Source organism: Prevotella sp. oral taxon 313 (assembly GCF_003043935.1).
Lineage (GTDB): Bacteria > Bacteroidota > Bacteroidia > Bacteroidales > Bacteroidaceae > Prevotella > Prevotella jejuni.
Map to the genome: position 1 here is coordinate 1038087 of NZ_PYXE01000001.1, position 461373 is coordinate 1499459.

The 461373-nt window shown below is 40.8% G+C and carries 350 protein-coding genes, 4 tRNA genes and 1 pseudogene (1 of these 355 cut by a window edge); 183 read left to right on the top strand and 172 right to left on the bottom strand.

Annotated features, from left to right (window positions below; all coding sequences use genetic code 11):
• Positions 1–134: 134 nt before the first annotated feature.
• The 17 genes from cas2 to AXF23_RS04080 form a co-directional block, all read right to left on the bottom strand.
• Entirely contained in the window at positions 135–605 is a 471-nt protein-coding gene (gene cas2, locus AXF23_RS04005) for a CRISPR-associated endonuclease Cas2 (RefSeq protein ID WP_107624384.1), read from the bottom strand.
• Between the two features lie 55 nt (positions 606–660).
• Entirely contained in the window at positions 661–1671 is a 1011-nt protein-coding gene (locus tag AXF23_RS04010; RefSeq protein WP_107624385.1) for a CRISPR-associated primase-polymerase type B, read from the bottom strand.
• 84 nt (positions 1672–1755) lie between these two features.
• Positions 1756–2733, bottom strand: coding sequence for a CRISPR-associated endonuclease Cas1 (gene cas1, locus AXF23_RS04015; RefSeq protein WP_107624386.1), 978 nt, complete (start codon positions 2731–2733; stop codon positions 1756–1758).
• A gap of 287 nt (positions 2734–3020) precedes the next feature.
• Positions 3021–4466 carry an ATP-dependent DNA helicase gene (locus AXF23_RS04020; RefSeq protein ID WP_107624387.1) on the bottom strand — a complete coding sequence of 482 codons (1446 nt, stop codon included), beginning with the start codon at positions 4464–4466 and terminating at the stop codon, positions 3021–3023.
• Positions 4467–4483: 17 nt separating this feature from the next.
• Positions 4484–4840, bottom strand: coding sequence for a CRISPR-associated protein (locus AXF23_RS16215; protein WP_233251234.1), 357 nt, complete (start codon positions 4838–4840; stop codon positions 4484–4486).
• Positions 4821–6152, bottom strand: coding sequence for a TIGR02221 family CRISPR-associated protein (gene csx2, locus AXF23_RS04025; protein WP_233251235.1), 1332 nt, complete (start codon positions 6150–6152; stop codon positions 4821–4823). Before csx2 ends, AXF23_RS16215 begins: the two co-directional genes overlap by 20 nt.
• Before the next feature lie 13 nt (positions 6153–6165).
• Positions 6166–7287, bottom strand: a complete 1122-nt coding sequence (locus tag AXF23_RS04030; protein WP_107624388.1) for a PDDEXK family nuclease — start codon at positions 7285–7287, stop codon at positions 6166–6168.
• A gap of 3 nt (positions 7288–7290) precedes the next feature.
• Complete coding sequence (gene csm5 / locus AXF23_RS04035) at positions 7291–8403, bottom strand: type III-A CRISPR-associated RAMP protein Csm5 (RefSeq protein ID WP_107624389.1); 1113 nt, start codon at positions 8401–8403, stop codon at positions 7291–7293.
• The gene (csm4, locus tag AXF23_RS04040) at positions 8396–9397 is read right to left on the bottom strand and encodes a type III-A CRISPR-associated RAMP protein Csm4 (RefSeq protein ID WP_107624390.1); all 1002 of its coding nucleotides are present in this window, start codon (positions 9395–9397) and stop codon (positions 8396–8398) included. Before csm4 ends, csm5 begins: the two co-directional genes overlap by 8 nt.
• A 2-nt stretch (positions 9398–9399) precedes the next feature.
• Positions 9400–10119 carry a type III-A CRISPR-associated RAMP protein Csm3 gene (csm3, locus tag AXF23_RS04045; protein WP_233251236.1) on the bottom strand — a complete coding sequence of 240 codons (720 nt, stop codon included), beginning with the start codon at positions 10117–10119 and terminating at the stop codon, positions 9400–9402.
• A complete protein-coding gene (csm2, locus tag AXF23_RS04050) occupies positions 10103–10567 on the bottom strand; it encodes a type III-A CRISPR-associated protein Csm2 (RefSeq protein WP_107624392.1) in 465 nt (154 codons plus the stop codon). Before csm2 ends, csm3 begins: the two co-directional genes overlap by 17 nt.
• A gap of 17 nt (positions 10568–10584) precedes the next feature.
• Positions 10585–11883, bottom strand: a complete 1299-nt coding sequence (locus AXF23_RS04055) for a type III-A CRISPR-associated protein Cas10/Csm1 (protein ID WP_107624393.1) — start codon at positions 11881–11883, stop codon at positions 10585–10587.
• The gene (cas10, locus tag AXF23_RS04060; protein WP_107624394.1) at positions 11870–13066 is read right to left on the bottom strand and encodes a type III-A CRISPR-associated protein Cas10/Csm1; all 1197 of its coding nucleotides are present in this window, start codon (positions 13064–13066) and stop codon (positions 11870–11872) included. The genes AXF23_RS04055 and cas10 overlap by 14 nt, the downstream gene beginning before the upstream one ends.
• Before the next feature lie 2 nt (positions 13067–13068).
• Positions 13069–13749, bottom strand: coding sequence for a CRISPR-associated endonuclease Cas6 (locus tag AXF23_RS04065; RefSeq protein ID WP_107624395.1), 681 nt, complete (start codon positions 13747–13749; stop codon positions 13069–13071).
• A gap of 605 nt (positions 13750–14354) precedes the next feature.
• Positions 14355–15854 (bottom strand): DUF5687 family protein, encoded by a 1500-nt coding sequence (locus AXF23_RS04070; RefSeq protein WP_107624396.1) that lies wholly within the window; start codon positions 15852–15854, stop codon positions 14355–14357.
• Complete coding sequence (locus AXF23_RS04075) at positions 15855–16469, bottom strand: outer membrane lipoprotein periplasmic chaperone LolA1 (protein ID WP_107624397.1); 615 nt, start codon at positions 16467–16469, stop codon at positions 15855–15857.
• A gap of 154 nt (positions 16470–16623) precedes the next feature.
• Positions 16624–19086, bottom strand: a complete 2463-nt coding sequence (locus AXF23_RS04080) for an FtsK/SpoIIIE family DNA translocase (protein ID WP_107624398.1) — start codon at positions 19084–19086, stop codon at positions 16624–16626.
• Positions 19087–19189: 103 nt separating this feature from the next.
• On the opposite strand from AXF23_RS04080, the gene AXF23_RS04085 reads away from it, so the two are divergent.
• The 8 genes from AXF23_RS04085 (at position 19190) to nadC (ending at position 29585) form a co-directional block, all read left to right on the top strand.
• Positions 19190–19864: a 3'-5' exonuclease gene (locus tag AXF23_RS04085; protein WP_042856249.1), complete on the top strand. Its 675-nt coding sequence runs from the start codon at positions 19190–19192 to the stop codon at positions 19862–19864.
• Between the two features lie 149 nt (positions 19865–20013).
• A complete protein-coding gene (locus AXF23_RS04090; RefSeq protein ID WP_107624399.1) occupies positions 20014–21216 on the top strand; it encodes a class I SAM-dependent rRNA methyltransferase in 1203 nt (400 codons plus the stop codon).
• Positions 21206–22582, top strand: coding sequence for a tRNA lysidine(34) synthetase TilS (gene tilS, locus AXF23_RS04095; RefSeq protein ID WP_107624400.1), 1377 nt, complete (start codon positions 21206–21208; stop codon positions 22580–22582). Before AXF23_RS04090 ends, tilS begins: the two co-directional genes overlap by 11 nt.
• Positions 22583–23078: 496 nt before the next feature.
• The gene (locus AXF23_RS04100; RefSeq protein ID WP_107624401.1) at positions 23079–24638 is read left to right on the top strand and encodes a sensor histidine kinase; all 1560 of its coding nucleotides are present in this window, start codon (positions 23079–23081) and stop codon (positions 24636–24638) included.
• Positions 24639–24673: 35 nt separating this feature from the next.
• The gene (locus AXF23_RS04105; RefSeq protein WP_107624402.1) at positions 24674–25381 is read left to right on the top strand and encodes a response regulator transcription factor RprY; all 708 of its coding nucleotides are present in this window, start codon (positions 24674–24676) and stop codon (positions 25379–25381) included.
• A gap of 673 nt (positions 25382–26054) precedes the next feature.
• On the top strand, positions 26055–27665 hold the full coding sequence (gene nadB, locus AXF23_RS04110) for an L-aspartate oxidase (protein WP_107624403.1): 1611 nt from the start codon (positions 26055–26057) through the stop codon (positions 27663–27665).
• Positions 27666–27716: 51 nt separating this feature from the next.
• Positions 27717–28709 (top strand): quinolinate synthase NadA, encoded by a 993-nt coding sequence (nadA, locus tag AXF23_RS04115; RefSeq protein WP_107624404.1) that lies wholly within the window; start codon positions 27717–27719, stop codon positions 28707–28709.
• 15 nt (positions 28710–28724) lie between these two features.
• On the top strand, positions 28725–29585 hold the full coding sequence (gene nadC / locus AXF23_RS04120; protein ID WP_089366668.1) for a carboxylating nicotinate-nucleotide diphosphorylase: 861 nt from the start codon (positions 28725–28727) through the stop codon (positions 29583–29585).
• A gap of 607 nt (positions 29586–30192) precedes the next feature.
• Here the strand turns inward: nadC and AXF23_RS04125 are convergent.
• On the bottom strand, positions 30193–30396 hold the full coding sequence (locus AXF23_RS04125) for a hypothetical protein (RefSeq protein WP_107624405.1): 204 nt from the start codon (positions 30394–30396) through the stop codon (positions 30193–30195).
• Positions 30397–30533: 137 nt separating this feature from the next.
• On the opposite strand from AXF23_RS04125, the gene rpsF reads away from it, so the two are divergent.
• The 4 genes from rpsF (at position 30534) to AXF23_RS04145 (ending at position 32856) form a co-directional block, all read left to right on the top strand.
• Positions 30534–30878: a 30S ribosomal protein S6 gene (gene rpsF, locus AXF23_RS04130; protein ID WP_009012092.1), complete on the top strand. Its 345-nt coding sequence runs from the start codon at positions 30534–30536 to the stop codon at positions 30876–30878.
• Positions 30879–30882: 4 nt separating this feature from the next.
• Entirely contained in the window at positions 30883–31152 is a 270-nt protein-coding gene (gene rpsR / locus AXF23_RS04135) for a 30S ribosomal protein S18 (protein WP_004353605.1), read from the top strand.
• Positions 31153–31167: 15 nt separating this feature from the next.
• The gene (gene rplI, locus AXF23_RS04140; RefSeq protein ID WP_009012091.1) at positions 31168–31698 is read left to right on the top strand and encodes a 50S ribosomal protein L9; all 531 of its coding nucleotides are present in this window, start codon (positions 31168–31170) and stop codon (positions 31696–31698) included.
• Positions 31699–31782: 84 nt separating this feature from the next.
• Entirely contained in the window at positions 31783–32856 is a 1074-nt protein-coding gene (locus AXF23_RS04145; protein ID WP_107624406.1) for an AAA family ATPase, read from the top strand.
• A gap of 115 nt (positions 32857–32971) precedes the next feature.
• On the opposite strand, the gene AXF23_RS04150 is transcribed toward AXF23_RS04145, so the two are convergent.
• From AXF23_RS04150 to nspC, 3 genes are all read right to left on the bottom strand, one after another.
• Entirely contained in the window at positions 32972–34519 is a 1548-nt protein-coding gene (locus AXF23_RS04150; protein ID WP_107624407.1) for a Gfo/Idh/MocA family protein, read from the bottom strand.
• 523 nt (positions 34520–35042) lie between these two features.
• Positions 35043–35738 (bottom strand): DnaJ domain-containing protein, encoded by a 696-nt coding sequence (locus tag AXF23_RS04155; protein WP_009012087.1) that lies wholly within the window; start codon positions 35736–35738, stop codon positions 35043–35045.
• 60 nt (positions 35739–35798) lie between these two features.
• Complete coding sequence (gene nspC / locus AXF23_RS04160; protein ID WP_107624408.1) at positions 35799–36965, bottom strand: carboxynorspermidine decarboxylase; 1167 nt, start codon at positions 36963–36965, stop codon at positions 35799–35801.
• 74 nt (positions 36966–37039) lie between these two features.
• Here nspC and AXF23_RS04165 point away from each other — a divergent pair, with 74 nt between their 5' ends.
• The 8 genes from AXF23_RS04165 (at position 37040) to AXF23_RS04200 (ending at position 48126) form a co-directional block, all read left to right on the top strand.
• On the top strand, positions 37040–37648 hold the full coding sequence (locus AXF23_RS04165; protein WP_107624409.1) for a thiamine phosphate pyrophosphorylase: 609 nt from the start codon (positions 37040–37042) through the stop codon (positions 37646–37648).
• A gap of 55 nt (positions 37649–37703) precedes the next feature.
• Entirely contained in the window at positions 37704–38642 is a 939-nt protein-coding gene (locus AXF23_RS04170; RefSeq protein WP_009012084.1) for a ribose-phosphate pyrophosphokinase, read from the top strand.
• A 1956-nt stretch (positions 38643–40598) separates the two neighbouring features.
• Positions 40599–41711 (top strand): MORN repeat-containing protein, encoded by a 1113-nt coding sequence (locus AXF23_RS04175; RefSeq protein WP_107624410.1) that lies wholly within the window; start codon positions 40599–40601, stop codon positions 41709–41711.
• Positions 41712–41751: 40 nt separating this feature from the next.
• Positions 41752–43836 (top strand): alpha amylase C-terminal domain-containing protein, encoded by a 2085-nt coding sequence (locus AXF23_RS04180; RefSeq protein ID WP_107624411.1) that lies wholly within the window; start codon positions 41752–41754, stop codon positions 43834–43836.
• A gap of 7 nt (positions 43837–43843) precedes the next feature.
• The gene (locus AXF23_RS04185; RefSeq protein ID WP_042856236.1) at positions 43844–44800 is read left to right on the top strand and encodes a DUF6057 family protein; all 957 of its coding nucleotides are present in this window, start codon (positions 43844–43846) and stop codon (positions 44798–44800) included.
• A 957-nt stretch (positions 44801–45757) separates the two neighbouring features.
• Positions 45758–46831, top strand: coding sequence for a hypothetical protein (locus AXF23_RS04190; RefSeq protein WP_107624412.1), 1074 nt, complete (start codon positions 45758–45760; stop codon positions 46829–46831).
• Between the two features lie 45 nt (positions 46832–46876).
• Positions 46877–47092: a hypothetical protein gene (locus AXF23_RS04195; RefSeq protein ID WP_107624413.1), complete on the top strand. Its 216-nt coding sequence runs from the start codon at positions 46877–46879 to the stop codon at positions 47090–47092.
• A gap of 38 nt (positions 47093–47130) precedes the next feature.
• Complete coding sequence (locus AXF23_RS04200) at positions 47131–48126, top strand: hypothetical protein (RefSeq protein WP_107624414.1); 996 nt, start codon at positions 47131–47133, stop codon at positions 48124–48126.
• A 78-nt stretch (positions 48127–48204) separates the two neighbouring features.
• Here the strand turns inward: AXF23_RS04200 and thrA are convergent, their stop codons facing one another.
• Entirely contained in the window at positions 48205–50640 is a 2436-nt protein-coding gene (gene thrA / locus AXF23_RS04205; protein ID WP_107624415.1) for a bifunctional aspartate kinase/homoserine dehydrogenase I, read from the bottom strand.
• A gap of 154 nt (positions 50641–50794) precedes the next feature.
• On the opposite strand from thrA, the gene AXF23_RS04210 reads away from it, so the two are divergent.
• On the top strand, positions 50795–52369 hold the full coding sequence (locus AXF23_RS04210) for an NAD(P)/FAD-dependent oxidoreductase (RefSeq protein ID WP_107624416.1): 1575 nt from the start codon (positions 50795–50797) through the stop codon (positions 52367–52369).
• 352 nt (positions 52370–52721) lie between these two features.
• Here the strand turns inward: AXF23_RS04210 and AXF23_RS04220 are convergent, their stop codons facing one another.
• On the bottom strand, positions 52722–53606 hold the full coding sequence (locus AXF23_RS04220) for a KPN_02809 family neutral zinc metallopeptidase (protein WP_107624418.1): 885 nt from the start codon (positions 53604–53606) through the stop codon (positions 52722–52724).
• Positions 53607–53938: 332 nt separating this feature from the next.
• Here AXF23_RS04220 and pheT point away from each other — a divergent pair, with 332 nt between their 5' ends.
• From pheT to AXF23_RS04235, 3 genes are all read left to right on the top strand, one after another.
• Positions 53939–56407 carry a phenylalanine--tRNA ligase subunit beta gene (gene pheT / locus AXF23_RS04225; RefSeq protein WP_009012073.1) on the top strand — a complete coding sequence of 823 codons (2469 nt, stop codon included), beginning with the start codon at positions 53939–53941 and terminating at the stop codon, positions 56405–56407.
• Positions 56408–56419: 12 nt separating this feature from the next.
• On the top strand, positions 56420–57151 hold the full coding sequence (locus tag AXF23_RS04230; RefSeq protein ID WP_089366684.1) for a YebC/PmpR family DNA-binding transcriptional regulator: 732 nt from the start codon (positions 56420–56422) through the stop codon (positions 57149–57151).
• A gap of 602 nt (positions 57152–57753) precedes the next feature.
• Positions 57754–59418: an AMP-binding protein gene (locus tag AXF23_RS04235; RefSeq protein ID WP_107624419.1), complete on the top strand. Its 1665-nt coding sequence runs from the start codon at positions 57754–57756 to the stop codon at positions 59416–59418.
• Between the two features lie 663 nt (positions 59419–60081).
• Here the strand turns inward: AXF23_RS04235 and AXF23_RS04240 are convergent.
• Positions 60082–61902, bottom strand: a complete 1821-nt coding sequence (locus AXF23_RS04240; protein ID WP_107624420.1) for a M6 family metalloprotease domain-containing protein — start codon at positions 61900–61902, stop codon at positions 60082–60084.
• A 14-nt stretch (positions 61903–61916) separates the two neighbouring features.
• Entirely contained in the window at positions 61917–62750 is an 834-nt protein-coding gene (locus AXF23_RS04245; RefSeq protein ID WP_107624421.1) for an EFR1 family ferrodoxin, read from the bottom strand.
• Positions 62751–62861: 111 nt separating this feature from the next.
• Here AXF23_RS04245 and AXF23_RS04250 point away from each other — a divergent pair, with 111 nt between their 5' ends.
• The 4 genes from AXF23_RS04250 (at position 62862) to dapA (ending at position 67188) form a co-directional block, all read left to right on the top strand.
• A complete protein-coding gene (locus AXF23_RS04250) occupies positions 62862–64406 on the top strand; it encodes a ComEC/Rec2 family competence protein (protein ID WP_107625790.1) in 1545 nt (514 codons plus the stop codon).
• A 24-nt stretch (positions 64407–64430) separates the two neighbouring features.
• The gene (gene truA / locus AXF23_RS04255) at positions 64431–65192 is read left to right on the top strand and encodes a tRNA pseudouridine(38-40) synthase TruA (RefSeq protein ID WP_107624422.1); all 762 of its coding nucleotides are present in this window, start codon (positions 64431–64433) and stop codon (positions 65190–65192) included.
• 10 nt (positions 65193–65202) lie between these two features.
• Positions 65203–66129, top strand: coding sequence for a DMT family transporter (locus tag AXF23_RS04260; protein ID WP_107624423.1), 927 nt, complete (start codon positions 65203–65205; stop codon positions 66127–66129).
• Positions 66130–66303: 174 nt separating this feature from the next.
• The gene (dapA, locus tag AXF23_RS04265; RefSeq protein WP_089366862.1) at positions 66304–67188 is read left to right on the top strand and encodes a 4-hydroxy-tetrahydrodipicolinate synthase; all 885 of its coding nucleotides are present in this window, start codon (positions 66304–66306) and stop codon (positions 67186–67188) included.
• Between the two features lie 1034 nt (positions 67189–68222).
• Here dapA and AXF23_RS04270 read toward each other — a convergent pair.
• Positions 68223–68513 carry a DciA family protein gene (locus AXF23_RS04270; protein WP_089366863.1) on the bottom strand — a complete coding sequence of 97 codons (291 nt, stop codon included), beginning with the start codon at positions 68511–68513 and terminating at the stop codon, positions 68223–68225.
• Between the two features lie 4 nt (positions 68514–68517).
• Positions 68518–69624: a DNA replication/repair protein RecF gene (locus AXF23_RS04275; protein ID WP_009010535.1), complete on the bottom strand. Its 1107-nt coding sequence runs from the start codon at positions 69622–69624 to the stop codon at positions 68518–68520.
• A gap of 299 nt (positions 69625–69923) precedes the next feature.
• Between AXF23_RS04275 and AXF23_RS04280 the strand changes: the two genes are divergently transcribed.
• Together AXF23_RS04280 and ribH are read left to right on the top strand one after the other, a co-directional pair.
• The gene (locus AXF23_RS04280; protein ID WP_107624424.1) at positions 69924–70598 is read left to right on the top strand and encodes a tetratricopeptide repeat protein; all 675 of its coding nucleotides are present in this window, start codon (positions 69924–69926) and stop codon (positions 70596–70598) included.
• A gap of 6 nt (positions 70599–70604) precedes the next feature.
• Entirely contained in the window at positions 70605–71081 is a 477-nt protein-coding gene (gene ribH, locus AXF23_RS04285) for a 6,7-dimethyl-8-ribityllumazine synthase (protein ID WP_009010537.1), read from the top strand.
• A gap of 1037 nt (positions 71082–72118) precedes the next feature.
• On the opposite strand, the gene radA is transcribed toward ribH, so the two are convergent.
• Positions 72119–73519 (bottom strand): DNA repair protein RadA, encoded by a 1401-nt coding sequence (gene radA / locus AXF23_RS04290; protein WP_009010538.1) that lies wholly within the window; start codon positions 73517–73519, stop codon positions 72119–72121.
• A gap of 63 nt (positions 73520–73582) precedes the next feature.
• On the opposite strand from radA, the gene AXF23_RS04295 reads away from it, so the two are divergent.
• From AXF23_RS04295 to AXF23_RS04305, 3 genes are all read left to right on the top strand, one after another.
• Positions 73583–74509 carry an ABC transporter substrate-binding protein gene (locus AXF23_RS04295; RefSeq protein ID WP_107624425.1) on the top strand — a complete coding sequence of 309 codons (927 nt, stop codon included), beginning with the start codon at positions 73583–73585 and terminating at the stop codon, positions 74507–74509.
• A 27-nt stretch (positions 74510–74536) separates the two neighbouring features.
• The gene (locus AXF23_RS04300; protein WP_199222160.1) at positions 74537–76711 is read left to right on the top strand and encodes a tetratricopeptide repeat protein; all 2175 of its coding nucleotides are present in this window, start codon (positions 74537–74539) and stop codon (positions 76709–76711) included.
• Between the two features lie 79 nt (positions 76712–76790).
• Positions 76791–77405 (top strand): DNA alkylation repair protein, encoded by a 615-nt coding sequence (locus tag AXF23_RS04305; RefSeq protein WP_107624427.1) that lies wholly within the window; start codon positions 76791–76793, stop codon positions 77403–77405.
• A gap of 1016 nt (positions 77406–78421) precedes the next feature.
• Here the strand turns inward: AXF23_RS04305 and AXF23_RS04315 are convergent.
• From AXF23_RS04315 to AXF23_RS04330, 4 genes are all read right to left on the bottom strand, one after another.
• A complete protein-coding gene (locus AXF23_RS04315) occupies positions 78422–79234 on the bottom strand; it encodes a hypothetical protein (RefSeq protein ID WP_089366870.1) in 813 nt (270 codons plus the stop codon).
• A gap of 154 nt (positions 79235–79388) precedes the next feature.
• Positions 79389–80366, bottom strand: coding sequence for a CapA family protein (locus AXF23_RS04320; protein WP_107624428.1), 978 nt, complete (start codon positions 80364–80366; stop codon positions 79389–79391).
• Positions 80335–82848: a DUF3160 domain-containing protein gene (locus AXF23_RS04325; protein WP_107624429.1), complete on the bottom strand. Its 2514-nt coding sequence runs from the start codon at positions 82846–82848 to the stop codon at positions 80335–80337. Before AXF23_RS04325 ends, AXF23_RS04320 begins: the two co-directional genes overlap by 32 nt.
• Positions 82849–82880: 32 nt before the next feature.
• Positions 82881–83384 (bottom strand): hypothetical protein, encoded by a 504-nt coding sequence (locus tag AXF23_RS04330; RefSeq protein WP_107624430.1) that lies wholly within the window; start codon positions 83382–83384, stop codon positions 82881–82883.
• Positions 83385–84716: 1332 nt separating this feature from the next.
• On the opposite strand from AXF23_RS04330, the gene AXF23_RS04335 reads away from it, so the two are divergent.
• The 9 genes from AXF23_RS04335 to AXF23_RS04375 all read left to right on the top strand — a co-directional run bounded on the left by AXF23_RS04335 (position 84717) and on the right by AXF23_RS04375 (position 96314).
• On the top strand, positions 84717–86345 hold the full coding sequence (locus tag AXF23_RS04335; RefSeq protein WP_233251237.1) for a nucleotidyltransferase family protein: 1629 nt from the start codon (positions 84717–84719) through the stop codon (positions 86343–86345).
• 52 nt (positions 86346–86397) lie between these two features.
• Positions 86398–87441, top strand: a complete 1044-nt coding sequence (locus tag AXF23_RS04340) for a CDP-alcohol phosphatidyltransferase family protein (RefSeq protein ID WP_199222162.1) — start codon at positions 86398–86400, stop codon at positions 87439–87441.
• A gap of 122 nt (positions 87442–87563) precedes the next feature.
• Positions 87564–88358: an HAD family hydrolase gene (locus AXF23_RS04345; RefSeq protein ID WP_107624431.1), complete on the top strand. Its 795-nt coding sequence runs from the start codon at positions 87564–87566 to the stop codon at positions 88356–88358.
• A 29-nt stretch (positions 88359–88387) separates the two neighbouring features.
• Positions 88388–89695 (top strand): inositol-3-phosphate synthase, encoded by a 1308-nt coding sequence (locus AXF23_RS04350; RefSeq protein WP_009010550.1) that lies wholly within the window; start codon positions 88388–88390, stop codon positions 89693–89695.
• A gap of 350 nt (positions 89696–90045) precedes the next feature.
• Positions 90046–92610: a DUF5686 family protein gene (locus tag AXF23_RS04355; protein WP_107625793.1), complete on the top strand. Its 2565-nt coding sequence runs from the start codon at positions 90046–90048 to the stop codon at positions 92608–92610.
• Positions 92611–92641: 31 nt separating this feature from the next.
• The gene (crcB, locus tag AXF23_RS04360; RefSeq protein WP_107624432.1) at positions 92642–93025 is read left to right on the top strand and encodes a fluoride efflux transporter CrcB; all 384 of its coding nucleotides are present in this window, start codon (positions 92642–92644) and stop codon (positions 93023–93025) included.
• Between the two features lie 146 nt (positions 93026–93171).
• Positions 93172–94056: an ACP S-malonyltransferase gene (gene fabD / locus AXF23_RS04365; protein WP_107624433.1), complete on the top strand. Its 885-nt coding sequence runs from the start codon at positions 93172–93174 to the stop codon at positions 94054–94056.
• A gap of 92 nt (positions 94057–94148) precedes the next feature.
• On the top strand, positions 94149–95843 hold the full coding sequence (locus AXF23_RS04370) for an alpha-amylase family glycosyl hydrolase (RefSeq protein WP_107624434.1): 1695 nt from the start codon (positions 94149–94151) through the stop codon (positions 95841–95843).
• A gap of 3 nt (positions 95844–95846) precedes the next feature.
• On the top strand, positions 95847–96314 hold the full coding sequence (locus tag AXF23_RS04375; protein ID WP_107624435.1) for an alanyl-tRNA editing protein: 468 nt from the start codon (positions 95847–95849) through the stop codon (positions 96312–96314).
• A gap of 1035 nt (positions 96315–97349) precedes the next feature.
• Here AXF23_RS04375 and AXF23_RS04380 read toward each other — a convergent pair.
• Positions 97350–98921, bottom strand: a complete 1572-nt coding sequence (locus AXF23_RS04380; protein ID WP_089366882.1) for an Rne/Rng family ribonuclease — start codon at positions 98919–98921, stop codon at positions 97350–97352.
• A 318-nt stretch (positions 98922–99239) separates the two neighbouring features.
• A complete protein-coding gene (locus AXF23_RS04385) occupies positions 99240–99536 on the bottom strand; it encodes an HU family DNA-binding protein (RefSeq protein WP_303395897.1) in 297 nt (98 codons plus the stop codon).
• 336 nt (positions 99537–99872) lie between these two features.
• Here AXF23_RS04385 and coaW point away from each other — a divergent pair, with 336 nt between their 5' ends.
• Positions 99873–100703 (top strand): type II pantothenate kinase, encoded by an 831-nt coding sequence (gene coaW / locus AXF23_RS04390; RefSeq protein ID WP_009010560.1) that lies wholly within the window; start codon positions 99873–99875, stop codon positions 100701–100703.
• 161 nt (positions 100704–100864) lie between these two features.
• Here coaW and AXF23_RS04395 read toward each other — a convergent pair whose 3' ends face one another.
• A complete protein-coding gene (locus AXF23_RS04395; protein WP_107624436.1) occupies positions 100865–102226 on the bottom strand; it encodes a TrpB-like pyridoxal phosphate-dependent enzyme in 1362 nt (453 codons plus the stop codon).
• Positions 102227–102345: 119 nt separating this feature from the next.
• Between AXF23_RS04395 and AXF23_RS04400 the strand changes: the two genes are divergently transcribed.
• Positions 102346–103764, top strand: coding sequence for a sodium:solute symporter (locus AXF23_RS04400; protein ID WP_107624437.1), 1419 nt, complete (start codon positions 102346–102348; stop codon positions 103762–103764).
• Between the two features lie 240 nt (positions 103765–104004).
• Here AXF23_RS04400 and AXF23_RS04405 read toward each other — a convergent pair whose 3' ends face one another.
• Complete coding sequence (locus tag AXF23_RS04405; protein WP_009010563.1) at positions 104005–104553, bottom strand: glutathione peroxidase; 549 nt, start codon at positions 104551–104553, stop codon at positions 104005–104007.
• A gap of 284 nt (positions 104554–104837) precedes the next feature.
• On the opposite strand from AXF23_RS04405, the gene AXF23_RS04410 reads away from it, so the two are divergent.
• The 3 genes from AXF23_RS04410 to AXF23_RS04420 all read left to right on the top strand — a co-directional run bounded on the left by AXF23_RS04410 (position 104838) and on the right by AXF23_RS04420 (position 107717).
• A complete protein-coding gene (locus AXF23_RS04410) occupies positions 104838–105680 on the top strand; it encodes a hypothetical protein (protein ID WP_107625794.1) in 843 nt (280 codons plus the stop codon).
• Positions 105681–105930: 250 nt separating this feature from the next.
• Positions 105931–106905: a bile acid:sodium symporter family protein gene (locus tag AXF23_RS04415; RefSeq protein WP_107625795.1), complete on the top strand. Its 975-nt coding sequence runs from the start codon at positions 105931–105933 to the stop codon at positions 106903–106905.
• A 2-nt stretch (positions 106906–106907) separates the two neighbouring features.
• The gene (locus AXF23_RS04420; RefSeq protein WP_107624438.1) at positions 106908–107717 is read left to right on the top strand and encodes an SGNH/GDSL hydrolase family protein; all 810 of its coding nucleotides are present in this window, start codon (positions 106908–106910) and stop codon (positions 107715–107717) included.
• A 248-nt stretch (positions 107718–107965) separates the two neighbouring features.
• Here the strand turns inward: AXF23_RS04420 and AXF23_RS04425 are convergent, their stop codons facing one another.
• Positions 107966–108877, bottom strand: coding sequence for a DMT family transporter (locus tag AXF23_RS04425; protein WP_107624439.1), 912 nt, complete (start codon positions 108875–108877; stop codon positions 107966–107968).
• A gap of 348 nt (positions 108878–109225) precedes the next feature.
• Here AXF23_RS04425 and AXF23_RS04430 point away from each other — a divergent pair, with 348 nt between their 5' ends.
• The 5 genes from AXF23_RS04430 (at position 109226) to AXF23_RS04450 (ending at position 118595) form a co-directional block, all read left to right on the top strand.
• Complete coding sequence (locus tag AXF23_RS04430) at positions 109226–109915, top strand: peptidylprolyl isomerase (protein ID WP_107624440.1); 690 nt, start codon at positions 109226–109228, stop codon at positions 109913–109915.
• Positions 109916–109969: 54 nt separating this feature from the next.
• On the top strand, positions 109970–112468 hold the full coding sequence (locus tag AXF23_RS04435) for a zinc-dependent metalloprotease (protein WP_107624441.1): 2499 nt from the start codon (positions 109970–109972) through the stop codon (positions 112466–112468).
• Between the two features lie 371 nt (positions 112469–112839).
• Positions 112840–115617 (top strand): TonB-dependent receptor, encoded by a 2778-nt coding sequence (locus tag AXF23_RS04440; protein ID WP_107624442.1) that lies wholly within the window; start codon positions 112840–112842, stop codon positions 115615–115617.
• A 4-nt stretch (positions 115618–115621) separates the two neighbouring features.
• Entirely contained in the window at positions 115622–116830 is a 1209-nt protein-coding gene (locus AXF23_RS04445) for a DUF4876 domain-containing protein (protein WP_107625796.1), read from the top strand.
• 130 nt (positions 116831–116960) lie between these two features.
• Entirely contained in the window at positions 116961–118595 is a 1635-nt protein-coding gene (locus AXF23_RS04450) for a DUF6850 family outer membrane beta-barrel protein (protein ID WP_107624443.1), read from the top strand.
• A gap of 648 nt (positions 118596–119243) precedes the next feature.
• On the opposite strand, the gene AXF23_RS04455 is transcribed toward AXF23_RS04450, so the two are convergent.
• The gene (locus AXF23_RS04455; RefSeq protein ID WP_089366804.1) at positions 119244–119594 is read right to left on the bottom strand and encodes a DUF4491 family protein; all 351 of its coding nucleotides are present in this window, start codon (positions 119592–119594) and stop codon (positions 119244–119246) included.
• A 186-nt stretch (positions 119595–119780) separates the two neighbouring features.
• Here AXF23_RS04455 and AXF23_RS04460 point away from each other — a divergent pair, with 186 nt between their 5' ends.
• Positions 119781–121526: a phospho-sugar mutase gene (locus AXF23_RS04460; protein ID WP_107624444.1), complete on the top strand. Its 1746-nt coding sequence runs from the start codon at positions 119781–119783 to the stop codon at positions 121524–121526.
• Between the two features lie 213 nt (positions 121527–121739).
• Positions 121740–122093: an Imm40 family immunity protein gene (gene imm40 / locus AXF23_RS04465; protein ID WP_107624445.1), complete on the top strand. Its 354-nt coding sequence runs from the start codon at positions 121740–121742 to the stop codon at positions 122091–122093.
• A 761-nt stretch (positions 122094–122854) separates the two neighbouring features.
• Here the strand turns inward: imm40 and AXF23_RS04470 are convergent.
• The 4 genes from AXF23_RS04470 to AXF23_RS04485 all read right to left on the bottom strand — a co-directional run bounded on the left by AXF23_RS04470 (position 122855) and on the right by AXF23_RS04485 (position 127947).
• A complete protein-coding gene (locus AXF23_RS04470; RefSeq protein WP_107624446.1) occupies positions 122855–125395 on the bottom strand; it encodes an ATP-dependent Clp protease ATP-binding subunit in 2541 nt (846 codons plus the stop codon).
• A gap of 142 nt (positions 125396–125537) precedes the next feature.
• Positions 125538–125669 (bottom strand): hypothetical protein, encoded by a 132-nt coding sequence (locus AXF23_RS04475; RefSeq protein ID WP_009010577.1) that lies wholly within the window; start codon positions 125667–125669, stop codon positions 125538–125540.
• Positions 125659–127104: a DUF4270 domain-containing protein gene (locus tag AXF23_RS04480; protein ID WP_107624447.1), complete on the bottom strand. Its 1446-nt coding sequence runs from the start codon at positions 127102–127104 to the stop codon at positions 125659–125661. Before AXF23_RS04480 ends, AXF23_RS04475 begins: the two co-directional genes overlap by 11 nt.
• 33 nt (positions 127105–127137) lie before the next feature.
• Positions 127138–127947, bottom strand: a complete 810-nt coding sequence (locus tag AXF23_RS04485) for a glycogen/starch synthase (RefSeq protein WP_089366810.1) — start codon at positions 127945–127947, stop codon at positions 127138–127140.
• Between the two features lie 228 nt (positions 127948–128175).
• On the opposite strand from AXF23_RS04485, the gene panC reads away from it, so the two are divergent.
• Both panC and panD read left to right on the top strand, forming a co-directional pair.
• Entirely contained in the window at positions 128176–129027 is an 852-nt protein-coding gene (panC, locus tag AXF23_RS04490; protein WP_107624448.1) for a pantoate--beta-alanine ligase, read from the top strand.
• Between the two features lie 9 nt (positions 129028–129036).
• Positions 129037–129381, top strand: coding sequence for an aspartate 1-decarboxylase (gene panD / locus AXF23_RS04495; RefSeq protein WP_009010581.1), 345 nt, complete (start codon positions 129037–129039; stop codon positions 129379–129381).
• A gap of 752 nt (positions 129382–130133) precedes the next feature.
• On the opposite strand, the gene AXF23_RS04500 is transcribed toward panD, so the two are convergent.
• The 10 genes from AXF23_RS04500 to AXF23_RS04540 form a co-directional block, all read right to left on the bottom strand.
• Positions 130134–130562 (bottom strand): biotin/lipoyl-containing protein, encoded by a 429-nt coding sequence (locus AXF23_RS04500; RefSeq protein WP_107624449.1) that lies wholly within the window; start codon positions 130560–130562, stop codon positions 130134–130136.
• Positions 130563–130571: 9 nt separating this feature from the next.
• Positions 130572–130721 carry a hypothetical protein gene (locus AXF23_RS16065; protein WP_009010583.1) on the bottom strand — a complete coding sequence of 50 codons (150 nt, stop codon included), beginning with the start codon at positions 130719–130721 and terminating at the stop codon, positions 130572–130574.
• Between the two features lie 18 nt (positions 130722–130739).
• On the bottom strand, positions 130740–132305 hold the full coding sequence (locus tag AXF23_RS04505; RefSeq protein ID WP_107624450.1) for an acyl-CoA carboxylase subunit beta: 1566 nt from the start codon (positions 132303–132305) through the stop codon (positions 130740–130742).
• A 263-nt stretch (positions 132306–132568) separates the two neighbouring features.
• A complete protein-coding gene (locus AXF23_RS04510) occupies positions 132569–133069 on the bottom strand; it encodes a hypothetical protein (protein ID WP_107624451.1) in 501 nt (166 codons plus the stop codon).
• Positions 133056–133592, bottom strand: coding sequence for a Panacea domain-containing protein (locus AXF23_RS04515; RefSeq protein WP_107624452.1), 537 nt, complete (start codon positions 133590–133592; stop codon positions 133056–133058). Before AXF23_RS04515 ends, AXF23_RS04510 begins: the two co-directional genes overlap by 14 nt.
• 1006 nt (positions 133593–134598) lie before the next feature.
• Entirely contained in the window at positions 134599–136728 is a 2130-nt protein-coding gene (locus AXF23_RS04520) for a YgiQ family radical SAM protein (RefSeq protein ID WP_107624453.1), read from the bottom strand.
• Between the two features lie 101 nt (positions 136729–136829).
• On the bottom strand, positions 136830–137141 hold the full coding sequence (locus tag AXF23_RS04525) for a hypothetical protein (protein ID WP_107624454.1): 312 nt from the start codon (positions 137139–137141) through the stop codon (positions 136830–136832).
• A 27-nt stretch (positions 137142–137168) separates the two neighbouring features.
• On the bottom strand, positions 137169–139757 hold the full coding sequence (locus tag AXF23_RS04530; RefSeq protein WP_107624455.1) for a golvesin C-terminal-like domain-containing protein: 2589 nt from the start codon (positions 139755–139757) through the stop codon (positions 137169–137171).
• Positions 139757–140317, bottom strand: coding sequence for a 1-acyl-sn-glycerol-3-phosphate acyltransferase (locus AXF23_RS04535; protein ID WP_107624456.1), 561 nt, complete (start codon positions 140315–140317; stop codon positions 139757–139759). Before AXF23_RS04535 ends, AXF23_RS04530 begins: the two co-directional genes overlap by 1 nt.
• The gene (locus AXF23_RS04540) at positions 140317–140589 is read right to left on the bottom strand and encodes a hypothetical protein (protein WP_009010590.1); all 273 of its coding nucleotides are present in this window, start codon (positions 140587–140589) and stop codon (positions 140317–140319) included. The genes AXF23_RS04535 and AXF23_RS04540 overlap by 1 nt, the downstream gene beginning before the upstream one ends.
• 202 nt (positions 140590–140791) lie before the next feature.
• Between AXF23_RS04540 and AXF23_RS04545 the strand changes: the two genes are divergently transcribed.
• Together AXF23_RS04545 and AXF23_RS04550 are read left to right on the top strand one after the other, a co-directional pair.
• Entirely contained in the window at positions 140792–142435 is a 1644-nt protein-coding gene (locus AXF23_RS04545; protein ID WP_009010591.1) for a diphosphate--fructose-6-phosphate 1-phosphotransferase, read from the top strand.
• Between the two features lie 482 nt (positions 142436–142917).
• Positions 142918–143736 (top strand): glycoside hydrolase family 25 protein, encoded by an 819-nt coding sequence (locus tag AXF23_RS04550; RefSeq protein WP_233251324.1) that lies wholly within the window; start codon positions 142918–142920, stop codon positions 143734–143736.
• On the opposite strand, the gene prmA is transcribed toward AXF23_RS04550, so the two are convergent.
• Entirely contained in the window at positions 143660–144529 is an 870-nt protein-coding gene (gene prmA, locus AXF23_RS04555) for a 50S ribosomal protein L11 methyltransferase (RefSeq protein ID WP_107624458.1), read from the bottom strand. The genes AXF23_RS04550 and prmA overlap by 77 nt on opposite strands.
• Before the next feature lie 171 nt (positions 144530–144700).
• Here prmA and AXF23_RS04560 point away from each other — a divergent pair, with 171 nt between their 5' ends.
• Both AXF23_RS04560 and AXF23_RS04565 read left to right on the top strand, forming a co-directional pair.
• Positions 144701–145750 carry a hypothetical protein gene (locus AXF23_RS04560; protein ID WP_089366819.1) on the top strand — a complete coding sequence of 350 codons (1050 nt, stop codon included), beginning with the start codon at positions 144701–144703 and terminating at the stop codon, positions 145748–145750.
• Positions 145751–145792: 42 nt separating this feature from the next.
• A complete protein-coding gene (locus tag AXF23_RS04565) occupies positions 145793–147418 on the top strand; it encodes an OmpP1/FadL family transporter (protein ID WP_107624459.1) in 1626 nt (541 codons plus the stop codon).
• Positions 147419–147852: 434 nt separating this feature from the next.
• Here the strand turns inward: AXF23_RS04565 and AXF23_RS04570 are convergent, their stop codons facing one another.
• The 6 genes from AXF23_RS04570 to hcp all read right to left on the bottom strand — a co-directional run bounded on the left by AXF23_RS04570 (position 147853) and on the right by hcp (position 156259).
• Positions 147853–148050, bottom strand: coding sequence for a hypothetical protein (locus AXF23_RS04570; RefSeq protein WP_107624460.1), 198 nt, complete (start codon positions 148048–148050; stop codon positions 147853–147855).
• Between the two features lie 43 nt (positions 148051–148093).
• Positions 148094–148858, bottom strand: coding sequence for a YaaA family protein (locus tag AXF23_RS04575; RefSeq protein ID WP_107624461.1), 765 nt, complete (start codon positions 148856–148858; stop codon positions 148094–148096).
• A gap of 144 nt (positions 148859–149002) precedes the next feature.
• Positions 149003–151117, bottom strand: coding sequence for a prolyl oligopeptidase family serine peptidase (locus AXF23_RS04580; RefSeq protein WP_107624462.1), 2115 nt, complete (start codon positions 151115–151117; stop codon positions 149003–149005).
• 107 nt (positions 151118–151224) lie between these two features.
• The gene (locus AXF23_RS04585) at positions 151225–152427 is read right to left on the bottom strand and encodes a GDP-L-fucose synthase family protein (protein ID WP_107624463.1); all 1203 of its coding nucleotides are present in this window, start codon (positions 152425–152427) and stop codon (positions 151225–151227) included.
• Positions 152428–152555: 128 nt separating this feature from the next.
• A complete protein-coding gene (gene gmd, locus AXF23_RS04590) occupies positions 152556–153647 on the bottom strand; it encodes a GDP-mannose 4,6-dehydratase (protein WP_107624464.1) in 1092 nt (363 codons plus the stop codon).
• A 959-nt stretch (positions 153648–154606) separates the two neighbouring features.
• Positions 154607–156259, bottom strand: a complete 1653-nt coding sequence (gene hcp, locus AXF23_RS04595) for a hydroxylamine reductase (protein WP_089366824.1) — start codon at positions 156257–156259, stop codon at positions 154607–154609.
• A 379-nt stretch (positions 156260–156638) separates the two neighbouring features.
• Here hcp and AXF23_RS04600 point away from each other — a divergent pair, with 379 nt between their 5' ends.
• Together AXF23_RS04600 and AXF23_RS04605 are read left to right on the top strand one after the other, a co-directional pair.
• Positions 156639–157097 (top strand): helix-turn-helix domain-containing protein, encoded by a 459-nt coding sequence (locus AXF23_RS04600; RefSeq protein ID WP_009010604.1) that lies wholly within the window; start codon positions 156639–156641, stop codon positions 157095–157097.
• Between the two features lie 7 nt (positions 157098–157104).
• A complete protein-coding gene (locus tag AXF23_RS04605) occupies positions 157105–159096 on the top strand; it encodes a dipeptidyl-peptidase 3 family protein (RefSeq protein ID WP_107624465.1) in 1992 nt (663 codons plus the stop codon).
• Positions 159097–159177: 81 nt separating this feature from the next.
• On the opposite strand, the pseudogene AXF23_RS16220 reads toward AXF23_RS04605, so the two are convergent.
• A pseudogene (locus AXF23_RS16220) lies at positions 159178–159588 on the bottom strand (transposase); the annotation flags it as partial.
• A gap of 161 nt (positions 159589–159749) precedes the next feature.
• Between AXF23_RS16220 and AXF23_RS04615 the strand changes: the two are divergent.
• The 4 genes from AXF23_RS04615 to AXF23_RS04640 all read left to right on the top strand — a co-directional run bounded on the left by AXF23_RS04615 (position 159750) and on the right by AXF23_RS04640 (position 165483).
• Positions 159750–161414 carry an AMP-binding protein gene (locus AXF23_RS04615; RefSeq protein ID WP_089366827.1) on the top strand — a complete coding sequence of 555 codons (1665 nt, stop codon included), beginning with the start codon at positions 159750–159752 and terminating at the stop codon, positions 161412–161414.
• Positions 161415–162733: 1319 nt separating this feature from the next.
• On the top strand, positions 162734–162946 hold the full coding sequence (locus tag AXF23_RS04630; RefSeq protein ID WP_102048229.1) for a hypothetical protein: 213 nt from the start codon (positions 162734–162736) through the stop codon (positions 162944–162946).
• 32 nt (positions 162947–162978) lie between these two features.
• Positions 162979–164535, top strand: coding sequence for a hypothetical protein (locus tag AXF23_RS04635; RefSeq protein ID WP_089366135.1), 1557 nt, complete (start codon positions 162979–162981; stop codon positions 164533–164535).
• 492 nt (positions 164536–165027) lie between these two features.
• Positions 165028–165483, top strand: coding sequence for an HU family DNA-binding protein (locus AXF23_RS04640; protein ID WP_107624467.1), 456 nt, complete (start codon positions 165028–165030; stop codon positions 165481–165483).
• 900 nt (positions 165484–166383) lie between these two features.
• Here the strand turns inward: AXF23_RS04640 and AXF23_RS04645 are convergent.
• Together AXF23_RS04645 and AXF23_RS04650 are read right to left on the bottom strand one after the other, a co-directional pair.
• Positions 166384–167016 carry a cation diffusion facilitator family transporter gene (locus AXF23_RS04645; protein ID WP_009010614.1) on the bottom strand — a complete coding sequence of 211 codons (633 nt, stop codon included), beginning with the start codon at positions 167014–167016 and terminating at the stop codon, positions 166384–166386.
• A 70-nt stretch (positions 167017–167086) separates the two neighbouring features.
• On the bottom strand, positions 167087–167881 hold the full coding sequence (locus AXF23_RS04650; RefSeq protein ID WP_107624468.1) for a Cof-type HAD-IIB family hydrolase: 795 nt from the start codon (positions 167879–167881) through the stop codon (positions 167087–167089).
• Positions 167882–168015: 134 nt separating this feature from the next.
• Between AXF23_RS04650 and trmB the strand changes: the two genes are divergently transcribed.
• The gene (trmB, locus tag AXF23_RS04655) at positions 168016–168813 is read left to right on the top strand and encodes a tRNA (guanosine(46)-N7)-methyltransferase TrmB (protein ID WP_089366139.1); all 798 of its coding nucleotides are present in this window, start codon (positions 168016–168018) and stop codon (positions 168811–168813) included.
• A gap of 776 nt (positions 168814–169589) precedes the next feature.
• Here trmB and AXF23_RS04660 read toward each other — a convergent pair.
• The 8 genes from AXF23_RS04660 to gcvT form a co-directional block, all read right to left on the bottom strand.
• Positions 169590–170300, bottom strand: coding sequence for a LytR/AlgR family response regulator transcription factor (locus AXF23_RS04660; RefSeq protein ID WP_089366140.1), 711 nt, complete (start codon positions 170298–170300; stop codon positions 169590–169592).
• Positions 170275–171348: a sensor histidine kinase gene (locus tag AXF23_RS04665; RefSeq protein ID WP_089366141.1), complete on the bottom strand. Its 1074-nt coding sequence runs from the start codon at positions 171346–171348 to the stop codon at positions 170275–170277. The genes AXF23_RS04660 and AXF23_RS04665 overlap by 26 nt, the downstream gene beginning before the upstream one ends.
• 255 nt (positions 171349–171603) lie before the next feature.
• Complete coding sequence (locus tag AXF23_RS04670) at positions 171604–172209, bottom strand: riboflavin synthase (protein ID WP_009010620.1); 606 nt, start codon at positions 172207–172209, stop codon at positions 171604–171606.
• Positions 172210–173813: 1604 nt separating this feature from the next.
• On the bottom strand, positions 173814–175178 hold the full coding sequence (gene lpdA, locus AXF23_RS04675; RefSeq protein ID WP_107624469.1) for a dihydrolipoyl dehydrogenase: 1365 nt from the start codon (positions 175176–175178) through the stop codon (positions 173814–173816).
• A gap of 331 nt (positions 175179–175509) precedes the next feature.
• A complete protein-coding gene (gene gcvPB / locus AXF23_RS04680) occupies positions 175510–177000 on the bottom strand; it encodes an aminomethyl-transferring glycine dehydrogenase subunit GcvPB (protein ID WP_009010623.1) in 1491 nt (496 codons plus the stop codon).
• A 31-nt stretch (positions 177001–177031) separates the two neighbouring features.
• Positions 177032–178342: an aminomethyl-transferring glycine dehydrogenase subunit GcvPA gene (gcvPA, locus tag AXF23_RS04685; RefSeq protein WP_107624470.1), complete on the bottom strand. Its 1311-nt coding sequence runs from the start codon at positions 178340–178342 to the stop codon at positions 177032–177034.
• A gap of 129 nt (positions 178343–178471) precedes the next feature.
• Positions 178472–178852 carry a glycine cleavage system protein GcvH gene (gcvH, locus tag AXF23_RS04690; RefSeq protein WP_107624471.1) on the bottom strand — a complete coding sequence of 127 codons (381 nt, stop codon included), beginning with the start codon at positions 178850–178852 and terminating at the stop codon, positions 178472–178474.
• Between the two features lie 138 nt (positions 178853–178990).
• Entirely contained in the window at positions 178991–180076 is a 1086-nt protein-coding gene (gene gcvT, locus AXF23_RS04695; protein WP_107624472.1) for a glycine cleavage system aminomethyltransferase GcvT, read from the bottom strand.
• A gap of 248 nt (positions 180077–180324) precedes the next feature.
• On the opposite strand from gcvT, the gene AXF23_RS04700 reads away from it, so the two are divergent.
• Positions 180325–181410, top strand: a complete 1086-nt coding sequence (locus AXF23_RS04700) for a 4Fe-4S binding protein (RefSeq protein ID WP_107624473.1) — start codon at positions 180325–180327, stop codon at positions 181408–181410.
• Between the two features lie 182 nt (positions 181411–181592).
• A complete protein-coding gene (locus tag AXF23_RS04705) occupies positions 181593–182942 on the top strand; it encodes a YihY/virulence factor BrkB family protein (protein ID WP_107625797.1) in 1350 nt (449 codons plus the stop codon).
• A gap of 1086 nt (positions 182943–184028) precedes the next feature.
• On the opposite strand, the gene AXF23_RS04710 is transcribed toward AXF23_RS04705, so the two are convergent.
• From AXF23_RS04710 to pyrB, 12 genes are all read right to left on the bottom strand, one after another.
• Complete coding sequence (locus AXF23_RS04710) at positions 184029–185501, bottom strand: glycoside hydrolase family 125 protein (RefSeq protein WP_107624474.1); 1473 nt, start codon at positions 185499–185501, stop codon at positions 184029–184031.
• Positions 185502–185517: 16 nt separating this feature from the next.
• Entirely contained in the window at positions 185518–186615 is a 1098-nt protein-coding gene (locus AXF23_RS04715; protein ID WP_107624475.1) for a DegT/DnrJ/EryC1/StrS family aminotransferase, read from the bottom strand.
• 47 nt (positions 186616–186662) lie between these two features.
• The gene (locus AXF23_RS04720) at positions 186663–187622 is read right to left on the bottom strand and encodes a GNAT family N-acetyltransferase (RefSeq protein WP_107624476.1); all 960 of its coding nucleotides are present in this window, start codon (positions 187620–187622) and stop codon (positions 186663–186665) included.
• Positions 187623–187680: 58 nt separating this feature from the next.
• Complete coding sequence (locus AXF23_RS04725; protein WP_107624477.1) at positions 187681–188106, bottom strand: sugar 3,4-ketoisomerase; 426 nt, start codon at positions 188104–188106, stop codon at positions 187681–187683.
• Positions 188107–188133: 27 nt separating this feature from the next.
• Positions 188134–189315, bottom strand: coding sequence for a formate-dependent phosphoribosylglycinamide formyltransferase (gene purT / locus AXF23_RS04730; RefSeq protein ID WP_107624478.1), 1182 nt, complete (start codon positions 189313–189315; stop codon positions 188134–188136).
• 105 nt (positions 189316–189420) lie between these two features.
• Positions 189421–190575 carry a dTDP-glucose 4,6-dehydratase gene (gene rfbB, locus AXF23_RS04735; RefSeq protein WP_107624479.1) on the bottom strand — a complete coding sequence of 385 codons (1155 nt, stop codon included), beginning with the start codon at positions 190573–190575 and terminating at the stop codon, positions 189421–189423.
• A gap of 94 nt (positions 190576–190669) precedes the next feature.
• The gene (locus tag AXF23_RS04740) at positions 190670–191182 is read right to left on the bottom strand and encodes a metallophosphoesterase family protein (protein WP_107624480.1); all 513 of its coding nucleotides are present in this window, start codon (positions 191180–191182) and stop codon (positions 190670–190672) included.
• Positions 191182–191802 (bottom strand): cytidylate kinase-like family protein, encoded by a 621-nt coding sequence (locus tag AXF23_RS04745; RefSeq protein ID WP_107624481.1) that lies wholly within the window; start codon positions 191800–191802, stop codon positions 191182–191184. Before AXF23_RS04745 ends, AXF23_RS04740 begins: the two co-directional genes overlap by 1 nt.
• A 14-nt stretch (positions 191803–191816) precedes the next feature.
• A complete protein-coding gene (locus tag AXF23_RS04750; protein ID WP_107624482.1) occupies positions 191817–193190 on the bottom strand; it encodes an MATE family efflux transporter in 1374 nt (457 codons plus the stop codon).
• A gap of 452 nt (positions 193191–193642) precedes the next feature.
• Positions 193643–194098, bottom strand: coding sequence for an aspartate carbamoyltransferase regulatory subunit (pyrI, locus tag AXF23_RS04755; protein WP_042855923.1), 456 nt, complete (start codon positions 194096–194098; stop codon positions 193643–193645).
• Between the two features lie 102 nt (positions 194099–194200).
• Entirely contained in the window at positions 194201–194620 is a 420-nt protein-coding gene (locus tag AXF23_RS04760; protein WP_233251238.1) for a BACON domain-containing protein, read from the bottom strand.
• Positions 194621–194642: 22 nt separating this feature from the next.
• The gene (pyrB, locus tag AXF23_RS04765) at positions 194643–195590 is read right to left on the bottom strand and encodes an aspartate carbamoyltransferase (RefSeq protein WP_009010641.1); all 948 of its coding nucleotides are present in this window, start codon (positions 195588–195590) and stop codon (positions 194643–194645) included.
• A 166-nt stretch (positions 195591–195756) separates the two neighbouring features.
• Here pyrB and AXF23_RS04770 point away from each other — a divergent pair, with 166 nt between their 5' ends.
• Entirely contained in the window at positions 195757–198060 is a 2304-nt protein-coding gene (locus AXF23_RS04770) for a transglycosylase domain-containing protein (protein ID WP_009010642.1), read from the top strand.
• A gap of 1085 nt (positions 198061–199145) precedes the next feature.
• On the opposite strand, the gene AXF23_RS04775 is transcribed toward AXF23_RS04770, so the two are convergent.
• The 6 genes from AXF23_RS04775 to AXF23_RS04800 all read right to left on the bottom strand — a co-directional run bounded on the left by AXF23_RS04775 (position 199146) and on the right by AXF23_RS04800 (position 203107).
• On the bottom strand, positions 199146–199691 hold the full coding sequence (locus AXF23_RS04775; protein WP_009010643.1) for a hypothetical protein: 546 nt from the start codon (positions 199689–199691) through the stop codon (positions 199146–199148).
• A 30-nt stretch (positions 199692–199721) separates the two neighbouring features.
• A complete protein-coding gene (locus tag AXF23_RS04780) occupies positions 199722–200237 on the bottom strand; it encodes a hypothetical protein (RefSeq protein ID WP_199222163.1) in 516 nt (171 codons plus the stop codon).
• A gap of 120 nt (positions 200238–200357) precedes the next feature.
• Positions 200358–200933 carry a crossover junction endodeoxyribonuclease RuvC gene (gene ruvC, locus AXF23_RS04785; RefSeq protein WP_009010645.1) on the bottom strand — a complete coding sequence of 192 codons (576 nt, stop codon included), beginning with the start codon at positions 200931–200933 and terminating at the stop codon, positions 200358–200360.
• A 25-nt stretch (positions 200934–200958) separates the two neighbouring features.
• The gene (locus tag AXF23_RS04790; protein ID WP_107624483.1) at positions 200959–201603 is read right to left on the bottom strand and encodes an MBL fold metallo-hydrolase; all 645 of its coding nucleotides are present in this window, start codon (positions 201601–201603) and stop codon (positions 200959–200961) included.
• A 67-nt stretch (positions 201604–201670) separates the two neighbouring features.
• Positions 201671–202294 (bottom strand): 16S rRNA (guanine(527)-N(7))-methyltransferase RsmG, encoded by a 624-nt coding sequence (gene rsmG, locus AXF23_RS04795; RefSeq protein WP_009010647.1) that lies wholly within the window; start codon positions 202292–202294, stop codon positions 201671–201673.
• A gap of 42 nt (positions 202295–202336) precedes the next feature.
• Entirely contained in the window at positions 202337–203107 is a 771-nt protein-coding gene (locus AXF23_RS04800; protein WP_199222164.1) for an RsiV family protein, read from the bottom strand.
• 68 nt (positions 203108–203175) lie between these two features.
• Here AXF23_RS04800 and AXF23_RS04805 point away from each other — a divergent pair, with 68 nt between their 5' ends.
• The 29 genes from AXF23_RS04805 to AXF23_RS04945 all read left to right on the top strand — a co-directional run bounded on the left by AXF23_RS04805 (position 203176) and on the right by AXF23_RS04945 (position 240436).
• Positions 203176–203799, top strand: coding sequence for an HAD family hydrolase (locus AXF23_RS04805; RefSeq protein WP_107624484.1), 624 nt, complete (start codon positions 203176–203178; stop codon positions 203797–203799).
• A gap of 105 nt (positions 203800–203904) precedes the next feature.
• Positions 203905–204723 (top strand): 3-methyl-2-oxobutanoate hydroxymethyltransferase, encoded by an 819-nt coding sequence (gene panB, locus AXF23_RS04810; protein ID WP_107624485.1) that lies wholly within the window; start codon positions 203905–203907, stop codon positions 204721–204723.
• A gap of 166 nt (positions 204724–204889) precedes the next feature.
• Entirely contained in the window at positions 204890–206065 is a 1176-nt protein-coding gene (locus AXF23_RS04815) for an MFS transporter (protein ID WP_107624486.1), read from the top strand.
• Between the two features lie 486 nt (positions 206066–206551).
• Positions 206552–207502, top strand: a complete 951-nt coding sequence (ftsY, locus tag AXF23_RS04820) for a signal recognition particle-docking protein FtsY (protein ID WP_009010653.1) — start codon at positions 206552–206554, stop codon at positions 207500–207502.
• 100 nt (positions 207503–207602) lie between these two features.
• On the top strand, positions 207603–208904 hold the full coding sequence (gene rimO / locus AXF23_RS04825) for a 30S ribosomal protein S12 methylthiotransferase RimO (protein ID WP_009010654.1): 1302 nt from the start codon (positions 207603–207605) through the stop codon (positions 208902–208904).
• A gap of 49 nt (positions 208905–208953) precedes the next feature.
• A complete protein-coding gene (locus AXF23_RS04830) occupies positions 208954–209247 on the top strand; it encodes an HU family DNA-binding protein (protein ID WP_089366165.1) in 294 nt (97 codons plus the stop codon).
• Positions 209240–210709, top strand: a complete 1470-nt coding sequence (locus AXF23_RS04835; protein ID WP_107624487.1) for an HU family DNA-binding protein — start codon at positions 209240–209242, stop codon at positions 210707–210709. The genes AXF23_RS04830 and AXF23_RS04835 overlap by 8 nt, the downstream gene beginning before the upstream one ends.
• 191 nt (positions 210710–210900) lie before the next feature.
• Positions 210901–211896 carry an AAA family ATPase gene (locus AXF23_RS04840; protein ID WP_107624488.1) on the top strand — a complete coding sequence of 332 codons (996 nt, stop codon included), beginning with the start codon at positions 210901–210903 and terminating at the stop codon, positions 211894–211896.
• A gap of 51 nt (positions 211897–211947) precedes the next feature.
• Positions 211948–212820 (top strand): DUF58 domain-containing protein, encoded by an 873-nt coding sequence (locus tag AXF23_RS04845; RefSeq protein WP_107624489.1) that lies wholly within the window; start codon positions 211948–211950, stop codon positions 212818–212820.
• Complete coding sequence (locus AXF23_RS04850) at positions 212817–213860, top strand: DUF4381 domain-containing protein (protein ID WP_107624490.1); 1044 nt, start codon at positions 212817–212819, stop codon at positions 213858–213860. The genes AXF23_RS04845 and AXF23_RS04850 overlap by 4 nt, the downstream gene beginning before the upstream one ends.
• Positions 213861–213879: 19 nt before the next feature.
• Positions 213880–214836: a vWA domain-containing protein gene (locus AXF23_RS04855; RefSeq protein WP_107624491.1), complete on the top strand. Its 957-nt coding sequence runs from the start codon at positions 213880–213882 to the stop codon at positions 214834–214836.
• A gap of 57 nt (positions 214837–214893) precedes the next feature.
• A complete protein-coding gene (locus tag AXF23_RS04860) occupies positions 214894–215889 on the top strand; it encodes a VWA domain-containing protein (RefSeq protein WP_107624492.1) in 996 nt (331 codons plus the stop codon).
• A 4-nt stretch (positions 215890–215893) separates the two neighbouring features.
• On the top strand, positions 215894–216580 hold the full coding sequence (locus AXF23_RS04865; protein WP_107624493.1) for a tetratricopeptide repeat protein: 687 nt from the start codon (positions 215894–215896) through the stop codon (positions 216578–216580).
• 10 nt (positions 216581–216590) lie between these two features.
• A complete protein-coding gene (locus tag AXF23_RS04870) occupies positions 216591–219146 on the top strand; it encodes a BatD family protein (protein WP_107624494.1) in 2556 nt (851 codons plus the stop codon).
• Positions 219147–219181: 35 nt separating this feature from the next.
• Positions 219182–219877, top strand: coding sequence for a phosphatase PAP2 family protein (locus AXF23_RS04875; protein ID WP_107624495.1), 696 nt, complete (start codon positions 219182–219184; stop codon positions 219875–219877).
• A gap of 8 nt (positions 219878–219885) precedes the next feature.
• Positions 219886–221157: an S-adenosylmethionine:tRNA ribosyltransferase-isomerase gene (locus tag AXF23_RS04880; RefSeq protein WP_107624496.1), complete on the top strand. Its 1272-nt coding sequence runs from the start codon at positions 219886–219888 to the stop codon at positions 221155–221157.
• Between the two features lie 184 nt (positions 221158–221341).
• Positions 221342–222562, top strand: a complete 1221-nt coding sequence (locus AXF23_RS04885; protein ID WP_107624497.1) for a DUF2027 domain-containing protein — start codon at positions 221342–221344, stop codon at positions 222560–222562.
• A gap of 13 nt (positions 222563–222575) precedes the next feature.
• Positions 222576–224546, top strand: a complete 1971-nt coding sequence (locus tag AXF23_RS04890; protein ID WP_107624498.1) for an NAD(+) synthase — start codon at positions 222576–222578, stop codon at positions 224544–224546.
• Positions 224543–225058, top strand: a complete 516-nt coding sequence (locus tag AXF23_RS04895; RefSeq protein ID WP_107624499.1) for a hypothetical protein — start codon at positions 224543–224545, stop codon at positions 225056–225058. Before AXF23_RS04890 ends, AXF23_RS04895 begins: the two co-directional genes overlap by 4 nt.
• Positions 225059–225548: 490 nt before the next feature.
• A complete protein-coding gene (locus AXF23_RS04900; protein ID WP_107624500.1) occupies positions 225549–228305 on the top strand; it encodes a TonB-dependent receptor in 2757 nt (918 codons plus the stop codon).
• Between the two features lie 196 nt (positions 228306–228501).
• Positions 228502–231084, top strand: coding sequence for a DNA gyrase subunit A (gene gyrA, locus AXF23_RS04905; RefSeq protein WP_107624501.1), 2583 nt, complete (start codon positions 228502–228504; stop codon positions 231082–231084).
• 135 nt (positions 231085–231219) lie between these two features.
• Complete coding sequence (locus tag AXF23_RS04910; protein ID WP_107624502.1) at positions 231220–232482, top strand: tetratricopeptide repeat protein; 1263 nt, start codon at positions 231220–231222, stop codon at positions 232480–232482.
• Positions 232483–232564: 82 nt separating this feature from the next.
• The gene (locus AXF23_RS04915; RefSeq protein ID WP_107624503.1) at positions 232565–233677 is read left to right on the top strand and encodes a tetratricopeptide repeat protein; all 1113 of its coding nucleotides are present in this window, start codon (positions 232565–232567) and stop codon (positions 233675–233677) included.
• Positions 233674–234879: a tetratricopeptide repeat protein gene (locus tag AXF23_RS04920; RefSeq protein WP_107624504.1), complete on the top strand. Its 1206-nt coding sequence runs from the start codon at positions 233674–233676 to the stop codon at positions 234877–234879. Before AXF23_RS04915 ends, AXF23_RS04920 begins: the two co-directional genes overlap by 4 nt.
• Before the next feature lie 2 nt (positions 234880–234881).
• Positions 234882–236195, top strand: coding sequence for a DEAD/DEAH box helicase (locus AXF23_RS04925; RefSeq protein ID WP_107625801.1), 1314 nt, complete (start codon positions 234882–234884; stop codon positions 236193–236195).
• Positions 236196–236402: 207 nt separating this feature from the next.
• A complete protein-coding gene (gene serC, locus AXF23_RS04930) occupies positions 236403–237473 on the top strand; it encodes a 3-phosphoserine/phosphohydroxythreonine transaminase (protein WP_107624505.1) in 1071 nt (356 codons plus the stop codon).
• Positions 237474–237566: 93 nt separating this feature from the next.
• On the top strand, positions 237567–238484 hold the full coding sequence (locus tag AXF23_RS04935) for an NAD(P)-dependent oxidoreductase (protein WP_009010677.1): 918 nt from the start codon (positions 237567–237569) through the stop codon (positions 238482–238484).
• Between the two features lie 89 nt (positions 238485–238573).
• Positions 238574–239821: a DUF1015 domain-containing protein gene (locus tag AXF23_RS04940; protein ID WP_089366182.1), complete on the top strand. Its 1248-nt coding sequence runs from the start codon at positions 238574–238576 to the stop codon at positions 239819–239821.
• A 21-nt stretch (positions 239822–239842) separates the two neighbouring features.
• Positions 239843–240436 carry an IMPACT family protein gene (locus tag AXF23_RS04945; RefSeq protein WP_107624506.1) on the top strand — a complete coding sequence of 198 codons (594 nt, stop codon included), beginning with the start codon at positions 239843–239845 and terminating at the stop codon, positions 240434–240436.
• 355 nt (positions 240437–240791) lie between these two features.
• Here AXF23_RS04945 and AXF23_RS04950 read toward each other — a convergent pair whose 3' ends face one another.
• The 3 genes from AXF23_RS04950 to AXF23_RS04960 all read right to left on the bottom strand — a co-directional run bounded on the left by AXF23_RS04950 (position 240792) and on the right by AXF23_RS04960 (position 243932).
• Positions 240792–241211 (bottom strand): hypothetical protein, encoded by a 420-nt coding sequence (locus AXF23_RS04950; RefSeq protein ID WP_233251239.1) that lies wholly within the window; start codon positions 241209–241211, stop codon positions 240792–240794.
• Positions 241212–241322: 111 nt separating this feature from the next.
• Positions 241323–242570 carry an ABC transporter permease gene (locus tag AXF23_RS04955; RefSeq protein WP_107624508.1) on the bottom strand — a complete coding sequence of 416 codons (1248 nt, stop codon included), beginning with the start codon at positions 242568–242570 and terminating at the stop codon, positions 241323–241325.
• A gap of 156 nt (positions 242571–242726) precedes the next feature.
• The gene (locus tag AXF23_RS04960) at positions 242727–243932 is read right to left on the bottom strand and encodes a pyridoxal phosphate-dependent aminotransferase (RefSeq protein WP_089366186.1); all 1206 of its coding nucleotides are present in this window, start codon (positions 243930–243932) and stop codon (positions 242727–242729) included.
• Between the two features lie 224 nt (positions 243933–244156).
• Between AXF23_RS04960 and AXF23_RS04965 the strand changes: the two genes are divergently transcribed.
• Both AXF23_RS04965 and AXF23_RS04970 read left to right on the top strand, forming a co-directional pair.
• Positions 244157–244645 carry a DUF4494 domain-containing protein gene (locus tag AXF23_RS04965; RefSeq protein WP_009010683.1) on the top strand — a complete coding sequence of 163 codons (489 nt, stop codon included), beginning with the start codon at positions 244157–244159 and terminating at the stop codon, positions 244643–244645.
• Positions 244646–244674: 29 nt separating this feature from the next.
• The gene (locus AXF23_RS04970) at positions 244675–245346 is read left to right on the top strand and encodes a YggS family pyridoxal phosphate-dependent enzyme (RefSeq protein ID WP_107624509.1); all 672 of its coding nucleotides are present in this window, start codon (positions 244675–244677) and stop codon (positions 245344–245346) included.
• Positions 245347–245964: 618 nt separating this feature from the next.
• Here AXF23_RS04970 and hisC read toward each other — a convergent pair.
• The 3 genes from hisC to AXF23_RS16550 all read right to left on the bottom strand — a co-directional run bounded on the left by hisC (position 245965) and on the right by AXF23_RS16550 (position 249235).
• A complete protein-coding gene (hisC, locus tag AXF23_RS04975; protein WP_107624510.1) occupies positions 245965–247014 on the bottom strand; it encodes a histidinol-phosphate transaminase in 1050 nt (349 codons plus the stop codon).
• Positions 247015–247063: 49 nt separating this feature from the next.
• The gene (locus tag AXF23_RS04980) at positions 247064–247786 is read right to left on the bottom strand and encodes an RNA methyltransferase (RefSeq protein WP_107624511.1); all 723 of its coding nucleotides are present in this window, start codon (positions 247784–247786) and stop codon (positions 247064–247066) included.
• 1362 nt (positions 247787–249148) lie between these two features.
• On the bottom strand, positions 249149–249235 hold the full coding sequence (locus AXF23_RS16550; protein WP_370445511.1) for a hypothetical protein: 87 nt from the start codon (positions 249233–249235) through the stop codon (positions 249149–249151).
• A gap of 381 nt (positions 249236–249616) precedes the next feature.
• On the opposite strand from AXF23_RS16550, the gene AXF23_RS16555 reads away from it, so the two are divergent.
• The 3 genes from AXF23_RS16555 to rd all read left to right on the top strand — a co-directional run bounded on the left by AXF23_RS16555 (position 249617) and on the right by rd (position 251559).
• Entirely contained in the window at positions 249617–250270 is a 654-nt protein-coding gene (locus tag AXF23_RS16555) for a BamA/TamA family outer membrane protein (protein WP_369750530.1), read from the top strand.
• A 121-nt stretch (positions 250271–250391) separates the two neighbouring features.
• Positions 250392–251198 carry an MBL fold metallo-hydrolase gene (locus AXF23_RS04990; RefSeq protein WP_009010689.1) on the top strand — a complete coding sequence of 269 codons (807 nt, stop codon included), beginning with the start codon at positions 250392–250394 and terminating at the stop codon, positions 251196–251198.
• A gap of 196 nt (positions 251199–251394) precedes the next feature.
• Positions 251395–251559, top strand: a complete 165-nt coding sequence (gene rd / locus AXF23_RS04995; protein ID WP_009010690.1) for a rubredoxin — start codon at positions 251395–251397, stop codon at positions 251557–251559.
• Between the two features lie 452 nt (positions 251560–252011).
• Here the strand turns inward: rd and AXF23_RS15935 are convergent, their stop codons facing one another.
• On the bottom strand, positions 252012–252380 hold the full coding sequence (locus AXF23_RS15935; RefSeq protein ID WP_158267682.1) for a hypothetical protein: 369 nt from the start codon (positions 252378–252380) through the stop codon (positions 252012–252014).
• Between the two features lie 33 nt (positions 252381–252413).
• On the opposite strand from AXF23_RS15935, the gene AXF23_RS05000 reads away from it, so the two are divergent.
• The 9 genes from AXF23_RS05000 (at position 252414) to AXF23_RS05040 (ending at position 259681) form a co-directional block, all read left to right on the top strand.
• Positions 252414–252917 (top strand): DMP19 family protein, encoded by a 504-nt coding sequence (locus AXF23_RS05000; RefSeq protein WP_107624513.1) that lies wholly within the window; start codon positions 252414–252416, stop codon positions 252915–252917.
• The gene (gene smpB, locus AXF23_RS05005; RefSeq protein ID WP_107624514.1) at positions 252917–253396 is read left to right on the top strand and encodes an SsrA-binding protein SmpB; all 480 of its coding nucleotides are present in this window, start codon (positions 252917–252919) and stop codon (positions 253394–253396) included. The genes AXF23_RS05000 and smpB overlap by 1 nt, the downstream gene beginning before the upstream one ends.
• A gap of 8 nt (positions 253397–253404) precedes the next feature.
• Positions 253405–256152, top strand: coding sequence for a methionine synthase (gene metH / locus AXF23_RS05010; protein ID WP_107624515.1), 2748 nt, complete (start codon positions 253405–253407; stop codon positions 256150–256152).
• A 274-nt stretch (positions 256153–256426) separates the two neighbouring features.
• Positions 256427–257287: a type I methionyl aminopeptidase gene (map, locus tag AXF23_RS05015; RefSeq protein ID WP_044046184.1), complete on the top strand. Its 861-nt coding sequence runs from the start codon at positions 256427–256429 to the stop codon at positions 257285–257287.
• Positions 257288–257323: 36 nt separating this feature from the next.
• Positions 257324–258355: a tRNA (adenosine(37)-N6)-threonylcarbamoyltransferase complex transferase subunit TsaD gene (gene tsaD, locus AXF23_RS05020; protein ID WP_013265291.1), complete on the top strand. Its 1032-nt coding sequence runs from the start codon at positions 257324–257326 to the stop codon at positions 258353–258355.
• A gap of 34 nt (positions 258356–258389) precedes the next feature.
• On the top strand, positions 258390–258893 hold the full coding sequence (locus AXF23_RS05025) for a CinA family protein (RefSeq protein ID WP_107625802.1): 504 nt from the start codon (positions 258390–258392) through the stop codon (positions 258891–258893).
• 125 nt (positions 258894–259018) lie between these two features.
• Positions 259019–259282, top strand: coding sequence for a 50S ribosomal protein L28 (gene rpmB / locus AXF23_RS05030; protein ID WP_004359782.1), 264 nt, complete (start codon positions 259019–259021; stop codon positions 259280–259282).
• A 5-nt stretch (positions 259283–259287) separates the two neighbouring features.
• Entirely contained in the window at positions 259288–259476 is a 189-nt protein-coding gene (rpmG, locus tag AXF23_RS05035) for a 50S ribosomal protein L33 (protein WP_004359784.1), read from the top strand.
• Between the two features lie 46 nt (positions 259477–259522).
• The gene (locus AXF23_RS05040) at positions 259523–259681 is read left to right on the top strand and encodes a DUF4295 domain-containing protein (RefSeq protein WP_004359785.1); all 159 of its coding nucleotides are present in this window, start codon (positions 259523–259525) and stop codon (positions 259679–259681) included.
• 717 nt (positions 259682–260398) lie between these two features.
• Here AXF23_RS05040 and AXF23_RS05045 read toward each other — a convergent pair.
• The 3 genes from AXF23_RS05045 to AXF23_RS05055 form a co-directional block, all read right to left on the bottom strand.
• Positions 260399–260473, bottom strand: a tRNA-Glu gene (locus AXF23_RS05045).
• A gap of 33 nt (positions 260474–260506) precedes the next feature.
• Positions 260507–260578 (bottom strand) — tRNA-Glu (locus AXF23_RS05050).
• A gap of 28 nt (positions 260579–260606) precedes the next feature.
• Positions 260607–260693 (bottom strand) — tRNA-Ser (locus tag AXF23_RS05055).
• A gap of 368 nt (positions 260694–261061) precedes the next feature.
• On the opposite strand from AXF23_RS05055, the gene AXF23_RS05060 reads away from it, so the two are divergent.
• Positions 261062–262441, top strand: coding sequence for a B12-binding domain-containing radical SAM protein (locus AXF23_RS05060; protein ID WP_107624516.1), 1380 nt, complete (start codon positions 261062–261064; stop codon positions 262439–262441).
• 87 nt (positions 262442–262528) lie between these two features.
• Here AXF23_RS05060 and AXF23_RS05065 read toward each other — a convergent pair whose 3' ends face one another.
• The gene (locus AXF23_RS05065) at positions 262529–263134 is read right to left on the bottom strand and encodes an OmpH/Skp family outer membrane protein (RefSeq protein ID WP_009010707.1); all 606 of its coding nucleotides are present in this window, start codon (positions 263132–263134) and stop codon (positions 262529–262531) included.
• 31 nt (positions 263135–263165) lie between these two features.
• The gene (locus AXF23_RS05070; protein ID WP_042855895.1) at positions 263166–263360 is read right to left on the bottom strand and encodes a hypothetical protein; all 195 of its coding nucleotides are present in this window, start codon (positions 263358–263360) and stop codon (positions 263166–263168) included.
• Positions 263361–263437: 77 nt separating this feature from the next.
• On the opposite strand from AXF23_RS05070, the gene AXF23_RS05075 reads away from it, so the two are divergent.
• Positions 263438–264889 carry an aminoacyl-histidine dipeptidase gene (locus AXF23_RS05075; protein WP_107624517.1) on the top strand — a complete coding sequence of 484 codons (1452 nt, stop codon included), beginning with the start codon at positions 263438–263440 and terminating at the stop codon, positions 264887–264889.
• A gap of 320 nt (positions 264890–265209) precedes the next feature.
• On the opposite strand, the gene AXF23_RS05080 is transcribed toward AXF23_RS05075, so the two are convergent.
• A complete protein-coding gene (locus tag AXF23_RS05080; RefSeq protein ID WP_107624518.1) occupies positions 265210–265779 on the bottom strand; it encodes a hypothetical protein in 570 nt (189 codons plus the stop codon).
• 475 nt (positions 265780–266254) lie between these two features.
• Here AXF23_RS05080 and htpG point away from each other — a divergent pair, with 475 nt between their 5' ends.
• The 3 genes from htpG to AXF23_RS05095 all read left to right on the top strand — a co-directional run bounded on the left by htpG (position 266255) and on the right by AXF23_RS05095 (position 272532).
• The gene (gene htpG, locus AXF23_RS05085) at positions 266255–268309 is read left to right on the top strand and encodes a molecular chaperone HtpG (RefSeq protein WP_107624519.1); all 2055 of its coding nucleotides are present in this window, start codon (positions 266255–266257) and stop codon (positions 268307–268309) included.
• A 920-nt stretch (positions 268310–269229) separates the two neighbouring features.
• Entirely contained in the window at positions 269230–269919 is a 690-nt protein-coding gene (mtgA, locus tag AXF23_RS05090) for a monofunctional biosynthetic peptidoglycan transglycosylase (protein WP_107624520.1), read from the top strand.
• Between the two features lie 57 nt (positions 269920–269976).
• A complete protein-coding gene (locus AXF23_RS05095; RefSeq protein ID WP_107624521.1) occupies positions 269977–272532 on the top strand; it encodes an ATP-dependent helicase in 2556 nt (851 codons plus the stop codon).
• A 143-nt stretch (positions 272533–272675) separates the two neighbouring features.
• On the opposite strand, the gene AXF23_RS05100 is transcribed toward AXF23_RS05095, so the two are convergent.
• Genes AXF23_RS05100 through ispE form a run of 3 tightly spaced genes read right to left on the bottom strand, consistent with a single transcriptional unit; the run spans position 272676 to position 279759 of the window.
• On the bottom strand, positions 272676–275552 hold the full coding sequence (locus AXF23_RS05100; RefSeq protein WP_107624522.1) for a PD-(D/E)XK nuclease family protein: 2877 nt from the start codon (positions 275550–275552) through the stop codon (positions 272676–272678).
• A gap of 59 nt (positions 275553–275611) precedes the next feature.
• On the bottom strand, positions 275612–278887 hold the full coding sequence (locus AXF23_RS05105; RefSeq protein WP_107624523.1) for a UvrD-helicase domain-containing protein: 3276 nt from the start codon (positions 278885–278887) through the stop codon (positions 275612–275614).
• Between the two features lie 32 nt (positions 278888–278919).
• Positions 278920–279759, bottom strand: coding sequence for a 4-(cytidine 5'-diphospho)-2-C-methyl-D-erythritol kinase (gene ispE, locus AXF23_RS05110; RefSeq protein WP_107624524.1), 840 nt, complete (start codon positions 279757–279759; stop codon positions 278920–278922).
• 97 nt (positions 279760–279856) lie between these two features.
• Between ispE and dnaB the strand changes: the two genes are divergently transcribed.
• Complete coding sequence (gene dnaB / locus AXF23_RS05115; RefSeq protein WP_107625803.1) at positions 279857–281377, top strand: replicative DNA helicase; 1521 nt, start codon at positions 279857–279859, stop codon at positions 281375–281377.
• Positions 281378–281848: 471 nt separating this feature from the next.
• On the opposite strand, the gene AXF23_RS05120 is transcribed toward dnaB, so the two are convergent.
• Positions 281849–282529: a GDSL-type esterase/lipase family protein gene (locus tag AXF23_RS05120; RefSeq protein ID WP_107624525.1), complete on the bottom strand. Its 681-nt coding sequence runs from the start codon at positions 282527–282529 to the stop codon at positions 281849–281851.
• Positions 282530–282708: 179 nt separating this feature from the next.
• On the bottom strand, positions 282709–283128 hold the full coding sequence (locus tag AXF23_RS05125) for a transglycosylase SLT domain-containing protein (protein ID WP_107624526.1): 420 nt from the start codon (positions 283126–283128) through the stop codon (positions 282709–282711).
• 374 nt (positions 283129–283502) lie between these two features.
• On the opposite strand from AXF23_RS05125, the gene AXF23_RS05130 reads away from it, so the two are divergent.
• A complete protein-coding gene (locus tag AXF23_RS05130; RefSeq protein WP_107624527.1) occupies positions 283503–284294 on the top strand; it encodes a glycoside hydrolase family 25 protein in 792 nt (263 codons plus the stop codon).
• Between the two features lie 19 nt (positions 284295–284313).
• Here the strand turns inward: AXF23_RS05130 and AXF23_RS05135 are convergent, their stop codons facing one another.
• The 8 genes from AXF23_RS05135 to AXF23_RS05170 all read right to left on the bottom strand — a co-directional run bounded on the left by AXF23_RS05135 (position 284314) and on the right by AXF23_RS05170 (position 295010).
• Positions 284314–284748 (bottom strand): hypothetical protein, encoded by a 435-nt coding sequence (locus AXF23_RS05135; protein ID WP_107624528.1) that lies wholly within the window; start codon positions 284746–284748, stop codon positions 284314–284316.
• A 132-nt stretch (positions 284749–284880) separates the two neighbouring features.
• The gene (locus AXF23_RS05140; protein WP_107624529.1) at positions 284881–286548 is read right to left on the bottom strand and encodes a formate--tetrahydrofolate ligase; all 1668 of its coding nucleotides are present in this window, start codon (positions 286546–286548) and stop codon (positions 284881–284883) included.
• A gap of 806 nt (positions 286549–287354) precedes the next feature.
• Positions 287355–287807 (bottom strand): YqaA family protein, encoded by a 453-nt coding sequence (locus AXF23_RS05145; protein WP_107624530.1) that lies wholly within the window; start codon positions 287805–287807, stop codon positions 287355–287357.
• The gene (locus tag AXF23_RS05150; protein WP_107624531.1) at positions 287780–288724 is read right to left on the bottom strand and encodes a hypothetical protein; all 945 of its coding nucleotides are present in this window, start codon (positions 288722–288724) and stop codon (positions 287780–287782) included. The genes AXF23_RS05145 and AXF23_RS05150 overlap by 28 nt, the downstream gene beginning before the upstream one ends.
• Positions 288725–288794: 70 nt before the next feature.
• Positions 288795–290063, bottom strand: coding sequence for a phosphoribosylamine--glycine ligase (gene purD, locus AXF23_RS05155; protein WP_107624532.1), 1269 nt, complete (start codon positions 290061–290063; stop codon positions 288795–288797).
• A gap of 113 nt (positions 290064–290176) precedes the next feature.
• Positions 290177–292387 carry a S9 family peptidase gene (locus AXF23_RS05160; protein ID WP_107624533.1) on the bottom strand — a complete coding sequence of 737 codons (2211 nt, stop codon included), beginning with the start codon at positions 292385–292387 and terminating at the stop codon, positions 290177–290179.
• A complete protein-coding gene (locus AXF23_RS05165; protein ID WP_107624534.1) occupies positions 292377–293924 on the bottom strand; it encodes a THUMP domain-containing class I SAM-dependent RNA methyltransferase in 1548 nt (515 codons plus the stop codon). The genes AXF23_RS05160 and AXF23_RS05165 overlap by 11 nt, the downstream gene beginning before the upstream one ends.
• A 141-nt stretch (positions 293925–294065) precedes the next feature.
• The gene (locus AXF23_RS05170) at positions 294066–295010 is read right to left on the bottom strand and encodes a serine O-acetyltransferase (protein WP_107624535.1); all 945 of its coding nucleotides are present in this window, start codon (positions 295008–295010) and stop codon (positions 294066–294068) included.
• A gap of 168 nt (positions 295011–295178) precedes the next feature.
• Here AXF23_RS05170 and AXF23_RS05175 point away from each other — a divergent pair, with 168 nt between their 5' ends.
• Together AXF23_RS05175 and AXF23_RS05180 are read left to right on the top strand one after the other, a co-directional pair.
• Positions 295179–295889 carry a glycoside hydrolase family 25 protein gene (locus tag AXF23_RS05175; RefSeq protein ID WP_107624536.1) on the top strand — a complete coding sequence of 237 codons (711 nt, stop codon included), beginning with the start codon at positions 295179–295181 and terminating at the stop codon, positions 295887–295889.
• A 242-nt stretch (positions 295890–296131) separates the two neighbouring features.
• Positions 296132–297295 carry a penicillin-binding transpeptidase domain-containing protein gene (locus tag AXF23_RS05180; RefSeq protein WP_107624537.1) on the top strand — a complete coding sequence of 388 codons (1164 nt, stop codon included), beginning with the start codon at positions 296132–296134 and terminating at the stop codon, positions 297293–297295.
• A gap of 388 nt (positions 297296–297683) precedes the next feature.
• Here the strand turns inward: AXF23_RS05180 and AXF23_RS05185 are convergent, their stop codons facing one another.
• Complete coding sequence (locus AXF23_RS05185) at positions 297684–299894, bottom strand: RelA/SpoT family protein (protein WP_107625804.1); 2211 nt, start codon at positions 299892–299894, stop codon at positions 297684–297686.
• Between the two features lie 142 nt (positions 299895–300036).
• Here AXF23_RS05185 and AXF23_RS05190 point away from each other — a divergent pair, with 142 nt between their 5' ends.
• On the top strand, positions 300037–301554 hold the full coding sequence (locus tag AXF23_RS05190; protein ID WP_107624538.1) for a DUF4301 family protein: 1518 nt from the start codon (positions 300037–300039) through the stop codon (positions 301552–301554).
• Between the two features lie 528 nt (positions 301555–302082).
• A complete protein-coding gene (rho, locus tag AXF23_RS05195; RefSeq protein ID WP_107624539.1) occupies positions 302083–304035 on the top strand; it encodes a transcription termination factor Rho in 1953 nt (650 codons plus the stop codon).
• A gap of 366 nt (positions 304036–304401) precedes the next feature.
• Here rho and AXF23_RS05200 read toward each other — a convergent pair whose 3' ends face one another.
• On the bottom strand, positions 304402–305670 hold the full coding sequence (locus tag AXF23_RS05200) for a type IX secretion system plug protein (RefSeq protein ID WP_107624540.1): 1269 nt from the start codon (positions 305668–305670) through the stop codon (positions 304402–304404).
• Entirely contained in the window at positions 305667–306113 is a 447-nt protein-coding gene (locus tag AXF23_RS05205) for a hypothetical protein (RefSeq protein ID WP_107624541.1), read from the bottom strand. The genes AXF23_RS05200 and AXF23_RS05205 overlap by 4 nt, the downstream gene beginning before the upstream one ends.
• A gap of 171 nt (positions 306114–306284) precedes the next feature.
• Between AXF23_RS05205 and galE the strand changes: the two genes are divergently transcribed.
• The 4 genes from galE (at position 306285) to AXF23_RS05225 (ending at position 309999) form a co-directional block, all read left to right on the top strand.
• Positions 306285–307322, top strand: a complete 1038-nt coding sequence (gene galE / locus AXF23_RS05210) for a UDP-glucose 4-epimerase GalE (RefSeq protein WP_009010736.1) — start codon at positions 306285–306287, stop codon at positions 307320–307322.
• A 383-nt stretch (positions 307323–307705) separates the two neighbouring features.
• Entirely contained in the window at positions 307706–308299 is a 594-nt protein-coding gene (locus AXF23_RS05215) for a TetR/AcrR family transcriptional regulator (protein ID WP_009010737.1), read from the top strand.
• A 68-nt stretch (positions 308300–308367) separates the two neighbouring features.
• On the top strand, positions 308368–309114 hold the full coding sequence (gene fabG / locus AXF23_RS05220; RefSeq protein WP_107624542.1) for a 3-oxoacyl-[acyl-carrier-protein] reductase: 747 nt from the start codon (positions 308368–308370) through the stop codon (positions 309112–309114).
• Between the two features lie 213 nt (positions 309115–309327).
• Positions 309328–309999 carry an RluA family pseudouridine synthase gene (locus AXF23_RS05225; RefSeq protein WP_107624543.1) on the top strand — a complete coding sequence of 224 codons (672 nt, stop codon included), beginning with the start codon at positions 309328–309330 and terminating at the stop codon, positions 309997–309999.
• 1224 nt (positions 310000–311223) lie between these two features.
• Here the strand turns inward: AXF23_RS05225 and mltG are convergent.
• Positions 311224–312258, bottom strand: a complete 1035-nt coding sequence (mltG, locus tag AXF23_RS05235) for an endolytic transglycosylase MltG (protein WP_107624545.1) — start codon at positions 312256–312258, stop codon at positions 311224–311226.
• A gap of 159 nt (positions 312259–312417) precedes the next feature.
• Here mltG and AXF23_RS05240 point away from each other — a divergent pair, with 159 nt between their 5' ends.
• On the top strand, positions 312418–313065 hold the full coding sequence (locus AXF23_RS05240; protein ID WP_107624546.1) for an HAD family hydrolase: 648 nt from the start codon (positions 312418–312420) through the stop codon (positions 313063–313065).
• An 89-nt stretch (positions 313066–313154) separates the two neighbouring features.
• On the opposite strand, the gene AXF23_RS05245 is transcribed toward AXF23_RS05240, so the two are convergent.
• Complete coding sequence (locus AXF23_RS05245) at positions 313155–313547, bottom strand: hypothetical protein (protein ID WP_107624547.1); 393 nt, start codon at positions 313545–313547, stop codon at positions 313155–313157.
• Positions 313548–313726: 179 nt separating this feature from the next.
• Here AXF23_RS05245 and lepA point away from each other — a divergent pair, with 179 nt between their 5' ends.
• Both lepA and AXF23_RS05255 read left to right on the top strand, forming a co-directional pair.
• Positions 313727–315508, top strand: coding sequence for a translation elongation factor 4 (gene lepA / locus AXF23_RS05250; RefSeq protein WP_107624548.1), 1782 nt, complete (start codon positions 313727–313729; stop codon positions 315506–315508).
• A 28-nt stretch (positions 315509–315536) separates the two neighbouring features.
• Entirely contained in the window at positions 315537–316136 is a 600-nt protein-coding gene (locus AXF23_RS05255; RefSeq protein WP_009010746.1) for a Crp/Fnr family transcriptional regulator, read from the top strand.
• Between the two features lie 570 nt (positions 316137–316706).
• Here the strand turns inward: AXF23_RS05255 and AXF23_RS05260 are convergent.
• From AXF23_RS05260 to AXF23_RS05275, 4 genes are all read right to left on the bottom strand, one after another.
• Positions 316707–317459, bottom strand: a complete 753-nt coding sequence (locus AXF23_RS05260) for a shikimate dehydrogenase family protein (protein WP_107624549.1) — start codon at positions 317457–317459, stop codon at positions 316707–316709.
• A gap of 297 nt (positions 317460–317756) precedes the next feature.
• The gene (ubiE, locus tag AXF23_RS05265) at positions 317757–318491 is read right to left on the bottom strand and encodes a bifunctional demethylmenaquinone methyltransferase/2-methoxy-6-polyprenyl-1,4-benzoquinol methylase UbiE (protein ID WP_107624550.1); all 735 of its coding nucleotides are present in this window, start codon (positions 318489–318491) and stop codon (positions 317757–317759) included.
• A 158-nt stretch (positions 318492–318649) separates the two neighbouring features.
• On the bottom strand, positions 318650–319600 hold the full coding sequence (locus AXF23_RS05270) for a phosphoribosylaminoimidazolesuccinocarboxamide synthase (RefSeq protein ID WP_089365228.1): 951 nt from the start codon (positions 319598–319600) through the stop codon (positions 318650–318652).
• A gap of 21 nt (positions 319601–319621) precedes the next feature.
• Positions 319622–320569: a PhoH family protein gene (locus AXF23_RS05275; protein WP_089365227.1), complete on the bottom strand. Its 948-nt coding sequence runs from the start codon at positions 320567–320569 to the stop codon at positions 319622–319624.
• 108 nt (positions 320570–320677) lie between these two features.
• On the opposite strand from AXF23_RS05275, the gene AXF23_RS05280 reads away from it, so the two are divergent.
• Positions 320678–321466, top strand: coding sequence for a DUF5715 family protein (locus tag AXF23_RS05280; protein ID WP_107624551.1), 789 nt, complete (start codon positions 320678–320680; stop codon positions 321464–321466).
• Positions 321467–321659: 193 nt separating this feature from the next.
• A complete protein-coding gene (locus tag AXF23_RS05285) occupies positions 321660–322211 on the top strand; it encodes a 30S ribosomal protein S16 (protein WP_107624552.1) in 552 nt (183 codons plus the stop codon).
• Positions 322212–322473: 262 nt separating this feature from the next.
• Here AXF23_RS05285 and hutI read toward each other — a convergent pair whose 3' ends face one another.
• The 5 genes from hutI to AXF23_RS05310 all read right to left on the bottom strand — a co-directional run bounded on the left by hutI (position 322474) and on the right by AXF23_RS05310 (position 330377).
• The gene (gene hutI, locus AXF23_RS05290; protein ID WP_107624553.1) at positions 322474–323718 is read right to left on the bottom strand and encodes an imidazolonepropionase; all 1245 of its coding nucleotides are present in this window, start codon (positions 323716–323718) and stop codon (positions 322474–322476) included.
• Between the two features lie 108 nt (positions 323719–323826).
• Positions 323827–325308, bottom strand: coding sequence for a histidine ammonia-lyase (gene hutH / locus AXF23_RS05295; protein ID WP_107624554.1), 1482 nt, complete (start codon positions 325306–325308; stop codon positions 323827–323829).
• A gap of 34 nt (positions 325309–325342) precedes the next feature.
• The gene (locus tag AXF23_RS05300; RefSeq protein ID WP_107624555.1) at positions 325343–327352 is read right to left on the bottom strand and encodes a urocanate hydratase; all 2010 of its coding nucleotides are present in this window, start codon (positions 327350–327352) and stop codon (positions 325343–325345) included.
• Between the two features lie 250 nt (positions 327353–327602).
• Entirely contained in the window at positions 327603–329306 is a 1704-nt protein-coding gene (ftcD, locus tag AXF23_RS05305) for a glutamate formimidoyltransferase (protein WP_107624556.1), read from the bottom strand.
• Between the two features lie 363 nt (positions 329307–329669).
• Entirely contained in the window at positions 329670–330377 is a 708-nt protein-coding gene (locus tag AXF23_RS05310) for an SDR family NAD(P)-dependent oxidoreductase (protein ID WP_107624557.1), read from the bottom strand.
• Positions 330378–330616: 239 nt separating this feature from the next.
• On the opposite strand from AXF23_RS05310, the gene AXF23_RS05315 reads away from it, so the two are divergent.
• Both AXF23_RS05315 and AXF23_RS05320 read left to right on the top strand, forming a co-directional pair.
• Entirely contained in the window at positions 330617–331699 is a 1083-nt protein-coding gene (locus AXF23_RS05315; protein WP_107624558.1) for a PCMD domain-containing protein, read from the top strand.
• Positions 331700–331778: 79 nt separating this feature from the next.
• Positions 331779–332558 (top strand): porin family protein, encoded by a 780-nt coding sequence (locus AXF23_RS05320; RefSeq protein WP_107624559.1) that lies wholly within the window; start codon positions 331779–331781, stop codon positions 332556–332558.
• 89 nt (positions 332559–332647) lie between these two features.
• Here the strand turns inward: AXF23_RS05320 and pyrF are convergent, their stop codons facing one another.
• The 6 genes from pyrF to kdsB form a co-directional block, all read right to left on the bottom strand.
• Positions 332648–333475 carry an orotidine-5'-phosphate decarboxylase gene (gene pyrF / locus AXF23_RS05325; RefSeq protein WP_107624560.1) on the bottom strand — a complete coding sequence of 276 codons (828 nt, stop codon included), beginning with the start codon at positions 333473–333475 and terminating at the stop codon, positions 332648–332650.
• 159 nt (positions 333476–333634) lie between these two features.
• Entirely contained in the window at positions 333635–334141 is a 507-nt protein-coding gene (locus AXF23_RS05330) for a flagellar biosynthesis protein FliQ (RefSeq protein WP_107624561.1), read from the bottom strand.
• A gap of 19 nt (positions 334142–334160) precedes the next feature.
• Positions 334161–335273 (bottom strand): peptide chain release factor 1, encoded by a 1113-nt coding sequence (prfA, locus tag AXF23_RS05335; RefSeq protein ID WP_107624562.1) that lies wholly within the window; start codon positions 335271–335273, stop codon positions 334161–334163.
• Positions 335274–335292: 19 nt separating this feature from the next.
• Positions 335293–336264 (bottom strand): hypothetical protein, encoded by a 972-nt coding sequence (locus AXF23_RS05340; RefSeq protein WP_107624563.1) that lies wholly within the window; start codon positions 336262–336264, stop codon positions 335293–335295.
• 6 nt (positions 336265–336270) lie between these two features.
• Positions 336271–337434, bottom strand: coding sequence for an AIR synthase-related protein (locus AXF23_RS05345; protein ID WP_107624564.1), 1164 nt, complete (start codon positions 337432–337434; stop codon positions 336271–336273).
• Between the two features lie 204 nt (positions 337435–337638).
• Positions 337639–338379: a 3-deoxy-manno-octulosonate cytidylyltransferase gene (gene kdsB, locus AXF23_RS05350; protein ID WP_107624565.1), complete on the bottom strand. Its 741-nt coding sequence runs from the start codon at positions 338377–338379 to the stop codon at positions 337639–337641.
• Between the two features lie 131 nt (positions 338380–338510).
• Between kdsB and AXF23_RS05355 the strand changes: the two genes are divergently transcribed.
• From AXF23_RS05355 to AXF23_RS05385, 6 genes are all read left to right on the top strand, one after another.
• Positions 338511–339311, top strand: a complete 801-nt coding sequence (locus AXF23_RS05355; RefSeq protein ID WP_107624566.1) for a Rossmann-like and DUF2520 domain-containing protein — start codon at positions 338511–338513, stop codon at positions 339309–339311.
• A 75-nt stretch (positions 339312–339386) separates the two neighbouring features.
• Complete coding sequence (locus tag AXF23_RS05360) at positions 339387–339905, top strand: KdsC family phosphatase (protein ID WP_107624567.1); 519 nt, start codon at positions 339387–339389, stop codon at positions 339903–339905.
• 10 nt (positions 339906–339915) lie between these two features.
• Complete coding sequence (locus tag AXF23_RS05365) at positions 339916–340479, top strand: Maf-like protein (protein WP_107624568.1); 564 nt, start codon at positions 339916–339918, stop codon at positions 340477–340479.
• 1 nt (position 340480) lies between these two features.
• Entirely contained in the window at positions 340481–340951 is a 471-nt protein-coding gene (rlmH, locus tag AXF23_RS05370) for a 23S rRNA (pseudouridine(1915)-N(3))-methyltransferase RlmH (RefSeq protein WP_107624569.1), read from the top strand.
• A gap of 310 nt (positions 340952–341261) precedes the next feature.
• Positions 341262–342782: a Y-family DNA polymerase gene (locus AXF23_RS05380; RefSeq protein ID WP_107624571.1), complete on the top strand. Its 1521-nt coding sequence runs from the start codon at positions 341262–341264 to the stop codon at positions 342780–342782.
• Entirely contained in the window at positions 342779–343228 is a 450-nt protein-coding gene (locus tag AXF23_RS05385) for a YolD-like family protein (RefSeq protein ID WP_107624572.1), read from the top strand. Before AXF23_RS05380 ends, AXF23_RS05385 begins: the two co-directional genes overlap by 4 nt.
• Positions 343229–343369: 141 nt before the next feature.
• On the opposite strand, the gene AXF23_RS05390 is transcribed toward AXF23_RS05385, so the two are convergent.
• On the bottom strand, positions 343370–345388 hold the full coding sequence (locus tag AXF23_RS05390; RefSeq protein WP_233251240.1) for a TonB-dependent receptor plug domain-containing protein: 2019 nt from the start codon (positions 345386–345388) through the stop codon (positions 343370–343372).
• Positions 345389–346389: 1001 nt separating this feature from the next.
• Here AXF23_RS05390 and AXF23_RS05395 point away from each other — a divergent pair.
• From AXF23_RS05395 to AXF23_RS05415, 5 genes are all read left to right on the top strand, one after another.
• The gene (locus AXF23_RS05395) at positions 346390–349098 is read left to right on the top strand and encodes an endonuclease MutS2 (protein WP_107624574.1); all 2709 of its coding nucleotides are present in this window, start codon (positions 346390–346392) and stop codon (positions 349096–349098) included.
• A 109-nt stretch (positions 349099–349207) separates the two neighbouring features.
• The gene (locus AXF23_RS05400; protein WP_107624575.1) at positions 349208–351301 is read left to right on the top strand and encodes a PorE family type IX secretion system protein; all 2094 of its coding nucleotides are present in this window, start codon (positions 349208–349210) and stop codon (positions 351299–351301) included.
• Between the two features lie 114 nt (positions 351302–351415).
• A complete protein-coding gene (locus AXF23_RS05405) occupies positions 351416–352819 on the top strand; it encodes a methyltransferase RsmF C-terminal domain-like protein (protein ID WP_233251241.1) in 1404 nt (467 codons plus the stop codon).
• A gap of 70 nt (positions 352820–352889) precedes the next feature.
• Complete coding sequence (locus AXF23_RS05410) at positions 352890–353684, top strand: thymidylate synthase (protein WP_009010777.1); 795 nt, start codon at positions 352890–352892, stop codon at positions 353682–353684.
• A gap of 196 nt (positions 353685–353880) precedes the next feature.
• Positions 353881–354366 (top strand): dihydrofolate reductase, encoded by a 486-nt coding sequence (locus tag AXF23_RS05415; RefSeq protein ID WP_089365203.1) that lies wholly within the window; start codon positions 353881–353883, stop codon positions 354364–354366.
• A 758-nt stretch (positions 354367–355124) separates the two neighbouring features.
• On the opposite strand, the gene AXF23_RS05420 is transcribed toward AXF23_RS05415, so the two are convergent.
• The 5 genes from AXF23_RS05420 to AXF23_RS05440 form a co-directional block, all read right to left on the bottom strand.
• Positions 355125–357482, bottom strand: coding sequence for a translocation and assembly module lipoprotein TamL (locus tag AXF23_RS05420; protein WP_107625806.1), 2358 nt, complete (start codon positions 357480–357482; stop codon positions 355125–355127).
• 43 nt (positions 357483–357525) lie between these two features.
• Positions 357526–362658: a translocation/assembly module TamB domain-containing protein gene (locus AXF23_RS05425; protein WP_233251242.1), complete on the bottom strand. Its 5133-nt coding sequence runs from the start codon at positions 362656–362658 to the stop codon at positions 357526–357528.
• Positions 362659–363646: 988 nt separating this feature from the next.
• The gene (locus AXF23_RS05430; RefSeq protein ID WP_107624577.1) at positions 363647–365194 is read right to left on the bottom strand and encodes an MBOAT family O-acyltransferase; all 1548 of its coding nucleotides are present in this window, start codon (positions 365192–365194) and stop codon (positions 363647–363649) included.
• A 27-nt stretch (positions 365195–365221) separates the two neighbouring features.
• Positions 365222–366625, bottom strand: coding sequence for an SGNH/GDSL hydrolase family protein (locus AXF23_RS05435; RefSeq protein WP_107624578.1), 1404 nt, complete (start codon positions 366623–366625; stop codon positions 365222–365224).
• 46 nt (positions 366626–366671) lie between these two features.
• The gene (locus AXF23_RS05440; protein ID WP_107624579.1) at positions 366672–367310 is read right to left on the bottom strand and encodes a TetR/AcrR family transcriptional regulator; all 639 of its coding nucleotides are present in this window, start codon (positions 367308–367310) and stop codon (positions 366672–366674) included.
• A gap of 123 nt (positions 367311–367433) precedes the next feature.
• Between AXF23_RS05440 and AXF23_RS05445 the strand changes: the two genes are divergently transcribed.
• Positions 367434–369725, top strand: coding sequence for an NADP-dependent malic enzyme (locus AXF23_RS05445; protein WP_107624580.1), 2292 nt, complete (start codon positions 367434–367436; stop codon positions 369723–369725).
• Between the two features lie 480 nt (positions 369726–370205).
• Here the strand turns inward: AXF23_RS05445 and AXF23_RS05450 are convergent, their stop codons facing one another.
• The 7 genes from AXF23_RS05450 to AXF23_RS05480 form a co-directional block, all read right to left on the bottom strand.
• Complete coding sequence (locus tag AXF23_RS05450; protein ID WP_107624581.1) at positions 370206–370661, bottom strand: HU family DNA-binding protein; 456 nt, start codon at positions 370659–370661, stop codon at positions 370206–370208.
• Positions 370662–371099: 438 nt separating this feature from the next.
• Positions 371100–372659: a hypothetical protein gene (locus AXF23_RS05455; RefSeq protein WP_107624582.1), complete on the bottom strand. Its 1560-nt coding sequence runs from the start codon at positions 372657–372659 to the stop codon at positions 371100–371102.
• Positions 372660–372677: 18 nt separating this feature from the next.
• Positions 372678–372875, bottom strand: a complete 198-nt coding sequence (locus tag AXF23_RS05460; RefSeq protein ID WP_107624583.1) for a hypothetical protein — start codon at positions 372873–372875, stop codon at positions 372678–372680.
• An 897-nt stretch (positions 372876–373772) separates the two neighbouring features.
• Entirely contained in the window at positions 373773–375920 is a 2148-nt protein-coding gene (locus AXF23_RS05465; RefSeq protein WP_107624584.1) for a peptidylprolyl isomerase, read from the bottom strand.
• 100 nt (positions 375921–376020) lie between these two features.
• Entirely contained in the window at positions 376021–377286 is a 1266-nt protein-coding gene (locus AXF23_RS05470) for a hemolysin family protein (RefSeq protein ID WP_107624585.1), read from the bottom strand.
• 9 nt (positions 377287–377295) lie between these two features.
• Positions 377296–377946 carry an LptA/OstA family protein gene (gene lptC / locus AXF23_RS05475; RefSeq protein ID WP_009010793.1) on the bottom strand — a complete coding sequence of 217 codons (651 nt, stop codon included), beginning with the start codon at positions 377944–377946 and terminating at the stop codon, positions 377296–377298.
• A 1-nt stretch (position 377947) separates the two neighbouring features.
• Entirely contained in the window at positions 377948–379255 is a 1308-nt protein-coding gene (locus AXF23_RS05480) for a hypothetical protein (protein WP_107624586.1), read from the bottom strand.
• Positions 379256–380539: 1284 nt separating this feature from the next.
• Here AXF23_RS05480 and AXF23_RS05485 point away from each other — a divergent pair.
• From AXF23_RS05485 to ccsA, 8 genes are all read left to right on the top strand, one after another.
• Positions 380540–381703 (top strand): lipoprotein N-acyltransferase Lnb domain-containing protein, encoded by a 1164-nt coding sequence (locus tag AXF23_RS05485; protein ID WP_107624587.1) that lies wholly within the window; start codon positions 380540–380542, stop codon positions 381701–381703.
• Positions 381704–381722: 19 nt separating this feature from the next.
• Positions 381723–382091 carry a hypothetical protein gene (locus AXF23_RS05490; RefSeq protein ID WP_107624588.1) on the top strand — a complete coding sequence of 123 codons (369 nt, stop codon included), beginning with the start codon at positions 381723–381725 and terminating at the stop codon, positions 382089–382091.
• 94 nt (positions 382092–382185) lie between these two features.
• Positions 382186–385545 (top strand): preprotein translocase subunit SecA, encoded by a 3360-nt coding sequence (gene secA, locus AXF23_RS05495; protein ID WP_107624589.1) that lies wholly within the window; start codon positions 382186–382188, stop codon positions 385543–385545.
• The gene (locus tag AXF23_RS05500; protein WP_107624590.1) at positions 385526–386278 is read left to right on the top strand and encodes an ABC transporter ATP-binding protein; all 753 of its coding nucleotides are present in this window, start codon (positions 385526–385528) and stop codon (positions 386276–386278) included. The genes secA and AXF23_RS05500 overlap by 20 nt, the downstream gene beginning before the upstream one ends.
• A 922-nt stretch (positions 386279–387200) precedes the next feature.
• Positions 387201–388505: a hypothetical protein gene (locus AXF23_RS05505; protein ID WP_107624591.1), complete on the top strand. Its 1305-nt coding sequence runs from the start codon at positions 387201–387203 to the stop codon at positions 388503–388505.
• Positions 388506–388552: 47 nt separating this feature from the next.
• Entirely contained in the window at positions 388553–389914 is a 1362-nt protein-coding gene (locus AXF23_RS05510; protein WP_107624592.1) for an imelysin family protein, read from the top strand.
• Between the two features lie 103 nt (positions 389915–390017).
• Positions 390018–391715, top strand: a complete 1698-nt coding sequence (locus AXF23_RS05515) for a di-heme oxidoredictase family protein (RefSeq protein ID WP_107624593.1) — start codon at positions 390018–390020, stop codon at positions 391713–391715.
• Between the two features lie 79 nt (positions 391716–391794).
• A complete protein-coding gene (gene ccsA, locus AXF23_RS05520) occupies positions 391795–393960 on the top strand; it encodes a cytochrome c biogenesis protein CcsA (RefSeq protein ID WP_107624594.1) in 2166 nt (721 codons plus the stop codon).
• An 821-nt stretch (positions 393961–394781) separates the two neighbouring features.
• Here ccsA and AXF23_RS05525 read toward each other — a convergent pair.
• The 3 genes from AXF23_RS05525 to mazG form a co-directional block, all read right to left on the bottom strand.
• Entirely contained in the window at positions 394782–395696 is a 915-nt protein-coding gene (locus AXF23_RS05525) for a ribonuclease Z (RefSeq protein WP_107625807.1), read from the bottom strand.
• Between the two features lie 112 nt (positions 395697–395808).
• Positions 395809–396366, bottom strand: a complete 558-nt coding sequence (locus tag AXF23_RS05530; RefSeq protein WP_107624595.1) for a lipocalin-like domain-containing protein — start codon at positions 396364–396366, stop codon at positions 395809–395811.
• A 37-nt stretch (positions 396367–396403) separates the two neighbouring features.
• On the bottom strand, positions 396404–397285 hold the full coding sequence (gene mazG, locus AXF23_RS05535) for a nucleoside triphosphate pyrophosphohydrolase (protein ID WP_107624596.1): 882 nt from the start codon (positions 397283–397285) through the stop codon (positions 396404–396406).
• 145 nt (positions 397286–397430) lie between these two features.
• Here mazG and AXF23_RS05540 point away from each other — a divergent pair, with 145 nt between their 5' ends.
• On the top strand, positions 397431–400124 hold the full coding sequence (locus tag AXF23_RS05540) for a valine--tRNA ligase (RefSeq protein ID WP_107624597.1): 2694 nt from the start codon (positions 397431–397433) through the stop codon (positions 400122–400124).
• Positions 400125–400218: 94 nt separating this feature from the next.
• Here the strand turns inward: AXF23_RS05540 and AXF23_RS05545 are convergent, their stop codons facing one another.
• The gene (locus AXF23_RS05545) at positions 400219–400929 is read right to left on the bottom strand and encodes a DUF2461 domain-containing protein (protein WP_107624598.1); all 711 of its coding nucleotides are present in this window, start codon (positions 400927–400929) and stop codon (positions 400219–400221) included.
• 48 nt (positions 400930–400977) lie between these two features.
• The gene (gene nth / locus AXF23_RS05550) at positions 400978–401625 is read right to left on the bottom strand and encodes an endonuclease III (RefSeq protein ID WP_009010809.1); all 648 of its coding nucleotides are present in this window, start codon (positions 401623–401625) and stop codon (positions 400978–400980) included.
• Between the two features lie 120 nt (positions 401626–401745).
• Between nth and AXF23_RS05555 the strand changes: the two genes are divergently transcribed.
• Positions 401746–401967: a hypothetical protein gene (locus tag AXF23_RS05555; protein ID WP_009010810.1), complete on the top strand. Its 222-nt coding sequence runs from the start codon at positions 401746–401748 to the stop codon at positions 401965–401967.
• A 421-nt stretch (positions 401968–402388) separates the two neighbouring features.
• On the opposite strand, the gene AXF23_RS05560 is transcribed toward AXF23_RS05555, so the two are convergent.
• On the bottom strand, positions 402389–403651 hold the full coding sequence (locus AXF23_RS05560; RefSeq protein WP_107624599.1) for an Nramp family divalent metal transporter: 1263 nt from the start codon (positions 403649–403651) through the stop codon (positions 402389–402391).
• A gap of 755 nt (positions 403652–404406) precedes the next feature.
• Between AXF23_RS05560 and AXF23_RS05565 the strand changes: the two genes are divergently transcribed.
• The 4 genes from AXF23_RS05565 to AXF23_RS05580 are packed head-to-tail and all read left to right on the top strand — an operon-like array spanning position 404407 to position 408741.
• Complete coding sequence (locus tag AXF23_RS05565; RefSeq protein ID WP_009010813.1) at positions 404407–406125, top strand: glutamine--tRNA ligase/YqeY domain fusion protein; 1719 nt, start codon at positions 404407–404409, stop codon at positions 406123–406125.
• Between the two features lie 17 nt (positions 406126–406142).
• The gene (locus tag AXF23_RS05570; protein ID WP_107624600.1) at positions 406143–407336 is read left to right on the top strand and encodes a tetratricopeptide repeat protein; all 1194 of its coding nucleotides are present in this window, start codon (positions 406143–406145) and stop codon (positions 407334–407336) included.
• 31 nt (positions 407337–407367) lie between these two features.
• Positions 407368–408012 carry a DedA family protein gene (locus AXF23_RS05575; protein ID WP_107624601.1) on the top strand — a complete coding sequence of 215 codons (645 nt, stop codon included), beginning with the start codon at positions 407368–407370 and terminating at the stop codon, positions 408010–408012.
• A 42-nt stretch (positions 408013–408054) separates the two neighbouring features.
• Positions 408055–408741, top strand: coding sequence for a sigma-70 family RNA polymerase sigma factor (locus AXF23_RS05580; RefSeq protein WP_107624602.1), 687 nt, complete (start codon positions 408055–408057; stop codon positions 408739–408741).
• A gap of 23 nt (positions 408742–408764) precedes the next feature.
• On the opposite strand, the gene AXF23_RS05585 is transcribed toward AXF23_RS05580, so the two are convergent.
• From AXF23_RS05585 to aspS, 5 genes are all read right to left on the bottom strand, one after another.
• Entirely contained in the window at positions 408765–409796 is a 1032-nt protein-coding gene (locus AXF23_RS05585; protein WP_107624603.1) for an esterase-like activity of phytase family protein, read from the bottom strand.
• 405 nt (positions 409797–410201) lie between these two features.
• Positions 410202–411269 carry a mannose-1-phosphate guanylyltransferase gene (locus AXF23_RS05590; RefSeq protein ID WP_107624604.1) on the bottom strand — a complete coding sequence of 356 codons (1068 nt, stop codon included), beginning with the start codon at positions 411267–411269 and terminating at the stop codon, positions 410202–410204.
• A gap of 127 nt (positions 411270–411396) precedes the next feature.
• Positions 411397–411726 carry a hypothetical protein gene (locus AXF23_RS05595; RefSeq protein WP_107624605.1) on the bottom strand — a complete coding sequence of 110 codons (330 nt, stop codon included), beginning with the start codon at positions 411724–411726 and terminating at the stop codon, positions 411397–411399.
• Between the two features lie 63 nt (positions 411727–411789).
• Complete coding sequence (locus tag AXF23_RS05600) at positions 411790–412071, bottom strand: winged helix-turn-helix domain-containing protein (RefSeq protein ID WP_009010820.1); 282 nt, start codon at positions 412069–412071, stop codon at positions 411790–411792.
• A 245-nt stretch (positions 412072–412316) separates the two neighbouring features.
• Positions 412317–414074 carry an aspartate--tRNA ligase gene (aspS, locus tag AXF23_RS05605; protein WP_107624606.1) on the bottom strand — a complete coding sequence of 586 codons (1758 nt, stop codon included), beginning with the start codon at positions 414072–414074 and terminating at the stop codon, positions 412317–412319.
• Positions 414075–414368: 294 nt separating this feature from the next.
• Here aspS and AXF23_RS05610 point away from each other — a divergent pair, with 294 nt between their 5' ends.
• Entirely contained in the window at positions 414369–414755 is a 387-nt protein-coding gene (locus AXF23_RS05610; protein ID WP_089365167.1) for a DUF1573 domain-containing protein, read from the top strand.
• A 332-nt stretch (positions 414756–415087) separates the two neighbouring features.
• On the opposite strand, the gene AXF23_RS05615 is transcribed toward AXF23_RS05610, so the two are convergent.
• Positions 415088–415621, bottom strand: a complete 534-nt coding sequence (locus AXF23_RS05615; RefSeq protein WP_107624607.1) for an FHA domain-containing protein — start codon at positions 415619–415621, stop codon at positions 415088–415090.
• 187 nt (positions 415622–415808) lie between these two features.
• On the bottom strand, positions 415809–416840 hold the full coding sequence (locus AXF23_RS05620; protein ID WP_107624608.1) for an HU domain-containing protein: 1032 nt from the start codon (positions 416838–416840) through the stop codon (positions 415809–415811).
• A 102-nt stretch (positions 416841–416942) separates the two neighbouring features.
• Between AXF23_RS05620 and rfbC the strand changes: the two genes are divergently transcribed.
• The 6 genes from rfbC to AXF23_RS05650 all read left to right on the top strand — a co-directional run bounded on the left by rfbC (position 416943) and on the right by AXF23_RS05650 (position 425085).
• A complete protein-coding gene (rfbC, locus tag AXF23_RS05625) occupies positions 416943–417497 on the top strand; it encodes a dTDP-4-dehydrorhamnose 3,5-epimerase (RefSeq protein ID WP_107624609.1) in 555 nt (184 codons plus the stop codon).
• A gap of 103 nt (positions 417498–417600) precedes the next feature.
• The gene (locus AXF23_RS05630) at positions 417601–418392 is read left to right on the top strand and encodes a DUF4738 domain-containing protein (protein ID WP_107625808.1); all 792 of its coding nucleotides are present in this window, start codon (positions 417601–417603) and stop codon (positions 418390–418392) included.
• Between the two features lie 457 nt (positions 418393–418849).
• Entirely contained in the window at positions 418850–420049 is a 1200-nt protein-coding gene (locus tag AXF23_RS05635; protein WP_107624610.1) for a hypothetical protein, read from the top strand.
• Positions 420039–420596 (top strand): condensin complex protein MksE, encoded by a 558-nt coding sequence (locus AXF23_RS05640; RefSeq protein ID WP_107624611.1) that lies wholly within the window; start codon positions 420039–420041, stop codon positions 420594–420596. Before AXF23_RS05635 ends, AXF23_RS05640 begins: the two co-directional genes overlap by 11 nt.
• A complete protein-coding gene (locus tag AXF23_RS05645; RefSeq protein ID WP_107624612.1) occupies positions 420580–424227 on the top strand; it encodes an ATP-binding protein in 3648 nt (1215 codons plus the stop codon). Before AXF23_RS05640 ends, AXF23_RS05645 begins: the two co-directional genes overlap by 17 nt.
• A gap of 12 nt (positions 424228–424239) precedes the next feature.
• Positions 424240–425085 (top strand): DUF7281 domain-containing protein, encoded by an 846-nt coding sequence (locus AXF23_RS05650; RefSeq protein ID WP_107624613.1) that lies wholly within the window; start codon positions 424240–424242, stop codon positions 425083–425085.
• 41 nt (positions 425086–425126) lie between these two features.
• Here the strand turns inward: AXF23_RS05650 and mnmE are convergent, their stop codons facing one another.
• The 4 genes from mnmE to AXF23_RS05670 all read right to left on the bottom strand — a co-directional run bounded on the left by mnmE (position 425127) and on the right by AXF23_RS05670 (position 432652).
• Positions 425127–426554 (bottom strand): tRNA uridine-5-carboxymethylaminomethyl(34) synthesis GTPase MnmE, encoded by a 1428-nt coding sequence (gene mnmE / locus AXF23_RS05655; RefSeq protein WP_233251243.1) that lies wholly within the window; start codon positions 426552–426554, stop codon positions 425127–425129.
• 12 nt (positions 426555–426566) lie between these two features.
• The gene (locus tag AXF23_RS05660) at positions 426567–427442 is read right to left on the bottom strand and encodes a nucleoside phosphorylase (RefSeq protein ID WP_107624614.1); all 876 of its coding nucleotides are present in this window, start codon (positions 427440–427442) and stop codon (positions 426567–426569) included.
• A 334-nt stretch (positions 427443–427776) separates the two neighbouring features.
• Positions 427777–429309 (bottom strand): RagB/SusD family nutrient uptake outer membrane protein, encoded by a 1533-nt coding sequence (locus AXF23_RS05665; protein WP_107624615.1) that lies wholly within the window; start codon positions 429307–429309, stop codon positions 427777–427779.
• A gap of 4 nt (positions 429310–429313) precedes the next feature.
• Positions 429314–432652 (bottom strand): SusC/RagA family TonB-linked outer membrane protein, encoded by a 3339-nt coding sequence (locus AXF23_RS05670; RefSeq protein ID WP_107624616.1) that lies wholly within the window; start codon positions 432650–432652, stop codon positions 429314–429316.
• A gap of 257 nt (positions 432653–432909) precedes the next feature.
• Here AXF23_RS05670 and AXF23_RS05675 point away from each other — a divergent pair, with 257 nt between their 5' ends.
• The 3 genes from AXF23_RS05675 (at position 432910) to AXF23_RS05685 (ending at position 437852) form a co-directional block, all read left to right on the top strand.
• Positions 432910–433434: an RNA polymerase sigma-70 factor gene (locus tag AXF23_RS05675; RefSeq protein ID WP_107624617.1), complete on the top strand. Its 525-nt coding sequence runs from the start codon at positions 432910–432912 to the stop codon at positions 433432–433434.
• A 307-nt stretch (positions 433435–433741) separates the two neighbouring features.
• Positions 433742–434719 carry a FecR family protein gene (locus tag AXF23_RS05680; protein WP_107624618.1) on the top strand — a complete coding sequence of 326 codons (978 nt, stop codon included), beginning with the start codon at positions 433742–433744 and terminating at the stop codon, positions 434717–434719.
• A gap of 73 nt (positions 434720–434792) precedes the next feature.
• Complete coding sequence (locus tag AXF23_RS05685; RefSeq protein ID WP_107624619.1) at positions 434793–437852, top strand: glycoside hydrolase family 2 TIM barrel-domain containing protein; 3060 nt, start codon at positions 434793–434795, stop codon at positions 437850–437852.
• A gap of 337 nt (positions 437853–438189) precedes the next feature.
• Here the strand turns inward: AXF23_RS05685 and AXF23_RS16070 are convergent, their stop codons facing one another.
• From AXF23_RS16070 to AXF23_RS05700, 4 genes are all read right to left on the bottom strand, one after another.
• Positions 438190–438345, bottom strand: a complete 156-nt coding sequence (locus AXF23_RS16070; protein WP_009012894.1) for a hypothetical protein — start codon at positions 438343–438345, stop codon at positions 438190–438192.
• Between the two features lie 11 nt (positions 438346–438356).
• Positions 438357–439247, bottom strand: coding sequence for an RluA family pseudouridine synthase (locus AXF23_RS05690; RefSeq protein WP_107624620.1), 891 nt, complete (start codon positions 439245–439247; stop codon positions 438357–438359).
• A 135-nt stretch (positions 439248–439382) separates the two neighbouring features.
• Positions 439383–439916, bottom strand: coding sequence for an HD domain-containing protein (locus tag AXF23_RS05695; protein WP_107624621.1), 534 nt, complete (start codon positions 439914–439916; stop codon positions 439383–439385).
• A gap of 89 nt (positions 439917–440005) precedes the next feature.
• Entirely contained in the window at positions 440006–441784 is a 1779-nt protein-coding gene (locus AXF23_RS05700; RefSeq protein ID WP_107624622.1) for a biotin/lipoyl-binding protein, read from the bottom strand.
• A 140-nt stretch (positions 441785–441924) separates the two neighbouring features.
• Between AXF23_RS05700 and AXF23_RS05705 the strand changes: the two genes are divergently transcribed.
• The 6 genes from AXF23_RS05705 to AXF23_RS05730 all read left to right on the top strand — a co-directional run bounded on the left by AXF23_RS05705 (position 441925) and on the right by AXF23_RS05730 (position 446270).
• Positions 441925–442740 carry a hypothetical protein gene (locus AXF23_RS05705; RefSeq protein WP_107624623.1) on the top strand — a complete coding sequence of 272 codons (816 nt, stop codon included), beginning with the start codon at positions 441925–441927 and terminating at the stop codon, positions 442738–442740.
• 375 nt (positions 442741–443115) lie between these two features.
• The gene (locus AXF23_RS05710) at positions 443116–443940 is read left to right on the top strand and encodes a MotA/TolQ/ExbB proton channel family protein (RefSeq protein ID WP_107624624.1); all 825 of its coding nucleotides are present in this window, start codon (positions 443116–443118) and stop codon (positions 443938–443940) included.
• A gap of 193 nt (positions 443941–444133) precedes the next feature.
• Positions 444134–444649 carry a hypothetical protein gene (locus AXF23_RS05715; protein WP_107624625.1) on the top strand — a complete coding sequence of 172 codons (516 nt, stop codon included), beginning with the start codon at positions 444134–444136 and terminating at the stop codon, positions 444647–444649.
• Positions 444646–445191 carry an ExbD/TolR family protein gene (locus tag AXF23_RS05720; protein ID WP_107624626.1) on the top strand — a complete coding sequence of 182 codons (546 nt, stop codon included), beginning with the start codon at positions 444646–444648 and terminating at the stop codon, positions 445189–445191. The genes AXF23_RS05715 and AXF23_RS05720 overlap by 4 nt, the downstream gene beginning before the upstream one ends.
• Complete coding sequence (locus AXF23_RS05725) at positions 445188–445664, top strand: ExbD/TolR family protein (RefSeq protein WP_009012886.1); 477 nt, start codon at positions 445188–445190, stop codon at positions 445662–445664. Before AXF23_RS05720 ends, AXF23_RS05725 begins: the two co-directional genes overlap by 4 nt.
• A 96-nt stretch (positions 445665–445760) precedes the next feature.
• Entirely contained in the window at positions 445761–446270 is a 510-nt protein-coding gene (locus AXF23_RS05730) for an Lrp/AsnC family transcriptional regulator (RefSeq protein ID WP_009012885.1), read from the top strand.
• A gap of 996 nt (positions 446271–447266) precedes the next feature.
• Here the strand turns inward: AXF23_RS05730 and AXF23_RS05735 are convergent.
• The 4 genes from AXF23_RS05735 to AXF23_RS05750 form a co-directional block, all read right to left on the bottom strand.
• Positions 447267–448889, bottom strand: a complete 1623-nt coding sequence (locus AXF23_RS05735) for an MFS transporter (protein WP_107624627.1) — start codon at positions 448887–448889, stop codon at positions 447267–447269.
• Positions 448890–449256: 367 nt separating this feature from the next.
• The gene (locus tag AXF23_RS05740; RefSeq protein WP_107624628.1) at positions 449257–451416 is read right to left on the bottom strand and encodes a dipeptidyl-peptidase Dpp5; all 2160 of its coding nucleotides are present in this window, start codon (positions 451414–451416) and stop codon (positions 449257–449259) included.
• Between the two features lie 3 nt (positions 451417–451419).
• A complete protein-coding gene (yidC, locus tag AXF23_RS05745) occupies positions 451420–453348 on the bottom strand; it encodes a membrane protein insertase YidC (protein ID WP_107624629.1) in 1929 nt (642 codons plus the stop codon).
• Complete coding sequence (locus AXF23_RS05750) at positions 453349–454959, bottom strand: CTP synthase (RefSeq protein WP_089367285.1); 1611 nt, start codon at positions 454957–454959, stop codon at positions 453349–453351.
• 478 nt (positions 454960–455437) lie between these two features.
• On the opposite strand from AXF23_RS05750, the gene AXF23_RS05755 reads away from it, so the two are divergent.
• The 6 genes from AXF23_RS05755 to AXF23_RS05785 all read left to right on the top strand — a co-directional run.
• Positions 455438–455525, top strand: a tRNA-Ser gene (locus AXF23_RS05755).
• Positions 455526–455928: 403 nt separating this feature from the next.
• Positions 455929–456177 (top strand): hypothetical protein, encoded by a 249-nt coding sequence (locus AXF23_RS05760; RefSeq protein ID WP_176414877.1) that lies wholly within the window; start codon positions 455929–455931, stop codon positions 456175–456177.
• Complete coding sequence (locus tag AXF23_RS05765; RefSeq protein ID WP_009012878.1) at positions 456174–456899, top strand: SDR family NAD(P)-dependent oxidoreductase; 726 nt, start codon at positions 456174–456176, stop codon at positions 456897–456899. The genes AXF23_RS05760 and AXF23_RS05765 overlap by 4 nt, the downstream gene beginning before the upstream one ends.
• 194 nt (positions 456900–457093) lie before the next feature.
• The gene (locus AXF23_RS05770; RefSeq protein ID WP_089367212.1) at positions 457094–457906 is read left to right on the top strand and encodes a PepSY-associated TM helix domain-containing protein; all 813 of its coding nucleotides are present in this window, start codon (positions 457094–457096) and stop codon (positions 457904–457906) included.
• A 1108-nt stretch (positions 457907–459014) separates the two neighbouring features.
• Positions 459015–460634 carry a BACON domain-containing protein gene (locus AXF23_RS05780; RefSeq protein ID WP_009012875.1) on the top strand — a complete coding sequence of 540 codons (1620 nt, stop codon included), beginning with the start codon at positions 459015–459017 and terminating at the stop codon, positions 460632–460634.
• A gap of 35 nt (positions 460635–460669) precedes the next feature.
• Positions 460670–461373: the start of a BACON domain-containing protein gene (locus tag AXF23_RS05785; protein ID WP_107624630.1), read on the top strand. Its footprint extends 898 nt past the window's final position; only the first 704 of its 1602 coding nucleotides appear in the window; the start codon lies at positions 460670–460672; its stop codon lies beyond the right edge, outside the window.

Genomic DNA, 461373 nt, shown 5'->3' on the forward strand with positions numbered 1-461373 from the left:
CAGAAATTAACCGTTTTGTTTGCGGGTGCAAAGTTACAAATAATATTTCAGAAAGTCAAAGAGCGAAGCGTTAATTATTCTTTAATAAGAGGTGCTTGTTTCCATTGAAGCAAGAATGTAATATTCTTATCCCTTTAAAAGAATAATGTGTTACGCGAACGAGTGATAATGTCAATACTTATATCTTCACCGATAATCTTCATTGCTTTTAATTGATCGGTGGAGACGGGGCATACGATAATACTGTCATGATTGTCATAGAGCGATTGTACTTCTTCAAGGTCACTCTTGATGAGGTCGTAGACTTTCTTATCGAGGTCGGCAAGGAAGATAGAACGTTGGATGCGGGTGCATCCTTTGCGTTCCAGATATTTTGCAATATGATAGCGCACCTTGTCGCTTTCAATATCATACATGACGAAGAAAAGCATATTGGTTGCTGGTCGTGTGGATTTATTTACTACTCCCATGAGAAAGTCTACACGTTCTTGTAGTGTCTGTATATCACTGATATTACCTGTTCGTCGGTTGACGGGAGGTGAGTTCTGTACGCCGGCTCTACTGAGTTTTCGTAAGATTTCAATGTAGGGGATTGGTTTTCTCATACTGGTTTTGTATTTATCTAAAAGCTTACAGAGTTACGTAGTTGTTTGTAGTCTATTACTTCTGTAAGAAGGATTTGACCAAATCAGCCAGTAACTCATTCAGTTCTTCATTTGTCCCGAGTCTTGGTGATATGACGACGCTGAACCCACGTTTGCCATAGAAGAGGTTGACCTCAGACTCCTTTTGTCCCAATCGTGCTCGGATTTTCTTAGCATATTGTATATTAATTATCTCAGTAACTTGCAATCCTGTTTCTTCTATAAAGAGTCTCAGTTCTGCAATAATCTCGTTGAGTTGCTCTGGTACATAGGCTGGGTGTTGTTCTACTTGTGCTTTGGGGTTGAGTTGTTGTCGGATACGCGCTAATACATCTTTGTCAGGGTCTTTGGGTAGGGAGGTCTGCCTGTCGTCACTTTTCTTGGCAACCTTGTCATGCTCGTCCTGTTCATGTTTCATCTTGAAGAGCGCATCAGGGTTAGTCTCGTCAAGATAGGCTTTAATATCAACGGGTGTTGAGTTAGGATTGAAATAAGCATTAGGGTCTATACTGACGAAGCAGGCACGTGCAACATCCGATGTCTTACTGTCAGTCACTTGAGTTAGGTTATGTCGCATGGCGAATGTCGCAGCAAAGGCTTTATAGAAAACAGAGTACAGTCCAGCATCATAGCATCGTTCTTTAAGACGGAACATAACTTTCAGACCATCCTCACTGGGCGACGTAAAACACATCATGACTTGTTCGTCTTGGATAATGTTATCATGTATGGCCTTCAATGATAGTTGTTTGGATGATAGATGGTCAAAGTCGAGTATAAAGCTCTCCGTATAGGCAAAGTTTTCTTTCCTGCGGAAAGGTGGGTTAAATTGTCCACAGACGAAATAAGGTAGTTTTCGTTTCAGCTGTGCATAGCCTTTGGTATCCATACTATAGACTATACGCAGCTGTTGGATTGTTGCTGCAATGGCAGGTTTAGGATTACGAAGACTATTGTAGAGGTATTCCTCCTGCACCTTCTTTAGTTCGTCGGCAGCAGATTGTATGTTGGTTCCGAATAATAGCATAGTATTCTCAGATGAAAGTGTTATTGTGTAACGGTAGGGTGTAAAGCTATTATTGATTCTCGTAACTCTTACCCATTTATTCTTTTACATCTCCTCCTTAAACTTTTGAGCAAGGGATTGAACATAGAGGGAGAGCATTGTCAACCGAGACCTTGTTACCCCTTTTATGGTTATCACTTCGTCCATGTAGTCATTGAGGGATTGGATAAGCACACGACGTCCGAGTGCTTCAAGCCAGTAAGAACCATCTTCACGAACAGAATAAAATTCCTCTGTAATAACGTTCTGGGCAAGAAGCGTATAGACAACATAGTCTACCCAGATGCGGTACATCTCAATGATATCATAAACAAGTACGGGACGATTGTAGTCGTCACGATGTAGAACCCCAATATATGGGTCAACTCCTGCTTTAATGAGTGCTCCCTCAATGCGACCATAGAGGACACCATATCCATAGTTAAGGAAGGCATTTGTGATATCAAGGGCAGGATGTTGTGTACGGACATTGAAACGGAACTGCTCAGGGAGGAATGAATTTATCGTACTGAAATAGATGCGTGAAGCTTGTCCTTCCCAACCGCGAAGCATTGGGGCTATGTCGTTGACAATGTCGCCATTGAGTGCACGGATTTTATTGCGGTAGTCTTCTAATCGCGCAATATTCTTTTCTGAGTCGACCTCTGTGTGTTCGTCATTGTTGAAGAGTAACATAAGCGCCTGTTGGTTTTCAATCTTCTTAAGAAGAACTTCCTTTATCCACTCTACAGCATTGTGAGAGTAGACAAAATTCAACTGTCCTTTTCGAATAGTAGAGATGCTGCCATACTTAGGACTCCATATACGTCCGATGGGTTTCCCTGTCTTGTCCATAAACATGACTTCTATCTCGTGTTCTATCGCAAGCATAACGGCATCACTCGTTATCTGTGCACCACGGCTGATTTGTATACTATCTATACCTACAGCAGGTATGCGTTGTTTCCCTTCAGATGTGTTGATGACAAATCCTTCATTGTCACGATTAAGGGAAATACCAAATGTGTTGAGTATTAATTCCATAAAGTTAGAAGTATATATAATCCTTGTTTTATTCTTTATTATTGGGTCCAATACAACTTGTCTATTAAACTTAGACGTCTGAGGGAAAACGTTGGAATGAACGTAGATGATAGTTAGGAAAGATGTTTACAACCCTCAACGCTTAAATCTAAGTCCCTTAGGAAACCAGCTCACTCATATTAAATAGGATGCACTCTATTATTACGAGTATCAGACCAGTAAGATGTGCTATTTCCTTTTTATCCGACAATAATAGTTCCTTATATGATTACCTTTGTTGGACATTTTCATCCGATAAAGAAATCATCTGCCACGTGTAGACATTCACTGGCACGTGTCATGGCTGTATAAAGCCACTGGTAGGCAGAACGCTTCGGGGAGTGGCTGAGGTATCGAGGAATATCGAGATATACATCCTTCCATTCTCCTCCTTGCGATTTGTGGCAGGTAAGCGCATAACCATAGACTGCACGGAGAGCATTGAGGTATGGATCGTTGAACATGGCTGCTCTAAACTCATCAGTCTTAGGTCTAATGTTCTGTTTCTTCATCCGTCGATAGAAATCAATGAAGAGTGCCTTTTGACTCTCTTGTGTGAGATTGGTTGTATTATCGTAGAGTATGTCTTCTATGAGCAAGAGCGAGAACTTTCTCTTGCTAACCATTTCTTCCACTTCAACTTGTAAGAAAGTGAGTTCTGCACGTCTTATGCGTCGTTCTGTCGAGATAACCTTTACAAGGTCACCATTCATCAGTTTCGTCAGATTGTTGTTCTGTGTGACAAGTAAGAGTTCGCCTTCTTCAAGTAAGTAATTATGGAAACCGAGTGCAGGGCGTACGATACTCGTTAGTGTGTTGCAAGCAGCATTGCTTCCACAGAGTAGGGTAGCTTCTTCAAAGCCTTTCTTCTTTACGTTGTTTATATACGCATTGACTATGGAGAGTTGTGAGGGGTGAATCTTAATGTTCTTGTAGCCACGGAAGGGGAATTTCCCCCATTTGATACGAGGAGGGCTCTGATAGAGAGCACGCATACGTGCAGCAGCGACAACAATGTCGTTGCCATCCTGCTGGCGTACAATCTCATTGAGTGTAGCACACTGAACTGTCATGTTGTGTACATTCTCGAGATACTCTTGGTCAAGTGCTGGTGAGAAATCTTGTGTAATAGGTGGCAGCTGACAAGCATCACCTACAAAGATAAAACAGCCCTTATAATCGTAGTTGATGAGGTCGTGTAGTAATCTTCCTGTTCCAAAGATGGCCTGCGTGGGGTTCTTTTCAGGAGTGTCAGAAATCATGGATGCCTCGTCAATGATATAGACTTTACGGTTATAATCAGAATTGTTTGCAAAGGCTGATGTGAACTGCAATAGCAACTGACCTGTATCGTCAATACCTTTTGCGTCGTCAATTTGTTTGACAACCTTTTCGATATCCTGATTGAAATCAGCAAAGGTATAAATGCAACTATGAACTGTTTTTGCCTCACATTCTGCCTTGTTGCTGAGGATCTTTGCAGCTCTGCCTGTTGAGGCAAGCAACTGAAATTCTTTGTTCTGCTCATTTATCCACTTAATGAGTGTCTTCATCAGCGTAGTCTTTCCAGTTCCAGCATATCCAGTAAGGATGAAAGTATTGGCACTACTACCGTTGACGAATTCTTTTAGCTTATTGAATGCCTGTTGCTGAGAAGGTGTCAGAATTATCTGCTTGTCTTTCTTTTCTGTCATTTCTTTGATAGCAATGATTAATATTCTCTGAACTGGACAAAGGAGAAACGTACAAGTTTCTGATGGTCTTCTGTCTCCTCTACAATTCGTTCTGTAGTAGATGCAACACAACGTATTCCCGCCTTCTTAAGTAGTCTGACAGCATAGTAGCAGAAAGTAAGTTCGCCCATAATGTGCACCGTTAGGTTTTCTGTAGGGTAGGTCTCCAGTATCATCGTTACACAGGCAGCAGCCTCCTTCTGTACGTAAACTTTGCTAAGCTCCGGGTCAATATTCGGAAAGGCAATTTCCTGCAGTTCACCATATTCCCTCGCAGCTGATAGCTGCGAGGAAGACCAGGTGGCGAAAGGGTGGTTAGAGAGGTTGATGAACATAATTTTCGTTGATGATAATGTCATGTATGTCTTTTATACTCTTTTCGATTTTCTCAATAAGCTGTTTAGGACTAAATACTTGTTTACGGAAGCCTGCATGATTGAAATCGTTACGGATTTCTGTTGCGTTCTCAAAACTGTTTGATAAAGCTATCATAATTGGCCGTTTGATGAGTTCTCGCACTTTATTAAGAGCTTCATCTCCTTCTCCGTATTTTGGAAATGTCCAAAGATTTTCTCTTTTTTGCCATCTTTTTCCTATAACATAAAAAGCCGTATTTACAAGGTTACGTGCATCCTTATCAGTTATAGAAAGATTTTCGTTATGACAGATATATGTAACAACAGTTTCTTGTAGAATAGTAATAGCTTGTTGATACATTTGATTATCGTAGCACCATTGTGCTGCGTGCAATCCGTTGAGTATATTGGAATCTGTAGAGAACCTTGTAAAGGACTGCGTTATTTTATTAACTATAGGAATTAAAGGAATGATGATCTCTTTTGAGAGGTTTTCGATGTTCTTCTGTAATTTAGCAATGTTATCATTATGAGTAATCTCAAGTCCACGACACATTTGAAGATTATTTGTCATCCTCTGCAAAGAGTTGGAGAAATATTCCAAATTGCTAGCTTCCTTATTTTGACCACAAGTATTACGCAGAATTGGCTTAAACACTTGTTGGGTTAGTTGTGTCAGCTGTTCGCTACGTCCATTGTGTAGGAAATCGGCAGCAGCAAAGGTCCAGTCTTGAAGAACTGTCAGTGGAAGTAAATCTACGATTGGGGAACCCTCTTCGTTGCGTGCTTCATAGTTGCCGTATGAAATATGTGCTATACGTATGTTCTTTAGGAACTTGGCATAATTGCCAAGAACAAGGATGAGCATTGGTAAATAGCGGAAGCTGTGGGTGAGGTCGAAGTAAAGTTCATCCCCATCCTGTATTAGCTCAAATGTAGTTTGGAATATCTTCCACATTTCGTCCTCATTCTTTCCATCGCAGATTGAAACAGGTATAATCTGTGAACGTAAATCCATTTTCTGGAGTAAAGTGCTCAATCCCTCATAGGCTATTTTCTCCTTCGTATGTGGATGTTCGCGTGATGATACCTCCCAGTTTGATACTTTCGCTTTGTCAGTGAGCAGGATGCAAACCCTGTCTTCCTCCGTCCAATTCTCTTTACATCCAATTAACTCAAGTGTTGCCTGCTGGATGAATCTTGTTTCACTTGACCTGAAGTCTCCCTGTGTATATACACCTTTTTCGTATAGACCCGTCCCGAGAACGGATATGAATAATTTTCGTGCCATTATTATTTTATTACTATTTGGTATTTATATAAAAAAGTTCTTTGTCGAGTAGTTGGAATAATGATTCTTGTGCTGACTGTCGATTTTCAAAATCTTTCATACTAAAAGAGAGAATATGATTGTCTGAACATTTTTCTATAGCTTCTGGCTTCATCTTTGCATCTGTAATGAAGAGTGCCTTAGACCCTAATCCACCATAGTTTTTTACAGCTGTGTTGAATTTATCTATATCCGTGTTGTCATATATTTGGGTCTTGCACTCAATCATAATAAGTTTATAACCTGTATTGACAATTATGTCTATCTCATTTTTGGGATACTTGTTATTATATGGATAAATGGTATTTAACCAAATCTCTTTGGCATATTTCCATTTGCTGACCATCTGTGCAACCTCGTATTCAAACCAGCCTGAGTTGAAAATAATCTGCATAATGTGTGGGGACTCAAATGTGTTTTCTTTAAATCCATATTTGCCATTCAGTGATAGAGTTATGTAATTTTCTTTTTTGTCCCATTCTATGTATGAGCCATTTGAGGTGTGAAATGTTCCTTTACTTTGATTTTTTATTTTTTTTTGTCCATCTTTTCCAGGTGTTGTTAGTCTATTGAAATCGTTAAAGTTATATTGCCTTATAGCTTTTATTGCCTGTAAGGTATCAAGATCATCTTCTGTATAGTCATCTAATAAGATATGTGACTTTGCAAGTTGACCATTGTACTGCATTAACTCTTCCATGTTGAGACCTTTACAAGCCCATTTCTTTTGTTGGGTATAGTTGTAGCATATACTATTTTGATCGATGTATAACAGTGTAACATTCTTCATCCCTTGTGTTTGTAAGGCAAATGAAAGAGACCATGGCTTTGTTCCGCCAGATAGGTTGATTGTTATCTCATCATCAGTAAGTTTGCGTAATAGTTTGTTAACAGAAACTTTGATAGCATCATAATCAACAGGTGGAAATTCTTGTAGATTGCATTCTTCAGAACAGAGGTTCTCTATATGTTTTGCTTCAGATGCGCTTTTCTCAGAATGCACAAGTATGACCTTGTCAGGAAAACTTTCTTTTATACCGAGGATAACAGGCATAGTTTGACCTCCGACAAGCGCTATATGTACCTTTTTTTTCATTGCTTAATCCTCTAATAATGTCATACGTATGAAACCTAAAGGTTTACAGGAACTATCAACCCTTCTTGATTTAGGAAAGCTGTAATTACTATATCTTTGATTTTGGGGACGTGCTACAGGAACAATACTTTCGTTGAATTTTTCAAATGTTTCAGTCCATGCTCCAGTAATGAATCGCCATCCTGATCCTGCTCCTAAACGTAGGATACAGGAGGTCTTACTTGGATCTTTGCATTTTTGTATCTGTTCCATAATGATTTCCAGGTTTTTAATGTATTTATCTACGTTTTCAGCATTTGGATTATTAATATGGTCTTGCCAATATTTTATTTCATGAGCTAATAAGCTCTTTGTATGTTGATTGATAGTAGAGAACATTTTATTGAGTGATGACATACATTCTGGAAGTTCTTGGACATAATTTTTTGCGTATCCATAAGCTTTTAAATCAAGTTTTATTTCGCAGACAGATGAATCTTTGGGCATCAATGTTTCAACTAACTGGCTTTTAGATGTATCCCAGTAGCTGTTTGTTTCCCGTTCATTAATACTAAATAATCTTACAATATTTTCATAATTATTACCGAAAACGGCATCTCCAATTTTGAGAAAACGGTATATATCTTTGTTCGGATTTTCTCCTAACAAGTGCTGTTCTATTGCTTTTGCATTAATCCTTGTAGGATTAACAAGATTTTCCACTCCATTTTTTTTATTGATAATATTGGATAGGACAGCTGTGCGTATTGCACCTTTGATAGAACTCCCTGGGATGTAGGGATCTCCTAAGCCGTTATGAATAAAAGTTTGGAGGGTGTCATTTTCTTTAAGAGTTTCATACGTATGATCAATTCTGAAGCAATAATCATCAGTAATTGCTTTTGGAACATAGGTCTTCATAAACTCAATGATAGATTTTTTTCTTTCAATAGTTGCTATCCAAGCGTCTAATGTTTTTGTATCATTTTTTATCAGAGATATTATTTTTCGAGGAGATATAATACCTACATAATTATCACCCCCTTCTTGGAAATTTATGAAATCACTTCCATATTGCAGAATTTCACCAGAACCAATATGAACTCTGCTCACGATATCTATTTTGACTTTACTCATAGTTTAATATTTTAATAGGTACGCTAAGAGGTAATCCGCTTCTGTAGACAGGATGCATTTCGTTACTGTTCCATGTGGGCTGTAAATCTACGACTTTTCCTTGTAATTGCTCTTTTGTAATGAAGTAAGAACCGACATTGAACATATATATGTTTTTTTTGTGGAGGTGCCGAATTTTTTCATTACAGCTACCAGCCATAAAACCACCTCGAGGTAAAATGCTATACAGGGAGTTCTTGAGGCTGAGTTTTGGAAGTTCTTCTTCTGTTGGGATATAGAGTGAGAGAAGCAATTGTCCGTTACTATTTTCTTTTGTTTCCCCTAATTCTAATGTCCCTCCATATTCAACCTTGAATTTGCCGCCACCAATATTTCGGTCTGTTCCTATTCCCTGTTCACCGAGTATGGTGAAGAGCTCATATAATTCTTTGAGTAATTCATTTTGGGCATCAGTAAGAACATAGAGTCCAGCTTTATTATGATAAAAATCCCACTCAAAGAAGAAGGGTTCTGCATCTTTCCCTTTTTCCCTTGATACGCTAACTCGCTCATTTACTTGTGAACGTGAGATAATAGGAAATGATCCGTTGTTCATTGATTCAGAGAGCAGGTTCTTGTGTATTTGATTTTGATCTACATAGATTATTTCTCCTTTAATTAGTTGACTCCAAAGACTACTTTCTATATATTGGACTCCTTTAAGAACTTTACGTGTTAGACTTTCTTCTTTTTCTTTGATTCTAACCTGTAGGCGTCCTTGCGGTTTTGGTAAATAAAGATGGTTTTCCCAAAAGGGGAAGGCTGAGCTGATAGAAAAAGAATTTATAAACTCTTTAATTTCTTTAGGGCTTTTAATTTGTACCCGCATAGCTGCCAATGCTGCAGAAAGAGTATCAGAATGTATCGTGTGTGCAGAACAGTCTGTGGCCTCTCTACCCATTCCTATATGAATGGGAGAGAGGTTAGTTAGCTTTATGATTGAGAATGTCTTCATACTCAATATGTCTTTTCGTCTTCTTTTATTATTTTTATTCCAACTTGGCCGTATCCACGTGAACCGTTTCCTCCAAGGTAATCGTCATGTAGAAGGGTAATTCCTTGATTTAGAGTGCCTCTTAAACTATTTTCATCTTCTCCTTCAAAGATATTTAGGATCATTTCTAACTTGAAAAATGCACCTGCTGGTACTCTTTCAAAAGTTCGTGGATTAGCCTTAGCTGTAATGCGATCTATATTTACTTCTGTTTTACTCTCGGTAAATGGTAAATCTGTATTGCTAAAGTCTGGTATGTCAGAACGTTTAAGTCCAAATATTTTTAGTTCATTTTCGTCATCATTTTGTGTTGCCATAACTGCATCTCTTACAATTAGGCGTGATGCATGATTTGACTCACTATCTCCTGCAGTACCAAACAGTGCACCAGCTTTGCTTTGTGGATTGTTTGAAGGTTTACCCTCATTAGACTCTCCATTTGCTAATTCGACCAAACATCGTAGCTTCCCTTTAAGAGAACTTCCTGGTATATAAGGAATATTGGTTAAAGGATTACGAACTACAAATTTATCTGGTCCACCAATGTTGAGTGCTGCATTTGTTCCACCAATGTGTAAACCGGTCTTTAATATAATAGTACCAGTATAGACAACTTTCTTTTTTAATCTTGTTGTAGTCATAGATAGTTCTTTATAATGTAATAATTTAATCTTTTCCTCCATACGCTTTATGGTATGCAAGGATAGCTTCTATAAGATTGCAGAAATTATTATAGGTTTTTTGATCTTTGACAAGAAGATATACTCTCTCAAAGATGAGTTTGAATAGTTTTAATCCTTTGTTCTTTTCATCTCTTCCAAAAGCATAGGCTACTTTCGGACGGAGTAAAAAGAAAGAAGCTTTTTCTATCTCAAATTTACCCATTTGTATTCTTTTTATTTCTCCATAAATACTGCGGATTTTAGAATTGGTAAGTCCATTCCTTGCCATATATTTTCCAAGGACTTCAGCAAAATCTGGAAGTCTCTCGTTGGCTCCTTCCGTAATCCAACTTTCATCGAAATTAGCTTTGGTTAAAATCTCTTCTGGAGCTTCAGACCCATCCTTGTTTGTATTCCAACTGTTTCTTCTCTTGTCGGGATACCTGTTCTCTTTGTAAGGTGTTACCATAATTGTTCTCTTTTAATTTATTTGTTTGTTCGTAATTCTAATTCTGCCCATCTACACGCTAATGCCCATAGTTCTAAAGGATGATAGTAAGATTTTATAGTTTTGTTATTTAGACAAGAACTATTACCACATATCTCTTTTATGTATTGATTAATTAATTCTTTCGCTTGTACGTCTTTTGAACGGTTCTTCATCCTGCCCATATCGTACGCAATCATCCAATAGGTTTTGAAGTTTGTAATTTTGTGTGAATCTATCTCTGCATTAGTTCTATGTCTGAGAACTTTTGATATAAAGGAACTCTTGATGGCATCATCAATGTGCAGTTCTTTTATCTCATTTTTTAGTGCTTCAACGGCTGGAAACTCTTCATCCCAATTCAACGCTGTGTTGAGTAGAGCAAAGGAATTCTTTTCTAATTCCATGCATTGGTGTTTTTTAGCCCTATCTTCCTCAATAGCACTTTCTTCTGCACCTTTCATTATTGGAAACTTAGGCGATAGCAAGGCGACACCACCAGATATAGTTAAATTGGGATTGTTACAAGTGTATTTACGGAAATCTTCTCTTATACGTTTTGCAATCTCAACAGTTTTTTCCCAACTACCAACAATGAAAAGGTCGTCACCACCACTATATATGATGATTGATTTACTTGGATCTGTTTCTCTCCAGATCTCATTTAGATAACCTGAGAAGAAATAATCGAACGAACGGCTTAATGTTGCATAACGTGATAGAGATGTATATTGAGGATTTATACCAGCTTGGAATATACGTCCAAGGTTATCGACATCCATTCTTAGAACTCCTAATCGCCTAAAAGCATTATCTGTATCTGATTTATGGCATAGTTCCTCAAAAGTTGGTATTCTTGTGCAGCCTAATTCGTTTCCACCATAGTAGAATAAACCATAGATGCTATTAGAATTCTCGATTATTTTTACAAGATTATCACCATCTTTGCTTGTATTGGCTTGTAAAATAGTTAGCGGTTCTTTTTCAAAACATATTTTATCTTTTACTTTTATTAATTCTTCTTGTTTTAGAAGATAGTAATGGAAGCCTAATTGAGCAGGCTCTACAGAACATTTGTCTGCTAAATAAGGTACTTCTGATTCGCTGATGATAAGTAAATCAAAATCACGGAGTTTATGGCCTAAAATTATTTGTTCTTTTGTAATATAACGGAGTGGTGAAAGGTCTCCCTCTCTGTAGCTTTGTTCGTTGGCAGGAATTTCTTCGCCAGAGATACAATCAAATTTATTGAGTCCTGATTGTGGGGTGAAGAATCTTTTATAATCATCTTCCATCATTGTTGCATATCTTTGATTTTTTCGTCGATCTCTTTTTATAAATAGATCCCCCCCATAGTTTACCTATATCTTCCCCATTTCTATGTAGTAAAGCATCATCAGAAACAGTAATGCTATCAATTGCAACATATAGTGATGTTCCATGTGTTGTAAATATTCTTCTTTCAATTTCTTCGATAGCTGTTTTAAGCTTGTGTTTGATATCAGTTGTATTAGGTGCTAGAAGATAAAATCCTCCACCACTATTATATATGATATTTGCTTGAAAGAGGCCTAATCGTTTCATTAGATAGCGCACAACTGCGTCTGATAACACACGAATATAAAAAGATCGACCTTTAAGGTTTTTACCAGCATGTTTTGATACTATCTGATAGATATAAGATTGAATACCACTGAGGTCGGCACCAATAAGGAGAAAACGATCTTTTGGTTTTTCTCCGGAGCACATAAGGTCGTAAAGGCAGATGGCTAGTGCTGTTGTTGTTTTGATATGATCATAGAGTGAAATGTCTGGAGAGTGTGTTATATTGGATGGAATGCAAGAGGTGTATTTGTATAGTAATGTCAAGAGATTGTCTGAAAAAGTTTGGTAAGTACTGTGAGTGAGTGAGGCAAATTCACTTTTAAACTCCTTCCATAGATTGCTATAGTTAGGAACTTCAGTAATTTCCTTTTGAGGAAAATTATCAATAGAAGGTATCAGCTTCTTTACAGGAAGTTGATGCCATTCTTTATTCGTTAACAATTCATCTTGATTACCAATTGTTTCTAAAATGGGAATTAATCGTTCGTTCTTGCAAGATTTCCAGTTGCTTTCGCTTTCTGTAGAAAGTTCTTCTGTATAATCTTCTTTACCAGAAGATAATAATAATGCTTCTTTGATTATTTGTTCTATTTTACTAATCTGACTTTTGACTAAACTCTTCAAATTGTCTTTGTTACTTGACTCGTTTTGAGTATTTTTAAGCAACTTATTAAAGACTCGCTGGTTTTCCTTAATAAATAGTTTTGTCCACAAGGTATATTTAGCTTCTTGTTTTAAGTAGAATAGATCTTCAAGTTCACCTATATTTATCGGACTAGAAGTTATAGTAATATTCTCGTTGTCTGCTTTTTGGTAAAACTTTCCGATTTCGTGCAGTATAGCTGATAGGTAGATATGTTCTCTAATGTTGTCCATATTTATTTTTTTACGTTATTTTTCTTAGTTATTATACCGAATCCCACACTTGTATGTTTGCCTATACCTATAAAGTCGGGCAAAGACAGATTACTTTTAAATTGTATGTCCATACATTGTAACGGAACTCGTTTGTATCTAACACTTCGTATGTTTTCGATAGCTGTTATGGAAACGTCAATTGTTGATGTAATGTTTATTTCAAGTCCCTTGGCGAGGGATAATATATTGCCGATGAGGATTTTTTCGAGTATTTTTATATGTTCTATGAGACTCGTTGTTTCAGTATAAACTTTGTAGTTTGTTTCGTTTAGGGGTAGCCAATCCCGTATGCGGTAATCAAAACTACAATCCCAGCACTGTATTTCGGTCTGTAGGGCTTGTAAATTCTGTATGGGGAAAGTCCTTGTTTTGTCCCTAATCCTTAGTTTATGGTCTTTATTTATGGAGAAAAATTGCCCTATAGTATCCACTCCCTTACCAATGCAGGTAATAGCGGCTCTCCCACCAATACGCTTATATTGTATCAGGGGGTAAGAGTATCGTAGGGATGTACCATCGTGATTATGGAATAGGATATTGCTTGACGGTATTGCGGCAATAATAGCTCCACGGAACAATGGGATTTCTGAGCGTCGTAAGGGAGTATCAAACTGTATGGTCAGTGTCTTTATCTTGGTCATAGTTTGGGTTTTATATTCTAGGTAATGGGTGGCTTGTCACTCAATCAAACATCGTTTATTAAGAAATATACACTCCTTATAATATCAGTGTATCATGTTTAAGACTATAGATGCAAAGATAATAAAATATATTCAATTTGTTTATTAATATTGAAAAATATTTTAATTCATGAGTAGTTTTTATAATTTTCACGTCATACAAGTTATAAAAACTTACTTCGAGTAAAGATGCTATGAATAAAGGAATGTAGCTCTTTGTAGCTAAAGAATGATTTATAGTTGATGACATTCACTGGTTGATTTAGTCTTATCCTTTGTCAAGCGGTCTTTTCGTTACCTGTGTTTTTGTTCGTTGGTTCGTCTGTTTATCATAGAAAGTATTTCTCAAGCATAACTGCTATTATTGTATTGAACCTCAAGATGATACAACTGGGCGGTGGGGAAGAAACGAAATTATAGATAGTCAGGGGATAGTACAGGTAAGGGTAAGTGTCGTTTATAGGGCTTGGGAATCAATATTCTCAAGTGGGGAGGGATGTTTTCTATTCTTACAAATTAGGGGAATAGGTATTTTGTGTTTATGTACCAGCAGATAGTAACTTGTTTTATCTGCTTCTTCGAAAGCCTTCAAGTTGGTCGTATTGGTTGTCTTTCATCTTTTGGGCGATACTAATAAGCCAACGGCGGTGGGTGGAAATGAAGAAGATACCAAGGAGAGAGAGGAGGGTATTGGTGATGATAGGTTGGTTTAGCCACCATGTACCTAATGCGGTGATTGGGAAAGGACTGATGATGGTAACGAGCGTAACGATGAGCTGTATATAATTCGTGTTTACATTCTTTCCTGTGTGTGTAGCTTGCATAGAGAAAGTCACCTTATTATATATTGCCATCTGAAATAGAATACGATAGGCGACACCAGCTGCAAAGAGGGCATAGGATAGTATTGTCCAAAAGCTTATCCTCCCAATTAGAGCTAAAGGGAGGAAGGCGATCAGCGGAATCAATAGTAAGGCTGTATAAAAATAATACTTTGCAAGCAAAAGGTTTTGGATACTATTGCGTTGCATCAGTAGGCATTCGTAGTAATTCCCTTCATAACACATGATTCTTGAGAGCGAACTTAGTCCATAGACGATAAAGCTATAGTAGAGAAAGCCGTTACTCTTTACCATGTCACTCTCTGGATCAAAGGCTGTGATTAGACTAAATATAAAGATACCGAAGGTGTTTAGATAGAATATCAAACGGAGTCTTTTGTTGCGTAGTATACTCCAAGTCTCAATCTTTAGAAACTCTCCAATTTTATTGAAACGGTCGAAGATAGTAAGATTGATATTATTCTTGTCGCTTTTAGAAGTTTCTGACGTGTATTGCTCTTGGCGGATACGACGTTCAAGGACGCTACGATTTAGCAATATCATTCCTATGAGTAGCAATGCTAAAACAGCATATATCCCTATCTCTCCTCTTATCATTGCATTACCAATCTCTGCCCAACAGTGGAGGTAACCCTGTGGAGAAGGGAAGAAGATAGTTATGATGACGACAGATAAATAGGTAAGAATCGGTATGAGCCAATACCACAGTCCACGTGCCGTCAGCACTTGCGTAAACTGGAAGAATTGTCCGTTGATAAGTAGAAAGAGATAAAGTCCTGCTGTATAACCAATCATAGCCGTTGCACCTAACTCTGGAACGACAGTTCTAATACCAAAGGGAATACAGATAAAAAGAAGGTTCACATTCTTAAAAACTATCAGTTGTCGCAGAATCAGATAGTCAGTATAGCTATGTTTAGGTAGTGGTAAGAGTAGATATGGGCGGATATTCATCAGCAACCGATGGTCTGTTGTATATCTGAAAAGATAATCGATGAACAGAAATAGCGGCAGCAGGGCATAGATGAAGCGGTAGCCTCCAAGATTATAATTGATGGTGAGGTCTGCCAATTCACATCCTATCCATGCAAGATAAGCATAAAGAAAGACAGCCAACACGTAGTAAATATACTTTGCTACGCTGTTGGCTTGCCATATTTTATTTCTCCTACCAGACAGGTAGAAGTGCTTATGCAATGTTTGAATAGCCTCCCAGTAAGTCATTTATCTCAAGTCTATGATTTCAGCAGAGGGATGACTTTTCTTGTTGAAAGTAAAGATATTATCTGAGAGGTTCTTACGCTGAATACCAGAAACGGTAATTGTTGTCCACTTATTAGCCTGCTTTATCTTGATTCTCTGCAACTGATAGGCTTTGTTTACAGTCACAAAGGCCTCTGGTATGTTACGTTTTGGGTTGGTTGACTTCATGTGTACCACGTAAGCACCTCCTTCATTGGTCATTGAGAGGTCGTAACCTTGGCGATACATGGTCATCAATGCGTAAGGGTTCATTGAGAGACGCTGTGCTTCGGTAGGTGTTGAGACGTTCACCTCATTCGTAGACTTCATGTATGACCACTGTGTTGTACCGTTAAACCATACTGTTGTCTGTGGGGTAGTAGACACAAACTTAATACCTTTCACAGATATAGTACCTGATGTCCTACCAACGGCACCGGGTCTGGAAAGTTCGAAGCGAGCAGTAAACCCACCTAAATTAGATATTTTGGCTGTAGCTTTATCCATACAAGCCTTAGCCTGATTGGCATTCTGTGCGAATACACTATTTGCCATAAAGATGGCTGCGAACAAAAGTAAATATTTAATTTGCTTCATCGTTTTATTGTTTTTATTATTGATAACTGCTGCTACATAGAAACGTAGTCAGTTGATATATCTTTTTTGTTTACAGACATTTATTACCTTTGAGTGTTCTGACAAGTTTGCGATAGGGCTTTATAAGCAAGACTTCTCAATTTGGTGATGCATCTTATCCACGCAGGACAGTCAGCATATTGTCAAGACTCACCTCGTCGCTTATCAGTACCTCACGAGGTTTTGAACCCTTAGCAGCACCCACGATACCAGCCTTCTCCAATTGGTCCATCAGACGACCAGCACGGTTATAACCGATAGACAAGCGACGCTGAATCATACTTGTTGAACCTTGTTGAGTGACAACAATAGCACGTGCAGCCTCCTCGAAGAGAGGGTCAAGGTTGTGTGTGTCCAGCGAACCGCCTCCTCCAGCTTCGTCTTCAGACAGTGGCTCTGGGATTTCCAACGGACGAACAGGACCTGGTTGGTTAGCGATAAACTTCGTGATGTTCTCTACTTCTGGTGTATCGACAAAGGCACACTGTACACGAACGGGGTCGGCTCCGTTAAGATAGAGCATGTCACCACGTCCGACAAGCTGTTGTGCACCAGGTCGGTCAAGGATAATACGTGAGTCCATCATCGCTCCTACGCGGAAAGCGATACGTCCAGGGAAGTTCGCCTTGATGTTACCAGTGATGATAGATGTCGTTGGTCGCTGTGTTGCAATAATCATGTGAATACCGACGGCACGTGCCAACTGGGCGATACGTGTGATAGGCATTTCCACTTCCTTGCCTGCAGTGAGAATTAAATCACCAAACTCATCAATGATAACCACGATGTAAGGCATGTATTCGTGTCCTTCTTCTGGGTTCAGTCCGTGTCCAAGGAACTTCTGGTTGTACTCCCTTATGTTTCTGACACGTGCTGCTTTCAGTAGGTCATAACGCTCATCCATCAGTACACAAAGCCCTTTCAGCGTCTTTACCACCTTCTGAACGTCTGTGATGATAGGCTCGTCTTCATTCTCCTCTACTGCCGCCATGAATGGTTTAGCAATCGGAGAGTAAACACTGAACTCCACCTTCTTCGGGTCTACGAGTACTATTTTCAGCTCATTAGGGTGTTTCTTGTAGAGTAAGGATGTGATGATAGCGTTCAGACCGACTGACTTACCCTGTCCGGTAGCACCCGCAACGAGCAAGTGAGGTATCTTGGCAAGGTCGACCATATACACCTCATTGGTGATAGTCTTACCCAATGCGATCGGTAACTCCATCGTTGATTCCTGAAACTTACGTGAGTTTAGGATTGAGAACATGGACACGATGTTCGGCTTAGCATTTGGGACTTCAATACCTATTGTTCCCTTGCCTGGCATAGGAGCAATGATACGGATGCCGATAGCCGCTAAGCTCAGTGCAATATCATCTTCGAGGTTTTTAATCTTAGAGATTCTAATACCCTGTGCAGGTGTTATCTCGTAGAGCGTAATCGTCGGACCGACTGTCGCACGGATACTTCTAATTTGTACACCAAAGTCGTTTAACACCTTGATGATGCGGTCTTTGTTAGCTTCTAACTCCTCTTGGCTAACGTAGTTAGTCTTCGTGTCAGAATTATATTCCTTCAGTAAGTCGAGTGAAGGGAATTTCCATCTCGTGAAAGGTTCACGTGGATTAATAGGGGTCAGCGGAAGGTTGTTGTTAGCGAGCGTCTTACTGTTTGCCTTCTCCTCAATCTTCTCTTCTTCAACTTCAAATCCTGGTGCTTCTTTCTCTACTGTCTTCTTCGCTCTCTCGTTGCTGTCTGGCGTATAGAGAGTGTTAAGCTCTTGTGGTTCTGTCGCAGGCTGTGTCGGTAGGTCAATAGGTTCAGCACGAGTAGGGTCGTCATATACTAACGCCTCTACAGGCTCTCCTCCAATGATGGCCTCCTCGTCACATGCTTCATTAACATTCTCTCCCTTATCATCATGAACCACAGTGAACTTCACCTTATCACGGATATATCCAAAGGGGTTCATCAGTTTTCTTACAACGGTTATTGTTTCGGAGGTGAGGTAGGTGAGATAAGCTAACATCACAATCACCAAGATGGCTATCAACCCAGGTGTTCCAACAAGGTTCTCCATGTATTGAACGCAGAAGGCTCCGTGGTCTCCGCCTGGATTATATACTTGGTTGCCCATCAGTGGAGTAAGGGCTTTCGCAAAGGTTACGGACGACCATATCATCACCAAAGCCATTCCCATGAACCATTTCATAAGACTTAGCTTCTTGTAGGCACCCATCATTCGGATACCACACAATGCAATGAAAGCAGGAATGATAAAGGCAGGAATACCAAAGCAGCGTGAGATGAGTCCGTATGACAGTAATGCACCCAATGAACCACAAGTGTTTTGGAAGGCTCTGTTAGCGTTCTCTACCTCGCCAGGGCGTAAGTCGGTAACTAAACTCTGGTCTGCTGCACCTGTATTAAAATAGCTAAAGAAAGCCACACAGATATAGATAGCCACACAAAGGAGGATGAGTCCAACAACAAATCCCGTCTTGTCGTTAATAATGTTATTTAGTCCGAGTGCCTCGGTGAATGTTTTGCTCTTGCGTTCTGATTTCTTCTTTGCCATTTATCGTTATTCATTTATACTTGCAAAAGTAATAAATAAGTGCCACATAAGCATAGTTTTTCAAACTTTTTTTTTAATTTTGCAAGTTAGTATGCAATCTGAAATGAGTATAAAAATATACAATCGATTTGATAAAAGTAAGATATCACAGTTACCAAGGGTTACTTTCCCAGGGAAGATTGTCGTTGTCTTGAATGAAGCTGAGGCTGAGAAGGCGGTTAATTATCTGCTTTCTAAGGATATCATCGGCATTGACACGGAGACGCGTCCTGTCTTCAAGAAGGGGCAGCGACGCAAGGTTGCGCTCTTACAGGCCTGCGACCATGAGGTATGCTTCCTCTTTCGACTGAACCTCATAGGTGTGCCTGATTGTATTAAACGTTTCCTTGAAGATACAACGGTACCTAAGGTTGGTCTCTCATTGGGCGATGACATGCTGATGTTGCATCAACGTCTTGACTTCAAGCCGGGTTATTTTATCGACCTACAAGACTATGTTAAATCTTTGGGAATAGAGGATATGAGTCTGCAGAAACTCTATGCCAATGTCTTCCATGAGCGTATCGTAAAACGTGAACAGCTATCGAATTGGGAGAACGAGGTGTTGAATGATAAGCAGAAACTCTATGCTTCAACAGATGCTTGGACGTGTATTAAACTCTACGAGCGGCTACACGAACTAAAACACAGTGGTGATTACGAGCTTATTGTAGTACCTCCAAAGGTGAAGCCAGCGGTTGAAGAGAGCGAAAAGGAGGCGGACGTGACAACAGAATGATAGGTTCTATGTAGATTACTGTCGTGAAGAAAAATATTTTTTATCGTGAAGAAAAATATTTCTTATCATGTAAATAAATCTTTTTGTTCATGAAAGTAATTCGGAGATCATCAAGTAGAAGAAAACGATAAACGCTAAAACGGAACTTTATGTATAAGCAAGTATATTTGAAAAGGGGCAAAGAAGAGAGTCTTCTTCGTTTCCATCCATGGGTCTTCTCAGGTGCTATCAACAAGATTGAAGAGGGACTTGAAGAGGGCGATATAGTGCGAGTCCTAACGCACGACAAGAAGTTTATTGCTGTAGGACATTTCCAGATAGGTTCTATTGCCGTCCGTGTTCTCTCCTTCCATGACGTAAAGATTGATGACACGTTTTGGGAGAGTCGATTGAGTGCGGCCCTCCAAGTGCGCCAAGCGATTGGTGTTATTCGTGAAGAACCCACGTCGGTAGGGGTGTTCCCTAATACTACTTATCGTCTTGTTCATGGTGAGGGCGATAACCTCCCAGGCTTGGTAATCGACGTGTATGGCAAGACTGCCGTTATGCAAGCCCATTCTGTAGGTATGCATGTATGCCGTGAGGTGATTGCGAAAGCCCTTGTTAAGGTAATGGGCGATAAGTTGGATAGTATCTATTATAAGAGTGAGACGACCCTTCCTTACAAGGCTGAACTTGGCCAAGAGAATGGTTTTATCTATGGAGAAACTGACAATAACATTGCGATTGAGAATGGCTTAAAGTTCCATATTGACTGGTTAAAGGGTCAGAAGACGGGTTTCTTTATCGATCAACGTGAGAATCGCTCTCTCTTAGAGTATTATGCTAAGGGAAGAAGTGTGTTGAATATGTTCTGTTACACGGGTGGCTTCTCTGTTTATGCTATGCGTGGTGGGGCAGAAGTGGTACATTCTGTGGATAGTTCGGCGAAGGCTATCGAGCTAACTAACAAGAATGTCGAACTGAATTTCCCTCGTGATTCACGCCATGAGGCTATCTGTGAGGATGCTTTCAAATATCTTGACGACCATGATGGTAAGTATGATCTTATCATTCTCGACCCCCCTGCCTTTGCAAAACACCGTAGTGCGTTGAAGAATGGATTGCGTGGTTATACACGATTGAACGTCAAAGGATTTGAAAAGATTAAGCCTGGAGGAATCTTGTTTACCTTTAGTTGCTCGCAGGTAGTCACAAAGGACAACTTTAGACAAGCTGTTTTCACGGCTGCCGCACAAGCTGGTCGTAAGGTGCGCATCCTCCATCAGCTTCATCAGCCTGCTGATCACCCAATTAATATTTATCATCCAGAAGGCGAGTATTTGAAGGGGCTGGTCCTTTATGTTGAATAAGATAAAACAATTCATAGCTTCTGGGCATCTGCTTCGGGTAGATGCTCTTTATTTAGTAGCGCTGTCTGGCGGTGCCGATAGTGTTGCTCTTCTGCTATGTCTCAAGGAGTTAGGTTATCGTGTTGAGGCTGTTCATTGTAATTTCCAGCTGCGTGGTGAGGAGAGTATGAGGGATGAACGGTTCTGTGAAGAGCTATGTCAACGTGAGAATATACCGCTCCATAAAGTCCATTTTGATACGCAGGCTTATGCTGACTTACATAAGGTGAGCATTGAGATGGCAGCGCGCGAATTGCGTTATCATTATTTCTTTCAATTGAAAGAAGCATTAAAAGCTGAAGGTATCTGCGTAGGTCATCATAAAGAAGACTCTGTAGAGACAATTCTTATCAACCTTGTTCGGGGCACTGGACTAAGTGGTTTGATGGGTATTCGTCCTCGGAAGAATGACATTATACGTCCCTTGCTTTGCGTGACACGCCAAGAGATTGAGGATTATCTTCGTCGACACGCATCTACATTTGTAACCGATAGCACTAACCTTGTGGATGATGTGGTGCGAAATAAGATTAGATTGAATATTCTTCCACAGTTGGCTGAGATTAATCCATCGATTACGGAGGCTATTCTTACTACTGCTAATCATCTCTCGGATGTAGAGGCTATTGTGCAGGAGTCGCTCAAAGAGGCTTTGGAGAAGGCTGTTCACTTTTTCTGTTCGGAGAGTTCTGTAAGTCAAAGTAGTCTGAGTAAGCATCCTTTCCAACTTGATTTGACAATTGTTCGAGCATTTCCTTCGCCCGCTTACCTCCTTTTTTATATTCTTAAACCACTCGGTTTTTCATCTTCTCAGATAACGGAGATGGTCTCACACCTTGATGGACAGACGGGCCAGTTATGGTATTCTTCAACGCATGAACTCACCCATGACCGTGGTTTCTTTATGGTTTTACCTCGTGAAGAAGGTGAGCCTCGCACGCTTGTTATCCCCGAGACGGGGCGTTATGTCTATGATGAGCAACTTTCTCTTCGACTGACAGAGCGGACGTTGGCCCCGTCATCAACCGTTGCTTTCTCTAAGAATCCTACTATCGTCGACCTTGATGCCTCTTCTATACGTTTCCCTTTGACCTTACGACGTGTTGCAGAGGGCGATCGCTTTACTCCTCTTGGGATGCGAGGAAGCCAACTTGTGAGTGATTTCCTTACTAATCTCAAACGTAACCGCTTTGAGAAACGTAACCAACTGGTGCTCCTTGATGCCACAGGTACTATCCTTTGGGTCCTTGGCCTTCGTATCAGTGACCATTTTAAGTTGACCCCACAGAGCACATCTTGCCTACAGATTGAAGCATTACAAGGATAATAGCCTTTGTTGTTCAGTAAGACTATAATCGCATACTCTTCTTTACTAAGGCCTACTATACTATTACGACCACCCATACAGAACTTCTATACATTTTAATAAGGCGGAGGCATGTTTCTTTCTTGTATTTATCATGGGATGTGTAAGCCTAAGGCTTTATTGATACGAGAGCTATTTTCTGAACTTATACCTTATTAATATAAGGTGTAAGGAATAATGACAGTCGTTTAGTTCAGCGATAGCAGTCATCTTCTCTTTGTCTAATACCATCTTTGTAAACTATATTTTGGAGGATTAAAGACCTATGTCAAAGTTTATACTTGATAATTATTAATCTAAAAAGTAGTATTTAGTTAACTTAAATCAATTATGAGTTATTTCTTAACTTTTAGATGTTAAACATTTAAGGAAATCCTATCTTTGCAGTCGGAAAATAAAGATATAGTGCTGTGAATAGAGTTTCTTTATGAGCAGTTTACATATAAGTAAGTGAGTAATGAAGAAGAAAACGATATGGATAATAGCTATAATCATGGGGCTTTCGTTCCTTGGTTTGCTGCTGCTCCAGCTCAACTACATTGAAGAAATGGCTGAGATGAAGAAGGAACAGTTTGACGAATCCGTCAACCGTGCCCTCTATCAGGCATCTCGCAACATGGAGTTGAATGAGACTCTTCGTTATTTAGAGGACGGTGTGAACAAGACTGAGCGTTTACATAACGATGCTCAAGCTGCTGATAAGGCTGCTGCTACACCAGCCCATCAAGCTCCTTCGACAGACAACCAGGGTGATGTCTATACTTCTTTTGAAGCAAAACTAAAGCAATCGAAGCCTTCTTTGGTCCCGAAAGGTTCTATTTTACGGAGTGATAGTAGTACGTTGTCTGCTACAAAGAAGAATATGCAAGAGATTGTTCGTAATCGTTATGTCTATCAGAAAGCTATGTTAGAGGAGGTTATCTATAATATTCTCTATTCTGCTTCAGACAAACCTTTACGCAATAGAATAAACTTTAAGCTCTTAGACCAAGACTTAAAGGCAGAGATGATGAACAATGGTATCAACATCCCTTACCACTTCACGGTGACAACACAGGATGGACGCGAAGTCTATAGATGTCCAGATTATGTGAGTGATGGCGAGGAGAATACTTATTCTCAGGTGTTGTTCCGTAACGACCCAGTAAATAGAATGGGCGTAGTAAAGGTTCATTTCCCTCAAATGAACAACTACATCTTCTCCAGTGTACGGTTTATGATACCGTCAATCATCTTCACTTTCGTACTGTTGGTCACCTTTATCTTTACAATCGTTACTATCTTCCGACAGAAACGATACAGTGAGATAAAGAACGACTTCATCAATAACATGACGCATGAGCTTAAGACGCCTATCGCAAGTATATCTCTTGCTGCGCAGATGTTGAATGATAAGACACTCGTAAAGAGTCCAAAGATGATTGACCACTTGGGTGGTGTCATCAATGATGAGTCCAAACGACTGCGTTTCCTGGTTGAGAAGGTGCTACAGATGAGTATGTACGACCGCAAGAAGGCTGTGCTAAAGAAGAAATACACAGACCTTAATGAGATGGTGGAGACGATTGCCCACTCTTTCAGTCTGCGTGTTGAGCATACGGGGGGTAAGGTGTACACAGAGATAGAAGCCGTCGATTCCCTCATGTATGTAGACGAGATGCACTTTCAGAATGTTATCTTCAATCTCTTAGATAACGCTGTGAAGTATGCTAAACCAGATGAGCCATTAGACGTCTATTTGAAGACATGGAATACAAACGAGAACCTTTACCTCTCTATACGGGACACTGGACAGGGAATAAAGAAGGAGAATCTGAAGAAGATCTTTGATAAGTTCTATCGAGTTCACACTGGTAACCTTCACGATGTGAAAGGGTTTGGATTAGGATTGGCCTATGTGAAGAAGATGGTCGACCTACATGAAGGAGAGATAAAGGTGTTGAGTGAGTACGGAAAAGGAACAAAGTTCGTTATAAAACTTCCCGTTATACGTGACGAGGAGGACGAAGAAACATAAATAAAAGCATATAAACAATTTAATACGTATAGATTATGGACGATAAGTTAAAAATTCTCTTGTGTGAAGACGATGAGAACCTCGGAACACTATTGAGTGAGTATCTGCAAGCAAAAGGCTTCCAAGCCGATCTTTGCCCTGATGGTGAAGTAGGTTACAGAACCTTTTTAAAGAGCAAGTATGATATCTGTGTACTTGATGTTATGATGCCTAAGAAAGATGGTTTTACCCTTGCACAGGAAATACGTCAGGCTAATGCGGAGATTCCTATCATCTTCCTTACTGCAAAGCAGCTGAAAGAAGACATCTTAGAAGGCTTTAAGATTGGTGCTGATGACTATATTACAAAGCCTTTCTCAATGGAAGAGTTGGTATTCCGTATTGAGGCTATCCTGCGTAGAGTAAGGGGTAAAAAGACCAAGGAGTCTACCATGTACAATATTGGTCGCTTTACTTTCGACACACAGAAACAGTTGCTTACTTTGGATAACGACCCAGAGAAGGCTACAAAGCTTACTACAAAGGAGAATGAGTTGCTCGCTTTACTGTGCGCACACTCTAACGAGATTCTTCAACGTGACTATGCTTTGAAGACCATTTGGATTGATGATAACTACTTCAATGCCCGCTCTATGGATGTTTATATTACTAAGTTGCGTAAGCACTTGAAGCCAGATCCACAGATAGAGATTATCAATATCCATGGTAAAGGCTATAAACTCATTGTGCCAGAAGAGCAGTAAGATTCCTGTTTCGGCCTAAATCATTAGGCGGAACATTATCAACATAACGCTATTCTATCTTCGATTAGGAGATTGAATAGCGTTTTTTCTTACTTTATAAGGTCGTGGAAGGATAGGGGCTGGACCTCAATAAGAAGCCTATCCGACTTTCTGAGTGATGTTCTACACATTCTTTACAAGCATAGAACTTATCCCTTCGCAGTCTTTGGAGGAGTCTGTGTGATAATGAAAAACATTTACAGGGTGTTAAGCTAAGTACCCTCAAAAGAGTAGTATGATGTTAGTTGTAATTAATAATATAACATACATGATACCAGTATGTTATATGCAGCGTTGAAGAAAACGCCTCTCTTGCTTCAAGAAGGGCGTCTTCTGCGTGCAAGAAGGGCATGTTCTCGAATATAGAAGGGCCTCTTCTTGTCTCATTCTCGGCCCTCTCTCGAAAGAAGAAGGGTATTATTGATGAAATATGTTTACAATCTCAGTGTGCGTGTTAGGTGTTCTTTCTTTTTCTTTTATCAACGTTCTTATAAGGTATCTTGGTGATAGTCAATAGGCGATGGGGAACTTTTAACACGCAAAGGTAAATATATATGCTCATTTCTTACCTATGTTATCGTATTTTTTATTACTTTTGTACCAACTAAAAGAGAGACATCTTACTAACAAACAAATGATACATAAATTCGATTTCTTGGTTATCGGTGGTGGTATAGCTGGTATGAGTTATGCGCTCAGTGTGGCCAATCGTGGAAAGGGTAGGGTTGCATTGATTTGTAAAACCTCTTTGGACGAAGCAAACACAGCTAAGGCACAGGGAGGAATAGCGTCTGTTACCAATCTTGCTGTTGACAATTTTGAAAAGCATATCCATGACACTATGGTGGCAGGGGACTATATCTCTGACCCTTTAGCGGTCAGACAGGTTGTTTGTAATGCGCCTTCAGCAATTCAAACGCTCGTTGACTGGGGTATTAACTTCGATAAGAGCCATGACGGAACATACGACCTTCATCGTGAGGGAGGACATAGTGACTTTCGCATACTTCATCATGCTGATGATACAGGGTTTGAGATTCAACGTGGACTGATGGAGGCTGTGAGGGCTAACCCGCATATCACGGTGTTTGAAAACCACTATGCTGTGGAGATTATCACGCAACATCACTTAGGGAGAAAGGTGACGCGAAGGACGCAAGACATAGAATGTTATGGTGCATATATCCTTAATCCCGATACACAGAAAGTTGATACTTTCTTGAGTAAGGTGACACTCATGGCTACAGGAGGCGTTGGGGCTGTCTATGCAATGACGTCTAATCCGGTGATAGCGACAGGAGATGGCATTGCAATGGTTTATCGTGCAAAGGGTACAGTGAAGGATATGGAGTTCGTGCAGTTCCACCCCACGGTTCTTTATAACCCTTCTGAGACCCATCCAGCATTCCTGATTACTGAGGCTATGAGGGGTTATGGAGGGGTGTTGCGACTGCCAGATGGTCAGGAGTTCATGCAGAAGTATGATGAACGACTTTCTCTTGCGCCACGTGATATTGTGGCAAGAGCAATCGACCATGAGATGAAGATACACGGACTCAACCATGTTTGTCTTGACTTGACACACAAGGATGCGGAAGAGACAAAGCGTCATTTCCCGCATATCTACGAGAAGTGTATGAGCGTTGGGATAGATATTACGAAAGACTACATACCCGTTTGTCCCAGTGCCCATTATATGTGCGGTGGTATAAAGGTAGACTTAAATGGGGAGAGTTCTATCCATCGGCTTTATGCTGTGGGCGAATGTTCGTGTACAGGACTGCATGGAGGGAACCGCCTTGCCAGTAACTCGCTGATAGAAGCGGCCGTCTATGCTAAGTCGGCAGCAGCTCATTCTCTCGAGATGATTGATAAGTATGACTTTAATACGGATGTCCCTGAATGGAACGACGAGGGTACAATGACCAATGAAGAGCATGTCTTGATAACACAAAGTGTTCGAGAAGTGGGCGAAATCATGAGTAATTATGTCGGTATCGTTCGTAGCGACTTACGCTTGAAACGTGCGTGGGACAGGCTTGACTTACTCTATGAAGAGACTGAGAACCTCTTTAAGCGTGTTAAAGCAACGAAGGATATATGCGAACTCCGTAATATGATTAATGTTGGTTATCTGATAACACGACAAGCGATAGAGCGGAAAGAGAGTCGAGGACTGCATTATACGGTAGATTATCCGAAGCATGCTTACGACAAGGAAGCCGAAGAAAAGACTGATAAATAATAAGGAGAAACACAGTTACCATAGTTTTTTCAACATATAACTAAGAATCAGATGATAAAAGAAAAGTGGTTGGAGCAAGGCTTTATCGACGAGGCTATCCCAGAAGGGGTAGATGTTAAGGCTGAGATACGTAGGTTGTGCAAGGAGAAGAATGCACTTATCATGGCGCATTATTATACAGAGGGAGTCATCCAGGAGTTGGCTGATTTCGTCGGAGATAGTCTGGCCTTGGCACAGAAGGCAGCATCGACAGATGCTGACATCATTGTGATGTGTGGTGTGCATTTTATGGGTGAGACGAATAAGATACTCTGTCCTGAGAAGATGATACTTGTTCCCGACCTTAATGCCTCTTGTTCTTTAGCAGAGAGTTGTCCCGCTGATGAGTTTGAGAAGTTTGTTAAGGCACATCCTGATTACACGGTTATCAGTTATGTAAACACGACGGCTGCAACGAAGGCTTTGACGGATGTCGTGGTAACAAGTAGTAATGCCAAACAGATAGTAGAGTCTTTACCAAAAGAGACACCGATTATCTTTGGGCCAGATAAGAACTTAGGACATTATATCAGTGAGCAAACAGGTCGTAAGATGTTGCTTTGGGACGGAGCTTGTCAGGTTCATGAGAAGTTCTCTGCAACGAAGATTCAACAACTGAAAAGCGAGCATCCTGCTGCTAAGGTACTCGTTCATCCAGAGTGTCCACCAGCCGTAATCAGTCTGGCAGATAAGGTGGGGAGTACAGCAGCCTTGCTGAAGTATAGCGTAACAGATGAGGCTCAAGAGTTCATCGTGGTGACGGAGAGTGGTATTCTTGTTGAGATGCAACGATTGGCACCGCATAAGACATTCATTCCTGCCCCTGCGGAGGACAGTGATAACACTTGTAACGAATGTGAGTATATGAAACTTGTCACGTTGAATAAGTTGTATAACTGTCTGAAATACGAGTGGCCTGCTATCGAGGTAGAGCCCGAGATGGGCAAGAAGGCCGTGAAATCTATTCATAAGATGTTGGAGATATCAAAGAGTTTAGGTTTATAATTTAATCATATAATTATGTTGTCAGTAGAAGAACTTAACGATAAACTTATCGAACTCGCTTTCAGTGAGGATATTGGAGATGGTGATCACACAACTCTTTGTTGTATTCCTGCAGAGGCAATAGGCGAAAGCAAGTTGCTAATAAAGGAAGAAGGAGTCTTGGCAGGAGTTGAGATTGCTAAACGAGTGTTCTATCGCTTCGACCCTGAACTTCAAGTTGAGGTGTTTATAGAAGATGGTGCATGGGTGAAGCCAGGGGATGTGGTGATGATAGTAAAGGGTAGGATACAAAGTCTGTTACAGACCGAACGACTCATGCTCAATATCTTGCAGCGTATGAGTGGTATAGCCACAATGACGCGTAAGTACCAACAAGCCCTGATAGATGCCGGTACGAAGACGCGAGTCCTCGACACTCGTAAGACGACACCGGGGATGAGAATGTTGGAGAAGGAGGCCGTTAAGATAGGTGGTGGTATGAATCATCGCATTGGACTGTTTGATATGATACTCCTAAAAGACAATCATGTCGACTTCTGCGGAGGGATACATAACGCTATCTCTAAGGCTAAGCAATATTGTAAGGAACATGGAAAGGAGGACTTAAAGATAGAATGTGAGGTCAGGAACTTTGATGAGTTGGAGCAAGCCTTGCATGAAGGATGCGACAGAATCATGTTTGATAACTTCACACCAGAGGACACTCGTAAGGCTGTTGAGATGGTTGGAGGACGCTGTGAGACGGAGTCAAGTGGTGGTATCACCTTCGATACGATGATTCCATACGCACAGGCTGGGGTCGACTTCATCTCCTTTGGTGCATTGACACACAGTGTTAAAGGACTTGATATGAGCTTTAAGGCGGTGACAAAGTAGGTTTGGTCGACTCGACTCAATCAATGACTTTGAATTATTTACGTGATAGGAAACGTTTCTTTTCATGAAGAAAAATCTTTCTTATCACGTAAATAATTATTTCTTTTCACGAAGGTAATGTGAAGAGATAGGCGTTGTGTGCTCTTTCTCTTTGGTTCATTTGGCTTTTCGTAGGCTCTCTCACTAACGATAAACTGTATGAATAAGGTGGGTGAAAACGGAGTTAAAACTGATAGAAGTACTTGGTGAAAATCCTAAAACTTGGATGACAAGATAAGGCTTAGCGGTTGTATATTCCTGTTCAGAGGAGTAGAATACAAGCAATATGCGATTTCTAAAAACACAGTTTCCTGTCATTTCTGTCACATATTATGGCTTGCTAATTCGTTGACCAATAGGATGTTGACTCGAAATGTTAAAAGTGACAGCAAAACGAAATAAACATTTTTCTTGTTATAAGAGGATGATAAGTCTCTTTCTTCCTTAGCAGTCTTTACTACTCCTTCGCTTGTATGATTCTTTTCTCTGATGTAGAATAAGCGAGTTAGAGCTTGTTGTGATGTGGGGAGTTGCTAAGGCTGCTTTCAGGCGATGATAACAACGATAGTTACTTCTTGTCTTTGTCCTCCTTAGAGGGTTGGATAGCGGTAGTACCCTCACCCTTTACAAATAAAACAATACCACCCAAAACCAGTGTGAGGCCACTGAACAGGAGCGCATTCCCATGATAATTCAGGACGACATGGAGAACAAATAGCAGAATACCGATAATTATCGCTGCAATACCTAAGTATTTGATATATCTTTTCATATATAATAGTAAATATGCTGTTTACAGACGCAAAAGTACTAAAAATATTTGGTCATTTGTATAAAAAGCAGTACTTTTGCACCGCATTTTGCGTAGGCAGGTGTAAATTAATTCACAATTTTATAAATTAAAGTAGTATGAATCAATACGAAACCGTTTTCATTTTGACTCCCGTTTTGTCTGACGAACAGATGAAGGAAACGGTCGCTAAATTCAAGAAACTGCTCACCGACAATGGTGCTGAGATCTTGAACGAGGAGGCTTGGGGGCTCAAGAAGTTGGCTTACAACATTCAGAAGAAGTCATCAGGCTTCTATGCTTTGCTGGAGTTCAACGCAGATCCATCAGTTATCAACACTCTCGAGACCGGCTTCCGTCGTGACGAGAAGGTTATTCGTTACATTACCGTTAAGCAAGACAAGTATTCTGCAGCATACGCAGAGAAGCGTCGTGCTAAATGGGCAGCTAAAAAGGAGGCTTAAGAACATGGCAGAGCAGAAATCAGAAATCCGTTATTTGACCGCTCCTTCTATCGATACAAAGAAGAAGAAGTATTGCCGTTTCAAGAAGAGCGGTATTAAGTACATCGATTATAAGGATGGCGAGTTCTTGAAGAAGTTCCTCAATGAACAGGGAAAGATTCTTCCTCGTCGTATTACAGGTACTTCTCTGAAGTATCAGCGTCGTGTGGCACAGGCTGTAAAGCGTGCTCGCCAGATTGCGCTTCTTCCTTATGTAACCGATTTGATGAAGTAAAAAGGAGGTCAATAGATGGAGATTATATTGAAAGAAGATATTATCGGTCTTGGATACAAGAACGATATCGTTAATGTAAAGAACGGCTATGGCCGTAACTACCTTATCCCAACTGGTAAGGGTGTCATCGCTTCTCCTTCTGCTAAGAAGCAGTTGGCTGAGAACTTGAAGCAGCAGGCTTCTAAGCTTGCAGCACTCAAGGCTGAGGCAGAGAAGAAGGCTGCTCAGTTGGAGGGTGTAGAGCTTGTTATCGCAACTAAGGTGTCTGCTACTGGCGTAACTTACGGTTCAGTGAATGCAGCTACTGTTGTTGAGGAACTCGCTAAGCGTGGTATTGAAATCGATCGTAAGATTGTTACAATGCGCGACATGAAGAAGGTTGGTACTTCTGAGGCTACTGTACACTTCCATAAGGAGGTTGAGGTGAAGGTTCCTGTAACTGTTGTTGCTGAGAACCAGCCAGCACCTGCTGTCGAGGAGGCTCCTGCAGAGCAGCCAGCAGAGGCTCCTGTAGCAGCTGAGGAGGAGACTCCAGCAGCTGAGTAATCCTAATGGCATTTTGCACTGTAAAGCAGTAATGTTAGATAATAATCCCTTTCACTTTCGGGTGGAGGGGATTTTTTAGTCATTATGAAACGAATTGTACTCACTGGCGGACCGTGCGCCGGAAAAACAACGGCCCTTGTCAAGATTATTGAACACTTCTCAAGTCTTGGTTATAAGGTGTTTATCATTCCTGAAGTACCAACGCTTTTCTCTCAAGCGGGTATGGATTATCTTACTAAAAATGCTGCTTTCTTCTATGAAGGAGAGAAGGCAACGTTGGAGATACAGCTTGCCTTGGAGGATAAGTTTACACTTATGGCGGAGACAATAGACAAACCTACGATCATTGTTTGCGACCGTGGTACGATGGATATATCTGCTTATATGAAGCCAGAGATGTGGAAAGAGATCACAGCTGGGGTCGGAACAACATCTGAAAAACTCCGTGCTCGTTATGATGCAGTGCTCCATCTTGTTAGTGCAGCCGATGGTGCTGAGCAGTTCTATACCACTGCTAATAATGCAGAACGCAAGGAAGGACTTGAACTGGCACGTGAACTTGATAAGAAGGTCATTCAGGCTTGGTCGGAACATCCGCACTTGCGGGTTATTAACAATCACGAGAACTTCGATACTAAGATTAATCGTGTACTGCAAGATATCTCTAATGTCTTAGAAATTCCACAACAGGTTGTTGAAGAACGAAAGTATATTGTTCGATTGACGGGCGTCATCCCTGATGCTATCGAGAGTGATATCACACAGACCTATCTCACTTCAGAACCTTGTAGTGAGGTCCGCTTGCGTCGTCGAACACTGAATGGTGTGTCTATCAATGTACGTACAACGAAGAAGACGTTGCCAAACAATGAGCAAGTTGTTACTGAACGTCAGATTGATAATAACCTTTATGAATCATTGATGCGCCAAGCTGACCCTTATCGTCAGTCTATTCATAAGATACGTAAGACCTTTATTTGGCGTGGTCAGTTCTTTGAGCTTGATACTTATCTTGCTCCTTGTTCTCATCTTCAGATATTAGAAACAAAGGGAATAGCAGACCATGAAGATGTTAACTTCCCTCCTTTTATTGAAGTAGTGGAGGACATCACGGGTAAGACGGAGTATTATAACTATAACTTAGCATTAAAGAAATAGGACTATAAGTAGGTGGATATCAAAGGATATCTTACTTGACTTGAAACATAAAGTAAATGCCGTAGCACTCATCAAGCGTTACGGCATTTATATGTTTGGCCTTTATTCGTATTCGTTACTTCTTCTTTGCAGCCTTATCAGCCTTTTCCCAGTATTTCTTTCCTGCCTCTTTTAGTTTGGTTGTAAAGGCCATTGCGTCTGCAGCAGCTTGTGTTTCGTCAGCTTCTGAGGCGTATGCATGATGGAACCCCTTAACCTTATTCCATTGACCACGTGTGAAGTCAGGTACCTCAACAGGAAGGTTACCATTGTCCATAGAGATAGAACCTAATTCAGCTAAGCAGCACCACTCTGCTAAATCATAAACATCGATATCTAATGGAAGACCATTCTGCAGGCAATAAACTAATCGTGAGTCCATGATAAAGTCCATTCCACCATGTCCACCAACCTCTTTTGCTTGCTTTTCATACTTTGCAACGATAGGGCTCTCATACTTCTTTATCAACGCCTCAGTGTCGGCCTTTGAGAGATAAGAGTGTCCAGAGAGGTTGTCAGAAGAAGGAGTAATACCAGAACTCTTCAATTCGTCGGCTGATAAAGCATATCCTTCGAAAGGATACTTATTAGCAAATCCCTTTGTACCAGTGAGCTGATACATACGATTATAAGGTTGTGGCGTCATTACGTTATGGTGTATTTCGATGACTTTCCCGTTCTCTGTGCTGATAAGGGTAGTCGTTTGGTCACCATTACGGAACTCATTACAAGGTTCACCTGTCATCTTCTCCACTTGTTTCTTACCATTGACAGACTTGGTATCCATAGCTACCAAGGTCTTCATCTTGTCTCCTCTGTGGATATTCAACACCTGAGCAATAGGACCTAAGCCGTGAGTAGCATAGATGTCACCACGGAACTTCTGGTTATAATCAAGTCTCCAGCCAAGTTTGTCTTGCGCATCTTTCTTCCAATAGGCATCCCAAAACTTGGATAACTCATGGCGATAAGCACCTTGAACATAAAGAACTTCACCAAAGACATTCTTCTGTGCCATGTTTAATGAGTTCAATTCGAAGAAGTCATAACAGCAGTTCTCAAGCATCATACAGTGTAGACGCTTCTTCTCTGATAGGTTAATAAGCTCCCAAATCTCGTGGAGATTCATTGCTGCTGGCACTTCTACGGCAACATGTTTACCGTTATTCATAGCCTCTTTGGCTACGAGGAAGTGGTGTTTCCAGTCTGGTGCAATATATACAAGGTCGATGTCCTTGCGCTTACACAAGGCCTTATACCCATCCTCACCAGAATAGATGTCGGCAGCTGGCATGCTTGCCTTGCGTAGATACTCCTGACATCTTTCTGCTCTGTCACGCTCGTAGTCGCATAAAGCCATTACTTGTATGCCCGGAATATGAGTCCAACGTTCTACAGCATCGTGCCCACGCATTCCTAAACCAACGAATGCTACGCGTACAACCTTCATCTTAGGTGTGGCCATGTTGAGCGCACTCTCCTGTCCTGCAGGACGTTCTGGGATTTCTGTTACAGCTTTTCCATTGACGACTTTGTATGGCCAATTGAATTGAGCCGATACTGTTGAGGGTAAGAGTAAGCTGCCAAGAATGAATGCTGCAGCTAATGTTCTTTTAATACTCATGTTGTTTTTAGTTATTTATTTATTGGTATATTCGAATTCAGTTCTCGAATGATTCGGTAGGCAAAGTTACTAAAAATTATTTGAACAAAAGAGGTTAAGCGTTCTAATTTTCCCTTTTCAATGGTGGTGAAAACCAATGATTCAAACAGTTCGGTTGGTTAATAATCACATTGACAAGCTACGATAATGTTTTATATGTTCGTGAAAGAAATTATTTTTCTTCATGAAAATAAATATTTCTTGTCGTGAAAATAAATATTTCTGTTCATGAAAATAATTTGAAGATGAGAGTTCTCTGTCCTTCAATTCGGGCAGATTTAGAAGCTTAACAGCCAAGTACACTACCTTACTAAGCGTCTAATTGGACCCTGCAAAACGATGAAAGATAACCCACAATACGATGAAAGAGATGTCATTAAACAATGAAAGGGAAGTTATTGAACGATGAAAGAGATGTTGATAAACAATAAAAGAGACTCCTATCAACATAGAAGTCCCTTATTGTAATGTCTTTCTTCAACCTTTATCCTTCACGTCTCATCTGTTCAATTAGTTCTTTCTGACGGTCTGTGAGATGGTCTGGAAGTTTCACGTTGTAGGTGATGATAAGGTCGCCGAAGGTGCCATCGCCACGGTCGTAACCCTTGCCACGCAGGCGCACCTTGGTTCCGCCTTGTGTAAGAGGCTTTACCTTCAGTTTTAGTTTCTGCCCTCCTGACAGTTGGATGATAACCTCACCACCTAATAAAGCGGTGTAAAGGTCGATACCAACAGTAGCCTCCATTTGTCCTGTAGGACGTTGGCTTTGTGCTCTACCAGTGTTGAAACCAGATGAGCGACGGCGTCCCCCGCCTCCGAAGAGGTCTTGGAAGAAGCTACTAAAGCCACCGCCTCCATTTCCAAAGCTACTGAAATCGAATCCACCAAACGGGTTTCCTCCACCTTGTGAACCTTGAGCACCACCGAATCCACCAGCATTCTCGTAGGCTTCAGCATTACGCCATTGTTCGCCATACTTGTCATACTTCGCTCGCTTCTCAGGGTCGCCAATAACCTCAAAAGCCTCACTCAAAGCCTGAAATTTAGCCTTAGCCTTAGGGTCATTAGGGTGTAAGTCTGGATGAAACTGTTTCGCTCTCTTTCTATATGCTGCTCGAACATCCTTTTGTGGGATGTTTCGATCAACGCCAAGTATCTTATAATAATCTATAAATGCCATAATATATCTTCCTAAATAATGTCTTATTACTTTATTGTATATAAGGCAAAAAGTATGCCATTAGTCCATTCTGTCACGGTAATCTTCGTAAGTATAATCGCGAAGAACCTCCAGTTCGTTGTCTGTATGGAGTAAAGCAATGGCAGGATGACTAATACCATTAAACATCGTTGTCTTGACTGTTGTATAATGAAGCATATCTTCAAAGATGATGTTCTCGCCTACCTGCAGTGCATGGTCAAAGGTCCATGAACCCATCCAGTCACCACTTAGACAGCTATTAGCCCCCAGTCGGTAGGTTGTTTCACCCTTTGCTGTGCCATCCTCATCAGCAAGTGTAGCATTGCGGACGGCTGGGTGATATGGCATCTCAAGACAATCGGGCATGTGACAAGAGAAGCTAACGTTAAGGATAGCGGTCTTGATGTTGTTATCTTCGACTATGTCGACTACTTGTGCAACCAGTGGACCAGTCTGCCAGGCAAAGGCACTACCAGGCTCGAGGATGACTTTAATCCATGGGTATCGTTTTCTAAAGCCTTTCAGAAGATGTATTAGTAGTTTGACATCATAGTCTTTGCGGGTCATAAGGTGTCCACCACCAAAGTTAATCCACTTAATTTGTGGGAACCAGTTGGCGAATTTCTCCTCAATATGAGCCAATGTACGTTCGAAGACATCGCTACCACTCTCACAATGACAGTGAACATGGAGCCCATCTACGTCCTCTGGGAGTGTTTCCGGGAGTTTGTCGGATGATATACCAAACCGAGTACCCGGTGCACAAGGGTTATAAATCAACGTTTCAACCTCAGAGTATTCTGGATTAACACGTAAACCAAAACTTAGTTTACTGTTTACCATCTTCGCACGAACGTGATAACGCTCGTATTGAGTGATTGAGTTGAAGACAAGATGCGATGAACAACGAGCGATATCGTCAATTTCATAGTCGGTATAGCCCGGAGAGAAGGTATGTGTAGGTGCTCCAAACTCTTCAAAACCTAATCGAGCTTCAAAGAGAGAAGAGGCCGTTGTAGCCTTGATATACTCACGAAAGATAGGGAACGTACGCCATAGTGCGTATGCCTTAAAAGCAAGAATAATCTCAACATCAGCCTCTTTAGCCACGTGAGCGATAGTTTCTAAGTTCTTTCTAAGTCTTGCCTCCTCCAGCACATACATCGGGCGGGAGAGTTCAGCGTATGTTAATGGATTTATTTTCATGCTGCAAATATAAGGAAAAATTTGCAGTTATGGGAAATAATCTCTACCTTTGCAATACAAAACAGAGTAAAAGCATGAAACTGGTCATCATGACTAAGTCCACGTTCTTTGTGGAAGAAGATAAGATTATAAGTTTGCTTTTCGAGGAAGGACTTGATAGTCTTCATATCTCGAAGGCAGATAATTCCTCACTTTATTGGGAACGTCTTCTTTCTCTTTTGCCTTCTGAATATCATAGAAAAGTCACAGTTCACCAGCATTTTGACATGAAGAATGAGTTTTCTCTGGGTGGTATCCATCTTGATGACTCATCTGTTGTTGTGCCACGGGGTTATCGTGGTACTTTAAGTAGGACTTGTGATGACGTGATGCAACTGAAGGCTATAACAAAGCAGTCTGATTACGTCTTTCTGAAGAACATCCATCAACCTCGTGAGCAATCGTCACATGACGAGCATGTTCTTTCCGACCTTGAGTTAGACGAGGCATATAGACAGGGCCTGTTGGGGCGACGTGTCTATGCAATGGGAGGTGTGACGATAGACGATCTACCCATTTTACGTGAGCTTGACTTTGGTGGTGTGGTGATAAGGAACGACCTTTGGGACAAGTTCTGTATCCATAATGAACAGGACTTCAAGCCCATCATAGATTATTTCCGTAAACTACGTGCCCTCTGTTAGTGGTTACAAGACTTATAAGAGATTTCTACGTTATCAATATAAACAACTAAAAGAAATGAGTGAAAATAACTCTTTTTTGGTATTCTCAGGTACAAAGACGAGATACCTTGCTGAGAAGATCTGCGCCAGCCTTGGCTGTCCGCTTGGCAACTTGGTGATGACCCGTTTCTCTGACGGGGAATTTGTCGTTTCCTACGAGCAGAGTATTCGCGGTAAGGATGTGTTCCTTGTGCAAAGTACTTTCCCTAACTCCGACAACCTCATGGAGCTTCTTTTGATGATAGATGCGGCAAAGCGTGCTTCTGCTCGTCATATCATCGCTGTCATGCCTTACTTTGGTTGGGCACGTCAGGACCGTAAGGACAAGCCACGTGTCAGCATTGGTGCAAAGTTAGTAGCTGACTTGTTGAGTGTTGCTGGTATCGATCGTCTGATTACAATGGACTTACATGCAGATCAGATTCAGGGCTTCTTCAATGTTCCTGTCGACCATCTCTATGCCAGTGGTGTGCTGCTTCCTTATGTTCAGGGCCTTCATTTGAAGGATCTTGTTATCGCAAGTCCTGATGTAGGTGGCTCAAAGCGTGCTAACACATACGCTAAGTATCTTGGTTGTCCGCTCGTTCTCTGTAATAAGACACGTGCACGTGCTAATGTCGTAGACACAATTCAGATTATTGGTGATGTGAAAGACAAGAATGTCATCATTGTTGATGACATGGTTGATACGGCCGGTACGATTACTAAGGCTGCTGATGTTATGAAGGAGGCTGGTGCAAAGAGTGTTCGTGCTATTGCTTCTCACTGTGTGATGAGTGGTCCTGCTACTGAGCGTGTAGAGGCTTCTTCTTTGGAGGAGATGGTCTTTACAGATTCTATCCCATATACTGCTCGTTGCTCAAAGGTTAAGCAGATCTCTGTAGCCGACATGTTTGCTGAGACAATTCAGCGTGTGTTGAACAATGAGAGTATCTCAAGCCAGTACCTTATATAATAAGGTGTAGGGTAGAACATAACCCTTTCTTTAAAGGATATATTATAGATGTTGGAATACACCGAGCGTGTGTTCCAACTTTTTTTATGCTCATCTGTAAGCTATTGTATATATCTATAAACTTGACTTCATCGTCGACAATCGATCAACTTACATTTTCTTTGTTTACATAATACACTTTCGTACTTTAATCTTGATATATATCAAAAAACGCAGAGAACGATGAATAAAAACCTAAAAAAGTTTTGTTGTGTACGCAAACAGTCGTACCTTTGCATCGTCAAAAGACAAATAATAGATTGTTTAGGTTAGTAGTAATAGATTTAGGTTTTTAGTTATTATTTAAGGTAGAACAAAGGAGATTGTTCAGGTTTCAACTAAATAGGTTTAGTTAAAGGTAATAATAAAGATTGATTAAAGGATAATTATGATGCGAGATGATTGATGAACGCCGTGAGGCGCGAACCAAAAATCAAGCTCAAACATTCCACTGAAAGGTGGATGCTAAAGGGCACAGCAAATTAATGCTGTGCCCTTTAGTTCTATATATACATTCGTATGTTACGAAATATGCAATCTATGACAATACTGATAATTATTTCTTTGGGGGTCGATAGTACTGTGGTAGACCGAAGAGAGTAGGGGAGTTTGCAATAATGACAAGTATTTTCTTTGCTTATCATATATATGTATAACATTTCTCTACATACGCTTGTTATTTTGTTTATGATGTCTTATAGTCTAATTCGCTCTGTTTTGAGATTTATAATCATCCCCTTTTATCTTGAGAAGGATACTTTCAAAAAGTAGAACAGAAATGGCTTCTAATGAAAGTCAAACTCTTGCTATTTATACGAAAATAGTTTTATTTTCTTTTGCTGTCACTTTTAACATTTCATGTAACTCTACTGTAAACTAAAGAGTTAGCTTGTGATTTTGCATGACAGTAATGACAGCAACTTTATTTTTTGGTATTTATGCTTTCTTGTCGACATACAGAAACAGCGTGTGTAGAGACTATCAAATAGCATGAAAAACTCAAGAGGCAACAACGAAAGAAAGTTGAATGTTATAGCTAATAATAGTTATACCAGTTGTCAAGGTGGATGAGCCATGATTATGGGGTGATAGAACGACGATTCTAACGTTTGCACAATGAATACAGGATGTTATCTTATCTTTCCCTGAGTACCATCATAGTGAGAGAGAATTTGAGGAAAGGAGGAATAATAGCTTAGCAAAGTTAGTCGCAAAGATATTATTGTAAATTGTTTTCAAGTGTCTCGATTCTAAGACTTGCCCTTCAAGCATCAAGAAGACGCTCTTCTACTTCCAAGAACATGCCCTTCTTGCATGTTGAAGACGCCCTTCTTAGGCCAAGAGAGGCCTCTTCTTCTACATAGCCTATAACTTTCTGGTTTCTTGAAGATTACGAGCTTAATGATTACGCATATACATCTATTTTACAGACAAGCTATTCTTTGTGTTTTGTCATGATATTTCACAACGATGTAAACTGCTTAGATGATACAAAAACTACGTCTTCTACGCATACTCATGTGCACTGATACAGCGATAAAAAAGGTCAAAACAGATAGAATTATGAGTTGTGCAAATTACATGAACATGCGTTGTATATAGAGCGATGGACAGTCCCCCGTGTGTTTATCTCGTGTGTAGAGTAGGCGGTAAGGAACCTCCCTCTTATGGACTATCTCGGCGTTCAAATCCCTTGTCATTCGGAGAAAGGATAGAAGACAGGCTTGTCATCTGAAACAGAGATCGAACGTTAGAAAGACGATAAGGTATGTTCTCCTTCACTACTCATTTTGCGAAGCATCTTAATTCATCTTTCAGAAGAACATTAAAAAAGCTTCATAAATTTGTTGTTTTCACTTGAAATCGGTATCTTTGCATATAGGTTATTTTAATTATAACAATCTAAAATCGCACAACGTGAGACATAATTATATCGTCATATTATTTCTATTCATATCTACTTGCCTCTATGCTCAGGATATAGAGACAGGTTCGTGTACGACAAAGGACGGCGGACAGTATCATGGACAGATGTTTCGTGGGAAGCCAAATGGTAAAGGTAAGACCACATACAAGAAAGGTGATGTCTATGAAGGAGAGTATATGAAAGGCATGCGACATGGAGAAGGGACCTATACCTTCGCTGATGGAGAGAAATATAAGGGTCAGTGGTTCCAAGACCAACAGCATGGACAGGGCGTTTACTACTTTGCTAACGGCAATCGTTACGATGGTCTGTGGTATAAAGACTATCAGCAAGGACAGGGCACAATGTATTACTACAATGGTGACAAGTATGTTGGCAACTGGGAACATGATAAGCGTAGCGGGCAAGGAAAGTACATCTTTGCGAATGGAGCCTACTATGAAGGGACTTGGAAAGACGATATGAAAAACGGATACGGCAGTTTCAGATGGCCTGACCACTCTTCCTTTACTGGTAACTGGGTGAATAATCTCAAAGAGGGAAAAGGACTTTACATCTATGCCGATGGTGATGAATATAACGGTGATTGGAAGAATGACTTGCAGAATGGTAAAGGCATCTATAAATTCAAGGATGGTGAGAGCTATGATGGAGAGTATTTAGATGGCGAGCGGACTGGTCAAGGAATCTTTCGATATAAGAATGGTGACCAGTATTCTGGCCATTTCTTAAAAGGACAGAAGTCGGGTTATGGTACGATGTCATGGCGAAATGGTGACATCTACACTGGCTACTGGGAGAGAGATATGCAGAACGGACAAGGCAAACTGACCAAGAAGAATAAGGATGTCTATGAAGGACAGTTCCGCAACGGACTGTTAGAAGGACTTATCATCATCCACTATGCTGATGGAAGTAAGTTCCGTGGAAGCTACCATAATGGTAAGCGTAATGGCACAGCCGTAGAGGAGTCTGCCTCAGGCGTGCGCTTTGAAGGTAACTATCGAGATGACTATCGTGATGGAAAGTTCATTGAACGTGATAAAAACGGGAATGTTACAGCAAGCGGTTATTACGAGAATGGAAAGCGATATACTAATTAGTCTTTACATAATATAACAACAACATAAAGCTTATTCTATTATGGTAACAAAGAAAACCAGCACTAAGAAGGCTTCAGAGAAGAAGACTTCTGCCAGAATAACAAAGGTGAAGGAACCAGCACATATCGGACTTGTGAAGAACGATTCTTATCTGGCTCCATACGAGGATGCTATCCGTGGACGCCACGAACATGCACTTTGGAAAATGAATCAGCTCACACAGGATGGTAAGCTGTCGCTTTCTGACTTTGCAAATGGCTACAATTATTACGGACTACACCGTACCAAGGATGGTTGGGTGTTCCGTGAATGGGCACCAAATGCGACCGAAATCTTCCTCATTGGCGATTTTAATGATTGGAAGGAGCAAGAGGCCTACCAGTGTCAACGGTTGGAAGGAACGGGAAACTGGGAACTTATACTCCCTGAAGACGCCTTACAACACGGTCAGTACTATAAGATGCGAGTTCATTGGCAAGGAGGTGAGGGCGAGCGTATCCCTGCTTGGGCACAACGAGTTGTTCAAGACGATGCAACGAAAATCTTCTCTGCACAGGTATGGGCGCCTAAGAAGCCATTTGTTTGGAAGAAGAAGACTTTCAAACCACAGACTTCTCCGCTCTTGATCTATGAGTGCCACATCGGAATGGCACAGGATGAAGAGAAGGTAGGGACCTATAATGAGTTTCGTGAGAAGGTGTTGCCACGTATTATCAAGGATGGTTACAATGCTATTCAGATTATGGCAATACAGGAGCATCCCTACTATGGCAGCTTTGGTTACCATGTTAGCTCTTTCTTTGCAGCCAGTTCACGCTTCGGAACTCCCGAGGACTTGAAGGCACTTATCGATGAGGCGCATAAGAATGGGGTAGCTGTTATCATGGACATCGTACACTCTCATGCCGTTAAGAACGAGGTGGAAGGATTAGGTAACTTAGCCGGCGACCCTAATCAATACTTCTACCCAGGTGAGCGTCATGAGCATCCTGCATGGGACTCCCTGTGCTTTGACTATGGTAAAGACGAGGTTCTACACTTCCTCTTGTCTAATTGTAAGTATTGGTTGGAAGAATATCACTTTGATGGTTTCCGCTTTGATGGTGTCACGTCAATGCTTTATTATAGTCATGGCTTAGGTGAGGCTTTCTGCAACTATGCCGACTACTTTAATGGACATCAGGATGATAATGCTATTTGTTATCTGACCTTAGCCAACTGTCTTATCCATGAAGTCAATAAGAATGCAGTAACTATAGCGGAAGAGGTATCTGGTATGCCGGGTCTTGCCGCTAAGTTCAAAGATGGCGGATATGGCTTTGACTATCGTATGGCCATGAATATTCCAGACTATTGGATAAAGACTATTAAGGAGTTGCCTGACGAGTCTTGGAAGCCATCTTCTATCTTCTGGGAGATAAAAAATCGTCGTTCTGATGAAAAGACTATCTCTTATTGCGAGTCACACGACCAAGCCTTAGTAGGCGATAAGACTATCATCTTCCGTTTGGTAGACGCTGATATGTATTGGCATTTCCGTAAGGGAGACGAGACAGAGATGGTTCATCGTGGTATAGCATTGCATAAGATGATACGCCTTGCGACGTTAGCTGCGATCAATGGTGGCTATCTGAACTTTATGGGAAATGAGTTTGGACATCCAGAGTGGATAGACTTCCCACGTGAAGGAAACGGATGGAGCTATAAGTATGCACGCCGACAATGGAACTTAGTAGACAATAAAGAGCTGTGTTATCACTTCCTTGGCGACTTCGATCAGAGGATGTTAGAGGTGGTGAAGAGCGAGAAGAAATTCAACGAGACGCCAGTTCAAGAGATATGGCACAATGATGGCGACCAGATCTTAGCCTTTAGTAGAGGCGAGCTAATCTTTGTCTTCAATTTCTCTCCTACTCGTTCCTTCTATGATTATGGTTTCTTGGTGCCTGAAGGCTCTTATAATGTAGTCTTAAACACGGATGCTAAGGAGTATGGTGGCAATGGTTTTGCTGATGATACAGTTGAGCATTTCACGAATGCCGACCCTCTTTATGAGAAAGATCATAAAGGTTGGCTTAAACTCTACATACCAGCACGCAGCGCTGTAGTGTTGAGAAAGAAGTAAATTGCGCATGATGGAGAGTAAGTTTATGCGTGCTATCTGCACGATACTATTTTGTTCATTCACCTTCTGTTTCCTGTTCTTCTATCAAGCAGACGTGATGACAGTAGTACAACATTTGGCTTCTGGGAGGCAGACCTTCTATAATCCATTGTTAGGAGCAGTGCTGATAACAGCTACGTTGAAGCTTCTTCAGGTAGGAGTTAGCTCTTTGGCTAAGTTAGGCAAGCGTGGCTTCGCCTTGACTTACTTTCCATCTTTCCTTATACTAACGATTATCTCCGACTTACGTCCTACGGTTGATGGTGTTACATTTGGTAACTGGCTGTGGGCAACACCGTTATTAATCATCGTTTATGTCTTTGTTTTGATCTCTGTAAAGCGTTTTGAACCTTACGAACCAGAACAGCGTAGCTTCGGACCCTTCTCAGAGATGATATGGATTAGCCTTCTTCTATTCCTTTTCTACTTCTTGTTTACAGGACTTCTTAGCAATAATGATAGGTATTTCCATCTGCGGGCTAAGGTGGAGGCCTTGATAGATAAGCGGGATTATGCAGGTGCTTTAAATGTTGTACGTACCATGCCTCATACCGACTCGGTCACTTCCATGCTAACTGTCTATGCTGTTGCTCGAAGAGGACAGCTTGCCGATAGTCTCTTCTATTACCCTCTTGAGGGTGGTGCACGCACTTTACGTCCAGGGAAGGTACATTCGTGGTTGCAGCCAGATAGTGTCCTTTACAAGGTGACCCGTAACTCAGCTAACTATCAGTTGACAGGCTTCTTGTTGGATCGTAACCTATCTGAATTTGCCCGCTACCTACCAGAGTATTATCCAGCCGACAGTCTTCGTCCTCGTTATTATAAAGAGGCTATGAAAATATTGCTGCTCAAGAAGCAAGGACTAAGACTTGTTCCGCCTTATAAGAAAGGAAGTTATGCAAGTTACTATTATGCAAAGTAGCTCTCTTTTGCAGCTTTAATAAGAGTTGATACCTCGTTTTCTATCGTGGTATCGGTGCTGATGTCTTAACTCCTTTCACTCCCCCTTCACTCCTTAACTCCTCATCCCTTTGTCAATTATTTTCGCCCCTCTTGAAGATAGTACATGCTCTTCATGGGTTAAGAAGATGCCCTTCAACGTTCAAGAACATGCCCTTCTTGGGTTAAGAAGACGCTCTTCTTGAAGCAAGAAAGGCGTCTTCTTTGATACTGTATGTAACCTGTTGATTTCTTGAAAGTTATAAACTTGCTTTTGAGAAACATTATACTCCTGTGTTGAGGTCGTTTAACTCGTTGTGATGTAATGATTTTTCGCATTCTTGTTGATTTCCTCTAAGAGTGGATTGATAGCTGAGGTATTTCCATAGAATATACTGATAGAGATAGAGGGGAGTCTTTTTTCTTACAGAGTAACGGAGGTTTTTACATGCAGGTAGAACTCAAAGTGTGGTGGACACGGCCTTTTCTCTCCACGAATGGGGTAGAGGGTAAGCATAAAGATACCCCTGTAAGAGATATATGTAATTGACGTTAAGATAATAGATAGTGCTTGACATCTGACTCGAAAAGGCTGATGAATATAAAACTTAAGTTGGGTCTATGAATAAATCTCTGCTCTGTGTGATCATATTTATGCGTATATTCTACTCTAAAAGTTTATTGACTAATTATAGTTTATGCTATACTGAATGCAAATATATGTCTATAAATGGAGAAAAAGAGGCTTTTTAAGGTTCATTAAGTTGGCTTTTTTTCTTTTATTTTACTTTCCTTTTATTTATTTTTTATTTATCTTTGCAACGATAAATACTATTTACCATGTTGAAAACAAGGTCGTTTTTGGCTGCTGTCCTCTTGTAGTAGAGAAGGAAAGGACCAACTTTAACCTTAAAAAATATAATACAAATCTTTACCAACTATGCCCAAGAAACTCATTTTTTCATGTCTAATGCTACTGTTCCCAATATCCATTCTGGCACAGAAGTCTGTTCTCTTTGATTTCTCGAAGTATTCTAAAGATGAAGAAATTCCCTTTAGAATTGAGAAGGAAGGAATTGTGTTGGAGTTTAGTACACGTTCAAAGAAATTATACTCACCAAAGTGTTCTGTTCCAAATGACTTTTCTTGTGTAAGACTTGTTAGTGATAGTCTATTAACAATAAAAGGAGTTAGTTGTGAGATTACGTCAGTTATTTTTTCTATTGTAGATGGTAGAAAGCGTCTTAGTGTCTATGATGATGATAATAAAATGCCTACTTCTAAGGAAAAAAAAGGTGGAAAGGATTCTTATCGACAGGAATGGAAAGGTAATAAACAAAGTATTTCCTTTACTCCTACGACCAGTAACGGTAGTTTCATTACGTCTATAAAAGTCACTTATGAGCCAGTCAAACCTATAGAACCTGCTGAGAACACGGTCTCTATCGACATTTCTTCAGCCAAGCGAGCTACTTTTTATTATGGTGAGAAATCGTTTGTTATTCCTAAAGGAGTCGTAGCACGAACGTATAAGATTGTTGATAACGTTCTTTCAGTGAGTAAGACGTATCAAGAGAATGATGTCCTTCCGAGTGGTACGGCTGTAGTTTTAGAAGCAGAGGAGGGTAATTACCTTTTCAAGGAGACGACTAAAGAAGGCGAAGGAGATGCTTTTAATGCCCTACGAGGCTCTGATGTGGATGCAGAAACGGTTGGGGGCGCATTATATTATGTCTTTGCTAAGGGCAGTAATGGCGTAGGCTTTTATTGGAATAAGCCTGATGGCAAGGCTTTTCAGACGAAGGCTCATAAAGCTTACCTCGTCTACACGCCAACAGTAGCTACACAAGCAAAGTCTAATTTCACCTTTGATATACCTTTAGGAATCAATTCCACCACGGTAAATGATGATGTTCACCAGTGCTGTCCAATCTATAATCTTGCAGGGCAACAGGTTAGTAAGGACTATAAAGGTATTATAATCGTTGGTGGAAAGAAATACTTAAATCGATAAACGACTTTGTTATATACTCCTTTTGACAACTTAAAGTAATTGAATATGAAAACATATATTAAGCCCTTAATAACAGTTTATTATGTATCCTCACGTTCTTTCTTGTTAGGAAGTTCGCAAACAAGAGCGGGACATAGTGTGTTGAGAAGTGAACGAAATGATGTACATAATCAATATGAAGGAGATCAGAACCAATTGGCAAAGGGCTCTTCCTTCCCAGACTTAGGATTAGATGATTCCTTCCCAGCGTGGGATGATTAATACAGAACGACCATAACTTAACTTAAAAAATAACTAATATGAAAAAACAAGTAGCGTGGATTTGGCTTATTGTATGTATATTAGCATTAGCCGCATGTGAGAAACCAGTGTTAGACAATGTCGATGAGGGGACAAAGTCTCGTAATTCAAAGAACAAGCTAACCAGAGTTGTGCGTATTCATCCTAAGGAGTTGCATATCGAAACATTTGAGGATGCGATGGGCGCAAAGCCTCTACCGTTTAGTAGAGGTGTCACTGGTGAAACGAAGAAGAAGTTTTATGCTGTCAATGTGTACGAGAAGAAGCCCAATGAAGAGACGTATTCTATGTATGCCTACGGTCTGTTTACCAATGCTTCAAAGATTGCTTTGAAGATGAATGTTGAGAACCTTTACAAGGTAGAGTGCCTGATTGTAGAGGAAGGAGATGATAGAATATTCTTGAAGGATGGCGAGTATCTTGCTCCTTTCTTACATGGAACGGATAAGGGAACACGGTTAACAAATAGCTTTGTGTTATCTAAAGAGGAGAATCTTAACGGTCTGACAAAAGGTGAAACAACTATTGCCGACGGTCGAACGATACATTATCCACGTATTACGAAGCTGTATGCTACAATCGACTCCTTTAGTCCTAAGGCAACAAAAGACCTGACACTCGATATGAAACGGTCGGTGTTTGGTTTGCATTTTAAGGTGACACCGCCCGATGAAGGTAAACTTGTAGTCAACTATGTAGGCTGGGGTATTCCTCTGACAAAGGACAGTCCGATGTATGACAATAGGGCTGTTTATTCCTTCTATGACGTGGTGAATGGGACTAAAGATGGTTATCAAACGACAATAGACCTTCGTGTTTCATGGACAAAGGACGATGGGACGGTAGAGAAAGAGCAGAAGCAGCTCACTATCAAACGTAATGTTATGTCGGTAATAGATATAAGTGTGGAAGGAAAGAAGCCCCAAGGCTTCACGTTCCATGAGGAGTCTGGCGACATGGAGACCGAGAATACGGTTTGGAAACTGGTGTTATAAGGCTGGCTATTGAATACTGAGAAAGGGACATACAACGCCGTATGCCCCTCTTCTTGTTGGTATATAAACAAGCTAATATTATATGTTAGCAATGCTCATGATATTGGCGAACACACCAGCAGCAGTCACTGACGCACCAGCACCATAGCCCTGAATCTGCATAGGATACTCCTTGTATCGGTCGGTTGTTAGTAGAACGATGTTGTTAGAACCCTCAAGGTTATAGAAAGGATGGCTTGAATCGACCTCTTTCAGAGCAACATTAGTCTTGCCATGGTCCATCGTTGCGACGAAACGCCAGCGTTTACCTTCCTCTGCAAGTTTCTCTCGACGCTGCTCGAAGTTGGCATCAAGCTCAGGAAGACGCTTCCAAAAGTCTTCTACAGAACCTTGGAAATAATCATTAGGGACGAAGAGGTGCTTCTCAACATCCTCCTGTTCTACCTTGTATCCAGCCTCACGTGTAAGGATAACTAACTTGCGAACGACATCCTTTCCACTAAGGTCAATACGTGGGTCAGGCTCACTATAGCCCTGCTCTTTGGCTCTTTTAACGGTCTCAGAGAAGGGAGTCTCGGCTCCAATCTCATTGAAGATAAAGTTAAGCGTACCAGACAGTACGGCCTCAATCTTAAGTATCTTATCCCCCGAATTACGTAGGTCATTGATCGTACCAATGATAGGCAGTCCTGCACCTACGTTCGTTTCAAAGCGGAACTTAACACCACGTTGTATGGCAGTCTGCTTTAAGTGATAGTAATCCTCGTACTTTCCAGATGCTGCAATCTTGTTGGCTGCTATGACAGAGATATTATTCTCCAATAAAGACTGGTAGAGTGCAGCCACGTCTTGGGAGGCAGTACAATCCACAAATACCGAGTTGAAGATATTCATCTGTAGTATTACGTCACGCAAATGTTCTGGGTTTGACGGCTCACTCGCCTTGAGTTCCTCTCGATAGTTGTCTAAGTTTAATCCGTCACGATTGAAGATAGCATTCTTAGAGGAGGCGATGCCCACCACCTTTAGCTTCAGGTTAGAGTTTTGCTTTAACTCTTCATACTGACTCTTAATCTGTTCGATGAGCATACCACCTACTGTTCCGACACCGCATATAAAGAGGTTAAGCACCTTATACTCCGACAAGAAGAGTGAATCATGAAGTACATTCAGTGCTTTCCTTAGGTCAGTTCCCTTCACAACGAAGGAGATGTTCATCTCTGACGCACCTTGTGCAATAGCAATAATACTGATACCTGAACGTCCAAGAACCTCAAATAGCTTTCCACTGATGCCTGGTGTTCGCCGCATGTTCTCGCCTACGATGGCTACAGTGGCAAGTCCACTCTCAGCGTGCATAGGGAACATACGACCATCTTCTATCTCAAGTCGGAATTCATCATTGAGTACTCTCACGGCATTGTCAGCATCTTCATCTTTCACACCGATAGAGGTGTTGTTCTCTGAAGCAGCCTGTGACACAAGGAAGACACTGATACCATTGTTGGCAAGAGAACTAAAGATACGCCGGTTGACACCAACGACACCCACCATAGAAAGGCCCGTCACGGTGATGACCGTCGTACCTTTTATAGATGACAAACCCTTGATAGGCTTTTGATTGTTCTCAACGTGTGATTTAATAATCGTACCTTTCCCGTCAGGATTAAAAGTGTTTTTCACCTTAATCGGTATGTTCTTCACGCAGACAGGGTATATTGTTGGAGGATAGACAACCTTTGCACCAAAGTTACAAAGCTCCATTGCCTCTGCGTATGACAGTTCATTGATGGTATATGCACTCTTGATAACACGTGGATCGGCCGTCATAAAGCCATCAACATCCGTCCATATCTCCAACACCTCAGCATTGAGAGAGGCAGCGAGGATAGACGCTGTATAGTCACTTCCACCACGTCCAAGATTGGTGATATCGCCAGAGTCGCGATCTTGTGCTATGAAACCAGGTACAAGAGAGATACGAGGAAGGTCAGAGAAAGTATCTAAAACAAGTTTGTTGGTTAGCTCTGAATCGAGACTTCTCTTGCCCTGCTTCTCTTCTGTCTTTATGAACTTACGTGAGTCAAACCACTTCGCTCCACGGATGAGCGTAGCTACTATTCTCGAACTAAGGCGTTCGCCATAGCTAACAATAGTATCCTCAGTCTTATGACTAAGGTCGTGGATTAAGAAAACACCATAATAGATAGACTGTAGTTGTTCAAAGAGACTATCCACGTTGTTGAATAGACTCTCACGGTCATGAGGGTCGGTAATAATCGCATCAATCATCTTGTGATGTCGTGCAACAATAGAATCGAACTCACTTCTCCACCTTTCATCCCCCTTCAAGGCAAGCTGAGAGGTAGCAATAAGCTGATCTGTTATACCCCCTAAGGCACTTACAACCACAATAATCGGTTGATGTTTAGCCTCTTTCTCGACAATCTTTTGCAGGCTTAGAATACTCGCAACAGAACCTACGGACGTTCCACCAAACTTTAATACTTTCATTTCTGATATTCTATTTGTTATTATTTAGCATCCCCTTAACAATGGGGGAGGTGCGAAACTTAGCCACAAAAATAATAAGAAATATTGCAATAGCCAACGAATATCTCGATATATTTGATTAAATTTGCGTCAAAAAGAAGAAGTATTACTATATATGACAGAGGAATATCAGCTACGTGTTTTGCCCCAGATTGCCTATAGTGAAAACAACTTGAAAAGCTATCTTGCTAAGGAGAAGGGACTGGACGAGCGTACCATTTATCGTGTTCGGGTGTTGAAGCGTTCTATTGATGCGCGTCATCGTGACATCTATGTAAATCTGAAAGTGCGTGTCTATATCAACGAGTTTCCGCAAGACGACCCCTATATAAAGACTGTATACCAAGACGTAAGTAGCCGTCCTTCGGTCATTGTGGTAGGTGCAGGCCCAGCTGGTCTGTTCTCTTCTCTGAAACTGATAGAATTAGGTTTGCGTCCAATCGTCCTCGAACGAGGAAAGAATGTGCGTGATCGTAAGTTAGACATGGCCCTGATTTCAAAGACGCAAGAGGTTGATCCTGAGTCGAATTACTGCTTTGGTGAAGGTGGAGCAGGAGCCTATTCGGATGGGAAACTCTATACAAGAAGTAAGAAGCGTGGCCCTGTCGACAAGATTCTAAACGTCTTTTGTCAGCATGGAGCATCCCCTGCTATCCTCGCTGATGCCCACCCACATATCGGTACAGACAAGCTTCCACGGGTGATAGAGAACATGCGTAACACCATACTCGACTGTGGAGGGGAGGTTCACTTCCAAACTAAGATGACCTCATTGATACTTGATGGCGATAAAGTCGTCGGTGTTGAGGCTGTTGACAATGGTGGAATGGTCAGCGTGAAACGTGAGTTTCATGGTCCGGTAATCCTTGCCACGGGTCATTCTGCACGTGATGTCTATCGCTATCTTGCTGATGCTGGCATTGAGATGGAGGCAAAGGGGATTGCTGTCGGTGTACGATTAGAGCACTCTTCCCACCTGATTGACCAGATACAATACCATAATAAGAACGGGAAGGGTAAGTATCTCCCAACAGCAGAATACTCTTTTGTGACGCAGGTAGAGGGTCGTGGCGTTTATTCCTTCTGCATGTGTCCGGGCGGCTTTGTGATACCTTCGGCTACAGGACCCGAACAAACGGTCACCAATGGGATGAGTCCAGCCAACCGAGGAACGCAGTGGTCGAATGCTGGTATGGTCGTTCAATTGAACCCAGAGGATGTAGAAGGAGAAGACGTGTTGCGCATCATGCATTATCAAGAGCAATTAGAGCGTGACACATGGCAGCAGGGAAATCGCAAGCAGACGGCTCCGGCACAGCGTATGGCCGACTTTGTAAACAATCGTCTGTCGTATGATCTTCCTAAGTCGAGCTATGCGCCGGGACTAATATCCAGTCCACTACATTTTTGGATGCCGTCTTTTGTGACAAAACGACTGCAAGAAGCCTTCAAAACCTTTGGTCGTCAAGCGCATGGTTTCCTTACTAATGAAGCTGTAATGATAGCCTCCGAGACTCGTACCAGTTCGCCTGTCCGTATTCTTCGAGACCGAGAACGCCTCATGCACGTGCGTCTCGAAGGTCTATTCCCTTGTGCTGAGGGTGCTGGTTATGCTGGTGGAATTGTCAGCGCAGGTATTGATGGAGAGCGATGCGCTGAGATGGTCGCTGCCTATCTACAACAGTTATAACTTTAGATCCTACTTTTCTCATACGAAGGTAAGCAAAGGATAGAACCTTGAGCCTTGATAGTAAGATGATAATAAAGCACTGTTAATCGCATGATTGAGAAGGTGTTAGGTGAGTTATAACAATCTTCTCGACTGCTATAAAATCCCTTTGTCGAATTATTTTCACGATAAAAAATATTTTTCTTCATGAAAAGAAATATTTTTTATCGTGATGATAATTCTTTTTTATCATGGTAATAATTCAAAGTTCCACAGCCTTCTTATTCCTACAAGGAGTATCCTGTGGGTGTTGTTAAGGCCTATTCTACCTGATAAAAGAGCCTTATTAGCCATAAAGAAAATAGTTAATGTTTTAGTCTAAGTCGCCTGGTGAGAAGGTAGTTGTGTTCCAATCGCCTGTGTCGATACCTTTCTTCAGCCAGTACATACGTTGTTCAGAGGTGCCGTGGGTGAAAGTCTCAGGTATAGCATAGCCTCGTGCCTTCTTCTGAAGATAGTTATCTCCGATTTTCTCAGCACAGTCAATAGCCTCTTCGATGTCGCCATCAGAAAGACTTTGATACTTTTCATTATCGTAATGAGCCCAACATCCAGCGTAGTAATCGGCAAGGAGCTCTAATTTTACACTCAGTTTGTTAGCCTCTTCCTTATTTACACGTGCCATCTTAGCATGACATTTCCCAAGAATACCACGGAGATACTCCACGTGGTGACCCACCTCATGCGCAATCACGTAGGCGTAGGCAAAGTCAAGGTCGCCTTTTGCTTTTAATCCTAAATCCTTACGCATACCACTAAAGAAACTTAAGTCGAGATAAAGGCGTTGGTCGGCCGAACAATAGAAAGGTCCCATTGCAGCGGAGCCATCCCCACAAGCAGTTTGTACAGCACCAGTATAGAGGACGAGGGTAGGGTATTGATAGCGCATGCCATGCAACTGAAACTGTTCAGTCCACACATCTTCTGTACCTGCAAGAATCTGTTTAGAGAAGTTCGCAAGTTTCTCTTCCTCCGCAGAAAACTGATGTTGTTGTCCGCCAGTCTGCACTTCAGTTGGTCCTTGCAGCTCTTGTTGTAAGACATTATTTACCACATCACCCATGTCTCCACCGCTCAAAAAGGTAATAAGAGCAATGAGGATGATACCGCCAATACCACCGATACCCGCTTTAGTACCCATACCCATGCCACGACGGTCGTCTACATTATTACTCTCTCTACGTCCTGTAAGTTTCATATTGTTTGCTTTGTTTTTTATTCTCCACTTATTTCTATGTCGACAAAGGTAAGGCATTATCTTGATATCTGCAAGTATTGTGGTTCCGTTCCGTTGGTATCGAAACAATGAATGAACGCTAAAATCCTTGCGATTTTACTAACAAAAGGCAGTGAGAAAGAGTACGAAAAACCAGTTATCTGTGCTGGTGTACGGAGCTGCAATCTCTTTATAGTGACGGTATAAACAGCTACTTTCGCCCCATACAACGGCTTTTTTCTTTTATCCCTTTGCTATATCTGAGTTTTTTCGTAAATTTGCATGTATTTTCAGAACAAACAAATAACAACATAATGAAGATTTCATATAAATGGCTAAAGGAATACGTTGATTTCAATCTTAGTCCAGAAGAGATTGCTGTTGCGCTCACTTCAATAGGTTTGGAGGTAGGGTCACTGGACGAGGTAGAGACGATACGTGGTGGATTAAAGGGCTTGTATGTCGGTAAGGTACTGACTTGTGAGGCACATCCGAACTCAGATCATCTCCACGTAACAACTGTTGACCTTGGCAAGGGAGAGCCACAGCAGATCGTCTGTGGTGCACCGAATGTTGCAGCAGGCCAGAAGGTAATCGTTGCCGACTTAGGTTGTGTACTCTATGATGGCGACAATGAGTTTACTATTAAGAAGAGTAAGCTGCGTGGTGTAGAGAGTCTTGGTATGATATGTGCCGAGGACGAGATTGGTGTCGGTACTGCTCACGATGGTATTATCGTGTTACCAGAGGACGCACCAGTGGGTCAGCCAGCATCAGAATACTATCACTTAGACAGCGACTGGCTGATAGATATAGACATCACTGCCAATCGTGCGGACGCATTGAGTCACTATGGAGTGGCGCGCGACCTCTATGCCTGGTTGATACAGAATGGTTATAAGACGTCATTACATCGCCCTTCTTGTGATGCTTTCAAGGTTGATAACCATGATCTCCCTATCAAGGTGACAATCGAGAATACGGATGCTTGTCGCCGTTATGCTTGTTTGAGTTTAACTGATTGCGAAGTGAAAGAAAGTCCACAGTGGTTGAAAGACAAGCTGAATGTTATCGGTTTGCGCCCAATCAATAATATCGTGGATATTACTAACTATATCATGATGGCCTATGGACAGCCTATGCACTGCTTTGATGCAGACATGGTTAAGGGACATCACATCATCGTTAAGGACAAGAACGAGGGTAAGAAGTTCGTTACCTTAGATGGTGAAGAGCACATCCTTGGCGAGCACGACCTCGCTATCTGCAATGAAGAGGACCCAATGTGTATAGCTGGTGTCTTCGGTGGAAAGGGTAGTGGTACATACGAAACAACGAAGAACGTAGTGTTAGAGAGTGCTTATTTCCATCCAACATGGATTCGTAAGAGTGCTCGTCGTCACGGTCTTTCTACGGATGCCAGCTTCCGTTTCGAGCGTGGTATAGACCCTAATGGCATTGTCTATGCCCTCAAGCAGGCCGCAATCCTTTGTCAGGAACTTGCTGGAGGAAAGGTTAGCATGGAGATATGTGACGAGTATCCAACGAAGATGGAAGGTTTCCCTGTTCGTTTGAACTATGAGTATTGCGACCGTCTTATTGGTAAGAAGCTCGGTCATGATACGATTAAGCGTATTGCAGAGAGCCTTGAGATGAAGGTAGAAAATGAAGATGCAGAGGGCCTCAACCTCCTGGTTCCACCTTATCGTGTCGATGTACAGCGTCCTTGTGATGTAGTAGAAGACATCCTGCGTATCTACGGATATAACAATGTAGAGATACCTACAGAGTTGAAGTCGTCATTGACAATAGCAGAGGAGGCCGACAAGAACTATCATCGTGAGAACATTATCGGTGAACAGTTGGTAGGTGCTGGCTTCTCAGAGATTATGAACAACTCGCTCACAAAGAGCTCTTACTATGAGGAGGCAGGTCTCAATGCTTATCCTTGGGAGGAGACCGTGAAGGTGATGAATCCTCTTTCAGCAGACTTAGGTGTGATGCGTCAGACCCTTCTCTTTGGTGGTTTGGAGAGTATCGTACGTAATGTAAATCGTAAGGCACAGAACCTCCGTTTCTTTGAAGTAGGTAATGTTTATAAATACAATAAGGAGAGATGGACAGAGGAAAATCCTGTTAAGGCATATTCACAAGACTATCACATGGCTTTGTGGGTGACAGGTAAGCGTGTACAAGGTTCTTGGGCACATCCTGACGAGGAAAGTTCATTCTATGAATTGAAGGCACATGTCGAGAATATCCTCCGTCGTATCGGTGTTGCACAGGGCTTACTTGTTAGTGAGAAGTCGGATAACAACGTGTTCGACAAGGCAATAGCTTTGAAGACGCGTGCTGGTAAGGTACTCGTTGAGATGGGTATTCTCAGCCATAAACTGTTGAAGCGTTTCGGTCTTGACCAGAAGGTTTATTATGCAGACTTAGACTGGGCAGGACTGATGAAGGCTATCCGCAAGAATAAACTTCAGTTCCAAGAGATATCTAAATATCCTGCTGTTAGTCGTGACCTTGCCTTGTTGGTCGACAATAATGTAGAGTTTGCACAGATAGAGGAGATAGCTCGTCAAGCAGATAAGAAACTCTTGAAGCGTGTCGAACTCTTTGATGTTTATCAGGGTAAAAACCTCCCTGAGGGCAAGAAGAGTTATGCAGTAAACTTCATTTTGCAGGACGAGACCAAGACGCTCAACGACAAGGCGATAGACGCCATCATGCAGAAACTAATAAAGAATTTAACAAATAAACTCGGAGCAGAACTCCGTTAATAAACAAATCCAATGGGTAGAGCATTTGAATATCGCAAAGCAACTAAGCTCAAGAGATGGGGTCACATGGCCCGTACGTTCACTAAGTTAGGTAAAGAAATCGCTATCGCTGTTAAAGCTGGCGGTCCTGAACCAGAGAATAACCCACGCCTTCGTGCTATCATCGCTACATGTAAGCGTGAGAACATGCCGAAGGACAATATCCAGCGTGCTATTAAGAATGCGATGGGTAAGGATACCAGCGACTACAAGGAGGTGACTTACGAGGGTTATGGTCCTCATGGAGTTGCTGTGTTTGTTGATACATTGACAGACAACACTACTCGTACGGTTGGTGATGTTCGTTCTATTTTCAATAAGTTCAATGGTAATCTTGGTACACAGGGCTCTCTTAGCTTCCTTTTCGACCATAAGGCTGTGTTCTCCTTCAAGAAGAAAGAGGGTGTAGATATGGAGGAGTTGATCCTTGATTTGATTGACTATGGAGTTGACGATGAGTACGATGAGGATGAAGAAGAGAACGAAATCACAATCTACGGAGAGCCTACAAGCTTCGGCGAGATTCAGAAGCACTTGGAAGACAATGGTTTCGAAATCACTTCTGCAGAGTTCACTCGTATTCCTAACGACTTAAAGGACGTTACTGATGAGGAGCGTGAGACTATCGATAAGATGGTTGAGCGTTTGGAGGACTTCGACGACGTGCAGAATGTCTACACTAACATGAAGCCTGCTGAGGAATAATATCATTTCCATGTGCACCTATATATAATAAGGTGTAAGTGGTTTTAAAAATATAGAAAGAGACTATCTCAGAAATGAGCCAGCACATGTGGGTGGTGAGCCATACTCATTCTCCCATATTAATTGCTGCTGCGGATATATGGGTCGTGTATCTTAACATTTCTGATATAGTCTCTTTTTTGTTCTTTGTCTTTTACTATTTTCTTTCATATTCGCCATTATGTGAAAGGGTTGTAAGTGATTGGGTTGTATTGGCCTTTTATGTTTTCGAACTTCATTGTTGCTTGATAGTTTTCGTTTTAAGGCTTATTCGAGATTTTAATAGCAATCCCTTTGATGTGAGAAAGTCCTGATATTGGCTGTTCTACGGTAATTCGTATGAGTTTAAATAAGGCATGTGCGGATTTCTGAATAGGTCTTTCTTATAAGACGATAAGGGTGATAGGGTAATAAAATAAGATTTGCTTAATCCACCTACTATAACTATCTGTGCACGTAGGGGCTTCTTTCTATTTGTACAAATAGTATGTTTTTCTTGCACAAAGTTTTTGTGAATGTGCAGAATTTTACTTAACTTTGCACGCAAATCATACTTTTGTGCAATGGATGCTATAAATAGTTTCAACGCGTGTATAGAGAAGAGTATCAAGGATAACTGGGACAAAGATGCTCTTACCGACTATCTTGGTGCTACACTTCAATACCATGATGTAGCGCGGAAAATAGAGAAGTTACACATACTCTTTGCTAATAGTGGTTTGAAGAAGGGTGATAAGGTAGCCCTTTGTGGTCGGAACTCCTCCTCATGGGCAGTTGCTTTCTTTGCAACTCTAACCTATGGAGCTGTGGCAGTACCCGTTCAGAATGAGTTTAAACCCGAACAAATATATAACATAGTAAACCATTCAGAGGCAAAGCTCCTCTTTGTTGGTGATGTAGTAGCCACAGCGATTGATGGCGAACAGATGCCCCAGTTGGAAGGTATTATCTATCTACCAGATTTCTCGTTGATACTTTCTCGTTCAGAGTCATTGACAAATGCGCGTGAAAACCTTAATGCACTCTTTGGTAAGAAATTCCCTAAATTCTTCCGTGCAGAGGATGTTAACTATTTTAAGGATGAGGCTGACGACCTTGCACTGATTAATTATACCAGCGGGACGACGGGTTTCTCAAAGGGTGTTATGCTAAGTTATCGCTCTATTCGTAGTAATCTCGCATGGGCAATAGCTGATATAAAACCACATATCAAGCCCGATAGTAAAGTGCTTTGTATATTGCCGATGGCACACATGTATGGTATGATATGCGAGTTCATCTGTCAGTTCTGTTTTGGAAGTCATCTTTATTTCCTCACACGTCTACCGAGTCCTTCTTTGATAGCTCAAGCATGTAGAGACATCCATCCTGCTATCATTATGTCAGTACCAATGGTTGTAGAGAAGATTATCCGTAAGAATGTCTTTCCAAGGGTCCAGAGTACAGCTACCCGAATGCTGTTAAAGATGCCAGTGGTAAGCAAGAAAGTGAAAGAAAAGATTAGAGTAATCGTTATGGAATGCTTTGGAGGCAATGCATACGAGGTAGTAACGGGTGGAGCAGCACTTAATAAAGAGATAGAAGACTTCTTAGTAAGCATTGATTTCCCTATAACAAGCGTTTATGGTGCTACGGAGTGTGGCCCATTGGTAACGTTCAGTGACTACAAAGACTTTGTACCAGGCTCTTGCGGTACACCTGCTTTGAATATGGAGGTGAAGATTGTTAGTCCTGATCCAGAGCATGTTCCAGGTGAGGTAATTACACGAGGTGAAAACGTTATGCTTGGTTATTATAAGAACGAAGAGGCAACGAAAGAGGTGCTTGATAAGGATGGCTGGTATCATACAGGCGACCTTGGGACGATGAGTGCGGATGGTCATTTGTTTATCCGTGGGCGCATTAAGAATATGCTTTTAGGCTCTAATGGTCAGAATGTCTATCCAGAAGAGATAGAAGACAAGCTGAACTCTATGTCAATGGTGAGTGAGTGTATCGTTATCCAGCGTGGCGACAAGATTGTTGGTTTGGTTCATCCAGATCTTGATGAAGCTAAAGAGATGGGCTTCTCGCAATCAGATTTGCAAGAGATAATGGAGCAGAATCGTATAGAACTGAATGCTATGCTTCCATCTTTCTGCCATCTCTCAGCAATAGAGTTGCGTGATGAGGAGTTTGCCAAGACTCCGAAGAAGAGTATAAAGCGTTATCTCTATCAAGAGAAGTAAGATAATACAGTCCTCCCTAACGCTCTCTTTGTAATGTGTTTGCGCTCAGCACTATAGGTGATATGTATTCGCACATGATGTGCTGAGTATTAACACGTTTGAGAGAACTGGTTGTGAAGGTTATTGTTAGATAGTATAATAAGGTAAGGGGCGTTCATTGAACCTAATTTGTAGAGGCTGAATAGAGCTATAATTATGTTTTGGGTAGTACCTTGTTCTTCCAATGTATGGAAGAATAAAAGCTACCTCACATGAGTAATCTTTGTGTCTCTTTTGTTGTACATACAGTAAGGTGATTTTTTGAAAACCAATTTTCCTGTCATTTCTGTCATCTGTCTCCGTTACTTAACTTATTGATTAACAGTGTGGATACACGAAATGTTAAAAGTGACAGCAAACTAAAATAAAACTTATTCTTGTATTTTAGTGTGATAATCCATCTCTAACTTTAGTAGACTTTATGTCTGCATTGCTCGAAAGAAGCCATGATAGATTTTGGAAGTAATAGAGGAGAGTAACTTTGAAACAGTATGTCCTGATACTTTGTTTGCTTCCTATTTATCAACTGATAAGTGCCTATGCTATTTTGAAAGATAAAGAAAGCCACCACAGAATGGTTCGTTCCCATAAAGAGGCGGCTTTATGTATGTTCTGAAGTTAGTATTATTTTACAAACTTCTTGTTGTTCTGAATGTAGATGCCATGCGGTAAGATAGAAGCATCAGTACCTACATATCTGCCGTCAAGGGTATAGATGCGGTTGTCAGAAATGCTTCTTTCGACGATTGAAGGTGACTGAATGCCAGTAGGAACAAGACCATTTTTAAACTCAAAGTTTACATAGTTATTATTTGAATCACCTCCATCATTCTCTTTAATATTCACGATAGATTTCTCTAATATTGAACCATTAAACATCTTAAAGCCACTTATATAATCTATTCTATTGTAAGGGTAAAGGTCGCCATTATGTTGATTAACATATTCTAAATATGAAGTAGCATTTTTACCAGCTAATATTTTACCATCAGCAGGGATAGGGATGACTCGTGGTTTACCCTTTTTATTATTAGGAAAATCAAATACATTTATCTTGTTAGACGGATATGATATGCGATAAGCAAGTAACCCCTTGGCATAATTATCCTTTGTCCAACCTTGATACCATGGTCCTTTCTGTATACTCTGCAATACGATATACTCATTAGAGTCATTAGGATTGACAATCTTGTATGCCTTTCCACCATTGTCGATGCTTTTTAGGTTCTTAATATTGCAACTGTCTTTGAGTTCATCAATCTTCATCCAACCCATAACTTCACGTTCCCATGCAAGATAAGATGCTGGTACACGTCCACCACGTACATCTGTTCCACCATCCATGAGGTCCCAGAACTCCATACCTTGGTCATCTTGGTTCTTCGCTTCTTCATCAAGAGCATAGATATCTGGGAGTCCGAGTGTATGAGAAAACTCATGACAGAATAAGCCTATACCATTAATCTTCTCCTTGCCTTTTGTCTTGTTTTCATCACCAGCAAGTTCATTGCTCACACCATAGCGATGAATGCTTTTTCCATCATACGTATTGGAGATATTAACAGTACCAGATTTTGGCCATATATCAGTCTCTTTATTTCCACTATAATTGGCAGAATAACCTGCATAAATAACATAAACCAAATCAACCATTCCGTCATTGTTTGCATCATAATCCGCAAAGTTGACTGAATCATCAACAGCTTCACATACATCAGGAAGCAATAAGTCCATTCTATCATGTATCCCTTCGCCATATACGGCCTGTGGCTTAGGTAATTTGACAGGTCCTATAACATCAAAGACAGGTGTAAACTGTCCATAACTACAATCCTTGAAATAGCCACGAACACCTTTGTAGTTCTGATTCTGACCATAACGAGTTTCTGTGAAATGGTCCTCATTCATCAAATAGTTTGTGAATATTCTCTTTGTATCTTGGATAGTAAATGGTACGTCTTGGAACTCTGCAAGGATAACAAGGGCCTTTGGGCTACCAGTGTGAGGGAAATAAGGAACACCACCGTAGCCGGTATCTATGATTGGTCCTCGTGTAAGAGGAGAGTTATTGTAAGCGTTTTCAGATTCTTCTGCAATCTTATTAACGTAAGCGAAGAACTTTTCCTTGTCTTGCTTAGCAATCAAGTTACGCTCAGCTTGTGAGCGAGTCAATGCTTCATGTGCAAGTTGTTTCGTAGCAATAAGGTTGCCACTTTTCTCAACTTTACCGATATAGTAGTTGTTATCTGCACCTTGTACAAGTAGTACACCATCAAGGGTTGTGTACCAGTTGATATGTTCGTCACCACGCAAGATGACAGTAATAACAGAACCATCAGCCTGTCTTACTTGTACAGGGATAGAAACAGCTTTTGCCGCCCAAGTGGTAAGGGAACAAAGCATAAGACATACGAAAATAGTCAGTTGTTTGAATGTTCTAATCATATCTTTGTTTAACTCTATTTACTTAGCTTATTATAGAAATATTGCCCCTTCTTCTGTGTTCGTTTACCAAAGTCAATAGCATGGTGTGGACAATGATGATAACATGAGAAGCAAGTCAAGCATTTCCCATTATGTATCCATTCAGGTTCATAACCTAAGCCCCCTTTGATGTCACTAACAGGACAGACATTAGCACAAATACCACACTTCACACATCGACGACTGTCTACATGAAAGGGTTTGTCTGTGATGAGGAAACGTTCAAAGAACCCTCCTACAGGTCCGGAGAAGAAGGAAGGAATAGGACCTCGCTTTAGTTGTTCCCAACCCCATATCTGTTTATTTCCCAAATGGGAACGTTGTTTGATTATCTTAGAGAACTCTTTTAACTGCTTTGATGCAAGTTCCTTCTTTTCTAATTCTTTCTTTTTCGTATCAACATCCATACCCGGTAAGCCAACGTATGACTCTGGCATAATCAAAGAATACACAGCTTCCAATGACAGTGAGTCACCCACTGTTGTACTCTTTAGTTGTTGCAAAAAGCGTTCCATAGCTTTGCCGATAGAATCCCCAGCTGTAACCAAGCAAAAACAATAATGTTTAACGAGCGGAGTATCTCCTGCTTCAGTCTTTATTGTTAATTTAGTTAGAAATTCTTTTACTATACTTGGAACTCTCCAACCATGTATAGGAAAGATGAAACCTACTTGTTCACCTTCTTCCAAGGTAAAAGAACAATCTTTGTTGATTACCTCTGGGATTGAAACAAGTTTATCATCAGTTTCTGATGCTAATGTCTTTGCAGCCCATTTGCTGTTACCTGTACCAGAAAAGTAGAATATCATGTGGCAAAGGTACTGATATTTTGTAAATCTTGCAAGATAAGGACGTGTAATGTTGTTGTTTATCAGAACTTTTTCATACATTTGCAGGTAATACATGAAAGGCTTAATGCTGTGAAGAAGAAAATAGATTTATTGATGTATCCTTCAGTAAAACTACTCGTGCCATTGGCTTTAGGGATTGCTGTTGGAGATGCGTTAGAAGAATATATTACATCAGTTGTGTGGTGGGTAATTATGGTTTGTATGATTATCATTACTTATTTCACATGGAAGATGAAGTATATTCAAAGTCTGCTATTGCTTTCAACTGTCTTTCTAATAGGTGGGACACTTGTTTCTATGAAGCGGCAATCATCAGAGATACGGTTACCTGATACGCCGATAACCTTTAAGGCAGTTCTATTGAGTAATCCCATTGTTCATGGAAAGGTGGTGCAAGTAGACTTAATGGCTATGACAAAAGATAGACCTATCATGGTTAGAGCCTCTATCCTTCGTGACACGATAACCAATCGCTATAGAACATTACAGATAGGAGATGGGATAGAGGCTACAGCTTACCTTGAGAAACCAATGAATTTCTCAGATGCAACGTTTGATTATGCCCGATGGTTAAAACGACATGGATATTTAGCTGAAACGTTTATATTGTATAATCAATGGCAGAGAGCGAAAGTTAGTCTTCGTCAAATGAGTTTTCTTCAGCGTACATCTTTAGCTGCTGGAATCTACAGACTAAGACTTATGAGACTTTTAGAGCGCAATTTCGATCGCACTCATTTAGCTATTGTATCAGCAATGACGCTTGGAGATAAATCGTTAATAGATAAGGATGTTAAAGAGGATTATTCATTAACAGGTGCAAGTCACGTCCTGGCATTGTCTGGTTTACATCTGACAATACTATACGGATTGCTGGTTTTCTTACTGGGTAAGTGTGAACGATTGTTTCCTCGATTATTTAGGAGGGCGGTATGTGAAATTCTTATCCTGTTAATCCTTTGGGGTTATGTTATTTTAGTTGGGATGTCTTCGTCCGTTATTCGTTCTGCTGTCATGTTAACGATATACTCTTTTGTAACGCTATTGAATAGAGTTCGTTTGTCAGTTAACACCTTAGCATTGACCGCAATCATATTGCTTATTATCAATCCTTACCAACTTTTCGATATAAGTTTTCAGTTGTCATTTATTTCTGTATGGTCCATTCTACTGTTTTATCCACTTATATACGAGCTAATCCCTTTAGGGTATGGAAAGCTACTCTCGCCTGTCAGGTGGGTATGGGGAATGATAGCAGTATCATGTGCAGCCCAATTAGGTACAGCTCCTTTGATTGCATATTATTTTGGAAGGGTGTCTACAGTTTTCGCAATTAGTAGCCTTGTTGCAATTCCATGTACGATGGTTATCATCCCTGCAACATTCTGTCTGTTAATACTTACCCCTTTGCCATCTATCGCATATTATGTAAGCAAGTTTATTAGCATTATAACAGAGTATATGAATACCTCCCTTCATTGGCTTGCAAGCCACCCTTACACCAGTATTGAGAATATCCATATAACCCTCTTACAGCTTTTTATCTATTATTTCATGCTAATGGCAATATGGATTATGTGGAGTTTCTTGGCAGGGAAGATAGAGTTTAAGTAATTATTTGTACCTTTGCAAATAGTTATGCAACGATATTTTATCACCCTTTCCTACGATGGTACAGCCTATCATGGCTGGCAAATACAACCCAATGGAGTGTCAGTACAAGAAGTGTTGGAGAAAGCTTTGTCTACAATACTTCGAAGTGTGATATCTATAACAGGGGCAGGTCGTACAGATGCAGGCGTACATGGAAGAATGATGGTCGCACACTTTGACACAGAGCAGGCCTTTGACTGTGGACAGCTTGTCTATAAAGTGAATCGACTCTTGCCACGTGATATATCTGTAAGTAAGATAGAAGCTGTCGATGAAAACCTTCATGCTCGTTTCTCAGCAACGTCACGTACCTATCATTACTATGTCCATACAGGGAAACAACCATTCTCGCGTCAGTATTCTTGTGAGCTCCGTTATCCTTTAAACTTTGATAAGATGAACGAAGCTGCAGCTTATCTGATAGGCGAGAAAGACTTTAAGTGTTTCTGTAAAGCAGGGGCTGACGTGAAGACAACAATTTGTCGGCTGATAGAAGCACGGTGGTATCCTGTAAATAACGAGTTTGCATTGACAACAGATGATAATGTTACAAATTGGTGTTTTGTAATAACAGCTAACCGATTCTTACGTAATATGGTACGTGCAGTTGTGGGTACATTGGTTGATGTAGGAAGAGGTCGTTTGTCATTGGACGATTTCAAGAAGATTGTTGATGAGGGAACAAGAAACGAAGCAGGCGAAAGTATGCCAGGTAATGCCCTCTTCCTTTGGGATATAAAGTATTAGTATTATATTTATGTGGATTCTCTTAGCGTTTGTGTCTGCTACTTTGTTGGGGTTATATGACACATCGAAGAAGTATTCTCTTCGTGGGAATGATGTCATACCCGTACTATTCCTCAACACACTCTTTTGTTCGGCGATCTTCTTGCCATTGATATTATTATCTCAATATACCCACATTCTTGATTCAAGTATCCTTCATGTTGGCGCTGGTGGTTGGGAGATGCACCGATGGATAATGCTGAAGAGCGTGATAGTACTCCTTTCTTGGGTCTTTGGCTACTTTGCTATTGCTCAATTACCTTTGACGATAGTCGGTCCTATTAATGCCACTCGCCCAGTGATGACACTTGTTGGTGCGATGCTTGTCTTTGGTGAACGATTGAATGGATGGCAGTGGGTAGGTGTCTGTCTTGCCATCGTCTCACTCTTCTTATTGGCAAGAAGTGGTAAGAAGGAAGGCATTGATTTTAAGCATAACAAATGGATATTCTTTCTTGTCTTAGCGGCATTGATGGGTACATGTAGTGGATTGTTAGACAAATACCTTATGGCTAGTCCTGAGGAAGGAGGTGCCGGACTTGATCGTATGATGGCGCAAAGCTGGTATAATATCTATCAGTGTGTAATGATGGGACTGGTGCTGTTGATTTACCTTATTAATAATCATAAGAAGGGAGAGGAGCGTGTACATTTCTCTTGGAGATGGTCTATTCTGCTTATTTCTATCTTCTTGTCAATGGCAGACTTCGCCTATTTCTATGCACTATCACTGCCTGGAGCAATGATATCTATTGTGTCGATGGTTCGTCGAGGTTCTGTACTCGTCTCATTCGTGTGTGGAGCTGTATTGTTCAGAGAGAGAAATCTAAAGGCAAAAGCCATTGACATGTGTTTTGTTCTCCTTGGTATGATATTCCTTTGGATAGGTTCACGATAAATGATTGGTGTAGGCTTATAAGATAAAGAGTAAAAGTCTTTGATTATTGATAATTATTTGCTATATTTGCAACGATATTGATAGACGCACCTTCAGCGTTTTAATATGAATAGGACTGCGCATTAACTCTCCGAGGAGTCTTTATCGTGGGACGCTTAAAAGACAATATTTACTATGCAGAATATATTTCATGGTTTAGGTATAGCTTTGATAACTCCTTTCAAGGAAGATTACAGCATTGATTATGAGGCACTTGAAAATCTGGTTAATTATCATTTAGATAATGGTGCCGATTTCTTCTGTATTCTTGCTACTACGGGTGAAGCTCCTTGCTTGACGCTTGAAGAAAAGAACGAACTGACTGCTGTTATCAAGCGGGTCGTTAATGGGCGTGTTCCAATCCTTAAATATTGCGGTGGAAACAATACAGCAGCTGTCGTGGAAGAGATTAAGACAACTGACTGGAGCGGTATTGATGGTATCTTAAGTATCTGTCCTTATTATAATAAGCCAAGTCAGGAAGGTCTGTATCAGCATTTTAAGGCTATCGCAAACGTTAGTCCGCTTCCTATTGTCTTGTATAATGTACCAGGTCGAGTAGGGGTTAATATGACAGCAGAAACAACTGTTCGTATTGCATCTGAGTTCCCTAATATTGTAGCTATAAAGGAGGCTTCAGGCAATCTGGAGCAGGTTGATGAGATTATCAAGAATAAACCAAAGCATTTTGAGGTAATCAGTGGTGACGATGCACTGACCTTCCCAATGATTGCGAGTGGTGCAGTAGGAGTGATATCAGTTATAGGTAATGCGCTTCCAAAGGAGTTCTCTCGTATGATTCGCTTAGAGTTCAGAGGCGAGTATGAGCCAGCACGTAAAATACATCACCAATTCACCGAACTTTATAAACTTCTCTTTGTTGACGGTAACCCTGCAGGTTGTAAGGCTCTCTTAAACGATATGGGTATGATAGAGAATGTCTTGCGTCTTCCTTTGGTTCCAACACGTATTGAGACAAAGCAGAAGATGAATGAAATTCTTAAAGGTATGAGAATCTAAGGTTGGTAAGTATAATATTAATAGTATAAGTAGAGGGCAGGTGACTGCCCTTTTATTTTGACAATACAACTAAAGAGCATGATAGGAAACCTACCATGCTCTTTTCTATTTCTTGTATGAAATCTCTGTTTTATGCTTGACTTTTGGTTCATGCCTCACGGCAATCCCCAATCATCTTGCATCAATGTTACCCTTAATCAATCTTTCTATTTACCTAGACTAAAAACCTATTTGTATCCTCTGAACAATCTCTTTTGTTCTACCTTAAAACTAAATAACTAAAAACCTAAATCTATTACTACTAACCTAAACAATCTATTATTTGTCTTTTGACGATGCAAAGGTACGCATTGTTTGCGCACACACCAAATAATTTACGCATAATTTGTACCTTATTTGGCGTTTCTTGATTTGTATCAATTACAAGGAAGGGTGGGTGATGGGTGTTAGGAAGATGGGTGATGGGTGTTAGGTGTTGGGGTGATGATGAACGGCTCTATTATTTCAAAGGCAAAATAAGGGAGTTGCAGGCTTACTATTCTGTAGATTCAAAGGGTAAGTAAGATTGCTGTTGACTTACTTTTCTATTATATCAAAAGCTAAGTAAGTTTTTTATCGACTTATTTTTCTGTTATACCAAAGGCTAAGTAAGTTTTTTGTCGACTTGCTTTCCTGTTATATCAAAGAATAAGTAAGATAGCTAACGGCTTACTATTCTGTATATTCAAAGGCTGAGTAGGTTTTTTGTCGACTTGCTTTCCTGTTATATCAAAGGATAAGTAAGATTGCTTTCGGTTTACTATTCTGTATATTCAAAGGCTGAGTAGGTTTTTTGTCGACTTGCTTTCCTGTTATATCAAAGGATAAGTAAGATTGCTATCGGTTTACTATTCTGTATATTTAAAGGGTAAGTATGATAGTTGTCAGCTTACTTCTCTATTATATCAAAGGCTAAGTAAGTTTTTGTCGACTTACTGTTCTGTAGCTTCAAAGGCTAAGTGAGCTTGTTATTAGCTTATGGATAGAGGTCCTACTCAGTAGAATCTCACTTCGGAAATGACCATTGAACCTACGGTAGCATTAAGCTTCTTGGTCAAGTCGGACTGCATCATAGATAGGTTAGCACGTAAAGCAGGGTTGATAATCTTTACGAATAAGGTTTGATTTTTGATAAACTTCTCTTGGGTATAACGTGCCACAGTCGGCCCAGCTACCGTATCCCACGCTGCAATAAGGCGTTTCTGTAATAGGGGCGACTCAAGTCCTTCCTGTCGTAGGAACTGGTTGAGCAAGTCGTCTAAAGGTTGTACTTTTCGTCTAAACATATTTCTATCCTTCCTTTTCGTTGATTTCTCCTCCTTCGACAGAGAATAGTTTATAATTAAATCCACTGCCTTGTAGGATTTTATCTAAGTGGTCACGGTTTGTATCTGTTATGAATATCTGACCGAAATCATCGCCTGAGACAAGGCGTACTATCTGTTCAACACGACTACTATCGAGCTTATCAAAGATGTCATCAAGGAGCAGTAAGGGTGTTGTATTTCCTGCTGTGCGTCGTAGGAAATCGAATTGTGCAAGTTTTAATGCCAATACGTAGGTTTTATTCTGGCCTTGGCTCCCTTCTTTTTTCATAGGATAACCACCAAGTTTCATTATCAAGTCATCCTTATGAGTGCCATGGAGAGAGTAACCCATGATACGGTCCTTAGCCCGATCTCGTTGTATTACCTCTAATAAACTACCACGCTGACAATGTGAGACATACTCCAACGACACTTGTTCACGTTCACTACATATTGTCTGATAGATATGTTGAAATACGGGGGTAAGCTCCTCTACGAAGGCTGCTCGTTTCTTATAAACCTCCTCACCATGCTCCGCCATCTGCATCTCAAGTAGTTCTAAGAGGGTAGGGTCTGGTTCTTCCTCTTGCTTCAGTAGGCTATTACGTTGTTGCAACGCCTTGTTGTATCGGCTAAGCGATTCTATATAGGGGGTGTCATATTGTGAGATAACAACATCCATCAACCTCCTTCGCTCCTCACTTCCTCCTTCGATGAGTGTTGCATCAGCAGGAGAAACAAATATGAGTGGGATGAGTCCGATATGTTGTGACAGTCGTTTATATTCTTTCTTATTTCGTTTGAAATGCTTTTTTGAGCCACGCTTCATACCACAATACACCTGTTCGTGCTCACCAGCATCCGTACTATAGTCACCTTCCAATACAAAGTAGTCTGCATCATGGCGCATCACCTCAGAGTCCTTAGGGTTAAAAGCACTCTTACAAAAGGAGAGGTAATAAACAGCATCAAGTAGATTTGTCTTTCCCTCACCATTGTGACCAATAAAACAATTGAGCTTAGGCGACAGATCTAACGTTGCCGTCTGTATATTCTTATAGTTTATAATGGATAGTTTCTCTAATTGCATTGTCCTGTCTTATTGCTTTGAATGTTAAGTAATTTAGCTTATTAGGCCTTTTGTAGTCTGTCCGAACAAGAGGATTATAGGGTCTTCTGCGTGAAGAATCATTGTTATTGTGTTAATATAGATAAACCTTTATTCGCTATGTTATTCCTTTCCATTCTCTGCAAAGTTAACTCATTTCTATTCAATAAAAGAAAAAAGTCGTTGATAAATTTCAATATGTGCGACTTTTTGAGTAATTTTGTCCCGCTATAATAAGCACCTTCTAAAATAGAATAAATAAAAAACATCATAACATAAAAATGGTAAACAACAAAGAACAGGGTACACATGAAGATGCCCTAATCCAATCAGAAGTTGCCTTCTTGAAGTACAAGAAGCCTATTATTATTGCTGTAATAGCTATCGTTGTGGTCGTAGCTGGTTTCTTCCTTTACAAGAACTTTGTCTCTGAACCACGTGAGGACGAGGCAAGCACAGAGTTGGCTAAGAGCCAGACTCTCTTTAATGGTCAGCAATACGACCAAGCTCTTGCTGGTTTCCAGAAGATACAAAGCGACTACAGTGGGACAGATGCAGGCAATCTCGCTAACCTTTATGTTGCTCTTTGCTATGCTCATCAGGCTAAACCAAACTGGGCAAAGGCATTGGAGAACGCTGAGAAGTTCAGTACCAGCGATGACGAGATGATTAGTCCAGCCTCTCAGATGGCTCTTGGCGACATCTATGCTAACAACAATCAGAACGATAAGGCTGTAGAATGCTTCAAGAAAGCTGCTAAGATGGCTGATTCTGAGGCTGCTGATAACGTTAACCTCAGTATTGCTCCTTTGGCTTTACGCAAGGCAGGTGTCCTTCTTGAGAGCGAAGGTAAGAAGGCTGAGGCACTTGAAATCTATAAGAATATCAAGAAGACTTACGTCAACTCTCCTCTCTATCAGGATATTGACAAGTACATTGAGCGTGCTTCTAACTAATTAGACATGGCAACAGAACTTCATCATTTATCTGACTATGATGCACAGAGCGTACCAGATGCAAGTAACATGTGCTTTGGTATCGTTGTTGCGGAGTGGAATCCTGAGATAACAGGTGCCTTACTTGACGGTGCTGTTAAGACGCTTGAGAAGCATGGAGCAATCCCAGAGAATATCCACATCAAGACTGTCCCAGGTAGTTTCGAGCTCGTTTATGGTGCACAGATGATGACTAAGAACGACGGATTCGACGCAGTTATCATCCTTGGCAGCGTCATTCGTGGTGAGACACCTCACTTTGATTATATCTGTCAAGGTGTGACATACGGCATTGCTCGCCTTAACGCATCACAGAATATCCCTGTTATCTATGGTCTTCTGACCACTGACGACCTGCAGCAGGCCAAGGATAGAAGTGGTGGTAAGCTTGGAAATAAGGGCGATGAATGTGCGATTGATGCTATCAAGATGGCTAAGTTTTAGCAAGATAGTATATTAAGAAAATATTAAAGGCAGTAGCCAACGTAACAGACCGTTGGCCTACTGCCTTTCTTCGTTTCTATTGTTTTTAAGCCGATAGAGCTAAGTGTCTGTCAGAAGAAAGTAAGATTTTATGATTTTGTCTTGCTTTTCAAGTATATTGTAATTACGCTTTATTGTATTAGTCGAGGTTGCTTTGGGACCTATTAATCTTCTTTCTCTTAAGCGATCCACCACTTGTTTGATGGTACGTCAGTGTGTGCTTTCAATGTAGACAGTCCGTTTCATTCGTCTTTTTATACCTTTCATCGTTTGTGTATTAGCCTATTCTTGCTTTCTTACGGCACGTTCTCTATGAAATCATTATGTCATTGTCTATTCTGTTATTAGGTCATTCTGCCTTTATTCGAGTGTTATCAGTGATCTTGAAAAACTATGACAAAATTCATCTGTAAGGTTATGAATGAAACAGGAAAGCATGTATGAAAACGGAGTCTATAACCTACAAGAAATCAGCGGGTTATAACCAGCGATGAAGAAGATGCCTAATAAGCTCCAAGAAGGGCGTTATCAAGCTCCAAGAAGGGCATGTTCTTGAAGGGAGAAGGGCGTCTTCTTAAACCTTGATGGGCATGTATTGGTTCTAAGAGGTAGGAAAAAGGTTTACAATAGGAGTGTTCCCTTCTCTTATTACAGTGCTATTGACTCTCTTTCTTACAAACCTTCTCCTGCTGTACAGGTGCTTATCACATCATGTGTTGATGCCCCGCTTGAGTTGTATCGTTGGTGAATACCCAAATAGTTGAGGCTCAGTAGATTCCTCTTTGCGTTCAGAAATATATTTAGAACATCATGTTGTTATAGCTAATCCAGCAATGTTGCGCATGATATAGCAATCCTTCATTATCATGTTAGCTCCTATTCTTCCATGAAACCAGTGCTTCCTTCGTCGGCAGACAATTATCTGTTCTTTCCGAGTCCATACTCGTTGGGCGTGTTATTCCTTCCACAGAGAACTGTCAATGGACATTCTTATCGCTTTACCCAAACAATGCTCGTAGTGCTTCTTCAACCTTTCTTACAGGATGAAGTTGTATTTTATACTTGCCTGTAAGCCCTGAAAGGTTATACTTAGGGATGATGATATGACTAAAACCTAACTTTTCAGCTTCAGCGATACGCTGTTCAATACGACTGATAGGGCGCACCTCACCACTCAATCCTACTTCACCACACATACACCAGCCCTGCTCTATAGGTGTGTCAACATTTGAAGAGAGGACAGCAGCAATAACACTTAGGTCCATGGCCATGTCTGTCACACGCAGTCCACCAGCTATATTCAGGAACACATCCTTCTGCATAAGCTTAAAGCCGACACGTTTCTCTAATACAGCAAGAAGCATGTTTAGTCGACGTTGGTCGAAGCCTGTGGCCGAACGTTGCGGCGTTCCGTAAGCAGCCGACGACACAAGCGCTTGCGTTTCGACAAGGAAAGGACGCGCTCCTTCAATCGTGCTTGAGATAGCCACACCCGATAAGCCTTCATGATCTTCGGTGAGTAATAGCTCGGAAGGATTACTAACCTCACGTAACCCTTGCTGTTCCATCTCATAAATACCAAGTTCAGAAGTCGAACCAAAGCGGTTCTTGATACTGCGAAGGATACGGTACATGTAATGTTGGTCTCCTTCAAACTGGATAACGGTGTCAACAATATGCTCTAAAATCTTTGGTCCGGCAATACTACCTTCCTTATTGATATGCCCAATGAGGATGACTGGAACCCCACTTGTCTTTGCGAAGCGCAAAAGGGCAGATGCACACTCACGCACTTGGGTGACACTACCAGGACTACTGTCGACATCCTCTGTCGATATCGTTTGTATGGAATCCACGACGACAAGCTCTGGTTGGACGTCACGTATATGTTCGAAGATGTGTTCTAAGGATGTTTCAGACAAGATGATGATATTCTCTGCAATGTCTTTGGATATTCTTTCGGCACGCATCTTTATCTGATGAGGACTCTCCTCACCACTGACATAGAGTACACGTTGCGTCAGATGAAGGATTGTCTGTAGGGTCAGGGTACTCTTACCAATACCCGGTTCTCCACCTAATAGAACTATACTCCCAGGCACCAAACCACCTCCTAACACACGATTTAGCTCGTTATCGTGCATGTCAATGCGTGGATCGTCGTGAGATGAGACGTCACGTAGCCGTTGTGGCTTGTTGGTTAATGCCGAAGTAGCGCCACCAGAGGCAGCTTTTCGGAGTGTTGTCGCTGCGTTACGAGCAGCTTGTGACCCCGTATCAGCAGCGATACGAATCTCTTTGAAAGTGTTCCACTGCCCGCAGTTAGGACACTTACCAATCCATTTTGCACTTTCCTGTCCACAAGAACTGCAGACATAAGCTATCTTATCCTTTCCCATAAGTAAGACAAAAGTAATAAGTTTTTTCTTAGTTACAAAATTTATTCTTACTTTTGCAGCTATATGAAATGTATTAATTATCTTCTCCTATTAGTCGCTCTTATGGTTGTCAGTTGTGGTAAGAGTGATAAGGAACTGCAGGCAGAGCGTCAGGCTAAGATGCAAGCAGAGCGTGAAGCTTATCAAAAAGCTTATAAGATAGCTGTGATGCCAACGATGGATTGTCTTCCAGCTTACCTTTTGAAAGATAGCTTGTTATACGATACAGCTAAGGTAGACATTAGACTTTGCCGGTTTAATGCGCAGATGGATTGTGATACAGCAATGATAGGAGGATTCGTGCAGGCGGCTTTCACCGACCTTGTTCGTGCTGAGCGGTTGAAGCATAGGAGTAAGGTGCTGATGCACTATCTGACGGATACGAATCTTAATTGGCAACTCATTGCTGATAAAGAGTCAAAGCTGAAGAAGCTATCCGACCTTAGTGATAAGATTGTCGCTATGACTCGCTACTCAGGAACAGACCTTTTAACGGATATGGTGGTAAAGAAAGCTAAACCAAAATACCAAGTATTCCGTGTGCAGGTAAATGATGTTTTGGTCAGACTGGCTATGTTGCAGAATCATGAGATTGATGCTTATTGGTTTGCTGAACCACAAATAACGAAGGCTTTAGCGGGCGATAATAATGCACTCTTTAATTCGCAAGATGCAGGAGTACACCTTGGTGTTGTGGTAGTGATGGATAAGGTGCGTCGACAAGAGGAGGAAGCTGCTTTCGCCTCGGCTTATGATAAAGCGGTTGAGCTGATTAATAAGAATGGTGTGAAGTATTATTCTGCCTTGATACAGAAGTATATGAAGGTGGATGAGGCTGTTGTGCGCTCACTACCTGATATTAAATATACGAAGATAGGACCACCACGTAAAGTCGATTTACTCATGGCACGCAACTATCTGAATGGCGGTAAGATTATTAATAAGAACTGAAACGTAATCAAATAAGGAGACAAGGCAGTGAATGTAGAGGAGATTCTTAGTAAGGCGATAGGCTGTTTAATGGACAAGAGGTTGAGTAATGCCATTGATGTATTGGAACAGCTATACAGCCAACGACCATCGCTAATAGGGCATGGTGAGTTCGACTCCATTAAGTCTGATTATCAGTTAATGGTGGACTATATGGGAAAAGGATTCCCTGATAGCCATCGAGAGTCACTTTACAAGACATTACTGCAACGATTGTATAGAGTCACCGCCGACCTTGAAATTAGTTGGCGATGTAAGAATGTCAGTGCTTATGCTAACTCGTTTAGGGTAGCCGACCATCTTAATACGAGTCATGACTTCGTGCGAACAGTGTTAGAGTCATTTGTCTCGGATGTTGCCTTGCTTTCACTTCAGCCAGAAGAAACGAGAGAGGAGAAGAGTAAAGAACTCTATGAGCGCCATCATTCGTTTATCAATAGACTTTTTAATGCTCTATGGACATCCTGTCAATGGACGGACAACGATAGTTCTTTCTATACTGATTTACTGCTTTCTCCAACCGTAGTATCGGCAGATCAGCAGGTTATCGTTAGTGCTATCAGTCTTAGTGCCATGAACCAGTTTGATATTAATAAGTTCAAAACGCTCGTTAAGGTGTACCAAGCTGCTTCCGACCAGCACGTGAAACAGCGTGCATTGGTAGGTTGGGTGCTCTCTATCTTTGAGGGTATGGATATCTTCCCTGAGCAGGATGCAATCATACATGAGCTTTGCTCAAGTCAAGCCGTTGCCAAAGAGTTATTGACCTTACAGATACAATTCTTCTATAGTAGCGATGCTGAGAAGGATAATGACAAGATTCAACGTGATATCATGCCTGATATCATGCGCAATTCTAACCTGACTATAGGTCGACTCGGCATTATGGAGAAGGAAGAAGACGCCTTGGAGAGTATTCTTCATCAAGATGCTGACGAGAAGAGGATGGAACAGTTGGAGGAGAAGGTACGTAAGATGATGGATATGCAGAAGCAGGGTTCTGATATCTATTTCGGTGGGTTCAGACAGATGAAGCAGTTCCCTTTCTTTTATGATATGGTGAACTGGTTTACTCCTTTCTATCTTGACCATCCTGCTTTGCGCCCTGTTATACAGAAATTAGGCGATACGAAGTTCTTGGAGACACTTATGAACAGGAGTAACTTCTGTGAGTCAGACCGATATTCACTTGCTTTTGCCTTAGAACAAATCATCAATCAGCTACCTTCTAATATAAAGGAAGCGATAGGTTCTGACGCTATGTTGGGTCCGTTGGCTGAGAGTGATGATACGGAGGATGCCATTAGTATTCGTCGTACTTACCTTCAAGACTTGTATCGTTTCTTCCGTCTTTATCCTACAGCGAATAACTTTATTAATCCATTTGAGGACAGTGGGAAGGGCGATTTCGTAGGAGATACATTCTTCTTTACGTATAAGTCGTTTATAGGGACTGGTCTTGACGAGGTTAAGCTGCGGTTGGCTATGCACTTATACAAGCATCAGCAGATGACAGAACTTGCTGATCTCCTTACTACGTTCCAAAGTGATGACCTGCGATATGCCATCTTGATGGGTTATACCAATATTAGTCTGGGTAAGGCCGAGTATGCTTATCCGTTCTTTGATAAGGCATTAAAGATAGAAGCTGATAATCAATGGGCATTGAAAGGGAAGGCAAGAGCGGCCCTTGAAAGTGAAGATTATCATACAGCAGAGGAGGTCTATGCACTGTTATTGGCCTTAGAACCTAATAATAAAAACTATACAATGAATAGATGTGTAGCTTTACTGAAGTTAGGACGGACAAGTGAAGTGCGCGAAGAGTTATTCCGATTGGATTATCAATACCCTAATGATTTGAATGTGAAACGCATTCTTGCGTGGGCTATGTTGTCGGATAAGAGTCTTGATAAGGCTGCCCAATTATATGAGTCATTGCTCTCAACAACGCCAGCCAATGAGGATTACTTAAATGCGGGTTATTGTCAATGGGCCAAAGGAGATGTGAAACGTGCTGTTGAACTGTTCCGTGAATGGATGAGAAAGAGTGGGAATGATACGGAGCAGTTACTGGATGAGTTTCGTAATGATACGGAAACATTGAAGAAATATGGTATTTCTGAGACCGACTGTTACTTGATGTTGAGCTTAGTGGGGTAAGCGGTATGCCTTACTGCCTTGACTTCTTGTAATAAAGAAGGCTACATCAGTAAGATTAAAAACTAAAGATTAAGTCATAATGAACGAACAAATACACGAGAAACTAAAAGAGATTAAGCAGTCGTTTCGGCTCATGATGAATGGTGTGGCGTCGCACTCTATGCGTGAGAAGGGGGTCGCCTACAAGATAAATTGGGGTGTGCCAATCCCTGACTTACAAAAGATGGCAGCGGAGTATGGCAAGGATTATGAACTTGCCATTGAACTTTGGAAAGAAGAGATACGTGAGTGTCAGGTGCTTGCAACGCTTATCATGCCTGCAGAGAGGATGGATGAAGACCTTGTTGAGGTCTGGATGGAGCGCCTTCGTACGCAGGAGATGGCTGAGATGTTGGCTTTTAATCTGCTACAACACCTTGACTTTGCTCCTGCCTTAGCCTACAAATGGATAGCTTCAGACCGTGATATGTATCAACTTTGTGGTTATCAGTTACTTGCTCGATTGTTTGCTCGTGGCATGGAACCTAACGAGCGTGGTATTAATGAGTTTCTTGATCAGGCTCATACGACGTTGGAAGGGAATAATCTACCGCTGAAACATGCTGCTTATAACTGTGTTTTAAGCTTTTGTGAGTTAGGGGATGAGTTCGATGTTATTGCTCAGAAGGCACTTGCCGACCTTAATATCCTTTAGTATAGAGCGTTTGTAAAGGTCTTATCTCTTCGTAATAAGGTGTGTGTTGATCGTTATCACATTCCGTGTTAGCGTCCAACGCAGATGGTACCAAGGGTTTGCATATATTTCGTTGAGGCTTAGCACGTGTCTTATAGGTATTTAACTCGATTTGTGATGATGTCTCGTACTAATACAGCCAATGGTTCATCATTATGCAATACACTGTTTTATCGAAGAAAACTAACAATTAGAAGACGAATTATAAAAGGCAAAGAAAAAGCCGATACAGCATGAGGTGTATCGGCTTCTCTTTCTTATTTGTCTACCATTGACTGTTATCAACAGTGTAACGATTGATTTTCTGGTCTTTTGTTTACTTGATTTTTACTAATCAAGATTGATTTTCTTTGAAACAATCAGTGCTTCTGCAATAACGGCAGCAATGATAGTAACAATACCAAATGTTAACATAATGCTTTCCTTTCTTCGTTGTGCGGGACCCCTTTGGCCCTGCTGTTAATACTTAATTCACTTTGATAATTCGATACAAAGGTACGAAACTTATTTGACATAACGGTTCTTTTTCATAGTGTTAGACATAATTTCGATGTATATTTGACATAAATCAACAGTATTGACAATAGTCAAAAAGTAACTAAAACATGCTCAAAAAAAAGCGTATAAATTTGTTATGATAGCTTAGAAAACGTATCTTTGCATCCAATTAAGTATTTAAGATAACGATACATTATGGACAGGCTAATTATTAAGAACCAAGAGTTTGACAGCAGTATGGACGCTCGTTTCCTCGAGATTCAGAACGCTCGTCGTCAAGCTTTGGCTCAGAAAGCTAAGAAGCACTAAATGATTTGATTCGCTTTCGTGGCTTTTAATAAGCGACAAAAAAGCGAATTAAGAAAAAGAACGAGAACAAGGAGAAAGTTAGAAAGTAAGAAAAGACCCAATCACCTCAGATGATTGGGTCTTTTCTTATGGTGATATGCTTAATCACCTTATATCTTTATAATGCTTGTTTAGTAGTCTGCATCCTCGCCAACCTCGTCAGCTTGCATCTCAAGCTCCTCTGGGTTGGTGTCAAAGGTAGTACGATAACTCTCTTCGGTGAGCTTGTCATCATCGAAGTCCTCGTCATCGTCGTCATCTTGACGCTTGTCCTCTTCTGGTAGTTCGTCGTCTTCTTCGTCCAAGTCCTTTAAGAGGTTGTCATCATCCGAGTCTTCTAATGATGAGAGTCTTGCAGGTTTAACCATGGTGACAGGCTTTTCTTTAGCAAATATAGCCTCTGTCCATGAACCTTTAGAAATCTCAAGTACTTCAAAGCCATCAGCTACCTTCTTCTCATAAAGGCCACCTGGTTTCTTCAAACGAGCTGTAGGAAGGGTTGTTGTACTTATGTCGAATCCACTTAAGATAATGTCCTGTACACTCTGTGGAAGGCTTTCCCAGCCACCACCGAAATTACGCTCAAGCACCTCTATAAGCTTCTGAGCTGATATATGATGGATATTTTCCCAAGTTAAGTCAGTAATCCTCTGGATTGGTTTCTTCCTCAAAGCCCATTTCACAGTAGTACCTTCATCAAGTCTGACTTGGCCTACTTGGCATCCACGCTCCTCATATTTCTTGATGACCTCGGGCTTGTCTACTTTCACTTCTTCAATGGTAAAGGCACTCTTGATAACGTCAATGTAGTGTCGCTCATTGTCTCTTAGATCAGAGTCGCGCTCTGCCTGTGCCCAAAGGCGGAAGACATCGTTTTCCTGAATGTCCCACACATTGCTCTTTGTAAGATTCTTTAATGACTGTGCTTGTCCTTGTCGCTTCATATTGTGTTTACTTTTTCATTTTGCTTTGAGGTATAACTTTGTGCAAGGTCATACCTTCAGACCTGCTGCAAAAGTATATACTAAAACGTAAACTTCCAAACTTTTTCGCTGAAAAGTTAGTCAAAAGTGAGAAATAAGGGCCATTTTGAAAGAGCTATTTACTAAGGTATGGTACACAATTCTTTATTTCTATGGGTAAAGCCTTTGCTTTACTCTTATTTACAGTGATAGTTAGCTCCACAATACAAGCCCGTGAATTCATTGGTTTTCGTTGGTCAAAGATGAAGTTACCAATACCATAATAAATTGGTTTCCCACGATAGTTCTCTATTGTTTGAAGCGTGTGACTATGATGGCCAACGATGGCGTCGGCTCCAGCCTCTATCAGTCTGCGTGCGTTCTCACGCTGTTGTGGTGTGGCATTAAAGTGATGTTCCCATCCCCAATGTAGTATAAGGAGGATATAACAACCTTTGTCAGCTGCTCGTAAGCGTTCAACACGCATAGTAAGACTATCCATACTCTCCTGACTAACACATGGTTTCTGAGGTAGATAGGGAAAGTTCTCTAATGGTAGACGTAATGAAGAAACCACCCAAACATGGCGTGGCTTTGTAGAGATGAGTACAGGCTCGGATGCTTCAGCCATATTTCTACCCGCACCAATAGGTATCATACCAACCTTTCTTATCTGCTCTTGTGTGTCTAAAAGTCCATTTCTTCCTTGGTCAATACTATGGTTATTGGCTAAGTTGAGGTGAGTTATCCCATGACGCCGTAGTGTTGGCAACCATTCAGGTTCACCTCTAAAGATGAAGCGCTTGAACACCCGTTCCCTAATCTTGGTCACTGGACATTCTAAATTGGCAATGACATAGTCTGAAGTATGGAACAACGAGTCGATAGAAGGGGAGAAGAGAGCATCAACACCCACCATGTCAATCTTCTGTCTTACCCCTCTATCCAATAGAAGGTCACCTGTAATGACAATGCGTAGACTATCTTCTGCACCTTTCGAAACAAGTTTTTTTTGCGTAGACATACCCACTCCTATCCCACTGAAAGATAGTAGGATAGGAACTAAAAGGCATGCGAAAGCTTTAACAACCCGAACTATAGAAGGTCTCTTCATCGTCTGCACTCATTCCTTTGACTGGAGCTATGATCTCTTTCATCCATGATGGCGTTCCACCTGTTGGTGATTTCTTTAGTTCTTCTTGCCATTCTTCGTCCGTCATGCGTGGGTCTGACAACAAACGAGTGAACTCACGATAAGAGAGTACAGCGCCACGTGTAAGATAGAGCGAGCCGTCTATCTCAACTACTACGTATATTTCGTAAGCCGGACCAACACCCTCGTAAAGTACACACTTGTTGTCTATGGCAACATTCTCGCCTGAAGCGGTGAAGACATCAGCAACAACAGCGACCTTCTTGTCAGTGCTCACCACATCCGACCAGCCTTGCAACATCTCGTTATCCTCACTGACAAGCTCCAAAGAGATGTTCTCCACCGTCGAACCGATAATCTCAATCTGGTTGTATTCCTCGTCAGTTATCTTTCCACCATTCAGTTCTTTCTTACTGATATCACGGCAGAATTCAGCCATTTCCTTTATTCGTTCATATACAGCCTTTGCCTTTTCTGTCTGTAATCCGTAGGTGGTGAGGACTTTATCCATTCTTGTTACGAGTGCAATAGCTTTCTCCCAGAACTTCACGTTAGGCTCTACATACCCCTTCACGACAGGTGGTTCTGGTCCTCCATCACCACACTCTGCTAACATAGGCTGCTTTGCATAGAGGATAGCATCATGCTTTAATTCAGCCCAAGAGGCAAGTGCTGTGTCCAAGTTCTTCTTCTGCCACTGTGGAGACTGCATGAAATAAGGAAGCGACTGAGCGGTGTCACCCAATGACTGAAGCGTGTACATCCATTGATTAGCTACACAAGCCTCCCACTGAGTAGTAGCAGCTTTCTTACGAGCTGTGGTCAATGCTTTTGGAAAACCTGCCCATCTCTGCGTTTCCTTCAGCTCGTCTATAAGGATACGCTCGGCACCTGGCAATCCCATCACAGCCATCCAGTCGAGGCCCTTAGGGCATGGACGGAGCGAGACAGGGCTATCCTGGTCTGTAGTAGTTATCAGTGCCTCTGCATCAGGCTGGTAACGTTGTGGCATAATGTCCACAACATATTTGCTACCACGTGTTTTCTTCAGTTCAATCCGCATTTGTCTCTTCGCTATTTCTTCGATGTCTTTCGTCAGGTTGGCCATCTCCTTTCTTGAAGATAGCAGTTTCTCTATCGGTAGTCCCATCTCTTTAATTCGATTAGCAACCTGTAGGATCGTAACGTTATCAGGTGTTCCCATGAGGTAAGTGATAGGTTCACTCACCTTATTATATATAGCGCTCAGTTTTGGCTGTTGGTTGATGACATTAGCAATGAGTGCTATCTGCTTCATCTTTGAGGGTTTGTTCGTACCGAAGTGGGCTGTCTGCAACCACATCATACCACGGAAGTAACGGCTACAAACCTTCGAACGGGTGTAATGACCACGTGGGCGAAAGAGCGAATAACCAAACATTTCTTCAGGAGGAAAGTACTCTAACATATCAGAATACCCATTTTCAGCGTCGATAGCCTTTGTGATTTCCTCCATGACCATCTTCTTATAAGCCTCAGGAACATTCAGTGTAGCTGCTGAAGCAGGTGCTTTGTCATGACTAAAGAGCCATGAAGCCACAGCAAACCATGCTTGACCAAATTCCGCAGCCGCCTTAACTTCAGCGTCCTGACTACTTGTAAGTGTTTTCATCTCTGCCTCCATTTGAGAAGAGAAAACAATCATTAGGGAGTCTAAGTGCTTCTCCTCCACATCACGCAACACACAATCAAAATAGAGATGGAAAAGTTGTAGATAGAGGTCGGTGGTTACGAAGCTTGGGAAATCAGCATAGTCGTTCTTCTCATATACGTGGAATAGCTGATTGTGCTCGGCAGGAACGATAGCAAAACCATTCTTTCCCAACATATTATAAAGCTTAGAATCAAACTCTTTCAGCTGGAATGGGTTGATAAGATTATCCATATTCACCACGTCCTTGCTGTTCGCAGGTTTGAAGTTCAGCTTTCGTAATTCTGCTTCACGTGCTCGGATACGCTCTGTAAAGGCAAGTTGTTCTTTCGTATAGCGTGGTGAGAACTTCTTACCAGTGGTCTCTTCTTTTTCAGAAGTGTTCCAAAGTACATCGTTATACCATGTTGTTGTATTGTATAATGCACGTAAGGTTGCATCCTTGAAAGCGTATCCCTGTCTTGCAGCAAAGGCGTTCCGGATGGCACGCAGCTCTACAAGATTGAGCTTAGAGATATCCATCTGTGTGTCAATCTTACCTTTCAGCTTCTCAACATTGACTTTTCCAGCACCATGAAGGATAAGCGGAGTCTTCTTCTCTTGGGTACGCTCGATATAAGCGTCCCCTGTGTAGGCCTCTGTTTTGCCGTTTTGTGCCCATGTAGTAGGCGATAATAACAAGAGTAGCAATACAATGGCTACAGTCTTAAATGCGTCATTTCGCAAAAGAGTGTGATAGGAATTGTGTTTCATCTTGCTTTGTTTATGATAGTTATATTTTATCTTTATTCATCCGAAGTAAATCGTTTAATGGCTTCTTCGTGGCTGGTGGCGCTGGTTAAAAAGCGTACGAAAGAAAGGCCGAAGTCGTCCCAGACATAGTCAGCGACAACATACTTGCCATCAGCTGTTGCTTGTAACGTACGGACGTATGGTTTGACAAAACGAAAATCGCATAGTATGCCGCCCAGTCGAGAGCCCATCCACATAGGGCGTATCTTCCCATTTACCTGCTTGAAGATAAAGAGTCGGCGTGCAGCCTGTGGATAGAAGCGTGTCGGTTTGGTAACTCCTACCATTGCTTCGTCTGTTCCGTCCCCATTTACGTCGCCTGTTGATAGTTGATAAACAGGGTAGGGAAGCCGCCATTTAGCAACGGCTGTCCTGTTACTTTTATTCTTCTCCTGTTTTTTCAGTGCTTTTTCATTTTCCGTCTTAGGATATAAGCAAAGCCATGAAAGCGAGTCGTTGACACGTTCCAACCTAAAGGTCAGTTGCTGTTGTGCCATTGTTCTCCCCACGAAGAAGCCGAATAATATCAGACAGCCAAGCCGCTTGTATCTATTCTTAAACATATATGGATACAAATATAGGCACTTTCACGGATAAAACAAAATCTTTTAAATAAAAAAGTCCTGACCCCACCGATGTGAAATCAAGACTTACTGAGTGTCTTCGAAGTCCCTACTAACATATAAACTGGGACTTGTGACAATTTTGTTATCCTTCACCTTAAAAAACTAACCTATGTATTTCGTACTCTTACTTGCATGAATTATCCTTACGTGGTAACGCAACTAAGTAGCTATGTATATCTGTTAATGTCCTTAGTGAAATAGTTCTTTATAACCTCTCTCGTTCTTTATGAGTCTATTCTATGCCGAATCAGACTGGTAAACATGTGTAGAGGATTTATATCTTTAAGTTAGCACAAGTTGTGTTATGTTGTTGTTATCATCCTCTAATTACCTCTACGCAAAGATAGAAAGTAATATCTAAACAAGCAAATATTCTGTACATATTCCTTGCTCTTTAACATAAAATTAACAGAAGAGGCCCATAAATCCCCTTTTGGGGCTTAGTTTTCTACCATTTTAATGATTGTTTGTACCTAAAACGACATTTCATCTATTTTTATTTTGCCGTGTTATCTTTGTTTTACGCTGCTTTTTATGTTTTCCCTTTGAGTTTCAATAATTTCCAAAACTTAATTTTTTAGATGTTAGGATGAGGGCTAAATGCTATTTCCTGTTTGTTTTTGAGAAAGGAATAAGTGTTTGAAAGGGGTCAATCTAAGGTTTTACTGCTGGGCTGAAATCGCTGATGAAGCATTATGAAAAAGTATTACAAAAAGAGTGTGTAACGGTCTTTTTATCATGAGATAACATGTTAGCGTAATCGAGTTTGTAACCCTCATGGTGCCAGATGGTTATGAACTGTGTTGAAGAAGACGCCCTTCTTGGGCCATGAAAGGCCTCTTCAACCCCCAAGAAGGGCATGTTCTTGAGGCAAGAAAGGCGTCTTCTTGAAGCGAGAAGGGCATGTACTGTTTTCGAGACGTACGAAAAAGATTTACATCAAAGTCATGTTGTTGTTTATAACACTAACATTAATCCTTCTTTCCTTCTAATCTTCTCTCTACTTTCCGCCGCTTAGCATATTGCGAGTTAATAGGACCGACGACAAAGGGGTGATTGTTATCTAAGTTTGGTAGATTGTCGTTTCATTTCATTAAAGTTAGTAATCAAATACGCTTAAAAGCCTTGATAGCGTGCCGTTCAGATAGAAAAACGTTACATGGAAAGTGGCTTATCTCCTTAAAATTATGTATCTTTGCAGAGATGAAATTCGCGATTATTGCAGCTGGCGACGGTTCAAGGCTGGCTCAAGAAGGTGTCACCGAACCCAAACCGTTGGTGAGGGTGAGGGGAGAACAGCTCATAGACAGACTGATAAGGATTTTCATGGAGAACAACGCCACGGAGATTAGTGTCATTTGTAATGAGCAGATGGATGGTGTGAAAAGCCATTTGAAGACAATCCAAGACAAAGGATTGAATGGTAAGTATGTTCCACTGCAGTTCGTTGTAATGTCTACTGCCAGTTCGATGCATAGCTTTTATGAGTTACGCCATCTCCTTTATGATGAGCCATTTATACTAACAACAGTCGACACTATCTTTGACGAGCGAGAGTTCCATGATTATGTCTTGTCCTTTCAAGATAAGATAGCACATGGCACAGACGCTTTGATGGGTGTTACCGATTATATAGACGATGAAAAACCACTTTATGTCGGTGTTGACAATACCATGCGTATTACTGGTTATTACGACACCTGGCAGACGGATTCTCGCTATATTTCAGCAGGTATCTATGGGTTGATGCCTGCAGCCCTTGCCATTCTCGAAGCCTGTATAAAGAGAGGTGAGAGCAGAATGCGCAATTTTCAGCGTGCTTTAGTTGCTTCTGGCCTACGGATGGAAGCCTATCCACTAAGCAAGGTGTTTGACATCGACCATGCAGAAGACGTCCGAAAGGCCAATGAAGAAGTAGAGATTTCGTCCTCTCACAGTAGGGAGAAAACCTTACTGATACAACGGGCAGCCTGCTATTCGCCTAATTCCGAGGAGAAAGACTTAGCTGTTCTGAAAGCGGTAGGAGACTTTTGTAGAGACGCAGAGATGATGAGTGAGGAAGCAATAATCGAAGGTCTTGACACGTCAAAGCAGTCAGCACGGGCAGCATCGTTAGTCCTGTCGAATGCTTATAGCCAAGTTGTCTCTATGGCACGTAGTCCACGTGTGTTGGATTGGATTGAGCAGATGGAAGCGAGAGGAGTGTGTGTTCTCAATCCTTCAGCCGCTGTTCGGGCTTGTAGGCGGAGCCATGTTGTCAAGGTGATGAAGGCAAACAATCTGCCTTACCCACCTGATGAAGGGAGCGAAGGATACTGGATAAAACGAGCCGATGAGGCTGCTCAGCATAAAGACGATGTTTGTTTCTGTCGAGACAAAGCCGAATTGGAAAGAAAGAAGGCCGAGTTTGCCCTCCGTGGTATCACTGATGTGGTGATAGAAACCCATGTACAAGGTGATATAGTGAAGTTCTATGGAGTGGAAGGAGTCGGTTTCTTCCGTTATTATTATTCTGGTGCTGATGCAGAGACAAAGTTTGGTTATGAAGCAAAAAACGGTAAACCGCAGTATTACCCATTTTCTTCAGTAAACTTACAAACCGATGCCGAGCATTTATCTCGTCTCTTACAGACACCTATCTATGGAGGAGATGCGGTTGTGAGAGAGGACGGTAGTTATGTTATCATCGACTTTAACGACTTTCCAAGTTTCTCAAGATGCAGAGACGAAGCGGCAGAAGCAATCGTTGAACTTATAAGAATGACAGCAAGGCATCCTCAAACGTCAGCCGACAATGGCAAGAGTGAGGATGAAGCGAATGGTGATATTTAGTTGAACGACAATAGTTCTCCATCTAAATTCACCTATAAAATAGTATGAAACAATGACAAAAGAACAACATAATAACAGACCCTCTGTTCAGCAAAAGGAGGCAGACGCTCATGCAGCCGAGCGTGTCAGTAGTCCTTATCTACTTGAGGGAAAGGTCAATAAGACAAATTTTATGAGTCTTCTCCGAGCCTCCTTTAAGTCTATGGATACGGAAGAATGGCTTGACATCTACTTTACTCGTCCTATAGGTTTAGCCTTTGCCTTATTCTGGCATCGCTTGGGTGTGAGTCCTAATAGTATTACCATTCTATCAATCTTCCTTGGTATAGGTGCTGGAGTGATGTTTTTCTTCACAGACACCTTACATAATGTGTTGGGAATCATACTCCTTATGTTAGCTAACTTTTGCGATTCAACAGACGGACAGTTGGCTCGGCTCACTCGACAACAGTCTATGCAAGGACGGTGTTTAGACGGTTTTGCAGGTGATGTGTGGTTCTTCTCCATTTATTTCGCTATTGTCCTCCGACTCTGGCATCAGTTTGTTCCAGGCACATCAATGGTGTGGGGACTTTGGGGATTAGGCTTAGCAGCCCTGGCAGGATTGTTATGTCATTCGCCACAAAGTTCGTTGAGCGACTACTATCGGCAGATTCACCTTTATTTCTTGAAGGGGAGAGAAGGCTCAGAGCTCGACTCCTACGAGAATGAACATGCCACTGTTGAGCGTCTGAAAGGCAAGAAGGGAGTCTTTTGGGACCGTGCTTTCCATAGTAACTATCAGCGTTATTGTAGGAGTCAGGAGCGTAGAACGCCTGCTTTTCAGCAGTTTCATAAAGCCTTGAAAGAGAAGTATGGAAGTATAGATAAGGTGCCGCAAGACCTAAAAGACCGTTTCTTAGCAGGTAGTAGACCGCTAATGCCTTTCACGAACATCATGAGTTTTAACAGTCGGGCTATCCTTATCTATATCACTTGTCTGTTGAATTGTCCATGGGTCTACCTGTTGATTGAGGTAAGCCTGTACAGTTTGTTATATATCTATATGCACAAACGGCATGAAGACCTGTGTAGACATCTCATGACAGAGCTATAGTCAATCATGGTCCTCATCTATGAATTAGAATATTAGAAGACGTTGGAGGAATACTTGGAGCAGATTAGCTTGATAATTGATAATCAATATGTTATCATCTAATATTACTTAAATGATTTAGAATGAACAAAGTGTTAAATACGATATCATCGAAAACAAAGAAGTTCATCTCACCTCAGAGTGGTGCGAGAGAACCATTAACACTACTCTTCGACTTTGGAGGGACGCTCGATACTGTAGGTTGTCACTGGGGTAAGTTCCTGTGGCATGCCTACGAAAGAAACGCAATCCCTGTGTCGGAGGTACAGTTTCGTAAGGCTTATGTACATGCAGAGCGGACCTTAGGAAAGCAAGCTATCATACAGTCGACTGATACTTTTTTTTCCATGTTGACGACAAAGATACGCATAGAATTTGATTACTTAGTTCGTAGTGGATGGATAGCAGTGGACAAGGAAGAGGCCGACAGGATGCAAAGAAGCCTTGTGAAGGATGTCTACGAAAGGGTGAAAGCTAACTTGTCAGTAAGTAGGAGTGTGCTGACTGAGCTAAGGAAGAAATACAGAATAGGTTTGGTAACAAACTTCTATGGCAATATGTCGGTTGTACTCGATGAATTTGGGTTAGCCTCTTTATTTGATACAGTGACAGAGAGTGCCATTGTAGGAGTTAGAAAACCTGACCCACAGATATTTAGATTAGCTGTAAAGGCATTAAACGTAAAAGCCGAGAATGTCGTTGTTATTGGTGATAGTTATTCCAAAGACATCCTACCAGCGCACGAGATAGGCTGCCACACGGTATGGCTAAAGGGTGAAGGATGGTTGTCTGAAGAGCTAACAATGTGTGTCGCAGATTATATTATAAAGGATTTATACGAAGTAGAGCCTATATTAAAACAATATATGCTACTTTGAAACGTTATAATAAAATTGAAAGAAGAATAATGGAACAGAATATAGTTAGGCCTGCAGAAGGCAAATTAGGTATAATGGTCGTTGGTTGTGGAGCTGTTGCTACAACGTTTATGACAGGAGTCTTGATGGCGCGTAAGGGACTTACGAAGCCTATTGGTTCCATGACTCAATACGACAAAATACGTGTTGGACGTGGAGACGATAAGAAGTATCTTCATTACAAAGACATCGTTCCATTGGCAAAGTTAGATGACATCGTCTTTGGAACATGGGATGTCTATCCACAAAATGCCTATCAGGCTGCGGTATATGCCGAGGTGTTGAAAGCAAAGGATATTGAACCTGTGCGTGAAGAACTGATGGCTATCAAGCCTTTGAAGGCAGCGTTCGACCGAAACTACGCTAAACGATTAGATGGCGACAATGTGAAAGACTGCAAGACACGCTGGGAAATGGTGGTGGAGTTGCAGAAAGACATCCAAGACTTTAAGCGTCAGCATGGCTGTGAGCGTGTTGTTGTTATCTGGGCTGCCTCAACAGAGATATATGTTCCATACGACGAAGCCTATCACAAGACGCTTGCGCAATTGGAGTCGGCTATGAAGTCAAATGATAGAGAGCATGTAGCTCCTTCTATGTGTTATGCCTATGCCGCCTTGACAGAGGGCTGTCCGTTTATCATGGGTGCTCCTAATACGACGGTTGACATACCTGCTATGTGGGAGTTAGCCGAGAAGACGCACATGCCTATAGCTGGTAAGGACTTCAAGACAGGTCAGACTTTGGTAAAGTCGGGCTTCGCACCTATCATCAAGACACGTAACCTCGGTCTTGCAGGTTGGTTCTCTACGAATATCTTGGGCAATCGTGACGGCTTAGTACTTGATGAACCAGCTAACTTCCATACCAAGGAAGTAAGTAAGTTGTCGACACTTGAGACCATCTGTAAGGCTGATGAGCAGCCTGACCTTTATGGTAATATCTATCATAAGGTGCGCATCAACTACTATCCACCTCGTAATGACGATAAGGAAGGATGGGATAATATAGACATCTTTGGCTGGATGGGCTATCCAATGCAGATTAAGATAAACTTTCTCTGCCGTGATTCCATCCTTGCAGCACCGTTGCTTCTCGACTTGACCTTGCTCTCTGACCTTGCAGCACGTGCTGGTAGGTATGGTATTCAGCGCTTTTTGAGCTTCTTCCTCAAGAGTCCTATGCACGATTATACACGTGGAGAAGAGGCTGTTAATAACCTCTTTGAACAGTACACAATGCTTAAGAATGCCATTCGTGAGATGGGTGGATATGAAGCTGATGAGGAGATTGATTAATAGTACACCCCTATTTGTCGTATGTTCTACCCATCCCTTTGATGGAATGGACGTTATGCTTGCTGGAAGGCTACACTTAGCTGTTCCCGTATAGTCCTAAAACTAAAGAAGAAATGAATAGTTATTTGAAACTTAATAAGGATAAACATAGCCCTATTGGTATGCGTGTGTCAAAGGTTGATAGTCATGTGGTGAAGAAGAGTGTGATACTCGTTCTTCTCCTCTTGTGCGTGTCATTCTCTGCACAAGCAAGTGTGTTTAGGTCTTGGTCTTATACTTCACGGTTTAATAATGTACCTATTGATTCTTTGATATTAGGTAAGGATTCTTTATTGACGGCATCGGATTCGATGGTGATAGCCACTGACTCTTTGTTTCAAATGATGGATTCACTGGCAAAAGAGGCTACTAAACCAGCTGTGGTGGATAGCACCTTACTGCAATGTTACGTTGTTGACTGGCAGACAGGGGATAGTATTCCGTATGCGAATGCTATCTATCGTAGTCTAAAGATTGGTGCATCAAGTGATGCTGATGGTCATTTCTCGATTGAGCGAAAGGTTGGTGAGCAACTAACTGTAACTGCTGTCGGTTATAAACCACGTAATATTAAGATTACGGCAAATACCTCCAAGGTCTTACATGTGACGCTTATCGCAGATTCAAAGCAGTTACAAGGAATCGTGGTGAAGGCTAAACGGCGCCATAAGTATTCTCGTAAGGATAATCCTGCAGTAGAGTTAATGAAACGGGTCATCGCTGCCAAGAAGCAAAGCGACTTGGAGAACCATGACTTCTATCAGTATGATAAATACCAGAAGGTGACAATGGCGCTAAATAACCTTACTCCTGATGACCTTGAAAGTTCTTTTTTCAAGAAGGCCCCTTGGCTCCTGAGCCAGGTGGAAACATGCCCTTATAATAAGAAGCTAATTCTTCCTATCTCTGTTGATGAGACCCTTACGCAGCATATCTATCGCAAGGATCCAAGGGACATGAAGGACATTGTGTTAGGACAGTCTACTAAGGGAATATCAAAACTGATACAGACTGGTGAGGCAATGAACACGATTGTGAAGGATCTCTTTAAAGATATCAACCTTTATGACGACCAGATTGATCTCCTTCAGAAGCGTTTTCCATCGCCAATAGGCTCTACTGCCATCTCATTCTACCATTTCTATATAGATGATACGGTCTATGTTAATCAAGACAAGTGTATCCGTTTGCAGTTTATGCCAGCCAATCAACAAGATTTCGGGTTCCGAGGTGAACTCTACGTCTTAAATGACAGCTCCCTTCATGTTAAGAGATGCGATATGCAACTACCTGCTAATACGGGCGTGAACTTCGTTGATGCGATGAAATTTGAGCAGGAGTACACTAAGTTAAGCAATGGGGAATGGGCCTTAACAACGGATAATATGGTCGCTGAACTTAAGATTACTGACTTCTTACAACATGCTATTGTTATCCGAACAACGGGTCTGACAAACTATGCCTTTACTCCTATTGATGATAAACTATTTAAGGGAAAGGCAAAGGTAACGTATGATGCGAACGCTAAATTGCGTGATAATGACTTCTGGGCAGCACATCGAACAACACAACTGACAAAGAGTGAGGCTGGTATGGATGCCTTTGTCAAACGCATGGCAAGCACTAAACACTTCAAGTGGATTATGTTTGCGTCGAAAGCCTTAATTGAGAACTTCATTGAAACAGGCTCGGAAACAAAGCCAAGTAAGGTGGACATCGGTCCTGTAAACACCTTTCTATCAAAGAACTTTGTGGATGGTATACGTCTGAGAGCCTCCGCTCGTACTACAGCTAAGTTCAATCCGCATTGGTTCTTTGAGGGTTATTATGCTTATGGGACAAAGTCTCATGAGCAATACTACGATGCCAAGGTTACATACTCATTCAATAAACCAGAGTACCAACCGATAGAATTCCCTATACGGACTATTTCCTTTGAGTCAAATAAGGATGTTGAGTCTCCTTCTGACAAGTATCTTAAGCACAATAAGGATAATATCTTCATGACTTTCCGTCCTGTTGAGGTGGAACAAATGTATTTCTTTAATCGTCAGAAGCTCACCTTTACGTGGGAGACTGATTATGGTTTGGCAACAAGTTTAGAACTTCGTACAGAGAGTAACAGACCTACAGGAAAGCTTGTTTACGAGAAGATGGATGGTTCGCTGGTTGATAAAGTACGCATGAGTGAGGTCACACTGAGTCTTACCTACCGCCCGGGGCAATCATACGTCAACTCGAAGCAACAGCGTATGGCTGTTAACCTTGATGCACCCGAGTTTAATCTCACTCATACAATGGGTATTAAGCATTTCTTGGGAGGCAACTTTGACAGTAATCTAACAGAAGTTTCGATATACAAAAGATTCTGGTTAGGAAGCTGGGGGCACATTGATACACGTGTACAAGGTGGTGCGCAATGGAACAAAATACCTTTCCAATTCCTTATCACTCCTCCTGTAAACACGTCATACTTCGAACATCAAGGAACTTTCAACCTCATGAAAGGACTCGAGTTCCTTAACGATCGCTATGCACAATTTAATCTTGCATGGGACTTAGAAGGTAAGATATTCAATCGTCTGCCGCTTATCAAGAAGTTAAAATGGCGTGAATATATAGCTTTCAAAGGTATGTGGGGACATCTAACAGATAAGAACAACCCTTATTTACCACAGAATGCTAACGATCAAGACTTATACAAGTTCCCTGCTGAAACACGTGTTATGACACGCGATCCATACATGGAATTTGTATTCGGAATACATAATATCCTTAAATGTTTGGAGGTTGATTATGTCCGTCGACTGACTTATACGAACGTTCCAGGCATTTCAAAGAATGGTATTAGGTTTGGTTTCAATATAGTCTTCTAATTATCACCGATAGAATTAATCATATACAGTCATGATAAAGGATGTTCTTTTAGTTGGAGTTGGCAGTTTCGTAGGTGGCAGTCTACGTATGCTAATCTCAAAGTATGTACAGTTGGCGATTGCAGGGTCATTCCCTTTGGGTACAATGGTAGTCAATGTTCTTGGCTGTTTCCTAATAGGTATATTCTCTTCGTTGCCTAATAGTAATGGAGGAGTTAGTCCTGCCGTTCGTCTCTTACTGACTACTGGCTTCTGCGGTGGCTTTACAACATTCTCAACCTTTATGAATGAGAATGCTACATTACTAAAAGGAGGGGACGGATTTATGCTTTCGTCGCTATATATCATAGCTTCTCTTGCATTCGGTTTCATTGCTTTATTAGCCGGTCGTCACCTTGTTATGTCTTTTCAATGAGGTAAATATATTGACAGTTCAGTCTATTTCGGCGTAAAGGTAATGGTCGACACGTTGTGTTTTTCCCTTAGTTTCTTTCCTATCTCCTTTATTTTCTGTATCTTTGCACCCTGTAGAACATTAATAATTAAACAATTCAATAGTATATGAAAGCATTTGTATTCCCTGGACAGGGGTCTCAGTTTGTTGGTATGGGTAAGGATCTTTATGAGAACAACCCATTAGCAAAGGAACTTTTCGATAAGGCTGACGAGATTCTTGGCTTCAAGATAACCGAGATAATGTTTGTTGGTACTGACGAGCAGTTGAAGGAGACGAAGGTTACTCAGCCTGCTGTATTCCTCCACAGTGTTATTTCTGCACTCTGCTTAGGCGATGAGTTCAAGCCAGATATGGTTGCTGGTCACTCTTTGGGAGAGTTCTCAGCACTCGTTGCAGCTGGTGCGTTAAGTTTTGAAGACGGTCTGAAACTCGTTGCCGCACGTGCTAATGCTATGCAGAAGGCTTGTGAGTTAAATCCGGGAACTATGGCTGCTATCATTGGTCTACCTGATGAAAAGGTAGAGGAGATATGCGAGCAGGTATCAAAGGACGGTAAGGTTTGTGTTGCAGCAAACTTCAATTGCCCTGGTCAGTTGGTTATCTCTGGTTCAACAGAGGGTATCCAGGAGGCTTGCGAACTGATGAAGGCTGCTGGTGCTAAGCGTGCATTGCCATTGAAGGTAGGTGGTGCTTTCCACTCTCCATTGATGCAGCCTGCTAAAGACGAGTTGCAGGCAGCTATTGAGGCTACTACATTCAACGCTCCAAAGTGCCCTGTTTATCAGAATGTAGACGCATTGCCACACACTGACCCAGCTGAGATTCAGAAGAACCTCATTGCTCAGCTTACCTCAAGCGTACGCTGGACAAAGAGTGCACAGAACATGATTGCCGATGGTGCTACAGAGTTTGTTGAGTGCGGACCAGGCTCTGCTTTGCAGGGTATGCTCGGTCGTATCGACAAGACCGTTAATGCACACGGTATTTAATCCCACCTTATATAATAAGTAATAGCCCCCCTTCCGTCCCTTTCCTTATAGAGAAAGGGACGTTGGAGGGCTTTTCTTTATCTTTTAGGTTTATGAGAACTAAATTAGTCATCTACCAAGTCTTCACACGAACCTTTGGTAATAAGAATCTTACAAAGAGGGAGTATGGTAGCTTAACAGAGAACGGTGCGGGTAAAATGAATGACTTTGATAAAGATGTGTTACGCCACATTCACGACCTCGGAGTCACTCATCTGTGGTATACAGGGGTCATTCGTCATGCTACATGTACTGACTATTCAGCCTTCGGCATACCTACGCAGAACCCTCGTGTCGTCAAGGGGCGTGCCGGATCGCCGTATGCTATTACCGACTATTACGATATCGACCCAGATATTGCGGTCGATGTAGATGCGCGTATGGCTGAGTTTGAGGCACTTATAGCTCGTACACATGCAGAAGGGATGAAGGTTATCATTGACTTTGTGCCCAATCATGTTGCCCGACAATATAAGAGTATCACTAAACCAAAGGGTGTTGAGGACCTTGGAGAAGGTGATGATACGGGGAAGCACTTCGATCCTCAGAATAATTTCTATTACTGTCCGGGCGAGCAGCTCGACCTCTCCGGTGTCGTTGAGAATGTCTATGCTCATGACGCTGAGGCTTATCATGAGTACCCAGCAAAGTGTACTGGTAATGACCGCTTTGACTCTCATCCTCAACAGAACGACTGGTATGAGACCATAAAACTGAACTATGGCGTAGACTATTGTGATGCTGGCGGTAGGAGTTATCACTATCATCCAATCCCATCAACATGGAAGAAGATGACAGATATCCTCCTTTTCTGGGCTGCAAAGGGTGTTGATGGTTTCCGATGTGACATGGCGGAGATGGTTCCACACGAGTTCTGGGCACATGCAACACAACAGGTTAAGGAGCACTACCCAGCGATGATATTCATTGGTGAGGTCTATGACCCTAATCAATATCGTTTGTATGTGGCGTCAGGTTTCGACTACTTGTATGATAAAGTGGGTATGTACGATTGTGTTCGTGGTGTGATATGCGACGAGCGCCCTGCTTCTTCCATTACACAAGAGTGGCAAAAGGTTGATGACATACGTGATCACATGCTCTATTTCCTTGAGAACCATGATGAACAACGTATTGCTTCTGATTTCTTTGCGGCTAATCCTTGGAAGGCAATCCCTGGTATGATTGTTTCAGCTCTCCTCCAACAGAACCCTGTTATGGTCTATGCTGGACAGGAGTTCGGCGAGAAAGGCATGGATAAGGAAGGCTTTTCTGGGTGCGACGGCCGCTCAACTATCTTTGATTATTGGTCAACAGAGGCTATCTATAAAGGTTTCTTCAATCGCAAGGCATTGACTACTGACGAGAAGAAACTTTCCCTTGTCTATCAAGGAATCCTTCGTTTCTGTAATCGTGAGAAAGCTGTTCGAGAGGGATTGACCTTTGATTTGATGTATGTCAACAATCAGAGCCATCATTTCAACCCTAATAAACAGTATGTTTTCATGCGTAAGGCTGATAATGACGTGCTATTAGTCGTTGCTAACTTCGACTCAGCTCGAGTGAACATCAATGTTACTATTCCTTCTCATGCCTTCGACTTCCTCGGACTACCAGAACAGACTGTTGAGATGACCGACTTGCTGTCGGGTTATACAAAGCAGGTTGCGTTACGGCGCAATGGGCAGGTAGCTGTGGATGTTGAGGGGAATTACGGTCGAATATATAAATTTGTGCTAAAGAAGTAGGCTATGGACTATACTTTCAATACGCATAACAAAGAAGAGTTTCCACCTGCTCATACAGCCGAACATCTGTTAAATCAAGTGATGATTAGGATGTTTGGGACAGGACGGAGCAGTAATGCGCACATCGAACGGAAGAAGAGTAAGATGACGTTCATCCTTGATCATAAGCCTGACCGTAAGGAAGAGAAGGCGATAGAGGCTGAGATGAACCGACTGATAACCGAAGACTTACCAGTGACATACGAGATGGTAGACCGCAATAACATCCCTAATGGTGTTAGTGTTGACAAACTACCAGAGGATGCTTCAGAGATGTTACGGTTGGTAAGGATAGGTGATTTCGATGTTTGTCTATGTATTGGTAAACACGTTCGCTCTACTGCACAGATTGGACGCTTTGAGATGTTAGGTACAAACTGGGATGAGGAGAAGCACGCTTTCCGCGTCCGCTTTAAGGTAATTCCTGCTTAAAACATTTATCATCCCACATAAACTATGCCCTTACTTGTCTGCTTTCAGATAGGTGAGGGCTTTTTCTTTCATCTTCTGATAGGTGGGATAAAAGTGTTTACAACTGTTCGAAAGACTTTTATGAGGGCCTTTCTCATTCACAGGATACAATGAAGAATGGCTTGCGGGGAGTCTTCTGTTGGCATAGAGAAACCTAAAGTTTGATGGAGAAAAGGGGCTGATGCAAACAAGGGCAAGTGCTGTTTTATTCGGCAAGGGGATGGATTTACCCAGACAAAATACTGAAATAAAAAGTGATTTGCGTGTAAAGTGGATTATGGCAGGACTAATCTTCTTTGGTATGTACCATCCGCATGGCAAGTAACGAGTCTAAACACATAGAGGTGGTAGGCAATGGGACGACAAAAGAATGATTGGAGGAAAAGTAGATGAAAGGTTGGGTAATATGAAGCGATGAGGCTTTGATGTAAATATTTTTTGTACTCCTTGAAACCAATACTTGCCCTTTAAGGGTTAAGAAGACGCCTAATTACATTCAAGAACACGCCCTTCTTGAGTGTTGTTAACGCCCTTCTTTGACCTTGAAAGGCGTCTTTTACTTTGCTCTTTATAAACGTTTGGTTCAGTGTGGATTACAAGCTTGAATGTTATAGGTACTCCTCGCTTTCGTACTCAGACTTTTATGTGAATTTTGTCGTGGTTTTTCATGGTTCTACAAAGTTCTTTATAGTTCAAATACTAAAAATTACTCGAACCGTATGAAGACTGCGGGAGCGAAAATAAAAGAAGGTATTGAATGGGCAGTAACGTACTGCACAAAGATAGATGGGCGTATTTAACGATGAAAGGGTGGGGTAATGAACAAAGACAGAGCGGCAGGATTAGATTATGAACAGCTGATGGGCGTATAGTCATCGAGGGCTATTGAGCGAAAAGAACAGCGTGAGGATAAAAGAAATCCGCCACCTTATATATAATAGGTGACGGATGTCTAATGTTGAAAACCTTTCTTTATCTAACGACTTAGTAGTTAGTTCAGGATTTATCGTTCTGTTCCTTCATATCAATAAATTGCTGATTTGCATCATAGAACTCATACTGCAAAAAGGCAAGTTTCTGTGAAGGAACGATGTTAACACCCAGTCCATACTTCAGTTGCCACTTACGTTTCAATGAAATAAAACCTTTGTTAATGTAAGCTGCAACGTATGGATGAACGTGTAAATAGAATTTCTTAACTCCAACCTTATTAACCAATCGGTCAATCTTACGTTCCAACTGGTCGGTAAAGAGAATACTTGAACGTATCTTCCCACTGCCGAAACATGTTGGACAAGTCTCGTCTACATCGACATCCATTACTGGACGAACGCGCTGTCGAGTGATTTGCATTAGTCCGAACTTGCTCAGAGGAAGGATATTGTGACGTGCACGGTCCTTCTGCATGTTCTTACACATACGCTCGTACAGCATCTGGCGGTCCTCAGCAAGGTTCATGTCGATGAAGTCAACGACAATAATTCCACCCATATCACGCAGTCGGAGCTGACGAGCTAACTCATCAGCAGCACCAAGGTTAGTGTCGAGAGCATTCTGTTCTTGTGCTTTCTCCTTTGTTCTGTTCCCACTATTCACATCCACAACGTGCATTGCCTCAGTGTGTTCGATGATGAGGTAACAACCATGACCATAATTGATGGTCTTACCAAAGCTGGACTTTATCTGCTTCGTAACGTCAAAGTTGTCGAAAATAGGTACCTTACCAGTGTACTTCTTCACGATGCCCGCCTTCTCAGGGGCTATTAGAGAGACATAGTGTCGAACGGCTGTACATATCTCGTCATCGTTGACATAGATGTTTTCGTAGGTTGGGTTGAAGAGATCACGTAGCATTGCAACAGCACGACCAGTCTCCTCAAAAACAAGCTGAGGACGCTCCTGCGTCTTCTGCAGTTTCGTGATAGCTTCATTCCAACGGCTCAGTAGGACCTTCATCTCGGCATCAAGTTCTGCAACACGTTTCCCTTCAGCCACAGTACGGACTATTACACCGAAATTCTTTGGCGTAATACTCTGAATAAGCTGCTTGAGACGTGCGCGTTCTTCTCCGCTTTTGATTTTAGAGGATACGCTAACTTTATGCCCGAATGGTATGAGCACCAAGAACCTACCAGCGAATGATATTTCACCTGTTAAGCGTGGTCCTTTGGTGGAAATGGGTTCTTTAACAATCTGCACCATCACCTCTTGGCCTACTTGCAATGTGTTTTGAACGGTGCCGTCCTTCTGCAAGTCGGGTAGACGAGTGGCTTTCTGAATGGGATAAAGTCGTTTGCGGTCGCTCTGAACCTGTTTCAGATACTTCGCATAGGAGTTGAATTGGCTCCCTAAGTCAAGATAATGAAGAAAGGCGTCACGCTCATAACCTACATCTACAAAGCAGGCGTTCAGCCCAGGCATCAGTTTTTTAACCTTTGCCACGTAGATGTTTCCAACCGAGAAGCTCGCCTCCCTTGGCTCACGCTGGTATTCTACCAGACGCTTGTCTTCGAGAAGTGCTATCGAGATCTCTTTCGATTGGGCATCAATAATTACTTCGCTTGTCATCTTCTTCGTTTGATATAACTATCATTTAGCCGTCTTATCTTATCTACAATGACGCTAAAAGATACTTATAAGGATAAATAAAAATGCGGAACCTGTCGTCGCACCTCCAGGGAAGAGAAGTTTCTTGCGATGACATGCCCCGCCATATTAATGAAAGTCAGTTATAGAGTCTTTCAGCCTTGGGGCTTACTTGCTCTTATGTCTGTTCTTTCTTAGTCTCTTTTTACGCTTGTGCGTAGCCATCTTGTGTCCCTTTTTCTTCTTTCCGTTTGGCATAGCTTTAATTGTTTTTAATTGTTATTTATATGTATGTTTGATTTATTTCTTCATATCTTCGATGAAGGTCTTTGCTGGCTTGAAGCTTGGGAAATCGTGAGCTGGGATAGTGATAGTCGTGTTCTTTGAGATGTTACGAGCAGTCTTTTCAGCACGGTGCTTAACGATAAAGCTACCGAAACCACGTAAATATACATTTTCTTTCTTCTCCAACAAACTGTCTTTAATGGTCTCCATAAAAGACTCAACCACAGCTGATACGTCTTTCTTGGCAATGCCAGTAGACGTTGCTATCTCATTGATGATATCTGCTTTCGTCATTTCGTTTTGTTCTTTAATGATGTTTTATTTCTTATTTTCTCATTATAACGGAGTGCAAAGATACTCATTTTCAGCTTAATAGAGAAATATTTTTGTGTCTTTTTTGTAAAATATCTCGGTATTTAGCTGAAACTCTAATGTTTTTCGTACCTTTGCGACAGTATAAGTTGTATTTCAGACTGACCTGAAGCATTGGATTTAATGGTGTTGTAAGGGGGTTAATAGTTTGGAGGCTTATTTGGTGACAAGTCTTTATAAGGGGATAAGTGGGCTTTAGTTCTTTTCGATCATGTCCCAATCATTATTCTTAAAAAAGTTGTTTTTATAAGACTTCTGTATAATTATATAAGGTGTATGAAGATTTCCATCGGTATAGATGTGGGTATTTCAACAACAAAGATTGTTGGTATCAGAGAGGGAAAGGTAATTAAACCTTTGCGTATTAAGGCTACTGACCCAGTGACATCCTTGTATGGAGCATTTGGAAAGTATCTTTATGACAATAGAATAGATTTGTCTGATGTTGAGCATGTTATGCTTACGGGTGTTGGTGCTCACTATATTGATAAACCTGTCTATGGTCTGCCAACAGCTAAGGCTGATGAGTTCTTGGCCGATGGCTTAGGTGCTCAGTTTGAATCAAAGCTGCAACGTATGATCGTTGTCTCAATGGGTACGGGTACTTCTCTTGTACTTTGTGATGGCAGTGAGGTGCGTCATATTGGTGGTATTGGTATTGGTGGAGGAACATTGAGCGGCCTTTCACGACTTCTTCTACAGACTGACAATATCAATGAAATTATCGCTTTGGCAAATAAGGGGGATATCTCTCGTATCAATCTGCAGATTAAGGACATATCTACCAGTCCTCTTCCTGGTTTACCAATGGATGCAACTGCATCACTCTTTGCCAACGCACAGGCTAATGCCAGTCGTGAAGATATAGCTTTAGGATTGATAGGTCTGGTGTTACAGTCTATTGGTTCGGCAACAATATTGAGTTCTTTGAATAGTGATATACGTGACTTTGTACTCATTGGTAATCTTAGTTTGTTGCCACAATGCGAACTTCTTTTCCCTGTAATGGAGAAGATATACGACGTACGCTTTATCATTCCGAAGAATTCAGAGTATTGTACTGCGATTGGTGCGGCACTTCAAGCAGACAAGCTAAAGAAGATTTAATATCTACTGATAACTGATTACAGGCACTTTGTAGTATTGTCTACGAAGCACCTGTAATCTTTCTTGATACCAGACTGTTATATAGTAAGTTAAAGTAGATATCTTTTATTCTTTCTTTGAGAACTGATAGTCCTCAAAAAAAGGCATTTATAAACCTATTATTATACCTTTGGAACCGTTCCAAGGTTCTTTTCTATGTCTTCGTCTGAGAGTGTATAGTTTCTCAAGTCACCATTGATATAGGTGTCGTATGCCGTCATATCAATGAGACCATGCCCTGAGAGACAGAAGAGGATAACATCTTGCTTGCCTGTTTCCTTTGCCTTCTTCGCTTCGCGAATGGCTGCCGCAATGGCGTGACAGCTCTCCGGTGCGGGGATAATTCCTTCTGTTCGTGAGAAGAGAATACCTGCTTCAAAGCTTTCTAATTGTGGTATATCCATTCCGTGCATATATCCATCTTTGAGCAATTGGCTCACGATGACGCCTGCACCATGATAGCGTAAACCACCTGCATGGATGTTGGCTGGCTTGAAATCATGTCCCAGTGTGTACATTGGTAATAATGGTGTGTAACCTGCTTCATCACCGAAATCATATTCAAACTTACCTCGTGTCAGTTTTGGACAGCTGTTTGGCTCAGCTGCAATAAACTCTGTTTGCTTTCCTTCAAGGATATTATGGCGCATGAAAGGGAATGCAATACCACCGAAGTTGCTACCACCACCAAAGCAGGCAATGACTTTGTCGGGATATTCCCCAGCCATCTCCATTTGCTTCTCAGCCTCTAAGCCGATAATAGTTTGGTGCAATGCAACGTGATTGAGCACTGAACCTAAAGTGTACTTACAGTTAGGTGTTGTCCTCGCCAGCTCGATCGCCTCAGAGATAGCTGTCCCTAAAGAGCCTGGATGAGTCGGATCACGTGTGACAATATCCTTTCCTGCACGTGTAGACATAGAGGGTGAACCCTCAACCATAGCCCCAAATGTCTTCATAATCAGTGAGCGATAGGGTTTCTGTTGCATAGAGATCTTTACTTGATAGACTGCTGCTTCAAGTCCATAAACCTTTGCTGCGTATGATAAGGCAGCACCCCATTGTCCCGCACCAGTCTCTGTTGTCACATTTGTAACACCTTCTTTCTTACAATAGTAACACTGTGGGATGGCAGAATTAACCTTATGTGAGCCAAGTGGATTTACACTTTCATTCTTGAAATAGATATGTGCTGGTGTGCCCAAAGCCTTCTCCAATGCGTATGCACGGACGAGAGGTGTGGAGCGATAATACTTATACATATCCAAGACTTCCTCGGGGATGTCTATCCAAGGATGCTCACAATCAAGCTCTTGTTTAGCACATTCCATATTGAATATCTCGGATAAGTCCTCTGCTGTCATAGGCTTATGTGTTACAGGATGAAGCGGAGGTAGGGGCTTGTTAGGCATGTCTGCCTGTATATTATACCACTGTGTCGGGATTTCTTTCTCGTCAAGTATAAATCTTTTCTGTCGTGTCATACGCTATTGAAATTAAATGATAGATAACTGTAATATGAAAGGTTATGTACAACAAAGTTACAAAATATGATTTTCTTAATGCATGAAATGATGATATTTTTAGTAATTTTGCTGCCATTATGATAATTATCACTACTATTCTTGCATACTTTTGCATTTTATTGTTAATAAGTAGAACAACGGGACATAAGGCTGATAACGATGCTTTCTTCCGTGCAAACGGGCAGTCACCTTGGTATCTTGTGGCCTTTGGGATGATTGGTGCGAGTATTTCGGGGGTCACCTTCGTTAGTGTCCCAGGAATGGTAATGTTGAGCGATATGACCTATATGCAAACTTGTTTAGGTTTTGTCCTTGGTTATTTTGCCGTTGCATTTCTGTTACTTCCTGTTTATTATCGATTAAAGCTGACCACTATCTACTCTTATCTACAAACACGTTTAGGCAAACATAGCTATAAGACGGGTGCATCTTTTTTCCTATTGTCAAAGATGACAGGTGCTGCTGTGCGGTTCTATGTTGTTTGTATGATACTTCAACGTTTCGTTCTTGATGCATACGGTATTCCTTTCCCCGTCACTGTTGTGGCACTCGTAGCATTGATTTGGCTCTATACGCGTAGGGGAGGTATTCGTACTCTTGTCTTGACAGATACCTTTCAGACTCTTTGTATGCTCCTTGCGCTTATCCTTATTATATATAAGGTGGTCGAGACGTTGGGAATGACGCTTCCTGAGGCAGTTCAGGCAATAGCCAGCGACAGCCACTCTCGTATTTTTGTATTTGATGACTGGGTTTCGACACAGAACTTTTGGAAACAGTTCCTAAGCGGTATCTTCATTGTTATAGTTATGACAGGACTGGACCAAGACATGATGCAGAAGAATCTTACATGTAAGACTTTGCATGAAGCACAGAAGGATATGTGTACATACGGATTTGCTTTTGTACCAGCCAACTTACTCTTTCTGTCATTAGGTGTGTTGTTGATGATGTATTTCAAGAGCATTGGCCAGACTCTACCAGATGTACCAGACAATCTGATGTTGCAGGCAGTTGCTGGTGGACAATTAGGTACATTGGTTGTCATACTCTTTACGATTGGTATTGTTGCAGCCTGCTTCTCCAGTGCTGATTCAGCCCTAACGGCATTGACAACAACCTATTGTGTAGACATTTGTAATCGTCCAAAGGATGAGAAACTGCGTAAACAAGCACATTTCGGGGTGTCCGTAGTGTTTATTCTATTTATCCTTATCTTCCGTTATGTCAACTCGACGAGTCTTATAGATGCTATTTACACGATAGCCTCTTATACCTACGGTCCACTCTTAGGTCTCTTTGCGTTTGGCTTATGTACAAAACGAGCAGTGAATGATAGGTTGACACCTTACATAGCTGTAGCCAGTCCACTTCTTTGTTTTGCTTTAGATACAATTGTTTCGGCCACTACTGGCTACAAGTTTGGCTATGAGTTGTTGATGTTGAATGGTTTAATAACATTTTCCGCATGCTATTTCTTCCCTGCAAGAAAGTGAGCTAATGGACAGAAACGACAGTAAACTCTTTTGTAGACTATGTTGACGAACAAACAAGTTTCCTATAAGTTCGTCAGTATGAATCATGTTATATAGATTATAAAGGTACTGTCTTTGACCGTAATAAAAAGATAAAAGGCAAAGAGTATTAGTCTCTCTGCCTTTTATCTTATGTTTGTATGTTATCTTGCCAATAGTCCTTATGCTTTTTAGAGAGGAACCTATTGGCAAGTCACTATCCTATAGTAATTCCTCAATCTGCTTTGCGATATTCTCAAAACTCTCTGTTGGTTCAAAGCGAGCAACAACTTGTCCCTTCTTATTAATAAGGAACTTTGTGAAATTCCACTTAATGTCTGGGTTTTCCTTATAGTTAGGATCAGCCTCAGAAAGCATCTTGTCAAGGACAGGGTAGAGTTCGTGTGATTCGTCCCAACCTGCAAAACCCTTCTGTTCCTTTAGGAACTTGAAGAGCGGGTCAGCATCTTCACCATTCACCTTAACCTTCTTGAAGCGTGGAAATTTTGTGCCGTATGTAAGTTTGCAGAACTCATGGATACTTTCGTCCGTACCTGGTGCCTGCTGTCCAAACTGGTTGCAAGGGAAATCAAGTACTTCAAATCCTTGTGCATGGTACTTCTCGTAGAGTGCCTCCAACTGCTCGTAAGTTGGTGTGAAACCACATTTCGTAGCTGTGTTTACAATCAATAGCACTTCATTAGAAAACTCTTTCAGTGAAAAAGCCTTACCTTTTCTGTCTTTGACAGAGAATTCATAAACTGTTCTCATTTCTGTTTCTTATCTTCTCTTTATATAATTTACTTATTAGTAAGATGCAAATGTACTAAAATTATTTGTTTCTTCCTTCATTGTTTAGTAGTTTTTTAGTATTCAATTAAATTTGTATTAGATTATTAGAGTTTCTTCATTCGTATTGATAAAAGGAGGATTTATCTTTTATAATAGGGATTTCCCTATCTTCAAATAGTATATTTACGCAAAGAGTATCTTATAAATTCACTATTTTTGCACCAGTAAACAAAGAAAGAATAAGGATTTAATAAGATATGAGTATGAGACGGATTTCAAAGTTATTCTTGGCACTTGCAATAGTTGCGGGGCCTTTGACATTAGCAAGCTGTGATAATGATCCATGGGGAGATGATAACTATTATTATAATGATTTGGTAAGTGATGCAGTACGAAACTATCTGCGTGAATACCCAAGTGGCTCAAGTTATTATACAGCTTACAACTGGTTCTATTATTATTATCCAGAGGCAACGACCTCAGAGTTCTATGCCTTCATGGATGCTGTGGGTAGTAACAATAACTATAATTGGAACAATAACTATCGTCAACAGGAGAATAAACAAGTTAATGGGCTGATTTCTGAGGCACAGACGTTAACTGGCGAGTGGGATGGTAATATGACTGTTGAGTATACGGAAGACGCAACGCAGCAGCGTAAGAGTGATAGCTTCAAAGCTAACATGAAGTTCTTCCAATATAATTCTTCTGCTAATTCGCTTCAAGGTAATGGTGTTGAGGTCGATACTGATGCACAGGGTAAAACAAAGACATTATCATTCTCTTGGAAAGTGTTGGTTAATGGAAATATCGAAATAAAGTATTCAAAGACGGGAACTATCTTCATTCTTGACATTAATGCTACTAATGATGGTTTCCACTTAGGATATGATGAAACAAAGGGGTATGACACCTTCTATGGTGTAGCACGTAGTACAAACACAACAGATGTCATGCGCTTCGACCTTGCACGGCAGAGACCAGCAAACGCAAAGGCTGCGAATGCGTTGACAAGAGCTTCAAGTAAGGCGTCCTTCGGTTCTGCTAAGGAGAACGACTATGCGGAGAAGAGCGCTGGAGCAGTAAATGGTCTACGTGAAAGATAATAAAAGCTAATCGCTTTTCTATTGCTTCATATATATTTGAATAGCATCCCACCAACTGCGAAGTTGGTGGGATTTTTGTCTTTATATTAGTCGTTTAAAGGTCGTAATTCATAATAGTAAAGGTTGAATTTGTCTTAATCATATTTACGATTCTGCAATTAGATTGCTGATTTTCAGACTTTTTTCGTAACTTTGCAACCCACTCTTTGTCTGAAAAGGACGATAGAGTCGGTTTGACGTGATGATAAAGATGAGGAGACTTATTCAATTTATAAAGGACTGGACACTACCAGTGTCAATAGTTACAGGTAGCTTTCTATACCTTGTTTTTGCCTTTATTCCTGCCTTGGAAAGCGCAGCAACTGTTTTTGCTCCTATCCTTGACGCAGCTCTTCCATTGTTTATGTTCCTCGTCTTGTACGTTACCTTCTGCAAAGTAGACTTCCGCAAGCTAATTCCTGTTGGTTGGCATCTTTGGATAGCACTTTCCCAAGTGTTGATGGTGGCGGTTGTCATTGGCGTTATTCTGACTTTTCATGTTACGGGTGAGACGCTCATACTGCTTGAAGCCCTCCTTACTTGTATCATTTGTCCTTGTGCCTCTGCGGCAGCGGTGGTCACACAGAAGTTAGGAGGAGATCTTGAGGAAATGACGACTTACACCTTTCTTTCCAATTTCCTCTGTGCTTTGTTGATACCAGTCTGCTTCCCCTTGCTTGATGCAGGGGCAGGATTAACTTTCTGGAGTGCCTTTGTGATGATTCTCTATAAGGTGTGTTTAGTGTTGGTTGTACCGATGCTTTTGGCCTATATAACGAAACATTGGCACGCTTTATGCAGGTTCTATCAATGGGTAATCAGTGTTGACAACCTCAGTTATTATCTATGGGGCTGTTCATTGCTCATCGTTTCTGGCACAACAGTAAAGAATATTGTCCATGCTGAGGTGGCTGTTAGTTTCCTCTTGTTGATAGCAGTGTTGGCATTAATACTTTGCTTGATGCAATTTGTCATTGGTAGATATATCGGTCATTTCTTCCGTAGTACGATTAATGCGGGCCAGGCCTTGGGGCAGAAGAACACTGCTTTTGCTATCTGGATAGCCTATACTTACCTGAATCCATTGTCTACAGTGGGGCCAGGCTGCTACATTCTGTGGCAGAATATTATTAACAGCGTTGAGATATGGCGGCATGACCACGCCATTAAACGCATAAATGAATAATTGTGAGAACAATAAAGTGTTGTATAGTTGTATTATCTCTTTTCCTATTATCACCTGCTGTTTCAGCGCAGGACACGAATGGAATAAACATTGAAGATGTCGAGCCTGCTAAGTCAGTCGAGCCTGATGAAATGCCAGCGGCCGCTATGCCGCAGTCAACTCCTGCTTCGGTAGGAGAGATGACAGTAGAGCCTTTGCCGTCATCAACAACGCATGTGTCACAGGTAGCGGAGAGTCGCGATCAAGTTGTCCTACTTATTGGCGATTCTATGGCTGATGGTCTGGGTTCTCGGTTTAATGATTATGCTGTGAAGAATGGTTTTAAGTTTCATTCTATAGTGTGGTATGGTAGCACAACACGCGACTGGGCGATTGCTGCCGACCTTCAATATCAGATTGAGAGAGTGCGTCCTACATATATTATTATCAGCTTAGGTACCAATGACTTAGGTTATAAAGATTATAGTAGACGTGAAACTGCAATTCAGACTATCCTGAGTCGTGTGGGTAATATCCCATACGTATGGATTGGACCACTCCCTTGGAAGAAGATAAAAGACAGAACGATAGTCGACTTGATACGTGATTGTACGGGTGAAGGTCGCTTCTTTGATAGTAGTTCAGTCATTGCTTCTCGTGCAGACGGTATTCATCCGACACGCCAAGGAGCTGCTCAATGGGTGGATAAGATTGTTGAGTGGATGGGTGAACCGGGGTTGAATGCTAATCCTATTGAGATGGATAAGCCTGATTTCACAACTCGTTTTATCCACGATGAAAAGCATGGAATGGGCTATCATGGTCGTCGATAGCGATAAGAGATATTTATTTTTACAATGCAGAAGGGCGTTAGTCATATCTTGACTAACGCCCTTCTGCGTGTCTGTGAGGCTTGCATTCAATTAAAGGGAAACTTTAGTACGAAGTCTGTACATTGATTTAATATTATATATCATTCGTCGATTTATCACGCTTTTATCGGCTAAGAACGCCATAGATTTCCTTGTATTCGTAAAATCTATGGCAATACCTTCTTTGTACTAAACGCATGCTTAGTCTACTAACTCTTATTGATAATGTATATTCCACCCGCTGCTAAGACACCCGCCATCATGTATTTGAAATGGAATGTTTCGCCGAGACACAGACAAGAGGTGATGGCGCCGACAATAGGGATGAGTGAGTTGTAGATAGCTACCTTACCAACAGGATTGCAGGTGAGCAGCTTGTTGTAGAGTGTGAAACCTAATGTACTGATAGTGATGAGTAAGAGTAGGTAGATTATACCTAATGGAGTGTTTTGTGGAAGGTCGCCGCCTAAAAGCAAACCAGGGATAATCAGCAATGCACCCCCTATCGCTAAGCTGTATCCAGTACCGACAAAGACATCTACACGCTTGCCTAATCCACGTGTGAGTAGTGATGCTGATGCACCACAAAGGGCGTTAAGAATAATCATTCCGTCACCCATCCAAGTGAACTGTCCACTCTCTGTTCCACCTAAGTTCAGCGACAAGATACCTGCAAACCCAACAATACATCCAATGACTTTCTTCACTGTCATGCGGTCGCTCTTGAAGAAGATACATGCGAAGATGACGACAGAAAAGACACTTAACGAATTGAGAATGGCTGCTCTTGAGCCTTCACTATGCGAAAGACCGAAGTAGAAGAAGGCATAATGTAAGGTGGTATTCATCATGCAAAATAGAAGGATATACCACCAGTCCGTAGGTTTTCTCACTTTGAAATTACGCTTCTTTACGCTTGCAATCGCCAATATAATCAGTCCAGAAAGACAGAAACGAATACCTGCAAAGAGCATTTTCGATCCTGTCATATCTGCCGTGATGGCAAACTCTGAGTAGCCTAATTTAATCAAGGGATAAGCCCAGCCCCATGCAATCGCAGCTGTGAGCGCAAAGACGGCCACCCATAGTGGACGTTGAAATATACTTTTTGTTTGTGTCATTTGCTGTTTTTGAAATCTTAGAATGATGTTAATTCGTTGAATTTCAGCCGTAATTACGGATGCTCTCTTCCTTTTCTTTACTACTAATAACCCTCCTCTTTCGAATTCTTTTCATGACAATAAATATTTATTTACGTGAGAAAAAATATTTATTGTCATGAAAATAAATTCTTCTTCTCGCTTAAATAATTCACAAGGAAAGTTATCTACGGCTGGCATTCATGGTGCAAAGGTACGTTGTTTACTTGATATATGTGGGCAATCGGGCGTTTTTTTGTTCCTTCTTAATTAGGATATTTGTTCTTAAATGTTTATCTTTGCGAATTAATTACGCTTTATTTAAGAAAGATGAAGAAGTTACTATTATCCTTATTGCTGGCTTTGTTCGTTGCAAATGTTCAAGCACAGTCTATGACAGACACCTTACGTCATGAAGTATTGTTGGAGACCGACAGTGGAAACATTCGTATCCAACTTTTTAATGAAACGCCACGTCATCGCGACAACTTCTTGAAGTTGGTACGTAGTGGAGCTTACAACGGTGTGTTATTCCACCGTGTTGTGAAAGACTTCATGATACAGACGGGCGACTTAGGGTCTAAGAACGCCAAGCCAGGACAGGCTTTAGGTGACACACCAGAGACTTACTCGCTCCCAGCAGAGATTGTTTATCCTAAGTTGTTACATCGTCGTGGGGCCGTCGCAGCGGCACGTGAGGGCGATGATGTCAATCCTAAACGTGAGTCATCTGCCTCACAATTCTATATTGTATGGGGTATAAAGTTCTCTGACGGACAGCTCGACTGGGCACAGAAACGCCTTAACGAACATACAGACAGTACGGTGCAGATGACACCAGAGGTACGAAAGATGTATAAAGAAGTGGGTGGCTCACCTCATTTAGACGGACAGTACACAGTCTTTGGACAGGTGTTAGACGGATTGGATGTCGTAGACCGTATCCAACGCCAGCCTGTTGATGCCAACGACCGACCATTGGCTGATGTCCGTATCCGTAAAGCAACCGTACTAAAATAAGGTTGTCTATATTATTGCTAATTGTAAATATAGTGTAAAGTTACTAATAAATTTATGTCAATCAACAGAAAAGCAGCAGCCTGTCTGTTAGCCCTTATGCTCGGAAGTGGAGTAGGTGTGGCAAGTAACAGGTTTGTCTATCATGCCGTAAAAGATACTATCACACAGCACAAAGACACTACTAAACTGGATGTTAAGAAAGGGAAAGCAACAGAGAAAGAGAAGGAGAGACCTTCTGCCTACGACCAACTTGTAAAGAAGAAAGGAAGTGTTCAGCAAGGACTCTTCACAGTTAGGCATATTGACGACCAATGGTACTTTGAGGTTCCAGACTCAGTTATCGGTCGTTACTTGCTCGCTGTGACTCGTTTTACAGCCGTTCCACAGAATTTTGGTAAGTTTGCTGGAGAGGCAGTAAACCAACAGACGGTTTATTTTGAGCAACGTGACGACAAGACATTGTTGCTTCGTGCATACGTACTTACGCAAGAAGCCGATCCGAAAAGTAGTATTTCGCGTACGTTGAAGGCATCTACTGCCGACCCGATCGTTGCTTCGTTCAAGGTGATTGGACGTAACAAGGATACAAAGGCACAGTTGATTGATGTCACACCATTGTTTATTAAAGACAATGCAGTGCTGAGTGTGTCGTCAGACAACTCTAAGCAGCTGAAATTAGGAGGGTTAATGGCCGACCGAACGTTCATTGACACGATGAAAGTCTATCCTATTAATGTGGAGATAGCTACGACCCGCACTTATTCAAGCTCGCCTTCTACTGTACCCGCTTCTTATACGGGTGCGATGACAATCGGACTCAACACCAGCGTTGTCCTGCTTCCGAAGGTACCTATGCGCAAGCGTGTATGGGACAATCGAGTGGGTTACTTCACAAATAGATACACCATCTTCAGTGACGATCAGACTAAGACAGACCGCGAGCAGTTTATCTCTCGATTCCGTTTGGAGCCTAAAGATAAGAAGGCATACGCAAAGGGTAAACTCTCAGAGCCCGTTAAGCCCATCGTATTCTACATCGATCCAGCCACACCAAAGAAGTGGGTTCCATACTTGATGAAGGGTATTGAGGATTGGAATGTTGCTTTTGAGGCTGCTGGTTTTAAGCATGCTATACAGGCAAGGGAGTGGCCTGACGACCCAACGATGAGTGTTGACGATGCTCGCTTCAATGTTCTCCGTTATCTTCCGGCTGAGATTGAGAACGCCTACGGCCCTCGTATCGTTGATCCACGCAGTGGTGAGATTATCGAAAGTCATATTTGTTGGTACCATAACGTGATGAATCTCTTAACAAAGTGGTATTTTACGCAGTGCGCTCCATTGGATAAACGAGCACAGACAGCGCACATGGACGACAAACTGATGGGTGAACTGATTCGCTTTGTATCAAGTCATGAGGTGGGACATACGCTCGGCTTGCGTCATAACATGGGTGCAAGCCATGCTACACCAGTAGAGAAGCTACGTGATAAGAAATGGGTTGAGGAACACGGGCACACTGCCAGCATCATGGACTACGCTCGTTTCAATTACGTTGCACAACCAGAAGATGGCGTCTCAGAGCGTGGCTTGTTCCCACGCGTGAATGATTACGATAAGTGGGCAATCCGTTGGGGCTATCAGTATCGGCCAGAGTTCAAAGATGAGATGGACGAGAAGGAGAAGTTAATGACTGAGACTACTGCCATCCTTGCGAAGAATCCACGCCTTTGGTTTGGTGGTGAGGGTAAGAATGAAGACCCTCGTGCACAGACAGAGGACCTTGGTGATGACAATGTGAAGGCGAGTGACTATGGTATTAAGAACTTAAAACGTATCATAGCAAAGCTCCCTGAGTGGACACGTCAGCCTAACGACCAATACGAAGACCGTATGGAAATGTGGAGAAGTGTTGTTGGACAGTATGGACGTTACACGAATCACGTACTGAAAAACATAGGTGGTCGCTATATCAACAATATGCCTGGGAAGAAACCTTACGAGGTTGCACCAGCTAAGAAAGGCCGTGATGCTGTCGATTATATCGGCCGGCAGGTGTTTGAGGCACCTCTTTGGCTCTATCCTTCAGCAATGACAGACATCGCAGGGACCGACCTTGTCGACGAAATCAGTACTTATCAAGACCGCATACTAAAGGTGATGATGAACGGAACTATCATGGATAAGATCTATAAGGACCAGCGTGAGGCAGGTGCTTATCAGTTCAAAGACTATCTGAATGACCTGTTCCATGTCGTTTGGAAGCCACTAAATGGTCTTAATGATATGCAGGTACGTACACGCCGATTGCTTGAGCGCAACTATGTAGACCAGTTGAATACACTCTTGAACCCTGTTCCTAAAGATAAGGCAAGTGCTGCTGACCGTGCAAGCAACTCTGATATAATGCTCTACCTTATGCAGCAATTGGATACTGTTGAGCAGTTCTGTAAGGCGCAAGCAGCACAGAGTGAAGGCATCAACCTCCTTCATTACAACGATTTATTGCGTCAGATTAAGTTGATTCGTGAGCGTCGTGTGACCGTAAAGTAATCGTTTTAGTGCCTTTCATGCCATAGACGAGAAGTGTATTCATGGTTTATGGTTATAATATACGTCCATAGTAGAATGATAAACGCTACTATGGACGTTTGCTTTTTACTATAAGTTCTGCTGATTACCGCCCAACGCCTTATGGCGTGTTTACCATCTACTCTCATGAAAATAATGAATGTTTGGAGAGGTTACGACCATGAAATAGTATATAAAACAAGGTGAAAACGTAGTCTGTGTGACTCAATCAAATTAAGTGTTCCTACTCATTAAGTGAAGAATACCTATTTTAGAGTATTGCTGAATAACGGTATTTTCTATACCTTTTCACTGTGATTAACAATTAAAGGTATTAATTTCAGGAATTTTAGATGAAGGTAATAAAGCTCATAGCTCTATTGTTATTGTTGGTGATAGGGCAAGGTGTCTGGGCTCAAGAGACGTCAAAAACAACAGAAAACCATATTGTCAGCATCGTTGTTAACGATAAGAACACGAAGGAAAGTGTAATTATGGCTAACTGTTCGCTCGACCCGTTAGGTTCTTTTAATGTGGCTGATATAGATGGAAAAGCACTATTTCAAAAGGTTCCAACGGGAGTGTTCACGCTGAAAGTTAGTTATGTGGGTTATGAAACCTATACAACAACGTTCAAAGTAGAGAAAGATTTAACCATTAATGTTCAGCTTGTTCCAACCTCTTTGGCATTAAAGGAGGTTGTTGTGACGGCAAAGCAGAACGCATCTGGTGCTTCTACGTCTTCTATCATAGGGCGTCAAGCAATCGACCACTTACAGGCCTCGTCCTTAGCCGACGTCATGCAGCTTATTCCAGGTATGCAGATGGGGAATGTGGATATGACTCAGAAGGCTAATCTACAGCTCCGTACGCTACGTAATAATAACACAAGTGCCTTCGGCTCGAGCATTGTTGTGGATGGTGTTCCTATCTCTAACAATGGCCAAGTGACGCAGGGACAATTCTCTTCTACGGCCTTTACAGGTACTGACCTACGTCAGATAGCTGCCGACAACATAGATAATGTAGAGGTGATACGCGGTATTCCTTCTGCTGAATACGGTGATCTGACAAGCGGTCTTGTGGTAGTTCACTCTAAGATGGGTGTCACACCGTGGCAGATAAAGGCTAAGGTAAATCCTGCAATGACGAATGCTTCGTTGACAAAGGGCTTCTCTTTGAACAAGGCAGGTATAATGAATGTAAACTTAGACTACGCTAAGGCGTGGGGTGACCCACGTCAGAAGACACGCAGTTATGACCGTTATACTTTCAATTTGGGGTATAGTTATGATCTAAGTAAGCGTTGGCACACAGAGACAAAACTCCGTTTGTTGTCTTCACAAGACTGGTCGGGCAATGATCCTGATGCTATTCAAGATGGTACGGAAACCAAGAATAAGACTATAACGGTTGGTCTGACGCATAATGGTCGTATCTCTGTTGATAAGCTTTTTATGCGTTCGCTCAATTATACCTTAGGTCTTAGCTATGGCGGAACAGACAATGTACAAACGTCATTCGTACCAGTTAGCACTGGTCTACTTCCTATTCTAACTTCAAGAGAGACAGGTTATTTCAACGTACCATGGATGACTCAATCGTATAAAGCTACTGGAAGAACAGAGAGCAGACTCGGTAATCTGTTTGCAAAGATTAATGACAGCTTCTATTTCAAGGCTGGAAAGACCCGTCAGAGTTTTAAGGTTGGTGTGGAATACCGCTACGATTGGAACAGTGGAAAGGGTTATTACAACGATAATGATTTGTTACCATTACAGCCAAACAGCAATGGTCGTCCACGTGCCTTTAGTGATGTACCTGGTTTACATCAGTTTGCTACCTACGCAGAGGATAACTTCTTTTGGAATATCAATAAGGTTAATAGGTTCAGAGCGAACTTTGGTCTTCGCTTCACAGCCATGCAGCCCTTCAGTGATGTAGCTACAACAGCACTTTCACCACGTCTGAATCTTTCGTTGAGCATTACTCCTTGGCTTGATATCCATGGTGGAATAGGTATGAACTCTAAGACTCCAGGACTTGCTTATCTGTATCCTGACACGAAGTATGACGACCGTGTGGCTGCTAACTATTTCCCTCAGAGCGACCCAACGGCGCAGTTGCTGGTCTATCACACGCAGGCCTACAAGGTAGACTACTCTAAGAACCTAAGGAATGCGACAACTACAAAGGTCGAGTTAGGCGTTGACTTCAAGTTGAAAGGTGGTCGTCGTCTGAGTATTCTTGCTTATCGTGACCGTACACCGAATGGTTTTGAGTCCTTAGGTGAGTTCTTTGTCTATCCTTATAGTATCTTTACGCAGGCGCAGGGACTGAATATAACACCCGGACAAGCTACCACTATTGATTATACCAACCCTTATCGTACCTTTAATGGCTATATGACAACGGGTGCAGTTGGTAATACAAACACCTCTATTAATAAGGGTTTAGAGTTCGACTTTGAGCTTGGTGAGATTCGTCCTTTGCATACATCACTCTTCTTCAGTGGCGCATATTCAGAGACAAAGACCTATTCTACAGGGCGCAATACAGAAGCAGTAAAGGCAGCATTATTGCCAACGTCTTATTCAAGTTATAGTGTTACACCATTTAGAGTAGTCTATCCTTCAGGACAAGACTACGAGAACTATCGTCGTTTCCTCAATACATTGCGTGTCGTAACGAATATTCCAGCACTCAAGATGGTGGCTTCGTTTACAGCTCAGGCAATTTGGTATGACTGGCATACGTCCTTTAAAGCAAATAAGAATCCAATAGGTTACTTTGGTGCAGACCTTATTGAGCATCCTATAACAGCGGACATGATGTCAGGATTCTTGGGTATGGACGGTCAGTATTATGCCTCTCGTCCAACAGGAATAGATGTTGTTGCAATCAATGACCTTACTGTCCGTGTCAGCGACAATAAGCCTTCAAAGTCGCCAATAGAATGGAACTTGCAAGGAAGACTTACCAAACAGCTTAGTAACTTTGGCGGTCTTTCCCTTTATGTGAACAATATGATTTATTATGAGCCATACCTAACAGGCAACAACTCACTAACGTTAAGCCAGCGCAACACGGGTAAGTTTAGTTTTGGTGTAGAGCTTTATGTTAATTTGTAACGATATGAAAGCAATAAAGTATTTATTTTCAATCCTCACAGTAGCGCTTGTTTTTAGTTCTTGTGTAGATTATTCGGATGCCTCAGAGGCTGTAACAGCTAAGGTACAACTCCAACTTCCCGATGAGTTGAATGGTCATGTGACATTAGAAGGGCATACCGTTTCCCTCCAATTGAATGGTGTTACCTATTCTGCACACACGGACGCTGCGGGCGTGGCAACCTTCTCTAATATTGTTCCTGATGTCTATAACATCTCGACTTCATGGGATATAACGTCGTCAGAGTATAATAGGATTACAGGAAGTAGTCAGGTAATTAATGGCGCAACAGTATCAGGTAGTTTGAATTCACAACTTATCAATGGTTCAGAACCTTTGCTCCTCACGACCACTCTCTCTGTAAAACGAGACATAGTCATCAGTAAGATATATGCTGCTGGGTCTAAGGATAAAAACAATAAACGATATGTTGCAGGTCAGTATATAGAACTTTATAATCAATCTAACGACTCTGTGGATGTAGCCGGACTATATATCGGACTGCTTGAGACCGATGTTCCACAGGCTTATACCCTCGATAACCTCAAGACAAACTATGCTGATTCGGTTGTATTGGTCAAGCAGGTGTTCCGTATTCCTACTGATAAGCATTATATGGTGGCTCCTGGAGGAACCGTACTCTTGGTGAATAGTGCTGTAGACCATAGTCTTAACAGTCCGATGGAACATAGTCTCTTGAAAGCAGACTTTGAGGCAAAGGACGTGAAAGGGAAGATGTTAAACAACCCAGAGGTACCTGCTTTGCAGAATGTCTTTAATATTTATTCGGGCATTTCATACATGAATATCCTCACAACAGGCCAAGGGGTGGTGATATTCCGCACTTCTGCAGACATCAGTCAACTGAAACTTACCTACAAGTTTGGTAAGACAAGCGGTGTTCAGTATGGTCTTCTACCTAAGCGATATATTATAGATGGCGTTGATTTCCTTCGTCATAAGGCAACAGGGACGGACGTTGGTGAAAAGCGTCTTTATGGTGATATTGATGCGGGTTATATAAGTATTAATGCCACAGCAGGTCTGTCGGGTGAGGTTGTCTATCGTAAGGTGACTTCTACAACTGCTGCAGGACAAAGCATACTCATGGATACAAACAATAGTTCTAACGATTTTCAAGTGTCAACAACGATAGCACCAAGGACTTTCTAAGGTAGTTTGAATCGTGTCTGAAGGGGTTGAAATGTCGTAAGCCCTTTGCGTATTCAATTCTTTCAGAGACTTTTATCGGTTTTACAAACTATTGTTGTTGCACACACATACATATTAATTATCATCGCTTATGAATACTTCATATTCCTTCTCCACCTTTTCTGCCTTTGTACAATCCTCTTTTCGGAGAGGCTGGGGAAGGCTTTTCTTATTGATGTTTACGCTCCCAACGATGGCACAGACGCCTTCTGACTCTCTTGTGGGCGAGCCTGAATATCGCTATAAGAACCTTACACAACTCTGGCATAACACAAGTAATGCTGCTGGACTCTCTCTTGACGATTCGCCTAATCGTGGCTTTGCCTCCATAGGGTTCAACCATCGTGGTGGCGACTATCATCGTGTGCAGGAGGGGGGAGCAATGAATAACATGCAGTTCTTTACCGAACGCTATCAACGATTGGGTCGATATCTATACAGTTATGGTAAGGTAGACTTCAACCTCGGTCGTACTAAGGACCGTGCCTTTGCCGACCAGTATCGTCCTTACAACTCTAATCCCTACCAGTCGGGTAGTGCCATTGCAGGAAGTTACGACCATCAAGACTTCGATATGGTAGCTTCTGTAGGAACGACAGATTTCTCTGGATGGCGTTTCGGCCTTCAATTAAACTATCAGTTGGGCGACCTCTCTCGTCTTCGTGACCCTCGTTCACGTTCACAGTTGCTTGACTACCGCTTGACTCCGTCCATTTCTTACACGATGGGTGGGCATACGCTGGGCTTATCGGGCTATTACGACCGTCGTAAAGAGAAGATGGGATCATTAGTAACAGTGCAGAGTGATGCCACACTTACCTATTATCTCTTCTCTGGAATGGAGTATGCAACGGGGACAATAGGCGGTTATTCGAGCTTTAATAGGGAGTGGGTGAACCACCAAGTGGGTGCAGCTATGGATTACGGATACCGGTCTGATAGCTTCCATACGCTGAATAGCTTTGGTATTAGTCGTGGAGAGGAGTATGCATACGGTACGTATAAATACGAACCGGGCAGATACTTCACCTATTTATATAATGTACAGTCGCAAAACAGATTGCTTACTGGGAGCGTGTTACACCAAGTTGACGTCTGTATGGAGTGGCAACAAGGCTATGCAGATGAGTATCGTCAACAGTTGATTATCAAGAATGACCCACAGATAGGGACAACGTCTTACACATACGAGAAGCAGTTGGAGTTTCGTAAACGCTATCAGGTGCGTACGTTCGATTGCGCTTTCCGCTATCGTGCCAACTTCCTCAACGATGCTCCCTCACGTCTTCTTCAACAGGCAACGGCCTCCCTCAAAGGTTATACGGGCTTATCAATAGATACGCACAAGGCTGGCAATCGGCATCTTCTACCGTTGTCATCATCTGATTATAGCCGTATTAATTTTCAGTTGGAGAATGGTATCTCATTGTTCAAACAGCATCTTACGGCAGATCTGACACTTGGGTATAGTGTTTCTACACGTGCCGACCTTCAATTAGCAGATGACACTTCAGTTCTTGCACAGCGTGTTTTACTAAAAGACCTACCTTATTATGATGCCAACCTATTTCATGGACGTTTGCAGGTGATGTATCAGTTCCCTCTAACTATTAAGAAGTCACGTGCTATGTGGTTTGTGAAAGCGTTCGGTGACTTTACTTCTGCTAACTCCGCTGGGCATCCTAATCTATATAATGTAGGTTTTAGTGTGGGTTTGTTTAATTGATATTATGATATAGGGAAGCATAATTCCTAATTCAAAGGATAGATTATAAAATCTCTGTGATGGGGTAGTCTTTCCCTTCTATCACTATCTTCTCTGGTGTGACTCGGTAATTATGCCACTTCCAACGGACGAGAGGATGGGGGAGGGACGACCTTCCCATGCTATCGAAATCGTTTTTACTCCATACAGTGAAAGGAACTATAGGGGAGTAAAAAAACATTACATGGTATCGTGCAATGTCCCTTCAAAATAGAAGTGTGATATAGTGTGTAATTAAGTTTATAACCATCAAACTATCAACGTGTTATATTTAGCGTTGAAGAAGACGCCTTTCTTGCCTCAAGAAGGGCGTTTTCTATGTCCAAGAAAGGCATGTTCTTGAAGATTGTTAGGCCTCTTCTTTCACCTTAAAGGGCGTGTACTACCTTCAAGAGGAGTGAAAAAAGTTGACATAAAGGTAAAGAAAAGCTCTCTTCTCTACCCCTCTGCTCGAGTGAAAGTAGGTGTCTAACGAGATAAAGTATGCTGTAGGTTTATGGGTTATAAACAATGGAAAATAGTTACTCTAACCATTAACACCCAACATTCAACACCCAACACCCATCAGTTATTAGCCTTTGCACGACGAAAAGAAATAAATAGGAACGCTTATTTCTTATGCTTACAAGCAGGACAGATAGACTCGTCCTTGTTAAGTTTCTCGTAGTGTTCCTTACGCTTAGGGTTCATAGGAAACCAACCTTTGACCACACGCTTCTCTTGAGAAAAGAGTTCGCCAATGCCCCAAAGGAAGGAAGCTCCAAGCACACCGAGCAATGCTGACCAGAAAAGACTTTGTATAAAAAGAGCAGAAACACAGCAAGTAAGACCCGCTAAGAGCCAGATCCACCACGGTTTTGTACCAAAATAATACTCTGTCTTTATGACTAATGGATGACAAAGTCCGATGATAAGAAACGTGCACACGGCCAGTAGAATACCTTGAAAATTCAATTCCATTTCAAATAAGTTTAAGAATAGATTTAATTGTAAGTATATGAGAAATGCTAATAAACATGATATTCTTAGCAAACTCCAATTATTATAGGTGCAAAAATACAAAAAAAACTCTATCTAAAAGAGGCTTTCTCAGAATTATTGAGTACATTTGCAGATATAAGTCATAAATGAGAAAATACTTAAATTATGAACAATAACCAAACACTCATCGCTCAATGCGAAGAGAAAGCACGGCAGTGGTTGGCTCCTGCTTTCGATGACAAAACTCGTTCAGCCGTTGAGGCTATGATTAACAACGAAGATAAGGCTGACCTCATAGAGTCATTCTATAAGGACTTAGAGTTCGGTACAGGTGGTCTTCGTGGTATTATGGGCGCTGGCTCTAATCGTATGAATATCTATACTGTGGGTATGGCAACTCAAGGCTTTGCTAATTACTTGAAGATTAACTTCAAGGATATGAAGCAGATTAGCGTCGTTGTTTGCCATGACTGCCGTAACAACTCTCGTCTCTTTGCTGAGACAGTTGCTAATATCTTCTCTGCTAATGGTATAAAGGTCTACCTCTTCGACGATCTTCGCCCTACTCCAGAATGTTCTTTTGCTATTCGTCATTTGAAAGCACAAGCTGGTGTGAACATTACAGCAAGTCATAACCCACGTGAATACAATGGTTACAAGGCTTACTGGGAGGATGGTGCACAGGTACTTGCGCCCCATGACAAGGGAATCATTGATGAAGTGAACAAGGTTAAGGTCGAAGATGTTAAGTTCGAAGGTAATAAAGCACTGATAGAGATTATCGGCGAAGAGATTGATAAGATTTATCTTGATAAGGTAAAGACCATCAGTATTGACCCGCAGGTCATTAAGAATCAGCATGACCTTAAGATTGTCTATACTCCGCTACATGGTGCTGGTCGCGTAATTATTCCACGTGCGTTGGCTTCATGGGGCTTTGACAATGTTCATTGTGTGAAGGAACAGATGGTGAAAGATGGTAACTTCCCTACTGTCGACCGTCCAAACCCAGAGATAGCAGAGGCTTTGACACTCGGTTTGCGTGATGCGAAGGCTCTCGATGCTGATATCTTGATGGCGTCTGACCCAGATGCTGACCGTGTAGGTATGGCTTGTAAGAATAGTGATGGCGAATGGGTACTGATTAATGGTAACCAGACTTGCTTGATCTTCTTATGGTATATCATTACTAATCGTCAGGCTGTGGGCAAGATGAAGCCAACAGACTTTATCGTAAAGACCATTGTTACTACAGAGGTAATCCGTAAGATTGCAGAGAAACAGCACGTAGAGATGCGTGATTGCTACACTGGTTTCAAGTGGATTGCACGTGAGATTGCACTCTCTGAGGGTAAGCAGCAGTATATTGGCGGTGGTGAGGAAAGCTATGGTTTCCTTGCAGAAGACTTCGTACGTGATAAGGATGCTGTAAGTGCTTGTGCTTTGTTGGCAGAGATTTGTGCGTATGCAAAGGATCATGGTAAGACTTTGTATGATATTCTTATGGATATTTATATGGAGTATGGTTACAGCCATGAGTTCACAATCAATGTGGAGCGTCCTGGTAAGAGCGGTGCTGACGAGATTCAGCAGATGATGAAGAACTTCCGTTCTAATCCTCCTAAGGAACTTGGCGGTAGTGTCATCGATGTTTACAAGGACTTCCAGAGCCTTGAGCTAACGAAGGCTGACGGTTCTAAGGAGAAGATGGATATGCCTGATACAAGCAATGTTCTCCAGTGGTTCTGCACTGATGGCACTAAGGTGAGCGTTCGTCCATCAGGTACTGAACCAAAGATTAAGTTCTATCTTGAGATAAAGGATACAATGAACTCTGCTTCTGATTTCCCTGCTTGCGAGCAGCGTGCTTGTGAAAAGATTGAAGCTATCAAGAAGAGCTTGGGTTTGTAATAGTCTATTTTTAGCCTTTGATAATATTTGCGAGGGCTTGATATTATAGTTAAAGCAGGAGTCTCTATAAAGTTTTATTTGTGGAAACTCCTGCTTTTTATTGTTTTATGCCTTCTTGTATATAATTCATTGGATAGCTTTCTGTCTCTTTTAGTGGGCTACGCTATTTGATATTTTAACCTTTCAAGTCATAGATTATTTAGTCTCTTGTATATGGAAAAGAGTGATATAATTTCAATTATTCAAGATAATGATATTTCTGAATATTATTCCTTGAAGCATTTAGGTATTGAAGGTTATGCTTTCCCAGAACAAGAAGCACTTAAAATAGTGCAAATATGCAAACTTTTATTGATTCCAATCTTAGGTGGTGATGTATATAGTTTGACTGATTCTACAATAGAGGACTTAGATGATAGTTGGTATTATGATAGAACTCCAAATGAGTCATATTACAATTACGTGCAAAACAGTTGTAATAGATCTGAATCTTACATAAGGGCTTACAAAAGTCATTCTTGTGATAAACCTTTATTTTCCTTGGTCATAGAAGAACAATTAAAATAATCGAATACTTTTAGAAAAGGTAGTGCAGTTTTTTGTTGATTAGGTGGTTCAGGCACAGTTCCTGTTCCTCTTTGAATCGTTGGTGGTATAGATAGTGATTACTATGGAGGAGAAGTTGGGAGGTAGCTCTCTGATACTATTTTTGATATTTCTGTACATATAAAACCTTGCATACCCTTTTTAAGACGAGTAAAGTTTTATGTTGGTATTGGTAAGAATAAAAGCAAGTATTATATAATATCTATAAATCTGCGTTTGTTAGATATGAATTATTTTGTAGAACTATTATATTCTCTATATTGTGTAGAAAGATGAAGTTATCGCATCCCGGTGTGGCCACTTTTCTAATAGACGGCTCATAGGGTGTTTTCCCATAGTTTTAAATTTGCTGTCATATCTGTCATTCGTTTCATGAACTTAACTTGTTAGCTTACAGTATAGTTACATGAAATGTTAAAAATGACAGCAAATGAATTTTAAACTTTTCTTGTAATAATACGTAATTACGGCTGTCTCTTTTCATGAGTAGCGTGTTATCCTTTCTTATCTGAATTTATCAGTCAATAAGAATGACAAAAGAGCATAAAAAAAAGGTGTTTAGTCTGCTGTTGACTAAACACCTTTTGAATATTAACTAAGTCTCTTTTGAATGTTCATTAGAGCTTAATGAGAAATCATGTAGACTTTAATTTATCTCCAAAGACGGACTTATGATGATATAGATCACAAGTGTGGAGAGATATAACTCCCACTCTTAGCTGTTATTCTGTTGGTAGAATATCAAATTTCAGTTTATCATTATCTTTCTCTTTTGATATCTTGATGGTGTCACCAGCCTTGATTTCGCCAGAGAGAATGAGTTCACTTAATCCATCCTCGATGTGATTTTGGATAGCACGCTTCAATGGACGCGCACCAAATTGTACATCATATCCCTTCGTTGCCACATACTCCTTGGCTTCATCTGTTATCTCCATCTCGTAGCCCAGTTCATGCACACGCTTGAACAAACCCTTGAGTTCAATGTTGATAATCTTCTTGATAGCCTCGAGGTCGAGTTGGTCGAAGGTGATAATCTCATCCAAACGGTTGAGAAACTCTGGTGCGAACTGTTTGCTAAGACTCTTTTGAATGATAGCACGAGCACGCTCCTTGTCACCTTCATTCTGTGATAAGCCATTCAGATTAGTTGCTTTGAAACCAACACCCTGCCCGAACTCCTTCAGTTGACGTGTACCAGCGTTGGATGTCATAATGATGACAGTATTGCGGAAATCTATCAATCGACCGTTACCATCAGTTAATCTACCTTCATCAAGTACCTGTAAAAGCATGTTGAACACGTTGCCATGTGCCTTCTCTATCTCATCGAGTAGGACGATAGAGTAGGGATGATGACGCACTTTCTCGGTTAACTGTCCTCCTTCATCATATCCTACGTATCCTGGAGGAGCACCAACAAGGCGTGAGGTGTTGAAACTCTCCGTATATTCACTCATGTCAATACGTATCAAGGCATCGGCTGATCCAAACATCATCTCAGCAAGGCGTTTGGCAAGATAAGTCTTACCTACACCAGTTGGACCTAAGAACATAAACGCACCGATAGGGTGATTAGGATCCTTTAAGCCAACACGATTACGCTGAATAGCCTTAACCATCTTGTCGATAGCAGCATCTTGAGCAATGACAACCTGCTTGAGATCGTCATTCATGTTCTTTAATCGGATGCCTTCGGCCTCTTGCATGCGCTGAACAGGGACACCAGTTATCATAGAGACAACATCAGCAATGGCATCTTCTCCAATCTCAATCTTATCTTCGGTGTCGCCATTTTGCCATCTTTCCTGCTCATCCTTCAATTTTTGTTCAAGTTCCGTTTGTTTATCACGGAAGCTTGCAGCAAGTTCGAAGTTCTGATTCTTTACAGCAGCCTGCTTCTTCTCCTGTGCTATTTCAATCTCTTTCTGAATGTCGAGGATAGACTGTGGTACCTTAACATGCTGTAAATGAACACGTGAACCAACCTCGTCGATAATATCTATCGCCTTGTCTGGGAATGAGCGATCGGTGATATATCTCTCAGCATACTTAACACAAGCTTTCAAAGCGTCCTCTGTGTAGCGTACATGATGGTGGCCTTCATAACGATCCTTAATATTCTCAAGAATCTGAAGAGTCTCTTCTGCCGTTGTTGGTTCGACCAAAACCTTTTGGAAACGACGCTCTAAGGCTCCATCTTTCTCAATTGACTTACGGTATTCATCAAGTGTCGTAGCACCGATACACTGTATTGTACCTCTTGCCAAGGCTGGCTTCAAGATATTAGCAGCGTCCATAGAGCCTGGAGAAGAGCCTGCCCCGATAAGCGTGTGAATCTCATCAATGAAGATGATGATGTCTGGGTTCTGCTCAATTTCCTTTATCAATGCACGGATACGTTCCTCAAACTGACCACGATACTTGGTACCTGCAACTACAGCTGTTAGGTCGAGTGTGATGACTCGTTTGTCGAAAAGGATAGGAGAGGTGAGATGCTTTACAATAAGTTGTGCTAAGCCTTCTACAATAGCACTCTTTCCAACACCTGGTTCACCGATAAGGATTGGGTTATTCTTCTTCCTTCTACCAAGGATCTCACTAACGCGCATAATCTCTTTCTCTCTTCCTACAACAGGATCGAGCTTCCCCTCTGCTGCAGCCTGAGTGAGGTCGGTACCGAAACTATCGAGTACTGGCGTCTTAGACTTTGTTCGTGAGCTTTGTGTTGTCTTTGTGTTACCACCATTATTAGATGACGACGACATCATGTCATCATCCATTTCTTCCTCATCAGCCATCCCTATACCGTCTTTTGGCTGGTTTGCACGTTGTTGTAACATTGATATTGCGTTGTTATAATTGAATCCACTGTCTTCCAAAACTACCTTTGCACCATTGTTAGATGAGTCATGTAGGATGGCAAGGAATAGATGTAGAATATCTACAGTCTCAGCATGTTGCATACGAGCTTCGAGTACAGCTAACTTTAAAATGTTATTAGCTTGCTCGTCCAAAATAATGTCTGGTATTGAAACCGTAGTATCAATGGATTTCTCTTGAACCTTCTTTTCTATCTCTCTCTTTATATTGTCTATATCAACCTTCCATTTACTGAATAGTTCCCAAACTGGTCCTGACTTTTCTCGTAGGATAGCAAGCATGATATGTTCGGGAGTTACCGACTTACTCGTCAGTCTCTCTGCTTCCTCTCTACTGAATGAAAGAACCTCAGAAACCTTTGGTGAAAATTGATTCATCATATCCTAACCTTTCTTTTTTTGCTTGTTTCTGTGGACAACATGTCCTCTTTTAGTTGGTCATTACAAACAAATGTTGTGCCAAAAACATAAGAATCGAACGTACATCTATATTGTAAGTTCGATTCTATATGTATATTTTATGTTATAGTGCTTCGTCGTCTGGCTTCTGAAGTCTTACCTTCACAGGTCGTCTCAGGTTCTTTTTCTTACGAAGCCACCTCTCTTTACGCTGCTCATATTCCTCACGATGTCGTTCCAAATAGTTATCTGCCATTGAACTTACCGTATATTATCGAAATCTGAATATTCTTGCCTGTAGATGTGTTACCCAAGAGCTTTGTACTTGATAGGCCCATATCATTAGAGACCTTGGTAATAACAGTTTTTTTACTGCTACCAGTTCCTTGTGTAACAGACTGTAATTCAACGGGTACTACAACCACCTTTCCCCATGCAGGCATAGTTCTGTTGCGTGAGAAGAGGTTGACAATACCAGATATATTATTGAACTCGTATGCGTTTGTCTTACTATTGTAAGTAGCCATGAATGAGGTCTTATTATCTGGTAAACGGTTATTTGCAAAGAACGATTGCAGACTGTCTGCAGGTACCATCACGACATTGTGTGGTATTCCGAATTGATAGTCAGAAGTTGAACTGTTGTTTATTCGGTGAAGGACAACCTTTGCCGTATTGATAGAATCACTCGTATGTCCTGCCATAATGTCAGACATTGGCAACGTCAACTTTGTAAATAAGCCTGCAGGAGTCTTGAGATAAGTATGTCCTGACTCGTTGGCTAATTGTTGCAACTTGGTGTTATCATTAGAGAAATTAGTCAATTGAAGTACCTCCTCAGTACTTACAAAGTTAGTAGATATCTCTGATACCTTACCATTCTGCTTATTTTTGAAATAGATGTTCAGCTGTGCAAGCTGGATGTGAGCCATTGAACCAGAGCCACCATCTACCTTAAAGTAGAATCCTGGACAAATCTCATGTAAGAAGCGATAAGGGTTACGGAATGCAGATGGGTCTTGCTGATACTTGCGTAGCAGGTAAGTTCCATAGTTATTGTACGTTACTCCTTTCTTATCCTTATACTGTTTATTCAGACGGACAATGATGTTTCTGTTATAGTTTCTTCTATTTCTTATGCTATCAGCTTCCGTATAATCCGTTAGAGTAAAGGAACGTTTCTCTGCTATACCACCTTGTGCAGCTGGTCGGATATAGCCTTGTGCCTCTGGATCAAAGTCAGAGTAATAGCTCTCTCCCTCCTTAACAGGCTTTGAAAGCTCGTATGCCGTCATTTTCATCTGGCTAAGAGAGTCGCCATAGTAGGTGCTATAATACAATCTTATATCGCAAGAGTCAGCAATAATCTCATTGTTAGCATCACGACTCATGATAGAGTCTTTCGCTGGTAACTCATAATTACTCAGTACATGAAACTGTGACATAAGGTTACCCGTAACAGTTGTCATTGTCTCAGGGTCAACCATTCTACCCAGATATCCAGTTGATGAACGAGCAATAACTCGTCCTGCAACCATTGTTTCAGAGGCTACGCTGAATGTGTCTGCTGTTATAGAGAGCTTGTCGCCATTGTCAATTAGTGAGTCGCCGATGGTATTTGTGGTATCATCGCATGATATCATGCCGATACAAGCTGCTAGCATACAAGCTGCAATAATCTTCCTTCTCATTTAGAATATCGTATTTGTAATAATCTAAGTATCTCAGAATAGCTTGTTATAGAATTCTGAATATTTCTCTTTAAGCTCAGTGTCATCAATAGGATGTTCTAATAACTGCTTATCATTACTCTTTGCATAATTAATAAGGTCAGTATGTACTCCATCACTGGTTCCAATAACACCATCCGAATAATCGATAGCTAACTTACCTAACTCCTTAAAATCAAAGTTATCACCATACTCCTTTAAGTACTTAGCCTTTGCATCTCGGAACTCAAGACAATGCTTAAAGTTTGTCCCTAAGCTATCTTGTGGTTGTTCAGCAAAGAGTGAGGTTACAACTTTAGAGTTGGCAAACTGTGGTTCATCTTTGTAAGCTGTCTTTACATAAAATGGGATTACAGATGACATCCATCCTTGGCAGTGGATTACATCAGGTGTCCATCTAAGTTTCTTAACAGTCTCAAGAACTCCTCTTGCGAAGAAGATGGCACGCTCACCATTATCAGGGTAGTCATTTCCTAATTCGTCCTTTGTCATAGCTGGGCGTTTTTGGAAATAGTCTTCATTATCAATGAAATAAACCTGTATACGTGTCTGCGGAATACTTGCCACCTTGATAATCAATGGATGGTCGGTATCGTCTATAATCAAGTTCATACCTGAAAGGCGAATAACCTCATGCAACTGCCCTCTACGTTCGTTGATATTTCCCCATCTTGGCATGAAAGTGCGAATTTCGAATCCCGCTTCTTGCATGATGTGTGGCATTTCAGCGCCATAAGAAGACATCTCTGTTTTTGGCACATAGGGCATGATTTCTTGATTAACAAATAATACTTTTTTTCCCATTCTTATCTTATCATTTTTGTTTTCGCAACTATAATAAGTATGCGCCAAGAATGTATAAACTCCAAGGCGCAACTTATTGGGTGCAAAGTTACTAAAAAAAACTGATAATACAGTTGCTTTCTTCTGAAAACAAATAAAAAGTTAGAGCACATTGAGATTATTTAATTAAAATCTCGTCTATTTAATTATTTTGTTGTTACTTTGCATTGTCAAAAACTATAATGATTGATGAAAGTTATTCAAAAGATTGTTGAACTTCAGAACGAACTATTCTCTTACCGTAAGAACAATAAGACGATTGGCTTAGTTCCTACGATGGGGGCGTTGCATGCTGGGCATGCTTCACTTGTGAAACAAAGTGTCAAGGAGAATGATGTAACGGTCGTTTCAGTTTTTCTTAATCCTACCCAATTTAATGATAAAGGTGACTTAGAACGTTATCCTCGTACGTTAGAGGCTGATTGCCAGCTTCTTGAAGCGTGTGGTGCAGACTATGTATTTGCTCCAACAGTTGAAGAGATTTATCCAAAACCAGATAATCGTCAATTTGAGTTCTCGCCCCAGTCTACAGTGATGGAGGGTGCAAAGCGTCCTGGTCATTTCAATGGTGTTTGCCAAGTTGTCAGTAGATTGTTTTATATTGTTCGTCCTGATAGGGCTTACTTTGGTGAGAAAGATTGGCAACAGATAGCTGTCATTAAGCGACTTGTCGACTTTATCGGTATGAAGGACAGTATTACTATTGTGGATTGTCCAATCGTACGTGAGCAGGATGGCTTAGCTATGAGTTCTCGTAACATGCTATTGACAGCTGATGAACGGGAGATAGCACCGAAGATATATGAGGCCTTGCGCAAGAGTGTTGATTACTCTCAGTCGCATAGTGTTGCTGAGACGCAAGAGAAGGTCGTTAATGAGATTAATGCAGTTGACGGACTTGAGGTTGAATATTTTGAGATTGTAGATGGCAACACACTCCTTAAAGTAAATACATGGGAGGATTATGTTGTTGGTTGTATTACGGTTTATTGTGGTCATACGCCAATCCGCCTTATTGACCACATAAAATACAGAGGATAATAAGTAAAGATGTTGATTGAAGTATTAAAGAGTAAGTTGCATTGTGCCACTGTGACAGAGGCCAATCTCCACTATATGGGAAGCATTACCATTGATGAAGATTTGATGGATGCGGCTAATATGATAGCAGGCGAGAAGGTTCAGATTGTTAATAACAACAATGGTGAACGCTTCGAGACCTATATTATAAAAGGTGAGCGAGGTTCTGGCTGTATCTGTCTTAACGGTGCAGCAGCTCGCAAGGTTGTAGTTGGTGATGAGGTGATTATCATCTCTTATGCGCTGATGGATTTTGAAGAAGCAAAATCATTTAAGCCTTCTGTTGTCTTTCCAAAGGAAGGTAACAAGTTATAAGCAGATATTGAAAGTTATTCGTAGGTGCTTAGAACCCTCAGACCAATAAGTGTCTGACGCAGAGTCCACACTTCTATAATTACACAATCACATTTTGTTCCTCAATGTAAAGCAAAGGTGTTCTTTATTAATAAGGCAGAACTTATAATAAATCGATACTTTCGTAACTTGGAGGAGCAAATATGATTGTGTGTTTTTTATTGTTAGGCACACGATAAAAGTTTAAGCTATATCAGTATGTTGTGCATGACTTAATATACCTTATATAATATAGTCCAACAGTCTCCTTTCTCTCATAGTATAGTTTAGAGCATCTGAGGTTATGCCGTAGTACATAGAGTCCGTAAGAGGAGTCGTTCTTTCGTTTCATTCGAATGGGGGAGAAGTGAGTAAAAGAAGTTGACTCTTATGTGAAGCTTATATTTGGCATCATACAAGTATGTATAATACTGCCCTAATAATACAATTTAGTTTTAAATTCAGTTGCTGTCATTTTTAATATTTCGTATAATCCTTTGTGAACTAATTGGTTATACTACTATGAACGATGACAGGAATGACAGCAAAAATATTTTTGGTCAATTTACATTCTGTACATTTCTTATTCGAATCCAGTTCTTGTCTTATAAGAAGATAGCCTTACGTCAAGTTGGAAAGATGAGATACTAAAAAGAGAGGGTATATCATGTCGACATACCCTCCTTAATAAAATGCTATACAGTGTCAGCGACATTAGTCTGCTGATAACGGAATTATTCTATAACAACCAATGGGTCGTCCTCAAGCACAGCTTGACCGACCTTCACAGCAATAGCAGTCACCTTACCATCCTTCTCGGCTTCGATGTTGTTCTGCATCTTCATTGCCTCGAGGACAACAACAGTGTCGCCAGCTTTCACCTCCTGACCAACAGTCACCTCAATAGATGTGATGGTACCAGGCAGTGGAGCTTTAACGGCAGCAGAGCTGTTGATGGCAACAGCAGGAGCAGCCTCCTCACTTGTCTCAGCAGCAGCTGGCTTACCAAGCTCAACCTTCTTCTTCTCTGGTTCAGCAGGCTGTTCCATCTGTACTGCATACTGCTCGCCGTTGACAGTTACTTCTGCAACATTCTCGGCATTAATCTCACCAATCTCGACTTTATATTCCTTGCCGTCGATAGTATATTTGAATTCTTTCATTGTTGTCTATTATGGTTTCTTTGTCATTATCTCGAACTTAGCATCCCACATTGTCTGCTTTGGCAGAATAGTGATAAAGCCTGGTTCGTTATCGTGAACATTGTTTCCAGCATACTCATAGAGTGCCATTGCAATAGCTGCATATACGTTTTTATCCATAGTCGTGTGCCTCCTTTATTACATTGGCATACATCCATGCTTCTTAGCTGGTAAGTCTTGCTTCTTATGAGCCAACTGAGCCAAGCCACGGCAGATGCGGAAACGAGTGTTGCGTGGTTCGATAACATCGTCGATGTAGCCGAACTGAGCAGCCTGATATGGATTAGCAAATTTCTCTGAGTACTCCTCTTCCTTCTCTGCAAGGAACTGCTTAACGTCGCCACCCTGCTCCTTAACTTCCTTAGCTTCTCTACCACAGAGTACTGCCACAGCACCAGATGCACCCATAACGGCAATCTCAGCACTTGGCCAAGCAAAGTTAAGGTCAGAACGAAGCTGCTTACAACCCATAACGATATGTGAACCACCATAGCTCTTGCGCAATGTGATTGTAATCTTTGGGACTGTAGCCTCACCGTAAGCATAAAGTAACTGTGCACCGTGGAGGATTACAGCGTTATACTCCTGACCTGTTCCTGGCAAGAAACCTGGTACGTCAACGAGTGAAACAATAGGAATGTTGAATGCATCACAGAAACGAACGAAGCGCGCACCCTTACGGCTTGCATTGGTATCCAATACTCCTGCGTATGCTGATGGCTGGTTAGCAACGATACCAACACTCTGACCATTGAAGCGTGCAAAGCCTGTGATGATGTTCTTAGCAAACTTTGGCTGAACCTCGAAGAACTCTCCATTGTCGGTAACGGCCTGAATTACCTTGTACATATCGTATGCCTGGTTTGGATCGTCTGGTATAATCTCGTTTAAGAGGTCATCCTTACGGTCGATAGGGTCGGTACACTCAACACGTGGAGCTTCCTCACGGTTGTTTGAAGGAATGTAAGAGAGGAGCTTCTTGATAAGGTCCATTGCCTCTTCCTCAGTCTTAGCTGTGAAGCTTGTTACACCACTCTTTGAAGCGTGAACGCTTGCACCACCAAGGTGTTCTGCGTCGATATCCTCACCGGTAACAGTCTTTACAACCTTAGGACCAGTCAAGAACATGTAACTTGTCTGCTCCTTCATGATGATGAAGTCGGTCAGTGCTGGAGAGTAAACCGCACCACCGGCACAAGGACCAAGGATGCTTGAAATCTGTGGGATTACACCAGAAGCGAGAATGTTACGCTCGAAGATTTCACCATAGCCTGCCAAAGCAGAGATACCCTCCTGAATACGTGCGCCACCAGAGTCGTTCATACAGATGACAGGTGCACCGTTGGTCATAGCCATATCCATTACCTTGCAGATCTTCTGCGCCATTGTTTCAGAAAGCGAACCACCATTCACAGTGAAATCTTGCGCATAGAGGTAAACGAGGCGACCATCGATAGTTGCAGAACCAGCTACAACACCGTCACCGAGATACTGCTTTTTCTCCATACCGAAGTTATGACAACGATGGAGTTTGAACATATCATATTCCTCGAAGCTGCCTTTGTCAACCAGCATTTCAATACGCTCACGTGCAGTATACTTTCCGCGCTCGTGCTGCTTGTCGATGGCCTTCTGACCACCACCTAAGCGTGCTAACTCGCGCTTCTCCACGAGTGCCTTGATCTTTTCTGTTTGCTTACTCATAATTTGAATTTATTTTCTTATTTATAGCTTCTTATTATTATCTATTCGTCTTGTCAGTAGGCTCCTCTGCTACTTTCACTTATGTAATTAAGAGCCCTTCTTACAGAATCAAATGCAAAATTACTAAAAAAGGGTGAGATAGTTATCTTCACCTCTTTAAATATTGTTAAGGTATTGTATAGCTCTTTTTTATTATCGACATAAGGTAAGAAATAATCTTGTCATGTGTTGATTTAATTTTAGACAGACTCACTGGTATTTATTTAAGGATTTAATTCATGGAAAGGATCAAAAAATAAGATATAGATAAAGCCATAATTGCCTAACACAAAGTAAATTCTAGGAGACCTTTCCCCAGTTTCTCTTCTTGCTTCTCTGCTATCACATTCATATAGCCCAAAGTGATAGATAATAATGCTCTCATCTACATTAGGCATAATTTTTAGAATATTCTCTCTTACCTTCCCTGTGAATGGTGAACGATAGAAGTGATGTTCCTTTGCTTTTTTCTCTAGATTGTTTATAGTGTTAGATGATATCTCTTTCATCTTAGAGAAATATGCTTGTGTATCACTCAAAGTAAAATCTTGATGAAAATGATAATCAGTTTTACCCAAATCAATATAATCATACTTAATGACTATTGGTAAATCTTTTGATAGACGAACATCATCAGTACGAATCTTATTTTTAAAAGAATCAGGTTTGTTGATTGTTTCTAACTCTTCAGGTTGTATATCAATATCACATTCATTGAGCTTCATGGTGCTTCCGATTTCTATCGTATCTATCTTTATAAAAACTATACATTGTATCTAGACTAATACTCTTTTCTGAACGTTGAAAAGGGTTAAGACTACCACGAGCTTCTACCCATGGCTTTTCAGAATGAGTTAAAAATATAAGATCATTCTGCGATTTCGAGCCATACAACATGAATATTGAATCTAATAACTCTATTTGGTCTTTTGAGAACGATAGTTTCTCTGCCAGTTCTTGAAGAGTTTTATCGATATGAGCACTATCAGTACCAAAATCTGTTGCATCTAAATGATCACACATATTCGGTACCTTATCTTTGTATTCATAATAAATCTCTGGATATACAGGACCATTAACCCAAGCTTGTGGAGCTTGAGGAAACAATGTTTTGTCCCGACCAAAGATTACCATATTCCATGATTGAACATAATAAAGTACTTTTTGGAGCTTCAATGGACTAACTGATAAGCCTTTATTAATTAGAGATAAGCCAATGTATCTGGCTACGTCCTTAATATCGCACATACTATTTTTCTTTTATTTATTGCAAAAATACGTATTATTTTGTATCTGTGCTACTACCATATTGTTAAACTAACTAAATAATATCACAAGTATAATAAATCATTCTTAATAGTAATTTATCATGTTTGCCTTTACCAGTATGTTTAAAGTAAGGACAGACGAGAATGCATGTTCTTTCTTTGATACGCTCGGCATGAGCATTATCTAACGGGTTCAAATCACGAGTAAGCATGATAGCGGGAATTACATAGCCAAAGGAAAGGGTGTATCTGAAGAGGTCTCACGGGCGCAGGTGAAGATGATGTTTTTGCTATACCATAACGGAGTAAAGCTTGTTGTCAGAAGTCAGCAGAGGTCATAATAACCAAAGCACGGGTTGCCTACAGGGAAAGACTGATTCGTGCAGTGCAATAGTCAATGACTGCTACCTTGAATGTCTTTTGTAGTCAGATGTTCGAAAAGGAACTCTCATCACACTGGCAAACTGTTAGTTATAAACTTTCTGAATAGACCTAAAGTATATCATTTATGCTCATTCCTCATCGTACCTTAGATGATAAAAGGAGTTGCTTGTGGTCTCTTTATTCTTCACTTATCTCTTTGTTTTGTAATAAAAAATCTGAGCAAGAAAATTAGACATGCTCTTTTGACTTCTAAACAAGGCCTGTCTTGCTTGTTGAAGACGCCCTTCTTGGGGCTTACTAACGCCCTTCTTGAGCCAAGCTAAGCCTCTTCTTTGTCGCTGTTTATATCTCTTTGGATATTAGTCGGTTATGAATTTGTTGAGAGCTTACCTTCGAGAAGGATTATGAACTGGTTATCTTTTGTTTTGTCATATTATTTCATAACAAAGTAGAGTTAGTTTTCATTGTCCTTTCTGTATTTCCTCACTCAAAGTACTTGGTATGTTATAAAAACTATTCGACGGTGAAATCTCGTCTCTGCTATTATTAAAAGCTGAAAAAGGAGCTATGATTAATGGGTCATAACTCCTTCTTCAGATGTCTTATTTTTGTCTACGACGATGGTTACCAGAGAAGTTTGGATTGAAACTCTTGGGTCGCTTATCATTTTGTTTTGCCGATTTTCTGCGATTGTCCGTCGGCTTTTCTTCGCGTCCTTTACGTTTCTTGTTAGGGACGTCAGGTGTACTTCCAATCGCCTTAGGGTCGTAGACAGCACGTGGATGCTGTTTTGACGGATTATCATAGAGCTTGGCTATCAGGTCACTACGCCCAATGCGATGAAGTTCTCGTTCAATGTCACGACGTGCTTCAGGCTTATACCAGAAGAAGAATTGGCGTTGAGCAAGTTTCTCCTTTGGTGTTTTTGCTGAGAAGATAGGTTCAAGCGTATAGGGGTCGTAGCCTGTGTACCATGCTTCCGTGGAGACAGTCATAGGGGTAGGGGTGAAGTCTTGCACCTGCTCGAGGTGGAAATCGAGATCCTTCGTCAGTACTGCTAACTCGGCCATATCCTCTTCTTGACATCCAGGGTGGGAGGAAATGAAATAAGGAATAATCTGTTGTCGCATATTCTCCTCACGGTTTATGCGGTCGAAAATCCTTTTGAACGCATAAAACTGTTGAAAAGAAGGTTTTCGCATGAGGTGCAGTACTCGATCAGAGGTATGCTCTGGTGCAACCTTCAGACGGCCGCTGACATGGCGTGTTATCAGTTCGCGCGTATATTGTCTGGCAGCTTCATTACTCTTCTCATCCTTACTCTTATGAAGCAGTAAGTCGTAGCGTACACCTGAACCGATAAAGCTCTTCTTGATTTCTGGCAGCTCGTCTACAGCATGATAGATTTCAAGTAGTTTGGTGTGGTCGGTTTCGAGATTAGGACAAATCTCTGGATTGACGCAGCTTGGACGTTTGCAATGTTCGCACGCCTTCTGGTTTTTGCCCGCCATACCATACATATTTGCTGACGGACCACCAAGGTCAGAGAGGTAGCCTTTGAAGTCAGGCATCTGAACAACCTGTTTTACCTCCTTCAAGATACTCTCTTTTGAGCGGCAGCTAATAAACTTACCTTGATGAGCAGAGATAGTACAGAACGAACAACCACCAAAGCATCCACGATGAATGTTCACACTGTGCTTAATCATCTCGTATGCTGGGATTGTCTTACCACGATACTTTGGGTGTGGTTCACGTGTGTATGGGAGGTCGTAAGCCGCATCTACCTCTGCTGTTGACATCGTAGGATAGGGCGGATTGACGACAGCATAGACGTTGTCGACAGCCTGCAGAATACGTTGTGCGTGTTTCTTGTTAGACTCTTCTTCTATATGCTTGAAGTTTTCCGCTTGATATTTCTTATTATGAAGACATGCTTCATGCGAATGAAGTAGGATGTCATCCTCTTTAATCCCACCTGGGATATCATCCTCTTTGCAGAGGTAAACAGTCTGTGGAATATGCTTTAAGTCCTTGATATGAGCCCCATTCTCTAACTCTTGTGCAATGCTAACCACCTGTTTCTCGCCCATACCATAGATAATCATGTCGGCATGTGCATCGCAGAGAATACACTTACGAAGGCAATCTTTCCAATAGTCGTAGTGGGTAAGACGCCGTAGTGAAGCCTCAATGCCGCCTAAGACGATAGGAACATCGGGATAGAGCTGTCGGAGAATATTAGAGTAGACTATACTTGGATACTCTGGTCGCAAGTCGTGTCTACCATCAGGAGAGTAGGCATCTTCGGAGCGTAGACGGCGATTAGCGGTGTATTTGTTCACCATCGAGTCCATTGCGCCTGGCGAAATACCGAAATAAAGACGCGGCCGGCCTAACTTCTTAAAGTCACGGAAGTCTCCATGCCAGTCGGGTTGTGGTACGATAGCCACCTTATAGCCAGCTGCTTCAAGTGTTCTACCTATGACAGCTGCTCCAAAGGCAGGGTGATCAATATAGGCATCACCCGAGAAGAGGATAATATCTAACTGGTCCCAACCACGCAGTTCCACCTCTTTTTTAGTGGTAGGGAGGAAATCTGTTAGTTGAAATCTTGATGGTTTTAATACTTTCTCTTCTTTCTTAACAACACGCTCTCTGTTCTGTTGTTGAGTTGGTGTTGTTTTCTTATGCTGCTTAGCAGGTCTTGTATTTCCTTTTTGTGAACTCAAATGATGTTTGTTTTAATTGATTTACTTTCAGAGGAGATAAACTATCTCCTACGCATAGGGGCTTGTTATTGTATTGAACACAGATAGATAGACATCATCGTCTACTCTTCAGTGTCTTGATGAGACGAACTCCATTCTTTGTAGAGAGCAACAAGATTCTTCAGTCCGATACCCTTCATGTTTTGATTATAGATGACATCAAGACATAAGTCAAGTAAGTCTTTGTCCTTACCCGGTTCTGACTCAAGCAGACCACGTACGTTAAACTTAAGTTTGTCAAGGATGTCTTCGTCGATAATCCCATTGGAATTGACCAGTCCTGATAGGAGTGAATACTTCTTGATAGTCTCAAGATGACAGTCTGTTATCTCAATGCTTCGTGTGCCAGAAGCGTTTGCTTGAATTTTATACATAGTAATTGCGTTTTTAGATAATTCTATTTATTTCTTTAGCAAGAAGTTAACTATTCCCTTCATAATACTATTGCGGGTAGCAGCATCCTTGATACATTCAAAAGGAAAGGCGAGTGTAAACACACTGTTGTTGGTTCCTTTATAGGCTACAGCCGCTGTATGGCCATCGGCATAAGTCAATGTACTGAAGGCGTTGTCGGCAGGTTGGATGTTATCTGGCGTGTAAGCACCATAATGTTGTTCGTTGATAGTTCGATAGACATCGAACGACATACCCATACCCGTGACGATAGAGTTATAATTATCAGGGTTAGCACTGTCAAATGTAATCTTGAGGTTGTTTCTCAACCAGTCTTGTTCGTCAGTCCCTTGCATGTCTGATGCAAGATAAGAACCACTGACAAAGAGATTGCCACGGCCATTGAGATACTTTGTAAGTTGTTGACGAAGGGATGGTTTGAAGGTCTTATAATATAATAAACTATGCCCATCATCTTTCTCATTGCCAAGGAGTAAGTCTACCATAGCATATTTTGAAAGGTTTATTTCACCATTTTCAACGGCTTTACTACTACAACTAACAATGTTGTATCTACCAGCATGACGTAATGCTTCTGCATGTTCTCTTACGTAGTTGAAGTCGTTTCCTGCTATAATCTTACCAACAAGTTCCTCTCCTCCATAACCTAAGGCGTTAGGTCCTTCCTTACCAATCATAGCTTTGTTAAAGTTAGCTTGTCTTCCTGCCCATCCAGCGACAGGACCATAGCTAAGGCCTGGGTCGGCCTCAAGGTCAAACCCTTGTTCTGCGTTTGTGTTCACCACGGCAGGAGAAGAGAGGCGGTGGAAGGCATTGACAATAAGTATTGTCTGACTTGCACCATCGTTACGTAAGGCAGAAAGGGTCTCTGTTGGGAAACTCTCACCACCACGATTACAAGCCGTTACCTTAAAGTTATAGACTAAACCAGGTTGTAGCTCTATCTCAAAAGACGGGTTACGAACGTTCATACCATTGTCAAATCCGGTTGTTCCCATAGCAACATAAACGTTGTAAGAGGTAGGAGTTGCTGTAGGCTCATTGGCATCGAAGGTTGGTTTCCATTGTAGTCTAATCTTCTTAGGGGATATGTATTCAATCTTGAAATTACTTGGTGCAAGGGGTTGTACGGTATAGGTCTTACCGTGCATGTTAGCTTCATACTTCAAGATAGTCTTATAGACCGAGCGTGCAAGTGTGAATTTGAAATTAGGATCTTGCCCTAACATTATGTCAGGGAAGTTCTGATGTGAGAGTGTCTCAAGTATGGCTGATGGTACTTCAGGCAGACGAGTCTCGCTATAGTTGCGATCCCACACAGAACGAGTGGCCCAGTTCACATGGAAGGCATTGTCTATATCTCTTTTAACATTGCTAACCAACTGTTCTGCAAGTGTTTTTGAAACCTTACGTGAAAGGCCATCTCCTAATGTCTTATTCCCTTCTTGGGTTGTACAAATACCTAAGGTACCCACAAAACTATTGTCGGCTTTATATCCAGCATCGCTATGAACAGCCAAGGCAAGCTCGATAGGCACCTTCTTCCCATCTTTCTTGTCAGGGAGATAACATGAACCTCCAGCCAACCAATTCGTCATCAGTGAGCGACAATTGATGTCGTCGTTATAGTCGTTAGAGCCATTACTCTTGCTGACAACACTCCAAGGCGCACCAGCCCATTGTGTTGAGTATCTTGCTCCTTCAAGGAATCGAGGTAAGCCACTCAATGTTCCTCCACGAACAATATTACCCATACCACCACCGAAGCGTACGGCGTCAGTAGTTACTATGCCTCTATGCGAACTATGATTAGTCAGTACAACAGAGTTGTTGATACTGTTTCCTTTGTCAAACTCAAATGTTCCAAGATAAACCCATGTGCCGCCACCCATGCGCTGGTTGACGTGGAAATGAGTTTCTTGGCCTTGGTGGAATACAATATACTCCGCTGCTTCCACACTCTTCTTCTGTGTCTGGTAGCTTACATATACTGCATAACGTCCTGTTTCGGGGAAAGTAGGTTGATAGACAACGGAACTCAGCTTGCTATCACGCTTTCTTGCCTTGACCTGTCGAGCCGTACCAGCAGTAAACGGGTTCTCTCCATCGTTATAACTACCATAGTGAAGTGCAAAGCCTTTCTCGTTTGTGTTACTCCATTTCTTCTTAAGACTTTCCTCTTTATAGTTGACTCTATTGTCATTATCAACTATGATTTCATTCCTTTGCCAGTTCCTTTCACGTGGAGAGTAGACAATTGCTCCTGCATTTTCAAGCATAGGTATGAGATAAGGGAGAACTATCGTTTGTGTATAAAGATCCTCGGTAGTACCAAACAAGATAGGCCTTTGCCATCTCCATCCACCTTTCTTAGCATCATAATATCTTCCATGAGACGACCAAACAGAAAGGTGTCTGTTCTGTAAGCCATCTGTTATCTCATTTGGTCGGGATACATTCTTAACCCAAGGTGCATCTTCATAATTCGTTCTTCCCCATGACGCCTTACCTGTTTGTGCATTTGTCGTTGCAAATGACATAGCAAGAAGTGCAGTACAAAGCAATTTTATCTTCATTATCCGTCTAATTCTCCTATCGTAAACAGTTCTGGATGTTTACCCTTAAAGTCTTTGAAATACAATTTGATTTCCTTCATATCCTCCTCAATGTTGCCTGATGGTATGATTACTTTCGAACATTGAATTAGCTTCTTTTCGTAATCTAAGCCGTAAAGGTGGATGGGCAACTGCGCTTTTAAGGCTATATAATAAAAGCCTTTCTTCCATTCTGGGTTCAGACTCCTGGTACCCTCGGGCGTAATACATAGTTGAAAACTATCAGCCTTCATAGCATGTTCGGCCAGTCTGTCGGTCATACTCGTATGCTTGTCTCGCCATACAGCAATTCCACCAAGCCTACGGAAGATAGGACCCAACGGCCAAAAGAACCATTCCTTCTTCATTAGGAAATTGCTTTTCTGTTGTTCGGACCTTGCGTAGAGTTGTCCTATAAGGAAATCATAATTACTCGTATGGGGTGCAAGACAAATAATAGCTTTGTCAGGTAAAGTGTACCTAACATCTTTCTTCCACCCCATAAAACTATAAAGTAGCCACTTAGCTATAGCCTGTAACATTATGCAAGGTTATTGAGTTGGTCTACTATCTCATTGACTTCTTTACTAAACTTATCTTTCAAATCATTGAAGTAAACCTTGGCAGGCATGCCTGGTTCTACATGAGATACGCGTCTGATGTAGTTGCTATGCATTACCAATATTGACGTGAGGATTGCCTCAGTATTATCATTATCATGCTCTTCACCATAGAGGGATGCTGCGATACCCTCTGTAAACAAGTCACCACAAATATAATTGATGGTGCGTTTTAAATCTCTTTTGTTGCTCATATTAATCCTAAATAGCTATATTTATATTCATCGTTCAAAGATAAGTAAAAAATTAGAAAGGCAAGGCTTTCTTACATAAAAATAGAGTTAAAATTTTAATTTAGCGTCTTTTCCTTTCTATTATCGGATAAAAAAAGTAATTTTGCAGAGTAGATAAGGATATAACAAAGAATTATTATATTTCAAACATTAAATTAAACACATGGAAATTAGCGCATTGCAGAAGGAAAGAGCAGGCTATCAGCCAAAGTTGCCTAAGGCTCTTCAGGGTGCAGTAAAGGTGCAGGAAGGTGCTCCTACACAGAGTGTTGACAATCAGGAAGATATCAAGAAGCTATTCCCTAACACCTACGGAATGCCTCTCGTTGAGTTTGTTCCAGCTGATTCAGCTAATAATGCAAAGATCAACGTTGGTATTATCCTCTCTGGTGGTCAGGCTCCTGGTGGTCACAACGTTATTTCTGGTCTCTTTGATGAGGTTAAGAAGTTGAACCCAGAGAACCGTCTTTATGGTTTCCTCATGGGTCCTGGCGGTCTTGTTGACCACAATTATATCGAAATAACAGCCGAGAGTCTTCAGGCTTATCGCAACACTGGTGGTTTCGATATGATTGGTTCTGGTAGAACAAAGCTCGAGAAAGAGGATCAATTCGAGAAGGGTCTTGAGATTCTTCGTAAGTTAGATATCAAGGCTGTAGTAATCATTGGTGGTGATGACTCTAATACCAATGCTTGCGTATTGGCTGAGTACTATGCCGCTAAACAGTATGGCGTACAGGTTATCGGTTGTCCTAAGACTATCGACGGTGACTTGAAGAACAGTCAGATTGAGACTTCTTTCGGTTTCGATACAGCAACGAAGACTTATTCTGAGCTTATCGGTAACATCGAGCGTGACTGTAACTCTGCTCGTAAGTACTGGCACTTCATTAAGTTGATGGGCCGTTCTGCTTCTCACATTGCGCTTGAGTGTGCTTTGCAGACACAACCTAACATCTGTCTAATCTCTGAGGAGATTGAGGCAAAGGACCAGACTTTGAACGACATCGTTGAGAACATTGCTGAAGTTGTTGCTTATCGTGCAGCACAGGGAAACAATTTTGGTGTTGTATTAATCCCAGAGGGCCTTATTGAATTTGTCCCTGCTATTGGTCGTCTAATCCAGGAATTGAATGACTTGTTGGCTGCTCACGGTGCAGAATACTTGAACCTTGACAAGCAGGCACAGCGTGTATATATCCTTGAGCATCTCTCTGCAGAGAACAAGGCTACTTTCGAAACACTCCCAGAAGGTGTAGCACGTCAGCTTTCTCTTGACCGTGACCCACACGGAAACGTACAGGTGTCTCTCATTGAGACTGAGAAACTTATCTCAGAGATGGTTGCTGCGAAGCTTGATCAGTGGAAGAAGGAAGGCAAATACACAGGTAAGTTTGCTGCTCAGCACCATTTCTTTGGTTATGAGGGACGTTGCGCAGCTCCTTCTAACTTTGATGCAGACTACTGCTATGCACTCGGCTCATCTGCAGCTCAGCTGATTGCTAATGGTAAGACGGGCTATATGGCTATCGTTAAGAATACCACAGCACCTGCTGACCAGTGGAAGGCTGGTGGTGTGCCAATCACTATGATGATGAACATGGAGAGGCGTAATGGTGAAATGAAGCCTGTTATCCGTAAGGCACTGGTTGAGCTTGATGGCGCTCCATTCAAGACTTTCGCTGCTCAGCGTGATAAGTGGGCTAAGGAAACATGCTATGTTTATCCAGGTCCTATCCAGTACTGGGGTCCTTCTTCAGTATGTGATTTGACTACTAAGACGCTTGAATTAGAGCAGGCTAAGTAATAGTATATTCATAAAGGAGAAATAGGGGATAATTGTGTCCTCTGTTTCTTCTTTTGTTTTTTACTATTGTCTGTTCTTATACAATACACTTATTTCAAGTGTTTAGTTATTAAGGTTTAGTCATACCTTTGGTTTTCAATCTATTATTATCGTGTTAATACAAGTCATCAATCGTATGATTACGACTGTAATCCATGCTTAATTGTTGGCTTCCTCATTGTTTATTAAATTAAAAGAAACGGTATTCTTTCAGCATATTCAGCTGCTTTACTAATTTATTTTCATGAAAAGAAATAATTTTCTTCACGATAAAAAATATTTTTCTTCACGACAAGAAATATTTTTTTTCATGAAAAGAATTTGTGAAAGTAACCGTCTAATGCAAGATAAAGTAGAATTCTAAATTATCAATCAGTAAGAACATGTTTATTTCCAAAGTGCTTCATTCATTGAGAAAGACCTGGAGTCAGATGCCAGGTTGGATGAGATGGGCTGTAGGATTGTGTCTTGCTGCAGGATATAGTTTCTTGTTTTATTTCCTATTTGTCGCACCTACTGGTTTTAGATGGCGTGCTATTTATGGTGACCCTGATTATCCTGAGGGTTACACGATATATGGTATTGATGTGAGTCGTTATCAAGGTACGATTAATTGGAACCGTCTTAGGAATGCAATGATAGACCGTTTACCCATACGGTTCATCATAATTAAGTCAACAGAGGGCGACAGTCATGTTGACATGAAGTTTAGGGATAATTTCTATAATGCAAAGGAGTCGGGCTTTATACGTGGCGCTTATCATTTCTGGAGTAATAATTCTTCTGCGCGCAGACAAGCTTATTTCTTCTTGGCTATGGTTCATCTTGAGCCAGGAGATTTGCCTCCTGTACTTGATGTTGAGCACAAACCAAAGAATATTAGTACGGAAGAGTTCCAACAGAACATTCTTACATGGTTGCATATAGTAGAAGATAGGTATCATGTGAAGCCTATCATCTACACCTATTATAAGTTTAAGGACCAATATCTCTCAGATTCTCGCTTTGATGACTACCCTTATTGGATAGCTCACTACTATGTTCATCAGATGGAGTATCAGGGGAATTGGAAATTCTGGCAGCATACCGATGCTGGGAAACTGCCAGGTATTAAGGGATACGTAGACTTAAACATCTACAATGGTAGCTTCTATGACTTGCAGCAACTACTTATACAAGAAGATGTTACTGACGTTCAAGAAGTAAGCAGCACCAGTCATGATTCAATAAACGTTGACTCTCTTTCAGACCGAGATCGTTAGCTTTCTGAAGGATAGCTTCTGCGTCCTGCTCATAAAATCCACTCAGAATAATCTTTGAATCAGTTGTCATAACACTGACAAACTCGTCTATGTCTTCAAGGATAATATTACGGTTGATGTTTGCTAAGATAACATCAAAGACTCCACTCACGTGAGAGAGGACTCGCTTGTCGCCTTCAAGCACATCTAACTCTACACCATTTAGTTCGGCATTATGCTCGGCATTGCGCATACTCCACTCATCAATGTCATAGCTTACAACTTCCTTTGCACCGCACTTTGCGGCCACAATACCTAAGATACCCGTACCGCAGCCACAATCGAGAACTCTCTTGTCCTTCAGGTCTTGGTTTAGTAACAAGGAAACAATCATCTGTGTCGTCTCATGTGTACCTGTGCCAAATGCTTGTTGTGCGTCAATAAGTATTTTCATTGGGATAGTCTCAAGCTGGGGATAGTTCGCAATAGCTTCCTCTTCCATATTCTTACAGACAATAGCACAGCGATTGTCAATGATAATAGGCTCAAAGCCAGCTTTTTCCCATTCCTCATTCCAGTTCTTATCCTCGGCTTGATTAGCCGTAAAAGTAACTGTTACGTCTGGTAGAGGTAGGTTATGTAGGGTCTCAGTGAGTGTATCTTCGTTGAAAAGGTCTTCTTGGCAGTAGCCAACGAGTCCGTCAGGCTCGTCCGTAAAGGAGTCGAATCCTATTTCACCTGTAAGGGCTGCAATAATGTCTCTTACGTCCTGAGAATCAGGTTCTGCCGTAAACTTTACTTGTATATATTTCATCTTGGTGTTAAATTTCTACTGCAAAATTATAAAAAATAGGGAAAAACCTACCATGGATTAGGGAAAATCCGTATATTTGCAAGTAAAGTTGTCTTATTTTTGCACTATCGAAATAGTGTACATACATTATTATTGGTGTTAAAGAATAGTTAGTAATTAAATATAGGGTATATGAAACGATTAGTTTTTCTTTCGGTTTTGTTTGGAGCTATGCCATTACTTTCAATGGCACAAGATGACCTTTATTTTACCCCGTCAAAGGCAGAGCAGTCTGCTTATCAACAGAATAAGATAGAGGAAGATCGTCCTGTCTATTATAGTGGCATTGGTAAGTCTAATGACGAATACAATCGTCGTGGTAAGTATAACTATAAGAAGATAGGTGTTGACTCTTTGGGTAATGATATTTTTATGTCACGTGTTTCTACGCTGCATGGCGACTCTGTAGTGTTAGATACTATCTATGGAGGTTTTACTCGTCAGTACGAAAGTGATAACGATGACTTTGCCTATAGTAGAAGAATGAGTCGTTTCGATGGCTTCTGGGGTGGTTATTATGACCCTTGGTATGCTGGTCGTTCTTCATTCTATGTAGGATGGGGATGGCGTTCACCTTATTACAGTGGATGGTATGACACTTGGGACGATCCATGGTATTATGGTTATTATGGTGGTTATCCTTATTATAGTTATTACGGTGGCTATCCATATTATGGCTACTACGGCGGTTATCCATACTATTACGGTTATGCTGGTTATGGTTGGTACAGTCCTTGGAGCAGATATTATGGCTATTATGGTGGCTATCCTTACTATGGTTACGGAAGGAGTGGCTACTATGCTTACAATGGACACACTGGTACTGCCAATCACTGGGGTAGTTCTCAAAGGGACTTTGGCTCTCAGGCAAGAAGTAATGTCTATAGTAATGGACAATCTACATACTCAAATCGTCGTGGTAATGTGAACCAGTATGGTAATACAGCAGCTCCACGTAATGATATGAGCAATTATTATGACCGCTTTGGTGGTGCACGTCAGAATGGTTATCAGAATCAGACACGTAGCTATTCTCAGCCAGAACGTTCAACATTCTCACAGCCTTCACCAAGCTCATTTGGTGGTGCAAGAAGTGGTGGTGGTAGCTTCGGCGGTTCATATTCAGGTGGTGGAGGCAGCAGCTCTGGTGGCTCACGCAGTGCCTTCGGTAGTCATAGATAGTATTTTGGATAATGAATGTTTAATTAATAAAGCATATCAGATATGAAGAGTAAATATATTTTCTTCGCAGTATCGTTGTTTGCTGCTTTGTCAGCAAACGCACAAGAGACATACGAGAATGCTAAGTTAGCAGGCGAGGACTTGAATGGTACTGCACGCTATGTTGGTATGGGTGGAGCTATGGAAGCTTTGGGTGCTGATATTTCTACTATTGGTACTAACCCAGCTGGTATCGGTCTGTTCCGTCATAGCAATGTTAGTATCAGTGGTGGACTACTTATGCAGTCTGATGGTAAGGACTTCTCTAACGGCAAAAAGACTAATCTGAGCTTCGACCAGATAGGTGGTGTTTATTCTACTCGTACTGGACAGAAATCGTTCATTAACTTTGGTTTCAACTATCATAAGGGTAAGAACTTTGATTATATCCTCAATGCTGCTAACTCATTGGACGGAAGTTCACAGAATAAGCAGTCATATATTAAGGGTATGCTTGCTAATGAGAATTCTGGTGGATTCTTTGTTGGTAAAGATAAGAATGGTCAGAATGTTGGTTATGTAGACGCTACGTCACCAAATGTGGCATATACTTGGAGTCAGATTGATTACCTCTATTGGAATAATCTTATCCCTGATAAAAATACAGGAAGGCTTAACTATGAGTCGGCTTCGGGTTATAATCTTGCTCGTGCAAACACTGGTTATATTGGTAATTATGACTTTGCTGTGAGCGGGAACTTCAATGACAGGGTTTATCTTGGTCTGACATTCGGTATGAAGGATGTTAATTATAAGGGATATAGCGAGTATCGTGAGAACTTCAGCAATGCTGGTGGTGTACTTGTCCGAGATGAGAGAAAGATTACAGGTTCAGGTTTTGATATCACTGCTGGTGTAATTGTTCGTCCTGTAGCTGAGTCCCCTTTCAGAATTGGTGCATACGTGAAGACTCCTACTTGGTATGACTTGACGACATCAAATAATACTCGTCTTGTTTATTCCCCAAGTACAACGAGTGTGCGAAGCACGGATTCATCTATTAGTAATTCATACGATTTCAAGATGTGGACACCATGGAAGTTTGGTCTTTCTCTTGGTCATACTATTGGCAATTACCTTGCTTTAGGTGCAACTTACGAGTATGAGAACTTTAGTAATATAAACAGTAGAGTCAACGATGGTGGATACTATGATTATTACTATGGTCAGTACTACGAGTCATCAACTGCTGACAAGAATATGAATGCACACACTAAGGAGGTTCTGAAAGGTGTAAGTACTTTGAAGTTAGGTGTCGAGTACAAACCAGTAAGCAATGTTGCTTTGCGTATGGGTTATAACTATGTTAGTGCAATGTACGATAAGGATGCTCAGAAAGACCCAGGTATTGCTTCTTTAGGTACAGCCTATGCTTCTGCAACAGACTACACTAATTGGAGTGCAATCAACCGCTTCACATTAGGTGTTGGCTATCAAGTTAAGAATTTCAATATTGACTTGGCTTACCAGTATAGTGCACAGAATGGCTCTTTTGCACCATTCTCTAATATTAGGAACATATCTATACCGTCTGGTACGACAACTGTAACAGAGTCTAACGTGGCTACAACTACTGATGTTAAGAATAACAGAAGTCAGTTACTACTCACAGTTGGCTATCGCTTCTAAGGAACTTATATATAGATATAAAGCATAAAAGGTAAAGGAGTTTTCTCTCTTTTACCTTTTTTGTTGCTCTTGTCATAATTGATCTTTGTTGGATGGTCTAATAACGATAATAATAGACTTATCCGATGTCTCAAGTGATTAAGTAGCTTAATTCGTCTAAACTTAATTTCCTGTCATTGTTGTCATTCTTCGTAGACACTTAACTTATTAATTTATAGCATACTAACATCAAATGTTAAAAATGACAGCAAATGAATTTAAAACTTTATTTATATAATAGAGGTTATAGTCTCTCTCTTTTTAGAGCCATTTTTATGGCATGTGTAGAAATGTCACTTTGTATTCCTACTAAACCTTGATAGGCGTGTGAAAGATGTATAATTGCTCTTTAGTCAATCACTCTATTTCAAGGTTAATAACCCCTTGACTATCTTTCAAAGCTTTCCGACTTCTGATAGAACTTCTGCTACATCATCAGGTGTATTGAACATGATGCCTTCTTCTAACTCCTCGTCTGACAGTTGAGCGAGTAGTTCCTTTGCAGTTGCTTCATCAAAACGTGGTTCTCCCTTACTATTGGTTTTGGCAAGTAGGGAGGTTAGAATCTGTTGACGATATTCTTCTATTGACATAATTAATTTGACTTTTACATTTATAATAAGGTGTCACTATTGATTAAGACTTTAGGATAAAGTGTGGATGGTCTTCATCTCCATAATCTTTATGATAGGTGAAACCATCATACTCAAAGGTGAGGAGCTCGTCAGGCGAGTCCAGTTGATTACGGAGGATGTAACTTGTCATTGCACCACGGCAACTCTTTGCATACACACTGACAGCCTTTAGGCGACTTCCTTGGTCAACCATAAAGAGTGGCTGAATAATGCGTACCTCTTTTTGTAAACGTTTCCAATCGAAGAGGTGTTGGAACTCTTCTGTGGCTAAATGTACTAAGATACCATCGTCAGCATGCACTGCTTCTATGAGGAGGTCTGTGAGGAGTGGTTTCCAATATGCAAACATATTCTTGCCTTCAGCCGATGGTAGCTTTGCTTTCCCTTCCAGACGATAAGGATGGATAAGGTCTAATGGACGTAAGAGGCCATAGAGAAAACTTGTTATCCAGAGATGTTTGTCTGCATAGCTGAAGTCTTCTTGACTGTACTCATGTGCTTTAAGACATTTATATGCTTGTCCGTAATAGGCGAGGAGAGCAGGGAGAAAGGCTTCTTCATTGAAGAAATCTTGATAGCGTAGCTTGTTTTCAAGTGCTATCTTAGCGTTACATGGAATCGTTTGGGCAAGTTCTTCTACAGAAAGGCTGCTTAGCTCTAACGCCATCTGCCCCGCTTCTTTATGGAAACGAGGCAGATGAGTGTTAGGAGTTGGTACCGTTGTGGTACTGTTCATTATTTTAGCGGATGCTAATAGTATCTGCATTTTATTGAAAACTTAGGATTAAAAGGGTGAAATGGAGTTAGGACAATATTTTACCTGTCGAGAAATATAAAAATGGTAAGGGGTTATACCTTTATTAAAGATAGCCCTTAGGATATGAGCAATAGGCATAACCCCTTTAAACTCTTAATATTTCAATCCCATATTATAAAGGATGAAGCCATAAATGTCAGCTTGTTCTTCCAACTGCTTAGACAGAGGTTTGCCACTTCCGTGTCCCGCCTTGGTATCAATGCGGATAAGTGTTGGTGTGTCAGCAGCATTATCAGCCTGCAATGTAGCTGCAAACTTAAATGAGTGCGCAGGTACAACACGGTCGTCATGGTCGGCTGTTGTTATCAAAGTAGCAGGATACTTTGTACCAGGACGGAGGTTGTGGAGTGGAGAGTAAGCGTGGAGATAATCAAACATCTCCTTTGAGTCAGCACTTGTTCCGTAGTCTGGAGCCCAGTTCCAACCAATAGTAAACTTATGATAACGTAACATATCCATAACACCTACTTGTGGGATACATACTTTATAAAGGTCGGGACGTTGTGTCATGCAAGCTCCTATGAGCAAACCACCATTTGAGCCACCAACGATAGCGAGGTAGTCTTTACTTGTATATTTATTCTCGATAAGCCATTCACCAGCTGCAATGAAATCGTCAAAAACATTCTGTTTCTGCATCTTCGTGCCTGCTGTGTGCCAATCTTCTCCGTACTCGCTACCACCACGAAGGGATGCTTGTGCATAGATGCCACCATTTTCAATGAAAGGAATACGTACAGAAGAGAAGTATGGGGTCAAGGCTATATTGAAGCCACCGTATGCATAGAGGAATACTGGGTTCTTACCATTGCGCTTCAAGCCTTTCTTATAAGTGATAAAGAGAGGAATCTTTGTCCCATCCTTACTTGTATAGAATACCTGTTCGCAGACATAGTCAGACTCTTTGAACTTAACCTTTGGTGCTGCATATACCTTACTGTTTGCAGAACTGAGGTCATACTGAAAGATGGTAGTTGGTACGGTGAAAGAAGAGAAGGAATAGAATACCTCTTTACGATCTTTCTCTCCATAGAAAGCCGCACTACCTAATGTCGGAAGTTTAATCTCTGAGAGTTGTTTACCATCCATAGAATAAACGTACGCGTGGCTGGAAGCATCTTTCATATAGTTGAGAATCATCTTTCCATCAGCAAAGGTAACTCCTTCAAGCATGTCCTTAGACTCTGGTACAAGGGTCCTCCATTCACTGAAACCAGGGTGCTTGAGGTCTGTGACCATCAGTCGGTTCTTAGGTGCACCATCATTAGTAAGGAAGTACATCTTATCACCAATAGTCTCAATCAGGCTATACTGTAAATCAAGATTAGAAGTCATCTGAATGAATTGACTATTAGGTTGACGGAGATCACGTACATAGACAATGTTGCCTGAGCCTGCACCGCTTTCATAGAGGAACATCATGGTCTCTTCTTCATTAACACTTACAGCATAGAAACGCATTGGGTTTGCTGGATTTTGGTAGAAGAGGACATCTTCAGACTGTGGAGTACCTATCTTATGATAGTAGATTTTCTGGACAGAATTGACATTACTGAACTCATGTCCTTTCTGTGGAGCATCATAGGCACTGTAATAAAAACCGTCACCTTGCCAAGATGCGCCAGAAAATTTGGCCCAATTAATATGGTCATCAAGCAGTTTTCCTGTCTTGACATCCATTACATAGAACTCCTGCCAGTCGCTTCCGCTGCGAGAGATAGAGTAGGTTGCATACTTGCCGTTGTGTGAGAAGTAGATACCCTTCAATGCAACGGTTCCGTCTGATGACAGTTGATTAGGGTTAAGGAATACACGTGCGTTCTTCTCATCCCCAAGTCGATCCATGATATACAGTACACTCTGGTTCTGCAGACCATCATTCTTGTAGAAGAGCCACTTCCCAATAGATTTAATGTAGGAAGGAGCTGATACCTTCTCATAGTTTGATAACTCCTTCATACGTTTTAGGAGTTTCCCACGGAACGGAATACGGGAGAGATACTCCTGTGTAACCTTGTTCTCAGCAGCTACCCATTCAGCAGTAGCTTTAGAACTATCATTCTCTAATGGGCGATAAGGATCGGCAACTTTCACTCCAAAATAGGTGTCTACAGTCCCATCCTTTGGAGCTTGTGGATACGTTAGCTTCTGTGCCATCATGCTTGTAGCAGACAATAATGCTGCGGTTAGTAATACTTGTTTCTTCATATAGTAAAGATTTTAATGAATGAATGTTGTTTGCGATAGGGCGGACTTATTAGTCTAATTAGGCTTATTGGGCTGATATGCCCAATATGCCCAATCAATGATATAAATTACTTTAAGCTTTCTTGATACCACTCGTAGAGTTTCTCAACACCACCTTCTATTTCCACTTTATGTGTCCACCCAAGGCGGTGCAACTTCTCTACATCAATGAGTTTTCGTGGTGTACCATTCGGCTTCTCGGTATCCCAGATTATATCTCCTTCAAAGTGAACAGTCTTCTTGACAAGTTCTGCAAGTTCTTTGATGGTAAGTTCTTTTCCAGTACCTACGTTGATGTGGCAGTTACGAATCTCTCCTAATGATGGGATAGCACCACCACGGCCTTCAGAATTGTTCCGGTCGACTACACCATCAACCTTTGCACCATAGAAAACACTTGAGTATTTCTCAATTCCAATGATGTCCTTGAAATCTACGTTCAATAGGATATGAACGCTGGCATCAGCCATATCTTCACTCCAAAGGAACTCACGTAATGGACTTCCGTCACCCCATAGCGTTACCTTATTATTCTCAATGCCATAGAAAGCGAGAGCTTTCAAGATACGTTCTTCTGTATTCTTACCATCAACATTACCTTCACCAATCTCTGCACGCAACTTGTCGGTTGGATTGATAGGGCGCTTGTTCATATCATTACGTATAGCATCCCAATCATTCTCGTGGATTAGTTTGGCAAGGTAAATCTTGCGCATCATTGCTGGCATCACATGAGAGTTCTCCAAATGGAAATTATCATTAGGCCCATAGAGGTTTGTTGGCATAACTGCTATGTAATTCGTACCATACTGAAGGTTATAGCTTTCACACATCTTCAGTCCAGCTATTTTTGCAATAGCATACTCTTCATTACTGTATTCCAAAGGAGAAGTCAATAGAGAGTCTTCGTGCATTGGCTGTGGTGCATTCTTTGGATAGATGCATGTACTACCAAGGAAGAGGAGTTTCTCTACTCCATGAAGATAGCTTTGCTCGATAACATTACATTGTATCTTCATGTTTTGCATGATAAAGTCTGCCCGATAGAGGTAGTTAGCCATAATTCCTCCTACAAATGCAGCTGCGAGAACAACAGCATCAGGCTTTTCCTCATCAAAGAATCGCTTTACAGCTTGCTGATCAGTTAGGTCCAGTTCTTTATGACTTCGTCCAACAAGATTCTTGTATCCTCGTTGTAGAAGATTGTTCCATATTGCTGAGCCAACCAATCCATTGTGTCCAGCGACGTATATCTTACTATTTTTATTCATTGCGTATTTGTTGAATAGACTGTAAAAAGTAACAATAGCTGATAGAAAGCGACTATTGAGAATCGCCAACTATCAGCATAAGCAGTAATTATCTCTATCTGTGAGGAGAGAGAATGACGAAAGATGTCCTACTTAACGATACCTTTCTCCAAATACTCTTCAAGATTTGTCCTAACCTTCTCAGCAGCACCTTCAGATGCAACTTTTGCCATGTCGCTGTCTACCATAATGTTGACAAGCTCTTCAAAGCTGGTACTGTTAGGATTCCATCCAAGTTTTGCCTTTGCCTTTGTTGGCTCTCCCCAGAGATTGACAACGTCAGTTGGACGATAAAAATCAGGACTTACCTCAATGATAACATTTCCAGTTGCCTTGTCAATACCCTTTTCGTCCATGCCTTCGCCTTGGAATTCAAGTTCTATTCCTACACGTTTGAAAGCGTAATAGCAGAACTCTCGAACACTATGTTGTACACCCGTTGCAATAACGAAATCCTCTGGTTGTTCTTGTTGGAGGATTAACCACATACACTCTACGTAGTCCTTAGCATATCCCCAGTCACGAAGAGAACCGAGGTTGCCCAAGTAGAGCTTGTCTTGCTTACCCTGTTTGATACGAGCTGCAGCAAGTGTAATCTTACGAGTAACGAAGGTTTCTCCACGACGCTCACTCTCATGATTGAAAAGAATACCAGAGCAACAATACATATTATAAGCCTCACGATATTCCTTCACAATCCAGAAACCATATTGCTTAGCAACTGCGTAGGGACTGTAAGGGTGGAATGGGGTGTTTTCGTTCTGTGGAACCTCCTCAACCTTGCCGTATAATTCGGATGTCGAAGCTTGATAGATACGACAAGTCTCTGTCATTCCCAACTGACGAACAGCTTCAAGAATACGTAATACGCCCACAGCGTCGACGTCAGCTGTAAACTCTGGAGAGTCGAAGCTGACCTGTACATGACTTTGCGCTGCAAGATTATAAATCTCATCAGGGCGAACTTTGCTGATTACTCCAAGAATACTCATTGAATCACTGAGGTCAGCATAATGCAAATGGAAATGAGGACGTCCCTCTAAATGAGCTATACGCTCACGGAAATCTACTGATGAACGACGGATAGTTCCATGCACATCATAACCTTTTTCGAGTAACAATTCTGCCAAATAAGAACCATCTTGGCCTGTAATACCCGTGATAAGTGCTTTTTTCTGCATTATATTTTATGATGATATTATTATATTCCTATGGTTGCACAAAGATACAAATTATTATTAATAATTTATCTTTTTACGGATAATAAACCTTAAATTTATATTTAATTTAATTCTAACTATGATGTTTGAACTCAACTATTGTTTAGTTTATCATCCTTTTCGAGGGATATGTGCAAACTTTCCTATGCTTTAGAACTTGTTTCTCTGCATATTTTTTGATTAAGTTTGTGATTGTTGTAAGCTCTCCACATGTACACTCTCTGTGTACCTCAAGTTGTTGGATACTTCGTTCTCCTCATAAGATAACACGCAAGAAAGTCGTTGGCAGTTCCCACTTCTCAATGAAAGATGGATTTGCTTTACTTTATTTGCCAGCATCTTCATAAGGATGTATCAGTAATTGCTCTACACTTCAAGGTAATCGGTAGGATTATGAAAAAGAATGACATTAAGATGTGTGTAATCTTCTCAAAATAATACTATACCTCCTCTTGGCATTGGTTGTATAATAAATTGTGTTTCAGTAGATTATATGCATAGTAAAAGAAGGTGCTTCTCTTGCTTCAAGAAGGGCGTCTTCAATATGCAAGAAGGGCATGTACTTGAACGTAAATAAGGCTTTTCTGTAAGCTTAAAGAGCGTGTGTTAGAATTGATGGGGACGAAAAATATTGACATGAAAGCATGAGTAATAGTCTTTCTCCCGCCCTGACATCGAATATAAGGGGATTAACTACTGATATGCCTCACGTATTTTGCATGTGGGTTTAATATTCTCACTTCTTTTATTAGCTTCTTTATAGCTGAAATCTTATTATTTAGATTTTCACTTGTAGAAGGAAGAAAGGAGGTAGATGTATATCTCCTTTCTTTAACAGGTTCTATTACTCATTTCTCTGAAAGGTATAAAAAAAGCCCATTCAAAAAAGAATGAGCTTCAAGTTTATATATGTGATTAATTTATCCTACCATGTTCTTGAGGTCTTCCTCAACAGAGGTAATACCGCCCAGACCAAAGTTTTCAACCAATACTTTCAGAACGTTTGGAGAAACGAAGGCTGGCAATGTAGGACCGATGTGAATATTCTTGATACCAAGGTAGAGTAGGGCAAGTAGGACGATAACTGCCTTCTGCTCATACCATGCGATGTTGAACTCGATAGGAAGGTCGTTAATATCGTTTGCACCAAAGATTTCTTTTAGCTTTAATGCAACAACAGCCCATGAATAAGAGTCATTACACTGTCCTGCATCCAATACACGTGGGATACCGTTGATGTCGCCAAGGTTCAGTTTGTTGTATTTGAACTTAGCACAACCACTGGTCAAGATAACAGTATCCTTTGGTAGCTGAGCAGCAAACTCTGTATAATAATCACGGCTCTTCATACGACCATCACACCCACTCATTACAACAAACTTGCGGATAGCACCACTCTTAACGGCTTCAACGACCTTATCAGCTAACGCAAATACTTGTGCATGAGCAAAACCACCGACAATCTCACCCTGTTCGATAGCTGTTGGAGCCTTACATGTCTTTGCGATCTCAATTACTTCAGAGAAGTCCTTGTGACCATTCTCATCAGCTACGATGTGCTTCCAACCAGGGAAACCAGTTGCATTAGTCGTGAAGACACGATCCTTATAACTTGCCTTTGGTGATGGAGGAACAATACAGTTCGTCGTGAAGACGATAGGACCATTGAATGTTTCAAACTCTTCCTTCTGCTTCCACCATGCATTACCATAGTTTCCAACGAGGTGCTTGTACTTCTTCAACTGTGGATAATAGTGAGCTGGGAGCATCTCACCATGAGTATAAACATCTACACCAGTACCCTCTGTCTGCTCCAATAGTTGCTCAATATCCTTCAAGTCATGACCAGAAATAAGTATACCTGGACGGCTACCAGTACCAATATTAACCTTTGTAAGTTCTGGATTGCCGTATGCCTGCGTGTTTGCTTTATCAAGCAATGCCATTGCATCTACACCGAATTTACCAGTTTCCATTACTGTAGCAAGCAATGTATCCATGTCAGCAGCTGGGTTTGAAATGGTAGCAAGAGCTTTCTCCATGAAGGCGATGATGTCTTCGTTGCGCTCGTTGAGGCGTGAAGCATGCTCGTAGTAAGCAGCCATACCCTTCAAACCTAAGACTGTCAACTCTTTCAACGAACGTATATCCTCATTCTCTGTGCGGAGTACACCTTCGCGATTACCTTCTGCTTCGTAGTCAGCCTTCTCACCTCCCCAATTTACTTCTTGATAATCAGGTAAAGTTACATTCTTCTCTTTTGCAAGAGAAAGAAGTTCGTGCTTAATTCGAACACCATTGTCCACCTTATTTAATATAGCTTGATCGTCAAAGTTGGCATTTGTAATCGTAGCGAAAAGTGCGTCTACGAGATAATCACCAACCTCCTGATTCGTTTCTATGCCTGCCTTGCGAAGCGAATCTGCTATTGTGGCAACACCTCTTACAACGCCAAGTAACAAATCTTGCCAACGGCTTGTGTCTGCTTTCTTACCACATACACCTTGAATAGTACACCCTGTACCTTTTGCTGTTTCCTGACATTGGAAACAGAACATTTTGTTTTCTGCCATGTTTCTTAGTTCTATATTTATTTCAATAATGTTATTTTCGGAAGCAAAGGTATATGATGAAAGAAAGTGAACAAGGTAACATTTGTGACGGGTTAAGGTTAAAAAAATATAAAGGAGATAGTTCTTTGTTTACGACGTATAAGATTTGTCTTATGTAAAGAAGAACGTAAAAAGATAAAATCGGAAACGCTTTGTATAAAAAGATGTTAAGATTATATATGTAAATAATTTATACATGGATAATAGAGAGTGTAATTATTTCTTTGTGAAATATAATAACTAATAGATATTAAAAAACTTGCTATAAACTTGACATTCTTAATTAAAAATGTTATATTTGCAGTGTAATAACAAATAGGTAACTAAAAATACACGGATTATGGCTAAGTACAATTTAACTGAAAAGAAAGAGAAGGTAGCTGCTTACCGAAGTTTGGTCAGTCCGCAACTAATGGATGAATTAAAGGAGAAAATCCTTAATATCATTCTTATTCAGCAACGTTACAAAGACAAGAATTATTCTGCCAAGCAACTTGCTGAGGACTTGGGGACTAATACACGCTACATCTCGGCGGTAGTAAATGTGAGATTTCACATGAACTATACGTCATTCGTTAACAAATTCAGAATAGAGGAGGCTATGGCTCTATTGGTTGATAAACGTTATCAAGAGCTGAATATGGAAGATATCAGTGATATGGTGGGTTTCTCAAACAGACAATCATTCTATGCTTCTTTCTATAAACTAAATGGTGTCACCCCACGTGACTATAGAATGCGGCATTCAACACAACACTCATCTGAAGATGTACGTGTGAAGAAACCGCTTAAGAAATAAATAAAAAATGATTGAATCAATAGGAGAGGAAACTTTTAACTTTCAGGATGAACGGTTTGCCGATATACAACTATTACGATATCGGCTCCCGGATTTCGAATCACTGACAATTAGGCAAAAACAGTTAATATATTGTTTGTCGCAAGCTACGCTATTTGGACGTGATATAACATTTGATCAGTTCGGCAAATACAACCTCCGTATTAGAAAGACTTTAGAGGCTGTCTATTTGAACTATAATGGTGAAAAGTTAGATTATAATTTTCGTGCTTTAGAGGAATATCTGAAGCACGTTTGGTTTGCTAATGGTATTTATCATCATTATGCGTGCGATAAGTTCTCACCATTATTTACAGAAGATTTTTTTCGTAAAGAAGTCTTAGCGCTTGAAGTCAATCAGCTTCCGCTTAACGAGGGAGAGACTGTTACGTCTTTGCTCGATGAGCTATGTCCTGTAATCTTTGATCCGACAGTTCTTCCAAAGCGAGTTGATAAGTCGGATGGTAAAGATATAGTACGCTCCTCTGCATGTAATTATTATGACGGAGTTTCTCAGCAGGAGGTTGAAGAATTTTATGCTAAGTTAAAGCAAGAAGGCCCAATAAGTGAAGTGCCATCTTATGGATTAAATTCTACTCTTGTAAAAGAAGGTGATTTAATCCGTGAAGATGTCTGGAAAATAGAAGGGAAATATGGGGCTGCGATTAGACAGATAGTATTCTGGCTAAATTGTGCAAAAGAATTTGTTGAAAACAAACGACAGCATCGTGTGATAGAATTGTTAATTCGTTATTATGAGACAGGTGATTTACATGATTTCGATACATATTCTATTGAGTGGTTACGTGAGCAGAATGGGCGTATAGACTTTATCAATGGTTTTATTGAGGTCTATGGTGACCCTATGGGATTGAAAGGCTCATGGGAAGGTATCGTTGAATATAAAGATCTTAAAGCCACACACCGTACACAAACTATATCTGCTAATGCACAGTGGTTTGAGGACCATTCACCAATTAAGCCTTTGTTTAGGAAAGAGGTTGTAAAAGGTGTTACAGCAAATGTTGTTTGTGCTGCAATGTTGGGAGGTGATGAGTATCCATCTTCAGCTATAGGTATAAATCTGCCAAATGCTGACTGGATTCGAGCAGAGTATGGTTCGAAGAGTGTGACAATATCTAATCTTACCCATGCTTACAATATGGCTGCGAAAGGAAATGGCTTTCGGGAGGAGTTTGTCATTGACGATGATACACGAAGACTATTAGAACTATATGCTGATAAGACCGATGATCTTCATACAGATCTTCATGAATGCTTAGGACATGGGAGTGGACGATTACTGCCTGGTACTGATCCTGATGCGTTGAAGAACTATGGTAATACTATAGAAGAGGCTCGTGCTGATTTATTTGGGTTATATTATATAGCAGATCTGAAACTTTTAGAGCTTGGACTCTTAGATAATGAAGAAGCTTATAAGGCGCAGTATTATAGCTATATGATGAATGGTTTGCTCACCCAACAAGTCCGTATTAAACCTGGCAAACAGATAGAAGAGTCGCACATGCAGAACCGTGCACTTATTGCGCAATGGGCTTTGGAGTTAGGAAAAGATGATAATGTTGTAGAGCTTGTAACTCGTGAAGATGGAAAGACAGGCCAATCAAAAACATTTGTGCGTATTAATGACTATGAAACTTTACGGTATATCTTTGCTTATCAACTTGCAGAGATACAGCGTATTAAGAGCGAAGGAGACTTCTATATGGCTCGTGCTTTAGTGGAGAAGTATGCTATCAAACTGAATCCTGTTCTTCATGCAGAAGTATTACGTCGCTATGAAAACTTGAATATAGTACCTTATAAAGGGTTTATAAACCCAGTCCTTACACCTGTTTATAATGATTTTGGTGAAGTAATAGATGTTGTCGTAGATTATTCTGAGTCATACACAGAGCAGATGTTACGATATTCTCGAGATTACCAAACACTTTGATCATAATTTTATAAGTGTATTGACATTTGATGTATATTATGCTTTTCGGGTATATTTGATAGTCTCAACCCATTGGTGGAATTAAATCAGCGTGTATTTGAACCTGCTTATAGGTTTGTTGATAATGTAGTTGATGTGTTCTAATGCGGTCATCGTACAGACTTTTCCCACTATTCGGACAAAAAGAGCGCATGTTTCTTTGGCGTACTTTCTGATGACGAGGAACTGGTTTGTAAGTTGTGAAAGTACTGTTTCAATCCTCTTTCTTACCTTTGCTATAGGGTTGAAGGTTGGCTTTTAGTTCTTTTGGATAAGCCTATATGGACATTCAAGCCTGATGTTAACAATATCAAAAATGTCAAGTTGATTTTCCGCACTGATGTACCCTTTGTCTTCTAAGATGCTACAATTGTGATAAAATGGCTTGTTGTCTTTGAGTTCTTTAATATTGTATACACTCGTTTGGGACAAGTCGTATGAATGTATGACGCCCCCTGTCACCATTGTTGGTGTTAAGGGGGCATTTTTTTTGTTCGTTTAGACACGTCGCTTTTTATGTTTCTTTTCAATTCATCTTTGTACTTTTCTGCACATAATATTTTGAAATGTGCTTATTAATATGTATCTTTGCACAGAGTTTGAAATATTGTGCAATGGAAAAGATTCCAAGTTTTAATGAGTTAATAGAGAAGAGTATCATCGAATTTTGGGATCGTGATGCTCTAACCGATTATAAGGGTAAGACCCTCCAATATCATGATGTTGCAAGAAAGATAGAGAAATTGCACATTATGTTTGAGGCAAGTGGTGTTAAACAAGGAGATAAGATAGCGCTTTGTGGAAGGAACTCTTCTGCATGGGCAGCTGCTTTTCTTGCCGTACTCACCTATGGCGCAGTAGCTGTACCTATCTTGCATGAGTTTATGCCAGAGCAGATTCATAATATTGTTAATCACTCTGATGCAAAACTACTCTTTGTTGGTGACGTCGTAGTTACACAGGTTGACGCCATGAAGATGCCAAAGTTGGAAGGTATCATCTATATCCCTGATTATTCATTGGTAGTAAGTCGTACAGACAAATTAACCTATGCACGCGAACATCTCAATGAGGAGTTTGGGCGTCGTTATCCGAAGTATTTCCGTCAAGAAAATATCCATTACTATCGTGAACAGAGTCCAGATGAATTGGCTTTGATAAATTACACAAGTGGAACGACAGGACGTTCAAAAGGTGTTATGCTTCCTTATCGTTCTTTGTGGAGTAATGCTGATTTCGCAAAGCATGTGTTAGGTAATATCATAAAGCCAGGCGATAATGTCATCAGTATCCTTCCGATGGCCCACATGTATGGAATGGCATTTGAGTTTATCTTTGAGTTCCTCTCAGGTGTTCATATCTATTACCTAACTCGCATACCTTCTCCTGCAATTATTTCGCAAGCTTTGCAGGAAGTTAAGCCAGTAATCATGATTGCCGTACCATTGGTCATAGAGAAGATTATTCGTAAGAAGGTCTTTCCAAAGATACAGAACAATCGTATGCGTTTGCTTCTTAACATGCCAGTTATTAATAAGAAGGTACGTGCCAAAATACGTGAGCAAGTTTATCAAGCATTTGGTGGTAATCTATATGAGATTATTATTGGTGGTGCAGCCCTCAATGGTGAGATTGAATCTTTCTTACGTCGTATAGAGTTCCCGTATACGGTAGGTTACGGTGCAACGGAGTGTGGTCCAATTATTTGTTATCGTGATTGGCATAGCTTTAAGCAAGGTTCTTGTGGACAAGCTGCCTTACATCAAGAAGTGCGTATAGATAGTCCTGATCCAACGAACATTCCAGGAGAAATTCTTACCAAGGGTCCTAATGTCCTCTTAGGATATTATAAGAACGAAGAAGCCACAAGTCAGACAATCGACAAGGACGGATGGTTCCATACAGGTGACCTTGGTCTGATGGACCAAGACGGGAATGTCTTTATTAAAGGACGTTCGAAGAATATGCTTTTAGGTAGTAATGGGCAGAACATCTATCCAGAAGAGATAGAAGACAAGTTAAACTCTCTTCCTCTCGTAAATGAATGCTTGGTTATTCAGAGTGGCGAGAAGCTTATAGCTTTGGTACATCCTGATTATGATGAAGCTCAGAACTTAGGACTTAATGCTGACGATATTAAGAATATCATGGAAGAGAATCGTACACAGTTGAATGCTATTGTACCGGCCTATTGTAAGGTTTCAGAGATACGTATTCATGAAGAAGAGTTTGAGAAGACACCAAAGAAATCTATCAAGCGCTTCTTGTACACGGAATAAGTTCTTGATAAATTAGATAGACAGAGTTTGGGGATATACATCTCTTTTATCCGACTTTAATGTTCGTATGGATAAAAGGAGAAGTATATCCCCAATTTTGTTTCCTTACTTTTGTGTATAGATAAGTTGAATATTTTGAAATACAAACACAAGAAAAACTCATTGAACTTTTTGTCTCTCACAAATTTTTAGAACACAAGAAGCCTGTTGGGTATTTTCTTTCTCACAGATTCTCACAGATGAACAGAAACCTTTCTGCGAACAGGGAGAACCCACAAACGCCGGCAAGCGACGATAGATATCACAGAGCCTTTCTGCTAACCATCAACACCTAACATTTAACACCCAACACCCAACAATAGCTGAAACGCTCTGTGTTATCGGTTTGGCTTAACGCCTCTGAATTGTTTTTGTGAAATCTGTTCTTCAGTATAACTCTGTGAGAAAAAGAATACCAGAGAAAAAGATATCTACCATAAAGCAAGAAAAATCACATATTAGGATAAGACCAAGAAAGGGAAGATCAGATTAATATCTCTGCTGACCAATGATTTTCAGATGTCGGCAGAAGATATTATACCTATCTATAAGAGAGGATGGCAAATAGAGACTTTATTTAAGTAATTAAAACAGAATTTCCCTCTAAGATACTTCTATGGAGAGAGTGCGAATGCTATAAAAACAAAAATATGGATTACGCTTATAGCCAATCTGCCTGTAACACTTGTGAAGAACAAAATAAAGAGACCCAGGGGCTTCTCAGGCTTGGCAACAATGATAAGAATTCTACTTATGAGTTATGTCTCAATACAAGGTTTCTTTGAGTAGCCACATAGAGACTGGGGAAACGGACAGCGATAATTCACTTTCTTTTTTTATATTTTTTTGCTAATTTCTTGTTTGTTTCATATATTCTCACTACCTTTGCGGCCAGTTAAAATAAAATTAACTCGTAATAACGATGAGAGTCATAAAGAATATTAATTCAGCAAATGTTTGCACTTTATTAGGAAATAAAGGCGCAGATGTGCTTTGTGCTGCGTTAGATTCTTTAACGAAGAAAGACGAAAAAAATATCGCAAATTATTTGGTAGTTCCAAATAATTTTGTACTCTCTCTCTCTCTCTCTCTCTCTCTCATATAGGCCAGGCCTAACCTCCTCACTTTTTTCTTCTCGCATACGCGCGCGAGGCGTGCCGTGCAACCCCTGTAAACAAAGGACTTTTCGGAGTTTCCTTTGTTCGCTTTTTTGTGTCCCTACGTAAACGAAATAAGAAGAAATTAAGCACGAAATAATAACTATTTTAATTGATAAAACAATGGAGAAAAAGAAACAAAAGAAGAACTATTCTGCACCAGAGTGTGAAACAGTTCAGGTAAGTGAAACCACTTGTTTGATGGATACGTCTTACCCGGGTCAGCATAACCCTGCACAACCAGGTGGTACATCAGGAGATGCCAAGAAAGCATTTGATTGGATGGACGAAGACGAGGACGAAGATGTGGACGAAACTCCAGCATGGAAAGACTAACAGAAAGTAATAAACTAAAAGAACAACGAAAAATGAAGAAAACAATGAAACAGCATTCATTCGCATCACGTTTAAATTCTTTGGCACTCGTATTTGGTATCACCTTGGCTTTTGCTTCTTGTGCCAATGAAGAAATAGCGCAGAACTCAAATGGCAAAGATTACGATGTAAGCCTAACAACTTTCTCAACAGGCGACCCAGCAACCCGTACATCTATGGAAAGCAATGGTACGTTCTATTGGGAATCTGGCGATAAGATTTGGGTTAAAGATGATAATGGTGCATGGCAGCAAAGCAGCAATGCTCCAACAGAAAAGACAGCCTACTTTAAGTTTAAAGTGCCTGGCAAGTTTACTAAAGACAACACCTATAAGGTTTATTATCCTGGTAAGAATGGTAATCAAGATCAAGTCTCAATCGTTGCTAACCAGAGTCAAGCAGAGCCAAACACTACAGCTCATTTTGGTACAGCAGGCGATTGTGGTATGGCAGATGCTGCATGGTCAAATGCAAAGAATGGTTTTGCTTTTACACTCGACCATAAGGCAGCTTACCTTCTCTTCTTGCCACGTACCAGCAACACAATTTTACAGGGCTGCTACTTGACTAAGGTAGAGGTTAATTCTGACAACGACATTACCAGTACTTACACACTCAACCCAACAACAGGCGAACTAACGGGCACAGGGACAGGCAAACAGATTATCGTTTCAACAGGTGGTAGCGGAACTTACGCTAATGGCTTTCCTTTAAGCGCAGCTACCAACGGTGCATACGTCGTAATAAAGCCAGGTACGCACATACTCAAGATCCGTTATTGGCTGAAGGACGTTGCAACTGGTATAGAGGGAACTATAACGAAGACATTACCATCAGCTACCTACGACCAAAATAAGTATTACAATATCACTGCTAACCTTGACGTACGTGTTTACGATGGCGACCATTATTATATGTGGGACGCACAGGAACAGTACTGGAAGGGGCACGAATGGAGCCTTGGTGGTAGCCAGCCAACACTCAGCCAAGGTCTTACAGGCGCAACAACCTCAAATGATTACGCTAAGAGTAACGCAGACTCACGTTACTACAACGAATCATTTACTTACGGTGCAGATAATAAAGCTACCCACACATCATGTAAAGACCTTCCCAACGTTAACGAGATGACATGGTACGTCGCAAAGGGCGAACCACGTTGGGACGCAGACGAATTATGGACAACAATGGGTCGCTTATATAAAGGTGGCATGTGGTTTAAGAAGAAAGCAAATATAAGCGGATACAATCCTAACACCGCAGTAGACGGAAACGATTGGCGAACAGATATAGTATCAGGAAACATCGGGTCTATCTCTTATACTCTTCCTTCCGCAGCCGATGCTGGTAATTACTTCTATCTGCCCGCCTTGGGTGCCTACGTCTCTGGTCAGCTGCACAATGTTGGCAACGTTGGCCGATATTGGTTGTCGAGTGCTCCTACGCGCTACAGAAACAATGCGTACATCCTGTACTTCGGAAGTGGTATCCTCTTCGTGGGCGCAACCGACCGCACCACCGGGTTATGGGCGGAGGCGTTATTCGAGTAGTCCTTGCGATTGCTTTTTGCAGGTATCGCCCTCTAAAAGGCGATACCTTAAGCACCGCTGTAAGGCGTTCGACGAAAAAGGACCTCTGCCCAACTTTCCTCGAAGGGAGGGAGTGCCTAACGGACAAGGCTTCTGCTAAATGCGTATTCCGTCGCTGCGCTCACCGTATCTACGTGTTGGCGGATGCGTATTTAGCTACTCGTAGATACGCATTGCGTAGCTGTTAGATGCGTATCTAACAGCAGCGCTCACCGCATTCAGCAGCAACGCTCACCGCATCTAACGGCACGTAGATACGCATTGCTCAGCAAGGGAATACGCATCTGGCGGGAAGAGGGTGCAGAAAGGAGAAAAGAAGAGACGATGAAAGGGAGGAATAAACCAAGAAAATAGAATGGGGCAGCATGAAGAAGCACGAAGAAAGCTGCAGAGGCGTGCTGCCCTACGCTATGATAATAAGAATCTAATGTATAACTTTAAACACGAAGAATCATGAAAATTCGTTTAGTACCAAAGAAAAATCCGCAGAAGCGGGAAGAAGTAAAGTTTTATGCTAACCCTGTTAACCTTGGGCACAAGTCGCTCGACGACATTGCACGTGACATTGCGGGGCGTTCGTCCTTGACTCGTGGTGATGTGTCGAACGTGTTGTATAACTTTATCGACTGTCTGCCCCATTATCTCCGTGATGGTTTCAGCATTCAGTTGGGCGAGTTTGGCTCGATGCGTGTCACACTGTCGAGCAAAGGAGCAGAAAAGGAAGAGGACTTTAAGACCGCAACCATTAAGCCTCGTGTTGTCTTCACGCCTGGCGGAGAATTGAAGCGAGAACTTGCCGCAAACTCCTACGAGTCGGTGAGGAAGAAGGAGGAAGCAGACAAGGACAAGAAAAAGGAGGATAAGAAAAAGAACGGAGGAGGAAATGGCCCAGTAGCGGGCCAAGGATAGGAAAGGATATTGGGCTAATAGGGCTAATGAGGCCAATAGGGCCAATAAGGCTAATAAGGCCTAATGAGGCTAATAAGGCTAATGAGCCTAATAAGGCCAATATTCAAGAAAAGAAACAAGTTCGGTTTTAATAATACTGAATTGATTAATTTAGTTTTAATTATGTTTCCAGCGGGAAGGCATTGATGTGATATCAATGACGATACATCGGTAATTTAATTTTCGTTTCTTGCCCCTGGCACCATGGTTGGTGTCATGGGGCAAGTTTTTTGTGGTAGCTCGTTGAATTTTTTCTCACAGATTTTCACAGATGAACAGAAGCCTTTCTGCTCACAGGGAGAACCCACAAACGCCGGCAAGCGACGACAGATGTCACAGAGCCTTTCTGCTAATTTTGGTTATATCGTTCTGTGTTATCGGTTGACTTGATGTCTCTGTGTGCCTTTGTGAAATCTGTTCTTCTGTGTAGTTCTGTGAGAGAAAAAGGAGAACATGAGAGAGAGAGGCCCCTCCCCCCAACCCCTCCCCCGAAGGGAAGGGGTGTGATCACTGAGATGCCCCTATAATGAGGGTGTACGCTTCGTTCTATCCTCTTATCAGCAGCTCTATAGGGGTAACCTCACATACTACGCCCCTTCCCTGCGGGGGAGGGGTTGGGGGGAGGGGCCGCTTCCTTTAACGTGAGCAGTAATGCTCTGTGTCATCGGTTGACTTAATGTCTCTGTGTACCTTTGTAAAATCTGTTCTTCTGTGTAACTCTGTGAGAAAAAGAAGACTCTTCAGATGTTTTGAGTGATAAGGGCATCCCTTTCCGTATTTCTGTATGCTTTATAATATAGGAGCTTTAACAAATAACTCCATATTTCAGAAGAACCTTTCTTTTTACAGAGAAGGGTAGGTTTATGCCTTTGTAAGCGATCTCCCCGTATCCCATAGTAGTCTTTTAGCCCAGCGAAGAACGACCAACGCACTTATTACAGCTACAGCCGAGTCTATCCATGTGATATGCCAAAACATTGCGCAGAGTATTCCTATGATAGCCCCAATCTCTGTTAATGCGTCTGAGAGGACGTGGAGATAAGCAGCATGACTGTTGTAATCCGTTGTGCCATCGTGTCCATGAAGTACAGAAGCACTAATCGTATTTGCCACTAAACCTATACCAGCTGTGATAAGTGCAAGTTCGTAGTTGAGAATCTCCCTCTCAGCAGTGAATCGTTCTACTGCCTCTACGATTATAAAGATAGCCATAAGAATCAATAGAATACCACTTGTAAAAGCCGATAGGTTCAGTATTTTCTCTGTGTCATAATGAGTTGTTCCCTTGTTCTCCAATCGGCGCACGAGTATGTAAGCAGCCCAGTTAAGTCCGATAACCAACACGTGTGAACCCATGTGTACACCATCTGCGAAGAGTGCCATAGAATGGGAAGATAGTCCCACTATTACTTCGGCAATCATTACACAGAAGGCAAAGATTACCACAAAGGCTGTACGCTTCTCTTGTGAAGAACGTTCTATGTTATTTGACATTATTTTCTTTATTTCCTATGTTTAGAATTTGTTTACATCAATACTGGCGTCTGAATGTTATAAGCTTTGTTTATGAATGTTTGATGACACCAAAATGCGTAAAGGCATTGCGTATTCCGTCATTGTCAACACTTGTTGTTATATAGTCAGCCACGGCCTTTACGCTGTCATTCGCATTTCCCATTGCTACTCCGATACCTGCTGTTTGTAGGATACTGATATCGTTTCCACCATCACCAAAGGCGATACATTCTTCCAAACTCAGTCCAAGATGCTTTGCCATTTGCCTTAAAGCATTCCCCTTGTCAGCTCCTTGTAAGGTTATGTCAGTAAAACTTGGATGCCAACGTGCTGATGTGCAATGTGGCATGAAAGGTAAAATACCTTTCTCTTCTTCCTCACTGAAGAAAGGGGTAAGTTGTAAGACTGGTTGATAGAGCAGCGGTTCTACAGGTTTGTGGATGTCTATATTGTTCACATTCAAGTCTTGGACGAATATCTCATCAAAGATATGTTTATGATTGTAAAGTGCCACATCAGTTCTACCACATACCAAAACAGAATAGTCACGTCGACTTGCATCGTCAAGCATAGCTCTCACCTCGTTTTCTGGTATGGGCATAAGCGTAATATCCTTGTCGTCAATGAAAGTTCTTGCCCCATTGAAAGTGATATATCCGTCGATGAGATGACGAATAGAGTCGATATTATTTATAATCGCTACAGGGCGACCTGTAGAAATGAATATCTTCACACCTTGTTCCTTTGCTTGTTCGATAGCCTGTATTGTGGAGGCTGGAATCTGATGTGATTGGAAGGATACTAATGTTCCGTCTATATCGAAGAATGCAGCTTTTATTGCCATGATGAATCTCTTTTGGTGTACAAAGATACAAAAATATCTTGTAATGAGATAAAATAATGGTTATACAGTCAGTCTAAATAAATTAAATTCTTCTCCTTACAGCCTGTTCCTTATTTTTGTTGTACCTTTGCACTATGAGTAAAGGTAAGTTACAGAAATTTGCAGAAATGGAAACGTTTAAGAACGTTTTCCAATACCCTTATAGCGTTGTTAGTGAAGTTCCGTTTGAGATGCGGGGACATTGGCGAGAGCAGTATTTCCATAATGACAACCCGATTGTCCTCGAATTAGGATGTGGTAAAGGTGAATATACTGTTGGATTAGCACGTGTCTATCCAAATATTAATTTCATCGGTGTTGATATTAAAGGTGCTCGTATTTATACGGGAGCAAAGCAGGCTTTGAATGAAGGATTGGATAATGTAGCCTTTCTACGTACAAGTATCGAAATTATCGACCGCTTTTTCAGTGAAGATGAAGTGCAGGAGATATGGCTTACTTTCTCAGATCCACAGATGAAGAATGTAAATAAGCGTCTTACTTCTACTTTCTTCATGAATCGTTATCGTCGGTTCTTGGTTGATGGCGGGTTGGTCCATCTGAAGACAGATTCTAATTTCCTTTTTACATACACCACATACATGGTCAATGTGAACAAACTACCTGTCTTATATCGTACGGAAGATTTGTATAACAATGAATTAGGTGAAAAGGGTGTGACTGATTCTCAGATGGACGAGAAGACACGTGAGATTCTTGGTATTCATACTTATTATGAGAATCAATGGATTGAGCGTGGATTGAATATTAAGTATATGAAATTCCAGCTACCGAGAGAAGGAGAACTGGTAGAACCAGATGTTGAAATAGAACTTGACGATTATCGCTCGTTTAAGCGTACGAAACGTAGTAGCTTATCTACGAGTAAATAATAAGAAGGTTTCCTTTTGACTACCAATGGCGTCTTGTCCTACATGCCTTAGGAGCTGATGATATTTCTTGGTATATGTTTATTTTCCATGTTTTATCAATGTCAGGACATGCAGAGTAAAGAGTGATAAATCTTTCTGAAACAAGATAGAAACGATACTCTATATAACAAGAAAAGTTTAAATTCATTTTGCTGTCATATTTAACATTTCGCTTATTTACTCTGTAAACGAGATAGTTATGAGCCTATGAATGATGACAGATATGACAGCAAAATTATTTTTAAGAATTTTGTCGGTTAGTGATAAAACACTTATTCAGGTGTAGAATAATTGTTTTTCATAAGGGATAAAAGATATAATCCCTAATCTTTTTTCTTTTGCATATTACCTCTCGTGTGTTTTCTTTAGTGGACAAGTTTCCTGCTAACAAACTATATCTTGTTTGTCTGTCGTAGAACTCTTTTTTGCAGAATATATTCTAATTTCAGCTTAATCATTTGTCACAAAAGAATTGACCTTTTCGTAGATGATATTCGGGGGAAATGACATTGTGTAAAAGGGTGGGGGAATGTGCGATCTTAAAATCTTCTTCAAGAAATTGGTGTGTAATAAGAGGTTACTTTTACGCAATGGACTTACTTTGAGTAAACATTAATAGCCTCTTGCATACAGTTGATTATGGGATCAATAAACTAAAAGACACCAACTCCTATCTGTGCTGAAGCAGTAGATTGAAGCTGATGTCTTTTATATGTATAAAAGTTTTTAGATTAAACTTATAATGTGTGTCCGTCAAGATAATCTTGAAGGATTGTCTTATAGCTATCAGAGATTGGTAGAATAGCATCACCGATAACAATACGGAAACGGTCGATTCCATCAATCTTCTTCATGTGCACGATATAAGAACGATGAATGCGCATAAACTCTGGCTTAGGGAGTGACTCCTCTATCTTCTTCATGTTCATCAGTGTCATGATAGGCTTATGGTCATTATTAAGATAAATCTTAACATAATCTTTTACTCCTTCTATATAGAGAATGTCATCAAACATAATCTTAACCAGCTTATATTCGCTCTTTACAAATATAAAGCGGTCTGTCGAGGCGTTCTCTGCCTGATGTGTAGTCTGGAACCAATCCAATGCTCTGTTAGACGCATCTAAGAAATCATCATAGCTGATAGGCTTCATCAGATAGTCTATAGCATTTGCTTTGTAACCATCAATCGCATACTGACTAAATGCAGTTGTGAAAATAATCTTAGTTTCCTTAGGTAGAATCTTAGCAAATTCAAGTCCACTAAGTTCAGGCATCTGAATATCTAAGAATATGAGGTCAACCCTATTCTCACGGATGGCTTTTACGCCTTCTACAGCACTATTGAAAACGCCAATAAGGTTTAGGAATAGTGTTTTCTTTGCATAGCTCGCAAGCAAATCCGCTGCTAAAGGTTCGTCGTCAATGATTATACAGTTTAGTGTCATAAATGATTATTTTTGTTGAATATATTTTTCTGTTACTATCATATCCTTTTTCCCATTTGTATTTACCCGGATAGGCAAGTTCAAGGCGTCGTTCTACTTGTTTTAGACCTATTCCGTGGCCGTTTCTTTCGGCTTCTTCCTTAGGGTAATTACTGTTTTCTATAGAGAAAACAATCTTTTCATTATTTGCATCTAACCTTATATGGATAAAGTTCTTGTGCTCTGGACTAATTCCATGTTTAAAGGCATTCTCCAAGAGTGAGATAAATATCATCGGAGCAACATGTATGTTACAGTTAGAAGGAATGTTACACTGACGTTTAATCTCCACATTCTCTGGTATACGTATCATCATTAAATCAACGTAGTTGTGTAAGAACTCTACCTCTTCTTTTAAGCATACGTATGGTTGTTGATTGTCGTAGAGAATATGCCTTAACATCTTTGATAGGTCTATAATCGCCTTTTGTGCCTTTTCGGTGTCAAAGGCTGTTAGCGCATAGATATTATTCATTGTGTTAAGCAAGAAATGAGGATTGACTTGTTGACGTAGGTTTACCAACTCGGCTTTTGTCATTGCGGTCTCTGCCTCACGCTTCTCCTTTTCAGCTTTCGACCATCTTTGTGCCATCTGTATTGAGGTGGCAACACCAGCACAGATGCTTAAATTGAAGATGTTACGGATGATGAAGAACAAGTGTGGGTATAATTCCTTGTTTTCTACATATATCTGATATGGATAACTCAGTAAGTCTTGCTCGCTTGAGGTATAGTACAACAATCCATGTTGCATGACAGACAAGGATACAATGAGTAGAGTATTAATTATCCAAAATTCCTTTTTACGTCCTTTCAGTAAGATGGGGGCAAGTACAAAGTAGTTGATATATGCGACAACCATCATGGATAGTGGGATTATATATAATGAAAGGTCGTTCTGCCAAGATGTATGTCCACTCGGTGCATACAAGATGGGGATGAGGAAAAGTGGAACCCAAATAATTATTTGGCCCCAAAAGCTTTTGAATATGTTTATTTGTTTCCTCATTTACTACCTTTGTTTGTCTATATAATCTATATCTGCAAACAAAGGTAATAAAACTTTTTGTAAAATAAAATGTATTGATAGATTATATGAGAAATATTTACATTAACCTATGATAATGTATATACAAAAGCCCACTAATTAACTTATTTTTTGTAATCTAACTACCCTAAAAGACACTTAATAGCTCCTCTTCTATATTAGTTTTTCATCTTTTAGGGTAGTCTAATCGTATTCTAATAAAAATGTTTACAATACCTATTGTGATAAACGGTTTAATCTTGCAATATATTTGCCGAGTATATCGAACTCAATGTTTACGATTGACCCAATAGAAATGTCTGCAAAATTTGTGTTTTCACGTGTGTAAGGGATGATTGCAACCTTAAAGCTATCTTCTGTTGGTTCACAAACGGTGAGTGAAACACCATTCACTGTAACCGAGCCTTTGTCTACTGTAAAATAGCCACGTTGTGCCATCTCTCGTTTGTAAGGATATTTAAAGGTGAAATAGGTGCTTCCGTCTGCATCTTCCATGTTGATACATTCGGCTGTCTGGTCTACATGACCTTGTACGATGTGCCCGTCTAATCTGCCATTCATAATCATAGAACGCTCTATGTTTACACGATCTCCCACCTTAAGCAATCCTAAGTTCGAACGTTCAAGAGTCTCTTTCATTGCGGTGACCGTATAAGTGTCGTCTTGAAAACGTACTACCGTGAGGCACACGCCATTGTGAGCAATACTTTGATCAATCTTCAATTCTTTCGTAAACGAACATTTGAAAGTGAAGTGGATATTCTCTTGTTCATGTTCAATCCCTGTAAGAATTGCCATTTCTTCTACTATTCCTGAGAACATAGCTAAAGTTTTTTGTATTTCCTGTAAGATGTTTGTAAACCCGTATATGCGTGTTATTTGAAGTTTTTTATTGATTCACAGGCTCCTTATAGGAAATTAAGTTGTACATATTTCGTTACTTTGAAAATTGAAAAAGGTGAGGTACCACTTTGGAACCCCACCTCAATCCCTCTTCTTATCAGAAATGGGAAATAGAAAAGTCGTATCGACGATGTGATGAAAAGTCCGAGTATCAATGATAAGAGAGCTCCTCGTCTTTGTAATCCACTGGCCTTGCGGCTTAGTCGCTAAGATGCGTTTTATGTGGCCCGCCATTAACAAAAGAAGTCATCTCGGGTTTTCTAATTTATTTGATGACTATCCCGATCGAATCGATACGACTAAGTCCGTATCCTTTCTGCCTGCAAAGTTAGTATAAAGATTTTTATCTTCCAAACATTTTATACTTAAAAGTAATTACTTTATTGATAGTAAATCGCAGGCGTTAATACCAATGATGGAATCTGTCTTGAGCGGAGAATTGGTAGAAAATAGAGCGGATTGAACGCCATAATGATGCTTTTAGTCTTTCCTGTTAGTTGTTTGTTTGATACTAACTGTTTGAATATTATTTCTTTATATTTAGTTGTTTCTTGTGCGGCTTACGCTTCTGATATTAAAAGTGGTGTACGAGCTTTGTCTTATGTTTGCGCCTGTTCTTGTGTGGTTTTCGCTTCTGATATTAAAAGAGGTTGTTCCGTTATATGTGATGAAATAGCTTATAAATGTAAAAGAGGATAGTAATTTCTTTGCTTTTCCACTGATGCTTTCCCTATTCACTCAACTTGTCTTTCTTCTTTCTCTTTCCTCGCAAGGGTAATTTGATTAGTGAGGTTTGTCCTATAAAAGCTGCCTTACTCCTCTATCTGAACTATCGGCCGCTGATTGGAAGGGTGTGATGAAGAGTGGAGCAGTATGCGAGGTTAACCCTATAAAACTTTTGGTAAATAGACAATTAACGCTAACCATGGAGACTGAATTTGTAGAGATTTTTCGGTAATCATGCTCCTCTTATTTCGGAAAGAGGCTGGAGATGATGACAGAAGAGGCTCTTCTCTGTTCAAGAATATGCCCTTCTTGCATATAGAAGACGCCCTTCTTGGAGCAAGAGGGGCGTCTTCTTTAATGCTGTATGTAACACATTGATTACTTGTATGTTATATATTTTGTTGTAGAGTGCGTATAGTCGTGTCTTGAGATGGTTTAGTGTAATGCTTTGTAAAGATATTTTGCGGTTTTAATAATTCCTCCAAAATGTGGGTTGAGTACCGAGATTGCATTATGAAGATACTGATGAAAGAAGTAGGATACTTTCGTCTCACACTGTGTAATACTACATTTTGTACACATGTAGAGCCACAGACAAGAGCCTTCGTCCTTTCTCAAGATCAATATGTATTGACTGTGGTGGAGTAAGGGTGGGGAAGGTAATCAAAGAGTTAGCCCCCTATAAGATGCTGATAAAAGGTTAATACTAACCATACAGCTCCTCTTATAGGGGTTAGCTCATTAGTTATAAGTTTGTAAGAAATATTTAAGCTATCACTCGAAAATTCCGATGAACCTTAAATAAGTGCATCTTGAAGAATCTCACCTAATGTAGGATGAATGTGAATGATGTCACGTATCTGTTCCAACTTAGCGTTACAATTCATCAATGCCGCAACCTCCTGAATAAGATCAGCAGAGTGTGCACCAAAGCAATGAGCCCCGAGAATAGTACCGTCTTCAGCAAAGAGAATCTTTATCATACCTTCAGTCTCTTCCATACTTAGGGCTTTTCCATTAGCTCGATAGAAACCTTTCCGAGTTGTGTATGCAATCTCTTCGCCTTTGCATTGGTCTTCAGTCTTACCGACACAAGCTGCTTCTGGATAGGTGAAGATAGCAGATGGCATTATGTCAAGGCGGATATCATCTTTCTTCTTAAGTATATGATTGACTGCACGGAACCCTTGGAATGTTGCTGCATGAGCTAACATTTGACGTGCATTAACGTCACCAATGGCATAGATTCCTTTTATATTGGTCTCCATATTGTCGTTTACAACAACACCTCTACCATTTGTTTCTATCCCAGTTGACTCAAGACCAATATTGTCGATATTAGCTTGTCTACCTGTAGCAATCAATACAAGGTCGGTTTCTACGCTTGTCTTTTTCCCCTTCTTATCAAATATTACGGTTGTATGGGCTTGTTCACTTTCTGAAGGAGATACAATCTTCTTAACTGCACTTTGCATATAGAAGGTTACACCTCTCTTCTCTAATATCTTTCTCAAGCGTTTTGCAATGTCGCTATCAATAGGGGGGAGACATTCCTTCATGAACTCTATGACAGTAACCTCACTACCAAAAGCAGAGAAGGCTGACGCAAACTCCATTCCTATCACGCCTGCTCCTATGATGGTAAGACGCTTAGGAAGCTTTGGAATAGAGAGTAGTTCGGTGGAGGTAACAATGTTCTGTGCTGTTTCATCTTGTTTCAAGAAGTCTTCCTCAGTCATGAAAGGTGGCATCTTTGAGCGCGAACCAGTAGCAATGATGATATACTCAGCCTCTATCTGTTCGCCATTCACTTCGACAACATGGTCAGAAACAAAGCGAGCTTCCCCTTTTATAAATGTTATACCAGGTTGGCTTAATAATGCCTCTACGCCATCTCGGAGTTGACCCATAACTCCCTCTTTTCTCTCCATGACTTTTGTGAAATCGAGTGGGGGAGGTGTGTTGTAAAGCGAAGACCCAATGAGATGTATTTCAGCGTCATGTGCAAGACACTTTGTTGGTATACAACCTGAGTTAAGGCATGTTCCACCAGGTTGTCCTTTCTCGATAATCGTTACTTCTAAACCGTTTTGTGCAGCATAGGAAGCGGTCCGGTAACCGCCAGGTCCCGAACCGATTATTAATAGTTTTGTCTTTTTCATATTCAGTCTCTATTATAGAGTTACAGTGTTTAATGTATAGTTTTATGTTTACTGTTGGCTGATAACACTTTAATAAGGATATCTTTTCGCATGTTAGACTTCGGTAGTAGTTCCCTTTTTCTACTAACATCTTACTTCCGCGATGTACTTATCTTACATGGTGTTAAGTCTACGTTCCTGTCGTGTTTGCTATACGCAACACACATGCAGAATGTGAGCACATCGCTCGAAGAGAGTTGTGCGGGCCACTATTAGTATAATATAATAAGGTGGCTAATGCCGATATCGACTAACATCTGCGAGATTTATTTACCAAACAGTACTCCTATTTCTATACACTCTCTTCTGTGTCGTTGATAAGTTGACGATAAGTAAGAATAGGATGCTTGGCAGCAAGCACATCATCCACACGTCCGATAGGAGTGTTGTAAGGTGCTCCTTTAACTAACTCTGGGTTTTCACGAGCCTCTTTGGCAATGATATGCATCACTTCGATAAATCCATCAATCGTGTCTTTGCTCTCTGTTTCGGTAGGCTCAATCATCATTGCCTCATGGAACAGAAGTGGGAAATAGATTGTTGGGGCATGATAACCATAGTCGAGCAAGCGTTTAGCTACATCCATTGTCGTAACTCCTGTACTCTTGTCCTTCAAGCCATCGAATACAAACTCATGTTTACAAAGTGTGTCAATAGGAAGTTCATAATCATCCTTCAGACATTCCTTGATATAGTTAGCATTCAGTGTTGCAAACGGTCCCACCTCTTTTATATGCTTCTTGCCAAGTGTGAGGATATATGTATAGGCACGGAGGATAACGAGGAAATTACCGAGATAACCACTGATACGGATGTTTGCTGTTGAGAACTCTTCTGTATTCTCTGAGTCTTCAATGACAAAACCGTCCTTTGTCTTGCTTACATGTGGCTTTGGAAGGAATGGTATCAGTTTCTCACAAACACCAACAGGGCCTGCGCCTGGTCCACCTCCGCCATGAGGGGTTGAGAATGTCTTATGGAGATTGAGGTGGATAACATCAAAGCCCATGTCTCCTGGGCGTGCTGCCCCTAACAGTGGATTGAGGTTAGCACCATCATAGTAGAGTAAACCACCACACTCATGAATGAGCTTAGCAATCTCAGGAATATCTTTCTCGAATAGTCCTAACGTGTTAGGATTGGTCATCATCATTCCTGCAATGTCGTCACCTAAGAGTGGTTTTAAGTCGTTTACATCAACAAGACCATCCGATGTACTCTTTACCTCTACTATTTCTAATCCACAAACAGCGGCTGATGCAGGGTTAGTTCCGTGCGCAGAGTCAGGTACAATAACCTTTGTACGTTTCTTGTCACCACGCTGCTGATGATAAGAAGCAATGAGCATCAAACCCGTAAGTTCGCCATGTGCACCGGCGTATGGATTGAGTGTGACGTCAGCCATACCTGTGATAGAAGCAAGTGCACGCTGGATATTATACTCCACTTCCAATGCTCCTTGCACTGTTTCAATAGGTTGATGAGGATGCAAGTCTGTGAATGAAGCCATAGATGCGACCTCTTCGTTAATGACAGGATTATATTTCATGGTGCAAGAGCCCAATGGATAGAACCCATTGTCTACACCAAAGTTGTTTTCGCTATGGTTAGTATAATGGCGCACAACGGTCATCTCGTCACATTCTGGTAGCTCAGCATCCTTCTCTCTCTTGCAGAAATCGGGTAGAGGATGATGTCCAAATTGATTTTCTGGGAGGCTGTAAGCACGTCTTCCTGGGTGTGATAACTCAAAAATCAGATTGCCATATAGTTTATTGTTCATTGTTGTTTAGATTTAGAAAGACATGGTGTTACTATAATAATCCGACGAGTGTGTCAATCTCCTCTTTAGTTCGTTTCTCTGTAACGGCAATAAGGAGTTTGTCATCATCAACCTTTATTCCTGGGAGAATACCCTGCTGTATAGCTTTATCGAAGAACTTGTCGCGGTCTTCAACATGCACAAGGAACTCGTTAAAGAAAGGCTTGTCGTAAACAAGTTTAACTCTTTTAGAGTTAAGGAGTTGCTCGCAAAGATAATGAGCAGCATCGTAACTTATCTGTGCTGCCTCTTTCAGGCCTTCTTTTCCCATTATGCTCATGTAGATAGTAGCATAAAGAGCCATCAAACTCTGGTTAGAACAGATATTGGAAGTAGCCTTCTGTCGACGGATATGCTGCTCACGTGCTTGCAAAGTAAGGGCAAATACGCGTTGACCACGACTATCCACTGTCTTACCAACGATACGTCCTGGGAGTTTACGCATAAGCTTTTCTGTTGAACACATATAACCTGCGTAAGGTCCACCAAAGCCCATTGGTAATCCAAGACTTTGAATATCACCGACAGCAATGTCCGCATTCCACTCCTTTGGAGTCTTTAGTAAGGCGAGGTCGGCAGCAACACTATTAATGATGAATAGTGCTTTCTTATTATGACAGGTGTCTGCAAAGCCTGTGAAATCTTCAATGATTCCATATCGGTTAGGCTGCTGTACGATGACACCAGCTACACCCCCTTCTTGCATCCTTGCCTCTAAGTCGGCATGTGATGTTACACCATCAACGGCCTTGATGGCTTCCAGTTTGATGCCATGGAAGTGTGCGTATGTTTTTAATACACCAATGATATTCTTGCACAACGTTTCAGAATAGAGCACTGTATCAGCTTTTTTCGCATTATCAAAAGCCACCATCATAGCCTCAGCAGTGGCTGTAGTGCCTTCATACATGGATGCATTGGCAATGTCCATACCTGTAAGTTCTGCCATCATACTTTGGAACTCAAATATATAATGGAGTGTACCTTGTGATATTTCAGCCTGATAAGGTGTATATGAAGTTAAGAACTCAGAGCGACTTAGAAGGTGATTGATAACGCTTGGAGCATAATGGTCGTACACTCCACCACCTGCAAAGCAAGTCAGTTTATTGTTCTTTTGACCGAGTTTCTCGAAGAACTTGCGTATTTCTAACTCGCTCATCGTGTCAGGGAGGTCATAGTCTCCCTTAAAACGGATACTCTCTGGTACCTCTGCATAAAACTCATTAAGGTTCTTTATGCCGACACGTTCAAGCATCTGTTGGATATCCTCACTTGTATGAGGTAAGAATTTATGAATCATTTGTTTAGGACTGATTAGGTTAGTGTAGGCTGTTATATTAAGGAGGTGAGCGTTTATAAGTGAGGATAGGCTGTTCTTCTCTTCAGCTATTCAGTACCTATAAACGCCCACGTGTGGTGTTATAGGACTTTACTCAGCGCAGAACTCCTCGTATGCTTTTGCATCCATAAGGTTCTTGAGTTCAGCTGTGTCTGACAGTTCAACCTTTATGATCCAGTTTTCGTAAGCGTCTTTGTTCAGCAAACCTGGCTCATCCTCCAAGCTCTCATTTACTTCAATGACCTTACCAGAAACAGGGGCTTTGAGGTCGGAAGCGGCTTTCACGCTTTCAATAGCTCCGAAGTCATCGTCTATTTCAATGTCGTCATCAACATCAGGCATATCCACATAGACAACATTACCTAATGCGTGCTGTGCATAATCGGTAATTCCAATATACCCAATGTTACCTACTACTTTAACAAATTCGTGTGACTCAGAATAATAGAGTCCTTCAATTACTTTTGCCATAATATGTATGTTTATGATTGTTTATTAGTTATCTTATATAAGCGGGACGGATTATATTGATATTATGTATAGTCACTCTTTTTTATAAAGACTATTCAATTTCAATATAATCCTCCCATTATTGTTTCTTATCCGACTTTATTTCTTATAGTGATTGTCGTAGAATTTCTTCTTAACGACCGTTCCTGGGAATGTCTTCTTGCGTATTTGGATGTCAACTCTATCACCCATTTGAATGGACTCATCGACTAATGCAACAGCACAACTCTTATCTGTAGAGATAAGACGATAGCCTGTAGTGACTTCACCGACTTCTACACCATCCTTAAGAACCTTGTATCCGTGGCGAGGAATAGCATTTTCGTCTAATTCAATACCACGAAGACGCTGACGGACTCCCTCTTTCTTCTGTTTCAAGAGAGCTTCCTTGCCGATGAACTCATCCTTGTCAAATTTTACAAACATAGATAGTCCAGCCATGACAGGGGTTATCTTGTCAGAAAGTTCATTTCCATAAAGAGGCATACCCACCTCGAAACGCAATGTATCTCGGCAGCCCAGACCGCATGGTTTAACGCCAGCTTCCATTAGCTTGTCCCATACCTTAACAATATACTCAGGTGTTCCATAGATTTCAAAACCATCTTCACCTGTGTAGCCTGTACGAGACACGATAACGTCAACGCCATCTTGCTTTAAGCACTTAACCTCATAGAACTTCAGATCTTTACAGTCAAGACCGAGCACATCCTCTAACATCTTCTCAGCCTCAGGACCTTGAACGGCTAATTGACCGTATGCTTCACTCTTGTTCTCAATGGTAACATTGAAGCCTTCAGCGTTTTGTTCAATCCATGCTACATCTTTGTCGATGTTTGAAGCATTGATAGTCATCAAGTAAAGCTGGTCGGCAAGTTTACAAATACAGGTATCATCTACTACACCACCATCTGGATAGCATATCATACCATAGAGTACTTTCCCAGCAGCAAGTCCGTTCACATCGTTTGTAAAGATGTGATTAATGAACTTATCAGCGTCGGGACCACTTACAACCACCTCTCCCATGTGAGAGACATCGAACACTCCACAATGTTCTCTAACGGCATTATGCTCATCAATAATGCCTGTGTATTGAATGGGCATATCGAATCCAGCGAATGGAGTAATTAGTGCGCCTAATGCAACGTGTTTGTCATAAAGGCAAGTTCTTTTGTTTGTCATATTGTTTAGGTTTTAAGTTCTGTTCTTCTTTTGTAACCTATATGTGTATTTACAATAGGTTGGCTTTAAGAATTAAGTTCGATTGCAAAAATAAAGAAAAGTGATGATGTTACAAAATAAAATCGCAAGAAATGATGTTAATAAACTTAAAGTTAGGAATTGGTTGACTTTGTGAGTTGTATAATTAATGGTTTCCAATATTTATTAGTACTTTTGTATCTCATCAAGATAGTAAAGGGATTAGTTAGATGAAGAAGTTACAACAGATATTATTACTTATTGCTTGCTTATTAGTTGTTGCTGTTGCTGCCGTACAAAGGGATGGTAAACTATTAGGAAATAGTGTGTTTAACAATGAAAAGAAGGTCACAAAAGCTCGTGTAGATACGCTCCGTACGTTGGATGATGGGACGGTAGTTATTAATACAACTTACTTAGCAAAGGATGTGAAAGGCTTTGGCGGTGCAGTACCTTTAGAGATTTACATAAAGAAAGGTAGGATAGTAAAGGTGGAAACCTTACCCAATTCAGAAACTCCCGACTTCTTTCATGAGGCGAGTGCCTTATTGACTCGTTGGGACGGTAAGACCACTGAGCAAGCATTAGCTATGAAGGTAGATGGTGTGACGGGTGCTACATTCAGCTCAAAGGGCATTATTGGGAATATGAAGGCGGGTCTACAGTATGCTGCGAATAACGTGAAAGAAACGTCTTTGCTCGATAAGTTAGATTTACGAACGAAAACTCTTGTAGGGCTTGTCGTGGTTCTCATGGCAGCTATTATCCCTTTGTTTATTAAGTCTAAGCGTTATCGTGTGTTCCAACTCCTACTGAATTTCGTTGTCTTAGGCCTTTGGTGTGGTACTTTCCTTTCGTGGTCTGTCCTTGTTGGGTTCATGTCAGGCGGTGTCAACATGTGGGTATCACTAATTCCCATCATCATGTTGATTACTGCATTCATCTATCCTCTATTTGGTAAGAAGAATTATTATTGTACGAACATTTGTCCTTTGGGATCCATACAAGATTTAGCTGGAATGGCTAATCATACTAAATGGAAGATGAGTAAGCGAACGGTACAATACTTAGAACGTTTCCGTAAGATTCTCTTTTGGCTTCTAATGCTTTTGATGCTCACGGGTGTATGGTCAGAATGGATGAACTATGAGCTTTTCATAGCTTTCATTTTCAAGTCAGCTTCTTGGGTGATTATCCTTTTGGCCATCGTCTTTGTGCTACTTTCTATCTTTGTTCCACGCCCTTATTGTCGCTTTGTTTGTCCTATGGGAAGCCTCTTTAAGTTGTCGTCAACAAAGATTACAAAATGGTTGTAAACGGTGTTTTTATAGGTGAGGAAGGTGCGAAAATATTATTGAATACTTGAATATAGCTTAGTCCACATTATTTATAAAGATGTATGTGTGTGTTTACTTAGATCTATCTTTTGGTGAGTATTCAACTTATTTTTATTAAGTTTGCACAATAACTCCTATAATTTACTATAAAAAGAACAATGATGAAGGTCGATATCAACCGTATAAAATACTTCTTAACAGTAGGTCTCTTCTTGAAGAGAGAGCATAGCTCGAAGCGAAAGAACATTGCCATCAGAGAGTTACAAAAGTTCTATCTTGCTGTGAAATTCTTTTTTGAACGCAACCACGCAGCTTCTGCGACAGAGCTATCGTTCTCCACGATTATGGCCATCGTACCTATAGCGTCCATGATTTTCGCTATTGCGAATGGTTTTGGCTTTGGACAATTCCTTGAAAAACAGTTTCGTGAGATGCTGTCGGCCCAACCAGAGGCCGCTACTTGGCTACTTAAGCTTACGCAATCATACCTTATCCATGCTAAAACAGGCATCTTTATTGGAATAGGTTTGGTGATTATGCTTTATAGTGTATTCTCTTTGATACGAACAGTAGAAGGTGCATTCGATAGTGTATGGCAAGCTAAGGGCACTCGTCCCCTTAGTAGGGTGATTATAGACTATACTGCTATGATGTTTCTTGTACCTATTAGCATTATCATATTATCTGGCTTGAGTATCTATTTCTATAGTTTTGTAGAGAACTTAAACCATCTTCGTTTCCTTGGGACCATTGCGAGCTTCTCACTTCGCTATCTTGTGCCGTGGGCTATACTTACGCTTATGTTCATAGTACTTTATGTTTTCATGCCTAATGCGAAGGTTAAGATAACGAAAACAATTGGTCCTGCGATGATAGCGAGCTTAGCTATGCTCTGTCTACAAGCTGTTTATATCCATGGACAGATATTTCTTACCAGTTACAATGCCATTTATGGTTCGTTTGCGGCACTCCCGTTGTTTATGTTATGGATACTTGTGTCATGGTATATCTGCCTTTTTTGTGCCGAGCTTAGCTATATCAATCAGAATTTAGAGTACTATGAGTGTCAGATTGATACGGAGGAAATATGTCATAATGACTTTATGATGATGTGTGCAACGGTATTAAGCCATATCTGTCAGCGCTTTGCAAAAGGTGAGAAACCGCATACAGCTTTGCAGATAAAGGATGCAACGGATATTCCGGTACGTATCACGGTGGAGATACTTTACAAGTTAATGCAGGTAGACCTTGTTTCAGAAAACGTTTCTCCTACTTCTGATGAGGTTACTTACACGCCCACATACGACACAACTAACATTACTATTGGCGAGATGATAGCTCGTTTGGAGTCGGCTCCTGAGTCGTCGAAGTTGGGTCTTTTAGGCTTCTCTCCTCAAAGGATATGGAACCATGATATATATAATAAGGTGGGGAGTGTGCGTGTAGCTTATCTAAATGAACTGAAATCAATCAATATTAAGGAGCTGATAAGCAACGTTGAAGAGTAATTCCCACAGTATGTTATGCTGGGTGTTGGGTGTTGAATGTTAGGTGTTGATGGCTTGTTTAGCTGGGTGTTAGGTGGTGAATGTTGGGTGTTAATGGCTTGTTTAGCTGGGTGTTAGGTGGTGAATGTTGGGTGTTAATGGCTTGTTTAGCTGGGTGTTAGGTGGTGAATGTTGGGTGTTAATGGCTTGTTTTTTGGCTGTTAAGTGTTGAGTGATAGGTTAAAATCATAGCAAACTTTGTCCCGTTAGGCGCTCCCCTCCCTTTCGGGGAGGGGCTGGGGGAGAGGTTCCTTCTTTATTTCCTTGTCAATAATTTTCGCTATTCTCTTTCCTAACACATGCCTTTTAAGCTAATAGAAGAGGCCCTTCTACAATCAAGAACATGCCCCTCTTGGGTGTTGAAGACGCTCTTCTTGGAGCAAGAAAGGCGTCTTCTTAAATGCAGTATGTAATGTGCTGATTTCGTGTAGGTTACAAACTCTTCTTTAAGCGATGATATACTCTTGGGTAGAAGGTGTTTAGTGTGATAATATGTAATGATATTTTACTATTGTACTTGTACCTTTGAGGCGTGGAGGGAAAGCGTTTAAGAAAATAAGAGGAGGTGAGATTTCTCACTTACTACGGGTGAGAAGTAGAGGTAGAAGCCATCAAGTAGGCTATAAACGAACAACTATTTTATGGGAAAAATGGCTCCTGCTGTTGCATGATTGTTTGTTGTTTAGATTTCTAAAAACCTTTTTAGTGATAAACTTTAATGGAGGTGTCAAGAAGAGTAATTGGTGAAAGGCTGAGGTTCTTATTCTCTTCAAGTTTTTAGAAAACTGTTATTTAGATTCTTTTAGATAATAAACACTAAGTGTATTAATAAATAAAAAAAGTCCCAGACTTGTTAGTCTGGGACTGAAAGATTACTTGTCTCACGACAACTAATCTTCTAACCTTAATAATCTAATACCATGAAAAACACGTTGCAAAGATATCTAAATCTTGTTATATACCCAAATATATAATGTTAAATAAGGTAAATATTCAGTTTTTATTCCCTATTTTCTAAAATATCTCCACATTTGTCTTTCCACTTGACTATTGTATGCTGTTAAGTAATCCGAGCTTGCCTTCATTAACTAACTTTATGATTAGCTCTCCAAACAAAGTGTTCTGCCAAGCAAACCACTCACGGGTAAACTTATTGGCATCGTCCTTATAGAAGCTTTCATGTATGAAACCTGTTCCGGCGTCAGTATTCATCAACATCTCAATACACTGTCGAATCTCCTTATCATCCTTTGAGGTAAAGGCCCTCATCATGATGGACATTGGCCATATCATGTCGTTACCAATGTGCGGACCACCAATGCCCTCGCCCGCTTTACCACGATGGAAGTAGGGGTTATCCTCGCTCCATACGTAACGACGGGTGTTCTGATAGATCGGATCATCAACGCTTACGTCACCAAGATATGGCATTGCTAACAGGCTCGGTACGTTGGCGTCGTCCATTAAGAAGTAGCCTCCAAAACCATCTACCTCGTATGCATATATCTTACCATACTTAGGGTGATTGTAGACAGCATACTTTTGTAAGGCGTTGCTAACCTCATTGGCAAGGTCAGTACACTGTGCGGCAAGTGCAGTGTCCTTGTTTACTTTAGTCAAAATCTCAGCTGCCTTGCGTAGAGAAGACACTGCCATAAAGTTTGATGGGACAAGGAATTGTAGCGTCGTAGTATCGTCTGATGGGCGGAAGGCAGATGCTATCAATCCAACAGGTTTGACAGGTGCACCCCAGCCCGCATTGTTCATTGTGTCAAGTGCACGGTCTGTAACACGCAGGAATTTGTAAGTTCCTCTCCCATCTTTCTTCTGTTGTTCATGAAAAGTCTTGAGTATGTTCTCTACTGCTTTAATCCATTCAGGTCCAAAGACACTTGTGTCGCCTGTAACCTTCCAATATTCGAAGGCAAGACGGATAGGATAGCAGAGAGAGTCAATCTCAAACTTACGTTCGTGTATCTCTGGTTTCATATCTGTCTCATCGGTCATCCAACGACCATTTGGGTCTGGCTTATGATTGAAAGCATTGGCGTATGGGTCAATATTGATACACTTCAACTGGCGATTGATTACACCAGCTAACATCTTCCTTAACTTCTTGTCTTTACCAGCCAACTGTACGTAAGGCCATACCTGTGCACCAGAGTCGCGTAGCCACATGGCAGGGATGTCGCCAGTATAGACGAATGTGTCAGGTGTTCCATCAGCTTCTTCACCATAGTGAACGGTGGTATCGAGTGTATTTGGGAAGCAATTCTCAAACATCCAAGCAAGTCGTTTATTCGTCAACTTCCTTACGATGCTTTGAATCTCTTTCTCTACAGCCTCTGAACGGAAAAGTCTTTCAGCCTCTTTAGGGCGCTTTGAGACGAGTGTCATTGCATCTGCTGGACAGGTGAGATGGTTTACTTGTACCTTATTAATATTGTCAGCATTGACAGTTTGCACTTGTAATGCCATAAGTGCAACGAATGTTGATGTAATATAGGTAATCTTTCTCATACGTTATGATTTAGTTTTATTGATACTTGTTGATATGTTCAACAACCTGATAGACCTCTTCATCAGTCATTGTGGGGTTACAAGGAAGGGAGAGCTCTTGCTGATGAATGAGCTCTGTGATAGGATAATGTCGGTCGTTCCATTCCTTATAAGCCTGTTGCTGATGGGGTGGAATAGGGTAGTGTATCATCGTTCCAATGCCATTCTGCCTTAGATATTGCTGCAAGCGGTTGCGAGTAGGGCAGAAGATGGGGAAGATGTGATACACATTATCCCTGTCCTTATCCTCTGTGAGGGTTATTTGTGGGTTGTTAATATTGTCGTAGTACGTCTTAGCAATCTGTTTTCTCCGTTGGTTCTCACCATCGAGATAGGGTAGTTTCACGTTCAACACAGCAGCTTGAACTTCGTCTATACGACTGTTCTGGCCCTTGAAAGTGAACTCATATTTACGTGCTGAACCATAGTTGGCAAGGCTTCTGATTGTCTGTGCCAGCTGTTCGTCATTGGTTGTCACAGCCCCAGCATCCCCCAAGGCACCGAGGTTCTTACCTGGATAAAAGCTGTGAGCGGCTGCGTGACCAAGGCTTCCTGTCCGTTTATCTTCGAAGTGACAACCATGAGCTTGTGCGTTGTCTTCAAGTAGTAGGAGGTTATGACGATTACAGAGGTCGCTGATGAAGGGAGTGAAGGCACATCTTCCATAGAGGTGAACAAGCATGATGGCACGTGTACGAGGTGTGATAGCTTGCTCAATCAGCTGACTGTCAATCTCTAAAGAGTTGATATCGGGTTCAACAAGGATAGGGGTAAGGTGGTTCTCGGTGATGGAAAGGATAGTTGCTATGTAGGTGTTAGCTGGTACGATGACCTCATCTCCTTCTTTAAGCAGCCCTAATTCCCTATAAGCACGGAGGATAAGGCACAGTGCATCAAGTCCGTTACCACAAGTTACGCAGTATTTCGTACCAATATATTGTGCGTAGTTCTTTTCAAACAATGTCGTACACTCCCCCTGCAGATACCATCCTGAGCGTAGTACCTGATTAACAGCAGCAGTCATCTCTGCCTCATGCAAGGCTGTTATCTTTTGAAGTGAGAGGTAATCAATCATATTTATGCTTTTATAAAGGAAGGTTGGTTGTTGTGGGATTGCTCGAATTATTCTATGACAGAACGTGTTTCCCACGTATAACAATCATAGCATACTCCTCGTCCTCCAAAGCCTTCTTTTTGGAAAATAAGCGTAGTATTAAGAATCTTCCCTTCCTCTTCTGTGCTCTTACCAAAGTCAAAGAATCCTTTATGATTGGCATAGACGTCATTAAGAATATAGTCAAAGAGGAGGTCGATGGCCCCAAGTCTTTTCCCTTCTGGAGATGCTGAGATATACTGAGTATGAACGACTTGTGGCATGTCATAGATGATAGTGCCCCCAATAGCAATCCCTTTGTCATTGTAAGCCATGAATAGTCTAATCGAGTTAGGAAACCGACTGTGGAGTAAAGTTAATTCTTCAAGGGAATGTACAGGGTGAGTAGCATACTTATTGGTAAGGTTCTTATCGAGAATATCCCAAAAAGTTGCAAGGTCTTTACTCTCCCGAACTGTCACGCCAGCACGTGTTGCTTTCCTAACTCCTCTCCTACGGTCCTTTCCAAACGTCATAAGTGAATCGAGTGGAATAGTACTTGAGATGTCACGAGCCGTTAGCTGCGCATGACAAATATATGTAAGCGCATAGAGATCTTCCTCGGCAGGATAACAATGGTATATCCATGGCGTAGGTTTATAGATAACTCTTTGTACTCCAGAATGGTAAAGATATTCATTAATCCTAATAAATACCTCGCAAATCTCTGCTGTAGTAGCCTGTTTCTTTGTTATTAGTCCACCATAAGTTAACCCTTGATGAGAGTAAAGTGTATCGCCTAAACGGTTAGCAGGTAAGAGTGCATAGAGTTGTTCTTTACGGTAAATCATCAACGAAGCATCCTGAAATCTATCAGCATGATAATCCATATAAGAACGATTGAAGAGGAATGTTCCTTGTCGAGATTGCTCTATAAAGTCGTTCCACTCTTGCGCTTTTTTTTGCGTATATTGCTTTACTTCAATCATTATATATTAGCATTAAACGTCAGAATGGTGTTCTTAGGCCAATTTGGTGGGGCTTCTCTTATTTCTCCTTAATACTTATATAATTAAGAAACTCCTTATATTCACGAATATAATCAGCCTCATCAAAAGGGTCTTCGGCCAAGACGAGACAAACAGCCCCCGAAGAGAAATCGTCGAGCGAACGCCATATATCTGTGTTGACAAGGAGCCCTTGATAGGGATGATTCAGTAGGAAAGATTGCTTACCATGTCCATCATCAAGCGTAACAGTAAAGGATCCGCTAACAGCTATGATGAACTCTCGGCAGTGTTTATGGGCATGACCACCACGGCAAGCGCCTGATGGCACATCGTATGTCCAATATACTCGAGAGATGTTAAAGGGGATGTCTTTCATTGCCTCAGCAAGAGAGAGGTTGCCACGTGGGTCAACTATCTTTTGCAAAGAGATAATCTTTCCTATTGAAGATTCTGTTTCGTTCATTCTTACAGTCTTTAGACTTATCGTCTTTTACTTCTTCATATAGGGATCTGTACCTAATACGGTTGCTGCAACACGCTTAGTCTTATCACGAAGTGCATCCATATCGGTGCCAACCTCCCCATAGCAGAGTGCTACACCCATACGTCGTCCGACATGAGCAATAGGTTTATTGAAGATACGTAGGCGTGTCCTGTCTTCTTTGCAAGCTTCTATTAGATTGTAAGACAGAGGTTTGTTGCTCTCTGTAGGAGATAGAATAACAGCTGAACAACCTGCATGTTCAAGGTGGATAGCAGGGATTGGGAGTCCCATAACGGCACGGAAATGAAGCTCAAACTCGTTGAAATTGGTTGTGTGAGCCAATGTGACCATACCAGTATCATGTGGGCGTGGTGATAGCTCAGAGAAGATTACTTCTCCCTTCTTTGTTAGGAAGAACTCAACTCCCCATATACCATATCCTGTAAGAGCACGTGTTACCTCGTTGGCAATATGCTCTGCCTGCCGTAAAGCCTCTACTGAGATAGCGTATGGTTGCCAGCTTTCACGGTAGTCGCCACCTTTCTGTATGTGTCCGATAGGTGGGCAGAAGAGGGTAGGACCGTCCTTCTGTGTCACAGTGAGTAGGGTAAACTCGCTCTCAAAGTCTATGAACTCTTCAATAATCACCTCCTTCACATCGCCACGTGCGCCATCCATCGCATTCTTAAATGCTTCTTCAAGTTCTTCATCATTGTGAACATAGCTCTGCCCATGCCCACTTGAACTCATCAAAGGTTTTACAACGCATGGAAAACCAATCTCATCGGCTGCTGTCTTAAACTCTTCATAAGTCTTGGCATAGAAGTATTTAGCTGTTCTTAACCCTAAGTCACGTGCTGCGAGGTCGCGTATAGCACGGCGATTCATCGTGAAGTTCACAGCACGTGCTGATGGAGCAACCTGTATTCCACGCTCTTCATAATCGAACAAGCGTTCTGTTCTGATCGCTTCTATCTCTGGAATGATGAGGTCAGGCTTGTGCTTATCGACAATAGCATCAAGTGCTGTACCATCAAGCATATCTATTACTTCAGACTCATCAGCTACCTGCATGGCTGGTGCGTTCTCATAGTTATCACAAGCAATGACGTACTGTCCAGCACGTTTAGCTGCAATAACGAACTCCTTGCCCAGTTCGCCTGAGCCTAATAACAAGATTTTTTTCATGTGAAGAGATATTGTCTACGTTTTGAATGTGAGAAGGGTTAACACCCTCACCATTGTTGTCTGATGGAGAGATGAGGGTGTAGAATTATATTTTATTTAATTATGTTATCTCCCTTTCTTGGTGTACATCATGTCATAATACTTTTGGTAATCACCAGAAGTAACCTCTTGTATCCAGTCTTGATGCTCTAAGTTCCAACGGATAGTCTTAACGATACCATCCGCAAACATCGTTTCTGGATACCAACCTAACTCGTTCTTAATCTTTGTTGGGTCAATGGCATAGCGTGCATCATGGCCTAAACGGTCAGGGACATGTGTGATTAGTTCTTCATTAATCCAGCTGATGTCGATATCGCCATTTGCGTCTTTCACCTGCTTCTTAAGGATTGTACGGAGGTTCTTGTCTGCTGCCATCATATCATGAATAGTCTTGATAGTGAGCTTAACGATGTCGATGTTCTTCATTTCGTTATGACCACCAACATTGTAGACTTCGCCTTCGCGTCCTTCACGTACAACCATATCAATAGCCTTGCAATGGTCTTCTACATACAACCAGTCACGTACATTCAATCCTTCACCATATACTGGTAGTTTCTTACCTTCGAGGATATTGTTGATAATTAATGGTATCAACTTCTCTGGGAAGTGGTAAGGACCATAGTTGTTAGAGCATCGTGTAATGCTGACAGGCATGTGATAAGTATCATGATAAGCCATTACAAAATGGTCAGCACTGGTCTTGCTGGCTGAATAAGGGCTGTGTGGACAGAGTGGGGTCTGCTCTGTAAAGTAGCCTTCAGCACCCAATGAACCATATACTTCATCTGTTGAAACCTGGTGATAGCGTTTGCCTTCTTTCCATGTAGGGTAGCCCTGTTCGTCTTTACCTGTCACCCATGCACGGCGAGCAGCGTCCAAAAGGTTCTGTGTGCCGAGGATATTAACTGAAAGGAACAACTGTGGGTCTTCAATAGAACGGTCGACATGACTTTCTGCAGCAAAGTTTACGAGATAGTCGATATCATATTCAGTAAAGAGTTTATCGGCAAGTTCGCGATCACGAATGTCTCCTTTTACAAAGACACAACGCTCATCGTCGATATCATCTTTGATAGTACCAAGGTTACCTGCGTATGTAAGTGCATCGAGGATGATAACCTTAATTTCTTCATTCACATACTTCTTATGAAGTAGATACTTAATGTAGTTTGCTCCGATAAAGCCGGCAGCACCAGTTACTAAATAAGTTTTCATATCTTTATTATTAATTTGTTTGTTATTCTTATGGGTAAGTTTTAATAGTCTTTATTGTATGTAACGTCTAAGACCACTATAATTCAGAGGAATATTATATATGTTCAGATTGTTTATCACCTAATGTTATAACCTCGCAATCAGTAAATTTATTGCCCTCAATGGTTAACCTCACCAATGTTCTTTCCTTGTGCCATCCACGTAGACCGGCTGCACCTGGATTAATATGAAGTAGGTTTAATGTCTTATCAAACTGTATCTTGAGGATATGAGAATGTCCGTCAACAAACAAGTTGGGCGGCGAAGCAAATAGCATACCCTGTACTGAGCGGTCATAACGACCTGGGTAACCTCCGATATGTTTAAGGAGTACGTCAATATCCTCGCACTTGAAGCGTAGAATCTCCCGATAACGAGCACGCAGAGTATTGTCATCTATATTCCCACATACGGCTCGGAAGATGGGCTTCATGGCTTCGAACTTATCAGCAACCTCTAATGAGCCAATGTCACCAGCGTGCCATATCTCGTCACAATTGCCAAGATAGTATTCATACTTATCATCCCAGTAGCTGTGGGTATCAGAGATTATACCAATACGTTTCATTAACTGTTCTTCTTTCTGATGAAATCAGCTATCAAGTCCTTGGTCTTTTCTAAGCCAAGTATGCTGGCATCAATACAGAGGTCATAGCTTTCTGCATGTCCCCAAACCTTTGTTGTGTAATAGTTATAATACTTAGCACGTTCGTTCTCACCATTCTCAATAAACTTGCGAGCCTCTTCTTTCGTACATCCGCGTCGCTCACATACGTTAGTAATACGGGTGTCTAATGAAGCTGTTATAAAGATATTGACAGTGTTAGGATTGTCACGTAAGACATAGTCGGCAGTTCTCCCGACAAATACACACCGTGGGTTCTGCTTTGCCATCTCCCGAATAGCATCGCTTTGGAACTGATATAGACTTTCTTGTGAGAAATTACTCTTATAAAAGTCATTGTCGCCTAAGAGCGGGAGATGTATGTGGAAGTGTCCTTTCATAAATCCCTTCTGCTCATCATTTTGCTCAAAGAACTTCTCAGAGAAGCCACTCTCCTTAGCTGCAATATTGAGTATCTCACGGTCATAGTATTGACATCCAAACTCATCTGCAAGCATCTTTGCAATGATATGGCCACCACTACCTATCTGACGACCAACGTTTATGATTAGTTCCTTTTCCATCTTTAGATTCTTTATTATGATTCTGAGTTTTGATTGTTCACCAGTTGTTTCTTCATTCGCCGCATATAAGTAACAAGGATGATGGCCGCAACTAATGATGCTAAGAAGTCACTTGAAGGCAGCGAAGCCCACACACCATCTAAGTCGAAGAATTTCGGTAAGATGATAAGGAGTGGGATAAGAAATAGTAGTTGGCGAGAGAGTGACAAGAAGATACTTATCTTTACCTTACCAATACACTGGAAGAAATTTGTTACAACCATTTGAAATCCTACAATAGGATACATCATCATGTTTATCTTAATTGCTTTGATAGCTTGTTGAATTAGTTCTGGGTCCGTGGTAAACATGCGTGCGCAGTATTGTGGAGCTAAATGGGCTATTAACCAAGCTGTGACCATAATCCCCGTTGCGGCAAAGATGGTCAGTTTCAGTACTCGCATCAATCTGTCATTCTGCTGAGAACCATAGTTATAGCCTGCTATTGGCTGCATACCTTGGTCTAAACCGATGATAAACATGACGAAGATCATCGCTATACTATAGGCGATTCCGAATGCTCCAACAGCCATGTCGCCACCGTATCTGACAAGTTGATTATTCATGAAGATAACCACAATACAGGCACAAACATTCATCAAGAATGGAGAAATACCGATCGAAATGATGTTCTCAACCAAGTGTCTTTTAAGACGATATATTCCTCGTTTAAGGTGTAGTATCTCATCTTTATTCGTAAACTGCTTCATCTGCCAGCATAAAGCTAATGCTTGCGATAAGACAGTAGCGAATGCAGCGCCACGAATTCCCCATCCCCAAAGTCTGATAAAGATAAAGTCTAACACTATATTCATCAATACTGTGAATATGGTAGCCGTCATGGCTTGTCGTGGTTTTGACGCAGCTCGGAGTACAGCATTCATTCCAAAGTACATGTGAGAGATTACATTACCAGCTAAGATAACCTCCATGAAGCTACGAGCGTATGGGATGGTGGCATCGCTTGCACCAAAGAAGCGCAGGATGGGGTCGAGGAAGATGAGGCATATTATGCCGAAGGAACTTCCTATAATCAAGTTCAGTGTTATCGTGTTACCAAGGATGTTCTCTGCTGTTTTGTAGTCTCTCTGACCTAACTTAACACTGATAGACGTCGATGCACCTATTCCTACGGCTGCTCCAAAGGCTGCTCCGAGGTTGATAAAAGGGAAAGTTATGGCCAAACCAGATATCGCCATTGGACCAACTATCTGTCCGATAAATATTCTGTCTATAATGTTATAGAGCGAGGCTGCTATCATCGCAATGATAGCAGGGAATGCATATTGTACCAATAGTTTACCTACAGGCTTCGTTCCTAACTCTAAAGTCGCACTCTTATTATCCATTTAAGATTCTATTACATGTCTATAAACGAATGAAAAAACATCCTTATACCATGCTTGCAAATGTACGAAAAAAAAATGAGAAAACCTATTTGTAGCATCATGAAATGTAGGTTTATAGGGTATGTAGTGCTTATTTCTCAATGCATCTACTAAGTTCGTCGTTATTTTTCATCATGATGAGAAATATTTATCTTCATGAAAAGAAATATTTCCGGTCACGTAAATAAATATTTCTTTTCATGAAAATAATTCGATGTTGATTGTGTTCTGATAGAGAAAACAAGTTTTAGAGGTATAAAGGAGGGTGTCTTCTTTAGCTTTAACGATGATAAGTAAATAGCTAATATACAGCTAATTATTTTATAGAACTACCCTCTTAATATAAGCAACTCGCCTACTTCTTATTCATTCCCTCGTCTATCAATAAACTTGTTTACCCATCTACTTGCCAACTAAACAAGTTCCACTTTATCCATTTCCTGCTCTTTGTCGCAGTAATGACACTTGAGAATACCATGTTCCTTATCCACTATATGGAAGATGGTGTCCATTGGCTCGTTATTAGTAATGCACTTTGGATTGTTGCATTTCACAATGCTCCGAAGCTCGTCCGGTGTCACCACCTTCTTCTTCTCTACCACTTCATAGTCATTAATGATGTTCAACACCACGTTCGGTGCCACGACCGACAGACGAGAAATCTCATCATCAGTGAAGAACTTATCGCTCACTTTGATGATTCCCTTTGTGCCTACCATCTTCGATGAGAAGTTGAAACCGATAGTGACAGGTGTGGAGAGCTTCTGGAGCTGTAGTAGGTTCACAACCTGAAAAGTCTTCTCTGCTGGGATATGGTCTATAACTGTGCCGCTTTCAATGGCAGCTACCAGACGTTCTTTCTTTGACATAATCATATAAGCCTCACTCTGTCTCCTCTGTTGAAAGGTATGCCTGACAGGGTGTTCGTGGGCTGTTTTCTTTGTTCACTCATAGGCATTATGAGTATGTTTTTATTTTTCTTGGGTTATGCTAACTCTATCGATAGCGTCATCTGACCTTAGCCAAAAGTTTACTTTACGAACTTTACCAGTGGTGTTGGGCTTGATGGTAATCGTGAGAGTGTTGCCTGTTAATTCTGCTGTGTACCATCTCCCTACCATACCGGTGCTGATGACCTTATCCCCATATTGTGCTGCAGATTCTTCAACAACCATACTTGCAAACCTTAAGGTTGGATAGCTGGTGCATACCAACTTGTAGGTTCCCCCATTAGCAGGAACAGTTATATTCCTTGGGTCGCCAGTATAGTCCGATGTCCAGTTCATGGTTACCCTGTGAAGGTCATCATCTGTATACTTATTACAGCTGAATATGGTAGACAAAAGAACGAACAACAATGCTGCAAAAGTACCTCTCTTTAATTTATCCATGTTCATAACCTTCATTAAGTACTTATTCAAGAATTGTTTTATCGTTTTTTACCTCCTCCATTGATATTCCAAGGCAATGGCAGAAGATAGCTTCACGCGCAAAAAGACCATTGCGAGCCTGCTCAATATAGTAGGCATGTGGACTATCATCGACATCGTATGCAATCTCATTCACACGTGGAAGCGGATGAAGAATCTTCATGTTTGTACGTGCCAAAGCAAGCATATCACGGCGAAGGATATAGACGTTTTTCACACGCTCATATTCCATCAAGTCAGAGAAACGCTCTTTTTGTACACGCGTCATGTAGATGATGTCTGCATTCGCAATCACTTCTGGTGTGAAATCCTCGTGTTCTTCGAAGCGGATGTTATGCTCGTGGCAGTAAACCTTATACTCCTCTGGCATAGCGAGTTCCTTCGGTGCGATAAAGTGAAACGTTGGATTGAAATGACGCATAGCCATAAGGAGAGAGTGAACAGTCCTACCATATTTCAAATCACCCACAAGGTATATGTTTAGATTCTCCAGTGTCCCTTGTGTCTGATAGATAGTATAGAGGTCGAGTAAGCATTGTGAAGGATGTTGATGTGCACCATCACCAGCGTTGATGATAGGCACAGGTGCCACCTCCGACGCATACTGTGCTGCACCTTCTATATAGTGTCGCATGACAATCGCGTCAGCATAGTTTGAAACCATGAGTATCGTATCTTTCAAAGTCTCCCCTTTACTGACACTTGACACCTTGGCATCGGTAAAGCCAATAACGCGTGCACCGAGTCGGTTAGCGGCAGTTTCAAAACTAAGTCGGGTTCGTGTAGAAGGCTCATAGAATAGTGTTGCGATGACTTTCCCCTTGAGTAACTCACGATTTGGGTGTTTCTCAAACTCCTGAGCCATCTCAATAAGATAGAGCAACTGGTCACGTTCCAACCCTTGGATATTCACAAAGTTATGCTTTTCCATATTTGTTTTGTGATGTTTTAGTTCTTTTTCTGGTGGTAAAGGTACATTATTATTTCCTATCCAACGAACGATAAAAAGGGAAATATCTATCTATTATAAAAAAACATCTATTTATTTTGCTTATCCATTGATTTAGTTTATCTTTGCATAATATTTTCACAACGTTATGAGAAGACATTTTGTACATTTCCTTTGGGGCTCGCTCCTTGCTATATTGGGTGTTATTACCGTATTTTTCATCTCTGTTTGGAATGGTTGGGTAGGGTATATGCCTAATATGGATGAATTGTCTAACCCTATAGATAAGTTTGCTTCGCAGGTCTATTCATCTGATCAACAGCTCATCGGAACATGGAATGCGGATAATAATAACCGTGTGGCAATCGACTATAACGGCTTGTCACCGCATCTTGTTCATGCTCTCGTCGCTACTGAGGATGAGCGTTTTTATGAACATTCAGGTGTTGACTTCATTGCACTTGGACGTGCTGTTGTGAAGCGCGGAGTGATGGGACAAGCAAGTGCGGGTGGTGGATCAACGATTACACAACAGCTTGCAAAGCAGTTGTTCTCCGAGAAAGCGCATAGCACAGTGGAACGTCTTTTGCAGAAGCCTATCGAGTGGATCATCGCTGTAAAGCTCGAACGTCACTTTACGAAAGAAGAGATACTTGCCATGTATTTCAATTACTTCGACTTTCTACATAATGCTGTAGGTATCAAGCGAGCTGCAAATGTATATTTTAATAAGGAACCTCGTAAGTTGACAGTGACTGAGGCTGCCATGTTGGTGGGCCTTTGTAAGAATCCATCTATGTTCAATCCGCTTCGTTACCCAGAACGTTGTAAGCAGCGTCGCAATGTTGTTTTGATGCAGATGGTTAAGTCTGGTTATGTTACGAAGGCTGAATACGACGAGTTGTCACAACGTCCATTGGGCTTACACTTCACTAAAGCAAAGCCTGTTAGCGGTGCGGCCGACTATTTCCAGGCATATCTTCGTCAGTATATGATGGCTAAGAAGCCTGTACGGGAGGACTATCAAGCATGGCAAAATCGTCAGTTTGTACTCGACTCTATCGCTTGGGAGCAAGACCCACTATATGGTTGGTGTAATAAGAATACGAAACGTAATGGCGAGCCTTATAATGTTAATACTGATGGTTTGCGTATCTATACAACGATTGATACCCGTATGCAGCAGTATGCTGAAGAGTCTGTTCGCAAGCATGTAGGCGGATATTTGCAGTCACAGTTTAATCTTGCAATGCGTTATAAGAAGAATGCTCCATTTTCATCAAATATCTCTCGTCGTACAATAAAGGAGATTCTCAATCGCTCTTGTCGGCAGACACTGCGTTATCAGCGGCTGAAAGAGCAGGGTGCTACACCTGATGAGATTAGGCGTAGTTTCCAAACACCGCACGAGATGACTATCTTCACTTATCATGGTGATGTAGATACGGTGATGACTCCAATTGACTCTATCCGCTATTATAAGTCGTTCTTGCGTTCTGCCTTCGTCAGTATGGACCCACATACAGGTGCTGTTAAGGCCTATGTAGGCGGTATCGACTATCAACACTTCAAGTATGATGTTGTCATGGGAGGTCGTCGTCAGGTTGGTTCTACCATCAAACCGTTCCTTTATGCACTTGCAATGCAGAATGGTATGACTCCTTGTACACTTGCACCGAACGTTCAGCGCACTTATGGTGGGTGGACTCCTCGTAATGGTTCACGTGCTCGTTACGGGCAGGAAGTACCTTTGCGTTGGGCTTTACAGCAGTCAAACAACTGGATATCAGCCTATCTAATCAACCTCTTAGGGCCTTCTCAATTCGTGAATATCCTACATGACTTCGGATTGAACAACCCAGATATAGATAAGAACACGAGTCCGGTGTTATGTCTCGGACCTTGTGAAGCATCTGTTGGAGAGATGGCAAGTGCCTATACCACCTTTGCCAATGGTGGTATCCGTTGTGCACCATTGTTCGTAACAAAGATAGAAGATAGTCATGGTAACGTGATTGCTAAGTTCCAACCATTGATGACTGAGGTTATCTCAGAGGTTAGCTCTTATCAGATGATTGATATGTTGCGTGCTGTTATCCAAGGTGGAACAGGTAGCCGATTGCGTTATGCTTACCATCTCACGGCCGACATGGGTGGAAAGACGGGTACAACGAATAACAACGCAGACGGTTGGTTCATGGGTATTACGCCTAACTTGGTAAGTGGTTGCTGGGTAGGTGGTGAGGATCGTGATATCCACTTCGATCATACCTCTATGGGTCAAGGTGCTACAATGGCTTTGCCTGTATGGGCTTACTATATGCAACGTGTTTATGCCGACAAACGTTTAGGCTATAGCCAGAGCACTAAGTTCACCATGCCAGCTAAGTTTAATCCATGTCAAACTGCCGATACAATTAATGTAAACGGTATACAGGAGGAGTACTTCTAATAGGTAATAATGTAGAAGTAGCTGTCCCTCCCCCTAACCCTCCCCCCAAGTGAGGGGAGTGGTTAGTGAGGTTATCCCTATACGACTGCTGTTGAGGGGATAATACTATGTGGATATTGCCTCTAATAAAGGTAATTCAGTGATTTGTTGTCCCTCTATTATATTCCCTTGGACCGTATTCAACGCTCCTATTTATATGCCGTTCTGTGATGGAAAGTCGTATTCAACAAGTTTGTCTACATTCTACTCCATGAAAAATAGTAGTATCCAGCGAGTCTCCTTATATTCTTCCTCGTAAGTGGAAGAAGTTCCAAGCGAGATGTAAAAGGTTGAAGTTGATAGGATGGATTGTGTTGTCTTAACTCCTTTTACTCCCTTTCATTCCTCTAACTCCTCTACAGCTCGTAAACATTTTTCGCTCTTCTTGAACCTAACACATGCTGTTTAGGCTCATAGAAGAGGCCTGTCTGTATTCAAGAACATGCCCTTCTTGTATGTAGAAGACGCCCTTCTTGAAGCAAGAAAAGCGTCTTCTTTAACGTAGTGTGTAATTTGCTGATTTATTGTGAGTTATCAACTCGTTTGTAGATGATGTTACACCCTTTCTTAGAGGGCAATTATCTTGTTGTGATGTAATGATTCTTTACGAGGTTGTTAACTCTTTTGTAGAGTGGTGTGGTTATTACTATTTTCATATTAATATACTGGGAATGGTAATAAACCGACTTTTTTTCTCATAGAATCACACTGGTTTTTGCATACGAGTGGAACTTGCAGAGGGTCTTGCGCACGACAGACATCACAGACGTTAATACTATTATTAGCGAAAGTGTGCTATCTTCTGTCAGTCACAAGGCCCTCTGTGAGTTTACATACATGTGCGAGTGAGTATCTGTTTTGTTTGTTGGCTCTGTGAGAGGTGAGTCTCTGCATAACATATACTAATCCTCCGTACAAGGACAAAAAAGGGTAGGAAGGGTATCATAGTGCTGATGTTAAGTAAGCTGTCCATCGCTAATTTAGGATGAATGTGTTTATTAATCAGCACTATCATTATGGTGAACAAGATAAGTTTTGTTCGATGACTATATCTTTGTCATGTGATAACCCATACGTTTTAGTTGCATGGCTGCACCCATGAAGTAAAGCTGATGGAGAGCAGCCAAGTAGGCTTGAAAGGCATCTTTACTACCAGGAGCAATCGGAAGATGACGGAGCAAGCTATTTGTTCGTGCTGCACACTTACCTACCATATCTGCAAGTGTCTTGTGCTCGTCGGCAGTAAGGAGCAATACCTTCTCACAGATGTAGTCGTCCATGTGGTCGTAGTCAATGCGATCGCGCAGATAGATGTATAGATTTTCCACCTTATTATATAACTCCCAATCCTCATCCCAATACTTGGCAATGGCCATACCGATGTACATCATCCATCCAAGAGACACAGTAGGGTAGTCTGCAAACTCTCGCATACCGTCTGGTAAGTAAGCTTCAGCAATCCCTAACCACTTCTCCTCCATGTCGGCAATGTCTGGTAACATCATGTCTACAAGGTCTTTCCCTTGTAGATAAGTAGTTAAGTCTTCTTTGAATTTCTCCTCGAATGGGTATTTTAATTGTTCGTCTTGCATTGTTATGTATCTTAAAACATTGATTTTATACTACTGGGCCAACTTCTTCTTCACCTCTGCAAGTGCTGCTATCCAGTCAGTATCAAGGGAGAATTGAGTAAGATAGTCCTCACTATTGAGGTAAACTAAGACAAGACTCTTGTCTGGATCATTATAGAGAGGATGGTTGATGCTGGCATTACGAAATATCTTAAGCACCTGTTCTTTTCGCTTTTGCTTGTCGGCACGTGCATACTCCTTTGTAAAGAGATTGACATATTCGTGCATATAATATGCCATTGAGTCAAGTTGAGCGTTGAGATGAGCAATCTCCTTGTTAGATAACTGCTTTGTTGTATCAACGATAGCAGACAGTGTACGAGTATTAAGATAGGTGATTGCATCAACTTTGAAGGAAGCAGCCTTGCGCACGTTGACATCCTCTTTACTGTCAGTAGCAATCTTATACGCACTTGTATATAGTTGCTTCGATACACGTTCTTGCTGGGCATTAACCGTAAGAACGGATGCAAGAAATAAGGAAAGGGCTATCATCTTATTTTTCATACGCTTGATATTGAAAGTCTTGTGTTGTTTTCTTTTATGTCTATGACGTTATTGAAGTCTTTGGAGTATTATAGGCACAGCTATATTTTGACGTAGCTATAACCAGTGTGAAGCTCCTGTTTACCTTATTCTGTCCGCATTCTTGCGTGCAAAATCTTTCCAAGAGCCATAATGTTTAGCGTCTGTTGCCGGTCTATTCATCTGAAGGAAATGGCAATAAGCAGCTGCAACGGCATCAGTAGCATCCATGAAATGGGGCATCTGGTCGTCCCTTAGATGTAGAAGCTTTTGTAGCATGCCAGCTACTTGTTCCTTAGAAGCGGAGCCATTACCTGTTATAGCCATCTTTATTTTCAGTGGTGCATACTCCTGTATAGGTACATCATGGTTGATAGCTGCAGCAATGGCCACCCCTTGTGCACGTCCCAGTTTAAGCATTGACTGTACGTTCTTTCCAAAGAAGGGCGCCTCGATAGCAACCTCATCAGGTAGGTATTCGTCTATAATACCCGTTACACGCTCGAAAACCCTGCCTAAACGGAGGTAGACATCTTTCTCCTTGCGCATGTCAATGACCCCCATAACAACAAGCTCAGCCTTATTCCCACAGACACGTAACACCCCATAACCCATGACATTTGTGCCAGGGTCGATACCGAGTAGTATCTTTTCGGGTTGTGAACTTCTTGCTTTCATTTTTAGGAATTGGTTGATATCCGTTTTATCGGTCCATGTAAGGGTTGTGAGCAAGCTCGAAACCTATAGAGGTCTGCGGTCCGTGGCCCGGATAAACGACTGTTGTGTCGGGAAGCTGTGCGAGTTCTCGAAGACTACTGATAATCTGGAACATACTACCACCAGGGAAGTCTGTTCTGCCAATGCTCCCTTTAAATAATGTGTCACCCGTGAACAAGACCTCTTCTTCCGCACAATAGAAACATACAGAACCACCAGAGTGTCCCGGAGTACGCATGACTTTGAAGGTATGAGAACCGAATTCTATTAATTGCCCTTCGGTTAGATTTAACTTACCAGCTGGTAAGTCATGGTCTAATTCCATCCCAAGCATCTGCGCTGCAGCCTGCTTTGGATTGTTCATAAACACTGCGTCGCCCTCAGAAACTTCTGGTTGAAGATTATAAGTAGCAAGGATGATGGCGTCTCCAAAGTGGTGATCAAGATGTCCGTGAGTACCAAGATTATGAACAGGAGTGAGTCCCTCTTTCTTTATATACGCTATGATAGCGTCTTGTTCACTTTCAGTAAGTGCGCCACAGTCTATGATGACACATTCTTTTGTTTCATCGCTGACTACGTAACAGTTCTCTTGAAGAGGATTAACCTCGAAAGTCTGGATTTTAAGCATAAGTGATAATGTGGATAAGAAATGGTGATAATTGAGTAGTATAACACTTTCAAGTGTGCGCAGAGGGTTATCCTGGTACGTAAATGAGGTATTTCTCCTTAAACCACTCTTCGTCAAACCATTGCGAGAGTTCCGTCTTCTCAACAATCTTCTTGTATGGTTTCAATTCGTCGTTGAGGTTTCCACCTTTTAAAACAATGACACCATTGGGCAATGTATTGTGTTGATCGGGTGCAATATTCTTCTTTACAATCTTCATCAAGTCGGGCAATGGCATAACAGCACGTGACACAATGAAATCGAACTTACCTTTCTCCTCTTCTCCACGCAAGTGTGCTGGAAGGACATTCTCAAGCCCAATAGCATCAGCAACTTCCTGTGCTACCCTTACTTTCTTGCCTGTTCCATCAATGAGTTTGAAATTGGCTTCTGGGAAGAAAATAGCGAGAGGAATACCAGGGAAGCCCCCACCAGTCCCAAAGTCAAGCACGTTGGTACCCTCACGGAAAGTGATATACTTGGCAATTGCAAGTGAGTGAAGGATGTGATGCTCATAGAGATTATCAATGTCTTTGCGTGAGATGACATTAATCTTACTATTCCAATCATGATAGAGTGCATCAAGTGCTGTGAACTGTTCTATCTGTTTAGCAGAGAGATGGGGGAAATATTTCTTTATTAGTTCAATCATATTCTTCGTATATGGGAGGTGTGGTGGAAAGTAAAGAGCAAGTTAATTGTCGATAGCCACCCTAACCTCTTTCTGATTAATCTCACCTGGAGTATAGATGAACACCGTAGAGTCATCTGTAAGGATGAAGTTATCAGAAGGATAAGGGGCAATCCCTGTAAAATAGCCTTTAGCTTGTAGCCCTGTAAGGTCATCTTCCTCAAGGTCTTCTTGGTCGGCTATTCGCTCAATGATTTCCTTTGTTAGTTTCTCTTTATAGTCTTTACCGAATTGTTCTTGGAGTGTGGTAACGTGTCCGTCTTTGATGTTGAAGTTACGAACAATCGTGTACTTCGTTAATTGTCCATTACCATTATTAATGGAGATATGGGAGAGAGCAGTTACATAGTTGTCTATTGAAGCCCTCAGCTCAGTCTTGATAGATAGTTCACCGATGAGCTGGCTCTTGCTTTTCTCCCTTTGGCGAATAAGCTGTGCAATCTCTATATAGTCTTTAATATACTGCCTTACAAAATTAGGGATGGCTTTTTGAGGCGTAAGCTTATCATAATTAATAGCGAAATAGTCTGGCTGTAAAAGGCCCATCCTAAGTAGAGAGTCATTGACAACAGCGTATTTGTTCCCTTTAAGATAAGCAAACTCAACGTGAACATGACATTGTATAGCTTCTGAAGGATGAGCTACGGTATCTACATAAACCACACCTGTGGGTATATCCAACCTCTTTGGTGTTGTTGATTTATGCCCACAACTGCTCATCAAGAACAATAGGATGGCTAAGAACCCAAATCTTATAAATAAATTCTTCATCATATATAGGCTACAAAGTTACGAAAAGTTTTGTAACTTTGCATTATATATTTAATAATTAATGAGCAATTATGGTAAAAGCATGTCTGTTTGATTTGGATGGAGTAGTATTTGATACAGAACCTTTATATACGTTGTTTTGGAATAATATAGGGAAGAACTTTCGTCCTAATGTGCCTAACTTCGAGTATATTATTAAGGGTCAAACATTGGTGCAGATATTTGATAAATACTTTGCTGATGATGTTGATGCACAAAAAGAGATTGTTCAGTTATTGAATGAGTACGAACGTCACATGCCTTATAACTATATACTTGGTTTTGAGACTTTTATTGATAAACTTAAAAGTAAAGGTATAAAGACAGCGGTTGTGACAAGTTCTAATCTCGAGAAGATGCAGAATGTTTACAATCAGCACCCAGAATTTAGGGGATATTTTGACGAGATACTCACCTCAGAAGACTTTGATGAGAGTAAACCATCTCCTGATTGCTATCTTAAGGCAGCTGCCCGTTTTGGAGTGTCGCCTAAGGACTGTGTTGTTTTTGAGGATAGTTTCAACGGCTTACGTTCTGGTATTGCCTCTGGAGCACGTGTGATAGGGCTTGCAACAACCAACTCTGTCGCTGAGATAGAACCCTTTACAAAGGAGGTAATTAGTAATTATGATGGTTTTACTTTGTCAGACCATTAAAAAGAGGTAACTTTGCATCCCAAAACAAAAAACAATGTTCGAGCGTATTGATGACGGTTGGCAAATTCAGACAAATAGTCTTGGAGTTTGAATGAAAGATAGATTATGGGATATTTAACAACAGATAAGAAGAAAGTAACAGCAAAGACATTATTGGAAATGAAGGCTTCTGGCGAAAAGATAACCCAGATGACTGCATACGATTTCACGACAGCAGGAATTATAGATGCTGCTGGTATTGATAGCATCCTTGTTGGTGACTCAGCCTCAAACGTGATGGCTGGTAATCAAGACACTATGCCTATAACCATTGATCAGATGATTTATCATGCACGTTCTGTTGTTCGTGCGTGTCAGCGCTGCCTTGTTGTTTGTGATATGCCATTTGGTTCTTATCAAGTGAGTCGTGAAGATGGAATTCGTAATGCTATCCGTATTATCAAAGAGACAGGTGCTGGTGCGCTCAAGATGGAAGGGGGTAAGGAGATTGCTGACACTGTTAGAGGAATAGTAGCAGCAGGTATTCCTGTTATAGGCCACCTTGGTCTTACTCCTCAAAGCATCCACAAGTTTGGTGGTTATGGTCTTCGTGCAAAAGATGAAGCTGAGGCTGAGAAGCTAATAGAAGATGCGCTTGCCCTTGACGCAGCAGGTGTTAGTGCTATTACTCTTGAGAAGGTGCCTGCAGCTCTGGCTACTAAAGTGACCTCAATGGTCAAAGCTGCAACGATAGGTATAGGTGCTGGGAATGGTACCGATGGTCAGGTCCTTGTTTATGCAGATGCGCTTGGTATGACACAAGGATTTAAGCCAAAGTTTCTCCGCCATTTTGCGAATGTGAACAAATGTATGACAGAGGGCGTACAAGAGTATATTAAATGTGTGAAAGAAGTAAGTTTCCCCTCAGAATCAGAGTCATATTAAAAATTGATTAAAGGGAAAATTTATGATTAAAGGTCATGATTTATTAAATAGATAAGTCTGAAAAGAAAAGTTAAGTTAGTACTGTTCTGTTTGCTTAACTCCATGTAAGCAAGCGTCACATATTTCATGTTATAACTTATTAACGATAAATTCTGGGTAATATAGTATGGATACTCAAAACATACCCGTTCATGTTCGGTTGTGGAATAAGCACTTTTGGTTATTAGCAATGGCTAATCTCTTGTTAGTTATGTCTTCCTATATGCTGGTAGCTACTATACCTTTACGTATGGAGGTTAGGGGATATTCAATATTGCAAATAGCTTTGGTAATGGGAGTGTTCTTTATTGGAATCTACCTGTTCGGTAGCCTTTCCGGCTATCTTGTTCAACGCTATCGTCGCAAGAATGTGTTTAATCTTTCAATATTATTGCTCTTAGCCGTTACAGGTGTACTTTATTATCTGAGTAGTCTACCTTATAATTCCTTCGATTACATGCTACTCGTAGGACTTCGTTTTATGCAAGGAGCCTTCTATGGACTCTCGCAACTGGTGCTACTTAGTACATTGATAATTGATACAGTAGAAGCTGTACACAGAACAGAAGCTAATCATGCAGCGACATGGTTTGGGCGTTTTGCCCTCTCTCTTGGTCCGCTGGCTGGAATCTACGTATATCAGTCGATGAACTTTGGTTCTGTACTCATCTTGTCATGTATTTGTCTACTTGTAGCCTTTGTCTTTGTCAATCTAATCAGGTTCCCATTTCGTATGCCAAGTGAGGACTATTCTCGCTTCTCTTTCGACCGATTCCTATTAAAGGGGAGCCATTGGCTTTTTGTCAATGTAGTCCTTGTCACATCTGTAGTAGGAGTTCTTTTAAGCATTGAACATACTCCACGTTTTTACGGGATGATGATGTTGGGCTTTGTGATTGCTATTCTTGCAGAGCGTTTTGTGTTTGCTGATGCTGATCTCCGCAGTGAAGCAACGACAGGGATGATAGTTATTGGTATTGCAGTACTATTGATGATAACGCGCAGGCAGGAGAGTGTTAGTTATGTTGTGCCTATTCTCATTGGATTGGGCGTAGGATTAATAGGAAGCCGATTCTTACTCTTCTTTATAAAGATGTCTGACCATTGTCAGCGCGGAACCAGTCAGAGTACTTTCTTACTTGCATGGGAAACAGGTATAGGTATAGGCTTGGTTCTTTCTTACGGTTTATTCCATCTTGAACAACCGCTTGTCTTATGGGTTTGCCTTGGTATTTTAGCAGCCTCTTTGATACTCTATGATACATTCATTCATAGTTGGTATATAAAACATAAACATCGATAGATTTACTTGAAAGCTTTGTTATCATATATTTGACTATTAGTATGTTATAAACATGTGTGATAAGATACTTTTAGTAAATATATTATGAAGATTGTTAATAGTATGATAAGTAAGCATTTCTTAGCGTATAAGGAATGCTTACTTGCGTATATTACTATCTGAAGAAAGGTGAATACTTAGTTTTGAATAAACCCGTATCCTTTGTCCTTAGTAATAAAATGTATTTCTAATAACCATTGAATGTTACTTTATATTTCATCATAAAGTAAGGTGTTAGGCCCTCGTGCAATAAGTGGTGAACAATAATATGTCAATAGAAGGTGACCACTGATGCTGGTTCTTGTCGTAAGAATGACTATAATTTGACTAAAAAACTTAAATTGTAACATAAATATTTGTAGGATAAAACTAAATTTCATTGTGTTGTAAAGCAAATTTGCTTTTTCGTCAACTTTTTATTATCTTTGCAACAAATTAGCTAATTATATGGGATTATTCGGTTTATTCGGTAAGAAGAAAAAAGAAACACTTGACAAAGGACTTGAGAAGACAAAGGAAAATGTGTTCTCAAAACTGGCACGTGCAGTGGCAGGAAAGTCAAAAGTAGATGATGAAGTCTTAGATGACCTTGAAGAGATTCTTGTTACGTCGGATGTAGGTGTGGACACAACTATCAAGATTATTCATCGTATTGAAGAGCGTGTTGCTCGCGATAAGTATGTTTCAACAAGCGAGCTGAACGGTATTCTCAAAAGCGAGATAACCGCATTGCTGACAGAAAACAATACAGGAGACAATGGCGAATGGACACTACCAGAAGGGACACACCCATACGTAATACTTGTTGTAGGAGTAAATGGTGTTGGTAAGACCACAACGATAGGTAAGCTTGCTTGGCAATTTAAGCAGGCTGGTAAGAAAGTCTATCTTGGTGCAGCTGATACCTTCCGTGCTGCTGCTGTTGAACAGATTCAGATATGGGGTGACCGTGTAGGGGTGCCAGTGGTGAAGCAGCAGATGGGAGCAGACCCAGCAAGTGTGGCTTTTGATACATTACAAAGTGCGAAGGCAAATGGTGCTGACGTAGTTATTATTGATACAGCTGGTCGTTTGCATAATAAGATTGGCTTGATGAACGAGCTGAAGAAAATTAAAGATGTCATGAAGAAGGTTGTTCCTGAAGCTCCACATGAGGTACTTTTGGTACTTGATGGTAGTACAGGTCAGAACGCTTTTGAGCAGGCTCGCCAGTTTGCTGCCGTGACACAGATTACCTCACTTGCTATCACAAAACTCGATGGGACCGCTAAGGGTGGAGTTGTGATAGGTATCAGTGACCAATTGAAGGTTCCTGTTAAATATATTGGTTTAGGTGAAGGTATGGAAGACTTGCAGCTCTTTGATAAGGTGCAGTTTGTTGATAGCCTATTTAAATAGGGTGTTAGGTGATAAATGTTAGGTGTTGATGAATTGATATTATATTCCTACAATTCATCAACACCTACCCCACGACACCCATCACCAAACCAAAGAACAAATGAAGAAAAATCAGATAGATATAGTTACAATGGGATGCTCTAAGAATCTTGTAGATTCAGAGCTTATCATGAAACAATTTGAAGCAAACGGCTACCATTGTACGCATGACTCAAAGCGTCCACAGGGTGAGATTGCTGTTATCAATACGTGCGGTTTCATCGAAGCCGCAAAGGAGGAGAGTATCAATACAATCCTTGAATTTATCAATAGAAAGAAGAATGGACAACTCAATAGACTTTACGTGATGGGTTGTCTCTCACAGCGTTACAAAGATGAACTTGAAGCAGAATTACCAGAAGTAGATAAGTTCTATGGTAAGTTTAATTATAAACAACTGCTGACAGATCTTGGGAAAGCTGATGTGCCTGCATGTAATGGTGTGCGTCATCTAACAACACCACGTCATTATGCTTATGTCAAGATTGCTGAAGGTTGTGATCGGCATTGTGCTTATTGTGCTATTCCTTTGATAACGGGTCGGCATCGCTCACGTCCTGTAGAGGAAGTGTTGGAGGAAGTGAAAGGACTTGTAGCCGAAGGAGTAAAGGAATTTCAGATAATAGAACAGGAGTTAACTTACTATGGTGTTGACCTTGATGGTAAGCATCATATTACAGAGCTTATCTCTCGGATGGCTGATATAGAGGGAGTAGAGTGGATACGCTTACATTATGCTTATCCTAATCAATTCCCACTCGACCTGCTTGATGTGATTGCAGAGAAACCAAATGTCTGTAAATATTTAGATATAGCTTTTCAGCATATCTCTGATCACATGCTTGACCGTATGCATAGGCATGTTACTAAGCAAGAAACACTCGATTTAATAGCAGAAATACGGCGTCGAGTGCCAGGAATACATCTTCGTACGACGCTACTTGTTGGTTTCCCTGGTGAGACAGATGAGGACTTTGAAGAATTAAAAGAATTTGTTACCGAAGCTCGCTTTGAGCGTATGGGAGCCTTTTCTTATTCGGAAGAAGAAGGTACCTATAGTGCAAATCATTATAAAGATGATGTCTCAGAGGATGTTAAGCAGGCTCGCCTTGATGAGCTAATGGCTATTCAACAAGGTATTTCTGAAGAATTGGAAGAAGAAAAAGTTGGTAAGACCTTTAAGGTTATTATAGACCGTAAAGAAGGTGATTACTATATTGGTCGAACAGAGTTCTGCTCGCCAGAAGTAGACCCAGAAGTCTTGATATCATCCAAAGGTAAATCTCTTCGAGTTGGTAAATTCTATAATGTACATATAACAAACTCCGATGAGTTCGACCTTTTTGGTGAGGTTGTTGAGTAAAAAGGTAGTAGGCTAATAATTCTGAATTTGAATATAGGGAGAAAACAGGATGAACAATAAAGAATTCATTGCTACATTAGCAGCAAAGACTGGATACACACAGGATGAAAGTCAAAAGATGGCGAAAGCTATTGTTGATTTGATGGGTAAGTCCTTCGAATCAGGAGAGCCTGTTCCTGTGGTTGGTTTTGGTACGTTTGAAGTAAAGAAACGACTGGAGCGTGTGATGGTCAATCCTTCTACTGGTTTGCGTATGTTGGTTCCTCCTAAGTTGGTTCTTAATTTCAAACCTGCAGCAACAATAAAAGGACACGTAAGAAAGGGAGGTACGGAAAATGGCTAAGACGACAATACAACTTATAGCTAACGGATTGGCTAAGGATTTCAACCTATCTGCTGTAGAGGCGACTACTTTTGTTGAAGCCTTTTTCAATATAGTAAGTGAGGAACTGAAGAATGGTAATCAAGTTAAGATTAAAGGACTTGGTACCTTTAAGGTTCAATCCGTTAAACCTCGTGAGAGTGTTAACGTTAATACAGGTGAGCGTGTACTTATTGAAGGTCATGATAAGATTACGTTCACTCCTGACGCTGTCATGAAAGAACTTGTCAACAAGCCATTCTCACAGTTTGAAACTGTTGTTATTAATGATGGTGTTAATACAGAAGAGTTAGAACGTGTTCCTGTTGAGGATAGTTCAGAAGAGGTAAAGTCTGAAGCAACAAATGAAACTTCAACTACTACTATTACAGATGTACAATCAGATAGTATTAGTGAGGAAAAAGACAGAGAGAAGGAGCTTGCTAAAGAGACGAACCAGCATGTAGAAAAAGAGTCTCTGCCAGTAGAGAAGGTTATTGAAGACAACTTGGGCACAGTAAGTCATTCAAATGAAGCTGATGAAGAACCTTCTTTAATAAAAGACAAAAATCTCTCGACAGTATTCGAACAACCTTCGACACAAGATGAAATCGAAGATGTGTTACAAGAAGAGACGGTTGATGCTGCTGTGAAATGGGCTGAGGAGGTTTCCAAAGTAGAACAAACTAATTCAAAGAAACCAGCTGAACAGAAAGAACCTTCATTGAATGATAATCCGATTGTTGTAGAACAGTCACAGCAAAAGGTGCCTTCGAAGATTATTAATGAAGGAGTTGGAGAAGAATCAAAACAGTTTGAATCATCGAAAGATAGCAAGGTGGTTGTAGAAACCCCACAGAGAGAAGAACCTTCGCAGGACGAGAATGTAGCAGATGTTGTAAATTTTTCTAAGCAGGAAGAGCCTTCAAAGCTGTCAAATGATGATGATGGTGATGAAGAGAGCTCTGCAAATGGTACATTAAAGAAGGTTGCTCTGATAGCTTTCCTTGTAATTGTATGTCTTGGTATTTTCCTTTGGACACGAATAGGTAATAAAGAAGTAAGGAAAACTTCGACTGATGTTGCGGAACAAACAAGTAAGAAAGAAGATAAACCTTCACTTGGAACGAAAACGGTTCCAGCAGATACAGTTAGTAAGACTAAAGCTAAGAAGGTATTAGAAAAGAAAGAAACATCTGATACTGAGTCGTTTGCAGCACTAAACCATGATGCTCGTATCCGTTATGGAGCATATAACATTGTTGGTATAGACCGCATTGTTGTATTGAAGAAGGGTGAAACAATGGAGAAATATAGCCGCAAGACGCTTGGTGCAGATATGGTTGGTTACTTCCAAGTACTTAATGGTCGTAAGACAATGCAAGCTGGCGATACAATGAAAGTACCTAAGGTTGAATTAAGACCCGAGTATAGGAATAGGTAAAGTTTCGTTGTTTTATATAAAATTATAACCACCTTGCGCAGGTGTGATTATGTAGAAAAAGTCCTTAAAATATGTTTTAAGGACTTTTTTAATATAATTTAGACACTATTCTTCGCTTCATCCGCATTTATGTTGTACTTTTGCGACTAATAGAATAAGAATATAATAGTACAATAATAATTCGTAAGATAATGGCAGAATCTATTGATATTAGAGAGTTAAATGAGCGGATAGAAAGACAGAGTACATTTGTTACCAACTTGACGACGGGAATGAATCAAGTCATTGTTGGGCAAAAACATCTGATAGATTCATTATTAATATCACTGCTCAGTGATGGTCATATTCTCCTTGAAGGAGTACCAGGTTTAGCAAAGACGCTTGCAATTAAAACGTTATCACAGCTCATAGATGCTCGTTATAGTCGAATTCAGTTTACTCCAGACCTTTTACCTGCAGATGTTATTGGTACGCAGATATACTCACAAAAGGATGAGGCTTTTCATGTAAAGAAAGGTCCTGTGTTTGCTAACTTTGTGCTTGCAGATGAGATCAATCGAGCTCCAGCGAAAGTTCAGAGTGCTTTGTTGGAAGCAATGCAAGAACATCAAGTTACTATAGGTGAGTCTACCTTTGAACTTCCTAACCCTTTCCTTGTTATGGCAACTCAGAACCCAATAGAGCAGGAGGGAACCTATATGCTGCCAGAGGCACAAGTAGACCGCTTTATGTTAAAGGTTGTTATAGACTATCCTACGATAGAAGAGGAGAAACTTGTTATACGTGAGAACCTTCAAGAGAGTATGCCTGTTGTGCATCCTGTCGTTAGTGCCAATGAGATTCTTGAGGCACGTCGTGTTGTTAAGGATGTATATATTGATGAAAAGATAATGCAATATATTGCAGATATAGTATTCGCTACGCGTTATCCAGAACGTTATCAGTTACCAGAATTGAAGCAAATGATGACATTTGGAGGTAGTCCGCGTGCAAGTATTAATCTTGCAAAGGCAAGTCGGGCATACGCCTTTATTAAGCATCGTGGTTATGTTGTCCCTGAAGACGTGCGTGCTATGGCTCATGATGTGCTACGTCATAGAATAGGACTATCATACGAGGCTGAGGCTGCTGACCTTACTACCGAGAAGATTATAAGTGAAATTATTAATAAAGTACAAGTGCCATAATCTCTATATTAGACTTTAGAAGTATTTAGAAAGCATTATCGTCATTTTTTTATGGAGACTACTGAATTATTAAAGAAGGTCCGTAAGATAGAAATCAAGACCTTAGGACTAAGCCAGAATATCTTTGCTGGGCAGTATCATTCTGCCTTTAAAGGTCGTGGTATGGCTTTTTCTGAGGTGCGTGAGTATCAGTATGGTGATGATGTTAGAGATATTGATTGGAATGTAACAGGCCGTTTCCATCGTCCGTATGTAAAGGTATTTGAAGAAGAACGTGAGTTAACAGTGATGTTGCTGATTGATGTTAGTGGCTCACTTGATTTCGGTACTTTAGGTCAGTTAAAGCGAGAATGTGCAACAGAAATAGCTGCTATTTTAGCTTTTTCTGCTATTCAAAATAATGATAAGATTGGTGTTATATTCTTCTCAGACCGTATAGAGAAATACATCGCTCCAAAGAAAGGGCGTAAGCACATCCTTTATCTTATTCGTGAAATGTTAACTTTCACACCTAATAGTAAGAAAACAGATGTAGGAGTAGGTCTTGAATACCTTAATAAAGTGATGAAGCGACGTTGCACTGCATTTGTTATTAGTGATTTCTATACGCGTAAGGATTTTAGTCAAGAACTTCGAATTGCTAATAAGAAGCACGATGTCGTTGCGATTCAAGTATATGATCCTCGTGCAAAGGATATGCCTGATATAGGATTAATGAAAGTTATTGATGCTGAAACTGGGCATGAGATGTATGTTGATACACATGATGTGCGCTTAAGAAAGGAACATAAAAGGTATTGGATGGAGCGTGAGAAACGCCTACATGATACGTTAAGCCAGAGTCGTGTAGATAGTGTGGCGATAGCAACGGATGATGATTATGTTAAAATGTTGATGTCGTTGTTTGCAAAGAGAAATCGATGAAAAGATATATTATACTATTTGTATTGCTAATTCTGACTGTTATATGTCATGCACAGGTACAGGTAACGGCAAGTGTGGATTCTGCCCAGATATTAATTGGGGGACGTTCACACTATTACATTACTGTAAATGTACCCAAGGGTAAGACGGTTTCTTTCCCAGAATACAATAATAAAAAGGAGATAGCAGCAGGAGTGGAAGTTCTCCAGACTAAGAGCGATACAACAGAAGTAAATAACGAATTAAGAATAAGAAAGATATATACTATAACAGCCTGGGATGCTAAGCATTATACAATTCCTGCACAGAAAGTAGTTGTAGGAGATGCTACAACGATGACAGGGAAAGTTGTATTGAATGTACAAGCTATTCCTGTAGATACAGTGAAGAACATGCCAATGCCACCAGATGACATACAGAAAGTTTCTTTCTCTTGGCATGAGTGGATACCAGTATTTATCTTTATCTTATTGATAATCCTATTTCTTGGTGTTGCATTCTATCTTTATCGTATCCTTCGTCATAAGAAGTCAGGATGGAAACCAAAGAAATCAAAGACTTTATCTTTCTATAAACAAGCGAAACACGACCTTACTGAGATTGCAACAAAGAAACAGATGTATAAAGAACAAAAGGATTATTATACAGATGTTACAAACGTGTTAAGGACATACATCTATCGGAGATTCAATATCAATGCATTGGAAATGACTTCTCAAGAAATGTTGGATTCTCTTAAAGAAACGTGTGATACATTGAAGGTTGACGACTTAAGAGCGATACTGACAACTGTAGATTTGGTTAAATTCGCTAAGTATTCAACTAACTTGAATGATATGGATTATTATCTTAATAGTATTGAGCATTTTATTGATAGTACGAAGATAAATGAACCTGTTGAAGTTGTAAGCGAACCAAAAGAGGATATAAAAGATAAACGTTCACGTAAGATGCTAAAGCTTACAATTGCGTTGTTAATCGTTGCATCTGTAGTAGTACTTCTTTATACATTGTCAGAAGTGTATACTCTCGTAATGTAATATAAAAATGATATAAGGAATGGAATTTGCCAATACAGGATATCTACTTTTGCTACTATTACTGATACCATATATTTTATGGTATTTCTTTCGTGGTAAAGGTAAAGAGCCAACCATGAGGATGAGCGATACATTTGCTTATCAACATGCTCCCAAGAGTTGGAAGGTAAGATTAATTCATCTTCCTATGGTTTTGCGTTGTATTGTTTATACTTTGGTGGTTATAATATTGGCACGCCCTCAGACTTATAATACATGGGATGATAAAGATACGGAAGGTATTGATATAATGCTGGCAATGGATGTTTCTGCGAGTATGTTAACAGAAGATGTATTCCCTAATCGCTTGGAAGTAGCTAAGGAAGTAGCGTCTGAGTTTATTAATAGTCGACCAAATGATAACATCGGACTTACGATATTTGCTGGTGAAGCTTTCACGCAATGTCCAATGACACTTGATCATACAGCCTTATTGAATCTTCTTCATGGCGTGCGTACAGATTTAGTTACGAGTGGACTGATGCAAGATGGTACTGCTATTGGTATGGGGTTGGCGAATTCTGTTAGTCGTTTGAAAGACTCAAAGGCAAAGAGTAAGATAGTCATCCTTTTAACTGATGGTAGTAATAATGTTGGTTCTATCTCTCCTATGACAGCAGCTTCCATTGCTAAGAAATTCGGTATCAGGGTCTATACGATTGGTCTTGGTAGAGAGACAGGCGAGGATATAGGTGCTATTGACTATAAGACTTTGCAGGACATAGCCGTTTCAACACATGGAGAATTCTATAGAGCACAAAGTCAGGCAGAGTTATCTAAAATTTATCAAGATATTGATAAACTTGAAAAGACTAAGATGAAGGTTAAGTCTTATGACCATCTACATGAAGCTTATATGCCTTTTGCATGGTTAGCATTGATACTTTTTTGCTTTGAGCTATTACTTCGTTGGACAGTCTTTAGACGATTACCATAAGTTTATCTCTTTGTAATGTCAATAGTAGTTCAATTGCATAACAAGAATATTTGAAGAATGTTTAGATTTGATAATCCTATATATCTATGGTTGTTGTTACTGATACCTTTATCAGTAATGATTTACTTGTATTCTATTCGTAAGCGTAAGCAACGAATAGCAAGATTTGGGAATCCCACACTTGTACGCCAACTATCTCCAATGACAAGTAAGAAACGTAGTTGGATTAAATTTGTGTTACTTGAATTGTCATTGCTTTTTCTCATACTTATTCTTGCCCGTCCACAAATAGGAAGTAAACTTGCAACTAACAAGGAGCGAGAAGGAATAGAGACTATTATAGCACTTGATATTAGTAACTCTATGTTGGCAGAGGATGTTGCTCCTTCTCGTTTAGAAAAGAGTAAGTTGTTGGTAGAGAACTTAATGAATAAGTTTAGCGAGGATAGAATAGGGTTAATAGTCTTTGCTGGAGATGCTTTTGTTCAGTTACCGATAACAAGTGATTATGTTTCTGCTAAGATGTTTTTAGATAATATCAACCCTTCATTAATTGAAACACAGGGTACTGACATAGGGAAAGCACTCCAACTTTCTATGAATAGCTTCACACCTAATTCAAAAGTGGGTAAGGCTATTATCTTGATAACAGATGGTGAAGATAATGAAGGTGGTGCTGAAGAAATGGCAAAGCAGGCACAAAGTAAAGGAATAAAAGTCTTCATTTTGGGTATTGGCTCAAAAGAAGGGGCTACTATACCAATGCCAGATGGAGGATTATTAAAGACTTCGACCGGTGAAGTTGTTAAGACACATCTTAATGAAGAGATGTGTAAACAAATTGCTGACGCAGGTCATGGCGTATATCTTCATGTTAATAATAGTAGTACTGCCGATGCTGTGCTGGGTAGAGAACTCGATAAACTTCAAAAAGGTAAAATCAATAATATTGCTTATAGCGACTTTGATGAGCAATTTCAAGCATTAGCATTGCTTGTTGTTATTCTACTGATTACAGATGCCGTATTACTTGAAAGAAAAAGACGATGGTAAGAGTATGACAAAACGACTTTATATCATAGTGTGTTTATTGATGATGTTTGTTGAAATGAATGGCCAAACATCTAATCAACTGATAAGGGAAGGGAATAGACTCTTTTCCTCAAAGAAGTATGCTCAATCTGAGATACTTTATCGCAAAGCAGTGGATAAGGATGTCAACAATGCTATTGCTAATTATAATTTAGGCCGAAGCTTACAAGAACAGAAGAAGAACGCAGAAGCAAAGAAGTTTTATGAAGCTGCAGCAAAGTTAGAGAAGGATCCAATTCGTCAGTCAAGTAGTTACAATAACTTAGGAACTATCTTCCAAAACGAAAAAGACTACACAAAGGCGATAGAGGCTTATAAAAATGCGTTACGTCATAATCCAAACCACAATAACGCACGATATAACCTTGAGTTGTGTAAACAAAAGCAGAAGCAACAAAAGCAGAAGCAGCAATCATCAAGTGATAAGAAGAATAAATCCAATAAGGATAAAGATAAGAAGAAGCAGTCTCAGAATAAGAATCAAAAGAACAATCAGAAAAAGAATAATCAGCAGAAAGATAAGCAAGATATGAGTAAAGAGAATGCTGAACAGCTTCTTAATGCTGTTAAGCAACAAGAGAAAGAGACTCAAGAGCGTTTATCAAAAGCCATGCGTCAGCCTTCTGATAGAAAACTTGATAAAAACTGGTAATATTGGAAATATGAAACGATGTATATTTTTATTATTCTCTCTCATGAGTGTTTGTTTCTTACAAGCACAACGAGTACGAGTAGCTGCACCTAAACAAGTAACTGTTGGAGAGGAGTTCCAAGTTGAATATGTTGTATATACTCAAGATGTACGTAGATTTCAGTTGGGAAGATTGTCAAGCGGTGTTGAAAAAGTATTTGGGCCGGCAACTTCATCACAATCCAATTATCAATTTATTGATGGACATGCAAGTAGTTCATCTTCTGTATCATTCACATACGTATTTGTAGCTACAAAGAAAGGTAGCGTAAGTATTGGCCCTGCACATATCTTTGTGAATGGTCAGGAATTAGCTTCAACACCTGTAAAGATTATGGCTACTACAGGGTCTCATGGCTCTATGAGTAATGGATATTATGATACGCGAAGTGATTCTCGTTCAGCTGCTTCAAAGGTAACAGCTAAGGACTTATTCATCAAGGTAAGTGCAAATAAGACCACTGTATATGAGCAGGAGCCAGTCTTACTTACATATAAGGTATATACAACAAAGAACTTACGTCAGCTTATTGGTAAAATGCCCGATTTGGCGGGATTTCATGTACAAGAAATAGATTTACCACAACAAAAGACTTTCCATAAAGAACGTATAGGAAAACGTGTGTACAACTGTGTCACTTGGAGTCAGTATGTTATGTATCCACAAATGACGGGTACATTAAAGGTTCCTCCTTTGACTTTCCATGGTGTCATTCAGGTACCAAATAGTTTCAATCCTTTTGAAGCTTTTGGCATCGATGGAGGGAGTACAAGCTTCAAGAAAGATGTCGTAGCGCCAGAATTAGCTATAAAGGTTCTTCCTTTACCTAATCGTCCTGCTAATTTCTCAGGTGGTGTTGGACATTTCAATCTCTCGGCACAATTAAATAAGAAGGAAGTTAAAGCTGGCAATCCAATTACTATTCGTGTTGTTGTCAGTGGAGCAGGCAACTTGAAACTAATTAAGCAGCCTATTATTCAAATTCCTAAGGGAGTTGAATCTTATGATGTTAAGGTAACAGACAAAACTCAGCTTACTACAAAGGGAGCTGAAGGAAACATGATTTATGATCAGGTTGTAATACCTCATCAAGAAGGTCTTGTAGCTATTCCTCCTGTAAAGTTCTGTTATTATGACTTATCACAAAAGAAGTATATTACGTTACAGACTGAGCCAATGGACTTGGTTGTATCTCGAGGTGATGGTTCCTCAAAAGACATTCTGTCTGTTGATTTGCCTAATGAGGACATATTACCTTTGAAGAAGGGTGACAGCACTCTTGACAATATTGGTAATTTATTCTTCGGTTCTACAGTATATTATATTATTCTAATTCTACTGTTAAGTATAGGTGGTGGTTTGTCTTTCTACTATCGTAAACGTTTTGCTTACCGTGTAGATATGGTTTTTAAGCGAGGTAAGAACGCAAATCGTATAGCTTCCAGTCGTTTACGTGCTGCTGAACTCTTGATGTTAAAGAATAAGAACCTTGATTTCTATGATGAGGTATTACAAACTTTATGGGGTTATGCGAGTGATAAGCTAAATCTGCCGGTAGAACATTTGTCACGTGAGAATTTGAGTGAACAATTTAGTAAGATAGATATAGCAAAGGAAGTAATAGATAATTATATCTCTGCTATTGATGAATGTGAGTTTGAGCGTTATGCTCCAGGAGACGAAAAAGGTAATATGAAACGTACTCTAACTGTTGCAATGAAGGCTATTGCAGATATGGAAGAGGCTATTAAGAAATTGAAATCCTCAAAGAAAAAGGCATTCCTCTTTTTGCCTTTACTCTTCTGTCTGTCGTTCTTCTTCTCTGCGCAGCTTTCTGCACAGACTAAGTCAGATGTAGATAATCTCTATCAAAAAGGAAATTATGTACAAGCAGTGAAGGGTTATGAGAAGTTATTAAAGCAGGGAGAGTCTGCCGCTTTATATTATAACCTTGGTAACTGCTATTATCGACTTGATAATATTCCTCACGCTGTATTATCTTATGAGCGTGCACAACGTCTTGCCCCAAGTGATGAAGATATTCGTTTCAATCTTCAGTTAGCGCAGTCTAAGACAATAGACAATTTAACTCCTGAGTCTGAGATGATTTTTGTTACTTGGTATAAGGCATTGGTTAATCTTTTTAGTATAGATAGCTGGGCTTATCTTAGTCTTGTTTGTCTGTTTATTTCTATTGTGGCACTTGTTGTTTATTTATTTGTTGATATAGAAATTCTTAGAAAGTTATCTAAGATAGTACTGCCTTTGTTCTTTTTCTTCTTCCTTATCAATACTTTCTTTGCTATACAACAGGTATATCTATTAGACTCAGAAACCCATGGTATTATCATGTCGCCTTCTACTGTCGTTAGAAAGATGCCCGATCAGAAATCTGCTGACTCCTTTATTCTCCATGAAGGATCGAAAGTGAGAATCATAGATAATAGCATGAGTCAATGGACTGAAATCAAATTAAGTGATGGTCGTCAAGGCTGGATTAAGGCTGATAATGTTGAGGCTATTTAAGTCTGTTGTCAGTTAACATTTGTTTTAATCGAAGGATGAATTTAGACGCTTTACAGACATTTGATAAGTCAATTTTACTCGCATTCAATGGAGGTGAGAATATTTTTCTTGACTCTTTTGTGCTCACGTTGACGTCTGCTTACACGTGGATTCCTCTTTATGCGTCTTTACTTTATCTGGTTATAAAGAATAATGAGAATTGGCAGAAGATAATACTTATTATTGGTACTGTTGCATTAGGTCTTTTCATAGTGAATGGTACCAATCTTGGTATTGTCAAACCACTCATCGCAAGAGCACGACCGCTTAATAGTCCTGACTTACAAGGGATAGTTGTTTCTGTAAACCATTATGTGGCTGATGGCTACAGTTTTTTCTCTTCTCATACGGCAAACGCATTTGTTCTTGCTGTGTTTTTTAGTCTGTTAGTACGCGACCGTATCTTTTCTATCTTGATGATAGTGTGGAGTATTATCGTATCACTAACCCGTCCTTATCTTGGAGTCCATTACCCTTCAGATGTACTTGTGGGTATGATATTTGGATCAAGTGTCGCTGTTCTCATTTATTTTTTATACCTTCGCATGTATATTCGGTTTAGTGATAAGTTACACTATATCTCTACGAAATATACGCGAACAGGTTATAGCTTCGCAGATATAGACGTTGTTATCTGTGTACTTATATTGTCATTCATTTATGCGGCATTTCGTGCCATCTTATCTATATAAATTAAATTATGTCTGAAGATACAAAACATATTTGCATTACTGATTATAACTACCCACTCCCCGATGAGCGCATCGCTAAGTTTCCATTAACAGAGCGCGACCATAGTAAGCTGTTGCTTTATAAACATGGTGAAGTATCGGAGGACATTTTCTATAATCTTCCTGAATATTTGCCTAAAGGTGCATTAATGGTTTTCAACAATACGAAAGTCATTCAGGCACGTATGCACTTTCGCAAGGAAACAGGAGCACTTATAGAGGTATTCCTTATGGAGCCAGCACAGCCAACAGATTATGAATTGATGTTCCAAACTAATCACGAGTGCGCGTGGCTTTGTATGGTTGGCAACCTTAAGAAGTGGAAGGAAGGGGCATTAAAGCGTGCGTTTGAAATCAAAGGACATAAGTTGACCCTCACTGCAACTATGGACCGCAGCAAGGTGCATGAGCAGGCAGGTGGTACTAATCACTGGATTCATTTTGAGTGGGATAATGCTAACATCTCATTTGCAGAAATCCTTGAAGCCGTAGGTGAATTACCTATCCCTCCGTATCTTAACCGTGCGACAGAGGAGAGTGATAAGGAAACCTATCAGACGGTTTATTCAAAGATTAAAGGTTCTGTAGCAGCACCTACGGCTGGACTCCATTTTACTGATAAGGTGTTAAATGCTTTGGATGAGCATGGTATTGACCGTGAAGAACTCACACTCCACGTGGGTGCAGGTACTTTCAAACCTGTAAAGAGCCACGAGATAGAGGGACATAGTATGCACACGGAGTATGTAGTTGTTCGTCGACAAACCTTAGAGAAACTTTTACAGCATAATTGCAGTGCTATTGCTGTTGGAACAACAAGCGTCAGAACTCTTGAAAGCCTTTATTACATGGGTGTGAAACTTGTGTCAGCTCCCGATATGGCTGAGAAGGACCTCCACGTTAATCAGTGGGAACCATACGATTTACCACATAATGAAGAAGGACTGGTCGAGGTGAATGGCAAAGCAGTATCTGTTGAAGAAGCTATAAGGAATATACTTACTTATTTGGACAGGGACGGATTGAACGCACTTCACTCAAGCACACAGATTATTATAGCGCCAGGTTATTCTTACAAGATAGTCAAAGCACTTGTAACTAATTTCCATCAACCACAATCCACACTGCTACTTTTGGTAAGTGCATTCCTAAAAGGTGATTGGCGTAAGGTCTATGACTATGCACTTAGTCATGATTTTCGTTTCTTAAGTTATGGTGACTCCTCTTTACTTATACCTTAATATAATAAGGTGAATATAAGATTTTGAGGTACCATTCCAAATGATCGAGTGCATTATTTCCACTGGTAAGATATATTAGGAGGTGTGTGCTCAATAAAGAATACTCAATGGGGAGAAGACGCGACTAAACTTTTTAATGTAGATAGATGTGTCAATCCCAATAAACTATAATGATAGGTTAAAGATGAAAATAGGAGATAAAGTTAGATTTCTGAGCTCTACGGGCGGTGGAATCATTGCTGGTTTCAAAGGAAAGATAGTGTTGGTTGAAGATGAAGATGGCTTTCAGATTCCAACGCCTGTCAATGAGGTTGTTGTTGTTGAAGATGCTGCAACCGACCGTGCTAAGATGCGTATCGACCAGCAGCAACGTAAGATGGAGAAAGGTGAGGATAATCGCAGCATTAAGCAACGATTGACAGCTGCGGGAGCAGAAGAAGAGGAGGTAGGGGAGAATTGGCGTGATGTCGATGCTGACATTGAACCAAATGATGACCCTTCAATTAATTTTGAAGCCCCAGTAAAAGAGCGTGTTGGTGGTGATGAGTTGTCTGTCTATTTGGCTTTTACTCCCACTGATATTAAGAATCTTACGACGACACACTTCAAGTCTTACCTCGTCAATGATTCAAATTACTATGTTCATTTCTCTTACGCATTGAAACAAGAAGAGAAGTGGGTACTGAAAGCTGTTGGTGAGTTAGAACCTAATATGAAGTTACTCATAGAGGATTTCACACTTGCCGACCTCAATAACATGTTACAGGGCTGTGTTCAGCTTCAGAGTTATAAGAAGGATAAGCCTTTCACCCTCAAGCCTACTTGCGATCTTCAAGTTAAGATTGATGCCGTGAAGTTCTATAAGCTTAATACTTTCCACGAGAGTGTATTCTTTGAACAACCAGCTTTGATATACACGTTAATAGAGAAAGACAAGCCAGCACAGCATCCGATGTTAGAACCTCTGACAAGGAAAGCAGAGGACGAGGCTACCGAGAAACTGAAAGTGGGATATTCTTCTCCAAGTCGTCTTTCTGAAGAAGAGATCGACAAAAAGACTGAGGAACTTGCTAAACGTTACAAAGTTGAGCGTAAGAAGCCTGCGAAGCAGATTCTTAACGATGATAAGATTATCATAGATCTTCATGCTGATGAGTTGCTTGAGACGACAGTTGGTATGACCTCAGCCGATATTCTTGAATATCAATTGGATGTTTTCCGTCGTACACTCGACCAGTATAAGGGGCAGCGTGGTAAGAAACTCATCTTTATTCATGGCAAGGGCGAAGGTGTTTTGCGCCATGCCATCATCCATGAGCTCAACTATAAATACAAGCATTATTCTTATCAGGATGCTTCTTTCCGTGAGTATGGCTACGGAGCTACCCAAGTGACAATTAAATAAATTAGTTTTTTATATGAAAAATGGACTTATAAAGGTTGCTGCAGCTATTCCAGCGGTGAAGGTTGCTGATACGAAGTTTAATCTCATAGAGACTGAGAAGCAGATTGCCGTTGCTGATGGACAGGGTGTAGAGATTATTGTTTTCCCAGAATTGTCATTGACGGGTTATTCTTGTCAAGACCTATTTCAACAACAGTTATTGTTGGATGATGCCGAACAATCTGTCCTTAGATTACTTGAATTTACACGCCAGTTAGATATAACAGTCATTGTGGGTGCACCCGTTACTGTTGGTCCGCTGCTACTTAACTGTGCAATCGTGATACAGCAGGGTAAACTACTTGGGATCGTTGCAAAGACATTCCTTCCTAATTACAGTGAGTTCTATGAGAAGCGATGGTTTGCTTCCTCACAGGATTTACGTCCACAGCATATTCACTTTGCAGGGAGTAATATCCTCGTAACACCCGAACTACAGCTTTTCCGCACATCAGAAGGTGTGACCTTCTCTATTGAGATTTGCGAAGATGTATGGGCTCCAACCCCGCCAAGTAATCATCTTGCTTTGGCTGGTGCTGAGATTATCTTTAACCTGTCAACGAGTGACGACCTTATAGGTAAGCATGATTACTTAAAGAATCTTTTGTCTCAACAGAGCGCACGCACCATCAGCGGGTATGTCTATAGCAGTAGTGGTTTTGGTGAAAGTACACAGGATGTTGTCTTTGGGGGTAATGCTTTAATCTATGAAAATGGTACACTCCTAAAACAAGCGAAGCGTTTTCAGATTGATCCACAGTTAGTTATATCTGAAATTGATATCGAACGTCTGCGTGGAGAACGTCGCACTAATAGTACATTTGTCAATGCGCAGCGTCCTGTTGCTTCTGGACTTGTCGGTATTACAGGACAAATCGGTAAGTTGGGTATCCATGTTGAATGTATGCCACCACTTAATCCTATGCGCGACCTTGTGCTGACACGTGAGTTTGATAAGCATCCTTTCATTCCCAAGTCAGAGAACATAAAGGATGCTTGCGATGAGATTTACAATATCCAAATTAGTGGTTTAGCGAAGCGATTAGTACATACAAATTGTAAGACGGCAGTCATTGGTATCAGTGGTGGACTTGATTCTACCCTTGCTTTACTTGTAGTTGTCAAGACGTTCGATAGACTTGGGCTTGATCGTAAGGGTATTGTGGGTGTCACTATGCCAGGTTTTGGAACAACGGGACGTACCTACAAAAATGCAATGCTACTCATGGAACGTCTTGGAATAACAATACGAGAAATTGATATTAAGGCTTCTGTCTTGCAGCACTTTGAAGATATAGGCCATGATGCCAATGTTCATGACTCAACATACGAGAATGCGCAGGCACGTGAGCGTACGCAGATTTTGATGGATTTGAGTAATCAGTTGAATGGACTTGTTATTGGTACAGGCGACCTTAGTGAGTTAGCTTTGGGCTGGTGTACCTATAATGGCGACCACATGAGTATGTATGCTGTTAACTGTAGCATACCAAAGACGCTGATACAGTATCTTGTTCGTTATGCAGCTGATACAGCAAAGGATAAGACTGTAGGTCAGACTTTGATTGATATTGTAGACACGCCAATCTCACCAGAGTTGACACCAGCTGATAATAAGGGAGATATAGCACAGAAGACAGAAGACCTTGTCGGTCCATACGAGCTTCATGATTTCTTCCTTTATTATGTCTTGCGCTGTGGTTTCCGTCCTTCTAAAATCTATTGGATGGCACAGAATGCCTTCCGTGGTGTTTATACTGATGATGTTATTCTACATTGGTTACGCCTCTTCTATCGTAGATTTTTCTCACAGCAGTTTAAGCGTTCGTGCTTACCTGACGGACCAAAGGTGGGCAGCGTGAGCCTTTCTCCACGTGGCGACTGGCGAATGCCTTCAGACGCTATGTCTACAAATTGGCTCAAAGAGTTAGAAGAATTATCATGAAACGGACAGTTTTAAGTCTTTTCATCCTTTTATTGATTCCTCTGTGCAGCCTTGCACAGGGGAATCTTCCTTTGCTCCAAGTCCCTATATTAGACCTGTTACAATATCAGGTGCAGAAGGGTAAAAGGGCAATAGCCCCCTTTCTTTTTAGTAAATACGGATTTAGACGAATACCGACTGAGCTGGTGAATGACGATGCTCGTCAGCTTTGGGGATGGCATGTCGGTCCAAACAGCGAATTCAATCAAGAGAAACAGCCTTTTTATCGACTCTTTGCAAAGAAGGATAATTCGAGTATAGCAATCATTGACGATAGGGGAGGAGCATTACAAGTCGTCTTTTGGAACAAGGAATATTACCATGTTTTTATCTCTGGACTTCAATTGCATGGCTATCGACTACAACCCATGAAGCATACGAGTAATATTCTTCGTTTTCAGCGAGAGGATAGTTCTGTGATTGTTGATGTAACGGTGTGGTCGGATATATATGTTTTAGAACTCCATAACTAAGTTTGCTATTGTAGGCTTTCTTTTACTTGGAGTAAAAGAACTACTTTATTTGTTGAATGTAATAAAATATATTTACATTATTTTGTGAGTAGTTGGGTTGGAGAATGAAACAAATGTCTTTTAATCTTTCTTACAACTATCTCGTTCTTAGATAGTTATAAATGGCGTTGGAGAAGATGCCTAACAAGAGTCAAGAAAGGCGTTAACAACATGCTAAAAGGGCGTCTTTTAGATGGTAGTAAAGGCTTAGTTCGACTGTAGTTAAGCCGTAGTACATTTGGAATAGAGGAAAAATATTAACATTATTGCTTCTTTTCTGTTTCTGTACGAAGAAGATATTTAGATTTAATAATCTATTTTATACCTAAAATGAAATAGTTATTTTAGTATTTTACGTTCATTTTCTTCGCTTTCTGTAGGATATTACTTAACTTTGTAAACACATTAAACAATCTTTATCATTGATATAATATAAATCTAAAAACATCTTATGAGAAACGGACTACTTTTGTTGTTAATGTTATTATTTTGCTGCAGTAATGTACATGCAAAAGATGACGCAATCCCTGTTCAAGGGCGAGTGCTTGATAACATGACGGGAGCTGGAGTGCCAAGTGCCAAGGTTTACCTGATGACATCAGACAGTGTGGTCATTGATAGTACGATTACCTATCCTGCAGAGGCTGGAGAATATGCGGGATTCTATCAATTAAAAAATTTGACGAAGGTTGGGAATTATATCGTGCGGGCAAGTGCAGAGGGGTATGAGGACGGCTATATGCGCTGTGTTTTGAGGAGTAAGCGTGAGTTTTTTGTACCTGTAAAGCCTATACGATTGGCAAAGGCGCACGAATTGGCAGAAGTGACCGTAAAGGCTACAAAGGTTAAAATGGTTGTCGCAGGCGATACGATTGTTTATAATGCTGATGCTTTCAACCTTGCAGAGGGGAGCATGCTCGATGCGCTAATTAGCAAGTTGCCAGGCGCACGACTGACCAAAGATGGGCAGATATTTGTCAATGGCAAGTATATTCAAAGCCTTTTAGTCAACGGACGAGAGTTTTTCAGTGGGAACCCAATGTTGGCATTGGAGAATCTACCTGCCTATACGGTTAATAAAATAAAAGTTTTTAACAAGTCGGGAGCAGCTTCAAAGTTGGCAGGACGTAATATGGGCGACAAGAACTATGTGATGGATGTGAAGCTGAAGAAGGAGTATGCCGTAGGCTATATGGGTAACGTTGAAGCTGGTGCAGGTTCGAACAACAGATATAAGCTACGTGGCTTAGCCATAAAGTTCTCTGACAAAGAACGCATCGGAATATTTGCCAATAGCAACAACCTTAACGACAATCAGCGAGCAGCACTTAATGGTGAGTGGAGCCCACAAGATGTAGGGAGTGGATTGCAGACGACTAAAACGGTTGGTGCTCAATATATGCGCTTTTTAGGAAATGATTTTTCTTGGTTCGATATTAGTAGCCTTTGGAATCATACAAATACTGACAACGAGTCTCACTCATCTAAACAAACATTCTTGTATGGTGGAGATTCATATCAGCATAGCAGGTATAAGTCGTTAGGAAGTTCTGATAATTGGACAGCGGGTAGCAATTTATGCATCCAAAAAGACGAATATTATACGATTAATAATCTTTCCTTTTCCTATGCCCATAGTCATGGCTTAAATAATAGTAGTATTGAGACTTCTGATAATCAATCACTACTTAACCGTATGCTATCGGCAAATAGCCTTGAATCGAGGAATGTTGATTTTAATCTTCAAAATAGAAATGGTATCAGCATTATTGCTGATATGATTAGGTGGAACTTTGGAATCAATTATAACCGTAACACGCAAAAGACCTTTTCTCTACAGGATTTGACCTATCTACAGCATAGTCTTCCCCGAGATTATCGTAATCAATATATAAACCGCCTTAATCAAAACCTTAAGTTATCAGCTGGTATCAGTTATAATTGGGCTTTTAGAAATATCAGCTTACAACCTGAGTATAATTACGCATATTCTTATATAAAAACGGATAATCCACTCTATCGTCTTGATAAGATTTCTGGACGTGATAGTAGTTTGTTCGATAGATTGCCCTCTGCCACAAGCATCTTGGCTACAGTCCTTGATAATGGGAATACTTATCACTTTACTGAGTATCAAAATAGTCATCAATTTAACTTCTGCTATAGAGACTTGCATAGTAAACTCTTGAAGTGTGAAATAAGTGTCAATCTGCCTGTTCGTATAGCTCATGCCAACCTTTATTATCAACGCATGGGACGACACGATGTGTCTCGACAGAGCATATTCTTTGAACCTAATATATGGTTAAAGGGTAACGCATGGGAGATAAAAGCTAAGATGAATTCTGAATTCCCTGACCTCACAACAATGGTTAATTATCGTGATGACAGCAACCCTATGAATATCATATTAGGCAATACGCAGCTTCGTAATATTCATTATTATGACATAGAAGGTGGTAAGACATTTGAGGGGAAGAAACATAGTCGCCTTAACATTAATACGGGTTATCATCAGACGGATAATGCTGTGGCTTATAGTCTTGTATTTGATAAACAAACAGGTGTTTCAACCGTTCAGCCCATTAGCGTAAATGGTAACTATCGCATTGATTTAGGGATAGGATATACCCGTCCATTGGATAAAAAAGAGAAATTAAGTATTGATAATCAAGCATCCTTTAACTATAATCATAACGTTGACATGGCAATGGTACAAGGGGCTACACAAAGTCAACGAAGTATTGTAAATAACTGGAAGATAAGTAACGTCTTGAAACTTAATTATCGTCCCGATGATAACTATGAGTTCACACTTCATGGCGGAGGTACATATTATCTTATCAAGAGCCAGCGTGAGGGATTTAATAATATTCATGCAGGAGATTATAATATAGGTATGAATGCGCAAATAACTTTGCCTTGGAAACTACAATTAACAACCGACCTAACAATGTTTGCTCGCCGTGGTTATCAGCTCTCAGAAATGAATACTACTGACTGGATATGGAATGCACAACTTAGTCGCAGTTTCATTAATAAAAAACTTTTAGTTAAGTTGCAAGGCTTTGATATGCTCCGTCAGCTCTCTAATACTCAATACTTAATGAACGCACAAGGAAGAACGGAAACATGGAATAATAGTATTCCACGATATGTAATGTTATCCCTGTCATGGCGATTTAATGTAAATCCTAAAAAGAAATAAACACTTCAAAATAATAGGTCTTGATAACATTTTTTCGTTATAAGCCCTTTGTGGTATCAAAAAATGTTCGTATCTTTACACCTTGAAAAAGTGCGAAAACGGCTCAGAAAGGAAATAAAGGCTATTGTGGGCAATTTTAGCCTTTCAAAGAAGAGCTCGTTAAAGTGATAGAAATTTATAACAGAAAAAATATATAATGGACGAAAATCAGACAATTGATCAGGACAGAATTATGAAGATCAACATCGAGGAGGAGATGAAAAGCTCCTACATCGACTACTCAATGTCGGTGATTGTGGCACGTGCCCTCCCTGATGTTCGTGACGGTTTTAAGCCTGTTCACCGCCGTATCCTCTTCGGTATGCGTGGTATCGGTAACTTTAGCAACCAGCCTTACAAGAAGTGTGCCCGCGTTGTCGGTGAGGTACTTGGTAAGTATCACCCACATGGTGACTTTTCTGTTTACGGTGCGCTTGTGCGTATGGGACAGGACTGGAATATGCGCTACAAGTTGGTTGACGGACAGGGTAACTTTGGTTCTGTCGATGGTGACTCTGCTGCTGCGATGCGTTATACTGAGTGCCGCCTCTCAAAGATGGGTGAGCACGTTATGGACGATATCGAGAAGGATACGGTTGACATGGTCAACAACTTCGACGATACGTTGCGCGAGCCAGCCGTGATGCCTACAAAGATTCCTAACCTGCTTGTAAATGGTGGTAATGGTATCGCTGTGGGTATGGCAACGAATATCCCTACGCATAATCTTGGCGAAGTTATTGATGGATGTTGTGCTTATATTGACAATCCAGAGATTTCTACTGATGGATTAATGGAATTTATCCCAGCTCCAGACTTCCCAACAGGTGCATATATTTATGGTCTTCAAGGTGTTAAGGATGCCTATGAGACTGGTCGTGGCCGTGTCGTAATGCGTGCTAAGGCTGAGATAGAGAGCGATGAGAACCACGATAAGATTGTTGTGACAGAGATTCCTTACGGAGTTAATAAGCAGCAACTTATTGAATATATTGCTGACCTCGTGAAGGAAGGAAAGTTGGAGGGTATCTCTAACGTTAATGACGAAACGGGCCGTCAAGGTATGCGTATCGTTGTTGATGTGAAGCGTGATGCCAATGCAAACGTCATTCTGAATAAGCTTTTCAAGATGACAGCATTGCAGAGTTCTTTCTCTGTAAACTGTATCGCATTGGTAGCGGGTCGTCCACGTCTGTTGAGCCTTCGTGAGTGTATTAAGTACTTCGTAGAGCATCGTCATGATGTCACTATCCGCCGTGCACAATTCGACTTGAAGAAGGCACAGGAACGCGCACATATCTTAGAAGCACTGATTAAGGCTTGTGATAATATTGATGAGGTTGTCCGTATTATTCGTGCCAGCAAGACACCTTCAGATGCCCAAAGAAACCTCGAGAAGCGTTTTGACTTCGATGAGCTTCAATCAAGAGCTATCGTTGATATGCGTTTGTCACAGCTTACAGGTCTGCGTCTTGACCAGTTGCATCAAGAGTTTGAGGAATTGATGCAAACCATCAAGGACTTGCAGGAGATTCTTAATAACCCTGAGCGTTGTAAGGAAGTGATGAAGGAAGAGTTGCAGGAGGTTAAGGAGAAGTATGGAGATGACCGTCGTACAGAGATTATCCCTGATGAGCATGAGTTTAATGCTGAGGACTTCTATCCTAATGACCCTGTTGTTATTACTATTAGTCATCTTGGCTATATCAAGCGTACTCCACTTGCAGACTTTAAGGAGCAGGCTCGTGGTGGTGTAGGTTCTAAGGGTGCTCGCACACGTGAGAAGGACTTCACCGAATATATCTATCCAGCAACAATGCACCAGACAATGCTGTTCTTTACTCGTAAGGGACGCTGCTACTGGATGAAGTGTTATGACATCCCAGAGGGCGATAAGAACTCAAAGGGACGTGCTATTCAGAATATGCTCTCACTTGAGCCGGGCGACTCTGTTAACGCATTCTTGCGTATTCAGGGCTTGGATGATGATGACTTCCTCGATTCTCACTATGTAGTATTTGCAACAAAGCAGGGTATCGTTAAGAAGACTTCTCTCCGTGCTTACTCACGTCCTCGTACCAATGGTGTGATTGCTATTAACATCAATGAGGGAGATGAGGTTGTAGACGTTCGTCTGACAAATGGTCATAACGAACTTATCATCGCTGACCGCAATGGTCGTGCTTGTCGCTTCGATGAGTCAAATATCCGTACTATGGGGCGCGTGTCTACAGGTGTACGTGGTATGCGTTTGGACGAAGATGGTCAGGACGAGGTTGTTGGTATGATTGTTGTTAATGACCCTGTTAACGAGACGGTTATGGTTGTATCTGAGGAGGGCTACGGAAAGCGCTCACAGGTAGAGGACTATCGATTAACTAATCGTGGCGGTAAGGGTGTTAAGACGCTGAATATCACGGATAAGACTGGTAAACTTGTTGCTATCAAGAACGTTACTGATGATAACGACTTGATGATTATCAACAAGAGCGGAATCGTCATCCGTATGTCGGTTGCCGAATGCCGTGTAATGGGTCGAGCAACACAAGGTGTACGCCTGATTAACCTCGCTAAAAAGAATGATGTTATCGCATCTGTTTGTAAGGTGATGAGCTCAGATATGGAGTCACAGGTTGAGGATGATAGTCGTGAAGACCTTCCAAACACAGGTGAGGATATCAAGGGAGATGCATCATCTGCAGCAGATAATACAGAGGTTACACCTGTTGATTTCGAGTAATATGATGAGTTGACCTGTCGACAAGTTGAAATGTTGACAGGTTACTTGTACCAAGATTATAAGAGACAGCAGTAATCATAAGAATGAATTCAAAATTAATACATGATTATAAACCTTTTAATAAAGATTACTAATATGAAGAAGTTAATGTTCGCAGCATTGATGTTACTCAGTACATCTGCTGCATTCGCTGGCGACAGCGAGCCACTGAAGGCAATCCTTAAGGCACAAAGCTATGCAGAAGCTGCTGAGCTCGTTAAGGCTAACCTCGGACAGCTTACAGACAATGCTGAGAAGGCAAAGGCTTATGACAAGCTCTATCAACTTGCTATGAAGAAGGTAAGTGCAGAGCAGGGTGTTCAGCTTGAGAACCAGACTAACCAGCAAATGGGTAAGGAAGGTAACAAAGCTGTTGATGAGAAAGGTCTCTATGAGGCTGTAGGTCAGGCTTTCGATGCCGCTGAGGAAGTAGTCAAGTATGACAATATGCCTAATGCAAAGGGTAAGATTAAGCCTAAGTATACAGATATTGCTGATCAGCTCTACCCACTTCGTGGACAGTTGATTAATGGTGGTATCTTCTATCAGGGTGCTAAGGACGATGCAAATGCTTATAAGTATCTTGCTCGTTACGTAGACTCTGCTGATGAACCAATGTTCTCTAAGTTTGATAAGTCTAAGGATGAGAACTTGAATGAGATTGCTTATTTCGCAACTTATTATGCTTATCAGAATAAGGACTACAAGAAGGCTGAGAAGTATGCTGAATACGCTGTAAAGAGCAAGGACCGTAGTAAGGATGCTAAGCAGTTGCAGTTGGCTATCATGGGTGCACAGCTGAAGACTCGTCAGGACTCTGTTGCTTATGCTGATAAGCTTGCTGGTATCTATGCTCAAGATCCTGATAATGATGCAGTATTGACAACTTTGACATCTATTTATAGTTCACTTGGTATGCAGAACAAGGCAGAGGAAATTGTAAATGCTGCCCTTGCAAAGAATCCTAATAGCTATGGTGCATTGGTAATGCTCGGTCAGTTCGCAAGCCAAAAGAAGGAATACGAGAAGGCTGCTGACTACCTTACTAAGGCTTTGGCATTGGTAAAGGATGATAATGCAAAGATTGCTATCAATGCATCTATCGGTCAGTGCTGGTTCTATAAGGCACAGGATCGTGTAGCATCTGTGAAGGGTGTATTGTCACCAGCAGCACGTGCTCAGTTCAACGATGTTTACAATAAGGCTATTTCATATCTTGAGACAGCTAAGAAGCTTGATGTTCTTAAAGAGCAGAAGAGCTCTTGGGCTTACCCACTTTACGGTTGCTACTATTTCGTAAAGGGTGCACAAGCTCCTGAGACATTGGAAGCTGCAGCTATTGCTGGCGTTCAGCAGTAAAAGTCTTTAATAATCCCCCTCTTATATGAATTCATTTGTTAAGTCATATAAGAGGGGATTTTGTGTTACTAAAATATAGCCGATGAAAAGAGTACTAATACTGATTATTTCTATTTTTACAAGTTGGAATATCGCAGAGGCACAAGAAACATATCAGCAGGCTGAGTCGTTTAACCGCCTCGCAAAAGAAGCTTTCACCCGTGTAGAGAAACATTCGAATAGGGATTCTGTAGCCATCTTCAAAGCTGTTGTAGATGGTGTGGAGTATTCATTGAAAAGTGATGAGTTTGACAGGATGCCTAATCGAAAGGGGAAAGTTCATCCAAAGTTTGAAGAGGAAAACAAGAATCGACTTGCAGTCCTGCACCCAATGTTGATAGATGCTGGTAAGTATTTCAGCAAAGGAAGTTATACGAGAAATGAAGGACTTGATGCCTTACAATTATATCTAAAAGCTCGTAAATCTCCATTGGTAAAGGATAATATCGATGAGTCAGGTGTTGCAGCTTATTACATTGCTTATTATTATTTAAAAGCTCACAACTTAGAGAAAGCTGATGAATATGCTGATATTGCAATTCAATATGATGAGACTGCACAAGCTGCAGCTGAAATTAAAGCACAATGTATGCATAATAAGATGGTAAACGAGGAAGATTCCCTGCGTTATCTGTCTGTGATACAGCAACTTTATCGTACTGATCCTACGAATGAAACCTATTTCTCATGGATAATGAAGTTCTATCAAAATCCTACACCTAAATTTAATATAGAGGATTTTATAGATAGAATACTTGAAGAGAACACAAACTCAACGGTGCCATGGATACTTAAGGGTGAAATTGCTATGCATGCAGAACGTTGGGAAGAAGCTATTGATGCTTATAAACATGCTGATGAAATTGATCCAAGTAGTATTCCTGTTGCCTATAATATAGGTGTCTGTTTGAATACTGTTGGAATGGCAGTACGTGAAGATGTTGCTGAACGAAGGAAGAAGAAAGAAGTTGTCTCTGATAATGAATATATGAAGTATTTTGCAGAAGCACGTACTTATCTTGAGCGTGTAAGGGCAAAAGATCCACGTAGAAATAGGGTAGACTGGGTAGGTCCTCTCTATTTAGATTATACTGTATTGAACGATAAAATTAAGGCTGAAGAACTCGAACCTCTTGTAACAAATTATAGAAAGTGAAGTATATAAAGTCATTTTTAATATATATATGTCTGCTTTTTCCTCTTACTGGGATTGCGCAGAAGAAGCAGTTGCAGACTGTACGTGATCAGATAAAGTCTGGGAAGGAACTCACGAAAGCTGAGAATACACTTCGTGGATTGCTGGTTGACTCAGTATCTAAGAAAAATAATAAGATATGGCTCCTCCTATGTGATGCATTGATAAAACAGTATGAGCAGGGAAATGAGAAACTTTATTTGAAACAAAAGTATGACACTGCAGCATTCTTCTCTGTAACGAGAAGATTGTATGATACAATGTCACGCTTTGACTCTCTTGATGCTAAACCTGATGCTGAGGGTAGGGTACGTGCAAAGTATAGGACTAAGCATGCAGAGTTCCTAAACTCTATTCGCCCAAATCTATTCAATGGTGGTTCTTACTTTATTCATAAGAAAGACTATAATACCGCATTTGATTATTATAGCGATTACTTGGAGTCAGCAAATTATCCTCTTTTTGAAGGTTATGACTATATGAAGAATGATGCACTTATACCACATGCTGCTTACTGGGCTATGTTCTGTGGATATAAGCTAAGCGATGCAGATAAAATTATGCGCTTTAAGGAACAGGCCGAACGTGATACTTCTATGCTAAACTTTGTAAGGCAGTATGAGGCTGAGGCTTATTTGGTAAAGAGGGATACAACTATGTACGTAAAATCTTTGCAAGCTGGCTTCGAGCAATATCCTAACTTTGCATTCTTCTTCCCACGATTAGTTGAATATTATGCTAAGATAGGAGAACACCAGAAGGCATTGGAGATTACGGACCGTGCATTGAAGGCTGACTCTACAAGTCTGTTGTTTCGTTTTGCAAAGAGTACAGCGTTGTTGAACCTTGGCAGGTACAACGAATGTATTGAAATTTGTAAACAATTGATTAAAGATAACGACTCTTATGCTGATGCCTATTATAACATTGGACTTGCTTATTTTAATCAAGCCATAGAATTAAATAAGGATAGGCAGAAGTATCGGGCCAACAAAGAAAAGATAATAACATTATATCAGCGTTCTAAACCCTATATGGAGAAATTCAGAGAGCTTTCACCAACAGCTAAGAGCAAATGGTTAGCTCCTTTATATACTATTTATCTTAATTTGAATATGGGTAAGGAATTTGACGAAATTGATAAGTTGAGAAAGGAAAAGTAATGATGAATAACGATATTATTGATAAGCTTGGCATAACACTCAATGCAATGCAGGAAGCTACGGCTGACGCAGTGTTGCATACAGGGAAGGATGTTGTCGTTATGTCACCGACAGGTTCCGGTAAAACATACGCTTATCTTCTACCATTGATTCAGCGGTTGGATGCAAAGTCTGATGAGTTGCAAGCTGTAGTCTTAGTGCCAGGACGTGAGTTGGCATTGCAGTCGGCTAATGTACTTAAAGACATGGGTAGCGGCTTACGCTCTATGGCATTATATGGTGGACGTCCAACGATGGAAGAGCATCGTGTATTGAGAGATATAAAGCCGCAAGTAGTCTTTGCTACTCCGGGACGATTGAATGATCATCTTGACAAATCAAATATTAAAGCAGAAACAATAAAGTGGCTTATAATAGATGAGTTTGATAAGTGCCTTGAATTTGGTTTCCAAGACGAGATGATGAGTGTTCTCTGTAAGTTACCAAATATTGAAAGACGAATCTTACTATCAGCAACAGAGTCAGAGACTATTCCTAATTTTGTATCAATGGGAAGAACTGTTCATTTGGATTATCGTACAGATGAAGAGACTATTCCTGATCGTATTCGTCTCTACACGGTTATAAGTTCAGAGAAGGATAAACTGGAGGTGTTAAAGAGACTTTTACTTTCTTTAGGTGATAAGAGTAGTATTGTATTCTTAAATTATCGTGACTCTGTTGAGCGTACTGCCACATTCTTAAAGGCAGAGGGTTTTACTATTAGTTGGTTCCATGGTGGCTTAGAACAGCGTGAGCGTGAAGCTGCACTTTATCGTTTTTCAAATGGTTCAGCACCAATACTTGTTAGCACCGACTTGGCTTCACGTGGACTGGATATTCCTGATGTTGATAATATTATACATTATCATTTCCCTGAAACGGAAGATAGCTATGTGCATAGGGTAGGACGTACAGCACGTTGGGACAAAGAAGGCAGAACCTTCTTCATTCTTGGGCCAGAAGAACATTTGCCAGAGTATGTTAGCAATGAACATGAGGAGTATAAGATACCAGAGTCTTTACCGAAACCTGCTCAGCCTCGCATGGCTACTATATATATAGGTAAAGGAAAGAAAGATAAAATCTCAAAGATGGATATAGTAGGTTTTCTTTGTAAAAAGGGAGGATTGAAGTCTTCTGAGATAGGAAAGATTGACGTAAAGGACCGTTTTGCTTATGTTGCAGTGGTACGCACAAAGATAAAAGAAATAATCTCTCTGACTAAAGGAGAAAAAATAAAAGGTATTCGTACCGTTGTGGAAGAAGTAAGGTGACGCATTATACAATGTGTCACCTTTTCCTTATCATGTCCGTCGACATGTATAAATCGTTTGATATCTTACAGATAAAAAAAGTGGTATTTTATTTGGAAGTATAAAAATAAAAGCGTATCTTCGCATCGTAAACTATAGAAACCTATTACAATATTTAATACTGATAATAACTACAAAACATAAGTCAAACTTAAACTAAACAATCAGATGAAAAAGTACAATTTTGGTGCTGGTCCATGTATCCTTCCACGTGAAGTAATCGAGAAAACAGCAAGTGCTATTTTAGATTTCAATGGAATTGGTCTTTCAATTGCTGAAATCAGCCACCGTTCAAAGGATTTTCAACCTGTAATGGACGAAGCAATGGCTTTAGTAAAGGAAGTGTTAAATGTTCCTGAAGGCTATTCAGTGCTTTTCTTAGGTGGTGGTGCATCACTTGAGTTCTGCATGATTCCTTTTAACTTCTTGGTAAAGAAGGCTGGTTATTTGAATACTGGTGTTTGGGCAAAGAAGGCAATGAAGGAAGCCAAGTTGTTTGGAGATGTTGTTGAAGTAGCTTCATCAGCAGATGAAAACTACACCTATCTTCCAAAGAATTTCGATGTTCCTACAGATTTGGATTATTTGCACGTAACTACCAATAATACAATCTATGGTACAGAATATCACAAAGATTTAGATGTACCAGTTCGTTTGATTGGTGATATGTCTTCTGATATCTTCAGTCGTCCAGTAGATGTTTCTAAGTACGATTGCATCTATGGTGGTGCACAGAAGAACCTCTCTATGGCAGGTGTAACATTCATCATCATTAAGGACGACGTTCTTGGTCGTGTACAGCGTGAAATCCCAACGATGTTGGATTATCGTACACACATCAAGAAGGGCTCTATGTTCAATACTCCTCCTGTAGTACCTATTTATACAGCATTGGAAAATCTCCGTTGGATTAAGGCTAATGGTGGTGTAGAAGCTATGGAGAAACTTGCTAAGGAGCGTGCTGATATTGTTTATGGTGAGATCGACCGCAATAAGTTGTTCCGTGGAACAGTTATGTGTGAGGAAGATCGCTCTTACATGAACATCTGTTTCGTACTCAACGATGAATATGCTGAACTTCAAGATGAGTTCTTTAAGTTTGCTACAGAAAGAGGCATGGTAGGTATCAAGGGTCACCGTGATGTTGGTGGTTTCCGTGCAAGCTGCTACAACGCAATGACAGTTGAAGGCTGCAAGGCTCTCGTTGAAACAATGAAGGAGTTCGAAGCTAAGCACTAAGCCGCATAGTCATTAGACTTAGCAAGCGTAAATATTTCGTTTGCTAAGTCTAAGTAATTATCTTTACTTTTTATTAACCTAAACATTAAAGCTATGAAGGTTTTAATTGCAACTGAGAAACCTTTTGCACCAGCTGCTGTGCAAGGTATAACAAACGAATTAAAGGGTGCTGGACATGAAGTTGTCCTACTTGAGAAATATGCGAGTACAGCTGAATTACTTGAGGCTGTGAAAGATGCAGATGCAATGATAGTACGTTCTGATAAGGTTACACCAGAGGTACTTGATGCTGCTAAGCAGTTGAAGGTCGTAGTACGTGCAGGTGCAGGCTATGATTCAATTGATACAGCTTATGCAAAGGAGAAGAATGTCGTAGTAGAGAACACTCCTGGTCAGAATTCTAATGCAGTTGCCGAACTTGTATTTGGTTTGTTGGTATATGCTGTACGCAATTTCTATAATGGCAAGGCTGGTACAGAGTTAATGGGTAAGAAACTCGGTATTCTTGCTTTCGGTAATGTTGGTAGAAACGTGGCACGCATTGCAAAAGGCTTTGGTATGGAAGTCTATGCATACGATGCATTCTGTCCTGCTGATGCTATTGAGGCTGCAGGAGTTCATGCTTGTAAGAGTCAGGATGAGTTGTTCCAGACTTGTGATGTCTTGTCACTTCACATCCCTGCAACTCCACAGACTGTAAAGAGTATTGATTATCGTTTAGTAAATCTTCTTCCAAAGAAAGGAGTTCTCGTAAACACCGCTCGTAAAGAGGTTATTAACGAGGAAGAGCTTTTGAAGTTGATGGCTGAGCGTGAGGACTTAAAGTTTGTTACCGATATTAAGCCAGATGCAGACGAAGAGTTTAAGAAGTTTGAGGGTCGCTATTTCTCTACACCAAAGAAGATGGGTGCTCAGACTGCTGAAGCAAATACGAATGCTGGTATTGCTGCAGCAAAGCAGATTAATGCTTTCTTTGCAACAGGTGACACAAAGTTCCAAGTAAACAAATAACTTTCTAATACAATAAGGATTGATAGTCTTAATCTTCAAAATAGATTGTGACTTTCAATCCTTTTATTATTTTCTTAAAGATAAACACTATGGCAGTAATTAAACCTTTTAAGGGTATTCGTCCTCCAAAAGACTTAGTAGAGTCTGTTGCCAGCCGTCCATACGATGTGTTGGATTCAGAAGAAGCGCGTGCAGAAGCTGGTGACAACGAAAAGAGTTTATATCATATCATAAAACCAGAAATCAACTTTGAGGTTGGAACAAGCGAATATGATCCAAGAGCCTATGAGAGTGCTGTTGAGCAGTTCCAGAAGTTCCAAGACAAAGGCTGGTTAGTACAAGATGACAAAGAACATTACTATATCTATGCTCAGACAATGAATGGCAAGACTCAGTATGGCCTTGTTGTTGGTGCTTTTGTTGATGATTACTTGACTGGTAACATCAAAAAACATGAGTTGACACGTAGAGATAAAGAAGAGGACCGCATGAAGCATGTTCGTATTTGCAATGCAAATGTAGAGCCTGTATTCTTTGCTTATCCTGACAATGAGGTACTTGACAGTTTGTTGGCTCGTTATGCAGCTACAAAGCCAGAGTATGATTTCGTTGCACCTGACGATGGTTTCAGACATCAGTTCTGGGTAATATCAGACGAGGCTGACATCAAGACTGTTACTGAAGAGTTCAAGAAGATGCCAAGTCTATATATTGCAGATGGTCATCATCGCTCTGCCGCAGCTGCTTTGGTTGGTGCTGAGAAGGCTAAGAATAATAAGAATCATAAGGGCGATGAGGAGTATAACTACTTCATGGCTGTATGCTTCCAGGCAAGTCAATTGACAATTCTTGACTATAATCGTGTTATCAAAGACTTAAATGGCATGGAAGTTGCTGAGTTCTTAAAAGCTTTGGAGAAGAATTTCACTGTTGAGTTGAAAGGTAAGGATGAATACCGTCCAACGAAATTGCACGAATTCTCCATGTATCTTGATGGCAACTGGTATAGTTTAGTGGCTAAGCCTGGTACATACGATGATAATGACCCAATTGGTGTACTTGATGTAGACATCTCAAGTCGACTGATTTTAGACGAATTGATGGGCATAAAGGATCTCCGTTCAGACAAGCGTATCGATTTCGTTGGAGGTCTGCGTGGTCTTGGAGAGTTGAAGCGTCGTGTTGATAGTGGTGAGATGCGTTGGGCATTGGCACTCTATCCTGTATCAATGCAGCAGATTATGGATATTGCTGATAGTGGTAAGATTATGCCACCAAAGGCAACATGGTTTGAGCCGAAACTTCGTTCTGGTCTTGTCATCCATAAGTTGGATTGATACAAGATTAGCATTAATTGAATGAATAGCGATAAATATAAGACAATAAAAGAGAAAGCGATTGGCGAGGGATATTACTCTGAAAAGCGGAGCAAATTCCTCGCTTTTGCGCATCATGTTGACTCTGTTGACGAGGCTTTAGAGCTTGTAAAGGAATATCGAAAGAAATATTATGATGCTCGTCATTGCTGTTATGCTTATAGAGTAGGCTTTGATGGTACTGAGTTTCGTGCAAATGATGATGGAGAACCTTCTTCTACAGCAGGAAAGCCAATTCTTGGACAGATTGACAGTAATGGTTTGACAAATACGCTTATTTGTGTTATTCGTTATTATGGTGGCATCAATCTCGGTACAGGTGGTTTGATTGTTGCTTATCGAGAGGCTGCTGCAGATGCCATAACAAATAGTGAGATAGAAGAGAAATACATAGAGGAAGAGGTGACGTACAGCTTCTCTTATCCTATGATGAATGCTGTCATGCGTATTATTAAGGACATGAATCCTCGTATTATCAATCAAGTCTTTGATAATACATGCGAGGTAACACTTTCTATCAGGAAGGGAAAGGCTGATGAGTTACGAACACGTTTGAAGAAATTGTCTTTTGATTAATCTTTCATGTTAGGTTTACTCTGTGGTTAAACAGACTTTTCGAGCAATGCTATAATCATTCTTTATTGCTGTAAGAAATGTTTTCTCTTAGGCTGTAAGATTTCTTCTTAATTATTGAATAGCCCTCCATGCATACTCTTATTGTAGCATATTATGTAGGAAACGGCCATTCTCTCATGTGCCATCATACAGGACATATATCGGATACCTTCATTTCTTACAGATATACGCTGATTATGAGTAGTTTATCCACACATGTACAGGGCTCATAAATGGCCTTGTTGTCAGCTGACCTCACTAAATATTCCCACTAATATCATGCTTTTATAGTACTTAGGGATGACTATAAGCTTTATTACTTAATATGCTTTTTCCAATAGATTAAATCATTTTCTTTCATCGATAGTCTCCAGTCATTAATATTTCTATGATAGAGTAGGACAATTGCGTCTCGGTCGTAAAGGCCATACAGTAAAGCGTTCGTTGCATAATCAGTTGTAGAGTCTTGAAGGAGAGACAACCATGTTTCTCTTTTGATAGTCTTAATGATACTATCCTCCTTGTCTGATAGTTTTATGCGAACACGATAGCCAATATCATGAATAGGAAAGCAAGAATCACAAGCAACCTTCAATATCTTGTAATGAAGGTCTCGGTTGTTGATAAATTGTATGTCAGTTTCTTGTTGTTTGTTTTGCTTGTATTCCTTGGGCTTACAAGCATAGAGAGTAAAAGATAGCGTTACTAAGAAAAGTAATTTGGAGGATATACACATGTCTTTATCACCTATAAATATTGTAGCACCCAGTCTTTATAATCCCTTATTATATGTTGTTTTGTAACTGTTACTATCGTATGCGAAGATCAGGAAGACATCTTCAATCACCTATTCATAATGCATTGATTTAGCAGGATGGATATGACTAATTAGATAGCTTGGTGCAATTAAGACAGCAACACAAACCAACAAGGTAGCGAGGTTGAGCGCAATAACAAATGGAAGATTTATTTCTACGGGTACCGTACTTACATAGTATGTTTGTGGATCGAGTTTAATTAATCCCGTCCACTTTTGTAAGAATACGATACCAAAGCCTATAATATTACCAATCAGTAGACCTCGACTAATAATAAAGGTAGCAAACCAAAGGAAGATATGACGTATCTGGCGATTTCGAGAACCAAGTGCTTTTAATATACCAATCATCTGTGTACGTTCGAGAATGATAATTAATAGTCCTGAAATCATCGTCACACCGGCTACAGCAATCATAAGTGCAAGGATAATCCAGACATTTAAGTCCATCAAATCAAGCCAAGAGAAGATTTGTGGATTCTGCTCAATGATGTTCTCTGATGAGTAAGTTTCTCCATAGTGGTCGACTGTATTTTTAACCTTGCTAAGCACCAGAGAACTAATAGGATTGAGCTGAGAGAAATCGTTTACTTGTAGTTCAGCACCGCTATATTGGTCAGGTTCCCATCCATTTAGCTTGTTTGCTGTATATAAATCAGTGAAACATATCTGTGAATCAAACTGTTTCATGTTTGTAGCATATATCCCAGCAATAGTGAACTTACGAGTCCTTACACCTTGGTCGTTGATGAAGTATGCAAAAATACGTTGTCCTACCTTTAGATTGAGTTTGTCTGCTATGGTCTTAGAGATAACCAGTTTCTGATGACTTTCTTTATCAGAGAAATGGGGTAGGCTACCCTCTACCATATTGTTATGTATGAAGGTCGTATCAAAGTCAGGTCCTACTCCTTTAAGCATAACACCCAAGAAATCCTCATTCGTCTTTAATATACCTTGTGTATATGCATAACGTTGAACATGTTTAACCCCAGGAACATCTTTAAGAACCTTGATAAGTGAGTCGTTAACTTGTATAGGATATTGTTCTGAACCCTGTAGTGTAAGGAAGTTAGCCACTGTTATATCACTTCCAAACCCAATCACTTTATCCCGAATAGTATGTTTAAACCCTAAAACAACACAGACAGATACAATCATAACGGCCAAACCGATTGCGACACCAACTGTAGCAATCGTAATAGCAGGCTTTGACACCTTACGTGTCTTGTCTCCTCCGTTATATATCTTACGTGCAATAAAAAGCGGATAGTTCATTATAATGATGAGTGTTGAATATAGGGTGATGATGAATTAGTGAAATATAGGTAGTGAATGAAGAATATCGTATGATGAAGAATTTGCGACATATAAGTGTATTGAATAATTTATAGTACTATTCTTCATCATCTAACAATCCCCAGTCAACGCCCTTTACTCTTCTTCTACACGTCCAGGATAAGCCTCTAACGCCTTCTGAAGCACAACCAAAGCACGCTGTAAGTCTTCTCGTTTCAGTACATAAGCAATACGAACTTGGTTACGTCCTGCTCCAGGAGTAGTATAAAAGCCACTTGCTGGTGCCATCATAACAGTCTCACCTTCATAATTGAACTCCTCTAAACACCAACGACAGAATTTGTCGGAGTCGTCAACAGGGAGTTTAGCAACCGTGTAGAAGGCGCCCATAGGGATAGGAGAGTAGACACCAGGAATGCGGTTTAGTCCATCAATGAGGCATTTACGACGCTCTACATATTCATCGTAGACATCACGATAGTAGGAAGCAGGTGCGTCAAGACTTGCTTCAGCTACAATCTGTCCAATCAATGGGGGAGAAAGACGAGCCTGACAGAATTTCATGACAGCCTTGCGAATCTCTTCATTCTTCGTGATAAGTGCACCAATACGAATACCGCACTCGCTATAACGCTTTGATACAGAGTCGATAAGAACGGTGTTGTTCTCTATTCCCTGTAGGTGCATTGCAGAGATATATGGCGACCCAGTGTAGATATATTCACGGTAGACTTCATCAGAGAAGAGGTAGAGATCGTATTTCTTAACAAGGTCTCTAATCTGATTCATCTCCCTTCTTGTGTATAGATAACCCGTAGGATTGTTCGGATTACATATCATGATAGCACGTGTCTTCTCGTTGATAAGTTCCTCAAACTTCTCAACCTTAGGTAGGGCGAACCCTTCTTCTATGGAGGTTGCAATCGTCTTTATCTTCGCACCTGCAGATATTGCAAATGCCATGTAATTAGCGTATGCAGGTTCAGGGACGATTATCTCGTCTCCAGGATTTAGACAAGCCATGAAGGAATAGAGCACAGCTTCAGAGCCACCGGCCGTTATGATAATATCATCTGGCTTGACATTAATATTAAACTTCTTGTAGAAGTCGCATAACTTCTCCCTGTATGAAAGATAACCTTGGGAAGGTGAGTATTCTAAAAGTGTACGGTCAATCTTCTTCAAAGCGTCCAACCCGCATTGTGGAGTAGGCAGATCTGGTTGACCAATATTTAAATGATAAACTTTTATACCACGTCTTTTTGCCTCAACGGCAAGTGGAGCCAGTTTTCTAATAGGTGACTCCGGCATTTCAAGTCCACGAACTGATATTTCCGGCATAATGACTTTATTTATTCTCCCGATAATGAATGAGAGTCGAAGATATCTACTCTTTCATTCTATACAATACTGCAAAGGTAGACAATTTTTTTATTTTAACCGCACTTTTAGCCGATTAACGCAGATTTTTTACTACTTTTGCATATCTATAAAAACAGCTTTTACTCTTCTTAAGTTAGGATATTTACGAGGGAAGAGATGGTCATAACAAATAAAGAATAATTATGAGAAGTAGAACAAGTACTTGGTTTGAAACACGAGTTAGATACGATAAGACCATGGAAGATGGTCAGAATAAGAAGGTCATAGAGCAGTATGTTGTTGATGCCTTTAGTTTCTCTGAGGCTGAAGAGTTTATAACTGAAGAAATGTCACACTACGTCAGTGGTGAATTTGACGTTAAGGCAATCTCTCCAGCAGCGTATGGTGAGATCTTCTTCAGTGATATTGATACTGATGACAAGTGGTTTAAGGCAAGACTCGCATTCATCACCTTAGACGAGAAGACCGAGAAGGAGAAGCGCTCTTCAGTGACTTATCTTGTTCAGGCCCACTCTGTGAGTGGCGCTGTTAAGCATGTAGAAGAGGTGATGAGTTCTACAATGATCGACTATGAGATTGTTGGTATTGCCGAAACAAAGATTATGGATGTCTTCGAACATCGTGCTGGTAAGAAGAACGACAAGGACGAGAAGCCTGAATACGAGAAATAAAGAGATAAGAATCTAAGGTACTTACGATTATGTATGATGTAGCAAATAATTTACACAAAGTTCTTGGAACTCTTCCTGATGGTGTGAAGTTGGTTGCCATCAGTAAGTTTCATCCTAACGAATATATTGAGGCTGCATATCAAGAGGGGCAACGTCTCTTTGGTGAAAGTCAAGTACAAGAGCTCTCACGTAAAGTTGATACACTCCCAAATGATATCGAGTGGCACTTTATTGGTCATCTTCAAACCAATAAAGTAAAGTATATTGCTCCTTATATCTCTATGATTGAGGCCGTCGATTCACTCAAGTTATTGAAGGAAATCGATAAGCAAGCTGCTAAACACAATCGGATTATCAATGTCCTTTTAGAGCTTCATATCGCAGAAGAAGAGTCGAAATATGGTTTTAGTCCTGATGCTTGTCGTGAACTGTTAGCCAACGGCGAGTGGAAAGAACTGAAGAATGTGCATATCTCTGGACTAATGATGATGGCTTCTAACGTTGATGATCGTGAGCAGATAAAGCGTGAGATGACATTAGCAGCCAACCTCTTTGACGAGCTAAAAGAGAAGTACTTTGCAGATGATTCAGCGTTCAAAGAACGTTCATGGGGCATGAGTCATGATTATGACATTGCCGTTGAATGTCGTTCAACGATGGTTCGTGTGGGTACAACCATCTTTGGCCCACGTGTTTATTAGGCCCATAGAATGATAGGTGTTGGGTGTTGAATGACGGGTGTTGGGTGTTGAATGATAGGTGTTGATGGCTTGAGTAAAGCTTTTAATTCTTGCTTTTAACATACAAAATCACGGCAAATTTTGTCCCGTTAGGCGCTCCCCTCCCTTTCGGGGAGGGGCTGGGGGAGAGGTCTTCGGGGCTGGGGGAGAGGTCCTTTTCTCCTCTTCTTGTCAACTATTTTCGCTCCCCATGAATCCATTACATGCTCTTTAAGCAGAAAGAAGATGCCTTTCAACGATTAAGAACACGCCTTTCTTGCATACAGAAGACGCCCTTCTTGAAGCAAGAAAGGCGTCTTCTTTAATACTATATGTAACTTATTGATTCCTTGTCGGCTACAAACTCTTATTTAAGAGATGATATACTCTTGTATAGAGGGTGTTTAGCTTGATGCTATGTAATAATTTTTCGCAACCTTAATAACCTTTTCGTTGTTTGAAGTAATTACTTAGATAGTTCTATGGATGACACTGATAGAAAGAGATAGGAGTTTTCTTTCCCTCACAGATAAAGCATCTCAAAAGCTATAAGGAATGTTTTGGACAATAAACAAAAAGTTGGACAAGCTATCAATAAAGCTATTTTGTTGGTTTATAATATCTAAGTATGCCAAGGATTTCTGCGTTCTCAGCTTTGGCACCTATCGTTATTCTTAGGCAGTTGTTACATAATGATAGGTTGGAGCAGTTCCTTACCTTGATTCCTTTTTGGCACAGATAGTTATACACGCTTTGTGCATCTTTCATCTTAGCTAAGAAGAAGTTAGCATTCGATGGATAAACTTTTTCACAACAAGCTAAGCTCTCAAAAGCAAGCATCATACGTTTGCGTTCTAACAAAAGAATCTTTATCCAGTCCTCAATGTCGTACCGATGTTTGAGAACATCAAGTGCCTGTTCTTGTGTGAGTTGGTTGATTGGATAAGGATTACTTACTTTCTTAAATATATCAATGATAGATTCTTGTGCATAAACTACACCTAAGCGGATAGCTGCATTTGCCCATGCCTTAGAGAAAGTATTGAGTACTATCATGTTAGGAAACTCTGATAGTCGTTCTCGAAAGACTGGTAAACGTGAGAAATCAGTGTAGGCTTCATCAATTACGACAATACCGTTAAACGCTTTTAGTAGCATTTCTACTTCCATGATATTCAACGTATTACCACTTGGAGAGTTAGGAGAGCAAAGCCAAATGAGCTTTGTATGTTTATCGCAAGCCTTCAAAAGCTTCGTAGCACTTAATTGAAAGCTATCATCTAATAGTACTGGACGATACTCTATATCATTCAGTCTTGCGAAGCGTCTGTATAGTTCACAAGTGGGTTCGATGGCCACAACGTTGTCTATCTTCGGTTGACAAAAAATACGAAAACACATGTCTATCGCCTCCGTAGAACCATTGCTTAGGAAAATCTCTCTATGAGTGACACCTCTCAACTTCGCCAGTTCCTCCTTTACCATTGCCTGATTGTCAGATGGATAACGGTTTAAAGGCTTGTTATATGGATTTTCGTTTGCATCAAGCATAATATGTTGAGCATCTCTTTCTGACTGTTCCGCTTTTGCATCAACGTCAGAGATGAGTGCTCTAATATTTGTTCTGACCAATTGTTGTAAGTCTATCATATTATGATTCTTTGTCGGTTAGTAGTTATTTGTCCCACAGAAGTAGGCGTTATCGCCGTCTGAACTCTGCGCAAACGATAGAGGTAGCAATGGCAACGTTCAATGACTCTGCCGTTGCTCGCTCTGGTGGGTAGTTTGGTATCAGTAGTTTTCGATTGATTTTGGCTCTTAGTTGTGTGGTGATACCGTTCCCTTCGTTTCCCATGACAATCATTCCATGATGGGAAAGCTCCTGTTCATAGAGGTTGTTGCCGTCAAGGAGGGTGGCATAGATAGGATAGTCAGTAGGGAGATGGTCTATCAACTCGTTCAAGTTTAGATAGTGGAGTCGAACTCTCGCAATACTTCCCATTGTTGCCTGAACGACCTTTGGGTTCCAACAGTCAGCTGTTTCATGCGAACAGAAGATGTCTTCAATACCAAACCAGTCCGCAATTCGAATGATAGTTCCAAGGTTTCCTGGGTCTTGTACGCCGTCAAGAGCTAAAACAAGTTGGCCCTCAATATGTTTACTAAAGATACTTGAGTATTCGTTTGAATGTTTTTCATCCTCCTTAGACATTCTGAACACGCCTAATACCGGCTGTGGATGTTGGAGGAATGACACCTTCTTGATGTCGTCCAAATCGTCTAATATCGTTTCAGCCACAAATCCCTCGTGCAGCAGATCATTGACTACTTTGGGTCCTTCTGCCACAAACAATCCTGCTTTCTCTCTTCCTTTTTTGGTTTCAAGAGACCGGATAAGCTTAATCTTGTTTTTTGATAACACTTCGCAAATTTACAAAAAACTATCCAGTCACAGCCTATTACTTCTTAACTTTTTACTACCTTTGCATAAAATAAGCTGCGTTCGGCAAATTGAAAGTAAACTTTCTTTGCGCTCACTTGCATTATTTTTGCATAAAATAAGCTGCGTTCGGCAAATTGAAAGTAAACTTTCTTTGCCCTCACTTATATGTGTTTTGCTGCTAAAATAATTAGGATATCAATGCTGTCTTCAAAGCTATACAGATTAATTGCACCTGTCTTTGTCGTTATGACGATATTTATTGTTGTGGCATGTTCGTCAGATAAGTTTGTTCCTGACGGACAATACTTATTGGATAAGGTTGAGTTACACTCTGATAAGAAGGATGTTAATTCGTCACTTCTTATGCAATACGTACGCCAGAAAGGTAATTCACGCTGGTTCTCTCTATTCAAGATACCATTAGGAACATACACCATGGCAGGGAAAGATAGCACGAGATGGATTAATCGCACACTCCGTAAAATGGGCGAAGAACCTGTGTTGTACGACTCTGTTCAGGCTCGTCTTTCCTCTGAAGACCTGACTGTTGCGTTGCAGAACATGGGATATATGAATGCTACTGTCGATTTGGAGAAAAAAGTAAGAGGTAAGAAACTTGTCCTTAATTACTTTCTTCATCCCGGAGAGCCATACATCATTGATCGATTTAACTATGAGATAGAGGACTCTGTCATAAGGAGAGTACTGGAGTCGCAGCTCAACTCAGATACAAAACGTCCACGACAATTTACGGTTACATCGTTGGATAATGAGCGTAAAAGACTCACACACATCCTTAACGACTCTGGATACTATCGGTTTCATAAGGATTTTATCTATTACACAGCCGACTCTACGCAAGGTAGACAGCATGTGAACGTAACATTACACTTGATGAAATATGTTGAGAATAGCAATTCTACTCCTACACTCCATCCTCGATATGTTATTAATAGTGTTAATTTCATCCCTGGAGACTCAACGGGTTTCCATCTTAGAAAGGGTATCTTAGAAGATAATACACTGATAGAGAAGGGCAAGTACTTCTCTGCTACCGATTTACAAAAGACTTATAATAACTTCTCACGACTGGGGGCTGTTCGTTACACAAATATAAACTTTAGAGAAGCACCTCGTTATGATAGTCTGAAAATAGGTAAGGCTTTCACCTATACAACCTCGTCTACACGTTATTTAGATGCTGACATCCAAGTATCAAACAATAAGCCTAACACCATATCATTCCAACCAGAGGGAACGAACACGGCTGGTGACTTAGGTGCTGCGGCTGTTCTCTCTTATCAGAATAGAAACCTCTTTAGAGGTAGCGAGCATTTAAGCCTAGAGTTTCGAGCTGCTTTTGAGGCCATCAAAGGTCTTGAAGGCTATAAGAATAGTGATTATGAAGAGTATAGCGTACAAGCACATCTGCGCTTCCCACGCTTCTTAGCACCTTTTCTCTCTAAGGAATTCAAAAGGAGAAGTAGTGCAACATCAGAAGTATCAGTGGGCTGGAACCTGCAAAACAGACCAGAGTTCCATCGGAGAGTCTTCTCTTCTGCATGGAAATACCACTGGTCTAACCCTGCACATCACTTGACATACGACTTTGATTTACTTAATCTTAGCTATGTATATATGCCTTGGATTAGTGAAACCTTTAAGCATGATTACCTCGACAATGTGACAACACGTAATGCTATCTTGCGTTATAACTATCAAGACTTGTTCATCTTAAGAACAGGATTTGGACTGAACTATAGTAGTACTAACTATGCGCTCAGAGCAAAGGTCGAGTTAGCTGGTAATATGCTGAATGCTTTAAGTGGTATCTTTAGGTTTAAGGAGAATAGCGAAGGAAAGCGAACGCTCTTTAATATAGCCTATGCGCAGTATGCAAAGTTTGACTTTGATTATACAAAGGTAATTCGTTTTGACGAACGAAACGCCTTAGCCTTGCATGGAGGATTGGGTATCGCTATCCCATACGGGAATAGTACTGTCCTCCCATTCGAGAAGAGGTATTTCTCAGGTGGAGCCAATTCTGTGCGTGGATGGAGTGTGAGAGAATTAGGACCAGGAAAGTTCAGAGGTGTTGATGGTCGAATAGATTTCATTAATCAGACGGGTGACATGAAGCTTGACTTGAATGCAGAGTATCGTACACATCTGTTTTGGAAACTCGACGCAGCGGCCTTCGTAGATGCAGGAAACATCTGGACACTACGTGATTATGCTGACCAACCAGGTGGACAGTTCCTTTTCAAAGATTTTTACAAGCAAATAGCAGTAGCTTACGGACTCGGTCTTCGTCTTAACTTCGATTACTTCATCATTCGTTTTGATGGTGGTATGAAAGCGATAAATCCGGCTTATACAAGCGTGGAAGACCACTATGCGTTGTGGCATCCTAACTTAAAGCGTGACTTTACATTCCATTTTGCCGTTGGACTACCGTTTTAGTTGATTCGTAGAAACATCTATGATTAATTATTCCTAAAATTAATAAGCATCAAGAGGTAAGTGTATAGAATATTTTGTCTATCCGAATAGTTTTGTTACATTTGCCTAAAATAAAAATAAAATGCTAAAGTTTTTATCGTTTGGCAGCGGTAGTAGTGGTAATTGCTATCTTTTGTTTACTGACACAGATTGTCTTATGATAGATTGCGGGGTCGGTATTCGCACGCTAAAGAAGCATTTCCACAATTACGGTCTGCAATTAAAAATGGTTCATAATATGCTCATTACCCACGATCACGCTGACCATGTTAAGTCGGTTGGGTCGGTAAGTGGTGATTTGCAACTACCTGTATATACAACAGAAAAGGTTCATTCGGGGATTAGCCAAAACTGGTGTGTGAGGCGAAAAGTAGATGCGCAGTTCGTTAGATACTTGGAGAAAGGAGAAGAGAAACTTATTGGTGAGTTCAAGGTAACGCCATTTGAAGTCCCTCATGACAGTACAGACTGCGTCGGTTATTCAATAGAACATAATGGTATTAGGTTTACGTTGATAACAGATTGTGGTCATATAACAGAGGAGATAGCTCACTTTATTTCCATTTCTAATTACTTAGTGATTGAAGCTAATCATGAACCGGAGAAGTTAATAGCTGGTCCTTATCCACGACACTTGAAAGAGCGTATTAGTGGACCTAATGGTCATTTAAGTAATGAGGCCTGTGCACAAGCACTTGTAGAAAACGCCTCTCCCATATTACACCATGTTTGGCTGTGCCATCTGAGTGATGAAAACAATCATCCAGAGTTAGCTAAGAAGACGATTGAGACAGTTTTGCGAGACAGTGGAATAGTTGTTGGGAAGGATTTTATGGTCGAAGTCTTGAAACGAAAGATACCGAGTGAGTTGTACGAGCTCAATCCTTAAAGGGTAAATCATTATCGACTATAATCATCGTACTCGTATGTAAATCAATAGATTTCTTCTTTGTGCATAAAAGAAAAGCATTATGATGATAGCATTTTTTAACTAATTAAATGTGTAATTATTCCAAAATACTTGTAACTTTGCACACGATATATTTCAAAATAACAATATTCTTAAACATTATAAACAAAGCATTATGAAGAAGTACGAATGCAATACATGTGGTTATATCTATGACCCAGAGGTTGGAGACCCAGATAGTGGCATTGAGCCAGGTACAGCATTTGAGGATATCCCAGATGATTGGGTATGCCCTCTATGTGGTGTTGGTAAGGATGATTTCAGTCCAGTTGAGGATTAATCAAACTATAATGATAGAATACAAGGCCTGCTCATTTTTATGGGTGGGCCTTTTCTGTAGCTAAAAAAAGACTCAATGGGAGGGTAGGGAAGCATGAAAATAAGCTTGCTCCTATTTATACTTACATCTATACAACAGAACAGGAGTAGCCGATAAGACTATCGAGATAACTGTTGTTCATCATGTTCTTTTGTAATATCTTTTTCTTCCTTGTTTTGAGTATATGCCTAACAACGTTCGAGACAAGGCTCACCTACACTGCAGAAGACGCCTTTCTTGTATGTTGTTAACGCCCTTCAAGAACCTAATTAGGCGTCTCTTACTTTGGCATATACATAACCCACTGATGTAGTGCACTATATATTGAATGCATATATGTTGTTGTCCACTTTATTTATAAGTAAAAACACCATCGTACATGTAAATATATTTGATAATACATACAGGTTAGTTTAATGGCTATTACGTTCATAATAAGATATAGGATAAAGCACAAGCAAAACTAAAAAACAAGCAAATATAAGCTCTGTAATCGCTTGTATATAGGCTGATAAGAAAGAAATACCGTTTCTTAAAGACTTAATCGAGAAAAAAAAGTTATCTTTGCAGAAAATAAGCTGCACTCGGCAAAATGGAAGCAAGCTTCCTTTGCGCTCGTTTGCATTATTTTTGCAGAAAATAAGCTGCACTCGGCAAAATGGAAGCAAGCTTCCTTTGCGCTCGTTTGCATTATTTTTGCAGAAAATAAGCTGCACTCGGCAAAATGGAAGCAAGTTACATTTAGTTGTTTGAAGACTGTCTTTCTCTGCCGATACTTGCACAGCTCTTAGATTTGTATAACAAAAGATATAACAATGATTGACGTCAAAGTAAAAGATAGCGATATACGCAAAGCCGTTGAAGAAGGAATGGACAGTTTTGTTCAGGTCTTTGTTGATGCCATTGGCAATGCAATAGATAACAAGCTGACATTGGAGACTATGCAGCAACTGAATGCTGATCAGATAACACTGTTAGCATGGAGTTATCTTCATCAAGAGGTGATGGATGGCGGTTATATCCAGTTGATATACAATGGTTATGGCGCTTTCATCTTCAAAAACCCATTTGCTGTAGCTATGCGCAACTGGGGGATTCGTGAGTTATATACACACATTCGTCACGGAAAGAAGTACTACGAAAAGTATCACGAGGCGATTGAAGCTGTTGAATCCGACGAAGATTTCATGGCTTTATATGAACAGATGCCTGAATTTGACGAGTTTGATGATGAGTTTGTGGTCAATGAAGAACGCTGGAGTGCAATGATTGCAGCCTATATCGACGACCATATTGAGAATTTTGCAACAATTGAATAATGAATAAAGAACAACAAGAGAAAAGAAAGAAATCACCTGTACAGATAAGAAACAAGAAAGCCTCTTTTGAGTATTTCTTCGTTGACACTTACACAGCAGGTATTGTCCTTACTGGTACGGAGATAAAGTCTATACGTGCTGGTAAGGCTTCGTTGGTTGATTCTTACTGCTATATAACAAAAGGTGAAATGTGGGTTCAGGGGATGAACATATCTCCTTATTTCTATGGGTCGTATGCCAATCATGAGGCAAAACGCCCACGAAAGCTCCTATTGAACCGAAAAGAGATACGTAACCTTGAGGCAGAGTCAAAGACTCCAGGCTTCACTATCATTCCAACACTTATCTTCATTGATGAGAACGGACGAGCAAAGGTTGACATTGCACTGGCAAGAGGTAAGAAAGAATACGACAAACGGCAAACACTAAAAGAGAAGGAAGACCGCCGAGAGATGGATCGAGCGAAGAAACACTATTAAGTAAGGTAATGAAGTTAAGGGATAACATTAAAGATAGAATACTGATTTTAGACGGTGCGATGGGCACTATGATTCAAGGATATCACTTGACGGAGCAGGACTTCCGAGGTAACCTTGAACTTTTACAGATGCTCAATTATCAGGGTAATAATGATATGTTGAACCTGTCACGCCCTGATATCATAGAGGATATTCATCGTAGGTATTTAGAGGTGGGAGCTGATATTATCAGTACTAACACCTTCTCTGCACAGCGCATTTCGCAAGCAGATTACCACATGGAAAGCTTCTCTCGTGATATTGCCTACGCAGGAGCGAAACTTGCACGTAAGTGTGCTGATGAATATTCGACCGCAGACAAGCCTCGTTATGTCGCTGGTAGTATTGGTCCTACGAACAAGACTTGTTCGATGTCGCCTGATGTAAGCGACCCTGCTAAGCGTGACCTTACGTATGATGCACTCTTTGATGCTTATAGCGAGCAGGTTGCAGCGATGATAGAAGGGGGGATTGATGCTGTTTTGATTGAGACTATCTTTGATACGCTTAATGCTAAAGTAGCAATTGATGCGTCATTGTCAGAGATGAAGAAGGCGGGTATCGATTTACCTATTATGCTGTCAGTTACCATTACCGACCTGTCTGGAAGAACGCTTAGTGGTCAGACACTCGATGCTTTCCTTGCATCAGTATCGTCTTATCCTATCTTTTCTGTTGGTCTTAACTGTTCGTTCGGAGCAGAACAGATGCGCCCTTATTTGAAGGAGTTAGCTGCTAAAGCACCTTATTATATAAGCATCCATCCAAATGCAGGTCTGCCAAACTCGATGGGGGAGTATGATGAAACAGCAGAAATCATGGTGCCACAGATGGCTTCATTCGTGGATGAAGGGCTTGTGAATATCATTGGTGGCTGTTGTGGAACAACGGAAGAGTTCATTGGCGGCTACGTAAAGGTTGTTGAAGGAAAGAAACCTCATATACCTGTTGATGCGCCAAAGGAGATGATTCTCTCTGGGCTTGAGCAGTTCCGATTAACTCCAGAAATATCATTTGTGAATGTTGGTGAGCGTTGTAATGTTGCTGGAAGCCGTAAGTTCCTTCGCTTAGTAAAAGAGAAGAACTACGAGGAGGCGCTGACAATTGCTCGTAAACAGGTGGATGATGGTGCGTTGGTACTGGATATCAATATGGACGACGGTCTGTTGGAGGCAAAAGATGAGATGGCTCATTTCGTCAATATGATTTCATCAGAACCAGAGATTGCTCGTGTTCCATTGATGATTGACTCATCTGATTGGGAGGTAGTTGTATCTGCTTTGAAATGCGTACAGGGTAAAGCGATTGTCAACTCTATTTCTTTGAAAGAAGGTGAAGAGGTCTTTATTCGCCATGCAAAGGATGTACTGCGCTTCGGTGCAGCTGTTGTTGTAATGTGCTTTGATGAAGAAGGACAAGCAACAAGCTACGAGCGTCGTATTGAGATAGCTGAAAGAGCTTATAAGATTCTTACCGAGAAAGTGGGTTTCCCACCTCAGGACATTATCTTCGACCCAAATATTCTTGCTATTTGTATGGGTATGAAAGAGCATAATAGCTATGCTGTCGATTTCATCCGTGCAACGGAATGGATAAAGAAGAACCTGTCTGGTGCGCACGTTAGTGGTGGTGTAAGTAACCTTTCATTTAGCTTCCGAGGTAATAACTATATCCGTGAAGCGATGCATGCCGTATTCCTTTATCATGCCATTCAGGTGGGTATGGACTTTGGTATTGTCAATCCAGCTACTAAAGTGACATATGCCGATATCCCAGAAGACCATCTGAAGATAATTAAAGACGTTGTTTTAGATAGGGTAGAGGGAGCCGACGAACTACTAATAGAATTAGCTAACAAGATTCTTGAGGAAAAAGAAGCACAAAAGAATGGCGGTGCTACGCAGGAAGTTGCGCAGGAAGCATGGCGTAATGATATTTTGGAAGATAGATTAAAATATGCACTACGTAAAGGTATTTCAACCTATTTGAATGAGGATATTCATGAAGCATTGGAGCAGTATCCACACGCTGTGAACATTATTGAAGGTCCTTTGATGCAGGGTATGAACGAAGTAGGCGACTTGTTCGGTGCTGGTAAGATGTTCTTACCACAGGTTGTCAAGACTGCCCGCACAATGAAAGATGCTGTAGCTATCCTTCAACCTTATATTGAAAAGGAGAAGGTAGACGGTAAGGCTATTGCAGGAAAGGTGCTATTGGCTACTGTAAAGGGCGATGTGCACGATATCGGAAAGAATATTGTGGGCGTTGTGATGGCTTGTAACAACTATGAAGTAATTGATTTGGGCGTTATGGTGCCAGCTGATCAGATTATTAAGAAAGCCAAGGAAGAGAATGTAGACTTGATCGGATTGTCTGGTCTCATTACACCAAGTCTGCAGGAGATGGTTAATAGTGTTGTAGCTTTTAAGGAAGCAGGACTGAATATTCCTGTTATGATTGGTGGTGCAACAACCTCTCAACTTCATGTAGCACTGAAGATTGCTCCATTATACGATGCCCCAGTTGTATGGGTTAAAGACGCTTCTGTCAATCCTTCCATAGCAGCCGCACTGCTTAATGGAAAAGAGCGTGAACGCTTCTGCAAAGAGTTAGACGCAACATACGAAAAGCTAAGAGCTGGTTATAAAGAAGAACAACAAAAGGTTTTGTCCTTGAGTAAGGCAAGAGAGAACAAACTCAACCTTTTTGATTAAGAATAAAGACTTGACAAACAGAATAATTACCAAACATTGGCAGAAGTCTTTCAGGTGAGATTCATATAGATTTAGTACCCCTTACTTGATTACATTCCAGTAGGCTGTTGTACGATATATCAAATAAGACTCTTCTGTAAGAAAGGACATGATTTATTTTGTTTTGTCTTTGAATTATAGTACTTTTGCAGAAACTAAGCAGCACTCCACAAAATAGAAACATGATTTCTTGTGTTTGCTTGCTTTATTCTTGCAAAAAGATAAAATTGACGATATGCAGTTGAAAAAGAAAAGGTGGCATTGTCTTCCTGGACAGGAGCCAACCGAAATGGACTTAAAGATAATGGCTCTTGAGAAGAAGGGCAAACTTGTTCCTACACGTGATATGATTAAGACACCTGAGCAGATTGAAGGTATCCGAAAGAGTGGTATAGTCAATACTGGCTGTTTGGATGCTGTCGCTGAGGCTATCCACGCAGGAATGAATACACAGGAGATTGATGATATCTGTATGCAGTATTGCAAGGACCACGATGCAATCCCTGCCTGCTTGAACTATGAAGGATATCCTAAGAGCGTATGCACAAGTATTAATGAAGTTGTGTGTCATGGTGTTCCAAAGAAAGAAGATGTTCTTCAAGAAGGTGATATTATCAATGTTGATATGACTACGATTGTAGATGGCTATTATGCAGATGCAAGTCGTATGTTCATCATTGGAAAGACAACACCAGAGAAGGAACGATTAGTTCGTGTAGCCAAAGAATGCCTTGAAATTGGTGCTGAAGCAGCTAAGCCTTATTCCTTTGTAGGTGATATCGGTCATGCTATACAGAAGCATGCCGAGAAGAATGGCTATGGTGTTGTACGTGACCTCTGTGGGCATGGTGTAGGTATCGAGTTCCATGAGCAGCCAGATGTTGTTCACTATGGACATAAAGGTACTGGTATGTTACTGGTTCCTGGTATGGTATTTACCATTGAACCAATGATTAATATGGGCACATGGAAAGTCTTTATTGATGCTGACGACCCGTATGGTTGGGAGGTTATCACAGGTGATGAGAAGCCTTCAGCTCAGTGGGAGCATACTTTCGTTATGACAGAACATGGATTAGAGATTCTGACACATTAATGTCTTTTATTCTCTTAGGAGAGAATCTAACAGAAAATGGTAAAAGAAGATATTTATATATTAGGTATAGAAAGCAGTTGTGATGACACAAGTGCTGCCGTATTGAGGAATGGTGTTATCCTCAGTAATGTAACAGCCTCACAGGAGGTACATAAGGCTTATGGAGGAGTTGTTCCTGAACTTGCATCAAGAGCACACCAGCAGAACGTGGTACCAGTTGTTGACCAAGCGTTAAAGCGTGCAGGTATAACCAAAGAACAACTTTCAGCCATTGCCTTTACACGTGGTCCTGGATTGATGGGTAGTCTTTTGGTTGGTGTAAACTTTGCCAAAGGTTTTGCTCGTTCATTGAATATCCCTATGATTGAAGTTAACCATTTGCAGGGTCATGTCATGGCTCACTTCATCAAGGAAAGCGATGACGACAATCACATGCCTCCATTCCCATTCCTTTGTCTCTTGGTATCTGGTGGTAATTCTCAGATTGTTAAGGTGAATGCTTATAACGATATGGAAGTACTCGGTCAGACTATTGACGATGCTGCTGGTGAGGCTATTGATAAGTGTTCTAAGGTAATGGGACTTGGTTATCCTGGTGGTCCAATCATTGATAGACTTGCTCGCCAAGGTAATCCTTTGGCTTATAAGTTTGCAGAACCAAATGTAGCAGGTTTTGATTACTCTTTCTCTGGTCTTAAGACATCATTCTTATATAATATGAGAAAGTGGGTACAGGAAGACCCAGACTTCATCGAGCATCATAAAGAAGACATTGCAGCCAGTCTTGAGCATGCGATAGTTGACATACTTATGAAGAAGCTACGCTTAGCAGTTAAAGAGACAGGCATTAAGCATGTAGCCGTTGCGGGTGGCGTATCAGCTAATAATGGTCTTCGTAATGCATTCCATGACCATGCAGAGCGTTATGGTTGGACAATTTACATACCAAAGTTTAGCTATACGACAGACAATGCAGCAATGATTGCCAGTGTAGGCAACTTCAAGTATCAAGACAAAGACTTTACACAGATGGATATCCCAGTATTTAGTAAAGTAACTTTTGAATAATAACAAAATTAAGTCCTATAATAAGAATAAGTTTATGGAATTTGAAAGTAAGATAATATCACGTCAGATTGGTGACATCCTTTATGCTTCAGGTTACACAATTGGAACAGCAGAAAGCTGCACAGGTGGTCGTATCAGTGAAGCGATTATGGCTATCCCAGGATCATCTAATTATTATAAAGGAGGAGTAGTTGCTTATACGGATGAAGTAAAGGAGAAACTACTTGGCGTATCTCACGAAGTACTTGAGGAGAAAAGTGCCGTATCAGAGGAGGTTGCACGTGAGATGGTATTAGGTACTATAAAAACTATTGGAGTAGACTTTGCCATTGCATCTACAGGAGTAGCTGGCCCTGGAGGCGGTACAGCAGAACATCCAGTGGGTACTATTTGGTTGGCATATGGCAACAAAGATGACGTAAGAACATTTAAGTTAACCGAAGACTTCGGACGTGACATAAATCTTGCCATTGCAACAAACAAAGCAATCCGTCTATTCCATGATTTCCTAAAAGAATTAGATATTAAGTCCGAATAAACTCGCAAAAAAGCTTAAAAGCAACAATTATTGTAGTAAAAGTTTTGCTTATTTGAAACTTTTTTGTAATTTTGCACCCTGTTTGGAATAGGTATCAATTAACGAATCACAAAACAAAGATAGAAATGTCTAAGATTTGTCAAATCACAGGAAAGAAGGCACAGATAGGTTGTAACGTGTCTCACTCAAAGCACCGTACAAAGAGAAGCTTTGACGTTAACCTCTTCAGCAAGAAGTTCTACTACGTAGAGGAGGCTTGCTGGATTCAGCTGAAGATTAGTGCTGCTGGTCTTCGTCTTATTAACAAGGTAGGTCTTGATGCAGCACTCAAGCAGGCTGTTTCTAAGGGTTATGTTGACTGGAAGGACATTAAGGTAATAGGAGACTAAATATCATGGCAAAGAAAGCTAAAGGAAACAGAGTCCAAGTTATCTTGGAATGTACCGAGATGAAGAACAGCGGTGTAGCTGGTACAAGTCGTTACGTAACTACAAAGAACCGTAAGAATACTCCTGAGCGCCTTGAGCTCATGAAGTACAATCCTGTTCTGAAGAAGGTTACCCTTCACAAGGAGATTAAGTAAGCTCGCTAAAAAGAGTAGTATAGTTAATAGTTAAAATTAATAGACTATGGCAAAGAAAGCGGTCGCTACCCTCCACGAAGGTTCTACGGATGGTCGCGCATATTCAAAGGTTATCAAGATGGTAAAGAGCCCTAAGACTGGTGCTTACATCTTCGATGAGCAGATGGTCCCAAATGAGGACGTTAAGGAATTCTTTAAGAATTAATTCTATAAAGATACAATCAATAAAAGGCTATAGGTTTTCCTATAGCCTTTATTTGTTTTAGTACATTATATCTTCTTACCTTAATATACACACATTACATCCAAAGTTTAATATCATAAACAGCTTATAAGAAACAGTAGAGTAGGAGAGTTACTAGCAACAGTAAATGACATTCTAAGTGTAAATAGATTAATCTACAAGCATGTGTTTAAACCCAATCATAAGACCACAATATATACAGTTCTTATTACGATGGTATTGTTTCCTAACATCTTTTATTATCTTATCAGTATCTTGTCTGTCTTTGTAACTTAACATAGCACGATACGCCTGCACTAAAAAGATAATCTATCTGCTCGATAATAAAACAAAATATGTTTAGAATCTAACGACCGATATGAGTTTAAGCAGACAAGAAAGATTTTATTATAAAGCTATTCTTAACCTCATCGTACATATACATATCTTACAAGAATATTTTTATTTTAATTTCCTGTCACTTTTAACACTTCATCTACTTCTCTGTAATCTAACATGTTAAGCACATACAACAGATGACAGCAGTGACAGCAAATTGAAATTCACCAACTGTCTAAGCAATTCCACAAACTACATATCTACTGTCCTCCAACATCTGTTGTCTCCATCTCTATCGCCTCCACAAAATTCACCAATCATATAAAACAAAAAAGTCCAGCTAATAGCTGAACTTTCGTTTGGTAGTCGATAGGGGAATCGAACCCCTATGCCAAGATTGAGAATCTTGTATCCTAACCGTTAGATGAATCGACCAGAATAAATAATTTCCATAAAGAGGATGTTTAGTAGTCGATAGGGGAATCGAACCCCTATGCCAAGATTGAGAATCTTGTATCCTAACCATTAGATGAATCGACCAAAATACATTTGAGATTATGAGATAAAGCGGAAGGAGGGGGATTCGAACCCCCGGTACGCGAATGCGCACGGCAGTTTAGCAAACTGCTGGTTTCAGCCACTCACCCATCCTTCCAAGATGGCCTTTAACCGAATTACCAAGCATTATCTCAAATGCGAGTGCAAAGATAGTACTTTATTTTCATACCTCAAAATTTTTCGTTGTCTTTTTCTTTTATTCTATGAAAAAAACACAGCAATGACAAGAATATTTTTGATAGAAATAGAATATATCTGTTTTAGAATAGAAAATGTAAGTATAGTCTAATCGAATTGACTTTTCTTGAAAAAAGTTTGCAAATATGAAATGTAATAACGACTTTTGTATAACATATTTATTAAGGACGATAGTTTAAACTTCATTTTCTATGCGTTGATTAGCTCCACCTAATTAATCGCCTCATTAAGATAATATATTGTCTTAAAGAATAAAGAATTAACAGCATGAGGGTAAAAATGATATTACCAGCGTTGCAAGAGGCAGAAAGCCCTTATTGGCGACCAATCAAATACTCGCTTTTCCCACCTTTGGGATTAGCTACACTTGCAGCCTATTTCTCTGAAAATGACGATGTAGAGATACAAGATCAACACATTGAGAAACTAAAGTTGGATGATACTCCAGATTTGGTTTGTATTCAAGTCTACATTACTAATGCTTATAGGGCTTACAAGATTGCTGATGAGTATAGAAGAAGAGGTGTGTATGTAGTTATGGGAGGACTTCACGTTACAAGTCTTCCTGATGAAGCTGCGCAACATGCCGACACACTTATATTAGGGTCAGGGGAAGAAGCATTCCCACGATTTATCAAAGACTTACGCGAAGGACACCCTCAAAAGCGATATGTAGCAAGTTGGAGAAGCATTGACAATATTCCTCCTGTACGTCGTGACCTTATTAAAAGAGAGAAGTATTTCGTACCAAACTCACTTGTTGTTTCCCGTGGTTGTCCTCATCATTGCGACTTTTGCTACAAGGATGCCTTCTATAGCGAGGGTAAATCGTTTTACACCCGAAAGGTAGACGATGCCTTAGCTGAAATTGATAGTCTGCCTGGTAAACATCTTTATTTCCTTGATGATCATCTTTTAGGTAATCCTCACTTCGCATCAGAATTATTTGAAGGTATGCGCGGCATGGGTAGAGTTTTTCAGAGTGCCTCTACTGTTGCAGCAGTACTAAATGGTAATTTGATAGAAAAAGCTGCTGAGGCAGGATTACGAAGTTTGTTTTTAGGATTTGAGACGTTCTCTCCAGACAACCTTCGTTCAAGTAACAAACTACAAAACTTATCGAAAGATTATGTAGCAGCTGTTAAACGACTGCATAGTCTTGGTATCATGATTAACGGAAGTTTTGTTTTTGGACTTGACCATGATGATAAAAACGTATTTCGAAGAACTGTTGATTGGGGGATTGAACATAGCATCACAACGGCCACCTTTCATATTTTAACTCCTTATCCAGGAACTCGACTGTTTCAACAGATGGAACGAGATGGACGGATTACATCCTATAACTGGAGTCAATATGATACTCGAACGGTTGTGTACAAAACATTGGGATTGACTGCAGAGGAGTTAAAACAAGGCTACGAGTGGGCTTACCATAACTTCTATTCATGGAGTAATATTTTTAAGGCAAGCTTTGGGCACGATAATATAAAGCAACAATTGGCTCATCTCCTTTATATGGGAGGCTGGAAGAAGTTTGAACCTTTTTGGAACTTTATGATTCAATATGGTAACCTCAATCGCATGTTACCCGTGCTGGAGAACCTATTGGCTAATACAAATGGGCATAATACAAAAAGTACATGATTAACAAGGATATATACTAAAAAAACCAGCCGTAAACAACGACTGGTTTCATTATGTATATTTGAAAAGTAACTGTAAGCCTACAAATTACTTCTTCATCCCTTTATAAGCCTGGTTCATTCCCTTAACAACATCATCAGTGATGTTATATGCAGGATCAGCATAAAGAATATTGTCACCACTCTTAGCGAGGATAATACTGTACTTATTATCTTTGTTATACAACTTCAAGTAATTGTGTACACTATCAGAGAGAGCCTTGTTATACTTAGCAACTTCGTTCTGGTACTCAGCTCCAAGACGCTGCTGCAAAGCGTCAGCATCCTGAGCCTGCTTCTGGATACTTGCCTGTATCTGCTGTGCCTGTGCCTGTGTGTACTTATTTGCCTGAATATTCTGCTGGAAATTAGCAGCAGCAGCCTGAATAGCCTTCTGCTTACCAGCCAATGTACGCTGAATATTAGCTTCCTTTGCCTTAATGAGCTTTGTCACGTCTTTCCAGTATGTGTACTGGCTCATGATAGAGTCAATCTCTACGTAAGCAACTTTCTGACCACCAGTTGCAGGTGCTGCTGATGATGTTGTTTCAGTCTTGTTAGCTGCTGTGTCGTTCTGTTGCGGTTGATTGTTACATGCAATAAAAGCAAATGATGCTAAAGCAAGCACTGCCATACTGCTAAATGATTTCTTCATTTCTATTGTGTTTTAATTAATTATTTCCTATTTAATATGCCTTGTTCCTTCTTCTTGCTTCCTTGTCTTGGTCGATAACACAATGAATACCTTTCTCTTTAAGATAGGCATTGTCTGATATATGCTGCGACTGGAACTCACCATCCTTCTTGATGAGTACACGTACTCCGAGGAGCAACATGGCTATAGCAATTATTAACAATGTTAACAATAAAGTTACAAACATTTTCTTTATCTTTGCATTTATATTGACCGCAAAGTTAATATAAAACAGCAAGATTACAAAAAAAAATATTATTAAAAATGGCAAATGTAGAATTAAAACCTGCTTGCGTCTTTGAGCAGTTCGCTAAAATCAACCAAATACCACGCCCATCTAAGCATGAAGAGCAGATGATTAGTTATTTACAGGAGTTTGCGAAAGAACGCAACCTTGATGTAAAGGTAGACAAAGTTGGCAATGTATTGATTTCTAAGCCTGCTACTAAAGGCTATGAGAATCGTCCGACAGTTGTGCTTCAGAGCCACATGGATATGGTATGTGACAAACTTGTTGATATAGAATTTGATTTCCATAAAGATGCTATTCAGACTTATGTCGATGGTGAATGGCTACATGCTAAGGGGACAACCCTTGGTGCTGACGATGGAATCGGTGTTGCATATGAGTTGGCTATACTTGATTCTAACGAAATAGAACATGGTCCTATCGAGTGTCTCTTTACACGTGATGAGGAGACAGGACTTACAGGTGCATTTGGTTTGGAGGCTGGTTTCATGACAGGAAACTATCTTATCAATCTTGATTCAGAAGATGAAGGACAAATATTCGTAAGTTGTGCGGGTGGTAATAGTACAACAGCAGTATTCAACTTTGAGCGTGAGAATGCACCAGAAGGTTATTTCTTCATGGAAGCAAGTCTGAAGGGTCTTGTTGGTGGTCACTCTGGTGATGATATAAATAAGAAACGCGCCAATGCTATCAAACTCCTTGCACGCTTCTTATATGCCGAACAATCAAAGATGGACCTTCGTCTAAGCTACTGGAATTCAGGTAAGATGCATAATGCAATCCCACGTGACGGTAAGGTACTCTTCGCCGTTCCTGCAGCTAATAAAGAAACTGTTAAAGCAGACTGGAATGTCTTCAGTAAAGATGTTGAGGATGAGTTCCATGTTACAGACACATCAATGGCTTGGAAACTTGAGAGTGCAGAGGCGGCACCAGTCATGCCAAAGCAGATTTCTCACAATGCTATCCTTGCTTTGCAGGCACTCGACAATGGTCCATTGACCAACTGTCAGGACGAAGCTTTGGCTTATATGGTTGAGACTTCAAGCAATGTTGCAAGCATACAGACCGATGAGAATAAGTTGACAGTTGTATCTTCACAGCGTTCAAACGTTATGAGTAACTTGGTAAACATGACCAACACTGTTCGTGCATGTTTCGAGTTGGCTGGCGCTGAGATTGTTGTCGATGACAGTTATCCAGCATGGAAGATGAATCCAAACTCCGAGTTAGTGCACGTTGCAGTTGAGCAATATAAGAATATCTTCGGTAAGGAACCACTCGTTCTTGGTATTCATGCGGGTCTTGAATGTGGTCTTTTCTCTGAGAAATATCCTCATTTGGATATGATTAGCTTTGGTCCAACACTTCGTTATGTCCATACACCAGACGAGTGTCTACTTATCCCTACAGTTCAAATGGTATGGGATCATCTCCTTGCTGTTCTCAAGAACATCAAGTAGAATTACGTATTTAATATAGTATATATTTCTCTTTACTATATCAGCCATCTTGTTTTTAATAAGACAAGATGGCTTTTTGTATTTATGTCTGTACTATCTTTTGTCGGTAAACCTTGTTTATCATATTATGCTGATCGTCTACATCACTTGTACTAACCATGAACTCCACACATGTTGGGATAAAGCACGATTGAAGACAATGGTAGGGTAGATATGTGTTTATCAGTTCTTATAACCTGAGGGGCTTATTAATCAATCATAGAAAAGAACAGGAGATGACCTTGTTATACAGGTAGTATATATGTTTCAAGGGCTCTTGATCAATAGCGTACTATGTTCTTAGCACGTTTACACTTATAATGTCTTCTTACAACCTTATTCCCTTCATAGCTAAACTCAACTAATGTTGTATCATTGTCCCGACTATTTATTATATAAGCACTATTGATATTAGCTCTATTTTCATTATAATTTATAATCATGTCTTTTGCTATGATCTTTATAAGAGGAAACTCTGAATAAGTTTCATATTTAAGGTAGTCTACTTCAGATGGAGTAAACTCATCACGTCTAACAGCAATGACCCTATAACTTAGACAAGAAGGTTCATGAGCATTCCCCAACATTTTTTGTATAGCTTCTGAGTTATTCCTATTGGTAGTGTAAGTAGTTTTCCCCTTCTTAACTATGTATGAAAAGCTATCAGTTATCGTTAATAACGTAGAGTCAGAACTAATCGAATATTTCCCATTAATGTGCTTAATAGTATCATTAAGCCACAGTTTGAACTTTTGTTCGGGAGATATTTTTATATCCTTCTGAGGTCTTGATGCCGCATATATAGATAATGCTATTAGAAATATCAAGCACATGGTAGCAGTCTTTTTCATTATCTAAATGTTTTAATGTTCACTACGCTGCGTATGTAAAATAACGCTGCTTGGCTGAAATCATCTTGCTCTACTCTCACTCAATATGCAAACGCCTCGAACAAGAAAGATTTATTTCGTGGACGGAGAGCATTGTCCTTTCAAGGAATGAGTTACGACTATTAACCTATTGTTTGTTATATTCTCATAGGCAAAAGTATATAACATTCTTGAGAAACCCAAGGGAATGAGAACTTATTTCAGAATGAGTTGTATATATAGATGTAATACTATGCATCATACGTTACCAACAGTATTTGCACATAAGTCCACAAATCTGCGTGCAGAATGATTAGATATGGAGAAGTCAAAAGAATAACAAGTAATGCCAGAAAGCATCTTGTGATATTATTGAAAATATTAGTTGATTACTAACGATGGCACAGAGTTTGTTATAAGGTATGCAAAATAAAAAAACAATTAAAATTATATTGCTATGCAAAAAGGAAATATTGGGGTTACAACAGAGAACATATTCCCCGTCATCAAAAAGTTCTTATATTCAGATCATGACATCTTCTTGCGTGAGATGGTATCTAACGCAGTTGATGCAACACAGAAGATGAAAACACTCTCTACGATTGGCGAGTTCAAAGGAGAGCTTGGTGATTTGAGTGTTCGTGTAATTTTAGACGAAAAAGCTGGTACATTGACAATTAGAGATCACGGTATCGGTATGACTGCAGAGGAGATAGAGAAATACATCAACCAAATAGCCTTCTCCGGTGTTAATGATTTCCTTGAGAAGTATCAGGACAAGGCAGAGGCCATCATTGGCCATTTCGGTCTTGGTTTCTACTCTTCTTTCATGGTTTCAAAGAAGGTTGAGATTATCACAAAGAGCTATAAGGAAGGTAGTAAAGCCGTAAAATGGAGTTGCGATGGCAGCCCAGAATATACACTTGAAGACGTTGATAAAGAGGAGCGTGGAAGTGATGTGGTTCTTTATATAGATGATGATTGCAAGGAGTTCTTGCAGAAGTCTAAGATTGAAGAGCTACTGAACAAGTATTGTAAGTTCATGGCTGTTCCTGTAGTCTTTGGTAAGAAGACTGAGTGGAAGGATGGTAAATCAGTTGACACAGAGGAAGATAATGTTATTAATAGCGTTGAGCCATTGTGGGTAAAGGCACCATCAAGTCTGAAGGATGAAGACTATAAGAGCTTCTATCGTACGCTCTTCCCAATGAATGATGAGCCATTGTTCTGGATACATCTGAATGTTGACTATCCATTCAACCTCACTGGTATTCTCTACTTCCCACGTGTGAAGAATAATATCGAGCTCCAACGCAATAAGATTCAACTCTATTGTAATCAAGTGTTTGTGACCGATCAGGTTGAAGGTATCGTCCCAGAGTTCTTGACTCTCCTACATGGTGTTATCGACTCTCCGGACATTCCGCTGAATGTCAGTCGTAGTTACTTACAGAGTGATGCGAATGTAAAGAAGATAGCAAGCTATATCACGAAGAAAGTTGCTGATAGACTGCAAAGCATTTTCAAGGAGAATAGAAAAGAGTTTGAGGAGAAGTGGGATGATTTGAAGCTCTTTATCAACTACGGAATGCTGTCTGATTCTGACTTCTACGACCGTGCCAAGGACTTTGCACTTATCAAGGACACTGAGGGTAAGTACTTTACTTTTGAGGAGTATAAGACGCTTGTGAAGGATAATCAGACTGATAAAGATGGGTTCTTAGTAAACCTCTATACAAATAATAAGGAGGAACAATATAGCTATATAGAAGCTGCAAAGCAGAAGGGATATAGTGTTATTGATGCAAGTGGGCAACTTGACGTTCCATTACTATCAATGCTTGAGCAAAAGCAAGATAAGACTCGCTACGTACGTGTTGACTCTGATATCGTTGATCGTATCATTCAGAAAGAGGATGCACCGAAGAATAATCTATCAGCTGACGAGACTGACAAATTGTCAGAGGCTTTTAGTTCACAGATACCTTCTCTCGAAAAGGCTAATTTCACCGTTGATGTACAGTCACTCGGAGCGTCTTTCCAACCAGTACTTGTAACACAGAACGAGTATATGCGTCGTATGAAAGAGATGAGCCAGTACCAGCAAGGAATGGGCTTCTATGCTCAGTTGCCTGATTCTTATAATCTTGTATTGAACAGTGACCACCCATTAGTGAAGAGAGTACTTGATGAACTTACTGCCAATACGACAGAGGAACTGAAGCCAATAGATAGCGAACTGAAAGGTCAGGAGGCTCGTTTGGCTGCTCTCCATCAGTCACAAGATAAGAAGAAGCCTGAAGAGCTGACACAAGAAGAGAAGGATGATATGCAGAACACACAGAAGGCTGTATCCGAACTTAAAGATAAGAAGAAGGCTGTAGTTGCCGAATATGCTAAGGGCAACGAGGTGGTTCATCAGCTTATCGACCTTGCCTTACTTCAAAATGGTATGCTTCAGGGAGCTGCTCTCGATAAGTTCTTAAAGCGTTCTTTCAGTTTGATTAAGTAAGAAAAAGGATTGGGATGATGCGTAAAGGCGCTCACCTTAATACCTTTCAAATAGTATAAAAGGCCGTAGGACACTGTAATTAAATACAGCTCCTACGGCTTTTTGTTTTCTTTTGACTGACTGTTGAATGCTGGGTATTAGGTGTTGAATGTTGGGTGTTAGGTGTTGAATGTTGGGTGTTAGATGTTGAATGTTTGGTGTTAATGGCTTGTTTTGCTGGGTGTTGGGTGTTGAGTGTTGGTTGATGATGGCTTATGATAGTGGGTGATGGATGTTAAGTGTTGAATATTAAAGGCTGAAACACATCTCTTTACGTTTGTTTATTATATATACAATCATAGCAAATTTTGTCCCGTTAGGCGCTCCCCTCCCTTTCGGGGAGGGGCTGGGGGAGGGGTCTTCGGGGCTGGGGAAGAGTTCTCTTTTTTACTTCTCTGTCAATATTTTTCGCCCTCCTTGGATATAGCACACGCCCTTTAAGCCCGCAGAAGAGGCCTTCTTACGTTCAAGAACATGCCCTTCTTGCATGTTGAAGACGCCCTTCTTGAGGCAAGAAGAGCGTCTTCTTGAATATTAAATGTAACTTTCTGATACAGTGTATGTTATAAACTGTTATTTAAGAGATGTGTTAGCCATTGTTAGCGTGTATTTTCTCGATGCTATGTAATGATATTTTACTAACATGCGGACTCTTCTTAGGAGTGGACTAAATATGGCTATACGCATGTGGGGACAGATGCTAATGTAGTAGAGTACGCTCATTTCTCATAGAGTAACACAGAATCACGCATGCTAAATCATATTTGATATGTTGTGAAAAGAATAATATCTTGTCTGTTCTCACAATAGGAAAAAAATGCTTCATATCGCTTACTATCAAATAAGATTTAGTACCTTTGCAAATAACAAACTTATAATTTATGGTTAAGAAAGTCTTGAAAGTGATAAGGTGGGTACTCTCCCTTACTTTTATCTCTACAATATTAGCAGTGGTAGTCTATCGGTTTATACCCGTTTACTTTACTCCTCTTATGATTAGTCGTTGTTTTGAACAGATTGGTAAGGGCGAGTCAGTAAAGCTATATCATGACTGGATACCATTGGAGAAGATGCCCGACTCAATGCCTGTCGCAGTAATGGCAAGTGAAGACCAAAGGTTTCTTACACATCACGGATTTGACTATCAAGCGATTGAAAAGGCAGCAGAAGACCACTTGAAAAAGGGTAAGAAGCTAAGAGGTGGGTCTACCATTTCTCAACAAACGGCTAAGAACGTTTTTTTGTGGCAGGGACGTTCGTGGATAAGAAAAGGCTTAGAAGTTTATTTCACGTTCCTTATTGAGACACTGTGGAGCAAACAACGTATCATGGAGGTTTATCTTAATTCTATTGAGATGGGGGATGGTATCTATGGTGTTGAAGCCTGTGCAGAACAAAACTTTGGGATGGAAGCCAGTCAACTGAGCCGGAGAGACTGTGCACTTATAGCCGCTACACTCCCTAATCCACGTCGATTCTCATCAAAGAATCCAGGACCTTATATGTTTAAACGTATTGGACAGATTGAGCATCAGATGACTTTCATTCCCGCATTCCCTAAGGAACATTAGGCTCGTATCACTATTCTGTCCCATTACACAATATTATTACATCATTAAGTACATAAGATGATAAATCAAGATAGAGAAGATGCAATACTTTCAGCATTGAACGATAGTCAGCGAGAAGCTGTTGAGTATTGCACAGGACCGTCGTTGGTCATCGCTGGTGCAGGCTCTGGTAAGACTCGTGTACTTACCTATAAGATAGCTTACTTACTTAATAAAGGCTTGGCACCATGGAACATTCTTGCACTTACCTTTACCAATAAAGCAGCAAGAGAAATGAAGGAGCGTATAGCACAGATTACTTCGGCTAATGATGCACAACGCCTTTACATGGGAACCTTTCACTCTATCTTTGCAAGAATACTACGCCGTGAAGCGGAGGCTATTGGCTTTGGAAGTAATTTTACTATCTATGATGAGAATGATTCTCGTTCACTCATAAAGAATATTATTAAGGCCTTAGACCTCGATGATAAGACTTATAAGCCAGCAACGGTACATAATGTCATCTCAAAGGCTAAGAACCATCTTATTACGGCAGCACAGTATGCAGAAGACCGAGCAGCCATAGAAAGAGATAGAAGTGCTCGGATGCCAGCTATCTATATGATATACAAGATGTATGATGCAAGATGTCGACAAGCCAACGCAATGGACTTTGATGATATTCTGCTTTATACCTTCTTACTTTTTCGTGACCATAAAGCTATTCGTGAAAAGTATGGTCAACAATTTGAGTACATCCTTGTCGACGAGTATCAAGATACTAATTATGCACAGGTAAGTATAATTAGTCAATTGGCTGAGACACATCGACGCATCTGTGTCGTTGGTGATGATTATCAAAGTATCTACTCTTTCCGTGGGGCAAACATAGATAACATCCTTGACTTTAAGAATAAGTTTGACGATACTAAACTATTTAAGTTAGAGCGAAATTACCGTTCTACGCAGCTCATCGTACAGGCAGCTAACTCGTTGATGAAGCATAACGAGCGTCAAATCCCTAAGGATGTTTACTCGAAAGAAAAGGAAGGTGATAAGGTACTCTATAAGCCTTGCTATAGTGATAGGGAAGAGGCTATGGTGGTTGCAAATGAGTTGAAGCGTATCAAACGTAATGACAATTGCCATTATGGTAGCTTTGCTATTCTGTACCGTACCAATGCACAGAGTCGTTCGTTTGAGGATGAGTTTCGTAAACAAGGTATTCCTTATAAAATTATCGGTGGACTTTCCTTCTATCAACGTAAGGAGATTAAGGATATCATAGCTTATTTCCGCTTGGTGTCTAACCCTGATGACGAAGAAGCTTTCCGTAGAATCATCAATTATCCAACGCGTGGAATAGGCAACACGACCATTCAGAAGATTGTAGAATGTGCTCAACGAAACGCTGTATCTCTATGGCAGACAATTCTTAACCCTATCGAGTATGGTTTAGATGTCAACAAAGGAACAATGACAAAGATACTCTCTTTCAGAACTCTTATTAGTGGTTTTATTAAGAATGTAGCATTGAAAGATGCTTACGAGTTGGGGAAAGAGATTATAACAGAAAGTGGTATTAGTGCAGATATACACTCTGGTAGTGAGCCAGAAGACTTAGCTCGACGTGAGAACTTGGAAGAGTTTATGTCGGCTATGCAGAGTTTTGTCGACTCTGGACGTGAGGAAGGACGTGAAGAGAATGTCTACTTGACCGACTATCTACAAGAGGTGGCATTATACACTGACGCAGATAAGGATGATGATGATACGCCAAAAGTATCGTTAATGACGATTCATGCTGCGAAGGGACTGGAATTTCCAACGGTATTTGTCGTTGGATTGGAGGAAAATATATTCCCAAGCCCTATGTCTTTAGGCTCAAAACGTGAAATAGAAGAGGAAAGAAGACTACTTTATGTGGCCATAACACGTGCTGAACAACATTGTATATTGACAAACGCTAAGAACCGTTTTCGCTATGGATCAATGCAGTTTGATAATCCAAGTCGATTCTTAAATGACTTTGACCCAATGCTGATTCATACCGAAAATGAGGTTTCGAGTGCTTTGGAAAGGGAGCGCCATTTGATGCCTTGGGATGACGACCGCACGTCGAAGAGGTCTTGGCGAGAAACGAATAGTGGCGATAATTTCCGTGAGTATGAGCCTAATAAGGCATATACTGGTAGTCGACCTTGGGGCGACGAGTATCGCCAGATGGGCTCACGATGGCAGAATTCAAATCCTGTGGCAAGTCAATTTAGGGCTGATCCGAAACCGAAGATAACGGAGAGGAAACGACCTGAAGTAGCCGTTGACCCTTTCTCAGAACGAACAAAACGCAGATTAATTTCCGAGGGTGGTAATTTCAAGCGGTTATCATCTGCCATGACAAATGGCGGTAGGGCCCTATCAGCAGGTGAGGCCCCATTATCCTCGGTTTCATCGACAGGTAATGTGGCTGGCCTCAGTGTAGGTGTAACCATCGAACATCAACGCTTCGGTATTGGTGAAGTGATTAATCTTGAAGGAACAGGAGAGAATGCAAAGGCAACGGTTGCGTTCCGTAATGCTGGTACAAAACAACTTCTATTGAAGTTCGCTAAGTTTAAGATTATCTCTTAGCCACCTTTTACATCACATACTGCTTGCGATGTAAAATGTAGGTATTGGAAAATATTGGTAGATGTAAGCCTCATCTAAAAATAACAATAGTCACTCGTATGGGTATGCAATCCCTTTGAGTGACTATTGCTATTTAATTTATACTATCGTCCACACATCTGTTTGTAAGGACAATATCCACAGTCTTTAGGATTACTTGTAGGTTCAAAAGCTATATCAGGATTGTGAATTTCCTCTAATATCTCGGTGAGCTTACGGAGAAAGTCTTCTTCATAAACGGTGACATCAGTAATCTCCTCCGTATCTATTGATAGTACTGGACTGTAATCTTCACTTCCTGCATGTTGTATGAAGAGCAAAGCTGGACTAACAGCATGGTGATTAGGGTTGTGCTCCATGTCATTTGTAGCCTCAATGAGGCTATAGAGCATTGCTTGCATTGTGTAGTCACTCTTTTTTTCTAAGTACTTAGGATCAAACATCTCATCCACAGATTTAAGAGATTCTGCTACTTTTGACCCCGTCTTATAATCTACAACTCGCAAGCGTGCATTATCACTATCTACGTATATCTCATCCAGTCTGTCAATGCGTCCACCCGTCTCTATTTGTTTCTCTAACCCATTCACTTTGATAGTCAGTGGACGTTTAACAGGAAACTCGTGCCCAATCACACGTAGAGGGGCTGTGCGCCGATCAATTCGTAATAATTGATGAAGATACTTTATGATGACTTCACGATTAATAAGTTGGAGTCCGTTAAGCTTAGGATGTTTCCTTGTGCCTGGTTGTTGATTAAATAACTCTTGTGCAAACGATTCATCTACAATGTCATCTAAGGTGAGGTCTGCATTCCCAGAGGTCAGTGATTGTGTACTCTTACCTGTCTTTAATAGTTTATCAATGTCCTTAGCTGTGATGATTTCTCTTGGTAGTAGCTTCTCATACATGAGCTGAGCTGCTGTATGGAAGATATTACCAAAGATGCGGTTATCAACGTCGTCAACATCGATTTCATCGGTCTCTTTAATACCTGCAATATACTTAAAATAATACTTTAGTTTGCAAGTTATATAGGTATTAATGGCTGTTGGTGAGAAATAACTCATTTCATCGAGTTTTCTCAATACTGCTTCATTCTTCTCAACAACCTTAGCTTCAACACACATTGGGTCTTGCCCTGCTTGCAAAGTTAGTCGATGAATTGGGTGATTCCACTCTACCATCAGCTGTAAAATGAAACGACTCATTTCGCCAGTATGACTACCTTGTGTCGAATTATTATATAGGAAGGTGACATCCTTGGCTCGTTGAATCATACTATGGAAATAGTAACTATAGATAGAAACCTTATTGTCAATGGTTGTGAGGTTGTATGCTTTACGTATCAGATGAGGTATGAAAGAGGCATCATCTATTCCTTTTGGCATATTTCCCTCATTACATGATAAGACAAGAACGTGGTCGAAATCAAGATTACGCGTCTCAAGCACGCCCATCACTTGTACACCTTGGGCTGGTTCACCATGGAAAGGAATACTTGTAGACGCAATCAGCTGTGTCAAAAGTCGACGAAAGATGACCTTGTCTGCCTCTAAATCACCATTTGCCATCAGCTCTGATAGACGCGTGAGTAGGGTGTACATGCGGAATACTGACTCTTCGAAGAGCGGATCCTTATCGGCTGCTCCATTTATACCGATGAAACGGATGGTTTCTGATAACCAATTGACTAAGGCTGGTAAGTTCTGCCTATCACTTGAATAGTAACTTAATGGTAAACCTTCTTCAGGTTTCACATAGTACTGTCGTTCCTTATTTAATTTCTCGATGATTTCGGCTACTTCTGGTATAAGATACTTTCCGTATGGATGTCGCAATACTCTGTTTACGTAATGGAGCCTAAAGCTTTGTTCTTGAATAGAGTAACCTTCCATCTGTAAGGTCAAAAGCTGCGAAACTATCGAAGCTATCAGCGTTTGTTGTAACGGGTAACCTGTTGTCACATTTAAGCTCTCTACTTCATCTGGGATACAATGAATCACGGTCTGTAATAGATGTTCATCACAGAGAACAATGGCTGTGCGTTTGCCTTCTTTATATCTATTATCCTCCTTTAACCATTCGGTTATATAACGCGCTTGCATGTTCTCTGTTGGTGCAGAGATAATGCTGATATTCTTCCCTTTACCCAGATTGTCGTATAACTCATTGTTGTCATTGGGTAAGGCATTAGGGAATTTATCAAGCCAAGAACGAATATAATTCCCTGCCTCATTGGTCGACTGCATATAATAATAGTCATAGTCCCAATAAAAACTTGCCCGCTCTTCCTTTAAAAAGCGTTTGAAGAGATGCTGTTCTACTTTCTGAAGTACGTTGAAACCTACAAAAACATAATGATTAGAGTCTATTTCAATCTGCTGATTCTCAACTACCTCTCTGTATAACATACCTTCGTATGCAAGTCCTTGTGCTCTAAGTCTTTGCTTGAAATTGCTATATATATCATTTAACTTAGCCCACAAGGCCATAAATCGTTCTCTAATCCCCTCTGGATTATCGTCGAAATTAGCGAAAAAACGACGTAATTCTTTTTTCTGATCATCGGTGAGATAGGTAATATCATCTAACTCTTTAAGGTTATTAATATTTGAGAATACAACGTGAGCATTAGCCATATTTTTATCGATATCATCGAAATCAGCTAAGAGTAATTGCCCCCAACCATAGAAGTGATCTAAGGTTTCATTCGTATTACCTGTTACCTCTATGTAACTCTTATATAGGTCGCATATACTTTTAATTGGGTCTGCAATGGTTAGTTCTGAGTGCTGACGGAAGAAATCGGAGATAGTCATATATACTGGACTCCATACAGGACCATCAGCTAATCGGGCAAGTGCTTGATTAAGAAAAAGTGCAGCACGCTTATTAGGAAAGACTACTGTAATATGTGCCATATCAGTCCCATACTTATTCAATAAGTCTGTTGCTACGTGTTCGAGAAATGTATTCATAATGGAAAGTGAAGCTCTTGTTAAGAATAAAATATAGTTAGTAAACTGTTATTGACACATTAGGAGGGAAGTGATGTTGGTACTATCTCATTTCTTAAAACATACCAGATATAACCAGAAACCTGCTTATATCCCATGCGCATAAGTAAACGCATATAGCGTTGTACTTGTTCGTGATATTCATCTCGTGGCTTACCAAACTTGAAGTCAACAACGATCATCTCTTTACCATCTGTCATTACTCGGTCTGGACGATGCTCATATACATCCCCAGTCTCCTTATCGTAGTCAAGAATAGTGCATTCATTGAATAACTTCCAACGTGGACTAAACCAATTTTTCACCTTTTCATTGCTTAGAGCACATGATATCTTATTCTGTAATTCTCTTGATGTAATGTCATCATTATATATGATTCCTGCTTGTTCTAACTCTTTCAAACGGGGCTCAATATCTGCTTCAGTAAGAATAGTAGAAAAGAGCTGATGAAGAACATTACCTACTTTAATATAACGTCTTGCGTCTGATGGATCGATGTCCTCACCTTTAATGAAGTCATGACTTTTATTACTCTGTCGGAAACTGACAGGGTGGGGGAATGTTTCAATCTTTAGTTTGTGAGTCTTAGGCGATAGTTCAAAAGGATTCTCTGTTGCTTTCTCCTTTTCTACACGCTCTTCACAAGTCGAAAGGGTTCCAAGTTCAAAGCTGATTGGTCCGTTATCTCCAGCATCATCAATAATTGCTCCTGGCAATTCTTTGGCAAGTTCTTCAATAATATATTGGATGATATGTGAACGCTCACTTTTCCCTTTTGTTCTTTCTTTATACTTTTTACCTGTAATAAATAGGTTCTTACCAGCACGAGTAAAGGCTACATAAAGTAAATTCATATTGTCAACTGTGTTTTGAAGATGCTCCTCTTTATAATCATCTTCAAATACTGTACCCAACATCTTTGACGAGTAATCAACTGGAATCAATGGTAATTCTCCGTAAGGCTTTTCCTTATCATCACCAGAGCACCATATTGTTATGCCGTTTGTCTTCTCTAATTCCCAATCACAGAAGGGTATTAGAACATTATCATATTCAAGACCTTTACTCTTGTGAATGGTTATCAATCGTATTCCATCTACTTCATCACTCTGTATAGTATTGCTTGAGAGCGTGTCTTCCCACTCTTCGATGAAATCGTCAATATCTGCAGGATGATCGCGTAAATACTCATTTAGGGTGTCGTAGAATGTACATACGTATGCACTCTGGCCTTCAAGACTATCAAGACTAAACAGTGAATAAATCTCATCTACGAGATCTATTAGTGATAACCTCGATAAAGACTCAAACTTATCGATATAACCACTTGGTAAGAAAGACTTTAATTCTGTACTATTATCACCTACAAACAAATCATTAATATCTTTCCCTGTCTTGATTACTTGCTGTTGATAAAGTTTGACCAACTTACTTTCTGTAAGTTTATCATGTGGGTGTGTGAGTAGTCGAAGGGCCTCAATAATCACATTAACAGCTAATGAAGCATCTAAGCGAAAAGCTTCATCAGAAACAAGACTTACATTTGTATCTATATTTTGGAAGCTGTCTACGATATCAGGTATTACTGTCTTTGAACGTGCAAGAATAGCAATATCCTTTTGCTTATACCCTTGATCTAATAGTTGACGGATGTTTTCTATTAACTCATTGAGGATTTTTTGTTTATAATCTGACGCATTCTTAGAATCATAACGAAAGAGTTTTATACGTACACAACCCTTACCGTTATCTTTCCTTGGTTTCTGCTCAATCTCTTTATAAGCTTCAACCAATTCTGTAGCACCCTGTATTTCTTCGCTCTCTAATTCATTAACTGTTTGTGAAACAGCCTGCTTAAAGAATGCATTATTAAACCTTATTATATTCTCTTCAGAGCGATAGTTAGTGTCAAGTGGCTCTATCTTTATTTGTTCCTTAGTAAATTCATGCTCTATGTTGTTCAGTAGTTTCCAATCACCTTGGCGCCATCTATATATGCTTTGTTTCACATCACCTACTATCAAGTTATGAGAGTCGACCTGAGCCATACAGTTATCAAGTAACTTACGGAAATTATTCCACTGAATAGTACTTGTATCTTGAAACTCATCAATCATAATATGCTTTAGGTAAGCGCCCATCTTTTCAAATACGAAAGGTGTATCTGAATCCTTCATTAAGGTGCTAAGCAATGATTGAGTGTTACTTAGCATAAAGCGGTTAGTGTCTTTATTTATCTCATCAACAGCTTCTGAGATGGCGTGAAGTAGGCGAAGTTGAGAAAGATGTTTAAGCGTGAGGTTACAAGATTGGTACTCTTTCCAATCATTTATCCTATAGTCATTTAAGATTTTTAAATCACTACACAATGATGCTGAAGCAAGTTCTATGATTGCTGCCCTCTCCTTTGCAGGACATTTACTTGCAGGCCACTTTTCTGCAGAATCTATACATGATTGTATGTATTGTGGAGTAGGATCATTTGAAGGCGTACCCTTTGTTAATTTAATAATATGTGAAAGAAGCCCATTAGCACCTCTATTAAATAGATTTGGATTGTCTAAGTTTGCATCACGTATTTTCTGATACATCTGCTTTGCATGCTCATTCAGACGATTTAATATACGTGTACGCCTTTCACGCAAGTCTGTAATGAAATCATTAAAGAATGATTCATCACTAAATCGATTGTCCAGTTCGGTTTTACGATCCTTATAGAAATCCTTAAAGATATTCTTACCAAAGTCCTTTATCTGGCTTATAACATTCCAACCCTTATCATCTTCTATATTCTTGTCGATATAATCACGAATCCAATTTAGCACCTCCTCGCCTTCTTCAAGGCTATTGATTAACTCATCGACAGCCTGTGCTTCCACTTGTTCATCATTCAAGTCTACACAAAGATTAGCTGTTAAGTTTAATTCACGGGCAAGATTACGTAATACAGACTGAAAGAAAGCGTCAATTGTCTGTACTCGGAATTCATTATAATGATGTGTAAGCAATGACAAAGCTTTGGCAGCATTCTCTCGAATTGTCTGTTCTGAAAATCCTGTTTTCATGCGAACTTGTTCATAATATGCCTCTGAATCAGGCAAACTATGCGCAATACCATACAGTTGAGAAAGGATGCGAGTCTTCATTTCCTGCGTCGCCTTGTTCGTAAAAGTTACAGCAAGAATACTTCTATAATCCTGTGGATTCTTAACTACCAAGGTTATATACTCCGAAGCTAAAGTAAAGGTTTTACCAGAGCCAGCTGATGCTTTATATACTGTTAATGCTTGTTCCATGCTGAGTTAGTATAGGTTTATATGATTAATAATTATAGTCTTACGCAATAAGTGAACATATCGGGGAACAGTTCTTTAATGTTCTTAGGCTTTTGACCAAAGATACCAAAGATAGTACTCCCGCTTCCTGACATCTGGGCATATACAGCACCATTATTGTAGAGCTTTTCTTTCACTTCAGATAGAATAGAATACTTTTCAAAAATAGATTCTTCAAAATCGTTAGTCAGTTCTTCTCGCCATGTATCTATAGGTTGACGAACAATATCCCGACAACTTTTTATAGGTTTCTTTGGTGTTACACCAGCGTAAGCCTCTGCTGTAGAAACAGCTACATCTGGTTTTACAAGCGCAATATAATATCCCTCTAATCCATTGATCTCGTTGTCAACAGGTTCGAGGATATCTCCGATTCCCGTAGCAAAAGTTATTTCTGAACGGATAAAGAAAGCACAGTCTGCACCTAACTTAGCCGCATAACGTTCCATTTCAGCATTACCCATGTTCAATCTAAATCGTTCATCAAGCAAACGAATCATATATGCGGCATCAGCAGAGCCTCCCCCAAGTCCTGCTTGCATAGGAATACGCTTGACAAGATGAGCATGAACACGTGGAAGTTCGTAATCTTGTGCAAGAAGATGATAAGCCTTAACAACCAAATTCTTGCTTTCATCACATTCAACAACATTGCCTGTCACCTTTAAGTCAATAGGTGTTGGTGACGGAAATTCCTCATCCATCTTCTTTATTTCCAAGGCGTCGCATAATGGAATAGGGTAGAATACTGTTTCAAGGTCATGATATCCATCAGAGCGCTTTGCTACTATATTTAATCCAAGGTTGATCTTACAGCATGGGAAAGTAATCATAGTCAAAAATATAATTAGAAGTTTCTTTTTGCAAAGATAATAAAAGCTAAGAAGAATGATGTTAGAAATGGAATATTTTTTGTACTTTTGCCAACGTATGCCAGAAAGAAATAGTAACAATAAGAGTAGTCGAAGGACCAAACAAGCTCCTATCGACACCACATTCGGTCATCTTCAACCACAAGCAACTGATATTGAAAAGGTTGTTTTAGGTGCTCTTATGATCGATAAGGATGCCTTTTTAGTTGTTTCTGAGATTATTAAGCCAGAAACATTCTATGAGTCTCGTCATGAAAAGATTTACGAGGCTGTGCAATCATTAAATCTACAGGAAAAACCTGTGGACATTATGACTGTTGTTGAAGAACTTCGTCATAGGGGGACACTCGAAGAAGTAGGTGGAGCATCGTATATCGTTGAACTTAGTTCTAATGTTGCTTCGTCAGCGCATATAGAGTATCATGCACACATCCTTGCACAGAAGTTTTTGGCACGACAACTTATTCAGTTTGCCTCAATGATTGAGACAGATGCCTTCGATGAAACCGTAGATGTTGACGAGTTAATGCAGAAAGCAGAGGGAACTCTCTTTGAGATTTCTCAGAAGAACATGCTTCAAGACTATGTGCAGATTGATACCATCGTTGAACAAGCACACCAATTACTGCTCAAGGCAGCAGGTAGTAAAGATAAATTAACAGGAGTTCCAAGTGGTTTCCACGACTTGGACAAGATTACAGCTGGTTGGCAAGCGTCTGATTTGGTTATTATAGCTGGACGTCCGGCCATGGGTAAGACCTCTTTTGCGCTTAGTATTGCTAAGAATATAGCTATTGATTATCGTCAGCCAATAGCTTTCTTCTCTCTTGAGATGAACAACGTACAGCTTGTTAACCGTCTCATCTCTAATGTTTGTTCTATTCCTGGTAATAAGATACTTAATGGTCAGCTCACACCCGATGAATGGGAGCGTTTTGACTCGAATATCCGAAAGATGCAGGGTGCACCTATTTATATAGATGATACTCCTGGTCTTTCTATCTTTGAACTTCGAACTAAGGCGCGCCGATTAGTTCGTGAACATAATATAAAGGTGCTAATGATTGACTATTTGCAGCTGATGAATGCCAACGGTATGCGCTTCAATAGCCGTCAAGAAGAGGTCTCTACTATTAGCCGCTCTTTGAAAGGACTTGCAAAAGAGTTGGATATCCCTATATTAGCTTTGTCACAGTTGAGTCGTGCTGTCGAACAGCGTGACCCAAAAGAAGGAAGACGCCCACAATTAAGTGACTTGCGTGAGTCTGGTGCCATTGAGCAAGATGCCGACATGGTACTTTTTGTGCATCGTCCAGAATATTATCATATTCTTCAAGACGACCATGGTAATGACCTTCACGGTATGGCTCAGATTATTATCGCTAAACACCGTAAGGGTGCAACAGGTGATGTATTACTTAATTTCCGTGGTGAATACACACGATTTGCTAACCCCGAGGACCTTGATATGGCTGCCCCACTTCCTAATGACCCGTTGGGTGGTGAGATTATTGGTAGTAAGATGAATGATGAGCCAATACCTCCTTTCCCTACAGGAGATACGACAGTACCATTCTAAATTTTGATGTTCTAATTATCACATCCTATAGAGGATTGCGAAAATATATTACATGAATAACGGCTTATGAACTCTATTTAAGTTCACGATAGTCGTTATTTATTGTATAGGTAACTAACACTATACCAGTAGATTACAAACTATATTTAAGAAGGTGCTTAGTAAGCTCTTAAAAGGGCGTCTTCTTGGGCGATGAAGGGCATCTTCTACAAACTAAAAGGGCGTTTTCTTTAATGCTATTAAGCATCTATTTGTTTTTAGGTCTTGAATTTATATTACAAACAGAAGGCTATGATTGATAAGTATAATAGGCAATTATCAAGGTTGTAAATAGACAAAAATGATAATAACATTCGTTCACGAGCGGTCTATCTGAAAAGAGTCTAACCATAAGATAACAAGTTAGCACACGATTAAGAAATTGCTTTCTTCCTCTGTGATTACAATCCTTACTTGGTTAAATAACAGCGTTTATTCATTGATATAATTACGGATAATATTTGCCCAAACCTCATAACCTTTGTTAGTAAGGTGAAGCCCATCCCGACAATATTCATGATGCATCTCCTTAGTGTTGGTACCTAAGAGAGGATGATACAGGTCGATAAATACAAGATTATTGCTGTTACAATAGTTCTTCAATCTCTCATTTAACTGAATAATCATATTCTCCTTACCTTTAAGTAGTTTCCATGCTCCAATCTTTTCGTTTAATGGCAGAAGACTTTGTACATAAAGTTTCGTTTGTGGGCATGATTTGCGAATAGTCTCAATAACATTAACTACCCCTTGGAAGGTGCGTTCGACTGTCCAACCATGGCTTAAGTCATTTGTTCCACACTCAAAGAAGATCTTACTGGGCTTATATGGCAGAATTTGGTTTAATCGTTTAAAGATTCCTCTACTGTCATCACCGATAATACCCCTATTGAATATCATTCTTGCGTTAGGAAAGAAACGATTCCAATCATTCCCATATTCAGAATGACTATCGCCTAACATGACAATAGCATTGTCTGGTAAAGAGCCTTCTTTATTGAATTGATTCACTTTTATGTTATAATGTTTTGAGCCATGATAAGTAATGCCCTGCGCATGTATTGATAGGGTAGTAATAGAAAGAATGAGGTAAAATAATAATTTATTCTTCATATTTTTTCTTGTATAGCATATCAAATCATCAGAATGCTAAGTCTGAAATTGATTCTTTTTCCTACTGCAAAATTAAGAAATAAGTACGAGATATGAAAGGAAAAGTCCGGTTATCTATTCCAAAGAAAAAGATAGCCGGACTTTTTAATAAGAGGGTTCTTAATTAATTGTTATGCTTATTAGTTCATGAGACGCATCACCTTGCGGAGATAAGCTTGTGTCTTCGATACATTGTAACGAATACCACCGCTCCATAAGCAAATAGCTTTTTCAACGCTGTTTAACGGATTGTGGAAACTCTGAATAATGACAAACATCTCCTTAGACTTGGTAGCATTAAAACGATCTGCAAGTGAATAGCGCTTATTACTACCAGAGCTTTTGAGGATGTTGTTGCACTCCTTAACCAGAACTGGGGAAATCTGAAGTACGCCAACGTACGAACCATTTACGGCCATCGGATTGCCCTTGCTTTCAATTTGAATGATTGCGTTCATTACAGGTTCCCAATCAAAGCCATCTTTCTTGGCTGATGCTTCAAGAGTTGAAGCAAAAATCATTAAGAAACAAATACTTACTACTTTTAAGATTCTCATCATTAATAAATTTCCGAAACCTTGGAAGGGTAGTTCAAATGAGCTACTCTCTACGGCGTGTTCCTATGTGAGAATGAGTTACCACCACGCCTCAGTTTCATGTTAACGTTGCAAAGATACAAAAAATATTCCTGATATACAAGTCTTTAACGTTTAATATATAAAGTTAGGGATGAATGACTTTTATGTTAAACAGTTGATTGTGGGGGCTTAAGACCGATGAAATCTTATGATATTTTCCGTATTTACAATTTGTGGTAATGAAAAAGAATGTTTATCTTTGTGATGGTTTTTAACCTTTGAAACAGCATATTGTTAGCTTATAGGGCTTTAATATGCTCGGTATTCCATACAGACTCTATAACTGAAGACAATATATGATAAAACGTAAACATAGGCGCAAAAATCAAAAACGTAATAAGTATAGTATTTGGTGGTGGATATGTGCTGCTTTATCCGTACTGGTAGTCATTTTTATCATTGATATTAAGCCATGGCGTAAACACCGAATCGTTGTTAGCGACCAATGGCCTTATAACGACATAACCAAGGGAGTGTACACAAAAGACTTTGATGGCCTTGACATTTCACGCCATCAAGGCAGGATACATTGGGATGAACTGGTAGAGAAAAATCCCCAATTAAAGTTTGTATATATCAAGGCTACAGAGGGAAGCTCAGTCGTTGACCCTTTCTATAAGAAGAACTTTAAAGCAGCAAAGAAAAGGGGCTTGTTAGTAGGGTCTTATCACTTCTTAACCTATCGGACCTCTATGGAACGGCAGGTTACCAATTTCCTTGATCATATTGATCTCAGTAAGCAAGACTTACTCTTACTTGTCGACGTTGAAAAAGACGGTACACATGAATGGGGACGTGAGCTAATTCAAAAAAATCTTGCCGAGTTTATACGATTAATTAAGGAGCGGACAGGCCATTATCCGATGATTTATACGAATGAATCTTACTATCATAAAAATCTATACCCAGAGTTCAATCGCTATCATTTGTTCATAGCAAACTATAGTCTAAGCCCTGAAATACCTGATACTAAACATGATATCTGGCAGTTTAGTAAGCGTGGACGAGTACATGGAATATGGACATACGTAGACATCAATCAGCTACGTGAGGGGGTTACAGTAGATGATTTCAAGATGCCAAAATAAGGAGTAGGGGGTTTATCTATCAACAATCAGTTGCTACCTTATTAATAATACAGATCTTATCAGACGACTTATAGGTTTTCTTATTTAATGGGCTAAAGTCAATTACATTGCGATAGACACTTGAGAAGGCAACTAATTGATTTCCTTTAAGGAATAGAATCGTACAGATACTATCAAATAATGTGTTATCAAGTATTGCTTCGCGATCCCCAGTATATCCCATATCTATCTTTTCGTCAGACGCCGTACGATTATCATACGGCTTGATAATGACCATCTTATCCCATTCTTTATCCTTGTATAAGTCATGGACAGTGATACAGGTGTCATTCTTCTGAATTGTTTCTAAGGTGTCATTCAGATTTACTTCACGGTAAGGTGTGTTTACGCACCAAATGATTGCACCGATAAGGACAATGGAAAAGAAGATTAATAATATTGTCTTTTTCTTCATATTATGTGTGTTAACAGTCTAAGATTTATCTGGTAATAGTAATAGCCTACGCTAATAGTCTACTTGTATAGATAATCTATGAGTCATAGAGAATCTATACAAGTATGGATGAAGTGAAGACGAGGATGCTTATTAAGCTAATCCTTCAATCTCACCATCAACGATATCAATCTTCACAGCTTGTGGAACCTTCGGTAGTCCAGGCATACGCATCATGTCACCAGCAATGGCAACAATCATCTCCGAACCTCCATTGATGACAAAATCACGAATGGTTATATCAAAGTCTTTGGCTACACCCACCTGCTTAGGGTCTTCACTGAACGAGAATTGTGTCTTTGCAATGCAGACTGGGAACTTATCCATCCCCCAAGCATGAATACGTTTCAGTTTGTTTACAGCCGTTTTACTGAGAATGACCGAACGTGCACCGTAAATATTCTTGGCAATCTTATTTACTTTCTCTTCGATACTATCGTCGTCATTATAGACCATCTTGATATCCTTAGCACCATGTTTATCGATAGTATCTACTACGAGACGAGCAAGATCCTCAGCTCCTTCGCCTCCCTTAGTGAATACATTATTCTCTGCAAAGCCGACTCCTAACTCTTTACAATGGTTAGCAAGAATAGCTATTTCATCCTCAGTATCATCGCCATATCTATTGAGTGTGACGATAACTGGCTGTCCAAAGCGTTGCATATTCTCCACATGACGCTCAAGGTTATCCAATCCGTCTATGAGAGCTTGGCGTTCCTGCTCTGGCGTAGCACCATCAGCAAGATTGCCGTGCATCTTCAAACCACGCAGAGTTGTTACAAGGACAGTAGCACGAGGATGGATTCCTGCCTTGCGACACTTTATATCTAAGAACTTTTCTGCACCAAGATCGGCACCGAAACCAGCCTCAGTAATAGCATAATCACTCAATGACATCGCCATCTTAGTAGCTAACAAACTGTTGCAACCATGGGCTATATTCGCAAACGGGCCACCATGAACAAAAGCTGCTGTCCCCTCAAGTGTCTGAACAAGATTAGGCTTTATAGCATCAAGCAACAATACTGTGATAGCACCACCAACACCGAGGTCGCGTACACAAAATGGTTTATCTTCAAAGGTAATACCCAATACTATGTTCTCAATACGGCGTCGAAGGTCTTGCTCACTGTCGGCAAGACATAATGCAGCCATAATCTCACTCGCTGGCGTAATATCAAAGCCAGACTGTGATGGTAAGCCATCTGTGGAAGCACCTAAGCCTGTAACGATGTTGCGAAGACTACGGTCATTCACGTCTAAGACACGCTTCCAAAGGATTTGTTTCAATGAAAAGCCTTCACTTCGATGCTGATAAAGATAATTATCAAGCAGGGCTGCAATCATATTATGTGCACTCGTGATAGCATGGAAATCACCCGTAAAATGGAGGTTAATCTTCTCCATAGGTACAACCTGCGCATATCCGCCACCAGCAGCACCACCTTTCATGCCAAAGCAAGGTCCAAGACTTGGTTCACGTAGTGCAAGAACAGAACGTTTACCTATTCTATTAAGTGCCATTGACAAGCCAATACTTACTGTGGTTTTGCCAATTCCGGCACGAGTAGGGGAGATGGAAGTGACAAGAATAAGGTTGTTACATGCGACTTTCTTTTCATCTATCAATGAAAGAGGCACCTTCGCCATATACTTACCATAGTGTTCTAACGAGTCAGCCGATATACCAATTGTAGCGGCTACATCCTCTATTCGCTTCATACTACATGAGCGTGCAATTTCAATGTCAGATTTCATAGTTAAATTGTTTATATTAAGTAATCTTCGCAAAGATAGAAAATAATTTTGAATATAACCATTTCTTGCGAAAAAAAAGTTTATTTGTTTTTAAGTATTATGACATTGTTTTTAGTTCTGCCGAATATTAACCTGTTCTTTATCCTTTCTATTGAGCTACTTACGATGAGATTGTCATCATTCCATTGAGTGTGTAAACAGATGCTTATAAGCTATCGTCAACCTATCTTATAATGCCGAATTTGGCTCACTTAAACACTTTTTTATCGACGTGTAAATGCTTTGAAACAATTAGATAGGAGCCTTTACGCCTTGTAAAAACATTGAAGATACAACAAATATAATAATTAGGTGTTTGTGATATAACCTAAGGAGATTAAAAACTTATCAGACCTTTTGGGTGCTTTTTCATATATTCTTTATGGCCTTGGAGTTTCTCCTCAATTCGTATGTGAGACTTTCTTTGTGGAATATTGGTCCTCAACCTACATTCTGAGGGCACCAGTAAGAGAGTAAATTATCATTACACAGATCAATGTCAAACAACTTTAGAATATGGGTATATTACTTCTTAATAATCAGTTTGTAACCTTCATCAAATCAGAAAGTTACAAGCAATGTCACAGAAGACGCCCTTCTTGCTTTAAGAAGGGCTTCTTCAACACGTAAGAAGAGCATGTTCTTGAATGTAATTAGGCCTCTTCTTGCCTCATCTCTAGCCTATCTTCAAATAGAGGGAAGAGTGTTTACTGAAATATCTTTACGTTTTCAAGCTACATGTGGATATAGTCTTCGACGAAAGAAGACTAAAACAAGGAGGTTGCACCCCAAATCAAAACGATATAACGGAGCACCTTACCTAAGGTAATACTTAATACAGACAATGCAATATTAGCACGTGTAAGTCCTAAAACGATGGTAATTGCACTACCAAGGATTGGGAGGAAAGCAAAGAAACCCATCCATGCACCACGTCCATCCATAAAGCGATAGGCTCGATCTAAAGACTTTTGTTTGACATGAAAATACCGTTCAAGCCATTCCAACTTGCCCAATCTGCCAAGTCCATAGTTTAACATACCTCCTAAAACGTTACCTATACTACCATAAACGAGCAAAAGAACGGGGTCGACACCAGCCGCAAGTAGACCAAGCATTACTGCCTCGCTACTAAAAGGTAAGAAACTTCCTGCAAGGAATGCGGATAAGAACATTCCCCAATAACCATAGTCTACAAGTATTTGTGTAAGAGATTCCATAAGTTGAATAGGGTGATGATGATAGCTGAATAAGAGAGAATAAGAAACATCCAGTTGGTTATCTTTGTACGTGTCAGTGCAAAGAAATGTGCAATGAGCGGTGCTGTCGCAACAATCATTACACTCAGCAATGCTTCATAATGCTGAGGTTGAAGTAAAAGAAAACCGATTGTTACAAGGTCTATCGTTATAAAGACTTGATAAAACAAACGTGTTCGAATATTATCGTTACGCTTTTGGTTCATGAAATGGACAATACCAATGATAGCGCAAACCAGTACTAAGGATAGTATTAATACCTGACTAAAGCTCAATAACTTAAAATTGAATGGTTCAGCAAACACTGCAATCTTCTCAAAGTGGCTTATCAGTAATGTTATATCACCTTTTGCAGCTAAGTATCCAGCATAAAACCAATATGGTAATACTATGCCGAGGAGTGATGCAACAAAGTTACGAGGACTCATAGAAAGCGTGTTTGTACGCATAATAATCCATAGTACGGGTAGAAAGAAAAGTGTTTGTACCCATACGATACTTGCCATACCGATGCAGAAGAACGCATAGAAAGTCCAACCTGGCGCATGTGTGTGTTGATAGCAACGAAAGGCAAAGGTGTAGAAGCCCACAAAACCTAACATGATGATAGCCGTCTGAATAGATGGAAACATGAAGGCAGCCATAGTAGCAAAGACTAAGAATGAGCATGACACCATTCTACTATAGATACGAATGAGCGCATTAGCATTATTCAACTCCATCATAAGATAGGTAGCCAACAAGATACAAACACCTGGTACGATTACCGAAGTGTTATATAACCCAGCTATAGTCCATACAAGAGTAGCCGCTGAGACAACATACACTTGTGTCCAGCGGCTCTCTGATATTCGATTTTGAATGCGTTTTTGTTGCATAATTGTGAAATACGGAGATAGACTTAATACTATTATCTGAGGCTATCTCCATTCGTTCAAGAACTAAAGACTATAAGTCTTGTCCTATATCTCTTCTAAAGTATTTATCCGTAAAATCAATCTTCTGTGCTTCTGCAAAACTCTTCTTAAGTGCTTCTTCCTTGTTTTCACCATAAGAAGACACGGCAATAACACGACCTCCAGCAGTTACAATCTGGCCATCCTTTACAGCAGTACCACTATGGAAGACCACGGAACCTTCAACCTTGTCAAGTCCTGTGATTGGATAGCCTTTCTTATAAGTCTCTGGGTAACCACCGCTGACAAGCATTACACAAACTGCAGAACGTGGGTCGAACGCTATCTGTCGTTGGTTTAGATTTCCTTCTGCAACCCCTTCAAAGAGGTCAACGATGTCACTCTTCAATCGTAACATCACACTTTCAGTTTCCGGATCACCCATGCGACAATTGTATTCGATAACCATTGGCTCACCATCAACATTGATTAAGCCGAAGAAGATAAAACCTTTATAATCGATACCCTCGGCCTTCAAGCCCTCAACGGTAGGACGGATAATACGTTCTTCAACCTTTGCCATCCATTCTTTCGTAGCAAATGGGACAGGAGTAACACTACCCATACCACCAGTATTTAAGCCTGTATCATGTTCGCCAATACGCTTATAATCCTTTGCTTCAGGTAATATCTGATAATGAGTTCCATCTGTAAGTACAAATACAGAGCATTCTATACCAGAAAGAAATTCCTCGATAACAACTTTGGCAGAAGCATTACCGAACATACCACCAAGCATCTCACGAAGTTCCTTCTTAGCCTCTTCGAGCGTAGGAAGAATGAGTACACCCTTACCAGCAGCCAAGCCATCGGCTTTCAAGACGTAAGGAGCCTTGAGCGTTTCGAGGAATTGCATTCCTTCTTCAATGGTTGTACCATCAAAAGTCTCGTAAGCTGCAGTCGGTATATTATGTCTTTTCATAAAGGCTTTAGCAAAGTCTTTTGACCCTTCAAGTACTGCACCAGCCTTTGATGGTCCAATCACAGGAACGTTAGCAGTGCGGCTATCCTCCTTAAAGCAGTCGTAGACACCTTTAACCAATGGGTCTTCAGGTCCAACAACAACCATGTCAACCTTCTCTTCAACGACAAAATCCTTCAGTCTATCGAAGTCGTTTACTCCAATTGCAACGTTCTCACCAACAGCTCCAGTACCAGCGTTACCCGGTGCAATGAAGAGTTTACTACACTTTGCACTCTGTGCAATCTTCCATGCCAAGGCGTGTTCGCGACCGCCGCTGCCTAAAAGTAATATTCTCATAAAGGTTTTCTTTAGCCCCTCCAACAATGGAGGGGAAGTGCAGACTTACCGCACAGGGTTATATATTATCAGTTAATTGCGTTTATATATGCTATAACGCACAAACATAAATACTATTTTATAGGTTTCAGATAATCCTCAAAATATTGTGTGATGCGTTCGTGTAGATGTACACTCTGATGTCCGCGCATATTATGAGGTTCACCAGGATAAACGAAGAAATCGGGTTGTGTGCCAGCAGCAATACAAGCCTTCAAGAAGGAGTAAGCATGCTGAGGAACAACAACAGGGTCGTTCAATCCTATAATAATCTGTAGTTTACCCTTGAGATCCTTTGCTTTTGTAAGGAGGGAGGTCTGTGCATAGCCTTCAGGATTAGACTGTGGCGTATCCATATAACGCTCGCCATACATCGCTTCATACCATTTCCAATCAATCACTGGGCCACCTGCAACACCAACCTTGAACACATCTGGGTAATTGGTTATTAATGATGTAGTCATGAAACCACCGAATGACCAACCATGAACTCCTATGCGGTTCTGGTCAACGTATGGTAGAGACTTTAAGTATTTGACACCTTCCATCTGGTCTTTCATCTCTTCTTGGCCAAGATGACGGAATGTTGCTTGCTCAAACTCCTTACCACGATGTTCGCTACCACGATTATCAAGGATGAAAAGTAAGTACCCCTTCTGTGCCATGTAAGTCTCCCAACCACGTGAACCCCAGTTCCATGAAGCCTCAACATTATGTGCATGAGGACCACCATAGACATAGATTACTGTAGGATACTTCTTATTTGCATCGAAGTTGATAGGCTTTACCATACGCCAGTATAAGTCTGTCTTGCCATCTGCTGCCTTAAGAGAACCACTTGTATATTCAGGGACTGTATATCCTTTCCAAGGGTTTGCTGAGGTGAAGTAATCGTGACGTTGTGGCTTACCAGTCAAACTAATGACCTCATACTTATGGGGTACAGATGGCTCACTGTAGCTATCCATCACTGCATTACCATCTTCACTCAATTTTGGATAATGATAGCCACGACCATTGTCAAGCAATGTGCGCTTTCCAGAACCTACATTAACAAGCCATGTATTACGCTGAATAGGGTTGCACTCATTAGATACATAGACAATACTCTTTTGCTTGTTGTTAAAACCAAGTACGTCTATTACAACCCACTTACCACTTGTTATCTGCTTAAGCTGACGTCCATCTTTATTAAAGAGGTAAAGATGATTGTAGCCATCCTTCTGACTCTGTAAGATAAACTCATTATCATTCCATGGCAAGAACTGAATAGGGTGACATGGTTCAACAAACTTTGCATCTGTCTCTCGATAAAGTTCTTTTAGCTTGGCACCTGTGGTTGCATCGTATGATACTAAACGACAATCATTCTGATCACGGTTGAGTTCAAACATATAAATTGTCTTCTCATCAGGACTCCATGCTATGTTCGTAAAGTAACGATCAGTTGGATCGCCCGCCTGGAGGTATATAGTCTTACCTGTAGCAAGGTCATATACACCGACAGTCACCTTATGAGAGGTCTCACCAGTCATAGGGTATTTGATTAAATCAACCTTAGCAGCACGTGACTCACCCTTGGCAGGTTTCCAATCTAACTCTGGAACATCAATGAGAGGGTAGTCAGCAACCATGCTTTGGTCCATACGGTAGAATGCTAAACGGTTTCCCTTTGGACTCCAATAGAGTCCGCCATTAATGCCGAACTCGTCACGATGTACGCTCTGACCATATACGATGTTGCGAGAACCATCTGATGTCAACTTATGCTCAGCACCTTTTGCATCCGTGACATATAATTGATGGTCTTTTACAAACGCCGTTGCACCAGATAACTTGTTCCATTCACGTGCCTGAAGACCGCTTGAACGGTTCTGACGTTGCTCAAGTTTTTGTGTCTTAAAGTTCACATATAAGTCCTCATTACCGTTCTGTACCACTACAATAGGACGGTCAGAATAAGGGAACTCAGCTCCATAGAGGTGGCGTACAACCTCATTTGAAGCAGACAACCCTGCCCATTTATTGATGTCATCGAGAGTGAACATTTGCGTCTCCTTACCTGTTACGGGGTCAACCAGCGAACAACTGTTATAATCTTGACGCACCAATTTACCGCCCCACCACGTTAGATAACGTGCTTCAGGGCGCATGTTGTAGAAGTTGTTACCACCAAAGTTCAAGTCTTCAAGTGTGAACTGCTTTTGTGCCATACTCTGAGTAGGACATAAAAGTCCTGTGAAAGCACAAATGCCCACAAGACTGATGAATGATTTAATCTTCATGACTATACGTGTTTTTACCACGGAATCCTCCGCGCTTGTTAGATTTATCGAATCGTTTACCACCATATTTGCGATCATCATCACGGTTGTATGAACGCTTACGGTCGTCATCATGCCTAAATGAACGCTTCCGATCATCGTCTCCTCTTCTAAAGGAACGTTTGCGGTCTTCGGTATCTCGGTCGAAACGAGGGCGTCGTTCACGGTCTTCACGGAACTTACCACCAGCGAACTTATTGCGCTCTAAGCTATGAAACGTGAATGAACGAATATCAGCCTCAGCGTTTTGTTCATTTTCATCCAGGCGTTTCTTAAACTCACGCTCCTTCTTAAAACGATGCTTCTGAGCCATCTCTCGTTTCTCTTCTTCGGTCTTAATGATACCACCCTCGTGTCGGAAATTACTCATCTTACCATCAAACATCTGGTAGCGACGGAACTCACACTCCAAAGACCCATTGTAAACAGGAATCTTAATACTTGGTTTTAGACCAATCTGACGGAAGCACTCCTCACGATAAGACAATATCCAAGCCTCATTACCCATAAACTGATGCTTCAATCTCTCACCTATCATCTTGTAAGTTCCAAGTAAGTTAGGTGTAGAAATACGCTCGCCGTATGGAGGATTCATTACAATCATGCTCTTCTCTTTAGGCTGAGTAAAATCCTTGAAATCCTGCTGCTCGATGGTTACATACCTTGACAAGCCAGCCGCAGCCACGTTCAGACGTGCCGTGTTGACAGCCTTCATATCAGCGTCATAACCATAGATATGATGTGTGAACTCACGCTCCTGAGAGTCATCATTGTATATCATATCAAACAGATCTTGGTCGAAATCAGGCCACTTCTCGAAGGCAAACTCCTTACGGAACACTCCTGGAGAAATATTACGAGCAATAAGTGCGGCCTCAACAGGCAATGTACCAGATCCACACATTGGGTCAATGAAGTCTGTTTCACCCTTCCAACCCGTCATAAGTATCATACCTGCTGCAAGAACCTCATTCAATGGCGCTTCAACACTCTCCTGACGATAACCACGACGATGCAGAGATTCACCACTTGAGTCCAATGATAACGTTGCATTATCCTCTGCAACATGGATATTCAAACGGATATCAGGATTACTAACAGAGATATTTGGACGAGTACCAGTACGCTCTCTAAATTGGTCAACGATAGCGTCTTTCACCTTATAAGTAACAAAGCGTGAGTTCGTGAACTCCTCTGAATAAACGACAGAGTCAACAGAGAAAGTCTTACCAGGGAGGATATACTTACTCCAATCAATCTTCATCACCTCCTCATACATATCTTCAGCACTCTTCGCCTTGAAATGTGCGATAGGTTTAAGGATACGAATAGCAGTGTGTAACTGGAAATTAGCACGATACATCATTTCCTTGTCACCAGTAAACGACACCATTCGGCGTCCTATTTGTACGTTATTGGCACCTAACTGTGTCAATTCTTTTGCTAATACTTGCTCCAAACCCATGAAGGTTTTGGCGATGAGTTCAAATTCTTGCATTTATGTGATAGATATTTATATACGAATTTTTATGATGATTAGTAGGGAGGTCTTCACTCTTAACATCCATGGAAACAGCCTGTTATCTTACTAAACAAGTATCTATTTGTTCCTCTTCAAGATGAGAGCGGGGTAGTACCTTTATATTCCTCCACCATATTCAAAGTCGATATCTAATATATCGGTCTTATTTTGTTTGTATTTCTTCGTTCGTGGACGCATATCCCGTGTGACCCAGACATTGGCACCTATGATGCATCCCTTCCCAATAGTGATACGACCAAGGATAGTGGCATTGGCATAAACAACAACATCATCCTTTAGAATAGGGTGACGAGCAATCCCTTTAATAGGCTTACCCTCTTTATCGAGTGGGAAGCTCTTTGCTCCTAAAGTCACACCTTGATAAAGTTTTACATGATTACCAATAACACAAGTAGCACCTATAACGACACCCGTACCATGGTCGATAGTGAAATGTGTACCAATGGTTGCAGCAGGATGGATATCGATACCCGTTTCAGAATGTGCCATCTCGGTAATCATACGTGGGATAAGAGGTACATTCTCTAACACTAATTCATGTGCCAAACGATAGTTAATAACAGCCTTAATAGCTGGGTAACATGAAATCACTTCACCCACGTTGACTGCTGCAGGGTCTCCATCGAAGGCTGCTTGTATATCAGTTGAAAGTATCTTACGTAAGGTTGGGAGTTTCTCTATGATACGTCCTGCTATCTTGTTAACCTCTTCTTGCATACAAAGACGTGTGTCTGCGGCATTAGGACAATGACAATCTTCGTTAAAACAGAGACCAGCCATAATCTGTCGAGAAAGCAGTTTATGCAGTCGTTCAACACTCATACCTATTTGATACTTGATAGTCGCAAAATTAACCGACGACCTTCCATAAAAGCCTGGGAAGAGAATAGAACGTGAGAGTTCGATTATCTCTTCCAATTCTTTAGCCGATGGCAAGGGGTCTCCATCACGGTGTTCATGGCAAATACCCTGCAACGCTTCTGGTTCAGAAAGCTCATCTACGGTCTGTATGAGTTGATGAGTGATGTCTTGTTTACTCATTGATACTATATCGAGATGTAATTACGTTGCAAAGATAATGATTATTATCGATATTTTATGGGTTTGTTCAAGAAAAATATACTAATTTTGCAGTGCTTTTCAAGCACTATTACAGGATAAAATAAGTTCGAATAGCGTCTTATTCAATATGTTTCAAATATTCAAATAATGAAGTCAACTATTTTTCCACGTATTTTTCATACCCTCATTCTATCTGCTTTTTGTGTAATGGCGTCTGCTGCAACCACTTCTCATAAGTCTCATAAAAATATCAAACGACAATATGATGGTATCGATGTGTCGCATCATCAGGGCAAGATAGACTGGAAAGAAGTGGCTAAAGACAAACAAATTAAGTTCGTATATATCAAAGCAACGCAAGGAACAAGTATAAAAGATAAGAACTACGAACAGAACATTAAAGGGGCACGTCGTCAAGGTTTTCGCTGCGGTTCTTACCATTATCTTTCCTGCTTAACCTCTGTTAGGTCTCAATTTCGTAATTTTCAGAAGGCTATGCGAGGACATAAACAAGACTTAATTCCTATGATTGACATAGAGCATGAAGGTGTAAAACGCTGGAGTAAGAAGCAGGTACAAGATAGCGTAGCCTTATTTGCGAAACTCATTGAGCGTAAATATGGAAAGAAACCGCTTATATATTCACATGTAAACTTTTATAATTCTCATCTTACACCACGCTATAACAAGTACTTTCTCTTCTTAAGTAGATATAGTTCTGAGCGTCCTTCCATTAAAGGAGTAGGCCGACATAATATCTGGCAGTTTACTGATCGGGGACGAGTACGTGGTATTCATGGTAATGTCGACCTTGACAGATTTATGTCAGGAACCTCCCTTTCGTCTATTCGCCTGTAGCTGTTTACAATTATTTGGGATTGCTGTAAATTTATTATAAACAAATAAAAGGATGTTTCCAACTCATAATTTGTTTGTACATTTGTAACGTTTAAAAGCTTAGAACGAACCAACGTCACACTTTACAAAAGAAATATAGGAGTATATAACAGCCTCTTCAAAGAAGAAATATCAACAGTTTTATAAGCCATAAATCCCAATCATGAATGGAAAGAAATCTATTAAGTAAGAATTTAATAAGTATGCGTAAAATAACTATTAACAAAGGAATTATATCTTTTCGTACTGTGATACTTGCACTGATGTTACTTACGTTGCATAGTGTTCAAGCACAAGAGTACCATGAAGAGCCACCATTAACATTCCGCCCTTTGCTGCAAGAGCTTGGAACAGAATTGCTGCAAGGAAAGAAGGGGAGTATTGTTGCCGTTGACCCGGCTACAGGTGAGGTTCTTTGTATGGTGACTAATTCACCTACAGGACCAAATGATGCCCTTGCGATAGCGACAGCTTACCCTCCAGGCTCAGCTATTAAGCCTGCTCAAGCATTAGTATTCCTCTCAGAAGGAATCGTCAAGCCAGACACAAAGATAGCCTGCCATGACGGCTTTCGTGATGGGAACATAAAGGTGAAATGCCATCCTCACTACTCACCAGAAGCATTGGCGGGCGCATTGGCTGTCTCTTGTAACACTTGGTTCTTGAAGTCTTATCTATCTATGTTAGGTAATACACAGAAGTATGGAAGCAAGGAAAAGGCTGTTACAACATGGTGGGAATACATTGTAAGTATGGGACTTGGTGGACCATTAGGGATTGATATGCCTGGAGAAAAGGGTGGATTGGTTGCTAATGTGAACTATCTATCGCGTAGATATAAGAATAATTGGGACCCAAAGACCATCATGTGGGCTGGTATGGGACAAGGAGATATCACTGTCACACCGCTTCAGCTCTGTAACTTAGCGGCTTCTATCGCTAATCGAGGCTACTTCTTCACACCACACATTCATAAGAATGTTGACTGGTCACCTCTGTCTTCACGCTTTACAACCCCTCGACAAACGAAAGTACCACCTTATATATATGCAGATGTCATAAAAGGAATGCGCTTGGCTGTAACCAAGGGGACTGCAACAGTCCTTAACGGAACAACTTATCCGGTCTGCGGAAAGACAGGAACAGCCGAAAATTCTGGTAAAGACCATTCTGTTTTTATTGGTTTTGCACCAATGAATGAGCCAAAGATTGCTATTTCTGTTTATATAGAACATGGTGGGTTTGGTGCTGATGTAGCTGCTCCTATAGCAGGTTTGATTATGGAAAAGTATCTTAAAGGTAAACTGAGTTCGAAGTCACAAGCTATGGCAAAGCGCATTGAACGTATTAACACAATTACTAAATAAACCGTGGTTTGTAATAAAAAATCATGGAGTAGTATTCAATAGATGCTTATCAACGCTCAAGAAGGGCGTCTTCTGTCTCCCAGAAGACGCCCTTCTTGCCTATTGAAAACGCCCTTCTCAAAGCTAATTAGGCGTCTTCTTCTAATGAGGTATGTAACCTCTTAATTACTTGATAGTTACCATCTGTATGCAAAAGACTTTTGGCTCTCAAAATAAGGGACGTAATAGCTCCTCGTTGTAATAAATATTCATAAAGGCGTATTACCGTTTCTCCACTAACTATATCAGTCTCATAATCCACTAAAATGAATGATATAAAAGAAAAAGTCCCCATTCTCTCTCCTTGAAAACAAGGTTAGAGAATGGGGACAAAGCTTATTAGATTATTTTATATTCTCATGACCTCCTTAACACCCTTCACTGTTCTGAGTTTCTTGATAAGCATATTCAACTTGGAATTATCATCCAACAGGACTACAAGATTACCAGAGAAAAGGCCATCATTAGAGTCAATATTGATAGAACGCATCACTATCTTCTCGTCTTTTGAGATGATATTGGAAATGTTACTTACAATACCAATGTCGTCATTACCAATGACACGCAGCGTAATAGCATACTGAGAGGAACCTTTACCGCTCCAACGTGCCTTAACAACACGGTAGCCAAAACGCTTGCGCATCTCTGGTGCGTTCGGACAATCCTCTCGGTGAATCTTTATACCTCCGCTGACTGTCACAAAGCCAAAGACAGGGTCGCCATAAATTGGGTGACAACACTTTGCAAGTGAGAAGTCTAATCCTTTGAGGTTCTTATCTATAACGAGTACATCATCATTCTTCTTCAGATACTCTGTCGTAGGATTTTCAAACTCAAAGTTCTCTGCGCTCTCCGTCTCCTTTGTCTGATTGAGGTTGTGCGCATGGTTATAAGTCTTCTGATACTCCTCGATAACATAGTTAGGGTCAAGTTTCTCATCAGCAATCTGCTTATAGAATTCAGAGACTTCCTTGAACCCTAACTTGCGAATGAGCTGTCCCATTGTGGAGTCTTCAATCTCAATCTTCTTGTTCTTAAACCTACGTTCGAGTAGTTCCTTTGCATACAGGCCATCCTTAACCTGTGTTTCTTTCAGTGCAAGACGTATCTTTGCCTTTGCACGCGAAGACTTACAGATATTCAACCAGTCACGGTTAGGCTTCTGTGTCGATGAAGTTAGTATCTCAACAGAGTCACCACTATGTAACTCGGTACGGAAAGAAACATTCTTACCATTAATCTTTCCACCTACACATTGATTTCCTATCTTAGAATGAATATGATAAGCAAAGTCGAGTACAGTAACTCCTTTAGGAAACTTAAGCAAATCGCCCTTTGGTGTAAACACATAAATCTCCTTTTCATAAAGGTCAGATCTAAACTCATCCATCACCTCCAGGTTGTTACCAGCCTCAAGTGCTGAACGAATAGAAGCCAACCAGTTGTCCATCCCACCTTCTGCCTTCACTCCCTTGTATCTCCAGTGAGCAGCAAGACCGTGTTCAGCAATCTCGTCCATACGTTCAGTACGGATCTGTACTTCGACCCACTTTTTATCAGGGCCAAGTACTGTGATGTGCAGACATTCGTAACCATTCGACTTTGGTACGGATAGCCAGTCGCGCAGTCGCTTAGGGTTAGGCTGATACATATCCGTCACAATGGAGTATGCCTGCCAACATTGCATCTTCTCTTTATCCTCTGGTGAGTCGAGAATGATGCGGATAGCAAAGAGATCATAGATTCCTTCAAAGGCACACTTCTGCTTCTTCATCTTCTGCCAGATGGAATGAATAGACTTTGTTCGACCTTTTATGTGGAATTTAAGTCCTGCGGCTTTAAGCTGTTCACTGACCGGAGTGATGAAACTACTTATATAAGCATCACGTACCTTCTTAGTGGCATTGAGCTTCTCCTTTATATGATAGTATGCATCATGCTCCAGATATTTCAGCGATAAGTCCTCAAGTTCACTCTTAAGCTGGTAAAGTCCTAACTTATGAGCCAATGGGGCATAAAGATAACTGGCCTCTTCAGATACCTTACGCTGGGCTTCTTTATTCTCTACATCACGTATCTGACGCATGAGATTGACGCGGTCGGCTATCATAATCAAGATAACTCGCATGTCTTCTGCAAAGGATAACAGAAGGTTGCGGAAGTTCTCACTTTCGATAACTGGTGTCTTCTTGTAAAGTGCATGTACACGGATAAGACCATGAATAATCTTCGAAACGCCTTCACCATATAGCTTACTTATCTCGTCAAGAGTTATTTCTCCTTCTTCAACACTTTGATACAAAAGTATTGAAAGAACAGACTCACGATTTAACCCTATATCCTTAACAGCGATAGCAGCTGTTTGTAAAGAACATAATATAGGGTTTAACTTAAAGACATTACGCTGAATACGGTTATCAGCAATCGTCTTATTCAGATGGTCACGCAGCTTTGGAAGATCATTCTCGTAGAATGTTTGCCCAAGTGTTTCCTTAAGTTCTTCGAGTATCTTTTCAGACAACTCCTTCTCTTTATCCGTATAAATGAATTTCTCTTCCATAGGCATAATATATCTATTAACCAAGGCAAAGATACAAAGAAAATTGAAATAACGAGAAAGAAATGTGTCAAAGAGTTTCTTTCTTTCGGTTTAATTCGTTATTTTTGCAGATATAATACAATCTTTTTAATACCTTACCATTATGTTAAAGAAAGAAGACCTAAAACAAATTCATGATAAAGGAATAAGTGAGGAGCAGATTAGTAAGCAATTAGAAGACTTCAAGAGAGGTTTTCCTTACTTGAAACTTGAAGGTGCTGCAACCCCTAAGAAGGGTATTACAGTACTTGACAAGGATGCTTGCGAGGATGTTTGCCGTGCATGGAAAAAATATCAAACAAGTGGGCATAAGGTTGTTAAGTTCGTTCCTGCGTCTGGTGCAGCCAGCCGTATGTTTAAGGATTTGTTCGCATTCCTCAATGGTAGCAATGATGCACCAGTGAGTGACTTTGAGAAAGAGTTCTTTTCTAACATCCATGACTTTGCGTTTTTCAATGAATTATCAGCTAAATGCCAACAGTTAAAGGGTAAAAGTGCGGACGAACTATTAGAGGAAGGACACTATAAAACAATTGTTGCCACCTTATTAAATAAGGAGGGCTTGAATTATGGACAGCTACCTAAGGGATTGCTTCTATTCCACTCATACGCTGACGGAGCACGAACGCCAATGGAAGAACATTTGGTTGAAGCAGCACGTTATGCAGAAAGTAACAAGCAGGCACACGTACATTTCACTGTATCACATGAACACTTGGCCTTCTTCAAGCAAAAGGTAGCTGACAAAGAGACTGGATATGAGGCTAAGTACGGTGTTAGCTTTGATATTTCTTTCTCTGAACAGAAGCCGAGTACAGACACGATAGCCGTAAACCTTGATAATACTCCTTTCCGTAATGAGGATGGTTCGTTACTCTTTCGACCAGCTGGTCACGGTGCACTCATTGAGAATTTGAACGATCTGGATGCTGATGTTGTTTTTATCAAGAATATAGATAATGTGGTGCCCGACCGCCTGAAGGACGAAACCATTAGTTGGAAGATGATTATTGCAGGTAAACTTGTTGAATTACAGGAGCGCGCTTTTGCTTATCTCCACAAATTAGAACAGGGCAATTGTTCTCGATCTGAGCTTGAAGAGATGGCTGATTTCCTACAGAAAGAACTTTCTTGCGAGAAACACGACAGGTCTTCTCTTGATGATGCAACACTGGCAGAATACCTATATAAGAAGCTAAATCGTCCTATGCGTGTATGTGGTATGGTGAAGAATGTAGGCGAACCCGGTGGTGGACCATTCCTCGTTTATAATCATGATGGGACAGTAAGCCTTCAGATTCTTGAAAGTTCACAAATAGATAAGAACGATGAAACATCTATGAAGATGTTTACAGAAGGTACTCACTTTAACCCTGTTGATCTTGTATGCGCCATTAAAGACTACAAAGGTAATGCCTTTGATTTGACAAAGTATGTTGATAAAACAACAGGCTTCATCAGCTCTAAATCGAAGAATGGTCGTGAACTCAAAGCTTTAGAGCTTCCAGGATTGTGGAATGGGGCGATGAGTGATTGGAATACCGTCTTTGTAGAAGTGCCACTCGGTACTTTCAACCCAGTAAAGACTGTCAACGACCTTCTGCGTGAGCAGCATCAATAAACATCAGAAGGACAGTCCTAAATTGAGTAGATAAAGAATAAAATACTTCCCAACTGTTGGAAATTATATTTCTAATTGGTTGGGAAGTAGTTTATCTAAGCCTCACCACCTATTATTATAAGCATAATAAAGTTTCTATCTACTTGTTTCAATACATTATATTATCGTTTATCATTATTTCAACAGAAGTTAGTCACCAATCTAACGAAAGTCTAATCATAATAGATAAGATGTATATGGAACATGTAACTTATTATTAAGAAGACATCAAACAGCCGAAAACCAAGATAATCTATCTGGTTAGTGAATAGCTTATTTCTTAAAGATAAGACAATATAATCTTGTGAAATACGATTAAGAAGACGAGAGGATAGCATTTTAGTTTCAATGAACAGCAAAAAAAATAAGAGAAATCTTGTAGGGTTCAAATAAATATTATACCTTTGCCACACAAAAGACACATTCAATGATGTTTCACTTTATGAAACGTCCACACACAATCAAATGTAATTTCCCATACATATTTATATGTTTAGTAAAGAAGAATTATTAGAGAAAGAAGTTTCTGAACTTGAAACTATTGCTCAGAGCACAGGTGCTACCTATTCACCAGGAGATGACAAGGATAAGCTTGTTTATGCTATTCTTGACCGACAAGCTGAAGAGGCAGGCACAGCACACCCCTTAGAATCAAAGCGTAAGCGTACCAGGATAGCACGAAAGGATACTGATCGAGTTTATTCTGTTCATGGTGAAGAAGGGGAGAACTTTGATGTACAGAAGAATAAGGCTACGACTGCGAGTCAGCAATCTTTATTCAAAGACCTACCTGAATCAAAAGAGGAAAAGACTGAAGAGAAGTCTCCAGAAGAAATATTAGCATCTATTCCTAAGCATCGTGGCCGTAAGTCAAAGGCTGAATTAGAGGCTATTGCTGCTGCTGAAGCAGCATTAAAGGCTAAGTCTGAAGAGACGCCACAGGTTGAGGAACCTGTAGAGGAAGAGCAAGAAGAGAAAGCAGAACCTTCTGTTCCAGAAGACTTTATCCCAGAAGACCAGTTCTCTAACACACCTTCGCAAGAAGAGAATGAAGGGAAAGAAGAATTGCTCGCACGTCTTCAAGAGAAAGTGAATGCACATAATATGAATATGGATGCTGGCTATGCAACTACACCTGACGGGGTGTGGGCAGGTGATCCAGGCGATGGGACAGATTTTATTCCTGTTGTTGACTTACCAATAGAGGACCAAGGTGTTGTTCCAAACTATGATATGTTTGACCAACCAACACTACCTCCTCAGATGCCGTCAACCCCTATCTATGATAATGTACCATCGGTAAACAATGCTGCATACGATTTTTCTGATATCATAAAAGCTAATGGTGTTCTTGAAGTAATGCCTGATGGGTATGGCTTCCTCCGTTCAAGCGATTATAATTACTTGTCATCACCAGATGATGTATATATTGCAAACAACCAGATTAAGCAATATGGTTTGAAAACGGGTGATGTTGTGGAATGCCACGTACGTCCACCACATGAGGGCGAAAAGTATTTCCCATTGACAAGTATTGAGAAGATTAATGGTCGTAACCCGTCAGAAGTACGCGACCGCATCCCATTCGAGCATCTTACTCCGCTCTTCCCAGATGAGAAATTTAGTCTTTGTGGTGATCCACGAACAACTAATCTCTCAACACGTATCGTTGATCTCTTCTCACCAATCGGTAAAGGACAGCGTGCTTTGATTGTGGCTCAACCAAAGACAGGTAAGACTATCTTAATGAAAGATATTGCAAATGCTATTGCAGCCAACCACCCAGAAGCTTACTTGATGATGCTTTTGATTGATGAACGTCCTGAGGAGGTTACGGATATGGCACGTACTGTAAATGCGGAAGTTATTGCCTCTACATTTGATGAACCAGCAGAACGCCACGTAAAGATTGCCGGAATTGTTTTAGAGAAGGCGAAGCGAATGGTTGAGTGTGGTCATGATGTTGTTATCTTCCTTGACTCTATTACTCGTTTGGCACGTGCGTATAACACTGTTGCACCAGCATCTGGTAAGGTATTGACTGGTGGTGTTGATGCCAATGCACTGCAAAAACCAAAGCGTTTCTTTGGTGCTGCACGTAATATTGAGGGTGGTGGTTCTTTGACGATTATAGCAACAGCCTTGATAGATACTGGATCTAAGATGGATGAAGTTATCTTTGAGGAGTTCAAGGGAACAGGTAATATGGAGTTGCAGCTTGACCGCAGCTTAAGTAACAAACGTATCTTCCCAGCTGTGAACTTGGTTGCTTCAAGTACTCGTCGTGATGACCTCTTGCAGGATCGTACAACACTTGACCGCATGTGGATACTTCGTAAGTATATTGCTGATATGAATTCTATTGAGGCGATGAACTCTATACACGATCGTATGAGACGTACAGAGAACAATGAAGAGTTCCTATTGTCAATGAATGATTAGTATGATCAGATTATAAAACTTGCTTTTCTTTCAGAAAACAGCAAGGTAAGTAAATAAAATAAAATGTATCAAAAGTGTGAGACAGAACGTTTCCTTTTGATACATTTTTTGTTTTTGTACTGTCCTGTAGAAATCTATAAAGGCCGATGCTTTTGGTTTGCTTTAATTTTATGTAGGCTTAATTTCTAATCATACAAAACTTATCAAAAATAATTTTCCTGTCATTTCTGTCATCATTCTCAATTATTTAACAAACTAATATACAATAAATTAGAGCCAAATGTTAAAATGACAGCAAACGAAATAAAAACTTTATTCTATAATAAGGAGGAATTATTCCAAACTTATAACAACCAATAGAAACTCTTACTTTTTGATAAATCTTATATTTGTATAGCCAACAAGCATGTCGGTTCGTCCTCCTTGTGGGCGGTAATAAATAAGTGCTTGATAGCTGTTTTCTGTTTGGTAATGACCATCGTCTACTTTGAAAGATGAGAGTCTACCTTGTTCATCAGCAGCAAGAAATTGATAGTTGTAATAACCAAATTTCAAAGGGACTACCGCTTCATAATATCCTCCTGTGGAATTATATTTCATCTCATAAGCAGGAAGCAGACGGTTATATGTCCAATCGCCATTCAGAAATATTCTGTAAGGGTAGGGTGAGGGCGTTTTTAACTGAAAATGGCTCAACATATAATCACTTGTTGTATTTATCTCTATATTATCCGAGTTGCGTATCAAATATGCGCCATCAGCATCCTCGTCATAGAGATAATTTAATAAAGGGGCAGTAGGGAAGAGATAGGCATGATAGTTCTTACCATCCCAACTAATTTTATCTACGCCCATAGAGGTATAATCTGTTGAAAGAATCTCAAACTTTCGGTACTCATTACCCGCCCAAAAGATATAGTCTTGGTTATGTGACCATCTTAAACCATTTGACATAACATATTGAGGCTTACTGTTCCAACGAGCATCAAGCCAGTTACGATTTTGTAACACAACTGTCTTAATTTGTTGTTGAGGGTTACTAACCGTATAATTACCATAATCTACCTGCATCTCAGCTTGTTGTTGATCGCAATTAATAGACTGGTCGGTTTGTGTGGTTATATTCAATCTTACCCCCATAGAACTTTCCACAGGCTCTGTAAGCATAAAACACGCTGTAAGCAAAGGCAGGGCAGAGCTATTATCATCATCATCGTATATGTAAAGACGATAATTACCAGACAACTTTGGACGGCATTTATCATTGGGAATATCCAAATGATAATGTGTATAAAGAGTGTTTGTTAGTGTAGACTCCTTTACATTATCTATTGTATTTCCTGCAATGAAACCATCTACGATATCGCTTTCAAAGAGTCCGACAGAAGGTTTCCAATCAGCCTCACAATGCTCTAAACGATAGGTCAGACGACGATAAGTATGCGTAAGATCATCAAAGTCTATACTTATCTTACCATCATCGAGTACCATGACAGGTAGGTCCATCCATTTCTGATTAGCAACAACCTGCAATGAACGAAAGTTCTCGTCATGAATTTCATGGCGTTGCGCAGAAACAGAAATAGGTAAAAAACAAACTAAACAATAGACAAATGGTAAGGTTAATCGCTTCATTCTTCTTTACTCAATAAATCTTTAAGGAAATTATCGAGGTCATTATCTAAATCATGCATGAGATCACCACCAATGATTGCAATGTCATCATCAACAAGATAAAGCTCTGCAATATTATTCTTATCATCATCTTCAAGAATGAAGCTATAAGGTTTCATGATAGACATATTCTCTACTACATCCTTAATACGATTAAGAGCTGAACGCAAGATAATGGCTATCTCTTGATAGAAATTATCACTTTTGTTGTCAATCCATTGGTCTATTACACAGCGAGTAATCTCAACGTCACTATCGTCAAAAGCCATAAGATCACCGCTATCTTGTGATACACGTAAATGAATATCAGTCATTGGCATGTCACAATCATCAGCAGTAAACTTCTGTGCAACCTTCTTCAAAAAGCGTTCAATCTGTTGTTGGGTTTGTTCGGTTTCTGTCATCTCAATGATTATAAGTTGATTTATTACAATGGCAAATATACAAAAAGTTTTCGAGTTTGTATAGATGTAGACATTTTTTTACGTTCTTTTTTTGATGGTTATAAAAAATATATTATCTTTGCAACATAACTAATTGACATAAATCAGTTAAAAATAAGGAACTAAAAAGAAATGAAACAAACAATACTTGTTACTGGAGGAACTGGATTTATAGGTTCACATACAACTGTTGAACTAATTGAAGCTGGGTATGAAGTTGTTATTATTGATGACTTATCTAACTCTAAAATAGAGGTTTTAGATGGTATTGAGAAAATAACTGGTGTTCGTCCTGCATTCGAACAGGTGGACCTTCGCAATCGTGAGGCAACTGAGAATGTCTTTCGTAAATACCCAAAAATTGAAGGTATTATTCATTTTGCAGCTTCTAAGGCTGTAGGTGAGAGTGTACAGAAGCCTCTGATGTATTATAGAAATAACATTGTTTCATTGATTAACCTCTTGGAGCTCATGCCTGAATACAATGTTAAGGGCATCATCTTCTCAAGTTCTTGTACCGTATATGGGCAACCAAAGCCTGAGAATCTTCCTGTTACAGAGAATGCTCCACACCAGAAAGCAACTTCTCCATACGGTAATACTAAAGAAATTAATGAGCAGATTATCTTAGACTATATTCATAGTGGTGCGAATATTAAGAGTATTGTATTAAGATATTTCAATCCTATTGGTGCACATCCATCTGCCTTGATTGGTGAGTTACCAAATGGTGTTCCTAACAACTTGATTCCTTTTGTTACACAGACTGCCATGGGAATCAGAAAAGAACTAACTATCTTCGGCAATGACTATAATACTCCAGATGGTACTTGTATCCGTGATTATATCTATGTTGTAGATTTAGCAAAAGCTCATGTAGCAGCAATGGCACGTGTACTTGACCAAGAGACAGATAAGATAGAATACTTTAATATCGGTACAGGTAGTGGTAATTCAACAAAAGAAATTGTTGACACTTTTGAAAAGGCTACTGGTGTTAAGGTAAATTGGAAATATGGTCCACGTCGTGAAGGTGATATTGAAAAGATTTGGGGTGATTGCACCAAAGCCAACACAGTATTAGGTTGGAAGGCAGACACACCTTTGTCTGACGTTCTTGCTTCTGCATGGAAATGGCAGGAGAAGCTAAGAGAGGACGGAATTATGTAATTTTCTTTTTTTACGATTAATATAAGTCAAGATTAGTAAACAAAAACAGTATTGCAGGTGAAACCTGCTTTATTTTGTGTTTGTGTTGTTGTTATCCCTCGATGTGAATCGGGGGATAATTTTTTTATGCCTTTTAAATCTATAAAATCTTATAAACAGTAATAGTTCATGGGAGTAATTATTATCATTCCATCAGTAAACTATATGATTATATATTATCTAATAGAAAAGTAAACAATCCGTATTATCGAACAACATATAGGATAAAAAGATTAAAAAAAGAAAACTTTTATATGCGTAAATTTGCTAATTTCAGATATAATCTATACTTTTGCACATGATATTTGCGTTGTGCAAATAATTTAATAGATAATCACAAGGGTATGTCAATATCAAAGACAAGACAAAAGCTCGTTGATGTAGCGCGCCAGCTTTTTGCGAAGAATGGCATTGCAAACACAACAATGAACGACATTGCTAAGGCATCAGGGAAAGGTAGACGTACGCTCTATACTTATTTTAAGAGTAAAGATGATGTCTATTATGCCGTTATTGAGTCGGAGTTAGAACGCCTATCTGATAAGTTAGACGAGGTAGCAGCGAAGAGTATAAGCCCTCAAGATAAAATCATCGAGCTTATTTACACACATCTTAGTATGATTAAAGAGACTGTTATGCGTAATGGTAATTTACGTGCAGAGTTCTTTAGGAATATTTGGATGGTAGAGAAGGCACGAAAGAACTTTGATGAAGACGAGATAGAACTTTTCCGAAAGGTTTATTCTGACGCAAAAGAGGATGGAGACTTTGACATAGAGAATGTAGAACTTGTTGCTGATATTACCCATTATTGTATTAAGGGACTCGAAGTTCCATTTATCTATGGGCGATTAGGACATGGTTTAACCGAGGAGTCTTCACGCCCACTTGTAGCAAAGGTTGTATATGGTGCTTTAGGTAAAAATGGTTTGAAATAATTAACACTAAGGCGCAACCCATCATTCAGTTTGTATATTCATAAACTAACAATATAAATCAAAACAACATGAAATTATTGGAAGGTAAAACAGCTCTGATTACAGGTGCTGCACGTGGTATTGGTAAAGCAATCGCATTAAAGTTTGCAGAAGAGGGTGCAAACATTGCATTTACCGACCTTGTTATCGATGAGAATGGTAAAGCAACAGAGGCAGAGATTGCTGCTAAGGGCGTAAAAGTAAAGGGTTACGCAAGTAATGCTGCAGATTTCGCACAGTCAGAAGAGGTTGTAAAGCAGGTTAAAGAGGAATTTGGTTCTATTGATATTCTTGTTAACAATGCAGGTATAACAAAAGATGGTCTTATGCTTCGTATGACTGAGCAGCAGTGGGATGCTGTTATAGCAGTGAACCTTAAGAGTGCTTTCAACTTCATTCATGCTTGTGTTCCAGTAATGATGCGTCAGCGTAATGGTAGTATTATCAATATGGCCAGTGTAGTCGGCGTACATGGTAATGGTGGTCAGGCTAATTATGCTGCATCAAAGGCTGGTATGATAGCCTTGGCTAAGAGTGTTGCACAGGAGATGGGCCCTAAGGGTATCCGTGCAAATGCTATCGCTCCTGGTTTCATTGATACTGCAATGACACAGGCTTTGAACGACGACATTCGTAAGGAATGGACATCAAAGATCCCTCTCCGCCGTGGTGGTACTGTTGACGATATTGCTAACACAGCAGTATATCTTGGCTCTGAACTATCAAGTTATGTGTCTGGTCAGGTAATCCAGGTTGATGGTGGTATGAATATGTAATACATGCTCCCTCTCTCCTTATATCATACAGATATAGGAGGGAGGGAGATATGCTAATGTCTCTCTGAATTACATTTACAAACCCTTATCTTATATATATAAGGTGGGGAATACCTTATTCTAATTACTCAGACATACGTAGTAATCAACTTATAAGTTACTCTTTTTATTGTTAATCTGTTTTTATAACTCTCTTGTAAGGTATTGTTGACTATGAAAGTACTATACGAAGATAATCATATCATAATCGTCTATAAGGAAGCAGGCGAAATAGTTCAAGGTGATAAGACTGGTGACGAACCATTATCTGAGATTGTCAAACGATGGATTAAGGACAAATACCAGAAGCCTGGTAATGTTTTCTTAGGTATTGTGCATCGTCTTGATCGTCCTGTTTCAGGATTAGTTGTATTTGCAAAAACGTCAAAAGCACTTACAAGACTTAACAATATGTTCCGAAATGGTGAGGTGCATAAGACTTATTGGGCCATTGTTACACGTCCACCATTTGAGAAAGAAGCGACATTAACAGACTGGCTTGTACGTAACGAACGACAGAATAAGAGTTACGCCTATAATCACCAGGTCCCTACATCCAAGAAATCTATCTTACATTATAAAGTAATCAATCAGTCTGAACGTTATACATTACTGGAAATCAACCTAATGACTGGGCGTCATCATCAGATTCGTTGCCAACTTTCTAACATGGATTGCCCTATAAAAGGCGACCTAAAATATGGCGCACAACGCTCTAATTCAGATGGTAGTATCAGTTTACTAAGCCATCGAATCGAATTTATTCACCCTGTTTCAAAAGAGAATATTTGTGTAGAATCACCACTCCCTAACGATAACCTATGGCAGGCGATAGGCAATTTCTAAATGGAATTATAGACAGACAACCACATACTATATATTATTTTTCCGAGTAGCAGATAAAGTTTATGGGCTGAAATTCACAAAGATTGAATTTCAGCCCATAATCGTTCAATAAAGAAAGTATTTTATACTAACCTTATCTTCAGCCTTTTCAATTAATAAAGTAAAATAGCCATCCAATTGAGAAAGATAAAATCACACATTATTACAAGAATATTTTTTATTTTGTTTTGCTGTCATATTTAACATTTCACACAATCCTTCTGTAAACCAACAAGTTAAGATACGATAACGAATGACAGTAGTGACAGCAAAATTATTTTATGGTGAAATACGTTGTCATCGACCTACAGTGGCAGAGCATACAGGAGACTAATATCATGAGAGAACTAAGTCTTGCAAAAAGCATACCCTTGAAAGAATTATTCAAATTATTCAATATCATCTTCACTACAGCGTTAAATACAAAATATAGCAAACAAAATAACATCTTATTAGTAGAGTAGAGACCCTGATAAATGGCTTATAGAAAGTCATGAACCAACACCATATAACCATATCTTTACAGACAAATTTGGTTATACTCTATATGTAATGAATAAGAATATCACGAGATAAATTTATTGAAATTACAAATTATCATCTCATCATCTATGACATTCTCATACGGGAATATGATTTATAATGAGTCAGTAAGCCTGTGTTGTAAACCTTTTTCGTACTTCTAAAAAAAATACTTGCCTTTCATACTGCAAGAAGACGCCCAATAAGATTAAAGAACATGCTCTTCTTAACCGTTACAAAGGCCCTTCTTAAGTCTTATTAGGCATATTCTCTTTTGCTGTTTATAACTAATTGGTTTACTGTTAGTTGTAAACCTACTTTATACAAGAATACTCCTTCTCATTTAATGATATTTACAAGTATGTTTTGTAAGAGTTTTTTACATTAATCTCCACTATTAATCTTTAGACTTTAAGATAAGAATATTCATCTACAACATTTTAACTTGTAAGAATATATATGTGTTACATGATAACGTATTGTCCTATTCCTCTGTACCCTTCTATGGGAGGATAAAGTCTTATTCCTCTCACAGAAGAGCACAGATGTATAAGAGTGTATGTTTTGTTCAATTGTCATCAGTGTACGAAGACAAAAAGAATTTGCTATAAAGGATATATTTGTAATATCTTTATAGAAAGTAGGATACCAAATATTACTACCTTAATTTATTCCATGCTCATTCAGTGCTTTTGCATACTTTGCAGCGTTTTTCTGATGCTCCTCGTATGTCTTAGCAAAGTTATGGGTTCCACTAAAGTCTTCTTTCGCACACATATAAATATAATCATGGTGCACATAATTAAGTACAGCATCAATTGCTGCAACAGAAGGGATGCGAATAGGACCAGGAGGAAGACCACGATATTTATAGGTGTTATATGGATTATCTATCGTAAGCCACTTCTGATAAATACGATGAGCAGTGAAATTCTTAGTAGCAAACTTCACAGTTGGGTCGGCTTGGAGAGGCATGTTCAGGTGCAAACGGTTGATATACATACCCGCAATCTTTGGCATTTCAGCCTCATTATCCGTCTCCTCATCCACAATACTTGCGAGTGTAACTATCTCACTCTCAGTAAATCCAGCCTGCTTAGCTTTCTCTTTACGTTCGAAATTCCAGAACTTCTTATTCTCTTCACTCATCTTATCGAGGAACTTATCGACAGAAGTATTCCAATAAAAGTCGTACGTATTAGGAATAAACATTGCTGGGATAGTCTCTGGCGTAAAGCCATATTTCTTACATACCTCTTTTGATTTGAGGCGTGAAAGCAGTTCAGCACGTGTAAACATCAGTTTTTCACTTACGTCTGTAGCAAGGTCGTCTATCGTTCTTACAGACCGTATAGTTATTTTCACTGGTGCTTGTAAACCATTAATAATGTGACGTGATGTCTGAAGTGAGCCAGAAGAGCCTACAACAAATCTACCAGGACGTATCTTTTTCGCATATCCCATTACCCCAGCAATCTGCTTAAAGACCCAAAATCCTTGAGGAGTTGAGAGCGGTTGAAGCTTGGCATATACAGAATCAATATTGTCATCTTCGTCAATCTGAATGTATGTCTCATTACCTGTACGAGACATTCCAGAGAAGAAAAGAAAATATGTTACACCAGCTAATACGACAAGAACTGATATTAAAATCCAACGGGAAGTTGTTCCTTTTCCCTTCTTTTTATTCTTACTCATTGTCTTTAATTTATTCTTCTAAGGTGCAAAGGTACAATATTTTAGTATTAATTGAGCAATGACAAGCAACTTTGATAGCCTCTTTTTCGAAATTTAAGGGAAAAAGTAACCTAATGTCTATATTATTATGTACTTTTGTCTGAGATTAATAAAAGGATAATGAGAGATTTTAAGACTTATATCTTCGATTTAGATGGTACATTGCTTAGTACGCTAAACGATTTAGCATCAAGTACAAATTATGCGCTTCGTTGGGCTGGCATGCCTGAACGAACAATAGAGGAAGTACGTATGTTCGTTGGAAATGGTGTTAAGCTATTAATGGAACGAGCTATCCCAGAGGGAGTTAACAACCCTAAGTTCGAGGAAACATACGCAAAGTTCCGAGAACATTATATGGAACATAACCTTGACACAACACGTCCATACGATGGTGTACCAGAACTGTTACATGAATTAAAACGACGTGGTAAGCACCTTGCTATTGTAAGTAACAAATTCTATGCGGCCACACAAGACCTTGCAAAACATTTCTTCCCGGATACGATAGAGGTAGCAATAGGAGAGCGAGAGAACATTAGGAAGAAACCAGCTCCCGACACTGTATTAGAAGCTTTGCGTCAACTAAATGTATCAAAAGAAGATGCCGTGTATATAGGCGACAGTGATGTAGATATCATGACAGCAAAGAATAGTGGCTTACCTTGTATTAGTGTGCTTTGGGGATTTCGTGATAAAGACTTCTTAATAGAGCATGGAGGCTCTCTGTTCGTAGACAAACCAATTGAAATTCTAAGCAGTTTATAACGATTAACCAATTACTTGCTATTCAATTAAATGGCAAGTAATTGGAATAAATATTAGTAGAAGAGATTACTCAAGAAGCCTAACAAGTCTCAATAATCCTTTTTAGTGTAAGTCTCATCCAGCAATACTTTTGATGGAGTAGCACCAGAACGATACGTATATTGGAAATTAAATCCAGCATCCTTGTACCCTTTCGAACCAGGATCAGCCTTCAACGCATCACGTAAAGCCTTTCTGAGCTCTGTTCTCTTAGCGTGGACAGCCTGCTCGTTATCTGCTTTACCAACAAGTGAATAGTAATAATGGATAGTGCGAGAAGGTGCTTCAAAAACCATGCTATCCATTCTCGTGTCATTAACAACAGGAGTTGGGCATTTCTTCTCTGTATATTCTTTACATTCTTGTGCTGCCCTCTCCTCTAAACTATTACGACAGGCAGAGAGTGAAAGTAGCAATAAAGCTGCATAAAATAAATGTTTCATTCCTTTTAATTTAATGTTAATTACAGTTTAGGACTATCCAACCAAGAACAGTCTTTTAACTTTCTTTCTAACTATATATCCAATGCAAAGATAAGAAAAAATAAACAATTTCTTATTTTAACGTTCTTAATTCTCAATAAAAATCATTATATTTGCAGATTGAAAATATAGACAAACGAATGAATCATATAAGGAATTTCTGCATTATTGCCCATATTGACCATGGTAAATCAACCTTGGCTGATCGTCTTTTAGAGTACACACAGACGATAAAAATTACTGAAGGGCAGATGCTTGACGATATGGATTTGGAGCGTGAACGTGGTATAACTATCAAAAGTCATGCTATCCAGATGGAGTACACATTAGATAAGAAGAAATATGTACTTAATCTTATTGATACTCCAGGACATGTTGACTTCTCGTATGAGGTGTCACGAAGCATTGCAGCGTGTGAAGGTGCATTGCTTATCGTTGATGCAACGCAGGGCGTACAGGCGCAGACTATCTCTAACCTCTATATGGCTATCGACCATAATTTGGAGATTATCCCTGTTATCAATAAGATAGATATGCCTAACGCAATGCCTGAAGAGGTAGAGGATGAGATTGTCGACCTTATTGGTTGTGACCCTAAGGACATCATTCGAGCAAGTGGAAAGACGGGGGAAGGCGTACCAGACATACTTGAAGCTATCATAAAACGCATCCCTTCACCAACAGGAGATGTCAACGCTCCACTTCAGGCCCTCATCTTTGACTCTATCTTCAACTCTTTTCGTGGTATTATCACGCTTTGCAAGGTTGAGAACGGAGTCATAAAAAAGGGTGATAAGGTTAAGTTTGTACAGACTGGTATGGAATATACCGCTGATGAAGTTGGCGTATTAAAGATGGAGATGATGCCAACCCAACAACTGTCAACAGGTGAGGTAGGATATATCATTTCTGGTATTAAGAATGCTACTGAGGTAAAGGTGGGCGATACAGTAACACACATCGTCAATCCTTGCAAACATGCCATTGAAGGCTTCCAAGAGGTAAAACCAATGGTCTTTGCGGGCGTCTATCCTATCGACCCAAATGACTACGAAGGGTTGCGTGCTTCCTTAGAGAAACTTCAACTTAATGACGCTTCACTTACGTTCCAACCAGAGAGTTCACAAGCTTTGGGATTCGGTTTCCGTTGTGGCTTCTTAGGATTGCTTCACATGGAGATTGTGCAGGAACGATTAGATAGAGAGTTTAATATGGATGTTATTACCACCGTACCTAACGTTAGCTACATGGTATATGACAAACAAGGGAATGTTAAAGAGGTTCACAACCCATCTGGTCTTCCAGATCAGACTATGATTGATCATATTGAAGAACCTTATATTAAGGCCTCTATCATTACCTCCAGTGAATACATTGGACCTATCATGACGTTGTGTCTTGATAAACGTGGAGAACTTGTCAGTCAGAACTATGTTAGTGGAAATAGATTGGAACTCATCTTTATGATACCATTGGGTGAGATTGTGATTGATTTCTATGATAAATTGAAAAGTATTTCTAAAGGATACGCCTCATTTGATTATCACATTGATTCTTTCCGTCCATCCAAGTTAGCAAAGCTTGATATTCTTCTAAATGGAGAGGCTGTTGATGCTCTTTCTACTCTGACACATGAGAGTAATGCTGTCGGATTTGGAAGAAGGATATGTGAGAAGCTGAAAGACTTGATACCACGCCAGCAATTTGACATCGCTATACAAGCTGCCATCGGTGCTAAAATCATTGCACGAGAGACCGTTAAGCAGGTACGTAAAGATGTTACCGCAAAGTGTTATGGTGGTGATATTAGCCGTAAACGTAAGCTCTTAGAGAAGCAGAAGAAAGGTAAGAAACGTATGAAACAGATTGGAAACGTACAAGTTCCACAGAAAGCATTCCTTGCCGTATTGAAGTTGGATTAAAGTCAAAGAAATAAGAAAGGAAAGGAATATGAAGGATTTGGTTAATGATACAAGAGATATTGCACGTGAATTGGCACGTAAATATAGTACGATGACTCATGACGAGTTGGATGTACTTGAGAGTATCCTTGTGCCCATGAAATTCGCCAAAGGACAGATGATTCTCAGCGAAGGGGAAATCTGTAAGCATTTCTATTACATAGAAAAAGGGCTTATTCGTCAGTTCTACTTTAAGAATGGTAAGCAAATTACCGAACATTTAGGAGAGGACAGAAGTATCTTTATGTGTATAGAAAGCCTTTTCCGTGAAGAACCTACAAAGTTACAGGTAGAGGCTTTGGAGCCTACATGGGTTTACGCACTACCTAAGCAGAAGCTTGAACAGGTGGCATTACATAATGTTAATATTCAGATTCTTTACCGTAAGATATTGGAAGAGAGTCTTATAACATCGCAAATTCATGCCGACCTCGTACGTTTTGAAACTGCACAGGCCCGTTACAAGAGAATGTGTAAACTCAATCCACAAGTTGTCTTACGTGCACCATTGGTTTATATAGCCAGTTATTTACAAATGACACCAGAGACATTAAGCCGTGTTAGGTCGTCAACATTGCTTGATGACTAAGCAGTCTTTTATCTATCAAGTGTTATAAAACAAAGGGTTAGGGGAAGTTAAATAATTACTTATTTCGTTTAATTACAAACATGTAACACGTGAAAATAGTAATTACTTAGGTTTCTCTAACTTTTTTGTAAACCTCTATAATAGAGGGAGCTAAAGACTATCTAAGAAAGAAGGGGTATAGTTGTAAAATGATATTAGATAGATATTTTATACTTGACATCAGTATATCAACTTATTATTAACAGCAAGTTGATATATTTTGGAGCAAAGGAGTGTGGAATTTTAGCTATCAGCATAAGTTGATGTTTATATTCAACACTAAGCGTGATAAATATAAACACAAGTATAGAACTACGTTAGAATATTTCTACACGACACATATATAATAAGGTGCCAACGCCGCAAATGTACAAATCTTTTGACATAAGGTGATCAATATAGGGTAGTATCGACCTTAAATAGAGACTTATGTAAATATCGTACTTTCCTTATTAAACCAATAGGTCATACTAAGTTAGGTCTAAGTAGAACTAATCTAACGCTTAGTAAAGAAGATAACATAACGAGAAATTATATTTGTTCTTCCCCTTCCCAGAACTCCCAACTTGCAAAAGCCTGTAAGAGAAGCATTTCAAGACCATTCTTTACCACTGCTCCATGCTCGCGTCCTTTTGCCATAAAGAGCGTCTCATCTGGATTATAAAGTAAGTCGTAAAGTAGAGTGTGGCTATTCATTGCGTCATAGGGGAGGGTAGGACACTCTTCTGTCTTAGGATACATACCAAGAGGAGTACAATTAACAATAACATTATACTCATCGATTACCTCTGGTGTTATCTCTTCGTATGTTAAGACATTAGGATGCTTTGTACGTGAAACAAACATTGTTTCTAACCCAAGTGATTTTAAACCATAGTTTATAGCCTTTGATGCTCCGCCCGTGCCAAGGATAAGTGCCTTCTTATGATGGCGTTCAAGCAAAGGTTCAATACTTCGTGTAAAACCAATCACATCACTATTGAAACCTTTAAGTATCGTCTTATTACCCTTATGAGTGACACGAATAACATTCACAGCACCAATAGCTTTAGCTTCTGGACTAAGACTATCAAGATAAGGAATTACCTGTTCCTTATAAGGAATCGTTACGTTCAACCCACGTAACTGTGGATTGGAATCAACAACCTCTTTGAAGTCCTCTATCGATGGAATCTCAAAGTTGATGTATTGGGCATTGATGTGTTCGTTATCAAACTTCTCATTGAAATAACCAATTGAGAAAGAATGCCCCAATGGGTAGCCAATTAGTCCGTACTTATCCATATCTTAACCTTGTTCTATAAATTATTCTTTTGTTCATCCACTGTCTCAGTCAGTATTTCACTCACAAACTAACATTCTCTACCTCTTGCGTCATTCAAGGTCGTTGCTGAATGTGTTGAATTACTTGTTAGATAACATGAAGCATTAATTGTGACAACATAAGAAATCAAAACAACTACATTAGCACATGAAGGAAAATATCTTTACTTTAGTAGATTCAATCTATCTAAATTTTAGAGGAGGCCTTTCTATAACATACATCTCACACTGAGATATAATAGTAGTTGATTTTATAAGTTACTTTTCTGCGAAATACATCGTACAGATACCGAATGTCAACCGGCGGAAAGAGCTTTTTGAGAAACCTGCTTTATGGAAGATATCCATCATTTTCTCGCCTTGTGGAAATGCCTCAACAGTCTTATTTAGATATTCGTATGCACTTTTATCCTTTGAAATAAACTTGGCATAGTTTAGCAAGAATGTGTTAGAATAGAGGCGGAAAAGCTGCTTCATTGGGAACTTAACAGGTGTGGTTAGTTCAACAATACTCAGATGACCACCCTTCTTCAGCACACGGCAAATCTCGGCAAGTCCCTTGTCAAGGTTTTGAAAATTACGAATACCAAAGGCTGCAGTCACTGCGTCAAAGGTATTATCAGGAAAAGAAAGGTTGAGACAGTCCTCTTTCTGAAAAGAAATGACATTGCTTAGTCCAGCAGCCTTAACTTTCTCTCGACCAATAGCCATCATACCTTCAGAGATATCTGCACCGATGAGATGTTCTGGCTTCAGCTCGTTGGCAGCAAGAATGGCAAAGTCACCAGTTCCTGTAGCAATATCAAGCATCTGCTTAGGACGATAGGGTAGAAGCTGTCGGATAGCCTTCTTGCGCCATCCTTTATCTATATTTCCAGAGAGACGATGGTTCAGTGTATCATAGGTTGGTGCGATGTTATCAAACATCTCTTCTATAAGTTTACCTTTCTCACCATTACCATCGTAGGGTTTAATCTTTTCCTGTTCGTACATATTCTTACTTTAGTTCATAATCCACAACCCTAAATACATAATCTTGATAACTATATTATGATATGCCTAAATAAGTTCTAATGGCATATTAAACATGTATCAGTGTATATTATTTATCAAAATCATGAATTTAGGATTATGAATTCATATTTATCCTTTTACTTTCTTGAAGCAAGGTACTGCTTTACATTCTTCTCAATGCGTGCAGCAATATCACCATCTTCAGCAGCCTTATCGAACTTCTCACCAGTGATATGTTCATACAACTCAATGTAACGTTCGCTTACACTCTCGGCATATTCGTCTGTAATCTCAGGCATTGTCTGTCCTGGTTCATTCATAAAATTATGCTCGATAAGCCATTGACGAACAAATTCCTTTGATAATTGCTTCTGTGGTTCGCCCTTCTCAAGTTTCTCTTCATACCCATCAGCATAGAAGTAGCGGCTTGAGTCTGGTGTATGAATCTCATCAATGAGGTAACACTGACCATCACGCTTGCCAAACTCATACTTAGTATCAACGAGTATCAAGCCCTGCTTTGCAGCAATCTCCTGACCACGTGCAAAGAGCTTACGGGTCCAGTCTTCGATGATTGCATAGTCTTCTGCAGAAACAATACCCTGCTTAATAATCTCTTCCTTAGAGATGTTCATATCGTGACCCTCATCAGCTTTGGTTGTAGGAGTAACGATTGGCTCTGGGAAACGCTCGTTCTCACGCATACCATCAGGTAGCTTCACGCCACAAATCTCGCGACATCCGTCCTTGTAGGCACGCCATGCAGAACCTGTAAGGATTGAGCGGATAATCATTTCAACACGAAAGCCTTCACACTTCAGACCAACGGTTACCATTGGATCAGGAGTAGCTAACTTCCAGTTAGGGCAGATGTCTGTTGTCAGGTCAAGGAACTTGGCAGCAATCTGGTTCAATACCTGTCCTTTAAACGGTATTCCCTTTGGTAGTACAACGTCGAATGCAGAGATTCGGTCGGTAGCTACCATGACGATAAGATCGTCGTTGATGTCATACACATCACGTACTTTGCCGTGATACACACTCTTCTGTCCATCGAAATGGAATTCAGTTTTTGTTAATGCTTTCATTGTTTTTATGTTTATAGAGTCCTATCTCTTGTTAGCCTTATCGTGTGCTTCGTATGCGTTCACGATACGCGTAACTAGTTTGTGTCTTACAATGTCTTTTTTATCAAGATTGATGACAGAGATACCATCCACGCCACTCAGAATAGAAAGAGCTTCTTTTAATCCACTCTTCTCTGCATGTGGGAGGTCGATCTGAGTCAAGTCACCCGTGATTACCATCTTTGTATTCCAGCCCATACGTGTTAAGAACATACGGATTTGAGCTGGTGTTGTATTCTGTGCTTCATCAAGGATCACTACAGCATCACTCAATGTTCTTCCTCGCATGAATGCCAATGGAGCAATCTGAATGATATGTTTATCCATCATATCCTGTAGCTTTACAGCTGGAATCATGTCCTCTAAAGCATCATAAAGTGGTTGCAGATAGGGGTCAATCTTATCCTTCATGTCACCTGGAAGGAAGCCAAGTTTCTCACCAGCTTCAACGGCTGGACGTGATAAGATAATCTTCTTTGCAGCTTTCTCTTTGAGTGCCTTAACAGCCAAGGCAATACTGAGATAGGTCTTACCCGTTCCCGCTGGGCCAACTGCAAATATCATATCGTTTTTCTCGAAGGCATCAATCAGTTGCTGCTGATGCTCCGAACGACCTTTAATCGGTCTACCTGATACAGAATAAACAAGGACGTCCTTTACCGCATCAGCTTTGGTCTTACGACCTTTCACGATATCAAGGATGTCCTCTTCTGTAATGGTGTTATACCGTTCTACATGCTTACGCATGGTTTCAATGTCTTCTTCTATCTTTACCATCTCCTCTTCGTCACCTAAGATACGGATAACATTGTCTCTTGCAACAATCCTCAACTTAGGGAAGAGTGACTTTATCATTTGGAGGTGACCATTGCCAACTCCATAGAAGACTACTGGGTCTATATCTTCAAGAACTATATGCTTTTCTATCAATTTCCTCTATTTTATATTTGTTCGCAAAGTTACTATAAAATAATGATACTTGCAAATTATTCCTAATTCATAATTATCAATTAGCAAAAACTTATTACCTTTGTATCAATGAAAAGAAAATCAAAGATAACAAAGAAGCGCTATTTATTAGGTTTCACAACAATAACTTTATTCTTAGCCATCATTAGGTTACTGTTTCCGTCTATTGCACAAGATAAGACGAAAGCTTTATCTAATGTTGATAGTACTCGTATCATTGAAAAAGCGGATTCTGCTAAGATTAAAGAGCAATCAACTCCAAGTAATACAACCATATCTCATTTCTTCAAATCGGATGGTTCACAAAAGAGGAATAGAATTGTAGGTGTTCGAGATTATGACGAGAGTTTCCCAGACTCTCAACCACAACAACTTGAAGCAGCATTGCGTTATGGGGTGAAACCTGTCCTTAACCGCACTGATGCAGAGAAGCGAAAAGGGGAGTTAGTATATATAGGCTGTAATCCTTATTACAATCTAAAGAAGTTGAATAATAGTATTCCATATCTTGTTCCACGAGCAGCAATCCTGCTTCAAGATATTGCACATAATTTCATGGATAGCCTTCAAACAAAGGGTATACCTATTAATAAGTTCCTTGTATCAAGTGTTTTAAGAACCAAAGAAGACGTTGATAAACTTCGTAAACACAATCATAATGCAACAGAGAATAGTTGCCATCTATATGGAACAACCTTTGATATTGCGTACAATAAATATGCGGCTGTTACTCGTCCGGTAAGGAATGATACACTTAAGTGGGTTTTAAGTGAGGTTTTGAACGACCTCCGTTCGCAAGGAAGATGTTTTATAAAGCACGAGAAACATCAAGGTTGCTTCCATATTACGGTTAGATGATTTAGCAATATAGGCTACAATGGTTCTAAGACGCTTTCATATAATAAAGCATTAGGATATGAGGAATACTCGTTATAGTCTTAATATAATCATCAGATTATTTGGTTGTTAGAAAAAAAAGACGTACTTTTGCATCCGCTATCACGAGATGATAGCATTAAATTCAAACCTTTAAAATATTTATTAAACAATTATGGCAACAAAAATCAGATTGCAGCGCGGTGGTCGTAAGAACTATGCTTTCTACAGCATCGTAATCGCTGACGCTCGTGCACCACGTGATGGTAAGTTTACTGAGAAGATTGGTACTTATAACCCAAACACCAATCCAGCCACAGTAGATTTGAATTTTGAACGTGCTCTTTACTGGGTTGAGACAGGTGCTCAGCCAACAGACACTGCTCGTAACATTCTTAAGGGTGAGGGTGTTTACATGATGAAGCATCTCCGTGGCGGTGTTAAGAAGGGTGCATTCGACGAGGCTGCATGCCAGCAGAAGTTCGATGCATGGAAGCAAGCTAAGGTTGCAGCTACAGAAGCTGTCGAGAAGAAGGTAACCGATGCGAAGAAGGCTGCTGCTGCTCAGAACCTTGAAGCTGAGAAGAAAGTAAACGAAGCTATTGCTAAGAAGGTTGCAGACAAGAAAGCTGCTGCCGCTGCAACACAGGCTGAGGCTGAGGCAGCTAAGGCTGCTGAGGATACGACTTCTGAAGCTCCTGCAGAGGAGGCACCAGCAGAGGCATAATCCTCGCTCGCTATTAAAGTATAAGTCCATAGACTCAGCACGAGTTTATGGACTTTTTCTTTTGTATTAGCTTCTAAAATGATACCGTACAGTGGACATCCTCTTTCAAGTAAGCTATTATAATGATAATGAATATAATAAGAAACTTCCTCCTTTTTAATTCAAGACAGCGGTCATTAGCTGTACTGACGTTGAGTTTTGGACACCTTAATGAATATCGTCAAGGAAGAAGTGGCTTAGTATATTTATCATTAAATACTATCTAAACATACTCTTCTCCTTGTAGGAATACACGTTTTACGATAGGTGTTGTATAGGCGTATGGAATAAATTCAATAGAAGGAATTGCATCTGTAATAAAGAAATTAGCAACCTTTCCACGTGTGATAGAGCCATACTCTTTGCTCAGTCCCATTGCACATGCTCCATTTAATGTTGCTGCATTAATTGCTTCTGCAGGCATTAGTCGCATCTTGATACAGCCAAGCGAAACTATAAACTTTATATCTCCTGATGGCGTAGAACCTGGGTTATAATCACTTGCAAGGACAAGCGGTAGACCACAATCTATTATCTTACGACCCAAAGCAAAAGGAAGATTAAGGAAGAAAGACGTTCCAGGAAGTGCTGTTGGCATAGTTTCACTGTTCTTAAGGATATCTATTTCTTCTTCTGTCATACTTTCTAAATGGTCAACTGACACTGCCTTATATTCTACACCAACCTCAACACCACCAGACGACGCTAACTCGTCAGCATGAATCTTAGGTCGCATGCCATATACAGCACCAGCTTTTAGAATCCGAGCAGTCTCTTCTGGCGTAAAGAAGCCTGTGTCACAGAATACATCTATAAACTCTGCTAATTCCTCTTCACCCACAGCTGGTATCATTTCGTTGATGATTAAATCAACGTAGGCATCTTGTCTACCTTTATATTCACGTGAAACAGCATGTGCACCGAGGAATGTTGCAACAACTTTCAGTCGTGTTGTCTCTTTGATACGACGAATAACACGAAGCATCTTCAGTTCATCCTCTGTGTTAAGCCCATACCCACTCTTTATCTCCACACAACCTGTTCCTTTCCTAATAATCTCATCAACACGCTTCATGGCCTGCTGGTAAAGTTCGTCTTCACTCAATTCATGAAGGTGATCTGCCGAGTTTAAGATACCACCACCACGCTTTGCTATCTCTGCATAACTAAGTCCACGAATCTTATCAACAAACTCTTGTTCTCTGCTTCCTGCATAGACAATATGAGTATGGGAGTCGCACCATGAAGGGAGAACACTTCCTCCATTCGCATCAACAACTTCCTCCTTTTCAGCTGTTAGTGGACAATCATTCATCTCACCATAATCAGCAAAGCATCCATCCTCTATCACAAGATAAGCATCTGACAGTGTGTTAAGTTCTGCCATCTCTTTACCTTTCAAACATAGCTTTCCCTCATGCCCTATACCAGCAAGTAAGCCGATGTTTTTAACTATTAGTCTTTTCATATCAAGCTTTTTCTCTAATCAATGAAAGTATGATAATATAAGATATTCAAAAGGAAAGGGGCTACATCAAAATGGCATTTTATCTTGATGTAACCCCTTTTACCTTATTTATTTACGTAGGAATTCAATCGACTTAGCGATGTGCGGAGCCATAAACTCGTCTGTGTCAATGAAAGGAACGTTCTCACGATAAGCCTTGTGGATAGCTTCAATCGTTGGAGAAGACTTCAGCGGACGACGGAACTCAAGTGCTTGTGCAGCGTTGAAGAGCTCAATAGCGAGTACACGTTCCGTATTCAATACAACCTGATAGAGCTTTGTTGCCGCATTAGCACCCATACTAACATGGTCTTCCTGACCTTGTGAAGATGGAATACTGTCGACAGATGCAGGTGTACAATAAGTCTTACTCTGGCTAACGATAGATGCTGCTGTGTACTGAGGAATCATAAAACCACTGTTTACACCGGGCTTAGCCACAAGGAAACTTGGTAGGTTTCGTGTGCCAGAAACGAGCTTGTAGATTCGACGCTCAGATATATTACTTAATTCACAGAGTGCTATAGCAAGGAAGTCCATTGGTTGTGCAATTGGTTCTCCATGGAAGTTTCCTGCTGAGATAACAAGATCTTCATCAGGACAAACGGTTGGGTTATCAGTTGCAGCATTCACTTCAATGTCTATAACGGACTTAACGTATGCAATCGTATCCTTTGAGGCACCATGCACCTGCGGCATACAACGGAAAGAATAAGGGTCTTGTACGTTGACCTTAGGCTGTTTGATAAGCTCACTGCCTTCTAATAGTTCTCTTATTCGTGCTGCAGTATCAATTTGCCCCTTGTGATGGCGAACAGCATGAACGGCATGTGTGAATGGTTCTATGCGTCCCTCGTAAGCCTCAAGAGACATTGTTCCGATGACATCAGCCCACTCACTCAAACGTTCACTTTGTAAGAGTGCCCATACAGCAAAGGCATTCATGTTCTGTGTACCATTGAGTAAGGCAAGACCTTCCTTAGAAACAAGTTCTATTGCATCCCAATTCATCTTCTTCAAGATATCAGCACCAGAGAAGATATTGCCTTGATATTCTACTTCACCCATACCGATAAGTGGTAAAGAAAGGTGAGCTAAAGGAACAAGGTCGCCTGAAGCACCCAACGAACCTTGCATATACACAATAGGGTAGATGTCGTTATTGAAGAAGTCTATCAGTCGCTCGACGGTCTTCAACTGACAAGCAGAGTAGCCGTAACTGAGCGACTGAATCTTGAGCAGCAACATTATCTTTACAATCTCATTCGGCACGCGGTCTCCTACACCACAAGCATGAGACATCACGAGGTTTTTCTGTAACTGTGAAAGACTATCCTTGTCGATAGATATCTTACATAGAGAACCGAAACCTGTTGTCACACCATAGATAGGAGTTTCTGATTCTTTAATCTTGTTATCGAGATACTCTCTACAACGAATAATTCGTTGACGTGCATCTTCAGAAAGTTCAAGTTTTGTGCCGTTCTTGATTATCTCACCAATCTGCTCTATTGTCAGATGTTCAGCACTAATCTGATGAATTTTGTTCATAGTTTCTACGGATTATAATAATAGATTTAATTGATTAAAAGGCTGTATTAATAATGTCATCTTCAACGATGTTTGGGAGTGTAACACAGAGTCCTGGTGTACGTTCCATCTCCCTGCGGATAGCATCAATAGAACCAGTGTTGCGAGCCCAACTACGACGTGCTATGCCGTTGTTAACATCCCAGAGAAGCATCTGACGGATGTGACGGTCAGAGTCTTCGCTACCATCAATCACCATACCGAAGCCACCATTGATAACTTCTCCCCAGCCAACACCGCCTCCATTGTGGATAGATACCCATGTAGCACCACGGAAAGAGTCGCCAATAACATTCTGTACTGCCATGTCAGCACAGAACTGTGAGCCATCATAGATGTTTGATGTCTCACGGAAAGGAGAGTCTGTTCCTGACACATCATGGTGGTCGCGTCCCAGAACAATGGGTCGAGAGATTTCTCCTTTACGTATTGCTTCATTGAAGGCTAAGGCTATCTTTGTGCGACCTTCCGAGTCAGCATATAGGATACGAGCCTGAGAGCCAACAACCAAGTGATTCTTTCCTGCTTCTTTTATCCAATGGATGTTATCATCAAGTTGACCAATAATATCTGGAGTTGCCGTCTTACGTATTTCTTCCAATACTTCTGTTGCAATGCGGTCGGATGTTTCCAAGTCCTTTGGGTCACCTGATGAGCAAACCCAACGGAATGGTCCAAAGCCATAATCAAAGAACATCGGACCCATAATATCCTGTACGTAAGAAGGATAACGGAACTTGCCACCTTCCTTCATGATGTCTGCTCCCGCACGACTTGACTCTAAAAGGAAAGCATTACCATAGTCGAAGAAATACATACCTTTCGCTGTCAGCTTGTTAATAGCAGCCACCTGACGACGTAAAGACTCCTGAACTTTCTCCTTAAACAGCTGTGGCTCCTCTGCCATCATACGCTTAGATTCTTCCAGAGAAAGTCCGACTGGATAGTATCCACCTGCCCATGGGTTGTGGAGGGAGGTCTGATCACTTCCTAAGTCTACATGTACACCTTCTGCTGCTAAGCGTTCCCAAAGGTCAACGACATTACCAACATAAGCCATAGAGACTGTACGCTTTTCCTCAACAGCCTTCAATGCTGCAGGGATAAGTTCGTCGAGCGATGCGTGAAGTTCGTCAACCCAACCTTGATCATAGCGTTTCTGTGCCGCAAGTGGGTTGATTTCAGCCGTAATACTTACTACACCTGCTATGTTACCAGCCTTTGGTTGAGCACCAGACATGCCTCCTAAACCAGAAGTAACAAAGAGCATGCCTTTTATACTGCTCTCTCCGTCCTTCAATCGTTTGCGTGCTGCATTCAAAACAGTGATGGTTGTGCCATGAACGATACCCTGTGGACCTATATACATATAGGAACCTGCGGTCATTTGTCCGTACTGACTAACACCTAAAGCATTATCTCGTTCCCAATCGTCGGGCTTAGAATAGTTAGGTATTACCATACCATTTGTCACAACTACACGTGGTGCATTCTTGTGAGAAGGGAAGAGTCCGAGTGGATGCCCCGAATACATCACTAACGTTTGTTCGTCAGTCATCTCACTCAAGTACTTCATCACCAAGCGATATTGTGCCCAATTCTGGAACACAGCACCATTACCACCGTATGTAATCAGCTCGTGAGGGTGCTGTGCAACATCCTTATCAAGGTTGTTCTGAATCATCATCATGATAGCTGCTGCCTGTTGTGACTTATGCGGATAATCGTCGATTGGACGTGCATACATCTCATAAGTAGGGCGGAAACGGTACATGTAGATACGGCCATATTGCCTTAACTCCTCTGCAAACTCTGGTGCTAATGTTGCATGAAACTTCTTAGGGAAGTAACGAAGGGCATTGCGCAGAGCCAATTTCTTCTCTTCTTGTGTGAGAATATCCTTACGCTTTGGTGCGTGATTGATAGAGGTATCGTATGCTTGTGGCTCAGGTAGCGTGTCAGCTATACCTGTGCAAATGTCTTTTACAAATTCTTCTTTTGTCATAGTTATGTAGTAGATCTATTTGGGTTGTAGTTATTTAAATAGGTTACGAAGGTGAAAGGTAATAGCGAAAGCCTATAACAGACTAAGCTATCACTATATATCATTATATTATTGTAGGTTTTTAGTTGGGCAGGCATAGTACACCTGCCCTTTTAATGGATATATTATTCACCTTACTAAAGATAGCTGAAACGTAGTATATGTCTATTATATATAAGGTGTAAGAGACCTTATAATATAAAAAGACACCTTACAGTTTAGCCTCAACTATCTTCATAATCTCAGCCTCAGCCTCATTAGCTTTCTCTATCAACTCGTTTGCTTCGGCCACTAATCGTGCTGCTGTCTCTTTGTCTTTCAAGCCAGAAGCATTAATCTTCACGTTTAGACCAGCACCTAGGACAGCCGCACGAGCTGCCAAGACACCAACGCCAGCATCTGAGACACTGTTCGGATTACCTTCTTCTGCCATTGCTCGACAAAGTTCAAACACTTTGTATGAGGCCTTCATGGTGTGCAGTGGAACTTCCGTAGCAAAGAGTGTTGCTTCTTGTATCGCTTGTGAGCGTGCTGCCTTTTCCTCATCAGTACCCTTAGGGAGGCCAAAAGCAGACATAATACGGTTGAATGCTTCTGTGTCTTCATCTACGAGTACCATCAGTTCTGCTTGTATTGCTTGACCCTTCTCAGCCCAGTTGCTGAACTCTTCCCAGCGTGCATCCCATCCTGCTTTATGGCTGGAAAGATTGGCTACCATTGTACCTAACGCAGCACCTAATGCGCCCATATAAGCAGAGATTGTACCGCCTCCTGGGGCTGGAGACTCACGTGAAGTCTCATTAGCAAACTCTTTAACAGTCAAGTCAATGAGTTTTGGAGTCTTATCGGCATCTTCCAACAGATATTCAATCACCTTTTCACGTGGATTAAATGGCTTTAAGTCATCTAAACCCATTGACATAATGGCAATCTTAATGATGTCTTCTTCTGGAATACCAGTTGAACGTTGTTGCTTCTTTAAGAAGTATGTTCCAGCTTCAAGGAGCGTACGCTTAGGGATAAGACCTACTATTTCTGTACCCGTAACACGTATGCCACGGTTTTGTGCACAGCGACAAACCTCGTCAAAGGCTACGTGGAGAGGAGTAACATTGATGTCTGTTATATTCATTGACACCTGTGCTATTCCATACTCATCAATGAACCAGCCAATTGCTTTCGTAGCTTTCAACGTACCAGGTTGCATAATGACTTCACCCTTCTCATCCTTCATTGGCTTACCAACAGGCGAACCTCCTTCACGCATAGGACGACCTTTCTCTCTAACATCAAATGCTATTGCGTTAGCACGACGTGTAGAGGTCGTATTGAGGTTGAAGTTTGTTGCAATCAAGAAATCACGTGCACCGACTGCTGTACAGCCTGTTCGTGCTAACTGCTCATCCCATTCACGTGCACCATAATCAGGTGCCTCTGTTGCTTCTGTCATACGTTGTGGGAGTCCTTCATACTCTCCTTTACGACAAATAGCTAAGTTCTTACGCTCTGGAGTCTTCGCTGCAGCTTCGTAGCAATAGCAAGGAACCTGCAATTCATTGGCGATACGCTCTGCCAACTGGCGTGCCAACACTGCACACTCCTCCAAAGTAATACCTGCAACAGGGATAAGTGGACAAACATCCGTAGCTCCCATACGAGGGTGAGCACCATGATGCTGTCGCATATCAATAAGTTGTGCAGCCTTCTTCACGCATCGGAAAGCAGCTTCAACAACCAAGGATGGTTCACCAACAAAGGTTACAACCGTACGATTAGTTGCTTCTCCTGGGTCAACATCCAGCAATTTAACACCTTTAACGCTTTCTACTTCATCAGTAATCTGCTTGATTACGTCTTTGTTTCGTCCTTCACTAAAATTAGGGACACACTCGATAATCTGTTTTTCTCGTGCCATATATAATTAAGATAGGTTTAAACAATGATTGTTTAGGTTTCGAGTGTAAAAATACAAATTAGTTTTTGTAATTCAAAACTTTTGATGTAAAACTATCAAAACAAACTTTATATGCCCCTTTTTTAACCGTAAATAGGCACGTAAAAGGGTCATAATTCGAGTCGTATATGTACTTATTAAATAAGGAGATAAGTAAGAATAAAATAGAAGAGATATGTATTCTTTTCTAAAAGAAGATTATGACTTACATTTATTTTCATGACTGGAAGAATTTATTTTCATGAAAAAAAATAATTATCTTCATGAAAAAAAATATTTCTTTTCATGAAGATAATTCAGAATAAACAGTTCCTTTTCTTTAGATTATCGCCCTTCATCTACGATAGGATACAGTTCAATGAACTCACCTTGGTGCTTCTTACCATCATTGATAACGGCTGAAATCTTCTCACTGACTACATCTATCGAATGCGCACCAGGCCCTGTATAATGATTATTCAAGTCGGTAGTCGTTGCACCAGGATGTATATTGAAGATCTCAACAGGTAAGTTATTCTTCTCAAACTCCATGGCCATAATACTGGTCATTGCGTTCTGCGCTGCCTTACTGGCTACATACGCCATTGGATGCCAGTAGGGACTAATCTCAGAAGGCACGGTGATGTTTACAATCCGTCCATTGTTGGCTGCGAGTAAAGGGACAAGTGCCTTTGTCAAGCAGAATGTTCCGATGTAGTTTACTTGTATTGTGTCGGTCACATCCTGCATGGCTGATTCATAACTTGCCACTTCCATGTCGCCAGGAATACCTGCATTGTTTACCAAAAGTGCTAAGTCATGATATTTCTCTTTCACTTCTTTTGCTGTTTGTTCCAATGACTTGTTGTCTGAGAGGTTGACATATTGCCAGCCTATTACGTCTACGCCTTCAGCCTTCAACGCTTTTACAGCCTCCTCGGCACGCTCATTATTACGTGCACCAACGATTACTTGCCAGCCACTCTTACCTAAAAACTTACAGATACCATAGCCAATACCCTTGTTGGCACCTGTTACCAATACTTTTGCCATATTTGTTTTTCTATATTTATCGGTGTGATACTTTCGCTGCAAAGATACATTATTTTATTGATAGAATAAACTTTAACGATGATATATAATTACGAAAAAGAGCTTATTCTGTATATAATATCCTCATAAATCTCCTTTACATTAGTCTTTATAATCCTCAATTATTCTTTTATACAGTTTTTTTTACGTATCTTTGTGCAAAGAATTCGTCTATATTTAATTATTAATAGTATAATCTTATGAGGTTATTTAAGTCTATGATGCTTGCTACGTTAGCAGGACTCGCACTTTCTTCCTGTATTAGAGAAGAAGCATTAAATGCGGAAGCAGATATTACAGATGTTACGGTTGACGGTACAACACTTGTCCGTAAGCCTGTTATAACAAATAATGAAGTAATTTTCTATGTTAATGGATGGGAAGACCTATCCCACTTAGCACCAAAGTTTCATGTTACAGAGGGTGCAAAGATTGAACCAGAAAGCGGTACGGCATTAAACTTTACACAGCCTCAGAGCTATACAGTAACCTCTCAAGATGGACAATGGAAGAAGACTTATAAGGTGTCATTTGTAAGTAATGATGTTGCAACCGACTACCATTTCGAGACGCTCAAGGTTGATTCAACCAATAAATATAATACTTTCGTTGACAAAACAGCCGATGGTAATCTTGCAGAGTGGGGTAGTGGTAATGCTGGTGTATCCTTCCTTATGGGTGACAGCAAGGCTTCTGAATATCCAACAAGCCAAGCTGAAGATGGTTATGTGGGTAAGTGTTTGAAGCTGACAACTGTTAGTACGGGTTTCCTTGGTGCAATGTTCGGTGCTCCGATAGCTGCTGGTAACCTCTTTACAGGTGATTTCCAAATTGATATGGGTAACCCAGCAAAGTCAACTCACTTTGGTCGTCCATTCTACAAGATGCCTAAGGAGTTGATTGGCTACTATAAATACAAGGCTGGCGAAAAGTTCCAAGATAAGGACAAAAAGGAGATTAAAGGTCGCAAGGATAGTTTGGCTATTTACGCAGTACTCTTTGAAACAGGTGATGGGGTAGAGTTTCTCGATGGTACGAACTCACTAACCAGTGACCGTATCGTCCTCCTTGCGCAACTTAAAGATGCAAAGGAGACTAATGACTGGACACGTTTCTCTATCTCATTCGAGCCTGTAGCGGGTCGTACTATAGACAGTGAGAAATTGAAGAATGGTAAGTATAGCCTTGCTATCATCATGTCGTCAAGTAAGGATGGTGCTTTCTTCAATGGCGCAGTGGGTAGTACACTCTACGTGGATGAACTGAAATTGTACTTTGAGTAATAATGATTTGGAGTTGACAAGTAAACGAGTTCAATAGTTTAAGAGTTGACACAAAGATATTAAAGATAAAATAAAACAAATGAAACAACATATTATTACGGTTGTAATCGCAGCAATGAGTTGCACAACAACGATCTTTGCACAAACAGACCGCACTTCTTCACTAAGTAGTGCAGAGCAGAATGGATGGGAGTATGAGGTGAAAGCGGGTGTAAACATTGGTGGTGCGTCTCCTCTCCCTATGCCTGTAGAAATCAGAGAGATAAGTAGTTATAGTCCAAAGTTCAATGGAACGATAGAAGGAACAGTCACTAAATGGCTTGGAAAAGACCAGAACTGGGGTGTATCTACTGGTTTGAAGTTTGAAGAGAAGGGTATGATAACAGATGCTAATGTGAAGAACTATAGCATGGAAATCCTCAATGACGGTAATCGTGTAGCTGGTTATTGGACAGGTTATGTGAAGACTAACTACAACTCAACGCTTCTCACAATCCCTGTCATGGCGAACTATCGTTTTAATGACCGTTGGAAAGTACGTGCAGGACTCTACTCTTCTATCAAGTTAGATGGCCAATTTACGGGTCATGTGAGTGATGGCTATTTGCGCGAAGGCACTCCTGTAGGAGAGAAATTAACTTTTGCTGACGGCAACACAGCTTCGTACGATTTCTCATCTAATCTTCGTCACTTTCAATGGGGTGGTCAGTTAGGTGCAACATGGCGTGGTTTCAATCATTTCACAGTCAATGCTGACCTCGCATGGGCTTTTAATAACATCTTTGAAAGCGACTTTAAGACAATCAGCTTTGGACTTTATCCCATCTATCTTAACATCGGGTTCGGGTATCGTTTTTAGTTCTCTGGATAAGAGATAAATAAGAAGGCTCAGTCGACAACATCTTTGTTTGTCTACTGAGCCTTCTTCTTTTTGATATATGTATATCGTTATCTTGCGATATGTTCCAATTCAACAGCCATCTCTTTCTGTAGTTCTTTTGCCTTTGCAGCAGCAACTTCAGCAAAATCGTTATCAGTGCTTGCGTAGATAATACCACGTGACGAGTTCACAAGCAGACCACAGTCTTTTGTCATACCATACTTACAAACCTCCTGTAAACTACCTCCTTGAGCACCAACACCTGGTACTAAAAGGAAATGGTCTGGGGCAATACGGCGGATATCCTCAAACATCTTACCCTGTGTTGCACCTACTACATACATGAGGTTCTCGGTTGTTCCCCATTCTTGTGACTTCTTTAATACTTTCTCAAAGAGGCGTTCTCCCTGCTTATCTTCGGTCAGCTGGAAGTCATGACTACCTTTATTACTTGTCAATGCGAGCAAGATAACCCACTTCCCATCATACTCAAGGAAAGGTTTCACACTGTCTTCGCCCATGTAAGGAGCAACGGTAACAGAGTCGAGGTTATACTCCTCGAAGAATGTCTGGGCATACATTTTTGATGTGTTACCAATGTCACCACGCTTAGCATCCGCAATGATAAAATGGTTTGGATGGTTCTCCTTTATATATTGAATAGTCTTCTCAAAGGCTAACATACCTTTTAAGCCATAGCACTCATAGAAGGCAAGGTTAGGCTTATAGGCTACACAATAAGGTGCAGTAGCATCAATAATTGCTTTGTTAAAAGCAAAGATGGGTTCATCCTCGTTCTTTAAGTGTGCAGGAATCTTGTTTATATCAGTGTCAAGTCCTACACATAAGAATGTCTTCTTTGTGAAGATTTCGTTGATTAATTGTTGTCTATTCATAAAGGTTGACTATTATTTCGTTTATCAAAAGGGGTCTATAAATACTTATCAGTAGTTTTATATGGAGTGAACGACTCTTACGTCTGTTAATATCAAGTTATAGCTAATTACGAGCCGTTCACTCCTTATACTTTTTATAATATGTTTCTGTGATGTATTCTATTGTTGAGACGTAATGTTATTATCCTCAACAGGCTTCTTTGTGTCACTTCTCACATACAAAACGACCAAGAAAGAACCGATTATTGAGGCAATGCTTGTAGCCATAACCATTCCGATACTGTCAATACGAGAGAATGATAATAAAAGTGCTGTAGTACCTACAGACATACAAGATGCTATTACTGCGAATATTATTGACACTAAGAATTTCCGTTCCCTTTTAACGGGTGCAGTGCCGACAGCGGTCACAACAAATATACTATACTTGATAAGTATGAAGACACTGTTAACTATAATACTTATAATCCCGTATTCATCAAAGTTTGATAATGCAAGTTTAACAGTGAAATTGTATGCTATATGAACCATAAACACAGCAAGAAAGGCTATTGGTAATACCAATACCCATCTAAGTGCAGGGCTCAGATTACTTACAAGACGCAAGTCATAGTTGCTATCAAACTCTAATTTACTACCACTTTTTGGCTTTTCTTCTGTATTCATATTTATCTATTATACTTGATTATAACTCTGTTTCCTTCAGCTTCTCAGCATTCTCAGCAACTATCAAAGCGTCAATCATATCTTGAATTTCACCATTCATGAAACCTTGAAGGTCGTGGGTGGTGTAGCCGATACGGTGGTCCGTGACACGTCCCTGTGGGAAGTTATAAGTACGAATCTTGGCACTTCTGTCACCAGTTGAAACCAATGTCTTACGACGACTTGCGATGTCATCAACATACTTCTGGTGCTCGTGGTCATAGATGTAAGTATAGAGACGACTCAACGCACGCTCCTTATTCTTTGGCTGATCACGTGTCTCGGTACACTCGATAAGGATTTCTTCTACCTCACCAGTGTTAGGGTTCTTCCAAGGATAGCGTAGGCGTACACCAGACTCAACCTTATTAACGTTCTGACCACCAGCACCACTGGAACGGAAAGTATCCCACTTGATATCGCCTTCATTGATATTTACTTCGAACTTATCGGCTTCTGGCAATACTGCTACTGTCGCTGCTGATGTGTGCATACGGCCCTGTGTCTCTGTAGCTGGTACACGCTGTACACGATGAACACCCGATTCATACTTTAAGGTACCATAGACATTGTCGCCTTCGACGGCAAAGTCAATCTCTTTGAAACCTCCAGCAGTACCTTCAGAAACGGAAGTGATAGAGAGCTTCCATCCCTTCTTGTCACAGAAACGCTTGTACATATTAAAGAGATCACCAGCAAAGAGTGCTGCTTCATCGCCTCCTGCACCACCGCGAATCTCCATCTGAACATTCTTAGCGTCCTCTGGGTCTTTCGGTACAAGCAGTAATTTAATTTCTTCTTCAAGCTTAGGTTGAAGTTCCTCGTTCTCTGTCAACTCCTCACGTGCCATCTCTTTCATTTCGGCATCACTCTCATTAGCAATGATATCCTTTGCCTCTTTGATAGTAGTAAGACAGTTGATATAACGACGACGAGCATCCATAATGTCACCCAGGTCCTTATACTCCTTTGTTAACTTTACATAACGTGATTGGTCAGCAATGACATCTGGGTCGGTGATAAGTGTTGAAACCTCTTCGTAACGGGCCTCAAGACCGTCGAGCTTCTGTAATATATTGTTGTTATCTATCATAATCTTTTTGGGAATATAATTATATTTCTTCTGTAAACTCTTCTTCGCTTATTGGAATATGTTTGTCTCTACAGTATTTTTGTATATCTCCATCCAACTTTGGATATTTATCACAAATGTTTTCTAATGCAGCTTTAGATGCCGTAAAATGCTTCTCGTCTGCTGTTAAAGCGGCCTCAACTGATTTAATGAAATCCTTAAAGGGTGGATTAATCTCGCTAAGTTTACTAACTGTCTTAAAGTCTATTTGCCTATCTTTAGCTTCAAACCAGACTTGACTCTCGTACGGATTAGCTTTTAGTAGGATGAAACCAATACCAAAAGAATGGTTAAGACGGGCAAGCTCATCTTTAAGTTCTTCATTGATATCAAAGGCTACAAGGTATCCATTATTAGCCCAACTGGAATTAGAAACAGCTTGAAAGAAACATTTTTTTAATTCATAATCATTATCTATCTTGCGCTTTAATTCGTATGAATATAGCCGTAAAGACTCTTTCTTGCTTATTGCTTTAAACAATGAATTACTAATAGGATTTGTTTGTTCGACAAACTTTGCACCGATAATATCAGGATGTATCCATTTCTGATGTTCGTCATCTTTCTTGGACTTCTCGTGGAAGATGGTCTTTGCCATAATCCCTTGATGCTGTAGAAAACAGCATAGAAGAGGATGGAGGTCGCGCTCATGAAATGGAACATTAGGTATAGTGCTATCTTGAGTACGTGAGGTTGTTGTCTTACCTATATTCTTAGAATATTCACTAAGGTAATAACAGTATATATTCTTCTCATTTTGATAACGTCCAATACGTGTATCTCCATTCTTAACCATTGTTCCCAAACAGGCAGACACAGTCGAATCAGGTGTCTTTGCTTTACTATTAAACTTAAAGACTCCTTTATCTAATATGTTTTGATAGACTTCTCTTGCTATAGCTCCTTTAGGAAAATCCTTTAAACTAAGTAATATGGCTTCTTTTATTGTCATAATAACTTAATATTCAAATGTGCCAAAATCACTCTTAATCGTTAAGCTACGCTTGCCTTCTTCGATGTGTCCAACAACTTGTGCATCAATGTTAAAATCCTTGCTGATGGTGATTACCTGCTCTGCAAACTCTGGACGAACATAGATCTCCATACGATGACCCATATTGAATACTTGATACATCTCCTTCCAATCGGTATCGCTACACTCCTTAATAGCACGGAAGAGTGGTGGTACTGGGAACATATTGTCCTTAACGACACGGCAGTTCTCGTTTACGAAGTGTAGTACCTTAGTCTGTGCACCACCTGTGCAATGTACCATACCATGAACCTCTGGGCGCAACTCATCCAACAATCGCTTGATAACAGGGGCATAGGTGCGAGTAGGGGAGAGTACTAACTCACCTGCATTAATTGGACTACCCTCAACAACATCAGTTAGTTTATACTTGCCACTGTATACCAACTCTTCAGGTACTGCGTGGTCATAGCTCTCTGGATAGTTCTCTGCAAGATATTTCGCAAATACATCATGACGTGCAGAAGTCAGACCATTGCTACCCATACCACCATTGTAGCGTGTCTCGTATGTAGCCTGACCAGTAGATGAAAGACCTACTATCACATCGCCTGGACGGATGTTTGCATTGTCAATGACATCCTTACGACGCATACGACAGGTAACAGTTGAATCCACAATAATCGTACGAACAAGGTCGCCAACATCTGCTGTTTCACCACCAGTAGGGTAGATGCCGATACCCATCTTGCGCATATCGGCTAAGAGTTCATCGGTTCCATTGATGATAGCAGAGATAACCTCGCCTGGTACAAGCATCTTATTACGACCTATAGTTGAGCTAACAAGAATATTGTCTACCGCACCCACACAGAGTAAGTCGTCTGTGTTCATCACAATAGCGTCCTGCGCAATGCCACGCCATACGCTTAAGTCGCCTGTCTCCTTCCAATACATGTAAGCTAAAGCAGACTTCGTTCCGGCACCGTCAGCGTGCATAATATTGCAATACTCTGGGTCTCCACCGAGAATATCAGGGATTATCTTACAGAAAGCCTGTGGGTAAAGACCCTTATCAATGTTCTTGATGGCATTATGCACATCTTCCTTAGCAGCACTTACGCCGCGCATCATGTATCTGTTGTCCATATCTTTAAAAAGGAGTTTTGTCGTGCAAAGGTAGCTAATATTTGTTGATTATAAGTTGAATTAAAGCATAATTTTCAGCTAAAAGAGGCCTTTTGCAACTCTATAAAAGACTTATCAACTTCCAAGGGTGTTTTAGTGTCCCATCTATGAGAGATTTGTTTGGATTAAATGGAAGCAACATTATTTAGCTTAGAGCGTCTGCTTTTATAGCTTGGCCATCTTTCCTTCAGCACGCTGAAGGTCTTCTGGCGTATCAATACCGATTGTTTCTACATCTGTAAGGCCTACCTTTATCTTATAACCATTCTGTAACCAACGCAGCTGTTCGAGGCTTTCTGCCAATTCAAGAGTTGACTGTGGGAGCTTACTAATTTCCCTTAACACCTCAGTACGATAAGCATAGAGCCCGATGTGTTTAAGATAAGGGAAATGAGAGAGCCATTCCTCATGTTCTTTCCCACGTACAAAAGGAATAACTGAACGTGAGAAATAAAGAGCATAGCCATCGTTGTCGAGTACTATCTTAGGCGAATTAGGATTCTCCACAGCCTCCATTGACTCAAAAGGTTTACCGAGTGTTGCTATCTGTGTACGTGGGTCATCAAAACACTGCATGACTGTCTCGAGTTGACTTTTTTGTATAAATGGCTCATCACCTTGTATGTTAATAACAATATCAAAGCTTCCATCCACCTTTTCGAGGGCCTCACAGATTCTATCCGTACCACTCTTATGGTCACTCCGAGTCATAATGGCCTTACCACCAAAAGCCTCTACAGCATCATAGATACGCTGGTCATCTGTAGCGACAAAAACATCTTCCATCACACTACTTACTTGTCTGTAAACATGTTCAATTACAGGTTTTCCTCCAAGTATTGCAAGAGGCTTTCCTGGAAAGCGTGAAGAACTATAGCGAGCAGGGATAATTCCAATAAAATTCATACGTCTTTCTATCCGTTTAAGTTATATATACTATCTGTTAAACTTATCAGTATGCGCAAAAGTAGTAAATCTTTATTAAAAAGGCGATGACTTCCTGACTTATTTCCTTTAAAATTACTAAATTTGTTGGCATGATGAAAGTAACATTAATTGGCGCTGGCAATCTCGCTACACAGTTAGGTAAAGCACTCAAAAAGGCAGGTATCAGCATCAATCAAGTGTATAGCCGTACTGAAATATCTGCCAAGATGCTGGGTGAACTGCTTGAGACCGAGTGGCTAACAGATATCACGAAACTTCGTGATGATGCAGAGATATACATCCTTTCAGTGAAAGATAGCGTTCTCTGTGACTTAATTTCAGAGGTTTGCAAGGGTAGGGAAGATAAGTTATTCCTCCATACAGCAGGCTCTATGCCCATGAGTTGCTTTGAAGGGAAGGCGCAGCATTATGGCGTATTCTATCCAATGCAGACATTCTCGAAGGCAAAGGAGGTCAATTTTAAGACTATTCCAGTGTTTATAGAAGGTAATTCTGCAGCAACAGAGGATATGATTAGGAAATTTGCCAATAGACTTTCTCAACGAGTGATAACGTTGTCTTCTGCTGATAGAAAGTATCTACACTTAGCTGCAGTATGGGCTTGTAACTTCACGAATTACTGCTACACCGTAGCTTCCGACATACTTGGTGAACATAGCATCCCCTTCGATGTCATGTTGCCATTAATTAATGAGACAACAGAAAGGCTACAAACACTTAGTCCGAAAGCAGCACAAACCGGACCGGCTGTACGTGGAGACAAGAATGTGATGAACCAACAGTTAGAGTTGATGAAGCATAACGCTGATTTACAGGAGCTTTATCAAATGCTTTCAAAAGGGATTAATCCAATGGTGGATAATCTCATTTTGGATAATAAAGAAGATTAAAAGCAAACTTAAATAGCTAAGTGTAACTACCTATAATTATATTACTTATATCATAACTTTATTATTCTTGATTATATGATAAACTACGATTTACAGAAGATAAAGGCTGTTGTCTTTGATGTCGACGGTGTTCTGTCTGCTTCTACCATTCAGATGGACGACAAGGGTGACCCACTACGTACGATTAATATCAAAGATGGATATGCTATTCAGTTAGCTGTAAAGCATGGCATACAGCTTGCTATTATGACAGGTGGCCATAATGAGAATGTTCGTTGGCGTTATGAGTATCTTGGAGTGAAGGATATTTATATTAACTGTTCGATGAAGATACGCACATGGGAGGAGTTTCTTAAAAAGTATGGGCTACAGGAAGATGAAATCATCTACGTTGGTGACGATATTCCAGACTATGAAGTTATGAAACGTGCAGGCTGCCCTTGCTGTCCTAAAGACGCTTGTACTGAAATTAAAGAGATATCAACTTATATCAGTGATTGCAAGGGAGGACAAGGAGTAGCACGTGATATACTTGAACAAGTGATGAAAGCTCAAGGTAAATGGGTGCTGAATGAGAAAGCTTTCGGTTGGTAAATAGATGATAATGAAGCATATTATACTTGCGAGTAATTCGCCACGTCGACGTGAACTATTAGCTGGGTTGGACTTAGACTTTGAAGTGAAAGTACTGCCCGACATAGATGAGTCCTATCCAAAAGACCTACCTGTAGCAGAAGTGGCAGGCTATATCTCTCGTGAAAAGGCAGACTCCTATCGAGCTTTGATAGGAGAGGACGACCTTGTTATAACGGCCGACACGGTTGTGATAGTTGGTAATGAAGTACTTGGAAAGCCTAAAGATGCGGATGAAGCACGGTGTATGCTTCATCTTATCAGCGGTAGAACGCATCAGGTCATTACGGGTGTTTGTTTGTTGACTACCGATAAGGAACATTCTTTCTCAGTGACAACTGATGTCACTTTCAAGCAGCTCTCTGATGATGAAATTACTTATTATATAGAGCATTACAAGCCTTTCGATAAAGCAGGAGCCTATGGTATACAGGAATGGATTGGGTATATTGGAGTCACATCCATCAACGGCAGTTATTTTAACGTGATGGGATTGCCTGTGCAAAGGTTATGGGAAGAAATAAAGAAGATATGATATGAAGACTATTCTCATCCTTGTCGGGAAAACACAGAGCAAGATATTTAAGGTTGGCATAGACGACTATGTCAGTCGTATTGAGCATTATATGCCGTTTAATATTACGACAATTCCAGAATTGAAAAATACGAAGAGCCTTTCAGAAGACCAGCAGAAACAGAAGGAAGGTGAACTGATCTTGAAGGAAATTCAGCCTTCAGATACTGTCGTATTATTAGACGAGCATGGTGCAGAATACCGTTCTGTTGAGTATGCGAATTGGTTGAAACAAAAGCAAAATACGGCTCGCAGACTTGTTTTCATTATTGGAGGACCGTATGGATTCTCGTCAGATATCTATGCACGGGCCAATGAAAAAATATCATTATCACGTATGACTTTCTCACACCAAATGGTCAGACTCATATTTACAGAGCAACTTTATCGAGCATGTACAATTATTAAAGGTGAACCATATCACCATGAATAAATGCCTCTGTGAGCATTACGAAATTGCAAGAAAGGCCTTTCTTAAAATAATGGCAGTTATGATAAATAGGGCATGTAGATAGTTTGTTTATTCATTCATGGTGCGTTATATCAATATTAAAAAGGTAAGTTTTATAATCAGCAAAGAAATAACAAAATACATCGGAAAGGCCATTACTGAGCATATTCAGTTCTTTCTACCTGTAGTTTGGCTTTCTGCTATCCCAAGAGCAAAGGCCATTACTGAGAATATTCAATCCTTTCTACCTATATATCAGTAATTGTATTCAGTTTATCTATTCGTTTTATCAATGTCTGCAACAAGTAAATCAACTACAAGAACATACATAGCCATAGATCTTAAATCGTTCTATGCCAGTGTAGAATGTGTAGAGCGTGGACTCGACCCATTGACGACTAACTTAGTTGTTGCAGATAAAGAACGAACAGAAAAGACAATTTGTCTTGCCGTATCTCCGTCGCTCAAGGCACATGGCATACCTGGGCGTGCACGCCTCTTTGAGGTCGTTCAGCGGCTAAGAGAAATCAATGAAGAGCGTAGAAAGGCTGCTGGTAAAGAGTTTACAGGTAAGTCGTATAGTGCAAAAGAACTTGAACAACACCCTGATTGGGAGATTGACTATGTGACAGCCTTACCTCGTATGTCACACTATATCAGGCATAGTGCAAAGATCTATAATATCTACTTACGTTACATAGCACCCGAAGACATACACGTATATTCGATAGATGAGGTCTTCATCGACGCTACCTCATATCTTTCCAGCTACCAGATGACAGCTCACGAATTGGCGATAAAGATGATACGTGAGGTCTTAAGCGAGACGGGAATCACTGCAACAGCAGGGATAGGTACGAACATGTATCTTTGTAAGATTGCCATGGACATTGTAGCGAAACATATTCCTGCTGATAAAGACGGGGTTAGAATTGCAGAATTAGACGAAGAAAGCTATCGCAAAAAACTCTGGGACCATCGCCCCTTAACCGATTTCTGGCGTGTAGGAAGCGGTATTGCACAACGTTTGTCGATGTATGGTATAGACACAATGGGTAAGATAGCACGTTGTTCTATTCATCAAGAAGAATTGTTGTATAAGCTCTTCGGTATCAATGCAGAACTACTCATTGATCATGCTTGGGGATGGGAACCATGCACAATGGAGTTGGTTAAGGCTTACAGACCAGAGAACTGTTCGATGAGTAGTGGTCAGGTGCTTCAGGAAGCCTACACTTATCGCAAGGCAAGGGTCGTCGTCCAAGAGATGGCTGACGCTATAGCGTTAGACTTAGTAGAGAAACGTTGTGTGGCAGACCAGCTTGTCTTGTCCGTAGGCTATGACCGTGAAAGCCTTACCACCCCTACTGGTCGCGAATATACTGGTCCTGTATCCTTTGATAGATATGGTAGGAAAGTTCCCAAGAGGGCTCATGGTTCTATCAATCTCCATCGTTACACCTCTTCGTCTCGACTGATAGGTGAAGCTATCCTTAGGATTTATGATGATATTACAGACAAACGATTATTAATAAGGAGACTGAGTATCTCAACCAATCATGTTATCAGTGAAGACCTCTTAAAACAGAAGACTGCTAAGCCGATAGAGCTTGACATGTTTACTGACTATGAAGAGGTAAAGCGGAGAAAGCAGCTTGAAGACGCCGAATTGGCACGTGAACGTAAGATGCAAGAAACTATCTTAAAGATAAAACATAGGTTTGGCAAGAATTCGTTACTTCGTGGTCTTAACTTCGATGAAGGGGCTACAGCAAAGGAACGAAACAAACAGATAGGAGGACATAAAGCATGACAGAGACCTACGATGACATCATTCATCTACCACATCATGTATCTAAACGCCATCCACAGATGAGCCTTTACAATCGTGCAGCACAGTTTGCTCCCTTTGCAGCTTTGACGGGCTACGAGGAAGCTATCATCGAAACGGCTCGGTTAACAGCTCCTAAAGTTGACATGATGGAGGACAATCAGCAGTTATTAGATAGAAAGCTCGCATTACTTTCTCATTCTTTAATAGAACAGCCTACGGTCTCTATCACTTATTTTCAGCCTGATAAGAAAAAGTCTGGAGGACAGTATCTTACCGTCACGGGAGTTATTAAATGTATTCGTGATAGTGAGCGTGTCATTCGTATGGCTGATGGTAAGCGCGTTTCCATTGATACTATTATAAATATAGATGGTGATATCTTTTCTTCAGAAGAATACCCATCACCAGATGATGAGCTCTTTTAAAACCTATTACTATCCGATAAGAATTGCATGACTATATCCTTATCGCATCTACGTTTTATCTTTAGCGTCCTCACACACCTTATATTATAATAGAGAATAGGGGCGCAAAGCATTCTCTTTCCCCTACTCTTCTCCCCTATCCTACCTTCCTATCTCTCCCATATAATGAACTATTCGTCCCTCACTTGTCACCCCCTCGATGATCAGACGATAAGTTGAGCGATATTCGGCAGGGAAGAGCAGACGGAAAGACGCTCCTCGTAAGGAAGGCAACCACATGGGTGTACGTGCGTTAGGGGTGTAAGCTTGTGGGATTTGATAGCCCAATGTCGTAAATGTCTTCGTATTTGTCAGTGGGACAGAAGCTGCTTTGAAATCTCCTTTCTTGGTCGTTACGGAGATAACTCCCATCCCTCCGATAGCTCCCCAGATAACTGTTGAACCGCCCTTAAAGACATCTACCCTCTCTACATCAGCCATTTGAATATTGTCTAAGTCGTAGTCTTCATTAACAAATATACCGTCTATGGCGATTGCGGCTGGTCGCCTTCCTCCCACAGTAAAGCCACCTCGTACATAACATTTCCCAAACTCAACCGTCACACTGGGCACTCTGCGCAGTAGCTCATGCAGACAAGTAGCGCCAATGCTCTCGATGTCACGCAATCCGAAGGAGAAATCAGCAGTCCGAGAATAAGCATCTGAACGAGAGGAATAGGTGGGCTGATGACTAAAGACATTCACTTCCTCCATTTGAATACCGCCTTTTGGTAGCTCTAATGTTGCATCCACACGTGTTGTGTCATAGCTCGTCCATACAAAAGGAGGCAGTTGACCTTTATAGGAAGGGTACTCATCTTCATCTAACAGTAGTTTTACCCATGATTTCCCAGCCTTTGTAAATGCATTCAGAACATACTGTGTCCCTTCAGGAAAGTCTATCCCTTCAAATGAAAATCTCCCTTGTGCATCGGTCTTAGTCACAGCATAAAAGCTTTTGTCGGGTGAAATGAGATTTACAACACCGTCTTTTATTGGTTTATGTCCTATCAACGTCTCTACTCGCCCACGTATCACAGCCGACTTTTCAACCCCTATTAGGCCCTTCTTACATTCTCCTTTAATCACATCAGACATTCGGTATCGACTCCAACTACAACTATCAAGCAGGCTATCTGACTCGCTCTCTAAACATACGGACGATGGTTCCTCTGGGCAATCAGCCTTATCCATATCAAATAACAGATGAGAAATAATATCCGACTGCCCTACTGTGTTGTCTACACCAGCATATTCTACACGTACTGAAACGTCCATCGTCTCTCCTTCTCGCAAGCTATCAGCTTTAATAACACAAGGAATTTGATTGTTATTAAGCTTTTCGCCGTCTGTCCATCTTACTGAAATCGGACATAACTCCTTCTCTGGATATACGAACTTCAATCGTTCTGCTACCTTATTGAGTTTAGTGTCGAGTAGTTGGAATGAATAAATACCTCCTTGAGAAAGACTGTCATAACTCAAAATAACATCTTTCTCTTTGCTTATCTTTCCAAAGTAAAGCGGGATGGAACGGCAGTGTACGAAGAGCCTATAGTCGTCCTCTGAACTATCAGATAGATTATCAACGCTTACTTTAATCCCTTTCTTTAAGACATTGATTAATAAGTTTATACTATTATTAGCTTCTTCTCTATTTAAGCTACTACTATACTTAGAAGGAGTCAACCTCCCATGCCCACCGATAAAGATACTTTTCAGACTTTCATAACGACTAAGATTCAGCATATTCTTCGTATAGCTACGCAACACATATCGCCCTTTCACCACACCTTCTGGGATGTCTATATGTCCTACAAAGCCCTGATCGCTACGCAGTAAACGTACTCTTTTTACAACCAAACGCTCTGGATTAAGCAGTTCCACATATACATAACGACTGATACTATCTGCCTGATGGACCACCGCATTAACTAAGAAGACTCGAAGATGTATTCGTTGTCCGGCTTGATAACTTTCGGCATCAGTAAACACGTATGTCTTCTCTTGCGGATACAACTGTACTTGTCGAAGTACACGACTCAACAAGACATTGTTTGTCTGTGCATACAATGATGTATGAAAGCATATTAGTAATATGACGAACAGTAGTTTTCTCATATAGATAGGCATCAGTAAATAAGTATCTGCAATAGATTTTCAATAATAAAGATAATCATCTGTAGAATTATATGCAAACTTACACAAAATTATTAAATAATTCAATTAAAAACAGAAAAACCATACTCAACCATAGAAAATCCTTTTTTCTTTAACTTTTTAGGGTGCTCTCTGTGAGAAAAAAAAGCAACCAATGAGCTATGAGATACAGACTAAGAGAGGTTAATGGCTGTTATCTTAACGCACTTCACACCCTTTTAGTCCTTAAAGGCATGATAGCTTGTAAATATTTTTCGCCCTTCATGGAAGTAGTACATGCCCTTTAAGGGTTAAGAAGAGGCCTAACAAACTTCAAGAACATGCCCTTCTTGCATGTAGAAGACGCCCTTCTTGGAGCAAGAAGAGCATGTTCTTCAATGCTATTTATAATAGCCTGATTTATTGAAAGTTATAAACTTGACCTCAAGGGATTATCTACTCATATATAGAGGACGTTCAATCCAACTTTATGTAATGATTTTTCATAACCTTACTAATTATCCTGATGTATCGAACATCAACCATTATCTCCTCTTTAGAGATACTGATAAGTATAGTAGTGTTCGACCTTCTCTCATAAAGAAATGGTTTCTAAGATACAAAAGAAATATCTGGAACATCAACCGAAAAGCCAGATAAGCCTTATGATTGCCGTGATAAAGAGAAGAAAAAGCCACTAATGACCAACTTAAAAAGAGAACATGTTTATCAGAAAACAAGACTATCAACGATTTAAACGACAATACCAATGATGCGGATAGTAGCCCTTTGCGGTCTAATAATCAAATTGACTCAAAAGGTTCTGTGCTTATACTATCCATATTACAGAAACATTTCGTAAATTTGCAAATCAATAGGTAGGTTCTTACTATTGGTAGACAAAGATTGTTGGCATAGTCGTTTGTCATCGAGAACAATACTGACATAGAGACCTACAAATAACAATTAGAGAAGAGAAAACAATGATATATCCCAAAAACTTTGAACAAAAGATAGGCTTCACAGAGGTGCGTTCACTCCTGCGAGCACGTTGCTTGTCGCCTTTAGGTAAGGAACAAGTTGACGCAATGGCCTTTTCTACTGACGCTACTCAGGTGAACACCTGGATGGAAGAGATTAGAGAGTTTCGTAGAATACAAGAGGGACAAGACGACTTCCCCTTAGATAATTTCTTTGATGTACGTGAGAGTGTTGCACGAATACGCTTAGAAGGAACTCACATGGAGGTGGATGAGCTCTTCGATCTGAAGCGTTCTTTAGAGACAATCATCGCTATTGTCAACTTTCTGAGCCGTGGAGAGGAGACTGAACAAGGCGAAATACGTCACTACTACCCTGCCCTCTACAACCTTGCAGATGGTGTGGCAACCTTCCCACTACTTGTGCAACGAATCTCACAGATTATCGATAAGTTTGGTAAGATGCGTGATAACGCCTCACCCGAACTACTCCAAATACGTCGTGAACTTGCTCGACTGGAAGGGAGTATATCACGAACGCTATACGGAATATTACGTGTTGCACAAGGAGAAGGACTGGTTGAGAAGGATGTCACGCCTACGCTGCGTGACGGAAGACTGGTTATTCCTGTCGCACCAGGCCTGAAACGTAAGATTTCGGGTATTGTTCATGATGAGAGTGCGACAGGTAGAACGGTTTATATTGAGCCTACCGAGGTCGTGGAAGCCAATAACAAGATACGAGAACTTGAGAATGAGGAGCGAAGAGAGATAATCCGTATCCTCACAGACTTTGCTAAGAAGGTGCGTCCAAACGTACGTGAGATCCTCGATTCCTATCATCTTATGGCCACAATCGACTTCATTCGTGCGAAATCCGAGCTTGCTCGACTCTTCAAGAGCTTTGAACCTCAAGTGGCAGAGACGCCTCATATTGATTGGATAAGAGCTATTCATCCCCTACTCCAACTGTCGTTAGAGAGGAAACATCATGATAAATTAAATGCTTCGTTACCAGTGAGAAGTAGCGAAATAGATAAAGTTTCTAATGAAGACGTTAATTCGCAAGATGACGAAACACTATTAGAAGAGGAGAACGAGACCCGTAACTTACCTTCAAGTGTTGTCCCCCTTGATATTCAACTCACCAAAGATAAGCACCTACTGATTATCTCTGGTCCGAATGCAGGTGGTAAGTCTGTATGCTTGAAGACGGTGGGTCTACTTCAGTACATGCTTCAATGCGGTCTTTCTATCCCTGTTGGCGACCGTTCAACAACAGGTATCTTTACGGATATAATGATTGACATCGGTGATGAACAAAGTATAGAGAATGACCTTAGTACCTATTCTTCTCACTTGATGAATATGAAGATGATGATGCGTCGTGCGTCAGACCGAACGCTAATACTCATTGATGAGTTTGGAACAGGTACCGAACCGCAGATAGGCGGAGCCATAGCAGAGTCTGTTTTACGCCAATTTTGGAAGAAACATGCCTGGGCTGTGATTACAACTCACTATCAGAACCTTAAGCATTTTGCGGAGGATCACCCCGGAACAGCCAATGGTGCGATGCTATACGACCGTCATGAGATGCGCCCACTCTTTCAGTTAGCTATCGGAAGGCCCGGTAGTTCGTTTGCTATTGAGATTGCTCGTAAGACCGGAATACCTGAGGAAGTAATCCGTGATGCGGCAGAGATTGTTGGTTCTGATTATATTCAGAGTGACAAGTACTTACAGGATATTGTTCGAGACAAGCGTTATTGGGAGAACAAACGACAAACGATTCATAGCCATGAGAAGGAGTTAGAGAAACGTATCAGTCAATATGAAAAGGATATAGCTGCGCTCGAAAAGAGTCGTAAAGAGATTCTTAACCGTGCCAAGACACAGGCAGAAGAGATTATCAAGGAGAGTAATCGCCGGATAGAAAATGCTATCCGTGAAATCAGAGAGAAGCAGGCTGAGAAAGAGGAGACCAAGCGTATCCGTCAAGAACTGGCTGCATACGAAGCTGGACTGACGAACGCTGAAAAGGTTGATAAGGCCGATACGTCTAACAGAAAGAAGCTGAAAAGTAGCGGACTACTATCTGATGACGACTTTCAAAAGAAGGTTGATAAGATTAAAAGTCGCAAGGAACGCCACGAACAGCACCTGAAAGAGAAAGCTGGTAAGCAACAAGCTGCTGCCGAAGCATTGAAGAACGCCGTGCGTAAACAGCAAGGTGGAGGAGTCATTATGGCTGGAGATTCAGTGCGTATAAAGGGACTTACGAGTGTTGGAAAGGTGGAGTCTGTTGAAGGAAAACAGGCAACTGTCATCTTTGGAGGTATGAGAACGAAGATGGCTATTAGTCGTTTGGAACATGTTGATGCGGCTACCATTCAGTCAGAACAGCAACAGTTCCAAGCCTATAACTACAGTCGTAAGACACGTGAGACGATTGACATGCATCGTAACCAGTTCCGTCAAGAGTTAGATGTACGTGGTATGAGGGCTGACGAAGCACTGAATCAGGTGCAACACTTTATTGATGATGCTATCCTGGTAGGCGCAAGTCAGGTGCATATCCTCCATGGAAAAGGGAATGGAATACTACGTCAATTAATCCGACAGTACCTTGGCAGTGTTCCTAATGTCACTAACTACCGCGACGAACATGTACAGTTTGGTGGCGCAGGGATTACGGTTGTAGAACTATAAGGCGGTTGACAAGGAAACAGGTTGACGGGTTCACGAGTTGAATGCTTTATTATTTGATAGATAAAAGATATAGGCAATAAATCGAGAAGGCAAGCGTTAATATATTAATATGAACTACCTAAGGCTTTTACACATACTCCGCAAACAAAGACAGAGGCTTCTGTTAGTAGGCTGTGCTACGTTGATGCTGATGTCATGCGGTGTAGATAGAAATATAAAGAAAGGTGATAAGCACCTTTCCTTGGGCGAGTATTATGACGCTGCAACCCAATTCAAAACCGCTTATCAGCGTACATCCCCTAAGGATAGACGCCAACGTGGAGAGTTGTCATTGAAGATGGCCGATTGTTACAGCCGTATTGCATCCTCTCAACGGGCCATTGCTGCCTATAGAAATGCCATCCGATATAAACAAGACACTGGTGAGACACATAAAAGTCTGGCTGATAATCTGATGAAGGAAGGCAGCTACACGGAGGCAGTTAAGGAATATCAAATTGCCTTGGATTCGATGCCTAACAATCAAGTCATTGCTCAATCGCTGCAAGCAGCATCATTAGCTGCGGGCATGAAGGAGCGTGGCTCGAAGTATATAGTTAAGCATATGGATGTCTTTAACTCACGTCGACAGGACTACTCACCCATGCTCTTCGGTGATAAATACGACCAGCTTTACTTTACTTCAACACGAAATGAAGCCAAAGGTGACGAGTTGAGCGGTATTACTGGTGCAAAGGCTGGGGACATCTTCCTTAGTGAGAAGGATGATAAAGGTAAATGGAGTGCACCAAGAGCGATAGAGTCTGCATTGAACACAGAGGCTGATGAGGGTACTCCTGCTTTCTCTGTAGATGGTAGGGAGATGTATATCACACAGTGTCAGACCGACCCCAGCAATCCTCGTTATGCCCAAATAGCAGTAAGTAATCGCTCTGACGCAGCGTGGGGAAAGGCTACTAAGTTGGAGATTAGCCGTGATACCCTATCAAGCTTTGCCCATCCAGTAGTCTCACCAGACGGTAACTGGCTCTATTTCACAAGTGATATGCCTGGTGGAAAAGGTGGTCTTGACATCTGGAGGGTACGTCTGACAGGGGGTACAACAGGAGGAGTTGAGAACCTTGGGGAGCCTATCAATACTCCAGAAGATGAGGAGTTCCCTACTTTCCGACCTAATGGCGACCTTTATTTCTCAAGTAATGGACATGGTGGATTGGGTGGTCTTGACATCTTTATAGCTAAGGTTGGCAATGATCATCATTATCACTTAGAACATCCAGGATATCCTCTTAACTCGCAAGGTGACGACTTTGGTATGACCTTTGAGGGTATCCATAACCGTGGTTTCTTCTCTTCAAACCGCAATGATGGGCGTGGTTGGGACCATATCTATAGTTTTGAACTACCTGAAATCATACAGACTGTGAAGGGATGGGTCTATGAAATGGATGGTTATGAACTGCCTGCTGCACAGGTGTTCATGGTCGGTGATGATGGAACCAACAAGAAGTTAGCTGTCAAAGGAGATGGTTCTTTTGAACAGGAGGTACACCCTGGCGTCAATTATATCTTCCTTGCAACCTGCAATGGACACTTAAATCATAAAGAGGAGATAAAGGTCGGTAATACAGAAACATCTAAGGTGCATACGCTTCAATTCCCTTTAGCAGGCATCAACGTACCTGTACTGATAGACAACATCTTCTATGACTTCGATAAAGCGACACTCCGACCAGAATCGGAAACGGCATTAAACACGCTTGTCAACCTTCTTAAGGAGAATCAAAACGTAACTATTGAACTCTCAGCACACACCGACTACCTCGGTTCTGATGCTTATAACAAACGTCTTTCACAGCGACGTGCAGACGCAGTAGTGGCTTATCTAACGGCTCACGGCATTGCTCGCGACCGCCTAACACCTGTGGGATACGGCAAGGAGCGGCCTAAGAAGATTCGTAAGAAGCTCACTGAGAAATACACATGGCTAAAGGAAAACGACGTACTAACCGAGGCTTTCATCAAGAAGCTCGATAAGGAAAAGCAAGAAATAGCCAATCAGTTGAACCGTCGGACTGAGTTTACGGTCCTTCGCACCACGTATGGCATGTTTGATGAGAAGGGAAACCTTAAGCAACAGACCAAGACAAAGAAGAAGGAGAACCTCGATGATGATGGAACAATACTCATTGATATCCCTTAGTCAATCCTAAGAAGGAGACTATCTACCACAAACTTCATCTGTCTACCAGCTGATTTGCTAACTTGGCACTATCACCCTAAAAGCTTATAACAGCTTGTTATTGCACATGATAATATGATAAAAGATAAGACCCAACCTACCAAAGTATCACCTTCTACCTGTATCTCTTCTCAAGAAGAGCAAGAAGAAGAAGCTATAGAAAGGAGAACAATAACTCTTCCTTCCGCCTTTACGGATTACACCCGCAGTCTCTTTGGTGATAGCCTGTACCAAACATTCCTCAAAGGGTTGGAAGACACGCCTCCTGTCAGTATCCGTCTTAATCCTTTTAAGTTGGCTGAAAATACGCATAAAGTTAATCCACAGCTTCACCCTCAACCAATCCCTTGGTGTAAGGAAGGCTATTGGTTGGAAACAAGACCTAACTTTACGTTCGACCCACTACTCCATGCTGGGGTCTATTATGTGCAAGAAGCGTCATCAATGTTTCTATCTCATGCGTTGCAATACTACGTGAAACAGCCTGTTATAGCACTCGATCTCTGTGCTGCACCAGGTGGTAAAACAACCTGCGCACGCGCTTCCTTGCCCGCAGGGTCTATCCTTTTCTCTAACGAACCGATAGGAAAACGAGCACAGATATTGGCTGAGAATGTTCAGAAGTATGGTCATGAGGATGTTATCGTCACAAGTAACTATCCTCGAGAGTACCAGAAGTCTAAGCTTGCCTTTGATGTTATCATAGCCGATGTGCCCTGTTCTGGAGAAGGTATGTTCCGTAAAGACCCACAGTCAATAGCAGAGTGGAGCCCACAGAATGTGGAGAACTGCTGGCAACTACAGCGTAGTATCATTGCTGATATATGGGATAATCTGAAGCCGGGGGGGCTCCTTATTTATTCTACTTGCACCTTTAATGCGCATGAGGATGAAGAGAATATAGCTTGGATACTCACCGAGTATGATGCTGAACTCCTCTTTCTACCTACAGAAAAGGCATGGAACATAACGGGATCGCTCATCGGCAACCCGCTTAAAGACGGTCGGGAATTCCCTGTCTACCGTTTCATCCCTGGCAAGACACGTGGAGAAGGAATCTTCATGGCCATCATTCGTAAACGAGTTGAGGATGAAGCACTTACAAAGGAGACTACGCTTAACATCAATAAAACACTAACAGATGCCCACAAACACCTCCGCATCCTTTCGCATGGGGTGAAAGAAGGTACATTGAAGGGTAAGAACATTATCCCTGATCATACGTTGGCTCTCTCCGTCTCAGCGGACAAGTCGGCTTATCACCGTGTAGAAGTTGACTACCAGACAGCCATCGCCTATCTTCGCCATGAGGCTGTCACGCTCTCTACGGAGGCTCCACGTGGTATCGTCCTCCTTACTTATAAGGGCTATCCGATAGGCTTTGCAAAGAACCTCGGGAACCGTGCTAACAACCTTTACCCACAAGAATGGCGCATCAAGAGTACACATATCCCAGACGAGCCATCGGTACTTATATAGAGTAAAAACGAACAAGAATTCGCTTAAAAACAATATTCTCCCCAACATATCAGACTTAAATAGACAAATTATGCAACAATACTTAGACCTCCTCAACCGTATCCTTACAGAAGGAACACAGAAAGGTGATAGAACAGGAACAGGAACCTTGTCCATCTTTGGGCATCAGATGCGCTTTGACTTGCGTGATGGTTTTCCTCTGCTGACAACCAAGAAGCTTCATTTGAAGAGTATTATCTATGAATTACTCTGGTTCTTACGTGGCGACACAAATGTGCACTACCTCCAAGAACATGGTGTAAGGATTTGGAACGAATGGGCTGACGAGAATGGTGAGCTCGGTCCTGTCTATGGCCATCAGTGGCGTTCATGGCCTGACTATAAGGGTGGCACGATCGATCAGATTAAGAATGTAGTAGACATGATACGGCATAATCCTAACTCAAGGCGTATGTTAGTCACCGCATGGAACCCAGCTGAGGTTGACGATATGGCTCTTCCACCCTGCCACTGTCTATTCCAGTTCTATGTTGCCGACGGTAGACTATCCCTTCAACTCTATCAGCGTTCGGCCGACAGCTTCCTCGGTGTACCTTTTAACATTGCCTCATACGCTCTCCTTCTACAGATGATGGCGCAGGTAACAGGACTTGAAGCAGGGGAATTTATACATACGACTGGGGACACACACCTCTACCTCAATCATCTTGAACAGGCTAAACTCCAACTGACACGTGAGCCACGTCCGCTACCAAAGATGAAGATTAACCCTGATGTAAAGGACATCTTTGACTTTAAGTATGAGGACTTCGAGCTGACTGATTACGACCCACTACCACATATCCCAGCAGTGGTTGCAGTGTAATAAACATTTCATAACACCTCCGAAAAGGAGGGAATGTAGACAAAAAGAGTTGGAACTTGATAGTAAGCTATGCTCTCCACCTTTCAGTATAATAAATTATATTAGTCAAGAACATCATATCCTTCACCAACGATAAATAGCCTTATCGCAACTACCCCTCCCTCAGAGGGAATGGAGAAGGACACTTATTACCATTATGGAAATAAACATCATCGCAGCAGTAGCAGCCAATCGTGCTATCGGATATCAGAACGATATGGTCTATTTCATCAGTGAAGACCTAAAGCGTTTCAAGCAATTAACAACAGGACACACCGTTATCATGGGACGTAAAACCTTCCATTCACTCCCAAAAGGTGCGTTGCCTAACCGCAGAAACATTGTTCTCAGCAGAACAGAAACCGACTTCCCTAACTGCGATGTCTACTCTTCACTTGAAGAGGCACTGAACCATATCGGTGCAGAAGAACAAGCTTTTATCATTGGAGGGGCAAGTCTTTACAAGGAAGCACTCGCTATTGCAGACCGTCTCTACCTCACTGAGATAGCTGCTACACCTCCACAAGCTGACGTGTTCTTCCCTGAGTATAACGATGGCAAATGGGTTGTTGAATCACGTGAGTCACGTCCTGCAACTGACAAAAACCCCGCATACGCTTTTGTAAACTATGTAAGAAAATAGGTTTAGCCCTTTTAATACATGGAGTAAGAACACTTATATAGGAAAAAAGATTTATGAACTTGACCTTATAAAGATGTCCGCAAAAGTTGTTGGATAGTTCATCTCCTACAGAGTCATAGATGATAGAGATGCCTATTCGCACACAGAAGAACCCACCAATAGCGTTACGACCGATAGAACGCACCGATCACTTTTGCTAATCATGGTGGGTATGTTTGTGATAATATGTTTCTAAATAGCCCTCTGAGAGATATTCTCTGTGTGCAAAACGCTACGCTACTTTGTGAGTGAAAGATACATTCAATGAATCAAGAGACACAGATGTATAGAGGGAAAAAGGTATTGTCTTAACTCTATCCACCCTCTTCTATTCATTAACCCTCCTACTATTCGTCAATATTTTTCGTCCTTCACGGAAGGAGTATATGCCCTTTAAGCATAAAGAAGACGCCCTTCTGCATTCAAGAACATGCCCTTCTTGCCCCAAGAAGAGCCTCTTCTTGATGCGAGAAGGGCATGTTCTCAAATGTAGTTTATAACAGACTGATTTCTTGTAGGTTATAAAGTTGATCACAGGAGATATTCTACTCCTATTTAGAGCGTGTTTAACTCCACTTTATGTAATAATTTTTCATGATACTACAAGACTACAAAGGAGAATTATTATAAGCATTATAATAAGGCATGGTAAAGAACTAATAAACAATTCAGCCTCACTAATTAGAGTAGTGAGGCTGGTAGTCTATATTCAAGTAAGCTTAGAATGGTAAGCCAATGGCTAAGTGGAAAGCCTGTGCATCCTTAAACTTTGAAATATTATAGAAGCCAGTCTTGCCCGTTTCATAAGGTACGTGTAAACCGACACCCCAATCCAAACGAAGCATGAAATAGCCAAGGTCGTAGCGTATTCCGACTCCTGTGCCAAGCGCCATCTCCTTTAGAACATTCTTGACTCTAAAGTATCCCTCTGGTCTACCATCGTCGTAATGCATCGTCCAGACGTTACCTGCATCAAGGAAGAGGGCTCCATAGAGCGAACCCACAAGATGAGGACGATACTCTACATTGCATTGAAACTTGATGTCGCCCGTCTGCTCGACGTATGAACGACGGCGTTGCGTAGAACGATAACGCCCTGGTCCAATCTGTCGGACGTTGAAAGCACGAATACTATTGGCTCCTCCAACATAGAACTGCTCTGTATAAGGTGCAAAACGACTGTTTCCGTATGCCCACAAAGTACCTACATTGACGTGAGCCGCAATACTGCTCTTCTCAGACAGACTCCATACTTTCGTCATATTGGCATCTATCTTGACAAATTGAGCAAATGGGTTCTTAAACAGTTTCTTGTCTTTTTCACTCCAATGTCTGCCAAATGCAGCATAACCAGCAGATAGGATGTTTGACGCTTCACTAACTGTTGTCCATACCTTGATAGGACTCTTATAGCGAGCAGGGCTCATGAAAGTATATTGAAAAAGCATCTTAGGAATGAACTGGTCGGCCAAAGAGACTTCAAGATATGGCACACTGTCAATCAATTCAAGATAACGATCGGTCACATTGTGCATATACTCGTATGTTAACGTCAATGGAGAGAACGAATAACTATTACGTTCGTTTGGCTGCCACTGGTAGGTCAACTCCCCAGACACTACATGCCGCTTAAAATACTTAGCACGGTTTAAGACATCAACAGAAGCTTTGAGCGTTGTTGATGGTGTTGTGTAATAAGTACGAGGGACCTTAGGAACATAGACAAGTCCCTTTTCTGCAGCTGCAGCAATCTTCCTTTCTTCACGTGCCCAACGCTTTCTTGGCGGTGTGGCAAAAGGGTTGACGAGTCGAGGGAACTGTAGGCTGGCTTCTGCACCATACTCATAATTATTCAGTCCGAGCCGATCTCTGCCGTCATCATCGCTACTTGCCGACCATTCGTACGAACCATGTAAACGTAAGTCGAACTTTTCACCACCACGAAAGACATTTCGTTTCGTCAAACCAACAATCGCCTCAGGACCATATCTACCACTGGTCTTTCCCTTACCGTAGGCTTCAATGTAGAAGTCGTAAGGCTTATCAAAGACACAATTAATAGTCATATCCAGAATACTACACGTGTCTGTCGTGTCACGAGGAGTAAAAGCAAAGTTCGTTGCAGCAAATACTCCACTACTGTTAAGCTGTTGCTGGGTCTTTTCTACCAGTTCGTTGTTGTAGACAGTACCAGGCCATATCTTCAAGTCATTGGTTATTGTGCGAAGACGGAGAGGCTTGTGCGATCCATTATAATTAACGATAATATCACGGAACCTACTCTGTCGAGATAGAGAATCCATGAATTGACGCTGCAGATTGATAGTGATTGTACCTATATCCCACTTTCGTAAGACTCTATTACTTACTGAGTCAGCCATCTGCAGACGCATGGAAGCTAAGCCATAGGTGAGAGTTGTGTCGGCAAGATAGCTCGCATCGTTATTCTGATAATAATAGTAACCATTGTTACGGAATAAGTCTGTGATGCGTTTACGCTCCTGTTCGAGTGTCGAAACATCAAAGGCATCCCCTTTATGAATGATTGCTTTATCGAGATTAACCCTTATCAAGCTGTCTGCCGTGGGTGGAAAGTTAACATAGCGAATGCTATCAAGTAGCCACAGACGCCCCATATCAACCGAATATTGCAACCGCATCTTCTTAGGATTACGCTGTGCAAGTTTCTCATAGGTTATCTTCCCATTGAAATAACCACGTTTGCGTAAGAGGTTCTCACCAACAGTAACACGTAAGTCGGGGGCTGTTGAGTTCATTAACACAGGTGTAGAGCCAAACGCACGAACCAACCATCGACTGAAGGAGGTCGTATCCTGTGAGAAAGCATTCCATATCCACAGACCAACAGGGAAAGGAGAACGCACGCTGGGACTGCCCATCCACGACGCATTTGGCTTAGTAGCAAGGACAACATCTAACTCACCCTTCACATCATTAAAGTGTTGGTTAGGCTGATAGTTACTGTATTTTGTCTTCTCCATGCCCGTGTATAAGTGTTCACCATCAGGGATTGCTGAGGTCGTACTACAGGCTACAAGTAGAGAAAGGAAAGCCATGAAAGAAAGTACTTTGGCAACCTTTCTTCTGCTTGTCAGACTATTATTGATTCTGTTTCTTCTCATTTACGAAATTAATTAATGAATCTCTCTTAGGCTTCTCTTGCTTAGGTACAATCAAAGGCGTATCGTCCTTGGAGCGGAAAATATCCTTAAAGTGACGCAACTTACGCCTCCACATGATGCCAACACCGAACTCCGACAAGTTACCTTCTAACCAATCGTATGCCTCACGTTCGTAATAAAGCTTCAAATACTTTGTTTCCTTCTGATTAAGACGGTATTCGAGAGAGAAGTTATCGAAGTAGGCTCCATTCTCTTCAGAGAACTGTGCGCCCGTTGACACACGTCCACCCATAATGATTCGTAGCCGATTATTCCACAAGCGCTTGGAGAACTTGAAGGTATAGTCGGTGTGTAAGTTACCATTCACATCGGCTGCACTCTCCATGTTGGCTGTTAAGTCGAGTCCCATAGAGTTGAGTGCCCTTCCTGTGATAGAGTTTACTTGGGTCTGCAAGAAGCTTGCTAATGCTCCACTCATCGCTGTATTAGGATTGGCAAAGTTCTCGCCATCGAAATACATGCCCGATGCTAACATCGTCACAGCAAGTTTAGAACGTTCCTCAACACCCTTAGTATTAAGAATATTCTGCATCTCTTGATCGTCAGGAGCGGTGATGATAAACTCAACTCCAGGCTTTGGGAATTGGCGAGTCAGGCTCACTCCACATTCAAAATCAACTATTCTTCCTCCTCCAGAACTATTTGTAACATTTGTCCTTACGCTCTCTGTCGCCGTAATATTTAGTGTTGGCTTCATCGGATCACCCGTGAACTCAAGATAACTACCGCTCTTTATCGTAAAAGTACGGAGTGGTATCACTGGGAGAGAATATTTCATTTGACCATCACTCAACGTATATCTACCACGAACCTGTACTCCATTCGTAGGGTCATAGTTAAGAAGAAGGTTCCCACCACCCACGAAGTCGATATAATTAGACTGGTCAGGACTTAGCGCACAGAACACATGTGCCTGCTCATCTATGTCTACTACGAGTGCCATACTGAACCCTGTAATATCAGGACGCTTGATGATCTGCTTCGTTGAATCATTGAAATGAGTGAACTTAACGAGGTCGTTTAACTCATCATCGGTCGCTAACGTGCCATCTTGCACTATGTAAGACACATCTGTATTATCCAATACATTGAGCTTACCAGTAAGCTGCAAGTTATTTAATAAGCCACTTATCTGACCAGAAAAGTCAACGAAAGCCTTGCCATAAACCTGTGAACGAGCGTTCTTCTTTGCATCTATCACTTGGAAATCCTTAGCTTTTAAATCTGCTTTAAGCATCATCTTATCAAGATTAGAGAAGTCTAAGTACCCTGATATATCAAGTGGAGAACCGTTATTAGCTATCATCTCGAAGTTCTCGAACTCTATGTGGCTGTCTTTAATCCGTACTGGATCATCTGCGAAACGCATTTTTATACCATAGGGAGCGCTCACCAAGTAGGAAGAGTCAAGGTAAACCTCACCATTAACATCCAATTTATTCAACGGACCCTTTACCTTCAACGTTCCTTCACCTACTCCTTCGAGTCCAACAATTTGGTCAGGAACAAAGCCATTGACGTAATTTAAAGGGAACTTGTTCATCTCTAAGGTTGCATCTAACTCTCCTTCTCCCTCATTCTTATAGGTTCCTGAGAGGATGCCGACCTCATTTCCATCTTGAGTTATAATACCATCAACATAGTGTGTACCGTCCCCTTTAGGCATATAAACGAACTGTGTGCCTACATCTCCCATAGGACAATTCTCATAAACAAGCCGTTTAATGGTCATATCACTTGAGATTGTGAGTTCTTTCTCCGTCTGTACAAGGTGGTAATCACCATCAAGAGTACCCGACAACTTCGGTGCGAAGGGTAATACAGCAAACAAACTGCCCAACTCAAAATGGTTCATTGACAGCGTTACATTCTGCAATGAGGCCGTATCATCATCCTCAGTAGAGACGAGCATACCCGTTCCGTCAGCCGCCTCCAAACGTAGATTAGCTGACAGACGACGGTCACGTCCAATATAGATGTAATTAGAGTCATTGACAGCAAAGGACTTATAACCTAACACAGACTTAGGAGAAGTGATTGAGAGTTCTATTCCTCTGCGCTTCATAGCAGCCTGCATAGCCAAGTCAAAACCTGTCTTTCCATCCTTATCAAGGATTGTTGCATGTGTTTGTAAGCCGTGTTCATAGAGCGCACCCTGCAGGTATCCATGATAAGGATAGGTGTTAGAAGGATTGTTCTTAACTGATAACAGATAGTTCAGCTGCCCATCAATACTGGTGAGGTCAGCTCTGATGCTATCAAGATGGATATCATTATAAACCAAAGAGTCAATACTTATCTTTCCATCCATACCTCTTGTTGGTGAAGATGTCAGATTAATATCCGCCTGACTAAAGGCATATCCTTCTTGTGCCAACAAGTTAGAGAATAAGTTATCACGTCCACTACGGAGTGTAAAGTGCCCTGTTGGTAAATGACGAAGTATTGCAGCCTGGTCTATACGACGGTTAGCGAGTTGTTCACGTACAATCTTGTATATCCGTTTCCCACTTTCCGTCAATTGATTAACACTACTATTAAATGCTGTACTAAGTCGGAAGTCACCTCCATTCAACACTGCATGTATGGTATCTCGACGACTCATAAGGTCGATATCCACATCCCCTGGAGCGTAAGTTCGGTTCTGGTCGGTTACATGAAGGTTTCCTATCAATCCACGAACATTCATATCATCCTTGCCAGACATGGCAAACGAGGTATTAGCCGAGAAGCTACTTGACATTGCTTTATCAACGACTCCCAACTGATAAAGGTCTACACGTGGGAATGAACCATTTATAGAACCCTCAATCTGACTGCCTCTCATTGTAGCATCAAGGTTGAAATTGCCTTCAACCAATGGTATTCGCATTCCTTTACGATGTTCGCTAAGCAACAAGTTACCAACATTTCCACTTACTGCATAGTATTTCTTCATATCTGAGCGAAGCGTAATATCAGCATCAGCAGAGGTTATGTAATGCTTATCTACAAACCCAAAGGCCTGTAAATCAGCCTCAGAGAGATTACCTTTCAAATGCGTATCGAGTGTACCCGACCGTACATCCGCACGCACATCAAAGTTACCTGCAGCAAGAAGTCGACTCTTCTTCTTTCCTTCCTGCATGAGACGGAATGAACGAAGAGGACCGCTTACGTGATGATTGTTCTTCATGTCCGACCGTACGTCTATATCTGTCCATGCAGACACGACGTATCTATCCGCCATCAAACCCATTGCATGCAAATCAACACGACGTAACCAGCCTCGCAGATGACCATCTACGAGATGCGTATTGACCTTACCTTTATACGTAAAATCACCCGCCAACATCCTATTAGTACTCTTTACGTGAGCAGCAAGAAGCTCTCCATGCTTAGAGATATCACCATTCAATCCATCAAGCACATATTTACCGTATCTGAAACTACGAACACGCAGACTGAGGTTTGTCGATGATTTCGGACTCAAGAAGTCTGTTCCTCGCCCATGCGCCTTTATCGTTCCAGAGAAAGCCGACAACCCCATCGTCGGTAAGAAATGATGTACAGGGAATGAAGTTGCGTCTGCTGAAAGGCGATAAAGTTCTGTTGCCGTGTTGTATGCACCATTCAGTCGAATCCGTCCACCGCCTTGTGTCAGCAAAATGTTACCCGTGTAAAGCGTTTTACGTACATGGATATTACCATTGATACCAACTCCCTGTGGGAGGGATATCATCTTGCGCACATTACGTGGCAATAACTTAGAAACAAAATGTAAGTTACTTGCTGTTCCCTTCAGTCTCAAGTCACTACGAAGTCGACCCGCTCCAGACATCATATCAGCTATCCATCCTGTGCTGGTAAGGTCGAAGTAACCTGGCATAGCTAATCGTAGTTGCTTGAATGTGGCCGAACGAAGATTGCCATCAAGCTGTCCTTTTACGATAATACGTTGATTAGGAAGTGCTTGATAGATGTTCTTTGGTACGGAGGTAAGGAATGGTTGCAGGTCATCTAAGCGTAGGAAACCATCTAACTGAGTTGAAATCTGTCCCGGATTCTTGTCTGCAAAGGCATTCATGTTCATCATGAACCGCCCAGACAGCTCTGTTCCTGGTAAGCGAACATACATATTAGGCAGATTGATACTTGTAGAATCCATAGAGAAAGAACTGCGGAAATCCTTTACTATCAGTCCACTTTTCTCCTTCATATTGGCTGTTCGGACACGTAATCGTATCTTTGGAGCAGCATAGAGGAAGGAGTCTATACCGAGATTGATGTCCTGCATGGCTATATGTGCGGCATCAAAGCCAGCCTTTGCATGCCGTACATAATTCTTGTCGTAGCTGAAATCGCCCCCTTGCCAATCTATATTCGCTACCTTATAGATGTTGTCATGTAGAAGAAGTTCGGCTCCCTTCACCATACCCTTGTTGAAGTTAGCACGAACACTCATCGTATCTCCAGGCATGTGAAGACGGAAATCTGTTTTAGCAAGGTTGAGTTTATCAATATTAATACGCCAAAGTGGCTTCTTCTTGTGTGGGTCTTCGGGCACAGTATCGCCCAATGCGATGTCTACCCATCCTCCTTCAATATCGGCTTTATTGATGCGAACAGAGTCGCCAATGAGGTTTATGCCATGACTTACGAGATGTAAGCGCTGCAAATCGCCACGAATACGAAGGTCACCGATAAAGTTGACGGTATTTGCCTTCAGTTTTGTAAATGTCAGTTCGTTGACTTCTACCTTACTTTCAAGCAAAGGTAACAAACTCACATCCGCTACCAAGCGATGTATATCAGCTACCGTATCTTTCTTATTAGGAATAGAATCGTTGGGACGAAGCATTTTTAGCCCTTCTAACTGAAGGTCTAATGGAAAAGAGAGATTAACCCGTTCGAGGCTTACATCCATCCCTGTCTTTTCTGAAACATAAGTGGCCACACGCTTTGCAGCCCAATTCTGAACTGGTGGACAATATAATAGTGCAACAAGTATAAGAAACAGTATGACTGGTGTAAACACTATCGCAACCAGCCATTTCAAGCTTCTTTTCATGTTAAATATGTTAGTCATTAATAGCTTTCTCAATATTTTAGTCTTGTTTATGGGACTAATACGTTAGTAAACTTATTCAATTAACTGCAAAGTAAAACAAAAAAAACGAGATATAAGACTTTATATACGTAAAAAAACAAAAACCATTAAGACTTTAATTGTGCGTTGATAAGTTTCTTCTTGATAGCTACTTCCATAGGAGCTTACCTATTGAGAAAAAACAACCTAAGGTTTACAGCTTTCCTTACTACCAAGAGAAAGAAGGGAAGGAATGGCTAACTATAAAAAAAATACTCGTGACGTACCTTGGTATTCACGCTCTATTCTATACGCCGAGGGGTCGATGTTGAGGCTCACTCGCCCACAAATAGAGACCTAATTGCCATGATAAACCTATAGGAAAACGAACAAGAAAGGAATAGGAAATGCTGAACTTACAAACATAATTTGTGAAGATAATTCAGTAATCACTCCCCTCTCCATTAGGAAAGAGCATTCACTTGAAGTAAGAAGAGGCCTTTCAACGTTCGAGAACATGCCCTTCTTGCGTGCTAAAGATGCTCTTCTTGGAGCAAGAAAGGTGTTTTCTTCAACGTATTTTGCAACATATTGATTTATTGTAGATTACAAAGTAGATAAAAGAAGATAATGCACGTTGAATTAGAGGATATTTAGCTTGAAGCTATGTCATGATTTTTCATGTATTTACCAATCACTTAGAAGTGGGGCAAAGAGAATGGACAGTAAATTATTAGAGAAGGTATGATAGTCTCAACTTATACTTTACAAGAAAAATACTAATAGACTTCCTACTCAATCTTAAACGTTCCTTAGCACACGATTTAGGCACACTTAGACAGAAGAAGACAAGGCATATCGGGAGTAATGAGAGTTTAAGGCTTAACAGAAATCCATAAAAAACAGCATACCGTTTAACTAAGTATTATTAAACAGTATGCTGCACCTTATATTATATAGTTCAATCTATTTAGAACTGGAAATAGATGAATGGTTGTATCTCAGAACTCTTCACCTGCATAATGATGAATATAACGATAGTAATCACGATAGCAGAGAGGACAACTCCACCCTTTTCTAAGACTCGTACACAACGATTTTGCCAAGAATCAGGTATCCAATGGGTAAGAAGAGCAAATATCATCAACATGAATACATACTTATAACCCATGAAGACATCGGGGAGTACGGAAGGATTAAACTTTGTGAACAACTGCTTAACCATAATCCACACACTATCAAAGTCCTTACAACGGAAGAAAAGCCACGTGAAGCAAAGGACATGGAAAGTGATGAATACTGATAAGAAACGACGAATACCAGATGGATGATAACGGCGGTCATGCTTCAAAACTGTCTGCGACCAGAACTTATGTACACAAACCAAAGCACCATGAAGAACACCCCATACGACGAAGTTCAGGGATGCGCCGTGCCATAATCCGCAAGCAGTCATCGCAACCATTTGGTTGAAATACATGCGAAGTGTTCCCTTCTTGTTGCCTCCAAGGGATATATAAACGTAATCTCGTATCCATGTTGATAGCGAAATATGCCAACGTCGCCAGAAGTCGGTCATGGAGTCGGCCGTAAGTGGCGCATTGAAGTTCATCGGTATCTTAAATCCAAGAAGCAAGGCAATACCGATTGCCATATCAGAATAGCCTGAGAAGTCGCAATAAATCTGTATGCAATAACCATAAAGACCAAGGAGAACCTCACCACCAGAGAAGAGTGTAGGGTTATCAAAGATACGATCAACGAAGTTCTGAGAGATGTAGTCTGAGATAACAGCCTTCTTAAAAAGACCAATAATGATAAAGAACACACCCTGAGCGAACATCTCACGGCTAATATGCAATGGCTTACGAATCTGTGGACCAAAGTCGGTTGCACGAGTGATAGGGCCTGCCAATAGTGTTGGGAAGAAGCTAACAAAGAAAGCATAGTCGAGGAGTGACTCCATAGGCTCAGCCTTCTTGCGATAGATATCGACAACGTAAGAGATGGTCTTGAAGGTGTAGAAGCTAATTCCTACCGGTAGGAAGATGTCCCAAGGTTGGAAATTACCACCAATCATCTGCGCCACCATTCCTGCAAAGAAGTTCGTGTACTTAAAGTAAGCCAAAAGTCCAAGGTCGATGAGTAGGCTCAAACATAACCATAATCTTGGATATTTTCCCTTGGCAACACGACGTGCTATATAGAAGTCGCTTACGGTCACAATCAGTAATAATAGGAAATAGAAGCCACTACTCTTATAGAAGAAATAATAAGAGAAGAGCGTCACGAAGAGTAATCGCCCATCCACCTTCTTTCGTAGACAGTAATATCCTATCATGAAGACAAGGAATATGAAAAGAAAAGCACCAGAAGAGAAGAGGAGCGGTTCTTTTGGATTATATAGAAGAATATCAGATAGCTTTGAAAACTCAAGACTTCCAATATACGTCTCTATATTTTGTAAGAGATTATTTATGATAACCATAAACTGGTTGAGAAATATACTTGTTTCCATTTGACTCTATGTTATGTAAATACAAACCTACTGTTCTATCATTTTCTCACGTCTTGTATAATTCTTCTGTCCGGCTACGATAGACTTAAAGATACGCTGACTGACATATTTACCACCTTTATAATTAATGTGTACATAGTCTTTTGTACCCATATCCTGGCTGTCTACGATACGCATCATCGTACCTGGACCTCCCATAGCACGGAAGAGATTATAGAAGCCAACATGACAGTCGGAGGCAAGTTGCTCTTGATAACCAACTAACATCTCAACACCCTTCATCGTACCATCAGGTGATGACTTAGAACCACGGTCGGGACTACTAACGATAAGAATACTCGTTTCAGGGAAACACTTGTGGAATAGGTCTACTACAAGTTTCATATCACGCATGTACTTCTTCAATCGTTCGGGAGTTGTCTGGGCATCAATAGCGTTAACACCAAACTGGAAAACAATGAGATCATACGGACGTACACGTGCAAACTCCTTCAACATCTGTTCTGGAAGTTTGGACAGTGTTATACCTGAAGAACCACGCATACTGAAGTTGTCAAGCACGACTCCTTCCTTACCTTCCTGTGATGTACCGAAAAGAATAGTATTCGTCCCATCTACCTTGACGGTAGCGTGAGAGGTGATGCCGTCCATCTTCACTACTTGTAACTCTGGTGATGGGTTTACACGTTGGTTACTTGTTTTGCCACCATCTATGTTGAAGCTGACGTTAGCACCTCCTTTTGAACGTAGATAAAGTAATGTACTTGCCCACTTCTCGGTATGTGGATAGTCGTGGGATAAAGTGAAAGGAGCATACGTCATTGTGGCTTGACCATTCATGGTATAGTAACGCTCTGCAATACCTGCTTGGTTGACATCGTAACTTGCTGGTTTCTTGACCATGTGCTCGGTCAGTCCGGAGAAACTATTATCTACTGTATGCTTGTATTGGTCGAGGTCATTACCCGCATCTATCCATCCAACGCCATAACCACCATAGTATTTCTGAAGGTCTTCACGCAAGTCGGCTAATAGGATGTCACCTTCTATATATGAATCACCATAATAAGCAATACGAACAGGACGCCCTACTTGCTGTTTCTGAACCAATAAGTTCAGTTGACTATAGAAATGATCCAATCCTCCAGGTTTACCTGCAGAATAGTCAACGATACGTTCTGTACCCTTTGGCCACTCCTCCTTAAAGTTGATAACCTTTCCGTCTTTATCATAGGCAACGACAGAAGAAGGCTTCTTAGGCGATGGAATGACGTCTTCGAGTACTTTCTTCTTTTTAGCAAGGTCGCTTAGAATGTCTATTTCACGTAACTTTGTATCCCCTATTGTTAGTGTTGGAAGGAAATGCAATAGGAAAAGGAACAATGCAACTAACAATGTTAGCAACAGTGTCTTGTATGTATTATCTTTCATTTTAACTGTAATCTTTTACCTAAATAATCTGTTGTCAGCACGATGTTTACTTGCGACTGAAAAGTGAGTCTAACTCTTTATCTAATAATTTAATACCCTCTAAGGTGCAATATCCTCTTACAAAGAATAAGATGGCTGCGTAACCCAGCTCCTCTACATCATACTTCTTATAAAGAAACTGATTCATAATAGCATTCTGTGAGGCTACTGTCAAGATACGTATAATCTCATAGTTTATATTAGGAAGGAATAAGCCCTCCTTAACTCCACGCTGAATGAAAGAATGAGCATCACTTTCATATTCCTTATGGAGCTTACGGACATAAGCGAGTAACTCTGGATACATGTGGAGTTCCTCAAAGAAAAGCGGATTAACCTTACCCAGCTTCTCTATACGAAAACGACAAACCTCTATGATAATATTGATGACATTCTGTCCAGACTTGTCTATCTCTGCCATAGCCTGGCCTTCTTTCTTCTTATCAAGTCGGATAACTTCAAAGAGCAACTCCTCTTTATTACTGTATATCTCGTAAAGTGTACGCTTTGATATCTTAAGTACATTGGCTATATCGTCCATCTTTACTCTTTTTATCCCATGTTTATGGAATAAGTTAAGAGCTGCAACGAGGATTCTCTCTTTAAGTTCTTGCCGATAAGTGGTTTCTGTAGTTGTATTATGCATCAAACTTTATTTTTGCGACAAAATTACAAAAAACTTTCATAATGACATCTGATTTAAAGTGGATTTTACTAACTTTGTAAGTCAAAAATACATTTTTGTAATATTAAAAGTAAAAGATTAACTATGGTCAAGGTAACAAAAGAAGCCGCTTTGGAGTATCATAACAACGGCCGTCCTGGCAAGATTGAAGTAAAGCCTACAAAGCCTTATAGTACACAGACAGACCTTAGTCTGGCATATTCGCCTGGTGTGGCATATCCATGCTTAGAGATTCAGCAGAATCCAGATGACGTATATAAATACACAGACAAAGGTAATTTAGTTGCAGTTATCAGTAATGGTACAGCTGTATTAGGACTGGGCAACATCGGTGCAATGAGTGGAAAGCCTGTCATGGAAGGTAAAGGATTACTTTTCAAGATATACGGTGGTATTGATGTTTTTGATATAGAGGTAAACGAACAAGACCCAGATAAATTCTGTGAAGCGGTAGAGAAGATTGCACCAACCTTTGGTGGTATCAATCTTGAAGATATTAAAGCACCAGAGTGTTTCGCTATTGAGGAACGTCTGAAACGTACGCTTGATATTCCTGTTATGCATGATGACCAACACGGAACGGCTATCATCTCTGCTGCAGGTCTGAAGAATGCACTTGAAGTAGCTGGGAAGAATATCGCTGATGTTAAGTTAGTCGTCAATGGTGCAGGTGCTGCAGCTATCTCATGTACAAAGTTATATATGGCGTTAGGTCTGAAGAAGGAGAATATTGTAATGCTCGACTCTAAGGGTGTTATTACTTCTGACTCTAAGAACCTGACTCCACAAAAGGCCCTTTTTGCTACTGACCGCCGTGATATACATACCTTAGAGGAGGCTATTAAGGGTGCTGACGTATTCGTAGGCTTGTCTAAGGGGAATGTTCTTACACAAGATATGATTCGTTCAATGAACGAGAATCCTATTGTGTTTGCATTGGCTAATCCTGTTCCGGAGATATCCTACGATGATGCAGTTGCTGCCCGTCCTGACGTAATCATGTCTACTGGCCGTTCTGATTACCCTAATCAGATTAATAACGTAATTGGTTTCCCATACATATTCCGTGGTGCCTTGGATGTTCATGCCAAAGCTATCAACGAGGAAATGAAGATGGCAGCAGTACAGGCTATTGCTGACTTGGCTAAAGAAACCGTACCAGACGTGGTGAATGAGGTTTATCATGTAAACGACCTTACCTTTGGTCCTAAGTACTTTATCCCAAAACCAGTCGACCCACGACTGATTACTGAGGTGAGTGCTGCCGTCGCTAAAGCGGCTATGGAGAGCGGTGTTGCTCGCACTCCTATCAAGGATTTCAAGGCTTATAAGCAGCATCTACTTCAGATGTTAGGTCAGGAAACAAAACTAACTCACACCCTTCATGCTACAGCTGCTCAACATCCACAACATATTGTCTTTGCTGAAGGTGGTCACCAAACGATGATGAAGGCCGCTGTACAAGCTAAACAAGAAGGTATCTGTGTACCAATCCTTTTAGGAAACCCCGACCGCTTGAATCGTGTCGCTAATCGTCTCAAACTTGACATTTCTGATATTGAGATTGTTGACATGCGTGCTGATAAAGAACAGGGACGTCGTGCAACATACGCAAAGCACTTAGCTGAAAAGCGTTCACGTGAAGGCTACACATTTGAAGAGGCATACGATAAGATGTATGAACGTAACTATTTCGGAATGTCAATGGTTGAGAATGGTGATGCGGATGCGTTTATCACTGGCCTTTACACCAAATATAGCAACACGATTAAGGTAGCTAAGGATGTTATTGGTATCCGACCAGAGTATAATCACTTTGGTACTATGCATATTCTAAATACTAAGAAGGGTGTATTCTATATTGCTGACACGCTGATTAATCGCCATCCTGATGATGAGGTGTTGTCTGACATCGCTAAGTTGGCTGCTAATTCGGTTAAATTCTTCAATGATAAACCTGCAATAGCAATGCTTTCTTACTCTAACTTTGGTTCTGATAAAGAAGGTTCTCCATCGAAGGTGCACTCTGCTGTTGAGAAGCTGCAAAAGGAATATCCAGAGTTGGCTATTGATGGTGAGATGCAGGTTAACTTTGCCTTGAATAAAGAGTTGCGTGATGAGAAGTTCCCATTCACTCGCTTGAAAGGATTAGATGTTAACACACTCATCTTCCCTGACTTGTCTTCTGCTAACAGTGGTTATAAACTATTACAGGCATTGAGCCCAGAAGCTGAGGTCATTGGTCCTATCCAAATGGGTCTTAATAAACCAATTCACTTTACCGATTTCGAATGTTCTGTACGTGACATTGTAAACATCACAGCTGTTGCTGCTATTGATGCTTATGTGGAGAAACTAAAGAAGAAGTCATTATAAACAACTAAAAAGAGGGTGTGTCCGTTTTGACACATCCTCTTTTTTTTATTAAAAACCACTCTCTCCTCTTTGCTTTACTATTAACCTCTTTTTGAGGAAACCGTCAATCCTTTTTTGTGAGAATGGTCAATCCTCTTTACGAGAGTAATCAATCTTCTTTACGAGAGTAATCAATCTTCTCTGCAACATAAAATCATATTGGGCATACTAAAAAAACTTGCCCCATAACACCAACTATGGTGCCAGAGGCAAGAAACGAAAATTAAATTACCGATGTATCGTCATTGATATCACATCAATGGCTTCCCGCTGGAAACATAACTAAACTAAATTAATCAATTCAGTATTATTAAAACCGAACTTTTTTTCTTTTCTTGGATATTGGCCTTATTAGGCTCATAGCCTCATTAGGCCTTATTGGCCCTATTGGCCCTATTGGCCTCATTTGCCCTATTAGGCCCATTAGCCCAATATCCTTTCCTATCCTTGGCCCGCTACCGGGCCACTTCCTCCTCCATTCTTTTTCTTATCCTCCTTTTTCTTATCCTTGTCTGCTTCCTCCTTCTTCCTCACCGTTTCGTAAGAGTTAGCGGCTAACTCTCGCTTCAATTCTCCGCCAGGCGTGAAGACGACACGAGGCTTAATGGTTGCGGTCTTAAAATCCTCTTCCTTCTCGGCTCCTTTGCTCGACAGTGTGACACGCATCGAGCCAAACTCGCCCAACTGAATACTGAAACCATCACGGAGATAATGGGGCAGACAATCGATAAAGTTATACAACACGTTCGACACATCACCACGCGTCAAGGACGAACGTCCCGCAATGTCACGTGCAATGTCGTCGAGCGACTTATGCCCAAGATTAACAGGATTAGCATAAAACTTCACTTCCTCCCGCTTCTGCGGATTTTTCTTTGGTACTAAACGAATTTTCATGATTCTTTCGACTTTAAATTATTAATACTATTGTTGTTTATCATAGCGTAGGGCAGCACGCCTCTGCAGCTTTCTTCGTGCATCTTCATGCTGCCCCATTCTATTTTCTTGGTTTTTTTCTCCCTTTCATCGTCTTTTCTTTCCTCCTATCAGCACCTTCTTCCCGCCAGATACGTATTCCCTTGCTGCGCAATGCGTATCTACGTACTGCCAGATGCGGTGAGCGCTGCTGCTGAATGCGGTGAGCGCTGCCGTTAGATACGCATCTAACGGCTGCGCAATGCGTATCTACGAGTAGCTAAATACGCATCCGCCAACACGTAGATACGGTGAGCGCAGCGACGGAATACGCATTCATCTGAAATTCTCCTCATTAGGCACTCCTCTCTAACGGAGAGGGTTAAAATGATGCTTTCTTAAGAAGTTCAATCGTAAGGATTACTCAAATGCCGTTACCCTTAATCCTGCTTGACGCATGAAATAGGGATTAACATCAGCACTAGTATTACTAAAATTCAACAGGAATGCATTTGTTTGGTCAAAATCCACAATATTAGAAGACCAATAATAACCTTGCTTACCAACATCATACAATGTTCCAGAAGAATAGTAACCCAAAGCCGGCAAATAAAAATAATCATTTGCATTAGTAGTAGAAGGAAGATTTTGAATTAGATGCGTGTTACTTATGCTATATAAATCATTTCTTCCATTGTAAGCCAGCGTCTTCGAATAGCCAGATATCTTATCATGCTTTAAGAACCACATACCACCTTTGTATAAGTGTCCCATAGTTGTCCACAATTCATCTGCATCCCAACGGGGGTCGCCATGCATACAGTACCAAGACATCTCATTGGCATTAGGTGCAATTGAGCATAAATTTGTTGCTACTACATTATGATCCCCTACATGATGCACACGAGGGTCGGGGGAGATGTGAAGTTGATAATTGCCATTTCCATTTATTGTTGGTTGACTACCACCTTTATTCCACTCATCCCCTTTCCAGTATTGTTCCTGTGCATCCCATTCGGTGTAATGATCGCCATCGTAATCATACGGATTAAGGTTAGCTGTTATATCATGGATAGAACCTGCTGTACAATTAAGTGTAACAATTTTAGAGACTGTTCCTTCTATTGCTCCTTCTGGATTATCCGTAGTATTGCGAAGCCAGTAGCGAATACGGAAAGTATGAGTACCAGGAGCAACGACTGCATAAGTAGCATTCTTACTCATATCATCAGCTGCATTGTCTATTGCAAAGCCTGAACCTGTTGTTACGGTAATCGTCTTAGAACCTCCAGAAGCAAGCGTAAGCGTGCCATCTGCAGTCATATTGTAAGTTCCAGCAATGTCGTCATCGCTCATAATCTCAACTTTAATCAACTTGCTGCGCTTTACATATTCGTTGTTGGTACGAGGAATTAAGCAAAGATAAGAAGCCTTATGATTGAGTGAGAAATTATAACCACGACCAAGTTTAACACCTGTTGCAATTCCGCAATCTCCCGATTCACCTGCATGATCAAAGTTATTTGGAGCAGACTGCGTTTGTGTTGTTTTAATCTCTACTTGTGGTTGCGAGCCTGAAACGGCCGTATTGGTGTAAATAATATCATGTGAAGCACCTGTATATGTACCTGACAGCGCAAACGTAGCAAAAGACTGATTTGCTGCAGAAGGTATTGTTGCCGTAGCACTCTGCTGCCAAGTACCCGCATCATCCTTTACCCATATTTTGTCACTGCTACTCCAATTCACAGAAGCACCCGTACCCTTTGTATGGTTAAGGATTGCCGTACGTGTTGTTGCTTCTGGCTGAGATGTTCCTGTAAAGACGGTTGTACCTGTAGGGATATCGCTTTTCTTTTGTTTTCCTTCCAGCATCGTATCATCATTGGCACAGCTGGCAGTAAGCAACAAAGCAGCAAAACCATAACACATGCTTTGCATTACTAAAGTTATAGTTAGTCTTTTCATAAGTTTATTCATTTTCTTTTCAAACAGTTATTAGTTCTTTTCCGTATCATTCCAAGAAGCATCATCCAAGTCTTCTTCACTAAAGATGTTTTGTTTTGCATCTCCTGTTACCGTACCAGGTTGAATTTTTCCAGCATTACCACTGGCTTTATTCAACAATAATTCCGTTTCAGTGCAAACAATTTTGCATTGAGGTTTTTGATAAACCACTCTTTCAGTTACTATCATTTCGTTTAATTTTTAGAGGATACATAAGTCAACGTATCCTGTTTTATTGATTAAATTAAAGTTATTATTTCGTGCTTAATTTCTTTTTATTTCGTTTACGTAGGGACACAAAAAAGCGAACAAAGGAAACTCCGAAAAGTCCTTTGTTTACAGGGGTTACACAGCACGCCTCGCGCGCGTATGCGAAAAGAAAAAAGTGGGGAGGTTAGGCCTGGCCTATATGAGAGAGAGTACAAAATTATTTGGAATTACCAAATAATTTGCAATATTTTTTTCATCTTTCTTCGTTAAAGAATCTAATGCAACACAAAGCATGTCTACGCCTTTATTTCCTAATAAAGTGCAAACATTTGCTGAATTAATATTCTTTATGACTCTCATCGTTATTACGAGTTAATTTTATTTTAACTGGGCGCAAAGGTAGTGAGAATATATGAAACAAACAAGGAATTAGTAAAAAAATATAAAAATAAACTGAATTACATAGCCATTCTTTAACGTTTAGGCCATCTAACACATCAAGCAAAAGCAATATGCTAAGTAGGCCGTTTAGTAAAAACCGTCAAGCAAAATATCTTGTCCTTGTAATTATCTAATGAACACATGCTGATGACAAAACTATATCAGAAAAGACTCCTTACTTGCGTTCTATCAACAATGCTTGCAACGCTCAGTACAAATGGCTTTGTAAACATTAAACTAATTGGGAACAAGTTATTTAGGAGAAATAATAAGCAAGCCATATAAGAGAATAGCAAGCCATAAAGCAAGCGACATAAAAAGATAGAAAGCTCTATAGCAAGCTACATAAAAGAATAGAAAGACGATATAAACACAAAAGACGGATGCACTTTTGCCGTGCATCCGTCTAATATATATAAGGTGTTACGATTTCTTTTAGAAGAAGAGGTAACGGTTGTCAACAACATTTGCTTTGAGGATAAGATCCTGCATGAAGTTGCTGATTAATTGCATATTCATCTGAGCAGTCTGTTGCATAACCATTGCTTCGTTATACTTAGAGCCAGCACGCATAGCCTTCTTCACTACTTGGAACACATAGACACCAGCGTTGCCCTTAACAGGAGCCTTAGAGAACTTACCAGCAGCTGTTCCTGCAACCGCACCAGAGAGAGCAGGCTCAACAGAACCAGTAGCCTGAACAAAGGCAGGGGCAGAGAAAGTAATCTGATTAACCGTAGAAACCTTAGCACCCTTTGACTGAGCCGCAGCAATAGAGTTGACACCCTTCAATTTTGCCATGAGCATCTCGGCCTTCTTGTCCTTCATTACTTCACGCTTGAGAACCTCTTTAACCTGTGCATCATCCCAAGGACGATAACCCTGTGGGTGAACAGCTGTCAAAGCAACTACTAAGAGATGGTCATTATCGCCACACTCGTAGAGTGGAGAAATCTCACCCTGCTTAGCACTAAAGAGCCACTTAAGTGCATCACGTGTACCTTGAATGCCTCCAACATAATGCTCAGCAGTAGAAAGGTCGTTAAGCGACTGTACACGATAGCCAGACTTAGAAGCATTCTTCTCAAGTTCAGCAACAGAAGAGCTCTTAGCAACAAACTCTGAGAACTTATTATAAGCATTGCTGCGTGTATCCTTAGAGAAGTCAATAGGCTTCTTGATAATAGCTGCAGTTGTCTTAGTTGTGAAAGCCTTCTTATCAAGAACCTGCAAAATAACATTACCCTGTGTGAGCGCAAGGTTCTGAGTAGCATTCACCTCACCATTAAGCAAAGCATTAACAAAAGTACGATTATCAACACTCATAGTTGGTGCCATCTCATACTGCTGACCAGTAAACCAAGCCTTCTCACCCGTCTGACCATAACGCTTAGCGAGAGCCTCAAAGTCAGCACCGCCAGCCAAAGCCTTCTGAATAGAGTCAGCCTTTGCACGTGCCTCATCAGGAGTAGCAGCACCAACACTAATCTGGCGGAACTGTACTGAGTCTGGCAACTGTGCCTTTGAGAATACACGAATAACATTCAACGTATTGTCCTGACTATTCTCGAACACACCAGTTGTACCCACAGAAAGAGAATCAATCTTTGAAGCAATATCAGGATACTGCTGGTAAGCCTTACTACTTACAGGAAGACCGAGATAAGAAATCTCAGAACCACTCTTACTGATAACACCTGAAGGATCGGTAGCTGTTGCAAGCTGATGTTGGAAATCATTCATCTCCTTAGCAACCACCTTACGGTCGGCAGCGCTTGCCTTAATCTGATAGTCAACAAACTTAATGTCGCGCGTCTCAACACTCTGACGGAAAGCAGGCTTGAGTTCGTCGTACTTAGCCTTTAAGTCATCATCTGAAATCTTAACGTCAGCATCCTTCACAGAGCTATAAGCTAAAGAAGCAAGCTGAATCTGACTCTCCTCATTGTTGTCCTTGAAAGCCATCTTAGCCTCAGCCTTATTAGAGAGAACACAACTTGCGAGCAAAGCCTGATACTTCTGACCAAGCAATTGTGTACGTAAGTTCTTCTCTACGAAGAGCCAATAGTCATAGACAGTCTGCATCTGATCAAGCTCTGGAGACTTAGCTGCCTTGGCCTTATTATAACTATCAAAGAATTGCTTGAGTGCATTAACGTCGAAACGACCAGTCTGCTGGTTAACAAACGGTGTCTGCGTCAACACTGGGTTCGTACCCTCACTCAATACGTTTTCAATTTCCTTCTCCGTAACAGTGAGACCAACCTTCTTTGCATCAGCCTCAAGTACACGACTGCTTACCAACTGCTGCCATACTTGGTCCTTTACCTGGTTAAGCTCTTGTTCAGAGAGGTTATCACGTTGCATGGTAAACTTAATTGCTGACTGATATTCATCAAACAACTTCTGGTACTCCTGGACACTAATATTCTCGCCCAAAATCTTACCAATTTGCTGATGCGACTCACCCTTCATACCTTCACATGAGCGGGCCGCATCTCCAGCCAAGAATGCAACCAAGGCAAGGCTGATAGCACCTACCAGTATAGCCCCTTTGCTTCTAATTTTTCCTAATACTGCCATTTTAGATTTATTATTTGATTTTAATTATTCTATTCAGTATGACAAATTGCGCACAAAAATACAAAAAAATGGGCAAGTATCATAATTTTTCTTTTAGAAATTACTCTGTATCATTGACTTTTAGCCGTACGAGTTCTATTTTAGTCATCGTCTTTTTGATTATCTTAAACTCATATTGACCAACGGTAACAACTTCGTTCAGTTTCGGGAAACTTTGATAGACATGCAACAGTAAACCGCCAACAGTCATGTAATTGTCGCTTTCTGGTAAATCAAGATTGAACATCTCATTTACCTTATCTATCTCTAAACGTGCCGAAAGAACATATTCTTTATCGTTTATCTGCTTAGCAATATACTTTGTATTATCGTGTTCGTCTTCTATTTCACCAAAGATTTCCTCAACGATATCCTCTAATGACACAATACCGCTGGTACCACCGAACTCATCAACAACTACACCTAAACTCTTCTTTTGAAGTAGGAAAACTTGCATCAGCTTCTGCGCTGCCATTGTCTCCGGAACAAACGGCAACTGACGGATATGGTCTTTCCAATTCTTTGGCGAACGGAACATCTCAGAGGAATGAATATATCCCTTTATGTGATCAATATCTCCTTCGTAGACAATAATCTTAGAGTTACCACTCTCAATGAACATCTGCTGCAATTCTTCCAAGGTACAACTCTCTTCGACAGCTTTAATCTCTGTACGAGGAACCATACAATCACGCACCTTCGTGTCTTGAAAGTCCAAAGCATTTTGGAATATCTTTACTTCATCTTCGATATCATCTTCGTTCTTAGCATTCTCTATTGTACTCTGCACGAGATGGTCGAGGTCAACCTTCGTAAACGTACCATCGTTCTCTTCCTCATCTATCTTTACACCGACCAAACGCAGAAGAACACGAGCAAGGAAGGTCGCAAAACGACTAATAGGCCAAAGGATAATAAAAAAGATATAAGCCAAAGGAGCAAAGAACGTAAGTAGTCGGTTCGGATTGCTCTTAAATAAAGTCTTTGGCAAGAACTCACCTGTAAAAAGAATGACAAGTGTAGACAATAACGTATCCAACACCACACGTGTAGCCGAGTCAAACGAAGCAAATAGCGTAGTATCGAAGATTTGCGCAAAGAAGATACCATAGATAACAAGTACTATATTGTTACCTACAAGCATAGTAGACACAAAGCCGTTTGGATTGTTGTAATAGATGGTCAAACACTTCTGTGCAATACCGTCCTTCTCCTTATCCATCTCGGCAAGAAGACGATTACTCGAAACGAAAGCAATCTCCATTCCTGAGAAAAAAGCGGAGAGTGCCATCGTAATGATTATTCCTATGATTAAATCTATATCCAATTTCTATAATTATTGTTTAACTACTGGGCCTTTCATATTGTCAACGTGCGTGGTATCCATTGGTGCAAAAGGAGGAGCAGCAGGCGACATCATATCCTTATCTGAGAATATACCCCACCCTTTCGTCTGACGTATTTCATAATTCGTCATCTGTTCATCGCTATGGAACCAATTACCTTCTAACTCCTTATCTGGCGTTTTAAGATGAGAATAGGTGTACGACCACATTTCATGGTTCCTCTCATCCCAATATAGTTCATTACTATAAAAGGACAATCCCTGCGCTGTCAGAATTCTGACACGTCCATGAAGTTGCCAACGACGGTCTCTATCGGAATAGACAGCACTGTCACATTGAATATAACCTACCACATGCTTCTTCAAATCAAACTGTGTTAGTAGGATTCCTTTATTGAAAGTCCAACGTGAAGAGTTATCTTTATTCTGATTAATATCCCATTGTTCAGTAACAATACGATACTTGATTACGCCCGAGTCAGAAATGAGCGTATTGACACCATACGTAGTCATAACCGGCACCGAGTCACGGTCATGAATAGCAGGAGCTGTATGCTCATGCTCCTCTGAACAGGAGACTATGGCACAGCTCGCCGTAAGTAATACCAAACATATTATAAGAGAATAAAGGCTTGAACGCATATTATTCTACCTTGAACTTTGCAAACCAACGCTCATTGAAGGTCAGACCAACGTTGATACGGAATGTATTTTCCTTTATCAGACCTGTCGCACTCTGGTTTACCCACTCTGCACTAATATTCAACATACTACGATTATTATAGGCATTCATAATAGGAATACCTACACCAAGGCTTGCTGATAGTTCACGTGGACCGTCTTGTCCATTTATCTTCAAGTATGGACTTGCATAGCTGAAGCCAGCACGATAGTGCATACGACTAAAGAAACCACGATAACGTTCGCCCTTGCAATAATCACCACCAAGCGTCAACTTGTGACGATCATTAAACTGTCCATCAACAAGACTATAGCTTGTCGTACCATTAACAGTATTGAGTTGTGGGTATCTAATCTTAGCCCACTTCTGCAATTGATAGTCAACACCGAACTTTAGACGATTGTTATGATTAAACATCAAACCAACTCCGAAAGTGTGGGGAAGTTCAAGAGAGTTTGACACAACATAACGAGTTGTATCAGAAACGCTTGTCTGTGAGTTAGTTGATATCAAATCACACTCTGATTCTGCATTTAACGTGTGTCCAAGAGAATAGGCTAAACCCAAGGTCAACTCATTCTTTCTGTCAATAGGATAAGTATATTGCACACCAAAGTCAGCCTTATAACTCTTCACCTGCGCTGTATAGTTCTTAGAAAGGGTATTTACGTAACTATCACTATATGAATTAGTAGAATTACGATTTAGTGTTCCCCATAAATAAGCTATGTTCGCACCAAAAGAGAAGCCCTTGAATGGCTCCCAACCCGCACCCAAGTAAACGAGATGCAAACCACCATTACCACTATATGTATTAGAATAGGTGGCATTAGGAGACGATGTACTTGGGAAAGCATTTACATTCTGCGTGTTACTAAAGTTGTAACCCACACTTGTATAAGGTAAGAGACCAAAGCTCACACCCACGTGCTTAAACGCTCTAAACGATGCAACAACATATTCAATATCAGCATTCTGGGCATTGATCTTCTTTCCCTTCTCTTCAAAATTAGTCAACTGAAGACTTACCCCAGCATCGAAGATAAACGAAAGAGAGTCAACTGAAGCGTATGAAGCAGGGTTCATGTAGTTAACCTGGCTATGCTCATGAAAGCCGTACGCCAGTCCGTTCATTCCACGATTAAAACTTGTTGCCTGAGAAGCCAAAGCGCCTAATCCATACTGGCTATATGGAGAGTTCGTACCACTTTGAGCTGACGCTTGTAAAGCAAGTCCTACAAGGAATGCTGTAGCAATTATCTTTTTCATTCGCTTTCTTTTTCTTATTCTGACGATATGTCTTAACGATATATTGGCGCAAAGTTATTAAAAAAAATCTATATTGCAGAAAAACAATAAAGGATTTTGAATTTTAATAGTAATGTTCAATAAATATTTCCAATACAAAAGTTATGATTTCTTACCTTCGTTAGTCGAAGACGCACTAAACGTTTGTAGTGGTAAAGCCTACCGAATGAAGTCGAATATAAAAGCTCATATAACGAAATAAGTTTTATTTTTATTTGCTGTCACATTTAACATTTAACGTTAATTCATTGTATTATAAGCAATTAAGCGCACATTTAAGATGACAGAAATGACAGGAAAATTGATTTTAAGAAAATCGTCTCTTACGAGCAAGCAATTTAGATATGCTTGAAAAGGCAAGGGTTATCACTGACCAATGAGAGAGAATAGAACTGAATGTAGATTATAAGGTTACTGCTTTCATAAACTGCTAACAAAAGTTTATGGGTGCTCTACGACTCAAAGAGGCCACAGCCCAAACAGCGTCTTTTCATACATAGCGAGAGTACTCGAAGAACCATTAAGCCTAAAAAAGTACAACGTAATATCACTCATCTTAGCTTTAATTTCTGTAATGTTTCGTGCCAGAACAGACCTTTGTAAAGCTATGCCTATAAGCAAGATTTCTATGTTGTTCTGCGATAAATATTTATCGTATTATTCATATTAGACCACCGAGAGGAAACGAAGAAATACTCAATATAATCTTTAGAAATGTAAGGATATTTCAATAATCACACCCTACAGATTCGGAGAAGAGGGTGGGAATGGAATGAGAAGATGCTCTTCAACGTCGAAGAAAACGCCCTTCTTGCACGTTAAAGACGCCCTTCTTGGAGCAAGAAAGGCATCTTCTTAAACGCTACTTATAACATACTGATTATATGAATGTTATAAACTTATCCTAAAGAAAAGATATACCAATCCTTTGAAGATACTTAAACCTCTTCCATGTAATCATTTTTTACAATCAAACAAATATCTTTGAAATAGGAAGTGATTACTGAAATTACTCTATGATGAAAGCGACAAATGCAGTAATACACATTCATCTCTCACGGAGTTACGCTGAATTTTGCACACAAACAGAGCTCAAAGAGAATAATGAGGATTGTTTGAAAGACTATAAAAATGTCGACTGAACATTACAGAAGACAAACTGCATAATAAGTTTTATTAGTCAACAATAATTTTTAATAAGCTTTCTTTGTGCTCTCATGCTTTTTTAGTAACTTTGCGACGGAAATGAAGAAGGGATTATTATATATTGTCTTGACTGCTCTCTTGTCTGTCGTTAATGTTACGGCAGGGGCTCAGTCTATGAATAATAACGATAGTATTCAAATATCCCTCCTAACTTGTTCGCCTGGAAAAGAGGTTTGGGCGCAATATGGACACACCGCCATTCGCTATTATGACAAGGGGAAAGGATTAGACTTGGCCATTAACTATGGTATATTCTCCCTTGAACAAACCTACTTTATTCCTCGTTTTGTACTTGGAATGACCGACTATCGCATGGGCATACAGGCCATGGATGATTTCCTCGCACAATATAGTTACGAGGGACGAGGCGTTGTAGAGCAGGTTCTGAACTTATCACCTAAGGACAAGGAAATTATCTATGAGGCTTTACAGGAGAACATGAAGCCAGAGAATGTGGTTTATCGTTACAACTACTTCTTTGACAATTGCACCACAAGGGCCCGTGACATGATAGTCAACCATCTGCATGGAAGGGTCGTTTATCCGCCAGCTAAACCAGATGCAACGTTCCGTTCTATGATACATGAATGGAACTATAAAGATAAGTGGTCACAGTTTGGGGAAGACCTCCTACTGGGTGTGAATGCTGACCGTAAGACAACAAAGTCTGAACAGCAGTTTCTACCAGAGAACTTAAGGCTCGATTTCGATAAAGCAACCTATAACGGGAAGCCGTTAGTAAAGCAAACTAACGAACTATTGCCAGCTGAGACAATAGAGGCAGAGCCTTCGTCACTACTCTCTCCCATCTTTGTTGCATTTCTTTTTGCAACCATCAGCATCATAATAACGCTCTTTAGCTATCGAAAACAGCGTGTTTACTGGCTTTGGGATGCCGTTTTAATGCTAACATCAGGGCTTATTGGTATTATTCTCTTTATAATGATATTCTCGCAACACCCGTGTGTTAGTTTGAATTTCATCATCTTCTTCTTCAATCCTTTACCTTTGCTCTTTCTTTATCCTACCGTTAAAAGGAAGAAAACATTGTGGTGGAAGATATGGGGAATACTTATTATAATAGGACTTCTTGGACGTTTTATCCAAGAAATACCCGTTCCAATAATAATTGTGGCATCATTCTTGCTATTACACTGCATAGTACATTTACGAATTAGCAAATCGGTTACTACCGTGAAGTAATTCAAAGAGATAAAAGATAATGAATAAATACATCACCGCTTTACTTGTCGTTCTTGCGACAACAGGAGTAGAAGCACAGAGCTATCAGTCTGTGCTAAAGATAGCATTGGGTGATGTTAACATCGAAGACCTTTGTCATCAACAAGCATTTAAGGGTGTTGAACAAGATATATTATCTGTTCTTGAGGCCTTTAAGCAGATTAAGGAGGACGAAGAAATAGAACCTGCACAAAACAAAGCAGTATTTGTTGCAGACTTATATGACAACTATCCTACTGATTTCAAAGCTAAATCAAATAACTACCAAAAGTTAGAACAATTCCTTCCAAACCCTTCGTTGAGGAGTGGAATTAAGATTCGTGCCCCCAATCTATATTCTTTATCGTAAGAAGCAACTATTTAATATTAGCTTGCTCGGAATTAGTAATATAATAAGAGGTGGTAACTACCTCATGTATAAATAAACAAACGATTTAGAATAAATGAATTTCAATAAGATATTAAAGGCAATTTTTGGAGATAAATCAACACGTGATATGAAGCTTATTCAGCCTTACGTTGACAAGGTTAAGGCTGCATATCCAGAGATAAAAGCACTTAGCAATGATGAATTGCGCGCCAAAACAAAGGAGATACAACAGTATGTTCAGGACGCAGGTAAGGTACAACGAGAGAAGATAGCAGAACTTCGTGCAACGATCGAAGCGACACCTCTTGAAGAGCGTGAGGCTATCTTCAATCAAATAGATAAACTTGATAAAGAGGCTTTGGACAATTATGAGAAAGCACTCGACGAGGTTATGCCTGTTGCCTTCTCTATTGTTAAAGATACCGCACGCCGTTTCTCAGAGAATGAAGAGACGATTGTCACCGCTACAGACTTCGATCGCGAGTTGGCAGCCGACCCTTCAAAGGACTTTATTACCATTGATGGCGATAAAGCTATCTACCATAATCACTGGACAGCAGGTGGTAATGACTTGAAATGGGAGATGGTTCACTACGATGTACAGATATTTGGTGGTACCGTTCTACATCAAGGTAAGATTGCTGAGATGGCTACTGGTGAGGGTAAAACGCTTGTTGCTACCCTACCAGTATTCCTTAATGCGCTCACAGGAAACGGTGTTCACGTCGTGACAGTTAATGACTATTTGGCAAAGCGTGACTCTGAATGGATGGGACCACTCTATATGTTCAATGGTCTTTCAGTTGACTGTATCGATAAGCACCAGCCAAACTCTCCTGCTCGTCGTAAGGCTTATCAAGCTGATATCACCTTCGGTACTAACAACGAGTTCGGTTTCGACTATCTACGTGACAATATGGCAGTGTCACCAGCAGACCTTGTACAACGCCAGCACAACTATGCTATCGTCGATGAGGTCGACTCTGTGCTGATTGACGACGCTCGTACACCACTTATTATCAGTGGTCCTGTACCAAAGGGTGACGTTCAGATGTTCGAAGAATTCCAACCATTGGTTCAGAGTCTGTATGAGGTTCAGCGCAAGCAAGCTACTGAGCTTCTTTCTGAAGCACGTCATAAGTTGGCTGAAGCACAGAAGAATGCTAACAACAAAGAGACTTTCCAGAAATTACAAGAGGAAGGTTTCCTTGCCCTCTATCGCTCATTTAAGGCACTGCCAAAGAACAAGGCTCTCATTAAATACCTCTCTGAAGAAGGTATCAAGGCCGGTATGCTGAAGACAGAGGAGTATTACATGGCTAATAACAACCGTGAAATGCCAAAGGCTATTGAGCCTCTCTACTTCGTAACAGACGAGAAGATGAATTCATGCGACCTTACTGATAAGGGTACTGCATGGTTGGCTAATCAGGTTAAGGACGATCAGCTCTTCGTCTTACCAGATATTACAACAGAACTTTCGGCACTTGAGAAGCAAAAAGATGACCACGTTATTGATGAGCAGACATACATCGAAAGAAAAGATGCAATGATGGCTCACTATGGTGTTCAGAGTGAGCGTGTACACACCTTACAGCAACTTCTGAAGGCTTACACCATGTTCAATAAGGACGATGAGTATGTTGTCTTGAACGGTGAGGTTAAGATTGTCGACGAGCAAACGGGTCGTATCATGGAAGGTCGTCGTTGGAGCGATGGCTTACACCAAGCTGTTGAGGCCAAAGAGCACGTAAAGGTGGAGGCTGCAACACAGACTTTTGCTACCATCACCTTACAGAACTACTTCCGTATGTATCACAAGCTTGCAGGTATGACGGGTACTGCTTCAACCGAGGCGGGCGAGTTCTGGGATATCTATAAGCTCGATGTTGTAGAGATACCTACGAACCGTCCTATCCAACGTAAGGATATGGAAGACCGTGTTTATAAGACTGCACGTGAGAAATATGCGGCTGTCATCGACGAGGTTGAGACTATGAGAAATCAAGGCCGTCCATGTCTTGTGGGTACAACATCCGTTGAGATTAGTGAACTCTTAAGTAAGATGCTTAACATGCGTAAGATTCCTCACCAGGTATTGAATGCAAAGCAGCACCTTAAGGAGGCTCAGATCGTAGCTGAGGCTGGTCGTTCTGTAGACGGACTCGGCGCTGTGACCATCGCAACTAACATGGCTGGTCGTGGTACCGACATCAAACTCACGCAGGAAGTTAAGGATGCTGGTGGTCTTGCAATCATTGGTACTGAACGTCACGAAAGCCGCCGTGTAGACCGTCAGTTGCGTGGTCGTGCTGGTCGTCAAGGCGACCCTGGTTCATCAGTGTTCTATGTCTCACTTGAAGACAAGCTGATGCGCCTCTTCGGTTCAGAGCGTATTGCTAAGGTAATGGACCGCCTCGGCTTTGAAGATGGTGAGCGTATTGAGAGTTCAATGATATCTAATAGTATCGAGCGTGCTCAGAAGAAGGTTGAAGAAAACAACTTCGGTATCCGTAAGCGTCTGTTGGAATACGATGACGTCATGAACAAGCAGCGTACGGTTATCTATGAGAAGCGTCGTCACGCATTGATGGGTGAGCGTATTGGTATGGATATTTCTAATATCATTTGGGACCGTTGTGTAAGCATTATCGAGCGCAATGACTACGAAGGATGCAAAGAAGAGTTCTTGAAAGTACTTGCAATGGAATGCCCATTCACCGAAGAGGAGCTTGCTGCAGGCCATACTGAAGAACTTGCTGAACGCAGTTTCCAAGCTGCTATGGACGCCTTCACACGTAAGACAGAGCGTATCCAAACTGTTGCATGGCCTATTATTAAAGAGGTGTATGAGAACCAAGGGGCAATGTACGAGCGTATCATGGTTCCTATCACAGATGGACAACGTGTCTACAACATTCCTTGCGACTTGAAAGAAGCTTACGAGAGCGAAGCTAAATCGGTTGTTAAACAATTTGAGAAGGTAATCCTCCTCCATATCATCGACGATGATTGGAAAGAGAACCTACGTCAGTTAGACGACCTCCGTCACTCTGTTCAGAATGCATCTTACGAGCAGAAGGACCCATTACTCATCTTTAAGCTGGAGAGTGTAAAGCTTTGGGACAACATGATTGACGATATGAACAACCGTACAGCAAGTGTTCTTATGCGCGGTCAGATACCTGAGATGCAACCTGCTGAGGATATTCAGGAAGCTGCTCCAGAGCAACATAGCCAGCAGTACAAGGAGGAGAAGGTTGAACTTAACGACCCTAATCAGGTTGCTGCAGCTCAGCATGACACCCGCGAAGGGGCACAAGAAGTGAACCACACGCCATATCGTGCTGACAAGATGCCTCGTCCTAACGACCCATGCCCATGTGGTAGCGGGAAGAAATTCAAGAATTGCCATGGTCGCGATATTCGTTAATAACCTTATAAAGACTTTCGGGGATAAGACAGCTGTGTCTATCCCCGAATTTTGTTTCCCTTCTAACGAGATTATTGGACTTGTTGGGAATAATGGTGCTGGTAAGACTACGCTCTTCCGACTGATTCTGAATCTCATAAAAGCCGATGGCGGTGAGGTTGACTTCTGTCTTTCGGATGAGACAAACAATCAGCGTGAAGACAAACTTAGCCTTAGTGGGACAAGGGTCTCTCATCTTGAAGAGTCATGGAAGAACTATGTCTCTGCCTATCTCGATGAGAGTTTCCTTATTGATTTCCTTACGCCAAGAGAGTTCTTCACCTTTATTGGTAAAGTTAATAACATCGTGGAAGAAAGATTAGAAGAAAGAATAAAGTCGTTCTCTCCCTTTCTTAGTGAAGATATCCTTAACGGGAAAACCTTTATTCGGGAGCTTTCTGCAGGCAACAAACAGAAGGTTGGTATTGCTGCTACCCTGCTTCACTGTCCTAAGTTTGTAATTCTTGATGAACCATTCAACTTCCTTGACCCCAGTAGTCAGAACCAACTAAAGGACTTACTGTCTAAGTATAGACAACAACATCAGGCTTCTATTCTCATTTCCAGCCATAACCTACACCACACAACGGATATTAGTGACAGAATAGTACTGATGGAGAAGGGAGCAATCGTTAAAGACATAGATAAGATAAACGAAACAACAATAAAAGAATTAGAGAACTACTTCTTATAGAAATGGCTTCTATAAGAGGTAAAAACCATATAATCTGTAAAACATTTTCAGCCCTACTCTATCACAGAACATGCCCTATTGCCTTCTAAAAGACGCCTAACAAGCTTAAAAAACATGCCCTTCTTGCGTGTTGTTAACGCCCTTCTTGCACCTAATTAGGCCTCTTCTTCAAACGTCATCATAACTTATTGGTTATCTGCTTGTTGTGGGTTTACATTTTACTCATATCTATCATTTAATTACATGATATTTTGATGATTAAATGTAATTATTTTTTATTACTTACATGACAGTGCCTATCAAGGCTATTGGTCACACACTTGAAGTGAATTAACATGAGAAATATAACTTATTGTTGGTATCTGATATGACTTCTTCGTATGAGTTCGATAGACAAGGGTGGCTTACTATACCTTATTATAATGACATTTATTACGCTTCTACCTATGTTCAAATGCAGTGTCAAACTTTAACACACATCGCATAAATAGTAACCACTATCGTGATATATCATTGATAGCCAAGAAGTTCGAAAGTAATAAGACTATATACAACCCATGTTAGTGTGGCTCAACAGGTTAAACAGTGTTCGTTCCCAAAACAAATGCCATACAGTTCAAGACTGAGTAGTTCTATAGAAAGGCTTAATCCTTATTCAAGTTTTCGGAGAATCACACCCTACAACATATCCATTGATATCAAACACCTTATATCAATTAAACACAACAACGTTGTAAACTATTACAAAAAATATTATTTATAACAATTCCAATAATACCTACATGTTATGAAGGTAAATCCCAATAAGGTAGATAACGTTTCTCATTAAAGGCAAAGAATATCCACAATTTTAGGTATTGTCAATTCTTTCATAATATTATAACTTTGTATGCAAATTATAAATATCTAAATAATAACTCTAATGAGGAAATTTACATCAGGTATTATTTTAGCTACACTATTATCAAGTGCAGCCGTAGCACAAGCACAAGTAAACGCAGCTGACTCTGTAATGAACCATGCCAAGGGAAATAAACTAAGCCTTGGTGGATATGGCGAAGCTGCTTATTCACGTAACTTTTATAGTGATAACGGAAATCGTTATACGACACCTGGCCTTTACAAGAAGGACCCAAGTCATGGAAGATTTGATATTCCACATGCCGTTATCTACCTTGGTTATGATTTCGGGAAGGGCTGGTCATTAGGTTCTGAGATTGAGTTTGAACATGGCGGGTCTGGTTCTGCTATCGAATACGAGGCAGATGAGGCTATTGAGTTCGAACATGAAACAGAGAAAGGTGGCGAGGTTGAACTCGAACAGTTCTGGTTGCAGAAATCATTTAGCAAAGCTTTCAATATCCGTGCTGGTCATATCGTTGTGCCATTCGGCTTAGTGAACGCTCATCATGAGCCATTAAATTTCTTCACTGTCTATCGTCCTGAGGGAGAGAACACTATCCTCCCAAGTACATGGCATCAGACAGGTATTTCCTTCTGGGGTAGGACAGGCGACTTTAGCTACGTCGCACAGATGATTGCAGGATTGGATGCTTATCATTTCAGTCGCGCTAACTGGATTCAGAAAGGTACGTCAAATCCATTCGAGTTTGAGGTTGCTAATAAGTATGGTTTCCTCGCTCGCGTAGACAACTACACCATCCCAGGCTTACGCATTGGTGTTAGTGCTTATGCAGGACAGGCTATGCACAACAATGTTCCACATGATAGTGAGAAGGGAGATAAGAAGAAGATTAAGGGTAATGTTTATCTTGGTAGCTTAGATTTCACCTATAATAAATATAACTGGATTGCGAGAGGAAACATTGACTATGGTTATGTAAGTAATGCGAACCAGATTTCTGGCCTCTCATACCCTAATGTTCAGTATGTTAAGCCATATGAGTCTGGTAGTGGTAAATACTTCGGAAGTCATGCTATGGCTATGATGTTTGAGGTAGGTTATGATATTTTCTCCCAGATACACAAGTTGCGTGAGGACAATCAGAAGCTCTATGTCTTTGGACACATCGAACACTATGACTCTTACATCCATGCAACAACTAAGCAGTGGACGAATAGAACCGTTCTTGCAACTGGTATCAACTATTACCCTATCCCACAGATTGCAATCAAGGCAGAGTACAACTACCGCAATCTGAAGAAGGGTTACAACGACGAACCTTCTATTAACATCGGTATAGCTTACGAAGGTTTCTTCCTCTAAAAAGCAAAGAATAAAGATTGTATAACCATAATTAAAAAGGGATTATAATGAAAAAAGTAACAAAACTTGCGATGTTCCTCCTCGCAGGAACATTAGCTACAGGCTTCGTATCATGTAGTAGTGATGATGATGAAGTTATTAACACAACAATTCTTACACCTGAACAGCAAAATGCTTTAAGCCAGGCTGAAAGCGAAAGTAGAGCAAACGCTAATAAAACAGAGATGGGTAGGGTTGTTGCAAACTACATTAATGAAGTTGTTAAACCTACATATTTAGATTTAGCAGAGAAGTCTAACATTCTTTACAAGGCTTGCCAGAATCTTTATCAGAAGCGTAAAGCTGGTACATTGACCCAGAATGACATCGATGCAGCTTGTGAGGCTTTCAAAGGAGCACGTCGAGATTGGGAGCAGAGTGAGGCTTTCCTCTATGGTGCTGCTTCTGATAATGAGATTGACCCACATATCGACTCATGGCCACTCGACCATGATCAGTTAACAAGAGCATTGAATAATGCAGATGTTATCGCAGGTATTAATGGCGAGAATCCAGCCAAGTATGTTTATGACAACAATGGTAACTTCGACTCTGTATTAGGTTTCCACGGATTGGAGTTCGTTCTCTTCCGTAATGGTAAGAACCGTACCGTAGCAGACTTCAATGCTGAGAAAGAGAAAGAACAAGGCCTTACAAGCGTAAGTACAGTGAACGAAGCAGCCTTTGCAGCAGCTGTTGCTGGTGACCTCCGAAACATGACTTACCTCTTGGAATATGGCTGGTTAGGTACAAGTATACCAACTTCTCACGTGAACCAGCTTGCTGATGCAATGTGGGTAGTTAATGGAACACGTCACAGAGGACTTTCTCCAAAGAATATCCCATACCGTGATTACTCACAGTTCGCCACTACTGAGAAAGGTATGTTTGCTTCATGGCATGAGACACTGAACAATATATTCATTGGCGGATGCTCTGGCATCTGCGAAGAAGTTGCTGAACAAAAACTTGGTCAGGCTTATCGTAAGGCTACAGGTACTGGTACGGCAGACGATGCAGCTAACTACATCGAGTCACCATACAGTAAGCGTTCATTCCAAGACTACCAGGATAACATCTATTCTATCAAGAACTCACTCTATGGCGTACGTGGTACAGAGAATATCTCTACTCCAGCTCAGTACTCTATCATGAACTTCTTGAAGAATAACAACTATCCTAAATATAATGAATTGAACACTGCTCTTAACGAGGCAATCGCTGCCTTGGAGACAGCTAAGAAGAGTGGCGTTGCTTTCATCGATAATCCAGGTCATACACAGGTTAAGACTTGCATCGAGAAGGTTACTGCCTTAAATGAAGCACTTAATGCTGCTGGTACATGGATAAACCAACAGACAGATAAGTAATCCAACTCTTGCAAATCTGAAAAGTAAATATAAATAATAAACGTAGCTTTGTCTTCTATAGGACAGGGCTACGTTTCAAACGTAAATTTAACTATAAAACATTATGAGACACAACAGCTATAGCAAATACTTACTTGCTGGAGCACTCTTATGTGCATTTGCTGCATGTTCTGACGACAATGTTACGCCAGACAATCCACAGCAACCATCAGAACCTGAGACAAAGTACATTGGTCAGGCAGTAGGTAATTTCTCTGCAGACGAATGGTACCCAGGTGGCAAACTTGGTACAACAGAGAACACCGCAGCAGGTGGTTATGAGGACAACACACCAGCTATCGACGAACAAGGACTAACTGATCTCTTCAACCAAGGAGATATGATGGCAAGTGCTAAGTACACCCTTAGCACCGAACCATACAAAGGTTGGGGCCCTGTAGCATCTCGTCGTTCATGCGAGTATTGCCACTCTGGTGGTTATGCTCACGGTCATAGTCGTAATGACATGGAGCCAGTAAAGGGCAACGGTTACATTGTTTCAGTTTATACACCTGATGCTCCAGGCAGCAACAATGGTACTCCTATCAATCAGCTCACAACCTTTACGATGTTGCAAGCCGTCGAGCCGTTCTTGCCTCCTGTTGATCCGAAGCAAATACACATCACATGGCATGACGTAACATCTATGCCAAGTGGTTTGCCAATGCAGTTCCCTGATGGTGAGAAGTTTAATCTTCGTTATCCATCAGTATCTATTCCACAGTCAGCATTCAACACTGACCCAGTACCAAGCAATTATGAAGTACGCTTGATAGCATCTTGTAACTTCCAAGGTCTTGGTTTGATTGATGCTATCTCTAATGAAGACTTGGAGAAACAATACAAGGCAGAGGGACGCTTTGTAGAGTTGAACCCAGAGTTCTGGGACAATACAACAAAGCAGTTGAAGCCTGAGGCTTGGGCAGAAGATGCTTTTGGCAATAAGTTCGTAAAGCGTTTCAACTACGATTTGCTCGATGGTTGTCTTGAGAACGACGTTGCTCTTTGGGACGAGTTGAATGTTCTTCGTTCAGACATCAAGCACATCTGTTCTACAGAACCATGGGCAAAAGCAATGTCAGAGAACGAGAACGTGATTAGTTACATCCAACAGCATGGTAGTAATCCAAACTCTTACGTACATCCATACTACAACGATGGAACCCGTGAAGGTATCAAGAAGGCTGTTCGTTATTTGCTTTCACCAAGCGACAACGTAAACCTCTACAACAATCCTTACTTCAATTTCAAACCAGAGGTGAGCGATGATGCCTATCACGCATTCATGGTATGGCATAGAGGTATCGCTGTTCCACGTGCAAGAAACTTGAACGACAAGGACGTACAGCGTGGTAAGGAACTCTTCACTGGAGAGTTAGGTTGTGCACACTGTCACAAGGCCTCTTGGACAACAGGTGCTGACAACCACGGTTCTTCAGTAATCCTTGGCAACAAGCAGTTGCCTAAGTATGCTAATCAGAAGATCTATCCATACTCTGACTTCATCCAGCATAAGCTCGATATGAAGAACGACATCCACGGATCATGGTGCCGCACTACTCCACTGTGGGGCCGAGGTCTTTCATTGATTAACTCTGGTGTAGAAGACCGTCTACATGATGCTCGTGCTCGCAATGAGGTTGAAGCAATCATGTGGCACGCTTATAGCAAGAACAGTCAGGCTTATAAGGCAGCTATTAAATTCTATAACTTGCCAAAGAAAGATAGAGACGCTGTAGTTAAGTTCATACGTTCTATCTAACAAAGGATTATTTACAAAAACAAAGACAAGAAGAAGATGCAGCTTACAAAGGCTCATCTTCTTCTTTATCATCTAAGAAATGCGAACAAAGAAGACACTTGAGATTGTTTATATACTCCTTATCATAGTGATGGCTACGGGGACAATCATAGGGAAATACACGAGCCTTGATTATGTTTCAGACAATATCTTCGGGTCATGGTGGTTCTCTTTACTATGGGCCATGGGTACTGCTGCGGGCATAGTCTACTTCATCCAAAGAAAAGTTCGTCGTCCTATCATTATTCTTTTACATCTTTCTTTTGTCATCATCCTCCTTGGTGCATTGCTAACCCACCTCACTTCTCATAAAGGGATGGTTCATTTGCGACAAGGAAAGGTTGTCAACACCTATACCACAAAGGATGGGAATGAGGCCGAGTTACCTTTCAGTATTCTATTGAATAAGTTCAACGTCACTTATCATGCAGGTAACATGGCAGCTATGGATTATGCTTCAATCATCACAATCATCGAGAATGGGAAGAAAGAACAATATCAAGTCTCTATGAATAAAATCTATTCAGGATATGGGACACGTCTCTATCAGAGTAGTTACGACGAAGATTTGAAGGGTAGCTATCTGTCTGTCAATTCCGACCCATACGGTATTCCTGTAACTTATCTTGGCTATGCCCTACTCTTTTTTGGCCTTATTGCAATGCTTATTGAGCCTAAGGGCAACTTCCGTCGATTGCTTAGAAAGAAAGCGGTAGTGATAGTAATGCTTATGACGGGATATTCTGTAGCAAATGCGCAGCCCTCATTACCACGACAGACGGCCGATGAGTTTGGTAAGATACTCATTGTATATAACGGACGAATATGTCCTATGGAAACCTACGCCATAGACTTTACAAAGAAACTCTATGGCAAAAAGACTTACAAAGACTTTACTCCTACTCAAGTTCTGACAGGCTTTATGTTCTGGGGAAAAGAGTGGATGAGAGAGCCTATCCTAAGACTAAAAGGCTCCGAACTACGTGACAAACTGAACTTAGAAGAGTATGTCTCACCAATGAGTCTATTTGGCCAACAAGGCTATATCCTCGGTCCTTACCTCCAAGAAGCACGTAGTCAAGAGAATGACAACGTAGCAAGACAGCTATTGGATACCGACGATAAGATGATGCTACTCATGGAGCTTATGCAAGGAAACACGCTGCGTGTATTCCCTTATATGTCCAAGCAGGGTACTGTCGATTGGTTCTCACCACATGACAAATACCCTAAGAGCATGAATAAGGCACAACAGCAATATATGCGTTCTATCCTTCCTTTAGCAGGACAATTGGCCAGACAGGGAAAAACAGATATGGTGAACGAACTCATACAGAAGCTGAGAAAATATCAATACACCTACGGTGGCAACACTATCCCTTCTAACACGGCCATCAGAGCAGAACGGATTTACAACCAATACCCGTTTGCAACCATCCTTTTTATCGTTAACTTAACAGCTGGACTACTGTCTATTCTGTTCATAACAAGGAAGAAACGCTACAGATGTTTCACTGGATTGATGGCACTCTCATGGTGTGTTCTCACCTTTACATTGGCTCTTCGGTGGATTATCAATGGTACTATCCCACTTGCCAACGGCTATGAAACGATGCTCCTTTTGTCATGGTTGATTATGATTGTGTCTATTCTGACAACAAGAAAGTTACAACTTATGACAACATTCGGGCTTATCATGAGTGGATTTATGCTTCTTGTAAGCCACCTCGGAGAGATGGACCCAAGTATTACACCACGTATGCCTGTATTGAATAGTCCATTGTTGAGTATTCATGTGAGTATTATCATGATGTCATACGCACTGCTTTCACTCACGTTTATCAGTGCAATAGCCTATTTCTTCACCCGCAACAGCAAGAGAGAAAGCGTCATATCAGTCAACAAACAACTGACCGACTTGTCGCAAATATTCCTTTATCCTGCTATCACAACATTAGGATTAGGCATCTTTATAGGTGCTATCTGGGCAAATATCAGTTGGGGAACTTATTGGGGGTGGGACCCTAAGGAGACTTGGGCACTGATTACTTTCTTAATCTATGCAATACCTCTTCACACCAACTCATTGCCTGCGTTAAGGAAACCAGAGAAGTATCATTTCTTTATGCTACTGTCTTTTCTTAGCATCCTAATGACCTACTTCGGTGTTAACTACATTCTGGGGGGTATGCATTCGTATGCTTAAATGATTTAATAAAGTCATAATAGACAGATTGAAAGGCATCTGACAAATACGTATAACAAAGAGACAAATTTTATAATTATATCCTTTATAAGGAGTGTACTATCTTTAGTATGCTCCTTTTTTCGTGCTTTATACATGAGTAATAACATCTTTTATCTGCTTCAAGCAGCCTATTAAAAATAGAAACAGCATTGTTTTTCGCATTCACACAGCCTATCGAGCGATGTAGCTATTGCCCCTTATTTTCATTGCGTCTACTCCCTAACGTTTTTGTGGAGCTATTCCAACAATCACTCTCCTCCATTTCTGATAAGCGAGAAAATGAAGACAATCTACCTACGACTCCTTCCTACATGTAAGAGTCTGTGTTTATCTGTGAGAAAAAGAACGTACTCTACTATATTAACCAGCCTACTCATCCATGCAATATTAGTAAACACTCTTAATGCAAGGAGAATTAATAACGTTGTAAAAAATCATTACACAATATCAAGTAAAACACTCTCTAAACAAGGGTATAACATCTCTTAAACAGAACACTATAACTATCAATTAATCAACACATTATACATTACGTTCAAGAAGACGCCTTTCTTGCTTCAAGAAGGGCGTCTTCTGCATCCAAGAAGGGCATGTTCTTGAACGTAGAAGGGCGTTTTCTTAAAGCATAAAGAGCATATATTAGATTCAAGAAGGGCAAAAATTCTTGACAAACAGATAAGGGATTAAGGCTGGAAAGACATCATAGTGGCTAAGACAACACCTTCTATACGTTAAGAAAGAACGATGAGGAGTAGTCGTCAATATGAGGTATTGACTAATCAAATATCGAAGGTAGCACCTTCACAAGTAAGATAACTATTTGGAAAAATCTCCTTTGCCTCCTCTAACAACTGTGATTCGTTATTATAACGGGCTGAGAAATGACCTAAAAGCAGTTTACCAACTGAGGCATCACGAGCCACTTTGGCAGCATCTTGAGATGTACTATGCCAATAGAGGCGTGCACGCTCGGCATCCTCGGCGGAGTATGTACTTTCATGATAGAGCGTAGAAACACCTTTCACAAGCTCGTGAAGTGTTTTTATATAACGTGTATCAGAGCAGTAAGCATAGCTGCGAGCTGGTTCGGCAGGGGTTGTCAGCCGACTATTAGCTATCACTTCTCCCTCCGGAGTCACCCAGTCAGCTCCCGCCTTAATATTGTTTATCTGGCTAATCGGTATCTTGTAGAAGTCTATCATATCACGACGTATATGTGGGAGGATAGGCTTTTCACGGAATAAATAGCCACAACAATCAATGCGATGTTGCAAAGGAATGGTCTCAACCGTCAGACTTCTATCTTCATAAACCACCTTGTTTTGCGTTGTATCGACAGCATGAAACACCACCTTAAACTCTAATCCTTGACAGAAGAAACTCAGTGTTTGCTCGAGAATAGGCTCGAAGGCAGCTGGAGCATAGATGTGTAAAGGAGCCGTACGACCTGTCATACCGAAGGTGGAAATCATTCCTGGCAGACCAAAACAGTGATCTCCATGCAGATGACTGATGAAGACTGCAATAATCTTAGAGAAGTGTATGCGCAATCTACGTAGTTGTATCTGTGTTCCCTCACCGCAGTCAATCATAAAGAGCTTCTCTCTAAGCTCCACTATCTGGGAAGAAGCATTATGCTGTAAGGTTGGTAACGCACTACCACAACCAAGGATATGTACTTTAAATGGCTCCATAATAAAACTCATCAAACACCCTTCATCTCCCACTCGAACATGAGAAGGGGATGAAGAGAAACACTATTATAATCGTCTTAAACAATCACTTGAAGGAAACAAAGCTAAGTGCTTACTTCCCTCTTGTGAATACAAACAAGCCAGACTTGTTTTCTAATGACAAAGAGTCAGCGCCAAGACTTTCGATATCAAACGTATCTTTAGAAAGAACCAACTTACCATTCCATATCTTCCAGGCTGTCCAAGGATTCTTTTCAGACTGAAGACTCGATGTTACCGTTCCATCTTCTTTAATCTCAAAGTTACGATCAAGGCTGGTCCAATTGCCTAACAATGTCGTTAAGTTTATTGCTGAGCGCATGAAATGGTCGCCATATTCCTTATAGCCAATGATAGCAAAGCGGTCACCATCAATCTTTCCGCCCTTAACAACCTCGAAAGTATCGTTCGGATTAACAAGGTACTCCAATGTATCACCATGGTCTGTAAGTAGGACAATAGAGTTCATTCCACCCTCAACCATAATACCATAGACCGTACTGTCACCTGTAGAAACAGAATCACCAGCTGCCTCAACCTCAGACAAAACAGACTTTGGTTTGTTATCCTTGCATGAGAAAGCCATCACAAGGATAAACAATGACATGATAAAATAAAAGGTTCTTCTCATAATTATATCTTATTTATAGCTTAAATCCGTAGCTGTTCTACTTGTTGAGAGCCTTTGCTTCTTCCCACAACTCGTCCATCTCTGCAAGCGTTAAGTCTTTTATCATAACTCCCTTAGTCTTAGCTGCTTCCTCAATATAGTTAAATCGTTTAATAAACTTCTGATTGGTAAACTCAAGCGCATTGTCGGGATTGATGTGATAGAGGCGCGCGGCGTTGATAAGCGAGAATAGGAAGTCGCCAAACTCCTCGGTCGAACGATGCTTATCTCCTCTCTTTAACTCCTCTTTCAGCTCTCCTAACTCTTCATAAACCTTATCCCAGACCTGCTCTTTCTCCTCCCAATCAAAGCCAACATTGCGTGCCTTGTCTTGAATACGATAAGCTTTAATGAGGCTGGGTAGCGAGTCTGGCACCCCAGAAAGCACAGAGGTGTTACCATCACGTTCACGTTGTTTACGCTGTTCCCAAGTAGTCTCCACCTGAGGTGCAGTAGTAGGCGCATCCGCTTGTGCGCCATCAGCGTTCTGCTGAACCTCGTCTTTGTAAACAACCTGCCCAGTAGCACTCACGACCATGTCTGAACGTGAGACGCTCCAACCCGTCCAATCGATGAAATCATGCCTAAACATGAGCTTATCAGATTGCGCATTACAAACATCAGCAACGTCGAATTCGGCCTTTTCCTCACCTAAAGTTGAATAGAAGATAACATGCTCCATGATGTCTCCAAGCTCTTTACAGATATTCTTCGAGTCGTTTTTTAAGAGCGCATCAGCCAACTCAAACGTCTCTTCTATTGTGTTAGGACGAAGGCTTTCATTCGTCTGTTTACTATCCCATGGACACTCTTTACGGAGTCTTTCCTGAACGTCTAAAAGTCGTGCAAAGGCTTTCAGTTTCTCTTCTTTAGTATGCAATGTCTTGATGTTTAAAGTTAAACATAAACGTTAAAGTACTTATCAACGTACTATTATTGCTGCAAAGATACGCTTTTTAGGCGGATTTTTTGTACATTTGCACCGTTATTTTAATGATAATAAAGAAATAATAATATACGAAACAATGGAATTAGCAAGCAAGTACGACCCACAGATAGTGGAGTCTAAATGGTACCAGTACTGGCTGGACAACAAGCTTTTCAGTTCTAAGCCTGATGGCCGTGAGCCTTACACCGTGGTTATCCCACCACCAAACGTTACAGGTGTGCTCCACATGGGACACATGCTTAACAACACGATACAGGACATCTTGGTAAGACGTGCACGCATGGAAGGTAAGAATGCATGCTGGGTACCAGGCACCGACCACGCAAGTATTGCTACAGAAGCAAAGGTTGTGAACCGTCTCGCAGAGCAAGGTATAAAGAAGACCGACCTCAGTCGTGAGCAATTCCTTGAACATGCATGGGATTGGACACACGAGCATGGAGGCATCATCCTCAAGCAGTTGCGTCGACTTGGTTGCTCATGTGATTGGGACCGCACGGCCTTCACGATGGATGACACTCGTAGTAAGAGTGTTATCAAAGTGTTCTGCGACCTCTATAAGAAGGGTTATATCTATCGTGGTGTACGAATGGTTAACTGGGACCCACAGGCCCAGACGGCCCTTTCTGATGAAGAGGTAATCTACAAGGATGAGCACTCTAAGCTCTATCACCTTAAGTATTATGTTGCAAAAGAAGACCAAGCTAAGGTTGAGCGCAAGGACGAAGGCAACGTAATACACAAGGATGATAAGGGTTACTATGCCGTTGTTGCAACCACTCGACCAGAGACTATCATGGGCGATTCAGCTATGTGTATCAATCCAGAGGATGTTAAGAATACATGGTTGAAGGGTCTTCATGTTATCGTTCCATTGGTAAATCGTGTCATCCCAGTCATCGAAGACACCTATGTAGACATCCAGTTCGGTACGGGTTGTTTGAAGGTTACACCTGCACATGACGTTAACGACCATGCACTTGGCCTGAAGCACGGATTGGAAACAATTGATATTTTCAACGATAATGGTACGATCTCTGAGGCAGCTGGCTTGTATGTTGGTCAGGATCGTATGGATGTTCGTAAGCAGATAGCAAAGGACTTGGAGGCAGCAGGGCTGATGGAGAAGGTTGAAGACTATGATAATAAAGTCGGATACTCAGAGCGTACGCACGTACCTATCGAGCCAAAGCTCTCTACACAATGGTTCTTAAAGATGCAGCACTTTGCTGACATTGCCCTTGGACCAGTTATGGACGATGATATAGAGTTCTATCCAAAGAAGTACAAGAACACTTATCGCCACTGGTTAGAGAACATCAAGGACTGGTGTATCAGTCGTCAGCTATGGTGGGGACACCGTATTCCAGCTTACTACTTCAAGGACACTGAGGGTAAGAACGCTACTGTTGTGGCAGAAACGGCTGAGGAAGCATTGAAGTTAGCACAGGAGATTAATCCTTCCATCACATCATCTGACCTCGAACAAGAGAGCGACTGTATGGATACATGGTTCTCAAGCTGGTTGTGGCCAATCTCTGTATTCGATGGAATCAATAACCCTAACAACGAAGAAATCAACTACTACTACCCTACCAGCGACCTTGTTACGGGGCCAGACATCATCTTCTTCTGGGTAGCACGTATGATTATGGCAGGCTATGAGTATCGTGGCAAGTTCCCATTCAAGCATGTTTACTTCACAGGTATAGTACGAGATAAACTCGGCCGAAAGATGAGTAAGAGTCTTGGCAACTCTCCTGACCCTATCATGTTGATAGAGAAGTATGGTGCTGATGGTGTTCGTATGGGTATGATGTTGTCTGCTCCTGCAGGCAACGACATCCTCTTCGACGAGACTCTCTGTGAGCAAGGTCGTAACTTCAACAATAAGATTTGGAATGCTTTCCGCCTCGTTCAAGGTTGGGAAACAGCCAATGCTGAACAGCCATTAGCCAACAAGATTGCCGTTGAATGGTTCGATGCAAAGTTGAAGGAAGTAAACGCTGAGATGAATGAACAGTTCAAGAGCTATCGCATCTCAGAAGCTTTAATGACTGTTTACCGCCTCTTCTGGGATGAATTCTCAAGTTGGTACTTAGAGATGATCAAGCCTGAATACGGCAAGCCAATCGATAAGACCACCTATCAAGCTACTCTTAAGTTCTTCGACACACTATTGAAGATGCTCCATCCATTCATGCCTTTCATTACTGAAGAGTTGTGGCAGCACATCTATGACCGCAAGGATAACGAGAGCATCATGCGTGATGAACTCAAACTTGACGTTCCAAGCAAGGAAGAGTTGGCACTTATCGAGTCCATTGAACAGGTTAAAGCAATCGTCAGCGGTGTGAGAACCGTACGTAATCAGAAGAACATCGCACCAAAGGTAGAGTTGGAACTGGACGTAATCGGCCAGAACAATTATGAAGCTTATAACAGTGTTATCATTAAGATGGCTAACTTAAAGGCTATCGAGGTAGTAACTGAGAAGCGTGGTGACGCATCTGGTTTCATGGTAGGAACCGACAGCTTCGCAGTACCAGTAGGCGACTTGATTGACGTTGCGGCCGAGATTGAGAAGCAGGAGAAGGAACTCAAGCATCTTGAAGGCTTCCTCATTGGTATCAAGAAGAAGCTCTCTAACGAGAAGTTCGTGGCCAATGCACCAGAAGCAGTTATCGAACGCGAGCGTAAGAAGCAGAGCGATTCTGAAGAGAAGATTGCTGCTTTGAAGGCAAGTCTTGAGGAATTGAGAAAGAAGTAATTGTTATCTCTTTGGCTAATGCACCCATTAGCCAAAGCGTTTTAGTAAGTATAAAAATAAAGAGGAATGTCTTTGCGTTCCTCTTTATTTGTTTCTATTCATAATCATCTACCACGTTATTAATGAAGTCCATCATCGGCTTACCCGTCTTGCAGATGTGTTTCAACTGTTCAACCCATCCTTCTCCATCAAAGAAGTCATCAGGCACAGACACCCAACAGCAGTAGTCCTTCATTCGAAGATACTGGAGATACTCATAGTCCTTGGGGAATCCCTTTGGAACAGTCTTCAAAGCAGCAAGTCCAAAACCCTTCTCACTAACCTTATCGTCCGTCCACTCGCCCTCATTGGGTCGTCCGAACAAATTGACAAAACCCTCATTCTCAACATCCTTACGCCATTCATCAATATTCGCCATGATTTCATTGCGGCATGACGTCAGTATGTTTGTAGGCAACCAATAACAACCTACAGCTATCAAGCAGTTCCCAGGCTGAAGATGTAGATAGTAACCACCACGCAAAGCCTTCCTACCATGTGCACAGATGTATGCACCCAAATGGCGTTTATACGGACTTTTATCGGGTGAGAAACGTACATCACGATAGAAACGGTAGGTGCAATCCTTTGCTGTCAGGTGTGACACCTCCTCATCAAAGGTTGCTAAACAAGCTATAACTTTGTCGACTCCCTGCTCAAAGTCGGCTTTTACCGCATCATACTCAGCCTTATGTTCTTGAAACCACTGCCTATTGTTGTTCGCAGCAATACCTTTCAAGAAGTGCATTATCTTCTTTGTATTCATTTTCTTCTTATATTATATCCTTTTAATCCTTTACCTTTTTAAGTCTTCTTACAGCTTACTATTCTCCAATAACTTAGGACACATGTCATCAAAGGGACAATGTTCACAATCGGGCTTCGCACTCTTACAGACATAACGTCCATGAAGTAATATCCAATGGTGAGCATCCGTAACCTCCTCAGTAGGGATATTCTTCATCAGATAATCCTCAACTTTTCGAGGCGTATTTGCCGTTGAGGGGACCAGGCCCAAGCGGTGACTAACACGATAAACATGCGTATCGACAGCCAATGTTGGCTTGCCAAACCACACAGCTTGTATGACATTTGCCGTCTTACGACCTACACCTGGTAGTGTAATGAGTGCATTTGGGTCAGAAGGAACCTCCCCTCCAAACTTCTCTACCAGCATCTTTGACATCTCAACCAAGTGCTTTGCCTTTGAATTAGGGTAAGAGACACTCTTCACATAATCAAATATTTCATCCGAGGTGGCCGTTGCCATTGTCTTTGCATCAGGATAATGGCGGAACAATTCGGGTGTAATTGCATTAATACGCTTATCCGTACACTGTGCAGAAAGCAGTGTCGCACAAAGCAATTGGAATGCTGAACCGAAATTAAGCTCCGTTGACACGTGTCCAACATGCTTACGGAAATAATTCAGTGCATAGTCGTACCTTTCTTTTCTTGTCATCTTGTTCTTATTAACTTTATACAGCTATATTTACTGCAAAGTTACTGAAAACTTAGAGATAATTTGGTTCTTTACGAAACTTAATGTACTTTTGCATCAGAAATAAAAAACTATTTAATTATGACAACTCCAATGATAGGATTGATTGCACTGCTTATCATCGCACTGATTGGCTGGGTAATCGCAGAACTTAAGGATAAGTGCGTTACGTTCGAACACTCTGAAGAAGAGGCAGAAGGCGAGGAAGAGATGAAAGAAGCCTACGAAGCACATGGTGGAAGAGAGCTAAATCTGAAAGACTTGCTTGCACATAACAGTACAAACGGCTACAAGTCTATCTAAGATTAAATAGCATATACCATAACTAACGGGAATGATATCGTTGTATCATTCCCGTTTTCTTTGTTTTATAACCTGTCCTATAAAATCGACATAAAGAAACTTTACCACAATAGACTACATGCTTCATTGAATTGAAAATATCTTACATTCAAGATAGGAAACGCCCCCTTTACTACCACACTATATCGAGTAAAATCATCACCATAATCATCAATGAATCAAACAGTTGTGATTAGCATTAAAGAAGACGCCTAACTACATTAAAGAAGGGCGTTAACTACATGCAAGAAAACGCCCTTCTTCATCATTGCAAAGGCCTAATTGAAACACTGTCGGGCCTCATCTCATTTCGAGTCGATGATTTTATTTTACAAAAACTGATTTTACTATTATATGAAAACCATCTTATAACCTACCAACACTATGACACACTCTCTATCAAGAGCCATATATTAAGAAAGGTGACAATACCTGCTAATGAGTAAAGGAAACACATGTTCAACTTGCTATTAGCGTACTTACCCATCACTCTCTTAGAGGATGTCAAGCCTACTTGTAGGAAGACTGTGAACGGAAGTTGTACTGATAGAAACATCTGAGAGATGATTAATCCCTTAAATGGGTCACCAATAAAGAATATCATGAGGAGGGCTACACCCAACGAGAGGACTATCCCGACAATGGAGTGCGTATCCTTCGCATTATATGACTCTCCAAAAAGTCCTGAAAAGATACTACCTGCAGCCATACCGCTGGTTATCGTACTTGATATACCAGCCAGAAGTAAGGCGATAGCGAAGATGTTTGCAGCATTGTTACCCAACAGTGGCTGTAACATCGCTTGTGCTTGAGAAAGCTCATCGACGTGCTGACCATGTGAGAAGAACGTACTCGCTGCCAAAAGAATCATCGCTGAGTTAATTGCCCAGCCCACTATCATAGAGAAAAGAGTGTCGACAAACTCAAATCTCAACATGTGACGAATGCGCTCATCACCCTTCAAATGAATCTCACGGCTCTGTACTATCTCTGAATGAAGGAATAAGTTATGGGGCATGACAACGGCTCCTAACACACTCATAATAATCAAAAGCGACCCCTGAGGGACGGTTGGTACGAATGCTCCCTCTATGGCTGCAGGCCAATGAATGTCTAATAAAAAGAGTTCATAGATAAAGGACAAGCCTATCATTGACACAAAACCAATGATGGCACGTTCCATCTTCTTATAGCTATTCGTAAACAACATGATTAATACAGCTGCTGTTGTGAGGACCGAACCCGTAGGAATACTTATCCCAAAGAGCATCTGTAGGGCTATAGCACCACCCAATATCTCGGCCAAAGAGGTAGAGATACTGGCCAAAATAGCACTCACAATAATCGGACGACCAACCCATTTTGGGGCATACTTAACAGCGGCTTCGCTAAGGCAGAGACCAGTCACAATACCAAGATGGGCTACATTATGCTGCAAAGCAATCAGCATAATCGTTGAAAGGGTTACCACCCATAGCAGTGCATACCCATACTCAGAGCCGGCTGCAAAGTTACTTGCCCAGTTACCAGGGTCAATAAACCCTACTGTCACTAACAGACCAGGGCCAATAAACTTAAATATATCTAAGGCTCCCAACACTCGTGGGTGGTCCTTACGACGTAGTTCTTTTAATATATTCTTCATCTTTTCTTAGTTTGTATGCAAAGATACGATTTCTATATGACAATCTACAAGATACAAACGAAATATTGAAAAAAATACAAGGGAGTGTAAGTTAGTTTAGAGAGATGCCCTCACTAATATAATAAACATAAACGAAAGTAATTCTGTTACAGCCCAATAGGCGAATAACAAAAGAATGAAACGAATCGTTAAAATAAGCTTTGAATAGTCTACTATACACCTACATATAAAATAACAAACCGTTCGAATAAACTATAAAGAAAATTATAAGCATAACTCTAAACAAACTTAAACTTATAAACTGAATATTGTAAACAAAATTAACAAGCTTCAAAACTACTGAAAACAAAAATGCCCTACGCTTCACAGCGATGGGCATTCAATCTCAATAGGTATTAGTTTCTTTAAGGTAAAAAGATTGTATTCAGGATAACGAATGCAAAGATAGGGCATTATTTTTATATGTGCAAACTTTTATGCAACTTTTTTATCAATAATGAAACATTTGTTATTGCACATATACTAAACGTACACATATTACTTATTTACCTTTATTAAACATTAAAAAAAGGGTACAAGAAAAGCTTACATTTCGTTACTGAAACAACAATTAGGCTTTCAAAGCGTTACACAACAAAGAGTTTATAAACTTATTTTTTAACATCATTGCAGATTGAACACCATTATTTATAGTAAAGTGCATCATAAACGAGAAAAAATAAGTAACTTTGCAGCATAATAATAAATAGGAAAATATGACTACGATAGAGAACAACACCAATGAAGAAAAGCGTAGCTTGAGCTTCGTTGAACAGCTGGTAGAGGAAGACCTTGCTAAAGGTAAGAATGGTGGACGTATTCAGACACGATTCCCGCCAGAGCCTAACGGCTATCTTCACATTGGTCATGCGAAAGCGATTTGCATGGACTTCGGTGTAGCAGAAAACTATAATGGTATTTGTAATCTCCGCTTTGATGATACTAACCCAAGCAAGGAGAATAATGAATATGTGGAGAATATCCTTCATGATATTAGCTGGCTTGGATTCAAATGGGGCAATATCTATTATGCAAGTGACTACTTCGAGAAGTTGTGGGATTTTGCTATTTGGATGATAAAGAAAGGCTTGGCATACGTTGATGAGCAGACTGCTGAACAGATAGCAACACAGAAAGGTACACCAACAACCCCTGGTACGGCATCACCTTACCGTGACCGTCCTATCGAGGAGAGCCTTGCACTGTTTGAACAAATGAACACTCCTGAGGCTGTGGAAGGAAGTATGGTGCTACGTGCTAAGCTTGATATGGCCAATCCTAACATGCACTTCCGTGATCCAATCATATATAGAATCATTCAAATACCACACCATCGTACAGGTACAAAATGGCATTGTTATCCAATGTATGACTTTGCGCATGGTCAAAGCGACTACTTTGAAGGTGTCACCCACTCTATCTGTACACTTGAGTTCGTACCTCACCGCCCTCTTTACGATAAGTTTATTGATTTCTTAAAGGAGAGCGATGGCACTGATGATAACTTATCTGATAACCGTCCACGACAGATAGAGTTCAACCGCTTAAACCTTACTTATACAGTAATGTCTAAGCGTAAGCTCCATACATTAGTAGATGAGAACTTCGTTAAGGGATGGGATGATCCACGTATGCCGACCCTCTGTGGTATGCGTCGTCGTGGTTATTCACCAGAGTCTATACGCAACTTCATTGACTCTATCGGCTACACCAAATTTGATGCCCTCAATGACGTTGCATTGTTAGAGGCTGCTGTACGTGACGACTTAAATAAGAAGGCTACCCGTGTTAGTGCTGTTCTCGACCCTGTAAAACTCGTTATTACCAACTATCCAGAGGGTAAGACCGAAGAAATGGAGGCTATCAACAACCCTGAGAATGAGGCGGATGGTTCACATACCATCACTTTCTCAAAGAATCTATGGATTGAACGCGCTGACTTTATGGAGGATGCTCCAAAGAAGTTCTTCCGTATGACACCTGGTAAAGAGGTCAGACTGAAGAATGCATACATCGTTAAATGTACCGGTTGTACCAAGGATGCAGAGGGAAACATCGTTGAGATACAAGCAGAATACGATGCAGACAGTAAGAGCGGTATGCAAGGTGCTGACCGCAAGGTGAAAGGTACACTTCATTGGGTTAGTGCTGACCACTGCTTAAAAGCTGAGGTTCGCGAATACGACCGTCTGTTCAATATAGAAAACCCATCTGCTGATGAGCGTGACTTCCGTGAGCTTCTTAACCCAGAGAGCCTTACCGTGCGCACAGAATGCTATGTTGAGCAGTATCTCTCAGAGAAGAAACCAGGCGACTACTTGCAGTTCCAGCGCACAGGATACTTTATGCTCGACCCAGACACAACGCCTGATCACCTCGTGTTCAACAAGACTGTCGGCTTGAAAGATACTTGGGCAAAAAAGGCTAAAGCATAACTAAAGGAAATTAAGAGTTGGATATATACTATCAAAGTGATAAGTTCAAGCAGTTGCTTCGTAGGTATGAAGACCTGCAGAAAAATATTAGCAGTGAGTTCCTCGACCCCGAGGAACTAACTGATATTGCGGAGTTCTTTCATTATATGGGTGATGATCAAGAGGCTATGGAGGCTATAGACATGGCCATTAAAATAGACCCTCTTGCCGTTATCCCACGTACCTTTAAAGCACGTATGGCACTACTGTGCGACAAGGACCCACAACTCGCAAACAAGATTGCAGAGACGATTATTGACAAGAACGACCCTGACTACGAATACCTTAAGGCTGAGATAATGATCGTTGACAATAAGGTTGCTGCTGCTGATAGCTTCCTTAAGAATGTTTATGACGATATTATAGACCCTGAGGAGAGAGCAGGTATGGCCCTTGATGTCGCTGCCCTCTTCTCTGACTATGAGGAGATGGAGTATGCAGAGACGTGGTTGAACCGTTCAAATAAGACTGAAGAGAACGATTACAAAGAGATTCGTGCACACATCCTCAAGAGCCGTGGAGAGTATAAAGAGAGTGAGTTGATTTTGAACGAATTACTTGATAGCAATCCTTACTCAGGTCCTTACTGGAACCAACTGGCACAGAGTCAACTTTTAAGGAACGACATCAATGAGGCTATTACCTCAAGTGAGTACTCAATAGCCATAAATCCTGAAGATGAGGAGGCCATCTTGAATAAAGCAAATGGGCTTTTTGCGCTTGGTAACTATGAGGAAGCTCTGAAGTACTTCGAGCGTTATAAGAAGCTAAGTCATGAACAGGATAAATCGTTAGTAGATATTTCTATTGGTCATATATACCTCTCACAAAGGGATATACACAATGCTCAACAACATTTTCAGATGGCTTTAGAGGAGGCACCAGACAAGAATATGGCAATCATCCAAATGGGGTGTTCAAGCTTTGACAATGGTTATATAGAATATGCCTACCATCTCTTTAGCACCCTTTTACCAAGTTTAGGGGATGATTGGGACATTGGCTATGGCTTTCTTGCACGCTGTTGCTATGAATTAAAGAAGAAGAGAGAGTTCAAGAAGTACCTGCGTCAAGCTGTAGAAAAGAACCCAGAAGAATGTATTGACGTACTTTCAGACCTCTATCCAGAAGGGACAAATCCGAAAGACTATCCCTCGTTTAATATTTTATAACCCATTAGAATAAAAGAAATAACATACTATTATGAGTTTTATCACATCCATGCTTGGTCATCTCAACTATGGCACCATCTTCGTCTTGATGCTTCTTGAAAGTACAGTTATCCCTGTTCCTTCAGAATTAGTTGTAGCTCCTGCAGCCTATCATGCTGCTGGAGGGAATCTTGATATGTGGTTGGTAATTCTTTTCTCCACCTTAGGAGCAGATGTAGGAGCTACTATAAACTATCTTGCCGGATGGTATCTTGGACGTCCAATTATCTATAAGTTTGCAAATAGTAAATGGGGACATTTATGCTTGTTGAACCAAGAGAAGGTTGAAAAAAGCGAAAGATACTTTGAGAAACATGGTATGGTTGCCACTATCACAGGCCGCCTCTTGCCAGGTATTCGCCATCTCATCTCTATCCCAGCAGGCTTATCAAGGATGAACTATTGGAAGTTCTTGCTCTACACTACCATTGGTGCGGGTGCATGGCATAGTATCCTTGCTCTTTTAGGACACTATATGCATGCCTTCGTACCCGAGGAGCAGCTCAATGAGAAAATCTTAGAGTACGGAGAATACATAAAGTTTGGCTTGATAATCATAGTTATCATTGTTTGTCTTTACTTCCTTCTCAAATGGTATATCAAGAAGAAGAAGGCTGATAACAAGCAGGTTAAATAAGTAGAATGTGGTTTTATAGCATAAAATAAAAACTCTTTTTTTATGACATCAAACGAGAAATACATCGAAGAGATAGTCCATGAGCAACTCCTTTCAGATAAAGAAGAACAAGAGTTGGCCGAGAAGATAAAGATTGGGGACGCTATGGCCTTAGAGAAACTGACAAAGGCTAATTTGAAGTTTGTCGTCTCTTTGGCACATCAATACCGTAACCGTGGATTGGGAGAAGACGACCTTATCAGCGAGGGAAATATTGGTATGATGTATGCAGCCCAACGGTTTGATGGTAAGAAGGGTGTGCGTTTTGTTGTCTTCGCGGCTCCTTACATCCGTAAGGCAATGGAGGAAGCTATCAAGGAACAGTCTACACTATACAAGCTCCCTAAGAACGAGAAGAATAAATACGAGAAGATACGCTCACGAGCACTGTCTATTGACCAGCCAGTCCCCGTAGGAAGTAACAATAACTTTACTCTTCAACACATCCTTGAGAACGAGAATGCCAAGCAAACAGACGACCAGCTTAATCAAGATATCCTCAGTAATGAGATACAAAAAGGGTTGGATGTACTCGACGAGCGTGAGAAACGCATCATTACTTACATCTATGGACTAACTGGCTCACACTACACAATGGCAGAGATTGCCGAAGAGATGGGCCTAAAACGTGAACGTGTACGACAGATAAGAGACAAGGCTTTACGCAAGCTACATAAGAAGATGAAGTAAGAACGGTATTAGACACATAGCTGTCAACGAATAACAACCGTACGAAACCAGTCTCTTAAGACTCCACCATACTGGTCTTGACTATCCGCACAAAGCACTATAACTTGGCTTCCGTCCATTAGATGGGGGCCAAGACACATCCCTTCATAATTCGCAAGGTTCTGATGAAACAGACTTAAAGAGGTCTTCCACGTTGCAATCAACACTTTCTTCATATAAGGACTACTGGTATCAAGCACTTTATCTTGGCTGATAGTCACTGATTGAATAGGGTTTACACAATATATCTTATTGACCACATACGAGCCAAACTTACTTGGTGTAACTAAGAACTCACGCTCTAAAACAAGCAAACATCCATTATCTAATGCCGCCATAGCAGGTACTCCCATTGCATAATTAGCTGCAGAAGGATGATTATCAGGCGCATCCATCAAATAAGCATACTGTTCTTTAGCAACGAAAGTATCATCAAAGCTTTGAAAGCGAAGCCTATTCTTCACTTGATTCTTTGCATCAGCTTGCTTGCCATCAGGCCTCAACGTACTCTCAGAAGTTGTCCAGAAACGATGAGTATGAGTGTTATAAGTTAATGCTTCAAAGCTATATGCAGGCGTAGCAGTACTAAACACAGAAGGTATAGACAATCCCCTACCCGTCTGTTTACCATTCAGTCCATATTCCAAAACCGTATTATCTGCTTCACGAGATATCCATAACGTACTATCCTTTGGGAAGAAAGCAATCCCCTCCTCATCTTTATTCATCTCACCCGACGAACGAAAGCCTTCATTAACAATGTCTTTAATATCACCACTAACAGTATCTATCTGTATACGAAAGAGGAAGAACCCACTATCTGAAGCCTTATCAGAAACAACAGCATAGTGGTCTCCACCCAACCATGTCAGTCCGCTATAGTTTCCCTTAGGTACTGTTCGCTGAAAATAATGCTGTGGATTGACTCTTACAAGCCGTGGAACCTGTGCAAAGACTGTAAAGGGAAAACATAAAACAAAGCTTATAATGTACCTAAACTTTAGTATCATACTCACAAATATATATTTTTAAGTTACCTGACAAATACTCTTTTATAAACCAATCATTAAAGGTCTATTATATATGATAAGGACTAATAGGCTCTATCCGTCCCTCACCTTTCTATGTGAAGAACCTCCTTATAAGGAATACATAGGCTTATCATCACATTATATAACGACAGAATAAAATCAACAGAATAATAGACTCGATCTTACAACAGCCCTTTAATGAATAAAGTCCATAATGATAACGTTCAAAATTAACCTACTATAATAAAAAAGATATGCGTAGGACCAGTTTATAAAACCTGTACCTACGCAAACTATTCATGCTCAATAGAAATCAAATCTGTAAAAGATATGCTCGAACTCTGACCTTATCTCCCTTTCCTTGAACAATAGAAAGGAACACAAATGAGCCTATCCCTCTCCTGTGAACTGCTTCAGACGCTGCTCTTCAGACAAACGACAAATAAGAAGTTTACCCTCTTGTTCTGCAACGATATAGCCATCAAGGCCCTGAATAACAACTTTTTTCTCTTCCGTTGTATGTACTATACAATTCTTACTATCAAAGAGATGGACATCAGTTCCTATAACAGCATTACCATAGATATCATGCTTTGTCTGTGCAAGTAACGAACCCCAAGTACCTAAATCACTCCATCCAAAGTCAGCAGGACACACGAATATCTCTTCAGCCTTCTCCATAATAGCATAGTCAACAGAGATATTCTCACATTCTGGATAGACCTCATCGATAACACGCTGTTCGTCAGGTGTATCCAAGATGTCCATAACCCGCTCGAATATTCTTGCTATACTTGGCTGATAAATACGGAAGGCATTAACAATAGTCGAAGCACTCCAGATAAAGATACCAGCATTCCAAAAGAAGTTACTTTGCTTAATATACTGCTCAGCAGTCTCTAAGTCAGGCTTTTCACGGAACTGATCAACACGGTATATCTCACGGTTACGAGCAGAGGCAGTGGACAAGTCGGCTTGTATATAGCCATACCCCGTCTCAGGACGAGTAGGTTTCATACCCAAGGTAACGACAGCATCCGTCTCAGCCGTGAACTTCAAGCAGTTAGAGACTACCCGTTTAAATTCATTCTCATTCGTCACGATATGATCACTTGGCGACACCACGATATTTGCCTTTGGGTTCTCTTTCTTGATGCGCCAGCTCACGTATGCAATACAAGGAGCGGTATTGCGACGGCAAGGTTCGCTCAGAATATGGTTCAAAGGTATCTCTGGCAATTGTTCATGAACCAAAGACACATACTTCTGATTAGTAACAACCCACACATTGTCCGCTGAGACAACACCAGAAAAGCGGTCATACGTCAGCTGAATAAGCGTTCTTCCTACTCCTAAGACATCAATAAACTGTTTAGGACAGTCTGCAGTGCTCATCGGCCAGAACCTACCTCCTACTCCACCGGCCATGATTACGAGATGATTATCAGTTTGCGCCATAACTTATAAGCAATGAATTAATATGCTTGCAAATATACAAATAAAAAAGAACAACGGCAATAATTAATGTAGCTTTTTATTTTTTAGTACTGTTTATACGGATTTCTCAAAGCTACAAGGACATTTATTAGTCATCAAAGAGGCTCAGACTCTGGTCCACAATGGGTTTCTCTTTATAAACTTCTGGTTCATCATGGAATTGGAAAAGTAGCTGCTCAGATAGTTGATTATTAGCATTGAGTTTATAAACTCCTTTCTTATTCTTAGCTAAAAGAGCGTTCGCAGTCTTGCTATTCTTCAAAAGATACGATTGAACATACCTACGAACCTCGTCTTGATCGATAGGATTAAAAAACGAGTTACAAGCATTAAAGACATGACGGGAGATATTCTGTACAGAAAGTCCCTCGTCGCCTGCTTCAGCAAGAACCCGTAATATTTCCTTATCGTACTGCATAAAAAAAGGGAGCCTATACACTTATCATACAGACTCCCTCCTTTGTTATGATAATTACTCTAATTAAGCAAGAGTAACCTTGTCGTTTTCACCTTTCACTTTACCCTCCTTGAAGAGCCATCCTATACCAAGATAAGCCTCTTCAGAACTAATCTTTGCAGCCTTAACAATCTCTGCAACAGTCAAAGCCTTAGCTTCGGCAGCAAGAGCATTGTAAACATCACCGGCCTTAAAACCAACATTCTCTGCGTTAATAGCTACAACTGCTTTCTTTGCAGGGGCCTTCTTAGCAGGAGCTTTCTTTACTGCTTTAGGAGCAGACTTAACTTCTTTCTTTTCTGTCATAGTTATACACAATTAAAGTATTGTTCAAGCAATCGAATATTATCTAATTTGTTTTTATCTGCAACTATTACTTTTATAAACATTAAAAGAGATATTAATCATCTACTATTGAACGTTACTAATCATTTGCAAAAGTACATCAAATAATTCAAAGTATCAAATACTTACGACGAAAAGTAAAAGATTTTGAATGCTTTAGGACTCTCCTCTTGTTTTTTTTGATGTATATCAACCAAATAGGAGGATTAGTCCTTTAAGTCTAACTTAATCTCTAACTCGTCTAACTGTTTCTGGTCAATAAACGAAGGAGCATCCAACATGACATCACGTCCACTATTGTTCTTAGGGAACGCAATACAGTCACGGATTGAGTCAAGACCTGCCATGATACTTACAAAGCGGTCAAGACCGAAAGCAAGACCTGCATGAGGTGGCGCTCCATACTTGAAGGCATTCATCAAGAAGCCAAACTGTGCCTTAGCACTCTCTGGTGTGAAGCCGAGAACCTCAAACATTTTCTCTTGCAACTGCGTATCGTGAATACGAAGTGAGCCTCCACCAACTTCTATACCATTACATACAAAGTCGTAAGCCTTCGCACGTACTTGTTCTGGATGTTCGTCTAACAGGGGGATATCCTCTGGGTGTGGCATCGTGAATGGATGGTGTGTTGCCATCAATCGCTGCTCTTCATCACTCCACTCAAACAATGGGAAATCAACAATCCACAGACACTTAAAGACATTCTTATCACGAAGTCCTAAGCGATCGCCCATTTCAAGACGCAAAGAACACAGTTGTACACGTGTCTTGTTTGCGTTGTTACCAGAAAGAATCAACACGAGGTCGCCATCCTTAGCACCAGTTGTTTCCTTAACTTTCAGCAACTGCTCCTCTGTATAGAACTTATCAATAGAACTCTTAACAGTACCGTCTGCATTATACTTGATGAAGACAAGGCCTTGAGCACCTACCTGTGGACGCTTTACAAAGTCGGTCAATTCATTTAGCTGCTTACGACTATAATCAGCACAACCAGGAACAACAATACCCCCGATGTAGACAGCCTCATCAAATACTGAGAATGAACCAGTACCCTTTAGGTCGTCCATTAACTCAACAAACTCCATACCGAAGCGCAAATCAGGCTTATCAGAACCAAAACGTTTCATGGCATCATGCCATTTCATCTGCTCAAGTTTTGGTAGTTCAACACCGCGAATCTCACGGAAAAGATGGCGTGCCATTTCCTCGAACAAGTTGATAACATCCTCCTGATCAACAAATGACATCTCACAGTCTATCTGTGTAAACTCTGGCTGACGGTCGGCACGCAAGTCCTCATCACGGAAGCATTTCGCTATTTGGAAATAACGATCAAAACCCGCTACCATCAACAACTGCTTCAAAGTCTGTGGACTCTGTGGTAGTGCATAGAACTGACCAGGGTTCATACGTGATGGAACCACGAAGTCACGTGCACCCTCTGGGGTAGACCCAATAAGGATAGGAGTCTCCACTTCCATAAACTTTTCGGCATCAAGGAAGTTACGAATGAGTATCGTCATACGATGACGCAGCTCCAAGTTCTTGCGCACTGCCTCACGACGAAGGTCTAAGTAGCGATACTTCATACGAAGGTCATCACCACCGTCTGTGTTTTCTTCTATTGTGAAAGGAGGAGTCTGAGAACTGCTAAGCACCTTCAGTTCCTTAGCAATAATCTCAATGTCACCTGTTGGAATCTTGTTGTTCTTACTCTGACGCTCGTTGACAACACCCTTAACTTGGATGCAATACTCACGTCCCAACTTATTAGCTTCGCCACAAAGGTCTGCATTATCGGCCTCATTGAAGACTAACTGGGTAATACCATAGCGGTCGCGAAGGTCGACAAAAGTCATACCTCCCATTTTACGTGCGCGCTGTACCCATCCCGCGAGGGTAACCTCCTTGCCTGCATCCGACAGGCGCAGCTCTCCACAAGTATTTGTTCTATACATACCTTATATTATATGTTTTATTATATTTCGCCGTTTCAATTAACAAAAGGGGAAATCTTTACCCCAACTGTTCGGTTTAATTAATCTACTGCAAAGATACGAACTTTATATTAAAAAAGGGTATCACCTTATTAAAAATATAAAGGACTACTGTTGGTTTTATTGTTAAGATAACATATAGAAAGTCATTAAAATAACAATATCTCCTTAATTATTGTAAATTTATAGTGTATCTATAAACTTTCTGATTACTTTTGCATCGAACTTAATAAATATCAATTAAATTAAAACGACATGAAGAAGTTCTTATTAATGACACTTATGTTAGTCTTCGGACTGACATTTGCAGCAGCACAGAATCAGGCAGAAATTAAATTTGATAAGTTGACTTACGACTTCGGAACATTCTCTGATGACAACCCAGTGCACAAGACAACGTTTACATTCACTAATGTTGGTAAAGCACCATTGGTAATTAATCAGATAGTTGCAAGCTGTGGTTGTACCATACCTAACTATGACAAGCGTCCGATTGCTCCTGGTCAGAAGGGTACGATTGACGTGACTTACAACGGAACAGGTAAGTTCCCTGGACACTTCAAGAAGAGTATTACCGTTCGTACTAACGGAAAAGTGGAGATGACACGACTCTATATAGAAGGTGTCATGACGGGTAAATAACTTATAGGCACAAATGATAGAGCCAGCTCTTACGTATCTGTAAAAGCTGGCTCTATTGTTTTATCACCATTTCTCAATCGTTATCTTTTGTAATATAAATTCACGAGTACATTTTAACCAAGGCTTTACAACATTCAAGACAAGCCTTGTCAAGCGTCTAAAAGACGCCCTTCTCGCATCTTACTAACGCCCTTCTTGAACCTTACTAAGCCCGCTCTCAAACCGACTTCGCAACTAATTGTATCCCTGCCAGTTACAGAGTCAATTAAAAGAGACGTCATATAGGTATTCAAGGACAACCAACCCACTCGATTGTAAACTATTTTCTTTTATCAATCTCCGTCTGGGGTTTGAAGAATAATACTCGTAGCACCAATCGTAAAAAGCGTACCATCTTCTATCACACGCCGTTCACGGTCGCCAAGGATAACATTATCAACGAAAGTACCAGTATAAGAAGGACCATCACGCAACACGTATTGTAGTTTGCCATTCTTGTCCTTACTAACCGTAATAGTACAATGCGTCATATCAACACTGGGGTCGACCGTCTCTATCGGACAGTTAATAGGGTTGCCTTTCATGTATCGACCAATAACATTCTCACCCATTTGTAGGGGGATGACTTGGCGGAAATGAAACACATTCTCTATCACATGAAGAGAGCCATATTGGCTTTCTACATTCTCATCAATAGGCGAATTGTTCTCTTCCTTTTGTGTCTTACGTAGTTTAGAGACGCCGATACGGATTCCAAACTCTTTCCCACACTGAGGACATTGGAATACAAGTCGTTGCCCAGACTTATATTTTGTTTCGTCGAAAGTTATGAAGTTATCACACTTCGGACATCTAACACGCTTCATATAATAAAAGTATTATAAATAAAAACACCCCTCACCTCATGGAAAAAGAGAAAGAGGAGTTATGAAAAATGAATAAGGCTAAGACATTAAAGGATAATGATTAACCTTCATTCATATATCTTCTTGTCAAACAATCATAATAAGGAAATAATCAAGTAATCGCTCGTTACACAAACAAGTATTGCTCTTACTTCCCTATCTCAATCACCCACGCTTCCTTAAACTCGGTAGTCTTATTGATTACCTTCATCCTTTCAGTAGCCTCTTTAGGACTTGAGAAATAACCATAAAGCACCTTTATACTCTCAGGACCATCATAGACACGTGCGTCAGTAAGGCCGTTCTTCTTCAGTTTCGCTACAAAGGCACGGGCATTACTCTCTGTAATATGACTCGCCATAACGATTGACCAATAATGAGAAGCAACGGTTGTAGTCTCCTGCTGACGCTTTATACCCATAGGGTGACTATTAGAAGTCAATGCATCAAGTTGCTTATAAGTGTTGGAGGTGTCGTCGGAGTCGAATATATTATAGAGCACACCGCTCTTAATCTGCTGCTTATCAGCAATGCCGTTACGGTTTGAACCAGGGAAAGCAACAAGGAAGACAGCTGTAAGGAAGACTGCTGCAGCCGCGACATTACGTACTGCACGCATGCTAATGCTAAGTCGTTTGTTCGTAGCGTCAGTATCGTCAACGAAGACAACACCCTGCTTTTGCAGCTTAATGTCAGCTATCGAGGTAGCAGACTGATTATTACTAATAAGCTTAGGGAACTCATAGCTACTCAAGCCATAGTACAATGGCGTCAGAATACCACTCTCGAAAGGTTCGAATGCTAAGTTACCATCACTGTTCCTCGATAGGCTTCCAAGGTCATTCAACTCAAAAACACCCTCTTCGCCCAATGCTTGATAAATCTCGTCAACCTCTTTTTCGATCTGCTGTAACGCTTCAGGGTAACTTAAATCATACGCATCAACATAAGACTGAACCAACAAAGAGTCATTCATTCTGAGCTGTGCATTAAAGCCAAGTGTACGATAAGGTGGCAGGAATAACCCATCCTGCTCATCGTATCGAGCAGGAATACGATGCGCAACAAAGCCGCCTAAGCCTGGAACAATGACACAGTCATTCTCCAAAAGCAGGATTTCAATATGTCGGTCGAGTTTTATCACGTTTGCAAAATTAAACAAATTATTTGGAAGAGGCAAGTCCGTGACGTTAAAATCCTGTTTAATATATGAAAAAGGAAATAATCCTTCTGATAATCGATAAAACTTCTTATCTTTGCAATAAGAACTAAAAATAAAGCTATGGAGTTTATTAAAACAGAAATTGATGGTGTTTGGATTATTGAACCTAAAGTATTTAATGACGAAAGAGGTTATTTCTTCGAATCATTCAAACAGGCAGAATTTGACAAACACATTGGTTACCATGTAGATTTCATACAGGACAATGAGTCTAAGTCAAGCTATGGTGTTCTCCGTGGTCTGCACTATCAAGAGGGCGACACAGCACAGGCCAAACTCGTGCGTGTCATTAAAGGTAAGGTTGTTGACGTGGCAGTCGACCTTCGCAAGAGTTCTCCTACCTTCGGCAAGTATGTCATGGTAGAGCTATCTGAGGACAACAAACGTCAATTCTATGTACCACGTGGCTTTGCACATGGTTTCCTTGTTCTCTCTGACGAGGCTGTCTTTACTTATAAGGTGGACAATGTTTATAGTCCAAAGACTGAGGCCAGCATTAAATGGAACGATGAGACCGTAGGGATTACATGGCCTATTGATGCAAAGGATGTTATCCTTTCAGACAAAGACCTTAATAAAGGCTTAGCTTTGAAAGAGGCTAAAGTATTCGAATAAGTATCAATCGATTTATCAAGAGCGGGCACAACGGCTGTGTATCCGCCATAAATCAATCATTTACGAACGCATGAATAATGTGTTCTACTATCTATCTGTAAAGATGAAACGGAAGTTATTTACCTGCATATCGGTGTTGTTAATTCTCTTGACAGCCTGTCGCAATCGTGGAGCCGACTATCAGCAACAAAACGAGGACAAGCAGGCTAAAGAGATGTTGCAGGGTTTATGGACCAATGGTGAGAATAGTGACCCTGCCATGTTAGTAAAGGGTGATAGTATTTTCTACCCTGACTCAGCGAGTATGCCTGTGCGCTTCTGGATCTATCAAGACACTATCTATCTGCAAGGTCAGAATGTCCACGGATACAAGATAGAGAAGCAAGCACCTCATCTGTTTAAGTTTGCCAATCAAAATGGTGATGACGTAAAACTTACCAAAACAAATGACAAAGCGCTCTACTCAGCTTTCAACTATCATGTCTATGCGATGAACACTTTCTTAGAGCAATCGCAAGACACGGTTATCCGCACTGACTTGGGCTATTTCGAGAGCAAGGTACATGTGCAAACGACATCTGATAAGGTGGTGAAGTCTACGTACAACGACAATGGAGTTGAAGTAGACAATATGTATCTGGATAATGTTGCAGCCTTGCGGTTGTACAATCACGGTACACCAGTCTTCGCACACGATTTCCGTAAACAAGAGTTTCAGTCGCTCATCCCGAAGGACTTTCTCTCTCGAAGCATCCTTCGTAAGATGTATTTCACCCATGCTGATGCCAAGGCTCTCTACTACTATGTCATCATTGGTATTCCAGATGCTGACACAACATACGTTATCGAGCTGAGGGTGACGCCTGATGGAAGAATGACCAAGAAGCTAAAGTAATATTGATTGCCATGAAAGGCTAATCATAAGAAGATTAAATACTACTCCGCACTTAGTTATGATTGTGACTAAGTGCGGTTTTTTATTACACTCTTATTAAACTTAAAATAGAGAGAATGTCATATAACTTACTGGTAAACATATAACTTTAATATTATATTACGAGCCATAAAAGATTGACTTTTAGCACCCTTATCATACGAATATACCCATGATAAGACGCGTATAGGGCGAGTTTACCGTATGTTACGAAGATTTTATCGAGAATAGGCCACATTCTTCAAAAGTTATTATTATATTTGTATCTGCTTTAATACCTAAAGTATAAGATGCTGACCAAGTAGTAAGAAGAATCTTACTTATGCAAGATTGGTACAGTAAGAAGTTTTGCTAATTTCCACCTTAATATAATAAGAGAGTCAAAGACTATCACACTGTTGATATATAAAACAAGCACATGGACATACTGTCACACTTTAGAACAATAGAAGAACTTACTAAAACACTCTCACGCGAACAGCGACTACTGAGTGAGATGTTTGAGAAGCGAAAGCTAATGAAGTATCCCAAAGCAATAGCACTGGAGATAGTTGGCGGAAACGAGAGCCGACTAAGTAGGCTCATTGACTATGGAGTACTGGTAGAAACAGGCAGTTCTCTTGAAATAGAGAGCGACTATCTTAATTTCTTCGAGGAGGTTCTGAATGTGAACGAAGAGATAAGTGTGCTAAGCGTACAGGAATGTATCAATACGCTAAAGGAACATATCACTTACTTCCTACAAGAGACAAACGTAAACAGAAGGGCAGGCTATCAAGATAGTGTGCGCCAACTCTTGAAGAAAACAGGCTTTAGGACGTTGAAGAATGTGGTGGACTTGAAACGAAACATGGATAACACCTATAAGCAAGAACCCAACTATCTCAATAAGAAAACGAAACTACAGCACCTTGATGAGAAAAGCCATAGTATTCGTTCGATGATACGTGAATGTGAGAAGCTAATGGACAACGAGCAAGCTTTCTTCATTATGGCCAATGACCCACACATGGCTAAGACCTGTAGCACCGTGAGGCACGATTTCGTTGAAGCTTATCATGCACTGATGGAGATAGACAGGCAGATTATTGTCTATATCAATCAAATAGACCAACAGAACCAACTATACAAGAAGATACGCAAATTAAAGTATCTAAAGGACCAGCTTCTCATCAAGACAGAGACTAATATAACACAAGTATTAGAAGACAACAATCCACTATGGATGGAGTCACGACAATATAGTAAGATACGTCTTTCATTGGAGGCACTGAGAGAGAATGACGAGATAGGGCGGGTTTTAAGAAGGATAGCAGAACGTAACGGCATACAGAAGACGTCACGAATAGAAGCGGAACCGCTGACACAGGAAGACTTACAAGAGCAAGTGCAACTTTTGAAAGAGATTGACCCTACTGAAATATGGAATGCCTTTGCAGCATCAAGCTACAATCTATTTGAGTTCATCCTCAGATATAACTACACAACAAAACGTGAAATAGAAGATCATGCGACCCTCTTTTGCCAACTTGTCATCCTACATCCTGATGAATGTAAACTGACAGGAGAATACGCAACTTACCAAAACATTGAATATCCTATTATATATGCGAAATAATACTCAACGAATATATGAACGCTTAATCCGTGGAGAGTTCCTCTCTGTGGATAGTGCTGACAACTCTATCCGTCATCTATATGATGACTTAGAAGATAACTTTGAAGATTATGCAGACTACTTTAAGGAGATTGGTCTACAATTGGAACAAGGCAATGGGTACTTTTACTTCTCTCGTATAGGAGAAGGAAAGCAAGCGACAGAACAAAAGTTAGAGAGCTTCTCTAAGTGGCTTGACTATCTTGACTTCCTTAAATGCTACAATCAAGCATTCTCGGCTGGCTACCAGTTTCGCAAAGGTCATCTGATAGAACAAATCAGTCTGGACATCGAACTAAAGGAGAAAGCCAACCACTTGTTTAAGAAGTATGGCGCAGGCTCAAATCAAGAGATAGTGAACAAACTACTCCAAGAGATGCAAAACATGGGCTTTTCTGAGTGTGTCAACATCCAAGATGAGACTTTTAAGATAACCTCTGCATTCCGTTATGCCGAGGAATTGGTTAACATGATTCAAATAGCTAACGAAGATGAAATACCTGAATAGAATCATATTTATCAATAGTGCGAATATTCCATACGCTGAAATATCAGTAGATGGTAACGTGCACTTTACGGGAACACAGGGCGTTGGAAAGAGTACAGTACTAAGGGCACTACTATTCTTCTACAATGCCGACAAACATAAGTTGGGTATTCAACAAGGCCAGAAGTCGTTTGATGAATTCTATTTCCGCCAATCTAACTCGCATATCCTCTATGAGGTAATGCGCGACAATGGCGCATATACCATATTAGTCAACCGATACCAAGGACGTGCTTCTTGGCGCTTTATTGATGCTCCCTACCAAAGGGAGTGGCTCATAGACAATGGGAAACAAGTGCTGAGCGACTGGGTCAAGATACGTGAACGTATTGATAAGAATGTGAGTGTGTCGGCAAGAATAGACTCTGGGGTGATGTTTAAGGATATTATCTTTGGTAATACGCATGACCATAAGTTTACTCGCTACGCCTTAGTACAGAGTGCTCATTATCAAAATATACCCCGAAGTATTCAAAATGTATTCCTTAACACGAAGTTGGATGCCGACTTTGTGAAGAATACTATTATCCAATCAATGGCTGACGAAGACCATCCTATTGATTTACAAACGTACAGAAGACTGGTAACAGACTTTGAAAGAGAATACGATGAGATTGACTGCTGGTTTCAACAAACACGTGATGGAATCTTTCCTGTACGTCAGCAAGCACAGAAAATAGCTGAGCAAGGCCGTAAGATAGTAGCGTTCGACCAGCAACTACTTGATGTATGGCACATGCTCAACTATGTTGTAGCAGATGATGAACAACAGATACCATTATTGGAAAGTAAACTTGTAGATGTAAGAAACAATATTGAGAAAGAGAATAAACGTCAGAAGGAACTAAAAACGGACTATGACAAAGAGAAAGACGCTCTCAATCAAGACCTTGGAGGGAAGAATAGTAAACTGAAAGAGATTGCTGAGAAACGGAAGTATTTCGATGCTATCAATATAAAAGAAAAGGTTGCACTTAACGCTCGTGAGAAGTCTTTAAAGCACGAGGTGGCTGAGAAACAAATGCTATTGGACGATTTACTCAAAACGAATGCTTCGATAGCTGATAAATATAACATCGCTAAAGAGAAACTTGAAAATGCTCATCAAGCATTTATCAATGGGCAGAAGGAGACTTTATATGCAAAGCAAACAGAGCTACAACAAGAACGTAATCGCTACGAAGAAGAGCGTTCTAAGAGTAGAAACCAGGTTATGAGCGTGTATCGTACTTGGATACATGAGTCTAACGAACGCCTTCAATCACTTATTACAGAGCAACATAGGGCGGATAGTAGACTTAAAGAACTGCGCCAATGGCACCCTAAAGAGGAGGATATCAAGCTGGTGAAGGAACAACTGGTACAATTAGATATCAATGAAAAGGATAATGAGGCACAGCAGACAACTGTAAGAATTCAAATAGACAAGCTGACTAACGAATTCGAAATGAAAGAGGCTGAATTGAAACAGGCCTCTTTGCAGGAACAAAAGCGGTTGGAAGACGAACGCACGATATGCCGTAATGAGATTGCAAGAATCAACGACTTGCTGTCACATTTAGATGATTCGCTTTATCATTGGTTATGTGAGAACGCTGAAGGGTGGGAAGATACGATTGGAAAAGTTGTAGATGAAGAACGCATACTCTATGCCCAAGGACTTGAGCCAACGTTAGACAATAAAACAGACAACCTATTTGGAGTAAAACTCAACTTGGATAACATTGAGTCAACTCACCGTACTCCTGATGAGTATCGGGCAGAGAAAAAGAAATTAGAAGACCAACTTCAGCTATTAAATAGACAGTTATCACAACTGCCTATAACCCTTCAAGAGGACATTTCCAAACTCGGGAAGAAATATGGTAATCTACTTAAACCATTACGTCAGGATGCTACTCGCCTTAGAGTGGAAGCTGAACAAATACCAACGAAGAGACAGAACCTGCAAAACCAACAGCATAAATTAGAGATGGAAGAGCAGGAAATAATTTCAAGCGAACAAGAGTTACGTATGCGTGCATTCAATGATGCCACTCTTAAAGTTGAAGCTGAAAAAGAAAGACAAGCAAAGAATGATGCTAAGAACGAAAAGGACTTGAAGGAACTTGATGCTGCTTTCAATAGGTCTGTAAGGGCGCTTAATAATGAGCTTCATGCTTTCCAAGAGCAACAAAAGATTGAAGCTGAAGCGCATAATCAAGAGTTTGAAAATCAAAAGACTCAACTCGACAAACAACAGAGGGCTGAGCTTGAAGGCAAAGGAGTAGACATAAAACTACTGAACGAATATCGCAAAGCACTTGATGAGCTTAACAAGCTACTTCAACAGATAGAAACTGACCGCAATGACGTTATTAAATACGAAGATGCGGTGGAGACTCTCTTCTCTAAAGAAGCTGATATTAGAAACAATATAAAGGAGATTACGCAGCGACTTATTATGTTGCAACAACGCTACGAAGACAAACGAATACGCATAGAAAAGAAGAAGCAAGCATGTGAAGACCAACAGAGGGCTTTCCAGAAAGACCTCGCACATAGACGAGATGGACTAAGCCAATATCATCAAGTTATAGAGAACGAACACTTAGTACCTACTGTCTATCTCGCTGATAACAAGGTGAAATCTACTCACTTAGACTGTTTACAGCTGTTAAGTCAGCTGAGAGGCACCATTAATCAGAAACGAGAAGCTATTGAAACATTAAAGGGAACCGTTGTAAACTTCAATCGTAACTTTAAGCCACAGAATGCTTTTCACTTCAATACAACGCCTGTCACTGATGATGATTACATGCAGATAGCTGTTGATTTACAAGAGTTTATCGATAACAACAAGATAGAAGAGTACCGAAGACGTACCAGTGAACATTACAAAGACATCTTAGGTCGTATCTCAACAGAGGTTGGAGCGTTGATGAAACGTCGTTCTGATGTAGATGGAGTAATCCTTGACATCAATCGAGACTTTGTCGAGAAGAACTTTGCAGGGGTGATTAAAAGCATAGAATTAAGGGCAAATGAGTCGTCAGACAAGCTTATGCAGTTGCTTATATCAATCCATGATTACTGCGTAGAGAACGCCCTCTCTATAGGAGAACTGAACCTCTTCTCAAGTGATAATCGTGATGAAGTGAACCGAAAGGTTGTAGACTACTTGAAAAGCTTAGCTCATCAGTTGCAAAACGAACCTAATCGTAACATCGTTTCATTGGGAGATGCCTTCCGTCTACAGTTCCGTGTGAAGGAGAACGACAATGACACAAGCTGGGTAGAACGCATTAATAACGTTGGTTCAGACGGAACAGACATCTTAGTGAAAGCTATGGTTAACATCATGCTTATCAATGTTTTCAAGAAGAAGGCGGCACGCAAGAGTGGTGATTTCATCGTCCATTGTATGATGGATGAGATTGGTCGTCTACATCCAAACAACATTAAAGGCATCTTACAGTTTGCCAACTCACGTAATATCTATCTAATAAATAGTTCGCCAACATCCTACAACCCGTATGATTATCGGTACACCTACCTACTAAGCAAGCATGGTGTAAAGACGAAAGTAGAGAAGCTCTTGAAGAGAATATAACATCGAAAGACTATGGCAATAAGTGCATCTATACAAGCGTTGACAGCTGGTGAGACTGTTGCAGGCTCAAGGATAAGTAATAGACTACTGACAGAACTTATTCAGGAAGGTCTATTGCAAATCATTATACATGGATCGAGAAAGTCGTATCGTGCAAATAACATCGAAGCATTAAAGAGGTTTCTCATTGACAAGGATGAGAACTATCGTATTTTAAATGTCGATAATTTCGACTCAAGAAGTTCTATGGCAAGCGAGACAGGAAACTCTAAGCTCGTGACTGTACGTTCGTGTCCTGGGTTCCCAGTGAACACGTATGAGCCTATTGAATGTCGATTGAATGAAGAGCCATTTATCATCAATCCGCAAGAAGGATGTTTCTTATTTGTTTCTGATTGGAGAACTTTTACAATTCCAGAAGATGTAACTATCATTGGAATTGAGAATATGGAGAATTTTAGAAAAGTTCGTCAACAAAGGCTCTTCTTCGATGAGTACCTACATAAACACAGCCTTTCACAAAAGGTACTGTTCGTCTCACGCTATCCACAATCAACTGATCTCAGAGAATGGCTGGCATCTATTCCCAATCTATATATCCACTTTGGCGACTTTGATTTGGCTGGTATTCATATATTCCTATCTGAGTTTCAGAAGCATTTAGGCATAGGACGCACATCTATCTTAATCCCAGAAGATATCTCCTCACGGTTAAGATATGGCTCAACAAGCCGTTATAACGAACAATATGCTCGTTATAAAGATATTAAATCAGACAGAAGAGAAATCCAACAATTGATAGACCTCATTCATCATGAGCGTAAAGGTTATGATCAAGAGGGTTATATCTCTCAATAAAAAGGAATTACGATGCAACATGGGTAAACTATCTTAAACCCTTACTTACCAATACAAAAGTGCTTGAAGATATTTCCAAGTACTTCATGTGGGGTAATCTGGCCACCTGTGATATCAGCAAGTTGATAAAGGCAGATGCGTAAGTCCTCACTAACAAGGTCGCCACTAAGTCCAAAATCAAGTGCTTCTATCACTCTTAGGATAGACTCATCGGCATGAGTTAATGCTTCGTAATGACGCGCTGAAGTTATGATAACACTGTTCTCGTTTATCTCAGGAATATCAGCTGCATCGTAGATAGCTTCTTCTAAGGCTGTTATATTCTGCTTTAACTTTGCAGAGATATAGACAGTATGCAATCCTGCCCCTACTAACTTGGGTTCAACTGTCTTATTATCTATTTTGTTAAAGATAGTAATCAAGTGCTTCCCCTGTGTCAGACGTTGCATCTCTGCACATTCTTCTACTGTAGGTTGCTCGTCAAGAACCCATAAGACAATAGCAGCCTCATCCATCTTCTGATATGCACGTTCTATCCCTAACTTCTCTATTTGGTCGTCAGTATGCCGAATGCCTGCCGTATCTATAAAACGGAAAGTAACTCCTTTTATTTCTGTTGTATCTTCTATGACATCACGAGTTGTACCATGAATATTCGACACGATGGCTTTCTCTTCGTGAAGGAGACAATTCAAAAGGGTCGACTTACCCACATTTGTCTTACCAACTATGGCTACAGGTACACCTTTCTTCAATGCTTTACCTGTTTCAAAGGAGTCTGTGAGTGTCTTAATCTTTTGATGTATCGTCTCTGCCAATGCTTTCAGTTCTGTTCGATCAGCAAACTCAAGCTCTTCATGGTCGGAGAAGTCGAGCTCTAACTCTAATAAGGATGTCATCTTCAACAGCTGTTCACGCAGGATTGATAGCTCCGAACTGAAATGACCTTTAAGTTGACTCAATGCTACCTTGTGCGTAGCACGGTTTGAAGCAGAAATGAGGTCGGCCACAGCCTCAGCCTGACTAAGGTCCATCTTACCATTCAGATAGGCCCGTTGGGTGTACTCTCCTGGTTGAGCCTGGCGACATCCAGCATCAATAAGTGCCTTAACAACCTGATTAAGGATATAAGCAGAACCATGACAAGATATCTCCGTACTGTTCTCACCCGTATAACTATGAGGCGCACGAAAGACGCTAACCAGAACATCATCAATGGTATTTCCCTCCTTATCAAGGATTTCACCATAATATAAGGTATTCCCTTTCGCATTTTGCAAATGCCGTCCACGTACACTATGAAAGACCTTATCCGTTATTTCTATAGCCTCTTCGCCACTCACACGGATAACTCCTATAGCCCCGCCAGGCTGAGTGGCAAGAGAACAAATAACATCACTGCCACCTACAACAGTAGACAGTGATGTTGATGACGCCGTTTGTAATATCTTGTCTGTTTGTTTATTCATAAAGAATGTATCTTATATTCTCTCCAACACCTTCTCTATCAAGCCATCTATAGTATTCTTATAGCTTGCATTAGCTTCCTTAGCAAGGCGGTTAGCAATAACCATACAGACGGTTACAGCCTTGTGTCCCATGAGCGTTGCAAGGCCAGCAAGAGCCGAAGACTCCATCTCAAAGTTAGTTACTTGCATATTGTTATAAGAGAAGTTTTCTATCTTTTCATTCAATTTAGGGTCCTGCAATGGTAGACGAAGTTCACGTCCTTGTGGTCCAAAAAAGCCTCCACAAGCAATCGTCACGCCACGTACCATATCATCAGACGCTATTCTATCCAATAACTCCTTATCCGCACAAGCCACATAAGGGTTACCCATCTGCAAGTCCCATCCCACCTGCTTCTTAAACTCAGCTTCAAACGTAAGGTCAGAAGCCTGATTACGACCAGCATAGAAATTCAACAAGCCGTCAAAACCAATACTCTTGGCAGATGCAATGTAGGTTCCAACAGGTGTATAAGGCTGCAGTCCACCACAAGTACCGATGCGCACGAATGTCAACTGGCGTAATGTCTCTTTCGCAGTACGTGTCTTAAAGTCGATATTAGCAAGTGCATCGAGTTCGTTTACTACTATATCTATATTGTCACAACCAATACCCGTACTCAAGACGGTGATTCTTTTTCCACGAAAAGTACCAGTGATAGCTCGGAACTCACGGTTGGATGCTTCACATTCTATATTCTCAAAGTGTGAAGCAACGAGTGCCACACGCCCTGGGTCACCAACGAGTATGACCTTATCTGCAAGGTTCTCTGGTTTCAAATGTAGGTGGAATACACTCCCATCTGCATTTATAATCAGTTCAGAAGGGGCAAAATATTTCTTCTCCATAGCCGAAAGATAATTTGGTAATAATATGATTGTTATGTTCAAAGAACAAAGGTAAACATAAAAGCAGAGATTACCAAACGTTGTAAAGGAAAAAACACAGAGTCTCTAAAGGCTTCGACTGTAATTTAACACAGGATTATCTTATTCTTTCTTAAGCTTCAGCCATTCCTTCTCCTACGATAGTCTATCTCCTGTTTTATGTTGCGAAACATGCGGGATAAGCCTCTACACCTTGTGTATCAATCCTCCGTATCCAAAGTACTAAGGCACCACTCCACTATAAGAATCAGTTGAATAGTATCATGATGGTCATTGCCTAACCTACTATAAGGTGCTATCTCTGCCACCACATGCGTGTTGCATAATCATCAGGACCACCTAAGAGCTCCACAGCCCTGGTATAGTTTTGTCGATTATAGATTTGTTGATTCTTATCGAAGGGTATTCTATTGGGCGTCAAGAGTGTATAGCCGTTTGTAGTCTGGGGTATAGCAAATATATGAGGATAACCCGTACGGCGAATCTCGTTCCATGCCTCTTGTCCATTGGGGTATAGTGCTATCCATTTCTGAGTTATCAGTCGCTCCATCTTCTCAGCCATAGTGGCATTATCATCCCATTTTATTGTTATCGTAGAGACCTTCACAGCATCTCCACCATAGCCCCCTATAGCATCAATATAATTAGCTTCTGTTGACGTATTATCCATTAGATAGGTTGCAACTCCATCTGCATCCCATTGACTAAACGAACGTCTGATACCTTCTTCATAATATTCTTTGGCCGTACCTCCGCCCATATTCCATCCTCGCAAGACTCCCTCGGCCTTGCAAAAAGCCATTTCAGAGGCGGTGAGCCATATCCCTGGTGTTGTTTGAGACACATTAACCGTGGAGTAAAGTCGCTTCGCAACAACATTACTTCCTATCGGAGCACCCGCACGACAACCTATAAATCTACGTACACCAGTAGAGATTGGCTGTAAGAAATACTTACTCATGCGTGGATCTTTGTATCCTGTCATATAGCTCTCAATGTCAGCACAGATACGACTATCGCCCCACGAGACAGCAGTAGTCCATAAACCCGACTTATGATAACTTATTGTACAGTTGTCTTCGTTCTCTTCTATAACGCCATCCCTCACCGCTTGTTCAGCCAAAGAGCGTGCCATGACAGGCTCTACACTACTTATACGCACAGCAATACGCAATTTGAGCGAATTAGCAAACTTACGCCATTGATTGAAATCACCCTTATAGACAAGGTCGTAGGACGCCAACGTCTCTCGTTCCTGCGCAAGATGTGTGTCAGAAGCAATAAGAGTAGTCGCTTCATTCAGGTCGTTTATCAATTGTAAATAGATGTCACGCTGAGAAGAATAGACCTCGTCACTGCCATTATTCATACTGAGCGGGAAGGGTCCGTAGATATCTGTAAACCGCAGGAATGCTTGTGCACGAAGTATCAAAGCCCATGCGTATGTTACATTCTCCTTACCATTCAGTTTAACAACCTCGTTAAAGGCCGACACAATAGGTGGAGCGTATGATGCAGGCCACGCACACCACGCATTACTGGCATTAAAGAGTGTATGGTTCTTCGGCAATTCCTTCGTGTAGGTTGTGTATCGTCCCAAATAATTACCCACAAAGTCTATCATCGTCTGATAGGCATTCTCCTGCTCTGGAAAAGCCACTCCTTGCATCTGAATAAGGAAGGAACCAACGGCATAGTTGTCCCGCTTTAACTCATCTGGCGACAGTTTACTACCCGGACGGTTGATATCAACAAAACGTCCCGTACATGAAGGGAAGATTGCTGGTAAACATAAGAAGAAGAGAAATAACTTTCTACTAACCATCATAACCTTAGAGTTTAACGTTGATACTAAATCCCAATGAGCGTTGACTTGGCTGCATGAAATAATCGAAGCCTTGATAATAAATATCCGTAGAGGGAGTTGCCTCTGGATCGAAAGGTGCTTTACAATACAACATCAGAAGGTTTCGGGCCGTCAAAGCCACTGACAGCTTTGCTCCACGTATCAGTTTGTCGAAGGTGTAACTAAGGTAGACTTCCTTTATTCGGGCATTAGAAGCATCATAAACATACTCATCCCAAATAGGTGTCTCACCTCCCACGACGGTGTAATACCTCTCTGTCGGAACATACTGACTGCCAACAACTACACCACCGTTATCTCTTTGCGTAGCAGTCTTCTGTGATACGCCATACGAATCCATAAAGGCTTGTGTCTGTGAGACGCAAACTCCCCCCAAGCGGGCTGTTATCAGCAGTCTACACTCTAAGCCTTTCCATGAGAAAGTATTGTTCAGTCCAAGGTGAGCTTTCGGTAAGACAGAGCCAACTAAACGTGGTGTGGGTAGCTCTATCTGCATCACCTGTCCGTCAGCATTCACTTGGATGTCACCTTGCTGATTGCGCTTAAAACCAGTAAATGTATAGAGATCACCCATTGTTCCACCTTGTGTCAAGATAACTTCACATCCGTTTAGTCCGCCTTGTCGCAGTGTCTCGTTTGGATTATCAAGTAGTCTGACTATCCGGTTATGGTTCATACTGTAACTCATGTTCACAGACCAGCGACAATCAGTCCATTTCTTATTATAGCCAACAGTAAGTTCTAATCCTCTGTTCCGCACGTTTCCTGCCTGTATATACTCACGGTTATAAGCACCACCAAGTGTGATTTGTCGTAAGAAGGTCTGGTTCTTCGTATTTGATTGGTAAAGAGTAAACTTCACAGACAGTGCTTCTTTAAACAGGGTTGCGGTCACACCTGCTTCTAAGGAGTTCGTACGCTCTGGATAGAAATTGTCTGGAAACTTATAGGTGACCGTATGATACGTACCTGTTGAGGGTATATACTCATATCGCCAAGCTGAAGATATATTAGGTGAGATGGCTGAACCAACTGACGCCCACGAAGTTCTGAATTTCAAGAAATCAACGAACGCAGGTAATTTCAGCATCTTTGAGAGGATAGCCGACATACCCACTGAGGGATAGAAGAAGGATTGTTGTGCTGTATTACTTAGTGATGAATCCCAGTCATTACGCCCCGTCACAGTCAGATAGACTTTCTCCTGCCATCCTAACTCTACACTGCCGAGTACGGAATGGATAGCATGTCGAGTCAAATCGAAGATAGGACGGTTGTCACCCGACACTCTACTATAATCAATGGCATTGGGTGTGAAGAGGTTTGATGGTGGTTTCAATCCTCCTTGAAAACCTGTTATATCATAGGATGTATGGGTGAAAGCACTACCAATATTGGCTATAAACGACAGGTCAGTCCATTGTTTTGAGATATTAGCCATGATGTCTGCATAGATAGAACGGTCGTTCGCCCTACTATAACTATAATATCCGTAAGGCGAATGAGTGAAGATGTCAAGTGTTGAAGCATATCGTTTGTCTTCTAACTTATTGATAGCTTCATCCCAACGGAGCCTCCCTTCAAGTGAGAAGGCCCTTGTGACATCATACTTTAAGCTAAGGTCTGTGAGGTAACGATTACGCTTTGTCGTCTTCACCATACGATTGGCAACCCAATAGGGGTTCTGCATCTTTAGGTCATCTCCATAGCTCCAATTCTGCAGATAGACATTACGTGCAACATCAAACACCTCAAATGATTTCACAGCATCAAAGCTTTCACCACGTGGAAAGAGGTAAACTGAGGTGAGAGGGTTGAAATACTGTCCTTGAGCCAACATGTTCTTATCATTCTCTCGAATATACTTAAAAGAGAAGGTAAGCCTTAACTTATCATGGAAGGTTGAGAACACATTCTTAAACGAGAAGTTATACCGGTGGAAATCATTGTTCGGTATAATGCCATGTACGGTGGTCGAACCCAATGACAGATACACTTGATTACGCTCAGTACCTGCTGTCAGAGCGACATTATGGGTTTGGTTTAATCCAGTACGGAAGAAATCGTTTGGTGTGTAACCCTCCTTTTGTGAGAGACGCTTCGCCCCCCATGACTTCATCTCATTACTTCTGTTGCCATACTCATTCTGAAATGCGGGTAAAACAAAGGGGGAAAGGAACTGAGTACTTGTAGAAAGCTCTACAGAGGTCTTCCCTACTCTACCCGACTTTGTCTTTATCATCACCGCTCCTTGTGCTGCTGCCGAACCATAGAGGGCCGCTGCTGCTGCACCGCTAAGTACGGACACGCTCTCTACATCATCAGGATTGATGTCCGATATACCTTCAGATCCGGGCTGTAAAGAGTAGATACCACTCTTTATATCGTCATTACTTCGATTATTAATGGGAATACCATCGACTACATAAAGGGGCTGGTTGCTCTGTGCCAAAGACTTTGGGCCACGCATGACAACCCTTGCCGCACCACCCATTCCTGCTGCTGACTCGTTAACAAACACACCGGCGACCCTTCCTGCTAAGGCATTAACAAAGTTAGCTGTCTTCACTTTATTAAGGTCTTCACCGTCCATCTGCTTGACATTGTAGTTCAGCGCAGGGCGAGAACGGCTTATACCCAAGGCAGTCACAAAGATATTGTCTAATTCATAAAGGCTCTCCTTTAAGACAAAGAGTTGGTTTTCTCGACTCTCAGCACGCTTCTCTATTGTTTCAAAACCTATGCAAGAAATCATCAACACAGGACTTGGACGTTCTGTTTTAAGTACAAACTTACCTTCTAAATCAGATACCGTACTCACCTTAGAACTGCCTTTTATCATTACAGTAGCACCGATGAGTGGGTTTCCTGAAATGTCTTGTATCTGACCATAGTAAGTGTATATTGTAGGAGCAACAAATGGTTTTTCTACATGCTGACGTACAGTTGTCCCCTTTTCTTTAGTTTCTATACTTTGAACGGGTCGTTTTTCTTTCTTTAAATAAATGACGTTATCAATTATTTTATACGTTATCCCTGTACCTTCAAAAAGTCTGTCTAAAACAAAGTCAATAGATAAATTACTGATAGAAACAGCATTAACTTTATGCTTTTTCAGTTCATCATCATAAAAGAAACGATATTTTGTCTTCGATTTTATACGCTGAATAACTGTCTTTAAGTTGGTTTGGTTTGTTGTTAGTGACACCTGCGCAGAACCACTATGTACACCTATCAACAAGAGAAAGGCACACATAATCACTCTGAGGGAAAGTAATACTTTCAGACGACTAACTATCACCATGTAAATCAGTTCAAATAGTATTAATATTACATTACACTAACAAAACATCAAGTTTACATACACAAAGATAGTCAATTATCTTTATTTAATAAGGTTGACATGCTCCCATTTCACATAAATTAACCCCTTCATTCGTCTTAACAAGCATAAATAGTGTATCTTTGTTCATAATTATTAGAATTCTCCTGCTATGACTATCACAAAAAGGTAACTGTTGACAGGACTGAAACAGACTAAGTAGGGTTAAAGAATAAACAATGACATTACCAGAACAAAGGTTTCGACAGATATTTAGAGCACTATATCCTTCGCTCTCCTTCTATGCTACTCGTCTTGTACAAGACGATGAGGCAGAAGATATCGTACAAGAAGCCTTTATGGAACTATGGAAGCGCAAGGAGGATATTGACGATGAAAGCCATATTAAAGCCTTCTTATATCGTATCGTCTATACCAAGGCCCTTAACGTCATTAAGCATCGCACCGTTGTCAATAATCATGCTGATAGCGTAAAGAAGATTACCCAGTTCAAGTTAGACTACTATAACCCTGAAACGAACGACGTGATGAATTATATCGAGGGATTGGAGACAAGGAAGCAAATCAATGATGCTATCGGAGAACTTCCAGCCAAATGTCGTGAGGTCTTCATACTGAGTTATCAGCATGACAAGAAGAATAAGGAAATTGCAGAACAGTTAGGTATCTCAATCCGAACGGTTGAAGTGCATCTTTACAAGGCTGTGAAGACGCTAAGAGCAAGGCTGAAACGTCATTCATAAAGTCTTTATCGTAGGAGAGAACATCTTCTTGCTGAAATTATTTTCATGAAAAAAATATTTTTTGTCGTGAAGAAAAATATTTTTTGTCGTGAAGAAAAATATTTTTCATCATGAAAAGAAATCCACATTAACAATGGAAACGCTATGGTAAACACGTATTCAAACTTACAAAACAGTAACTTCTATAACATTTTTTATTATTTACTATTACGTAAAAAGGGCTTTTAGGTTGTTATAACAATGACTGGTTGGAAAACTACCGACCAAAGTTTTAAAGGCAACAAGCCTTAGTTGAAAGAGAAGAAGAATGAATAAAATAAACAACAAAACCATCAAAGACTATCTTATTGGTAAGGCAACGGCCAAAGAGATGGAACAGTTAGCCCAGTGGTTGGCAGACTCGGAGGAGAATCAAAAGGAACTCTTCGAGATGGAGTTGGCATTCCATTTAGGAAAGAATAGCTCTGTTGCCTCACCACAGAAGGTCGAAGAGGCTGAGAACAGATTATTTGCTCAGATTGATAAGCACGAGGAACATACAATAAAAAACAATAGATTACATTTCTTCCGTTATGCTGCAGCGATGATAGTAGCAGTTCTCTTGATTGGAGGAGGACTTTTTGCTTATCTCCGTCAGTCCACCGAAACAATCACTGTCGCTGCTTTGAACGAGGTGAAGAAAGTTGTCTTACCTGATAGTTCAACTGTATGGCTCAACAAAGGGGCTACCATTAGCTACGCAGAGAGCTTTGAAGGCAATGAAAGAAAGGTGAACTTGAAAGGCGAAGCGTTGTTCCATGTCACAAAGAATGCCGCAAAACCATTTATTGTTAGTAGTGAGGCTTCGTCTGCAAAGGTGTTAGGAACAACCTTCAACTTCAAAGACCAAGGGGCTAAAGGTAAAGATGTTATCAGCTTGATAGAAGGTAAACTTGAGGTGACTGGGCATAATGGCGAGGGAAAAGTTATCCTTCACCCTAACCAAAAAGCTACGATTAGCAAAGACTCTAAGACTATCACAAAAGAAAACAGCTACGCCCTTGCTGACGCAGTATGGCGTGATAACATGATACCGTTCAATAACATGCAACTCAAAGAGATTGCTCGTATACTCGAGCAGCTCTATGACTACAAGATAACCATAGACTCTAAGTTAGACCACAAAAAGACTTATACAGGTGTGATCAAGAGGAATAAGGATATAGAAAACGTCTTAGACGGACTTTCTTATACCATATCTTTCCATTACACCATCCACGACAAGGAGATAACACTCTCTAAATAGGGTATTTAGAGAGTGGTCTCTTTGCTGGGACTCGACTAAATCAACAGAAAACAAACACATTCCTAACATAAACATGAACAAACTTTATGCACTCCTCATTGGAGCGTTTACTCCACTGTGCATGTCTGCACAGACCACTTACCCAGAGTGGCAGAGTCAGTACACAACAGGTTTAAATAAGGTGGAACCGCATGCCTACGTCCTACCATACAGTTCTGTTGAAAAGTTACAACAACCAGGTGGATATGAGCAGTCGGCTTATTACATGACACTCAACGGCAAATGGAAATTCCATTGGACCAAGAATCCAGATAAAAGACCAAAGGATTTCTTCCAAAACGACTTTGCCGTGCAGGGTTGGAACGACATTAACGTACCAGGAAACTGGGAGCGTCAGGGCTATGGGCTGCCTATCTATGTCAATGAAACCTACGAATTTGATGATAAACTCTTTCAGTTTAAGAAGAACCCTCCCCTCGTTCCATACGCACAAAACGAAGTTGGCTCCTACCGACGTACATTTACTATCCCTTCAACATGGAAGGGCCGCCGCATTGTTCTTTGTTGTGAAGGTGTTAAGTCGTTCTTCTATCTGTGGATTAACGGCACTTACATTGGTTATAACATGGGGGCGAAGATGCCGTCAGAATGGGATATTACAAAGTATCTGCACGATGGCGAGAACACTATTGCTATGGAGGTCTATCGTTGGGCAGCAGGTTCTTACCTCGAATGTCAGGATTATTGGCGCATAAGTGGTATCGAACAGGATGTCTATCTCTATGCTACTCCAACCCAGTATATTGCCGATTACAACGTAGCAGCAGGTGTTGACAAGCAGGACAACGGCTCATTCAAGGGTAATTTCAGCCTTTCTACTAATATTAAGGGGGCTGGCAATGGCACTATAAGCTATGTTCTGACTGACGAAAAAGGCAATACTGTACTCTCAGAAGACATGGCTGTCAATGGCAAGAACAACGATGAAATGGTAGATTTCACCCCAAAAACTGTTCAGAACGTTGCTGCTTGGAGTGCTGAACACCCTAACCTCTACACCTTACTTATTACATTAAAAGACCAGAACGGCAATATCACCGAGCAAACTGGCAGTAAGGTGGGCTTCAGAACGATTGAGATTAAGAACAAACAGCTGTGCGTGAACGGAACACCTATCCTCGTGAAGGGTGCTAATAGACATGAACATTCACAGTTGGGACGCACCGTGAGCAAGGAACTCATGGAACAGGACATTCGCTTGATGAAGCAGAATAACATCAACCTCGTGCGCTGTTCACACTATCCTAACGATGCTTATTGGTACCAACTATGTGATAAATACGGCTTGTATGTCATCGACGAGGCTAATATCGAGTCTCATGGAATGGGCTATGGTAAGGAGTCTTTGGCAAAAGACAGTACTTGGTTGAAGGCTCACATGGACAGAACACGTCGCATGTATGAGCGTTCTAAGAATCATCCAAGTATCATCATCTGGTCATTGGGTAATGAGGCTGGCAACGGAGTGAACTTTGAAAACACCTACCGCTGGCTGAAGAATGCTGATAAGACACGTCTTATTCAGTATGAACGAGCTGAGGAGAATTTCAATACAGACATCTACTGCCCTATGTATCAGTCTCTCGGCCACATGAAAGCATACGCAAAACGTACCGACATAACACGTCCATACATCATGTGCGAGTATCTTCACGCGATGGGTAACAGCTGTGGAGGTATGAAGGACTACTGGGACTTAATCGAGTCGGAGCCTATCTTACAGGGTGGAAGTATTTGGGACTGGGTCGACCAGTCGTTCCGTGAGGTAGATAAGTACGGCAACTGGTACTGGAGTTACGGTGGTGACTACGGTCCAAAGGACGTACCAAGCTTTGACAATTTCTGTACTAATGGTCTTATCGCTGCCGACCGCACCCCTCACCCACATCTCTCTGAGGTAAAGAAAATCTATCAGAACATCAAGTCTAAGCTCGTTTCAACCGAGAAAGGGATTACGATAAAGGTTAAGAACTGGTTTGATTTCACCAATCTGAATGAATATCAACTTAACTGGCAAGTTGTAGATGAAAACGGTAATATCGTTTCAAAGGGTACACAACACGTAGACTGTGCGCCACACGAGTCAACGACGATCATGCTGCCATCTATTGCTACTGGCACACAGAAGGAACTCTATCTCAACCTTGCATGGCAGCCTGTCAGCGATGCACTTATCATCACGAAGAATGACGTAGTGGCTTATGACCAGTTTGTACTGAAGAAAGCTAACGACTGCACTGCCTTCCTCCCACGTGAGAAGCAGCGCATGACCTACAAAGTGAATGAGAAAACGGGCGAGTTAACCTCATTAAAGAGTGGCAACCAAGAGTTCCTCGATACTCCATTGAGCCTAAGTCTATACCGGCCAGCCACCGATAACGATGGTCGCGACCAATATGGCGTAAGAGTTTGGCATAAGGATGGCATCGACTCTATCAGTCAGAAGGTTACAAAGATTAGTAGAAGTAAAGACATAACACGTGCTGAAACTGACGTGATAGGCAAGAATGGCAACATAATCGGTAAGGCAGTCTTCACCTATCAACCACAGAAGAACGGTGCATTAGCCGTGAAGGTAGACTTCACACCAGACACTGCTGCCGTCAAGTCGCTTGCTCGCATCGGTCTTACCTTCCGTGTAAAGGACACGTTTGGCAAGGTTGAATACAATGGTCGTGGCGATATTGAGACTTATAACGACCGTAAGGAAGCTGGATTGATTGGGCACTACAAGACGACAGCTGAGGCTATGTTCCACTATTATGTGAAGCCACAAGCAACGGGTAATCGTACTGATGTGCGCTGGATGTCGCTCTCTGACACACGTAACCGCCTTATGGTAGCCGCAAAGACACCATTCCAATTCTCTGTGACTCCATTCTCTGACAGTGTTATCGACCGTGCAACGCATATCAACCAACTCTCACGTGACGGTCTGCTAACCGTACACTTAGATGCTAACCAGAGTGGTGTAGGTACTGCTACATGTGGTCCTGGTGTTGCTGAGAAGTATCGTGTACCAGTTAAGCCAACAAGCTTTGAGTTCGTACTCTATCCTGCTATGACTAAATAACCAACATATAACAAGACTAAAAAACTAAGCCCTGTTCCCCTTTGCCTACTATCTATAAGGCGAAAAGGAACAGGGCTTTTTGCGTTTAATAAGTATTAAGTAGAAAGATAACTACCTATAAGTCAACCTCCAAAAGGCATAACAAGCTAAGGAGATAGACCTTTACTCCACTGCTATCTCACCTTATTATATTATTAAAAGACAGAAGAGTCGAGGCTAAATGGGCTCGGCGAAGGAATTACTTTCATGAAAGAAAAGATTTACTTTCATGAAAAAAAATAATTATTTACGTGAGAATAAATATTTATTTTCACGTAAATAATTCCTTACTGACCGTCTAAAGGACGTGTGAACCAGTCAAAGCCCAATAGGCAAAAGCAAGAATTGCAAGCGTAATAACGATGCGAAAGATGCAACCAGTTATCTTCTTAATAAGGATAAGACCGATAACTAATACGGCAAGGAGGGCTATGAAATACTGTAAATTCTCCATTCAAGCATGCTTTATTTGAACAAGTGTTTGAACATAGCAGGTACTGGCGTCTCGAACTCCATACGTTGATGGGTGATAGGATGGTAGAAACAGAGTACGTAGGCATGTAGACAAAGACGATGAAGAGGGTCGTCTCCGTTACCATACTTAACGTCGCCACACACAGGATGACCCATATCGGCAGAATGGACACGTATCTGATTCTTACGTCCGGTCTCCAATCGATACTCTACAAGACTGTGTGAGACTGTACGATCGAGCACATGAAAATGTGTCACAGCATACTTTCCCCCATTATCTACAGGTGAACTATAAGTGATATACGACTTATTATCCTTCAACCAATTGGCTATCGTGCCCTCATCCTGCTCCATCTCGCCACTGACTACAGCAATGTAACGACGATCGTAGACAATGTTATGCCAGTCATGTTCCAGTAGTTGCTCTGTCTGAATATCCTTAGCATAGATCATCAGTCCCGATGTGTCACGGTCGAGACGATGGACTACATGCGCCGAACACTTCTGTTTTGTCTTATGGAAATAGTCATCGAGAACAGTCTTCACATTCAACGAAGAGTGGCCAGCAGCCATCGATAGAATACCGATATTCTTCTCTATTACAACCAAGAAGCGGTCTTCGTAGACGATTTTAACGTAGCGGCTGCGGAAGAGGTCGTTCTTCTTACTTTTACTGACAGAAATCTTGTCGCCTACTTTCAGCGGATGGTCGAACTGCGTAATACACTTACCATTCACCTTAATACCACGGTTCTGTAGTGTAGCCTTCACCTTACTCTTACTTTCCTTAAGATTAGCAAGTAGCCACTCAAGCAAAGGAGCCGACTCTGTCACTCGATAATGATTATATTTCTCCTCTGTATATGGATTCTTTCTTATCATACTACAAAAGTACAAAGAAATAATGATTAAAACTATTATGCGTATATTAAATCAGCTGAATAAGCGTAGGTCATAGACGAAACAACTGCTATTTTCCCTGCATGGAATGACTCTAAGAGGCGGTCAAAAACTGTTTTAGAACATCTTGACCCACTCTCGAAAGCGTTCAACTCCCTCTTCTCCAAACTTAGAAAGACTCGCAATAGCTTGTTCAACAGTCTTTTCTTTATCAAGATGAGTCTTTGAGAAGAACTTATCAGCATAACAGATAACTTTCTCTTCCATCGTTTCTGGTAAGAAGTCTTGGGCTGGTAAAGGAAGCTGTTGAGCTATAATCTGACTACGAGTAATCCCCGCCCCCGTATGTCGTTCACAGACACGAGCATGACGAGGGAAGCCCTCGGCACGTAACATTTCAGCACCGATACGCCCATGACAGATGTAAGGTTCGGTACCAAAGCACTGTATACCAGGTGCATTACAACGAATAATACCGATATCATGTAGCATGGCAGCCTCCTCAAGAAACTGTTTATCGAGAGAGAGTTCAGGGTGTCGGTCGGCTATGGCAAGTGCCTTATCTGCTACAGAACGACTATGAACAAGGAGGATATGACGCAACTCATTATCCTCTGGATAATACTTCTGAATGATTGCTTGATAGTCCATACAACAAAAAAGAGCCACGCCTCCCCACTCAGACAGCTCGTGCCGCCATGAACGAAGAACCGTAGCTCAGTCATTATGATATTGTTTCTTTATGCGTCGTGCTCTCTTTCGATGTAAGCAATAACGTCGCCCTTATTAACCTTAGCACCCTGCTTAGCGTTGATTTCAACCAACTTACCACCGAGGGCAGCAGGAATAGTTACGAACTCACCCCATGGAGCCTGAACATAACAGAACGCTTCGCCTTCCTTATATTCCTTACCAATGAATGGTTCGATGGCTGGAGCAGCCTCACCATCACCCTGGAACTCCCAGAAGAGCTGTCCCTTAACAGGAGAGACAATGGCGTCTGCCTTAGCATGCTTGAACGCTGCAGCCTCTTCAGGACTTACCTTTGCACCGAGTTTAGCATCCTTTGCAGCCTGAAGGTCGGCCAAGAAGTTCTTCTTAGCCTGTCCGCTCTTGTAGTTACGATACTGCTCTGGGTGCATAGCCAACTCGAAGAGCTCCTCATCATCCTGTCCGTAATCCCATCCGTTCTCGTCCATTTCCTTGCGGAAATCGTCGAGTGCGTTAGGAAGAAGTGTGTGTGGGTCAGCATCAGTGAACTCGAAACCTTTCTGCTTAGCAAGGTCCTTCAGTTCTTGACATATCTCACCAGGTACACGACCACTCTTACCAAGAATCATACCCCACATAGAATCGTCCATCATTACGAAGCGTCCCTTACCCTGTTCAAGGGTGAGAAGGTTCATAAGAGCGATGTTCTTAGTGTATTGTGAGAATGGAGTTACCAATGGAGGATAACCAACACGTGGCCATACGTATGCTACCTCATCGAATAACTTAACGAGCATATCATCTACTGAAAGCTCTGGCTCGCCCTTCTTCTTACGTAGATTGTTAATCGTTGAACGGATACCACCGAGGTCGGCCATCATAGAACCCATCATACCACCAGGTAAACCACACTCAAGAAGCAGTGAACTCATAATCTTGTTCTGTGGATTGATGAAATAACCTAACCACTCATCAATAAACTCCTGAGTCATAGCACGAGCCTTCATGTAGGCATCCATGTTGATTTCTGGTACGTCGAAACCAGCGTTCTTCAACATGCTTTGTACAGAGATAACGTCTGGATGTACCTTACCCCATGACAGTGGCTCAATAGCAACATCAAGGATATCGATACCATTCTTCGCTACCTCAAGCATAGAAGCCATTGACAAACCTGGACCAGAGTGGCCATGATACTCAAGAATAACGTCTGGATGCTTCTCCTTAATACGACGTGTCAACTCACCAAGGAATGCTGGCTGACCAATACCAGCCATATCCTTCAAACAAAGCTCCTCTGCACCAGCTGCAATCTCCTCATCGGCTAACTTGCAGTAGTACTCAATTGTATGAACAGGAGAGGTAGTGATACAGAGTGTACCCTGTGGAGTCATACCTGCTTCCTTAGCCCACTTCAACGCAGGAGCTATATTACGAATGTCGTTCAGACCATCGAAGAGACGAGTGATATCCACACCCTGTGCATGCTTTACACGATACATCATCGCACGAACATCATCAGGTACAGGATACATACGCAATGCGTTCAGACCGCGGTCAAGCATGTGCGTCTTGATACCAGCTTCATGCAGAATCTTGGTGTAGGCACGTACAGACTCGTTTGGGTTCTCACCAGCTAAAAGATTAACCTGCTCAAATGCACCACCATTGGTCTCTACACGTGCAAAACAGCCCATCTCAACGAAGACTGGTGCGATACGAACTAACTCATCCTTACGTGGCTGGAACTTACCAGAGCTCTGCCACATGTCTCGATAAATGAGACTGAACTCAATTTTCTTTCCCATATATGTTTCAATAATTACCTAATTGAAGAGATTACCACTTGCAATCTGACTTGCAAAATTAGATAAAAATTTCCAAAAAACGGCTGACTACTAATATTTTTTGCAATAATTGACTATCTTTGCAGTCTAAAAGTAAATACATGAAGAAATTGTTTTTTCCTCTCTTAAGCTCTGTACTGTTCTTTCTCACGGCATGTTATAACCAAGTATCGACTGGCGATCATGGTGCTATAGACGTCGAGGTACAATTGAAAGGAGACAGTACACGCTATGGATTGGCATGTGATGGCTGTTCTGACTCAGTGATTGTTCTCTTACCTAACGAGGGAGGCGACCCCATAAAGTTTGACATTGTAACGGCAAAGCGCAACGGCATGGTTTATGGCTCACCTCAGATTGGTGACGCTCTGGCAATTGTTCCTAATCCCATAGACCCTCTCGAGGCTGAAATGGTGATTGATCTCGAACAGATGAAAGGTACATGGACATTCCAAGTATTGCCTAAGTTAAAGCCAAACCCTACCAAAACGGAGGAGGAGATATTAGCAGGAATGAGCGACTCCATGAAGGCAGCGTTGTTTATCCCACGTGAGTACGGCTTTACTCTGAAGAGTTATAACCAGGCTTCACCCGTGGGTTATGTCATGAAAGCCAACTCCTTGGAAGATGAAAGCCCTGTTGAATACCCGAAGGTGACGGTTTATACAAGCTGGCATATCTTCAATGGCAGACTATACATCTATAAAGATACCATTGATGAGCAGGGGCACCGCATCCCACAGGACTCTGTTGGCTTCGACTCTGGCTCTATGCGCTATCTTTCAGCTGACTCAATGGCGGCATTGTTTGGCAAGAAAGTCATGCAATATCACCGTAAAAAGAACGCATTAGAAGCTAATAAAGAGGCACAAAAAGCCGAAGAACACAACGCAACTATGTCTGATGACAAGAAATAACGACTGACGACATTAGCGTAACATGAAAACCTGTTTGTCCTTACATAATTCCAATAACAAACAGGTTTTCCATAGCTATGACTAAAATAGATGGCATCTTCTGAGCTTCATCACCGCTTTCTTAACATGACAAACTAATATCCTATTCCCTTAAAAAGTTCGACGAATAAGCTATCCAACGTCAGAAACACTTAGAAGTAACGGTTTTGAGTCTTTTCAAGTACAAAGATTTGGCTGTTATTACAATTTTATATACCTTTGCGCAGACAATCAGAGAGACTATTCAACCTCCTCTTTTCAAGGCTGGAACCTCTCATAAACAGGGGCAGCAATGCCTTTATTATAATAAGGAGAACCACTACAGGTTATACAATTATGAAGAAATTAATAGCGTTGTTTTCATTCATAACAATTCTTGCATTCACTTGTTCGACCATTGTTATCGCTCAAGAACCAACAACAACAGCGACGGCTGCTACAGCTGACACGCTCTCTGACGATGCTTTGAATGAGACAGGTGTGGCAGACACTACGACCGCAAAGACTTCAGCAACAAAGGATGCGAGTTTCCATCAGTCGTTGAAAAGGAAGTTTATCGAGGGTAATGCGGGCTTTATGTCGCTGGTAGCATTAGCATTAGTACTGGGGTTAGCGTTCTGTATAGAGCGCATCATCTACCTTAGTCTTTCTGAGATAGATGCCAAACGATTTGTTGGAAAACTCGAAGATATGATTGATGCAGGCGAGATTGAGCAAGCCAAGGAATTGAGCCGAGACACACGTGGTCCGGTGGCCTCCATCTGTTATCAGGGACTACTCCGTATCGACGATTCTATAGAGAACATCGAACGCAGCGTGACCTCCTACGGTAGTGTTCAAAGTGCCAATCTTGAAAAGGGTTGTTCATGGATTACACTCTTCATCGCAATGGCTCCTTCACTTGGATTCCTTGGAACAGTTATCGGTATGGTCATGGCTTTCGACCAAATTCAAGAGGCTGGCGACATTAGTCCTACAATTGTAGCAGCAGGTATGAAGGTGGCTTTGATTACGACCATCTTCGGTATCATCGTTGCCCTTGTACTACAAGTATTCTACAATTACATCCTCTCTAAGATTGAACATATCACAGCTCAGATGGAGGAATCAGCCATTTCATTATTAGATTCGATAATGAAATATAAATTGAAACGTAATTGATAATTTATTATTCATGTAACTCGTTATCACTCAAGAGCGTTCTCCTCAACTCATCCTCTGTATGATTACCGATGTCTCTGACTTCCATCAGAAAGAGAGAAAAGGACATCATGATGTCTCCGAGAACTTATTTAAGTTGGGCGAATAGAAACATGAATATCTTAATTATTGGTTATGTACAACATAGAGTAATATGAAGAAAATAAAAGGAATAGCAAAGATGGACGAGGAACGCATATCACAACGCATCCTCTATGTCATAGTAGCCTTGTCAGTCATCGTCTTTTTAGCGTTCTATCTCATTGGATATGACATGCCTTTTGCCGATAACACGGCTTTCAATGCGCCTATGCTTACCGACGTATTACTTGGTTTTATGTGGGGATTACTCGCCCTCACCACGTTAGCCTCCGTCTTTGCTGTAGTCCGTGGCATACAACGAGCTAACCGAAGTGAAGGAGTTACGAATGGTATTCCTGCACGAAAGATTACTTATACGACATACGGTGTGACCGCTCTCATCCTCGTCTTGACTTTTATCTTTGGCTCAACGCAAGCGATGATAGTCAATGGACAGAACTTCACAGACGGCTTTTGGCTTCGAATGACAGATATGTTTGTCAACAGCTCACTCCTTCTTCTTATCCTTGCAGCAGGAGTTGTCGTCTTTGGGGCCACTCGTTATTACAGAAAGGAACGTATGAAATGATGTTTCGAAAGAAAGAACGGAGGAAAGTCCCTGGCTTAAACACCACATCAACAGCTGACATTTCGTTTATGCTGTTGATTCTCTTTCTCGTTGCCTCCTCTATGGACCTCGACAAAGGGGTGTCACGTAGACTGGCTGCTATCGACAAGACGAAGACTCCACCAGCTGCAGTAGACAGCAAGCGGGTCATACGTATCGCTATCAATGCCGAGAATCAAGTGACACTTGATGGTAAACCTGCCTCGATGAATGAGATTAAGCAGCGTACGATGCAGCTTGTTGAGTCGGCTGGTAAGGGCCACCTTATCCAATTACAAAGCGACCGCAACGCCTCATACGATACTTATCTCCACGTACAAAATCAGTTAGTAGCGGCTTATAACACTATCCGTAACCAAAAGTCAATGAACCTCTTTGGTAAGGAGTTCGACCTGTGTAGTAATGAGCAACAAACACAGATTGCTGACGAAGTACCCATTCGAATTACGGAGGTATATGTGGCTTCTAACAATAACGAAGTAAAGAAAGGAGATACAAAATGAAGTTCTATCGCAGTAGAAATCATGAGATCCCAGCATTAAACACGGCTTCTCTCCCCGACCTCATCTTCTCCATCCTCTTCTTCTTTATGTTAGTCGTACACATGAGGAAGGCAACTGTACACGTGAAGTATCAAGTCCCAATGGCTACCGAGCTTTCACGCTTATATAACAAGTCGAACATACAATACATTTATGTCGGTCGACCCATCAACAACCTTGGTAAGGTAGAGGGCAACGAGATGGTTGTACAGCTCAATAACAACATCACAACCGTCCCAGAGATTAAACGGTATCTTATCCAACTCTCCGCTGCCTTACCCCCAGAACAGCGTAAGCAGCTTAGTGTCAGCATTAAGGCAGACCGCCATGCAGACATGGGTACGATCATGGACATCAAACAAGCGCTAAGAGAAGCTAACGTATTGAATGTCAACTTTTCGGCTACCATGAGTAGAAATAACAAACAGAAATAAGGTAGAAAGTTGTAATTTGTTGTAGAAAAGGAACTCGCTATTTTGATAATTCAAAGTTTTTTCATACCTTTGTAAGCAAAAACAATAGAATAATAAATGGCACATAGAAGTTTAGATCGTCTTGATAAAAAGATTCTGCACCTCATCTCTGAGGATGCACGAATTCCTTTCCTTGAGGTTGCACGTGCGTGTAATGTCAGCGGTGCAGCCATTCATCAGCGTATTCAGAAGTTAACAAACCTTGGTGTTATAAAGGGTTCTCAGTTTATTATCGACCCAGAACGTATTGGTTATGAGACCTGTGCTTTCATCGGACTGAACCTTAAAAACCCAGAGAAATTCGATGATGTTGTTGAGGCTTTGCGCCAGATTCCAGAGATTGTAGAGTGTCACTACACCACAGGTGAGTATGACCTCTTCTTGAAAATCTACGCATATAACAACCATCACCTTATGTCTGTTATCCATGACAAGCTGATGCCACTGGGTCTGTCACGCAGTGAGAGTTCTATCTCTTACAATGCTGTTATCGACCGTACCTTGCCTATTGAGGGCATGAAGGTGGCTGATGTCGTTCTGGAAGACGATGAAGAGGAAGAAGAGTAACAGGATTGTCTACGCTATACGAATAGCGTAGAGTAACTGTAAAACTATCCCGAAAGGATAAAGCAATACAAGAAGACCCGTACAAACGTTGTGCGGGTTTCTTCGTTTTCAGACTTCTTATCTCTAATATACACCATTCTCTATCACCGCAACTTGCACCTCTTCATCTCTTATTCACCTATCCGCTAAACACGAAATATCCTTACAAAACAGTATCATAACGAACTACTATAACGTTCGAAATATCCACGCATTACTCACAGATAACCTATTGATAATTAAGCTGTTGCAATACATCACTGCAGAAGATGCTTAGTTAGAATCAAGAAGGGCCTTAACAACGTCCTTAAAGGGCGTGTTCTTGAGGCTTGAAAGGCGTCTTCTCAAAGCTTATTAGGCGTCTTTCAAATTGGAGATATGTATTTTCTTTACAAATAAGAAGAGTTTTATGTTTATATAAAGAAGATAATTACAGATTCACGGAATGCTTCTTATGTATAGAGTTCAGCCACGTAACTTAGTATTTAGCGTCTTATTTCTTCTTACGAGTATATCCCTTTCAGGTCATAGCTTCAACCTTCGCTTGCTGTGTTAATGCGTAGTAAGATTATGTACGCATGGTCAATACGTAGGGCGCAGGGGAAAGAAGCGAATGGTGCAATGTACTTTATACATAATAAGAGACTATTGGCACATGAACAAACTGTCGCTTTAGATGAACTTCACGAGGGAAGAGACTATCCATTACACAACCACACACAGTCATTGTAACGTATTATTCTACAAGAAGAGAAGCTCAAAAATAACTCTACAAAAGTTCGTCTAATATTAGTGAAGGCTATCACTGCATTCTCATGAAAGACAAAAGAAAAGTCCTCACAAGCATAAACTGCTCATGAGGGCTTTTCTGTATATTATCTACTTAATCGTAGGATGGATAATGAAAGTTCAATGATACAACGTATCCATAAACCCTCCAAGCGTCATCCTATTATCTTATTCCTTGATATTAGGCTCTTCCAAACCGAGGTGACGCTTCTTATCTACTACCTTCAAGATAAGACCGATGATAAGTGCAATCACTCCTAAACCTGCAAGCATAATCAATGGAGCGGTGTAGTTGAGCTGTGTTGGGTCAGTAACACCAACATTTGTCTTGTCGAGAACCTTACCGATAAGCAATGGGAACAACCACAAACCAATGTTCTGAATCCAGAAGATGAGAGCGTAAGCAGAACCAATAATCTTTGCATCTACCAACTTTGGAACACTTGGCCATAATGATGCTGGTACGAGTGAGAAAGAGGCACCAAGAACGAGGATGGTTACGTATGCTACGATAACACCACCTACCTGACTTGACTTAAACTGTGGAAGAATGAAGGCAAATGTGAGGTGACAAACAATCAGAAGCAATGAACCTAACACAAGCATAGATGCTGCCTTACCCTTATGGTCGACATAGCTACCAAGGATTGGTGTAATACCTACTGCGAGCAATGGGAATACTGCAAAGATAGACTCGGCTGACTGACGCATATAACCCATATAACAATAGAGAACAAGGCACAAAACAGACACGAGAAGCATAATGTTCTTCATAGCCTTGTTCTTCATGAAGTTGAACATGAAAGCGGTTGCTGCAACAACAAGCATGATAGCGTACTGAACGATTGTCACACTTGATGAAGCCCAGTATGAGTTCGCTGGAAGCTCATGGAAGGTAAGATTACACTGAAGCATATTTACAGCATACTTCTGGAATGGGAAGATAGCTGAATAATAAAGTACACAGAGTAAAGCTACAAGCCAGAAGCCCATACTGGTAAGTATCTTTCCAAGGTCGCTAATCTTAAATGGATCGTCTTTCTCCTCTGCCTCACCAGTCTGTGAGTCAAGTTTCTTATCCATGAAGAAATAAACAACAAACATCATCAATGCAATGCAAATAAGAACAACACCAAAGGCTACTGAACGAGATACGTCAATGTTGCCACCTAACTTTGCAAAGAAAGGAGAGAATATCATACAAGTAGCAACGCCAAGACGTGCCAAAGCCATCTCTGAACCCATTGCCAAGGCCATCTCACGACCCTTAAACCACTTTACAATACCACGAGAAACGGTGATACCAGCCATCTCTGTTCCACAACCAAATATCATGAAGCCACAAGCGGCTACCTTGGCTGACGCAGGCATGCCCTCATAGAAAGGCGACACACCCAACTGCTCGAAGACAGGAATGTGGTTTAGATTATTGGTAAACCATACTTCAAGTCCACTACCAGCAAAGCTATCACTGATAGCATAATACTTAATCAAAGCACCAGTTAACATCACTGCACCAGAGAGAATAGCAGTGAAACGAACGCCCATCTTGTCGAGGATGATACCTGCAAAGATAAGGAAGAACACGAAGACATTAAGGAATGTCTCTGAACCCTGCATCGTACCGAAAGCGGTTGAGTCCCAACCTCTCTGCTCCTGCATCAACTCCTTGATAGGAGAAAGGATGTCGACAAAGATATAGGCACAGAACATTGCCAGGGATAAAAGTAGGAGAGCCGTCCAACGCATTGCCGCTGAATCTCTCAATGTAGTTTGAATTTTATCTGTCATGATGATATTTATTAGTTAACAAGTTTACGAGTTGACAAGTAAACAAGTTATTTGTTAGATTATAAGTTAAAACTGAATGAGTTGATGAGTGAATAGGTTGACGAGTTAATAAGTTGACAAGGTGACGAGTTGACAAGTTTACATGTAAACGAGTTAATAAGTTTACAAGTTGACGAGTTTACAAGTTGACAAGTAAACGAGTTAATACTATCAAGCAACTTGTCTACTTATTGACTTGTTGACTTGTTGACTTGTCGACTTGTTAACAAGTAAACGAGTTAATACTATCAAGCAACTTGTCTACTCGTAAACTCGTTCACTTGTCTACTTATCTACTTGTAAACTCGTTCACTTGTCAACTTACCAACTACTTCTTCAACCAACGGTCAAGCCAATTGAAGAATGTACGCTGCCAGAGAATAGCGTTCTGTGGCTTCAATACCCAGTGGTTCTCATCTGGATAGAGAAGTAACTCGGCTGGGATACCACGCAGACGAGCCGCATTAAATGCTCCCATTCCCTGATTGGCATTGATACGATAGTCCTTCTCGCCGTGGATACAAAGGATTGGAGTATCCCACTTATCAACGTTAAGATGAGGACTATTAGCGTATGTGCGTTTCGCAGCCTCACTCTTATCCTTGTTCCAATAAGCATCGTCATACTCCCAGTTACTAAACCAAGCCTCCTCAGTATCAGTGTACATGCTCTCAAGGTTGAAGGCTCCATCATGTGAGATAAAGCACTTGAAACGCTTGTTATGAATACCAGCAAGATAGTAAACAGAGAAACCTCCAAATGAAGCACCAACTGCTCCTAAGCGGTCTTTGTCTACGAATGGGAGATTGTTAGCTGCATCATCAATTGCAGAGAGGTAGTCGTTCATACACTGACCAGTCCAATCAGTGCTCACCTCCTCGTTCCATGCGCTACCAAAACCAGGTAATCCACGACGGTTTGGAGCTATGATAACGTATCCATTAGCAGCCATTATCTGAAAGTTCCAACGGAAACTCCAGAACTGAGAGACAGGACTCTGTGGACCTCCCTCACAGAAGAGTAAGGTTGGATACTTCTTGTTCGGATCGAAATGTGGTGGTGTTATCACCCACTCCAACATCTCTTTACCATCGGTTGTCTTTACCCAACGAGACTTTACATCACCCATAGCCAACTGGTCATAGAGATGTTTATTCTCAAAGCTAAGCTGTGTCTGTACACTTGTCTTCTCTTTCTTTGATGGAGTGACAGCGTAGATTTCATTAGCTTGAGAGATACTCTGACGAATAGCAAGCAATTTCTTATCACCTAAGAGTGAGACACTTACATAGTTATGGTCGCCCTCTGTGAGTTGCTTCACCTCTCCCTTAAGGTTAGTCTGATAGATATTCACTGTCGCATGCCATACCCCAATGAAATAAAGGTCCTTTGAGTTAACGGCCCAAGTATAGTCATCTACATTTGAGTCAAAGCTCTCAGTGACGTATGTCTTCTTCCCTGTCGTCAAGTCATAGACACAAAGACGATTGCGATCACTCTCATAACCATCGTTCTTCATGCTCTGCCAAGCAATATACTTGCCGTCAGGAGAGAACTTAGGGTTCACATCGTAACCTACATTCATATCACCAGCTTGATGGTTGACAGCCTGATTACGTAGGCTCTTTGTCGCATCACACTTTGGCTCAACATAGTCGGCTGGCTTACAGAGGTTCTTTGTCTGACGCGTTTCCACATTATATATATATATGTCGGCATCAGTAGAGATGGCGTATTGTGTACCTTCCTTCTTACGACAGGTATAGGCAACAAGCTTTGAGTCCTTACTCCAGTCAATCTGCTCGATACCTCCGAAAGGAGCCAACGGACTCTCGTATGGTTCGCCATCAAGTACGTCAACGCCTGCGCCAACACCCTCTGCTGTTACATCAGCCACGAAAGGATGCGCATTGGTTGTTACGTAATGATCCCAATGACGATAGTTCATATCGGTAATAACCATACCCGTAGCCTTCGGTAAGTCGCTCGGGTTCTGCTTGATAGTACCATAGTAAGGAATACTCTTGATGAGCACTACACGCTTACGGTCGGGTGAGAAACGGAAGCCTTCAATATCAATATCAGACTGTGTAAGCTGCTTTCGATTGGTACCATCGGCAGACATCGTCCACAACTGGCCTCCTGAAAGGAATGCTAAGGTGTTGTTGTCAAGCCACGCTGCGTCACTCTCGCTCTTTGAAGAGTTGGTGAGTAGACGATCGTTCTTGCCATCAGCATCCATAACACGCAACACTTGATGTCCTTTGTTCTCTTTTACACTGTAGTAACCCACCTGATAGACAATCCTCTTGCCGTCAGGTGAGGCCTGTGCAGCACCGATACGCCCCATAGCCCAAAGCGCCTCAGGAGTCATGAGGTCGCTCTTCAGCGTGATATTGTTGCGTCCGATGTTCACATCCTGCGCTTGTGCAACACCGCCACTCATCATTAGAGCGGCAGTCATTGCAATGGTTAAGTTTTTGTTCATAGCTTATAGACTTTTCTTTTTGTTATTAAGTGCTTCTTGTTTCCGACGTAGTTCTTCTTGCTGCTGTTGCTGCATCTCCTGCAAAGCCTGCAGACGAGCGAAGAGTCCACCACCCTTATTAGATGGGTTATTCTTCCTCTCCTCTCTATGAGCCTCAAGGATTGCGAGAAGCTTCTCTTCGTTGGTTGTCTTGCGCAATGTCCACATGATAGCTGCAGAGAAGAAGAGTGATATGAAATAATAGAAGTTAAGACCTGATGAATAGTCATTGAACATGAAGAAGAAGAACAATGGCATAGCAAACATCATCCACTGCATCATCTTCATCTGATCTGCTTGCTGGCCCACCATCTGGTCTTTCTGCTGCTGCATGGTAAACCATGTATAAAGTAAGTTAGCGCCACAGAAGAGGATACAAGTCAATGAGATGTGATCGCCAACGAGCCAAACATCATGGCCCCATGAGAAGATTGGATCGTAAGTACTTAAGTCATCCATCCAAAGGAAGCTCTGTCCACGAAGCTGAATAGCATTTGGTACGAAATTGAACATCGCAATCCAGATAGGCATCTGTATCAACATTGGAAGACATCCAGACAATGGGCTGACACCATATTCAGCGTATTTCTGCATCATAGCCTGCTGTTTCTGCATCTGCTCCTCTGGCTTATTAAATTGCTTAGTAGCCTCATCCAATTTTGGTTTGAGCACGCGCATCTTTGCAGAACTCATATAGCTCTTCTTCACCATAGGGAAGGTAATGAGCTTTAACAGCAAGGTAATGAGTATCAACACCACTCCCATTGGGAATACTTGCCTCAACCAATCGAATACATAAAGCGTGAACCAACGGTTGATAATACGGAACAATGGCCAACCAAGATATACAAGGCGTTCCATATCAAGCTCTTTACCAAAGTGACTCTGCTTTTCTACAGACTGAAGTAGGCGGAAGTCATTAGGACCAAAGTAGAACTCAAACTCTGAAGGACGCTTACCTGTTGGGTCAAAGCCTGCCTTCATGTTAGCTTCATAGTGCTTTAAGTAATGAGAAGATTTCTCAAGTGGAGTACTCTTAAGCTTAGCACCTGTAGAGAAGTTATCCTTTGAAATCATTACTGCAGAGAAGAATTGGTTTTTGAAAGCCACCCAGTCCATTGGATCCTCCGTAGTCTCTTCCTTTTCAGCAGTCTCACTTAAATAGTCAGTACCGCCATCATGCTTCTTAAAGGTAAGCGTTGCGTATCTATTCTCAAATGTAAAGCCACGTTCTTGTTGCCTACAACGATCCTGCCAGTTGATATCCATCTGGTTGTAATTCGGTGCAAACAGTCCATTCATACCCGTAGTCTGTAATGACATACGAAGCAGATAACCATCACTAAGGGTATAGTTTAAGGTAAGCATCTTACCTTTTCCTGCAGCTGCAGTAAATGTAACAGTAGAGTCAGTCACGTTTGATGGCGTGAAGACAAGGTCTTTTGTCTCGATGTTACTATTCTTTGTAGCCAACATAAAGTTAAGACTTTGGTCGTCACCACTAAACAAGGTAACATCCTTCTGGTCCTTCGAACCATCCTTAACAGCGATATTATGACCGACATAGTTCTTGATAACAGCCTTCTTAACGACGCCACCTTTAGAGCTCAAGGTCAATTCCACCTTATTATTCTTCAGTGTAATATACTGTGCCTTACCATTCAATGCAGAATAGAACAGTGCAGTTGTATCCACTGCCGCAGCCTCCTTCTGTTGTGCTTGCTTCTCTGCAGCAAGCTTAGCAGTTTGTGCTTTCTTGGCAGCAGCGATAGAATCCTTTACAAACTCAGCTCTCTGCTTAGCTTTCTGTTCTGCTGATGGCTGCTGCCACCATGCAAAACCAAAGAGAATCAGGGCTATGAGTACAAACCCTGTGATTGTTTTTTTATCCATTTATTTGCTTTTCTGATTTTCAATTGAAGTCTTAACGAAGTCGAGGAAGAGCGGATGTGGACCGAGCACTGTTGATTGGTACTCTGGATGGAACTGTGTTCCTATATACCACTTCAGGCTTGGTATCTCAACAATCTCAACCAAGTCGCTCTCTGGGTTACGCCCAACACACATCATACCATGTTTCTCAAACTCCTTCTCATAGTCGTTATTGAACTCATAGCGATGGCGATGACGCTCCTGAATATGCTCATTCTTATAGATATTAAAGGTATGTGACCCTTGACGCAATACACATTCGTATGCACCAAGACGCATAGTACCACCCATATTCGTGATATTCTTCTGTTCTTCCATGATATCTATCACATTATGCGTAGTCTTCTCATCTATCTCACGAGAGTTAGCATCCTTATAACCAAGGACGTTACGAGCAAACTCAATCACCATCATCTGCATACCAAGACAGATACCGAAGGTTGGGATATCATGTGTACGAGTATAGTGAGCGGCCACTATCTTACCCTCAATACCACGCTGACCAAATCCTGGGCATATCACAATACCATCTTGCCCCTTAAGTTTCTCGGCTACATTCTCGTCTGTTAAGTCTTCAGAATTGATAAAGGTAATAACCGTCTTACGGTCGTTGTAGGTTCCAGCCTGCATCAATCCTTCACGAATACTCTTATAAGCATCCTGCAAGTCGTATTTTCCAACAAGTCCGATGTGTACCTCCTTCGTTGCTTTACGCTGTCGATCGAGGAACTCCTTCCAAGGACCAAGAGCAGGCTTAGGACCAACTTCCTCCCCACACTTACGTAGGATAGCAGCATCCAAACCCTGTTCCAGCATATTTACAGGGACATCATAGATACTTGGGAGGTCCTCACTCTGTACAACACAATCGAAATCAACATTACAGAAAGCTGCCACCTTCTTACGGATATCATCATCAAGATGCTTCTCAGTACGCAAGACAAGGACATCTGGCTGTATACCTACACTCTGCAATTCCTTCACACTATGCTGCGTTGGCTTAGTCTTCAACTCCCCTGCAGCTCTCAGGTAAGGAACGTATGTCAAGTGAAGATTAATAGCACGTTTGCCCAACTCCCACTTCAACTGGCGTATTGCTTCAAGGAATGGAGCTGACTCAATATCACCAATAGTACCGCCAATCTCAGTAATCACAAAGTCATAGTGATACTTCTGACCCAACAGTTTGATATTACGCTTAATCTCATCCGTGATATGCGGTACTACCTGAATGGTCTTACCCAGGTAGTCACCACGACGTTCCTTGTCGATGACACTCTTATAAATACGTCCCGTAGTCATTGAGTTGGCCTTCGTGGTCTTAATACCCGTAAAGCGCTCGTAGTGACCGAGGTCGAGGTCGGTCTCCATACCATCCTCCGTCACGTAGCACTCACCGTGCTCGTAAGGGTTCAGCGTACCTGGATCGATGTTGATGTACGGATCAAACTTCTGAATGGTAATGTTGTAACCTCTTGCTTGAAGAAGCTTACCGATTGATGACGAGATAATTCCTTTACCAAGTGAAGAAACTACTCCGCCCGTAACGAAAATGTACTTTGTTTCAGCCACGATGTATGTTATGTTTAATTATTATCTTTCTAAACTAAATTAGTTGGTTATAAACTAATGTGCAAAGATACTAATTTTATGTGAATTAGACGGGTCATTAAGTAATAAAAATAGCATCAAATATTCCATTTAACCACAACAAGTCCCAAACTAAGTGCTATCATTAGGGATAACAACGTGCTTGTCAGCTCATATTCAGCCTTGAAACAACAGCATACATGATATTAAACGTTTATTTCAGACATATTAACCTGTCTTATAGAGTTACAAGTGTATTTACTTGTTTTGACTTATTACAAGTGTATTCGCTCACAAACAAAACGATGAATTGCACAAAACTAACAGAAAGGAAAAGACCGCCAAAAGCCTTAAAGAAACTTAAAATAAGTTTTACTATCGCTTTATTGTAAAACTAAAGTTCTATTTTTGCAAACCAGTTTGGGTTCGATAGACAAGCTATATGCTTCAGAATCCACAAGGAAAGATGCTCGAGTGGTTGAAGAGGCACGCCTGGAAAGCGTGTATACCCCTAAAGGGTATCGGGGGTTCGAATCCCCCTCTTTCCGCAAGAGAGGTGTAAACCAACGGATTACGTGGCTTACACCTTTCTCTTTTTCAGCATATTAAGACAACTTTCCAACCAATCTTAAGACACCTCATCAGCACAGCTTAAGATAGCTTTCCTACACAGCTTAAACAGCTTTCCATCCTATCTTAAACAGTTTCTCAACGTATCTTAAACAACTTCTCAACACATCTTAAGACTACTTTCAGCATATCTTAAACAGCCTTTTAGCATCTTAAGACAGAAAGGAAAATATCTCTTCAGCCACAACTCCACCTCCTTACACAAATCACGCATTTTCTTCTCCATTGCTTGTTATACTGCTTTATTTTCCTAACTTTGCAAAAGAAAAGAATAAGAAACGATATTGTATCCACGCAATAACATTCAAATCAACAGAAGAAATGATAGAACTCGACACAACCAATATGTGTTCACACCTGCAGAAGAAGCTTTTTAATGAGGATGGAGTTTACTATCCTATATGGCAGGCGATGCAAACTGATGACGAGATAACGGCTGTGGTCCGTGCTCGACAGTTACATATCTATCGCAAAGGGAAGAAGATTTTAGTTCTTCCTGGCAAGGCTGCACCTAAGATTATACGTGAGGATAGCCTCAACGAACTACTCCCTAAAGAACTACTAAAATGAAGAAAGCTATCGTATTAGGTGCCAGTAGTGGTATCGGACATGAGGTGGCACGATTGTTCATAGCCCAAGGATGGGTAGTTGGTGTGGCAGCCCGTCGTATTGACAAGCTGACAGACCTACAAAACCTCGCACCAGAGCGTGTATTCACAGCGCAGATTGACGTGACAGACGAAGCTGCAGAAGCATCCCTACAACAACTTATTGAACGCATGGGAGGGCTCGATCTCTATTTCCATGCGGCAGGTATCGGTTGGCAAAACCCAAGTCTTGAAGCCGAGAAAGAGCTCAAAACGATGGAAACAAATGCTGTTGGCTTCACAAGATTGGTTGGTTGTGCCTATCGCTACTTTGCTAACAATGGCGGAGGACACATCGCTTGCATCACTTCTATCGCTGGAACAAAGGGACTCGGACCTGCTCCTGCTTACAGTGCAAGTAAGGCTATGCAGAACACCTACCTACAGGCATTGGAGCAGCTTGCTATCTCTAAGCATCATAACATCCATTTCACAGATATTCGTCCGGGCTTTGTCGACACTCCCCTACTCGCTGGCAGTTCTCGTCTCCCTATGTTGATGACTACAGAAAAGGTGGCACGCAGCATTCTAAAAGCTGTCAACTGTCGTCGTCATGTCTGTGTCATCGACACACGATGGGCCGTCCTCACCTTCCTCTGGCGCCTTATCCCTAATTGGATATGGCGACGAATGAAGCTGTGTTGACCTATTTCGGCAGTAAACACAACAACTTACTACATCTTATTATATAAATAATCACTTATTCGCTCTACGCTCATTAAACCTTTCAAGGTTGTAAGCATCTAAGCAAATAAGTCTCAAAAGCCATCTTAAACGAAAGGGATAGCGAAAGGATAACAGCTTACAAACAAGAAACGAAAACAATAATTATATAAGAAATGAGAAAATTCTGCTTAAAAATACACCGATGGTTAGCATTACCACTTGGCGTGGTGATGACCGTATTATGCTTCAGTGGACTTGCGCTACTACTATTCAAAGACCTCGCACCGCTGTTTGACATGAATGCAAAAGAGATTCCTCTCTATACAGACATAGTACGCTTACACCGCTGGCTATTCATGAAACCAGAGAATGCACACGATGGTGGACTATCGTTAGGACGAATTCTAACGGCAGTGACGTCCATGTGTATGGTACTTGTATTGCTCTCCGGCGTCGTCGTCTGGTGGCCTAAGAGTAAGAAAGCACTGAAAAGTCGACTAACAGTCAGCACCAACAAAGGTTTTCGCAGATTTGTTTACGACTCACATGTGTCGTTAGGTATCTATGTATTCATCTTCCTTTTCCTCATGGCACTGACTGGTCCTGTATTCTCCTTCGGCTGGTACAGACAGGGAATGTCTAAACTCTTTGGTCAACCAATGCCTCCCAAGGAAATGAAGGCACAGCTGTCGAAAGACGGAGCAAAGCAGGGTGAGACAAACGAGAAAGCCTTTGCACAGCCAGACACAAGTAAGATAAAGGGGCAACCACAGGCACAGAAAGATGGGACAAAAGACATGAAAGGCGACCAGCAAGGCAAGAAGCCAAAGGGAGGAAAACTCTTTAAGCAGTTGCACACAGGTTCTTGGGGCGGCTGGTTCTCACGTGTTCTCTATGCCATCGCAGCCTTTATCGGGGGATTCCTACCTATTAGCGGTTACTACCTGTGGTGGAAGAGAAGGAGTACTAAGAAGCGAAAGGCTTAAAACCCACGACCATCTGTCGTAAACCCATTGAGCGTGTACAGTTGAATTATCCAACTCTACACGTTCAATGGGTATTTTTATTTACTTTACAATAGTCATATCTGAAACTCAATATATATCAATCTGGATTATAGTCCACGCAACATGTAAACTTGTGTAATAGTCCTTATACTTATTCATTATCATATCCTACAAACTCATTGGCAAAGAAATACCTTCTCAACTAAGTTTCGTCTACTCACTATTTTATCCGTTCTTGGATGGACATATTAACACCTACAAACACAGCACACTATGGAACAGAACCTAAACCATCCACCTTATCACCCATACCCACTAACTATTATGTAAAAGAAATTCACACCCTTAAAACTAACCAACGCCTGATTAGCTTCAAGACAAGGCCTTTCTCCCTTCAAGAACATGCCCTTCTTCGTCGTTGTCAACGCCCTTCTTGAAGCTTAAAGACGCCCTTCTCCAATAGAGTATATAACCTACTGTTTATCTGTTAGTTATATAGTGCTATTAACAAGATACTTTATCGTAATAAAGAAGGTTATAGAATACTCGTTTTGTAATGATATTTTACGAACGTCAAAACAAACAAACGACTATTGAGAAAGCAAATTCTGTCATCTTAATTAGGGATAAGAGGACACATCAACACAAAGAAACGAGTGTAAATTCCTAATAAATAGGTATTGTCACATCCGTAGGAAGCCACTACCTTTGCACTCGTTATTTTTACAGGCCGTGATAAATATGGATTTAATTAGTATGACATTTAAGGTGACAGACTTGGCAGAAGTCGTCAAGAACCTATTATTCAATTCAAAAGAGGAGCACGAGAAGGGATATTCCCATTCGTTGACACCCACTTTCATGATAAATATAAATAACATAAGGTTAGTTTCTTTTAACTCAATCAGCTTGTTTTTATTCTCATTAAATCCTATTTTTGTAAAAGAAAACCTCACCTTAATATAAATTAAGACAAAGGCCACGTAGTCAATATCTTACCGAGAATATGAATACAAAAAACCAATTACAACCCTTCGAATTGAGTATGAATCAATATATTTATTATCTTATAAAACCCTTAAAGAGTATGGAATTAAAAAAGACACTCTACTCCCTAATGTTAGGTGGCATCCTTCTTTGCCTGTTTTCATGTGCTAAGGAAGACGAGTTTGAGATGCCAACACTGGTCCTTTCAGAAAACAACATCACCTTTGACAAAGGCGTAAGTGAAAGGAACATTAGTGTAACAACCAATCAAAACAGCTGGATCGCATCGTCTCCACAGGAAGGCGAATGGCTCTCGCTGGTTCAGGACGGTAACGTACTGAAGGTAAAGGTAACTGAAAATAAGATGGGTGCAGAGCGCACAAGTTATGTTCTTGTAAATGCCAATGGCGCTACTGGCAAGATTGCTGTGACCCAGAGTGCAGCCGACGTGACGCTCGACGTGGTTCCGAATGCTATCTATCTCCCACAAACAGGTGGCGAGAAGACAATTGACATCACCACTAACTCAGCTGTCTATGACGTAACTACGAGCGAAGAAGTTAGTTGGTTGAAGATTGTTAAGGCTGAGGAAGAAATCAAACTGATAGCTGAACGCAACGATAGCTACCAGACCCGTGAGGTGAAACTATATGCCAAGAGTGGCAGTGTCATCCGTGAGATTGTCGTGTCACAACCTGGTATTCAGCGTTATCTCTTGCCTATCAACCCTGGTGTACCACAGGATGAGCACAAGATTATGGACTTCGAGTTAGGGCGTGGTAGCTATCTGCGCGAGTATCAAGCTGCCATGCCTGCTTACGGACTTGAGGAGACTTACACCTTCATCACCCCATCTCCTATCTTTACCTTAGTTCAGTATTGCAGTTCTGATGGTATCAATCCATCACAGATCATCATGATTGGCGATGGCAGAAAGGCTATCGACGCCGTGAAAGACAAGGCTTTCGATAAGTTCTTGACAGACAATGGCTATGTACGCAGCAACTCTCAGTCTGACAGAGAATACACGAATGAGAAGGAGTTATTGTCTTTGAAGGTCTATATATCAGAGAAAGAGAACAACGAAGGAGTCAATCTTACCTTCACTCCTATCATGAAGCAGACTGGTGAATACAAGACTTTCAATAAGCTACCATTCTATCCTCTTGAGTTACTACAGAAGGACAACGTGAAGTTAGCACAAGTAGAACAATACGAGCAGAGGGCTGGTAGCACGGAAGAAGAACGCACCGTCAACGAGCACAAGACCTCAGAGGTGTCACAGCTTCAATATAAGCTGAAGGCAAGCACAGACCCTTCTGCAGCATACGGACGTATTCACATCTTCTATACAACGGATAAGGATGGTGACGCACCAGACAATCTTGGTAGCGTACAGATTGGTGCTTTGCTCTTCAAAGACACTAACCTCGGTGTGTGGAAGTATGGTAGTAAATGGGTTGCAACCAAGGAGCTCAAGAAACTACTTGGTGATGAGGGCTTCTCATTCCTCCGTACATCAGGCAACAACCACTTCTTCGTACGTGAAAGCGACCACTTAGTGATTGATGTTACATGCGTGTTAGACAATGACGCACCAGTGCTCGCACTGCTTTATAGCTATGACCCGTCCGTATCAGGTGTAAGTAGTAAGGGCTTAACAGCACAGACGAAGATGGTTAAAAACTTCTCTGCTGCTAAGAAAGCATTGAAGTTCTAATCTGATTCTTATACCTTATTAAATTATTACATGATATGCGTATAATCAATATACATAAGCTGGTACAGTTCTCCCTGCTATGCCTATTATTAGGAATGGCGGTTGGATGTGCTGACAATGACAGCTTCGAACAGCCCTATCTGAATGTTTCAGAGAAGGAGATAAGCTTTTCTAATCAGGTAGGTGAGAAGACAATTACGGTGAATACGAACTGTAAGGAATGGGTTACCACAACCCCTAAGCCGTGGGTACACCTTACACAGAGCGGAAACGAGATTGCTGTACAAGTAGATCCGAACACATCTGGGGCGGAGAGAAGCAGCTATATCCTTGTTGATGGTGGTTTGGCAGTACAGAAAATCATGGTCAGCCAGAGTGCTGCTGATATCTCTTTGGATATTACCAAAGGTGAGATTGTCCTACCACAGGCGGGTGGTACAACCACTGTCGACTTGAAGTTAGAGGGCATGTCGTATGACCTTACACAGAACGAAAAGCCTGACTGGATGCAAGTTATTCAGAAGAAACATGGATTGAAGTTTATTTCTAAGCCTAACTATAGTGCTACTGAAAGAACTACGAAACTCACGATAACCATCGCAGGGAAGAACAATGAGGTCGTTGTCAAGCAACCAGGTGTGGCAACCTTCATCTTGGCTTGCAACCCAGGTAATCCTTTCAGTCTGCATAAGATGATGGATTACGAGTATCGTCGAGGGAGTATTCTTACAGAATATGG

Bases quoted from the DNA above. Each gene is read 5' to 3' on its own strand.
- trmB (WP_089366139.1), top strand. From the start codon at position 168,016: ATGAGTAAAGGTAAGTTACAGAAATTTGCAGAAATGGAAACGTTTAAG.
- AXF23_RS04815 (WP_107624486.1), top strand. From the start codon at position 204,890: ATGGATACTCAAAACATACCCGTTCATGTTCGGTTGTGGAATAAGCAC.
- AXF23_RS04105 (WP_107624402.1), top strand. From the start codon at position 24,674: ATGGACGATAAGTTAAAAATTCTCTTGTGTGAAGACGATGAGAACCTC.
- AXF23_RS05460 (WP_107624583.1), bottom strand. From the start codon at position 372,875: ATGATAGTAACTGAAAGAGTGGTTTATCAAAAACCTCAATGCAAAATT.
- cas10 (WP_107624394.1), bottom strand. From the start codon at position 13,066: ATGGACAACATTAGAGAACATATCTACCTATCAGCTATACTGCACGAA.
- AXF23_RS05575 (WP_107624601.1), top strand. From the start codon at position 407,368: ATGAGTTTTATCACATCCATGCTTGGTCATCTCAACTATGGCACCATC.
- AXF23_RS04305 (WP_107624427.1), top strand. From the start codon at position 76,791: ATGAACGAACAAATACACGAGAAACTAAAAGAGATTAAGCAGTCGTTT.
- AXF23_RS05065 (WP_009010707.1), bottom strand. From the start codon at position 263,134: ATGAAGAAATCATTTAGCAGTATGGCAGTGCTTGCTTTAGCATCATTT.
- AXF23_RS05240 (WP_107624546.1), top strand. From the start codon at position 312,418: ATGAGAGATTTTAAGACTTATATCTTCGATTTAGATGGTACATTGCTT.
- AXF23_RS04565 (WP_107624459.1), top strand. From the start codon at position 145,793: ATGAAGAGTAAATATATTTTCTTCGCAGTATCGTTGTTTGCTGCTTTG.
- AXF23_RS05725 (WP_009012886.1), top strand. From the start codon at position 445,188: ATGAAGTTCTATCGCAGTAGAAATCATGAGATCCCAGCATTAAACACG.
- AXF23_RS05025 (WP_107625802.1), top strand. From the start codon at position 258,390: ATGGAATTTGAAAGTAAGATAATATCACGTCAGATTGGTGACATCCTT.
- AXF23_RS16550 (WP_370445511.1), bottom strand. From the start codon at position 249,235: ATGTGCTTGTACGCTATACTCTTCATAATCACTATTCTTATAGCCTTC.
- csm3 (WP_233251236.1), bottom strand. From the start codon at position 10,119: ATGGAGGAAAAGATTAAATTATTACATTATAAAGAACTATCTATGACT.
- cas2 (WP_107624384.1), bottom strand. From the start codon at position 605: ATGAGAAAACCAATCCCCTACATTGAAATCTTACGAAAACTCAGTAGA.
- AXF23_RS05190 (WP_107624538.1), top strand. From the start codon at position 300,037: ATGTTAAAGAAAGAAGACCTAAAACAAATTCATGATAAAGGAATAAGT.
- AXF23_RS05145 (WP_107624530.1), bottom strand. From the start codon at position 287,807: ATGGAATCTCTTACACAAATACTTGTAGACTATGGTTATTGGGGAATG.
- AXF23_RS04915 (WP_107624503.1), top strand. From the start codon at position 232,565: ATGAAAAGAGTACTAATACTGATTATTTCTATTTTTACAAGTTGGAAT.
- AXF23_RS04280 (WP_107624424.1), top strand. From the start codon at position 69,924: ATGGTAAACAACAAAGAACAGGGTACACATGAAGATGCCCTAATCCAA.
- AXF23_RS05310 (WP_107624557.1), bottom strand. From the start codon at position 330,377: ATGGCAAAAGTATTGGTAACAGGTGCCAACAAGGGTATTGGCTATGGT.
- rpsR (WP_004353605.1), top strand. From the start codon at position 30,883: ATGGCAGAGCAGAAATCAGAAATCCGTTATTTGACCGCTCCTTCTATC.
- AXF23_RS05440 (WP_107624579.1), bottom strand. From the start codon at position 367,310: ATGCATAATACAACTACAGAAACCACTTATCGGCAAGAACTTAAAGAG.
- AXF23_RS04615 (WP_089366827.1), top strand. From the start codon at position 159,750: ATGGAAAAGATTCCAAGTTTTAATGAGTTAATAGAGAAGAGTATCATC.
- AXF23_RS04835 (WP_107624487.1), top strand. From the start codon at position 209,240: ATGGCTAAGACGACAATACAACTTATAGCTAACGGATTGGCTAAGGAT.
- mnmE (WP_233251243.1), bottom strand. From the start codon at position 426,554: ATGAATAAACAAACAGACAAGATATTACAAACGGCGTCATCAACATCA.
- AXF23_RS04335 (WP_233251237.1), top strand. From the start codon at position 84,717: ATGAAATTCGCGATTATTGCAGCTGGCGACGGTTCAAGGCTGGCTCAA.
- AXF23_RS05070 (WP_042855895.1), bottom strand. From the start codon at position 263,360: ATGTTTGTAACTTTATTGTTAACATTGTTAATAATTGCTATAGCCATG.
- nadB (WP_107624403.1), top strand. From the start codon at position 26,055: ATGATACATAAATTCGATTTCTTGGTTATCGGTGGTGGTATAGCTGGT.
- AXF23_RS04850 (WP_107624490.1), top strand. From the start codon at position 212,817: ATGAAAAGATATATTATACTATTTGTATTGCTAATTCTGACTGTTATA.
- smpB (WP_107624514.1), top strand. From the start codon at position 252,917: ATGAATAAAGAACAACAAGAGAAAAGAAAGAAATCACCTGTACAGATA.
- AXF23_RS04470 (WP_107624446.1), bottom strand. From the start codon at position 125,395: ATGATGAATCAATTTTCACCAAAGGTTTCTGAGGTTCTTTCATTCAGT.
- AXF23_RS05770 (WP_089367212.1), top strand. From the start codon at position 457,094: ATGAGAAAATTCTGCTTAAAAATACACCGATGGTTAGCATTACCACTT.
- nth (WP_009010809.1), bottom strand. From the start codon at position 401,625: ATGACAAGAAAAGAAAGGTACGACTATGCACTGAATTATTTCCGTAAG.
- AXF23_RS04070 (WP_107624396.1), bottom strand. From the start codon at position 15,854: ATGACTTACTGGGAGGCTATTCAAACATTGCATAAGCACTTCTACCTG.
- AXF23_RS04325 (WP_107624429.1), bottom strand. From the start codon at position 82,848: ATGAAACACAATTCCTATCACACTCTTTTGCGAAATGACGCATTTAAG.
- AXF23_RS05075 (WP_107624517.1), top strand. From the start codon at position 263,438: ATGGCAAATGTAGAATTAAAACCTGCTTGCGTCTTTGAGCAGTTCGCT.
- AXF23_RS05680 (WP_107624618.1), top strand. From the start codon at position 433,742: ATGAATAAAATAAACAACAAAACCATCAAAGACTATCTTATTGGTAAG.
- AXF23_RS04125 (WP_107624405.1), bottom strand. From the start codon at position 30,396: ATGAAAAGATATATCAAATACTTAGGTATTGCAGCGATAATTATCGGT.
- AXF23_RS05540 (WP_107624597.1), top strand. From the start codon at position 397,431: ATGGAATTAGCAAGCAAGTACGACCCACAGATAGTGGAGTCTAAATGG.
- truA (WP_107624422.1), top strand. From the start codon at position 64,431: ATGCAACGATATTTTATCACCCTTTCCTACGATGGTACAGCCTATCAT.
- rsmG (WP_009010647.1), bottom strand. From the start codon at position 202,294: ATGATTGAACTAATAAAGAAATATTTCCCCCATCTCTCTGCTAAACAG.
- hutH (WP_107624554.1), bottom strand. From the start codon at position 325,308: ATGAACAAAATTCATCAGATTAGTGCTGAACATCTGACAATAGAGCAG.
- AXF23_RS04870 (WP_107624494.1), top strand. From the start codon at position 216,591: ATGAAACGATGTATATTTTTATTATTCTCTCTCATGAGTGTTTGTTTC.
- hisC (WP_107624510.1), bottom strand. From the start codon at position 247,014: ATGATAGACTTACAACAATTGGTCAGAACAAATATTAGAGCACTCATC.
- AXF23_RS05685 (WP_107624619.1), top strand. From the start codon at position 434,793: ATGAACAAACTTTATGCACTCCTCATTGGAGCGTTTACTCCACTGTGC.
- AXF23_RS05765 (WP_009012878.1), top strand. From the start codon at position 456,174: ATGAAGAAAGCTATCGTATTAGGTGCCAGTAGTGGTATCGGACATGAG.
- AXF23_RS16065 (WP_009010583.1), bottom strand. From the start codon at position 130,721: ATGGATAAAAACGTATATGCAGCTATTGCAATGGCACTCTATGAGTAT.
- AXF23_RS05260 (WP_107624549.1), bottom strand. From the start codon at position 317,459: ATGGATAAGTACGGACTAATTGGCTACCCATTGGGGCATTCTTTCTCA.
- crcB (WP_107624432.1), top strand. From the start codon at position 92,642: ATGATAAAGGATGTTCTTTTAGTTGGAGTTGGCAGTTTCGTAGGTGGC.
- radA (WP_009010538.1), bottom strand. From the start codon at position 73,519: ATGGGAAAGGATAAGATAGCTTATGTCTGCAGTTCTTGTGGACAGGAA.
- AXF23_RS05515 (WP_107624593.1), top strand. From the start codon at position 390,018: ATGAGACACAACAGCTATAGCAAATACTTACTTGCTGGAGCACTCTTA.
- AXF23_RS04990 (WP_009010689.1), top strand. From the start codon at position 250,392: ATGCTAAAGTTTTTATCGTTTGGCAGCGGTAGTAGTGGTAATTGCTAT.
- pyrI (WP_042855923.1), bottom strand. From the start codon at position 194,098: ATGTCAAAGAAAGAACGTCTGGTAGCTGCCATTGAAAGCGGCACAGTT.
- AXF23_RS05760 (WP_176414877.1), top strand. From the start codon at position 455,929: ATGATAGAACTCGACACAACCAATATGTGTTCACACCTGCAGAAGAAG.
- AXF23_RS04320 (WP_107624428.1), bottom strand. From the start codon at position 80,366: ATGAAGAGACCTTCTATAGTTCGGGTTGTTAAAGCTTTCGCATGCCTT.
- AXF23_RS05590 (WP_107624604.1), bottom strand. From the start codon at position 411,269: ATGGCGCAAACTGATAATCATCTCGTAATCATGGCCGGTGGAGTAGGA.
- rpsF (WP_009012092.1), top strand. From the start codon at position 30,534: ATGAATCAATACGAAACCGTTTTCATTTTGACTCCCGTTTTGTCTGAC.
- AXF23_RS04535 (WP_107624456.1), bottom strand. From the start codon at position 140,317: ATGTTACAGGCTATAGCTAAGTGGCTACTTTATAGTTTTATGGGGTGG.
- AXF23_RS05695 (WP_107624621.1), bottom strand. From the start codon at position 439,916: ATGGACTATCAAGCAATCATTCAGAAGTATTATCCAGAGGATAATGAG.
- mltG (WP_107624545.1), bottom strand. From the start codon at position 312,258: ATGAGTAAGAATAAAAAGAAGGGAAAAGGAACAACTTCCCGTTGGATT.
- gcvPB (WP_009010623.1), bottom strand. From the start codon at position 177,000: ATGAACAATAAACTATATGGCAATCTGATTTTTGAGTTATCACACCCA.
- AXF23_RS05365 (WP_107624568.1), top strand. From the start codon at position 339,916: ATGAAGCATATTATACTTGCGAGTAATTCGCCACGTCGACGTGAACTA.
- AXF23_RS05660 (WP_107624614.1), bottom strand. From the start codon at position 427,442: ATGGAGAAGAAATATTTTGCCCCTTCTGAACTGATTATAAATGCAGAT.
- AXF23_RS04220 (WP_107624418.1), bottom strand. From the start codon at position 53,606: ATGAAACTTACAGGACGTAGAGAGAGTAATAATGTAGACGACCGTCGT.
- AXF23_RS05185 (WP_107625804.1), bottom strand. From the start codon at position 299,894: ATGGAAGAGAAATTCATTTATACGGATAAAGAGAAGGAGTTGTCTGAA.
- AXF23_RS04570 (WP_107624460.1), bottom strand. From the start codon at position 148,050: ATGTCAATAGAAGAATATCGTCAACAGATTCTAACCTCCCTACTTGCC.
- AXF23_RS05135 (WP_107624528.1), bottom strand. From the start codon at position 284,748: ATGAAGAAAAAGACAATATTATTAATCTTCTTTTCCATTGTCCTTATC.
- panC (WP_107624448.1), top strand. From the start codon at position 128,176: ATGAAAGTTATTCAAAAGATTGTTGAACTTCAGAACGAACTATTCTCT.
- rplI (WP_009012091.1), top strand. From the start codon at position 31,168: ATGGAGATTATATTGAAAGAAGATATTATCGGTCTTGGATACAAGAAC.
- AXF23_RS04605 (WP_107624465.1), top strand. From the start codon at position 157,105: ATGATTGAATCAATAGGAGAGGAAACTTTTAACTTTCAGGATGAACGG.
- AXF23_RS16215 (WP_233251234.1), bottom strand. From the start codon at position 4,840: ATGTTCATCAACCTCTCTAACCACCCTTTCGCCACCTGGTCTTCCTCG.
- AXF23_RS04500 (WP_107624449.1), bottom strand. From the start codon at position 130,562: ATGAAAGAATTCAAATATACTATCGACGGCAAGGAATATAAAGTCGAG.
- AXF23_RS04715 (WP_107624475.1), bottom strand. From the start codon at position 186,615: ATGATTGATTACCTCTCACTTCAAAAGATAACAGCCTTGCATGAGGCA.
- rpmB (WP_004359782.1), top strand. From the start codon at position 259,019: ATGTCTAAGATTTGTCAAATCACAGGAAAGAAGGCACAGATAGGTTGT.
- AXF23_RS04550 (WP_233251324.1), top strand. From the start codon at position 142,918: ATGAGATGGGCTGTAGGATTGTGTCTTGCTGCAGGATATAGTTTCTTG.
- AXF23_RS05285 (WP_107624552.1), top strand. From the start codon at position 321,660: ATGGCAACAAAAATCAGATTGCAGCGCGGTGGTCGTAAGAACTATGCT.
- AXF23_RS05360 (WP_107624567.1), top strand. From the start codon at position 339,387: ATGATAAACTACGATTTACAGAAGATAAAGGCTGTTGTCTTTGATGTC.
- rfbC (WP_107624609.1), top strand. From the start codon at position 416,943: ATGGAGTTTATTAAAACAGAAATTGATGGTGTTTGGATTATTGAACCT.
- gmd (WP_107624464.1), bottom strand. From the start codon at position 153,647: ATGCAGAAAAAAGCACTTATCACGGGTATTACAGGCCAAGATGGTTCT.
- AXF23_RS04955 (WP_107624508.1), bottom strand. From the start codon at position 242,570: ATGAACTATCCGCTTTTTATTGCACGTAAGATATATAACGGAGGAGAC.
- AXF23_RS05665 (WP_107624615.1), bottom strand. From the start codon at position 429,309: ATGATGGTTAGTAGAAAGTTATTTCTCTTCTTCTTATGTTTACCAGCA.
- AXF23_RS05080 (WP_107624518.1), bottom strand. From the start codon at position 265,779: ATGAAAAAGACTGCTACCATGTGCTTGATATTTCTAATAGCATTATCT.
- dapA (WP_089366862.1), top strand. From the start codon at position 66,304: ATGCAGAATATATTTCATGGTTTAGGTATAGCTTTGATAACTCCTTTC.
- AXF23_RS04885 (WP_107624497.1), top strand. From the start codon at position 221,342: ATGAAAATAGGAGATAAAGTTAGATTTCTGAGCTCTACGGGCGGTGGA.
- AXF23_RS04450 (WP_107624443.1), top strand. From the start codon at position 116,961: ATGAATACTTCATATTCCTTCTCCACCTTTTCTGCCTTTGTACAATCC.
- AXF23_RS04940 (WP_089366182.1), top strand. From the start codon at position 238,574: ATGGCAGTAATTAAACCTTTTAAGGGTATTCGTCCTCCAAAAGACTTA.
- AXF23_RS04445 (WP_107625796.1), top strand. From the start codon at position 115,622: ATGAAAGCAATAAAGTATTTATTTTCAATCCTCACAGTAGCGCTTGTT.
- AXF23_RS05180 (WP_107624537.1), top strand. From the start codon at position 296,132: ATGCGTAAAATAACTATTAACAAAGGAATTATATCTTTTCGTACTGTG.
- AXF23_RS04425 (WP_107624439.1), bottom strand. From the start codon at position 108,877: ATGACACAAACAAAAAGTATATTTCAACGTCCACTATGGGTGGCCGTC.
- AXF23_RS05720 (WP_107624626.1), top strand. From the start codon at position 444,646: ATGATGTTTCGAAAGAAAGAACGGAGGAAAGTCCCTGGCTTAAACACC.
- AXF23_RS04100 (WP_107624401.1), top strand. From the start codon at position 23,079: ATGAAGAAGAAAACGATATGGATAATAGCTATAATCATGGGGCTTTCG.
- nadC (WP_089366668.1), top strand. From the start codon at position 28,725: ATGTTGTCAGTAGAAGAACTTAACGATAAACTTATCGAACTCGCTTTC.
- AXF23_RS04950 (WP_233251239.1), bottom strand. From the start codon at position 241,211: ATGTGTATATCCTCCAAATTACTTTTCTTAGTAACGCTATCTTTTACT.
- AXF23_RS05395 (WP_107624574.1), top strand. From the start codon at position 346,390: ATGATATATCCCAAAAACTTTGAACAAAAGATAGGCTTCACAGAGGTG.
- AXF23_RS04485 (WP_089366810.1), bottom strand. From the start codon at position 127,947: ATGGGAAAAAAAGTATTATTTGTTAATCAAGAAATCATGCCCTATGTG.
- AXF23_RS05390 (WP_233251240.1), bottom strand. From the start codon at position 345,388: ATGAGAAAACTACTGTTCGTCATATTACTAATATGCTTTCATACATCA.
- AXF23_RS05120 (WP_107624525.1), bottom strand. From the start codon at position 282,529: ATGAAGAATAAATTATTATTTTACCTCATTCTTTCTATTACTACCCTA.
- AXF23_RS05700 (WP_107624622.1), bottom strand. From the start codon at position 441,784: ATGGGAAAGAAAATTGAGTTCAGTCTCATTTATCGAGACATGTGGCAG.
- AXF23_RS05670 (WP_107624616.1), bottom strand. From the start codon at position 432,652: ATGGTGATAGTTAGTCGTCTGAAAGTATTACTTTCCCTCAGAGTGATT.
- lpdA (WP_107624469.1), bottom strand. From the start codon at position 175,178: ATGAAAAAGACAAAACTATTAATAATCGGTTCGGGACCTGGCGGTTAC.
- AXF23_RS04720 (WP_107624476.1), bottom strand. From the start codon at position 187,622: ATGATTGAAGTAAAGCAATATACGCAAAAAAAAGCGCAAGAGTGGAAC.
- AXF23_RS05315 (WP_107624558.1), top strand. From the start codon at position 330,617: ATGAGGTTATTTAAGTCTATGATGCTTGCTACGTTAGCAGGACTCGCA.
- AXF23_RS04055 (WP_107624393.1), bottom strand. From the start codon at position 11,883: ATGATGGAAGATGATTATAAAAGATTCTTCACCCCACAATCAGGACTC.
- fabG (WP_107624542.1), top strand. From the start codon at position 308,368: ATGAAATTATTGGAAGGTAAAACAGCTCTGATTACAGGTGCTGCACGT.
- AXF23_RS05595 (WP_107624605.1), bottom strand. From the start codon at position 411,726: ATGCAGTACGATAAGGAAATATTACGGGTTCTTGCTGAAGCAGGCGAC.
- AXF23_RS05125 (WP_107624526.1), bottom strand. From the start codon at position 283,128: ATGATGAGAATCTTAAAAGTAGTAAGTATTTGTTTCTTAATGATTTTT.
- AXF23_RS05280 (WP_107624551.1), top strand. From the start codon at position 320,678: ATGAAAAGAAAATCAAAGATAACAAAGAAGCGCTATTTATTAGGTTTC.
- AXF23_RS04745 (WP_107624481.1), bottom strand. From the start codon at position 191,802: ATGGAAAAGGAACTAATCATAAACGTTGGTCGTCAGATAGGTAGTGGT.
- AXF23_RS04580 (WP_107624462.1), bottom strand. From the start codon at position 151,117: ATGAAGAAACAAGTATTACTAACCGCAGCATTATTGTCTGCTACAAGC.
- AXF23_RS04800 (WP_199222164.1), bottom strand. From the start codon at position 203,107: ATGATGAAGAATTTATTTATAAGATTTGGGTTCTTAGCCATCCTATTG.
- AXF23_RS04705 (WP_107625797.1), top strand. From the start codon at position 181,593: ATGAAGGTCGATATCAACCGTATAAAATACTTCTTAACAGTAGGTCTC.
- AXF23_RS05600 (WP_009010820.1), bottom strand. From the start codon at position 412,071: ATGACAGAAAAGAAAGAAGTTAAGTCTGCTCCTAAAGCAGTAAAGAAA.
- csm2 (WP_107624392.1), bottom strand. From the start codon at position 10,567: ATGGTAACACCTTACAAAGAGAACAGGTATCCCGACAAGAGAAGAAAC.
- AXF23_RS04090 (WP_107624399.1), top strand. From the start codon at position 20,014: ATGTATAAGCAAGTATATTTGAAAAGGGGCAAAGAAGAGAGTCTTCTT.
- AXF23_RS05140 (WP_107624529.1), bottom strand. From the start codon at position 286,548: ATGAAATCTGACATTGAAATTGCACGCTCATGTAGTATGAAGCGAATA.
- nspC (WP_107624408.1), bottom strand. From the start codon at position 36,965: ATGAAAATAAATCCATTAACATACGCTGAACTCTCCCGCCCGATGTAT.
- prfA (WP_107624562.1), bottom strand. From the start codon at position 335,273: ATGATAGATAACAACAATATATTACAGAAGCTCGACGGTCTTGAGGCC.
- AXF23_RS05490 (WP_107624588.1), top strand. From the start codon at position 381,723: ATGAATAAATACATCACCGCTTTACTTGTCGTTCTTGCGACAACAGGA.
- AXF23_RS04575 (WP_107624461.1), bottom strand. From the start codon at position 148,858: ATGCAGATACTATTAGCATCCGCTAAAATAATGAACAGTACCACAACG.
- AXF23_RS05415 (WP_089365203.1), top strand. From the start codon at position 353,881: ATGGAAATAAACATCATCGCAGCAGTAGCAGCCAATCGTGCTATCGGA.
- AXF23_RS05525 (WP_107625807.1), bottom strand. From the start codon at position 395,696: ATGGAGCCATTTAAAGTACATATCCTTGGTTGTGGTAGTGCGTTACCA.
- dnaB (WP_107625803.1), top strand. From the start codon at position 279,857: ATGCCAGAAAGAAATAGTAACAATAAGAGTAGTCGAAGGACCAAACAA.
- AXF23_RS04830 (WP_089366165.1), top strand. From the start codon at position 208,954: ATGAACAATAAAGAATTCATTGCTACATTAGCAGCAAAGACTGGATAC.
- AXF23_RS05635 (WP_107624610.1), top strand. From the start codon at position 418,850: ATGGACATACTGTCACACTTTAGAACAATAGAAGAACTTACTAAAACA.
- AXF23_RS04245 (WP_107624421.1), bottom strand. From the start codon at position 62,750: ATGATATTCTACTTTTCTGGTACAGGTAACAGCAAATGGGCTGCAAAG.
- AXF23_RS04210 (WP_107624416.1), top strand. From the start codon at position 50,795: ATGACAGAGGAATATCAGCTACGTGTTTTGCCCCAGATTGCCTATAGT.
- ftsY (WP_009010653.1), top strand. From the start codon at position 206,552: ATGGGATTATTCGGTTTATTCGGTAAGAAGAAAAAAGAAACACTTGAC.
- AXF23_RS05650 (WP_107624613.1), top strand. From the start codon at position 424,240: ATGGCAATAAGTGCATCTATACAAGCGTTGACAGCTGGTGAGACTGTT.
- prmA (WP_107624458.1), bottom strand. From the start codon at position 144,529: ATGAAATATATACAAGTAAAGTTTACGGCAGAACCTGATTCTCAGGAC.
- AXF23_RS05205 (WP_107624541.1), bottom strand. From the start codon at position 306,113: ATGACAGAAACCGAACAAACCCAACAACAGATTGAACGCTTTTTGAAG.
- AXF23_RS04630 (WP_102048229.1), top strand. From the start codon at position 162,734: ATGGAGAAAAAGAAACAAAAGAAGAACTATTCTGCACCAGAGTGTGAA.
- htpG (WP_107624519.1), top strand. From the start codon at position 266,255: ATGCAAAAAGGAAATATTGGGGTTACAACAGAGAACATATTCCCCGTC.
- AXF23_RS04540 (WP_009010590.1), bottom strand. From the start codon at position 140,589: ATGAGCAACAAAAGAGATTTAAAACGCACCATCAATTATATTTGTGGT.
- AXF23_RS05245 (WP_107624547.1), bottom strand. From the start codon at position 313,547: ATGAAACATTTATTTTATGCAGCTTTATTGCTACTTTCACTCTCTGCC.
- AXF23_RS05505 (WP_107624591.1), top strand. From the start codon at position 387,201: ATGAGGAAATTTACATCAGGTATTATTTTAGCTACACTATTATCAAGT.
- AXF23_RS05355 (WP_107624566.1), top strand. From the start codon at position 338,511: ATGATGAAAGTAACATTAATTGGCGCTGGCAATCTCGCTACACAGTTA.
- AXF23_RS04525 (WP_107624454.1), bottom strand. From the start codon at position 137,141: ATGTATAAAATTCAAGCAAACGCTTCTGGCACACGAAGCATTGAGATA.
- AXF23_RS04155 (WP_009012087.1), bottom strand. From the start codon at position 35,738: ATGGCATTTATAGATTATTATAAGATACTTGGCGTTGATCGAAACATC.
- fabD (WP_107624433.1), top strand. From the start codon at position 93,172: ATGAAAGCATTTGTATTCCCTGGACAGGGGTCTCAGTTTGTTGGTATG.
- AXF23_RS04065 (WP_107624395.1), bottom strand. From the start codon at position 13,749: ATGACCAAGATAAAGACACTGACCATACAGTTTGATACTCCCTTACGA.
- hutI (WP_107624553.1), bottom strand. From the start codon at position 323,718: ATGAAAAGACTAATAGTTAAAAACATCGGCTTACTTGCTGGTATAGGG.
- AXF23_RS04345 (WP_107624431.1), top strand. From the start codon at position 87,564: ATGAACAAAGTGTTAAATACGATATCATCGAAAACAAAGAAGTTCATC.
- AXF23_RS05715 (WP_107624625.1), top strand. From the start codon at position 444,134: ATGAAGAAAATAAAAGGAATAGCAAAGATGGACGAGGAACGCATATCA.
- AXF23_RS04020 (WP_107624387.1), bottom strand. From the start codon at position 4,466: ATGACAGAAAAGAAAGACAAGCAGATAATTCTGACACCTTCTCAGCAA.
- AXF23_RS04845 (WP_107624489.1), top strand. From the start codon at position 211,948: ATGGAGACTACTGAATTATTAAAGAAGGTCCGTAAGATAGAAATCAAG.
- AXF23_RS04295 (WP_107624425.1), top strand. From the start codon at position 73,583: ATGAAATGTATTAATTATCTTCTCCTATTAGTCGCTCTTATGGTTGTC.
- rpmG (WP_004359784.1), top strand. From the start codon at position 259,288: ATGGCAAAGAAAGCTAAAGGAAACAGAGTCCAAGTTATCTTGGAATGT.
- pyrB (WP_009010641.1), bottom strand. From the start codon at position 195,590: ATGGAAAAGCATAACTTTGTGAATATCCAAGGGTTGGAACGTGACCAG.
- AXF23_RS04645 (WP_009010614.1), bottom strand. From the start codon at position 167,016: ATGTCAAATAACATAGAACGTTCTTCACAAGAGAAGCGTACAGCCTTT.
- AXF23_RS05480 (WP_107624586.1), bottom strand. From the start codon at position 379,255: ATGAAAAAGATAATTGCTACAGCATTCCTTGTAGGACTTGCTTTACAA.
- AXF23_RS04270 (WP_089366863.1), bottom strand. From the start codon at position 68,513: ATGTTTAGACGAAAAGTACAACCTTTAGACGACTTGCTCAACCAGTTC.
- AXF23_RS05100 (WP_107624522.1), bottom strand. From the start codon at position 275,552: ATGAATACATTTCTCGAACACGTAGCAACAGACTTATTGAATAAGTAT.
- AXF23_RS04585 (WP_107624463.1), bottom strand. From the start codon at position 152,427: ATGAATAAAAATAGTAAGATATACGTCGCTGGACACAATGGATTGGTT.
- AXF23_RS04230 (WP_089366684.1), top strand. From the start codon at position 56,420: ATGGGTAGAGCATTTGAATATCGCAAAGCAACTAAGCTCAAGAGATGG.
- purD (WP_107624532.1), bottom strand. From the start codon at position 290,063: ATGAGAATATTACTTTTAGGCAGCGGCGGTCGCGAACACGCCTTGGCA.
- AXF23_RS16555 (WP_369750530.1), top strand. From the start codon at position 249,617: ATGCTGAATGCTTTAAGTGGTATCTTTAGGTTTAAGGAGAATAGCGAA.
- AXF23_RS05150 (WP_107624531.1), bottom strand. From the start codon at position 288,724: ATGCAACAAAAACGCATTCAAAATCGAATATCAGAGAGCCGCTGGACA.
- AXF23_RS04260 (WP_107624423.1), top strand. From the start codon at position 65,203: ATGTGGATTCTCTTAGCGTTTGTGTCTGCTACTTTGTTGGGGTTATAT.
- AXF23_RS05425 (WP_233251242.1), bottom strand. From the start codon at position 362,658: ATGAAAAGAAGCTTGAAATGGCTGGTTGCGATAGTGTTTACACCAGTC.
- secA (WP_107624589.1), top strand. From the start codon at position 382,186: ATGAATTTCAATAAGATATTAAAGGCAATTTTTGGAGATAAATCAACA.
- AXF23_RS05510 (WP_107624592.1), top strand. From the start codon at position 388,553: ATGAAAAAAGTAACAAAACTTGCGATGTTCCTCCTCGCAGGAACATTA.
- galE (WP_009010736.1), top strand. From the start codon at position 306,285: ATGAAACAAACAATACTTGTTACTGGAGGAACTGGATTTATAGGTTCA.
- AXF23_RS04405 (WP_009010563.1), bottom strand. From the start codon at position 104,553: ATGAGAACAGTTTATGAATTCTCTGTCAAAGACAGAAAAGGTAAGGCT.
- AXF23_RS04925 (WP_107625801.1), top strand. From the start codon at position 234,882: ATGAATAACGATATTATTGATAAGCTTGGCATAACACTCAATGCAATG.
- AXF23_RS04170 (WP_009012084.1), top strand. From the start codon at position 37,704: ATGAGTGAAAATAACTCTTTTTTGGTATTCTCAGGTACAAAGACGAGA.
- AXF23_RS05630 (WP_107625808.1), top strand. From the start codon at position 417,601: ATGAAACGGAAGTTATTTACCTGCATATCGGTGTTGTTAATTCTCTTG.
- AXF23_RS05705 (WP_107624623.1), top strand. From the start codon at position 441,925: ATGAAGAAATTGTTTTTTCCTCTCTTAAGCTCTGTACTGTTCTTTCTC.
- coaW (WP_009010560.1), top strand. From the start codon at position 99,873: ATGAAGATTTCCATCGGTATAGATGTGGGTATTTCAACAACAAAGATT.
- AXF23_RS05300 (WP_107624555.1), bottom strand. From the start codon at position 327,352: ATGACAAAAGAAGAATTTGTAAAAGACATTTGCACAGGTATAGCTGAC.
- AXF23_RS05175 (WP_107624536.1), top strand. From the start codon at position 295,179: ATGAAGTCAACTATTTTTCCACGTATTTTTCATACCCTCATTCTATCT.
- AXF23_RS05610 (WP_089365167.1), top strand. From the start codon at position 414,369: ATGAAGAAGTTCTTATTAATGACACTTATGTTAGTCTTCGGACTGACA.
- AXF23_RS05690 (WP_107624620.1), bottom strand. From the start codon at position 439,247: ATGATAAGAAAGAATCCATATACAGAGGAGAAATATAATCATTATCGA.
- AXF23_RS05165 (WP_107624534.1), bottom strand. From the start codon at position 293,924: ATGCAAGAATTTGAACTCATCGCCAAAACCTTCATGGGTTTGGAGCAA.
- AXF23_RS05565 (WP_009010813.1), top strand. From the start codon at position 404,407: ATGACTACGATAGAGAACAACACCAATGAAGAAAAGCGTAGCTTGAGC.
- AXF23_RS05345 (WP_107624564.1), bottom strand. From the start codon at position 337,434: ATGGACAACAGATACATGATGCGCGGCGTAAGTGCTGCTAAGGAAGAT.
- AXF23_RS04670 (WP_009010620.1), bottom strand. From the start codon at position 172,209: ATGTTCTCAGGAATAGTAGAAGAAATGGCAATTCTTACAGGGATTGAA.
- AXF23_RS04415 (WP_107625795.1), top strand. From the start codon at position 105,931: ATGAGGAGACTTATTCAATTTATAAAGGACTGGACACTACCAGTGTCA.
- AXF23_RS05225 (WP_107624543.1), top strand. From the start codon at position 309,328: ATGAAAGTACTATACGAAGATAATCATATCATAATCGTCTATAAGGAA.
- AXF23_RS04665 (WP_089366141.1), bottom strand. From the start codon at position 171,348: ATGAGGAAACAAATAAACATATTCAAAAGCTTTTGGGGCCAAATAATT.
- AXF23_RS04435 (WP_107624441.1), top strand. From the start codon at position 109,970: ATGTCAATCAACAGAAAAGCAGCAGCCTGTCTGTTAGCCCTTATGCTC.
- AXF23_RS05160 (WP_107624533.1), bottom strand. From the start codon at position 292,387: ATGAAGATTAAATCATTCATCAGTCTTGTGGGCATTTGTGCTTTCACA.
- AXF23_RS05430 (WP_107624577.1), bottom strand. From the start codon at position 365,194: ATGGAAACAAGTATATTTCTCAACCAGTTTATGGTTATCATAAATAAT.
- rlmH (WP_107624569.1), top strand. From the start codon at position 340,481: ATGAAGACTATTCTCATCCTTGTCGGGAAAACACAGAGCAAGATATTT.
- AXF23_RS04480 (WP_107624447.1), bottom strand. From the start codon at position 127,104: ATGAGAAGGAAGATTATTGCAGCTTGTATGCTAGCAGCTTGTATCGGC.
- AXF23_RS04855 (WP_107624491.1), top strand. From the start codon at position 213,880: ATGGAATTTGCCAATACAGGATATCTACTTTTGCTACTATTACTGATA.
- AXF23_RS05405 (WP_233251241.1), top strand. From the start codon at position 351,416: ATGATAAAAGATAAGACCCAACCTACCAAAGTATCACCTTCTACCTGT.
- AXF23_RS05130 (WP_107624527.1), top strand. From the start codon at position 283,503: ATGATAAAACGTAAACATAGGCGCAAAAATCAAAAACGTAATAAGTAT.
- ruvC (WP_009010645.1), bottom strand. From the start codon at position 200,933: ATGAAAGCAAGAAGTTCACAACCCGAAAAGATACTACTCGGTATCGAC.
- AXF23_RS04865 (WP_107624493.1), top strand. From the start codon at position 215,894: ATGACAAAACGACTTTATATCATAGTGTGTTTATTGATGATGTTTGTT.
- AXF23_RS04410 (WP_107625794.1), top strand. From the start codon at position 104,838: ATGAGACGGATTTCAAAGTTATTCTTGGCACTTGCAATAGTTGCGGGG.
- AXF23_RS04145 (WP_107624406.1), top strand. From the start codon at position 31,783: ATGAAACGAATTGTACTCACTGGCGGACCGTGCGCCGGAAAAACAACG.
- AXF23_RS04890 (WP_107624498.1), top strand. From the start codon at position 222,576: ATGAAAAATGGACTTATAAAGGTTGCTGCAGCTATTCCAGCGGTGAAG.
- pheT (WP_009012073.1), top strand. From the start codon at position 53,939: ATGAAGATTTCATATAAATGGCTAAAGGAATACGTTGATTTCAATCTT.
- ribH (WP_009010537.1), top strand. From the start codon at position 70,605: ATGGCAACAGAACTTCATCATTTATCTGACTATGATGCACAGAGCGTA.
- AXF23_RS04375 (WP_107624435.1), top strand. From the start codon at position 95,847: ATGGACTATACTTTCAATACGCATAACAAAGAAGAGTTTCCACCTGCT.
- lepA (WP_107624548.1), top strand. From the start codon at position 313,727: ATGAATCATATAAGGAATTTCTGCATTATTGCCCATATTGACCATGGT.
- AXF23_RS05545 (WP_107624598.1), bottom strand. From the start codon at position 400,929: ATGAATACAAAGAAGATAATGCACTTCTTGAAAGGTATTGCTGCGAAC.
- AXF23_RS05465 (WP_107624584.1), bottom strand. From the start codon at position 375,920: ATGGCAGTATTAGGAAAAATTAGAAGCAAAGGGGCTATACTGGTAGGT.
- AXF23_RS05380 (WP_107624571.1), top strand. From the start codon at position 341,262: ATGTCTGCAACAAGTAAATCAACTACAAGAACATACATAGCCATAGAT.
- AXF23_RS05200 (WP_107624540.1), bottom strand. From the start codon at position 305,670: ATGAAGCGATTAACCTTACCATTTGTCTATTGTTTAGTTTGTTTTTTA.
- AXF23_RS04560 (WP_089366819.1), top strand. From the start codon at position 144,701: ATGAAACGATTAGTTTTTCTTTCGGTTTTGTTTGGAGCTATGCCATTA.
- AXF23_RS04200 (WP_107624414.1), top strand. From the start codon at position 47,131: ATGAAAAAACAAGTAGCGTGGATTTGGCTTATTGTATGTATATTAGCA.
- AXF23_RS04030 (WP_107624388.1), bottom strand. From the start codon at position 7,287: ATGAAAAAAAAGGTACATATAGCGCTTGTCGGAGGTCAAACTATGCCT.
- AXF23_RS05060 (WP_107624516.1), top strand. From the start codon at position 261,062: ATGAGGGTAAAAATGATATTACCAGCGTTGCAAGAGGCAGAAAGCCCT.
- AXF23_RS04515 (WP_107624452.1), bottom strand. From the start codon at position 133,592: ATGTGCGATATTAAGGACGTAGCCAGATACATTGGCTTATCTCTAATT.
- AXF23_RS04910 (WP_107624502.1), top strand. From the start codon at position 231,220: ATGAAGAAGTTAATGTTCGCAGCATTGATGTTACTCAGTACATCTGCT.
- AXF23_RS04650 (WP_107624468.1), bottom strand. From the start codon at position 167,881: ATGGCAATAAAAGCTGCATTCTTCGATATAGACGGAACATTAGTATCC.
- AXF23_RS05410 (WP_009010777.1), top strand. From the start codon at position 352,890: ATGCAACAATACTTAGACCTCCTCAACCGTATCCTTACAGAAGGAACA.
- AXF23_RS04475 (WP_009010577.1), bottom strand. From the start codon at position 125,669: ATGGCAGATAACTATTTGGAACGACATCGTGAGGAATATGAGCAGCGT.
- AXF23_RS16070 (WP_009012894.1), bottom strand. From the start codon at position 438,345: ATGGAGAATTTACAGTATTTCATAGCCCTCCTTGCCGTATTAGTTATC.
- AXF23_RS05270 (WP_089365228.1), bottom strand. From the start codon at position 319,600: ATGAAAGCATTAACAAAAACTGAATTCCATTTCGATGGACAGAAGAGT.
- AXF23_RS04460 (WP_107624444.1), top strand. From the start codon at position 119,781: ATGAACAATAACCAAACACTCATCGCTCAATGCGAAGAGAAAGCACGG.
- AXF23_RS05450 (WP_107624581.1), bottom strand. From the start codon at position 370,661: ATGAAAATTCGTTTAGTACCAAAGAAAAATCCGCAGAAGCGGGAGGAA.
- AXF23_RS05710 (WP_107624624.1), top strand. From the start codon at position 443,116: ATGAAGAAATTAATAGCGTTGTTTTCATTCATAACAATTCTTGCATTC.
- AXF23_RS04370 (WP_107624434.1), top strand. From the start codon at position 94,149: ATGAGAACTAAATTAGTCATCTACCAAGTCTTCACACGAACCTTTGGT.
- AXF23_RS05320 (WP_107624559.1), top strand. From the start codon at position 331,779: ATGAAACAACATATTATTACGGTTGTAATCGCAGCAATGAGTTGCACA.
- AXF23_RS04340 (WP_199222162.1), top strand. From the start codon at position 86,398: ATGACAAAAGAACAACATAATAACAGACCCTCTGTTCAGCAAAAGGAG.
- AXF23_RS04895 (WP_107624499.1), top strand. From the start codon at position 224,543: ATGAAACGGACAGTTTTAAGTCTTTTCATCCTTTTATTGATTCCTCTG.
- AXF23_RS04440 (WP_107624442.1), top strand. From the start codon at position 112,840: ATGAAGGTAATAAAGCTCATAGCTCTATTGTTATTGTTGGTGATAGGG.
- rfbB (WP_107624479.1), bottom strand. From the start codon at position 190,575: ATGAAAACTTATTTAGTAACTGGTGCTGCCGGCTTTATCGGAGCAAAC.
- AXF23_RS05170 (WP_107624535.1), bottom strand. From the start codon at position 295,010: ATGAGTAAACAAGACATCACTCATCAACTCATACAGACCGTAGATGAG.
- AXF23_RS05445 (WP_107624580.1), top strand. From the start codon at position 367,434: ATGGTCAAGGTAACAAAAGAAGCCGCTTTGGAGTATCATAACAACGGC.
- AXF23_RS04275 (WP_009010535.1), bottom strand. From the start codon at position 69,624: ATGCAATTAGAGAAACTATCCATTATAAACTATAAGAATATACAGACG.
- tsaD (WP_013265291.1), top strand. From the start codon at position 257,324: ATGGTAAAAGAAGATATTTATATATTAGGTATAGAAAGCAGTTGTGAT.
- AXF23_RS04240 (WP_107624420.1), bottom strand. From the start codon at position 61,902: ATGATTAGAACATTCAAACAACTGACTATTTTCGTATGTCTTATGCTT.
- AXF23_RS04315 (WP_089366870.1), bottom strand. From the start codon at position 79,234: ATGAAGCGACAAGGACAAGCACAGTCATTAAAGAATCTTACAAAGAGC.
- AXF23_RS04350 (WP_009010550.1), top strand. From the start codon at position 88,388: ATGGAACAGAATATAGTTAGGCCTGCAGAAGGCAAATTAGGTATAATG.
- AXF23_RS04945 (WP_107624506.1), top strand. From the start codon at position 239,843: ATGAATAGCGATAAATATAAGACAATAAAAGAGAAAGCGATTGGCGAG.
- AXF23_RS05640 (WP_107624611.1), top strand. From the start codon at position 420,039: ATGCGAAATAATACTCAACGAATATATGAACGCTTAATCCGTGGAGAG.
- kdsB (WP_107624565.1), bottom strand. From the start codon at position 338,379: ATGAATTTTATTGGAATTATCCCTGCTCGCTATAGTTCTTCACGCTTT.
- AXF23_RS04840 (WP_107624488.1), top strand. From the start codon at position 210,901: ATGGCAGAATCTATTGATATTAGAGAGTTAAATGAGCGGATAGAAAGA.
- AXF23_RS05675 (WP_107624617.1), top strand. From the start codon at position 432,910: ATGACATTACCAGAACAAAGGTTTCGACAGATATTTAGAGCACTATAT.
- gcvPA (WP_107624470.1), bottom strand. From the start codon at position 178,342: ATGATTCATAAATTCTTACCTCATACAAGTGAGGATATCCAACAGATG.
- purT (WP_107624478.1), bottom strand. From the start codon at position 189,315: ATGAAAAAAATCTTGTTATTAGGCTCAGGCGAACTGGGCAAGGAGTTC.
- rho (WP_107624539.1), top strand. From the start codon at position 302,083: ATGTTTAGTAAAGAAGAATTATTAGAGAAAGAAGTTTCTGAACTTGAA.
- AXF23_RS04400 (WP_107624437.1), top strand. From the start codon at position 102,346: ATGATAATTATCACTACTATTCTTGCATACTTTTGCATTTTATTGTTA.
- nadA (WP_107624404.1), top strand. From the start codon at position 27,717: ATGATAAAAGAAAAGTGGTTGGAGCAAGGCTTTATCGACGAGGCTATC.
- AXF23_RS04010 (WP_107624385.1), bottom strand. From the start codon at position 1,671: ATGCTATTATTCGGAACCAACATACAATCTGCTGCCGACGAACTAAAG.
- AXF23_RS04960 (WP_089366186.1), bottom strand. From the start codon at position 243,932: ATGCCGGAAATATCAGTTCGTGGACTTGAAATGCCGGAGTCACCTATT.
- AXF23_RS04085 (WP_042856249.1), top strand. From the start codon at position 19,190: ATGAGTATAAAAATATACAATCGATTTGATAAAAGTAAGATATCACAG.
- AXF23_RS04935 (WP_009010677.1), top strand. From the start codon at position 237,567: ATGAAGGTTTTAATTGCAACTGAGAAACCTTTTGCACCAGCTGCTGTG.
- yidC (WP_107624629.1), bottom strand. From the start codon at position 453,348: ATGGATAAAAAAACAATCACAGGGTTTGTACTCATAGCCCTGATTCTC.
- AXF23_RS05730 (WP_009012885.1), top strand. From the start codon at position 445,761: ATGGCACATAGAAGTTTAGATCGTCTTGATAAAAAGATTCTGCACCTC.
- gcvH (WP_107624471.1), bottom strand. From the start codon at position 178,852: ATGGCAAAAGTAATTGAAGGACTCTATTATTCTGAGTCACACGAATTT.
- AXF23_RS04970 (WP_107624509.1), top strand. From the start codon at position 244,675: ATGTATGATGTAGCAAATAATTTACACAAAGTTCTTGGAACTCTTCCT.
- AXF23_RS04235 (WP_107624419.1), top strand. From the start codon at position 57,754: ATGGATGCTATAAATAGTTTCAACGCGTGTATAGAGAAGAGTATCAAG.
- imm40 (WP_107624445.1), top strand. From the start codon at position 121,740: ATGGAAAAGAGTGATATAATTTCAATTATTCAAGATAATGATATTTCT.
- AXF23_RS05255 (WP_009010746.1), top strand. From the start codon at position 315,537: ATGAAGGATTTGGTTAATGATACAAGAGATATTGCACGTGAATTGGCA.
- AXF23_RS05740 (WP_107624628.1), bottom strand. From the start codon at position 451,416: ATGAACAAAAACTTAACCATTGCAATGACTGCCGCTCTAATGATGAGT.
- AXF23_RS05215 (WP_009010737.1), top strand. From the start codon at position 307,706: ATGTCAATATCAAAGACAAGACAAAAGCTCGTTGATGTAGCGCGCCAG.
- AXF23_RS04430 (WP_107624440.1), top strand. From the start codon at position 109,226: ATGAAGAAGTTACTATTATCCTTATTGCTGGCTTTGTTCGTTGCAAAT.
- rimO (WP_009010654.1), top strand. From the start codon at position 207,603: ATGAAGAAAAATCAGATAGATATAGTTACAATGGGATGCTCTAAGAAT.
- AXF23_RS05040 (WP_004359785.1), top strand. From the start codon at position 259,523: ATGGCAAAGAAAGCGGTCGCTACCCTCCACGAAGGTTCTACGGATGGT.
- AXF23_RS04505 (WP_107624450.1), bottom strand. From the start codon at position 132,305: ATGAGTAAGCAAACAGAAAAGATCAAGGCACTCGTGGAGAAGCGCGAG.
- AXF23_RS04775 (WP_009010643.1), bottom strand. From the start codon at position 199,691: ATGCAAGACGAACAATTAAAATACCCATTCGAGGAGAAATTCAAAGAA.
- rd (WP_009010690.1), top strand. From the start codon at position 251,395: ATGAAGAAGTACGAATGCAATACATGTGGTTATATCTATGACCCAGAG.
- AXF23_RS05530 (WP_107624595.1), bottom strand. From the start codon at position 396,366: ATGAGAAGAACCTTTTATTTTATCATGTCATTGTTTATCCTTGTGATG.
- AXF23_RS04545 (WP_009010591.1), top strand. From the start codon at position 140,792: ATGGAAATTAGCGCATTGCAGAAGGAAAGAGCAGGCTATCAGCCAAAG.
- AXF23_RS05105 (WP_107624523.1), bottom strand. From the start codon at position 278,887: ATGGAACAAGCATTAACAGTATATAAAGCATCAGCTGGCTCTGGTAAA.
- AXF23_RS04150 (WP_107624407.1), bottom strand. From the start codon at position 34,519: ATGAGTATTAAAAGAACATTAGCTGCAGCATTCATTCTTGGCAGCTTA.
- AXF23_RS05645 (WP_107624612.1), top strand. From the start codon at position 420,580: ATGAAATACCTGAATAGAATCATATTTATCAATAGTGCGAATATTCCA.
- AXF23_RS05385 (WP_107624572.1), top strand. From the start codon at position 342,779: ATGACAGAGACCTACGATGACATCATTCATCTACCACATCATGTATCT.
- ubiE (WP_107624550.1), bottom strand. From the start codon at position 318,491: ATGTACGAACAGGAAAAGATTAAACCCTACGATGGTAATGGTGAGAAA.
- AXF23_RS04380 (WP_089366882.1), bottom strand. From the start codon at position 98,921: ATGACAAGCGAAGTAATTATTGATGCCCAATCGAAAGAGATCTCGATA.
- AXF23_RS05095 (WP_107624521.1), top strand. From the start codon at position 269,977: ATGATAAATCAAGATAGAGAAGATGCAATACTTTCAGCATTGAACGAT.
- aspS (WP_107624606.1), bottom strand. From the start codon at position 414,074: ATGTATAGAACAAATACTTGTGGAGAGCTGCGCCTGTCGGATGCAGGC.
- AXF23_RS05455 (WP_107624582.1), bottom strand. From the start codon at position 372,659: ATGAATAAACTTATGAAAAGACTAACTATAACTTTAGTAATGCAAAGC.
- AXF23_RS04700 (WP_107624473.1), top strand. From the start codon at position 180,325: ATGAAGAAGTTACAACAGATATTATTACTTATTGCTTGCTTATTAGTT.
- AXF23_RS05555 (WP_009010810.1), top strand. From the start codon at position 401,746: ATGACAACTCCAATGATAGGATTGATTGCACTGCTTATCATCGCACTG.
- AXF23_RS04190 (WP_107624412.1), top strand. From the start codon at position 45,758: ATGCCCAAGAAACTCATTTTTTCATGTCTAATGCTACTGTTCCCAATA.
- AXF23_RS04455 (WP_089366804.1), bottom strand. From the start codon at position 119,594: ATGGAATTGAATTTTCAAGGTATTCTACTGGCCGTGTGCACGTTTCTT.
- AXF23_RS04635 (WP_089366135.1), top strand. From the start codon at position 162,979: ATGAAGAAAACAATGAAACAGCATTCATTCGCATCACGTTTAAATTCT.
- panB (WP_107624485.1), top strand. From the start codon at position 203,905: ATGGGATATTTAACAACAGATAAGAAGAAAGTAACAGCAAAGACATTA.
- hcp (WP_089366824.1), bottom strand. From the start codon at position 156,259: ATGGCAGAAAACAAAATGTTCTGTTTCCAATGTCAGGAAACAGCAAAA.
- AXF23_RS04780 (WP_199222163.1), bottom strand. From the start codon at position 200,237: ATGAAAAATAAGATGATAGCCCTTTCCTTATTTCTTGCATCCGTTCTT.
- AXF23_RS04600 (WP_009010604.1), top strand. From the start codon at position 156,639: ATGGCTAAGTACAATTTAACTGAAAAGAAAGAGAAGGTAGCTGCTTAC.
- panD (WP_009010581.1), top strand. From the start codon at position 129,037: ATGTTGATTGAAGTATTAAAGAGTAAGTTGCATTGTGCCACTGTGACA.
- AXF23_RS04740 (WP_107624480.1), bottom strand. From the start codon at position 191,182: ATGAAACGTATTGGTATAATCTCTGATACCCACAGCTACTGGGATGAT.
- AXF23_RS04180 (WP_107624411.1), top strand. From the start codon at position 41,752: ATGGTAACAAAGAAAACCAGCACTAAGAAGGCTTCAGAGAAGAAGACT.
- AXF23_RS05400 (WP_107624575.1), top strand. From the start codon at position 349,208: ATGAACTACCTAAGGCTTTTACACATACTCCGCAAACAAAGACAGAGG.
- AXF23_RS04395 (WP_107624436.1), bottom strand. From the start codon at position 102,226: ATGACACGACAGAAAAGATTTATACTTGACGAGAAAGAAATCCCGACA.
- AXF23_RS05560 (WP_107624599.1), bottom strand. From the start codon at position 403,651: ATGAAGAATATATTAAAAGAACTACGTCGTAAGGACCACCCACGAGTG.
- ftcD (WP_107624556.1), bottom strand. From the start codon at position 329,306: ATGGCACGAGAAAAACAGATTATCGAGTGTGTCCCTAATTTTAGTGAA.
- AXF23_RS05000 (WP_107624513.1), top strand. From the start codon at position 252,414: ATGATTGACGTCAAAGTAAAAGATAGCGATATACGCAAAGCCGTTGAA.
- csx2 (WP_233251235.1), bottom strand. From the start codon at position 6,152: ATGGCACGAAAATTATTCATATCCGTTCTCGGGACGGGTCTATACGAA.
- AXF23_RS05780 (WP_009012875.1), top strand. From the start codon at position 459,015: ATGGAATTAAAAAAGACACTCTACTCCCTAATGTTAGGTGGCATCCTT.
- gyrA (WP_107624501.1), top strand. From the start codon at position 228,502: ATGGACGAAAATCAGACAATTGATCAGGACAGAATTATGAAGATCAAC.
- AXF23_RS04510 (WP_107624451.1), bottom strand. From the start codon at position 133,069: ATGAAGCTCAATGAATGTGATATTGATATACAACCTGAAGAGTTAGAA.
- AXF23_RS04805 (WP_107624484.1), top strand. From the start codon at position 203,176: ATGGTAAAAGCATGTCTGTTTGATTTGGATGGAGTAGTATTTGATACA.
- ispE (WP_107624524.1), bottom strand. From the start codon at position 279,759: ATGATTACTTTCCCATGCTGTAAGATCAACCTTGGATTAAATATAGTA.
- AXF23_RS04195 (WP_107624413.1), top strand. From the start codon at position 46,877: ATGAAAACATATATTAAGCCCTTAATAACAGTTTATTATGTATCCTCA.
- AXF23_RS04965 (WP_009010683.1), top strand. From the start codon at position 244,157: ATGAGAAGTAGAACAAGTACTTGGTTTGAAACACGAGTTAGATACGAT.
- AXF23_RS04330 (WP_107624430.1), bottom strand. From the start codon at position 83,384: ATGGCACAACAGCAACTGACCTTTAGGTTGGAACGTGTCAACGACTCG.
- AXF23_RS04860 (WP_107624492.1), top strand. From the start codon at position 214,894: ATGTTTAGATTTGATAATCCTATATATCTATGGTTGTTGTTACTGATA.
- AXF23_RS04080 (WP_107624398.1), bottom strand. From the start codon at position 19,086: ATGGCAAAGAAGAAATCAGAACGCAAGAGCAAAACATTCACCGAGGCA.
- AXF23_RS04710 (WP_107624474.1), bottom strand. From the start codon at position 185,501: ATGAGAAAGATTACCTATATTACATCAACATTCGTTGCACTTATGGCA.
- AXF23_RS05420 (WP_107625806.1), bottom strand. From the start codon at position 357,482: ATGGCTTTCCTTTCTCTACTTGTAGCCTGTAGTACGACCTCAGCAATC.
- lptC (WP_009010793.1), bottom strand. From the start codon at position 377,946: ATGCGTTCAAGCCTTTATTCTCTTATAATATGTTTGGTATTACTTACG.
- ccsA (WP_107624594.1), top strand. From the start codon at position 391,795: ATGCGAACAAAGAAGACACTTGAGATTGTTTATATACTCCTTATCATA.
- AXF23_RS05500 (WP_107624590.1), top strand. From the start codon at position 385,526: ATGGTCGCGATATTCGTTAATAACCTTATAAAGACTTTCGGGGATAAG.
- mtgA (WP_107624520.1), top strand. From the start codon at position 269,230: ATGGTTAAGAAAGTCTTGAAAGTGATAAGGTGGGTACTCTCCCTTACT.
- AXF23_RS05340 (WP_107624563.1), bottom strand. From the start codon at position 336,264: ATGACAATAAAAGAAGCCATATTACTTAGTTTAAAGGATTTTCCTAAA.
- AXF23_RS05485 (WP_107624587.1), top strand. From the start codon at position 380,540: ATGAAGAAGGGATTATTATATATTGTCTTGACTGCTCTCTTGTCTGTC.
- tilS (WP_107624400.1), top strand. From the start codon at position 21,206: ATGTTGAATAAGATAAAACAATTCATAGCTTCTGGGCATCTGCTTCGG.
- metH (WP_107624515.1), top strand. From the start codon at position 253,405: ATGAAGTTAAGGGATAACATTAAAGATAGAATACTGATTTTAGACGGT.
- AXF23_RS04355 (WP_107625793.1), top strand. From the start codon at position 90,046: ATGGTGATAGCCACTGACTCTTTGTTTCAAATGATGGATTCACTGGCA.
- AXF23_RS04185 (WP_042856236.1), top strand. From the start codon at position 43,844: ATGATGGAGAGTAAGTTTATGCGTGCTATCTGCACGATACTATTTTGT.
- AXF23_RS04660 (WP_089366140.1), bottom strand. From the start codon at position 170,300: ATGACACTAAACTGTATAATCATTGACGACGAACCTTTAGCAGCGGAT.
- gcvT (WP_107624472.1), bottom strand. From the start codon at position 180,076: ATGACAAACAAAAGAACTTGCCTTTATGACAAACACGTTGCATTAGGC.
- map (WP_044046184.1), top strand. From the start codon at position 256,427: ATGCAGTTGAAAAAGAAAAGGTGGCATTGTCTTCCTGGACAGGAGCCA.
- pyrF (WP_107624560.1), bottom strand. From the start codon at position 333,475: ATGAATAGACAACAATTAATCAACGAAATCTTCACAAAGAAGACATTC.
- AXF23_RS04880 (WP_107624496.1), top strand. From the start codon at position 219,886: ATGTCTGAAGATACAAAACATATTTGCATTACTGATTATAACTACCCA.
- AXF23_RS04790 (WP_107624483.1), bottom strand. From the start codon at position 201,603: ATGCTTAAAATCCAGACTTTCGAGGTTAATCCTCTTCAAGAGAACTGT.
- AXF23_RS05615 (WP_107624607.1), bottom strand. From the start codon at position 415,621: ATGAAGCGTGTTAGATGTCCGAAGTGTGATAACTTCATAACTTTCGAC.
- AXF23_RS05435 (WP_107624578.1), bottom strand. From the start codon at position 366,625: ATGAAAGATAATACATACAAGACACTGTTGCTAACATTGTTAGTTGCA.
- thrA (WP_107624415.1), bottom strand. From the start codon at position 50,640: ATGAAAGTATTAAAGTTTGGTGGAACGTCCGTAGGTTCTGTTGCGAGT.
- AXF23_RS04875 (WP_107624495.1), top strand. From the start codon at position 219,182: ATGAATTTAGACGCTTTACAGACATTTGATAAGTCAATTTTACTCGCA.
- csm4 (WP_107624390.1), bottom strand. From the start codon at position 9,397: ATGAAGACATTCTCAATCATAAAGCTAACTAACCTCTCTCCCATTCAT.
- AXF23_RS04725 (WP_107624477.1), bottom strand. From the start codon at position 188,106: ATGAACGAAACAGAATCTTCAATAGGAAAGATTATCTCTTTGCAAAAG.
- AXF23_RS04075 (WP_107624397.1), bottom strand. From the start codon at position 16,469: ATGAAGCAAATTAAATATTTACTTTTGTTCGCAGCCATCTTTATGGCA.
- AXF23_RS05735 (WP_107624627.1), bottom strand. From the start codon at position 448,889: ATGACAGATAAAATTCAAACTACATTGAGAGATTCAGCGGCAATGCGT.
- AXF23_RS04750 (WP_107624482.1), bottom strand. From the start codon at position 193,190: ATGGATAATAAGAGTGCGACTTTAGAGTTAGGAACGAAGCCTGTAGGT.
- csm5 (WP_107624389.1), bottom strand. From the start codon at position 8,403: ATGAGTAAAGTCAAAATAGATATCGTGAGCAGAGTTCATATTGGTTCT.
- AXF23_RS04640 (WP_107624467.1), top strand. From the start codon at position 165,028: ATGAAAATTCGTTTAGTACCAAAGAAAAATCCGCAGAAGCGGGAAGAA.
- AXF23_RS04760 (WP_233251238.1), bottom strand. From the start codon at position 194,620: ATGGATAAATTAAAGAGAGGTACTTTTGCAGCATTGTTGTTCGTTCTT.
- AXF23_RS04900 (WP_107624500.1), top strand. From the start codon at position 225,549: ATGAGAAACGGACTACTTTTGTTGTTAATGTTATTATTTTGCTGCAGT.
- AXF23_RS04530 (WP_107624455.1), bottom strand. From the start codon at position 139,757: ATGAAGATAAAATTGCTTTGTACTGCACTTCTTGCTATGTCATTTGCA.
- serC (WP_107624505.1), top strand. From the start codon at position 236,403: ATGAAAAAGTACAATTTTGGTGCTGGTCCATGTATCCTTCCACGTGAA.
- AXF23_RS04770 (WP_009010642.1), top strand. From the start codon at position 195,757: ATGAGAAGACATTTTGTACATTTCCTTTGGGGCTCGCTCCTTGCTATA.
- cas1 (WP_107624386.1), bottom strand. From the start codon at position 2,733: ATGGAATTAATACTCAACACATTTGGTATTTCCCTTAATCGTGACAAT.
- AXF23_RS04165 (WP_107624409.1), top strand. From the start codon at position 37,040: ATGAAACTGGTCATCATGACTAAGTCCACGTTCTTTGTGGAAGAAGAT.
- AXF23_RS05580 (WP_107624602.1), top strand. From the start codon at position 408,055: ATGACATCAAACGAGAAATACATCGAAGAGATAGTCCATGAGCAACTC.
- AXF23_RS05330 (WP_107624561.1), bottom strand. From the start codon at position 334,141: ATGAATACAGAAGAAAAGCCAAAAAGTGGTAGTAAATTAGAGTTTGAT.